Here is a 449,972-nt window from a genome sequence, read left to right on the forward strand (position 1 = left end):
TTGAGCCGCGCCCGGTTCCGAACTGATCGGAACGATCTGGCCATGCACAATTCCAACACCATTGCTGCGCCCAACAGCGCCGATCTCGCCGGATTGCTTGATCGCCTGCCGCATGTCGGCAGGCTGCTTGAGCACCAGCTCTGGGAGGCGGCACGCGCCCTGTCACTCGACAGATCGTCCCGACAAGGTCGGCGATTTGCCGGCCTGGTCGAGGCCGGCGCCATGCTCGACGCCGTCCTCCTGCTCGTCGCTTCGTCGAAGCCGGAGCGTTCGGTGTCGGCCATCGGCAAAGCCGGCGCGCGCTGGCTCTGTTCCATCCAAATGACATCCGCAGGAACAACGGTCGGGGCCGGCACAATCGAAGCGGACCACATCGATCTGGCTGCAGCGCTGCTGTCGGCCCTGCTTTCCTCGCACCTCGAAAAGACGGTGCATCCAAAAATTCATCCAGGAGACTCTGATTGCCATGACCCCAGAACAAGCCCGAATGCGCCTGACCGGAGCGATGACCGCGCTGGTAACGCCGCTCACCGACGGCGAGGTCGATCTGAAGCAGCTGACCGCTCTGTTGCGCTGGCAGATCGAACAAGGGATCAACGGGCTGGTCCCATGCGGCACCACAGGTGAGGCCCCGACCCTGTCGTGGGAGGAGCGCCTCGACATCATCGCGCTGTGTGTGAAAATCGCCGGCGGCAGGGTGCCAATCATTGCCGGCACCGGAACCAACAGCACAGAGACGACGATCGCCTTTTCGACAGCCGCCGAAGCCTTTGGTGCCGACGCCGCCCTGATCGTGACGCCCTACTACAACAGGCCGAGCCAGGAAGGGATCTTTCGCCATTTTGAAGCGGTCGCGGCCAAGGTCAGGATACCGATCATCGTCTACAATGTGCCGGCGCGAACCGGCGTCGACCTGTCCGAGGAGACGATCGAACGCCTGGCGCAGATTCCGACCATTATCGGCATCAAGGACGCCACCGGCGATGTGAGCCGGCTATCCATGCTTCCGGCTGTGCTCAGGCGCCGCTTCATCTGCCTCTCCGGTCACGACGCGACATCGTTCGGCTTCAACACGATGGGCGGGCGCGGAACGATCTCGGTGGTCTCCAACGTCGCGCCGCGGCTGTGCGTGGAGATGCATGATGCGTGCCGGCAGGGCGACCACCACACCGCGCGAGCCATCCACCACCGCTTGCGGCCGCTGATCGCGGCGCTTGAACTGGAGAGCAATCCCGCGCCGGTCAAATATGCGCTCAGCGTGGCGCTTGGCATGAGCCCGGATGTCCGCTTGCCGATGACAGCTGTTCGCCCTGAAACCGCAACTGCGATCCGAGAGGCGATGTTGGGGCTGAGCGAGGCTGGATTCAGGATCGGCCAGTCAAGGCCGGCGGCGGCCGCGAATGCGCAGCGCCAATTCTGACAGAGGCCTGCGCACCTCACCATCGGCGGCATAGACCAGTCCGGGCTGGACGATCCATTCACCAGCCCGGAGCGCTTCGACATCGAAGCGTCCACTGGCGTCACGCGTTGCAACACCGACAAAATGGTATCGCCGGCCTCTTGCATCAACGACCGTATCGGCGATGGGGTGACCGGCGAGTCGGCCGATGATCGCCCCCTCTTCTCTAAGGTTTGCCAGGACGAAATACTCCGTCGGCACCCTGCGGCTGGCCCTTGAGGTCAGCCAGACTGAATGTAATCTCATGGTCGTCCGAAGCCAGTCGTTCCGGCTGCCGGTCAAGCGGCGGCCCGGAATTACATAGTCGCTGGCTGCATAGGAATTCGAGAGCAGGTTTTGGCCTCAGTTATAAAGGCCGCATAGGTGCGACGGCGCTCACCAGCGCCAGGAGCCTTGTCCAAGCGCCGCCACCGCATCGACGATCCGCGTGAAACTTTCGCGGGCGCGACCGACCGTGTGCCGTGCCCTGAGATAGCCGTGCACCAAGCCCGGTTCCTCGAACCAGGTGGCGCGCCCGCCTGCGGCGATGACAAGGTCACGATAGGTCTCGCCGTCTGAAGACAGCGGGTCACACTGCGCGGTGATCAGCACTGTCGGCGGCAAATTGGCGAAGTCGGTGTCGGCCAGTGCTGACAGCGTTACATCGCCGGTCCGGTCCGCGCCGCCGGTGCGAATATGCTTGTAGAATTCGAGATCACGCATGGTCAGCATCGGCGCTTCGGCGTGCGTGACATAGGAGCCCTTCGAGCGGTCGCCGCCGAGACCGGGATAGATCAGCACCTGGCCGACCGGCCTTTTCGCGTGGCCGCGCGTGGCGTGGCTGACGGCGGCGCAGAGATTGCCGCCGGCGCTGTCGCCGCAGAGCAGGATGGGGCGTTCGCGGGTGGACGCAGCCCATGCGGAGGCGTTCATCGCATCGTCGAAGGCGGCTGGATGCAGATACTCCGGCGCCAGCCGGTAGTCGACCGAAATCACCTCGTAGCCGGTGCGAGCGCAGAGCTCGGCGCAGACATCGTCATGGCTGTCCAACCCGCCAAGGATGAAGCCGCCGCCATGGATGTAGAGCACTGTCGCTGCCGGTTGCGGGGCGGTGCGGTAGATGCGGATCGGAATGTGGTACGTGGGCGTTGCTATCGAAGAGGTTTCGGCCGTGACACCCTGGGGATAGCCGGCAAAGAATTCCCGGCACATGCGGTCGTAAATCGCGCGCTGTTGGGTGATCGTGTAGTCAATCGTATCGGGCGGGTAGTAGGAGTTGGTCCGCTCGATGAAGGCCCAGGTCTCGGCGTCGATAAGGGTTTTGTAGTCGGTCATGGAGCTCCTTTACCTCCCCCTTGATGGGGGAGGTCGCCGCAGAGCGGCGGGTGGGGGTGGCGGCGCTTCACCCCACCCCGGACCTTCGGTCCGACCCTCCCCATCAAGGGGAGGGTAAAGTGGCTCACTTCCCCTTCCACACCGGATCGCGCTTCTCCGCGAAGGCTCGAAACCCTTCCATATTGTCCTCCGAACCATAGAGCGCATCGACCGTCGCCAGCTGGCGCCGCGTCACGCGGTTCATCGCATCCTGGAAGGTCAGGGACTCGGCCACCCGTGCCGTCTCCTTGATCGCGGCGAAGACCAGCGGCGGGCCGCCGGCGAGCAGCCTTGCGATCTCCCAGACGCGATCCTCGAGCTTTTCCTTGGGCAGCACCTCGTTGACCAGGCCCCAGCGATGCGCCTCGGCGACATCCATCCAGCGGCCGGTGAGCAGGAGGTCCATGGCGACATGGTAGGGGATGCGCTTGGGCAGCTTGATCGTCGCCGCGTCGGCCAGCGTGCCGGCGCGGATTTCGGGCAGCGCGAAGGACGAATGGTCTGATGCGTAGATGAGGTCGCATGACAGCGCCAGTTCGAAGCCGCCGCCCACCGCCATGCCGTTGACGCAAGCAATGACCGGCTTGTTCAAGTCGCGCAATTCCTGCAGGCCGGCAAAGCCGCCGACGCCGTAATCGCCGTCGACCGCATCGCCGCTGGCGGCCGCCTTCAGGTCCCAGCCGGCGCAGAAGAACTTGTCGCCTGATGTCTTGACGATGGCGACGCGCAGGTCCGGATCGTCACGGAACGCCTTGAAGGTTTCGCCCATCAGCCGCGAGGTCTTGAGATCGATGGCGTTGGCCTTGGGCCGATCGAGCGTGACCTCGAGAATGGTGCCTTCGCGGCGGGTTGAAATGACGTCAGACATTCTTGTCTTCTCCCAGCACCAGCAGCGCGTCGGCGATCCAGGCACCCTTGCCTTCGACGCAGACGATCAGCGGGTTGATGTCGAGTTCCTCGATCTCGCCGGCATTCTTCTGCACGAATCCGGCAATGCCCGCGATGGCGTCGATGGCAGAAGCGACGTCGGCCTTCGGCCGACCGCGATAGCCTTCAAGCAGCGGGAACAGTTTGAGGCCGCGCAGCGCGGCCTCGATGTCGTCACGGGTTGCCGGCAGCATCAGCGTCACGCTGTCACGCAGCAATTCAACCAGCACGCCGCCGGTGCCCAGCGTCATCACAGCACCGAACATCGGATCCCTGGTGAAGCCGACGATCAGTTCGGCAACGCCGTCGCGCACCATGCGCTCGACATAGAGGCCCGTGCCGAGCGGCAGCAGATCATGCGCCGCCGTGCTGACGGATTCGGCATCCCTGAGGTTGAGCCTGACAGCGCCAACCTCGGATTTATGGGCAACCCCTAGGGCCTTCAGGGCGACGGGAAAGCCGAGCGCCATCGACGAGATGACCGCCTCGACCGCATTGCCGGCGCGCTCGCCCTTCGGCACTGGAAGCCCGGCCTTGATCAGCCGCGCCTTGGCTTCAGCCTCGTCGGGCGTAACGTGACCGCCGCCGGCAGCACCGGAAGCGGACGTGTCAATCGGCTGCGCCTGCGGTTCAGCCCAGGCCCAGCCGATGAAGGCCGCAGCGCCTGCGGCATCCATCGCCTCCGAAATGCCGAACAATGGCACCATGCCACGCGCCATCAGCTCGGCGGTATATTCTTCCGGCAGGTTTTCAGGCAGCGAGGAAACGATAGCGCCATGCGCCTTATTGGTCTTCAACGCCGATTCGAAAGCGCGCAGCGTCGCCCACCAGTCGGTGACCGAGCATCGGTCCGGACGCGGGAAATCGAGCACCAGCATGTTGAGGTCGAAACCGCCCGATACCATGGCGGTGAAGGTGGCGGTCATCGCCGGCTCGTTGTTCCAGATGAAGGTGTGATAATCCAACGGGTTGGCGACCGCGACCAGCGGCCCGAGCGTTGATTTGACGTGGGCGCGGTGTTTTTCCGTCAGCACCGGGAAGTTGACCCAGCGGCCTTCGGCGCTGTCGGCCATCACGGAAGCCTCGCCGCCCGAACAGCTCATCGATGACAGCCTATAGCCGGGCAGCGGGCCGGTGATGTGCAAGAGCTTCAACGCCTCGATGAAGGCAGGAATGGAATCGACGCGGGCGATGCCGAGCCGCCTCAGGAAGGCACCCGATGCCGCGTCCGAGCCGGCCAGCGAGGCAGTGTGCGAGACAGTTGCCTGCCGCGCCTGTTCGGAGCGGCCGACCTTCATGGCGATGATCGGCTTTTTCAGCTCGCGCGCCCTGGCGGCCAACCGTTCGAAGCCGGCTACCGAATCGAAGGCCTCAATGTGCAGGCCGAGCGAGGTGACCCGGTCGTCCTCGATCAGGCCGAGCGCCATTTCGGACAGGCCGGTCTGCGCCTGGTTACCGGCTGTCATCAGGAAGGCGATGGGCAGGCCGCGCTTCTGCATCGTCATGTTGATGGCGATGTTGGACGACTGGGTGATGATGGCGACGCCTTTGCCGCCTTCCTCCAGCCTGATGCCGCCATGCTGGTCGGGCCACAGCAGCGCGCCGTCGGCATAGTTGATCAGGCCATAGCAGTTCGGCCCGATGATCGGCATCTGTCCGGCGGCCGCGACCAGTTCGGCCTGCAGCCGTTCGCCATCATCGTCATAGGCCTCGGTCTCGAGGAAACCGGCGGCAAAGCAGACGGCGCCGCCAGCGCCGCGCTCGGCCAGCGCCTTGATGACCTCGATGGTCAGATGCCTGTTGACGCCGACAAAGGCCGCATCGGGCGCGCCGGGCAATTCGGCGACGGAACGATAGGCCTTGCGCCCGGCGACCTCGTCCTTGGTCGGATGCACAGGCCAGATTTCGCCGGCAAAGCCCATCTTGATCGATTGCGCAACGACCGCGGCCGCTTGCACGCCACCGAAGACGGCGATCGATTTCGGGCGCAGGAGACGTTCGAGTTTATGCATGGTCATCTTTTCGTTTGAGCATCATTTTGTCTCAAAAGCCGAACTCCGGCTTTTGGCGATCATGCTCTAAGCCCCGAACGGACGCAGCAGCGCCCGCGAAATAATATGTCGCTGAATTTCCGAAGTGCCTTCCCAGATGCGCTCGACGCGGGCGTCGCGCCAGATGCGCTCCAACGGCAGGTCGTCCATCAGGCCCATGCCGCCATGGATCTGGATTGCTTCGTCGGCGACGAAAGCGAGCATTTCGGTGGCCTTCAGCTTGGCCATGGCCATGTCCTGGTCGGTGACGGTGCCCTGATCGTACTTCCAGCCGGCTTCGAACACCATCAGGTCGGCGGCCTTGAGTTCGGTCGCCATGTCGGCGAGCTTGAACGACACGCCCTGGAACTTGCCGATCTGCTGGCCGAACTGCTGGCGCTGTGCGGCATATTCGACCGCATGGCCAAGCGCCCGCTCGGCGCGGCCGAGGCAGGTGGCGCCGACCTGCAGCCGGGTGGCGCCGAGCCAGGAATTGGCAACGTCGAAACCCTTATGCACTTCACCCAGAACCTGGGATGCCGGCAGGCGGCAATCATCGAATTCGAGGATGGCGTTGGTGTAGCCGCGATGCGAGACGTTGCGGTAGCCGTCGCGCACCGTAAAACCCTTGGTGCCCTTGTCGACGAAGAAGGCGGTGATCTTCTTGCGCTTGCCACGCGGCGAATCCTCTTCGCCCGAAGCCATGAAGACGATGGCGAAATCGGCGAGATCGGCGTGGGAGATAAAGTGCTTGGTGCCGTTGAGCACCCAGTCGTCGCCATCCTGCACCGCGGTCGCCTTCATGCCGCGCAGATCCGAACCGGCGCCAGGCTCGGTCATCGCAAGGCAGTCCCATTTCTCGCCACGGATGCAAGGGAACAGGTACTTTTCGCGCTGCTCCGGCGTGCCGGCGAGAAGGATGTTGGAGGGACGCGCCACGCAGGTCCAGTGCAGCGCGTAGTTGGCGCGGCCGAGTTCCTTTTCGTAGAGCAGCCACGTCACCGTATCCAGCCCCGCGCCGCCGACATCGGCCGGCATGTTGGCGGCGTAGAGGCCGGCTTCGATCGCCTTGACCTTGATCTCCTCGATCAGGTCACGGCGCAGCACGCCAGTGCGCTCCACTTCGCGCTCATGCGGGTAAAGCTCATTCTCGACGAAGGCGCGCGTCGTCTCGACAATGAGTTTCTGTTCCTCCGACAGACCGAAATCCATGGTCTCAGCCCTTCTTCTTTTTCTTCGGCTTTTCGGCCTTTTTCACCGGCTTGGAGGCCTTGGCTTTTTCGGCTGCCTTGGAGGCAGCCGGCTTCTTGGCCGCCAGCTTGGCCAGCTGCCTGGTATAGTCCTTGTGCAGCGCGCCGGCACCCCAGCCCTTGCCCTTGTTCTGCTTCGACAGCGCATCCATGATGGCGACCAGATTGTCGTCGCGGATCTTTTCCAGTTCGCGGATCGACAGGCCATGCGCCTGGTCATCCGACTGGGTGGCGATCAGGTCGACCAGCTCGTCGTTGAATTCCGGCACGTCCATCAGCTTGGTCCATGGCCATTTCAGGCACGGCCCGAACTGGGCCATGAAGTGGCGCATGCCGGCTTCGCCGCCAGCGACGCGATAGACCTGGAACATGCCCATCTGCGCCCAGCGCAGGCCGAAACCGTAGCGCATGATGTCGTCGAGTTCCTCGACGGTGCAGATGCCGTCCTTGATCAGCCACAGCGCCTCGCGCCATGCGGCTTCGAGCAAGCGGTCGCCGACGAAGGCCTCGATCTCCTTGCGGATGACGACAGGCTTCATGCCGATCGACGCATAGATCTCCTTGGCGACCTCGATCGCCTCCGGGAAGGTCTGCTCGCCGCCGACGATCTCGACCAGCGGCAGGAGATAGACCGGATTGAACGGGTGGCCGACGACCAGCCGCTCGGGATGCTTCTTCATCGCCACCTGCATGTCGGTCGGCTTGATGCCTGATGTCGACGAGCCGACAATGGCGTTGGCCGGCGCACGGGCATCGATCTCGGCCAGCACCTTGTGCTTGAGGTCGAGCCGTTCCGGCACGCTTTCCTGGATGAAATCGGCATCGGCCACCGCCTCGGCAATGGTCTTGGCGAAGGTCAGCTTGCCCTCTTTCGGCAAGCCGCCGGGCACCATCTGCTTGTAGGCCCGGCGCGCGCCCTTCATCACTTCCGAGACCTTGCGCGAGGCTTCGGGATCGGGATCGAAGATCGACACGTCGATGCCGTTCAAGAGCAGCCGCGCCACCCAGCCGGCGCCGATGACACCGCCACCAATGGCGGCCGCCTTGTTAATGATGCTCATGCTGAGGCTCCGGTTCTTGTCTTGGCAGTTTCTGGATCGATGAGAGGCACGCGCTCGCCGGCGCGGATCACCGCGGGGTCGTAGGCCTTACGGGCAAAGACTTCGAGCACGAAGGGTCTGAAAAATTCGATCGGCAGCGTCTCGTAGTCAGGGTCGAAGCTCGACTGGTCCCAGCGTTCGCAAAACTGGTCGCAATCGTCGAAATAGGCATGACCGGCGAAGCGGTCGCGGGCATGCCGGTTGCCGCCGAGATGGTGGGCGTAATAGAGGCGCTGGAAATCGCCGTGCTTTTCCACCACCCAGGTGCATTGCTCGCGCACGAAGGGTTTCAGGATCGAAGCGGCGTATTCGTCGTGATTGTAAGGCGCATAGATGTCGCCAATGTCATGCAGCACGGCACACGCGATCCAGTCCGTGTCGGCGCCGTCGCGCCAGGCACGCGTCGCCGCCTGCAGCGAATGGCCTAGCCGGGTGATCTTGTATCCCGACAGGCCTTCATCGAGCTGCACCAGCGCGTCGAGCAATCGCTCGCCGGTCTTGGCGGCATAGTCGATCTCATGCTCGGTCAGGAACTCGTAATCGTCCTTGTCGCCATCCTTCATCGCGGTGAATTTGACGGTTGTCATGTCGATCTCCAGCGATTGAATTAAGCTGCTATTGGCGCCCGTTTGGTCAGGTTGAGCTTCTGGCGCACTTCCTCCGGTCCCAGGATCCTGGCCCCGAGATTGGTGACGATGCTGGCGGCGCGCTCGACGAGCTGTGCATTGGTGGCGAGCACGCCCTTGTCGAGCCACAGATTGTCTTCGAGACCGACGCGGACATTGCCGCCGGCCAAAACGGCAGCGGCCGCATAGGCCATCTGGTTGCGGCCGATGGCGAAGGCCGACCAGTTCCAGGTCGACGGCACGTTGTTGACCATAGCCATGAAGGTGTTGAGGTCGTCAGGCGCTCCCCACGGCACGCCCATGCACAATTGCACAAGCGCGTCCGCGTTTAGGACCTTTTCCTCGACCAGCTGCTTGGCGAACCAGAGATGGCCGGTGTCGAAGGCCTCGATCTCGGGCTTGACGCCGAGCGCCGTCATCATGCCGCCCATGGCGCGCAGCATGCCGGGCGTGTTGGTCATGACATAATCGGCCTCGGCGAAGTTCATGGTGCCGCAGTCGAGCGTGCAGATTTCCGGCAGGCACTGGCGCACATGTTCCATGCGGTTGGTGGCGCCGCCCATGTCGGTGCCCTTTTCGTTGAGCGGCAACGGCGCCTCGGGCGAACCGAACACCATGTCGCCGCCCATGCCGGCGGTGAGGTTCAGGATGACGTCGACGTTCGCGGCACGAATGCGTTCGGTCACCTCGCGGTAGAGATGCACATCGCGGCGCGGCTTGCCGGTCTCGGGGTCGCGCACATGGCAGTGGACGATTGCAGCGCCGGCCTTGGCCGCATCGATGGCCGAATCGGCGATCTGCTTGGGCGAGCGCGGTACATGCGGGCTGCGATCCTGCGAACCGCCGGATCCGGTCACGGCACAGGTAATGAAAACCTCACGGTTCATCGCAAGCGGCATGGAATTCTCCTCCCAATCGAAACAACCATGCATGTCGCCCAAAAGTGGGAACCGGTTTTGGGACAACGACATGCACAGGAACCCGCACAACATTGCGCGGCTTGCGGGATCCTGCTTTACGTTTTACGAAGCTACTATGATAAAAACCGAAAGAGCGACAATCTTTCGCGCCGAGCAGTCGCCGCTCAAGGTGACGCTGCTGGTGTTTTCCGGGGCGTCCATCATGTGCGTGGCATGCACCGTTGATCCGCTGCGCGCCGCCAACCGTATCGCCGGCGAAACCTTGTTCGACTTCAAACTGGTTTCGGTGACCGGCGAGGCGCCGGTCACGACATGCGGCTTGCCCGTGGCGGTCAGCGGCCGGTTCGATGCGACGGAACCAACCGACGTGCTGATCGTGGTCGCGGGCTTCGGCACACAGAACTATGCCACGTCAGCGCTGCTTGCCGGCCTGCGCCGCGCGGCGCGTTCGGCCCGCGCCTGCGGCGGCGTCGAGGCCGGCACATGGCTGGTGGCGCGCGCCGGCTTGCTGGAAGGGCGCAGCGCCACCACCCATTGGGAGGACATGGAGGATTTCTCGTCCGCCTTTCCCGGTGTCGACGTGCGCCCCGATCGATACATCATCGATGGGCCGGTGTTCACCACGGGCGGGGCGTCGCCGACCCTGGATCTGATGTTGCACCTGATTCGCACCCGGCTCGGCATGGCCGTGGCGCTCGATGTGGCAAGCGCGTTCATCTACGATCAGGCGCGGGTGGCGACCGATGCGCAGCCGCTGGTCTCGCTTGGCCGGCTCGACGGCTACGACCCGCGTCTGGCGCAGGCCATTCGGCTGATGGAAGCGCATGTCGATCAGCCGCTGACCATCGAAGCCATCGCAAAGCGTGCCGGCGTGACGGCGCGAACACTGGAAAGCATCTTTCGCAAGTCGATCGGCGAGACGCCGGGCGCCTATTATCTGAGGCTGCGGCTGGGGGCCGCGCGCCGGCTGGTCGTCGACACGCGGATAGCGATGGCCGATATTGCCGGGCGGACGGGATTCTCTTCCGCCGCGGCATTTTCCAGAGCGTTTTCAAGAGCTTTTGGCGAAGCCCCAGTCAGGCTGCGCCGAGGATAATCATATCCGGGGGATTACGCGGCGTTCTGTCGATCGCTGCCGGCGTCGATCTGCGAGCGCATTTGCCTCACCAGCCGGACTTCGAATCGGCTGCTGACAGCGCGATCCCATTCGTTCTTCACATTGTCGGTCGGCCGCGGCAGCGCCATCAGCCGGTCGATGATCGATCCGGTCTCGCCGGATGAGAGTAGGGCGTCGATTTCGCGTTCGTGCTGCATATCGGTTCGCCTCCTTCCTTTTCACCCGCCACAGGCCCCTTTTATACGAGATACGTGACGGCAGTTTGAAGGCAAGAGCGAGGTCATTGAGGGGCGGCAAAGGGCAAAACCATGTCGCCAAATGAGAGCTTTGGCGCAAAGCTGTGCTGCGCGCCAAAACCGAATCAGAGGACGTCAGTCCAGCCGGTTCTCGAACAGCACAGTCGTAAAGCCGCTGTCCCATTCATCGTCGGGATAGCGGTCCTTTTCGACATAGCCGACCGCCTTGTAGACACCCTGGGCGCGCTCGTTGAACGTGTCGGTCTCGAGCCGCACCTGTGGAAAGCCGGTGGCACTAATCGCCTGTTCGGCATGCGTCAGCAGCCTGCGGCCGACGCCCCGGCCCTGATTGCCGGCCCTCACATGCACAGCCTCGATGAAGTCGCCGCGCCAGTGGATCAGCCCGGCTACCTCGCCGTCGATCTCGGCAATGGTGAATTCCGGCCAGCTTTCCTCGACATAGCGTCCGCCAATATCGGTCTCGATATAGCGCTGCGCCGACGCCTCGGTGATGTGTGGCAGCCAGGTGCCTTCGAAGGTTTCCTGAAGCACCTGCTTCAGAGCCGCGACATCGCCCTGCCGCGCCTTGCGCACCGTGATCTGCCCGTTTGCCATCGTCTTTCTCCATCGCTTGGGAGAGCGGACTAGCAAAAGGCGATCACGGCGGCTTTCAGCCACACCAGGCAGGTATCGGGCCAGCCTCAGGCTTCAGACGTAGCGGTTGACTATGTTTTCCAGCAGTTCCTGGCGGCCGGAGCGCGGCTGCGGCTCGATCTTCTTCTTCACGACGCGCTCGGCGATGTCCTCTAGCGTGCGCTTGCCCGACAGCATCGCCTTGGCCTCGGTGCTGTTCCAGCCGGCATAGCGCTCGGCCAGCGGACCCGACAGCGCCTTGTCCTCGACCATGCGAGCAGCTGCCTTCAGGCCGCGTGCGCAAGAGTCCATGCCGCCGATGTGGCCGATCAGCAGATCCTGCGGGTCAAGCGACTGGCGGCGCAGCTTCGCGTCGAAATTGGTGCCGCCGGTCTTGAAGCCGCCGGCCTGCAGGACCTGATAGTAGGCCAATGCCATTTCCGGCACATTGTTGGGGAACTGGTCGGTGTCCCAGCCCGACTGGTAGTCGTTGCGGTTCATGTCGATCGAGCCGAAGACGCCGAGCGCATTGGCCAGCGCCAGTTCGTGCTCGAAGGAATGGCCGGCGAGAATAGCATGGCCCTGCTCGATGTTGAGCTTGACTTCCTTCTCCAGCCCGAAGCGCTTGAGGAAGCCGTACACGGTGGCGACGTCATAATCGTACTGGTGCTTTGTCGGCTCCTGCGGCTTCGGCTCGATCAGGATGGTGCCCTTGAAGCCGATCTTGTGCTTGTAGTCGACGACGAGGCTGAGGAAGCGGCCGGCCTGTTCCTGCTCGCGGGCAAGATCGGTGTTGAGCAGCGTCTCATAGCCCTCGCGCCCGCCCCACAGCACGTAGTTCTCGCCCTTCAGCCGCTTGGTGACGTCGATGCAGCTTTTCACCGTCGCCGCCGCATAGGCAAACACATCCGGATCAGGATTGGTGGCGGCGCCCGACATGAAGCGGCGATTGGAGAACAGGTTCGCCGTGCCCCACAGAAGCTTGACGCCGGTCTGCTTCATCTTGGTGGCAAAATAGTCCGCGATCTCGTCAAGGCGGGCAGCGCTTTCGGAAAAATCCTTGCCCTCGGGCCGCACATCGGCGTCATGGAAGCAGAAATAGGGCGCGCCGAGCAGCGAGAACATCTCGAAGGCGACATCGGCCTTGAGTTTGGCCAGTTCCATCGTGTCGACGCCGCCGGCCTTGGGGAACCAGGGACGGTCGAAAGTCTGTCCGCCGAACGGATCGCCGCCCGGCCAGGCGAAGGAATGCCAATAGGCGACGGCAAAGCGCAGATGGTCTTCCAGCCGCTTGCCGGCGACCACCTCGTCGGGATTGTAGAACCGGTAGGCCAGCGGATTGGTCGAATCCGGCCCCTCATATTTGATCTTCTGGATGTCGCCGAAAAATCCGCTGCTCATGATTTCTGTCCTCTCTCGAATAGTTCGCCCTGATTACCTCAGGCGTAATTGGTTTCGCTCTTGGGCTGATCGAAAAAGCTGATGTCAAAGCCATCAAACAAAGGAGACAGACCATGACCGACCTCAACAAAATTGCCGAGGGTTACATCACCGCCTGGAACGAAAGCGATGCCGGCCGCCGTGCTGATTTGCTCAAGGCCACCTTCACCGAAGACGTCAGCTATCGTGATCCGCTCATGCAGGGCGACGGCCATGACGGCGTCGCGGCGCTCATCGATGCCGTGCAAAATCGCTTTGCCGGCTTCCGGTTCTCGCTGAAAGGCACGCCGGACGGCTTTGCCGACAAAATCCGCTTCTCCTGGAATCTCGGCCCGGAGGGCATACCTTCGGTCATTGAAGGCACCGATATCGGCATCATCGAGAACGGCCGGCTGAAGAGCGTCACCGGGTTTCTGGACAAGATTCCGGCTGTTTGAGTTGTTCGGCGCAAGGCAGGTGCGAGGCACCCCCCTCTGGCCTGCCGGCCATCTCCCCCGCAAGGAGGGAGATCGGCTAGCACTCCCGTTGTCGCCAATCACCCACCTCGCAAGACTGGCACCACCGTCAAAGCTGCTAATCTCCCCCCTTGCGGGGGAGATGCCCGGCAGGGCAGAGGGGGGTGCCTCGCGCTCACTCACGCGGTTACAGCCTTGATCGCCGGGTAGAGCGCCCGGTAGCGCCGATAAGCATCCGCATAGGCATCGCTCAAACCAGCATCCGGTTCAATCGTGGCATCCGTCCTGGGTGCCGTGCACACGGCCAGCGGATCAGCCCCCGTCGCCGCGATCAGTCCAAGCCTCGCCGCCCCAAAGGCGGCGCCAAAATCGCCGTCGGCGGGGATGTCCACCGGCACTTGCAGCGCGGTGGCGATCGATTTCAGCCAGTAGCGCGAACGGGAGCCGCCGCCGATCGCCGTCACCCGCGTCAAGGTGGTGCCGGCCGTCTTCAGGGCTTCGAGGCTGTCGCGGAAGGCGAAGGCGACGCCTTCGAGGACGGCCTGCGTCAGCACCGCGCGGCTTGATTCATGCGCCAGCCCGGTGAACGACCCGCGGATGGCGGAATCATTGTGCGGCGTGCGCTCGCCAGAGAGATAGGGCAGGAAGGACACGCCGCTCGGCGCCTTCAGCGTGTCGCCGAGTTCCGATGTCAGCTCGCCGGCCCCCTTACCCGTGATCTCCGACAGCCAGTTGAGCGAATCGGTCGCCGACAGGATGACGCCCATCTGGTGCCAGGTGTTGGGCAGCGCATGGCAGAAGGTGTGGACCGCACTGGCCGGATTGGGCAGATAGGACGCGTTGGCGGCAAACAGCACGCCCGATGTGCCCAGCGAAACAAAGGCATGGCCGGCGCCGACCGTGCCCATGCCGCAGGCCGAAGCCGCATTGTCGCCGGCGCCACCGGCAACCGGTATGCCGGCCTCGACGCCCCATTTCGACGCCAGTTCGGCACGCAACGCGCCGGCCTTCTGCGTGCCCTCGACCAGCGACGGCATCTGCTTTTCATCAAGTGATGTCGCCGCCAGCAATTCGGCGGACCAGCGGCGCTTGCCGACATCGAGCCAGGACGTGCCGGCCGAATCGGACATTTCCGAAATGCGCTCGCCGGTCAGCCAGAGCCGCAGGAAATCCTTCGGCAGCAGCACCTTCGCAACCTTGGCGAAAACCGCCGGCTCGTTGTTCTTCACCCAGGCGAGTTTTGGCGCGGTGAAGCCAGGGAAGACGATGTTGCCGGTCAGCGCGCGGAAGCGCGGGTCGGCGTCGAGTGCCGCCGCTTCGGCGTGGCTGCGCGTATCGTTCCACAGGATGCAGGGGCGCAGCACATGATCGGCCGCATCGAGCAAGGTGGCGCCATGCATCTGGCCCGACAGGCCGATGCCTTTCACCGCCGCGAACTGCCTGGGGTGGGAAGCCTTCAGTTCGGCGATCGCGTCTTCGCAGGCGCGTATCCAGTGCGACGGATCCTGTTCGGACCAGCCGGGATGCGGCCGCGAAACGTCAAGCGTGCCATGGCCGGAGCCGATGACGGTCTGTCCGGCATCGATCAGCAGCGCCTTGACGCCCGACGTGCCCAGGTCGAGGCCGAGATACATGTTTTCCTCCCACGTCCTTATTTTTTTCGGATCCCGAAAAAATCTGGCCGAGCCAGTTTTTAAGGCAAGATCCGCTCCGGGTCAATTCTCTGACAAATCGGATGCGCGCCGTAAGAACAGCGCCGACAGTGGGCTGTCGGGCCGAGCCATCGAACGCTCGGCGGTGAGCGTCCTGGCGAGCGCGCCGTCACCGGCCCGCAAAGCCGCCTCGATCAGCGTCAGGTCGATGACATCGCGCTGGGCGTGGCTGCCGCCGAAACGATGGGCGATCGCCCGGATCGGCCTGATCAGGCGCACGACCTCGGTGTATTTGCCCTCGCCGAACGCCTTGATGGCCCGGGTCAGGGGATGGCCGACATCCCGGGTGAAAGCGGCGTTATCGTCGGTGCCGTGCATGGCCTCGCGCTGTGCGTCGAGCAAGGTCCGGGCCGGAGCGTCGAGCCCGGCGCCGACAAAGGCCATCATCGCATGCGCATCGTTGAAGGCATAGTTGCCGGCGCCAACCTTGGGCCAGTTGGCGGCGAGCGCCGTCCAGCGGTTACCGACATCGACGCCGCCGAGATAAAGCCGCCACAGGATCGCCGAGGCATCGACCATATTCAGCGCCATCGTTGATGGCGCGCCGTAGATCGGCCCGTCATAAAGCGCCAGCACCTGATCGGTCTCGCCGAGATCGTAGTGAAACAGCGCCAGATGCCACCAATTGTGAACCTGCAGGAAGCTTTCCTTTGTCCAGGCTTCTGGGTCGGCGCGCATCCAGGCAATGCCATCCCTCTGCCGGCTCTGCATTTCCATGACATGCGCCACCGCGTGCTGCGCCCAGCCGTCGCGCGGCTCGATCTCTACCGCCGTACGGCCGAGTTTTTCGGCCAGTGCGTACTCGCCCATCTCTTCCAGCCCGAAGGCCTGCATGCCGAGCATGGCGTGGTAACCCGGCATGTCGTTCTGCCATGATGGCAAGGCGCGGGCGATGCGGTCGCGCAACATGCGCGCATTGCCGGTGAAGAAGTCGATCTGGTGCCCGACTTGCAGCGCCACGGCGTCGAGCGGGGCGTCGATTGCGATACCTTCAAGGATCCTGGCTGCTTCGTGCCAGCGTCCTCCGGCAAGGTGGCCGAGGGCCGAGACATGCGCCTCTTCGCGCGCCGTCGCGGCAAGCGGCAGGGCCGCCTCATGGCAGGCCCTGGCCACCGCCGTTGCGTCCCGCTCGGTGGCAAGGCCAAAGAGATAGCCCTTGAACACATGCGCCATGACGAAACCGGGATTTTCCGCGATCGCATGATCGACGGAGCCGACGGGATCGCCGATGAAGCACTGCAGCTCACGCACGGCCTGGCTGTAGGGCGTGAAGCCTGCTTCCGTCGCGCCTGAAAATGCCAGGCCGAATGCGTCCTTGAGTGCCATGCAACATCCTTTGACTGGCCCGTTGTGGGCACGGTGCCCCGGTCCAAAGCGATCTTAAAGCATGGGCCACGGACGTGCCAACCATGCGCTGCGCTGGTCTATCGCAGTAGTATTTGCAGTTCATCAACCAAGAACGGCAGATTAGGTTTTGTAAAATCGAACGAATTGTGTCTTCATTGCGGCGCCGGGCGGGGGAGCTTGAAATCGCGAACGAGAGGGACGCGATGCGGCATCTGAAGAACAGCCCTTCGAACAGTCGTTCGCAGGACGCGGCGAGAACGGTTGCTTTCCTGCGGCGAACGCCGCGGCAAATCCATCAATGGCTTATTAGCCTGCTTGCAACTACAGCGTTTGCGTTGCTGCCCAATTCGGCGGCTTTCGCAGCATGCGTGCTGGGTACAACTGCGGGTAATACCGTCTACACCTGCGACAGCGGCGATTCGGGCGGCAGCCTCACCGATACCAGCGGCGACAACACGCTGAATTTTCCCGCCGGCGGCACCGGCCAGATATCAGGCAGCGTCACCTTCGGCGTCGGAACCGATCGCATCAACATGCACTCCGGCACCATCACCGGCGCCGTCGACCAGGGCGGCGGCACGGATTTCTTCACCATCGGCGGCGGCACCGTCGCCGGCAATGTCCAGCAGGGCGCCGGCATCGACGACTTCAACATGAGCGGCGGCCAGATCGGGTCGCTCAACCAGGGCGACGGGCTAGACACCTTCACCATGACGGGCGGCCGCATCGTCGATTTCTTCGACGATGGCGACCATGCCGTGATGACCGGCGGCCGCATCGGCCGCGTCAACATGAAGCTCGACAAGAACTATTTCAACATGTCCGGCGGCACCATCGACCGCAACCTCGTCACCGGCTTCGACACGGACACCATCATCCTGTCCGGAGGCACGATCGGTGGCAACATCAGCGTCAGCGGCGGTGATGACAGCGTGACCATCACAGGCGGCACGGTCGGCGGCGACGTGCTGATGAGCTTTGGCGCCGACAGCTTCGTGTGGAACGGCGGCGGCATCGTCTATGGTTCCGTCGATCTCGGCGGTGACAACGACACAGCCAAGCTCAGCAACCTCACCAATGCCAATCTCGGCGGCACGGACGCGATCACAGGCGGTGCAGGCGCCGACACGCTGACCTTCGACAACGTCAAGCTGGACGGCATCGCCAGGGTCCAGAACTGGGAGACGATCAACGCCACCAACGACACCGAATTGACGCTGGATGGCAATCTGGTGCTCGCACCGGCAAGGGTTCGCTCAGCGTCGATGCTTCGAGCACGCTCTATGGCGGCGGCTTCAATGCCGCGATCCAGGCCTTCACGACAGGCCAACTGGCTCAGGTTACCAATGCCGGGCGCATCGACCTGACCAACGGCACCACGGGCGCGACCGATCGGCTGACGATTTCGGGCAATTATGTCGGTGTCGGCGGCCTGCTGCTTATCCAGACCGAACTTGGCGACGACAATTCCAATTCCGACAGGCTCGTCCTGTCGGGCGGCACCGCCTCCGGATCGACCGGCATTGCGGTGGTCAATGCCGGCGGAGCTGGCGCGCAGACGACCGCCGACGGCATCATGGTCGTGCAGGCGCAAGACGGCGCCACATCCAGCGCCACGGCCTTTGCTCTCGACGCGCCGGTCGCAGCGGGCGCCTTCGAATATTACCTGTTCAAGGGCGGTGTCAGCGCCGGCAGCGACGAGAACTGGTACCTGCGCTCGACGCTGACCACACCGGCTCCGCCGGCGCCCGCGCCGTCGGCGCTCGAACCAGCGCCGAATCCCGAACCGGAGCCCCCGGCGACAGAAGCACCGCCGCCGCCATCCGAACTGCCGCCGGTGCCGGTGCCGACCGATGGCGACATCAACAACCCTCCGGTCGATCCGACGCCGCCGGTGCAGGCCGGCGATCCCCCGCCTACGCCGCCACCAGCCCCGCCCGAGGCGCCGCCTGCGGATCCGCCACCTCCACCGCCCCCGGTTCCAACCTCTGTGCCGGATCTGCCGACACCGGCCCAAGGCGAGCAGATTCTGCTCTATCGCATCGAGGTCCCCGTCTATTCGGCCTTGCAGCCGGTCGTCGAGCACCTGGCGATGACGACACTCGGCACCTTCCACGAACGGCGTGGCGAACAGAGCCTGCTGTCGGACACGGAGCTGTCGCCGGTCTGGGGTCGTATTTTTGGCCAGGACACCAAGATGAGCTGGTCGGGCACGGTGTCGCCTTCGTTCGACGGCACGCTGTTCGGCCTGCAGGCGGGCTTCGACCTGTTCGGGCGGGAGACCGCCTCAGGCGGAATCGATCGTGCCGGCCTGTTCCTCGCCTATGGCAGCATGCATGGCGACGTGCGCGGCCAGGCGCTGGGACGAGACGATCTGGCCGTCGGCAAGCTCGACGTCAATGGCACCAGCGTCGGCGGCTATTGGACCCGCATCGGCCAAGGCGGCTGGTACCTGGACGGCGTCCTCATGGCCACCTTCTTTGGCGGCCATGCGACCTCGTCGCGTGACATCGGCATCGATGTCGGCGGCACCGGCGTCACCGCTTCACTGGAAGGCGGCTATCCCATTGCGCTGGGGCAAGGCTGGACCCTCGAACCGCAAGCGCAACTGGTCTGGCAGCACCTGTCGCTCGACGACACCAACGACCGCTTCTCGTCGGTCTCGTTCGGCACCGACGACAGCGTGTCCGGCCGGCTGGGCGCGCGGCTGCAGGGCGAGACCACGATCAACGGCATGGCGCTGCAGCCTTACCTCAAGGCCAACATCTGGCACGATTTCGGCGGCACCGACACTGTCAGCTTCGACACCACCGACATCTCGACCGAGAGCCGATCGACCTCCTTCGAGTTCGGCGGCGGCGTGGTCGCAAAGGTGACGGACAAGATCAGCATCTTCGCCACCGGCGACTACACCACCAATCTCGGCGGCGACAAGCGCCGCATCCTCGAAGGCAATCTAGGCTTCAGCGTCAAATGGTGAGGCCCTCCGGGCCTCACCCGCGTCCACGTCAGGACGTCAGTTGCCCGAGCGGATCGCCACCGTGGCGATACCGGCGCCGACCAGCAGCGTGCCGCCGGTTCGGTTGAAGATGCGGATCGCTCTGGGATTGCGTACGACATTGCGGGCGCGTGCCGCGATCAGCGCGTAACCGAAGGCATTGGCGAAGGCGAGCGCCAGGAAGGTCGTCTCGAAGATCAGCATCTGCGTCCAGAAATTGGCATGCCGGTCGAGGAACTGCGGCAGGAAGGCGACGAAGAAGGTGATGCTTTTCGGGTTGAGCGCTGTGACCAGCCAGGCATGCGCCATCATCTTGGCCGAAGACACCACATCGGTGCGCGGTTCGGCCCTCAGCGCGCCGCCGGCGCGGAACAATTTCACGCCGAGATAGATCAGATAGCCGGCGCCGATCAGCTTCAGGACGGTGAAGACACCAGCCGAAGCGGCGAGCAGCGCGCCGATGCCCAGCATCGACAAGGTCATGGCGGTGAAGTCGCCCAGCGCCACGCCGACGGCCATCGGCAAAGCGGTGCGCCAGCCCTGGCCCAGCGCGTAGGACACAACCAGCAGGATGGTCGGACCCGGAATGATGAGGAGGATGGTCGACGCGGCGGCGAAAGCGGCCCAGTTTTCGAAGGACATGTCTGTCTCCCTTGGGTTAAGGAAAAGGATAAATCCCGAGCCCAGGGAGAATGTAAAGAGGCCTGATTTTTCTTTTTGAGCAATTGCGGACGGAAAACCGCCACGCGCTTTTCTGGAGTTACTGCGGTCTCAATTGCGCCAACGGCAGGTCGGCGTCAGTTCGCGCCGCCCAGCGTGCTCACGATATCGGCCAGGCTGACATTGGCACCGAGAACCAATGCGGCCGCGACAATGGCAGCGGCAAAAAGCTTGATGTCGGTTTTTAACGTCTTGCACATGGAGGCCCCTCGCTGATCGCCCGATGGGGTAGGAAAGGCCGGTGCCGGGATTATGACCCGACCGAGGTCTTTTTGTGCAGGAGCGCTCTGCTGATGGCCATCCAGGATAGCCTGACGCCGCCAGGCGACGCGCAAATGCAGGCAGCACCAGGCGTTCACGCTTTATCAACCATGAATGATGAAAATGCCTTCTATCCGGCCGGACCGTGCTTCCCGCCGACAGCGTAGGGTTTGGGTATATGCGTGAGTTGCCGCAAGGTCTGACGCCGCCACGAAACGGCGACGCAATCGAAACCGATCATCATCTTTCCCGCCGCGCCATCCTGTCTGGGGCAGGCGCGCTGGCGCTGCTCAGCGCCGCCGGCTGCTCGACCTCGGGTGACGGCGGCATGCCGGCGCTGGATCTCGACAATACGGTCACCGGTTCGGTGCCGCCGATGCGGCCCGCGATCAGCGTCGATAAGAACATCACCAGCGCCGATGTCATGTATGCCGCCTTGACCGACAACGGCTTCAACGTGCCGGAGGTGCCCTATCTCAAGCTGAAGCCTGAATTCCGCCGCCAGATCGTCGTCGACACGACCGGCGAGGCGCCCGGCACCATTGTCGTCCATCTCAAGGAGCGCATGCTCTATCTCGTCCAGCCGGGTGGTGATGCCATCCGCTACGGCGTCGGCATCGGCAAGGATGGCTTCCGCTGGTCCGGCCGAGCCAACATCCAGTATGGCAAGGAATGGCCGACCTGGACGCCGCCGCCGGAGATGATCCAGCGCAAGCCCGAACTGGTGAAGTGGCAAGGCGGCCAGCCCGGCGGCCTCACCAACCCGCTCGGCGCGCGTGCGCTCTACATCTACCAGGACGGCAAGGACACCGGCTACCGCATCCACGGCTCGCCGGAGTGGTGGAGCATCGGCCAGGCGATGTCGTCGGGCTGCGTGCGCCTGATCAACCAGGACATCATCGACCTCTACAGCCGCGTTTCGAAGAAAAACCCCGTCGTCGTCATGTGATCGTTTATCCTCCCGTTTCTCCCGTTGCGCGATGCCGCAAGACAGGCCAAGGTGCCTGAAAATCACGCTCGGGAGACGTCAGGAATGGCCGGAACTTTTGTCATCGCGCAGGGCGGCGGCCCAACCGCCGTCATCAACCAGACGGTTGTCGGAGCGACGCTGGAGATCCGCAAGCGGCATCCCGGCGCCAAGGTGCTGGGCTCCATCCATGGCGTGCGCGGCATTCGTGACGGCAATTATGTCGACCTTTCGGCCATTCCCGAAGACCGGCTGCGGCTGATCGCGGGAACGCCGAGCGCGGCACTCGGCTCGACGCGCGACAAGCCGGACGCCGCCTATTGCGATGTCATTCTCAACGGCCTGAAAAAGGCCGGCGCCGATGCCTTCATCTATATTGGCGGCAACGACACGTCGGGCACGCAGCAGATCCTGACCGATGCCGCCGGCGGCTCCATCGCTTTCGTCCATGCGCCAAAGACCATCGACAATGACCTCGAGGAAAACGACCACACGCCGGGCTTCATTTCGGCGGCCGAGTTCGTTGCCGGCGCCTTCCTGTCCGTCGATCTCGATTTTCGCGCTTTGCCCGGCATCTATGTCGGCATCGTCATGGGCCGGCATGCCGGCTTCCTGACCGCGGCGGCCGCCGCCTGGCAGCTCGATCCCGACAGCGGCCCGCACCTGGTCTACGTGCCGGAGCGGCCATTCTCGGCGGCCGGCTTCATCGATGATGTGCGCGCCACGCTCGACCGCCACAAGCGCTGCATCGTCGCCGTGTCGGAAGGGGTGAGCACCGCCGATGGCAAGGCGCTGGTCGAAAGCCTGGTACCCCCGGACAAACTGGAACGCGACGCGCATGGCAACGTCAAATTGTCAGGCAGCGACCTGCCGGCCGCGCTCGAACGCGCGCTGGCCGATGGGCTGCCGGGCAAACGAGCCCGCGTCGATGCGCTTGGCTACATGCCGCGCGGCTATATCGGCGCCATCAGCGCGGTCGATGCGCAGGAGGCATTCGATGCCGGCGCCTTCGCCGTCTCTGTCGCCGAACAGGGCGGCGGCTCGGTGGCGCTGCAATATGATGGCACCAAGACCGTGCTGAAGAAGGTGCCGCTGAAGAATGTCGCCGGCAAGACCCGTCACATGCCCGACGATTTCATGAAGCCCGACGTCAACCAGTTGTCGGAGGCCGGCATGGCCTATCTCAAGCGGCTGGTGCCGGAAAAATACAAGGTCGGGAAGCCGTTCGTCTGATGCCAGGCTCAGACATGAGCTCGGAATGGTTCAGCAAGAGCATCGTCGACGACAGGACGACGATGCTGACCGAACCTTTTGTGCATGACTATCTGCGCGCCAACATCTGGCATCTGCGCGGCCGTGACGCCGACCTTCTGGTCGATACCGGCATGGGCATCTGTCCGCTGGCGCCGCAGATCGAAACGCCTGACGGCAAGCCGCTGCTGGTCGTCGCCACCCACATCCATCTCGACCATGTCGGCTCACTGCACGAATTTCCATGGCGGGCCGGGCCAAGGCATAGCGCCGCGCAGTTCGAGAGCATGGATGAGGCCGTGACTTACGCCTACATGTTCCATGATCTCGAAGGTGGCGTTTCGAAACTGCCCGGGCCGGGCTGGAAGGCCGCCGACTACAAGATCCCGCCGGCACCGCTATCGCGGACGCTTGATGAAGGCGACGTGGTCGATCTCGGCGACCGGCAATTCCGCGTGCTGCATCTGCCCGGGCATTCACCGGATTCGATCGCGCTGTTCGACGAAGCCGACGGCCTGTTCTTCAGCGGCGACGCCATTTACGACGACACACTGATCGACAGCCTGCCGGATTCGGACCGCTCGGCCTATGTCAACACCATGCAGCGTCTGCTCGACCTGCCGATCCGCATCGGCCACGGCGGTCACGGGCCAAGCTTCGACGGCAGGCGTATGCGTGAGATTGCAACGGCTTACCTCAGACAAGCCGGCAATATCTGAGCTTCGGCATGACTGTCGGCTGGTGGGAGAGGCCGGGCACCGGCAACATTACCAATCCTGCGCGAAGAATTAAATCTTTGTAATATAACCGAAAAAACCTAATTTGCCCGCATCCGCGTCCTAGATTCCGGTTCATCGACCTGAACGGCCGCCGCATGAAGCGAGACGGGCTGCCGTGAAGGCCGGTACGCCGAATAGGCCCCCCGAGGCCACGGCGCCGAACCCAATGTCTCGCACGGACAACGACCATGTCATCCATCAACATTCTTCGCAGACATCGCGTCGCCGCATTGCTGGGCGCCGCCCTCTTCATCTCTCCCTTCGTCGTCTCCTTTGCCCAAAGTGCCAGCAATGCAGGCGTGAGCAAAGTCGTCGCGACGACCCAGACCCCTGTCGCCGGTATCACTGCCCCCAACGGCTCGTTTGCGCCGATCGTCGCGGCCGACAAGCCGGCGGTGGTGACGGTCACCACCCTCATGAAGGCACAGCCGGCAAGCGCCGATGACGGGATGCCGCTCGGCAACTCGCCATTCGACCAGTATTTCCGCCAGTTCTTCGGCGACCAGGGCATGCCCGCGCCACAGACGCCGCCGCAACAGGCGCAACGCGCCGAGGCGCTCGGTTCCGGCTTCATTGTCGACGCCGATGGCACCATCGTCACCAACAATCACGTCGTCGATGGCGCCTCATCGATCAAGGTGACGCTCGATGACGGCACCGAGCTCCCCGCCAAGCTGGTCGGCCGCGACGCCAAGAACGATCTTGCCGTGCTCAAGATCAAGGCTGACAAGCCGTTGCCGACGGTCAAATGGGGCGATTCCGACAGGCTGATGACCGGCGACCAGGTGCTGGCGATCGGCAATCCGTTCGGCATCGGCACCACGGTCACCGCCGGCATCGTTTCGGCACGCGGCCGCGACCTGCACAGCGGGCCGTTCGACGATTTCATCCAGATCGACGCGCCGATCAACCATGGCAATTCCGGTGGCCCGCTGGTGGACGTGAACGGCAATGTCGTCGGCATCAACACGGCGATCTATTCGCCCAATGGCGGCAGCGTCGGGGTCGGCTTCGCCATTCCGTCCGACCAGGCGCAGAAGGTCGTCGCCAAGCTGATGAAGGATGGCTCCATCCAGTACGGCTATCTCGGCGTCGAGATCCAGCCGGTGACGCCTGACGTGGCGAGTGCCATCGGGCTCGACCATGCCGGCGGCGCGCTGGTTTCGAAGGTCAACGACAGTTCGCCCGCGGCCAGCGCCGGCGTCGAAACCGGCGACGTCATCACCAGCTTCGCCGGACAGGACGTCAAGGATCCCAAGGATCTGTCGCGGGCCGTCGCCGATGTCGCGCCGGGCGCCAAGGAATCGCTCGATATCTGGCGCAAAGGCAAGGCCATGCAGATTTCCGTCGATGTCGGGCAAAACAGCGACGATGTGAAGACAGCATCGACTGATAGTTCCGACACGCCGAGCACCGAACAGGGCGCACGTGCGCCGGCGATCGGCCTTGGCCTGCTGGACATCACGCCCGACATTCGCCAGCAGATGAACCTCGCCGACAACGAGCATGGCGCGGTGGTTGCGCGCGTCAATCCCGACAAGGCGGCGGCCGCTGCCGGCATCCAGCCGGGCGATATCATCGCCGCCGTCAACCAGGTTCCGGTGAAGAGCGCCAAGCAGGTCACGCAGGCGATCGCACAGGCCAGCAAATCGGGCCGCAAGTCGGTGCTGCTGCTGGTCGAACGCGACGGCAGCCAGATCTATGTCGCGGTGCCTTTCGCCAACGGTTGAGCCAATGAATGCGGTTGCGGCCGGTCTGTCGCCAAGCGGCGACAGGCCGACCGCACCGGAGCCGCTTTAGTTGCGGGCGGCGATATCGGCGCGGATGAACACTGTCACCGAAGCGTCCTGATGCAGAACGCGGTAGTTGCGCAGCGCCTCGGCAATGCCGGGGGCATCGTGCAGTGACGGCATGGGATGCTGGTCCTTTACGTTCAGCAGTACCGGCGGGCGCGGTCCTGATGTTCCGTCGTCGATGATGATGTCGGGCCGTTTCGCGGCAAGTTCGCCGGCGATCGATGCGGTGTATCTTTCCCTCAGGGCGGCCAGGTCCTGGCGTATCGCGGGATCCTGTTCCAGCCCCATCAATATGCCTGCGTCATTGACCATCCAGCCCGATTGCTGGCGTGCCACGAAACGGGCGCCGGTCATGCGGGTGAGCGGATTGCTGAACTGCAGCTGCGACGCGATCGACATCATGGTCGGATGATCGACCGCGCGCACGATTGCAGCGGTCGCGGCATCAAGGTCACGACGCGACTGGGTGAAGGCCAGGCCTTGCTGCAGTCCCGCCAAAAGCACGATCGAAAACAGACCGAGCGCGGCACCAGCCTTGGCCGTCAGCGTCAGGCTGCGCCACGGTTTCAGCCTGATGTATTGCAGCATCAGCGCCAGCACGCCGAGCGTCAGGAAGGGCAATGCCTGATAGGTCCAGCCTTTGCCCATGATGACGAAAGCCGGGACGTAGGCGGCCCCGGCCAGCAACATTGTGCTCGCATCGCGATCCCGCCGGCCGGGAGAGGCCATCGCCAGCGTGGCGACGGTCATCGCCACAAACATCGTGACCTGCCACAGCATCAGCACGTCAACCACCGGCATGCGCATCGGCAGATAGACCTGGCGCAGCAAGGGCATGACGTCGGTGAAGAAAGGCTGCATGAAGACGGCAAGTGCAGCCAGGTAGACGACGGTGAGAGCAGCGCCGATCATATTCTCTGCCGTCAGCAGCGGATGCAGCGAGCGCCGTTTCAGCGCGATGACCACGGCCGGCACCGCCAGGGCCAGCACACTATAGGGTGGCTTGATCATCACGAAGACACCGGCGCCGATGCCCGCGACGATCCGCTCGGCCGTGCTGCCGGCGCGAAAATCGACAGTCCTGTCGCGGGCGGAAAACAGCGCCAGCCACGGCAGCAAGACGATAACACCTATTTGTTCGCGCTGGCCGAAATCGATCGGGAACAGGAACAGCACGAAGAACAGCGCGGCCGGCACGATCCAGAGATGCCGTTTCAGCGTTTCGTCCGCCCGTGCGGCAATGCGGGCCGAAAACCAGACCGATGCGATCGCCAACACGGTCACGCCGACGCTCACCCAGAGCTCCGCCGAAAGCCCGGTCAGCCGCTCGAGCAGCACGAAAGGCAGATAGAGCCAGACGGAAAAGGCCGGATTGACCTCGATGATGTCGACCGAGAGGCGCGCGCCGTCGAGCACGCGTTCGCCGATCACCAGCAGCCAGGACACGTCGACATTGCCGGGCATGACAAGCAGCGAGACAATGATCGCATAGCCGGCGATCAGCAGCGTCGCGGCCACCGGCCAGCCAAGCCGGACGGCGGATGCGGCCCTGACCGACCGCAAACCGACCGGTTCGTCGGAAGCAACGAATGGCGCGTCCATGCCAGCGGTCCTCACCACCAAAGCAGCAATTGAGCCGGATATGTAGCAAGCCAGCGGTTAAGGGCGTTCTAAAGCGCCTGCTGCAGCGCGAGCTAGAGCTTGCGCAGCGCCACTTCCTCGATCAGGTGGTCGGCGCCCTTGCGCAAGATCAGGTCGGCGCGGGCACGCGTTGGCAGGATGTTTTCGCGCAAATTCTTCAGGTTGATGTTGGTCCAAAGGCCTTCGGCGATGGCGCGCGCCGAATCCTCCGAGAGTTGCGAATAGCGATGGAAGAAGGAGTCCGGATTGCGGAAGGCCGTCTCGCGCAGCCGCATGAAGCGGGAAATGTACCAGTTGTGGATCAGCTTCTCGTCGGCATCGATGTAGATGGCGAAATCAAAGAAGTCAGACAGGAAAGGCACGATCTTGCCGTCATGCGGCAGCTTGCCCGGCTGCAGGACATTGATGCCTTCGAAGATCAGGATATCGGGCCGGTCGATGGTGACGAACTCGCCGGGAATGACGTCATAGGTGAGATGCGAATAGACCGGCGCGCGGACATCGGGCAGCGCCGACTTGATGCCTGAGAGGAAGCGCAGCAGCGCGCCGACATCGTAGCTGTCGGGAAAACCCTTGCGTTCCATAAGGTTTTCGCGGCGCAGCACCTCATTGGGGAGCAGAAAACCATCAGTGGTGATGAGATCGACCTTGGGGCTCGACGGCCAGCGTGCCAGAAGCTCTTTCAGCACGCGCGCCGTGGTCGATTTGCCGACCGCGACGGAACCGGCAATGCCGATGATGAACGGCGTCTTGACCACGTCGACGGCGTTGAAGAAGGCCTGGCGCTGCCGGAACAGAAGCTGGCTCGCCTCGACATGGGCCGACAGAAGCCGCGACAGCGACAGATAGATGCGCGAGACCTCCGCGAGGTCGATCGGGTCGTTGAGCGAACGCAGGCGGCGGAATTCGTCGTCGCTCAGCGTCAGCGGCGTGTCGGCACGGAATCGCGACCATTGCTCGGCCGAGAAGAAACGAAAGGGGGAATATTTCTCGGTTGGCGCGAGCTGATCCATCGAGATACCTGCCCTCCCTCGCGGTCAGCCCTTGGGCCGTGACGCCTTTTCGGAGATGCCCGAACGCCCGGTGCGGCTTTCGAGCTCCTTGAGCACGTCGCTCAACGGAACACCCGAGATGCCGAGAACGACAAGCCAATGATATATAAGATCGGCGCTTTCGGAAACGAGGCCCTGTTTATCGCGCTTGACGGCGGCAATCACCGTCTCGACCGCCTCTTCGCCCAGCTTCTGTGCCGCCTTGTCGATGCCGCGCGCGAACAGTTTCGCCGTCCACGAGTCCGGATCGCCGGAATGAGCGCGCTCATGGACGATTTTTTCCAGATCGGAGAGCGAAAATTCAGCCATGGGCCTGAGAGCCTTTTCTTAGCCGGACAGCCTCTAGGGCCGATCGCCTGAGGAGTCCAGCCGCATCGGCAGGCCGGCCTCGGCCATATGTGCCTTGGCCTGGGCGATGGTGTAGGTTCCGAAATGGAAGATCGAGGCCGCCAGCACCGCACCGGCATGGCCATCACGAATGCCTTCGACCAGGTGATCCAGCGTGCCGACGCCGCCTGAAGCGATGACCGGCGCGCGCACAGCGTCCGCAATCGCACGGGTCAACGCTATGTCGTAGCCGGCCTTGGTGCCATCCCGGTCCATCGAGGTCAAAAGGATCTCGCCGGCGCCACGATCGACCATTTTCCGGGCGAATTCGACCGCGTCGATGCCGGTCTTCTCGCGCCCGCCATGGGTGAAAATCTCCCAACGATCGGCCTCGCCGGTGCCGGAGACCTTCTTGGCGTCGATGGCGACGACGATGCACTGGTTGCCGAACTTGTCGGCGGCTTCCGCGACGAAGTCCGGATTCTTCACCGCCGCGGTGTTGATCGACACCTTGTCGGCGCCGGCCAGCAACAATTTCCTGATGTCGGCGACCTGGCGCACGCCGCCGCCGACGGTGAGCGGCATGAAGCATTGCTCAGCGGTGCGGGCAATGACATCGAAGATGGTTTCACGGTTGTCGGACGAAGCCGTGATGTCGAGGAAGCAAAGCTCGTCGGCACCGGCCGCGTCATAGGCCTTGGCGGCCTCTACCGGGTCACCAGCGTCGATCAGATCGACGAAATTGACGCCCTTGACGACGCGACCATCCTTGACGTCGAGACACGGAATGACGCGGGCTTTCAGCATCAGCGGCCCTCTATCGTGGCGATGAGATCGTTGAGCAGCTGGCCGACCAGCGGCGGAACGTCGGACTGCGCGTCGAAAGCCGGATCGTAAGCGGAAACGGTGATGCCGACGACCGGCAGCGCCAACGCCATGGCGCAAGCCGCGTCGCGAAACTGTTCGGGGCTCGGACCGCCCGACGTGATATAGCGGTTGGCCTGCAGGTCCTTCGGGTTGTGCACGTCGAGGTCGAGATGCATGTGCACACGCTTGGCGCCCACGGCCTGTAGCCTTTGCGTCGCTTGCCCGACGCCTGGACATTCCGTGCGGATGACCGGCAATGTCTCGAGAAGTGCTTTCTCCGCCGGGTCGAGATCACGGGCATTGACGAGCACGCAGCGCGAGGGATCGATCGGCCGGAAGCCGGGAATGGCTGAGGTCATCGGGCGCCAGCACAGGCCAAGCACCGTCGCCAGCGCCATGCCGTCGAGAAAACCGTAGACCGAGGTCTCGGGCGTGTTGAGGTCGCCATGCTGGTCGGCCCAGATGATCGCATCGGCGCCCTCGCCGGCGACGGCACCGGCCGATGTCAGGCAGTTTCCGGCCAGAACGATGGGAAACCGCCCCCTGTCGATGGCAATGCGGACCTCGCCCGAGACGGCGTTGCAGACGGCAAAGCCGGTGGCGATCTCGCGTTCCTGGTCGGGGCCGACCCTGCCGATATCCTCCACCGTGACCTCGTGGCCGGCCATGGTCAGCGCATCGACGAGACCGCCTGCAATCAGCGCGTCCGGGCCCTGGCCCATGCCGCCATGGTAATGGCCGCTGTCATAGGAGGCGAGGATGATGGTGATCTTCACGATTTCGCCTCCGCCACCGGCTGGCCCTTCAGGATCGCCAGCGCCTCGGCCGGATCGATGCGGCCATCATAGAGCGCCCGGCCCGAGATCGCGCCCTCAAGCTTTTGCGCGTCGGGCATGGTCATGCGCACGATGTCGGCGATCGAGGCGAGGCCGCCCGAAGCGATGACCGGGATCGATACGGCGTCGGCGAGGTCGATGGTGGCATCCCAGTTGATGCCGGTCAGCACGCCGTCGCGATCGATGTCGGTGTAGATGATGGCGGCCACACCGGCGCCCTCGAACTTCCTGGCCAGTTCGACGACGCCGAGGCTCGAGGCCTCGGCCCAGCCCTCGACAGCCACCTTGCCGCCCTTGGCGTCGATGCCGACAGCCACCTTGCCCGGGAAAGCCTTGCAGGCCTGCCTGACCAGGTCGGGATCGCGCACCGCCACCGTGCCAAGGATGACGCGGGCGAGGCCGCGGTCCAGCCAGTCCTCGATCTGCGCAATCGTGCGGATGCCGCCGCCGAGCTGCACCGGGTTCTTCGTCGCCTTGAGGATGGCGCCAACCGCGGCGCTGTTGACGCTCTGGCCCTTGAAGGCGCCATTGAGATCGACGACATGCAGCCACTCGAAGCCCTGGTCCTCGAAGGCCCGCGCCTGCGCGGCCGGATCATCATTGTAGATCGTCGCGGTCGCCATATCGCCGTGCTTCAGCCGCACGCACTTGCCGTCCTTCAGGTCGATGGCGGGGAAAAGGATCATCCGTTCAGGCGCCTTCAACGATGACGAAATGGCCTGATGAGGCGGCAAGCCGGAACTTCGAGGCATGTTGATATTCAGGCGAATGATAGCATTCGACCGCCCTGCCGTAGGACTCGAACTCGACCAGCACATGCCGGTTTCCGGTCGGTCCTTCCGGGTTCTCATGGCGACCGGCGCGAACAGCGAACTTCGCGCCATACCTGGCAAAGGCAACGGCATTCGCCTCGATGTATTGCATGTACATCTCGGGATCGCGCACATCGACCATCGCCATCCAGTAGCCCTTCTTGCTCATGATCTAGGGCCTCCAGCGCAGGAAATTGGTGATCAGCGCCAGGCCTAGAGCCTGACTCTTCTCCGGATGGAACTGCGTGCCGACGAGATTGTCGCGGGCAACGGTGGCTGTCACCGGGCCGCCATAGTCGGTTTCAGCCAGAACCTCGTCCGCCTTGCGCGCATCGAGATGGTAGGAATGGACGAAATAGGCATGCAGTCCGTTGGGCCCGGTCGGGATGCCGGCAAACAGCGGATGCTCACGCCTGAGCTCGATCGTGTTCCAGCCGATCTGCGGGATCTTCAGCGCCGGATCGGCCGGCGTGATCTCCTTGACGTCGCCTGATATCCAGCCAAAGCCATTGGTGACGGTCTTTTCGAGGCCACGTTCCGACATCAGCTGCATGCCGACGCAGATGCCAAGGAACGGGCGAGCCTTCGCAATGGCGACTTCCTCGACCGCTTCCCACATGCCGTCGACGGCGCGCAAGCCGGCCGCGCAGTCGGCATAGGCGCCGACGCCGGGCAGGACGATGCGGTCGGCGCTGCGTACCCGTTCGGCATCAGCCGTCAGGTCGATCTCGGCTGATATGCCGGCTTCGCGCGCGGCGCGCTCGAAGGCCTTGGTGGCCGAGCGCAGATTGCCCGAGCCGTAATCGATGATTGCTACCCGCATGTCAGGGCCGTCCCGGAATGTGGGTCAGCCCTAGTGCCATGCCGGGCTGCGCCGGGCGGGCCAAGGCGGCATCCGGAACCATGCGCGGCGCGGGCACAGCCTCATCCGGCTGTGCCTCGACCTCCAGCGTATAGCGCAGGTCGGCATCGTCGAGCTGGCCGGCCTGAACCACGCCCCATTCATGCCAGCCGCGGCGGCGCAGGGCCGCGATGCGCAACCCCTGCCCCTCCAGGCCGACATAGAGCGAAACCAGCAGCGACAGCAGTGAGCCAGCCAGGCCAAGGCCAAGCCTTTGGCCGAGCATCGAAAGCGCGCCCATGACGATGAAGGCAAGTGCCGCTTCGATCCACAGCCGGTTCCAGGCAAGCCATAGGGGCGGTACCAAGAGGCCGAGCCAGGTGAAGCCATCGCGGACAAAGGCTGTGGCGTCGACCTTCTCGCTGCGGCCGGGCGGTTCCATCACGACATAGCTTGGCATGACGCTATCCCTTCAACGATCCCTTGGTGGAAGGAACCGCGTCTGGCTGGCGCGGGTCGTGCTCAAGTGCGGCGCGCAGAGCGCGCGCCACTGCCTTGAAGCAGGTCTCGGCAATATGGTGGTTGTTGGCGCCATAGTGGTTGGTGACATGCAGCGTGATGCCGGCATTCTGGGCCAGCGCCTGGAAGAATTCACGCACCAGTTCCGTGTCGAACGTGCCGATCTTGGGCGACGAGAAGGAAACGTTCCAGACCAGGAACGGGCGGCCGGATACGTCGATCGCCGCGCGTGTCAGCGTCTCGTCCATGGCAAGGTCGATCGAGGCATAGCGCATGATGCCGCGCCGTTCGCCCAGCGCCTTGGTCAAGGCCTGGCCGAGCGCGATGCCGGTATCCTCGACCGTGTGGTGATCGTCGATATGCAGGTCACCCTTCGCCCTGACCGTCATGTCGATCAGCGAATGGCGCGAAAGCTGGTCCAGCATGTGGTCGAAGAAGCCGACACCCGTGGCGATATCGGATTTGCCCGTGCCATCGACATGGACCGACACCGAGATGTCGGTTTCCCTGGTCTTGCGGCTGGCTTCGGCGGAACGGGGCGCCATCACTCTATCCTTGTCCCAGCGTTCACATGGTGACCGGTTCACAGGCTTCAAGCGCTTGCGGGCTTGAAAACGAAAGCCTTCTACCAGCATGGTCCGGTGATTGCCAGTTGCCTCTCACAGCGGTATCGGCCTTGCCGGAGAGGCGATTGGCAATCATCGGTCCCGTGCATACATATGGCCGATCAAAGTTACTCGTACCGCGCCAATCGCCTTTTGGGATGGCGCTGCTCGGAGCCAAGGAATGTCTGATAATCTGACCATGCACGCCACGACCATCGTGACGGTGCGCAAGGGCAACAAGGTGGTGATCGCCGGCGACGGCCAGGTTAGCCTTGGCCAGACCATCATGAAGGGCAATGCCCGCAAGGTGCGTCGCATCGGCAAGGGGGGCAATGTGATTGCCGGTTTCGCCGGTGCCACCGCGGACGCCTTCACGCTGCTGGAACGGCTCGAAGCCAAGCTCGAACAATATCCCGACCAGCTGACGCGCGCCTGCGTCGAGCTTGCCAAGGACTGGCGCACCGACCGCTATCTGCGCCGGCTTGAAGCAATGATGCTGGTCGCCGACAAGTCGATCTCGCTGGCGCTGACCGGCACCGGCGACGTGCTCGAACCCGAATTCGGCGTCATGGCCATCGGTTCGGGCGGCAATTATGCACTGGCCGCCGCGCGCGCGCTGATGGACACCGACAAGGATGCCGAGGAAATCGCCCGCAAGGCGATGCAGATCGCATCCGATATCTGCGTCTACACCAACAACAATTTCGTCGTCGAAACGCTCGATGCCGCTTGAAGAGGCGGTGCTCTACGATTTTCGACCGGTGACGGAAAAAGACCTGCCGATGATCGCCGGCTGGCTTGCCGAGCCTGAAGTCGCTCAGTGGTGGGACGATCCGGCGACGGAAATCGCCGGGATTCGCGATCATATCGACTCTATTTCCGTCGAGCCGCTGATCGTGGAACTCGACGGCAAGCCGATCGCCTATCTGCAGAGCTACGATCCGCATCTGGAAGACGACCATCCCTATGCCGATCAGCCATTCGGCACGCTCGGCATCGATCTCACGATCGGCCGGCCGGAGCTGATCGGCATGGGCCACGGCTCGGCCATCGCCAGACAGTTCGTCGAAGATCTGTTCGAAGAAGGCGTGCCGCGTGTCATCATCGACCCCGACCCCGCCAACATCAGGGCCATCCGCGCCTATGAAAAAGCCGGATTCCGGGCCGTTGATCGCCGGCAATCCAGATATGGCGACGTCGTGCTGATGGCTATTGATGCCGAGGACGGCGGGGAAGAGGGGCAACAGGCATGAACGCATCCGGCGAGGACAAGGACCTCTCGGCCTACGAAAACAGCTGGCGGATGGGGCTGCTGATCGTGCTTGGCCTGATCACAGTCCAGGCGGTGACGCTCTATCTGATGGGCCACCCACCGATCTGCACCTGCGGCTACGTCAAGCTCTGGCATGGCGTGGTGAACAGTTCGGAGAATTCCCAGCACATTTCCGACTGGTACACCTTCTCGCACATCATCCACGGCTTCCTGTTCTACGCGCTGGCGAGGTTCCTGTTTCCGCGTTCGCCGATCGGCTTGAGGCTGGCATTCGCCGTGCTCATCGAGGGCGGCTGGGAAATCCTGGAAAACAGCCCGTTCATCATCGAACGCTACCGGGCCGGCACCATCTCGCTCGACTATTACGGCGACAGCATCATCAATTCGGTGTCCGACACACTGGCCATGGTGCTGGGATTTGTGATGGCGCGAAGGCTACCTATATGGGTGATCGTCAGCCTCGCCATCCTCTTTGAACTCGGTACCGGCTATCTGATCCGGGACAATCTGACACTCAACGTGATCATGCTGCTGCATCCGTTCGAGGCCATCAAGCAGTGGCAAAGTGGAATTCAGTGATATGAGCACATTTCTTCCCCGCGAAATCGTTTCGGAACTCGATCGCTTCATCATCGGCCAGAAGGACGCCAAGCGCGCCGTGGCCATTGCCTTGCGCAACCGCTGGCGGCGCCAGCAGCTGGAAGGCCAGATGCGCGAAGAGGTGATGCCGAAGAACATCCTGATGATCGGGCCGACCGGTGTCGGCAAGACCGAGATCTCGCGCCGCCTGGCGCGTCTGGCCGGCGCGCCCTTCATCAAGGTCGAGGCGACCAAGTTCACCGAAGTCGGCTATGTCGGCCGCGACGTCGAGCAGATCATTCGTGATCTGGTCGAGATCGCCATCGGTCTGGTGCGCGAGAAGATGCGCGAGGACGTCAAGGCACGCGCCCACATCAACGCCGAGGAACGCGTGCTGGAGGCGCTGGTCGGCAAGACGGCGAGCCCGGCGACACGCGACTCGTTCCGCAAGAAGCTGCGCGATGGCGAACTCGACGACAAGGAAATCGAGATCGAAGTGGCCGACACCGGCAATGGCGGCATGCCAGGCTTCGAGCTTCCCGGCATGCCGGGCGCCAATATCGGCGTGCTCAACATCAACGACATGCTGTCGAAGGCGATGGGCGGCAAGAAGACCAAGTCGCGCAAGACCTCGGTGAAGGAATCCTACGACCTGCTGGTCAGTGATGAGTCTGACAAGCTGCTCGACCAGGACGAGGTGGTGCGCCGGGCGCTGGACGCCACCGAAAATGACGGCATCGTCTTTCTCGACGAGATCGACAAGATCGCCGCCAGATCGGATATTTCAGGCGGCCCGTCACGTGAAGGCGTGCAGCGTGACCTGCTGCCGCTGGTCGAAGGCACCACGGTGGCGACCAAATACGGGCCGTTGAAGACGGACCATATACTGTTCATTGCTTCGGGCGCGTTCCATGTCTCGAAGCCGTCAGACCTGTTGCCGGAATTGCAGGGCCGCTTGCCGATCCGCGTCGAACTGCGCGCGCTGGAGAAGGACGATTTCGTCCGCATCCTCACCGAGACGGAAGCCAGCCTGATCAAGCAGTATATCGCGCTGATGAAGACCGAGGGCGTCGACCTCACCTTCACCGACGATGCCATCGATTCGCTGGCCGGTATCGCCGTCGACCTCAACGCCAGCGTCGAGAATATCGGCGCCAGGCGTCTGCAGACCGTGATGGAGCGGGTGCTGGACGAGATTTCGTATGACGCGCCAGACCGCAACGGCACGAGCGTCACCATCGACGCCGCCTATGTGGAAAAGCATGTCGGCGACCTCTCGCGAAACACGGATTTGTCGCGATTCATCCTCTAAATGCTTACGTCGGATCGTTCCGACGCCGGTTCAGGCAATAGCTTCCTGCAACAGCATCATGTGTGGCCAGATGGTACCATCTGGCCACCTTTCGTCTTGCAAGGTGAAGGGGCGCTCTCGACTCAACCCAGAGCTTTACCTAGTTTGCGTGGCAATATCGGTGGGCGGCGGCGCATGAAAAAACTGATTTCGATCATTCTCGGCTTGATGCTGGCGGCGACGGTGTTCGCCACTGAGGCGGCGACATTGGTGCCGGCGGGAAACCGCAATGCCGAGCAACCTGACATTCCCGGCGCTTCGAGCCGGCGTACGCAAGCGACCAACACCACCTTCCAGGCGAAGTACCGCAAGGTTTATGCCTTGCTGCAGAACGACCCTGATCTGCGCGCCAAGATCAAGAAGGCCGCCGCCGCCTACGGCATCGATCCCATGCACATCGTCGGTGCCATCGTCGGCGAGCATACCTACAATGTCGACGCCTATGACCGGCTGCAGACCTATTACGTCAAGGCAATCTCCTACCTCTCCAGCAAGCTGTCCTTCGCCTATGACGGCGAGGACATCACGGATTTCGTGCAGCGGCCCGAATTCAAGAAATGTGCAGGAATGTCCGACAGTTACGACCTGTGGGAATGCCGCGAGCAGGTATGGAACCATGCGTTTCGCGGCAAGACCGTTGGCGGCGAAGACTTCCCCGACGACCGTTTCGGCGCCACCTTCTTCCAGCCCTACTATGCCGGCCAGACTTTTGGCCTCGGCCAGTTGAACCCGTTGACCGCCTTGCAGATGAGCGATCTCGTGCACAAGGTCTCCGGCCTGCCGAAGCTCGATGTCAGCGACCCCAATTCTGTCTACAAGACCATCATGGATCCCGACTTGACGCTGCCTTATGTCGCCGCGACGATCAGGAAATCGATCGATGCCTACAAGAGCATTGCCGGCTTCGACATCTCGGGCAATCCGGGGCTGACCGCCACGCTCTACAATGTCGGCAATCCGGAGCAGCGCGCCTATGCGCTGAAGGCGGAAAACGACAAGCGCCGCGCCGCCGGCGAGCAGGTGAAGCTGCCGGAAGAGAATTATTACGGCTGGCTGGTCAACGACAAGCTGCCGGAGCTGAAGGCGCTGTTTTAGGGCCTTTCACGGAACGCTCGGTCTACGTCTGCCTGACGCCGTCTTCGATTTTGGCAAGTGCATTCAGATGCACTCCACTGATCTCCGTGCCGTGCTCGTCCAGAATGATGATACCGACGGCGTTGCCGCGCCGCAGCGCCTCGACGCGCCCAATTGCTTCCTTCGCAGTGGCAAAATCGTCCCAGGATCGAATAGGGTACGAGCCGGCAACCTTGAGAAACCGCGCTCAAATTTAGCACGGCTTAGGCCGCCAGCAACGACTTCAGCTTGACGGCCTGCGATCCCAGCGCTTCCGGCGCCGGCCTGGCCTGCTTGCCGATCAGCATTTCGGCCAGGCGGATATCCCGGGCGACCGCATTGCCGGGACCGATGCCGCTGGCGGCCACCAGCCTGCCATCCCCGGCTAGATGGAAGAGGATGAAGGCGCCGTCACCCAGATCGCGGCGCACCGTGCTTTTGCCTTCGTCCGAGAGCCCCGCGATCTGCAGGGACAGGCCATACTGATCCGACCAGAACCACGGCACCGCCGTATGCGCTTCGCCGGCGCCTAGCATATTCTTCGCCGCCAGCGCACCTTGTTCCTGCGCGTTGCGCCAGGCTTCCAGCCGCACGCGGCGGCCGCCATAGACGGCAAGCGGGAACGAACAGCAATCGCCGGCGGCGAAGATGTCGGGATCGCTGGTGCGGAGCTCCACGTCAACGGCAATGCCGTTGTCGATGGTCAGGCCGGCTTCGGCCGCCAGTCCGGTCACCGGCACGGCGCCGATGCCGATAATGGCGAGATCGGCTGTGATTTCCCTTCCGCCGGCAAGCGTCACAAGCACCTCGTTGCCGTCGTCGGCGATGGACGCAATGCCTTCACCGCACACGATGTCGACGCCTTCGGCGACATGCGTCTCATGGATGATTTCGGCGATCTCGGCCGGGACGCCGCGCATCAGGATGCGCGGCTGTGCCTCGATAACGGTGACCGAGGAGCTGAGTTTGCGCGCCGCGGCGGCGAGTTCGAGGCCGATGAAGCCGCCGCCGATGACGGCAATGCGGTTGCCGGCACTGAGATGGGCGCGAATGGCCAGCGCATCGGCAAAAGTGCGGAGATAGACGCAGCGCTTGCCAAGGCCAGGCAATGGCAGCTTGCGCGGGGTCGAGCCAGTGGCCAGCAGAAGCTTGTCGTAAGGCAGGACCGAACCGTCCGACAGCCGCACCGTATGCGCCGCGCGATCGATCGCCACGGCCTGAACGGAATGGATATGCCGGATCGATTTCCCGGCCAGCACCTCGTCGCTGGCCATCGCCTTGATTTGCGGCGCATCGCTGGCCATCGCCTCCTTGGACAGAGGCGGCCGTTCGTAAGGCAGATGCGGCTCGTCGCCGACCAGCGTCACCGGCCCGTCATAGCCGAGATCGCGCAGCGCCAGTGCTGCCCGCCCGCCGCATTCGCCGGCGCCGATGATGACCATGCCACGCGCCACGTCCGTCATCCGATCTGGATGAGGACTTTGCCGGCGTCGACCTTGACCGGATAGGTTTTCAGGTTGACGCAGACCGGGGCGCCCCTGGCCGCACCCGTCTTGTAGTTGAAGCGGCCATTGTGCTTGGGGCATTCGATGATGTCGTCCATCACCAGGCCATCGGCGAGATGCACCTTCTCATGCGTGCATAGACCATCGGTGGCGAAAAACTCGTCGTCCGGGGAACGATAGATCGCGAAGGTGCGCCCGCCATGATCGAAGCGCATCACGTCCTCTTCGTCGATATCCGTGGCGTCGCACGCTTCGACCCAGTCGCTCATAAATCCTCCCGGTAAATCCTGTGCCCGGCCTGGGCTGATGTCATTCCGCCGCCATCTCGGCGTCGTTGTGAAAATCCTCGCAGTACGGTCTGGCGGTCGGCGGCAGCTCGCGCTTGAGAAAGTAATCCTCGTTGCGCAGCTGGCGCAGGAAGGCCGGGATCATCTCGCGGTAGCCGGCCAGGATCGATCGTGTCGGCGCCGGCAAATCGTGCTTGATCAGCTCATGCAGTCTCGGCAGCGCATGGTAGGGCACCATCGGGAACATGTGATGCTCGACGTGATAGTTCATGTTCCAGTAGATGAAGCGGCTGATCGGGTTCATGTAGACGGTACGGCTGTTCAGCCGATGGTCGATGACATTGTCGGCGAGGCCACCATGCTGCAGCAGGCCGACCATGACGTGATGCCAGGCGCCGTAGAGCCTGGGCAGGCCAACCAGCATCAAGGGCAGAAACGATCTGGAATACAGTGCCAGCGCGATGGTCGCGGCATAGATCGCGGTCCAGATGCGGGCGATGCGGATCGCCTTGTCCTGTTCCTGCTCGGGAATGAAGGTCTTTTCGGCGGCGCTGATGTTGCCGGCGGCGTTGCGCAACATGTCTGACATCGCATGCCAGGCATCGAGCACACCGACAAAGCCGAGCATGGCGCGAGCCAAGTCCGGCGGCCGCATGACGGATATTTCCGGGTCGCGGCCGACGATGATGGTGTCGGTGTGATGGCGCGTGTGGCTCCAGCGCCAGGTCACCGGATTGCGCATGATCATGAAGCAGGCGATCTGGTAGACCGCATCATTCATCCACGGCGTCCGGAACGCCGTGCCGTGGCCGCATTCATGCCAGCGGGAATCGGTGGAGGAGCCGTAGAGAACGCCATAGACGAAGAAGAACGGCACGCACCACCAGCTGCCCCAGAACCAGGCGCCGCCGCCGCCGCTGACGATCAGGGCGGCGAACCAGATCGCGGTGTCGCGGATCGCCGGTCCGTCGGAGCGCTGCATGAGCTCCTTCATCTGCTTGCGGGACACGTCGGTGTGATACCACTCGGCCGCCGACAGGCCGTTTTCCACGGCGAGCTTGGCGTCGCGGCCGATCAGACTGTAGTCACGCCGGGACGGCGTTGCGGTCATGATTGCCTCCCACGGCAAACGGCGCTCGCCATAGCGAATGCACGATACCCTTGGCTTCCAGGCTGAAAATAGCGACAGTCGATGATAGACTCAACATCACAAAGATAGTTTCTATCATTTCCTATCAGCATGATGTAGAAAGGCTCGAACACTGCATCGAGGCGAGTATGGCGAAACGGCCGACCATATCAGATCTGGCGCGCGCCTCCGGCGTCAGTGTTGCCACGGTGGACCGCGTGCTCAACAGCCGCCTGCCGGTGCGCGAGGACACCGCGCGCCGCGTCTACGAAGCCGCGACCGAGATCGGCTACCACGCTGCGGGCCTGATCAAGCAGCGGATGCGCCATGAACTGCCGGAATACCGGCTCGGCTTCCTGTTGCTGAGGGGCAATTATGTCTTCTACAGCGAGTTCGCCCGCGAGCTTGAACTGGCTGTATCGCGATCGCCACGCTTTCGCGGGGTCGCCATCATCGACTTTGCCGACTCGCTGGCGCCTGATGAAATCGTCGAACGCGCCCGCAAATTGGCCACCAAATGCAGGGCCGTCGCCCTGGTTGGGCCGGATCACCCGACACTGACGGTCGCTGTCGAAGAGATGAAGGCCAGGGGATTGCCGGTGTTTTCTCTGCTGTCCGACTTCGCCGCCGGCATCCGCGAAGGCTATGTCGGCCTCGACAACCGCAAGGTCGGCCGCAGCGCGGCCTGGATGATCTCGAAAGCGGCGAAACGGCCGGGCAAGGTCGCGCTGTTCGTCGGCAGCCACCGCTTTCACGGCCACGAACTGCGCGAGATCGGCTTTCGCTCCTTCTTCCGCGAACAGGCGCCGGACTTCACCTTGTTGGAAACGCTGGTCAATCTCGAGGCCAACCAGATCACGCAGGACACGCTGCTCAAACTTCTCGGCCGCCACCCTGACCTGGTCGGCTGTTACGTCGCCGGCGGCGGCATGGAAGGCGCGGTCGCGGCGCTAAGGCAGGCCAGGCCGGCCGAGATGCCGGCGGTGGTCTGCAACGAGATCACGGCGGTCTCCCGTTCGGCTCTCGCCGACGGTATCCTGACCATGGTTATCTCGACGCCGCTGGCCGCACTTTGCCGCGAACTGGTCGAGCTGATGGCGCACGCCATCGAGACGGGCGCTGCGAACGCCCCAGGGCAGACCTTCCTGCCGTTCGAGATTTATCTGCCCGAGAATATTTAGCGATCTCGACGTCGAGACATCCCTGCCTTCGTCATCGCGGCGAAACAGGAGCGAAGCTCCGTCCGTGGATGACGAAGCAAGCGTGACTTCCTCCGAAAATCCTCCAACCGGTTTTGGAATGGCCCTTGACGTCTCGCGGAAAAATGGAATAAATATTTCACCAACTAGGTATTTTGGTCCTTTCGTTCCGGAACATCTGTTTCAAACAGGGAACCTGGCGTTCCAATCCAGCGGAAAACGCCATCCGGAGCAGAAACGACATCAGGGAGAGATTCCCCGGGGAGATCGGGGATTCCGGATAGATCGGTGCAACCGGACACCAAAAGTGGAGGAGAGATACAATGAAGAAACTGCTTTTGGGCGTCGCCTTCGCGGCGCTGATGAGTTCATCCGCCATGGCCGCCAAGATCGGCGTGTCGATGGCCAAGTTCGACGACAACTTCCTCACCGTGCTGCGCAACGGCATGATCGCGCAGGCCAAGGGCATAAGCGGCGTCGAGCTGCAGGTCGAAGACGCCCAGAACGATGTTGCCAAGCAACTCGACCAGATCAAGAACTTCGCGGCTTCGGGCGTCGACGCCATCATCGTCAACCCGGTCGACACCTCGGCCACGCAGGCGATGTCGGACGCCGCAGCAGCAGCCAAGATTCCGCTGGTCTACGTCAATCGTCAGCCGGTCAATGTCGACACACTGCCCGACAACCAAGCGTTCGTCGCGTCGAACGAGGCCGATTCCGGCACGCTCGAAACCAAGGAAGTCTGCCGCCTGTTCAAGGAAGCCGGCAAGAAGGAAGCCAATGTCTATGTGATCATGGGCGAGCTTTCCAACCAGGCCGCCGTACAGCGCACCAAGGACATCGACGACGTGATCGCCACGCCGGATTGCAGCTTCATCAAGATCATCGACAAGCAGACATCGAACTGGAACCGCGACGAAGCGCAGAATCTGATGACCAACTGGCTGTCGACGGGCAAGAAGTTCGATGGCGTCATCGCCAACAACGACGAGAGCGCCATCGGCGCCATCCAGGCGATGAAGGCCGCCAACATCGACATGAAGACTGTCGTCGTCGGCGGTGTCGACGCCACCCAGGACGCACTGGTGGCAATGCAGGCAGGCGACCTCGACGCAACCGTGTTCCAGGATGCGGCCGGCCAGGGCGCAGGCGCTCTGGATGCGGCGCTGAAGCTGGCCAAGGGCGAGAAGGTCGACCACAAGGTCTACATCCCCTTCCAGCTCGTCACCCCTGCCAACATCGACAAGTTCCTGAAGAAGAACTGAGCCACGGATATACGGAGCGGCGCTCTCGCGCAAAGACAGTGCCGCTCCTCTTCCCTCAGCGCCGCCAGGTGCTGAGGAACGACCGCGGCTGACGGAGGATAGAAGATTGTCACAGACATCGCATGGCGTCGGCGGGGTCAGCTATGACGCGAAGAAGCGCACATGGCCGGCCGAATTCAACGTCTTCCTGGCGCTCGTCATTCTCGTCGTCATCTTCGAACTGATTGGGCGCATCTTTCTCGGCGATAGTTTCCTGTTCAACACGCGCAGCGATGTCGGCGGCCTCTTCAACGAGGCGCGGCTGCAGATCATCATCCTGCAGGTGTCGATCGTCGGCATCATCGCCATCGGCGTGACGCAAGTGATCATTTGCGGCGGCATCGACCTGTCCTCGGGTTCGATCGTCGGCGCCACGGCAATGATCGCCATGAGTTTCGCCCAGGTGGCAACCGTCAACGGCAATCCCAATCCCAAGGCGATGTTCCTGGCGCAAGGCTGGACCGACCTGCCTGTCATCGTGCCCGTGCTGGTGGCGATCGGCTGTGGGCTTCTGGCCGGCCTCGTCAATGGCTCGTTGATCGCCTACACGCGCATTCCGCCGTTCATCGCCACGCTCGGCATGATGGTCACCGCGCGCGGCATTGCCAAATGGTGGTCCAAGGGCCAACCGATCTCGTTTCCCACCGACAGTTTTGCGGCAATCGGCAAGGGCCTGATGCCGGTCATCATCTTCCTGTCGCTGGCGGTTCTGTTCCAGTTGATCATGACCTACACAAAATACGGAAAGCACAGTTACGCCATCGGCTCCAACGAAGACGCTGCGCGCATGTCCGGCATCAAGATCGCCAACCACAAGATCCTCGTCTACGTCATCGCCGGCATACTCGCCTCGCTCGCCGCAGTGGTGCTGAGCTCCAAGAACCTGACCGCGCAGTCCGGCATGGGTGTGATGTACGAACTCGACGCCATCGCCATGGCGGTCATCGGCGGCGTCTCGCTGTCGGGCGGCCGCGGCTCGATCATCGGCACGGTCATCGGCTCGCTGATCTTCGGCGTCATCATCTCCGGCTTCACCTTCCTGCGCCTCGACGCCTACTACCAGGAGATGGTGAAAGGCGTGATTATCGTCGGCGCGGTCGTTCTCGACCAGTGGCGTCAACGCATGCGGGCATTGAGGGCTTGACCATGCCAGATATCTCCACGACAGACATCGTCCTGAAGACCGAAAACCTGACCAAGCGCTATGGCGGCGTGCATGCGCTGGAAGGCGCGAATTTCGAGCTGCGCAAGGGCGAGCATGTCGCCATCATGGGTGACAATGGCGCCGGCAAGTCGACCTTCGTGCGCCAGATCACCGCGGTCGAGCAGCGCACCAGCGGCCAGATCTGGTTCGACGGCAAGGAAGTGAATTTTGCCGGGCCGATCGAGGCCCGCACGGCAGGCATCGAGACCGTGTTCCAGAACCTGGCGCTGGCCGACGACCTCGACGTGCCGTCGAACCTGTTCCTCGGTCGCGAAAAGGTGCTGTTCAATCTCGGGCCCTTCTCGATCCTCGACCGCAAATATATGCGCAAGGCGACCGAAGCGGCGCTGATCCGCACGGCGGTGAAGATCCCCAACCTCTCCAACACCATCCGCCACATGTCGGGCGGCCAGCGCCAGTGCGTGGCGATCGCCAGGACCGCGACCTTCGCTTCCAAGCTCGTCATCATGGATGAACCGACGGCGGCGCTCGGCGTGCAGGAAACCGCGCAGGTCGAAAACATCATCCGCACGCTGAAGGACAATGGCGAATCGTTGATCCTGGTCAGCCACAATATGCGCCAGGTGTTCGACCTTTGCGACCGTATCGTTGTCTTTCGGCGTGGCCGCATCGTCGCCAATCTGCGCAAGGAAAACACCGACGGGCAGGACATCGTCTCCTACATCACCGGCGCCAAGACCGGAGAGGCGGAGCTCGCGGCCTGAAGCTGGGCGGGTAGCCTCCCTGCTGCGGGACCATCTGCCGCGCCAAGAAAATACCCTAATCACCTTTCCCTGACAGGAAGGTGCGGACACAACGCTCTCGAACCATCCCCTTAGAGGAAAATATCCATGACTCTCCGCTTCGCCCTCCTCGGTGCCGGCCGCATCGGCAAGGTCCACGCCCGCGCCGTCGGCTCCAACCCGCAGGCCAAACTGGTTGCCGTCGCCGACGCCTTCGAGAAGGCGGCAAAAGAGCTGGCATCACCCTATGGCGCCGAAGTGCGCACGATCGACGCGATCGAGAAATCCGAAGATATCGACGCCGTCGTCATCTGCACGCCGACCGACACCCATGCCGATTTGATCGAGCGTTTCGCCAAGGCCGGCAAGGCGATCTTCTGCGAGAAGCCGATCGACCTCAACGTCAAGCGTGTGGAAAAATGCCTGGCCGTGGTCGAGAAGACCAAGGCGACGCTGATGGTCGGCTTCAACAGGCGCTTCGACCCGCATTTCGCCGCCGTGCGCAAAGCGATCGACGACGGCGCCATCGGCACTGTCGAGATGGTCACCATCACGTCGCGCGATCCCGGCGCGCCGCCGATCGATTACATCAAGCGCTCGGGCGGCATTTTCCGCGACATGACCATCCATGATTTCGACATGGCGCGCTTCCTGCTCGGCGAGGAGGTGGTTGCGGTCAGCGCGCATGCCTCGGTGCTGGTCGACAAGAAGATTGGCGCGGCTGGCGATTTCGACTCGGTCAGCGTCATCCTGGAAACCGCTTCCGGCAAGCAGGCCATCATCTCCAACTCGCGCCGCGCCACCTATGGCTATGACCAGCGCATCGAGGTTCATGGTTCCAAAGGCATGGTCGCGGCCGAGAACCAGCGGCCTGTGTCGATCGAAGTGGCGAACGAGAAGGGCTATACACGCCCGCCGCTGCACGACTTCTTCATGACGCGCTATCTCGATGCCTATGCCCTTGAGATCGCTGCCTTCATCACGGCGGCAACGTCGGGCAAGAAGGCGGCACCGAGCGGCGCCGACGGCCTTGTGGCGCTGAAGCTGGCCGATGCGGCGCTGAAGTCGGCGACAACAGGCAAGACCGTCCGTCTCGACAAGTAAGGTCACTTAGAAACCACAGGAGCAGAGCGATGAGCGCATCCGCCGATCGCAATCATGAGACACGCGCCATCGTCACCGGCGGCGCGCAAGGCATCGGCTTCGCCGTTGCCGAGGCGCTGGCCGACGAGGGCTGCCGTGCTCTGGCGCTTATCGGCCGCTCGCAGGAGAAGGGCGACAAGGCGGTCGCCCGCTTCAAGACGCTGGGCGTCGACGCGATCTTCGTCAGCGCGGACGTCTCAAAAGTGGCTGACTGCAAACGCGCGGTGGCGACCGCGCTCTCGCATTTCGGCACGCTGAACGCGCTGGTCAACGCCGCCGCGACCTCGGCGCGCGGCTCGCTGGTCGAAACGTCGGAAGAGCTTTTCGACCAGATCTTCGACACCAATGTGCGCGGGCCATTCTTCCTGATGCAGGGCCTGGTCGCCCATCTCCTGGAGCGCAAGGCGCCGGGCTCGATCGTCAACGTGCTGTCGATGTCGGCGCATGCCGGCCAGTCCTTCCTGACACCCTACTCGACCAGCAAGGGCGCGCTGATGACGCTGACCAAGAACGTCGCCAGCTCCTACCGGCGGAACCGCATCCGCTGCAACGCCGTGCTGCCCGGCTGGATGGACACAGAGGGCGAGGCGATCGTGCAGAAGAAGTGGCACGATGCGCCGGATGACTGGCTGGAAAAGGCCGAAGCGGCACAACCGATGGGCCAACTGGTGAAACCTGCACAGCTCGCCCGGCTGATCAGCTACATGGTCAGCCCGCAGGCCGGCGTGATGACCGGATCGCTGGTCGATTACGACCAGAACATCGCGGGAGTGGTTGGCGAGTAGCAGCAGGTGAACCCAGCAGAAACGCCCCTCACTTCGTCATCCACGGGCGAAGCAAGGAGCGAAGCGACGCGGCGCAGACCCGAGGATCCATGCCGGGACTCCGGAGCGCCGCCACGGTGCAGATTTCTGCACCGCCGCATCCTTTGGCTAATGTCACGGAATGGATCCCAGGGTCTTCGCGACGGAGCTTCGCTCCTGCTTCGCCCTGGGATGACGAAATCGCGTGGGTTTGGCCCATCCGAATGGATGCCAACACCCCCGTGACAAACGTCTCCGCATCGACTATATGAGCCGCATGATCAACCTGTCCGCCACATATTGGTACTTTAGGAGCTCGCTGGCGGCGGGAGGATTGCGCTCGATCTGAAGATTGCAGCAACAACATCCGAACAGCCGCCAGACCTGGCGGCTTTTTTGTTTCAGCCGGCAGGTCTCCTAAACCAGGAGCAGAAAGCCGTGTTGACCACCACAGACGACCTTCGGGTCACCGAAATCAGAGCATTGAGCGCGCCGGAAGAGGTGATGCGCGAGATACCGCGCACGCTGACGGCGACGCGCACCGTCGCCACCGCGCGCAACGCGATCCATTCCATCCTTACGGGGGCCGACGATCGACTGCTTGTCATCGTTGGCCCTTGTTCCATCCACGATCCGGTCGCGGCCGTTGACTATGCCAGCCGTCTGGCGGCGCTGCGCGAGACCCTGTCCGACCGGCTCGAGATCGTCATGCGCGTCTATTTCGAGAAGCCACGGACCACGGTCGGCTGGAAAGGCCTGATCAACGATCCGGACCTCGACGGCAGCTTCAACATCGAGAAAGGGTTGCGCATGGCGCGCAACGTCTTGTCGGCCGTCAACAATCTCGGCCTGCCGGCAGCGACCGAATTCCTCGACATGACCATTCCGCAATACATCGCCGACCTCGTCGCCTGGGGCGCCATCGGCGCGCGCACCACCGAGAGCCAGATCCATCGCGAGCTGGCCTCGGGCCTGTCCTGCCCGGTCGGCTTCAAGAACGGCACCGACGGCAATTTGCGGATCGCCGCCGAGGCGGTGAAATCCGCCGCCCAGCCGCACCATTTCATGGCGGTGACCAAGGGCGGACGCAGCGCCATCGCGACCACCACCGGCAATGAAGACTGCCACGTCATCCTGCGCGGCGGCGTTCAGCCGAACTATGACGCGACAAGTGTCGAGGCCGCGAGCGCCGAACTCGCCCGCATCGGTATCGCGCCCCGGCTGATGATCGATGTCAGCCATGCCAACTCGGCCAAGAAGCCGGAGAACCAGCCGAAGGTCGCCGCCGACGTGGCGGGCCAGGTCGCTGCCGGCGACGAGCGCATCATCGGCCTTATGATCGAGAGCAATCTCGTCGCCGGCCGCCAGGACGTCGTGCCAGGCAAGCCGCTCGTCTACGGCCAGAGCATCACCGATGGCTGCATCGACTGGGCGACCACCGAGACCGTGCTGCACGGCCTTGCCGGTGCCGTCGAATGGCGCCGTTCGGCCCGCCGCGCCATGCTGGAAAGCCGGCAGGGCGCCGCCTGATAGGATGACAATGTGAAAGGGCGGCGTTGACGGAAATTACGCCGCCCTCAGTCCCTCCCAAGCGGTGAACACCGACACCGCAAACAGCAGCAGCCCGGCCGCCCGGCCCGCAAGAATGGTTGCCTGTGGATTGGCGATCAGAAGCTTGCGGCTGCGTCCGGCCGTGATCGCGAGCCCCCCATAGATCGCGGCCTGGGTCAGGACCGTCATCAGGCCCATGACCGTCGCCTGAATCCAGATCGGGCCGTAGTCCGGCTTGAGGAACTGCGGATAGACAGCAAGCACGAACAAGTACGCCTTCGGATTGATCAGGCAGGTGACAAAGCCCTGGCGAAACGCCTTCCATGCGGTGCGGCTGCCGGCAGGCCCGTCCTGGCCGACGGTGATGGAGCTGCGCATCAGCGTGATGCCGATGAAGGCCATGTAAGCGGCGCCGGCAAGCAGCAGCGGCGTGAACAAGATCGGCACGAAATGCATCAGCAGGCCGACGCCGATGGCACCGTTCAGCGTGTGCACCATGCCTCCGACCATGATGCCACCCGTTGCGGCCAGACCCCTGTCGCGCCCGCCGGTCAGTGCATTGGCCAGCACGAACAGCATGTCCATGCCCGGGACGACGATGATGCCGAACAGAAGGATAAAGAAAAGCCAGAGATTTTCCGCATAACCCATGTCAGTTGCCTGCCGCCTCGCTCCGCCAAGCCGCAGCGGAACCTGTTGATTTTCAATTTGATAGGCGATCCTATATCCAGACCCAACTGACGATGGTGTGTCAGTTGTGATCGGCACCGGGTGAGAAAAATGCGCAAGGCGTCACGCCTGTTCGAGATCATCCAGGTCCTGCGACTGGCGCGGCAACCAGTGACGGCGGCGATGATTGCCGAGCGGCTGGAAGTGACAGTGCGCTCGATCTATCGCGACATCGCGGCCCTGCAGGCAATGCGCGTGCCGATCGAGGGCGGGCGCGGCATCGGCTACATACTGCGCCCCGGCTTCGACCTGCCGCCGCTGATGTTTTCGATCGAGGAGATGGAGGCGATCGTCCTGTCGCTGGCGCTGCTGGAGCGCACGGGGGATGATGAGCTCAAGCAGGCGGCCAAGCGGGTCAGCGCCAAGATCGCCGGCGCGGTGCCGCCGCCTTTGCGCCAGACATTCGAAGCCAACGCGCTGCATGCCTGGGGTTTCGCCGCGCCGTCGGCCGGCTCGATCGACCTGGCGCTGGTGCGCCGCGCCATCCGTGACGAGGAGAAGCTCGACCTCTCCTATCGCGACGAAATGGGCCGCGCCTCCGAACGCCTGATCCGCCCAATCGCGCTGATCTACTATGCCGAAACCGCCAACATCGTCGCCTGGTGCGAACTGCGCCAGGCGATCCGCAATTTCCGCAGCGACCGCATCGAGGATTGCCAGCCGACAGGCCTGCGCTTCAAGGGCGAAGGCGATCGCCTGCGGCAGGTCTGGGTCAATGGCTGGGAGACAACCGCCGCTGCCGGCGGTTGAGATGGCCTCGCGAAGGGCCTACCGCACGTCCACCCAGCGCTTTTCATCAAACGACCTTGCCATTGCGTGCACGGTGCGCTCGATCTCCAGCCCCTGCGCGAACTCGATGAGCCGCGCCGGTCTGGCGGCGAGCCGCGTCAGCAATTCGTGGCACTCGATGATCTTTAGGTCGTTGAAGCCAAGATTGTGGCCGGGCGCCGGCAGGAAAGCGTCGTAGGGCCTGTGATGCGGCGCCATCAGGATGGTGCGATAGCCCTGCTCGGTCGGGCGATCTGCGGTGACATAGAGCTGGATTTCGTTCATCCGCTCCTGGTCGAACAGGATCGACCCCTTGGAGCCGAAAATCTGGATGGCGATGCGGCCCTTGCGGCCCCAGGCCGAGCGGTTGACCTGCAGCGTGCCGGCAATGCCGTTTTCCAGATGCATCAAGACGCTGGCGATATCATAGGTCTCGACCGCTCGGCGCCCGCCCGCCGCCAGCTTGCGGTCGGCATAGGGCTTGGCCATGTCGCAGATGACGCTGGCGACGCGGCCGAACAGCGCCGAGACCAGTGACAGCGGGTGCACGGCGAAATCGTCGAGCGCGCCGTAGCCGGAAGACGCCTCGTGCTTCCAGAAAAACAGCGCCTCGGGATCGGCCATGAAATCCTCGTCCATCTCGATGCGCAGATGGTTGACCTCGCCGATGATCTTCTCGTCGAGCAGCGCGCCGATATGGCGGATGGCCGGGCTCTGGATATAGTTATAGCCAAGGGCGGCGATCTTGCCGGACTTCTTTGCCGCTTCCGCCATCGCCTCGGCCTCGGCAAAGCTCGGTGCCATCGGCTTTTCGCACCACAGATGCTTGCCGGCTTCCAGAATGGCGATGGCCATTTCCGGATGGAACTGGTTGGGCGTGGTCAGCGAGACGATGTCGACCTCGGGGTCGTTGACGACGGCGCGCCAGTCGCCTGAGGCCTTGGCGAAGCCGAACTCGCTTGCCTTGCGTTTGGCAAGCTCTTCATTGACCTCGCCGAGATGGACCAGCCTGGGCTTGGCCACATCGGGAAAGACGGCGCCGACAGCGCTCCATGCGATGGCGTGGCATTTGCCCATGAAACCCGTGCCGATAAGACCGACGCCGACCATTTTCCATTTCTCCACTGCCTGAAGCGCTGGTGGATGAATTAGTCCATTTCATTTCGGAATGGAATGTCTGCCTCATTTTTATTGGTGTTCTTGCGCAGGCTCGCTATGATGGGGCACAGAGGACGCTTTCACCGATGAGCTTGGACGGGCCGACGATGGATGAACGGGTACCTCGCGACTTCGAGACGCTGCGCGCCACAATCCTTGATCGGCGCGAAAGCCTGCCCAAGCGCATCGCCCAGATCGCCGCCTACGCGCTCGACAATCCCGATGACATCGCCTTCGGCACCGCCGCCAGCATCGCCGCCTCGGCCGGCGTGCAGCCTTCGACCCTGATCCGTTTTGCCCAGCAGCTCGGCTTCGACGGTTTCACCAGCCTGCAGCAGGTGTTCCGCGAGCGGCTGCGCGAGCGCAACTCTTCCTATGACGAGCGCTTGCAGGCGCTGCGCGCCAAGGCCGAAGGCGGCGCGGGTCACCGCGCGATCTTCGACGGCTTCGTCGCCGCCGCCAGCACCTCGCTCAACGACATTTCCCGCACCCTGGATGACGCGCATCTGGAAGATGCGATTGCGCTGCTGGCAAAGGCGCAGACCATCTATGTCTTGGCCAAGCGGCGCTCCTATCCGGTGGCGACCTACATCGCCTATGCCTTGGGCAAATTGAAGATCCGCAACCAGCTGATCGAATCGGCGGCCGGACTGAACGCCGAGATGATCAGTTTCGCCACGCCGGCGGACGCCGTCATTGCCATCTCCTTCTCGCCCTATGCGCCGGCCACGATCGAGGAGGCGCGCACCATTTCGGAACAGGGCGTGCCGATCGTCGCCATCACCGACAGCGCGTTTTCGCCGCTGGCGCAGTTCGCCAGGGTCTGGTTCGAGGTTGCCGAGGCGGATTTCGCAGGCTTCCGTTCGCTGTCGGCAACGATGGCTCTGGCCATGGCGCTGACGGTCGGTGTCGGCGAGAAGCGGCGCGACGCAGGCCGAAAGCGCAAAGCCTGAGCTTACGCTCCTTTCTTCTTTGACCATGACCTTCTCCGAAAACCGGCAACCACTTTTCGGGATCATGATCGGGCAATTTTAGACCGGGGAATGCTCATTCCATATTGACTATGGATTGGAATTATTATTTCATATTGCCGGCACCACGCTGCCGCTCGCGCGTGTTACCCAAACAATGTTGTCCATGACAACAAGACTGACGGGAGGTTCCAATGAGCGAAGCCGTGGACGCCAAACAGGCGCCGCTCGACGTCATCACCATCGGCCGCGCTTCCGTCGACCTCTATGGCCAGCAGATCGGCTCGCGGCTGGAAGACATCTCCTCCTTCGCCAAGTCGGTCGGCGGCTGCCCGGCCAATATTTCGGTCGGCACGGCCAGGCTTGGCCTGCGTTCGGCGCTGCTGACGCGCGTTGGCGACGAGCAGATGGGCCGCTTCATCCGCGAACAGCTGAAACGCGAAGGCGTCAACACCGACGGGTTGAAGACCGACAGGGAGCGGCTGACGGCGCTGGTGTTGCTGTCGGTCGAGAGCGAAGGCGTCTCGCCGATGATCTTTTACCGCACCGACTGCGCCGACATGGCGCTTTCGGAAGAGGATATCGACGAGGCCTTCATCACCTCGGCCCGCTCGATCGTCGTCACCGGCACGCATTTTTCCCGCCCCAACAGCGACGCCGCCCAGCGCAAGGCGATCCGCATCATGAAGGCCAAGGGCGGCAAGGTTGTCTTCGACATCGACTATCGCCCCAACCTTTGGGGCCTTGCCGGCCATGCCGAAGGCTTCGAGCGCTATGTCAAATCGGACCGGGTCTCGGCCCAATTGAAGACGGTGCTGCCCGATTGCGATCTCATCGTCGGCACAGAGGAAGAGATCATGATTGCGTCGGGCGCCGACGACTGCCTGAGCGCGCTGAAGACGATCCGCTCGCTGTCGTCGGCCACCATCGTCTTGAAGCGTGGCGCCATGGGCTGCATTGTCTATGACGGACCGATCAGCGACGATCTGGAAGACGGTGTCGTCGGCAAGGGTTTCCCGATCGAGATCTACAATGTGCTGGGCGCCGGTGACGCCTTCATGTCCGGCTTCCTGCGCGGATGGCTGGGTGGCGAAGATCATGCGACGGCAGCGACCTGGGCCAATGCCTGCGGTGCCTTCGCCGTGTCGCGGCTGCTCTGCGCACCGGAATATCCGACCTTCGAGGAGCTGCAATTCTTCCTCAAGAACGGCAGCAAGCATCTCGCCCTGCGCAAGGACGAGGCGATCAACCACATCCATTGGGCAACGACGCGCCGGCGCGACATCCCCTCGCTGATGGCGCTCGCCTGCGACCACCGGGTGCAGCTCGAGGACGTGGCGGCCAAGACCGGCGCCGATCCGGTGCGCATCCACGATTTCAAGGTGCTGGCGGTCAAGGCCGCGGCGAAGGTCGCCGCCGGCCGCGACGGTTACGGCATGCTGATCGACGAGAAACATGGCCGCGAAGCGATGTTCGAATTCGCCAGGCATCCCTTTGCCTGGCTCGGGCGCCCGGTGGAACTGCCGGGCTCGCGGCCACTGCGTTTCGAATTCTCGCAGGACATCGGCTCGCAGCTTACCGAATGGCCTGTCGATCACTGCATCAAATGCCTGTGCTTCTACCATCCCGACGATCCCCAAGCGCTCAAGGAAGAACAGCAGCAGAAGCTGCGCGCGCTGTTCGAGGCAGCGCGGAAAGTCGGCCGGGAACTGCTTATCGAAATCATCGCCGGCAAGCACGGCAAGCTCGATGACACGACCATTCCGCGCGCGCTGGAGGAACTCTATGCGCTCGGCATCAAGCCCGACTGGTGGAAGCTCGAGCCGCAGGCGTCGAGCGCCGCATGGGCCAAGATCGAAGCGGTCATCCTGAAGCATGATCCGTGGTGCCGTGGCATCGTGCTGCTTGGCCTGGAAGCGCCGCAGGACGAGCTGGAGGCGGCTTTCGCCGCCACCGCCAAAGCGCCGATCGTCAAAGGGTTTGCCGTCGGCCGCACCATCTTCGTGCACGCGGCCGAACAGTGGCTGGCGGGCAAGATGTCGGATGACGAGGCTGTCGCCGACATGGCGTCGCGCTTCGAACAGTTGACCGAGGCGTGGCTTGCCGCGCGCGGCCGCAAAGCTGCATAAGGACTGCGGAGGAAACCACCATGAGCAAGACAATCCGCCTGACGATGGCGCAGGCGCTGACCCGCTTCCTCAGCCGGCAGATGACCGAGATCGACGGCAAGACTGTACCGATATTCGGCGGTGTCTGGGCGATTTTCGGCCATGGCAATGTCGCCGGCATCGGCGAAGCGCTCTACCAGGTGCGCGACGAGCTGCCGACCTTCCGCGCCCATAACGAACAAGCGATGGCGCATGCGGCGATCGCCTATGGCAAGGCCAATTTCCGCCGCCGCTTCATGGCGGCGACCTCTTCGATCGGCCCCGGCGCGCTCAACATGGTGACGGCGGCCGCACTCGCGCATGTCAATCGGCTGCCTGTCCTGTTTTTGCCCGGCGATGTCTTCGCCAACCGCATCCCCGATCCGGTGCTGCAGCAGGCCGAGGACTTTTCCGACGGCACGGCAACGGTCAACGACTGCTTCCGTCCCGTGTCGCGCTATTTCGACCGCATCACCCGGCCCGAGCAGATCATTCCGGCGCTGGCGCGAACCATGCAGGTGCTGACCGATCCGGCCGAGTGCGGCCCGGTGACGCTGTCGCTCTGCCAGGATGTGCAAGCCGAGGCCTATGACTATCCCGAGAGCTTTTTCGCCGAACGCGTCTGGCACCAGCGCCGGCCACGCCCGGACCGCCACGAGCTTGCGGCAGCGGTGGCGGCGCTAAAGGGGGCGAAGAAGCCGCTGGTGATCGCCGGCGGTGGCGTCCTCTATTCGCAGGCCTCCGATGAGCTGGCCAAGTTCGTCGAAGGCGCCGGCATTCCGGTTTGCGAGACGCAGGGCGGCAAATCCTCGTTGCCGGACACACATCCGCTCAACATGGCGGCGGTCGGCGTCACCGGCACTTCGGCCGCCAACCGGCTGGCGGAAGAGGCCGATGTCGTGCTGGCCATAGGCACGCGTTTGCAGGATTTCACCACCGGCTCATGGGCGCTGTTCAAGAATTCCGGCAAGACCATCATCGGCTTGAACGTGCAACCTTTCGATGCCGGCAAGCACCGAGCTTTGCCGCTGGTCGCCGATGCGGCCGAGGGGCTCGCTGAACTCGGTGCGGCGCTTAAAGGTTGGAAGGCGCCTGCCGCATGGACCGACAATTCGGCCGAGGGCAAAAAGGAATGGCAGGTCGATGCGGCCAAGGTGACGGCTTCGACCAATACAGCTTTCCCATCGGATGCGCAGGTGATCGGCGCGGTGCAGCGCGCGATGGGATCCGGCGTGACACTGTTGCATGCCGCCGGCGGGCTGCCGGGCGAATTGCACAAGCTTTGGCAGGCCGGCGCGCCTGGCTCCTACCACGCCGAATACGGCTTCTCGACCATGGGCTACGAGATTGCCGGCGGACTCGGCACCAAGATGGCCAAGCCCGACGAAGAGGTCGTCGTCATGATCGGCGACGGCTCCTACCTGATGCTGAATTCCGAGATCGCCACCTCGGTGATGCTTGGCCTGAAGCTGACCATCGTGCTGCTCGACAACCGTGGCTATGGCTGCATCAACCGGCTGCAGATGGCCACCGGCGGCGCCAACTTCAACAATCTCCTGAGGGACTCGCGCCACGAGATCCTGCCCGACATCGATTTCGCCGCGCATGCGGCGAGCCTGGGTGCGATATCAGAGAAAGTGCCATCGATCGCCGGCCTTGAGAACGCGCTGCAAAAGGCGAAGACAAATGACCGCACCACCGTTTTGGTCATCGACACCGATCCGCTGGTCTCCACCGACGCTGGTGGCCATTGGTGGGATGTGGCGGTGCCGGAAGTCTCGGCGCGCCCGCAAGTCAATGCGGCACGCAAGGCCTATGACGAGAAGCGGCAGATGCAGAGCGTTGGCGATTGATGCCAGGCGGATGAGGGGCGGCGCCAGCGGCCAAAAAATGAACTGTTTTGATCTGGAGTGACGACTTGAAAGCCAAACTGGGCATGTCCCCCATCGCGTGGTGGAACGACGATCTTGCGGAATTGAGCGATGACGTGTCGCTGGAAGAGTGCCTGCGCCAATCGCGCTCGGCCGGCTTCACCGGCATGGAAATGGGCCGGCGCTTTCCCAACGACCCCGCCGTCATGCTGCCGATCCTGAAAGCAGCCGATGTGACGCTGTGCGGCGGCTGGTTTTCGGGCACGCTGGTCGATGAGGAGATGAGCAAGAACAAGGATCGCATCCAGCCGATGATCGACCTGTTCAAGGCGGTCAACGCGCCTTGCATTGTCTATGGCGAGGTCGGCCGCTCGATCCAGGGTGACCGCTCGAAGCCGCTCGCTACCAAGCCGAAACTCTCGGACGACGAGATGAAAGCCTATGCGAAGCGCCTGACCGAATTCGGCGAATGGTGCGCCGAGCAAGGCATGCCGCTCTCCTATCACCATCATATGGCGGCGGTGGTCGAGACGGAGCCGGAACTCGATGCCTTCATGCGCCATTCCGGGGCCGGCATTCCGCTGCTGCTCGACGCCGGCCACCTGGCCTTTGCCGGCGGCGACGTGCTGCGCGCCATCGACAACCACCACAAGCGCATCAGCCATGTGCATGTGAAGGATGTGCGCATGGGTGTGATCGATGGGCTCGACCGCACCAAGCAATCCTTCCTCGACGCCGTGGCGCTCGGCGCCTTCACCGTGCCGGGCGACGGCTCGCTGGATTTCGGGGCCATCGTGCAACGCTTCGCCGACCATGGCTATGAAGGCTGGTTCGTGGTCGAGGCCGAGCAGGACCCAAAGAAGAACCCGCCTCTCAAGATGGCGCAGGTTGGCCACAAGGAATTGATGCGGGTGATGACATCAGCCGGCTACACAGTGGAGACACAGGGGTTCCCGAATGCTTGATGCGAGGGTTCCCGGCGAGCCAGGTTGCTGTAGATTGGCCCGATGAAAGATTCCGAGCACCCGTTCTTCCGCCCGTTGTGGCGTCGTGTCGCCGTCGTCGCGGTCTGCGTCATCTGGTCGATCATCGAGTTCGCCACCGGCACACCGTTCTGGGGCGTCATCGCGCTCGGCTTTGCCGGCTACGGCGTCTGGCAGTTTTTTTATCTCTACAAGCCGGTCGACGAGGTGAAGCCTCCCGTCGAGGCCGAACCGAAGGAGTAACGAATGTCGAAGCTGCTGGTGAAGGCCGACAAGGGCCATGGCCGCGTTGCCCATGTGACGCCGAAGAACGCCGGCTGGACCTATGTCGGTTTCGACCTGCACCGGCTTCAACCCGGCGAAAGCGCCTCGGGCAAAACGGGCGACCGCGAGGTTTGCCTGGTGTTCGTCACCGGCAAGGGCACGGCAAAAGCGGGCGGCCAGGATCTCGGCCTGCTCGGAGAGCGCATGTCGCCCTTCGAGGGCAAGCCGTGGTCGGTCTATGTGCCCGAGGGATCGGACTGGTCGGTGACGGCGGATACGGGCCTCGAACTCGCTGTGTGCTCCGCGCCTGGTCTCGGTGGCGGCCTGCCGGTTCGGGTGATAGCACCCGACGATCTCGGCCAGGAGGTGCGCGGCAAGGGCACCAACACGCGCTACGTCACCAACATCCTGCCCGAAGGCAAGCCAGCCGATTCCTTGCTGGTGGTCGAGGTCATCACGCCTGGCGGCCACACGTCGAGCTATCCGCCGCACAAGCATGACCAGGACAATCTGCCAGCCGAGTCCTATCTCGAGGAAACCTATTATCACCGCCTCAACCCGCCGCAGGGCTTTGCCTTCCAGCGCGTCTATACCGACGCCGACGGGAGCGGCCATCGCGCGCTCGACGAAGCGATGGCCATTGAGGACGGCGATGTGGTGCTGGTGCCCAGGGGTTATCATCCCTGTGCCGCCTGCCATGGCTATGATCTCTACTATTTGAACGTCATGGCCGGGCCGAAGCGGACGTGGAAATTCCACAATGCGCCCGAGCACGAATGGTTGATGAAGGCCTGACCAACCAGCCTTTCCGGGAGAAGCTATTGGTCCAGCTCGGAAAAATCGTCGGCTAAAGACTTCTTGGGGCGATTTGCCTTCGAAAACCCTTCAAAGCTTCGTCAATCCGTCATGGAAATCACCTATGGCAGCGAGACTGACGAGGATTTTCGATGCGTTATGCCATCTACTTCACCCCAAGGCAGGACGAACCGCTGGCGCGGATCGCCGCCAACTGGCTGGGCCGCGACCCGTTCGGCGCCGCGACGAAGCCAGTCGAGGCCGTGGCCGATCTGGCGGCGGCGGAAGTGGCCTTCCACACCGCTTCTGCCCGTCGCTACGGCTTCCATGCGACGCTGAAAGCGCCATTCCGCCTGGCCGCCAACGAGACGGAAAGCTCGCTGCGCGCCGCACTCGACCATTTTGCCGAGGCGACGCCGGTGGTGACGATCCCGCGTCTCGTCGTCAGCCAGATCGACAGCTTCTTCGCGCTGGTGCCGGAAGGCCCGCTGCCGCCGCTCAACCGCTTCGCCGACGAGGTCGTGCGCGATTTCGACCGCTTTCGTGCGCCGCTGAGCGATGCCGAGATCGAGCGGCGCAGCCCGGACTCGCTGAAGCCGGCCGAGTTTCGCAATCTCTGCCAGTGGGGCTACCCCTATGTCTTTGAGACCTTCCGCTTCCACATGACGCTCTCGGGCCGGGCCGGGCCACAGGAAAGCCCTCGTCTGCGTGCAGCAATCGACAGCCTTTTCGCGGATATACTGCGGCAGCCGGTTCTGGTCGACGCGCTGACGCTGTTTGTCGAACCTGAACCGGGCGCGCCGTTCATGGTGCTTTCCCAGCATGCGCTGGGACGCCGCCCCGCCAGAAAGATCGCCTGAACAAGCCCTGCCCCAAGTATCAAGGCCAAATGATCAAGGACTGCCTGAAATGACCGCCGAGACCGTTCTTTCCAACGCCCGCATCGTGCTTGCCGACGAGATCGTCGAGGGGTCGCTGGTGCTGCGTGACGGCTTTATAGCCGGCATCAATGCCGGTACCAGCCGGACCGGCGAGGACATGGGCGGCGACTATATCATTCCCGGGCTGGTCGAGCTGCACACCGACCACCTGGAGGGCCATTATGCGCCACGGCCGAAGGTGCGCTGGAACCCGATCGCCGCCGTGCTTGCCCATGACGCGCAAGTGGCGACCGCGGGCATCACCACTGTGCTCGACGCCTTGCGCGTCGGCATGGATGAGGACGCCGACCTGACATCGGACGACATCCGCAAATTGGCCGACGCGATCGAGGACAGTGTGCAGCAGGATCGCCTGCGTGCCGACCACTTCCTGCATCTGCGCTGTGAGGTCTCGGCGCCGGACTGCCTGCAGGCCTTCGCCAATTTCGACGAGGACGAACGGGTCAAGCTGGCATCGCTGATGGACCACGCACCCGGCCAGCGCCAGTTCGTCAATCTCGAAACCTATGCCTATTATTACCAGCGCAAGCTGAAGCTGACCGACCGTGACTTCAAGCTGTTCTGCGAGAAGCGGATGAGCGAATCGGCGCGCAATTCGGCACCGAACCGGGCGGTGATCGCCGCCGCCTGCCATGAGCGCGGCATCGTACTGGCCAGCCATGACGACGCAACTATTGGCCATGTCGGCGAGGCGATCGAACAGGGCGTGCGCGTTGCCGAATTCCCGACCACGCAAGAGGCTGCTCGGGCCTCGAAAGAGGCCGGGCTCGGCGTTCTGATGGGCGCGCCGAATGTCATGCGCGGTTCCTCACATTCGGGCAATGTCTCGGCCCGCACGCTGGCCAGCGATGGCCTGCTCGACATATTGTCATCCGACTACATTCCCTTCAGCCTTATCCAGTCCGCTTTCTTCCTCGGCGACGTGGTCGAAGGCATTTCGCTGCCGCAGGCGGTCGCGATGGTGTCGAAGAACCCGGCCGAAGCCGTTGGCCTCAACGACCGCGGCATGATCGAACAGGGCCGACGCGCCGATCTGGTGCGCGTGCGCGTCGACGACCATGTTCCTGTCGTGCGCACTGTCTGGCGGCAGGGACGGCGGGTCGCATGATGGTGTCGGCATCGATCGAGCGTGAGTTGTCGGCGGAAGAGTTTCCGATCCGAAACGGAGTCTTTGTCGCCGTTGTCGGCCCCAGTGGCGCCGGCAAGGACACGGTGATTGGCTATGCCCGCGCGCTTTTCGCTGATGAGACCCGGCTGGAGTTCGTCCGCCGCGTCATCACCCGGCCGAGCGATGCGGCGAGCGAGGACCACGACACGCTGGCCGACGCCGCCTTCATCGAAGCCGAGGCCGACGGCGCCTTCGCCATTTCGTGGGAAGCGCATGGCTTGCGCTATGGCCTGCCCGCCGATGTCGACTGGTCCGTCACCAATGGCCATGTCGCGGTCGCGAATGTATCGCGCGCGATTATTCCGGTGCTGCGCGAGCGCTATGCCAATCTGGCCATCGTCGAAATCACCGCTTCGCCTGATGTGCTGGCCGAGCGACTGGCGATGCGCGGTCGTGAGTCGCGCGGCGAAGTGCTGGCGCGATTGGCGCGCAGCGCCAATGTGACCCTGACCGGCGCTGGCGTGACCTCGATCGACAACAGCGGCCCGCGCGAAGTGGCCGGCGAGCGCTTCGCCGAAGTGCTGCGCAAGGCAATGGCCTTCTCCGACATGTCGGGATTGATCTGATTTAAGCGTACGCATCCTCGGGCCTCGGCGTGTGGGCTCGACGGGGCTCAAACTGCTGCCCATCGGCAGTTCACTTGCTTTCCCGACGCCTCCGGAGCCCTATGTGGTGCTGACCACACATGTGATTCCGGGCCATTCCCGGGGGCACCGGCCTGAAGGTCCAGGGCGAACGAGAGAGACGACGACAGGAAGCCTTAATGCAGACGCTGACGCCCATCCTCTCGACGATCACGGCGGCATTTCTCGCTTCTTTCGTCGAAGTCGTCGAAGCCTTCACCATCGTGCTTGCGGTCGGCGTGACGCGCGGCTGGCGCCCAGCCCTGACCGGTGCCACCTTGGCGCTGGTGGTATTGGCGGCCCTGGTGCTAGCGTTCGGACCGCTGCTGGCGCTGGTACCCATCGCCACGCTGCAATTCGTCGTCGGCGTTCTGCTGATCCTGTTCGGCATGCGCTGGCTGCGAAAGGCCATCCTACGCAGCGTCGGTGTCATCGCGCTGCATGACGAGGAGGCGGCCTTCTCCAAGGAAACGGCGGCCCTGAACCAGCAGGCCAATGACCGCCGCGCCGACTATCTCGCCGGACTTGCGTCGTTCAAGGCGGTGCTGCTCGAGGGTGTCGAGGTGGTGTTCATCGTCATCGCGGTCGGCGCCGCGCACGGCCAGACGCTTTACGCCGGCCTTGGCGCGCTGGCGGCCTTCATCCTGGTGATGCTTGTCGGCCTGGCCGTCCACCGGCCGCTGGCGCGCGTGCCGGAGAATGCGCTGAAATTCGTGGTGGGGCTGATGCTGACCAGCTTCGGCATCTTCTGGACCGGCGAGGGCATCGGTGCCGACTGGCCGGGCGCCGATCTCGCTCTGCTCGCCATCTTCGCCATCGTGGCGCTGGCGTCCTTCGCCATGGTGCGCTGGCTGCGCAGCACCTATCCCGCTGGAGGGCTCGCCCGGTGAACGCCATTCGTCTTGTTGCCAAGGAATTCCTCGGCATGTTCGTCGATGACGGCAATCTGGCGCTGCTGGCGCTGGTGCTGGTGGCCGCCGTCGTGGCGGCGGTGAAGCTGCTTGCACTGCCGCCACTGCTCGGTGGCGCGGTGCTGCTGGTCGGCTGCCTCGTCATCCTGCTGCAAAGCGTTCGCCGCGCCGCGCGCGCGATCAAGCGGTAGCTTTGACAAGCACCATCTACCGACGTCGAAACCGTTACCGCCGGATTTTGGATCGACGACGATGGTACCGGTATTAAATCAGTAAAAACTTCCTGCCTGGACCATCGTAGACAGGCGAATAACATTATAATAGCATACCATTATAACTCGCCGAGGAGCCGCTGAATCCCAAGTTTGCAAGGGATGGCAGCGGGCGGGAACCCATCTGTTTCAAATCCTTGGGCGGCCAGCGCGCCCCGCCCGAACGATATTGACGCGAGGCACCCAAAAAATGCATGGGAGGAAAACATGCGGACTTTCCTGGGAAGGGCCGGTGCATTGCTGGCTGGCATGGTACTGGCGCTGTCGGCGTTGATGCCATCCATCGCTTCGGCGCAATCGGTCGAGGATATCATTTCGCGCGGCAAGCTGGTCGTCGCCATCGACACCACGACGCCGCCCTACGGCTTTCTCGATGCCAATCTGAAGCCGACCGGCTTCGACATCGAGGTCGCCAACAAGATGGGCGAGGCGCTCGGCGTGCCCGTCGAATTCGTTACCGTCACCTCGCCCGGCCGCATTCCGGCGCTGCTGACCAAGCAGGTCGACGCGGTAATCTCGATCTTCTCGATCACGCCGGCGCGCGCCATCCAGATCGACTATTCGATCCCCTATGCCGGCCAGTCGGCGGTGGTGATCGCGCCGAAGAGCACCAATATCAAGGGCGTCGCCGATCTCGTCGGCAAGAAGGTTGGCCTGACCCGCGGCACCGGCGAGGACGGGCTGCTGACCAAAGCCGCGGAAGCCAACCCAGGCATCGAGATCCTGCGCTTCGACGACTATTCCTCGCTGCTACAGGCAATGGTGTCTGGCCAGATCGACGCCATGGGTGGCGGCGACTATGGCGAGATCTATTTGAAGAAGGCGCAGAATGGTGACGCCTTCGAGCAGAAATACGTGCTGAAGACTTTCTATTTCGGCATCGGCGTCGCCAAGGGCAACGACAATCTGCGCCAGTGGATCAACACCTGGCTGTTCACCATGAAGACCGACGGCACGCTGGACGCGCTGTCGATGAAATACCGCAACCAGCCGCTGCCGGTGCTGCCGGTTTTCTGATCACGCATATGGGGCCGGGCGGGGCCAGATCGGCCCCGCTTCCTTGACCTTGTGACGGGATATCCATGCAAACCGCCCTGCAATTCGGCCCGATCCTGGTCCATCTCGACCTGCTGCTGCGCGGGCTGGGGAAGACGATCCAGTTGGCGGCGCTGTCGATCCTGTTCGGCACCGCCATCGGCGTTCTCGGCGCCGTCGGCCGCAGTTTCGGGCCGCGTTTCGTCTCATGGATCATCGCCGCCTATGTCGAACTGATCCGCAACACACCGCTGCTGATCCAGCTCTATTTCGTCTTCTTCTCGCTGCCGCTGTTCGGCTTCAAGCTGTCGAGCAACACGGCCGCCGTCGTCGCGCTGTCGATCCATCTCGGCGCCTATGGGACGGAGATCTTGCGCGCCGGGATCGAGGCCATTCCCGAAGGGCAGATCGAGGCGGCCAAGTCGCTCGGCCTCAGCCGCTACCGCATCATCCGCCATGTCATGCTGGTGCCGGCGGCGAGTGCAGTCTACCCGTCGCTCTCGGCGCAATTCATCCTGCAGATCATGGGCACCTCGATCGTCGGCGCCATCGCGGCGGAGGAACTGACGGCGGTCGCCAACAATCTGGTCATGCAGACCTTCAGGAGTTTCGAGGTCTACATCATCATCGCCGTCATCTATTTCGTGCTGGTGCAGGCCGCCAGCCTGCTGTTTGCCGGCATCGGCAAGCTCATGTTCCGCTGGAAGGTCTAGAGCATGATCCCGAAAAGTGGAATCCGGTTTTCTCGGACAAACGGAACCGTTTGTCCAGAGATCATGCTCAAGCAAGAAGATAGGGCCGCATCCCGATTCCATCGGGATGGAACAGGCGCTAGACCATGAGTCTGCGCGATTTCGGCCCCAACGAACTCATGTTCCTGCTCTTGGCGACACGCTGGACGATCCTTCTGGCGCTGATCGCCTTTGCCGGCGGCGGCCTGATCGGCCTCATCGTGGCGGCGATCCGGGTGGCGCCGGCGCGGCCGCTCCGCTGGCTGGCCGCCGGTTACATCCAGTTCTTCATGGGCACGCCGATCCTGATCCAGCTGTTCATGGCCTATTACGGATCTTCGTTCCTTGGGTACCGGCCGGACCCGTGGGTGGCTGCGGCGGTGACATTCTCGCTCAATGGCGGCGCCTTCTTCGGCGAGATTTTTCGCGGCGCCATCGAGGCGATTCCCAAGGGGCAATGGGAGGCGGCAACCGCGCTCGGCTTCCGCTTTGTCAGGACGCTGCGGCTGGTGATCATCCCGCAGGCGGCGCGGCTGATGCTGCCGCCAACCGTCGGCTTCATGGTGCAGATCGTCAAGACGACATCGATCGCCTCGCTGATCGGACTGACCGAGCTTGCCCGCGCCGCCACGCAGGTCAACACCGTCACCTTCCAGCCGGTGATGGTGTTCGGCATAGTGTCGATCATCTACTTCGCGCTGTGCTGGCCGCTGTCGCTCTATGCCAGCTATCTCGAGCGTCGTTTCGCTACCGGAATGACGCGCAAGGTCGAGAACCCGCTGGTGATGTCGGCGGTCTAGCGACGCCGTCAGCCCTTGAACGCCGGCAAGGTCAGGCCCTTGACGCCGACATCGAGCGCGAACAATCCGCCCGGATTCTTCTGGCCAATGAAGTGGCTATTGGGGCGCTTGAGCACGGCGGAGGTGACATAGAGGATGTCGAGATCCTTGCCACCGAATTCGCAGCAGGTCGGCAGGTCGGTCGGCAGCAGGACGGTCTGCATCAGGCGGCCGTCGGGGTCGTAGCGGCAGACCTTGCTGGTCACCGGGATGGTCACCCAGTAGCAGCCTTCGGCGTCCACCGTGGCGCCATCGGCGACGCCGCCGGTCACCGTCATGTCGATGAAAGTGCGGCGGTTCTCGATGTCGCCGGTGGCAAGGTCGAAATCATAGGCCCAGACCGCGCCGGCATGACTGTCGGAGAAATACATGGTTTTCGAATCCGGGCTCCAGGCGAGCCCGTTGGAGCAGCCGATGCCGTCGATCATCTTGTGCACCGAAAGGTCGGGATCGAGCCTGTAAAGCGCGCCGACGAATTCGATCGGCTCTCCCGGCACCTCGAACATCGTGCCCGACCAGAATCGGCCCTGGCGGTCCGGCTTGCCGTCATTGAAGCGGGTTTCGGGCATATGGGATTCCGGATCGACGATCGCCTCGAATTTGCCGGTCGCAGGGTCGAAGAAATGGAAGCCGTTGGTCATGGTCAGCACCAGGCCGCCCTTTTCGCGCAGGCCGAGGCAACCGAGATATTCCGGCGTGGCGAAGACCTCGTCCTTGCCGGTGGCGGGATCGTAGCGGTGGATCAACTTCTTCCAGATGTCGATCCACCACAGCACCCCAGCCTTGGGGTCCCAGAGCGTGCCCTCGCCGAGTTCGGCCCGGGCGTCGACGACGCACGTGATTTCGACCATGGTCAGCCCTCTTTTCTGCGCAGCCTGCCGCCAAGGCCGGCGAAGGTTTCGCTGCCGATCGAGACGGTGAGCAGGATAACCGCGCCATAGACGATGAGCAGCGCGCCGCTCGACAGGTTTAGCGCCGGCAAAAGACCGGTGAGGATGGTCAGCACCATGGCGCCGGCGACCGTGCCGAGATAGTGGCCGCTGCCGCCGAGGATTGAGGCGCCACCGATGGCGACCGCAGCGATCGAGGTGAACAGATAGGCGTCGCCCATGCCGAGATAGGCCTGGCCGGAATAGCCGGTCAAAAGCATGCCGGCGAAGGCGGCGGTGAGGCCCGAGATGACATAGGTGAGGATGGTGGTGCGCGCGGTCGGCACGCCGGAGAATTCGGCCACCGTGGCGCTGGTGCCGAGCGCATAGAGATGGCGGCCGAACGCCGCCTTGGAGAGCAGCAGCGTCGCAACGAGAGTCAGCGCCAGCCAGATCGGCGCGATGACCGGAAAGCCACCGATGCGCCCAACCGACAGGAACTGGATCAGGGCCGGAGCGGATGGTGTCGGCGAGCCGCCGGTCAGCACCAGGATCAGGCCTTGCAGGATGACGTTGGTGGCCAACGTCATGATGATCGGTGGCACACCGAACTGGGCGACGCCGACACCGTTGATCAGGCCGATGAAGGCGCCGCCGGCGAGCAGCAGCGGCATGACCCAGACCAGCGGGAGATCCTGCCCGCCGCACAGCAGCGCCATGACGATGGCCGCCGAATTCAGCACCCATGGCACCGACAGGTCGATGCCGCCGCCAATGATGACAAAGGTCTGGCCGAGCGCGACGATGCCGACGAAGGCCGCCAGCACCACGGTCGAGCGCATGTTGGACACCGACAGGAAACCCGGCGAGAACAGAGCGGTGACCAGGAGCAGCACGACCATGCCGGCATAGGCGAGCACGATCAGCCGGTTGCGGGAGAGCAAGGCGTTCATTGGACGCGGTTCCTTGCGGCTTTTTCGGCGACGGAACTGGCCAGCACCGAGAGCAGCAGGATGACGCCGGATGCGACCGGCTGCCAGTAGCTCGACACATGCAGCACGAAGACGAGGTTGCCGATCAGGGTCAGCACGAAGGCGCCGATCAGCGTGCCGGCGAGATGGCCCCGGCCGCCGAACAGGCTGACGCCGCCGATGACCGCCGCCGCAACTGAAGGCAGGATATAGTCCTTGCCGATGGTCGGCGAGCCGGCGCCGGTCTGCGTCACCAGAAACAACGCGGCGCTCGCCGCAAACAGGCCGGACAGGCCATAGGTGACGAGATTGACCCTTGTGATCGAGACCCCGGACAGGAAGGCCGACTTTTCGTTGGAGCCAGTGGCCTGGATGGTGAGGCCGACGCCGGTGGCGCGGAACCACCACCAGAACAGCAGCAGTGCCAGCAGCATCCAGACCGGGCTGGTCAGGCCAAAGAGCTGCGCAGAGGCGAAGCCGACCCACCAAGAGGGGATGCTGCCGCCATCGGTCGGCAGGATGATCATGGCGACGCCGTTGAGGATCGACCAGGTGGCGAGCGTGACCAGGAAGGGCTGCAGCTTGAGCAGCGAGATGAGCAGGCCGTTGAGTGCGCCGATCGCGAAGCCAAGCGCGAGAATGATCAGGGTCCAGAGCGCCACGGTCGAAGGATCGTCGGTGAAGCGCGTCGCCGCAACCACCGTGCCGAGGCTGATCATGCCGCCGATCGAGAGATCGATGCCGCCACGCACCAGCACAATGGTCTGGCCGGTTGCCGCCAGCATCAGCGTCATTGCCGCAGCTGTATCGAGGTTGATCTCATCCAGTGTAAAGACGCCGGACTGCAGGCTGCCGTAGATGCCAATGATCAACGCCAGCATCAGGCAGGCGACCAGGAACGGCGCACGGTCGAGCAAGCGGCCACGCCAATCGATGCCCAGTCTGGCTTGCTTCTCTTCAGCTGGCCTTTGCGCCATCTCCAACGGTCTCTCCGCAGCTGACATCACCATGCCTCAGGCCGCCCTGGTTTCAAGCATGGCGGCGCGCAAAATTTCCTCCTCGGAGATATGATCCCCGTCCAGCGTCGCCGCGATGCGGCCGTTGCGCATGACCATCACACGATCGGCGACATGGACGAGCTCGGGCATGTCGCTGGAATGGAACAGGATCGCGTAGCCCTTGGCCGCGAGGTCGCGCATCAGCTGAAAGATCTCGCCCTTGGTGCCGACATCGACGCCGCGCGTCGGATCGTAGAGCAGGAGCACGCGTGCCTGCGTGAGCAGCATCTTGCCGAAGATCACCTTCTGCTGGTTGCCGCCCGACAGCGTGCCGGCAAGCTGCTCCGATGTGCCGGCCTTGATGCGCAGGAAGTCGACCATCTCCTTGACCAGCGCCGCTTCCTTTTGCCGGCTCAGCAATCCGTTTTCGCTAAAGCGCTTGATGACCGACAAGGTGAGATTCTCGCGCACGCTCTTGGTCAGCAGCAGGCCCTGCCCGCGCCGATCCTCGGGCACCAGCGCGATGCCGTCCTTGCCGGTCAGCGCCTGGCGCGGATTGTTGATTGAAACCGGCTTGCCCCAGAGTTCAATGTTGCCACTGGCCCTGGTGGCGCCGAACAGCGCCTGGAACAGTTCGCGCTGGCCATGCCCCTGCAGACCACCGACGCCCAGCACCTCGCCTTCACGCAGCGCGAAATCGACCTGGGAAAGCCGACTGCCGCTGGAGAAATTCTTGACCCTGAGCGCGACACGGTCGGTCGCTGTGGTCACCCGTTCGGGGTAGAGCCTGTCGAGATGCCGGCCGATCATCTGGGTGACGATCTCGTTGTCAGACACGGCATTGGCCTCATGCGCGGCAACGGTGCTGCCATTGCGGAATATGGTCAGCCGGTCGGCGATGGCGCGCACCTCGGCCATGCGGTGTGAGATGAAGATGACCAGCCTGCCTTCGGCCGCCAGTTGGCGGGTGAGCTTTAGCAGCCACCCGGCTTCCCGCGCCGGCAATGCCGAGGTCGCCTCGTCGAGGATCAGGATGCGCGGATCCTTGGCGAGGCCCTTGGCGATCTCGACGATCTGGCGTTCAGCTAGGGTCAGCCGCCGCAGTTCCTGTTCGGGGCGCAGCGTCGGGAAATCATATTTTTCCAGCAATGCAAGTGTCTTGCGGCGCATCTCGCTGCGGTTGACGGTGCGCAGCCACGTTCGCGGTTCGTGGCGAAACCAGATGTTCTGCTCGACGCTCAGATCGGGGATCAGCGACAATTCCTGGAAGACCGCGGCAATGCCCAACGCCTGGGCAGCGTCCGGATTGGCGGGACGATAGTCCTGGCCATCGACCAGGATCGAGCCGCCGTCATGCTGCACAGCGCCAGACAGGATCTGGATGAAGGTGCTCTTGCCCGCGCCATTCTCGCCGAGCAGTGCGTGCACTTCGCCGGCACGGGCACTGAATGTCGCCTCGCTCAGCGCGACAATGCCGCCATAGCGTTTGGACAGGCCTTTGACGGTGACGAGGTCCATGAATGTGCCTTCGAAAAGCTCTCCCGACATCTTGCGATGCCGGGAGACAGGGTCGTGGTCAGAAGATGTTACTTCGCCCCAGCGGCTTCCGCAGCGGTGATCTCGACCCAATCGGGCGTGATCGGCAGCGTCAGGCCAGGAGCCTGGTCGGGGAAGGCATTCTCGCCGACCGCGATCTTGATCATCTTGGTGCCCGGATAGAGCTTGGACTCGAAGGGGTCGGTGGTGACGAAGTCACCCTTGACCGAGACGGAGCGTTCCGCCGGCTTCTTGCCGGTGTCGAGAATGTCGACCGCCAGCTTGATCGCTTCCGAGGAGAGATAGGCCGGGTTGGAGCCGAGGATGCACTTGGCGCCTTGCGTCTGCGCGCAAGTGACGGCCGCGACATTGTAGGAGAAGCCGACGACCGGGACGATCGGCCGGCCGGCATCCTTCAACGCCTGGATGGCGCCGGAGCCGTAACCCTGCGTCATGATGCCGTCGATCTTCGGATTGGCGGCAAGCAGCGCCGCGACACCCGACTGTTCAGGCCCAAGCGCGTAATTGCCATTGTAGTAACCGACGACCTTGATGTCGGGATACTTGGCCAGCACCTTTTCATAGCCTCCTTGCAGCTGCGCCGAGATCGGTGCGCCGGCAAGGCCGCGGTCGAGGATGATGTTGCCCTTGCCGCCCAGCTGCGTGGCCATCCACTCGGCCATGACCGAAGGGATACGGTCCCAGTCGGAAGCGACGGCAAAAGCGCAGGGCTCGGTCACCACCTGGTCAAAGGAGATGACGACGATACCGGCGTCGCAGGCCTTCTTGATGGTCGGGTTCAATGCCGAATCCGAACCGGCATCGACGAGGATGGCATCCGGTTTCTGGCGGATGATGTTGTTGAGCGAATTGATCTGCGCCTGGACGGTGTTCTCGACATTCTCGATCTTGAGGTCGACGCGGCCTTTCAGCGGGCCCTTGTTGACCGATACGGTGGCCACGCGCTCCATCTGCTGGCGCCAGTCATTGCCGACGAAATTGTTGGAGATATAGATGGTGTAGGGCTTCTTGTCTTCGGCATGGCCGGCCTGCAGGCCCACCGTCATCATGGCGGCTGCAAGCGCTGCAAGGCCGATGTTACGGCTCAATGATTTCATGATTTTTCTCCTCCCGTTTTGTTTCGAAACAGTGGCGCCAAATACGACGCTTTGCACGCGTCAGGTTCCCGAGGCCTCCTTCGGGGTAATCTCGACCCAGCTCGGTGACACCGGCAAGGAAAGGCCCGGTGCCAGATCCGGAAATACGGTCTTGCCGAGTTCAATCTTCACCGCCGAGGAATTCGGGGCGTATTTGGCATCGACCATATCCGTGGTCAGGCCAGGTGAGTTGAACAGCACGGTGGTGTCGGCCGGCTTCTTGCCGGTGTCGAGTATGTCGACAGCCAGCTTGATCGCCTCGGCCGACAGCGAGGGCGGATTGGCGCCAAGCCAGCACTTTGCCCCCTTTGTCTGGGCGCAGGTGACGCCGGTACCGTTGAAGGCGGCGGCGACGATCGGCACCATCGGCCGGTCGGCATTCTGCAGTGCCTTGATCGCGCCGGTGCCGTAGCCCTGCGAAAAGATGCCGTCGACTTCCGGATGGGCGGCAAGCAGGCTGGCGACGCCTTCCTGTTCCGGGCCGGCGGCATAATTGCCGTTGAAATAGCCGACGATCTCGATGCCCGGATACTTTTTCAGAACGGCGCCGAAATTCTTCTCGAACTGCTCCGAGATCGGCGCGCCGGCAAGACCACGATCCATTAGCACCTTGCCCTTGCCGCCGAGGATGGAGGCCATCCATTCGGCCTGGTTGTTGGCCATGATGTCGAAATCGGAATGCATCTTGTAGGCGCATTCGGCCGACACAGTCTGGTCGAAACTGACGACGATGATGCCGGCGTCGCAAGCCTTCTTGATGGTTGGATTGAGCGCCTCGGCCGACGACGCATCGATGAGGATGGCGGCCGGTTTCTGGCGGATGATGTTGTTCAGCGAATTGATCTGCGCCTGGACGGTACCTTCGGCATTTTCGATCTTGAGGTCGACGCGGCCTTTCAGCGGACCCTTGTTGACCGCCACATTGGCAACGCGCTCCATTTGCTGGCGCCAGTCATTGCCGACAAAATTGTTGGAGAGATAGATGACGTAAGGTTTTTGGGTCGCGGTATGGCCAGGCATCGCACCCATCGAGACTGCGAACCCTGCCAGCGCCACGAAGCAGGCGCTCAAGCTCCTTAATTTCATGGTCTTCCTCCCAGTGTTTCCTGTCCAGCCGGTGACGGACTGCGCCATCTTGATCGGATGAAGGTGACAAATTGATACCGGTACCAATTGCGAATGTCAATTTGACCAGGCTCCCCCCGAGGCTGCGCCCGCGAGCCGAATTCGCCGGATTTCCTCCCTGGCGACTTCTCCCGTGGCCGGCACTTCAGCCTAGCTATCATGCTATTATAATTTTACAGGTCTGTCTACGCGACCCGCATCAGAAAATGCCCGAGCGGGCGCGCCTCAGGACAGGTCGTTCGGCGCGTCGTAGGTGATGCTGAAGATGTCGGCGGGGTGACGGGCAACGGAGAATTCGATGCTGCGCTGGTCCGCCGACTGATAGAGCATCTCCACGGTCAGCACCGGGCTGCCGAGCGTGATGCCAAGGTCGGCGGCAACGGCCTCCTCGGCGATTTCGGCACGCACCGTGACGTGCGCCACATCGAGCCGCAGGCCGAGATGTTTTTGCACCGAACGGAAGATCAGCACATCCGAAAAATCTTCTCGCTTCAGGCGGGCGCCGATGTCTGGCGGAAAGTAAGTGGTAATCTGCGCTTTCCGTTGTTCACCGATCGCCAGCACGCTGCGCAGGCAATAGCCCGCCTCGTCCTTGCCCATGCCGAAATGGCGCTGCAGCACGGGCGAGACTTCCTTGCGATAGGATTTCACCGTCAGTTCAGCGTCCTTGGTGAAGGCCGCCATGTCGGCGAAGTTCTTGAACTTCCAGCTCAGATTGACGGAGGGGCTGCGCGCCGCGACCACGGCAGGTTTGGCCGAGCGTTTCCGGATCAGACCGTCGGCCTCAAGGTCACGCAGCGCCTGGCGCACGGTGATCAGGCTGACGCCGAAATGCTCGGCAATGGTCGCTTCCTTCGGCAGTTCGCCGCCGACGGGGAAGGTGCCGTTGCCGATCGGCTCGCGCAGTATATCGGCAAGCTGGCGGTAAAGCGGGCCATTGGCGCGACCGAGCGTGCGCCTGGGAAGACTGTCGATGGTAGGATGGTCCATGTGCCTCGTCGCGCCTCTTGTCGAAGCTTTTATAATAGCTTCCTGCGCCCGAGGCTAGGCAAGGTGGACGTCTATCAACCGTCTCAGACGAACAGGCGAAGAGGAAGCTCGATAGACGATTTCAGGGCAGCGAGCCATTTGACAGCCATCGCCTCGTCGACGTTTGCGGCATCCACTGTGAGCAGGCATTCGACATGATCACCCGCCATGTCGAGCGAGACGGTCAGGCGCATGGCGCGGCCGGGCAAGAGGGGCATCATGACCGGCCGGACCCCGCTGGCCGTAAGCAGCTTTAGGGACACCGCCGCCGGCTTTTCCGTTTCGTCACGGCTGTCGCTCAAAGTCGCAAGTCGCATTGCGCGCAGCGATGTCAGGGACATCTCCGGGCTTGTCGCGAACACCGCTTGTCGGCCGGTCAATTCCAGCGCCACGGAGGGGGCGGCACCCTCGGCAATCTCGGGGACTTCTGCGAACGCCCGACCTGCCGCACGCAGCAAGATATCCTCGATATCGAAGGTTTTCCCGGTGCTCTCCAGCGCCGCCAGCAACTCTCGCAATGCACTCAGCGCGACGGACGTGGCAAAGGCTGCGACCCGGGGCGCGGCGAGAGAATGTACCGCAGCCGTGGCCTCGCCAGCCGGCTGGCTGACAGGCACTGCGACCACAACGAAACCCAGCACATCGGCCGCCAGGATACGGCCACCCGGGCCACTGCCGCGAAGCGTCCCAAGCGGCAGCGCGCGTTCGCGCGCCAACCGGCGGGCATAGGGTGAAACCGCCAGTCGCCGCGCCTGCGCCATCGCCATGTTCATTTCAGATACTCTGAGTTGACGCAGTTGGTGAGCCGGCCCTCGGCGAGATAGGCGTGCACGACCTCGATCGACTTCAGCCGGAGGTCGCGCATCGATGCGGGGCTGTAGAAGGCGGCGTGCGGGGTCACGATCAGGCTATTGGCGATCCACGGCTCGCGGCGCCGCCATGCCGCCAGCAGCGGATGATCGAGATCGCCGGGTTCGTTCGGCAGCACATCCAGTCCGGCGCCGGCGACGGCACCCTTGCGCATCGCGGCTTCGAGCGCGTCGAGATCGACGATCGGGCCGCGTGCGGTGTTGATCAGCACAAGGCCGGGCTTGGCGGCGGCGAAGGCGGCTGCGCCGAGCAGCTTGCGGGTCTCCTCGCTCAGCGGCGTGTGGACACTGACGACATCCGCCCGCCCCATCAATTCACCCAGCGAATGGACCCGCTCGTAGCCGGTCGACAGGTCGACACCGGATAGAAGATGCGGGTCGTAGAATACCACCTTCATGTCGAAGGCGGCGGCACGGCGTGCGGTGGCGAGCCCGATGCGGCCGAGGCCGACAATGCCGAAAGTGGCGCCCTTGTGCCGGCGCACCAGCGGCGCCTTGGAGAAATGCCAGCCTTCGGCGCCATTGCCGGAAAGCTCGGGCCCATAGGCCGAAGTGCCGCGCGTTAGCGCCAGCACCAGGCCGATGGCGTGATCTGCAACTTCGGTCGTGCCATAGTCCGGCACGTTGCAGGTCGGAATTTTCCGCGCGCCCCAGCCCGCTGTGTCGATATTGTCGAAACCGACACCCGATCGCACGGCAATCCGAGCTTTGGGAAAGGCTGATGGCGCGACGGCGACATTATGGGTCGGCGAATAGTTGATAACGGCATCGACCGCCTCGCAGATGGCCGGATCGAGTGCCGCCGCCTTGTCGTTGGTCGACCGGGCGAGGATGAATTCGATGTCGGGATAATGTTCGCGCTCGAGTTCGGCCTCGTCGGCGGCTTGCCAGTTGGCGCACAGGATCTTCATGCCAGCCCTTCGGATTTCACAATCTGGTGGTGGTTACTTCTTGATGCCGCCGATCCGCCCGCCCATCGGCACCACGGCGCCAACCGGCTGATCGATCGCGCTGAGCGTACCGCTGATGGGCGCTTCGATCTCAACCACGGCCTTGTCGGTCTCGATTTCGGCAATCAGTTCGCCCTCCTTGACCGGATCGCCGACCGCCTTCAGCCATTTGACCACGGTGCCTTCGCTGACGGTGAGATCACCGAACGGCATTGTTATTGCCTCGTCGTCGCTGGAAACGACGGCAACGACTGGTGCAGTGGGCTGCGCCTTGGCTGGCACAGCAACAGGATTAGCCGGCGCAGCGCTTTTCAGTCCGACCGTGTACCAGTGATCCGGCACCGGCGGTTTGCCCGCAATGACGTCGCGCATGCCTTGCGCAATGCGGGCGCTGTCGACCAGCATGGCGCGTTCCAGCACCGGGGCAAAGGGATGCGAGGTCGGCGCGGTGTGCAGCCTTCCCGGCGGTGCGTCGAGTTCGTCGAAGGCGAGCTCATTGATGGCCTGGGCGATCTCGCCGCCAAGACCGCACATAGCCCAGGCCTCATCGACGATGAGCAGGCGGTGGGTTTTGCGGACGCTGGCGACAATCGTGTCGATATCGAGCGGCATGATGGTGCGCGGGTCGATGATTTCGGCCTCGATGCCCTCGCCGGCCAGGACTTCGGCAGCCTCCAGAGCACGCTGTACCATCTGGCCGGCGGCGACGATGGTGATGTCGGTGCCGGCGCGGGCGATGCGCGCGACGCCGAACGGAACGTAATGTTCGCCGACAGGCACCTCGCCCTTGGAGGCGAACAGCGCCTTGGGTTCCAGCATGATGACGGGATCGCCGGCCCGCAGCGCTGTCTTCATCAGCCCCTTAGCGTCGGCCGGGGTCGAAGGCACGCAGACGATGAGGCCAGGCATATGGGCGAACACCGGATGGTAGATGCCGCTGTGATGCGGGCCGGAACTGCGCAGCGCACCAGCGCCGACGCGCACCACCATCGGCGCGCTCATCAGGCCGCTGGTCATGTAGCGCAGCTTGGCCGCCTGTAAAAAGATCTGACCGGCGGTCTCGAAGGCGAAGTCGGCGAACATCAGGTCCGAAACCGTGCGCGCCCCGGTGGCCGAGGCGCCGACGGCGGCGGCGGTAAAGCCCTGCTCGGAGATCGGCGTGTCGACCATGCGCTCGGCGCCGAACTCCTGCCAGAGGTTCCTGGTGTGGGCAAAACTGCCGCCACGCTCGCCGGTGCCCTCGCCGAAATAAAGGATCGCCGGATTGGCGCGCATTTCCTCGGCGATGCCATCGCGCACCGCTTCGAGCCAGCCTTGTGTGCGCGTCTCGCCGACGGCGCGCGGCTGCAGGGCTGCAGGCGGATTGATAGGGTCGGCAAAGACATGCAGGCGCACAGTGGCCGGATCTGGTTCCGGCGAGTTGCGGGCGAAGGTCAGCGCTTCCTCGACGACCTTCTCGATCCGCGCCTCGATGGCCGCCAACGCTTCGGCATCGGCAATGCCGTAATCCTCGATCAGCTTCTTGCGGAACATGTCGATCGGATCGCGCTTGATCCAGGCGTCGAGTTCCTCCTGCGTCCGGTAAGTGCCAATGACCGGGTCGCCCTCGTGGTGCCCGACGGTGCGGTAAGTCTTGGCCTCGATCAGCGTCGGCCCCTTGCCGGAACGGGCGCGCTCTGTCGCCTCTTTCATGGCCAGCCAGACGGCGAAGACATCATTGCCGTCCACCGCCACACCAGGCATGCCGTAGGAGGCGGCCTTGGTCGCGATCTCGGGATTGAGCGTGATCGACTTGAGCGGCGTGGCGGTGGCGTAGAGGTTGTTCTCGCAGACGAACACCGCTGGCGCCCGTTGCACGGCGGCGAAGTTGAGCGCCTCGTGGAAGCCGCCATGGTTGGCGGCGCCGTCGCCGAAGAAGGCGACGCCGATATCGTCACGGCCCCGCTGACGCGCGCTCATGCCGATGCCGACGGCATGGCCGATGCCGGCGGCGACAATGCCATTGGTGCCGAACAGGCCGACCGAGCGCTCATAGAGATGCATGGTGCCGCCACGGCCGCCGCAAATGCCGTCGGCCTTGCCGAACAATTCGGCCATTACGCGGCCGGGGTTGGCGCCCTTGGCCAGTGCGTGGCCGTGGCCGCGATGGGTCGAGGTGACCCAGTCGGTCGGTCTGAGATGCGCGCAGACGCCAACGCCTGTCGCCTCCTCGCCGATATAGAGATGCAGGAAGCCGGGGGTTTCGCCCTTGCGGCAGGCGATCTGGGCGATGCTTTCGAAGCGGCGCAACAGCACCATGCGCTCGAACAGGTCGAGCAGAACCTGCCGGTCGGGCAGGTTCGGAGCGCCCTTGAAATCGTCGCGCGCCCGCGCCGCTGAAATTGCCACCGAGGCCTCCCTGAATCCATCTGGTGCCGGGCGACAGCTGCCGGCGGCGAGCTTGTTGGCCGCTCGCTTCGGTGCATCATAGATTATAATAGCATAATGTCTACTGGCTCTGAATGGAGCCATTCACGCGCTAGATTTTCGTAATCCGCACGGTGGCGTCGGGCCGCTGGAACAGCTCCGGCCGCAGGGTGAGGCCGAGCCCCGGCCCTTCGAGCGGCGCGACCTGGCCGTCCTTGACCCGTGGAATGTCGGCGACGATTTCGGTGTACCAGCCGGTGAAATAGGCGCGCACTGCTTCCTGGTAGTTGACGTTCGGCAAGGTCGCCGACAGCGCGCAGCTGGCGGCATAGACGATCGGCCCGGTGCAGTCGTGCAAGGTGACAGGCAGCTCGCTGGCCTCGGCCATGTTGGCGATCTTGCGCGCTTCGGAAAGGCCGCCGCACCAGGCGAGGTCGATCATGATCACGCTCGCCGCGCGCTTGTCTATCAACTGCTTGAACATCTGCCGCGAGGCCAGCCGCTCGCTGGCGGCGACCGGTATGGAGGTGCGGCGAGCGAGTTCGGCCATGGAATCGAGCTCATTGTAGCGGATGGGCTCCTCCAGCCAGGCGACGTCATAGGGTTTCAACGCCTCGGCGATGCGCAGCACCGGCGGCAAGGTCCACAGGCCATGCAACTCGACCATGATTTCCATGTCGCGGCCAACAGCGTCGCGGATTTTCTGGAACGGCTCCAGCGCCTTGTCGAGATCGGAAAGCGAAATACGGGTGCCGTTCGAGGCCTCGGCGGCGATGTCGAAGGGCCATACCTTCATCGCGCCGATGCTTTCGGATTTGAGGCTTTTGGCGAGGTCGCCAGCATTGTAACGCCAGGCGAGCAGGTCCTCATACGGGCCTTCGTTGGAATCACCAGCCTTGAGCGACCAGTCCTCGCCGCGCTCGAACAGGGCGTTTTTCTTCGTAGCGCGGACATGTTTGTAGCCGGCGCAGGTGTTGTAGATCGGCACGGTTTTGTGCGTGCGCCCGCCAAGCAGCCGCCAGACCGGCTCGCCGAGCGCCTGGCCATAGATATCCCACAGCGCGATGTTGACGGCGGAATTGCCACGCACCTCGGCGCCGGAATCGCGCGCGCCGACATAGACGCTGCCCAATGTGCGGTCATGCAACTCGATGTCGCGCGGATCCTTGCCCAAGAGATAGGACGCGACATTGTCGTGGATATAAGAGGCGACAGGTCCCGGCGCCCAAAAGGTCTCGCCGGTGCCGATGATGCCGGCATCGGTGTGGACGCGCAGCCAGAACAGGAACGGGAACTCGGCCAGTTGCAGCGTTTCGAGCGCGACGACTTTCATCTCTTTCCTCCCGGCTGCGACGGACCCTGTGGCCCAACGGACAATAGCACATCCTCGTTGACAGCCATTTATGGTACCGGTATCAATCCCGTCAAGATGGCCACCGGGAGGGTGCTCGTTTGCCTGCCGAAAATCAAAACGCGACACCAAAGAGAGCGCTGGTCACCGGCGCCGCGGGCGGCCTCGGCCGCGAGGTGGCGATCCAGTTGGCCCGGCGAGGCTGTGTCGTCGCGGTCACCGACATCAACGGCGAAGGACTGGCCGAGACCGCCAGGCTGATCAGCGAAACCCGCGCGGAAAGCGAAACCATCGTCAGCGATTTCACTGGGGAAGGCGCGCCGGAAGCGGCCGTGGAAAAAGTGGTCGCGCGCTGGGGCGGCATCGACATTCTCGTCAACAATGCCGGCTATGGCGTGATCGAGCCGTTCCTCGACGCCACCTTCAAGGCCTGGACGCGGACGCTGGCGCTTAATGTCACGGCCCTGGCCATGGCCTGCAAGGCGGCGGGCCGGGTGATGCGCGAGCAGCGCTCGGGGCGCATCGTCAACATCACCTCGCCCGGCTCGCGCATGGCGCTGCCCGATTACACCGCCTACACGGCGAGCAAGGCCGGCGTCGATTCCATCACCCGCGCCGCTGCCGTGGCGTTGGCGCCCTATGGCGTGCTGGTCAACAGCCTGGCGCCCGGCATGATGGACACCGAGATGCAGCGTTCGACCGAGATCGACCTCGCCCGCGCTAACGGCCGCAACGACCTGCAGGCCTTCCTCGACGAGCGAACGCGACGGATCCCGATTGGCCGGCGCGCCGAGATTTCCGAGGTCGCCGAGGCGGTCGTCTGGCTCTGCCTCGACGCGCCAAGATACATGACCGCCGAGCGCCTCAACATGTCGGGCGGGCTCGACAAGGACTGATCCCATGCTGCGAAATTCTCCACCCGGCACCGCCGATATCGGCGCGCTCGAACGCAAGGCGACACAATTGCGTCGCCACATGCTGACCATGGCGCGCGGCCAGGGCCAGGGCTATATCGGCCAGGGCCTCGGTATCGCCGATGCACTGGCAGCCCTGTATTTCCACGAACTGCGCTACGACCCGCACAATCTGGACTGGTCTGACCGCGATCGCTTCCTGCTGTCGACCGGTCACTATTCGATCGCGCTGTGGGCGGCCCTGGCCGAGGCCGGCATCCTTCCGATCGAGGAACTCGTCACCTACGGCGCCGACAACAGCCGGCTCGAAATGTCGACGCTCGACACCACGCCCGGCGTCGAGATGATCGGCGGCTCGCTCGGCCATGGGCTGGGGCAAGGTGTGGGCCAGGCGCTGGGCTTGCGCGTCGACAAATCCGATGCGCGCGTCTTTGTCGAGCTTTCCGATGGCGAGATGCAGGAAGGCTCGACCTGGGAAGCGGCGATGTCGGCCAGCCATTTCAAGCTCGACGGGCTGGTGGCGCTGATCGACTGCAATGGCATCCAGGCCGACGGTCCCGTGGTGCTCGACATGGAGCCGGTTGCCGACAAATGGCGCGCCTTCGGCTGGGAGACGTTCGAGATCAACGGCAATGACATGACCGCGATCGTCGGCGTGCTGGCGGACGCAAGGAACAGCAACGGCAAGCCGAAGGCGATCGTGCTGCGGACGCTGCCGGGCAAGGGTGTGCCGCGCATCGAAACCTCTGAGAAATCGCATTTCTTCCGCATCGACGTGGCGCAGTGGGACGGCATCATCGCCGAGTTCGACAAGACCGTGGGAGCGGCCCAATGAGCGGCGCAGCGATGGAGGCCGGCCGCACGCTGGCCATGGGCCAGGACGAAGCGGTCGGCGGCGGGCGGCAGAGTGTCGAGGCGCCATTCGGCCGGGCATTGGCGCGGCTTGGCAAGAGCCGACCCGACATTGTCGGGCTGACCGCCGATCTCGGCAAATATACCGACATTCTGCCGTTCCGCGATGCCTTTCCCGAGCGTTTCTTCAATGTCGGCATGGCCGAGCAGAATCTGGTCGCCGTCGCGGCCGGGCTGGCGCGCACCGGCAAGGTGCCGTTCGCCACCACCTATGGCGTATTCGCGACGCGGCGCGCCTATGATTTCGTTGCCATTGCGCTCGCCCACTCCAACCTCGACGTCAAGATTGTCGCCGGCCTGCCGGGCCTGACGACCGGCTATGGCGGCACGCACCAGGCGATCGAGGATCTGGCGCTGATGCGCATGATCCCCGGCCTCACCATCATCGACCCCTGCGACGCCACCGAGATCGAGGCGGCAACCGAAGCGATCGCGGAGCATCGGGGGCCGGTGTATATGCGCCTCTTGCGCGGCAGCGTGCCTGTCGTGTTCGAACCTGGCTATCGCTTCGAGATCGGCAAGGCGCGGCGTCTTCGGGAAGGCAGCGATGTCGGCATCATCTCGACCGGCTTCATGACCGAGCGAGCACTGGATGCGGCGGATGCCTTGCGCAAACTGGGCATTTCGGCAGGCGTGCTGCATGTGCCGACCATCAAGCCGTTCGATGCAAAGGCGGTAACGGAATTCTCTGCTTCAGTTGACCGTATCGTTACGGCCGAAAACCACGTTGTCGTCGGGGGGCTGGCGAGCCTCGTGGTCGAGACCTTGTTCGACGCCGGCATTGCCAAGAAGGTAACACGCATCGGTTTGCCGGACCGCTATATCGAATGTGGCGCGGTGCCGACCTTGCAGGCCAAATACGGCCTGACGACCGAGGCCATTGTCGCAAAGATTGCCGCGCTTAGTTAGGGTTCATCATGAAGATCACCGAGATCGAGACCTTCGCTGTCGGCGCCGGCTGGAAGAACTGGCTGTTCATCAAAGTCCACACCGATAAGGGCATTCACGGTGTGGGCGAAGGCACGCTGAACGGTTTTATCAAGACCACCGAAGCCGGCGTGTACGAGCTCAAGCATCTCGCCATCGGCCAGGATCCGCGCCGCATCAACGCGCTGGCCAAGCGCATGCTGGACAGCGTCTCGCTCGATGGCGGCCATATCCACCGCACGGTGATCGCTGCGATCGAGGTCGCCTGCTGGGACATCCTGGGCAAAAGCCTTGGCGTCCCGATCCATCAGTTGCTCGGCGGCCAGGTGCGCGACAGCGTGCTCGGCTACGCCAATGGCTGGTATCGCACCGAGCGCACGCCGGAAGCCTTTCTGGAGGCCGCGAAGGTTGTGCTGGCCAAAGGCTTCAAGGCCTTCAAGCTCGACCCGTTCGGCACCGCGCAAGGCTTTATCTCGCGTGAAGAGCTGGATCTCTCCTATGCGATCTGCCGAAAGTTGCGCGACGACCTGCCCGGGGACACGCTGATCCTGATCGACGTCCATGCCCGTTTCACCGAGATCGCCGCGCTACAGGCGGCGCAGAAATTCGCCGACCTCGACATCTACTGGTGGGAGGAGCCGACCTCGCGCGACCGTCAGGAGACCGTGCACGAGGTGGCGCATCGTTCGCCTATCCCGGTGGCGACCGGCGAGATGTACGACACGGTCGGCCAGTTCTACACGTTAGCCGCTGGCGGCGGCGTCAACATCTTCCAGCCCGAGCCGATGTCGCTCGGCGGTATCGGACCATCGATGCAGGTGGCCAATCTGGCGCTGGCGCACGGCAGCCACATCGCCCCGCACCAGAGTGGTGGGCCGGTGGCGACGGCGGTATGTCTGCAACTGGCGGCCGCGGTGCCGAACTTCCTCATCCAGGAACATTTCGACGCCTTCAACGACCCGTGGACACGCGAGCTGGTGACATGGCACCCGACCGTCAATCCGCACAACGGACATCTGTCGCTGCCGGACGCGCCAGGGCTCGGCATCGATCTCAACATCGATGCGATTAGGGATCATCCCTACGATCCCAACGCCTATCTCAACGTCCACGCCGAGGGGTGGGAAAAGCGGCTCGGGCGGCGGGAGCAGAAGCCCTGATCACGCACTCTCCCGGTCGACGATCTCGAAGCCGAGGCTGGTGATGGTCGGCACCTTGGTGTTGCCGCCGAGCCTTGCCAGCAATTGCCGCACCGCACGGCGGCCCATCTCGTAGCGATTGACCTTGACCGTGGTCAGCGGCGGATAGAGCTGCGCGGCGAGGTCGATGTCGCCATAGCCGGCAATCGCGATCCTGCCCGGCACTGCCCAGCGTCGGCGGTGGCATTCCTGCACGGCGCCAACGGCAAGCGTGTCGCTAGAAAAGAAGATGGCGTCGATGTCTTTGTGACGGGAGGTCAGCGTGACCAGCGCCTCGGCGCCGCCCTGCGCGGTGATCGGCACCTCGACCTCCATGTCGGCATGGTTCTTGATGCCGAGTTCGGTGAGTGCCGCGTGATGGCCGGTGCGGCGCTGCTGCAAGCGGTCATTGCCGTGGATCGGCGTCGAGACGAAGCCGATGCGCTTGTAGCCCTTGGCGGCCAGATGCATGGTCATGGCATAGGCAGTCTCGAAGTTGGAGACGCCAACCACCATGTCGATCGGCTTGCGGCCCTTGATCTCTGAAATTTCGACCACCGGCGCGCCGCTGTTCTTCAGAAGCGCTCGCGCCGTCTCGCTTTGCACGAAGCTCTGCAGGATCATGCCGACCGGACGCCAGCCGAGCAGGTTGCGGATGGATTTCTCCTCGGCTTCCTGCGTGAACTCGCCCTGCACCAGTAGCATCGAATAGCCGCTCTCGTGGCACTCGTCCGACATGCCTTGCACCTGTTCGGCGATGCCCGAATTGATCAGCGGCGGCACCACCGTGCCGATCATGCGGCCATTGCCGCGCATGCTCGACGCCAGCCGATTGGGCACGAACCCGGCCTGCTCGATCGCCTCGAGCACCTTGGCGCGCGTTTCCGGCGACACCATGTCGGGATTGGACAGCGCGCGCGACACCGTCATCGGCGCCACGCCGACGCGCTTGGCGATCTCGCGGACGCCGAGGCGTTGCGGCTTCTTCTCGCCCGCCGGCTGCTTGTCGGTCATCACCCTGCTCCGAGAGAACGCGATCCGGCAAAGCAATGTTCTGCAGACCGTGTCGTAAGCGCCCATTCATAGCGGTTGCGGCCGAGGCTTTCCAGCTACGTGCCCCGGCTATGCACCGCCGGAAAATTTCCTCGTTGACAAGTTATAATATTATAATCTTAATGGTTGCGAGGAGCGTGCCAGGGTTGGCACGGGTGCATGTGCCGGCCGCAAGAGCTGGCAACAGGCGCCGTCAGGGAGGTAAGGATGAACAGCGCGGCCGAGGTGAGCTCGCCGCCGCGGGACGCGAAATCGTTCCGACGGCGATTGATCAGCTTCATCGCCGTCGGCGAAGTCGGCGTGCTGGCGGCGATGGCCCTGCTGATCGCCTTCTTCTGGCTGCTTGAGCCGGCCTTCCTGTCGGAGCGCAACATCCGCGCCATTCTCAACGTCGTCTCCTTTGTCGGCATCATCGCCATTGGCCAGACCATCCTACTGGTCGCCGGCGAGTTCGACCTGTCGGTCGGCTCGGTCGCCGGCCTGTCCGCCGTGGTCGCCGGCAAGCTGATGACCGCCGCCGCCCTGCCGGTATCGATCGCCATTCTCGGCGGCATCGGCGTCGGCGCCCTGATCGGCCTCCTCAACGGGCTGATCGTCGTCCGGCTCGGCATTCCCGCCTTCATCCAGACGCTCGGCATGCTGTTCATCGGCCAGGGCCTGATCCAGGTGGTGACAGGCGGCTATCCCGTCTACCCACTGCCGGATGCGATCAATGATATTGGCGGCACCGATCTCGTCTTCGGTCTCGGCTGGAGTTTTGCCTTCTTCATCATCGCGGCCGTGGTTGCCGACTTCGTGCTGCGGCGCACAGTGCTTGGGCGCAACATGTATGCCACCGGCGGCAACAAGGAAGTGGCGCACCTCGTCGGCATCAACACCAATGCCTACAAGATCGGCGCCTTCATCACCGTCGGCGCGCTGTCGGCGATCGCCGGCATGTTCGTCATGGCCGATCTCGGCAGCGGCGGCACCTCGATTGGCAGCGGCTGGGAACTGACCGTCATCGCCGGTGTCGTGGTCGGCGGCGTCAGCCTGTTCGGCGGCGCCGGCACGGTGGCCGGCGGTGTTGTCGGCATCCTTTTGCTGAAAATCGTGCAGAGCGGCCTCGTGGTCATCGGCGTCAACTCCAACTGGCAGCAGATCGCGGTCGGCGTGATCATGGTGATGGCCGTCGGCCTCGACATCGTGCGTCGCCGATACTTCATCGCCGGGGCCTGAGACTCACGAGAGAACAGTGATATTGCGCCGGCAAAAAGCCGGCGAACCAAGGGAGGTAAGGCATGAAAATCCATTTGAAAAAGCGGCTGATCCGCGCCGCGTTGGCGGCGGCGGTGGTTGCAACATCGCTGGGCTCGGTTGGTCTTGCCAAGGCAGCCGACATTCACCTGCTCTGGGTGCAGGCCATGAAAGATCATCCCGTGCACCGGCTGATGCAGGCTGGCTTCCTCAACAAATGCAAGGAGCTTGGCTACACCTGCGAAGTCGTCGGCGACCCGAGTGCGACCAACTGGGACATACCCGCGACGCTGCCGCTGGCCGAAGCCGCGCTCGCCCGCACCAAATATGACGCCATCGGTGTCTATGGGGTCGATCCGGCGATCTTTTCCTACATCACCAAGCTCGCCAGGGAAGGCTTCCCGATCGTCACCTGGCATGTCCTGCCGCCCGAAGGCACCGTCAAGGGCTTGAAGGCGGCGACCGGCGAAAACATCGCCGAGGTCGGCGCCAATGCGGCAATCGCCATCGGCGACAAGCTCGGCGGCAAGGGTACCGTGGCGCTGACGCAAGGTGCCTCCAACGACACGGAGAACGCCATGTCGGATGCCTTCCGCAAGACCATTGCGGCGAAGTATCCCGGCATCAAGGTGCTCGATACGCAGATGGAAGGTTTTGAGCCTTCGGCGGCGGAAGCCAAGGCGGTGGCGATCCTGCAAGGCAATCCTGATGTGACCGCCGCCTTCGGCACCACCGGCAACAGCATTCAGACCTGGTCGGGCGCTGCCCGCAAGGCCGGGCGCGACGTCGTCATCATCGGCATGGATTACATCAGGCAGAACCTCGATCTGGTGAAATCGGGCGCCGCCTACGGCATCGTCGCACAGCCTCTCTACGAGGAGAGCGCCAAGGTGGCCGAATTGCTGGGCGATCTCGCCCAGGGCAAGACCGTGCCCTACAGCAATCCGTTACCGGCCAAGGTGATAACCGCCGCCGATCTCGCCCCCTATTACAAGATGCTCGACGGCGCCGGCCAGTAACGCCCGCCGCCGGGTCCGCGCTTTGCGGACCCGGCGCCCTTCCGGGGAATCATCGTGTCTGAAACCACCCAAGAGCCGCTGTTCTCAGCAACCGGAATCGTCAAGAGTTTTGGCGGTGTGCAGGCATTGCGCGGCGTGGATTTCGATGTGATCCCGGGCGAGATCCACGCTTTGCTGGGCCAGAACGGCGCCGGCAAGTCGACGCTGGTCAAGATCCTCAACGGCGTGCATCCGGCCGGCTCCTACAGCGGCACGATCCAACTCGACGGCCAGGACGTCAGTTTCGCCTCCCCGGCCGATGCGCGGTCGAGCGGTGTCGGCTACGTGCCGCAGGAAATCGAGGTGCTCGAACAGCTTTCGGTCGCCGAGAATGTCTTCGCCGGCCGCACCGGGCTGGGCGCCGGCATGCTGGTGTACCAACGGAAACTCGAGCAGCGCGCCGGCGAGATCTTTGCCGACCTCGGCATCGACATCAATCCCAGGGCCTATGTCGCGTCGCTGACCTCGGCGCAGCGCCATCTGGTGATGATCGCGCGTGCCATCGTCATGAAGCCCCGCGTCCTGATGCTGGACGAGCCAACCGCCTCGCTTTCCGGAACGGAGGTCGATGCCCTGTTCAGCGTGCTGCGCCGTCTCAAGGCGCAGGGCGTGGCGATGATCTACATCACCCACCGCCTGCCCGAAGTGCTAGCCATCTGCGACCGCGCCACCGTGCTGCGTGACGGGCAGGTGGCGGTGCGCATCGCGCGTGAGGACTTCGATGCCGAGACCTTCATCTTCTCGATGTCGGGCCAGAGGTTGCAGCGGCTGTTTCCGGAACACGCCGCGCCCGTTGGTGCACCGACCGCGCTGGAGGTTCGCCATCTCACGGTCGCCGGCCACAGCGGCGCCGTTCATGGTGCGAAAGACATCAACCTGTCCGTGGCCGCGGGCGAGATCGTCGGGCTGGCAGGGTTGCTTGGCTCCGGTCGCAGTGAGATCCTTCACGGCATCTACGGCCGCGTGCCTGCCGAAGGTGAAATCCGCGTCATGGATCAGCCTGTACAGGTAAGGTCCCCAGCCGATGCCCGCGCGGCCGGCATTGCGCTGTTGACCGAGGACCGCAAGCGCGACGGCCTGCTGTTCAACCTGCCGGTCGGCGCCAACATCACCATCGGCAATCTGGCGCCTTTGTCGCGGCACGGCATGGTGCGCGGCGGGCTGGAGCGCAGCTCCATCCACGGCGCCATGCGCGCGCTCAACGTCAAGGCATCGTCGCCGCAAGCCTCAGTGACCCACCTGTCGGGCGGCAACCAGCAGAAGCTGCTGTTCGCCCGCGTGCTGATGCGGGCGCCGAAGGTGCTGCTGCTCGACGAACCGACCAAGGGCGTCGATGCGGCAACCCGGCACGAAATCTACCGGCTCGTCGTCGAACTCGCCGAGAAAGGCGTGGCCTTGCTCATCGTCGCGTCGGAACTCGAAGAACTGATCGGCCTTTGCGACCGTTGCCTCGTCGTGGCCGATGGCCGCATCGTCGATGAATTCAACCGTGGCGACGGTGGCGAGGACCGCGTGTTGCGTTCGGTGACAGCGGCGCAGGCAGAACGCCACGCCATGGCTGCACAGGCTTCGTCATGATATTCGCCGGCAAACGTATTTTTATCACCGGGGCCGCGACAGGCATCGGTCGCGCGACAGCGGAGTACCTTGTTGCCGCGGGCGCGATGGTGTTCGGCGCCGGGCTGGATGGCGATGAGGGAAGGACGCTCGCCAGCCGCTATGACGAGAGCCAGTTGATCTTTCGCGAGAGCGACCTCACGCGTGAGGTCGAGGTGCAGGCAGCAGTGGCGGAGGCGACAAGGCGGCTTGGCGGGCTTGACGCGGTCGTCAACTGTGCCGGTATTTATCCTACCGGTAAGCGGCTTGAAGAGGTTTCCGACGAGGACTGGGAGAAAACCGTCGCTGTCAATCTGACCGCTATATTCCGCGTCTGCCGCGTGACCTTGCCGTTGCTGCGGGCAGCGGGCGGCGGCTCGATTGTCAACATCGCTTCCGTGCACGCCGACGCCACCGTCCCCGGCGTACCGGCCTATGCGGCGACCAAGGCGGCGGTCGTCGGCCTGTCGCGGCAGATGGCGCTCGACTATGCGGTCGACCGCATCCGCGTCAACGCCGTGCTGGTCGGCTCCGTCGCCACCCGCATGACGCTGGATGGGCTGGAAGCGGCCGGCGGTGCGGAAGCGCTGGGCCTGTCGTTCGAGCCCAACCGGATCGCCCGCATCGCCAACCCCTCCGAGATCGCCACGGCCATCGGCTTCCTGATCTCGGATGCCGCGTCCTTCGTCACCGGCAGCGCCATGCAGGTGGATGGTGGGCTGCTGGCGCGGCTGCTTTAAAGTTCGAGCTCGAAGGGCGTGAACGTAACTGTGCCGGCGGCGCTTTCGCCTGGAGCCAGCACGATCACGCCTTCTTCTGGATCATCCCACCGGCCGCGGTTGAATGCACCTGAGGCATTGGTTTGCGGCTCGACACAGAAGTATGGTTTGGTGGGATCGCCATAGAGCATCAGGTGCTTGAAGACTGGATCGGCCTTGATGCGCAGGCCTGCGCCGCGCGCTGGAAAGCGGATGGTCGCCTCGCCGCCCCAGCCGCCATAATCATTGTTGCGCCAGCCGTCCGGCAAGGGTCGATCCCCGGCGAAGTCCAGTTCAGGTGGCAGCGTGATCGGATCGCCGGAAAGGCCATCGGGTTCTTCGAGATAGAAGCGCCCGGCCCTGAACTGCACTGTCACGTCGGGGTCGCGGTCGAACCAGGGATGCAGGCCGAAGCCGAACGGCATTGGCATCGGCCCGGTGTTGGTCAGTGTCATGGCTACGCTGAGGCTCTCCTCGGAAACCAGGAAGGTCTGCGTCGCGCGGTAGGAATAGGGCTCGTCTCCAGCCACGATATCCAGCGCAAGGGTCGCCTTACCGGCCCCTGCCTCGGTGACTGTCCAGGCGTGTTGCCAGCCGCTGCCATGGACGTTGAATTTTTCCGGCGGATTGTTGGGCTGGACCCGCCAGCGTTTTGCCGCGAAATCGAAGGTGTTTCCGGCGATGCGGTTGGCATAAGGTGTCATCGGGAACATGGCGACGCCGAGCACATTGCCGGCTTTGCGATCGTCGTCCGATAGCCGGCGCATGAGGTCGATGCCGCGCCAACGCAGTGCACTGACGGAGCCGCCGATCTGCGGCACCAGCCCGACCTCGAGCGCTCCGGCCTTCAGTATCACCGGTTCAGAAATTGCGCCCATAGCCTGCCATCCATCCCCCGTCGACGCCCAGCATCTGGCCCGTCGTGTAGGTGTTGAGTGGATCGCAGAAGAACAGCACGGCCGCAACCGCTTCCTCGATGCTGCCGGCACGGGCGACCGGCGTGTGGCTGAGCATCGCCTTGTCGCCCGAGACCATGGTCTCATCCTCGATCGCACCCACGCCAACGGCATTGACCAGCACCTTGGGGCCGAACTCCATGGCCAACGTGCGCATGCCTGCAAGAATCGAAGCGTTCTCCATGGAAAAGCGCGGGTGGCGGCGCATCGGCATGCCGGCGGTGGCCGACAGCAGGAAGACGATGCGTCCGCTGCCGCGCTCGGTCATGGTCACCGCGGCCTTGCGCGCATCGGCATAGAGCGATCTCGGATCTCCGGCCACATTTCCCGGTCGCAACGGGCAGGACATCAGCAGAATGTCGGCTTGTCGCGCGTCGGAGCCCTCGACAAGAATGCCGCCATTGGCCAGCAACGCAGTGATCGCTGCTTCGGCGACCGGGTTGCTGTCGCCATCCAGCGCCACCGTTGCACGGTTGAGGTCGATTTCCATGGCTGCACTCACATCATGTATCCCGCCGTCCAGCCGCCATCGACAGCCAGAATTTGGCCGTTGACGTAGCTGGCAGCAGGTGAGGCCAGGAACAGCACGGTCTCGGCGATCTCCTGCGGCTCAGCCGGCCGGCCGAGCGGCACATGGGCGAGGAATTCCTGGGTCCGGCCGGCGAACTTGCCGTCCTCACCATAAAACAGCTTGGCCGTCAGCGCCGTCATCACCGAGCCCGGTGCGATGGCATTGGTCAGGATGCCCCTGGCCCCGAGTTCGATCGCCATCGAGCGTGTCAGATGGATGATGCCGGCCTTGGCGGCGACGAACGGGCTCTGCAGGCGCATGGCGGCAAGGCCGACGACGGAGGCAATGTTGACGATACGCCCGCCCTTGCCGGCGGCAAGCATCGGAGCCAGCGCGGCGCGGCTCATAGTGTAGAGGCCGTCGAGGTCGATGCCGGTGATGCGGTCCCATTCCTCGGCCGGGAATTCGTCGATGGTGACGCGGTGCGCCAGCGTGTTGACGCCGGCATTGTTGACGAGGATGTCGAGGCGGCCGTAGCGCTGCATGATCGCGGCGATGGTGCTATCGACCGAAGCGGTGTCACGGATGTCGGTGGCGCACGCCATGGCATTGCCCAAGCCGGCCGCGACCTGGCTTGCACCCTCGCCATTGATATCGGCAACAATGACGGCGGCACCATTGTCGGACAGGCGCCTGGCGATCGAACTGCCGATCGCCCCTGCCGCCCCTGTAACCAGCGCTACCTTGCCTCGCAAATCGCAGCGCATGCCTCGTCCGCCCCCGAACCAATTTCGGGTTATGCTATTATAATATTCTCAAGTCGCGAACAAGCAATTGCGGCGTATCGCGGCGTTATTCCGCCGCCGCACCGACAATGTTTTTGCGGGCCGCATCGATCATCAGGCGTCGCGCCCGGAACGCACCCCATTGCTGGTCGACCAGCACGCCGATCAGAATGACGCCACCCATCACCGCGAAGTTGAGGGAGGAGGGAATGCCGAGCAGATTGACGAGATTCTGCAACTCCTGCAGCAGCACGGTGCCCAGCACAACGCCAATCAGCGAGCCTTCGCCGCCACGCAGCGAGAAGCCGCCGAGCACGGCGGCGGCGATGGCGTAGAGCTCGTAGAACTGGCCATGGCTGGCCGGCGAGATCGAGCGCGTGTACATGGCGAAATAGATTGCCGACAACGCTGTCAGCACGCCGCAGATGACGTAAGCTGCCATGACGATACGGCCGGTGCGGATGCCCGAATATTTCGCCGCCTCCTCGTTCTTGCCGATGGCATAGAGATAGCGGCCGAACACCGAGCGGTGCAGCACCACCCACATGATGACGGCGATGATGATCAGCGCGATGAAGCTGTTGGGCACGCCATACGAGCGGCCGGCGGTGAGAAATTCCAGCTCCGGAAAATTCTGGCCGAAAGCAAAGCCCGCGGTGCCGTCGGCGGTATAGAAGCGCGCCACGCCGCGATAGATCAAAAGGCCGCACAGCGTCACGACAAAAGGCTGTAATTTCAGCCGCGTGATCAGCCAGCCATGCGCAAGACCGATGATGGCGCCGAGCACCAGGATGAGCACGAAGGCGATCGGCCAGCCCATGCCACGCGTGGCAATGAAGTCGATGAACAGCGTTCCGAGCAGAGCGACCACCGAGCCGACCGACAGTTCGATGCCGCCGGTGATGATGACGAAGGCCTGACCGATCGACAGGATGCCGAAGAGGCCGATCAGGTTCGAGGTGTTGGCGAGGTTGATCGGCAACAGGAAGCGCGGATTGATGATGGCGACGATTGCGCCCACCACCAGGATCAGGATCAGCAGGCCGAGATCTTTCTTGGTCATCGTCTTCTCCCAATGCCTGCCTGCGCTCTTCTAGCGACGCCGCGGCAAACCTATTTCGGCTGCTTGCCCACCGCCAGCAGCAGCACGTTTTCCTGGCTGAACTGATCCTTGTCGAGAATGCCCGAGATCTGGCCCTCATGCATGACGGCGATGCGGTCGGACACGCCGATCACCTCCTCCATGTCGCTGGAGATCATCAGCACGGCGACGCCGGCGTCAGCCAGCGCCCGCATCAGCCCGTAGATTTCGGCCTTGGCGCCGATGTCGATGCCGCGTGTCGGCTCGTCGAGGATCATCACCTTCGGGTTCATGGCCAGCCATTTGCCGAGCACGACCTTCTGCTGGTTGCCGCCCGACAGCGTGCCGGTGCGCGTCTGCACCGAAGGCGCCTTGATACCGAGATCCTTTTTCTGTTTCTCGGCAGTGGCGGTCTCCGCACTTGCGGACACCAACGAACGCTTCGCATGCGCCGGCAGGTTGGGCAGCGAAAGGTTCTGTGCGATCGACAGGTCGAGCAGGATGCCGGTCAGCTTGCGATCTTCCGGCACCAGGAAAATGCCGTGCGCGACGGCATCGGCGGCGGAGCCGAGCGCAAGCGGCTTGCCGTCGAGCTCGAGCGAGCCGGCAAGGCTTGAGTCAATGCCGAAGAAGACGCGTGCCAGTTCGGTGCGGCCGGAGCCGACCAGTCCGGCAAGGCCGAGGATTTCGCCGTGCATGACGTCGAGGGAGACCGGTCGGCTGGGATAGGCTGGCGTGCGGATGGCCTTGGCCGAAAGCGCCACCGCGCCGGGTGCCCGCGATGCCTCGGAGGCCTTCTCGCGCTCCTTCAGCATGCGGCCGATCATCAGCTTGACCATCTGGTCGTGATTGATGTCGCGCTTGCCCAGCGTGCCGGCCAGCATGCCGTCGCGCAGCACGACGACGCGGTCGGCGACGCGCTCGATCTCGTGCAGGCGGTGCGAAATGAAGATGACGCTGATGCCGTCGGCCTTCAACGCCTTGATGACGTCGAGCAATTTGTCGGTTTCGGCGAGCGGCAGGCTCGATGTCGGTTCGTCGAGGATCACCAGCCGCGCCTTGATCGACAGCGCCTTGGCGATCTCGACCATCTGCTGCTGAGCGAGCGACAGGTCGGCGACCTGCGTGTCGGGGGAGAAATTGGCGCCGACGCGCTTCAGCAGCGGCGCCACCATCTCCCGCAGCTTCGCGCGGTCGACGAGTTTCAGCGGTCCGGCACGCAGCGGTTCGCGGCCGAAAAAGATGTTGGCGGCGACATCGAGATTGTCGAACAGATTGAGTTCCTGGTGGACGAAGGCAATGCCCGAGCCCAGGCTGCCCTCAACCGTCAACCCTTTGTTGGCGGTGCCGTCGACCGTGATGGTGCCGGTATCCGGCGTGGTGACGCCGCCGAGGATCTTCATCAGGGTCGATTTGCCGGCGCCGTTTTCGCCGACGAGGCCGATCACCTCGCCCGGCCTGACGTCCATGGAAAAACCATCGAGCGCGACGACGCCCGGATAGGTCTTGCGCACGTTCTCAAGGCTGAGGAACGGGGTGGTGGTGGCGATGGATGTGTCGGAATAATTCATCATGCCTGACAGCGATTGGCGGGACAACTTCTGAGCATGATCTTGTCCGAAAACCGGTTCCCACTTTTCGCTGGCGCGGTCCTTCGGTTCGGGATCATGCTTGTGAACCCATCCGCAGACTGACGGTCCCAGCAGGCTTCGTCAATGCGAACAGCCGGCTCAAGCGAAGTTGAGCCGGCTGAACTGCCTGTGGTCTTAGTTTCCAGACATCGCCTTCAGATTGGCGGCATAGGCGTCGACGTCATCCTTGCCGATGATCTTGGTCGGGATGATGATCAGGTTGCCGGCCGGAATGCCCGACTTGTCGCCCTTGAGATAGGCAGCCATCAGCTTCATGCCCTGATAGGCCCATTCAAAGGGCTGCTGCACGACGGTGGCGGCAATGGTGCCTTCCTTGACGCCGCCCAGCGTGATCGGATCGTCATCGAAGCCGACGACCGTGATCGAGCCGAGCTTGCCGGCATCGCGCAGCGCTTCATAGATGCGCGGCGTGTTGTAGGAATAGAAGCCGACCATGCAGGTCACGTCGGGGCTGGCGACCAGCGCGTCCTCGACGTTCTTCTTGGCGCGGGCCTGGTCGATATCGTCGCCACGCACGTCGTCGAGCGTGATCTTGGTGCCGGCCAGACCATCCTTGAAGCCCTGGATGCGCTCCTTGGCATTGTCGGCGCCGAGCAGGCCGACGAAGCCGAGGCACTTGCCGCCATTGGGCATCGCCTTCTTGGCGATATCGGCCGCCTGCTTGCCGGCGTCGACGTTCGACGAGCCGATATAGGCGACACGCTTGGTCTGCGGGGCGTCGCTGTCGGTGGTGAACAGCGCTGTCTGCGAGGCGATCTTGTTCAGGCCATCGGTCGAGGTCTTGGGATCGACGGCCGAAACCATGATGCCCTTGACGCCGGCCGTCACCAGATCGTCCATCAGACGCTGCTGGATGGCGACCGAGGACTGCTCGGGATATTTGAGCTCAAGCGTGTAGCCAGGCAGTTCGCCCTGCGCCTTCTTGACGCCGGCTTCGGCCGCCTTCCAGAAATCGGAAGCGCCGTTGACGACGAAGGCCAGCGTCGGCTTGTCGTCGGCGCGCGCGATTGCCATGGCCGACAGGCCAAGCAGCAGCGCCGTGGCGGCTACGGATGCATTGCGTATCAAGGATTTCATGTTCAACCTCCCGTTTTGGTCCAGCCGTTCGGCTGACCGGTCTTGCTCACTAGAATTTCTGGCTCACTAGAATTTCTTGCTCACCTGATTTGCCGTTTGCAGCTTGGACGCCCTCCTCCTCAGGGTTCCCGGCACTGAAAGAATGGCGTCGCTCCAGCCACGATCACGGACTTTAGAGACTCATCCCTGTTTCGTAAATAGTCCGATTTGTCTGACATATCACATATCTGCTACAAGGTTAGCGGAGGCAATACCCGCTCGCCATCAGACCATTCACGAGCACTCCCGGATCCAACGACCCGGACGCGACGGATTGACGTTACAGCGCATTTTTGTATTAGTAAACAGTATTAGTTCCAGACCTGTATCCGGACATATCGCTGCGGCTTCGCAGCCGATATGCCCGACGACCCCAAGCCTCGACATAAGGCATTTCAGGCCCGAAAATCCGGATATTTCCTGGTATCCGGCGTGCAAGAGCAATGGACCTCGACGCTACTAATAGATATAAACTGCCCAGTGCTTTCTATAAATCGGCGCCGCCGCGTCATCTTGTCGATCCGGCAGGCTGCCGCTAGACAGGACCGGGGATTGGGGACACCAACGCAATGAGCGAAACCATCGAAACCGCGAAGCGCCGCAAGGCGCCGGCGAAGCCAAAGGGGCGGGTCACCATGACCGACATCGCCAGGGCCGCCGGCTGTTCGCAGGCGACCGTATCCTTCGTGCTCAACAATTCGCCAGGCATCCGGCTGTCGCAGCAGACCCGCAATCGGGTGGTCGAGGCGGCAAGGGCGCTGGGCTACAGCGCGCCTGCCTTCTCGGCGCTGCAGAAGCCCGTCGCTGCCTTCGAAGGTCCGGCCTTCGATGGACTTGACGGGGTGATCGGCTTTGCCGTCGACCAGCTCGCCACCAGCCCGGAGGCGGTGGTGGCCATCGAAGGCGCGCGCCAGGCCTCTTGGAATGCCGGCAACGTGCTGCTGGTGGCGCAGACCATGGGCGACGCCGTGATGGAGCCGCGCGCCATACAGGCGCTGACCAGGCGGGGTATTTCGGCGCTGATCTACATGACCATCTTCACCCGCGAGATCACGGCGCCCGACTTCCTCTACAGCCTCGACATTCCGGTGATCCTGCTCAACTGCTACACGGCGGACTACGCCTTCCCGGCCGTGGTGCCTTCAGAGATCGCCGGCGGCCAGAGCTCGACCCGCCATCTGATCAGCCACGGCCATCGCCGCATCGCCACCATCACCGGCGAGCCGTGGATGCAAGCGGCACAGGACCGGCTGAAGGGTTATCGGCGCGCGCTCGCCACCGCAGACATCCCGTTCGATGGAGAGTTGGTGGTCGAGGGTGACTGGTCGGCCAGCGCCGGCTATGCCGCAACCGTGAAGCTGTTGGCGCTGAAAGACCGCCCGACCGCCATCTTCTGCCAGAACGATCGCACCGCGATCGGCTGCTACGAAGCGCTGAAGGAGGCCGGCCTGCACATCCCGCAGGACATTTCCGTGGTCGGCTACGACGACGAGGAAATCGCCCGGCATTTGTTTCCGCCGCTGACCACCTCGATCCTGCCGCATATGGCGATGGGCCAATGGGCGATCGAACAACTCGAGGCGCCCTCGCCGCCCGGACGGGGGCGTTATCCCATCACCAAGCTCGAATGCCCGCTGGTTGAACGGGAGAGCGTGAGGGCGGTGAAAGCCGGCTGATTGCTACCGCCGACCGCTATCGCCCGCCTTGACGCCAGCGCTACCTGTCGATGTCGACATCCCTGGTCTCCTGCCCGATCAGCAGCGCGATCAGCGTCAGCACGGCCATCGCCGAGAGATAGACGCCGACCCAGAACGGGCTGCCGCCGCCCACGCGCCACAGCGCCACCGCGATGAACGGCGCGACGGCGGCGCCAAGGATCGAGGAGACATTGTAGGAGATGCCCGAGCCTGTATAGCGCACGCTGGCCGGGAACAGTTCCGGCAGCAGGGCGCCCATCGGCCCGAAGGTCATGCCCATCAGCGTGAAGCCGATGACGAGCCAGGCCATGACACCGGCGGTGCCCGCCGCCAGCATGGGAACCCAGAGCAAGCCGAAGACGATGATGCCGAGCGTGATCGCGATCAGCGTCTTGCGCCGTCCCCAGCGCTCCGCCCACGGGCCGGACACCAGGGTGAAGATGCCGAAGAACACCACGCCGATGATCATCATCAGCACGAAGGTCGTGTAGTCGTAGCCGAGGCCCGGAACCGCGCCCGTGGGTGCCGCCCGGCCATAGCTCAGCGAGAAGGTCGTCATCAGGTAGAACAGCACGTAGGTCGCCAGCATGTAGAAGGTGCCGAGGATCAGCTGCCGCCAATGCGTCTTCACCGCGGCCGCCAGCGGCACCTTCTTGACCTCGCCCTTGCGGACCGTGTTCTCGAAGGCAGCACTTTCAACCAGGCTGAGGCGCACCCACAGGCCGATGACGACCATGACGACCGAAAACAGGAACGGGATGCGCCATCCCCACGCCAGGAAGTCGAGCGAAGGTCGCGACGGATCGTCGGAAGGCAATGCGGCCGCGATGACCAGGAACAGCCCGTTGGCGATGATGAACCCGATGGGCGCGCCAAGCTGCGGAAACGTGCCATAGATCGCGCGCTTGCCCTTGGGCGCATTCTCCGTCGCGACCAGCGCCGCACCACTCCATTCGCCGCCAAGCGCGAAGCCTTGCGCCAGCCGCAGCAGCACCAGAAGTGCTGGCGCAAACCAGCCGGCCACCGGATAGGTTGGCAACAGCCCGATCAGGAACGTCGCGATGCCCATGGTGAGCAGCGCGCCGACAAGCGTGATCTTGCGCCCGCGCCTGTCGCCCAGATGGCCAAAGAAGATGGCGCCCAGCGGCCGCGCGATCATCGCCGCGCCGAACACGGCAAAGGAGGCCAGAAGTGCGGTCGTCTCATTGCCCGCCGGAAAGAACAGATGCGGGAACACCAGCACGGCGGCCGTGGCGTAGACATAGAAATCGTAGAATTCGATGGTGGTGCCGATCAGGCTGGCCAGGATGACACGCGAACGCGGATTGGCGGGACTGGCGGACGCTGCGGCGGCTGAGATGGACACTGGAACATACTCCGACGGGGCTGACGTCGCAGGCCCTGTTCTGTTGTCGACGAGGCCGAATGGGACCTCATCAAGATCGATGGGAGCGAAATAGGGGGCGTGCGCATCATTGGCAATGATGGATGGCCAACCAGACGCCGGGAAACGATCGGCCAGATTGTTGTGCAGGTTTGCGAGCAGGTAACCGGCCAGTATGCGGCCGGGTAATTGTCGTCCATACTCGGACCATGACGCGTCCAGGCTTGCGCTGTGTGCAGGTAGTCGCGGCTTTGCTGGCCGCAAGCTGCCTGCGCGCGCAAGCCGGCGGGATCTTCGAGACCGGAGCCTACTCGTTCTCCGACGAACTCGGCGGCTTCCGGATCCTTTCGGCCACCGGCACAGGAACCCGCGCCGACCCGATCGTGGTGACCGAGGAACTGGACACCGCCGACCCGGTGACGCTGACCATCCGCGCCACCAGGCCGATCCAGCCCTTCGGATCGGCGGGCAACTACGCGACCGGCTTCCTGCCGCTAAAAATCGTCACCCGCAACAACAGCGGCGACGCCTGGATCGAATTCGGCTTCGAGCTGCAGGCGATCATGAACAGGCCGAGCGACTATGGCGACGGCCTGTCCTTCGACCAGGCGCAGCGCGAGGACGACATGATCAAGTCCGACAGCTTCGCCGAATTCAAACGCGATTTTGAGCCCTATGACCGGCTGCTGTTCAGCAAAGGCAAGGTCGACCCGAGAGAGAGTGCTTCGTTTTCGTTTTTGGTGACGGACTTTTCGCCGAAGGACAGGTTTTATCTGGTGGAGGAGCCGAGGCTGCCTTCGTCGTAGGGGGTGGGACTGGATTTCTTGGGGGTCCTCATGATTCCGCCGCCCCGCCCTAACGGCCATCTTCTGCCAGAACGACCGCACCGCGATCGGCTGCTACGAGGCGCTTATGGAAGCCGGACTGCACATTCCGCAAGACATTCCGTGGTCGGCTACGACGACGAGGAGATCGCCCGGCACCTCTTCCCGCCGCTGATCACCTCGATCCTGCCGCTTATGGCGATGGGCTAATGGGCGATCGGGCAGTTCGAGGCGCCGGCGGCGCCGGGACGGGGTTATCCGATCACCAAGCTGGAGTGCCCGCTGCCCTCGGCAGCACTGGTGAGGCCGTCAGGACTTGAGCGCGCCACCCGTGAACAGTAGCAAGAAGCTAGCCATGGCTTGCTGCGCGAGCCCACGCCTCGATCATGCCGCCTCGGTCTTGTACTGGTCAAACTCCGGGGGTAGAAGCTCCAGAATTCTTTCCGTGGTCAGGTCTGTCATGTCCCATGTGACATCGAGTTGCTTGCGCACAGCGGCCAGTCTCCTCGGGATACCGGGCCCCTTTGTGAGCCCAGCACCGCGTTTGACGGTCCCATTCTCGTCACTAAAGTAGAGCACCCTTGCGACGCGCTGGAAATTGCTGCTGAACATGTCCTGCTGGCTGGTCAGCTGCTCTCTGATGTCAGGACCAGTTCTCGGTTTTCCGCAGATGAGGTGGTCCGCATCGTTGCCGAAAGCCGCGTAGAGAAGTGTAGGCATGCGAACCAAGTGACGCTGCGCCTTCTGCCAGTGATTAGGAGCGCTTGGATACCAGCGGTGGTATTCGAGGATTTTGCGAGCGCCATTCGTTATGGGAAATAGATTATCGAGAAGAACGAATGTCAGCCAGGCCCAGAGGCCGATATTGCCGACGAAATTCTGAGGCGAGTTTTTTTCAAAGCTCGCACAGATAGCGACCGCCATTTCCTTGGCCGTCGTAAACTCACCACCCGTGAAAGCGGTAGTCCCTTCGACAGGCGTCGCGTAGCGGCGATTGGACAGATCCAAAGCTTCCTCGGAAAGCTGGCGGGTCATCACCCGCTCGAACACCTGCAGTCCCTCGGGCGTGAGCTGGAACAGCGATTGATAAGTTGTGCTCATGATTTGTCCTCAGCGGGTGCTAGGGCAGCGCGCGCACCTGCCACGAAATTGTGCCGCGCCGCAAAGGCGTCCAGCAGTTCATCGATCCACTTTGTTTTCTCCTCATATGAAGCGCCGAAGGGCGGCTTTGTGTTCGGCAACAGTTCCATTACCCAAGTCATCCAGTCATCTTCCCAGCCGCCTTCGGGAGCTTCTCTGGATTCTAAGATCGCGCGCATGATCTCGGTGACGACGGCTGGCACAACACACGCACCGAAGACCGGATCAGTCCGGGCCCACAAGCCAGCATTAGGAATACTTTCATCGATGTACACGATCGGGGGCTCCTGATCGCGAATATCAAGCGACCACAGGCGTGGCGCGATTGGAGCCGCCTGAAACAGGAGAATGCCGTCAGGCTCTCCCCCTGATGTCAGGGTCCATTCACGGGTACTTCCCAGAAGCATGCCGTCGCGATCCTGTGCCCGATTGACGATGCGTACCTGACAGGATGGCGCCCTGAATACCTCACTATCGATATCGGCAACGGTTGCAGGCTTCGCAATCGTACCGAACGAAAGTACGCGGACCAGCTTGTTCTCCGTGAGCTTGACCCTGATCTCTGACGTCGCGGGAAACCCGCGCAAAGCAGCAGGATCAGATATGGCAAGGGTGCCGACGGGCCTGCCACCGAGTTCGCTGAAGCGGAAGTCGAAGGCAGCCTGCGCAAGCTGACGGCGACCGGTCAGGCGGATTGTCTTACGCATCCCGGAACCCTTTCACGTTAGTGATGAGTTCCCGGCGCACATCAAAGCCACGGATCTCGATCGCAAAATCGGGGCCGCAGTCGCGGACGGTCAAAACGTTCTTCTTGATCGCCAATGCACCGCTCGTCCCGTATCGTACGATAGGCATGCCGTTCAGTGCGAAGTCGTATTCACTCCATTTTGGCACGCGCGAGCCGTCCGCGTAGACGATCTCAGCGCGCATGTTGGCGGGCCAGCTTTTCTGATCAGGGTTGGCGCGCACGCGGAACCCGTCGGGTAGCTCATCAACGAGAAAGATGTTGGGCTGTTTTGGAAGTGATGGCGGTGGTGGCGGTGGCGGCACGCCGGGTTGCTTGTTACCGGTGCCACCCGGCTTGTTTGTCGTGTCCGGCGTGTGCTTCGGAATTGAAAAGTAGCCGCTGAACACGCTGGCGTCAGGCTGGGTTGCATCAGGCAGGACCGTCGCACGAAGCTCATCCATGAGGCGGCGGACGAAGCGTTTGACGATATAGCCATCAAGAAAACCATTCTCGACAAGCTTGGCACGCACTTCCTTGTTCTCGATCAGGCCGAGATGTGCCTTGCCCTCGCAGAAGTTCAGATAGGAGACCAGTTCTCCTTCGTTCGATTGAATGATCAGGTCGACCTCCGCCGCATGGCGCGCTTCGACTTCAGGCAGACTCATGCCTTCGCGAAAGAAGAGGTCAATCGACTTGCGCCCTTTTGGGGTGTGCGCGACCGCGGCACAAAGGCGTGAGACCGATTTCACACCGCGCCGGGTCAGCGGGACTTCGATGCCGATACAGAGGCGATCTCCCGCGACAAAGTCCTTACGCAAGCGCTCATGCTCCTCGGGAGAGAGAGCTTCTTCAACCCGTGCGGAGGGGCGGGTGATACTGATTACAAACGTTGGTTTATCCATTGAATGGCGGATCAGTTCGAGCTGGCGCGCTGGATCTTCGCGCATTGGGCCAACCGGAAATTCAGCAGTGACGCGCCGGGCCTGATCATCAATTGTCGAGTGGTTTATGATCTCATTGTCAACCTCGACGACGAGGCTGCACGAGATGATTGCCGGAGCGAAATGCTCGATTGCGGCGGCAATTATGGCATCGGGTGCGAGTGTTTGATGCGGAAACGGAATAACCAGCGAAAGTCCACTGGTGCCTGCGCCTGCATAGTCGGCGACAGAAAAGGCCTCTACAAGTTCTTGGACAAATTCCGGGTCATCATAAAGCTTGTAGATGCTGCCTGACGCGGCCTTGGCGAGGTAGGCATAGCTGCTTTTGAAATCATTGGCCATCATCCCCGGTTTAAGGAGACTCATGCCGCAAGCAGCCACCGATCCGTCCCCAGCGCGTCTTGTGATACCTATGACCGTACTGATACCCGACGCAATCAGGAAGGTGATGCGTCCAATGCCACGCCCGCCTCGCCCCGCACCGCTCTTGTTCGAGATGCCGAAATTCATCCAGTAGTTCCAGAAGTCACTGATGCGGCTACCGAGATCTCCATTCAGACCGGACGTATTGCTATCTTCCACAACGAGCCATGACATCCGGCCTGTTTTCCATTCGTCTGGCCAAGCAAGTCCGCACAGCTGTTTGTGGCGAATAAGATCGCCAAGGAAATCAGCGCGCGAGCCTACGGCTCCTTCATAAAAGCCGAAGCGCACGTGCACCGGTTGGGTCTTGTCTAGCCTCGCATCCAAGCTGTTCTGGATTGCCTCACGCACAAATGTCTGGACGTGCGGAAATTTCTCCGAGTCGAAAATCTCGGTATCGAGCCCATAATTGACGGCCGTGGCGCCCATAGTAGGCCACTGCCATTCGCGCAGGGATGCAGCGGACGAGTTTACCATCAGAGCTTGAACTCCCCGCTTGCGCCCTCGCCGTCTTTCGTGAAACGACCTTTCGCACCGTCGAGTGCCTTCTGAAGAGCGCCGAAAATCTTGCGCACATCAGCGTCGGTGAATTCGTAGGCCGCCTTGTTCGACAGATTACCTATCAGTTGCAGGTCTTTAAGGGCCTTGCCGACGCGGGCTTCGGCAAGGTCCACAAACTTTTGTCTTTTGTCGCGCATGGAACTGCTCCTTTACGCACATAGATAGAATCTCTATCAAATTTTTGCAACGTTCCTTTGCAATATTCTTCGTACATTTTTAAAATGTAGTCGACGAGAGCGCCTTTCGAGCAGATTCCGATGCCAGCAAAACTGCGGCCGCCCTAGGACTGAGCGCCGCTCCATGTCAGAAGTTTATATGGAAACATGTCTTTGAATCTCCTGTGGATTTAATCCCCGCCTTTGTATTTGTTCTCTTTATGTTCCTATGACATCATGTCATAAATGTTCCCAGCGATTCTGTACCTAGGAGCCACCCATGCATACATTCTCGGAACTCCGACAAAAGGCCGGCCTGACCATCCCGGAGGCTGCGCGGTGTGTGGGGTTTGACGAGCGCACGGTTTACCGGTGGGAAAGCGGTGAGACCTCGCCACGCAAGTCGGCCATTGAACTGCTGCGGATCATGGCCGATAGCCGGATCGACAATCACGCATCCTCGTTTTCGTTTATCGATCTGTTTGCCGGCATCGGTGGTTTACGCCGTGGTTTCGAGACGATCGGTGGGAAGTGTGTGTTCACGTCCGAATGGGATCGTTTCAGCCAGGAGACATACCGGGCCAACTATCCGATGGATCATGAACTGGCGGGCGACATTACAAAGATAGAGGCGGATGATATTCCGGAGCACGATGTGCTGCTTGCAGGCTTTCCCTGCCAGCCCTTCTCGCTCGCGGGCGTATCAAAAAAGAACTCACTCGGTCGAGCCCATGGATTCCAGTGCGACATGCAAGGCACGCTGTTTTTCGACGTTGCGCGCATTATCGCGCATCATCGCCCGAAGGCTTTCCTTCTCGAGAACGTGAAGAACCTGAAGAGTCATGACAAGGGGCGCACGTTCGATGTGATCATGAAGACGCTCCGGGAGGATTTGGGCTATCAGGTTCACACGCGCATCGTCGATGCGCGCTCATGGGTGCCGCAACACAGGGAGCGTATTTTCCTGGTGGGTTTCCGTGAGGAGAATGAGTTCAACCTAGACAACCTGAAGCTGCCCGATGCCGCGTCTGGCCCGCGTCTGTCTTCCATCTTGCATCCGGAGGACGGATCAGAAGTAGCGGACGGGCACTTTATCGAAGGCAATCAGGGCAAGGTTTCGCCACGTTATACGCTGTCAGGTCACCTTTGGGGTTATCTTCAGGATTACGCAGAAAAACACCGCCTGAAGGGCAATGGATTTGGCTTCGGGCTGGTTGGACCCGGTGATGTGGCCCGCACGCTTTCGGCGCGCTATCACAAGGACGGGTCTGAGATACTGGTCAAGCAAAAGCAAAAGAACCCCCGTCGCCTGACGCCGCGCGAATGTGCAAGACTCATGGGATTCGATAAACCGGGCCAACAGGAATTCAAGATTCCGGTTTCAGATACGCAGGCCTATCGCCAGTTCGGCAACGCGGTTGTTGTCCCCGTTGTGGAAGCGATGGCGCGGCATATGGCGCCTTTTCTTCAGACAGCGATGGAAAAAGACACCGCTGGCCACAGGAAGGTAAAGGCTGTTGCCTGATGTTGTAGACCAGCAAACCCGCAGCCGGATGATGTCGGGCATCAGGGGCAAGAATACTCAGCCCGAGCTGGCGATCAGGCGCGGGCTTCATGCCATGGGCTTTCGCTTCCGCTTGCATGCTGCTGACGTGGCCGGCAAACCAGATCTGGTTCTGGCGCGTTTTCATGCGGCCATTTTTGTAAATGGCTGCTTCTGGCACCAACATGATTGTCATCTTTTTAAAATGCCTTCCACACGGCCAGAGTTCTGGCTGAAAAAGATCTCCGCCAATGTCGCTCGCGACCAAGCCGTGCGCGCCGCATTGGCGGAAAGTGGATGGCGCCAGATGGTCGTGTGGGAATGCGCTCTCAAGGGGCGAACGCGCCTTCAGCTTGACGCGGTGCTGCAACGGATCGGGGAGTGGCTTAAGGGGAGCGAGCAAACAGGAGAAATCAGAGGGACGGCATGATCACACAGACAGGATTTGCATTTCAACAGTCAGGTGCCGATGCCGATCTTCTGACGAGGCTGCTGGAAAAGGCCGACCTCGTTTTGATCAAAAAGCTTTCAAACAATGATCGCCAATGGGCACACGAGAAGATTGATGACGACGGGCGCGTCATCCCGGGCAAGCGCAAGAACAATCAAGCCGGCGTCTATATTCCTCACGAACAGCGTGATAGCGGATTCTTCCCGCCGCTTCAGGTAAAGGATCGCGCAGGAGCAGATGGTGATGAAATTCGGGAAGTATTTTTCCGCACCGTATGGCCACAGTCCGGAGTTGAGGAACGGGAGGATACCCGCCTCGTCCATTATACAAGGAAGGGACAGGAAACTCACCTCACGCGGGTACCGAAGCCGGCCTTTGCCGACCTTCTGCCTGCCTCCTTTCTGGTCATGGGCCGCATGAATGACAGAAAGGAAACGTTCTTCGAATGCTTGACCATCGACTCGGACAGCGATGAAGCAACGCTTCTGGCCGATATTCTCAATCTTCAACCTGATTTCCTGATTGACATTTTCGAGCCGAACGAACGCAAGAAAGCGGAGCTCGAACGTATCCTGGACTTTGCTGAGCAGGTGATCGCAGCCTGGCTTGCCGGGAACATTACGAGCTTCGCGCACGACAACGCTTCGATGCCGCCGACCATCGACCTAGCACGCATGGCGCGCAATTCCTTTCTCAGCAAATACAGGCTGGAGACGATCAATCCGTTCAAACTGGAAGCGCCAGGAGATGTCCTGCGCGAAATCAGCCGCATGATCGAGTGGGATCTGTTTCGCGAATACCAGCGCCGCGAGCGATCGGTCGAACTGGTCAGGCTGGTGCTGGGGGATGAACCGAAGGAAGTCGGCGCCAGTGCAATCATTCGCAAATTGATTGACGAACTTCCGTCAATTGATGCGCTGATGCTCTCAGCTAGCCAGCAGCGAAAGTCGCGGGCGGGCTATTCGTACGAGCATCATATCGAGGCGATGCTGGGCGATGGAAATATCCCGTTCGAAAAACAGGTGATCCTGGCCTCGAAAAAGCGACCGGATTTCATCTTGCCATCACTGGCGTTCATTGACAGCGGCAAAGCCGGCTCTGAAACCGGCCTGATCCTCAGCGCGAAAACAACGCTGCGTGAGCGCTGGAAACAGGTCGAGCGCGAGAAGGGATCACGTCCGCTATTCCTGACCACCGTCGATGAAAACATCGCCGGCAGCGTGATCGAGGATATGGCGTCAATCGGCGTATCGTTAGTGATCCCTGAGAGTCTTCGGAAAGCAAAGGAGACCGAGTACGATGGCCACTCCAACGTGCTGAGCTTTCGCGATTTCTGCGAAAATGCCGTACGACCACATTTGACTAACTGGACCGCCTGACGCTGCTGCGCCCTAGTGATCCACCGGCAATGTTTGTCACTTGCGTGAAAGCGGAGGCTCCGGGAGGCTCCTCAGCCAAGTAGTGAAAGGCTTGGCGCACCCGACAGGATTCGAACCTGTGACCTCTGCCTTCGGAGGGCAGCGCTCTATCCAGCTGAGCTACGGGTGCTTTCAGGATCAGCTATCCGGAAAACGAACCAGCCGGTGAACCGGCAAGTCACGGCTTCTTAGCGGAAGCCGGCGCGGGCTTCAACGGGCAATTGGCGATTGGCTGTGCAGCCAGCTCGTGAGGGGGCGAGTTGGTATTCTCACAGGTGCGGGCAATTGCAGATGGCGCTCCCCTATCCGTCTCGGCTTCGCCGAGCCACCTTGCCGGGGGCGAGCCACGGGTCTCGCCCGTCCTTCGGACCCCACTTCGTGGGGCGAGGAACCCAAGCCGCTCACTACCCCGCCTCACCCTTCACCGTCCTCCGTCTCGCCCCGCGCACCGTCCGCTTGGCCTTCTTCGCGCCCGCCAGCTCCTGCATGGCCTCGAGCTGCATCTGCTGCATCTCGGCCAGGCGTGTCCATTGGCGGGAGATGAGGTAGTCGAGTTTTTCGTGCAGGTGGCGCACTTCGAGCTCGGCCTTGAGGTTGACGCGGTATTCGTTGAAGGAGCGCAGGCGGTCTTTCACCTCCTGGCGCTTCTGGCTCATCATGATGATCGGCGCCTGGATGGCGGCGATGCAGGAGAGCAGCAGGTTGAGCAGGATGAAGGGATAGGGGTCGAAGCCGCCACCCATGCCCTCGAACAGGTTGATGCCGATCCAGACCAGCAGCACGCTGGCAAACGAGATCAGGAACCACCAGCTGCCGCCGAAGGCGGCCATATTGTCGGAGACGCGGTCGGGGAACGTGCGGTGCTCCTCGAACTCCTCCTCCGAGTTTTCGGAAATCGTGTCTTGCCTGGCGATCGATTCCACCACCTGGCGGTCGAGCTCGGAGAATTCGCCGTGCTCCTGCTGCAGCAGCTCCTCCATGTAACGCATGCGGTAGCGGCCGAGCTCCTCGCGGCTGACGCGGGCGCCCTTGGGCAGGTCCGGATGATCGGACCGAATGCGGTCGGCGAGGCTCGGGCGCAGCGTGTCGATGCGCACCAGGTCGCGCTTGCGGAATTTGCGGCCCGAGATCGCCGACGGTTTTTTCCTCGGCTTTACCCGCGACGCGCCGGGGGCTGATGGTTCGGAGTCCGGCACTTCGGGCGTGTCGAAATGCTCGTCCGAAACCTCGTGCAGATCCTCCTGCGCGATCGGCGCCTCGAAATATTCGCCGCCGCTGTCGTTCTCATTGTCCGCCGCCTTCTGGTCGGCTGCCTTGGGAACGGTGCTCATGGTGCTGGCTCCTGCTGTGGCGCTAAGGTGTGCTGATATTCAGGTGAGGCCGGCCTGCAAACGGCGGCTTCCTGCGCTTCCGGTGCTCACGTACGAAAAGTACGCTCCGCTCGTCGCAAGAGCGACCCCGAAAACCACCTTGTTTGGTCGCTTCGCGCCCGTCTTCGACTCCGGCTCGGCCTGACCTGAATCTCAACACACCTTGGCCTCTTGCCTTCTCGCAATTCCTACAGAAAACTTTCTACATCTCCAGGAACTGCCCCAGGCGAGACGATACGCCAAGGGGGTGGTGCATAGCCACCGTCGGATTTCGTAGCCTATGGCACGGCTTCCCAACGATTGCGTGACAACAGCATAACAATAGCCGACTGCAGGTTTTTCGCGGCTGCTCGCAGGTTGGGCGAGGCCTGCCCCCGCTTCGAGGGGTGGCTCCGCTCCGCTGCCTACTGCTGCTCAGCGAACATCAGCCTGGTCTTGCTCGCATCCATGGTGGGCGACAGGCTGCGCTGGATCAGCGCTTCGACATGGTCGTTGCGCTGGCGGGCACTGTCGGCGCCCATCACCACCACGATCAGCTGGCGGCCGTCGGCATTGTAGGAGGTGACGATGTTGAAGCCGGAGGCCCTGATGTAGCCGGTCTTGATGCCGTCGACGCCGCGCACGCGGCCGAGCATGTCGTTGTGGCCGCGCACCAGCTTGCCGCGGAACATGAAATCGCTTTCGGAGAAATAATGGAACTGCTGCGGAAAGCGGGTGTGCAGCGCCATGCCGAGCACCGCCATGTCGCGCGCCGTCGTCATCTGGCTGTCGTCGGGCAGGCCGGATGCGTTGCGGAAAGTGGTGCTGGTCATGCCGAGCTGGCGCGCCTTGGAGGTCATCATGGCGGCGAACTGGTCTTCCGAGCCGCCGAGATACTCGCCGACCGCCACCGCAACGTCATTGGCCGATTTGACGACGATGGCGCGGATGGCGGAATCGACGTCGATGCTCTCGCCGCGCCGGAAACGCATCTTAGTCGGCGGCTGCGAGGCGGCGTGTTCGGAAACCGGAATCTGCGTTTCCTTGGTGACGCGGCCCGAATCCATCGCCTCGAACAGGAGATAGAGCGTCATCATCTTGGTCAGCGAAGCCGGATAGCGCTGCGCCGTCGAGTTGACCTCGAACAGCTGCTTGCCGGTCTTGGCGTCGACGACGATGGCGGCATATTTCTGCGGCGGCGCGGGGACGGTCAGCACCTGATCCGGCGGGGTCGTGGTCGAGCAGCCGGCAACCATCAGCAACAGGCCAAGGGCGACGAGAAGTCTCTGGATGAGCGGGAAGGGACGCAGGTTGGACAAGGGCTGGGCTATTCTGGGGCTGGACTGTTCTGGCGATGCTGTTGCTGAGATAAGGCGAAGCTAACGTAACGCGGCGGATGCGTCCATTTGGTTAATGGCTGTTGGCCCCAGGATTGTCGAGGCCTTCGCAGGACCCAAGCCTTGAGCCGCCCCGAAAACGCCCGTTTCTGTGTCTCTCCTTGCCAAGGCCGCGTTTCCTGTGGGAAGGGGCGTGGGTATCTGGCGGCTGGGGGGCTTGCAAATGGCTGACATCGGAGCTGGGGGCGCGGCGCCCTCGCTTATCAGGGCATCGCTCAGCCGCACCGGCAAATGGGCCGGCAGCGTCGCTTTCATCAGCGGTGCCGTTGGCGACGTGCTCAATCCGCTGGCGCCGTTCGCCGCCTGTATCGCGCTGGTCGCGGCGGTGGCAGCGGCCATCATTGCCATCGCCATTGTGCTCAAGCTGGTGCTGGCGGCCAAGGCACTGCCGGCGCTGGTGTTCGCCACCAGTGCGGCGGCGGTCGCCGGCGGCGTCTACGCCGTGCAGCAGGAGACCAATTCGCAGAACGGCGTCATCGCTGGCCTGGTGCCGGCGATCGCGCAGCTGCAGCAGTCGATCGGCATCGTCTCCGAAAAAGTGGCGAAGATCGAGCAGACGGTCACGCAAACGCAAAAGACCGTCGCGGAGGTCAAGAAATCGACCGACACGGTGGCGCAGAAGACCGATCAGATCGCGTCCGCCCAGCAACAGCAGACGGTTCAGGGCGCCGAGACGCAAAAGACCGTCGAGGCGGTCAAGAAGACGACCGAGACGCTCGCCGCCGGCCAGCAACAGCAGCAGGTGCAAGCGGAAAAGCTGCAGGCGACCACCGAGCAGATCGCCGCCTCGATCGACACCATCGCCAAGGGCTTTGCCCAGCTCGCGGCGCAAGGCGGGGCGATCGCCGAGCCGAAGCGCCCGGATGAGTTCTACCACAATGCCCGCGTTTACGAACTGTCCGGCGACATGCTCAACGCGCGCCGCTCCTACCTCGCCTTTGCCGGCTTCGATGTCGACGCCATCGACCCCTATACGCGCTTTGCCACGCTGCTTCGGGTGCAGGACGGCAAGGCCGGCGCGCGCGAGGTGTTTGGCGCCCTGGCAGACAAGGGCAAGGCGCTGTCGATCAAGCTCGTCCATCTCGAGCAGTTCGACGACGCGCAGCGCCTCGACAAGCTCAATGCCTTCATCGCGGCCAATCCCGATTTCGCGCCGGCCTACTACCTCGTGGCGCAGGAGTTCTCGGAAGACCGCCTCGGCAGCCAGACGATGGCCGACAAGCGCAGCGAGGCCCAGGCGCTGACCAAATTCGTATCCTACGAAAAGGATGGCGGCCTGCTCAAATATTTCGTCGACCAGACCCAGCTGGCCGATTGGCTGGACCGCAGCCGCAGCCGGCTGGCGGCGCTTGGCGATGTGCTCGACCCCACCCGCTTCGCGCCTTCGCTGACGCCGATGCGCTCCAACCAGGGCTGGTCGATGACCATTTCGCTGCCCGAGCCGGCGACGGCGATCTCCTGGCGTCTCGGCGACACCGGCCCCTTCACCGACACCGGCCTGATGGCGCTCAACGACCAGCGCACCGGCAAGCCGATGCCCAATCCGAGCTTTGAACTGCCCGACAGCACGGCGGCGACCACGATCGCGATCAAATATCTCGACATCAGGGGCCGCGAGACCGGCCCGTTCGACATCCACTTCGACCCAGATGCCGCGCTGCAGCAAGGTGACAAGCAGATCCTCGACCAGTTCTGGACGTCGTGGATCGCCTTCGACTCCGGCGGCAATCACGGCCTGGTCTATTTCACCCAGATGCTGTCTTACCGCTGCGCCATCAAGGAGGTGCATTACAGCCTGAACGGTGCCGCGCTCGACAAGTCGCTCGATATACCGCCTTGCGACAAGAAGGACCCCTACGCCATCCCCTACGATGCCAAGGGTTATTTCAAGGTCGCCGACAGCGTGAAGTCGATGTCGGTGCAGGTCACCTACACCGACGGCACCAAATCGCCGGTGCGTGAATACAAGCGGCAGTAGGTCTTCTCACCCTCCCCCTTGTGGGGGTCCGAAGGACGGGCGAGACCCGCGGCTCGCCCCGGCACGTCGATCCGCATGGCGGATCGGGGTGGGGGAACGCCGACGCCAGCCCCCACCCCGTCGAACGATCTCCGCTTCGCTTCGACCGCTCGCCGACCCTCCCCACAAGGGGGAGGGTGAAGGAAGTCCTGATGCGAAATGCCCGACATCACGCTTGCGCAAGCCGCGCCAAACAGGTTCTGTTTGCGCCTTCAGAATCGGTGAGAGCGCAATGACCATCAGCACGATCAAGGCCAGGGGTATTTCGGTTTCGCTCGACCTCACGGTTGGCCATATCGCCGACATGACCGTCGAGAGCGGCGGGCGCCAACTGAGGCCCCTGCACCGCGCGCCGTGGGTCGATGCAAACGAGGCGCTGCCCGCAGACCTGCCGCAAGGCACGGTTCGGCTGTCCGGCGATTTCCTCTGCGCGCCGTTTTCGCGCAGCGATGTCGAGGAGGCGCCGCTGCATGGCTGGCCGGCCAACAGCGCCTGGGATGTGGTCGAGAGCGCCGCCACGGATAGCGGCTGGCGCGCGGTGTTCCGGCTGCGCCACAAGGTCATGGGCGCCAGCGTCGACAAGATCTTTACACTGCGCGACGACCATCCATTCCTCTATCAGGAACATGTGTTTTCCGGCGGCTCCGGCGCGATTTCCGTCGCCCATCACCCGATGACGATGATGAAAGGCGGCGGCAGGCTGGCCTTTTCGCCGAAGCGTTTCGCCGCGACGCTGGACGAGCCGCTGGAGCCTGACCCGGCGCGCGGCCGCTTCATGCTGGCCTATCCGGCGCGATCCACTGACCTTACCCATTTCCCCGCCACCGGCGGCGGCACGCTCGACCTGACGCAATACCGCATGGAGGACCGGCGCGAGGATTTCATCACCCTGGTCGAGGCCGACCATGGCGGGCCAGGCTGGACGGCGCTGGCGCGGCAGGCCGAGGACGATCTGGTTCTGGTGCTGAAGAACCCGGCTGAGTTGCCGATCACCATGCTGTGGCTCAGCAATGGCGGGCGCGACTATGCGCCGTGGAGCGGTCGTCATCTGGGCGTGCTCGGCATCGAGGACGGCCGTGCGGCCGTCGGCCATGCCGCCTCGATCGGCGACAATTGGCTGAAACGCGAAGGCGTGGCGACCGCCTTTGCGCTCGGCGAAGGTCGCAGCGTCTCGTTCCGCCATGTCATCGGCGCGCTGTCCGGCGGCACTGCGCCGCGGGAGATCACAACAGCGGACGGCCAGATGCGGCTCTCGGCCGATGGCTCGACATCGCAAGTGCCCTTCGACGACGCGTTCCTGCGCATTGGCCAGCCTGTGGCTGCCTGAGCCGGGATTGCTCGACTGCGGGATTTGAAATTTTCACCGACTGCCGCCAAGATGCGGCATCGTGCCGATCATTCAGGCAAGTGAGGTTCCCATGTCCGAAATCGCCCACCTCGCCGCCAGCATCTTCAAGCGCGCCGGCAAGGCCAAGCGCTTCATCGTCGCCATCGCCGGGCCACCGGGCGCCGGCAAGTCGACGCTGTCGGCGGGCCTGCATGACCTTTTGCCGGAAGGGGCGGTGGAAGTCGTGCCGATGGACGGCTTCCACTATGACGACATCGTGCTCAACGCGCGCGGCCTGCGCGCGCGGAAGGGCGCTCCGGAAACTTTTGACTTTGCCGGCTTCGAAACCCTGCTCAAGCGCATCCGGGCCGGCGAACCCGACATCGCGATCCCCGTATTCGACCGCAGCATGGAACTGTCGCGCGCCGCCGCGGCGATCGTCGGCACCGAGACCAAGTTCATCCTGGTCGAAGGCAATTATCTACTGCTCGATGAGGAGCCGTGGTCGCGGCTGGCGCCGCTGTTCGATTTCTCGATATTCGTCGACGTGCCGCGCAATGAACTCGAACGCCGACTGCTGGAGCGCTGGCACGGCCATGGCCGTTCCGACGAGGATGCGCGCGCCTGGATCGCCTCCAACGACATGCCCAACATCGAGCGCGTGCTGGGCCGGCGCCGGGCCGCCGACCTGGTCATTGGTTAACACGCTTAATTTTCGGTATTTTCGGACGGGAACTTTAAGAGTTTCACGCCGTTATGACAGAGAATCTATTTGTCCGGCGTAAGGGATTTTCCGATGGCAACCAAGGCAAAAAAACCCGCGAAGACGGCGCCTGCGAAGGCAACGCAGGCGAAGGCTGGTGCGGGTCCAGCGATTGCGGAACGCTCGAAGGACGCCAAGGGCGCCTTTGGCAAGGCCGCCCCTAGAAAAGTCGCTCCGGCCGCGAAGGTTGCCAGCCCGCGTAAGTCGGTGCCGGCGAAACCCGGTGCCGTCCGGACGGCGGCGAATATTGCCGCCGGCGCGGTGGTCGCAACCGCGCGCGGCGCCGTTTCGCTTGCTGCTTCCGTGATCGGCAGGGGCGGTTCGAAGGCCAAGGCCAAGGCGAAGTAGCAAGGCCTGCATCGCCTGCCCGGCCGAGGCGATTGTCCTATAGCTCAGTTTCAGCCCCTTGACGGAATGGTCAGGCCCTTCTGTACCGCCGGCCGCGCCAGGCCGCGCTCCAACCAAGCGCCGACATTGGCAAAGTCTTTGAAGCCGACGATCTCGCCTGCTTCATAGAAGCCGATCAGGTTGCGCACCCAGCCGAGCAGCGAAATGTCGGCGATGGTGTAGTCGTTGCCCATGATCCATTTGCGGCCCTTCAGCCTGCTGTCGAGCACACCGAGCAGCCGCCGCGATTCGTCGCGGTAACGTTCCAGCGGGCGCTTGTCGGCGATCTCGCGGCCGGCGAATTTATGGAAGAAGCCGAGCTGGCCGAACATCGGCCCGACCGCGGCCATCTGGAAGAACACCCACTGGATGGTCTCGTAGCGCCGCACCGCATCCGCCGGCAGAAGCAGGCCGGTCTTTTCAGCGAGATAGAGCAGGATGGCGCCGGATTCGAACAGGCCGATCGGCTTGCCGTCCGGACCGTCAGGATCGATAATCGCCGGGATCTTGCCATTGGGGTTGAGCGACAGGAATTCCGGTGTCCAGCTTTCATCCTTGCCGATGTTGACGTAATGCGGCTCGTAGGGCAGGCCAATCTCTTCCAGAGCGATCGAGACCTTCACCCCGTTCGGCGTCGGCGCCGAATAGAGCTGGATCTGGCCCGGATGCTTGGCCGGCCAGCGGGTTGCGATCGGGAAGGCGGACAGATCGGCCATGGAAAACTCCTGAATGGGATTGGCGCCGAAAAGCGCCGGGTTGGCGGGTCTGCCAAGGATTAGGGCCGCGGCCCGGCGTGATCAATATGGCGGCGAAGGTTTCGCCGTGCACGGACGGTCAACGGAACCGGAGTGGCGGTGGTGGCCGCCCGGCCGTGGTGACCACGGGTATTAGACCGCCTTGAAGGCCAGCACCGCGTTGGTGCCACCGAAGGCGAAACCGTTGCTGATTGCGGCGCGCACCTTGCGCTCACGCGCGACGTTGGGCGTCACGTCGAGATCGCAATCGGGATCGGGCTCGCGATAGTTCGCGGTCGGTGGCACGATGCCTTCGCGGATCGCATTGACGCAAGCGATCATCTCCAGCGCGCCTGATGCGCCAAGGCAGTGGGCATGCATCGATTTGGTCGACGACACCGACAGTCTATAGGCGTGATCGCCGAAGACGCGCTTGATCGCCGCCGTCTCGATCTGGTCGTTGGCCCTGGTGCCGGTGCCATGCGCATTGAGGTAGTCGACATCCTCGGGATTGAGGCCAGCGTCAGCCAGGCAGGCGCGCATGGCTGCCGTCGGTCCCTCAATCGTGGGTGCGACAATGTCGGATGCGTCGGCGGATAGGCCGGCGCCCGCGACTTCGGCGAGAATGGTGGCGCCGCGTGCCATGGCGTGCTCATAAGTTTCCAGCACCGCCATGCCGGCGCCTTCACCAAGCGACAGGCCCTGGCGGTCGGCTGAAAACGGCCGGCAGGTGTCCGGCGCCAGCACCCGCAACGCCTCCCAGCCCTTCAGGATACCCCAGACAAGCGGCGCATCGGTGCCGCCGGCGACCATGACGTCGGCGCGGCCGAGCCTGATCTGGTCGACGGCCGAAGCAATGGCATGGTTGGATGAGGAGCAAGCGGAGGTTACGCCGAAAACCGGACCGCGCAGGCCGAGATTCATGCTGACCTGACCCGAGGCCGCACTGGGCATCACCTTCGGAACGGTAAAGATGCCGGCGCGGTTCTTGCCTTCGATCAGAATGGCGCGATAGCTCTCCTCGATCGCTTCCCAGCCGCAGACGCCGACGCCAACGACGGCGCCCATCCGATAGGTGGTGGTTTCATCCGGAACCAGGCCGGATTGCTGCAGGGCTTCTCGCGCTGCGATGACCGCCAGAAGGCTGAAGCGGTCCATCGACACCGTCTGCTTGTGGCCGATGCCATGGTCGGGCAGCGTCTTGATCTCAGCTCCGACCTTGACCTTCAGATCATGCAGTTGCGGACTGCTGATCTGGCCAATGGCCGAGCGACCGGCACGCATCTCGTTCCAGATCGCGGGCGCGTTGGTGCCGAGCCCGCAAATGCCACCCATGCCGGTAATGACGACGCGCTTCAGCATTCAGTTCAGGCTTTTTTCGCGATCAGCGCGCGAACGGCCTCGACCATGTCGCCAACATTCTTCAGATTGCTCCAGGCATCGACCGTGTTCATCTCGATCTCGATGCCGTACTGCTCCTCGAGATCGAAGATGATCTCCGTCAGTTCCAGCGAATGGATGCCCAGCGACGTCAATTCGGTGCTCGCGGTGATTTCCTCACCGCCCGGCTCGGCGTGAGCCTTGATCTTCTCGATTATATCCGTTGCCAGTTGGTCAGCCATTCCGTCTCGTCCCCACTTTTCGTTTCTCGACGCCAACTGAACAGCGCCTTCTTGTCCTCGATATCAGGCCGCGACCGTCGCCTTACACCCCCGCCAAGCATCGCATGACCGCACCAAGGTGGCTCCCTCTATAGAAACGGAAACGCCATCAAGCAACAAGCTATATATCGACAAAACCGCCGCAGTGCTTAACCTGACGGCGTGGATACGATCGAATATACCAAGTTTTCGGGCCAGCCGGCCCAGCGCGCCGCGGGTCTGGCACAGCTGGGCTGCGCCAGCGCCGACGGTCGCACGCGGTTGCAGCGCCTCTATCAGGATGGCTCCGCCAAGATAAGGCTTCCGGCCGTTTCGGCCGATCCGCTGGAGGCGGTTCTGATCAACACCGCCGGCGGACTGACCGGCGGCGACCGCCTCGCATGGGAGGTGGATGTCGGCGCGAATGCCTCGGCTGCTATAACGACCCAGGCCTGCGAGAAGGTCTATCGCGCTGCATCCGACCATGCCGAAGTGCGGATAGAGCTGACTGTCGGCGAAAACGGCCGTATCGCTTGGCTGCCGCAGGAAACCATCGTCTTCGACCGGGCCGCCTTTGCCCGTACATTGGATGTCGATCTTGCCGAAGGCGCCGAGGCGCTGGTGCTGGAGGCGACCGTCTTCGGCCGCCTGGCCATGGGCGAACGCGCCGCGCAAGGCAGTTTCCGTGACCGCTGGCGTGTTCGCCAGGGTGATTTCCTGATCCATGCCGAGGATTTCCGAATCGGGCCTGATATCGCCGCGACCCTCGCCCGCCCAGCGATATCAGGCGGCGCAATCGCGGTGGCGACGCTGCTACTGGTGTCGCCGCGAGCCGAGGCCTTGCTCGATCCGGTCCGGGAGATCATCGGTGACCAGGGCGGCGCCAGCGCCTGGAGCGTAAGGGCATCTGGCAAGCTTCTTGCGAGGCTGTACGCCGGGGACAGCTACCAACTGCGCCGGCGGCTGGTTCCGCTTGTCGGGTTGCTCAATGGAAGGGCGGGGCTGCCCAAATTATGGTCACTGTGATTCGGGAACCCGCATGAACCTGACGCCAAGGGAAAAAGACAAGCTACTGATTGCCATGGCGGCGATCGTGGCTCGCAAGCGGCTGGAGCGCGGCGTCAAACTGAACCATCCGGAAGCAATCGCGCTGATCACTGATTTTGTCGTCGAAGGCGCCCGCGATGGCCGTCCGGTCGCCGAACTGATGGAGGCCGGCGCCCACGTCGTCACCCGCGCGCAGGTGATGGAAGGCATCGCCGAGATGATCCATGACGTGCAGGTGGAGGCGACTTTTCCCGACGGTACCAAGCTGGTGACCGTGCACGAACCCATCAGGTGAGGAGAGGAAAATGCTTGAACTGCGTCCGAACTGCGAGTGCTGCGACAAGAACCTGCCGCCGGCGGCGACGGACGCATTGATCTGCACCTTCGAGTGCACCTTCTGCGCCGATTGTGTGGAACACGTACTCAAGGGCGTCTGCCCCAATTGCGGCGGCAATTTTTCGGCCCGGCCGATCCGCCCGGCGGCGAAGCTGGAAAAATATCCGGCTTCGACCAGGCGCGTCCTCAAGGCCGAAGGCTGCGGCCCTCGCAAGGCGGCATGAATACCCTGACATTGGAAACGGAAGGCAAATGGAAATGATCCCTGCCAAACGACTGTCACTCTCGGCGATCCTGTTTCTGGCCGCGGCAATGCCCGCCTACGCCCATGTCGGCATCGGCACGACGTCGTCCTTCACGGCCGGCTTCATGCACCCGCTCTCCGGCCTTGATCACATGACGGTGATGATCGCGGTCGGGCTGTGGGCGGCACTCAAGGGCGGCAGAGCGATCTGGGCGTGGCCGGCTGCCTTTGTCGGCGTCATGCTGGGCGGCGCGGCCCTTGGCATGGCCTATGTGCCGGTGCCCTTCGTCGAGCCGGGCATACTGGCCTCCGTCGTGGCGCTCGGCCTGCTGGTGGCGCTGGCGGTCGATCTGCCCGTCTCAGCCGGTGTTGCCATTATCGGCCTGTTCGCGCTGTTTCACGGGCACGCCCATGGCACCGAAGTGCCGGAAAATGCCGGCGGGCTCGAGTATATGGCGGGCTTTGCCGTCGCCACGGCGCTGCTCCATGCCGTCGGCATCGCCGCCGGGCTTGGTCTTGGCCTGAGGTTGCGTGGTCTGGCCCGCGTCGCGGGTGCTGCCTGCGCGGCGATCGGTGTCGGCCTCGCTTTCGGCGTTGTGTGAGGTCCAATGATCCCCGGCGAAATCATCCCCGTCCAAGGCGACATCGAGCTCAACAAGGGTCTGGCGACCGTCACCCTGAAAGTTGCCAACAGTGGCGATCGGCCAGTTCAGGTCGGCAGCCACTACCATTTCTACGAGACCAATGAGGGGCTGAAATTCGACCGCGAACAGGCCCGCGGCATGCGCCTCGACATCGCCGCCGGCACCGCCATGCGCTTCGAACCGGGCCAGGAGCGCGACGTCACGCTGGTGCCGCTCGGGGGAAAACGCGAGGTTTACGGGTTCCAGCAGAAGATCATGGGCAAGCTGTGACGTGTAGCGGCGCGCTTAAGTCATCTGGAGGGCTTGGCAGCCGCATAGATGACAATCTTTCCCGGATCGTCGAACTCGACGGCGAGGACGTCCTGCGCCAGCACGCGCCGCGAATCGATGGCATTGAACAGCAAAGCGTTCGCCTCGATCTCCTTGCGCAGTTCGGCGACGTCGTCCTTATGCTGCCGGACCTTGTTCTCGATGGCCGGCGGCGGGCCGCCTTCGCTGCGCGCGGCGTCGGTCAGGAACACGATGTCGACCTTGTCGAGCTTGGACGTCTTGCGCACCGTGCTGATGTTTTCACGCGTGCGGTCGATCGCCGAACTGACTTTTCCGATTTCAGCGGTGGTCCTGGCTACTTCCTGATTGACCTGCGATCCAACGATCCGGTTGACGGTTTCAGGGTTTTCCAGGCCCTGCGCGTTGGCAAAGGGCAGAGTTGCGGCCAAAAACCCGGTTACCACGAGCACGGGCAGCCATTGGGGGGTGGGCAACGCTGGAACGGCCATGATTCGCTTTCGGGATTTGTTTCCGTCAGGCAGCAAAACGTCTCCCGCCTTGCCAAGGTTCCCCGTCCAATGCGGTCGGCAGGCCGGATACCGGCCCGCCAAGCCGCGTCGTCAACTCGCCTTCTTGGTGATCAGGGTCAACGCGCCATTGGGCTGCATGCTGGCCGCGATCACCTGCGCCGAGGTCACTCCCTTGGCGTCCATCGCGGACTTCACCTCGGGCGTGGCGTCGATCGAGCTCCGCAGCTTCTGCAAACCGGCGTCGCCGCGCTGGGCGACAATCTGATTGACCTCGGTCTGCGTGGCTGGCGGCAGTTCCTTGATGTCGACGATGTTGACGCTCTGGATCGCCGGTGCCTGAGCCTTGGGAGCGGCGGGGGCAGGCGCGGTTGGGGCTGGAGCAGGCTCCGGCGTGGGTTGCTGCTGGGCACTGGCGGCACCGGCCAGCATCAGGCTGGCGGCGGCTACAAGAACTATCGATTTGCGCATGGATTTTCCTTCCATCGATTTGGCAAACGGGTGTTTTGGGGTGACCTCCCAACCTCAACCGCCAAATGGGATCAGAAGGTGTCGGCCAGCGGGTCATTGAATGACCATTGGATGGCAACAATGTGCGGGCAGGTTTCAGACAAATCGCATTTCGGGAGCAATCGCTGATGGCCAGAATAACCCGCGCCGCCTACGCCCAGATGTATGGCCCGACGGTCGGCGACAAGGTACGGCTTGCCGACACCGAGCTGTTCATCGAGGTCGAAAGGGATCTCACCATTTACGGTGAAGAAGTAAAATTCGGCGGCGGCAAGGTCATCCGCGACGGCATGGGCCAGAGCCAGGTGTCCAGGGCCCAGGGCGCGGTCGACACCGTCATCACCAACGCGCTGGTGGTCGATGCGTCCGCAGGCATCTTCAAGGCCGACATCGGGCTCAGGGATGGACGCATCGCGGCTATAGGCAAGGCCGGCAATCCCGATACGCAGGACGGCGTCACGATCATCATCGGCCCCGGCACCGAGATCATCGCCGGCGAGGGCAAGATCCTGACTGCAGGCGGCTTCGATGCGCATATCCACTTCATCTGCCCGCAGCAGATCGAGGAAGCACTGATGAGCGGCATCACCACCATGCTGGGCGGCGGCACCGGCCCGGCGCATGGCACGCTGGCGACGACCTGCACGCCGGGGCCATGGCACATGGCGCGCATGATCCAGTCCTTCGATGCTTTCCCGATGAATATCGGCCTGTCGGGCAAGGGCAATGCCTCGCTGCCGGCGGCACTGGAAGAAATGGTATTGGGCGGCGCCTGTTCGCTCAAGCTGCACGAGGATTGGGGCACGACACCAGCGGCCATCGACTGCTGCCTGTCGGTCGCGGACGAGTACGACGTCCAGGTGATGATCCACACCGATACGCTCAACGAATCCGGCTTTGTCGAAAACACCGTCGCGGCGATCAAGGGCCGCACCATCCACGCCTTCCACACCGAGGGCGCCGGCGGCGGCCATGCGCCTGACATCATCAAGGTCTGCGGCCTGCCCAACGTCATCCCGTCCTCGACCAACCCGACGCGGCCCTACACAGTCAACACGCTGGCCGAGCATTTGGACATGCTGATGGTCTGCCATCATCTGTCGCCGTCCATCCCCGAGGACATCGCCTTTGCCGAGAGCCGCATCCGCAAGGAGACGATCGCTGCCGAGGATATCCTGCACGACATCGGCGCCTTCTCGATCATCTCGTCCGACAGCCAGGCGATGGGCCGCGTCGGCGAGGTGGCGATCCGCACCTGGCAGACTGCCGACAAGATGAAGCGCCAGCGCGGTTCGCTGCCGCAGGAAACCGGCAACAATGACAATTTCCGCGTCCGCCGCTACATCGCCAAATACACGATCAATCCGGCCATCGCGCATGGACTGTCGAAAGATATCGGCTCGATCGCGGTCGGCAAACGCGCCGATCTCGTTTTGTGGAACCCGGCCTTCTTTGGCGTCAAGCCGGACATGGTGCTGATCGGCGGCATGATTGCCGCCGCACCCATGGGCGACCCCAACGCCTCGATCCCGACGCCGCAGCCGATGCACTACCGGCCCATGTTCGGCGCCTATGGCAAGGCGCGGACCAACTCGTCGGTGACTTTCGTTTCGAAGGCAGCGCTCGAGTCGGGCCTGCATGGTCGGCTTGGCGTCGACAAGCAGTTCGTCGCCGTCGAAAACACCCGCGGCGGCATCGGCAAACATTCGATGGTGCTCAACGACGCGACGCCTCATGTCGAGGTCGATCCCGAAACCTACGAGGTGCGCGCCGACGGTGAGTTGCTGACCTGCGAGCCAGCGACGGTGCTGCCGATGGCGCAGCGGTATTTTCTGTTTTGAGGCCGGCCCCAAAGTCATGGTTCATGAATTCGGGCAAATGCCTCTGAGAAGTGCGCGCATTTCGTCAAGTGCCGACGCGAAGCCGTCCTCGAAACCGACGGTACTTCGTGGATCCGCCTGATCGCCGGCATGCTTTAGCTTCCAACTTGGAAATCCGGGGCCTTTGGAGCAATATACGCTTCATGAACAAGATCTTTCGAAAACAGCAATTGACGCCCTATGAGGCCGATTATGCTCAGTGGTGCGCGGAGCAAGGCGCGCTGTTGCGCGAAGGTCGTCTATCCGACCTCGACCGCGAGAATCTTGCCGAGGAGATCGAGAGCTTGGGGCGGAGCGACAAAAGGGAAATTGCAAGCAGGCTTGGTACCCTGGTCCTTCACTTGCTCAAATGGGAGTTTCAGCCGGAGCAGCGCAAAACTGGATGGCTGCTGACAATCCGTGAGCAGCGGCATCGGATAGAAAATCTGCTCGATGAAAGTCCGAGCCTGAAAGCATATCCGGCGCAGATGCTCGGACGAGAGTTCAAGATAGCAAGATTAAAGGCGCTGGACGAAACCGGCATGACAGATCGCGATTTCCCTGTTGATTGCCCGTATGCGATCAGGGACATTCTGGACCATGACTATTTTCCAGGTGCGCCGTGGTCTTCGGACAAACTTATTCGCGGGTAACCGAGAATTGGTCCGTCGCAGATATTTCATCACGTCGTGAGCATTGGTATCCGCCCATGGCCACCGAACTAGCCTCTCCCCACGATATTTTCCCGCATATCCGCATCGTCATGGGCATGGTGATCGGGCTTGGCGTCGCCCGCCTGCTGTCTGGGGTGGCGCGCATCGTCCAGCATCCCGGCCAATACAGGCTTTATCCCGTGCACCTCGCCTGGGTCGCCTCCATGCTGTTGCTGCTGGTGCATTTCTGGTGGTGGGAGTTCGGTCTCTACACCATAGAGGTCTGGACTTTCGGCAAATACCTGTTCTTGATCTTCTACGCCATCACGCTGTTCCTGCTGTGCGCGCTGCTGTTTCCGGATTCAATGCTGGACTACACCAGCTACGAGGATTTCTTCTATTCTCGCCGGGGCTGGTTCTTCGGCCTGCTGGCGGCGACCTATCTCCTCGATGTCGTTGACACGCTGCTGAAAGGCCCGGAGCATTTCGCCCGCTACGGCAATGAGTATCTGTTCCGCACACCGGTCTTCGTGGCACTGTGCATTGCCGCCATACTGGTGCGCGACCGCCGCTTTCACATTGCCTTTGTCGTCGGCACGCTGATCTATCAGGTATCGTTCATCCTGCGGCTCTTCGACACCATCGTATGACGATAGCGGATGGTCTAGGGTCCGGTGAAAGGCAGGTTTCAACGATGTATAAGGCCATCGGATCGCGCGGATCCCGGGTCAGCCGCGTTCTCTGGATGCTCGAGGAACTCGGGCAGCCCTATGAATTCGTCGAGGTCAAGCTGCGCTCGCCGGAAGCCTATGCGCTCAACCCGTCGGGCAAGGTGCCGATCCTCATCGACGGCGAGCTGACGGTGACGGATTCCGCGGCGATCTGCGTCTATCTGGCCGACAAGCATGCCGACAAAGGCATGGGCGCCAATCCGGGTGTCGCCGGCCGTGCCGAGATGGATTCCTGGATGCATTTTGCCCAAAGCGAGTTCGAGGCGCCGCTGTGGAACAAACTGCGCCACCGCTTCCTGCTGCCGAAAGAAGTTCGCGTCGATGTCGGCCCCGCGGCGACCTATGACTTCGTCTCGGAGCTTAAGGCGCTGGATCGCCGGCTTGGTGACAGACCGTTTGCGCTCGGCGACCGGTTTTCCGCCGTTGATGTGCTGTTGGGCGACATGGGCGGCTGGGCCCGCGCCGGAAAATTCCCGATCGAGTCCGAGCGCGTCAACGCCTATTTCGACCGCGTTCTGGCGCGGCCTGCCCGTGCGCGGGCGCAAGCCAACGGAGGCTCGATGAAATGAAGCTCAATCTCAACACCGACTTCACCAAATTCCCGCGCGCCGTTTCCGTGCTGCCTGCCGGTGCGGCTGGAACCACGGCGCCATCAGGCCGTGCGGTTCTCGCCCATGACGAACGCCATCTGCGTCGCCGCGCCATCGAATTGTCAGACGGCAGCAAAGTGCTGGTCGACCTGCCCGAACCCGTTGCCTTGAACGATGGCGACCGTCTGGTGCTGGAGGATGGCCGTCATGTCGAGATCGCTGCTGCACCAGAAGAGGTCTACGACATCCGCGCCCGCGACGGCGTACATCTGTCCGAGCTTGCCTGGCATATCGGCAACCGTCACCTGGCGGCGGGTATCGAGACGGATCGCATCGTCATCCTGCGCGACCATGTCATCAAGGCGATGCTGGAGGGACTTGGCGCCACGGTGCGCGAGGTTTCCGAACCGTTCAAGCCGGTGCGCGGCGCCTATTCCAGCGGGCATGATCACGGCCATGCCCACAGCCACGCGGAGGCGCATTCGCACACGCATGGCGAATCGCATTCCCACGCGCACAGCCATTCCCACGCCGGTCATCACCACGACCATGACTGAGCAGCCTTCGACCATAGCGCTCTTGCGGCTGATGGCGTGGCTGTCGCCGGCCTTTCCGGTCGGCGGCTTTGCCTACAGCCATGGTCTGGAGCGCGCGGTGCATGACGGGCTGGTAACCGATGCCGGGAGTCTGGCCAGCTGGTTGGAAACGCTTGTGGAGATGGGCTCGGGCTGGAACGATGCCGTGCTGTTCGCCGAGAGCTGGCGCCGCGCCCGCGACGGCGGCGATCTCGACGAAATCGCCGCACTGGCCGAGGCACTCGCCGGCTCGCGCGAGCGCCACACCGAGACCATGCTGCAAGGTGCAGCCTTCCTCAGGGCTGCCGCAGCTTGGCCCAACCCGGTGCTGGAGCGCTTGCCGGCCGAATGCGCTTACTGCATCGCTGTCGGCGCCATCGCCGGCGGCAATGGCATCGCCCTGCCGGACGCGCTCTCCGCCTTCCTGCAAGCCTTCTTCTCCAATCTCGTCCAGGCGGCGATCAGGCTCGGTGTCGTCGGTCAGAAAGAGGCCACCACACTGTTGGCCGGATTCGAGCCGTTGGCGCTCTCGACCGCAACCCGCGCGTCCCGGTCGGCACTGGATGATCTCGGTGGCTGCGCCTTCATCTCTGACGTCATGGCGATGAAGCACGAAACCCAGTATTCGCGGCTGTTCCGTTCATGATCGCCCTCGCTTTCGCCCTCTCCCTGGTCCTGCTGCTGATCACCGCCCTGCATGTCTATTGGGGCATTGGCGGCATCTGGCCGGGTACGGATGGCGCCTCCTGCGCCCGCGCCGTTGTCGGTTTTCGTGGGGTCGATGAAATGCCGACGCCTTTCGCCAGTTTCGCCGTTGCCGCCTGTCTTGGCCTGGCGACGCTGTGGCCGCTGGCGCTCATCGGTTTTTTTGCCTCGCCCTTCCCCAAAGAGGGCCTTGCCGCCACCTCGCTGCTCATCGGGCTGGTGTTCCTCGGCCGCGGCATTGCCGGCTTCACGCCATGGTGGCGGCGGCTGGCGCCCGAGCAGCCTTTCGCTCGGCTCGATGTCAGATATTATTCGCCGCTATGCCTGTTGATCGGGCTCGGCTTCGCTACCCTTGCCATCATGGAGTTCCCGACATGACCCAAGCTAATGGCCCTCTTCGCATCGGCATTGGTGGCCCTGTCGGCTCCGGCAAGACGACGCTCACCGAGAAGCTGTGCAAGGCGTTGCGCGATGAGTTCTCGATCGCGGTCGTCACCAACGACATCTACACCAAGGAAGACGCCATGATGCTGGCCCGGCTGCAGGCGCTGCCGGAGGATCGCATCATGGGTGTCGAGACCGGCGGCTGCCCACACACCGCCATTCGCGAAGACGCCTCGATCAATCTCCAGGCGATCGCCGAGATGAACAAGAAGTTCCCCGATCTCGACATCATCTTCATCGAATCCGGTGGCGACAACCTCGCCGCCACCTTTTCGCCGGACCTTGCTGACCTGACGCTTTACGTGATCTCGGTCTGCCAGGGCGAAGAGATCCCGCGCAAGGGCGGGCCGGCGATCACCCGGTCCGATTTCCTGGTCATCAACAAGAGCGATCTGGCGCCCTATGTGAACGTCAACCTGGACGTGATGGAGAGCGACGCCGGCCGCATGCGCGGCAAGCGGCCGTTCGGCTTCACCGATCTGTCGCGCGGCAAGGGGCTGCAGGAGGTCATCGACTTCATCGTCGAGCATGGCGGGCTGAGGGCCGTCGCTGCCGCCAGCACTGCCGCCTGACGGACAGCCTGCACCAATCGAAACCGGTTGCGAGCAGACGTTGGTCGCGCCATTCTTGCCAAAACTGGAGATTTCGAGATGAGCATTGCCCGCCTGCAGAAAGAGCCGCTGACCAACCTGCCCTTCTATGAGGAGCGCGTCGATCTTGCCTGTGCCTTCCGCTGGACGGCGCGGCTCAACATGCACGAGGCGGTGGCCAACCATTTCTCGCTGGCCGTCAATGACGACGGCACTCAGTTCCTGATGAACCCCAACCAGGTGCATTTCTCGCGCATCAAGGCGAGCGACCTGTTGCTGATCGACGCCAACGATCCCGACACGCTCTCCGGCCCCAACGCGCCGGACCCGACGGCGTGGGGCCTGCACGGCGCCATCCATCGCAACGTGCCGCACGCGCGCTGCGTCATGCATGTGCATTCGATCCATGCCACCGTGCTGGCCTCGCTTGCGGATTCGACTCTGCCACCGATCGACCAGAATTCGGCGATGTTCTTCAACCGCCATGTCGTCGACGCCCATTATGGCGGGCTGGCCTTCGAGGAGGAGGGCGAGCGCTGCTCGCAGCTCCTCACCGATCCCAAGGTCAAGGTGATGGTGATGGGCAATCATGGCGTGCTGGTGATCGGCGACACAGTCGCCGATGCCTTCAACCGCATGTTCTATTTCGAGCGCGCCGCCGAGACCTACATCAAGGCGCTGTGGACCGGCCGGCCGCTGCGCACGCTGTCCGACGCGATCGCCGAGAAGACGGCGACAGAGACGGACGATTATCCCGGTCAGGCCGATCGCCATCTCAGCGAGTTGAAGGCGATCCTCGACGAGCAGGAACCGGTCTACCGGAATTAAAGCCCGACTTCCCGGCGCAGTTCCTCGGCGCTGTTGATGACAATGGCGCCGGGCGGTCCTTCCATCGGCTTTTCCGGCCAGAAAATCGTCTTCATGCCCGCCGCCAGCCCCGCCAGGGCGCCCGGCCAGCTGTCGTCGACCGCCATCGCGTGCACGGGATCGACATCGGCCAGATAGGCGGCGCGCAGGAACGGTTCGGCGTGCGGCTTGCCTTCGCGCACGTCATTGCGACTGATCGTCTTCATACCGGGATAGGTCAGGCCGACCATGCGCAGATTGGCGTCGACGATCATGCGGTCTGAATTGGAGACCACCGCTTGCTGCACGCCCTTTGCGCGCAGTTCGTTGAAGACCTCGATGGCGCCGGGGCGTGGCTTCAAGCCTTCGACCAGCGGCAGATAGTGCTCGTATTTGCGCATGATCCAGTCGTCGAACGGCAGGTCCAGGCCGAATTCGTCGCGCATCATCTCGTAGACCGGCCAGGCGGCAACGCCGAGTACGCGCTCGTGCAGGTCGGCGGGCGGCTTGAGACCGACATTGCGCATCGCCGCTATCAAAGCGGCTTCGTGCAGCGGCTCGCTGTCGACCAGCGTGCCGTCCATGTCCCAGAAAACCGCCTTCGGTGTCATGCAGCGCTCCTTTTTGCGATCCCTTAAAGGGTTTGCGTCAGGAGATAAACCGTCGAGACCGCAGAACGTGGCTGCAACCGCAACCGAAATTGCCCCGCTTTCTCCGGCCAGACTTTGTCGGCGGAACCACCTCAGCTGCGCGGGTGCAAGCATTTGCCCTTGAGATTGACAATTGCGCAGCAAGGCATTCCCTGCGAAAGTAAGACCTGACCGCCTGATAGCCGGCGGTTTCGGGAGGCAGGACGTGAGTACCCGGCAGGATGGCGGCTCAAACAGGCTGGACGACGCTGCGCGCGCCGGCTGGCTCTATTATGTTGCCGGCAACACACAGGACCAGATCGCCGCCACGCTCGGCATCTCCCGGCAGACGGCGCAGCGGCTGGTGTCGCTGGCGGTGTCGGAAGGCTTGATCAAGGTTCGCGTCGATCATCCGATCGCCAACTGCCTGGACCTTGCGGCACGATTGAAATCGCGCTTCGCGCTCGACCTTGTCGAAGTGGTGCCGAGCGACCCGACGTCGTCGTCGACGACCATCGGCATCGCCGAGGCGGCGGCCGCCGAGATCGAGCGGCGGTTGCGGTCACCGACGCCGATCGTCATGGGCATCGGCACCGGGCGCACGCTGAAGGCCGCGATCGAACAACTGCCGCCGATGGAATGCCCGCAGCATAAGGTGGTGTCCTTGACCGGCAACATCTCGCCGGACGGCTCGGCCGCTTTCTACAACGTCATCTTCACCATGGCCGACAGGGTCAAGGCGCGATCCTTCCCGATGCCGCTGCCGGTCATCGCCTCCTCGCCGGAGGAACGCGAGATGCTGCTCAACCAGCCGATGATCCAGCCGACGCTGGCGCTCGCCGCGGAGGCCGACGTCACCTTCATCGGCATTGGCGATCTCGGTCCCAAGGCGCCGCTCTACGAGGATGGCTTCATTTCCGAAAGCGAGTTGAAGGCCCTGCAGAAGGCCGGCGGCGTCGCCGAGATCGTCGGCTGGGTGTTCGACAGGGACGGCCGCATGATCGAGGGCATCACCAACGACCGGGTGTCGTCGGCATCGCTGCCGTCGCGTGAAAAGTCGCTGGTCATCGCGCTGGCCATGGGCGAACGCAAACTGCCGGGCATTTTGGCGGCTGCCAACCGGCGGCTGATCAACGGCCTCATTACCGATGAACGGACCGCCGCGGCCCTGCTGACGGGCCTGTAACCGGCCGCCGTCAGTTGGGGATTGATTGCGATAAACCGGGCCACGCTATTTGTGTGGCCCGAAAGGGTCGTTGCCATCGAGAAAACCGATGTCGCGTTGAAGATGCGGCGACAGGTCCCTGATGTCGAGATGCGCGCGTCTTTTGGCTGCGAACCAGCCGAATCCGTCCGCCAGCCACGAAATCCAGCGATGATCCGGGGTGGGAGTGCATTTTTGCTGAGCCATGGTCATGATCGTCAACCTCCGCTATCCTGAACCCGAGTGACGGGTTGACGCTGAATGTCGGTGTCGGCGGCTGCCTTTGCCAATCGAACGTCGATCATGGCCCATAAGGAGGCCTTATGCCTGATCTCAGCTCGCGACAGGTTTCCCAGCTCCCGCCGCTGCAGGCGATCAGGGTCTTCGACGCGGTGGCGCGGCATCTTTCCTTCACCAAGGCCGCCGTGGAACTCGGCATGACACAGGCTGCGGTCAGCTATCAGATCAAGGTGCTGGAAGAGCGTGTCGGTTCACCGCTGTTCCTGCGCCGGCCGCGGCAGATCCAGTTGACCGAAGCCGGACAGCGCCTCGCGCCCGCCGTCAGCGAGGCTTTTGCCATTCTTGGCCAAGCCTACGCCGCAGCGCGCGCTGGGGCTGACGGATTGCTTTGCGTCACCACCGTGCTGACCTTCGCCTCGAACTGGCTGGCGCACCGCCTGGGCTCGTTCCAGATCGCGCATCCCGCACTTGCCGTGCGGCTGGAGACATCGAGCCGGCTGACGGATTTCTCGCGTGAGGATACCGATATCGCCATCCGCTCGGGCGGTGGCAAATGGCCGGGCCTGGAGGCGCACAAGCTGCTCGATGCCGATTTCACGCCGATGCTGAGTCCCACGCTCGCGGCGAGCATTGGCGGCGTCAACGAACCGGCCGATCTGTTGCGCCTGCCGATCCTCGATCCGGGCGACATCTGGTGGACGGAATGGTTTTCGGCCGCCGGCGTGCACTCGCACGATCTTGCCAGACGGCCCGGCAGCAGCATGGGCGCGCAGGCCTACGAGGCCAATGCCGCGATTGCCGGTCATGGCGTGGCAATCCTGACCAGGGCTCTGTTCAAGGCCGAACTCGCCGACGGTCGCCTGATCCAGCCTTTCGACCTGGTCGGCGATGATGGCCATGCCTATTGGCTGGTCTATCCCCAGGCGCGCCGCAACGTGCCGAAGATCCGCGCCTTCCGCGACTGGCTGCTGGCCGAGATCGCCTGCTGACAGGCAGCCCCCTCGCGGCGCCAGTTTCGCAAGTCTCCGCCGACGTCGGTGAAATCCGGCGACGGCGAAGCTCGTCTTCGCAAAATCTCCACAAGCGCCATTGCCCGTCAGCATCGCCGAGTGCTGCGCTGCAGCATCGAATCCGGCTTGACATAATTCACACCAAGTGAGTAATTGCTCATAGCCAAGGCAAATGCTCATCTTGGTTCATGGGAGGAATTTGATGAAACTGCGCACGCTCACCCTGGGCTTGTTGTCGGCCAGCGCTCTCGCTTTTGCCGCACATGCCGAATCCATCACCATCGCCACCGTCAACAATGGCGACATGGTCCGCATGCAGAAGCTGACCGAAGACTTCACCAAGGCGAACCCCGACATCCAGCTCAACTGGGTGACACTTGAAGAAAACGTGCTGCGCGAGCGCGTCACCACCGATATCGCCACCAAGGGTGGCCAGTACGACGTGATGACCATCGGCACCTACGAGGTTCCGATCTGGGCCAAGCAGAGCTGGCTGTTGCCGCTCGACAAGCTCGGCGCCGACTATGACGCCAAGGACATCATTCCAGCCATTGCCGGCGGCCTTTCAGTCGACGGCAAGCTCTATGCCGCGCCCTTCTACGGCGAAAGCTCCTTCGTCATGTACCGCAAGGATCTGATGGACAAGGCCGGGTTGAAGATGCCCGACGCGCCGACCTGGGACTTCATCCGCCAGGCCGCCGACAAGATGACCGACCGCGCCAATGGCGTGAACGGCGTGTGCCTGCGCGGCAAGGCCGGCTGGGGCGAGAACATGGCCTTCCTGACCGCCATGTCGAACTCCTTCGGCGCCCGCTGGTTCGATGAGAACTGGAAGCCGCAGTTCGATCAGCCGGAATGGAAGAAGACGCTGCAGTTCTATGTCGACATGATGAAGGCCGACGGTCCGGAAGGTGCTTCCTCGAACGGCTTCAACGAAAACCTGGCGCTGTTCCAGCAAGGCAAATGCGGCATGTGGATCGACGCCACCGTCGCTGCCTCCTTCGTTTCGGATCCGAAGAACTCGACTGTCGCCGACAAGGTCGGCTATGCGCTGGCGCCGGACAATGGGCTCGGCAAGCGCGGCAACTGGCTCTGGGCATGGTCGCTGGCCATTCCGGCCGGCACGCAGAAGGCTGACGCCGCCGAGAAGTTCGTTTCATGGGCGACCAGCAAGCACTATGCTGAACTGGTTGCTTCGAAGGAAGGCTGGGCCAACGTTCCTCCGGGCACGCGCTCCTCGCTCTATGCCAATGCCGAGTACCAGAAGGCGGCTCCGTTCGCCAAGATGACGCTGGACTCCATAAACGCAGCCGACCCGACGCATCCGACCGTCAAGCCGGTGCCCTATGTCGGCGTGCAGTTCGTCGCCATCCCTGAGTTCCAGGGCCTCGGCACCACCGTCGGCCAGCTCTTCTCGGCGGCTCTTGCCGGCCAGTCGAGTGTCGACGACGCCTTGAAGCAGGCCCAGGACGCTGCCACCGCGGCCATGACCGAAGGCGGTTATATCAAGTAAGGCTCCTCCCGGTGCCGAACGTCGGTCGCCTATCATGACCGGCAAAGGGCCGCCCGAAACCCAGTTCGGGCGGCCACTTTTCAAAATCGGGAAAATTCTGGCACAATTCTGAAAACCTGGCTGACCTTGGGAGGGTGACCATCATGGCTACTCAACAGACCCGTTCGCTTGCCCGTTTCATGATGGCGCCATCCGTGGTGCTGCTGCTGGTCTGGATGGTTGTTCCGCTCGCACTGACCCTGTGGTTCTCCTTCCAGCAGTACAATCCGCTCAATCCGATCCGCGACGGCTTTGTTGGCTTCTCCAACTACGCGCTGTTCTATTCCAACCCGGCCTTCCTGCAGTCGATCCTCAACACGCTCACGCTGGTGGTCAGCGTGCTGTTGATCACGGTGATCGGCGGTATCCTGCTGGCGTTGTTGATCGACCAGCCGATGTGGGGACAGGGGATCGTTCGCATCCTCGTCATCTCGCCGTTCTTCGTCATGCCGCCGGTGGCCGCACTGGTGTGGAAGAACATGATCATGCACCCGCAATATGGGGTCTTCGCCGATATAGCGCGCTTCTTCGGGGCCCAGCCGATCGACTGGTTCGGGCAGCATCCGATGATGGCCATTATCATCATCGTCGCCTGGCAATGGTTGCCCTTCGCGACGCTGATCCTGCTGACCGCGCTGCAGTCGCTCGACGGAGAACAGAAGGAAGCCGCCGAAATGGACGGCGCCGGCTTCGTGAGCCGCTTCATCTATCTGACGCTGCCGCACATGTCGCGCGCCATCACCGTCGTCATCCTGATCCAGACGATCTTCCTGCTCTCCGTCTATGCCGAGATCCTCGTCACCACCAATGGCGGCCCCGGCTACGCTTCCACCAACCTGCCCTTCCTTGTCTACCAGAAGGCCTTGCTGGAGTTCAAAATCGGCCAGGCATCCGCCGGCGGCATCATCGCTGTCATTCTCGCCAACATCGTTGCCTTCTTCGCCATGCGCGCCGTCGGCAAGAACCTGGACAAGTAAGGGAGGATACGATGGCACGCTCTGTCACCACCCAGCACAAGACAATCGCGACAATTGCGGCGTGGATCGTCGCCCTGCTGATCTTCTTTCCGATCCTCTATACGATCATCACCTCGTTCAAGTCGGAGCAGGAGGCGATCCAGGGCTTCAGCCTGATCCCGTCGGGAACATTCGAAAGCTATACCGAGGTTCAGGCGCAAAGCGGCTACTTCAAGTTCTTCCTGAACTCGGTGATCCTGTCGGTCGGTTCGACCATCCTCGCCTTGCTCGTCGCCATTCCGGCAGCATGGTCGATGGCCTTCTCGCCGACCAAGCGGACCAAGGACATTTTGATGTGGATGCTGTCCACCAAGATGATGCCCGCCGTCGCCGTGCTGTTCCCGATCTACCTGATCTTCCGCAACCTCGGACTGCTGGACAGCCGCATCGGCCTGATGGTCATGCTGATGCTGATCAACCTGCCGATCGTGGTGTGGATGCTCTACACCTACTTCCGCGAAATCCCAGGCGAGATCCTGGAAGCGGCGCGCATGGACGGGGCTTCATTGTGGAATGAGATCATCTATGTGCTCACACCCATGGCGGTGCCGGGCATCGCCTCGACTATGTTGCTCAACATTATCCTGGCCTGGAACGAAGCGTTCTGGACGATCCGGCTGACCACGACGGAAGCAGCGCCGCTCACCGCCTTCATCAGTTCTTTCTCAAGCCCGCAAGGCCTGTTCTGGGCCAAGCTTTCGGCGGCCTCGACGCTAGCGATCGCGCCGATCCTGATCATGGGCTGGTTCAGCCAGAAGCAGCTGGTGCGCGGCCTGACATTTGGTGCCGTCAAGTAACGTGACGCGTAAGAACGTCGGACAATAACCCCTCGGGGAGGAAACCATGGGAAACATCACGCTCAAGAACGTCTCCAAGTCCTTCGGATCGACGTCCATCATCCCCGGCCTCGATCTGGTGATCGAGAATGGCGAGTTCGTCGTCTTCGTCGGCCCGTCGGGTTGCGGCAAGTCCACGCTGCTGCGGCTGATCGCCGGGCTGGAGGACACCAGCGGCGGCACCATCAACATCGACGGGCGTGACGTCACCGGCGAAGCACCGGCCAAGCGCAAGCTCGCCATGGTGTTCCAGTCCTATGCGCTCTATCCGCACATGACGGTGGCCAAGAACATCGGCTTCCCGCTGAAGATGGCCGGCGAAGACAAGGCGACCATCGACAAGAAAGTGGGAGACGCGGCACGCGTGCTCAACCTCACCAATTATCTCGAACGCCGGCCCGGCCAGCTTTCCGGCGGCCAGCGCCAGCGCGTCGCCATCGGCCGCGCCATCGTGCGCCAGCCGACCGCCTTCCTGTTCGACGAACCGCTGTCCAACCTCGACGCCGCACTGCGCGGCACCATGCGGCTGGAAATCAGCGAGCTGCACCACCAGCTCAAGACGACCATGATCTACGTCACCCACGACCAGGTCGAAGCCATGACCATGGCCGACAAGATCGTCGTGCTCAATGCCGGCAACATCGAGCAGGTCGGCTCGCCGATGGAACTCTACAAGACGCCGAAGAACCTATTCGTCGCCGGCTTCATCGGCTCGCCGAAAATGAACCTCATCGAAGGCGCCCCCGCCGCCAAATACAATGCCAAAACCATCGGCATTCGTCCCGAGCATATGGAAATCTCGACCACGGCAGGCGAATGGAAAGCCATCGTCGGCGTTGCCGAACATCTTGGCTCCGACACCTTCTTGCACGTTCAAGCTGATGGCGTCGGTCCGCTGACGGTGCGCGCCGACGGCGAACTCGCAGTTCACCACGGCGACACCATTTATCTGACGCCCGACAAGGCCAAAATGCACCGCTTCGGACCTGACGGAAAGGCGCTGGCATCGTGAGACTGGCCGGCAAATCGGCGTTGATCACGGGCTCCGCCCGTGGCATCGGCCGGGCCTTCGCCGAAGCCTATGTCGGCGAAGGCGCTAAGGTGGCGATTGCCGACATCAACCTCGAGGCCGCGCAAAAGACGGCTGGAGAGATCGGCGGCAACGCCTATGCCGTCAAACTCGATGTCACGGACCAAGCATCCATCGACACGGCGGTAAAGTCGGTGGAAGCCAAGACTGGCGGCCTCGACATATTGATCAACAACGCGGCTTTGTTCGACCTAGCGCCGATCGTCGAGATCTCTCGGGCGAGCTACGAAAAACTGTTCTCCGTCAATGTCGCCGGCACGCTGTTCATGCTGCAGGCGGCCGCCCGCTCGATGATCGCGCGGGGCAAGGGCGGCAGGATCATCAACGTAGCAAGCCAGGCCGGACGGCGTGGTGAGCCGCTGGTGGCTGTGTACTGCGCCACAAAGGCCGCGGTAATTTCGCTGACCCAGTCGGCGGGGCTCGACCTGATCAAGCACCGCATCAACGTCAACGGTATCGCACCCGGTGTCGTCGACAGCGATATGTGGGACGAGGTCGATTCGCTGTTCGCCAAGTACGAGAACCGGCCAAAGGGCGAGAAGAAGAGACTCGTTGGCGAGGGCGTGCCTTACGGCCGAATGGGCAAACCGGAGGACCTCGCCGGCATGGCTGTCTTCCTGGCCAGCGCTGACGCCGAATACATCGTCGCCCAGACCTACAATGTCGATGGCGGCCAGTGGATGAGTTGAGGGGGGACGGCCTCTGTTCCTCGTTCCTCCGCGAGGCGCAGAGGCCGACACATCAAAGTGAAAGGCCGCATCGACCCCGGTCGGCGTGGCATCCCTGACCTTCTTCCCGTGAACCCGGGAGAAGGGAGTAACGCAGGCCGAAATCAGGCCAAAGGGTAAAACAGATGACCGTGAAACTCTCGTCTTCCAATCTCTCGAAGCTGCCCGCCAATGTCGCCGGTCCAAAATACGACCGCTCGAAGCTCAAGGCCGGCATCGTGCATTTCGGTGTCGGCAATTTCCATCGCTCGCATCAGGCCGTCTATCTCGACGATCTGTTCAATTCGGGTGTCGGCCATGACTGGGCACTGGTCGGTGCCGGCGTCTTCGAAGGCGAGAAAATCGGCCGCGGCAAGCTCGAAGAGCAGGACTGGCTGACCACGGTCGTCGAGCAGGATGACGGCCATATGAGCGCCCGCGTCACCGGCGCGATGATCGACTTCCTGATGCCGGGCGATGCGGCTGGTATCATCGAGCGGCTGGCCGATCCGGCGATCAGGATCGTGTCGCTGACCATCACCGAAGGGGGTTATTTCATCGATCCGGCCTCTGGCGTGTTCAACCCGACCCATCCCGATATCGTCGCCGACGCACGACCGGGCGCCACGCCGAAGACGGTGTTCGGCATCATCCTGGCCGGGCTGGTGCGCCGGCGCGACGAGGGCACCGTGCCGTTCACCGTCATGTCCTGCGACAACATCCCCCACAATGGCCATGTCACGTCGGACGGGGTCATCGGGCTGGCCCGCCTGATCGACGAGGATCTGGCCAACTGGGTCAGCGACAATGTCGCCTTTCCCAACGGCATGGTCGATCGAATCACGCCGGCCACCACCGACCGCGAACGTGGCATCCTGGCCAAGGATTTTGGTGTCGAGGACGCCTGGCCGGTGTTCTGCGAGCCGTTCCGGCAATGGGTGCTGGAAGACCGTTTCACCGACGGTCGCCCGCCGCTGGAAAAGGTCGGCGTCCAGTTCGTCAAGGACGTCGCGCCCTACGAGTTGATGAAGATCCGCATCCTCAATGGCGGCCACGCCACCATCGCCTATCCGGCCGGGCTGATGGACATCCATTTCGTCCATGAGGCGATGCAGGAGCCGCTGGTGCGCGGCTTTCTCGACAAGCTCGAGCACGACGAGATCATTCCGACCGTGCCGCCGGTGCCGGACACGGTGCTGGAGGATTATTACCAGCTCATCGAGAAGCGCTTCTCCAATCCCAAGATCGGCGACACTATCCGCCGGCTCTGTCTCGACGGCTCCAACCGCCAGCCGAAATTCATCATCCCGACCATCGCCGACCGTCTGAAGGCGGGAAAAGGCGTCGCCGGGCTGGCGCTGGAATCCGCGCTCTGGTGCCGCTACTGCTTCGGCACATCAGACAGCGGCGCCGTCATCGAACCCAACGACCCGAGCTGGGACCGGCTGCAGGCCACTGCAAAGGCGGCAAAGGACACGCCCGCCGCCTGGCTGGCGATGGAAGACATCTATGGCGATGTCGGCCGCGCCACGGCCTTCGTCGAGGCCTTCGGCCATGCGCTCAACGTGCTGTGGGCCAATGGCGCCCGCGCCACGCTGACGCGCTACATCGCCGGCAAGCTCTGAGAGCCATCCGACGCCATGACGCCTGAACTGGTCATCTTCGACTGCGATGGCGTGCTGGTCGACAGCGAGGCGCTCTCCGTCTCGGCGCTGCTCGGCATGATCGAGCTTGCCGGCGGCAGCGTCAGCGAGGACGCCGCCTACGAGCATTTCCTCGGCAAGAGCATGAAGAGCGTGCGCGAGATCCTCGGCCGCGATTTCGGCCTGGAGATCACCGATCAGCACCTGACCGCGATGCGCGTCGACCTCATGCGAAAGTTCCGTGAGGAGCTGAAGCCGATCCCCGGCGTCAAGGAGATGTTGCCTGGGCTTGGCCTGCCGTTCTGCGTCGCCTCCTCCGGCACGCTGGAACGCATCCGTTATGCGCTCGACGTCACCGGCCTGCTCCGGCTGATGGAGCCGCATCTGTTCAGCGCCGCCATGGTCGCCAAGGGAAAGCCGGCGCCCGACCTCTTCCTGCATGCCGCCGCCAGCATGCGGGTCCATCCCAGCAAATGCCTCGTCATCGAGGACAGTCCGGCCGGCGTCGCGGCCGCGCGCGCGGCCGGTATGCGCGTCTTTGCCTTCACCGGCGGCGCACATGCCGGCAACCCCGCCTTGAAAGCGCGGCTTGCGTCGAACGAACCTGACTTTATATTCGCTGACATGCTGCAATTGCCCGATCTGATTGCAGGCCTGGGAGCGAGAGTTAGAGCATCTTGACGAAACAGTTTGTTTGCGCGGTCGATGTCGGCACCGGGAGCGCTCGCGCGGGCATTCTCGACACAAGTGGCACGTTGCTTGGCCGCGCCGAACGGCCGATCGCCATGAACCAGCCGAAGCCGGACCACGCCGAGCATGATTCGCGCGATATCTGGTCGGCGGTCTGCATCGCAGTACGTGCCGCCCGCGAAAAAGCCGGCGTTGCGGCCCAAGATATTGTCGGCATCTCGTTTGATGCCACCTGTTCGCTGGTGGTGCGCAACCGGCGAGGCGAACAACTCAGCGTTTCGACCACTGGCGACAAGCGCTGGGACACCATCGTCTGGCTCGACCACCGCGCCATTGCAGAGGCCGACGAATGCACGGCGAGCAGCCACGAGGTGCTCAATTATATCGGCGGCGTCATGTCACCGGAAATGGCGACGCCGAAGCTGATGTGGCTCAAGCGCAATCTGCGCAAGACGTGGAATGAAGCCGGCTACCTATTCGACCTGACTGACTTCCTGACCTGGCAGGCGACGGGCTCGCTGGCCCGTTCACAATGCACGCTAACCGCCAAATGGACCTATCTGGCGCATGAGGAAAGCGCCTGGCAGCGCGATTTCTTCGAAATGGTCGGCCTCGACGATCTCTTTGAGCACGGCAACCTGCCTGAAAGGGCAAGCCCGGTTGGCGCCGATATCGGCCAGTTGACACCGCTGGCGGCGGCGGAGCTTGGCCTGAGCGAAAAATGCCGGGTCGGCGCAGGCGTCATCGATGCCTATGCCGGCGCACTTGGCGTGCTTGGCGGCTTTGCAGGCGACGAACAGGATATCGGCCGGCACCTGGCGCTGATCGCCGGCACGTCGAGCTGTGTCATGGCGATGTCGCCCGACCCGCAGCCTTTCGCCGGCGTCTGGGGACCCTACTACGGCGCGGCGCTGCCGAAGCTGTGGCTGTCGGAAGGCGGCCAGTCGGCCACCGGGGCGCTTCTCGACCACATCATCCGCTGGCACGGTGCCGGCGGCGAGCCGGATGCGGCCATGCATGCCAAGATCGCCGGGCGTGTCGCCGAACTGCGCGCCATCGAGGGCGAGAGCCTCGCCGCACGCTTGCATGTGCTGCCGGATTTCCACGGCAACCGGTCGCCGCTCGCCGATCCGCATGCCGTCGGCGTGGTCAGCGGGCTGACGCTGGATTCCTCCTTCGACAGCCTGTGCAAGCTCTATTGGCGCACAGCCGTCGGCATCGCGCTCGGTGTGCGTCATGTGCTGGAGGCGCTGAACGAGAATGGTTACCTGATCGACACGCTGCACGTCACCGGCGGCCACACCAAGAACCCGCTGCTGATGGAGCTCTATGCCGACGCCACCGGCTGCACGGTGGTCGAGCCCTTGGCCGACGAAGCGGTGCTGCTCGGCACCGGCATGGTGGCCGCTACCGCCGCAGGGCTCTTCCCCGACCTCAACGCCGCCTGCCTTGCCATGCAGCAAGGCGGCAAGACGCGCGCCGCCAATCCGGCCGCCGGCTCCCGCTTTGACCGCGATTACCGGATTTTCCTGGAGATGCACCGGCAACGGCAAGCGCTTGACGCGATCCGGTAGAGCGAGAACGCGCCTTACCTTGTCAACAAGGACAGGCCGGACTTGGCATCGAACAGATGCATGTTCGATTCGTCAAAGGTGTAGCGGACATCGCTGCGGATGACGGGGCAGGCTCGGCTGGGAACGAGCGCGCTGATCTCCTTGCCGCCAAGAGCGAACGTCACCAGCGCATAGTTACCGTGGAATTCGATGAGATCGGCCGTGCCTGCCAGCAGATTTTCGGAGCCGCCAGGGGTCGCTGTCCTGAGGTCCGGAGGCCTGATCCCAAGCACCGCGCGTTCACCGTCTTGAAGCTTGAAGCGCGAACCATCGATGGTAAAGGCGGTTCCGGGATTGGTCAGCGTCCAGCCATTCGCGACTCGGCTGACCGTGACATCGATGAAGTTCATGTTCGGGGTTCCAATGAACCCGGCGACGAACAGATTGGCCGGCCGCTCGTAGATTTCGGCCGGCGAGCCGATCTGCTCGATCCTGCCGTCGCGCAGCAGGACGATGCGGTCAGCGAGCGTCATCGCCTCGAGCTGGTCATGGGTGACATAGACGGTGGTGGTGTTCAGCGACTGGTGCAGCCGGGCGATCTCGATGCGCATGTGGTTGCGCAGCTTGGCATCGAGATTGGACAGCGGCTCGTCGAACAGGAAGACTTTCGGTGTCTTGATCATGGCCCGCGCGATTGCGACGCGCTGCTGCTGGCCGCCGGACAGCTCAGTGGGCTTGCGGCCGAGATAGGGATCGAGACCCAGCGTCTTCGAGACCGCCTCGACACGCTGCTGGATCTCGGCCTTCGGCACCTTCTGCCGCTTCAGCCCAAAGGCGATGTTGTCGAAGATCGTCATGTGCGGATAGAGCGCGTAGTTCTGGAACACCATGGCGATGCCGCGGTCGCCCGGGTCGAGATCATTGACCACCTTGCCGCCGATCGAGACCTCGCCGCCGCTGATGTCCTCCAGCCCCGCCAGCATGCGCAGCAAGGTCGACTTGCCGCAGCCGGAGGGTCCGAGGAAGACGACGAATTCGTGCTCTTCTATGGAGAGGTTGAGGTCGCGGATTACCGTGGTGGCGCCATAGGCCTTATCGACATGGGAGCAAATGATCGCGGACATGCTCAGCCCTTCTCGCCGGTCAGCAGGATCTGCAGCTTGACGTCCTCCGGCTTGCCTTCGGCGGCCCGTTCGAATGCCTTGATGCTGTCGGAGAAATCATAGGTGCCGGTGATCAGCGGCTTGAGGTCGACCTTGCCGGAAGCGATCAGCTGCAAGGCGCGGTCGAAAATGTTGGCGTAGCGGAACACCGTCTCGATGCGCACTTCCTTCGAGATTGCCGCCGGCACGTTGAGGACCACCGGCTCGACCGGCAAACCGACCAGCACCACCGCGCCGCCCGGCCGCACGACATCGAACAGGTTGGCGAAGGCCTTCGGGCTGCCGCTGGCCTCGAAGACGATGTCGGCCCCCCAATTGTCGGTCGCGGCGGCTACGGCATCGACCAGCGATTGCTCGCCGATATTGACCGGAACGATACCGGCATACTGCGCGGCGATCTTCAGCTTGGGCGCGGAGAAATCGGAGATCAGCACTTTCGAGCAGCCGCCGGCAAGTGCGGCAAGCGCGATCATGATGCCGATCGGACCGCAGCCGACGACGACGGCGACATCGCCCGGAACGATCCGGGCACGGCTTGCGGCCTGCATGCCGATGGCAAAGGGCTCGACCATCGCGCCTTCGGCAAAGGAGACATTGTGCGGCAATTTGTAGGTGAAGGCAGCCGGGTGCACGGCGTAGGGCGCGAGCACGCCATGCACCGGCGGCGTTGCCCAGAAGGTAACGTCAGGGTCGACATTGTAGATGCCGAGCTTGGTCGCGCGCGACGACAGGTTCGGCACGCCCGGCTCCATGCAGACGCGGTCGCCGACCTTGAACGTCTCGACATTGGCGCCGATCTCGACCACCGTTCCAGCGGCTTCATGGCCGAGCACCATCGGCGCGCGCACGACATAGCTGCCGATGGCGCCATGGGTGTAATAGTGCACGTCGCTGCCGCAGACGCCGACCGTGTGGATGGCGATCTTGACGTCGTCTGGCCCGACATCGAGCGGCAACGCGATCTCGCGCAGCGACAGTTCGCCTTTTTTCTCAAGCACCAAAGCCCGCATCGGGTCGTCCTCACATCAAGTCTTGTTTTGCCGGAAAACGGAATTCAGGAAGCCGCTGAGCACACTGAGGAAAAGCAGCGGCGGCAGCGACAGCAGCACGACCGAAGCATTCAGGATGCCCCACGGCACGTTCATGCCTTGCTGGGAGAGTTCCGAGGCGACGATCGGCAAGGTCTTGGCATTGGAACTGGACAGCATCAGCGCGATCAGGAACTCGTTCCAGACCAGCACGAAGCTGAAGGCGACCGCCCCGATCAGCGAGCGTGCCGCCACCGGAAGCGCGATCCGCCAGAACACCGAATAGGCGCCGTAGCCATCCACGAAGGCAGCTTCCTCGACCTCCTTCGGCACGGCCTGGAAGGCGGGAATGGCCAGCCACATGATCACCGAGATGGTCAGCAGCGAATAGGTGACGATCAACGCCGCCAGCGTGTCGTAGAGGCCAAGCTGCAGCCAGATCACCATCAGCGGAATGGCGACCGCCACCGGCGGCAGGAAGCGGAGCGACAGCACGAAGAACTGGATGTCGCCGGCCCAGCGGTTGGGATAGCGTGCCACCGAGTAGGCGGCAGGCAGGCCAAGCACGACGCCGATCAGCACAGCGACGCCGCAGGCGATGACCGAGTTGTAAAGGCCGGTCATGACGCTGTCGCGGCCGACGATATAGCTGATGTTGGCCAGTGTCGGCGTGAACACCAGGCGCGGCACGCGGGTGATGATGTCGACATTGTTCTTCAGCGAATTGAGCGCGGTCCAGGCGAGCGGAAACACGGCCATGAAGCCGGCAAATGCCAGGACGGTCTTGCCGATGAGGAGGCCCAGTCTCATGGGATACAGCCTCATGCCTGCACCCGCTTCCACAGCATGGTGAAGGTGATGACGGTGGCGATCATCATCAGCACCGCCATGGCCGAGGCGTATGACACCTTGCCAGACTCGATAAAGCCTTGCGAAAAGGCGTACATGTCGAGCGTTTCGGTCGCCACGCCCGGTCCGCCGCGCGTCATCACATAGATCAGGTCGAAGGAGCGCAGCGATTCGATCATCTTGACGAACATCAGGCTGACCACCGGCGCCTTCAGCATCGGCAAGGTCACATAGGCGTGGATCTGCCAGCGTTTGGCATGGTCGAGCCGCGCCGCCTCGATCGGCTGCGGTGGCAGTGTTTCCAAGAGCTTCAGCACGATGACGGCGAAGAACAGACCCCATTGCCAGACATCAACCGACGCAACGGCGAACAGCGCCGTCGACGGCTTGGACAGCGGGTCGAAGATCAGCCCACCGGTGATCAGCCTGTAGGGATAGGTGGCGATGCCGTACAGCGGATGATAGGCAAACTTCCAGACGAAGGCCGCCGAAACACGCGGCAGCAGAACCGGGATGATGAACAGCAAGCAGTAGACGTTTCGCATGCGCGGCGAGGCGACCTCGAACATCAGCACGCCAAGGCCAATGGCCACGACCATCGTGGCGATGACCGTGACGAACTCCCACTTCACCGACACCCAGACAGCGTTGAGGAAGCGGCGATCGAAGAACAGGTCATAGAAATTCGAGAACCAGACATAGGAGTAGGCTGTTGAACTCAGCTCGCGGTTCTGCAGGGCGATGATGATCGCATACAGCGTCGGCACCATCGACAGCACCAGCAGGATGATGAGCGTCGGCACAATAAAGGTGACCGGCAAGGAAGAGCGTCGCGGCATCTGTCTGTCCCTGGCTGTGTCTCGGCAGCGGCGAAAAAGGGAGACCCGCGGCGCACAGGTCCCGGCATCAATCGAATGCCGTGGACCGCGCGCCGCAGGGGGAGGATGGCTTATTTCTTCACCAGTTGGTTGGCATAGGCATCAAGCTCGTTGAGGCTGCCTTTGATGTCGGTGCGCGTGCCGGCAATCAGCTCTTCGAGGATGATGCCCCAACGGTCGCCGAGATCCGGCCAGCGTGGGTCCTGCCAGAAGTTGACCGCCGTGACCTTGCCTGTCGCCGCCAGCGCCTGGCCAAGGTCGGCGCCGTAGATATCGGCGAATTCCTTGCTGGACAGGATGCTGGTGCGGTTCAGCTCACCGAACTGGTGGGCGTCGAGCCGGCGCTTCTCGTTTTCCTTCGACGTTGCCCAGGCAATGAACAAGCCGGCGCATTTCTTCGAGGCGTCGTCGGCATTGGCTTTCGCCGCGATGGCAAGGCCATGGCCGTAACCGCCGCCAGGCAGCGGCGATGGCGGCGGCAGGAAGCCGATCTTGCCGACCACCTGGGAGGTCTTCGGATCGACCGCCATGCCCGACAGCGGCGTCGATTCGACGAGGATCGCGACCTGGCCTGACAGGAAGGCGCCGGTCGATTCATCCCAGCTGCCGGTCTGCGTGCCGGGTGCCGAATCCTTGAACAGCTTCAGATAGGTCTCGGTCGCCTTGACGGCTGCGTCCGAATTGAAAGCCGGCTTGTCGCCGTCGAACCACTGGCCACCATAGGCCTTGAAGAAGGGCATCCAGCGCCAGACATTGGCGCCCGAACCGCGTGCGCCGCGCAGCGCGATGCCGTACATGCCCTTGTCGGGATTGGTGAGCTTCGGCACGTCGGCGATCAGTTCGTCCAGCGTCTTCGGTGGCTGGATGCCGGCGGCCTCGAGCACATCCTTGCGGTAGACCATCAGGTCGCCGCCGCCGGTCAGCGGCGCGAACCAGACCTTGCCGTCATAGGTCGCGACCTTCTGGCGGCCGGGGTCGAAGTCGGCATAGTCATAGTCAGCCGGGTAATAATCGGTCAGTGGCACGATCCATTTCGATGAGGCAAACAGGGCAACGTTGGCTTCATCGACATAGTAGACGTTGTAATTGCCGACGGTGGACGCATCGGCGCGCGATTTGGCCCGGCGGTCGTTCTCGTTGAGATAATCGATCTGGAAGCTGGCGCCGGAGAGCTTCTGGAACTCGGCCTTGGAGTCCTCCAGAAGCGTCAGGCCGTCGCGCGGTTGCGCCAGCACCTTGACCGGCGCGGAGCACACCGGCGCCTGCGCCAGTGCGATGGTGGATACGGTAGCGGAAAGCATGAAAGCTGCGCCCAAGCCCGCAGCGAGCCGAATTGGTTTCATTGATTTTTCTCCTCCAGGAACACTCGCGGGAAGCGGGAGTCCTCGGGTCTGCGATCCTCACCATCGCCCGAGTGACATGCCACCCATCGCCAAAATGCGGAGTTGCAACGGGCCGCGCTAGAAGCCCCGTTGCAGCCGACCTGTACTTTTATGCATTGTGCGGCGCAAAAACCGGCACCCATCAACCACCCATTTCACCTGAGTATTGATCGGGGCCAACATGGGGATTTCAGGGTGCGCTTATGCGCGCATTGTCATCCGTTGCCGCGACAGGCGGCGATAGGATGACGGCGTCATCCGATGCTTGCGCATGAAGGCCCGGTTGAAGTTCGAGATGTTCATGTAACCGACCTGGAAACAGATCTCGGTGATCGGAATATCCGTGTCCGCCAAGAGCTTGCAGGCCTGCCAGAGCCGGAGCTTGGCTAGGTGGTCGCTGAAGGAGTTGCCGGTGTTCTTCTGGAAGAAGCGCGAGAAGGTGCTTTCGCTCATTCCGGCGAGGTCGGCCACTTCCGGCAGCTTCAGGTCCTCGGCGAAATGCTGGAACAGATAGGTCAGCGTGCGCTGGATGATGTCGAGCGAGGCGGCATCGAGAAGCGGCGAGAAATCCGGCGATGACAGCAACTCGTACTCGTCGGTCCTGGCCAGGAGGTCGACCAGTTCGAGGAACAGGCAGAGGCGGGCGAGCCCATGCACCGCCCCCATCCGCTCCATCAGACCGGCGCCTTCCAGCGCCGTGCCGCCGTGAAAGACCATGCCGCGCAGGGACCGCTCCAGGAACGGCTCCAGTTCGCGCAGTTCCGGCAGCAGGCCCGCCGAGCCGCGCAGCCTCTGCGCATCGAACTGCAGGACGATGTCGCGGCCTTCGATCAGTTCGCCCGGCTGCACCGCCGTCACCCAATCATGCGGCAGCCCGCCGCCGACGATGGTCAGGTAGCCAGGCCCGAATTCGCCGATATGATCGCCGACCAGGACCACGCCGGAGGATTTCCTGAGCAGATGGATTTCGTACTCGGGATGGAAATTCCAGACATTGCGCTCCCACGGGTAGTCGTCGAGCCGCCACAGAAAGCTGTCGCTGGCTTCGGTGACGATATGTTCGAAGGCTGGTGCGGTGCGCGGGATCGCGGCCGTGTTTTTTCGCTGTCTGAACGCCATCCATTCCTCCCGGCGGGTTCGCTGGCTGCCGGTCTCCAAGGCAATCCGTAACAGTCCGTGCGCGGCAAGGGAACGACGCAGTGGCACCTCTGGAATGACACTGGCTCAATCGGTCTCCTCCCCTCCTCCCTTGCCTTCATGTCGCATTTCGTTCAATAGACGGCGCAAACGCCGCGAAACCGAAGGTTTTGCCGTTTGACATGCGGCTTCCGGCTCTTTGCCGACGTGCCGCAACCTTGAAAGAGCGGAACAATGTCTGCGATCGAAGCCGGCGCTCGTGCGCCGGAAAACCTTTGGCGTCAGGAAATCAGGGCGACGCTGGCGCTCGCCTGGCCGATGGTGCTGACCAATCTCGGCCAGACCGCGATGACGGCCACCGACGTCATGATGATGGGGCGGCTCGGGGCGGATACGCTGGCCAGCGGCGCGTTGGGCGCCAATCTCTATTTCATGCCGCTGATCTTCGGGCTTGGGCTGATGCTGGCCACCTCTCCGATGATCGCTACCGAGCTTGGCCGCCGCCGTCATTCGGTGCGCGACCTGCGCCGCACCGTGCGCCAGGGCCTGTGGCTGGCGATCCTGATCTCGATCCCGATCTGGCTCGTGCTCTGGCATGGCGAAGCGATCCTGTTGGCCATGGGCCAGGAGCCCGCGCTGGCGCACCAGGCCGGCATCTATCTGCGCTGGCTCGAATGGGCGGTGCTGCCTTTCTATGGCTATATCGTGCTGCGCTCGTTCATCTCGGCGCTGGAGCGGCCGGGCTGGGCGTTGATCATCGTTTTCGTCGCCGTTGCCTGCAACGTGCTCTTCAACTGGGTGTTCATGTTCGGCAATCTCGGTGTCCCGGCAATGGGCATTGCCGGCTCGGGTCTCGCCACCTCGCTGTCCAGCATGCTGATGTTCGTCGGCATGGCCGTTGTCGTGATGCGGGAGAAGAAGTTCCGGCGCTACCGCCTGTTCGGCCGCTTCTGGCGGTCCGACTGGCCGCGCTTCAAGGGCCTGCTGCGGCTCGGCCTGCCGATTGCCGGCATCCTTGCTTTCGAGGTTACGATCTTCAACGCAGCAGCCCTGCTGATGGGCCTGATCGACGCGGATTCGCTGGCCGCGCATGCGATCGCCATCCAGATCGCCTCGATCTCCTTCATGGTGCCGCTTGGCCTCAACCAGGCGGTGACAGTGCGCGTCGGTCTCGCACATGGCGCCGGCAATCCGGAAGGTGTGTCGCGCGCCGGCTGGACGGCCTTTGTCATCGGCGTCTCGTTCATGGCGCTGATGGGGCTGGTGATGATCCTGTGGCCGCATCCGCTGATCAGCGCCTTCATCGATATGACCAACCCGGCCAACACCAGGGTGATCGCGCTTGCCGTGTCGTTCCTGGCCTTTGCTGCGCTGTTCCAGGTGTTCGACGGTGCTCAAGCCGTTGCCGCCGGCATGCTGCGCGGCCTGCACGACACCAAGGTGCCGATGATCTATGCCGCGATCGGCTATTGGGGTGTCGGCCTGCCGCTCGGCGTGCTGCTCGCCTTCCATTTCGGCTTGCATGGCGTCGGCATCTGGATTGGCCTGTCGACAGGACTGGCCGTGGTGGCGGCGCTGCTTTTGACGCGCTGGCTGCGGCGGGATCGTTTGGCGCCGTCACTAGCGTTCGGGCATTGAAGCGGGAGACCCCTCGCACATTTATTCGTCCTGTCCGGACGGATGAGATCTGAGATAGGCGATGATATCCGCGCGGATTTGCGGATCGCCTATCGAGATCCCCATCCTGGTCCCAGGCAGGAATTGGCCCGGTCCGGACAGCCACCTGTCGAGCAGCTTTTCCGACCAGATGAATTGCCCCTGGCGCAAGGCCTGGCTGTATTGGAAGCCGGCAACGGATCCAACACGCCTGCCATAGACATCGCCAAGACGAGGACCGAAGCGGTTCTGCGAAATCGAGTGACAGCTGGTGCAACGGTCCTCGAAATACCCGCGCCCGCTGGCGGCATCTCCCTTGGGCGCGGTGGCCGATGCCGCCTGCGCAACGGTCAATGCTGGCTGAGCGATTGTTAGCAGCAAGGCTCCAAACGCGATACTGCGGGCCAAGAGAGAAGACGAAGCCATAATGCCGACCTTAAATGTGAGGGTTTATCATGTTATATAACGTGATAAACCCTCACATTCAGATCGTCAAGTGCTCCGTCTATCGCTTCAGCACAGCCAGAAAATCGGGCACGTCCTTGAGCGCCGCCGCGCGGGCAGCCGGATTTAGGCCTGCATGCGCAACACCGTCGTCATTCGCGGTGAAGGCCAGCCCATGGAGTTCGTGAAGCTTCTGCGCCTCATTGTCGAAGTCATGATAGGCGCGGGGATAGAGGATGAGCTTCACGCCGTCAGGATTGGCCGCGGCCAGCGTTTTGCACGGCTTGGCCGGTGTCCAGTCATCCGCTTCGCCCATCACGATCAGCAGCGGCATACGCGTCGCCCAATCGCCCTTGTCGGCGAGGGCGGTGCAACCCGGGTAGAACGCGACCGCCGCGCGAAAATCCGGCGAATCCGGCTTCGGCGTGTCCTTTGGCCGGACCGTGCAAAGCACGGTCGAACCACCATTCGACCAGCCGAGCAAGGCGATGGCGGCTGAATTCACATAGGGCAGCGTCTGCAGATAGCGGCGGGCGGCGTTGGCATCCTCAACCCGCTCACGATACGGTTCGACCTCGCGGTCGCCGTTCTTGCATTGCGGTCCAAGGTCGCGCGACCCGTAGCTGTCCGGAAAGATCACGACGTAACCGAGAGCCGCTAGGCGCTGGCCCCAATCGGCATGGCGCGGGCTGAGCTTTGTTCCGTTCTTGCTGCTCCACAGGCCGCTGCAGCCATGCATGGCCACAACAGCCGGAAACGGCCCCTGCCCTTGCGGCTTGAACAGCATTGCGTCCAGCGTCGCCGGTTCGTTCTTGCCGTCGGCCGGAATGGTGACGCGATCGGGTGTCTGGTCAGCGGCTAAAGCCGGCTGGGCCATCCAAAGGGCGAATAGGATTGCAAGAGCGACACGATATTTCGCCTGCATCGGCAAACCGCCCTCTTCGTCGAAAAGCCGTGACGCTCACAGTGACGCGCATGCCAGCCAACCACAAATCACGGTTGCGTGGCTTAGCGGGCAGCCGCTCGTTTCTCCAGCGAACGCGCATATTGCGTCAGCGGAAAGCACATGGCGAAGAAGATCAGCGCCACCAGCCCATAGACCTTGAACGGTTCGAAAGTGGCGTTGTTGATGGCGTTGGAGGTGCGCACCAGTTCCTCGAAACCGATGATCGAGGTCAGCGCCGTCGACTTGATGAGCTGCACCAGGAAGCCGACCGTCGGCGCGCGGGTGATCGAAAACGCCTGCGGCAGGATGATCAGCCTGAGCTCCTGGAGATAATGCAGGCCGAGGCTGGCGCCGGCGTCCCATTGGCCCAATGGCAAGGCATCGACGCCGGAGCGCCAGATTTCGGCGAGATAAGCGCTGGCGAAGAAGGTGAGGCCGAGCACGGCGGCCGTCCAGGGTTCGATACGCAGGCCGAGCATCGGCAGGCCGAAGAACATCAGGAACAGCTGCATCAAGAGCGGCGTTCCCTGGAACAGGGCGATGTAGCCGGAGGCAACGCGCCGGCTCCATTTATTCTTGGATATCCTGAAAAACAGCACCGCCATTCCGACCGCCGCGCCGCCGACGAAAGCAGCCAGCGACAGCAGCACCGTCCAGCGGGCGGCGAGCAGAAGGTTGCGAACGATGTCCCAAAGCGTGAACTCGATCATGACACGCCCGCTCCGAGCGCGCGGCGCCCGCCGGTGACCAGCAAGCGGCGCAGGGCCATCGACAAAGCGAGATAGACCAGCGTCACGACGAAATAGGTCTCGAAGGAGCGGAAGGTGCGCGCCTGCAGCATGTCGGCCTCATAGGTCAGTTCGCGCACCGCGATCTGCGACACGACGGCCGATTCCAGCATCATGATGACGATCTGGCTGGTGAGTGCCGGATAGATGATCTTGAGCGCCTGCGGCAGCACGATCTTGATGAACACCTGACGGGGCCTCAAGCCCAGCGCCAGGGCGGCTTCCGTCTGCCCGGGTGGTACCGCATCCAGCCCGGCGCCGACGATTTCGATCGTATAGGCCGCCATGTTGAGCGTCATCGCCAGCATGGCGGCCAGGATCGGATCAAGCCTGATGCCGAGGCTGGGCAGGCCGAAGAAGATGAAGAACAACTGCACCAGGAACGGGGTGTTGCGCATCACCTCGACATACCAGGCGATGGCCCGCTTGAGCAGCACGGGGCCGTTTCGCCGTCCCGCGGCGCCGAGGATGCTGAGCAGCGTGCCGGCCAGCGTGGTGACGGCGATCAGCAGGATCGTCGTCACCGCGCCATGCGCGATGTCGCCCACAGCACCCGGGAGCCAGGCAAAGGCCACGGAAACTCAATCCTTGAGGTTGTCGGGGTTGAGCGGCGTCTTCAGCCAGGCTTTCGAGCTTTCGTCCAGCTTGCCGTCGGCCAGCATCTTGGCGACGGCATCGTTGACCGCCTTCTTGAGAGCGTCCTCATTCTTGTTGAGGCCGATATGCGAGGGCGAGGTCAGGAGCTGGAACTTCTGCTCCGGCTTCAGCGCATCCTGCTTGGCCAGAACCTGGGCGCCGACATCGTTGCCGACAACCATCAGCTGGGTCTGGCCGGAGATGAAGGCCTGGATGACGGAATTGTAGTTGTCGAAGCGCTTGATGTCGGCCGAAGCGGGTGCCGCCTCGGTGAGCGAAGTGTCCTCGAGCGTGCCGCGATTGACGGCGATCGACTTGTCGGCAAGGTCTTCCTTGCCTTTGACCGTCATTGCAGCCGGCCCGATCACCGCGATGTAATAGGGCGCGTAGGCGGCGGCGAAGTCGATAACCTGTTCGCGCTCCTTCGAATAGCCGACGCTCATCAGGATATCGACGCGATGGTCGTTCAGGTACGGGATGCGGTTCTGGCCGGTGACGGCGACCGTGTTGAGCTTCACCTTGAGGGTGTCGGCGATGTACTGCGCGACATCCATGTCATAGCCCTTGAGGCTCATATCGGCGCTGGCCGAGGAGAAGGGCGGGAAGTCGGCGAAGACGCCGACATTGATGGTGCCGGCCTTGGTGATATCAGCCAGCGCGTCGGCATTGGCGGCCTGTACGGCGAAGCCGAGGCCGGCGGCGCCCAGCACCAGGGCGGCGGCGATGGATGATTTGAGTGTCGTGTGGATTGTCATTGTCATTCCCCTTCTGGAAGCTTTGATTGTTTGAGGCTACCGCCGGCTCCAGCACGGCGGCCGCCTTTCTCTTTTTGAATGTCAGGCACCCTTGCCCGTAATGGCAGGGCTGAACACCATCAGGCTCAGGATCTCGAACAGCACCTGCGCGGCGGCATGGGCAGTGTTGGTGGTGGCGTCATATTGCGGCGCCACCTCGACGACGTCGCCACCGACGATGTTGAGGCCTTTGAGGCCGCGCAGCAGTTCGAGCACTTCGCGCGTGGTCAGGCCGCCGACTTCCGGCGTGCCGGTGCCGGGGGCAAAGGCCGGGTCGACGCTGTCGATGTCGAAGGAGATGTAGGTGGGGCCATCGCCGACGATCTTGCGCGCCTTCTCGATGATGGCGGGCATGCCGAGACCGGTCACCTCCTCGGCATGGACCACGGTCATGCCGGACTCGTAAGTGAACTCCCACAGATATTCGGCCGAGCCACGGATGCCGATCTGGATGGTGCGCGTCGGGTCGAGCACGCCGTCCAGCACCGCGTTGCGGAACGGTCCGCCGTGGTGGAACTTGGTCATGTCGAACAGGCCGCTGGTGTCGCAATGGGCGTCGATGTGGATGAGGCCGACCGGCGCCTTCTTGCCGACAGCCTTCAGAATCGGATGGCTGATCGAATGGTCGCCGCCGACCGACAGTGGAATGACGCCGGCATCGACGATCTGGTTGGTGCGGCGCTCGATATCCTCATGGCTGATCTCCAGCCGGTAGCGGCTGCGGAATGGCGTGTCGCCGATGTCGGCGACCCGAAGCTCATGCGTCGGGGCGCATTCCAGCACGTGATTGTAGGGGCCGATGCGCTCGATGGCGCGCAGTGCCCTCGGCCCGAAGCGCGAGCCCGGCCGGTTGGTGACGCCGAGGTCCATCGGCACACCGATGATGGCCACCTGCAAATCGCCGAAATCGGGATTCTCAGCCGCGATTTCGCGGTAGGGTGCGGCGAGGAAGGTCGGGATGCCGGAATAAGGCGCCAGTCTTGTGCCGCTCTTGGAGAAGATCTTGTCAGCGACCTTGCGGAACTTCGGGTCGAACATCTCGCCGCCATGGCTCTCGCCATATTTGCGACGCAACGCGTCGAGCTTGCCGCGATCGTAACCCATGTCCGTTCCTCCTGATGATGCAGTACGACCTCGGGCGAACTAACCGTCATCCGGCCGGGTCGCTTGTCCCGCTGGCTGCCTGCAGATTTCACGTCTTGATGCTGTTCCGGGCTGAAGTGTCCGGCAGCCGCATTGAAAAATCAATTGATATTGTTAGGGTGTTCTCTGTGAGAAAATCTCACAGAGAAGTCCGGCACCCATGGCCAAGCGCCTGCCACCCCTGAATCCACTGCGCGCCTTCGAGGCACCGGCTCGCCATGGCTCGCTGACCAAGGCGGCCGGTGAACTGAATGTCACACATGGCGCCGTCAGCCACCAGATCAATGCGCTGGAGCAGTCGCTTGGCGTCAAGCTGTTCGAACGTGTCGGCCAGCGGGTCAAACTGACACCGCATGGCGCCGAGCTTTTGCCGGCGGTGTCGGCCGCCTTCGACGGCATCGCCGCCGCAACGCAGCGACTGACGCGGCCGGCAAGCAGCGGCGCGCTTTCGGTGTCCTGCGTGCCGGCGCTGCTGCTTTTGTGGATGACGCCGAGGCTGGGCAGCTTCACAGCGCAATATCCCGACATCCAGCTGACGCTCATCCCCTCCAACGATCCCAGGGATATCCGCGCACCGCATATCGATGTCTGCGTGCACTATGGCAACGGCAGCTGGGCCGATTGCTGGATGCGCAAATGGTCGGGCCTCGAACTGTTTCCCGTGGTGAGCCCGACACTCATCAACAACCGGCCGATCCGCAGCGTCAGGGACCTTGCGGACCATGTCTTCCTGCATGGCGATGACGGCCGCGAATGGCACACCTGGCTGGCGACCGCCGATGCACTGGATCTCGAGCGCGGCCGCCGCCATTATCTGGGTGACGCACGCATCGCGACCGAGGCCGCTGTGCACGGCCATGGCGTGGCGCTCGGCGATTCCGTGACGGCAAGCGCGCTGCTGGCCAGGGGCATGCTGGTCGCGCCATTCAGCCTGTCGGTGCCAGCAGTCGATGAATTCTACATCGTCTGCCGCAACGAAATGCGGACCACGCCGATCGTGCAAGTGTTCATCGACTGGCTGTTTGCCGAGAAAGCCGGGGATGACGGCCGCGCCGACGCTCCGGTCGCCGGCCGCATCATCAGCCGCCGTAAGCGTCCGCAACTCAAGGTCATCGGCGCCAAGACCGCTTCTTGACGCTGGACTCGAATGGTTCCTTTTTGTCGGGCCAGCCCGCAAAGCGGGAGGCGCTTTCAAAAATTCAATGCTAAGAGGCATTTGCGGGGAGCGAGCAGCGAAGGCGGCATCGAGACATGGCAAAGACCGATATTGCGCGGCGCGTCTACAACCACACCTGGAAGCTCGACCCGATCGTGCGCAGTCTGCTCGACACGGATTTCTACAAGCTTTTGATGCTGCAGATGATCTGGGGCATGTACCCCAAGGTCGAAACCACCTTCTCGCTGATCAACCGCACCACTTCAGTGCATCTGGCCGACGAGATCGACGAAGGCGAATTGCGCGAACAGCTCGACCATGCCCGTACCTTGCGCTTCTCCAAGAAGGAGATGATCTGGCTGGGCGGCAACAATTTCTATGGCCGCAAACAGATTTTCGAACCGGAATTCCTGGCTTGGCTGGAAGGCTTCCGGCTGCCCGACTACGAGCTGTCGAAGCGCGACGGCCAGTACGAGCTGACCTTCAGCGGGCCATGGATGTACACCACGCTGTGGGAAATCCCGGCGCTGGCCATTATCAATGAGCTCCGGTCTCGCGCGGCCATGCGGGCTTTCGGGCCGTTCGCGCTCGATGTGCTCTATGCCCGCGCCAAGGCCAAGATGTGGGCGAAGACCGAGCGGCTGAAGGCGCTGCCCGGCATCCGCATTTCCGACTTCGGCACCCGCAGGCGCCACTCCTTCCTGTGGCAGCGCTGGTGCGTCGAGTCGCTCAAGGAAGGCATCGGCGAGGCTTTTACCGGCACCTCCAACGTCCTGCTGGCGATGGACAATGACCTCGAAGCGCTCGGCACCAACGCGCATGAACTGCCGATGGTGTTCGCGGCACTGGCCAATTCGGAAAAAGAACTGAAACAGTCGCCCTACAAGGTGCTGCAGGACTGGCAGCGCTATTATGGCGGCAACCTTCTGATCGTGCTGCCCGACGCCTTCGGCACGGCGTCCTTCCTGCGCGACGCGCCGGACTGGGTCGCCGACTGGACCGGCTTCCGCCCCGACAGCGCGCCGCCGATCGAGGGTGGCGAAAAAATCATCGACTGGTGGCGCGAGAAGGGCAAGGACCCCAGGCAGAAGCTGCTGATCTTCTCCGACGGGCTCGAGGTCGAGACCATCGAGGAGACCTACCGCCACTTCAAGGGCAAGGTGCGCATGTCGTTCGGCTGGGGCACCAATCTGACCAATGATTTCGAAGGCTGCGCGCCGATCGAGACCAACAGCCTCGACGCCATATCGCTGGTCTGCAAGGTTACCGAGGCCAATGGCAGGCCGGCGGTGAAGCTTTCCGACAATCCGGCCAAGGCGACCGGCGATGAGAAAGAGATCGAGCGGTATATCAGGATTTTTGGGCAAAAGGACCGCGTGGAGCAATTGGTCAAGGTGTGAGGGTGGCGGGCATCGCCATACGAGACGGCAAAGTTGGATAGGCTGAGTTCCTTGGCGCCCCCCTCTGTCCTGCCGGACAAATCCCCCACTTGGGGGGAGATTGGCTGTCATCAGCCCCTTCGCCAATCTTCAACGCCGCAGGAGAGATGCCGATCGAGCAAGCAGCCAATCTCCCCCCTCGTGGGGGAGATGTCCGGCAGGACAGAGGGGGGCGTCGTAGGGCGCTGCCGCCTGTCGTTAGCCTTCTTGCTTGCTATCCTATGGTTCGCCTTACCCACCCCCGCCTTCGCCCACGCTTCCGATCGAGGCCACGTCCTCCTTCTCCCGACCGGCTATTATCTCATCGGCGGTGCGTTCGCCGTCGCCGTCAGCTTCCTTGTCCTGGCGCTCCTGCCGGCGGCTTCCCTCGATCTTTTCTGGCGCCGACGCCTACGGCTGTTCCGCTTCGGCGACAGCGCCCGCACTGCCATCAGCCTGATTTCATTTGCCGGCTTTGCAATCCTTGTCGCCGCCGGACTTTTCGGCAGCCGCGACCCGCTTTCCAACCCGTTGCCGCTGGTGATCTGGACGCTGCTGTGGGCCGGCCTCACACTGCTGCAAGGTGTCTTCGGCGACATCTGGTCGTGGCTCAACCCATGGTACGGGCCATTGCGTCTCGTCTCACGTCTGTTCGGCGCAGGCGACGAAGCAGCGCGGCGCCTGCCGCGATGGGTCGGCTGCTGGCCGGCCGTCATCCTGTTTTTCGCCTTCGCTTGGTTCGAGCTGATCGACCCGGCGCCCGACGATCCGGCACGGCTCGCCTTCGCCGCCGGCCTCTATTGGCTGTTCTCTTTCCTCGCCATGCTGGTGTTCGGCTATCTCCAGTGGAGCCGCGGCGGCGAGTTCCTGACGGTCTTCTTCTCGATGGTGGCGCGTTTCGCGCCAGTCGAACGCGACGAGAAAGGCCGGCTTGCGCTGTGCTGGCCGGGCGCCAAGCTGCTGGCGGCGGAACCGCTGCCGCCCAGCGGCATCGCCTTTCTCCTATTGGCCCTGTCCTCGGTGTCTTTTGACGGCCTGTCGAAAACCTTCTTCTGGCTCGGCCTGTTCGGCGTCAATCCGCTCGAATTCCCGGGCCGCACCGCCGTGATCGGCAGCGCCACGTTCGGGCTCGTTCTGACGTTCGTTCTGCTGGCGGCGGTGTTTCTTCTCACCGTCATCCTCGGCCAGCGCCTGGCCGGCAGCGATCAGCCGCTCGCCCGGGCAGCCGGCCTTCTGGTCTGGTCGATCGTGCCGATCGCGCTCGCTTACCATGTCGCGCACTATCTGACGGCGCTGCTGGTCGACGGCCAATATGCGCTTGCCTCCCTGTCCGACCCTTTCGCGCTGGGCTGGAACCTGTTCGGCACCGCCGACATGCAGGTCGAGGCCGGCATCGTCGCCGGCGCGGAGTCTGCCTGGTGGCTGTGGAACATCCAGGCCGGCGCCATCATCCTTGGTCACGTGCTCGCCGTTCTCGTCGCGCACGGCTTTGCCTGGCGCCTGCATCCACAGCCGGCCCGTGCCGCGCTCAGCCAGTTGCCACTCACGCTGCTGATGATTGCCTATACGGTGTTCGGCCTCTGGTTGCTTGCCACACCGACCGCCGGATGAGAAAAGGGCGGCCCCGATGTCGTTGCGGAAAGCTCGCTTGCCACATCAAGGCTTTGGTGATTTAGTTTGTACACATGCAATTTTTCGCCTCCTCTGAGCGAGGATGCCGAAGCCGCCTTATCGTTGGTCAAAACTGAAAAACAGGGGAACGAACATGGCTGACAAGAACGGATTTTTCGACCTCTCCAAGACTGCCCTCACCCGCCGCACGGCGCTGAAGGGTCTGGCCGCCGGTGCCGGGCTTGCCGTGGCCCCGGGCTTCGTCCGCTATTCCCAGGCGCAGAGTTCGGCGCCGATCAAGATCGGCTTCCAGTCGCACCGCACCGGCATCGGCGCTGCCTATGGCCGCTGGTACGAGAAGACCACGGCCGCAGCGGTCAAGGCGATCAACGCCGCCGGCGGCATCAATGGCCGTCAGGTCGAGGTGATCATCGAGGATGACGGCACCGATCCCGGCCGCGGCGCCGAGGTGGTCGGCAAGTTCGCCACCCAGCACAAGACCGACATTGTCTTCGGCACGCTGTTCTCGCATGTCGTCATCGGCTCGGCGCCTGCCGCCGGCGAAAACAAGATGCCCTATTTCGTCGTCAGCGAAGGCCACCACGTGGCCTCGACCAAGCTCAACCGCTACGTCTTCCAGCCCGGCATCACCGATGTGAAGAGCCAGATCCAGTCGATGGCGCCGTGGATCGCGGCCAATGCCGGCAAGAAGGTGACGCAGATCTTCCCCGATTTCGCCTTCGGCTACGACCACCGCGACTACCTGCCGCCGGCGCTGAAGGCGCAGGGCGCCGAGGTCATCGCGCAGATCGCCATCCCGCCGACGGAATCGTCCTTCACCAAATATTTCCCGCAGATCCCGCCCGAGACGGAGGTGATCTACCACGTCATGGTCGGCCCGGCCGTGCTCACCTTCGTCAAGGAACTCGGCGAATTCTACGGCTCCAACCGGCCGCAGCTGTTCGGTTTCATCGATTCGCTCGAAGCTACCGACATCAACAGCCCCGGGCTCGAATTTTTGGACGGCAGCCATTTCTGGGAAGGTTCGCCGCGCTACGCCCAGCCCGATGATTCCGCAGCCCAGAAAGCCTATCGCGCAGCCGTCGGCATCGACGACAATGGTGCCGCCGTCGGCGACCCCAAGGATGTCTCCACCGCCGCGCACATGTTCGGCTGCTGGGAAACGCTCTATGTCGTCAAGAAGGCGATGGAAGATGCCGGCTACAAGGGACCGGAAGATCGCGCCAAGCTGGTCGAGGCGACCGAGGCGCTGACCGCCTTCGCCGAAGGCCCGGAGCATCCGCAAGGCGCAAAAACCTTCAACGGCAAGATCCACCAGTGCTTCGGTATCCAGAACATCTCCAAGGTCGAAGGCGGCAAGCTCAAGGTCGTCCACAAGACCAAGATCGAGGACGGGCTTTACGAGGCCGAGGGGGATTACACGACGCAGGCGCTGTGAGGCCTCACCCTCCCCCTTGTGGGGAGGGTCGGCGAACAGGCTTCGCAAATGCGAAGCCTGTGAGACGGGGTGGGGGCTGCGACGGCCCATGCCCCACCCCCCACCCGACCGCTTCGCGGTCACCCTCCCCACGAGGGGGAGGGTAAGGGCGCCCCTGAATGCACTTTGGTCCCCACCTCCTCCTCGCCGCCCTCGAAGGCCTCGTCACCTCGGCCGTGCTGGCGCTCACCGCGCTCGGGCTCTCGCTGGTTTTCGGCGTCATGCGCGTCGTCAATGTCGCGCATGGCGAGTTCTTCATGCTGGGCGCCGTGCTCGCCTGGGCGATCACCACAGCAATCGGCGGCCATCCGGCGCTTGGCTTTCTGGCGGCGCTGGTGATCGCGCCGCTGATCGTCGGCGCCATTGCGCTGGTCGCCGAGCGGCTGGTGCTGCGCCGGCTCAACTACAATCCGGAAGCCACCATCGTTGCCACGATCGGCATGCTCTACATCATTCAGCAGCTGGCGCTGACCTTCTATGGTCCGGAGGCGCGGCCCGTCGAGCCGCCGTTCAGCTACCGCATCCTTTTGCCGTGGTTCGGCTATTCCGGCTACAAGCTGTCGATCATCGCGGCTTCAGCGCTCATCTTGATCGCAAGCTGGCTGGTGCTGACGCGCACCAGGATCGGCCTCATTATGCGCGCCACCCAGTATGACAGCGAGACGGCGCAAGCCTTCGGCATCCCCGTCGGCCGCGTCTATGGCGGGGTCTTCGCGCTTGGCGCCATGCTGGCGGCCATTGCCGCGGTGCTGATCGTGCCGATCAGCCAGGCGCATTATCTGATGGGGCAGGATCCGCTACTCTTGTCCTTCATCGTCGTCATCATCGGCGGCCTTGGCTCCCTGCGCGGCACGGTCGTCGCCGCCGTGCTGATCGGCATGTCCGACGGCATTGTCTCGATGTTCTTCTCGCCGACCTTGGCCAAGATCATCGCCACGCTGCTGGTCGCCATGGTGCTGGTGTTCCGGCCACAGGGCCTGTTCGGGACGGCATCGCGATGAGCGAAGCTTCGCCGGCAAAAGCCTATGCCCTTCATCTCGGCGTCATCGCCCTGCTCTTCGTGCTGAGCTTCCTGCTGCCAGACTATTATCACGGGCTGCTCGCCCGCATCATGGTGCTGGCGGTCTTTGCCATGGGCTACAACATGCTGTTCGGCTATGTCGGCCTGCTCAGCCTTGGCCATGCCATGTTCTTCGGTGCGGGGCTTTATGGTGCCGGCCTTGCCGTCATCCAACTCGGCTGGGGCGTGCCGCTGGCCTTCGTCAGCGGGATTGCCTGCGGCGCCGTACTGGCGCTGATGATCGGTCTCCTGGCACTGCGCACCACGGGCGTGGCCTTCATGATCGTCACTATGATGTTCGCGCAGGTGTTTTCGCTCCTCATCCTCTACTTCGCATCGTGGACCGGGGGCGATCAGGGCATGGTCGTGCCGCAGCCGGCGCGCGTCCTCAGTTTCGGCGCGACCGTGCTCGACCTCACCAATCCGACCGTCCGCTACATGAGTGCGCTGGCGCTGTTTTCGATCGTACTGCTGATTACATTGGCGATCGTCCGCTCCCGCTATGGCCGCGTGCTGGTTGCCATCCGTGAGAACGAAGAACGCACGAAGATGCTGGGCTACGACACCTTCTCCAACAAGCTTATCGCGGTCGTGATCTCCGGCACCATCTGCGCCGCCTCGGGTGCCGCCTACGCGCTGCTGTTCGGCTATGTCGGATCAAGCTTCGCTTCGGTGCAATATTCGATCCTGCCGCTGCTGTGGGTCCTGCTCGGGGGCGCTGCCACGACACTCGGGCCGCTGATCGGCACGGTCTTCATGTATTATGTCATCGACATCACCAGCGGCTACACATCGGCCTATCTGCTGATCGTCGGCATCGCGCTGATCCTGCTGGTTCTGTTCTTTCCCAAGGGCATTCTGGGCAGCATCCGCCAGCGGTGGCTCGGGTGGCTGCCATGATGCCGCTTTTGACCACCAAGGGCCTGTCGCGCAGTTTCGGCGGCCTGCGCGCCGTCGACAATGTCGACTTCACCTTGATGCCCGGAGAGATCCGCGCCGTCATCGGCCCCAACGGCGCGGGGAAGACCACCTTCGTCAGCCTGGTTAGCGGCCGCATCCAGCCCTCTTCGGGCGCGATCGTCTTCGACGGCGCCGACATCACCAGCCTGCCGGCCTATGTCAGGGTGCGCCAGGGCATCGCCTACACGTTCCAGATCACCAGTGTCTTCGCCAATCTCACCGCCTACGACAATGTCGCATTGCCGGTGCAGCGCACGCTGACCGACGGCCGCTCGAAGGACGCGGTGCGTGCCGGCGTGATGACCGCGCTCGAACGTACCGGGCTGGCCGACCGCGCCCATATGCCGGCCGGTCAATTGTCCTATGGCCACCAACGCCTGCTTGAGGTGGCGATGGGCCTGGCGCTGAAGCCACGCCTGCTGATCCTCGACGAGCCGACGCAAGGGCTGGCCGACAGCGAGATCGACAATTTTATCGCCCTGGTGCGCGAGATCGCCAGGGACGCCACCGTGCTGCTGATCGAACACAACATGCCTGTCGTCATGCAGCTTGCCGATCGCATCACCGTCTTCAACGCCGGCAAGATCCTGGCCGAAGGCACGCCCGAGGCGATCCGCGAAAATGCGGCGGTGCAGGAAGCCTATCTGGGGACCGCCCCATGAGCGAGACAGGCCCGACGGAGCAGAGCAAGACGGAAGCGTTGCGGATCTCGGGACTGGACTGCTTCTATGGCGAGGTCCAGGTGCTCTACGGGCTCGATCTTGTTCTGAACCAGGGTGAGGTTCTGTGCCTGTTCGGTCGCAACGGCGCCGGCAAAACGACGACGCTGAAGGCCATTATGGGCCTGGTTCCTTCAAGCGCCGGCTCGATCAGGCTTGCTGGTCAGGAATTGACCGGGCTGCCGGCGCATGAGGTGCCGAAGGCCGGCGTCGCCTACGTGCCGCAGGCAAGACGGCTGTTCGCCGAGATGACGGTGGCCGAGAACATCGAGATCGGCCTGATGGCGCGCGGCAAGGGCAAGGCGACCCGTGAAAACGTGCTCGACCTATTCCCGCTGCTGCGACAGCGGCTGCGGCAACGCTCGGGCACGCTGTCCGGCGGCGAGCAGCAGATGCTGGCGATGGCGCGTGCGCTCTGCCTCGAACCGCAGGTGCTGCTGCTCGACGAACCGACCGAAGGGCTGATGCCGTCGATGATCGCCAAAATCCGCGAGACGGTGTCGACGCTGCGCGACATGGGCGTCTCGACCATTCTCGTCGAGCAACGGGTCGACGCGGTGCTGTCGGTTGCCGACCGGGTGTGCTTCATCGAGAACGGTCGCAACCGCGAGACGGTCGATGTCGAGGAATTGCGCGCCGATCCATCGGCGGTCAGGCGCTATGTCGGTGTCGGCTGATCAGCCGAAAAACAGGAAGCCCGCGATCAAAAAGGTCGGGATCAACACCAGCCCGGACCACAGCATGTAGCCGAAGAAGCCCGGCATCCTGACGCCGCGATGCCTGGCGATGGCATAGACCATGAAGTTGGGCGCGTTGCCGATATAGGTGTTGGCGCCCATGAACACGGCGCCCGCAGAGATCGCGGCCAGCGTCGAGGCGAACTCGGTCATCAGATGATGGGCATCGCCGCCGGCGAGCTCGAAGAACACCAGATAAGTCGGCGCATTGTCGAGGAATGACGATAGCGCCCCGGTCAGCCAGAAATAGGCGAGATTGTTCGGCGTGCCTTGCACTGAGGTGACCAACGCGACCAGTGGCGCCAGCGCGCCCTCATGACCGGCCCTCAGGATGGCGATGACCGGCACGATGCAGATGAAGATGCCGGCAAACAATTTCGCCACTTCCGCGATCGGTCCCCAGTTGAAGCCGTTCGCCTCGCGGTACTCCCGGCGCGAAACCGCCAGCGAAACGAAGGCCAGCGCCAGGATGACGGCATCGCGCACCAGGTTCTGCAGTTCCAGGGTCACGCCTTGGATGGAGACGCTGACCTCCGGCTTCCAGGCCGCCGACATCAGGATCGCACCTATGACGCCGGCGAGCAGCGGAATGTTGGGCAGGCCGCGCAGGCGTATCTTCGAATCCGGCGTCGGGTCCTTGATCTTCGGCGCGCCGTTTTCGCGGCGATGCAGGATGATGTCGGTTGCCAGGAACGCCGCCAAGACGACGAGGCCGACAAAAAGCGTCTCGCGATAGAGGTTGGCGGTGGTCCAGAAGAAATCGACGCCGCGCAGGAAACCGACGAACAGCGGCGGGTCGCCGAGCGGCGTCAGGGAGCCGCCAATATTGGAAACCAGGAAGATGAAGAAGATGACGACATGGGCGTTGAACGGCCTGTTGTCGTTGGCGCGCAGGACCGGCCGGATCAGGATCATCGAGGCGCCGGTGGTGCCGATCACCGAGGCGAGCAGCGCGCCGACCAGCAACAGCCCGGCATTGACCAGCGGCGTGCCGTGGATGTTGCCGGCAAGCAGGATGCCACCCGAAATCGTGTAGAGCGCAAACAGCAGGATGATGAACGACATGTATTCCGTCAGCAACGCATGCAGCACCGCCGCGGTCGCCTGGGGGATGCCGAAGGCCAGCGCCAGGGGCACGACCACCAGCGCGGCCCACAGGGCTGATATCTTGCCGTAGTGATGCTCCCAGACATGGTGGAACAGCAGCGGACCGGTGGCGATCGACAGCAGCAGGCCGGCAAAGGGCAGTGCCCACCACAGCGACATGGTGGCGCCGGGCAGGTCGTGTTCCTCGGCGGCGAAGGCTGCTCCAGGGAAAAGCATCGCGACAATGATGGCAGCGCCCGCCATCACGCCTGCGGTGATCCGCGAAAAGCCCCCCTGATGCCCCACCGTCGGTTCAGTCCGACACGGGATCTTCAAGCGTCACGCCGGCATCGCGCATGCGATGCAGCATCGTCTCCAGCGAGCCGTTGAGATCGATGGCGCGGCAGGCGTCGAGCCGCACGGTGGTCTTGAACCCATGGGCAACGGCGTCCAACGCCGAAAAGCCAACGCAGAAGTCGGTCGCCAAGCCGACCAACGTGATGGTGTCGATGCCGCGCTCCTTGAGATAGCCGGCGAGGCCGGTCGGCGTCGTGCGGTCGTTCTCGAAGAAGGCCGAATAGCTGTCGATGTCAGGGCGAAATCCCTTGCGGATGACGAGTTCGGCCTTGGTCCAGGCAAGGCCGGAGTGGAAATCCGAGCCGAGGCTGCCCTGGATGCAATGGTCCGGCCACAGCGTTTGCTGGCCGTAGGGCATCTCGATCGTCGAGAACGGTTGCGCGCCCGGATGGCTGGAGGCGAAGCTGGAATGGCCGGCGGGATGCCAGTCCTGCGTCAGCACGACATGGTCGGCGTGGCGGATCATATCGTTGACCAGCGGCACGATCTCGTCGCCGCCGCTCACGGCCAACGCACCGCCCGGGCAAAAATCGTTCTGCAGGTCGATGACAACAAGCGCTTGGTCGGCCATTGGGCCTCCTTCTTCTCTGTGTGGGCTCGGGCTCCAGTAGAAAGATGCCGCTGACGCGACCGGAGGCAGAAACTTGACCAGATGGCCGCCCGCGTCAACCTGCGAAGACGTAACAATCTCGTTGCGTGTATCCTCGCAAGGATGATGGTCCAAACTCTGGCTTTGACAATTTCCACCGGCTTGATATCATTTGCATACGAATGAGTTTCCGGTTTCAAACCGGCAAGACAATCCCAGGGTAAACGCCCTGGGTGGGCCAATTTCGGGGAAGGCCCTATCTGGGAAGGCAAAGCGTGATCCGTTACGCGAAACCCACCACGGTCGACGAGGCGCTCGCGCTGCTTGGCGAGGGCGCGTGGCGTATCCTCGCCGGCGGCACGGATTTCTATCCGGCGCAGGGCACCAAGCCTTTCCGCGACAATGTCCTCGACATCAATGGCCTTGCAGCGCTGCGCGGCATCGCCGAGACGGATGACCACTTTGTCCTCGGCGCGCGCACGACATGGACCGACATCATCCGCTATCCCTTACCGCCAGCCTTCGACGCGCTGAAACAGGCAGCTCGCGAGGTTGGTTCGCCGCAGATCCAGAACGTTGCTTCCGTTGCCGGCAATCTCTGCAACGCCTCACCGGCCGCCGACGGTGTGCCGAGCCTGCTCACGCTTGATGCCGAGGTCGAACTGCGTTCGGCAGCGGCGACGCGTTGTCTGCCCTTGCCGGAATTCATTCTCGGCAACCGCCGCACCGCCCTGCAGCCGGGCGAAATGGTGACGGCCATCCGCGTGCCTAAGCTTGCCGTCGCCGGCACATCGGCCTTCGTCAAGCTGGGCGCGCGACGCTATCTCGTCATTTCCATTGCCATGGTGGCGGCGCGCCTGGCCGTCGAGAACGGCATTGTCGCGGATGCTGCCGTTGCCGTTGGTTCCTGTTCGGCTGTCGCCAAGCGGCTTGCCGCCGTTGAGACAGCGCTACGCGGATTGCCGGTCGATCATAGGCTCGCGGCTGCCGTCCAGGCCGCGCCGATGGCCGAGCTGTCGCCGATCGCTGATGTACGCGGCAGCGCCGAGTACCGGCTCGACGCCGTGCGCGAGATCGTTGCCCGCGCCGTGTTGCAGGCTTCCGGACAGACAAGTGATCACGCAATGGTGGCGGCATGAACCGGGTCTGGCCTGAAGTCGGTGAAACCCTGCCCGATCTTGGTGCTGTCCAGCGCGGCATCGGCCTTGAGCGCGCCGACATCGCTTTCGAGGTCAATGGCGATGCCGTTTCCGTCAACGTGCCGCCACTGCGCCGGCTGTCCCTGGTGCTGCGCGATGAGTTGCGGCTGACCGGCACCAAGGTCGGCTGCGACGCCGGCGATTGCGGCGCCTGCACGGTGCTGGTCGATGGCGATCCCGTCTACGCCTGCCTGATGCCTGCGGCTTCCGTATCCGGGGCGGCGGTAACAACAGTCGAGGGCCTTTCCAATGGCCGGCTGTCGGCCCTGCAGGCCTCTTTCCTGGCCCATGGCGCGGCGCAATGCGGCATCTGCACGCCGGCGCTGCTGGTCGCGGCGACTGCGCTGCTGGACAAGAAACCGAGCCCGACCGAGATCGAGGTGCAGGACGCGCTGGGTGGCATTCTCTGCCGCTGCACCGGCTATCGGAAGATTATCGCGGCGGTCATGGATGCATCCCTCCAGTCAGCAAGTCTGGATTTCTGCCTGCCTCAGTCCGGTCACGCCGTTGGCGCGTCACCTGTCAGACTCGATGGCATGCCGAAGGTGACCGGCGGCGAAAAATTCGGCGGTGATTCCTTCCCCGCCGATGCCTTGTCCGTGCTGGTGGTCCGCTCGCCGCACTATCATGCCAGCTTTGCGTTCGGTGACCTCGATGGCTGGGCAAAAGCCCATCCCGGCATCGCTGGGGTCTTCACGGCGGCCGATATTCCGGGAAAGAACTGTTTCGGCGTCATTGGCCCATTCGCGGACCAGCCGGCGCTGGCGGAAGGGTTTGCCCGGCTGCGTGGCGAAGCCGTGGCGCTGGTCGCCGGCGAGCGCGAGGCGATCCTCGATCTCGATCTGTCGGATTTCCCGATCCGCTGGACCGAGTTGCCGCATTTTCTCCAGCCTGCCGAAGCTCAGGCTGCCGACGCCGCGCTGATTCATGAGAACCGCCCCGCCAATTTGCTGACCAAGGGCTTTGTCGAGCGCGGCGACCCCGAGGCAGCCCTTGCTGGCGCGGCGTTCACCGTCTCCGGCGGCATCGACACCTCCTATGTCGAGCACGCCTATATCGAACCGGAAGCCGGCTATGCTTATCTCGACGGCGATACGCTGGTCGTCGTCGCCTGCACACAAGCGCCCTATATGGACCGCGACGAGACGGCGAAAGTGCTCGGCCTTGCCGTCGACAAGGTGCGCATCGTGCCGACCGCGACAGGCGGCGGCTTCGGCTCGAAACTGGACGTTTCGCTGCAGCCGCTGATCGGCCTTGTGGCACTGAAGACCGGGCGGCCGGCGGCACTTGCCTACACCCGTAACGAATCGATGATGTCGACCACCAAGCGCCATCCCTCGGAGATGAAAGCGACCATCGGGGCGGATGCCGACGGCCTCGTCACCGGCATGGTCTTTTCAGGCGATTTCAACACCGGTGCCTATGCCAGCTGGGGCCCAACCGTGGCGAACCGCGTGCCGGTGCATGCCTCCGGTCCCTATGCGACGCCGAACTACCGTGCCGAGGGCCGCGCCATCCACACGCATGGTCCGATCTCCGGTGCTTTCCGTGGTTTCGGCGTGCCGCAGGCCACGATCATGCAGGAGACGCTGTATGACGAGCTGGCCGGGAAGCTTGGCATGGACAGGCTCGATTTTCGCCTGAAGAACTGCCTTCGGAACGGCTCCGAAACGGTTACCGGGCAGAAACTGGAGTCCGGTGTCGGTATCTTCGAATGCCTCGACTCCCTGCGGTCGCATTGGGCGCGCGCAAAAGCCGATGCCGATACATTCAATACGTCCAATGTAAACAAAAAGCGTGGCGTCGGCATCGCGTCCTGCTGGTATGGCTGCGGCAACACCTCGCTGCCCAATCCATCGACCATCCGGGTCGGCATCTCGCCGTCGGGCGAGGTCATCCTGCACCAGGGCGCTGTCGATATCGGCCAGGGCTCCAACACCGTCATCACCCAGATCTGCGCCGACGCGCTTGGCCTGCCGCTGGAAAGATTCCGGCTGAAGAGTGCCGACACGGCGATCAGTCCCGATGCCGGCAAGACGTCCGCCTCGCGCCAGACTTTTGTCTCCGGCAAGGCGGCCGAAAAGGCCGGGCGGGCCTTGCGCGACAAGATCCTGCGCTTTGCCAACGTCTCGGAAAAGGCGACCCTCCGGTTGGACGGTGGGGCGATCGTCATCCGCGAGGGCGAGGCCACCCGCCGTATCGATCTCGCCGCGCTCGATGTGGATGCCGACGGCTTCGTCTTCTGCGCCGAGGAAACCTACGATCCGCCGACGCTGCCGCTCGATGCCAAGGGCCAGGGCAAGCCCTATGCCGTCTACGGCTACGGCGCGCAGATCGCCGAGCTGGAGGTCGATCTCAAGCTTGGCACGGTGAAACTGCTGAAAATTACAGCGGCGCACGATGTCGGCAAGGCGATCAACCCGCTGCTGGTCGAAGGCCAGATCGAAGGCGGCATCGCGCAAGGCATCGGCATGGCGCTGATGGAGGAGTACATTCCCGGCCGCACCGAGAATCTGCACGACTATCTGATCCCAACCATCGGCGACGTGCCGCCGATCGAGACCATCCTGATCGAGGTGCCCGACCCCGAAGGCCCGTTCGGCGCCAAGGGCCTGGGCGAGCATGTGCTGATCCCGACCGCGCCGGCGATCCTCAACGCCATCCGCCATGCCACCGGCGTTCTCATCACCAAGGTTCCGGCGACGCCGACACGCATTCGCGCTGGCATTCGGGAAAAAGATGGGATCCGCGAGAAGGACTCACGCGCATGAGCGAGCTTGCCGAACGTTTTGAGACCCATGACCCCGGCGAGAAGCTGGTGGCGGAGAAGATCCGCTGCGATGCCTGCCCTGTCATGTGCTACATCGCTGACGGCCGCACCGGCGCCTGCGACCGCTACGGCAATTCAGGCGGCCGCATCGTGCGCATGGATCCGCTGACCATTCTCGACCATGCGGCCGAGACCGGCGTGGCAATCGTGCCTTTCGTCGCCGAAGGCGAGGCTTGGGACGGCGAACTGGTCAACACCGGGCGCCGCTTCGTCACGGCGATAGGCGCGGGCACCACCTATCCCGACTACAAGCCGGCCCCCTTCATCGTCAGCCAGGAGGTCGAGGGCGTCGATCTCGTCACCGTGGTCACCGAAGGCATTTTTTCGTACTGCGGCGTCAAGGTGAAGATCGACACCGACCGTCATCTCGGGCCCGAAACGGCGGTCGTCCGCTCCCAAGGCGAAGCGATCGGCCATGTTACGACCGGCGAGTATGGCTCGCAGATGCTGTCGCTGGGCGGCGTGCATCATCTGACCGGCGGCTCCAAGTCGGAAGGCCGCGCGACTTGCGACGCGCTGCTCAATCTGTGCAACCGCAAGCCAGTGGAACTGGCCATTGACGGCGGCGCCACCATCATCGTCGAAGCCGGCAAACCACCTGTCATCGACGGCAAGCAGGAGCACCGCATGCGTGTCGGCTGCGGCTCCGCCACCATCGGCATGTTCGCCACGCAATGGCGCGGGCTGGTCGACGAGGTGGTGGTGGTCGACGACCACATCACGGGCGTCGTCTCCGAGCATCAGGCCGGCAAGGTTCTGGGCTGGCAGGATACCGGGATAAAAATCATCGGCCGCCGGTCAACGCCGGGCCGCTATTTCAAGGTCTCCGAGCCCGGCCTCGGCTGGGGCGGCACCTCGATTTCCGACCCATTATCGATCCTTGGCGAATGGAACGCCAAGAAGGGCGCGCGGCCAGGCCTGTCGCTGCTGATGGTTTCGACGACTGGTGAGCAATTCGCCTATTACGAACTCGACGACGAGCTGAAGCCGGTCGAGAAACCGTTTCCGGAGCGGTTGCAGAAGTCCGTCAATCTGATCGAGGATAATTGCGAGCCGGCCTTGTGCACCGTGCTGTTCATCGGCGGCGCCGGCGGCTCGCTGCGCGCCGGCGTCACCGAAAATCCGGTCAATCTCACCCGCTCGGTACAAGGCCTGAAGACCTATGTGACGGTCGGCGGCGCGCCGGTCTATGTCTGGCCTGGCGGCGGCATCACGCTGATGGTCGATGTCACACGGGTCCCTGAAGGCGCCTTCGGCTATGTCCCGACTCCCGCATTGGTAGCGCCGATCGAATTCACCTTGCGTCGCGACGACTATATCAGGCTCGGCGGTTACGAGGCTGAGATTCGAAGCGTCGATGACATCGTCGCCAAGGGTGGCGAATATCTCAATCCGCGCCGTGGCTCGGGTGCCGCGGCCCAAAATCCGTGGCCACCGCTGGCGCAGTTACGCCGCAACGGCTCAAAAGGGGCCGGGTGATGGACGGCCCACAGGCGCATTGGCTGCAGGACGGCAAGCGGCTGCATCTGAACCACGGGCCGATCGACCTGATCGTCGAGGCCTTCGGCGAGGCGGATGAGTGTCGTGCCGCTTACGCCCAGGCCATCGCGCGCTTTCAGACGATCCTGGTCGAGTTGGTCAAGGAGCTTCCCGAATTGCGGCTGCCGGCATTCTTCCTGGCGCCACGCACCTTTGAGGGTCCGACGGCGCGCCGCATGGAGGCAGCCGTCATGCCCCTGGCGGAATGCTTCATAACACCGATGGCCGCCGTTGCGGGATCGGTAGCCGACGAAATGCTCGCCGCATTGCTTGCCGGCCGCAAACTCGACCGGGCCTATGTCAACAATGGTGGCGACAGCGCTCTCCATATCGGCAAGGGCCGGTCGATGGGCCTGGCGGTCGCCGGAACCGGCAACGGCATGGCCGACCGGATCACGATCCGTGCGGAAGACGGCGTTGGCGGCGTCGCCACCAGCGGTTGGCGCGGCCGCTCCTTCTCGCTTGGCATTGCCGACGCCGTCACCGTGCTGGCGCGGACTGGCGCCGAGGCGGATGCGGCGGCGACGCTGATTGCCAACGCGGTAGACCTGCCCGGCAATCCCGCCATCAAGCGCATTCCCGCACAGGAATTGTCGCCCGACAGCGATCTCGGCCCGCGCCTGGTGACACAAGCCGTCGGCACGCTTGCATTTGGCGAGGTGGCGCGGGCGCTGGACAATGGCCTTGCCGTCGCCGAAGATTTTCGCAGGCGCGGCCTGATTGCCGCATCGGCGCTGTTTCTCGGCGGTGAGGCCCGCATCAGTGGCTCGGTTGCACTTGCCGCGCCCAACAAGAATCCTAGGGAGGAAATTGCCCATGCCTGAGTTCCCGATCCGCAAGATCGCCGTGCTGAGTGAAGAGATATTTCATGAGGGCGGGCCGGTCGCGGACGTGCCGCGCCGGCGTGCCGCGGCCATGGCCGTGGTCAAGAATCCCTTCGCCGGGCGCTATGTCGAGGATCTGCAGAGCGCCATGGACGATCTGAAGCCGCTCGGCCTGCTGCTTTCCGATAAGCTCATCGCCGCACTTGGCGGTGACGTCAAACAGATCGACGGCTACGGCAAGGGCGCCATCGTCGGCATTGCAGGCGAACTGGAGCACGGTGCGCTCTGGCATGTGCCGGGTGGCTACGCCATGCGCGAACGGCTCGGCGACGCCAAGGCGATCGTGCCGTCGGCCAAGAAGGTCGGCGCCTTCGGCTCGAAGCTCGACGTGCCGCTCGGCCATATCAACGCGGCCTATGTGCGCAGCCATTTCGACGCCATGGAAGTCGGCATCAGCGACGGCCCGCGCCCGGACGAGATTCTTTTCTGTCTGGCCATGACCTGCGGGCCGCGCATCCACAACCGCATGGGTGGTCTTGCGGCCGACGGCATCAAGGCCTGGGACGGGCTGCGGTGAGCGGCGAGGACAATCTGCTCAAACTGGTCGAGGCCGAAGAGCCTGAGGACCACGATTACCTCCTGCAGGAGCAGGTCGGCTTCATCCTGCGCAAGGCGCACCAGCGCCATGTCTCGATCTTCGCCGCCCATATCGGCGATTTGACGCCACCGCAATTCGCGGCGCTGGCCAAGTTGCGCGATGTCGGTGAGACCTCGCAGAACCAGCTCGGCACGCTGATCGCCATGGATGCGGCGACGGTGAAGGGCGTCATCGACAGGCTGAAGGCGCGCGGCCTTGTCGAGCTTTCCAAGCATGAGGTCGACAAAAGGCGGCTGCTGGTCAATCTCACCGCCGAAGGCCGCGACGCCATCGAACGGCTGATCCCGCTGGCCCACGAGATCACCAGGGAAACCCTGGCGCCGCTCTCGAGCAAGGAGATCGCCACCTTCACGAAGCTGCTGGCGAAGCTGGCATAGGGATACCCGCCACCCGGTAGCAATCAGGGCCGGAACACCCCTGAACACAGCGCCTGCAATTTCGAAAACACACCCTTGCCGCCCGTGATGACCTGCGTCCCGCTCTGCAGCACCGTCTTAGGATCGGGCTTCAGAATCGTGCCGCCGGCCTCCTCGATCAAAAGCATGCCGGCCAGGCAGTCCCAGGCGTTCATGTGTTCTTCCACATAGCCAAGCAGCCGGCCCGAGGCCACATAGGCCAACATCAGGGCGCCGGAGGCGTTGCGGAAGAAGACGCCGCCTTCGGCCAGGATCTTCTGGATCAGCACGGCGATATTCTCGGCCTCGGCCCGGTTCGAGAATCCGGTCCCCACCGAGCCCTCTTTCAGGCTGTTCGCCGCACTGGTCCTGATTGGCCGGCCATTGAGGAGGGCGCCGCCGCCGAGCCTTCCGTGAAACGTCTCGCCGGTCGACGGTTCATGGATGACGCCGACGACCGTCTCCCCGTCCCTTGCGCAAGCGATCACCACGCACCAGGCCGGGATGCCGCGCACGAAATTGGCGGTGCCGTCGATGGGGTCGATGACCCAGACATAGCCGGTCGCACCGGCGACCGAGGCATGCTCCTCGCCGACAATGCCGTCTTGCGGATAGTCAGCGGCGATGGCCGCGCGGATGAACAGCTCAACCTCGCGGTCGGCTTGCGAGACCAGGTCCTGATGGCCCTTGCTCTCGATGGTCAGGCTTTCCAGATCGCGGAAATATTTGAGGCCGAGCTCGCCTGCCCGCCGCGCCAGATCGATGGCAAATTGCGTGCGTGCGTCAAAATCATGGGTCACGGGAAAGCTCGCTCTTGCCTCTGAATGCTCCGCACTTAGCAGAGCATCGCTACCGGCAAAAGGACCCTGCTAGACACAAAACGTCAGGCCGCCTGCGACAGGGATTTGTGAGCGTCGGCCAGGATCTCGAAGGAGCGCACCCGGGCAGCATGATCAAAGATCTGCGCGGTGACCATCAGCTCGTCGGCACCAGTGCGACGCACGAAGGCATCGATGCCCTGCCGGACCGTTTCGGGAGAGCCGACGACGGCGCAGGACAGCGCCTGGCCGAGCATGGTCTTGGCCATCGGGTCGAGATCCCGATCATAATTCTCGACGGGCGGCGGCAGTCGCCCCGGCCGGCCGGTGCGCAAATTGACGAAGGCCTGCTGCAGCGAGGTGAACAGCAGGCGCGCCTCGGCATCGGTCGGTGCTGCAAAGACGTTGAGGCCAAGCATGACATGCGGCTTGTCGAGTTGTTCCGAGGGCTGGAAACGTGAGCGGTAAATATCCAGTGCGTGATCGAGCTCTGCCGGCGCGAAATGCGAGGCGAAGGCGTAGGGCAGGCCGAGCATGGCGGCGAGCTGGGCGCCATAGAGGCTGGAGCCGAGAATCCAGATCGGCACGGTCTGGCCCTCGCCGGGCACGGCGCGCAAGCGCTGGCCTTCCTCGGCCGGCAGGAAATAGCCCATCAGCTCGACGACATCCTGCGGAAAGTTGTCGACGCCGGCCTCAAGGTTGCGGCGCAAGGCGCGCGCCGTGTTCATGTCGGTGCCGGGCGCCCTGCCAAGGCCGAGATCGATGCGGCCGGGAAACAAGGCAGCCAGCGTGCCGAATTGCTCGGCGATGACCAGCGGCGCATGGTTGGGCAGCATGATGCCGCCGGCGCCGACGCGAATGGTTCTGGTGCCGCCGGCGACATGGGCGATGACCACGGATGTGGCGGCGCTCGCAATGCCCGGCATGTTGTGATGCTCGGCCAGCCAGTAGCGCTTATAGCCCAGGCGCTCGGCATGGCGGGCGAGATCGAGCGAGTTGGCCAGCGACTGCGAGGCATCGCTGCCTTCGACGATCGGCGACAGGTCGAGAACGGACAATTCAGTCATGCGTTGGTCTCCACGATCTTCTTCTCACGCACCCGGGCCTCGAAAGCCCTGCGGTCGGGAATGATGATGCCGAGTTGGCCTTCCAGCGTGTCGGCGAGTTCGGCGGCGGTGGCTATCTCTGTCTGCTCGGTACGGCCACCAATGTGATGGACCGACAGGCGGTTGCCACGCAACGCGTAACGCCGGTCGGGCGCCGCGCGCGCCGCCACAACCGTCGTCAGGAAATGCGATATCGGGTTGGTCGACAGGAAGTAGCTGGTGACGGAATAGTCGACCTCAAATTGCGGCTGCAGATCGAAGCGGTAGAGCGAGCGCCAGTCGCCGCCGATGGCAGCCTGCAGGCGGAAATAATCGTCGGCCTCGACAAGCCGGAACGTTTCGTGCGGGGTTTTCTGTTCCGGGCCGGGGTCCAGCAACAGTGGTGCGGTCAGGGTCAGGCCGCCGAAGCCGACATCGGCAATGTGGGTCCGGCCATCAAGCTCGATGCGCAGCAGCATATGGCTGCGCGCGGTGATGGCGTCCTCGCTCTGACCCCAGAGCACACGCGCGGCGAGGCCGCTGACCTCAAAACCAAGCGCCTCCAGCGCATGCATGAAGAGGAGGTTGTGCTCGAAGCAATAGCCGCCGCGCCTGCCAAGGACGATCTTGTCCTGCAGAGCGGCAAGGTCGAGCCTAACTGGGTTGCCAAGGAACGGATCAATGTTTTCGAACGGGATTGCCTGCGGATGCAGGAAATGCAGCGCCTTCAGCGTGTCCAGCGATGCGTCCCGAGGACCGGCGTAACCGATGCGAGCGAGATAGGCGTCGAGATCGAAGGAAGGAACGTCGCTCATTGGGAAGGCACCGGGCATTGATCGGCCGGATATAGGCATTCGATCCCGCCGCCGCAAACAGCGTCCACCTTCTAGGTGGCGGCCTTGCCGTTCTCGTTCGTCGACTCCTCCTCTGCCACGGCGGTTTGCTGCGCGGCGAGGAAATTGCCGACATGGCTCAGCCCGTCGAAATGATCGCAGAACACCTTGATGACGACCAGTAGCGGCACCGCCATCAGGGCGCCGACGAAGCCCCACAGCCACGACCAGAAGGCGATGGCGATGAAGATCGCCACGGCATTGATCTCCAGGCGCCTGCCGACCACCATCGGCGTCACGAACTGACCTTCGACGATGTCGCACAACAGCACGAAGGCCGGCGCCAGAAGCGCGTAGGAGATGGTGTCGAAGCTGATCAAGGCCATGACCGTGACCAGCACCAGGGTCAGCAGCGCGCCGACATAGGGCAGGAAGTTGAGGAGTGCCGCGGTGACGCCCCAGACCAGCGGATTGGGCATGCCCAGCGCCCACAGGCCAAGGCCGATGACGGTACCGAGACCGGCATTGATGATGGTGACGGTGAGCAAATAGTGCGAGATTTCACGCTCGACATCAAAAACGACACGCAGCGCCCGCTTCTTCTCACTGAGGTTGGCGAAGGACTGGATGATCTTTTCGTAGAACATTGTGCCCGAGGCGAGCAGGAACAGTGACAGCACGAAGATGATGGTGAGGCTTGTTCCCGCTGACAGGATATTGCTGGCGGCCGACGACAGGATGCCGGACTGGGCAACCGCCACCTTCTGCACGCCGGGCTCCTGCGTGGTCTCGGTCAATTGCTCGATCTGATGCGAGACCTGCATGATCTTTTCCAGCGGACGCTGCAGTTGCGCCAAACGCTCGGTGAGCTGCTGGCCGATCGATGACGTGTTGTTGATGAGATCGATCACCGGGCCTGAGAGCAGGTAGCCGGCGCTGGCAAACATGCAGATCGAGAGCAGAACCAGAAGGGTCGCCGAGATCACTTCGGGAATGCCGCGCTTGCGCAGCAGCCGCACGATCGGCGTCAATGTCAGGGCCAGCAGGAAAGCCAGGATGACCGGCATGAAGAAGGCGCGGGCGAAATACAGCGCGTAGATGGTCATGAAAATAAAGATGCCGATGAGCAGCGAGCGCATCAGATGCGTATCGGCACGCGTCGCGACGCGCACCTCTTCTGCCTCGGCAGCGCCTGCGCCCAAAACGGCGGGTTCGGTTTTCATGGTCGCCCTCAAGCCCGCGCCCCTCAGCGCGGCAATTGCCTGCATGAAACGCAGACTGCGGGCGCGGGTTCCATGAGCCGGCTTTGAAACCAGGCCCGTATGGCGACAGGAAATCACCGGTTGGGCAGCGCTTCGATCGAAATATTACACGGCATGTAATTGAGACCATGCCTTCGATGGCCCTAGTCGGTGAAGACTTTCGCGATCGAACACTGCCGTGGGGCATCCGCGAAGGTGGCATCCAATCAGAAACTGATCTTGGAAGAGGACGTTACAATGCAGAGATTCACACTTCAGACGATCGAGTCGGCACCGGAGAAATCCAGGCCAACCCTGAAGGCGCTGGAAGAGAAATTTGGCTTCCTTCCGAACGTCATGGCGACAATGGCGAACAATCCGGTTCTTCTCAACGGGTTCGCCGGCAGCTTCGGCAGCTTTCATGGCGGCAGCCTCGATGAAATCGAAAAGCAGGTCCTGCTGCTGACGAATGCCGTCACGATCAAATGTCCCTGGACCGTTGCCGCCCATTCGACGTTCGCCATCGAAGACGGGATCGCCGAGAGCGAGGTCATGGCGATCCGGGCCGGCAGGCTGCCCAAGGATCCCAGATACGCCGCACTTTCGGCGCTGACGAAGGCGCTGATCGAGACCAGGGGAAACGTGAGCGACGCGGATATCGACGCGTTTACCTCGGCGGGCTATTCGAAGGCCCAGATCCTGGAGGTCGTAACCGGGATCGGCATTTCCACCATGGCGGCAACCACCGCCAACATGGCAGGCACGCCGATCGAGGATCGCTTCCAGCCCCAACTGTGGTCCGCAGCGGCTTGATGAACCAATCGACGTCGCATGGATCGACTGATGCGACCCATGCGATGTCGGGCTTCATGCGCTGCCCGATCGCCACGTACGGTGCAGATGGATTGCGAGGATCCCATGAAATCGGCTGATCTCAAGACGAACATGACGCCAAACCTCGGCGTGCTGCTGCGCCATTGGCGCGATCTGCGTCGCCGAAGCCAGCTCGATCTATCGCTTGATACAGGCATTTCGCAAAAGCAGATCAGCTTCGTCGAAAGCGGCCGCAGCGTTCCCGGCCGCCAGACCTTGATGGCCATCGCCCAAGCGCTGGATGTCCCCTTGCGCGACCGCAACACATTGCTGCTGGCGGCAGGCTATGCGCCGATGTTTTCCGAGAACGCGTGGGATTCCGCCGAGATGGTTGGTGTGACCAATGCCTTGAAGCGCATGCTGCGACAGCACGAGCCTTTTCCGGCCCTGGTCATGGATCGCTACTGGAACGTGCTCATGACCAATGAAGCCGCGCCGCGCTTCTTCGGCTGTTTCATCGACATGGCCGCCCGCCGGGGGCCGCGCAACATGCTGCACCTGATGTTCGACCCCCAGGGCATGCGCCCATTCATCGCCAATTGGCCAGATGTCGCACGCAGTCTGTTCGAGCGTGTCTATCGCGAATCCATCGGCCGCGTCGTCGACGACAAGACGAAGGCCTTGCTGGCGGAGTTGCTCGCCTATCCCGACGTTGAGAGCGAATGGAAAAACCCGGTGGCGATCGGCTTCATGCCCACAATTCCACTTGGTTTCGTCATGCCGACCAAAGAGGGGCCGACCAAAGAGGGGCCGACCAAAGAGGGGCCGACCAAAGAGGGGGGCGATCGGGTTCTTAACTACTTTTCGATGGTCACCACCGTCGGTACGCCGCAAACCGTTGCCGCCCAGGAACTGCGCCTCGAGTGCATGTTCCCGGCGGACGAGGCGACCGAAAACCATCATGCGGAGCTTATGAAGGCCGCCGGTAGCCCGTAGATATCTGGCGGGACGAGCCCGCCGCTCTACCTCTTGGTTTTGCGCAATTGCTGTGGGAAAACCGTTTCACACTTTTCCGGCAATTGCTTCAGGCGACAGGCGCTGCCACCGCCGCTGCGGATTTCGCCGTTTCCTTGCGCACGATCGGTGCTACCCGGGTGCCGTAGAGTTCGATCGCCTTCATGATCTTGGTGTGCGGCATGGTGCCGATCGCCATCTGCAGCAGGAAGCGGTCATTGTTGAAAATCCTGTGCTGGGCGACGATCTTTTCCGCTACCTGCTCCGGATTGCCGACGAACAGGGCGCCATTTGGACCACGCGATTGGTCGAAATGCGCCCGCGATGTCGGCCCCCAGCCGCGCTCGCGGCCGATGCGGTTCATCACTTCCGCCTGCGGACCGTAGAAATCGTCGGCCGCCTGTTCGGTCGTCTCGGCAATGAAGCCGTGCACGTTGATGCTGGTGGCGAGGCCCGACGGGTCAGCGTCGGCGCGCTTGGCGGCCTCGCGGTAGACATCGAACAACGGCGCAAAGCGGGCCGGCTCGCCGCCGATGATGGCAAGCGCCAGCGGCAGGCCGAGCACGCCCGCGCGGGCAGCAGACTGGGGCGTGCCGCCAATGGCGATCCAGATCGGCAACCTGTCCTGGAACGGCCGGGGATAGACACCGCGATCGTTGATCGACGCGCGCAGATTGCCGGACCATGTGACCTTGACGCTGTCTCGGATGGCAAGCAGCAGATCGAGCTTTTCGGCGAACAGCTCGTCATAATCCTCCAGATTGTAGCCGAACAGCGGGAAGGATTCGATGAACGAACCGCGCCCGGCCATGATCTCGGCGCGGCCGCCCGACAGAAGATCGAGCGTGGCAAACTGCTGGAAGACGCGCACCGGATCATCGGAGGACAGAACGGTAACCGCGCTGGTCAGCTTGATGCGCTTCGAGCGCTCGGCTGCCGCGGCCAGCGCCACGACCGGTGCTGAAGCGGCATAATCGGGCCGGTGATGTTCGCCCAGACCGAAGACGTCGAGGCCGACCTGGTCGGCCAGTTCGACCTCCTCGATCAGGTTGCGCAAGCGCTCATGCGGGCCGATTGCGCCGGGGCCCGGCTGCGGGCTGACGTCGGCAAAGGTGTAGAGACCGAGTTCCATATCAATGTCATCCTGGTGTTGGGTTTTGCCGCTAGACGTAGCGAGCGCCCCGCTTCGCCGCCAGAGGCGCGGACAGTGAACAGTGCATGTCGTTTTGCGGGGGAAAGGCGTCTCCCGCGCGCAACATCGCGGAATTTCATGGCTGGCATACCGTTTTGGCGCTTGAACTCTTGCTATTCGCGCGTATGTAAGCCTCGCGAATTGACTTCAGGGAAGTGGACTTGGCTATCTACAGGGAAAAAGACATTTTCGAGCGGCGCAATGCCGCGAACGAGGCAAAGAAGGCGCTTCTGGAGCGCTTCAAGTCAAAGCCGGCGGCAGATGATCCTGCGGTTGTGGCGCGACAGGCCGAGCGCAAGGCAATCCTCGAGGCTCGTGAGATCCGCGAAGCCGAGAAGGCTCGGTTGAAGCAGGAAAAGCTGGCACGCGAGGCGGTCGAGAAGGCCGAGCGCGAGGCGGCGGCCGAAGCGGCGCGTATTGCAGCCGAAGAGGCAGCACAGGCTGAAGCGAAGATCAAGGAAGCCGAAGAGACCGAGCGCATTGCTCGCTTGCTGGCCGACGAAGCCGAACGCAAAGCAAAACGCGACGCGCGCTATGCGGCGCGCAAGCAGCGCACCGGCAGAACGCCCCCAGGCTTCTCCGCCCGCTAAGGCCTTTTCGGCCAAGCTTCGAAATTTGGATTCAGGGTCGCCTTGCAGCGGCCCTGAACGTGTTTGCATGAAAAAAGCCTTGAGCCTCTCCGAGGCGGGTGGTTCCAACGGCTCACGCCCTCGGGCCAAGCCCGAGGGCCAGCGTTTGGACGCAATCAGGCGGCGAACTTCAGCCCCATGATGCCGCAGACGATCAGCGCGATGCAGCCCAGCCTGATCGCGGTGGCGGGCTCGCCGAGCAGCCAGATGCCGAGCAGCGCGGTGCCGACCGTGCCAATGCCGGTCCACACCGCATAGGCGGTTCCGACGGGAAGCGCCTTCAGCGCCAGGCCGAGCAATGTAAGGCTGACGATCATCGACGCGACGGTCAGGACCGTCGGTACCAGTTTCGAGAAACCGTCGGTGTATTTGAGGCCGATCGCCCAGCCGATTTCGAACAGGCCGGCGAAAAACAGAAGAATCCAGGACATCGGAACGCTCCATCCAGCATCGGGCCGGAAACGGAGCCCGATCCGGGATGCTTGATCAATGTGGGCGGGTCGTCCCGACCGAATTTTCGGAGGTGCGGGGTCGTCCCCGCACCAGAGATATAGGCTTGTCCAAACGCCCGATCAACCCGGCGGCATTGCCTGACGCCGCCGGTGGGATTCCGCCGCGCTTGCCGAGGCCTACTTCTCCTTGATGCGAATCGCCTTGACCGGCGGCGCCTTCAGGGCGGGAGCGGCTGCCGGCTTCTTGGCATCCTTCTTCGGCTTGCGGGCTTCCTTGCCTGCCTTCATCGCACCTTTAGCCATGATTCGTTCCTCCAGTTGCGGGGAGTGAAGTGAAACAAGAGAAACGCTTTGCCGCAAGAGGGCAGCTTCTGTCGCGGCCGCCGGCCGGCTGCTTTCAACCGGTTTCTAATTTGCTCGTAAACCACGGCGGTCCGTGCCATTCTCGTCTTCGCACTGCAGCATCGACCCGCGCATTCGCCGGGTGATCGTCAGGCAGGCCGGTCAGGACGACAATGCGGATCCACATTGGCTGCGAGATGAGCTTCGACTTTCCGCAGGAAACGCCGCTCATCGCGATGCTCAATGTCCACTATTCCCGCGCCTCTGACCTTGAGCGCCCGGATTTTTTGACCTCCAACCCGCCGGTGCCGATCGAAAGCTACCGCGACAGTTTCGGCAATTGGTGCAACCGCTTCGTTGCGCCGCCCGGCCGGTTCACCTTCGGCACCGATGCGGTGATCCGCGCGCCCGGCACATTCGAGATGGGCGACCTGATGGCCTGGCAGCATGAGGTGCGCGACCTGCCTGCGGAGACCTTGCTGTTCCTGCTGCCCAGCCGGTTTTGCGAAAGCGACCTTCTGGCCAGCGAGGCGTGGCGGCTGTTCGGCCATACACCGCTCGGCATTCCGCGCGTGCAGGCGGTTTGCGATTTCGTCCACAACCATATCGTCTTCAGCTATGGCAATGCGCGGCCGACGCGCACCGCCGCGGAAGCCTACCGCGAGCAGAGCGGCGTGTGCCGCGACTTCGCGCATCTCGCCGTCACCTTCTGCCGGGCGCTCAACATCCCGACGCGCTACTGCACCGGCTATATCAGCGATATCGGCATGCCGAAGCCGTGGTCGGCCATGGATTTCGCCGCCTGGATGGAGGTCTATCTCGGCGGCCGCTGGCATGTCTTCGACCCGCGCAACAACTCGCCGCGCATCGGTCGTATCCTGATCGCCTCCGGGCGCGACGCGGCGGATGTGCCGCTGACCCATATTTTCGGACCGGGCACGCTTGCCGGCTTCAAGGTATGGACCGACGAGATCGTCGAATAGTCGCCGTCTTCCGCCGGCCGGTCCCAAGCAAATCTCGTCTTGAACCCACCTAGCAGTTGGCGCGTTATGGTGGAGGTTCGGCCGTCCGGCGGTTAGACTGGGTGCGTTGAACGGGGACCAAATACCATGGCCGGGCATGGCGGCTCGAAAACTGTCATCTACGCGGCGCTGGCCGGCAATCTCGCTATCGCGGTGACCAAATTCGCAGCCGCCTTCTTCACCGGGAGTTCGGCGATGCTGTCGGAAGGCGTGCATTCGCTGGTCGATACCGGCAATGGCGGCCTGCTGCTCTACGGCATGCACCGTGCGGCGCGCCCCGCCGACCGCACGCATCCGCTTGGCCATGGCCGCGAACTCTATTTCTGGAGCTTCATCGTTGCCTTGCTGGTCTTTGCGCTCGGCGCCGGCGTCTCGTTCTACGAAGGCATTATCCACATCATGGCGCCGGAGCCTGTCGCCAACGTCAAGGTCAACTACATTGTGCTTGGCCTGTCGTTCCTGTTCGAAGGTAGTTCATGGCTGGTAGCGCTGCGCGAGTTCCGTCAGCAGAAGGGCAAGCAGGGCTGGCTGCAGGCGGTGCAGTCGAGCAAGGATCCGAGCGTCTATACCGTGCTGTTCGAGGACAGCGCGGCCCTGCTCGGCCTGATCGTCGCCTTTGCCGGCATACTGGCGGCTGAGCTGCTGGAGATGCCGGAGCTCGACGGCGCTGGCTCGATCGGCATCGCGCTGATTCTCGGCGCGACGGCGATCTTCCTCGCTCGCGAAAGCAAGGGCTTGCTCATCGGCGAGCCGGCTTCTTCCGAGGTGCAGAAAAAGGTGCTGGCGATTGCTCAGCAGGATCCGGCGGTGCAGCGGGCGAACGGTGTGCTGACCGTCCATATGGGACCGCAGGAGATCGTTGCCGGACTGAGCATTGAATTCGAGGACCATCTGACGGCGCCGGAGATCGAGGCCTGTGTCGAACGCCTTGAGGCATTGTTGAAGAAAGAGATGCCGGAGATCACGCGGCTGTTCGTCAAGCCGCAGACGACAGGCACCTGGGAGCAGCGGCGCAAACTGATCGAAGCCGCGTCCAACTAGCCGCTGGACCATCGCTGCGCCGTTGCCCTGCCGCGCGGCCCCGCTAAGATCGGTCGATGGATTTTGGAGAAGCGAAAATGAAGATCGATGGCGGGTGCCATTGTGGCGCCATCACCTATGAAGCGGAGGTCGATCCGGAAAAGACCTCGATCTGCCATTGCACGGACTGCCAGCAACTGACCGGCACGGCCTTTCGCGTCACCGTTCCCGCGCCCGAGAACCACTACAGGATCACCCGGGGGGCGCCGAAGATCTATATCAAAACCGTAGCGAGCGGCGCCAAGCGCGTTCAGGCCTTCTGTGCCGACTGCGGTTCACATCTTTACGCAACGTCGGTCGGCGATGGCCCAAAAATCTATGGGATCAGGGTAGGCACCGCGCGGCAACGCCAGGATTTGACCCCAAGACAACAGAAGTGGCACAGATCGGCTCTGCACTGGCTTCCGGAATTCGAAGGCATGGCGACCGTCGAAGAACAGTAGCACCTCTCGGGTCGAAAGCCGCCCAAGACAAGCAATTATGTGCTAGCGTCACTCGCATCAAACGGGCGGGTGATAGCCATGTTGGAAACGGACAAGTTGTTTGCCGGCTCAATCCCGGAAAATTACGACCGCTACATGGTGCAGTTGATTTTCGAGCCGTTCGCCACGGATCTTGCACAGCGAGCAGCGTCCTTTGCCCCCAGCGCCGTTTTGGAAGTGGCCGCGGGCACCGGGGTCGTCACCCGCGCACTGGCGCCAAAACTGTCCCCAGGCGCCAGTTATGTCGTGACCGACCTCAACCAGCCAATGCTCGACTATGCCGCCTCGCAACAGGCGCCCGACAGTCGCATCCAATGGCGCCAGGCCGACGCCATGGCGCTGCCATTTGAGGATGCGGCCTTCGATCTCGTTTGCTGCCAGTTCGGCGCGATGTTCTTCCCCAGCCGCCCCTCAGCCTACCGCGAGGCAAAGCGGGTCCTGAAGCCCGGCGGACATTTTTTGTTCAACGTCTGGGATCGCATCGAGGAGAATGTGTTTGCCAATGATGTGACGAAGGCCCTGGCCGGGATTTTTCCGAACGATCCGCCGCGTTTTCTGGCCCGCACGCCGCATGGCTACCACGACACGGCATTGATCCGCAGCGATCTTGAGGAGGCCGGTTTCTCCAGTGTGACGATCGAGACGAGGGCCGAACAAAGCCGCGCATCGTCTCCGCGCATCCCGGCCGTTGCCTATTGCCAGGGAACTGTTCTTCGCACCGAAATCGAGGCCAGGGATCCGGGAAAACTGGACGCTGCAACGGACTATGCCGCAGCCGCGATTGCGGCCAGGCATGGTAGCGGTGCGGTTGCCGCCAAGATTCAGGCACACGTCATCGTGGCTGTGGCCTAGGCGGAAAATATCCGTTCAGTCGTCGCCTTCGACGACCCTCAGCCTGAGCTGCCCGGTCTTCGAATCGGCCACGCGGGCGCCGGCTGTGTCGACCTTCGCCGCGGGAGCCCGTGATGCAGCGTCGGGGCTGGCTTCACCCTCGGCCTGCACGCCGAACTCCAGCGCCTCGATCTTCTGGCCGCGCTTGGTTACTTTCGATGTCGAGACGAGGATATCGTCGATGTCCTTGGCCGACTGGCCGAAATGGACCTGCAGCTTGCGCACGCGCTCATCGACACGTTGCACATCCTCCATCAGCCGGATCACCTCGCCCTGGATCAGATGCGCCTGTTCGCGCATGCGGGCATCCTTGAGGATCGCCTGGATGACCTGGATCGACAGCATCAGCAGCGACGGCGAGACGATGACGATTCGGGCGCGATGCGCCTTGTGAACGATCGCCTCGAAATTCTCGTGGATCTCGGCGAACACCGATTCCGACGGCACGAACATGAAGGCGGTGTCCTGCGTCTCGCCCTGGATCAGGTATTTCTCGGAGATATCGCGGACATGGATTTCGATGTCGCGGCGGAATGCTTGCGAGGCGACTTTCTGCAGGTCGGCGCCATCGGCGGCACGGATGGCGTTCCAGGCCTCCAGCGGAAACTTCGCATCGATGGCCAGCGACGGCGCGCCGTTCGGCATCTTCACCAGGCAGTCGGGCCGGCTGCCGTTCGACAGCGTCGCCTGGAATTCGTATGCGCCCATCGGCAGGCCGTCGGCGACGATCGCCTCCATGCGCGACTGGCCGAAGGCGCCACGCGTTTGTTTGTTGGAGAGGATAGCCTGCAACTGCACGACCTGGCCGGCGAGCGACTGGATGTTGCCTTGCGCGACATCAATGATCGCCAGCCGCTCCTGCAGTTTGGCCAGGCTCTCATGCGTGGATTTGGTCTGCTCGGTCATGGTCTGGCCGAGCCGGCCGGTCATGGCGTCGAGCCGCTGGCCGATCGACTGCGTCAGCTCCGCCTGGCGCGCGCCGAACACTTCGGCGATGGCGCCCATGCGACCCTGCATCTCGGCCTGGCTTTGCAATATGCCGGCCATCCGCGCTTCGGCATCGCGGGCATGGTCGGCTGCCTCCGCGGCAGCAACCGCACGCGCCTTGGCCGACCGCCACAGCGCGATGACCAGCGCCACGAACAGGCCGAGAAACAACAATGCACCGAAGGCCAGGGCATGGCCGAGCGTGATCGTGGTGGCGCCAAGCCGTGCCACAGGCTCCGAAAGGATGGTGCTCAGATCATTCATGTGGACAGCATAGCCGATTCGGCCTGATCGCACAGATCAAAACAAGAACACGACTGAGATGCCCCGGTTGACGCTTTTCGCCGGAGGTCTTAGGTGGAACGCCATGCCGATCAAGCCGCTCATCATCCTGCCCGACCCCATCCTGCGCCAGCTTTCCAAGCCGGTGGAGCGCGTCGATGCGCCGTTGCGCGCATTAGCCGACGACATGCTGGCGACCATGTATGACGCACCGGGCATCGGGCTGGCGGCAATCCAGATCGGCGAGCCGCTGCGCATGCTGGTGATCGACCTCGCCAAGGAAGATGAACCACCCGCGCCGCATGTCTTCATCAACCCGGAAGTCCTCAGCAGCGCCGACGCGCGTTCCGTCTATGAGGAAGGCTGCCTGTCGATCCCGGACTATTATGCCGAGGTCGAACGTCCGGCCTCCGTTCGGGTAAAATACCTCGATCGTGACGGCAAGCTTCAGGAAATTGAGGCCGAAGGCCTGATGGCGACCTGCCTGCAGCATGAGATCGACCATCTCAACGGCGTGCTGTTCATCGACCACATCTCGAAGCTGAAGCGCGACATGGTGGTGAAAAAATTCAAGAAGCTCGCCAAGGACAAGGCGCCGGGCAAGCTGGTGGGATAGGGGAAAATGCCCCTTCGCGTCATTTTCATGGGCACGCCGGAGTTTTCGGTGGCGACGTTGCGCGCCATTGCCGAAGCCGGACACGAGGTCGCCGCCGTCTACTCGCAGCCGCCACGCGCTGCCGGACGGCGCGGGCTTGAGGTGACGCCGTCGCCGGTACAGCGCGAGGCGGAGCGGCTGGGCATCGAGGCGCGGACGCCGACATCCCTCAAGGGCGAGGCCGAGCAGGCCGCTTTTCGTGCCTTGCGGGCCGATATCGCCGTGGTTGTCGCCTATGGTTTGCTGCTGCCGAAGGCTGTTCTCGACGCACCCCGGCTTGGCTGCATCAACGGCCATGCATCGCTCTTGCCGCGCTGGCGTGGTGCTGCCCCCATCCAGCGCGCCATCATGGCGGGCGACCTGGAAAGCGGCATGATGGTGATGCGCATGGAAGAAGGTTTGGACACCGGACCGGTGGGATTGCTTGAAAAATGCGCCATCGAACCCGATATGACAGCCGGCGATCTGCATGATCGGTTGATGAGTGTCGGTGCCACCCTGATGGTGGAAGCGCTGGCGCAGCTGGACAGGAACACCCTGACATTTACCGTGCAAGCGGCGGAAGGGGTGACTTATGCCAGAAAAATCGATAAATCCGAGACGCGCGTGGACTGGACGCGGCCCGCGGCCGAGGTCCACAACCACATTCGTGGCCTGTCGCCCTTTCCTGGCGCCTGGTCCGAGATTGAAATTGGCGGCCGCATGGAACGGCTGAAACTACTTCGCTCGACGCTGTCTGAAGGCCTGTCGCTTTCGGACGATTTGGGCGAGTCGGGAGGAATTCTCGATGACCGGCTGACGGTCGCCTGCGGAGCAGGCGCGGTCAGACTGGTCGAAGTTCAACGTGCGGGCGGAAAGCCCGCCGCCGCGTCGGAATTCCTGCGCGGAGCCAAGATCGTAAAAGGAATGAAGTTCTCATGAGCATGATGTCGATACGCGCGGCAACGCCGCGGGATCGCGAGGCCATTCGCCTCGTCGAGGAACACGCCTTCGGCCAGCAGGCGGAGGCCGGGCTGGTCGATGCGCTGGTGACCGGCGGCGACGCGATTGCCGAGCTGGTGGCGGAAGAAGACGGCCAGGTCGTCGGCCATATCCTGTTTTCGCGGCTGTTCGTCCAGAATGGCGGCAAGAGCTTTGCGGCCGTGGCGCTGGCGCCGCTGGCGGTGGAACCCTCGTTCCATGGCAGCGGCATTGGCGGCGCGCTGATCCGTGAGGCGCATATTCGCCTCAGGGATGCCGGCGAGACGCTGGCCGTGGTGCTGGGCGACCCGGCCTATTATGGCCGTTTCGGCTACAGCCATGCACGGGCCGAAAAGTTCGAGAGCGAATACCAGGGCGAGGCGCTGCAGGCACTGACCTGGGGCGATGCTCCCGAGGCCGGAAAGCTGGTCTACGCATCTGCCTTCACCGCTCTCGCCGCCTAGGCGAAAGCGTATAGCCGCCCGGCATGCCGCGTTTTCGCCTCGACATCGAATATGACGGCAGCCTTTTCGCCGGCTGGCAGCATCAGGCCGACCAGCCTTCGGTGCAGCAGGCGATCGAACAGGCGGTCGAAAAATTCAGCGGCGAGGCGGTGCGGCTGCGCGCCGCCGGCCGCACCGATGCCGGCGTGCATGCCACCGCTCAGGTGGCGCATGTCGACCTCGCCAAGGCTTGGCCTGGTGACAAGGTGCGCGATGCCATCAACGCGCATCTGCAGGCGGCCGGCGCGCATGTTGCCATCCTGAAGGCCGGCGTTGTCCCAGACGATTTCGACGCCCGCTTCTCGGCCACCGGGCGCCATTATCTCTATCGCATCCTCAACCGGCGCGCTCCCGCGGCGCTGGAAAAGGGCAAAGTGTGGTGGGTGCCGAAGCGGCTCGACGCCGACGCCATGCACGAAGCGGCGAAAGTCCTGCTGGGCCGGCACGACTTCACCACCTTCCGCTCAACCCAGTGCCAGGCCAACAGCCCGGTGCGGACGCTGGAGCGGCTCGATGTGAGCCGGCAGGGTGACCTGATCGAGGTCAAGGCTTCGGCGCGTTCGTTTCTGCACAACCAGGTCCGCTCGATGGTCGGCTCGGTGAAGCGGGTCGGCGATGGCGGCTGGACCACTGCCGATCTCAAGGCAGCACTTGAAGCGCAAGACCGCGCCGCTTGCGGCCAGGTGGCGCCGCCCGACGGGCTTTTCCTCATTGGCGTCGACTACCCGGGATAGAGCTCGGCTCTATCCGGATAGAGTCCAGACGGCTCATCCGGGATAGAGCCCGGAAAGGCTCTGAGCCCCGACGTCGTCCGGCACGGTAATGCCAAGCAGCGCCTGCAGCCCGAACAACACCAGCAGCGAAGCAATGAACATGCCGACGAAAACGGCTGTGCCGACCGCCGCGCCCTTGCCGATCGTTGCGTTGGTCATGCGCCAGGTCAGCACCATCGACAGGGCAAACAGCAGCAGCGACACAAGGCTCGAGACCTGGCTCGCGGATGACAGGAAAAGCCTGATCAGCGCCGAGGGCAGCATCAGCCAGGCGGTGATGGCCGAGGCCCAGTTGCTGGCAACGACATAGTGGACGAAGCGGCCACCGATGCCGGCGCGCCGCGCGACCAGAGCGAGCGCGACCAGCGGCAGCACCCAGGAGCCGATATCGACTGTCGCCAGGCGCATCAGCATGCTGAAGCGGCCGGCGAAGGCGTCGGGATCGCCGATCTCGTTGGCGATGCCGACCCAGCCGACGATCAGCGCCGGGGCCGCAACGATGATGGCGAAAAAGGAATTCCAGAACCCGTCGGCTGACAGATCGAGCAGGCGCAATCCGTCGGTCTTGCCGAGCATCAGCCGCCAGGCGCCGGTCAGCGAAGCTTGGGTCTCGTCCGCCGTAAGCATGCTCATCAGCCCTGTCCGAACCAGTCTTCGATGAAGCGCTGGTAGATCCGCGTCAGCGTTTCGAGATCGGCAATGGCGACGCGCTCGTCGACCATATGCATGGTCTTGCCAACCAGGCCGAACTCGACCACCGGGCAATAATCCTTGATGAAACGCGCATCCGACGTGCCGCCGGAGGTCGACAATGTCGGCTCCTTGCCGACCGCCGCCTTGATCGAACCGGCAAGCGTGTCGACAAGCTTGTCGTCGCGGGTCAGGAAGACGTGGCTTGGCCGGTCGCGCCAGACGAGGTCATAGTCGATCGGCGTCTTCTTGCCCGGCCTGTACTTCTTGCGCTTGGCTGCCTGGTCAAGCCGGTTGTGGATTTCGGCCTGGACGGTCTCGGCGGTCCAGGTATCGTTGAAGCGGATGTTGAAGGTCGCGGTCGCCTTGGCCGGAATGACGTTGGTGGCCGGATTGCCGACATCGATGGAGGTCACCTCCAGATTGGTCGGCTGGAAATCCTTCGTGCCCTTGTCGAAGACGGGATGCAGCAGGGCGTCGACCAGGCTCATCAGCCCGCGCACCGGATTGTCGGCAAGCAAGGGATAGGCGACATGGCCCTGACGGCCATTGACGGTGATTGAACCAGACATCGAGCCGCGACGGCCAATCTTGATCATGTCGCCGAGCGCGTCCGGATTGGTCGGCTCGCCGACGATCGAGGCGTCCCATTTCTCGCCCCTGGACGCGGCCCATTCGAGCAGCTTGACGGTGCCGTTGATGGCAGGGCCTTCCTCGTCACCGGTGATCAGCAGCGAGACCGAGCCCTTGGGGCCGCCATTGTTCTCGACATGGCGCGCCACGGCGGCGATGAAACAGGCAATGCCGCCCTTCATGTCGACGGCGCCACGGCCATACATCTCGCCATTGGCGATCTCGGCAGCGAAAGGCGGATGCGTCCAGGCGGCTTCGTCGCCGACCGGCACCACGTCGGTATGGCCGGCGAACATAAGATGCGGGCCGTTGCCGGACCGCCTTGCATAGAGGTTCTCGATGTCGGGCGTGCCATCTTCCGAAAACACCGGCCGGTCGACCAGGAAGCCGAGCGGTTTCAGCATCGTTTCCAGCGCGCTCAGCGCACCGCCTTCGGCGGGAGTCACCGAGGCGCAACGGATAAGGGTGGCAAGGTTTGCGGCGGGATCGGTCGGCAGCGTCATGGCAAAAGCGATAGTCGAAAGCTGAGGGCCTGTCACGGCCCGACATAGGGGCCAGCCCAATGGCCTGAGATAGCGCCGACATTATGGTTTTCATGTCGTATAGTTTCGGCCGATGCGGAGGATGGGATGGCGGAAGCGGACAGGACGATCGTGATCGCCGGTGCCGGCAGCATCGGCTGCTATGCCGGCGGCTGCCTGATGCTCGCCGGGCGCCGGGTTAGCCTGCTGGCGCGGCCGCGAATGGAAGCGGCATTGCAGGGCGGATTGCGTATCACCGATCTCGAAGGTCGCAGCCGTTTGATCCAATCCGATGCGCTCAGGATCACCAGCGATCCGGCCGCCGCCTTGCCTGACGCGGACGTGATCCTGGTGACGGTCAAGAGCGGCGCGACGCAGGAGATGGCCACGCTTATCAAGGCGCATGCCCGCCGGGACGCCGTTGTGGTCAGCCTGCAGAACGGCGTCGACAATGCCGACCGGCTGCGGGCGGGACTTGACAGACAGAGCGTGCTGGCCGGCATGGTGCCGTTCAATGTAGTGCAGTCGCCCGACGGCGAGCTGCCGCTGCGCGTCCACCGCGCCAGCGACGGCAAGGTGATGATCGAGGACGGCGACGCCGGCCTGGTCCGGCTTCTCGCCGTCGAAGGGTTCGCGGTCGAGGCCCATGCCGACATGAAGGCGGTGCTGTGGGGCAAGCTGCTGATGAATTTGAACAACGCGCTTGTGGCGCTTTCCGGCCTGCCGCTGGCAACCGAACTTGCCGATCGCCGCTGGCGGCTGATCCTGGCCGGCCAGATCGACGAGGCGCTGCGGGCCATGAAAGCCTCCGGCATCGAGCCGGCACGGATCGCCGGTTTGCGGCCGGCGCTGCTGCCGAAAGTGCTCAGGCTGCCGGACTGGCTGTTCAGGCTGTTGGCGCGGCGCATGCTGGCGATCGACCCGCAAGCGCGTTCATCGATGTGGGACGACTTGCAACGCGGCAGGGCGACGGAGATCGGCGAGCTGCAAGGGGCGGTGCTCGGCATTGCCGAAACAACGGGTACGCCGGCGCCGCTGCTGAAGCGCGTTACCGCGCTGGTGCGGGTGGCGGAAGCGGCGCGGCTTGGCTCGCCGGGTCTGGCGCCGGAACAGGTAGCGCCGCCGGATGGCTCTCGATCAACGTGATCTTCTGCCAGATCTTGCGCGATAGGTTCGAGCTCAGATTCTCGATGTCGTTGACGCCGTCGATGACGACGTCGTCATTGACCGACTGCGCGAAGAGTGCGGCGATCTTGCCGGTGATCGACAGCATTTCGGAACAATAATCGAGATAGCGCGCCAAATCCGCCGCATTGGTGATGCGCGCCGGTGAGTTCGCAGTTGGCCTGAAGTTGGCGGAAAGCGTCGCCGGATCCTTGGTCAGCTGGTGCATGTCAATGACATGGATCAGCGAGCGCAGGCCGTGCAGTTGTCGAAAAACCTGCTTGCGCTTGATGCGCTCTTCGGTGCGGATCAGCGCGAGCAGGCCGAGCACGGCGAGAATGACGGTGTTGATCGATGCCTCGATGCCTTGCACCGACTGCAGCGCATCGTCGTTTCCCGAGATGCGGTCGAGAGGCAGGATCGTGCCGACGAACACGAACACCAGCACACCAGCGACGAAGGCGGCGATGATGAGGCCACGCAGCCACCAGATCGGGGCTTCGAGCGCCTGAGCGGCCTTGGCCAGATCACGCGACAGCGACACCAGTTCTGCAGCGACGCCGCGCAGGCCGGCCTTGGGAAAGCGTTCGGAGACGCGGCTCTCCAGCCGTTCGGCGGTGTCGATGATCAGTTTCGGATCAAGCGTGCGGTAGCGCATGTCCGATCGGTCCTCAGAGCATGATGCCGAAAAGTGTGACGCGGTTTTCGGACGACATCATGCTCTATCTCTTTGGTTTAGAGTCGGATTCAGATTTCGGGTCGATACGACCTGAAATCATCCGACTCTAGGGTTGTGCCGGCTCGTTGGTGCGCCGGCCATAACGATTGGGTCCAGGCTGCCCTGGAAACAGGCACAATACAAGGAAGGCAACGATCGAGACCACGGGCACGAACAGCACCAGCGCCACGATGCCCGGCTTGTCGAGATCGTGCAGTCGCTTTACCGCAAGCACCACAAGCGGCCAGAGCGTGGCCATGACAACAACGACAAAAATTGACCACCACGTCTCGCTTTCCGGGCTGCCTTCCGGCAGCAGCTTGAAGTGATAGTACGGAAAGGCCTGGATGATGGATACGAGCAAGCCACTCAGAAAATAGGCCGCGCGGTTAACGCGGCCCGATGTCTTGAAGAAAAGCCAGGTGAGATCTGATCTATCAGGCAAGCGGGTCCGGTCCATATTGATTGGCACCGCTGGTGCCTTGGAGAATGCCGAGCTCGACCAGCAGCCAGATGCCGCCAATGATGGGTACCAGGCCGATCAGCGTCCACCAGCCCGACTTGTTGCGGTCGTGCCAGCGTTTGGCATAGAGCGCAATCGCGAAATAGATCGATGCCAGCGCCAAGACGATGCCGATGATACCGATCTGGGCACCACTGCCGGTGGTGATACGCGTGCCGAGGATCGAGTCGAGAATGAAGCCGACAATGCCTATAACGACGAATACGCCGATGCCGGCCCAGAATTTAGCACGGTTGATGCGGCCATCGAAACTCGTCAGGAGATATTTCCAGTCCATGTCACCCCTCCACTTTGAACCAACGCGACCCATTGTCGCGCCGGCGGAAGGTGCGCCCGCTTGGCGGAAAGATCAATCGCGCAGCAATTCGTTGATCGAGGTCTTCGACCGGGTCTTGGCGTCGACGCGCTTGACGATGACGGCGCAGTAGAGGCCGGGGCCAGGCTCGTTGTTTGGAAAAGCCTTGCCAGGCATCGAGCCGGCGACGACGACGGAATTGGGCGGCACTTCGCCATAGAAGACCTCGCCGGTGGCGCGGTCGACGATCTTGGTCGACTGGCCGATGAAGACGCCCATGCCGAGCACCGAGCCTTCGCGCACAATGCAGCCCTCGACCACTTCCGAACGCGCGCCGATGAAGCAATTGTCCTCGATGATGGTGGGGCCGGCTTGCATCGGCTCCAGCACGCCGCCAATGCCGACACCGCCCGACAGATGTACATTCTTGCCGATCTGGGCGCAGGAGCCGACCGAGGCCCAGGTGTCGACCATGGTGCCGCTGTCAACATAGGCGCCGACATTGACGAAGGAAGGCATCAGCACCGCTCCCGGCGCGACATAGGCGGAGCGGCGCACGATCGACGACGGCACAGCGCGAAAACCCGCCTTCTCGAAATCGACGGCGCTCCAGCCGTCGAACTTGGACGGCACCTTGTCCCACCACACGGCCTCGCCCGGGCCACCCTTGATGATCTCCATCGGGTTCAGCCGGAAGGAGAGCAGCACCGCCTTCTTCAGCCACTGGTTGACATGCCACTTGCCGTCGGCCTGCCGCTCGGCGACGCGGACGGTGCCGTGGTCGAGCAGGTCGAGCGCGGCCTGGATGGCGTCGCGTGTCTCGCCGCGGGTCGCGGTCGAAATCGTGTCGCGTTCCTCGAAGGCCTTCTCGATGGTCTTTTCGAGGCTCGCCAGATCGGGCTTCGACATGAATTCGCTCCATTACCAAGCTGTTAAGGGGCTACGCCTTAACCTGTTTTGAAAGTCGCGCGGACCCTATGTTAAGGCTTAATGGGGGTCAATCGCGTGTGCGTCACGGGACGGCGCAGTTAAGGGAATTGGACGGGTAGTTATGACTCCTATGGAAAAGGCGGGGTGGACGCCGCTGCCGCATTCGGACGAGGATCTGGAGCGGTCGAAAAGCGTGCCGGACACGCCGCAGACGCGTGCCGAGACCTACCGGCTGGCGTGGAACGATCCTGATTTCATGACGCGGCGCGAACTGCGCGCGGTGCGGCTGCAACTGGAGCTGCTCAAGCCGGAGATGATCCTGGCCGAGCGCGGCATCCGTTCGACGGTGATCCTGTTTGGCGGCGCGCGTCTGCCGGAACCCGGCGGCGAGGCCTGGGCGGCGAAGAACGAGACGCAGAAGAAGAACCTTGAGGAAAATAGCAAATATTACGAGGAGGCGCGCAAATTCGCTCGCCTGTGCTCGCAGCAGTCGGCCACATCATACTACCGCGAATATGTCGTTGTGACCGGCGGCGGTCCAGGCGTGATGGAAGCCGGAAACCGAGGCGCCGACGATGTCGGCGCGCCTTCGATCGGCCTCAACATCGTTTTGCCGCATGAGCAGGCGCCGAATATCTACGTGACGCCGGAGCTCTGCTTCAACTTCCACTATTTCGCCATCCGCAAGATGCACTTCGTCATGCGCGCCAAGGCGGTGGCGGTGTTTCCCGGCGGCTTCGGCACGATGGACGAGTTCTTCGAGACGCTGACCCTGATCCAGACCGGACGCATGGAGCGCGTGCCGGTGATCCTGTTTGGCAAATCGTTCTGGAAACGGGCGATCGATCTCGACTTCCTCGCCGAACAAGGCACGATCAGCCCAGGCGACCAGGACATCATCGATTTCGTCGACACCGCCGACGAAGCCTGGGGCATCATCAGCCGATTTTACAAGCTCTGAGAATCAGCCCCGCCTGCCAGTGGCTGCGGCCGATGGATGAGCGTGACCAGCACGAAGGATATGATCATCAACAAATACCAGGCGCCGAGCTTGCCGATCGGGACTGCGGCCCACCCGGCGTTTTGATTGGGATAAATCCAGGCGTGCGACCATGTGCCGATATTTTCTGCGAACCAGATGAATAGCGCGACCAGAAGAAAACCGACGAGCAAAGGCATTTTGTGGCGAAAGCGGAAGACCCGGTAATGAACGACGGTTTTGAAATAGAGTGCCGCCGTCGCCGCGAAGAGGCCGTAGCGCAGGTCGATTATGAAATGATGCGTGAAAAAGTTCGCATAGATCGCCAGACATAACAGCACGGTGGCCCGGAACGGTGGATAGGAGCTGAAGCGAAAGTCGAAGATGCGCGCGATACGGGCGAGATAGGAGCCGACCGCAGCATACATGAAACCGGAAAACAGCGGCACGCCGGCAAGGCGAATAAGATTTGCCTCGGGATAGATCCATGAGCCGGCCGAGGTTTTGAAGACCTCCATGACGGTGCCAACGATATGGAAGACAAGGATGACCTTGGCCTCGGCCGAGGTCTCCAGACGCAGCATCAACATGGCAATCTGGATGGATAGCGCGGCGAGGAACAAAAAGTCGTAGCGCGCCAACATGGCATGCTCGGGCCACGAGAATTTCGTGGCGATGATCAATGCCAGCATGACGCCGCCGAACAGACAGGCCCAAGCCTGCTTCAGTACGAATACCAGGAACTCGACCAGCGCGCCGGAGAGCCCATGCGCCGGCAGCCGGTCGAGCACGCCATGAGCGGCGGCATCGATCTGCTCTTCGACGGAGGTCAGGTGCTTCAGGCGTTGACCTCGACGATTGCGGTCAGAAACCCGGCGAGATCGTCGGTGACGTAGTCGACGTCATCTTCCTGCGCGGGATCGCGCTCCCAGATCTCGGCAAAGGTCGGCTCGAAATTGCGTGGCACCACCAGCACCGTGGTCATGCCCAGCGACTTCGGCACCTCCAGGTTGCGGGCGAGATCCTCGAACATCACCGCATTGTGGCCTGTGACGGCGTGCAGTTCGGCGAACTTCTCGTAGGTCTGGCGCGCGGGCTTGGGATTGAGGCCGGCGGCAACGATATCGAAGATGTCATCGAAATGATCGAGGATGCCAAGCTGGCGCGCGGTGCGCTCGGCGTGCCTGCGATCGCCATTGGTGAAGATGAACTTGCGGCCGGGAAGCTGGCGGATGGCGGTGCCGAGGACGGGATCGGGCACCAGCCAGGAATAGTCGATGTCATGGACCTTCTCGAGAAAGTCGTCGGGGTCGATGCCATGGCGCGTCATCAGCCCGTTCAGCGTCGTGCCGTATTCGCGATAAAGCTCCTTCTGCAGCTTGCGCGCCTCCTCGCGCGGCAACGCCAGCAGCTCCCCGACATAGGCTGTCATCTTGACGTCGATCTGCGAGAACAGATTCGAGTGGTGCGGGTAGAGCGTGTTGTCGAGGTCGAACACCCAGTCGGTGACATGGGCGAAGCGGGCGGGATCAGGAAGCGTGGTCATGCGGTCCTTATGGCATGAAACGGAAATTCCGAAAGAGACTTTATCCACAACTTCCACGCGCCAAGGGTAGCGGAAATGGCCTCACGATTCAAATTTTAGCCATCCGGGAAAGGTGGCCTTCAGGGCTTGCTGGCACAGAGACAGTCCTGTGGGGAGCTCGCGATGAACAGCGTTATTCTGAAATCCGCCGCCATCGCTTTCGCCTCCGTCGCCGCCTCTCTCCTGCTGACGCTGATCATTGTTCCGGCCATGGGATTCCCGGTCAACCGCACGATCTGGCTGACCTCGACCGTCTGTCCGTTGGTGCTCGCATGGGTGGCTTGTGCAAGCACCTTCTGGCAGAGTGACAGGCTGAAGAACGCGCATCGCGAACTTGCCCGCGCCCACGCCCAGCTCGCCGCCGCCCACCGCCGTCTGGCGGAGAAGGCCAGCCGCGACGACATGACCGGCATGCTCAACCGGGAGAGTTTCTTTGCGGCGCTGGATGGCTCCCGGCGCAAGTCCGACCGCGGTGCGCTGCTGATCATCGACGCCGATCATTTCAAGCGGATCAATGACAGTTTCGGCCACCTGACCGGTGACGACGCGCTGCTGTTGATCGCCAGCGCCATCGAGCGCGGGGTCCGCGGCGGCGACGTGCTGGGTCGCATCGGCGGCGAGGAGTTCGGCGCGTTTCTGATTGGCGCCACCGAGAAGGAGGCCAAGCGGGTCGCCGAGCGCATTCGCCGCGAAGTCGAGCTGATCCGTTTCCGGCCCGTCGACGAACGGACGATTCCGCTGACCGTCAGCATCGGCGGCACCGTCTGCGGCGAGGAAGCCAACGTCTCCGAGCTGATGCGCGCCGCCGACCGGCGGCTCTACCAAGCCAAGCATGCGGGCCGCAACCTGTCGATCCTGGGCACGGATATCTCGGCCGCCGCATGAGCCCGGTGGCAGGCTGGAGGCCGGCCGGAAGCGCGGAACCGAAACTCGAGCCCCGCGGCTGCCGTTAAGAGAATTCTAACTGTGTTTGCACTGAGCCGCGCCAGTAACCGGTTTGAAACGGCTTCATGGCCAAGTCTGGCACGAAATCGGCTTCTTTCCCGGTGCATGTCCCGTTCAGAGAAACGGCATGCATCGTCGAGGCCCCCATCGAGAGACCAATCATGAGTTTCTTCATCAAAAAAATGCCGCGCCGCATGATCGTGCAGGCGCTGATCGCACTGCCTGCCCTGTCCCTGTTCCGCAAGCTGCCGGAGGCCAACGCGTCTCCATCAGGGGCCGGTCCATCCCAGGTCGATCCGAATGAGATCGTCGAGGTCAATGGCTGGATCCTCAAGCGGAGTGACCTGGCATGATCTTCGACAGCTACGAGGCGTTTCGCGCCGCCAACTTCAAACCCAAGGTCTGCATCTTCGGTTCCGGCCCGGCCGGCACCACCATCGCCCGCAAGCTCGGTGCCGCCGGCATTCCGGTCGTGGTGCTGGAGGCCGGCTCGCGGGAGTTCAGCGACGAGTCGCAGGATTTCTACCGTGGCACCACGGTCGGCGATTTCTATTTCGATCTCGACATCACGCGGCTGCGGTTCATGGGCGGCAGCTCCAACCACTGGGCCGGCTGGTGTCGCGTGCTCGACAAACAGGATTTCGAGCCAAAGGCCTGGGCCCCGGATACAGGCTGGCCGATCCGCCGTGCCGACATCGAGCCCTATCTGCCTGAGGTGCGCGATATCCTCGACCTTCCCGAATTCCGGCCGGATGTGCCGGTCTCGGACGACATGCGCTGGGTGCAGCTGATCAAGAGCCCGGCGGTGCGCTTTGCCGAAAAATTCGGAGACGAACTCGACAAGAGCCAGAACATCGCCGTCGTGCTCAACACCTATGCCACCGAGCTCGCCGGCGACGGCAAACGCGTGACCGGCGCCAAGCTCTGGTCGAACGGCCAGGATGCCGGCTCCTTCAGCGTCGACTATTTCATCACCTGCACCGGTGGGCTGGAGAATTCGCGCCTGCTTTTGTGGTCGAACCAGCGCTCGAACGGCGGCGTCGTGCCGAATGCGGCAGCGCTTGGCCGCTACTGGATGGAACACCCGACCTTCGAAGGCGGCAACGCCATCCTGGCGAACTACAGCGAGTTCGAGGTCGATGCCGTCAACGAGGCCTTCTTCTCGCCGACGCTCGCGGCGATGGAGCGGCTGCAGATCATGAATTTCGGCATCCGGCTGATCGAGACGCCGTATCCGGGCGTCAAGAGCCTCATCGCCGATCTCGCCTGCACGGCGCCTGACATGGCCGAGTGGATGTCCTCCAAGCTCAGCCAGAACCTGCGCTGCGCGGCCCAGCTTTATGTCGCCTGGGAGCAGGCGCCACAGGCCTCCAACCAGATCGAGCTGTCCAAGACCGATGTCGACCACGCCGGGGTGCCGCGCATCGAGCTGCACTGGAAGAAATCGGAACTGGAGCATCGTACCCTTCTTGAAGGGCTCAGGCTGTTCGGCACGACGCTGATCGAGAAGAATCTCGGTCGGGTGCGCATCGCCGACTGGATCAGCAATGGCGGCGATTATCCGACGAATGACGAGACGGCGGGGCACCATCATATGGGCGGCACGCGCATGGGTACCGATGTCACCAAGAGCGTGGTCGACGCCAACTGCAAGGTGCATGGCATGGACAATCTCTATGTCGGCGGCTCCTCGGTGTTCTGCACCTCTGGTCAAGCCAACCCGACAACGACAATCACCGCGCTGGCCTGCCGGCTGGGCGAACATCTGAGCAAGGTGGTCGCTGTCTGAGGGTCCGTCCCGGGCGCCCGTTTGCAATACCTTGCCGGCGCCAGTGATGGCGCCGGCGAAAACACGGCACGCTCAAAAGCCGTAGACGGCGATGCGCACCAGCACGGCCGCGGCGGCCAGCGATACGAGCAGGATGCCGAGGCCGATCGGCGAGCCCCAACCATACCATTCCATCGCCAGCTTGGCGTATTTGAATTCTTCCTCGTGCGAGAGGGGTGCACGCTGTTGAATCAAGCTCATTTTTCACTCCTTGTCGGGCGGCAGGCTCTTGCCTTGTCGGCGTCCCAGCCGCATATTGCTGCGATAGTCTAAATGTTAGACGGATTGATAGTTAGATGACCGAAATAAATTCGTCAAGCGGCAATCGCGACGAAATGACGGCCGCGATCGGCCTCGCCATCATGCAATGGCAGGACGCGACGCAGGCCTATGACGAAGCGGTGGGGACAAGGCTCGGGCTGAACATGGCCGAGCGCCATTGCATCGGGCTGCTCTATGGCGGCCCGCAATCGGCGGGCGCGATCGCGACCGCCACCGGGCTGACACCGGCTGCGGTGACGGCGCTGATCGACCGGCTGGAGGCGCGTGGCCTGCTGACGCGCACACGCAGTCTCGAGGACAGGCGCAAGGTGGTGATCGAGGCGACACAGGCGACGCGGGAGCTGTCGGCGCGCTACTACGGCGCCATCGCGCGGGAAGGCGAAAAGGTGATCGCCACCTTCAGCAACGCCGAACTCGCCACCATATCGCGCTTCATCAATGCCGCGCTCCACCTGCAGCGCGACCAGCTGGCGCGGCTGAAGGCCGAGGGGACTGACGCCCCTGGGAGGCGATAGGGGGCCGATGGTTGCCGCCCACAGGCGTGGACGGGAACCGCTTTTCAGAAAACTAGACCGTCGCGGGGTCGAGCGCCGGCTGGCCCCTGCGGCGCGCGACGATCGCCGCGAAATCTGCTGCCTGGAAGGCGTCACGCAAGACGTCGAAGGACGGCAGCACGAAATAGGCACGCTGGAACTTGTCGATCTCATAGCCAGTGCGCATCACTGTTTCGAGGTCGAAGGGCACATGGTGCGCATCCTTGCCATCGACTGCGAACTGCAATTCGGTGAACGACGACATCAGGCCGGCGCCAAAGGCCTTCAGCGGCTCGCCGGCCTCCTGCATCAGGCCGTATTCGGCCGTGTACCAGTAGAGCCGGGTGATCATCTCGTCGCCGCCGAGCGCAATGATGTCGCCGGCCTTCTTGCCGTACATCTGCATGAAATCGGCGAACACCGGCTGCGACAGCACCGGCACGTGACCGAAGAAATCGTGAAACATGTCCGGTTCGACGATGTAGTCGAGCTCCTGCCTGGTGCGCAGCCAGTTGGTGACCGGGAAGCGGCGGTTGGCGAGATGATCGAAGAAAGGTGCGGCGGGGATAAGGCCCGGCACGGCGACGATCTCCCAGCCGGTCAGCTTGCGCAGCTTGGCGCTGACGTCAGCGAAATCGGGGATGCGGTCGAGCAGGCCGAGTTTTTCGACACCGTCGAGATAGGAATGATGGGCGAGCTTGCGCGTCAGTTTGGTCTGGCGGTCGCACAAAGTGCGCCACACCGCCTGTTCCTCAGCGCTGTAATCGTAGCCCTGCGCCACGGTGAAATCGGAACGGCAGACCGAGTAGTCGCCGCGCAAGCCCTGTGCCGCGCAATCGCGGGCATATTCGGCAACGCTCATCGTCGTCATGGTTATTTCTCCTCGCAAATCATCAGGGATGACGTGCCCAAAACGTAACCGGGTTTGCCGAGGCAAATCGGTTTTGATGATGGCTCGCTCGCGAGATTCGAGATAATATTCACTCACAATCTGCCCCATGGGAGTGAAAATGCCTCAGTTCGACGATTTCGAAATCAAGATGCTCGATGTCCTGCAGCGCGACGGCCGCAAGCCCGTCTCCGAACTGGCGCAGGAGATCGGACTGTCGACGACACCATGCGCGCGGCGCTTCGAGGCGCTGCAGGATGCCGGCATCATCAAGGGATTTGCCGCCGTGATCAGCCGCCGCGCCGTCGGGCTGATGGTCGAGGTATTCATCGAGGTGCGCCTGACCAGTCACAGCGACGGTTCGCCGGAAAGCTTCATTGCCGCGGTGCAGCGCATGGACGAGGTGTCGTCGTGCTGGACGATGACCGGCGACCACGACTTCCTGCTGCATGTCATGGTGCCGTCGGTCGACGAGCTCAACGCATTCGTCATGCACCGGCTGATGCGGCTCGACGGCGTGCGCGACGTCCACACGCAGCTGGTGCTGCAGAACATCAAGGGACCCGGCCACGTGCCGCTCGCGCATCTCAGGCGGTGACGCTACTCTGCATTCTTGCGTGAAAGCTGCACGCAAACTGCTGAAACGGGCCAATCGGGCGTCCACATCCCCGACCAGCATATGCGGACCATCGCTCCTGGAGGTCCGCCATGAAAATCGTCCTGATCAATCCGCCGCACACCGCCATCGGCAGCCGCGTGCCGGACGACCACCTGCCGCCGCTCGGCCTGCTGGCGATCGGCGGCCCGCTGATCGATGCCGGCCACGATGTGCGTCTCGTCGACGCCGAATTCGGGCCGATGCCGCTCGACAGCGTCGTGCGCGACGCATTGGATGACTTCCCGGACTTCGTCCTGATCGGCCATTCCGGCTCGACCTCGGCGCACCCAACCGCCTTGCTGATCGCTGAGATGATCAAGGCGCAAGAACCGGCGACCATGGTCATCTATGGCGGCGTCTTCCCGACCTATCACTGGCGCGACATACTGGCTGCAACCGACGTCTTCGACTTCATCGTGCGCGGCGAGGGCGAGGCGACCGTGGTGGCGCTGGTCGAGGCGCTGGAGATGCACCAGCCGCCGGCAAGCGTCGCCGGCATCGCCTTTCGCGGCGATCTGCGCCGGCCCTTCGCCACACAGGCGGCGATGACGATTGCCGAGCTCGACGCCTACCGCGTCGGCTGGGAACTGATCGACCACAGCCGTTACAGCTACTGGGGCGGCAAGCGTGCCGTGGTCATGCAGTTTTCGCGCGGCTGCCCACATCTGTGCAACTATTGCGGCCAGCGCGGTTTCTGGACCCGCTGGCGGCATCGCGATCCCAAGAAGTTCGCGCAGGAGATTGCCTGGCTGCATCGCGAACATGGCGTCGAGCTGATCAACCTCGCCGACGAGAACCCGACGGTCTCGAAGAAGGCGTGGCGCGCCTTTCTCGACGCCCTGATTGCCGAGAATGTGCCGGTGCTGATCGTCGGCTCGACGCGGGCCGACGACATCGTGCGCGATGCCGACATCCTGCATCTCTACCGCAAGGCGGGCGTCATCCGCTGGCTGCTGGGCATGGAAAACACCGACGAGCAGACGCTTCAATTGATCCGCAAGGGCGGCAGCACCTCCTCCGACCGCGAGGCGATAAGGCTGTTGCGAAAGCACGGTATCCTGTCGATGGCAACCTGGGTGGCCGGTTTCGAGGATGAAGGATTTCGCGACCTGTGGCGCGGCTTTCGCCAGCTCATCGCCTATGACCCCGACCAGATCCAGGCACTTTACGTAACGCCGCATCGCTGGACGCCGTTCTTCCGCATCGCAAGGGATCGCAAGGTGATCCAGAAAGATGCCCGCCTGTGGGATTACAAGCACCAGGTGCTGCAGATGACGCGGCTGAAGCCGTGGATGCTGTTCTTCAGCATCAAGCTGATTGAACTCGCCGTACAGTCGCGGCCGAAAGCGCTGGCCCGCATCCTGTTCCACCCCGATCCCGAGCAGCGGCACTCGATGCGCTGGTACACACAGATGGGGCGCCGCGTCTGGTTCCGTGAGGTCTGGGGCTTTCTGGCCCGCGATGGCAGGGTGAAGGACGGCCCGACGCTGGCCGAATTCTGGGGCGCGCCGCAGGATTCCGAGGAGGAATCGATGACGGTTTCACGCCCGGCTCGAAAGCCGGAGCTTCCCGTCGTCGCAAGTCGCGGATTGCCGACGAAACGATTAGCCGGCTGACTGTCGATTCAGGGCACGATCAGCGTGCCGGCGCCGTGTTCGGTGAACAGCTCGAGCAGCACCGCATGCGGCGTCTTGCCGTTGAGGATAACGACGCCTTCGACACCACGCTCGATCGCCTCGATGCAGGTCTCGACCTTGGGGATCATGCCGCCCGAAACCGTGCCGTCCTTGATCAGCGCCCGGGCTTCGGTCACGGTCAGCTCGTCGATCAGCTTCTTGTTCTTGTCGAGCACGCCGGGCACGTCGGTCAGGAACAGAAGACGTGAGGCCTTGCAGGCGCCGGCAATGGCACCTGCAAACGTGTCGGCGTTGATGTTGTAGGTGTGACCATCACGGCCGGGCGCCACCGGCGCCAGCACCGGGATCATTTCCGAGCGCGCCAGAAGGTCGAGCAGCGTGCGGTCGACCTCGACCGGCTCGCCGACGAAACCAAGATCGAGCACGCGCTCGATGTTGGAGTCCGGGTCGATCATGGTCTTGCGAGCCTTTTCGGCGAAGACCATGTTGCCGTCCTTGCCGCACAGGCCGATCGCCCATTCGCCCTCGGCGTTGATCAACGCCACGATCTCCTTGTTGATCGAACCGGCGAGCACCATTTCGACGATCTCGACCGTCTTCTGGTCGGTGACGCGCAGGCCGCCTTCGAATTTGGATTCGATGCCCATCTTGGCCAGCATGGCGCCGATCTGCGGCCCGCCGCCATGGACGACGATCGGGTTGACGCCGGATTGCTTGAGCAGCGCGATGTCGCGCGCGAAAGCCTTGCCGAGCTCAAGGTCGCCCATGGCGTGGCCGCCATATTTCACCACGATCGTCTTGTGCTCGTAGCGTTGCATGTAGGGCAGCGCCCGCGAAAGCAGGTCGGCCTGCATTTCGGCGGTGGCGGTTATCTCCGTCATCGGTGTGGTTCCCGGCTTTTGATTTGTGCATGTCGTTGTCCCAAAACCGCTGGGCACTTTTGGGCGACATGCACTTGGAAAGGACGGCGGCGTCTTAGCGGGAATTGTCGCAGGGAGCAAATGGCATTGCTGTCATATTCGACGTCTCACGGCGTCGTCATCATGACGGCACCATCAGCGGCGCCCTGCGGCCGAGCCAGCCGGAGATCTTCTCCATCTGCGCGGCGAAGGACAGCAGCGTCTCCTCGTCGCCCGGACGGCCGGCGGCCTGGATACCGAGCGGCAGGCCGGCATCGGTGACGTAAACCGGCAGCGCGATCGATGGCTGGCCGCTGACATTGTAGATCGCCGGCCAAGGGGTGAACCAGAGACTCTTGTCCATCAGCTGGCCGAACAAGGATTTCACTTTCAGCAGCGGCGTCAGATGAAGCTTGTCGAGCAGGTTCTCGATCAGCTCATCGGCGCCTTTCGGATCCATGGCGCCGCAGGCGAGCGGCGGGTGCGCGATGACAGGCATCAGCACGGCGTCATAGCGCGCGGTCTCCGCGATCAGTTGCCGCGAGGCGGCGTGCAGTCGCTGCAGGCCGGCATAGGTCTCGCCGGCCGAGACCATTTCGCCCAACCTGCCGAGAACGCGCGTGGCGCGCTCGATGTCGCCAGTAACGGAACGGCCGACGCGCAGCGCTTCGGCGCGCAGCGTGCCGGCGACGGCGGAAGCAACCGTCCTGCAGAAATCAGCGAAGAAATCGCGGCCGATGAAGGGCAGGTCGATGTCCTCGACCGTATGGCCGCCCTCGCGGGCAAGCGCCACCGCGGTGTCGAGCGCTTTCATTGTCTCGGCCGAGATCGGCAGGCCAAGCGGCGACTTGCGGTAGACGGCCAGCTTGAGCTTGCCGGGATCGCGCGCGGCAGCAGCGGCGAATGCGCCTTTCGGCGGCAGCGCGGCATAAGGCGACAAGGATTCGGGGCCGTGGGTGAGATCGAGCAGCAGCGCGCAATCGCGCACCGAGCGGGTGACGGCATGGTCGACCACCATGCCGTACCAGCTCTCGCTGACCAGCGGCGTCAGCGGAATGCGGCCGCGCGAGGTCTTGAGGCCGACAAGCCCGGTGCAGGCGGACGGCACCCGGATCGAACCGCCGCCATCCGAGGCATGCGCCACCGGCACCACGCCGGCGGCAACGAGCGCTGCCGCGCCACCCGACGAGCCGCCGCTGGTGTGGCCGGTGTTCCAGGGGTTGCGGGTGATGCCGAAGGCTTTCGATTCGGTCATCAGCCGCAGCCCGTGTTCCGGCGACGTCGAGGTGACGATCGGGATCAGGCCGGCGGCGAGGTAGCGATCGGTCATCACCGAATTGACATCGGGCACCCAGGCGGGGATGCGGCTGCCACCATGCGACGGCACGCCCTTGATGGCGATGCCGAGGTCCTTGATGGCAAAGGGCACGCCGGCCAGCGGCAACGAGCGGTCCATCGTCCTGGCGCGCGTTCGCGCGGCCTCGTAGAGCGGCTCGGCGGTGGCATTGATTTCGGGCCCTGTGGCTTCGGCGCGGGCGATCGCCGCGTCGGTCAGCTCTATCGCCGACAGCTCGCCCTTGCGCACGAGACCGGCGAGGCCGGTTGCATCTTGTTCCCAAAGGATCCGTTCAACGGACATGCGCGCTCTCCATCACCTGTGGCAAGGCTAGCCAGTGGCGACTTCAATGGCAAATCGGCGGCGGATCCGGGTGGGGAACGCGTGAAGCTTAGACGTGCACAAGGCGATTTCCGCCGTTGCAAATACATAACAATACCCTAATTTGCCTGACATGACGCCGCAGGACATCACCAAGCTGATCGTCCGAACTTCGATGAAGGATCGGGCCGCGTTCGATCTGCTGTACCGGCAGACCAGCGCGAAACTTTTCGGCGTGTGCCTTCGTGTATTGAACGACCGGGGAGATGCGGAAGAAGCCTTGCAGGAAGTCTTCGTCAAGATATGGACGAAGGCGGACCGTTTTGCTGTTTCCGATCTGAGCCCGATCTCCTGGCTGGTGGCAATCGCGCGCAATCATGCGATCGATCGCATCAGGGCGCGGCGCAAGCAGGCCGTCGATATCGATGCCGCACTCGACGTGGCAGATCCGGCGCCGGGACCTGAAGCGATGGTGGTGGCGGGCGATGAGTCCGAAAGGATCCATCATTGCCTCGATGAATTGGAGAAAGACCGGGCGGCGGCCGTCCGGGGCGCTTATCTCAAGGGCGAAAGCTATGCCGAACTGGCGGAACGTCATGGCGTGCCGTTGAACACGATGCGTACCTGGCTGCGCCGCAGCCTGATGAAACTCAGAGAATGTCTGGAAAGATGACGCTCGCAGAGGACAATGGACCGGAACGTGGGGGCGACGACCTGTTCGCCGCCGAATACGTTCTTGGCGTGCTGCCGGCGGACGAGCGGCAGATCGCTTCCAGGCGCATCGATTCCGAAACCGACTTCGCGCGGCTGGTCGATGGCTGGGAGGTTCATCTCTCGCCCATGGCTGCCGCCTATCCGGAAATCGAGCCGCCAGCTTCGGTGAAACCGGCGATCGACCGACGGCTGTTTGCGTCGACGGCTGCAACGCCCTCCGAGGCGCGCGCCGGCCTGTGGTCCAGCCTCGCCTTCTGGCGCGGCCTTGCCGCGGCAGCGGTTGCCGCGCTGGCGATCTACATTGCGATCCCTTACGTCAACCCGCCGGTCGCACAGCCGCAGGCACGGCTTGTCGCCTCGCTGGCCGCCGACGGCAGCGATGTCAAATACCTTGCCGTCTATGATGCCGCCCATCACGAAGTCGGCTTGTCGCATGTCTCCGGTGAGCGTGCTTCCGGCAAGGACTTCGAACTGTGGATGATCGAAGGCAAGAACCCGCCGGTGTCGATGGGCGTTATTCCGGTTGGTTCGACAGCGCATATCGTCGTCTCGCCGGCGGCCCAGCAGAAGCTCGCCCAGGGCGCCGTGCTGGCCGTCAGCCTGGAGCCTGCCGGCGGTTCGCCGACCGGGCAGCCGACCGGACCGGTGGTGGCTGCGGGCGATCTGAAGAGCATCTGACCTCGTTTCCTCACAGCGAAGCGGCCGCTAGAATAATTCCAATTTATCTTATGTGACGGGTGTCTAAACACGCACGTAAGCCGGCAAACTGTTGCGTCGAATAAATCTCTTCGCGTGCGCGATTAAATCAAAAAATCCAGAAATATTCTGAAACTCACGCGTTTGTGTTTCGTATCTCCTCGCGTCCCCAAAAATGGGAAGAGAAACCCGAGGAGTTTGAATATCATGCGTAGATTCGCCACCCTTTTGCTCGCCGGTACGATCGCCGCTTCGGCGTTTGCCACCGTTGCCTATGCTGAAAATCCGATGGTCGGCGGCGCCGCCATGTACGCCAACAAGAACATCGTCGAGAACGCCGTCAATTCGAAGGACCACACGACGCTGGTGGCCGCCGTCAAGGCAGCCGGCCTGGTCGAGACCCTGCAGGGCGCCGGCCCGTTCACCGTCTTCGCGCCGACCAATGAGGCCTTTGCCGCACTGCCGGCCGGCACGGTCGACACGCTGCTCAAGCCCGAGAACAAGGACAAGCTCGTCAAGATCCTGACCTGCCATGTCGTCGCCGCCAAGGCGATGGCGGCTGACGTGGCCGCGATGGTCAAGGCTGATGGCGGCACGCACAAGGTCAAGACGGTCGGCGGCTGCGAACTGTCGCTCAAGGCTGAAGGCGGCAAGGTCACCGTCACCGACGAGAACGGCAATGTCGCCAATGTCACGATCGCCGATGTCGAGCAGTCCAACGGCGTCATCCACGTCATCGACAAGGTTTTGCTCCCGAAGATGTGATCGGCCCGAAAATGTAACAAAGGGCTTGCCGCGACGAACCTGCAGCAAGAGCCCTCCGTCGATTGCATAGTCTCGCTCCCGTGACCTGCAAACGACACGCGTGCTCCGCGCCGCCCACGGTCATCCGTGGACCGGCGCGGAGTTTCGTTGAAGGCAACCGTCACCGGCTTTTTGATTTTCGCGTGACGGTATAGTTTGGCAAAGAAAGTGACAGGAGGAACTGGTCATGAATCGTCGCGATCTTCTTTTGAGCGGTGCTGCCGCCATCGGCGTGGTCGGGGCCGCGGCAGCGATGCTGCGCATGGGTGGCCCTCAGCCAGCGCAAGCGGCCGAGAAATTCGAGGTCACCAAGACCGATGACGAATGGAAAGCCATCCTGTCGCCGGCCGCCTTTGACGTGCTGCGCAAGGAAGGCACTGAATATCCCGGCACCAGCCCGCTGCTCAACGAGCACCGCAAGGGCATATTCGCCTGTGCCGGCTGTGACTTGCCGGTCTATCCGTCGGAGACAAAGTTCGATTCCGGCACCGGCTGGCCGAGCTTCTGGCAAGAGATCGCCAATGGCATCGGCAAGACCGAGGATCGGTCGCTCGGCATGACCCGTACCGAAGTGCATTGCCGCCGCTGCGGCGGCCATCTCGGCCATGTCTTCGACGATGGACCGGCGCCGACCGGCCTGCGCCACTGCATCAACGGCGTGGCGCTGACCTTCAAGCCAACCACGGCCTGACCCAGCTTTGAATGCAAAAAACTCCGGGTCTTGCGGCCCGGAGTTTTTTTGCGCGGTCAGAGCTTTTCGGGCGTGGACTGGAGGAGCTTCCCGAAATCGCTGCCGCGTCTGGTTTCTCTGTCAGTGCCCGCCGCCGCCTCCGCCACCGGGCGCCGCCGGCTTGTTGATCAGCATGGTGAAAAAGCCAAGCGTCGCGAACAGCACCGTCAGCATGTAGAACACGTCCATGAAGGACAGCAGTGCCGCCTGCTGCTGGACCATGCCCGACAGCTTGGAGATCGCGGCACTGGTGGCATCGAGACCTGTGACCTGCTCGAAGTTCAGCGTCATGTTCTGCAGCTTGGTCTGCGCGGCGGCACTGCCCCACTGCACGTGCTCAGCCAACCTTGCGTAGTGGAAGGCATTGCGGTCGATCAGCACGGTGTTGATCAGGGCAAGGCCGACGGCGCCACCGAGGTTGCGGGTGAGGTTGAACAGGCCGGACGCATTCTTCAGCCGGTCCGGCGGCAAGGTGCCGAGCGCGATGTTGTTGATCGGCACCATGCACAGCATCATTGAACAGCCGCGCAGGATCTGCGGGATAAGAAGCTCATAAAAATCCCAGTCGGCGGTCAGATGCGTCATCCACCAGGTGCCTGTGGCGAAGCCGAAGAAGCCGATCATCATCATCAGCCGCAGATCCATCTTGCTCGACAGGAAGCCCGAGATTGGCGCGGTAACGAACATCGCCAGGCCGCTGACGAACAGCGCCTCGCCGATCATCATCGAATCGTAGCCGCGGATGCGGCCGAGGAAGACCGGATAGAGATAGGTCAACCCATAGAGGCCGATGCCGATGACGAAGGAGAACAGCGAGCCGAAGGCGAAGTTGATGTTGGTGAAAGCCTTGAGGTCGACGATCGGCTCCTCCGCGGTGAACGCGCGCCAGAAGAATACGACAGCGCCGACGGTCATGACGATCGCGCAGATGAAGACCCCCTGGTCCTGCAGCCAGTCATTGTTCGGGCCTTCTTCGAGCACATATTCCATGCAGCCGAGGAAAGCCGCCATGCCGGCAAGGCCCCACCAGTCGAACTTGTTGAACAGCTTGAGATTGGGCTTGTCGAAATCGATCAGCGACCAGGCAGCGGTCGCCACCAGAATGCCGGGCACGACATTGACCAGGAACAGCCAGTGCCATGAAAAGGCATGACTGATATAGCCGCCGACGGTCGGGCCGATCGTCGGCGCCAGCGTCGCCACCAGGCCGATCATCGGCGAGACGATGGCGCGCTTCGAGGGTGGGAAGATAGTGAACGCGGCCGCAAAGACGCTCGGGATCATGCCGCCGCCGATGAAGCCTTGCACGGCGCGGTAGACAATCATCTGGTCGATGTTGGTGGCGGTCGCGGCAAGGGCGCTGGCTGCGGTGAAGCCTGCGGCGGCGATGGTGAACAGCACGCGCGTCGACAGCATGCGGCTGAGGAAGCCCGACAGCGGGATCATCACCACCTCGGCGATCAGATACGCCGTCTGCACCCACGGAATTTCATCGGAACTGGCGCTCAGGCCAGCCTGGATCTCGGCCAGCGAGGCCGAGACGATCTGGATGTCCAGGATCGCCATGAACATGCCGAACACCATCGCCAGGAAGGCGATGACACGCCGCGTCGAAATGGTGTCAGGGACCGCCGGCCGTGCCGGCGGCGCTCCTGCGGTGATTGTAGCGGTTGCCATTGCATGGGCCTCCTTGAGGCAGGCCGGGCGGCTCAGTGCTTAGTCAGCCACCGAGCCGCCCTCCGAAAGGGCTTAGTTGGTCGTCACGGCAGGCGCGGTGCGGCTGTCGACGTTGACGATGACGCTCAAGCCCGCGCGCAGCTTGCCAGTCTTCAGGGCGTCGGCCGGAACGTCGATGCGGACCGGGACGCGCTGCACCACCTTGGTGAAGTTGCCCGTGGCATTTTCCGGCGGCAACAGCGAGAAGACCGCTCCTGAAGCAGGCGCCAGCGATGAGACGGTTCCCTGGATGGGCTGGCCGTCGATGGCATCGACCGAGATGTTGACCTTTTCGCCGGGAACCAGCCGGCCAAGCTGCGTCTCCTTGAAGTTGGCGACGATGTAGAGCTTGTCCATCGGCACGACGACGGCGAGCTTCTGTCCGGGGCTGACGAGGTCGCCCTGCTCGACCGAGCGGTTGCCGACGACGCCGTCATAAGGCGCCTTGAGCACGGTGAAGGAAAGATCGCGCGCGGCCTTGTCGCGGTTGAGCTGTAGGGAAGCAAGCGTGCTCGCCGATTCGGCGCGCTGTGCTTCCAGCACACCGATATTGGCTTGTGCCGCGGCGATCTGGGCGTCGGCGCCGACGAGAGCGGCATTAGCCTGGTCGAGCGCGGTCTGGGCATCGTCCAGCTGCGCCTGCGTGCCGACATGCGTCTTGAGCAGTTGCGCGGCGCGCTGCTGGGCACGCCCGGCATTATCGGCCGCGGCCTGGTCGGCAACCTTCTGCGCCTGAGCCTGCTGCAGAGACGCCTGCGCGGCCTTGGTCTGCGCGTCGATACGGTCGAGCGTCTTGGCCAGCGTGGCGATCTGCGCCTCGGCCTGGGCGACGGCGATCTTGTAGTCACCATCGTCGATGGTCAGCAGCGGGTCACCGGCCTTGACCAGCTGGTTCTCGGTGACCTTGACCTGGTCGACATAGCCGGAAATCTTGGGCGAGACGAAGGCCATGTCGGCCTGGACATAGGCGTCGTCAGTCGAGATCATGAAACGGCCCGTGGTCCAGTAATCGTAGCCATACCAGGCGCCGCCGCTCAGCAGGGCAAGGCCAATGATCGGCAACAGGAAGGAGCGCACCGAGCGCTTCTTCTTGGCCGGAGCTTCAGCCGCCGGTGGCGGCGCGACGACCGGATGAACGGGAATCTCGGGTGCTTCCGTCGCCGGTGCGACCTTGGCATTGGGGAAAGGGCGGACTTCGGCAGTGGTTGGCGCGTTCGAAGACATGACATCTCTCTAAAACAATAATACTGAACCGTTCGGTTCGATCTGGGCGTTGACATAGCGCGAAAAGAGGACCATATCAAGGGGCAATCGAACCGGTTGGTTCGAATTATTTCCGAGGTGTCATCCTATGACCGAAACCTTACCCAATGCCGAAACCGTACCCAATGTAGACCAGGATCCTTGCGACGTGCTGGAGCTGCGTCGCGGCCGCCCGGCGGCTGGGCAAGACCCCGTCAAGCGCAGCCAGATCATCGAAGGCGCCCGCCGTGTTTTCATCGAGAAGGGCTTCGAGGCCGCCTCTATGAATGACATCACGCGCGAGGCCGGTGTCTCCAAGGGCACTATCTATGTCTACTTCGCCAACAAGGAAGAGCTGTTCGAAGCGCTGATCGAGGAAGAGCGCGGCACGATCTTCAAGAACATGTACGACCTGCTCGACCGCGACGACAATCTGCGCGAGACGCTGGTGAAGTACGGCAAGGTGCTGTCACTCAAGATCACGTCGGCCAAGGTCATCCAGGCGCAGCGCACCGTGATCGGTGTCACCGACAGGATGCCCGAGCTTGGCGCGCGATTTTATGAACGTGGCCCCAAGCGCGGCCACGACAAGATGATGACCTTCCTGAACGCTGCCATCGACCGCGGCCTGTTGCGGATCGACGATGTCGATCTCGCCGCTTACCAGCTCACCGAACTGTGCTTGTCCGGTCTTTTCCGCCAATGCATCTTTGCCTACCGCACCAAGGCTCCGGGCCAGGATGAGATCGACCACGTCGTCAGGTCGGGCGTCGACATGTTCCTGAAGGCCTATGGCACCGAGCAGCTTGCGGTCGAAGAAAGCCACGAAATGATTGCAATCGAGGCAAAGGTTTAGCGCGGCGTAGTGCCCGCCGCGCCCGGTTTACCCGCCATTGGCCGCAAGCACGATCGCGGCATGCAACTCTTCGAGGCCTTCGCCCTTTTCCGATGACGTCGCCAGCACGAACGGAAACGCCGCAGGACGCTTCTTGATCTTGGCCAGCGTCTCCTCGATCAGCCGCGGCACGCCGGCGGCCTTGATCTTGTCGGTCTTGGTCAGCACGATCTGGTACGACACCGCCGCCTTGTCGAGCAGCGACAGCACCTCGTCGTCCTTGGCCTTGATGCCGTGGCGCGCGTCAATCAGCACATAGACCCGCTTCAGCGTGACGCGGCCCTTGAGATAGTCGAAGACCAGCTTGGTCCACTCGTCGACCTTCTCCTTGGGTGCGGTGGCGTAGCCGTAGCCCGGCATGTCGACCAGCGCCATCGGCGGCAGATCGGCGCCCTCGCCCGAAAATCCGTCCGGGACGAAGTAGTTGAGTTCCTGCGTGCGCCCCGGCGTGTTTGATGTACGCGCCAGCCCCTTCTGGTTGACCAGCGCGTTGATCAGCGACGATTTGCCGACGTTGGAGCGGCCGGCAAAAGCGATTTCCGGCGGACCTTCCGGCGGCAGGAACTTCATGGCCGGCACGCCGCGAATGAAAATCCACCCACGCGTGAAGAGGTCGGTGCTGATCACGGTGCTGTTCAGAGCGTTCAAGCTGCTGCCTCCAGAAGAGAGATATCGGCGCCCAGATGGCGTCGAGGTTGCGGCGATCCTGGCCGCCATGCACTTAGGCGGTCGCGCCCGGTCAAAATAACGTGATCCGCCCTATAGCACCAATCGGCCGAGGAGCGAGTCTTCCGTGACGGACAGGCTCATTTGTTGCCGCGGCAGATCACGATCGGATTGGACAGCGCGCTGTCGAAACCGCTGCCCTGATAGACGGTGACATTCGATGCTCCGGGCGGAAGCAGGAAGGTGCCGTCGACGACTTTCTGATCGCCCGCGGCTGTGTGCAGAGCCCAGCTAAACGTGCAGAATTGCGGCGGTGCCGTGGGTTCGACGTGGCTGCAGTTGAGCTGCGCGCCACCCAGCATGGCGGCGCCACCACAGCTCACGGCCTGCCCCGCAACGGCGACGCAAGGGTATCCCATGAGAGCCGCTACAGCTGCGATCTTTATCCAGTTCATCGTCACAATCCTTGCCGGCAAAGTGCCACCGCCAAGCGCCTATTCGGTGTCGTGGCCCATTCAATTTTTTCGTTTTCGGGGCTTAGCCCGTCTTGCGCGCGCCGTCCAGCAGGATTATGTGCATGATGATAATAAGCATGCTCACGAAAGCTTGTCACCAGATCCCGATCACCTCCCATGTCCTCCTCGCCCAATATCAGCTTCGTGCTGCACGACGTCGCGCGACTGCTTAGAAAGCGGTTTGAGCAGCGTTCGCGCACATCCGGGCTCACCCGCGCCCAATGGCAGGTGCTGGCTTATCTTTCGTTGCATGAGGGCATCCACCAGAACAAGCTCGCCGATCTCATCGAGATCATGCCAATCACGCTCGCCCGGCTGCTCGACAAGATGGAGGCGCGGGGCTTCATCGAACGCCGGCCCAATCCTGCCGACCGCAGGGCGTGGCTGCTCTATTTGACACCCCAGGCCCATCCGCTGCTCGAAATCATGCGCGCCAATGGCCAGAAAACACGCGACGAAGCCTTCATCGGGCTGTCCGCTGATACCCAGCGGCACCTGCTGCAAACACTAAGCTTGATCAAATCCAATCTGCTCGCGGCTTGCACCCAGCCTGCCGTCGACCGGGAGAACGTACATGGCTGAATCAACATCCCCCAAGAAGCCCGCCGAGGAACAATCTTCGGAGCGGAAAATCGACCAGATCATCCGGCTGGACAGCGAACGCGAACAGAGGCGCGTCAATGTCGTCATCGACGATGACGAGTTGGAGGCTCCGGTTGCCCTGGAGCCGGTGGCACTCGAGGCTCCGGCCAAGGAGCCGCAGCCGCAGCAGGCGCCTGCCGCCATTGCCCCTCCCGCTGCTGCCCCGGTCAAGCCAAAGCGCAGCCTGAGGCGGCCGGTCCTGTTTGCCCTGCTTCCCGTCGCGCTGGTCGTTGGCGGCTACTATTATGTCACCGGCGGCCAGGTGATGAGCACGGACAATGCTTACATCCAGGCGCAGTCGCTCGGCGTGTCCACCGATGTCTCCGGCACCGTGCAGGAGATCGACGTGCACGAGAACGAGGTGGTGAAGAAGGGTGACATGCTCTTCCGCCTGCGGCCGGCCTCGTTCGAGACCGCGCTCGCCGCGGCCCAGGCCCAGTTGGGGACGGTGCGCAACCAGGTGCTGACGCTGCAGGCGAGCTACCAGCAGTCACTGTCACAGATCGAACAGGCGCAGGCCGACATTCCCTATTACGAGGCCGCCTTCCAGCGGCAGCAGGATCTGCTCAAGACCTCCACCGCCTCGAAGGCGTCTTTCGACAGCGCCCAGCACGACCTCGTCGCCGCGCGCCAGAAAGTGTCGGTCGCCAAGGCGCAGGCACAGGCCATGCTTGCCCAGCTCGGCGGCGACGCCAGCCAGCCGGTGGAGAAGAACCCGTTCTATCTGCAGGCCCAGTCGGGCGTCGATGATGCGCAGCGCAATCTCAACGACTCTATCGTCAAGGCGCCGTTCGACGGCGTCGTCACCAATGTCGATGCGCTTCAGGTCGGCAAGTATCTGCCGGCTTCGCAGCCGGCCTTCAGCCTGATTTCGTCGACCGATCTGTGGATCGAGGCGGAGCCGAAGGAGACCGAACTGACGTATGTACGGCCGGGACAGACGGCGACGATCAGCGTCGACACCTATCCCGGCGCCGTGTGGCACGGCACGGTTGCCTCGATCAGCCCCGCCTCGTCGTCGAGCTTCTCGCTGCTGCCGGCGCAAAACACCACCGGCAATTGGGTCAAGGTCGTGCAGCGCATCCCGATGCGCGTGACGGTTGACGATCCCCAGGGCAAGCCGCCGCTGCGCGGCGGTATGAGCGTCGTGGTCGACGTCGACACCGGCCATACGCGCGGCCTGCCGGACTTCGTCACCAACCTTCTCAAGATGTTCGGACAGAAATCATGACCAGCGCAGCCGCGACAGGTGCCGCACCGGTGGTCGCCAATCGCGGCGCCATCACCGCCTGCGTGATCCTGGCCGTCATCATGCAGGCGCTGGACACGACCATCGCCAATGTGGCGCTGCCCTATATCCAGGGCAGCGTTTCGGCCAGCGCCGACCAGATCAACTGGGTGCTGACCTCCTACATCGTCGCCGCCGCGGTGATGACGCCGCCTTCGGGCTACCTGGCCAACCGCTTCGGCCGCAAGCGCATCCTCTTGACCTCGATTACCGGTTTCGTGGTCGCCTCGGTGCTCTGCGGCTTCGCGCAGTCGCTGCCGCAGATCGTCGGCTTCCGCCTGCTGCAGGGCCTGTTCGGCGCGGCCCTGGTGCCGCTGGCACAAAGCATCCTGCTTGATATCTACAGCGTGGAAGAGCGCGGCTCGGCGATGGCGCTGTTCGGCATTTCCGTCATGGTCGGACCGGTGCTCGGGCCGGTCATCGGAGGTTGGCTGACCGAAAACATCAGCTGGCGCTGGGTGTTCTATATCAACGTCCCGATCGGTGCGCTGGCCTTCGCCGGCGTGTCTCTGTTCGTCCTGGAAACCAAGCTGGATATCAAGGCCAGGTTGGACTGGCTGGGATTTGGCGCGCTCAGTGTCACCATCGCCGCCTTGCAGATGTTTCTCGATCGCGGCGAGCAGCTCAATTGGTTCTCGTCATCCGAGATCATCGTCGAGTCGCTGATCTGCGCATCGGCCTTCTACATCTTCCTCGTCCACACCTTCACCGCCAAAAACACCTTCGTGAACCCGCGGCTTTTCCTCGACCGGAATTTCGCCGTTGGCATGATCTTCATCTTCATCATCGGCATCACCTACCTGGCCTCGCTGGCGCTGATGACACCCTATCTGCAGACGCTGATGGGCTATCCGGTGGTGACGGCCGGCATCGTCATGGGCCCGCGTGGTCTTGGCACCATGGCCTGCATGTTCCTCGTCGGCAGGCTGATCGGCAAGGTGGATACACGATGGCTGCTGTTCATCGGCCTCGCGATCACCGCCTGGGCTATGTACGACATGACCGGCTGGACCCCCGACGTCTCGCAATGGACGATCGTCAGCACCGGCTTCATCCAGGGCGCGGGGCTGGGCTTCCTGTTCGTGCCGCTGACCACCATCACCTTCGCCACGCTGGCGCCGGAGCGGCGCGCGGAAGGCACCGGGCTTTACAATCTGTCGCGCAACATCGGCTCCAGCGTCGGCATCTCGGTGGTCACCGCGTTGCTGGTGCAGAACGTGCAGATCAACCACGCCAACATCACCACCTATGTGACGCCCTACAACCAGGCGTTCGGCAATCCGGCGATCTTCCAGGCGATGAACCCCTACACCGCCGCCGGCCGCGCCGCGCTGGATGGCGTGGTGACGCTGCAGGCGACTGTTATCAGCTACATGAACGACTTCAAGCTGATGATGATCCTGTCGCTGGCCGCGATCCCGCTGGTTCTGCTGCTGCGCAAGCCAGGCACGCCGGCCAAGGTCGATCACAGCGCCGTCATGGAGTGATGGGCGCGAAGCGGTCGACGTTCGACTGCTGAAGCCCCAGCCGTCCTCCCAGTACGCAAAAACAAACCGGGGTCCTGTGAGGGACTACAGGACCCCGGCCTCGCCGATACGACTTCCCAAGAAACATGGCACCTCGTCATGAGGCGGGGATGGCGGGCCGAGAAAGCCCAACGACCTGCCATTACCCCCTTTCGCCGGAAGCCGTTACTTCGGCAACAGCACCTTGTTGACGACATGGATGACGCCGTTCGACTGGTTGACGTCGGCGATCGTCACCTTCGCCTCGCCGCCGGACTCATCCATGATGTAGAGCTTGCCCTTCTTGACCTCGGCGGTGAGCGTGTCGCCCGAGACGGTCTTCATCTCGTATTTGCCGCCCATCGCCTTGGCCTTCTTCATCATTTCGGCGCCTGAAATCTTGCCGGCCACGACATGGGCGGTCAGCACCTTGGTGAGTTGGCCCTTGTTCTCCGGCTTCAACAGCGTATCGACGGTGCCCTTGGGCAGTGCCGCGAAGGCTTCGTTGGTCGGCGCAAAGACGGTGAACGGGCCGGCGCCCTCGAGCGTGTCGACCAGGCCGGCGGCCTTGACGGCGGCGACCAGCGTTGTGTGGTCCTTCGAGTTGACGGCGTTCTCGACGATGTTCTTGGTGGTGTACATCGGCGCGCCGCCGACATTCGGGTTCTTGGCGTAGGCGGGAGCGGCAATCGCCACGCTGGCAACGAGTGCGGAAAAGGCGATGGTCCTGAATGACGGCATGCGCATATGGTCTTCCTCCGGGTGAGGGCTGATCAGAATTGATAAGCCTTTGGAAATGCACACGCAGTCACGCCCTGCGACGGCTTGCAGTTTCGCCGATCACGGGAACGTGATCGATCGCTTGCCCAAAGAAAAAAGCCCGGACGAGCCGGGCTTTCTGGAAAAGAGAGAGACGTGTTCCGCTTCCTGAAGAAGAGCGGCTACTCCGCCGGCGACGGTTTCTTTCGAAACAATGCGACCAGATTGTCCCACAGCTCGATCTTGGCGCCCTGGCGTTTCATGATGACGCCCTGCTGGAGGATCGACAGCGAATTGTTCCAGGCCCAGTAGATGACGAGGCCGGCCGGGAAACCCGCCATCATGAAGGTGAAGATCACCGGCATCCAGGTGAAGATCGCGGCTTGCGTCGGATCCGGCGGCGTCGGGTTCATGCGCATCTGCAGGAACATGGTAACGCCCATGATCAGCGGCCACACGCCGATCATCAGCATGTGCGGCAGCGTCACCGGCACGAGGCCGAACAGGTTGAAGATCGAGGTCGGATCGGGCGCCGCCAGATCCTGGATCCAGCCGAAGAATGGCGCATGGCGCATCTCGATGGTGATGTAGAGCACCTTGTAGAGCGAGAAGAAGACCGGGATCTGCAGCGCCACAGGCCAGCAGCCGGCAAGCGGATTGATCTTCTCGGTCTTGTACAGCTCCATCATCGCTTTTTGCTGCGCCATCTTGTCGTCCGCGTATTTCTCGCGGATCTCGAGCATCTTGGGCTGCACCTTCTTCATGTTCGCCATCGACGCGTAGGACTTGTTGGCGAGCGGGAAGAAAAGCGCCTTGACGATGACGGTGGTGGCGAGGATCGCCAGGCCGAAATTGCCGAAGAATTTGTAGAGCGTGTCGATCAGCCAGAACATCGGCTTGGTGATGAAATAGAACCAGCCCCAGTCGATCACCAGATTGAACTGGCGAATGTCGCGGTCCTTCTCATAGGCGTTGATCTTGGCGACTTCCTTGGCGCCGGCGAAGATCTCGGTCTCGACCGTCGCGGACTGGCCGGCCTCGACATTGATTGCATCGGTGAGGAAGTCGGACTGGTAGCGGTGCCGGCCATCCTCGAAAAAGGCATAGCGCGGCTGGAACGGCTGCTTCTCGGTCGGTACCAGCGTCACCGCCCAGTATTTGTCGGTGATGCCCAGCCAGCCATCGGTCGACTTGCCGGGCGTGACCTGCTTTTCGGATTCGATCTTGGCGTATTTGTATTCGGCCAAGCCCTCGGTGCCGGTCACGCCGATCAAGCCTTCATGCAGCACATAGGTGCTGGCCACGGCCGGCTTGTCATAGCGCGTGACGCGGCCGTAATTGAACAGCGACACCGCGCTCGACCCGGCATTCTGCACCGTGTCCGACACCGTGAACATGTAGTTGGCGTCGACGGAGAAGGTGCGCTTGAAGGTCAGGCCCTTGTCGTTGGTGTAGGTGAGTGTCACCGGCGTCGACGGGCTCAACGTCGGATTGCCGTCCACACTCCACACCGTATCCGAACCCGGCACCACACCGGTCTTGTCGTTGCCGACAAAGCCGATCTCGGCGAAATAGCCGGTCGGCAGAGCCTGCGGGTTGAGCAAGCTGATCTCGGGCGAATTCTTGTCGACGGTTTCGGTGTAGTGCTTCAGCTTGAGGTCGTCGAGGCGCGCACCGGTGAGGTTGATCGAGCCCTCGAGGCTCGGCGTGTCGATCTTGACGCGCTTCGAAGCGGCAAGCGCCTGGTCGCGGCTGGCCGCGGTGACGGTATCGCCGCCGGGCGCATTGGGAATGGTGCCTGGCGCGGGCCCGGGCGCGCCTCCCGGATTGGCGGCGTCGGCTGCCTTCTTCTGTTCCTCGACCCGCTGCTGTTCGATACGGGCAGCATCGCGTTGCGCCTCGCTGCGCGGCAGCACATAAAAATACTGCCACAATGCCAGGATCAGCACCGACAGCGCGATGGTGATGAAGAAGTTCCGGTTGTTTTCCATCGAGAGCCTTGGCCTATCGTGTTCCGCGAAGTCGGCGGGAGAGTTCAGCCTTCAACTGGCCGAACGGGGCGCGTAGCGCATCATCGCGCCCGACGATGACATAGTCACTGCCGGGCACCATGTCATCGGCGGCATGGGTGCGGACGGCTTCTTTCAGCCGCCGCCGGACGCGGTTGCGCACAACCGCATTGCCGACCTTCTTGGTGACGGTAAACCCGACGCGCGGCGACAGGCCGTCGCCACGGTCGAGAACCTCAACGAGGAAAAACCGCCCGCGTCGCTTTTCACCACGACGGACGGCCAGGAATTGCGCGCGTTTCAGAAGCCGCTTGGGATTGGCCCCCACTGGCTTGCCGGTTGCGGGCAACGATTTCGTCTCGCTTAGGCGCTGAGCCGCTTGCGGCCGCGATTGCGGCGAGCTGCGACGACGCCACGACCCCCCTTGGTGGCCATGCGGGCACGGAAGCCGTGCCGACGTTTGCGGACGAGTTTGGACGGTTGGTAGGTACGCTTCATTTGTTTTAATACCGCGGGGTGCGGCCCTTCTTGATTCTGTCACTGTGTAACAGGAGCTTTGCCGGGCCGGCTTTGGCGCGATCGAAACCGCGCCGGGATGTATGGCCCGAGCGTGAGCGGGCTTATAGAAAGAAGGGTTTTGGAAGTCAATCCGGAGTCGTCGCGCCGTGGACGCCGGCTTCATGACAGTAATTTAATGTTCCGACCAAAGGATGAAATTGGCAAAAATGCCGTAATCCCCTAATGTTGGCTGATCAAGTGATTGTGAAGATCGAGTCGCATGAGCGAAGCCAGCCAAGCGGGGGAAGGGATCGGAACGGCGCCTGCCGCCGGCCGCAGCGTGCCCTTGTCGCGCGGTCTGTCGACAAAACTGCTGCTGCTCACCATCGTTTTCGTGCTCTTGGCCGAAGTGCTCATCTTCCTGCCCTGGATCGCCAGTTATCGGGTGAGCTGGCTCAAGGAGCGGCTGAGTACGGCCGCCGCCGTGTCGATCGTGCTGGTGCAGGGCGAGTCGACCTCCTTGTCGCGCACGGCCCAGAATGACGTGCTGATGGCGATCGGCGCCAAGGCGATCGCGGTGCGCGATGGCGGCGTCTCGCGGCTTCTGGTGGTGGCCGACATGCCGCCGCAAGTCGACGAGCATATCGACCTTGCCAGCGTCGGCATGGTCAAGGGCATGACCGGCGCGCTCGACACGCTGTTCTTCGGCGGCGACCGGATGCTGCGTGTTTTCGGACCGGTCGGCGACAGCGACAAGGAGTTCGAGCTGATCATGCCGGACTATTCGCTGCGCAAGGCCATGCTCATCTATTCGCGCAACGTCGCCTTCGTTTCGCTGCTGATCTCGCTGTTCACGGCAATGCTGGTCTATGCCGCGATCGACCTGATCATGATCGGGCCGATCCGCACCATGACGCGTTCGATGCTGTCCTTCTCCGAAGCGCCCGACGACCCCGGCCGCATCATCCATCCCGCCGCCCGCTCCGATGAGATCGGCGTTGCCGAACGCGAGCTGTCGCAGATGCAGGAGCGGCTGCAGAAGATGCTCTCCGAGCAGAAACACCTGGCCGATCTCGGCCTCGCGGTCTCCAAGATCAACCACGACATGCGCAACATCCTGGCCTCGGCGCAGCTGATTTCGGACCGCCTGCGCCTGGTCAAGGACCCGACCGTGCAGGCCTTCGCGCCAAAGCTGCTGCGCGCGCTCGACAGGGCCGTCTCCTATTCGGAAGGCGTGCTGGCCTATGGCCGCACGCAGGAGCCGCCGCCTTCGCGCCGCAGGGTGCGGCTGCGCCAGCTGGTCGAGGACGTGCACGGCCTGCTCGACATCGAGGAAGGCATCGAGTTCATCAATGCTGTCGAGTCGGCTTTCGAGGTGGATGCCGATTCCGATCAGCTTTTCCGCGTGCTCACCAATCTGTGCCGCAACTCGGTGCAGGCGATGGCCGGGGATACCGAGAGCGCCGTGGTGCGCCGGCTGGCTGTGTCGGCCGTGCGCATGGGCAGCGTCAGCCGCGTCACTGTGACCGATACCGGCCCCGGCCTGCCGCCAAAGGCGCGCGAGAACCTGTTTGCGGCATTCCGCGGCTCGGCGCGCAGCGGCGGCACCGGCCTTGGTCTGGCGATCGCGCACGAACTGATCCGGGCCCATGGCGGCACGGTGGAGCTGGTCGAGTCGATTGGCGGGCGCACCACGTTCGCCGTCACCATTCCCGACCAGCCGGTGCGGCTCGACCAAGCCCGCGGCAGCCTGCGCCGCCCGGCGTGAGGTCATCAGCGCTGGTTTGCTGACGCTCCCTGTCGCCTTCCCGGCCTATGCCTTCCCAGTCTCCACCTTCGATCCCCTCGGCCAAGACGTCGGCCCTCCTTGTGGCTGCTCCGAAGCGAAGCGCTCCAGGCTCGTCATCAAGAGATGACAGCCTTGCGACAAAACTTTTGTCGGATCGACTTGCTTTTCGCAAATTCAGTCGCTAGGGAACTGCACACATCGCGGCCGGTCCTCGGGATCGGATCGCGGGGCCGTTGAAAACATGGCCTGATGCGCGCCCGTAGCTCAGCTGGATAGAGCACCAGACTACGAATCTGGGGGTCAGGAGTTCGAATCTCTTCGGGCGCGCCACTCTTCAAGCAAGTGCTTGAAATCGCTTAAGGCGTTGATTTTACTGCTATCTGATCCGCACGCGTGCTACATTCGGGGTGTAAAATGGCGCGCATGAAATACATCCACGTCGCGCGAACCGGTTCGAATTCCGGTTCGCTCTGCCTGACGACATAGCCGGTCGGCCATTCCCGATGCCTTGGCCGGAAGCTATCGAATGGTGCGTGAACCGCAGGTCTGGCCGATTTAAGAACGAACTGGTCAAATCGTTGCGAACCAATGATCAGCGAACAGCCGAACGAGCCGCCCTTCCTTTGATCGAAGAAGCTCACCGTCTCGTCGATCTTGCCAGGAAATCAATTACCGACGGGCCGCCAGCAGAGATCGCGCCAGCCACGATCGATGCGCTTGCAGATGCTCACACCGCGAGGCTGATGAGAAACGACGAGGCATTGCGCAGGAAGGGCCTTGGACTCGACCTCGACACCGGTGCCTTTTCGCCAGATGGAGGCGGGATGACTGACGGTGACATTGCGGCGTATCGGCAATCTTATCCTCGCTCGACAAGTTGTCGCGTGATGAAGTTGCAAAAATGCGCGGCAGTGAAGCGATCCAGGATCATCAACAAGTCGGTCGAGGACGCCGGGATAGTCCTCCACCCGGATGATCCCGCCTGGCGGCAGCTTAAGCTAGCGTTCATCAAGGCCCAGAGGAAGGCCGTGCAAGCTATTACGGCACGGCTAGGCGGAGAGGAGATCGCATCCCCTGCCCCCCACGAAAGCTCTGCCACTAACAACCGCTCTAGCGAACTGGTCACAGTCGAACAGTCGGTCGGCTCGGAAGCCACGTCAGGAGTCAATCAACGAAGCGACGCGGGCCGTGCAGAGGTTCGTCGAGCTGCATGGTGACGCCTTGGCAGCAACGGCGTATGGCATCGACACAAAGCCGCTGCGCAAAGTCTTGAAAGCGGCAGTAAGGCACATGGCCGACGAGCACGAGATCCAAGTGATCGTCGCCCCATTGCTGCCCGGTACCGCACGTCCGTCATTCGACCAACTGGCGACCAAGATGTCGGAGCTCCTGGGCCAACCAGGTTGCGCGCTAATCGCCTCGTTTGCAGATCTTGACCATTGGGCCGCCGTGAGAAGCATCAGTGATCGCTGGCTTCAGCTCTTCGACAGCACCGGGACAACGCGGCTCAGCCTTCCGAATTGCCGGATGTCGTACGAACCACCAAACCACCGGCTCGAGCACGTCCTTGCATCGGCGGGCAATTTTCCGGATCGAGCGAGTGTCGTTGCTAGAATAGACCACGCAAAACTCTCTCTTGGTAGCCTGTAAAAGCTGGTCTCGCTCGACGCATGCCGTACTTTCCACGAGGCCGAGGCCCTAAGCGGTCAGCATATCTCGCGAGAGTCCATTTTCAGCGTCAACCGCCACGAGCGCTACCATGGCGCACCGATCAGTGGGTGGGATCTCACCTCTTTGTCTTTGCTCGTTTCAAAAGGTCCGAAGCTTCCACATTCAACGCGTTGGCTATCCGATCAACCACATCGATAGAAGCGCTATAAACGCTTCGTTCCAACGAGCTAACATTGGTTCTGTCGAGTTCCGCCCTATGAGCGAGCTCTTCCTGCGAAAGCCCAAGCTCGACTCTCAAGGCCTTCAAATTGAAGGCTAGCACCTCTCGTATCGTCATGCACGAGAGAGCAGCGCCTTGTCGAGTATTTCACCACGGAGTCTACTCTACATTTCTTCTCTCCAGCGCCAACTGATCGCCGGCACCCCACCGCCAAGCAAATCCACGCCTCGGCGCGCTCCATCACACACGGCTGCGCAAACACTTTTAATTTCACGGAGGACTAACATGTCGCTTTGGTCTTACTTCTTCAGGCGCGCAGCGGTGACAATGCGGTCAGCGCAAAAATACATTTTAATCGGGTCTGCCTCCCTGATCGTTTCAGTCATGGCGCCGGCGGGAACACCCAATCCTAAATTCGCCGTCCTGTTCGACGGGCTTATCCCCTCGGCGTCTGCAGCAACAGTTGTAAACCAGTCATCGAAAGGCGGAGCCGAGATCAATCAAGAGGTTTTGGACGACCTCGGTTCCCGCATTTTCAATTGCTGGAGTTATCCGTCGGATGCGAAAAACCCGGTTTCCATCCGCATGCGCCTATTGCCGACCGGAGAGCTCGATGGAAAGCCAACAGGGATTACCGAGGGATTGGCGTCGACTAAGTCGGACCAAGTCCTGCTCAATTCAGCTGTGCGTGCGGTATCCAAATGCGCGCCGTATGCCGACATCGTCGCAGCCTCGCCAGGGCTCGCGGGCAACGATGTGATTATCACGCTCAAACCAGAGAGTGTTTCATCTAGTGCGCAATTGGCAGAAGACGAAAAAATCGACGCTACAGGGACAAAATCGTCGAACGCGGATGAAGGGTCGACGGCTCAAAAAGTCGCCGCCTTATAACGATTTCAGGGAGCTCTTTTACGAGCATGCATTGCTCCTATCCAACCGCTGAATGCTGGAGAAGCCGAAGAGAAACTGAGGCAGCGAGGGGTGGCTCAAATGACAGCCTTTGTTGCTTATTACACGGAGGAGTCATCATCCTGCCTCGTCCAACTTGCGGCCGAGGTTGGGACAGCTCTTACGCCGGGCAAAGGGTTCTTTTGTCGGGTGTCCAAAGATGACGCAGAGAGCATGGCGCGTCTGCGGCTGGTTTCGGCTATTCGGCCGTGAATTGTCATCTCCGGTGAGCTGGGAGAATATAACGTGGATCTCCCGAACGGCGTAATGTCTATTGTGATTGAGCCGTGCCGGATTGTTGATATCCCTCCCCAATAAAACCAGGTGACCCCTGTGTCTCTTGCCAACGGCGCCAGTGAGCGCGTCGCTTCGGAGCTGCTCTATGTACGCTTGGATCGAAATAGCCAGTTGCATGGTAGTTGGTAGCAAACGTCGCGAGACGGAGCTCCTGCCAAGTTCACCGAGTGACTACAGGTGAAAACCTCGCATCGCACCTTACGTCCGCTTCGCGCCCAATCTCGTCATTCCGACCGACTTGCCCGCCTGCCAAAAGCGGACAAAGCTACTGCAGCCGCTGAGGTCGCGGTTGCCTAGAAATCGGGCGTAGGGCGCAATGAAAGCATCGGCGAAAGCACGAGCGCTCCGTTGTCGATGACACTGACAAGAAAAGCGTACTGAACGCGTGGACTTTCGCAGCCTGACCACGGCCGTTCTCGCGAGCTTTGAAAAACCAAGAACTTCCACTACCATCTGATTTCCGGCTCGCTTATGGAAGTTTTGGCGCAAGGGATGGTATTGAAACAGGCATGACCGCAAATACCGACCATGGTTTGCATTCTCGGATCATATCCTGCTTCCGCCGGCCCGCTGGCGGTTTGGCCATCGTGCTCTTCGTAGTTGTTGTCATTATTTATATCGCGATCAATATATCGTTGACCCTCTAACAAAAAGCACAAGGCCGGAACCGCCGCTCGGCAGGTCAATCGCGTGGGGCGCTGCTGCCGCCGCTGTGACGTTGGTGCTGCAACTAGATGACATGCCCGGCGTGATCCGGCATAGCCAACATGCTCCCTCCGCGTTCGGCCGCTGTGCCGCGCATTGGCAGGACAGCTCGGAGGGTGTCGGCGACGGTCAGCTTGGGGACGACGTCCTGCGGGATTGGCGACGCCGATGCCAGGAGGTCGTGGTTGTGCGAAGCCTTATGGAGCCGTCAGGATTGCTGGACCCTGGGGGTACATCGTCCGTCCAGTGGTCGCCACAGAAGGCTGGCGCATCCTCGGCCGGCGGCGGCGCATTTACCGCCAGTCCGCCACGGCCTCAGAAGCCTCGATGAGAAGCTTGGCATTCTCAGGCTTCGCATCAAGTCTGCCTTTCTCGATGTCGAGTGCTAGTTCAACAACGCGCTTGTTGACCGGCGCGTCCTGTCCGTGGCTGTTGAGGATGTCAACCACCCAGCCGTTCACTTCCTGAACCTCGGCGCGGCGGCCCTTTCGCCAGTCCTGCAGGGACGTGGTCAGCGTGTCCGGTTTGGAGAAGATGGTGAGAACCTCTTCGAAGATCCGGTCGACATAGCGCTCGGGATGATTCTCGGTCATCGGCGGCATGCCGATGATCGGGACAATCTTGGCGCCGTCGGCCAGCGCGGCGTTCATAGCCTCATAGCCCGCTGCCCGCATGACTTCGAGCATGCCCGGCGCCCGTGCGGCGTCGGCTAGCGGCAGGTTGACGATCGCCGAGGGGATCAGCTCGGCGGCATTCACCACCAGTTTCATCCACTTGGCCGAATGGATGTCCTCGGTGACCTCAACCCTTCCGGAATTTCGGAGCAGCTCGGCAACCGCTTCCACGCGAGGCTGGCTGGTCGGATCGAGGGCGCCAAGGGCGAACCACGAGGTATCGTGGTCATTTTGCCGGTTGGTGATTCCGGGCGTGAACATGTTGGAGGCGATCTCGATGACGGCGCCTACGGTTCGCTCCCGGCCGACGATTCCGGCGATGTCCTCGTGCGTCATGCCGTTCTGGAGCCCGACGATGAGGCCATCGGGTGCGAGACAAGACGAAATCAGTTGGGTGGCCCACTTGGTGTCGTAGGCTTTGACGATAAGGAACACCAAGTCGAACGGCTCCTTGACCTCCGCGACCTGGCAGAGATGCAGTACCGGGACCCTTGCGTTGATCGTTCGGGTGGGCAGATTGACTGTTATGCCGTGTGCGCGGATCGCGTCCACATGCACAGGCCACTGCTCGATGAATGTCACGTCGAGGCCGGCGAGCACGAAATCCGCGCCGATCGACGCGCCCTGGGCGCCGGTTCCCAAAAAAGCGATGCGGGGGCCACGCCCCTTAGCCCAGGTCATGAATGCCTCCTCCACTGTATTTCGACCCTCCGCCGTGGAGGAGATCGGTACAGCCGCCACGCTGGCCCCAGCGCGCCACCGATGCTCGACGGAAGATTCTCAAATTGGGAAAATTGCAGAACTGAAGCATCAGCTTTGTCTGGCAAATTCCACGCCTGACAAGGTCGCCCTTGAGGAGAGGCGCGGGAGGAACCGGTTACACAATGAAAGATTCAAGAGCTGGCCCGCGGCATCGCGGAGCGTTGCCGAATGACGACATCGGCGTCGAAACGCGCCTTGAAATGTTTCGGCTTCAAGTCGAGATCAGGGACTGCGAAAAACGGGCCCACGACCTGTTCCTGCAGAATCTCGTCAAAGGCACTAGCCACCTGTCACTCGGCCAGGAAGCGATCGCGGCTGCCTTCGGGACTGCCATGCAGCCGGGCGACAAATCCTTCTGCACCTACCGTGGCCATGCACACACGCTGGCGCGCGGCGTGGGCATGGAGAAGATGCTCGGCGAGTTGATGCTGCGAGACATCGGCCTGATGCGGGGCAAGGGCGGATCGATGCATCTGACCTCGGTCGAACATGGCGTGATGGGCTCGTACGCCATCATTGGTGCGCATCTGCCAATCGCCTGCGGCTCGGCCTGGAGGGCGCAGTATCTCGGTGATGGAGATGTTTCCGTCTGCTTCTTCGGCGACGGGACGACCAACATCGGCGCTTTCCACGAGGCGCTCAATTTCGCCGCCGTCTGGAAGCTGCCGGTCGTCTTCGTCTGCGAGAACAATCTGTACATGGAATACACACCGATCGCCGATGTAACGGCGGTTGCGCATCCCGCAGCGGATCGCGCGGCGGCCTATGGACTGGAGCGGATTGTCATCGACGGCAATGATGCCGACGTCGTCTACCGCACGGCGATCGCGGCCCTGGAAAAGGCCCGCGGAGGAGACGGACCTTCCCTGATTGAATGCCTGACCTATCGCCATTCCGGTCATTCCCGAGCCGATCCCGCCAAGTACAGGCCGGAGGGCGAACTGGACCGCTGGCTCGAACGCGACCCGGTCAAGATCTACCGCCAGCGCCTCCTCGATTTCGGTATCGCCCCGGAAGAAATTTCCCGAATCGAGGAGCGGAGCCGAGAAAAAGTCGACGAAGCCACGGCCGCCTGCAAGGCTTCCCCGCCAGCGCCGGAGGCGCTCCTGACTGCCGATGTTTACGACGATGGAGGCTGGGCATGGCGGAACTGACCTATCGCGAAGCGGTCGCGCGTGCCATCGCCCAGGAAATGCGCCGTGACGAGCGCGTGGTGTTCCTCGGCGAGGATGTCGCCAAGGCCGGCGGCGTGTTCAAGGCCACTGTCGGTCTTCTGGAGGAATTCGGCCCGCGTCGGGTCCGCGACACGCCGATATCGGAACAGGCCATTCTCGGCGCGGCTATGGGTGCGGCGATGACCGGTCTGCGCCCGATCGCCGAGATCATGTTTTCGGACTTCATGGCCGTTTGCTTCGACTATGTAGCCAACGAATTTCCGAAGACGCGCTACATGACCAACGGCCAGCTGTCCGTGCCGCTCGTTGTGCGCACCGGCAACGGAGGGGGCGTTCGCTTCGGCGCGCAGCACTCGCAGTCCATCGAGAACTGGTCGATGATGATACCGGGCCTCAAGGTCGTGGCACCGTCCTCGCCGATCGATGTGATCGGCCTGATGGCGGCTGCGGTGCGCGACAACAATCCAGTGATCTTCCACGAGCATAAGGCGCTCTATGCCGTGAAGGGCGAGGTGCCGGACGGGGAAATCGTCGACACGCTCGGCACGGCGAAGATCCTGCGCGCCGGCAAGGACTGCACGATTGTTGCGCTGGCCATGATGGTGCCTCGGGCGTTGGAAGCGGCCAACCGGCTTTCCAGGGACCACGGGATCGACGCCGAGGTGATCGATGTGCGCTGCCTGGTGCCGCTCGACACCCAGGCAATCCTCGGGTCGGTGGTCAAGACCGGAAGATTGTTCACCGTCGAGGAGAACCCCCGCCTGTGCGGCTGGGGCGCCGAGATCGTCTCCATCGTGGCGGACGAGGTGTTCTGGGATCTCGACGGACCCTGCGTCCGCATCACCACTCCGCATATTCCGCTGCCTGCCGCCGACCATCTTGAGGACATTGCCCTTCCAACGGCTGATCGGATCGTCGAGCGCGTCAGCCGCGTCATGAACGGGGACTGAGATGGGCGCCAATGTCGTCATGCCGCAACTCGGCGAGACCGTCGCCGAAGGCAAGATTGTCAGCTGGTTCAAGAAGGTCGGCGATAGCGTGAAAGCCGGCGATCGACTGTTCGAGGTCGAGACGGACAAGGTGACCATCGATGTCGAGGCCATCGAGGGTGGTACGATCATGGAGATCCGTGTCGTTGATGGCGCTACAGCACCGGTAGGCGCCGTGGTCGCCGTTTTGGGCAGCGGCGCGACGGGCTCGTCTGCGGCTTCGCCCGGCGTTGAGAACCCTGTTGCCGACAAAGCCAAAGTGTCACCGAAGGCCGCAACGGCTCTTTCTGTTTTCGAAGAGGTCCGGACCTCGCGGGGTTTGTTCGGTAAGGCCATGCAGGATGGCATTCGCCTCACCCCGTTGGCGCGCCGGCTGGTCGCCGAACAGGGCATCGATCTGAAGGGCCTCGTCGCTGACGCAAGAAAGAAGGGGCTCGACCGGATCGCGGTCAAGGATGTCCACGCCTATAGCGCTGCGCATTCGCAAGCCAGTGCCGTTCCCCCGACGTCGGCGCCGCAGGCGGGACCCGCCGCTCTTGCGTCTATCCCTTCGGTAAGCCTGCCGATCGGTCCTCGCGACATGGTCGTGGCCTTCTCCAGTATTAGAAAAAAGACGGCGGACCGGCTGGCCGAAAGCTGGCGCTCCATTCCACATGTGTTCCAGGCGCTTGAGGTGGATTTCACCGCCATCGATATCGTGCGCAAGCTGCGCAGGGACGCCTTCAAGGCCGAGTCCGGCCTAGCGCTGACGTTCCTGCCCTTCATTGCAAGGGCGGTCTCCATCGCGCTACGCGAATATCCCGACATCAATGCCAGGACGGACGGTGCCAGCCTCGTCCGTTGTGCCGATGTCAACATCGGGATTGCCGTCGATCTGGACCACAAGGGCCTCATCGTGCCGGTTCTGCGGAACGCGGACGAACTGACCGTTCCAGGTCTTGCCAAGGGCATCGGCCGCCTGGTGGAGAAGGCGCGCGCCGGCAAGCTCGGCGCCGACGACCTGGCTGGCGGCACCTACTCGATCACCAACAATGGCGCGTTCGGAACCCAGTTCACCGCGCCCATCATCAACGCGCCGCAGGTCGCCATACTGTCGACGGACGCGATCCGCCTGCGGCCGGCAGTGATTTCGACAGCCGAAGGCGACTTCATCGCTCCTAGAATGCTCGGAATGATCGGGCAGAGCTTCGACCACCGAGCCTTCGACGGCGCCTATTCAGCCGCCTTCCTGTCACGGCTGAAGTCGGTGCTCGAGAAACGAAATTGGGAACAGGAATTCGCCTGACACGACATGACAAGGATTGCGCCGTTCGCGGTCGCCGCCTGCAGGATAATCGGAGGAAATCGCCTTGAAGTACAACAGCCCATATTCGACAGCCGCCTACGGAACCCAGGCCAAGGATTGGGAGCAGGGTATAGATTACCACCGATTGTCCAAGGAGCGCCTGAAACGAGCCCAGGCTTCAATCCGGTTCGCCGGGCTCGGCGGCGTGCTCTGCTTTAACTTCGACAACATCCGCTACGTCACCGCTACCCATATTGGCGAATGGGCCCGCGACAAGTTCTTCCGGTACGCGCTCTGCCCGGTCGAAGGTTCGCCGTTCCTTTGGGATCCCGCGCCTCCTGCCAAACGAATCGCATCGCCGTGGATAGCCGACAACGTCGCCGCACCGATCACCACGATGCAGGGCGCCATACCCCCAGGCATGAATGTCGCGCGCGATTTCGCCCGCCAGATCAAGAAGGCGCTGGTGCATTACGGCATTGACAAGGAGCCGCTCGGCATCGACATCATGGAACTGGGCATGATCCGCGCGCTTGAAGCCGAGGGCATCGAGATCGTCGACGGCCAGCAGGCCCTTCTCGACGCGCGAGAGATCAAGACCGGTGACGAGATCGAGCTCCTGAAAATGGCTGCCGCGATGGTCGATGCTACTTACGTTGACATCGCTCGCGCCATTCGGCCAGGCACGAAGGAAAACGAACTTGTCGCCATCGCCAACGACCGTCTGTTCCGGATGGGCTCGGAGCGAGTCGAATGCGTGAACTCGGTGTCTGGCCGACGCGGGCGCCCGCATTCCCACACCTTCTCTGACCGCATGATACAGCCCGGCGACATGGTGTTCCTCGACATCATGCATTCCTTCAACGGCTACCGCACCTGCTATTACCGCACCTTCATCTGCGGCGAGCCGAACAGGCACCAGATCGATGCCTACGAGACCGCTTCGAAATGGATTAGCGCCTCCATCGACATGATCAGGCCGGGCGTCACGCCCGATGAGGTGGCCGCCGTCTGGCCCGACGCGCATGAGTTCGGCTATCGCGACGAGGAAGAGGCATTCCTGCTGCAGTATGGCCATGGCGTCGGCCTCTCGCTGTGGGAGCGGCCGATCTTCTCCAAGCGATTCCGGGGCCAGAACACCCCGCTTCAGGAAGGCATGGTCTTCGCGCTCGAAACCTGGAAGGGCGCGGAGGACGGCTCAGGTGCCGCGCGCATCGAAGAGGAGGTCGTCGTCACAAAGGACGGATGCGAGATCATCACGAACTTCCCCTCCGATCGGCTGATCTCCTGCGGCCTGCCGGGCTGCGAGGTGTTCTGATGCACCACCAGCGGACACCTTGAGATGGAAGCTGCCGGCGGCCGGACCCATGCCCGATTGCCCGTGACGCTCGTCACGGGCTTTCTTGGGAGCGGCAAGACGACGATGATCAATGCCGCCCTGAAGGCCCCAGAATTGCGCAATACCGTCGTGGTGGTCAACGAGTTCGGCGAGGTGGGCCTTGACCATTTGCTCGTCGCCAATTCGAACGACGCGGTCATTGTCCTCGAAAACGGTTGTCTCTGCTGCACCGTGCGCAGCGACCTCGTCTCCACCCTCAACGAACTCTACCAATCCCGCATTGCGGGGCGCATCTCCGCTTTCGACAACGTTGTCATCGAGACCTCGGGCCTGGCAGAGCCGGGTCCCGTGCTGCAGGCCTTCCTGTCCGAGCCGACGCTCGACGGCCTCTACCGCGTTGCAAGCGTTGTCACGCTCGTGGACGCGGTCAATTGGGAAGAAACGAGCCGGAACCATGATGAGGCGGCCCGGCAGGTCGCCCTCGCAGACCAGATCCGGATCACCAAGCTCGATCTCGCCGAGCCAGGCACCGAGGAGCGCCTCGCGAGCGAACTCGCACGCCTTAACCCGGCGGCCGACATCAGGCCAATAGTCTCCGCGACGGCAGACATTGCCGCCCTGCTGACAACGAAGGGTTTCGACGCGGCCGACCCGAGCGACGACCCCCGGCCATGGTTATCACTGTCTCGCTACCAGGCGACCGCAATTGAAGAGCACGTCTGCGACGACCATTGCGCGCACCACCATCACAGCACCAATCATCTCGCCGGCAAGGAGATCGAATCCTTTGTTCTGCTCCGGGACGAGCCGGTCTCGCGCGCCGAATTGCAGTTCCTGCTGGACGGCATTTCGCAGAATCTCGGCCCAGGTCTGTTGCGCGTGAAAGGCCTCGTCAACGTTGCCGGGGAGCCGGGCCGTCCGGCGGTCATCCAGGGCGCTCAGCACCTGCTTCACACAATGACGTGGCTCGACTGCTGGCCCGACGAGGATGAGCGCACGCGCGTTGTGTTCATCACGCACGGCATTCCCCACGACAGTCTTCGCGACGTCATCGAACTGCTCGACCGCATGAGCGCGCGGACCTTCAAGGCACGCGAGAAGGCAAAGGCCTCGCGGCAGGAGCCCTGATCATCAGTAATAACCGGCCTCGCGCATGACCTTGTCGATGCGGTTCTGCGAGCGCTCCAGCGCCTCCTGGTCGGTAATGTCTCCGGTCAGGGCCGCGTAGATCTCGGTGCCGAGGATTTCCTCGACCTGGTGGTATTCGGGGATGGGCGGACGCTGCCAGTTCTGCAGCTTGTTTTTCTTCGCCAGGCGGTCGACGAAGCGCACGATCGGCGTCGAGGCGGCGGCCTCCGGATCCGCGCTGACCGAGAAGCGTGGCGCCACCGGAAAGCCGTTCTTGACATATTCCTTCATCGCCGACGGCGAGGCCATCCAGGAAATTGCCTCGAATGCGAGCTTGGCGCGCTCTGGCGGCAGCGACTGCGGGATGATCAGCACGAATCCGCCGATCGGGCTGACGCTTGTCCCGCCCGGCCCATGGGGATGGGCAAGATAATCGACCTTGCGCTTCACCACCGAGCGAATGTCGTATTCGAAGCGCGCCGCGCGCATGGTCCACGTGTAAGCCATGGCGGAATGGCCCGTCATGAAATATTCGAGCCCCCTGTTCCAGTCGATGTCGAGGATGTCGGGTGGCGAGATCGACAGCAGCCGGTGCATGAAATCAAGTGTCTTGCGGCCGGCATCGCTGTCGAGGCGGGGCCGCATCTGGTCTCCTGAGAGGCGGGAGTAATCCAGGTACAGCCGCGCCGTCGGCAGGTTGATCACGGCGCTGCCGCAACAGGCCATGAAGAACATGAAGGAATGGGCGATGGGCATGCCGCGAGCGGCGTTCCACACCACGCCGTACAGGCCGCGGTGCGGCTGGTGCAATTGCTTGCCGACTTCGATGACACGGTCGAAGCTTGTTGGGGGTTGCAGCTTGTAGGCTTCCAGCAGGTCCCTGCGGATGGCGAGTGTCTCTACCGTGCAATAGATCGGAACGCCGTACTGAATCTTGTCCCATGACCCGGTCGCCCAGATATTGGGGTGGAAGTCGAGGGGATTAATCCCGCTTTTCTCGAGGAACTCGTTCAGGGGCTGGCAAACATTCCGCTTCACCGCCTCGCCGAGCCAGGGCATGTTGACGGCGATGACGTCGTACTTGCTGTGCTTTCTGCGGGCGTTCTCGAACACTTCCTCCTGGAGCTGGGGTAGCGGCAGAAGCGTGAAGTTCTTCCGCGAGGAAAGTTTTGCGCGGAAGTCCGACCACATGTCGCGCATCGAGGCGAAGTAGTTGTCGTCGTGAAGCAGAAATTTCAGATCTTGCCCGGTGTCCTGGCTGCTTGCCATGATCTCGAGGGGCGGAATGATCTGACCAGCCAGATAGGAGCCGCCGAAGTAGTAGTCCTCCTCGTCGCCGTTTCCGGACTTCAGCCCGAAGGTCTCGGCCAGTAGGGCTTTGACCTTGCGCGCATATTCGGTGAAGTTCTCGATCATCCGACGACTGGGAACGACATAGAACGTCTTTGAATCCGGCCCCTTTTCCTGCTTCTCCACCTCGCCGAGCTCGATGAGCCGGTGGATGCGCCGCATGGCGCTCGCGAAGGGAACCTCGGCCGACTGGGCTAGCGACGACATGCTCACCGTCTGACCCCGAAGGTAGCTCCGCATGAGGAAGATCACCATATTCCAGTTCTGGTCCGGTTCAGCGATCGGGAGGAGCTGATCATAGGGTTTGCGCATCCGCTCAAGGAAGCTGATGATCCGCAACAGTTCGTACTCGGTCATTTCCTCCGGCCTCCCAACCGGATTGTCATGTTGTCGCCTTCAGGCAGATAATCAAGGCTCGCGGGCCTCTCACCGTCCCCAGTGTCCCGCTGGGCGCGCGACTTGGGAGGAACCACTCGAATGCGCCGAGGCGGCTATTGTCCGGCGGCACTTCCCTGCGGCGCGCCGGCCACCAGATCGAAGAACTGGATATCTATTTCTTCCTGCAGGAAGTCATTCCGATTCTGCCAGAACCTTTGAGACTGCGGAAGGGCACCGTTGACATCGAAATCAGTCTTGCTCAACCAGTGCTCGTAGATCATCAGTCGACACGCATCTCTGGGGTCGGCATGAAGGTGCATGGCCACACATCCGGGGCTGTCGCGACTTGGAGCGATCAGGTTCTGCAATGCATCGATCGTCTGGGCGAGCCGATCGGGCCGGGACCGAAGGAACGTGAGCACCCCGATCATCAAAGCCTCCCTTCTTCGACCTCAGCATCGTAGGGTCGTGTCCCGCGGCACACCGGCAAATAATTCTCAAAACGAGAAACTTTCGCGGCTTAGCCATGACGGTGCTGGTCTAACACCAGCATGACTGGGAGGTGGCGAGCATGGCGACGAGCGCATTCCGAGCGGTGGGATGGATTGGCCTCGGGAAAATGGGCCTGCCGATCTGCCGGCGACTGAATGCGGCCGGTATCCAGGTAACCGTGCTGGCGCGAAATGAGGCGAGCGCCGCCAAGGCCGAGGCGCAACGATTTGCGATCTGCCGGGGCCTTGAAGCGCTTGCCGCCTCCGATGTCATCGTCTCGGCAGTTCCCGATGATGCGGCCCTGCTCGGTTTGATGACTGACGCCTTTCTCGCGGCACTCCGCCCCGCCCATGTCGTCGTCGATATTTCCACCGTGTCGCCGGCCGCCTCGGCCGAAGTCGCTCGCAAGCTGACGCCGACAGGGGCGAGATATCTCCGGGTGCCGGTTTCAGGTTCCACGGTGCATGCCGCCTCGGGCCAGCTGACCGCCATGGCGTCCGGCCCCCGGTCTGCCTTCGACGACATGCAGTCGATCCTGTCCGCTTTCTGTGCCAAGCAGTTCTATGTTGGTGCCGATGAGCAGGCGCGATATCTGAAGCTTGCCATCAATTCCATCCTGGCCGCCAACTCTGCCCTCCTGGCGGAGGCGCTGGCAATCGGCGAAGCGGGCGGACTGCGCCGATCCGACATGCTCGAGGTCATGACGCAGAGCGCAATCGCCACGCCACTGCTGGGCTACAAGAAGGACGCCCTCAACAAAGGCGAATATCCGACGGCGTTTTCGGTAAGCCAGATGGTGAAGGACCTCGATCTGGTGCTCGGTGCTGCCCGCGCCGATCATATACCCGTCCCGCTCAATGCAATCGTCAGGCAACGCTTTGAGCAGGCCTACGCAGACGGGCTTGGGGAAAAGGACTTTTTCTGTCTTTCCGGGGCGTCAAAGAGCTAAGCGGGATCGACCAAGCGCGCGACATGCCCGACGATCGTCAGCGAGGTCGTGCGCTGCGGTTCATGGCCAATCAGGTCCGCGCGCGATCATTTGCGCGCCACAGACGGTGCGGCGAGCTCTTCTCGTAGCCGAGCTTGTCGAAGCTGGCGATCTCAAGCATCTGCCCCCAGGGCGTGCGCAAATAGATCCAGTCGAAACCGGCAAGGGGACCGTCCTCGACCCTGTTGGGTCCCTCCAGCATCTCGACACCTTGTGCGCGAAGCCGTTCCGCCGAGGCGAAGACATCGTCAACTTCGAAACAGAGATGCATGCCACCGACTTCCGACGAACGCAGCGGAGGTGCCTTTTTATCTTCACCTTCGTATTCGAAGAGCTCGACGCTGGTTCCCTCGCCGCAGCGCAGGAACACGAGATCGCGAATGCGCGATCGTGCCGAGGCGCCCAACTTGTTCTTCATGAAGTTCTCGTCGACGTCAAATGCGCCCGTCCGGAAGACCTCGATCGCGCCGAAGACGGCCTTGAAGAAGGCGATGCCGTCCTCGATATCTGGTACGGTGAGTCCGATATGGTGCATGCCATTCACTTTTTCGGCCATGTGGTCCTCCTCATGTCTTGCAGCTTCGAGCATGAAGGCGTTGACGCCTTGAGCTCGTCTGTCGGCGGCCGCGCCCTCAATGCGCCGCGCGCTTCTGCGCGGCCGAATAGATCAGAGCGGCGACGACGATTAGGATGCCCTGGAACAGATACTGGTATGTCTGCGTCAGGCCGAGGAAGGTGACGGCATTGAGCACCTCGGTGATCAGAACCGCGCCAAGAACCGTGCCGATGAAGGTGCCGCGCCCGCCGGTGAGGCTCGTGCCCCCAAGGACCACAGCCGTAATGCTCGATAAAGTATAGTTCACGCCCTGGCGCGGATCGCCGACTCCGATCTGCGTCATCAGCATGATTGCTCCGAGCGCGGTCAGCAGGGAACAGGCGATGTATCCGGTGATGAAGGTGAGGTCGACGCGCGTGCCCATCCTCCGCGCGGAATCCTCGTCGGAACCTACAGCCCTCAGGCGCCATCCAGCCTTCGTGTGGCGCAGCACTTGCTCGGCACCGAGCGCTGTCGCCACGAGCACCAGGAATGCCACTGGAAACGGGCCCCATTGCCAGTTGATCCAGTCCGTGACCGCATTGTTGATATAGCCGTCCGGATTGTCGCGCAGCAGAAAACTGAAGCCTTGTATGGCGATATACATGGCCAGGGTCGCCGCGATAGGCGTGAAGTTCGCATAACGTATCAAGATCCCGTTCACGGCCCCTGCGATGAAGGCGCTTGCGAAGATCAACAGAAATCCCGCGACGATCATCACAGTCGACTTGTCGTCATTGATGAAGAAGGAAGCCACGACGACAAGAAAGCCAGCGAGCGGCCCAACCGAGAGGTCGATACCGCCCATCAGAAGGGCAATGGTCTGCCCCAGCGCAATGAACCCAAGCGCGGTCGCCAGCAGGAAAATGTTGTAGATGTTGTAGATCGAAAAGAAGTTATCGTTCTGACTGTAGACATAGAGCCCCAGCAGGGCGGTCACGAGAGCAAGCGGCACGGCCGGGGCGTTATCAGACTGCAGAAAGTGCCGTAACCCGCTTCCTCGAGGGGCAAGGGCATTTGAGACGCCTTCACCGCCATGGGTTTCCGCTCTGACCGCTGCGGCGACGATCCGTTCTTCAACGACGTCATCGCCTGTCAGGGTCTCGACGACATGACCGCGCGACATCACAATAACTCTGTCGCAAAGCCCCTCCAACTCGACGGCGTCCGACGAGTTGACGACGACGGGTTTGCCAGAATTCGAGACGTCGCGCAGAATCCGGTAGATTTCGAAACGAGCGCCCACATCGACGCCCTGCGTCGGCTCGTCTGCGATGATAAGGCCAGGCTCCGACAGAAGCGCCCGGGACATCACGACCTTCTGCTGGTTGCCGCCCGAAAGCGACAGGATGGGCGCTTCCATGCTCGGCGTCTTGACGGCCAATTCACCGAAGATGGACTTGACCCGTTCGAGTTCCTTCTTTCTGCTGACGATGCCGGCGACCGCGAATTTCTCCAGCGCCGAAAATGTCGCGTTCTCTCGCACAGTCAGTCCGCTTGCAACACCTTCGATATGCCTGTCGGAAGGCATGAAGGCTGCCTGGTGCAGCAGTTCAGTTTGCGTGATCTTGCGACCATGCAGGGCTATGGCGCCTCCAGCCGTTTGCAGGCCTGCCAGCACGCGCATGAGCTCCGACTGGCCATTGCCGGCAACCCCGGCGACGCCAATGATCTCGCCACGCGGCAGGCTGAAGCTGATATTGCGCAGACCCTTTCCGTTTAAGCCGGTGACCGAGAACGCTATTTCCTGGCTGGCGCACTGCGACTTTGGTGGAAAAGCCGACTCGAGCGTGCGGCCCACAATGAGGCGGACGAGATCGGTGTCACTGATGTCGTCCACCCGCGCCGCGCCGCGCACGCGCCCATCACGCAGGACGGTGACGCGATCGGCGATCTGGCGGATCTCAGCCAGACGATGGGTGATGTAGATGACCGACGTGCCTGTTTTCACGACTTCGCGAATACGGTCGAACAGCATGTCCGTCGCTTCCTGATCCAAGGAGGCGGTGGGCTCATCCAGAATAAGAACCTTGGGTTTAAGCGCGAGCGCTTTGGCGATTTCCAGCAGATGCTTCTGGGCGACGGTGAGACCCTCCGCGCGCATATGCAGCGGCACCTCCAATTCGACGCTATCCAGCATCCGCTTGGCGACCTCGTGCGGCGGCTCGCCCGAAAAAAGCGAAACGGGCAGCGCCACGCGGAGATTTTCCAGAACCGAGAGATCTTCGATAATGGCGGGATGTTGGAAGCAGGTGCCGATGCCCAGCGATGCCGCCACCTCGGGGGTCATCTGCTGGATCAGCCGGCCCTCGAACCTGATCTCCCCCTGGCTGGGAAGAAGCGTGCCCGAGATGATGTTCATCAGCGTCGATTTGCCTGCGCCGTTCTCCCCCAGTATGGCGTGTACCTCGCCGGCGCGAAATTCAACGCTGACGTCACGCAGGGCCGGAACGCCCGAGAAATACTTATGGATGCCAGCCAGGCGAATGGCTACCTCGCTGTGCGCCTGCTCATCGGCATCAATTGCGATAACGCTTGATTCCGCCATACCCTGTGGTCCGTCCTCGCGAAGACTTGCCCGGAGGTCTCCCTCCGGGCGTTCGTCAAATGCTATCGTTTATTTGCCAACAGCCTTGGCCTGATCCTCGGCCGGCAGTTCGGACGACAGATAGATAGCGCCCGGCAGATCCTTGCGGCACTGCACCGCCTTTGGCTGACCGGTCACCGAGTTCTCGAAGGCTGGCGCCTTGAAGACTTCGTCCTTTGGCGGCACGCCCTTCGTGGCGAGCGCGACGGCCCATTGCACTGCGAGCCGGACATTGTCGTTGCCGGTCGCGACCGTGAACAACTTGAAATCCGGATTGGTCGCCTGGTTTTCATTCCAGAAGCATCCAAGCGAATTGCCGTCCGAAGTCGCCAGGGCCGGGATAGACTTGCCCTGCTTGCTGAAGAGCGGCAACGCGCCGACGAGCGAGGGACCGAAGTCGGAAACGATGACATCGATCTTCGCATTCTTGGCGATTTCCGCCGTAAGCACCTTTTGCGTGAGTGCCGGATCCCAGTTGGTTACCGCGAACGGCGCCTGATTGACGAAGACATACTCCGGACCAAGGACGTTCTTCATCCCCTTGAGTTCGTCGAGGCCCTGACTATTGCCGGCCGGGCCGGAGAGGAACAGGAGATTTCCACCTTTGGGCAGGATGCTCTTGATCCAGTTGCCCCAGCTCTCGCCGTCATCGACGAAGGACGAGCCGATGAACTTCGAATAGTTCGTACCCTCCTTGCCGCCCACGTTGACGCGATAGGGCACGATGACCTTGCCCGCCTTGAAGACGCTGGTGATCGCGGGAAGGACGGCCGGGCCGGCGTCGCCGAACACGACCAGCGCGTCGACGCCTTTGGCCGCCATGCTCTTGATGTCCGAGATCGACTTCTGGGTGTCACCTTGTCCATCTGCATATTCGTATTTGGTGATGTTGGGGCAAAGTTCGACGGTCTGCTTGCCCGACGCCGTCGTCACCTGACGCCAACTGTTGCCGCCATAACCGTCGAGCAGCGCAAGCGTCGCCTTCTTGGGGCCGCACCAGGATGGGACTTCGGCCCGGGCGATGTTGGTGGCGCCGAATGCCATGACGGTGGCGGCTAAGGAAAAGGCCACGCCCTTTGCGACAGAAGAGTACTTCATTTGTTTTCCTCCACATTTTTTGTTCCAGTCGATTTCCTCACGTTTACCGTCCAGCGGATCGAGTAAACACCGATGCCAAAACCCAAGGCCAAGGCCTGGATGATGGTTTGAGCCGAAAACGGCACACCGACTGTCAGTGCGAATTGGCTCAATTGGTTCAGAAAAAAGGCTGAGACCACCGTCGAGATCGGGTAGCCACGCCCGCCGAGCAGAGAAGTGCCGCCCAGGACGACCACCGCGACAGACGGCAGCAACAGGCTGTCTCCCTGGAAGGCAGTCGGCTCGCGAGTGATGCCGGCGATCAGGACTCCAGCCATGCAGTAAAGAAGCTGCGCATAGACATACGCCATCATCCGGTGGATGCGCACGCGCAGCCCTGCCGCGCGCCCGGCCAGTGGATTGGCGCCGATTGCCTCGAACCTCCGCCCGATGACGGTCTTTTTCAGCATGAAGGAGACGAAAGCCATCGCGGCGAGAGCGAAGAATATCGAGTTCGGGATTTCGAGGATTTCGCCGCCCGCGATGTCGGCGAGAAGGTTTGTGGTGATCGACGGGACGCCGCCGGACACAGCGAAGACCGCGCCATAAAGCAGGGCGTTGGTGCCGATGGTGGCGATGATGGCGTTGAGCCGGAAGAAGCTGACGAGCACTCCGTTCAGGAAACCCGCGGTGAGCGCGAAGGCGATGGCCAGCAGGACCGCCTGGAAGAGCAGCGCGTCATTCTGCTGCGGATAATGCGTTGCGACGACCACGGCGAGCGAGACCGCGCCCGGCAGCGACAGATCGAAGCCCCCCTGCTGCACCACCAGCAGCTGGCCAAGCCCAACGATGGCAATGATTGCCGCGAAAGGCAGGCTTCCCGAGAGCGCGCCCCAGGACACGCTCGACGGCGCAAAGATCGCGCAGACAACGAGCAAGAAGAGTGTGGAGATAACGACGGTCACGAAGCTCCGCGCCACCGGCATGGTAATTACGCCCGGTTGGGGAAGAGCATCAGGAGTCATCGGGCTCGCGTTCATCTCGGTGCGCTTTCGTTTCAGCGTCAGGGCAGCACGTTGGCGGCTCGGAATCTGTCGAATGCATCGGTGAAGGAACGCACCGAGTTCTGGTAGGCCGTGAAACCCATGTCGCGGCTCTTGGTCATGTCGTTGAAGTTCTCGATGATCCGGCCGAGATCGGCATCGCTGTGCCACCACGATGCGACGGTATTGAGCGGGTTCGTCTGGAGCCGATGCTTGGCAACGATCTTGTCCCAGACAGGCTCCATACCCGCCATCTGCTGCTCGAGCGGCTGGGCATGGCCGGGATAATCCGCGGCTGGCACGCCGAGGTGCGCGGCGAGCTTCGGCCACAGCCAGCTCCAGCGGAAGACCTCACCGTTGACGATGTTGAAGGCATGGTTGCCCGCTACAGGTTCGGTCGCTGCCCAGTGAAGTTGCTTGGCAATGATCCGACCGTCGGTGATGTCGACCGCCGCTTCATATTGCTGCGGCGAGCCTGGGAACACGAAGGGACGACCGGTCTCCTTGCAGATCGCCGCATAGGCGCCGAGGGTCGCGGCCATATTCATCTGGTTGCCGACTGTGTAGCCGATCAGCGTATGTGGGCGATGCACGGACCAGCTGAACCCCTGGCGCTCCGATGCGGCGAAGAGCTCGTCTTCCTGGTCGTAGTAGAAGTTTTGGTAGGGAAGGCGCGGCTGTTCCTCGCGGAAGGGTGTGACGGGCTTCGTTTTCGCATACGCCTCGAACGGCCCCATGTAATGTTTGGCTCCGGTGACCAGCGCGGCATGGCCGACAGGCTTTCCCTCGACAGCCTTCAGCAGGTTGCGCACCATGCCGGCGTTGACGCGGCAATTCTCGGCCTCGGTTTCCTGGCGGAGCCAGGTCGTGATGAAGACGTCCGTGACCTTCACAGCGGCCAGTGCGCGCTTTGTCGCCTCGTCGTCGGTCAAATCGACGGCGATGTGATTAACGCGCTCAGGCAGGTCGTGCTTGTGGCGGGAAATCCCGGTCACGATCCAACCTGGCGTCGCGGTCAGGTGCTCGGCGAGATGGCGGCCGATAATACCGGAAACGCCGGCGATGAGTGCGTGGCGAGCCATCAGTTTAGTCCCTGCGTGTTGAGCGTCACCTTGATACAGGCCTGCGGATTCAGGCCGAGCTGGAAGGCTTCGACCGCCTCGGTGAGCTTGAAGTGGTGGGTCTGGATGGGCGATAGGTCGATACCGGTCCGCTCGAGAAAGCGGATGGCGGCTGGCCAAACGCCCGGCGAGCCGATGCAGCCGCGAACCGTAAGGTTCTTCATCTGGATGAGGCCGAGATTGACCGGGATCTTCTGGCCGATATTGATACCGACCATCGACATGCGTCCGTCCTGGCCGGCGTATTCGAAAGCTGCCGCAAGTGAAGCGCCATGGCCGGCGGCTTCGATCACCAGATCAGCGCCACGCCCTTGCGTGATCTCCATGATCCGCTCCGCCGCGCCGGATGGGTCGAGCGCTTCCGAGGCTCCGAGCTTCAGCGCGATGTCGCGCCGGGTCTGGATTGGATCGACCACGACGACGTTTGCGCCCATGCCGATCGCCGCCGCCGCCGACACGAGACCGATCGTGCCGCCGCCCGAGACCACGACGGTTTCGCTGGCATTGGTGCCACCCGAGCGGAGCACGGCGTAGAACCCGCAGGTGAAGGGTTCGATGAGAGCGCCGCGGTTATCGTCGACGCTGTCGGGCAGTTTGTGGAGCCAATCCGGATTGACGTTGAAATACTGCCGGTCGGCACCGTCCATGGAGAAGCCGAAATGATGCAAGCGCTCCGGCGTCCGAACCACGCATTCGCCGACAACGCGGTCTCCGACGCGGAAGTTCTTGACGGCCTTGCCGACTTCCACGATCTCACCGCACCATTCATGCCCCGGCGTCACCGGATAGGAGATGGGAATGATGTATCGCCCGGCCAGAAGCTCGTAGTCGGAATGGCAAATGCCGACGGTGCGCGTGCGCACCATGACCTCGGTGTCGTCAATGGTGGGCATCGCAACATCGACAACGACCGGTTGGTCGGGCTTTTCAAAGACGAGCGCTTTCATGGTTCCTCCTAGACTGCGACGACCGCGCCATCCTGCGCCGCCGAGGCGATGATGGCTTCGAGGATTGCTATATTGTTTACCAGTTCCTCGCCGGTGATCGGGTATGGCGCCTCGCCGCGCACGGCACGGGCAAAGGCCACCAGGTTGTCACGCACAGGTTCAGCTGGCGGCACTTCCGTCACGGTGATTGGCGAGCCGGTTTCCGCCGAGGTCACCACCCAGCCCGCGGGCGACTCGACATGCGCCTTGTCGCGGATGTCGATCCAGCCCTTGGTCCCGAACAAGGCGAAGCGGGAGACGAACGGTGTCACGAGCGTGGCGGAGATATAGGCCGTGCCGCCGGACTTGAACCGGATATGGGCGCTCATCGTGTCTCCCTGGGGAAACTCGGAGCCGAGATTCTCGCAGGATACGCGAACATCCCGCGCCGGGCCAAAAAGCGCGGTTGAGAGATCGGTGAGGTGAATGCCGGTTGCGGTCATGCCGGCGACTGGCGCCTCGGCGGCATTGAGGCGCCAGTTATCCGCGCTGAGAGCCAGGAACTTGTCATGGCTGAAATTGGCCTCGACTTGCAAGAGGCGGCCGAGCTTGCCCGAGCGGGCGGCATCGACCATCCTTGCCACAGGCGGTTCCCAGCGGCGCTCGTGGCCCATTCCCAGGACCAGGCTCTTTGAGCGGCAGGCATTGACCGCGGCCTCTGCCCCCTTTCGGGTATGGCTCAGCGGCTTTTCACAGAACACATGCTTGCCCACGGCGACCGCGCGCTCGATCTGTTCGGCATGCAGCGAATGTGGCGTGGCCAAAATGACCGCTTCGACGCCAGGGTGGGTCAGTGCTTCTCTGTCGCTGGGATAGCAGACCAATCCGTTCGCCGTGGCGAACTCGGCGCCGGCGGCCGTGGGCTCGGCGGCGCAGACGATCTCGATCTCGTCCGACGCCTTCTGGAGGACGCCGGTCATCTTCCTGCCCCACCAGCCGAGGCCGATCATTGCGACTTTCACAGGCGATTTCTTGCTGGTCATTTTGATCTCATATCGTCACGAGAATCTTCATGTGGTTGACGGACTTATCGAGCAGCGCCTCGAAACCCTTGGCCACGACGTCGTCGGCTGAGATCTCCGCGGTGCAGATCTTCTCGACCGGTAGCAGCCCTGCTTCGACCATGCGGATGATGCGCGGCCAGGACTGCACCGGGTAGCACCAGGTCGCCTCCACCGTGATGTCCTTGAGCGCCCAGAGCATTGCGTTGATCGAGGCCGGCTTCATGTGGAGGCCGGTCTGCACCACCTTGCCTTGACGGCGGACCGAGGCTGCGCAGCAGTTGAGGCTGGCCTCGAGGCCGACGCATTCGATCGCGACATCGACGCCGACCCCTTCTTCCGTGTGCTCGCGGATGAAGGCTGGCACGTCGTCCTTTGTGGGATCGAGACAGATCGCATCCGGTACCAGCTGTTTTGCAAGGTTGCGGCGATAGGCATTCGGCTCGCTTACGAAGATGACCGCGGCACCCGCTGCACGTGCGGCGAGCAATGTCAGGGCCCCGATAGGGCCAAGACCGGAAATCAGCACCGTCGAGCCCGAGGTAACGCCGCCGCGATCTACGGCGTAAACGGCAACGGCAGCCGGCTCGATCATGGCGGCTTGCACATCACTGACGCTGTTGGGGACCCCGGCCACATTGTAGTCGTTGACGACGGCGTACTCCGCCATACCGCCCCAGGCCCAGCTCAGTCCGACGCAACCCATCTGCTCGCTGAGATGATAGAGGCCTCTGCGGCCATAATAGTCGTTGCGCGGGGAAATCAACGGCTGGATCGACACCCGATCGCCAACCTTGACGTTGGAGACGGCCGATCCCCTGTCTGCAACGATGGCGCTGAACTCATGGCCGAGAATCTGAGGATTGGTTGCGCCTGTATAAACGTGCGGCGTTTGCGGCGTCACGATCGGGCCAGCGATGTATTCATGCAGATCGGTGCCACAGATGCCGGTCACCAGCGGCCTGATCAGCACGTCATTTGCGCCGAGCTTCTGCGAAGGCGCGGGCACGTCTTCGACACGGATATCCTTTGCTGCGTGAAATCTGACTGCTTTCATCAAATGCACCTCTGAGACAAGTTCATGTCAGTACCATTCCACCATCGACCATGAAGGTCTGCCCGGTCAGGTAGTCCGACCCGGTCGATGCCAGGAGTGTGGTCACACCCGTGATGTCCTGCGGCCTCGAATAGCGGCCAATCAGGATCGATTGGCTGAATTCGTTGATTGCCTGGTCCGGCTTGTCGGTCAGTCCGAGTTCCATGAACTCTCGGTCCAGCTGTTCCCAGAGCTCAGTGCGCACGACACCGGGCGCGAACGCATTTACCGTGATCCGGTCACCCGCCAACGCCCGCGCAGCAGCCTGGGTCAGCGCCACGACGGCGAATTTCGAGGCGCAATAATGCGCGAACAGGGGATAACCCTGTTTGGCGGCGATTGATGCCGTGTTGATGATCTTGCCTCCGGTTCCCTGGGCCTTCATCTGACGGGCAGCCTCTTGTGTGCCGATCAGCACGCCCAGGGCGTTCACGTCCATGATGCGATGCCAGTCATCCTCGGTCACATCCATGAAGGGACAGGTCTGGCTGATGCCGGCGTTGTTGAACATCACGTCGAGCCGTCCGAAGGATTTGACCGTGGTGGCGATCAGCTCCCGTGTGCCTGCCCTGTCGGTAACATCCACCTTCGCCGCGATGGCCGGGCCGCCGATGTCGCTCGCGACTTCGCTCGCGGCATCGATGTTGACGTCAGCGACACAGACCTTGGCGCCATTGCGGGCGAGGTCGCGAGCGATCTCCGCGCCAATTCCACGGCCCGCGCCGGTAACGATGATCGATTTTCCGCTTACTGAGCCCGACACCGCGTCCTCCCTGATCACGGTAAATTCTGGTTCGTTCATTGTTGTGTGGACGGATTATTTGCTTCTACAACAAGAACTTGCGGGACAAGCTCCTCTCAAGCCCACAGCCACGATCCTAGCTACTAGGGTACGCTCATCCTGTCCTATTTTTCTCAATTTGAGAATTCATGGAGCAGAAGGGGATCCCGCCGTCTGCCGTCTCAACCACTGCAGAAGGGAATTCGATCGAACGGCTCTGGTAAGGGCCATCGCAGGTCTTGGTGCGACGGGCGGCCCTCAGTCTGGCATCCGTCTTTCGCCAAGGAGCATCTGCGCGAGTTCGTCGAAATCATCGTTGAGCGGCTCCTCCTCCAAGTAGCGGCTCACTACCTCCTGCCGGAACACTAGCTGCTTCTGAAAATCAACGGCGTCGTATTTCATCTTGCCGCGCTTCATACATGCGCCCCCGGGTAGGCGTTGGAGGCGATCCTTGGGAGTCGGGGAGTCCGGGTCGACCCCGCACTGCCTCGGCATGTCCCGGACGCTCTCACTGGCGCTGGGCCGCCTGAACATCTGCTAGTCGCTTTCTGATGCCAGGAGCTATCTGTCCGCTTTCGGCCCCAGATCAGTCATTGCCAACGCAAGCGTTGCAAGGTGGCCGCCCCAATCTTTCAGCTGGTCGCAACTGGCTTTTGTCACCGGTTCATGCTACAGTCGTGCTACGACACGATGAAAATAAACAAACAGAATCAATGCTTAAGGCGACCGTACGCTGCTTCTCTTCGGGCGCGCCATTTCATCCGATTGATTTCCCGCCGCTTTAATAGTCGCCATTGACCTCGATCCAGTAGCCATCGGGGTCGTTCAGATAGACGGATCGCTGCCCGTCCGCCCTCACGTGCTCCTTGCCGATTTCGCCTGCAAGGTTGCCGAACGGAATGCCCTTGCTGCTTAAATGCTGCAAAGCCTGCGCGAAATCGGTGGTGGAGATGCAAAAATGCGTCGACATCGTCACGAAGGTCTTGCCGAAATCACCTTCGATCAGATGAAGTGACTGTCCCTCGCCAAGGCCGAACCAGCGGATGTTCGGCTTTCCTGCGGCACAAGCAATCTCGGGCAGTTGGAGTGCATCCTGATAGAACTTCGCGCTGGCTGCCAGATCGCGGACGCGGAGGGAAACATGATTGAGGCGCAGTGCCACCACGACGGTCTCCTTCAGCCCCCGATGTGGGGATCGTGCGTTGGCCAAGCCTTTGCGTCAATAGCGCCATCGAGCGTCGATACGCCAGGTAATCGTCGTCGGCTTCGACATGCAGCTCGGCTCCATGTTCGGAGCGGAGGCGTTGGGCCAGGAGCTGGCGCTGCCTGGCACGATGATTGGCTTCTTCCCGTTGCCGGGGATCGCGCCCCTGGGCTCGCACGGCGCCAAACCTTCTTTATATAGTTTCTGCCGAAACAGCCGATACTGTCCGTTCGCATGCAGCGGGCGGAGCCTTTGGAGTAGATCCGACCATGCCCCATCCCAGCATCAAGCGTGCGCTGATCACCGGAGCGGGCGCAGCCGACGGCATCGGCTTCGCCATTGCCCGGCAGCTTGGCCGTTCCGGCCACGCCGTGGTCCTCACCGGTGCCAGTACGCGTGTGCTCGATCGCGCTGCCGAGCTTTGCGCCGAAGGCATCGAGGCCAGGGCCGTGGTCGCCGATCTCACCATCGCTGCCGATGTCGCGCGGCTGCGGGCTGATGTCGGCGCCATCGAAATCCTGGTCAACAATGCCGGCATGGGCTCGCTGGCATCACCTTCGGTCGACAAGGCGTTTCTCGCCATGACCGAGGCCGAGTGGGACCGAGGGATGAACGTCAGCCTGAAGACCGCGTTTCTGGTCACCCAGGCTTTTCTGCCGGCGATGGTCGAAGCGGGCTATGGGCGCATCGTCAATGTGGCGTCGGTGACCGGGCCGCTGGTGTCGTTCGAGGGCACATCGGCCTATTCCGCCGCCAAGGCCGGCATGGTCGGCCTGACACGCACGCTGGCGCTGGAAGTGGCGAAGCACGGCATAACCGTCAACGCCGTGGCGCCCGGCTGGATCGAAACCGGCTCGTCGAGCGAGATGGAGCGGGTGGCGGCCCTGCATACGCCGCCGGCGCGTGCGGGACGGCCGGGTGAAGTTGCCGCCGCGGTCGTGTTCCTGGCCTCGGAAGGCGCCAGCTACGTCAACGGCGCCCTTCTGGTCGTCGACGGTGGCAATAGCCTGCAGGAGCACAAGGGTTGAAGGCCCGGTAGGGGCTGGTGCCCTTCCCGCAATCGGCGGAACCAAACCGCTCGGCAGCGGTTTTCTCCTTGAAGGGACCGCAGACCTCAAGGGTTCGGAACAATGTACGACCATCTGGAACTGGAACTGGCGAGAGCCAGACAGCGCGTCATGCGTGCGGAACTGTTTCTCACGCAAGCCAATGAAATGCTGGACGACGAGCGCGGCGTCGGCATCAGCCTTGCCCTGTGCTGCCGGATCAGATCCGGGCAAAAACGTGTGGCTGAAGCGCGCGCTCGTCTCCGCCACATCGATCCTACGACACACTGATTGTCCGATGGCTATGATGCCCTTCGAATCTCCCGAAAAGAATGCCGCATCTCGCGCCGCAAAGCTCGCCGTGCTGCGAAAGCTGATGGTGAAGCATATCGAGCGCACCGATGCTCAGGCTCAGAATGTCGAACAGGCGCTGGCGGTATTGGCCGAGGCAACGTCTCGAGCCAGCGGCGCGCATCGATAGGGTCAGGCGGTCCGCTCAGGACGCCTTGGCGAAAAAGCTCTGATAGTCCGACTTCGCCTGCAGCAGCCGCAGCACGTTGTCGCGCGATCCCCGCACATGGGCGGCCGGCCGGTGACCAGGCCGTCGCGTTCGAGGCGGTTGAAGGCTTCGCGCACCGGCGTGCGGCTGACATTCAGTTTTCTCAAAGACTCGCCCGGCCCGAAATAGATCGGGCCGGTGGTGCGCTGCACCGGTATCGGCTTCTGAACGTCGTCACCGGGGTATTGACGATGAAATAAAATACGGATTTGATAATACGTGGATACAAAAATACTTTTAGGTGCCCCATGCCAGCAGCCTTTCCGGCGGAGCCACAGATGTCCGCCACTGCGGAGGAAGAGGCGTACAGGCACCTTCAGAGAGCCCTTCGCCTTGGCCGCTACAAACCGGGCGAGAGGCTTATTCCGGAGGAGATTGCCGCCGAGATCGGCATGAGTCGCATGCCTGTGCGGGAAGCCTTTCGGCGCCTGGCCTCCGACGGGCTGGTGGTTCTGCGGCCCAATCGTGGATGCGTGGTCGCAGGCCTGACGGTCGATGAGCTTTACGAGATTTTCGAAATTCGCTCGGTTCTGGAGGGACTGGCCGTAAGGCTGGCGATGCCCAGGATAGATGAGGAGGAGTTCGAGGAACTCGAGCGCCTGCTCGATCGCATGGAACGCGCGGGCCAGAGCGGCAGCAGCGACTGGGTGGTCCGCCACCAGGAATTCCATGGCCGTATCTGTGCGCTAAGCTGGAGGCCCAAGCTTATCCACCAGATATCGGCGCTGCATGTGGTGATAGAGCCCTACATGCGCATCTGGTTCGACGATTGTGACAAGCCGCATTCTGCGCGCGAGGAGCATGCCGCCGTGATCGCGGCCTTGCGTTCAGGCGACGAACTTCACGCGGAAAAGGTGATGCAGGATCACATTCTCAGCACAGCACCGATGCTGGCCGAGTTCGTGAGTCCGAGCCGGTGACGAACGCCGGCCGGACAAGAATGGCCTCGAACCGGCAATGCGGCCGGACGTAGGAACATCTCGATCAGCCTATCAAAAAAGGGGAACCACATGAAAGTTCGTCGTTTGGCCGCTGTTGCGGCTGCACTCAGCATGTTCGGCTTCATGCACACTGCATTGGCCGAGGACGCGCCCAAGACCATAACCATCGCCACGGAGGGCGCCTACGCTCCGTGGAACTTCACCAACGCAGACGGCAAGCTTGACGGACTGGAGATCGACCTCGCCAACAATCTTTGCGAGCGGATGAAGGTCAAATGCACCATCATCGCTCAGGACTGGGACGGGCTTATTCCTTCGCTGAAGGTCGGCAAGTTCGATGTGATCATGGCCAGCATGTTCATCACGCCGAAACGCCTCGAGACCATCGACTTCACCCAGCCTTATGCGATCGACCCGGGCGGGTTCGCAGCCGCCAAGGATAGCGATCTGGGGAAGCTCGGCGCTTCGGCCGAGAAATTCAAACTGGACGATGAGGCTGCTACCAAGGCCGCGGTCGACAAGTTGAAGCCCCTGCTGAAGGGCAAGGTAGTCGGTGTTCAGGCGGCAACGGCCATGCTCGAATTCGTCAAGAAATACTTCGGCGACACGGTGGAGATCCGTGAGTACAAGACGACCGAGCAGCACGATCTCGATCTGGCCGCGGGCCGCATCGATGCAGTATTCGCTCAGAAGACAGCGCTTGCCGCGACGCTCGCAAAACCCGAATTCTCGGGCTTCACGGTTGCAGGTCCGGGCTTTGTCGGCGGCCTGTTCGGTGCCGGAACGGGTGCGGGACTCAGGAAGGAAGACACCAAGCTCAAGGAAATGCTGAACGACGCAATCAGCGCCGCCATTGCTGACGGGACCATTAAAAGCATCTCGGAAAAATGGGTGAAAACGGACGTGACGCCGGTCAAGTAGCCACGTGTGTATTCTGTCCGGCCGATTGGTATCAACCGATCGGCCGGGCGCGGCGCTGAACGATCAGGTTCCACATGACGGACACACTCCATATCCTTTCCGTGGGCAAGGGCGGCTGGGGCGGAGCCCTGCTGCTGGCAGCTGGCGTGACATTTGCGCTGTCAGTCCTCGGCTTCCTGCTCGGCGCTCTCTTCGGCGCGGTTGCAGCAGGGGGCCGGCTCTCCACGAGAGCTTTACCGTCATGGGTCGCCAAGGGCTATGGCACGGTGTTCAGGGGTGTGCCCGATCTGTTGACGATCTACCTGCTTTACTACGGCGGCAGCATAGCATTGACTGAGATCGGCAAATTCTTCGGCAGCACAGGTTTCTTCGGGCTGCCGACATTTGCGACTGGCGTCCTGGCGATCGGCATCATTTCGGGCGCCTATCAAGCCGAGGTCTATCGCGGAGCGTATCTCGCCGTCGATCTCGGCCAGTTTGAGGCTGGCAAGGCGCTTGGCCTGTCCCGGTTCCAATTGCTGCGTCTTGTCATCGTGCCTCAACTGATGCGGCACGCCCTGCCGGGCCTCGGAAATGTCTGGCAGCTTGTGCTCAAGGATTCGGCCTTGATCTCCGTGATCGGCCTGGTGGAATTGATGCGGCAATCTCAGATCGGCGCGGGATCGATGCGGGAGCCCTTCGTCTTCTATATAGCAGCCGCGACGCTGTATTTCCTCATCGCTGCCGTGACCGGATCGGTCTTCCGCTACGGCGAGGCACGGGCGTGGCGAGGCATGGTCCACGCATGATCGACTTCGCCTTTTTTGCAGAGATCATTCCCACCCTTCTCTCCGGCTTGCCGTTAACCTTGCAACTTGCGGGGTTGTCGATCGGAATAGGCTTTGCCTTGGCCCTGTTGCTCGCACTGGCGCAGCAGGGAAACCATCGGATGCTGGTCTGGCCCATACGCTCCTTCGTTGCCGTCTTTCGCGGCACGCCATTGCTCGTCCAGATATTCCTCATCTATTACGGCCTCGGCCAGTTCCGCCCCACACTTCAGGCAGTTGGGCTCTGGTGGCTGTTTCGCGAGCCCTATTGGTGTGCCATCATTGCGCTCAGTCTCAATACCGCCGCCTATGGCAGCGAAATCCTGCGGGGTGCGATACAGGGTGTGCCGGGTGGCCTTGTCGAGGCGGCCTCTGCCTTAGGCCTGAAACGGCTCCAGACCCTGCGCCTCGTCGTTCTGCCTTTGGCGCTGCGCCAAGCCATACCGAGCTACAGCAACGAGATCATCCTCATGGTAAAGGGTACGTCGCTTGCATCGATCGTCACACTGATGGAAGTGACGGGCATCGCCCAGGGGCTTATTTCGCAGACCTATCGCGCCGTAGAGGTTTTCGTGGCCGCTGGCGCGATCTATCTCACCATCAATTTCACGATCATCTCGGCACTGAACGCGCTGGAAACCTGGCTAACGCCTTATCGGGTCCGAGCCTGATACGCGTCTGGCGTAACGAGGAGAATTGGCAAAATGCGCAGTGTCGACAAGCCGAAGCGATCCGTTGCCGTGTCGTGTTACGCCATGGCGGCAACGTCGCATCCATCAGACCAAGGGATACAAAGACAGAATGCGTGATTTCCAGTTTCCCGGCCGCTCGCCGGTTCGTGCCACGGAAGCGCTTGCGGCGACATCGCACCCGCTTGCCACCCTCGCGGCGATCGACATGCTGCGCGCCGGCGGCAATGCCATGGACGCCGCTGTCTGCGCCGCCGCCGTGCAAGGCGTGGTCGAGCCGCAGTCGACCGGCATCGGCGGCGATTGTTTTGTCCTCTACTCTCCCGGAGGACAGGGCGAGGTGCTGGCCTTCAATGGCTCCGGCCGCGCGCCGGCGGGCGCCACCGTCGACTGGTATCTGGACAAGGGTTTTAGCGAGCTTCCGAAACAGGGGCCGCATGCGGTGACCGTGCCGGGCGCCGTCGATGCCTGGAGCCGGCTCCTGGAAGATCATGGCCGCAAGAGCCTTGCCGAGGTGCTGGCGCCGGCTATCCATTATGCCGAGGCCGGCTATGTCGTGCATGACCGCGTCGCCTTCGACTGGGCCGAGCCGGAAACCGACCTGTCGGCGGACGAACATGCCGCGCGCATCTTCCTGCCGGGTGGCAAGGCGCCGAAGGCCGGCGATGTCCACCACCAGCCGGAACTCGCCGCGACCTTGCGGATCATCGCCAGCCAGGGCCGTGTCGGCTTCTATGAAGGCGCGGTCGCCGACGATATGGTGCGCCGGCTCAATGAATTGGGCGGGCTGCATAGCCAAGAGGATTTCGCGGCGACCAAGGGCGACTATGTCGCCCCGGTCAGCACTGCCTATGGCGGCTACGACATCCATCAGATGCCGCCGAACAATCAAGGGATGACAGCGCTGCTTATGCTGAACGTGCTGTCGGGCTTCAAGCTTGGCGGGCTCGACCCCAATGGCGCCGAGCGCCTGCATCTGGAAATCGAGGCTGGGCGCCTGGCCTACCAGGATCGCGACCGCTTCCTCGGCGACCCGAACCATGTTCCGGTGCCCGTGAGAGAGCTTCTGTCCGGCGCCTATGCCGACCGGCTGCGCGCCGAAATCAACCGCGACCGCGCCATGACGCATCTGCCGCGCCTGGACCTGCCGGGCAGCGACACGGTCTACATCTCGATCGTCGATCGCGACCGCAACGCGGTCTCCTTCATCAACTCGACCTATTATTCCTTCGGCAGCGGCGTCGTCGGCCCGAAGACCGGCATAGTGCTGCAGAACCGTGGCGCGAGCTTCCGCCTCGACCCGGCGCATCCGAACGCCATCGCGCCCGGCAAACGGCCGATGCACACGATCATGCCCGGCATGGCAACGAAAAACGGCCGCGTGGTGATGCCGTTCGGCGTCATGGGCGGCGGCTACCAGCCTTTCGGCCATGTCCATCTCCTGACCAACATGATCGATTTCGGCATGGATCCGCAGCAGGCGCTGGATGCGCCACGGGTGTTCTACAATGATGATACTGTGGAGGCCGAGCGCGGCGTCCCCGCTGAGGCGCTCGAAGGCTTGCGCCGGCGCGGCCATCGCATCGCCGAGCCGGATCACCCGCTTGGCGGCGGACAGGTGGTGCTGATCGACTGGGAGAAGGGAACGCTGACCGGCGCCTCCGATCCGCGCAAGGATGGGATGGCGCTGGGATATTGAGGCGACCGGGAGAACCGGTTTGCGATCGGCGATGCTGCCAGGATCGCAATCGTCTTCTGGGCTTTCTAGAAGCAGTCGTTTGAAACATAGTCGGTGACCATGAGCACGAATTCAAAAGACCTCTCCCGCCGCCTCGCTGCCGGCGCCGATGATGCTCCGGCGATCCTGGCACCCGACAGGGCGACGCTCACCCATGGCGGGTTGCGCAGCCTGATCGCGGCTACCGCCGAGCGGCTGCATGCGCTCGGCATCGGCCGGGGCGACCGGGTGGCGATCGTGCTGCCGAACGGGCCGGAGATGGCCACCGCCTTCGTCGCCGTGGCGGCCGCCGCCGCGACGGCGCCGCTCAATCCCGCATACCGCGCCGATGAACTCGATTTCTACCTCACCGACATCGGCGCCAAGGCGATCCTTGTCGCGGAGAACGAGACCGGCCCGGCGGTTGCAGTGGCCGAGCGGCTCGGCATCGGCGTGCTGCGGCTTGTCGTGCAACCGGACATGTCTGCTGGCAGTTTCACCATCGAGGGCGCGACGATCGGTCCGCAGGCGGCGCCCGATATGGCAGGGGATGGCGACATTGCGCTTCTGCTGCACACATCGGGCACGACATCGCGGCCAAAACTGGTGCCGCTCAGCCATGCCAACATCGCGGCCTCATCAGCCCACATTGGCGCAACCCTCGGCCTGACCGCCGATGACCGCTGCCTCAACATCGTGCCGCTGTTCCACATTCACGGCCTGATCGCGGCGGTGCTGTCGTCACTGGCAGCGGGCGGCAGCATCTACTGCACGCCGGGCTTCAACGCGCTGCGCTTCTTCCAGTGGCTGAGCGATGCCAAGCCAAGCTGGTACACGGCGGTGCCGACCATGCACCAGGCGATCCTGCCGCGCGCGGCGCGCAATGCGGAAGTGCTGGCGGCGGCGCGCCTGCGCTTCATCCGCTCGTCCTCGGCATCGCTGCCGGCGCAAGTGATGGGCGAACTCGAAGCAACCTTTGGCTGTCCGGTGATCGAATCCTACGGGATGACCGAAGCCGCGCACCAGATGGCGTCGAACCGGCTGCCGCCGGGCCTGCGCAAGCCGGGCAGTGTCGGGGCCGGCGCCGGTCCGGACGTGGCCGTGATGGCACCGGACGGCCGGCTGCTGACAGCCGGCGAGACCGGCGAAATCGTCATTCGAGGGCCCAATGTCACGGCGGGCTATGAGAAGAACCCGGACGCCAATGCCACGGCCTTCGCGCATGGCTGGTTCCACACCGGCGACCAGGGCGTGCTTGACGAGGATGCCTATCTCCGCGTCACGGGCCGGCTGAAGGAGATCATCAACCGCGGCGGCGAAAAGATCTCGCCGCTCGAGGTCGACGACGTGCTGATGGACCATCCGGCGGTGGCGCAGGTCGTCACCTTCGCCATGCCGCATGACAAGCTTGGCGAAGAGGTGGCGGCGGCCGTCGTGTTGCGCGAAGGCATGAGCGCCAATGAGAACGATATCCGCACTTACGCCGCGACACGGCTTGCCGACTTCAAGGTGCCGCGCAAGGTGCTGATCCTGGAGGAGATCCCCAAGGGTGCGACCGGCAAGCTGCAGCGCATCGGGCTTGCCGCCAAACTCGGGCTTTGACGATGAAGATCACCATTTTCGGCGCCGGCGCGATCGGCGGCTATCTCGCCGCCAAGCTGGCGATCGCCGGCCGCACCGACCTGTCGATCGTCGCGCGCGGCGCCCATCTCGAAGCGATCCAGGCCAACGGCCTGCGTCTGATCGAAGACGGCAAGGAATTGGTGGCGCCGGTCCGGGCCGCGGCGAAGGCCGAGGAGCTTGGCGTGCAGGATTATGTCGTGCTGGCGCTGAAGGCCCATTCGCTCACCCCGGCGCTGGACCAGATCGCACCTCTGCTCGGGGACCATACAGCTGTCGTCACCATGCAGAACGGCGTGCCGTGGTGGTATTTCCATGGCGTGGGCGGGCCGCTCGAAGGCACCAGGCTGAACGCGGTCGATCCCGGCGGCGCGATCTGGCAGCGGATCGGGCCGCGGCGTGTCATCGGGTCGGTCGTCTATCCCGCCGTCGAGGTCGATGCGCCCGGGCTCATCCGCCATGTCGAGGGCAAGCGCTTCTCGCTCGGCGAACCCTCCAGCGAGCGCAGCGAACGGGTCACGCTATTGGCCGAGGAGATGGTCAAGGCCGGCCTGCAGGCGCCGGTACGCGACGACATCCGCGGCGAGATCTGGGTAAAACTGTGGGGCAACCTCTCCTTCAATCCAATCTCGGCGCTGACCGGCAGCACGCTGGCCGCCATCGTCGGCGACGAAGGCACCCGCTCGCTTGCCCGCAGCATGATGCTGGAAGCGCAGGCGATCGGCGAAAGCCTCGGCGTGCGTTTTCCCATCACGGTCGACCGTCGCATCAAGGGCGCTGGCGATGTCGGCGAGCACAAGACCTCGATGCTGCAGGATTTGGAGCGCGGCCGGCCGATGGAGATCGATGCGCTGGTCGGCGCGGTGCAGGAACTTGGCCGGCTGACGGACAAGCCGACGCCGACCATCGACGCCGTGCTGGCGCTGGTGCGGCGGCTGGCGGTGGAGCGCGGGTGTTACGGGTGATGGGGGCGGGCTGAAGCCCGGGGGTAAGGCGTTCCACGGAAGGCGGGGATATTGGAAATGTCGTGCTTCTCTTGAGGTCTTTGAGCCATTCCTGACATCGCCAGTCTGCCGACGGAGTGTCATGATGTGGATCGCCAATGCACACGAGAATGATTTCATGTTCCCAAGTCGCCGCGTTGCCTCGAAATTTGTCGTTCTCCTCGGCGTTTCGATCGGTGCTTTTTGCGCTTCAGCCGCGGAAAGTGTCGATCCCGCACTTGAGAAACTGATCAGCGGACCTCAGCGCTCACAGCCCAACAGCGTACGCGACAAATATCGCCATCCCGGCGAAGTGCTGACATTCTTTGGCGTGAAGCCTGACAGCACCGTCGTCGAAATCCTTCCCGGCGCAGGTGGATATTGGACCGAGATCCTGGCCCCCTACCTGAAGCGGAACGGCCACTATATCGCGGCAAATGGCGAGAAGGCCTCGCCTTCCGCTGAAGTCCAAAAAGACAATGCCGCCCTGGCAGCCAAGCTTGCCGCCGACCCAGCCGACTATGACAAGGTCACCGTCACTGAATTTGCAGCCGACAAATATGCCATCGCGCCGCCGGGAAGCGCGGATTTCGTGCTGACCTTTCGCAACATCCACAATTGGATGAGTGCGGGCACCACCGCGGACGCTTTCGCCGCCTTCTATAAAGCGCTGAAGCCTGGCGGCATCCTCGGGATCGAGGAGCACCGGGGCAAGCCGGACGAGCCGCAGGATCCGCTCGCCAAGTCCGGCTATGTACGCCAGGACGTTGCCATCGGTTTTGCGCAGGCGGCTGGCTTCAAGTTCGTCGGCAGCTCCGAGGTCAATGCCAATCCAAAAGACACAAAGGATTATCCGAGCGGTGTGTGGACCCTGCCGCCAACCTTCAAGCTTGGCGCGCAAGATCACGCAAAATATGCGGCCATAGGCGAGAGCGATCGCTTCATCCTGAAGTTCCAAAAGCCATAAGAACGAACCAGCGGACGGCAGTTGCTTAGGCGGCGCTACCAGTCTGGGATTTGCCAGGCAAGCCTGCTGCGGTATCAAGGAAGGTCGCGAGGGAGTTGTCGAAGCGGCCTGCATCGAAGGCCAGCGCATCATGCATGGGAAGGGCGGCCGAGAAGAGAAAGCCCTGCGCGATCATGCAATCGAGCGAGCGGAGGATCAGGCGATCCGCGTCGGTTTCGACACCCTCGGCGACCACCTCCATTCCCAGCGTTCGCCCGAGGTCGATGACTGCCTTGACCAGGGCCTGATCTTCCACGGAGCTGGCGAGATCGCGAACGAAGTCCTTGTCGATCTTGATCTTGCGGATTCGGCTGTCCTTCAGCGAAACCAGCGTCGAAAAACCGGTGCCGAAATCATCCAGCACAATGGATATGCCCGCATCCGCCAGACGTTCCAGCTTTTCGTCAACCCTGTCGCGATCCACGGGCGCCTCTTCCGTGATCTCTATCTCGAGCATCGCCATGGGAATATTCTTCGTCTTGAGGCTGTCGAGGATCATTTCATCGACATTGCCTGCCTCGAGCTCGCGTGGCGAGAGATTCATGGCGACCCGAACATGCTGGCGCCCGTTTCTCACCAGCTCTTCAATCATGGCGCAGCAGTTGAGAAACACCGTTTCCGTCAACAGGGAAAGCAGCCCGGTTTCACGCGCCGCAGTGACGATCTCAGGCGGCGAAATGGGTCCATGAACCGGATGTTGCCACCGCAGCAGCGCCTCGAAGCCGACGATTGCATTCGTATCCAGGCGCACCATCGGCTGGAACCATGAGCAAAGAGTGCCTGTTTCAATGGCGCCGCGCAGATCGCGCTCGATGCAGTGCTTGCGTTCGAGGCCGCGGTCGAGTTCGGCGTCGAAGAGGCAGTATTGGTTCCTGCCACTGCGCTTGGCCGCATAAAGCGCGAAGTCCGCCCGCAGCAGCATCTCCGTCAGTCGTGGTCTCTCTGATACATAGATGCCGATCGATGCGCCGACGCGCACCGAATTCAACGCCGGATCCGGATTTGCGACGGCCGCGATGAGCGACGATGCAAGTTCGTCGATCGACGGCACGGATTTGCTGGCTGGAAAGAGCAGCACGAACTCGTCACCGCCGATACGCGAAATGGTTGCCCCTGGCGGCGCATGGTTTTCTATTCTGCGCGCAACCCGGACCAGCAGGTCATCGCCGATATTGTGACCATAGGTGTCGTTGACGGATTTGAAGCCGTCCAGGTCGATCAGCATGGCCACGAACGGACCGTCGGCAAGTCCGAGTTGGCGGATAGCCTGCTCGAGCCCGTAGCGGTTGAGCAAATTCGTCAGCGGATCGCGCCTGGAGTTTCGTTCCATCTCGGTCGCGAATTCCTTCGCCTCGTATTTGAGGCGGCTCGCCTCGCGAAAGCGGGCTTGTCCGAGAAGCGCGCTTCGGATCATTCCAGCGAGAAAGAGCAGGACCGTGAAAGCCAGAATATAATTTTCGATACCGCCTTTTGCTGAGAGGCATCCGATAGTGATCAAGAGCGGCAGTGTCATGAAGTTGATCGAGGACGGCGCGTATGAGGTTCCGTAGGTGACCGAACCGGCCGACGCGCCGGCCAGAACGATCAGATAGATCGGCGCCTGGGGCGTGGTGTATCCATCGGTCAGCACGGCCAGAAAAGACCAGGCGATGCCCGACGTCAGAGCCAGCATCCCATAAGAAGAAAGCCGTGCACCGGCCAGCCTCAGCCTGCTGTTGGCCGTATCCGATTGGGAGAGAGCAAGTGCTATGCGTGCGCAATTTATCGTGCCGACCGCGGCAAACCACAGCACCGCCGCAAGCCCGCCGCCCGAAAGCATCTGCACGGCCAGGATCAGGGCCGAGAGAACCGTGCCGATAGGCATCGAAATGAAGATCCCCGTCCTCAGATCAGCCAACTGATCCCGGAGAATCCCAACGTCCACGGATTCACTCTGCCCTTGAGGGGCGGACCCTGGAACAGGCTGCTTGGAATGCCTCATAGTGCCAAGTGGCTAGGCTAGTGGGGTGAAAATCGCGTTAAGGATTTCAGCAGCTTACAGTGCAATCGCTGGATTTCTGGCGAGCGCCACGTTCTTGTGCCCGCCCGCCAGAAGCGGACGGACCCATATGCTTACGAAGGCACCCCGGGGCGCGCTTGCTCGCACCGTGATGCTGAAGGCGCTGACGATCGAGCGCGGGCGGGTTCAGTTGGTGCTGGCTTTGGGTGTAAACCCGCACTGCTTCTGTTCCATATCGATCTGCTTCGTGATGCGGATGGCGTTCTGTGCGTAGGCCTCGGTCACGGAGCCGCTATTCACGGTCTTGTCCTTCAGCGGACTGACGCCTGCGCAGAGGTGGAAGACATGCGGCTCCGAGGACTTCTTGGCTCCGTTTTCGGGCGCTATCCAGTAAACGACATCCTGACCGGCCGGGTGGTTCGCGTCCTGCGTCGCCGCTGTCACCGCGGCGCTGTCCGTGGCGATCGCCTGCGCCTGAGCGGCGACATCGGGCGAACAGGCGGTGGTGGGCTGGCCCGACTTGATCTGGGCCGCGCATGCGTTCATGTCCTGGGTGTACTGTTCGACCGACGGAGGCTTGATGCTGACCCCCGTTATCGCGGCGACCACGGCCAGTACAGCACCGAGGCCGCCGGCAATCTTCTTGGTCTGCGGATCCATATTCTTGTCGGTGAGGATCAGGAAAACCAGCGGGAGGAAGGCGATCAGCGTGATGATGGCGCCGAGCTGGTTTTGGAAGAAGAAACTGGCCGTGTCGGATGCACGGGCCGGATCGTGCCTGTTGGCCGCCTTCCACAGCAAGTTGCCAGCAATTGCGAAAATCGCGATGCCGACCAGAAGGCCGATGATCAGTGGCAGGTGTCCCTGGTCGAACTTGTTCTGGCGAAGCAGAACAATCCCGTAGATTTCGCCGCCAATCGCCACGATCCATGAGAGTGCGGCGAACAGGCGAAGACGCGTGGCGGAGGACTTCTGGCCCTGCGTCGCTTGCCAATCCTTGGTAACGTCTGGCTTGTTGTCGGTCATTGATCAAATCCCCCGAGCGCCACAGCAGCCCTCATCTCTATCCATATTGCGCATGAGTGAACCCGTCCATACCCACGGAGACAGACGCCTCGTTTCCCCGGCGGTCACCTCAATCGCGCGCAGTCGATCTGGCACTGATCAGTCCTTGCCCGGCCGCCCGAGCACCCGCGCGTAAAGTTCGCCGACGATGCCGCGCCGGAAGATCAGCACGCACACCATGAAGATCAGCCCGGTGGCGATTGTCACCGGGAAACCCGAGGTGGCAAGCGTGTTTTCCAGGCCGACGACGAGGCTGGCGCCGATGATCGGCCCAACCATCGTGCCGATGCCGCCGAGCAGCGTCATCAGGATCACCTCGCCCGACATCTGCCAGGTGACGTCGGTCAGCGTGGCAAACTGGAAAACGATCGCCTTGAGCGAACCTGCCAGCCCGGCAAGTGCTGCCGACATGACGAAGGCGCCGAGCTTGTAATTGGCGACGGAATAGCCCAGCGAAATGGCGCGGTTCTCGTTTTCCCGGATCGAGCGCAGGATCATGCCGAAGGGCGAGTTGACGATGCGCCAGATGGCGAAGACGCCGAGCAGGACCACCGCCAGCACGAAATAGTACATGTTCAGCGAGACGTTCAGGTCCAGAACCCCAAGCAGCATGCCGCGCGGCACGCCCTGGATGCCGTCCTCGCCTTGCGTGAAGGGCGCCTGGACGCAGAAGAAGAAGAACATCTGAGACAGCGCCAGCGTGATCATGGCGAAATAGATGCCTTGCCGGCGAATGGCGAAGAAGCCCATGACAAGGCCGAGCAGGGCTGCACCCGCCATGCCGAGCAGGATACCGGCTTCCGGCGGCCAGCCCCACACCTTGACGGCATGCGCGGTGAAATAGGCCGCACCGCCAAAGAAGGTCGCGTGGCCGAACGACAGGAGGCCAGTATAGCCGAGCAGGAGATTGAACGCGCAGGCGAACAGCGCGAAGCAAAGCATCTTCATCAGGAAGATCGGATAGACCAGGAAAGGCGCCACCAGCAGCGCCAGTATGCCGAGCCCGACCAGCGTCCATTCAAGCCAGCCTGAGGTTCTGGCCGATGTCTCGCGAAGCGACAGTTCGGCCATGTCAGATGTCCCTTCCAAACAGGCCGGCCGGCCGGACCAGAAGCACGATCGCCATGATGACAAAGACCACGAGGTTGGAGGCCTCGGGGTAGAAGACCTTGGTCAGGCCTTCGGCGAGGCCAAGCGCGTAGCCGGTGACGATCGCGCCAAGGATCGACCCCATACCGCCGATCACAACCACAGCGAAGACGACGATGATGAGATCCGATCCCATCAGCGGGCTCACCTGATAGATTGGTGCCGCCAGAATTCCGGCAAGCCCGGCAAGGGCGGAGCCGAGGCCATAGGTAAGGGTCAGCAACAACGGCACGTTGACGCCGAAGGCCTGGACAAGACGGGGGTTCTCGGTTGCCGCGCGCAGATAGGACCCGAGCCTGGTCTTCTCGATCAGCGCCCAGGTTCCGAAGCAGACGATCAGCGAGGCGATGACGACCCAGCCGCGATAATTGGGCAGGAACATGAAGCCGAGATTGGTGCCGCCCGAAAGCAGCGACGGCACGGCGTAGGGATTTCCCGACACGCCGTAACTGTAGCGGAATATGCCTTCGAGCACGAGCGCGAGGCCGAAGGTGAAGAGCAGGCCGTAGAGCGGATCGGTATCGTAAAGCCGCGACAATGCCAGGCGCTCGACCACCATGCCGAAGAGGCCGACGATCAGCGGCGCAAGGATCAGAGCGGGCCAATAGCCGATGCCGAGATAGGTGAGCAGGAGATAGCCTGTGAAGGCGCCGAGCATATACTGGGCGCCATGGGCGAAATTGATGACGCGCAGCAGGCCGAATATGACGGCCAGACCCAGGCTCAGCATGGCATAGAATGAGCCATTGATCAGTCCGACCAGCAACTGGCCGAGGAGTGCCTGGACGGGGATTCCGAAGATCATCGTCATGGCGCCCTCATACACCCAGAACGTCGTGGAGTTGCGTCATGCGGTCCGCCAGTTCACCGGTCGGAAATCCGGCGACGACCTTGCCGTGTTCCATCAGGTAGAAACGATCGGCGACACGGCTGGCGAAGCGGAAATTCTGCTCGACCAGCAGGATCGTCATGCCGCGCTTTTTCAGCGTCACCAGCAACTCGCCGATGCGCTGCACGATGACGGGAGCCAGCCCCTCGGTCGGCTCGTCGAGAAGCAGCATCTTCACGCCGGTCCGCAGCATGCGCGCGATCGCCAGCATCTGCTGTTCGCCGCCCGACAGCCTGGTGCCGGGACTGTTGCGCCGCTCCTTCAAATTGGGGAAGAGATCGAATATCTCCGCGACGCTCATGCCGCCCTCGGCGACGACCGGCGGCAGGACCAGGTTTTCGTCGACGGTCAGTGTCGCGAAGATGCCGCGCTCCTCGGGCACGAAGCCGATACCTTGATGCGCGGTGCGGTGCAGCGGCAGCCGCATCAGATCCGCGCCGTCGAAAACGACCTCGCCGGTTCGCTTGCGGATCAGCCCCATGATGGCGCGCAGCGTCGTCGTCTTGCCGACGCCGTTGCGGCCGAGCAGCGTGACCGTCTCGCCGGCAAACACTTCCAGATCGACGCCGTGCAGCGCATGGCCCTCGCCATACCAGGCGTTGAGGCCACGAACCGCAAGCAGGGGCGCGGCGCTAGTCATCGGCGGTGCCCATATAGGCGACCTTTACCCGTTCATCGCGGCTGACGGTGGCGTAGTCGCCGGCGGCAAGCACCTCGCCGCGCTGCATGACCGTTATCCAGTCGCAGAGATCGGCCACGACCGTCAGATTGTGCTCGACCATCAGAACCGCACGGTCGCGTGCCACCGAACGAATGAGGGCGGAAACCGTGGCCACGTCCTCATGTCCCATGCCGGCCATCGGCTCGTCCAGCAGCAGCACTTTCGGATCGAGCGCCAGGGTCGTGGCGATCTCGAGCACACGTTTCCTGCCGTAGGAAAGATCGCCGGCTAATTTGTTACGGGCATCATCGAGGCCCACGGAACGCAGCAACTCCACAGCGCGCGGCGTCAACCGATCGAGCGCCGCCAGCGAGCGCCAGAACTGAACACCAAGCCCATTTGGCCGCTGCAGCGCGACGCGCACATTGTCGAGCACGCTGAGATGCGGAAAGATCGCCGATATCTGGAACGAGCGCACCAGCCCCATCCGCGCCACCTTCGCCGGCGAGGTGCGGGTGATATCGGTGCCCAGAAGTTCGATCCTGCCGCTGGTCGGCGCCAGGAATTTGGTTAGCAGGTTAAAGACGGTCGTCTTGCCGGCGCCGTTGGGTCCGATCAGGGCGTGGATGTTGCGATGGCGCACATCGAGGTCGACATTCCTCACGGCAACGAAGCCGGCAAAGTCGCGCCGCAACCCGCGGGCGGACAGCACCACAGGCGGTTCGTTCCCGTCGAGATCAGGCGGCGCCATGGCCGCGCCGGTCACTGGGCCGCCGTTGGACAGCCGCTTTCCTTCTCGCTCAGGAAGGCTTCCTTGCCGGGAATGGTGGCGAGATATTTGTAATAGTCCCAATCCTTGGTGCTCTCGCTGGGCGCCTTGACCTGGTAGAGATACATGTCGTGGACCATGTTGCCGTCCGCCTGCACCTTGCCGTTGGTGATCACGGCGTCGTCCACCGGCAGTGAATGCAGCTGCTTGGCAACGGCCTCGGTCTCGTCGGTGCCGGCCTTGTCGATCGCCTTCAGATACTGCGTCACCGCCGAATAGGTCGCGGCCTGGATCATGTTCGGCATGCGGTTGGTGCGCTTGAAGAAGCGCTGCCCGAATTCGCGGCTCTTGTCGTCGCGATCCCAGTAATAGCCCTCGGTCAGCACGACGCCTTGCGCCGCCTGCAGGCCTAGCCCATGCACCTCGGCCAGCGTGAACAGGAGGGCTGCAAGACGCTGGCCGCCCTGGACGATGCCGAATTCGGCGGCCTGCTTGATGGAATTGGACGTGTCCAGGCCGGCATTGGCCAGGCCGATGACCTTGGCGCCCGACGACTGGGCTTGCAAAAGGAAGGATGAGTAATCGGTCGACCCCAGGGGATAGCGCACCTCGCCCAGCACCTTGCCGCCGTGGGCCTCGACGAACTTGGTGGTCTGCTCCTTGAGCGAGTAGCCGAAGGCATAGTCGACAGTGACGAAGAACCAGCTGTCGCCGCCCTGCTGAACCAGGGAGCCGCCGGTTCCCACCGCCTGCGAATGGGTGTCATAGGCCCAGTGGAAGCCATAGGGCGAGCATTGCTTGCCGGTCAGCTCGGTGGTCGCAGCACCCGTAACGATATCGATCTTCTTCTTTTCCTTGGAAATCCCCTGGACGGCGAGCGCCACCGATGAGGTCGTCAGCTCCATGATGGCATCGACCTGTTCGGTGTCATACCACTGCCGCGCAATGTTGGAGGCGATGTCCGGCTTGTTCTGGTGATCGGCGTTGATGATTTCGATCGGCGCTCCCTGAACCTTGCCGCCGAAATCCTCGACCGCCATCTTGGCCGCCTCGACCGACCATTTGCCGCCGAAATCGGCGTAGACGCCCGATTGGTCGTTGAGGATGCCGATCTTGACTTTCCCATCGGAAATTTCGGCGGCCGAAGCGGGGACCGCGGCCGCGGCGAGAAGCGCGGCGGAAACGAAATAGCATGCCTTCATGGTCAACTTCCTCCCATTGTGAATGCGACCGTCCCCCAACGATCATCAGCAAACGGTATTGAACATGAGCAAAATGAGCATGAACGGCAAGGGGCCGGTGCGGATTCATATTCGAATCCCTGCAGGGGATCGCCGCTGCAGCGGATCGCGGCCAAGCTTGAGATCGAGATCGGCGAAGAGTTGCCCCTTTTTTAGTCAGGAGTATGGACTCGACCCCCGAAGTGGCAACGCCTAGATTGGATCGCTAGTCTTCCAACGGGGGAAGCCAACTGAGATATCAGGGTGGCTTTGGTAATGAACAGGTCGATAAGCGTTGTCACCGTGACGCATAACAGCGCGCATACCGTGCGCGGCGCGCTGGCTCGCCTGCCGCCAGGCCTGGAGATCGTGTGCGTCGACAATGCAAGCACCGACGATCTTTCCGCCGCCCTGTCAGGCTTTGCCGTTCACCGCATTGATAATGCTGTAAACCTCGGCTTTGGCCACGCCTGCAACATTGGGGCGGCAGCGGCATCGGGAGAGTATCTGCTGTTCATCAATCCCGATGTGCGTCTAGGGACCGGCGCCGTCGATGCGCTCATGCAGGCGGCTGGGCGCTATCCGAATTGCAGCGTCTTTGTGCCACTCACAAACACGGTGGACGGGCGGCTGTGGCTTCGCGAGCAGAGCGAGATTGATCGCCTTTCCGGCGTGTCGCTGCCCACACGTATTCGGCAGGTCTGGGGGGATTGTTGCGTCCGCTTCGTCAATGGCGGCGTGTTCATGATCAAGCGAACGCTGTTCCTGGATGCCGGAGGGTTTGACGAGGAAATCTTCCTGTATTTCGAAGATGATGACCTCTCGCACCGTCTGATTCAGCGCAATGAGCCGATGATCCTTGTCAGTGGCGCACATGCTGTCCACGACATTGGCACCTCCGTTGCGCAGTCGATCGGGTCTCGGATCTTCCGGCATCGGTCGAAGATGCGATCGGAGATTCACTTGCGCAGAAAATATGGCATCGCCTACAGTCCATTTGTGGACATACTCCGTTATTCGACGAAAATAGGTTTCTATTGCCTGACGCTTAACCGAAACAGACTGATCAATTCCCTGGGCCGGCTGATCGGTATCTTCGACAGTATCCTTGACCGATCGCACGCGAATCGGAACAGCGGCTATGTCGCCTGACGCTGCCGGCACAAGAGTTGCCTTGCCTGATGTCCTGTCCAGCAAACCGCAAATAGGCGGGGCATGCGGTGTCGACCGAAGCGGTGCCTTGAGCGAAATCCACATTCACGCGCCAGGACGCTACATCGTGGAGCTTTCGCCAACGGACAGGCGGATGCCGTTTCTCCGGCTAAATGTATGCCGCCGGGGACATCCCGACAGGGTCGTCTATGTGCCGGTCGCCAAGCGGACGTCCTATCTGCTCAAAAGCAGCGAAGGCGGCGTGTCGCTGCAATTCGACAGAAGCGACATCATTGCCTCAGGCATCCGCCGGATAGGGATTGGCGATCTTGGTTTAGTGTTGCGCCGCCGCCGACGGCAGAAGCAGTTTGAACTGCCGCTGGGCCAGGGCATCGTCCTGCGGCCTCTGCTGCATCTGGCAGGAGCAGAAGGGCAGCATTTGACCGCTGCGCTGGTCAGCCTCACCGGGTGGGGCTTTGGCGTGGCGAGCGACAATCTGCAGAAAACCCTGTCGCGACTTTTCGACGGCCCACCGGCACAAGCCAGGGAACGCCTGCCTGCCGCCGAGCCAAAGATCGCCGTTGCGATGCATCTGCATTACTCCGATCTCTGGCCCGAGTTCGAAACGCTGCTGGAGGCGATCGATCGGCCGTTCCACCTCATCCTCACGCTGACCGGGCCAGACGCGACACTGACGGAACGCGTTCAGGCAAGATTTCCGGCTGCCGAGATCATGGTCTATGACAATCGCGGCCGCGACATCGGCCCCTTCGTGCAATTGCTGCGCGAAGGAAGGCTCGATCGCTTCGATCTCATCTGCAAACTGCACGGCAAGAAGTCGGGATCGAGCGGGCCGCGCATGGTTCTGGGCGAGATCTGGCGCCAGGCAAGTGCCTTCGACCTGATCGGATCGCGCGATGTGGTCGACCGAATTGTAGCCGCTTTCGAGCGTTCGCCGGAAACTGGGATGATCGGATCCCGTCGCTTTCTGCTGCCCAATGAATGGAAGGCCGAGGCAGCGGGGTGGGGCAAGAACAGGGAGGCGATCCTGACTCTGCTGGAGATGCTTGGCATGGCCGCTGACTCTCCTCTCCACTTCTTTGCCGGAACCATGTTCTGGGTGCGCCGCCGCGCACTGGAGCCGCTCAAGCGGCTCGATCTGTCCTTGGCGTCATTTCCCGGCGAGACAGGCCAACTGGACGGCACTTTGCAACATGCCCTCGAGCGGATCCTCGGAATGATCTGCACGAAAGTCTCCGGAACTGCCTGGGACGATGAAAATGAAGCCTGATCGCTAGAAGGCGGACGTCGTTGAACAAAGCCGACTTCATGATCCTTTTAAGATCGATGACCAGCAGGAGGCGGTGGAAGAGATTTCGCGTCTGGCAACGCATTCGAGCCAGCGGACAGTTCGACGGGCCTTGGTATCTTGCTCAGAATCCCGACGTGGCCAAGCGCGGGGCCGACCCGATCATGCATTATATCGATCACGGTGCCGCCGAGTCTCGAGATCCGAATATTGATTTCGACACCGAATACTATCTCACCAGATATACGGACGTTACAATCACCGCGATCAATCCGCTGGATCACTACATCCGTTTTGGCAGGAAAGAAAAACGTGAAACCCGGCGCATCCCGGCAACTTATGTGCCGCGATCGAGCGAAAGGCGGCCAGCCGGATTGAGGGCGCGGGTCATCGCATTCTATGTCCCGCAGTTTTATCCGACTCCTGAAAACGACGCCTTTTGGGGAAAGGGCTTCACGGAGTGGACTGATGTGACACGCGCGGTGCCACAGTTCAACGGTCACCATCAGCCCAGGCTGCCGGCGGACCTCGGTTTCTATGACCTCAGGATAAAGGACGTCCAGAAGCAACAGATCGAGATTGCCCAGCAATACGGCCTCTCGGGATTCTGCTTCCACTTCTACTGGTTGAACGGCAGCCGCCCGCTCGAGATGCCAATCACCCAATTCATCGAAAACGACACGCACGAAATGGACTTCTGCATCAACTGGGCAAACGGACAGTGGGGGCGCCGTTGGGGCGGACGCCATCAGGAGGTTCAGGTCCTGCAGTCGCATTCACCCGAGGACGATCTCGCCTTCATCGAATATGTAGCCGGCTATTTCCGCGATCGGCGCTATGTACGCATCGGCGGCAAGCCGCTGCTCATGGTCCACCGGCCCGGACTGCTTCCGTCGGCGGTAGAAACGGCAGAGCGCTGGAGGACCTATTGCCGGGCTGCCGGCATCGGCGAGATATTTTTGGCCTATCCGCAGTCTTTAGACACTATTGACCCAGCGGAATTCGGGTTTGACGCCGCTGTCGAATTTCCGCCCAATCTCGGAACATTTCCCGAAAGCAGCGCCAGCATGCCGCCGTTCAAGAGCGATTTCTGCGGGGATATCCATGACTGGGCAGACCTTGTTGGTCGCAGCCGAGCCTATCCTCAGGTCCCCTACACACTGTTTCGCGGACTTTGCCCGTCATGGGACAACACGGCGCAGAGAAGGGAGACAACCAGCATCTGGATGAATGCGTCGCCGTCCGGCTATCGCGAATGGCTCGCCAACGCGGTCGCAGATACATGCAATCGTTTTGCCGATTTCGACAGTCGGCTGATCTTCGTCAACGCCTGGAACGACTGGGCTGAGGGCGCATATCTCGAGCCGGATGCCCGCTATGGCTACGCCTATCTGCAGCAGACGCGGGACGTCGTGGCTGCTCCGCCGGCGGCCGGAAAATTGCCTGGGAGTTCTTCCTGGCGCGTTCTGTTCGTGTCGCATGATGCGCGCCTCGGCGGCGCACAGGGGTCGTTGCTCGACATCCTCCAATGGCTGCAAGCGCACACGGACTTGGAGATCAAGGTGCTGTGCCTGGCAGGCGGTCAACAGCTTGAACAGTTTCGACGCATGGTCGATACCGTGCTCCTGGATGATCTGGTTTCGAAGACCGACACGACGCCCACCAAACTGGCCCGCATCACGGCCTGGTGCGGTGGCCGACCAGACCTGATCTATTGCAACAGTCTTGCAACCGGCCGTGTGCACGCGCTGCTCGGTCAACTGGACAGTCCTATCCTGACGCATGCCAGGGAATTGGCAACGAGCGTGGCCCGATTCGCAAAGGAGGACATGGAGGAAGTCGTTTCCCACACGCGGAAATTCGTAGCGTGTTCCCGTAGTGTCCGGGACTATCTGATAGCCGAATACAGTGTCGGCTCGAACATCATCGACGTACTTCCAAGCGCGGTACCGCAGTCCAGCGCGGATCACAATCTTACCGAAATCCAGCGCCTTGGAAGTCGTCGGCTGGCCGGCTGGCCGACGGACAGCACCATCGTCGTGGGGTCCGGCCTCGGAATGCCATTCCGCAAGGGGGCTGACCTGTTTATCGAAGTGGCCAGGATTCTCCGGGCACGCGGCGTTGAAGACTGCCATTTCTATTGGTTGGGCTTGTTTCCGGGGTCGGAGCGGGATGAGGCTCTGGGTACGTGGTCGCAGCAAGTCGACAGGTTGCTGGCGGACGGATTGGGCGAAAAGGTCACATTCCTGGGCAATGTCGACGATGTGCGCCCTTATCTGCGGGGTGCCGACCTGTTTCTGCTGACATCGCGCGAAGAGCCGTTCGGCCGCGTCATCCTGGAGGCGGCCTTCGCCGAATTGCCTGTAATCTGCTTTGCAGGCAGCGGTGGGGCACCGGATTTCGTCGAAGACGATGCCGGTATCATCGTCGATTGGGCTGATCCCATCGCGATGGCCGATGCGACGCTGAAACTGATCCAGGACCGGCCTTTGCGGATGAAGCTCGGCAAGCAGGCGAGCGGCAAGGCAAGGCGGCATTTTTCCACCGATCGGGTCTTCCCGCGCCTGCTGTCGACCATGCGCGAGGTCGCAAACAAGCCGCCCGCCGTATCGATCATCGTGCCGAACTACAATTACGCCCGCTACCTCAGCGAGCGCATGGAAAGCATTCTGGGGCAGTCCTTTCAGGATTTCGAGCTCATCATCCTGGATGATGCCTCGACAGACGATAGCCGATCGATTCTGGATTATTATGCCGGAATCTATGGCACCCATGTCATCGTCAATGAGAAGAACTCCGGAGCGCCCTATCCGCAATGGTTCAAGGGCATAGCGCTCGCAAGAGCCGATCTGATCTGGATCGCCGAAGCCGACGACGTATCCGATCCGGCTTTCCTCGAAACCCTCGTGCCCTTGTTTCGCGATCCAAGCGTGAAATTCGCCTTTTGCGCATCGAAGATCATCAACGATCGAAGCGAAATCGTCGGCGACTATCTATCCAGCCGGTATCTCACCGATCTCTCCGATTTCAAATGGAGACGCAGCTACCAGGTTTCGGCGCAACAGGAAGTCAACGAGGGGCTGGGCGTCAAGAACACGGTCCCTAATATCAGTGCGGCTGTTTTCCGGAAGTTCGACATCACGCCCGACTTTGTCGAGCATGTCCTATCCCTGCCGACGAGCGGCGACTGGTACTTTATTCTCGAAGCAATCCGCGACGGTTCCGTCGCCTATGAAGCCGCGGTGCTCAACCATCACCGTCGACACGTGAACAGCGTGAGCAGCGTCATCGTGGCATCCCGAGCAGAGGCGCTCGTTCGAACGCGGCAGAGGATTCACCAGCATGTGCTGCAAACATACGAAACGGATTTGGCGATCAGGCTGAAGATGGCCGAACATATCGTGCAGCTCTGGAGTGACCTATTCCCCGGACGCCCTGCCGAAGAGATGGAAAGCTTGTATTCGCTAGGCCAATTGGCGGGATTCCCCCAGAGAACCCCGGAGAGCAGTGACATCGTTCCGGTTTAATTGCCGGCAGCAACGAGATGGCCGTTGCCGACATCTTGCAAGGCCAGCTTCGGGGGCGGCTCGCCGATCCTGCGGGTGGCGCTCGGGATCTCCTGGTCGAGACGGGCGAAGCGGCTTCTTCGTTGCGCCGGATCGGGCACTGGCACGGCTTCGATCAGGCGTCTGGTGTAGGGGTGGCGGGGGTTGGAAAAGACCTGGTCGCGGGTGCCCATCTCGACGATCTGGCCGAGATACATGACGGCGACGCGGTCGGAGATGTTCTCGACCACCGCCATGTCATGCGAAATGAAGAGATAGGCGACGCCGAATTCACGCTGCAACTCCTTCAACAGGTCGAGCACGCGGGCCTGCACCGAGACATCGAGCGCCGAGACGCTTTCATCGGCGATGATCAGCTTCGGCCGCAAGGCCAGTGCACGGGCGATGCAGACGCGCTGGCGCTGACCGCCGGAGAATTCATGCGGGTAAAGCTCCATCTGGTCGGCCGACAGGCCGACGCGCTCGAACAGCGCCGCGACACGCTGGCCGCGCTCGTCCTTCGAGGCGATGCCGTGGATGACCAGCGGCTCGGCGACGAGGTCGCCGACGCGCATGCGCGGGTCGAGCGAAGCAAAGGGGTCCTGAAAAATCATCTGCACGTCGCGGCGCACAGCCTTGCGCTCGTCACGGCCGAGGCCTGACAAATTGCGCCTGCCAATGACGATGTCGCCGCTATACGGCACAAGCCCGGCCAGCGCCTTGGCGGTGGTCGACTTGCCGCAGCCGGACTCGCCAACCAGCGCCAGTGTCTCGTTGGGCGCGATGGAGAAGCTGACGCCCTCGACGGCATGAACGCGGCGGGTGACCCGGCCGAAGAATCCGCCATGCAAATCAAAGCGGACATGCAGGTCTTTGATCTCAGCGACATTGGCCGGCGCTGGGGCCTCAACGTCCCTGGATGGAAGGCGGCCGACACCGCTGCTGATGCGCGGCACGGCGGCCAGTAGCTCGCGCGTGTAGTCGGCTTGCGGCCGGGCAAAAATGTCCGATGTCTTGCCCTCCTCCACCATGCGGCCGTGCCGCATGATGATGACTCGATCGGCCATTTCGGCGACCACGCCCATGTCGTGGGTGATCAGGATGACGCTGGTGCCATGCTGGCGCTGCAGGTCGCGTAGCAACTCGAGCACCTCGCCTTGCACGGTGACGTCGAGTGCCGTCGTCGGCTCGTCGGCGATCAGCACATCGGGTTCGAGCGCCAGTGCCATGGCGATCATCACCCGCTGGCGCATGCCGCCGGACAGTTCGTGCGGAAACTGCCTTAGCCGGCTTTCGGCTTCCGAAATGCGTACCGCCTTCAGCGCCTCTATGGCGCGCTGGCGGGCTTCAGCCTGCGAGAGGCTGGTATGCGCCTCAATCGATTCGGTGAGCTGCCGGCCGATCGACAGCACCGGGTTGAGCGAAGTCATCGGCTCCTGGAAGATCATAGCGATGCGGTTGCCGCGAATGCTGCGCATCCGGCGCTCGTCAAGCGTCGCCAGGTCGGTATCGCCGAGACGAATCTTACCGGATGATATGTGGGCGGCAGGCTGCGGCAGCAATTGCATGATCGCCAGCGCCGTCATCGACTTGCCGGAGCCGGATTCGCCGGCAATGCAGAGCGTTTCGCCGCGTTTGAGCGTCAGCGATAGGTTGGAGACGACCTCGCGTTCGCCCTCCTCGCCGCGCACGCTGACGGAGAGGTTGGCGATATCGAGCACCGGTCCCGCCGCCACCGGGGCAGCCGCCCCGGTCCGCTTCCTGGCCACGCCTGCGTTCATTCGAAGACGCAGCGCGGGAAGTAGAACGAGACCACCCAGTTCGGCATGTCGACGATCTCGCTGATGCGGAGATCGCCGCACACCGAAGCCAGCATATAGGCTTCGACCGGGTCGATCTTGTAGCGGCCGGCGAGCAGGTCGACCATCTGGGCGACAGCTTCCTTCGCACCAGCCATCAGGTCCGGACCGACACCGGTCGTCACCTCATAGCCCTTGGCATCGAGATGGCGCGTCACCGGGCCCGAAGTGGTGAAGCGCGGCGTCTTCAGCCTGGCATCCTTGACCAGGTCGAGTTTGAGCACGACGTCCATCGGGCTCTCGATCGCCGTGCCGCAGACCTCTCCGTCGCCTTGCGCGGCATGGGTATCGCCGACCGAAAACAGCGCGCCCGCCACTTCCACCGGCAGGTACAGCGTGGTGCCGGCGGCGAGATCGCGGATGTCGAGATTGCCGCCGACGCGTCTCGGCGGGACCACCGAATGATGACCCATCTCAGCCGGCGCGTTGCCGATGGTGCCGGCAAAGGGTTTCAGCGGCACACGGGCATTCTTGCCTAACAGCGCCGGCTCGAGCGAGGCGGCGTCGTATTTCCAGATGTTCAGCGCCGGCTCTTTGAAGTCGTCGGCAAGCAGGCCGAAACCTGGAATGTTCGCCGTCCAGCCGAAGCCGGACGGTTTGAACAGCTCGATCGTCACCTTGAGCGCATCGCCGGGCTCCGCACCCTCGACAAAGATCGGTCCGGTCACCGGGTTGATCTGGGCGAAATCGAGCTTGGCGATATCGCTGACCGTGCTGTCGGCCTTCAACTGGCCGCCGGAGGAATCCAGGCACTGGAACTCGATGGTCGAGCCGGGCGCCACGCGCTCGGCCGGGACAAACGAATTATCCCAGCCGAAATGGTGGTGACGTCCGTGGATGGTGTAGTCGCAGCTATTGCACATCTTTTACGTACACATTGTCATAGTTGATCGGAACGTGGACCGGGTCGACATAGAGGTTGTCGGCGCCGCCCATGCGCGCGGATTTCATGGTGAAGCGCTGCTCGTTGAAGACCGGCGCCCAGGGCGCGTCCGCCATGATCTTGGCGTAGATGTCGCTCCACATTTTATAGCGCTCATCGGACTTCGCCGGATCAACGATCGAGTCGGCTTCGGCGGCCTTGGCATCGAGATCCTTGTTGCAATACCAAGACCAGTTCCAGCCGCCGGGAACGGCACCGGCGCAGCCAAGGATCGGACCATAGAAATTCGAGGGATCGGGGAAATCCGCGATCCAGCCCATGCCGCCGGACCAGATCATCGGTGCGCCGGCCTTGTCGCCGCCGGCGGCGATGACGTTGGCCTGTGCCAGCGCCTGGATGCTGGCCTTGATGCCGATGGCAGCCAGATCCTGCTGGATGGCCTGGGCGATGCGCGGATTGGGGTCGGTGTTCATGGCGAACAATTGCGTGTCGAAACCATCGGGATGGCCAGCCTCGGCAAGCAGCGCCTTGGCCTTGGCAACGTCATAGGGATAGCCCGTGAAGGCCTTGTCGTAGGCCGGCATCGACGGCGGCAGCGGCTGGTTGGCAGGCACGGCACGGCCATTGATGATCTGGATGATGCGCGCCTTGTTGATCGCCATGTTGACGGCCTGGCGCACTTTCACATTGTCGAAGGGCGCCATGGTGGTGTTCATGGTGATGTAGCCAGTGTGCAGCTGGCCGCCCTCGACGACGCGCGCCTTCTGTTCAGGGTCGGACATCACCTCCTGGAATTTTGCCGGCGGAATGCCGTCGAGGGGCAGATCGATCTCGCCCTTTTGCAGGCGCAGCAGCGCCACGATCGGCTCCTGGCCGACCTCGAAGGTGATCTTGTCCAGATGCGGCAGGCCCTTGTGCCAATAGTCCGGATTGCGCACGAAGACGATGCGCTGGCCGAGCGTCCATTCGGCCAGCTTGAAGGCACCGGTGCCGACCGGATGCTTGCCGAAATCAGCGCCGTATTTCTCCACCTCTTCTTTCGGCACGACATGCGAGAAATTGATGGCCATGACATGCAGGAAGGTGGCGTCGGGCCGACTTAGTTCGAACTTGACGGTGTAGGGGTCAACGACAGTGACACCCGCGAGGCTGTCGGCCTTGCCGGCCGCGACATCGTCATAGCCCTTGATCGAGCCGAAGAAGCCGGCGCCCGGGCTTTGGGTCTTCGGGTTGGTGACGCGGTCGAGCGAATATTTAACATCGTCGGCCGTCATCTCGCGGCCATTGTGGAATTTCACGCCGTGGCGCAGCTTGAAGGTGAAGGTCTTGCCGTCCGGCGAAATCTCGTAGCTTTCGGCAAGGTCGGGTTTCAGCTTGGTCGTGCCCGGTTCGTAATCCATCAACCCGTCGAACAGGCTCTTGATCATCGACCAGTTCTGCCAGTCATAGCCGATGGCGGGGTCGAGCGTGGTGACGTCATCCTTGTAGGTGGCGATGATCTCTCCGCCCTGCTTGGCGTTGGGATCGATGGTGTCTTCGGCGCGGGCGCTTGCCATGCCAAGCATCAGCGCCAGCGCTGATGCCGCGATGGTCGATGCGAGAAACTTTTTCATTGTTATGTTCCCTTTCTCTGTTTGTTTTCTTGGTTTCATCTGAGCTTGATGCGTGGATCAATGAACGGTGCGATGATGTCGGCGAGCAGGTTGCCGAGCACGATGGCGAAGGCCGAGACCAGCGTGACGCCCATGATGATCGGAATGTCGACGCGCTGGATGGCTTGCCAGGCGAGTTGCCCAATGCCGGGCCAGCCGAACACGCTTTCCACGACGACGATGCCGCCCATGAAGATGCCGATGTCGATGCCGATCATGGCGATGACGGGCAGGATGGCGTTGGGCAGTGCGTGGCGGAAAATGATGGCGCTTCGTGCCAGACCTTTCGCACGGGCGGTTCGCACATAATCCTGGCGCAGCACGTCGATCATCGACGACCGCATCATGCGCGCGTACCAGCCGGCGCCAAGGATGCCCATGGTCAGCGAGGGCAGCACGAGATGACGCCAGGTGCCGTAGCCGCCGATCGGGAACCAGCTCAGCCGCACGGCAAAGACATAGAGCAGCAAAAGCCCGACGACGAATTGCGGCGCCGAGACACCGACGAAGGAGGCGACCATCAAGGTCTGGTCGGTGGCGGTGCCGCGCTTGACGGCGGCGATCAGGCCCATCGAGAGCCCGATCAGCAGTTCGCACAGGATGGCGCCGACCATCAAAAGCAGGCTGGCCGGCAGCCGCGAGACGATGAGCTCGGTGACCTCGGAGCGCTGGATATAGGAGCGGCCGAGATCGCCGCTGACGAGCTTGGTCAGGTAGCGCCAGTACTGGACGACAAAGGGCTGGTCGAGGCCGAGCTGCTGGCGGATGTTCTCGACCGTCTGCGGTGTGGCGCTGCGGCCGGCGATCTGGCGCACCGGGTCGGCCGGCAACAGGTAGAGCAGCGCGAAGGTGATCAGCGAGACGCCGAGCAGGATGAGCAGCGACTGGATCAGGCGGCGGCCGAGATAGGCGATCATGCCCGGCCCCTCTGCGTCGGATCGAGGATGTCGCGCAGCGCATCGCCGATCAGGTTGAAGGCCAGCGCCAATGCCAGGATCGCGGCACCCGGGAAGAACACCAGCCAGGGTGCTGCCTGAAAATAGGTCTGGTTCTCGAAGATGATGTTGCCCCAGGAGGCGGTCGGCGGCTGCACGCCGATGCCGAGGAAGGAGAGCGTCGCCTCGAGCAGCACCGTGGTCGAAATGCCGAGCGTGCCCCAGACGATGATGGTCGGAAGGAGATGCGGCAGGATGTGGCGAAACAGGATGCGCGGTGCACTCGCCCCGATGGTGCGTTCGGCGTCAATGAACTCGCGCTCGGCCAGCGAGGACGTCTCGGTGTAAATGACGCGCGCGGTTTGCACCCAGTTGACAAGCGCGATGACCATGGCGACGATCCACAGGCTGGGCTGGAAAACCGCCGCCAGGCATATGGCGAGCAGCAGCGCCGGAAAAGCCATCATCAGATCGGTGAAGCGCATCAGCGCGCTGCCGATCCAGCCGCGGAAATAACCAGCGGTGACGCCGACCAGCGTGCCGATGAACAGCGCCACGCCATTGGCGACGATACCGATGATCAGCGAGGTGCGGGCGCCATAGAGGATGCGGGTCAACAGGTCGCGGCCGAGCAGGTCGGTGCCGAGCCAGAATTTGGCATCCGGCGGCAAGGGCGAGCCCTCGATGGTCAGGCCATCGAACATCTGCTCGTTGGGATCATAGCCGGTCAGCCATGGCGCCAGCACAGCGCCGGCAACGACGACGGCAACGATCACCAGCCCGAGCAGCGCCAGACGGCGCTTGACCAGCCGGCGCCAGACGCCGGCGCGCGGCTTGGCCGGCATGCGCGCAGGCGCCGTGAGATCAGGCGCGATGGGACTGGTCATCGCCGCCTTCCTCACCCGTTGCTTCTTCACTTGTCATCGCCACGATCCGGCGCGCCGCATCCTCGACGCTGATCTGCCAGCTCATCGCCAGCGAGCGCAGCTGCGCATAGGCGCGCTCGTCATCCGATCCTTTCGACAGTGCCGCCACCGCGCGCACAATGGTCTGGCGTTCGGCGACGCGCTGGCGGAGTGCTGAAATTTCGCCGGCTAAGTGTTTTCGTGCCTCGAAACTCTGGCGGGCGATCAGCAGCGCGCTGTAGACGCCGGCAGTGCCGACCGGCTTCAACAGTTGCGCGTCGGCCTTATGCGACAATGACCATTCGATGCGGCCGGGCGCCTCGGAGCCGATCAGCGCCACCAACGGCATCGGTGCTTCGCCCGGCTTCCACGGGAATTGCTCGTCGAAACCGAGATCGGCATCGAAGAAGACGAAATCGGCAGCCAGCGCCTCGGGTGGCAGCTCTGGCCAGCAGTCCAGAGCGATCAGGCCGATGGCCGACAATTGTCGTGTGATGGCCTGCACCGTCGGATGCGGGCGATGCAGGATAAAGGCCCTGGCGCCACCAAGATTGGGGATGCGCGGCGTTCTGCTCACGACACCACCCTCAGGCGCGGACGGCCGAATGTTTTGGCGGGGTCGTAGCGCGACAGATAGGGGTCCGGCGCCACCTCATCCTCGCGGCTGACGACCTCGAAGAAGCCGTCGGCGATGCGCCCGATGATCACCGGCAGTGTCGCGTGCTGGGAGTGGGCGTCGATGGCGATCGGCCCGAGCCGGGTGGAGAAGCGTCGCTCGGCGAAGGCTTTCGAAAATTCCGCCGGGCCGGCTTCGGCATCGCGGGAGAGCACGTCGGCCATCACCTGCACCGAGGCATAGGCGGAGGCCTCGAAGGATGAGGCGAAGGCCGCTGGTCGCGGCGCGAAATAAGGCCCGACCGACAGATGGCCCTTCCCGGTTTCACCAATCGCCGGCAGTTCACCCTCGGTGAGGTTGCAGGAGATGACGGGGCAGGTTTCCGGACGGAAGGCCGGATCCTCGTTGCCCAGTTCCTGATAGGCGGCCAGAAAGGCGTAGGACGAGGTGCCGATCAGATTGTTGAGAACGAAGCTCGGCCGTGTGGCGCGGATTTCGGCGATCAGACGCGACACGTCGGTCTCGCCGATACGCAGATACCGCTCGCCCAGCACCTTGCCGCCGGCGTCCGCGATCAGGTCGCGCGCGACGCGGTTCATCTCCCAGCCCCAGATGTAGTTCGAGCCGAGCAGGAAGCCGTTGGCGCCAAAGCGCGGCACGACGTGGGCCATCAGCGGCACCAGGTGCTGGTTGGGGCAAGCGTGCATGTAGACGACGTGCTCGTTGGCCTCGAACCCTTCATAAGGACAGGCATACCACAGCATGCCGCCGGCCTTCTCCAGCACCGGGATCGTCTCCTTGCGGCTCCAGGAGGTGACGCAGCCGACGACATGACGCGCGCTGCTGGTCTTGAAAATGTCCTCGCAGAGTGTCGCGTAGCGGTCGGCGTTGCTTTGCGGATCGCGTTCGACCGGCACCAGTTCGATGCCGTAGCTCCGGTCGGCATTGATGTCGGCGATGGCGCGCATGGCACCCATGCGGCACGCATCGGAGATGAGCTGATAGCTCCCCGAGCGGGAATAGAGGATGCCGATCTCGATGCGACGTTTCAAACAGAACCCCAGAAATGACAATGCCCCGCAGCCAGCGCCGCAAGGGCGAGGCATACGAGGCATGTTTGCCGCCCGGCGATCAGAGCCGGTATGTTGCCTTAGCGTATTCGGTCCGGCTGGTCAGTCAAGCGGGAAAGTGCGTGGGCGGGAAAGTGCGTGGGGTCAGCAGATCCGGGCGCACACGATGTCCATCATTTTTGAACGATGTCCTCGAAGCTGAGGTCGAACCGCATGAGATATTTGCGCAGCCGGTCGGCGTCGTTGCCGCTGGTTTTTTGCAGCCGCGAGACCGCGAACAGTTTCCGCCCGGCGGCGCTGACCGAATTGCTGTCGCGGCAAACCGCGAGCACCGTGGCCAGTTGCGACCGATCGAAGATGTCGATCTGGTTTCGCCGCTCGGGACCGAGAACCTCCGACAGGATGGCCTCCCGGTCGTCGGCATCACCGGCCCGCCAGAGCGTGGCCAGACGGTCGATCTCGTCGCGCACCGTCTCCTCGTTGATGCGGCCAAGCGGCGCCAGCGTCGCCATGCGCGTCACCGAAGCCGACAGATCGCGGAAATTGGCCCGCCACATCGCCTCCGGCACAATCGAGAATTTCAAATAGAGGTCGCGCGCTTCCTTGTTGAAGGTGACGTTCTGCCCCTCGCGCTCGCTGAAGCGTCGCAGTTCGAAGTCGAGGTTCGGCTCGATGTCTTCCTTGCGGTCGCGCAGCGCCGGCAGCTGGAAGGTCCACAGGTTCAGTCGTGCGAAGAGATCCTCGCGGAACTTGCCTTCCTTGACGCCGATCGACAGATCGCGATTGGTGCCGGCCAGAAGCTGGAAGTCCGACATCACATCCTGATCGGCGCCGACCGGCAGGAAGCGTTTTTCCTCGATGGCCCTGAGGCACATGGCCTGTTCGTCGAGGCCGAGTTCGCCGATCTCGTCGAGGAACAGCACGCCCTTGTTGGCCGATTTCATCAGCCCGGCGCGCTCGTTCTCGGCGCCGGTGAAGGCGCCCTTGACGTGGCCGAACAGGGTCGACATCGCCTGATCGCCGCGCAGCGTCGCGCAATTGACCTCGATGAAAGCGCCGGAAACCTGCCGCTGCGCCTTCTTGAGCTCGTAGATACGCCTGGCCAGCTGCGACTTGCCGGCGCCCGTCGGCCCGGTCAGCAGCACCGGCGCCCGCGAGCGGATCGTCACCTTCTCGATCTGGTCGATCATCTGGTTGAAGGCCGGATTGCGGGTGGCGATGCCCGATTTCAGGAACGACGTCGCTTCGTCGCGCTCGGCGGTAAAGCGCGTGGCGATCGCATCGTAGCGCGACAGATCGAGATCGATGATCGAATGGCTGCCGGAAACATCCTCGTCTGCGCCCTGCTTGCGGGGCGAAAGCTGCAGCAGGCGCGCCGGGATGAAGCGGGCCTCGGTGAGCAGGAACCAGCATATCTGGGCGACATGGGTGCCGGTGGTGATGTTGACGAGGTAGTCCTCCTTCTCGGGATCGAATTGATAGGCGCGGGCGAAATCGCGCAGGCCGGTGTAAACTTCGCTGAAATCCCAGGGATCGCGCATGCTGATCAGATGGGGCCTGACCTCCGTGGCAGGCGAGACCTGCTCGATGTCGGCAATGATCTGCGTGGCCAGCTGCCGCGACTGAGTCCCATGGATGAGTTCGAGGCGATCGATGAAAAGCCCCGGCTGCTGGCACAGCGCAACCGTTGGCCGCCATTTTCGCCAGCGGTCATCCGTGCGGCCCGCGTCAAGCGTCGTTCCCAGGATGCCAATGGCGACGCGTCTTCTCATTCTTATCCCTTGGTATAAACTACGATATCATTCTATCGCTTTTCTGCGTCGCCGTAAACAGCGTTCGTCGCAGTCCTGATTTCGCGGTAAAAATTATATGCAATAAAAACAACATCTTGATACAGCGTGACCATAGGAAAGCGCGCGCTCCCTTCAAACTGGCACGCCGCCTGCAGTGATGCTGGTGTGAAATGAAGGATGAAAACAATGGCGAACAAATCCGTGTTTGCGACGATTGCAGGAAAGCTGCTCCCGCTGGCTGCCGCCAAGAACCATGAAGGTGCCCGGGCTTACCGCCTGACACCCCATCAGGCCTTGGCGCAGCTGGCGGCGACGGGAACGTTCAACGCGACTTTCTATGCCGAGCCGCGTGAGCAGTTCGACGAGGTGTTGAAGCTCGCCTGGCAGGTGGAGCCGGAATTCCTGGCACGCACCGCCGTCCACGCTTTTGAGCAAGGCTACATGAAGGACATGCCGGCATTGTTGCTTGCCATCCTGTCTTGCATGCAGGGCGACGAATTCAACCGTGCATTCGGGCGCATTGTCCGAAACGGAAAGATGCTGCGCAACTTCGTGCAGGTGATGCGGTCTGGAGCCACCGGGCGCAAGTCGCTTGGATCGCGGCCCAAGCGTCTGGTTCAGGCCTGGCTTGAGCAGGCGGCCGACTTCGAGATCATGCGGGCAGCGGTCGGGAACGATCCGTCGCTGGCCGATGTCATCAAGATGGTTCACCCGAAGCCGAAATCGGCATCGCGTGAGGCGCTTTATGGCTACCTCTTGGGCAAACCGCATGACATCGCGGCCTTGCCGAACGTGGTCAAGGCTTTCGAGGCGTTCAAGCGCGATCCGTCGCTGCCTGTGCCTGATGTGCCGTTTCAGATGCTGACCTCGATGCCGCTTTCGCGTGAGCATTGGGTGCAGATAGCGGAGACGGCCGGATGGCAGATGCTGCGGCAGAACCTCAACACTTTCGCCCGCAACGGCGTGTTCGAAGTGGAAGGGTTCGCGGAAAAGCTGGCGGCGCGACTGCGCGACCCCCAGGAGATCCGGCGCGCCCGGGTGTTCCCGTATCAGCTCATGGTGGCGTTCACCATGGCCGGTGCGGAGGTGCCCGGCGAGGTCAGGGACGCGCTGCAGGATGCGATGGAAATCGCGCTCGGCAACGTGCCCCGGATCAAAGGCAATGTGGTCGTGTGCCCTGACGTTTCAGGGTCCATGAGCTCGCCGGCGACCGGGTACCGCAAGGGTTCGACTTCGGCCGTGCGTTGCATCGACGTGGCTGCCCTGGTGGCCGCCGCGATGCTGCGGCGCAACCCGACGGCGAAGGTGCTGCCGTTCGAGAACGATGTGGTGGATATCCGCCTCAACGCTCGCGATACGGTGATGACCAATGCCGCCAAGCTGGCTGCCATCGGTGGTGGCGGAACCAACTGTTCGGCTCCGCTGGCACGGCTGGTGCGTGAGAAGGCCGATGTCGACCTTGTGGTGTTCGTGTCGGACAACCAGTCCTGGGTGGATGCATCGGCGCATGCGCATCAGGGGACGGCGACGATGCAGGAATGGCGCAAGCTGAAGGCGTTGAACCCCAAGGCCAAGCTGGTCTGCATCGACATCCAGCCCTACACAACAACGCAGGCCGAGCCTGAGGTCGACATCCTGAATGTCGGAGGGTTCTCCGACCGCGTCTTTGACGTGATCGGGACAATGCTGTCCTCGAATGCCGACCCGGACCACTGGGTGCGCACGATCGAGGCGGTCGAACTCTGAGCAATTCCAGGAAAAGTGTTAAGCGGTTTTCCGTCCGGAATTGCGTCAAATAAAGTGGTCCCGGCGGCGCGTCCGCCGGGACCACCGGAACAAAAACAGGGCATGACGAATGCCGATGGAACTACAGGCTGTTACCCTCCAGGTCGCGGGTTCGAATCCCGTCGGGTCCGCCACTATGGACCCGTAGCTCAGCGGATAGAGCAGGACGTTTCGTCAAACCTTGTCGTCATGCCCGACGACTTTTACGCGGCTTCGGTCGTTAGAAAATGAAAGGAACTGAACACAAGGCGTGACGAATGCCTGTGGAACTACATCCAACTTTCGGGTCGCGGGTTCGATTCCTGCCGGAGCTGCCAATCGGCTCCGTAGCTCAGTCGGTAGAGCAGAAAGGCAGTTTCACAACAGACTTGTCGTCACCCTCAACAGACAGCCGCGGCGAATGCCCGATGGAACTACAGCTCCAAATGAAGGGATGCTCCGTGAGGTCGACTCCTCACCTTGCTGGCGCTCTTTGGCACGAGCGGGACTCCCGATGTTTCATCATCTTTTTGTCGCCGCGGCTAACGACTCAAGCATGACCCGGAAAAATGGAATCCGGTTTTCAAACGGTTTCCGTTTGTCCAGAGGTAATGCACGGGAATGGCGAATGCAGGCAGGACTACAGGTAGCGCGCCCGTCGAAAAGACGGGAGGTCGGGTGTTCAAATCACTCTCTCGCTCTGCGGAGCGGGGTGGCGCAGTCACCGTCTTGCCGATCCTTGTCGCCAGCCGATCGAACAGGGCGAATGCCTGCGGGAATACATTGGGATCTGGCGGTTCGACTCCGCCCGTCGGTCGGTTGACCGATCGGTTTCTCGCATCGACTTGTTGCCCGCTAGAGAGAAAGAATGAATGGCGAATGCAGGCAGGACTACAGGGATAGAGCGTCCGCGACGAAAGTCGCGGAAGGTCGGGTGTTCAAGCCATCCCTTCCGTCTCCGGATGGAAAGTAGCTCAGTAATTGTCTTGCCGACCCTTGTCGCCAGACCGAATAGAAGGACGAATGCCTGCGAGACTACAGGTAGACGCAGCCCGCTTTTGCGGGTGCCGAAAGGCGTGAGGGTTCGTGTCCCTCCTTCGCATCTTCGCGAAGTGGCGGAAAAGATGTCTCGCATTCTCTTGTCGTCCGTCCAAAATGCGAAGTGTACCGAAAGTGAAAGACATGACCGAGATTTTGAGTGGACAGGATTTGATCGACGCCGGCATGCCGCAGGGCAAGTGGTTCGGCAAGGCGCTCGCGGCCGCCAATGCGGTGCTGGAGAGCGGCGGATCGCCAAGCGATGCGCTGGAGGCCGCGCGTGCGTTCGCGCCCGCGCCGGCCATACCGTTGCATGCGCCCGGCTCCATGCCGTTGCATATCAACATCAAGGCCGAGACGCCTGACGAGGCGGCCAATGTCGAGGCGGTCACCCGCAGCATGGTCGAGCTGATGCGCACGCCGGTGATCCGTGCCGGCGCCATCATGCCGGATGCCTGCCCGACCGGCCCGTCGGGTACGATTCCGGTTGGCGGTGTCGCGGTGTCCGAGGGTATCCACCCCGGCATGCATTCGGCCGACATCTGCTGCTCGATGGCGATCTCGGTCTTCCCTGGCGTGGCGCCGGCAGCACTGCTCGATGCCGTGCATGGGGTCACCCATTTCGGACCGGGCGGGCGTCCGCGCGGCCAGCAGATCCGGCCGGGCAAGGAGGTCTTCGAGCGTTTCGAGGCCAATCCCTTGCTGCGCGACCTGACCAGTGCCGCGATCGAGCATTTCGGCACGCAGGGCGACGGCAACCATTTCGCCTATGTCGGCACGCTGAAGTCGAGCGGCGAAACGGCGCTGGTCACGCACCATGGCTCGCGCTCGCCGGGCGCGCGGCTCTATACCAAGGGCATGAAGATCGCCGAGGGCGTCCGCAAGACGCTGTCGCCGGAAACCTTGCCGCAGAACGCCTGGATTCCCGCCGACACGCGGGAAGGCGATGACTATTGGGAGGCCCTGCAGACGATCCGCGAATGGACCAAGGGCAACCATATGCTCATCCATGATCTCGCGGCCGAAAAGCTGTCGGCGAAGGTGTCGGACCGGTTCTGGAACGAGCACAACTTCGTCTTCCGCCGGTCGGACGGGCTGTTCTACCACGGCAAGGGCGCCACGCCGGCCTTCGACAACTGGGCTGATGACGCGACCGATCTGACGCTGATCCCGCTCAACATGGCGGAGCCGGTGCTGATCGTGCGCGGCAAGAATGCCGAAAGCGGGCTTGGCTTCTCGCCGCATGGTGCCGGGCGCAATTTTTCGCGCACCCAGCACCGGCGCATGCAGGCGGGGCGCAGCGACGCCGATATCTTCGCGCAGGAGACGAAGGGTATCGATGCCCGCTTCTTCTCCGGCGTGACGGATATTTCGGAGCTGCCGAGCGCCTACAAGAACGCGGCCTCGATGCGCCGCCAGATCGAACATTTCGGCCTGGCGGAGATCGTCGACGAAGTGCTGCCCTATGGCTGCATCATGGCCGGCGACTGGGAAGCCAATGCGCCCTGGCGCAAGAAGCGGGAAGCGCGCCAGCAGCAGGGGCGTTGACCCCAGATGGATGCGGGCCGCAGGGCCTGCATCCATCGTTTCATCAGTGCCCCCGCAACTGCTTGCGTCGCCAGGCGGCGGGCGCCTCGCCCATCCGTTCACGGAAGAACCTCGAGAAATAGGCGGGATCATCAAAACCGATCTCGTAGGCGATGTCCTCTACCGTGCGCACGGTGAACAGCAGCAGCCGCTTGGCTTCCAGCAGCCGTCGCTCGCTGACGACGCGTTTGACGCCGCTGCCCAGCACCGCGCGGCTGGCCTTGTCGAGGAGATGCGGCGTCGTGGCCAACGTCTCGACGTAGCGATCAACCGGCCAGTTGTCGCGGAAATGCGCGTCGACGAGACGGCGCAAGCCCATGGCCAACGATGCATCGGAAGACGGTGCGGCGGCAATTGCCGCAGGCGCGAGACGCGCGATGTGAGAGAGCGCGACGGCGATCAGCGACGGCAGGACCTTGTCGTTGCCGGCCTGCGCCTCGGCGTATTCGGCGGCGATCATCTCCAGCACCGCTGCCAACCCCTTCCATGCGGCGCGATCCGGCAGGCCGTCGGCAAACACCGGTCTGTCCAGCGGCAGCAGGCTATGATCTGCAATCGCGGCGAGCGCATCGTCGGCGACCGAGACGACGATGGCGTCGGTGCCAAGTCCGATCGAGAAGCCATGCACGATGGTGCTCGGTACGAAGCTGACGGCTGGCGCCGAAAAGTCCCAGGAGCGGTCCTCGATGCGGTAGATGCCGGAGCCGCTGGTCCAATAGGTGATCTGACCCATCTGCGGATGCTTGTGCGCCGCGACCTGGCCATGATGAATGCTGCCTCGTGCCAACACTGTCTCGACATGCAGGAAGCCGACATCGAGCGGGCGAACCGGCTCACCATAGACGAAGAAGTCGGGGATGGAACTCTGGCTCATGGCACCGGAAAAAGTCCAATCGGTTTTGCCGTTCCGTCCATAACCGATCCTCAGGCCAGGCGCTAGGATCGGCGTTGCAAGTGGAGGAACATCATGCGGTCAGAAGATTTTCGCGCCGACAAAGCGCGCCCATTCACCGGGGCCGAATATCTGGAGAGCCTGCGCGACGGCCGCGAGGTCTATATCAACGGCGAACGCATCATCGATGTCACCACGCACCCGGCGATGCGCAATTCGGCGCGGTCGCTGGCGCGGCTCTACGACGCCCTGCATGATCCGAAGCGGCGAGACACGCTGACCTCGGCCACCGACACCGGATCGGGCGGCTACACCCACAAATATTTCCGCGTCGCCAAATCCTCCGCCGAACTGGCGGCGCAGCAGACGGCGATCGCCGAGTGGTCGCGGATGTCCTATGGCTGGATGGGGCGCACGCCCGACTATAAGGCGGCGCTGATGAACACGCTGGGCGCCAATGCCGACTGGTACGGGCCGTTCAAGGACAATGCGCTCGCCTGGCACAAACGTGCCCAGGAAGCCGTTCTGTTCATGAACCACGCCATCGTCAACCCGCCGATCGACCGCCACAAGCCGGCCGAACAGGTGAAGGACGTCTTCGTCCACATCACCAAGGAAACCGATGCCGGCATCTATGTCTCCGGCGCCAAGGTGGTGGCGACGTCCTCGGCGCTGACCCACTACAATTTCCTGGCGCAGAGCTCGGCGACGGTCACCGAGGATCCATCGCTGTCGGTGATGTTCATCGTGCCGATGAACGCGCCGGGGATAAAGATGTTCTGCCGCGTCTCCTACGAGCAGACCGCCAACACGGTGGCGGCACCCTTCGACTATCCCTTGTCGTCACGCTTCGACGAGAACGACGCGATCCTGGTGCTGGACAATGTCTTCATCCCCTGGGAGGACGTGCTGGTGCTGCGCGACGCGCAGAAAATCCTGTCGTTCCACCCGGCGTCGGGTTTCATGCATGGCTATTGTTTCCAGGGCTGCACGCGTTTCGCCGTCAAGCTCGACTTCCTCGCCGGCCTGCTGGCCAAGGCGCTGCGCGCCACCGGCGGCGACGCCTTTCGCGGCAACCAGGCGGCACTGGGCGAGGTCATCGCGCTCAGGCACATGTTCTGGAGCTTTTCCAACGCCATGGCCTACAATCCGATCCCGTGGGCGAACGGCGCGGTGCTGCCCAATCTGGAAGCCGCACTCGCCTACCGCACCTTCATGTCGGAAGCCTATCCGCGCGTCATCGACACGGTGCGGCGGGTGATCGCGTCGGGGCTGATCTACCTGCCGTCATCGGTGCGCGACTTCAACAATCCGGAGATCGACAAGTACCTGGCGCAATATGTGCGCGGCTCCAACGACATGGGCCATATCGAGCGCATCAAGATCATGAAGCTGTTGTGGGACGCGACCGGCACCGAGTTCGGTGGCCGCCACGCGCTCTACGAGCTCAACTATGCCGGCGCGCCGGAAGAGGTGCGGCTGCAGGTGCTGAAGGGCGCCGAACGCGGCGGGCGGCTGAAGGCAATGGAGGAGCTCGTCGACACCTGCATGGCCGACTATGACGAGAATGGCTGGACAGGCGATACCTGGCTCAATCCACTTGCTTCGCCGGCTGGGTGAACGCCAATGGCCACGCAGATTTCGAAGACCGATTTCCGCGACGCCATGGCAAGGGTCTGCGCGCCGGTCAACATCGTCACCACGGATGGCCCGGCCGGGCGCGGCGGCTTCACCGCCACCGCCATGTGCAGCGTTTCCGACGAACCGCCAACGCTCCTGGTGTGCATGAACGGGCGTTCGACGCAGGCGGCCATGTTCCTCGCCAACCGGCGTTTCTGCGTCAACGTGCTGACGCATGACCACATGCACCTGGCGGGAAAGTTTGCCGGCGCGACACGGGACATGGAGGCACGCTATTCGGCGGCGCGCTGGCAGACACTGACCTCGGGCACGCCGGCGCTGTCGGACGCGATCGTCAATTTCGATTGCGAGATCGAGGACGTGCACATCGTCGGCACGCACAATGTCATGATCGGCCGGGTCATCGATGTCAGGCACGGCAGCTGCGGCTCGGCCCTACTCTATGTCGACCGGAATTACACGCAGCCGACGCGGCTGGGGAGTTTTGGCGGGTGAGTCTCAGCTCTCGCCGTCGATCAGCGTCTCCAGGAGATCGAGCAGTTGCTCCAACTTCTCGTGGCCAAAGCGCTGCTCTATGTCGTCGTAGATGATACGGCGCTCGGGCGACAGGGCGTCGATCAAGGCGGAACCGGCCGGGGCGATGGTCAGCACGACGCGGCGGCCGTCGCCTTCGGCCTTGTTGCGGGTGATGAATTTTCGGCCTTCGAGCGCCTTGATGATGCGGGTCAGGCTGGGCGGCAGCACCGAGGCGCGGTCGGCAAGCTCGGTCGCCTCGACCGAGCCGGCCTCGCTCAGCACGCGTAGCACGCGCCATTGCTGTTCGGTCACGTCATGCGCGGCCAGCATCGGGCGAAAGCGCGCCATCACCGCTTCACGGGCGTGAAGCAGCGCCATTGGCAGGGAACGACGAGTGTTTTCAGGCAGCAAGAAGCAGCGTCCCCGATAATGCGGTTGTTCGTCGGATTTGACCCGATATGGACAACGCCAAAACCCGACCTTTTCATCCCGTATCGTCGCCGCCAGCCCGATGCAAGACTTGACTTCGGCGACACCTCATGTAATTAACGCGTTAACTACAACAATGCAATGATCCTGGGAACGAAACGCCGTGCCTCACTTCTCCATCGAGTATTCGGCCAATCTCGATGCCAAGGTCGACATGGGCGAATTGTGCGCGCTGGTGTTGCGCACCGTGCTGGACACCGGGCTGTTCGAGACCGGGGCGGTGCGGGTGCGGGCCTTTCGCGCCGAGGCCTATGCAATTGCCGACAATCTGCCGGAAAACGCTTTTCTCGACATGTCGTTTCGCATCGGCACCGGCCGCAGCGCCGAGGACAAGAAGCGAACCGGCGAGGCTGTGTTCGCGGCGGTGAGCCAATATCTGGCCACTTTGTTCGAGACCCCGCATTTCGCCCTGTCGCTGGAGATCAGGGAAATCGACCCGGTGCTGAGCTGGAAGAAGAACGCAATCCACCCGCGGCTGCGCGGCAAGTGACGGAAGACTGACATGTCCGACCTCGAAGGCAATCTGAAGAAGGCCGAGGCCTATCTGGCGCGCTTCAAGCGCGGTGGCGTGCTCAACCAGATCGGCGGCGAGGCGGTGCCGGCGATCGACGGCTCGACCTTCGAGACGCTGTCGCCGGTCGATCTCAAGCCGCTGGCCAAGGTGGCGCGCGGTGGCGCCGCCGACATCGACCGCGCCGCCAAGGCGGCTAAGACGGCATTCCCGGCCTGGGCCGCCATGCCTGGCGAAGCGCGCAAGAAGTTGCTGCACAAAATCGCCGATGCTATCGAGGCGCGCGCCGAGGAGATCGCCTTCGTCGAATGCATGGACACCGGCCAGGCGCTGAAGTTCATGGCCAAGGCGGCGCTGCGCGGTGCGGAGAATTTCCGCTTCTTTGCCGACCGCGCGCCGGAAGCGCGCGACGGCGAGACGTTGCGCACGACAGGCCAGGTCAACATCACGACGCGCGTGCCGATCGGCCCGGTCGGCATCATCACGCCGTGGAACACGCCGTTCATGTTATCGACCTGGAAGATCGCGCCGGCGCTGGCGGCCGGCTGCACCGTGGTTCATAAGCCGGCTGAATTTTCGCCGCTGACGGCGCGGCTGCTGGTCGAGATCGCCGAGGAGGCCGGTCTGCCGAAAGGTGTGTGGAACCTGGTCAACGGGCTCGGAGAACATGCCGGCAAGGCGCTGACCGAACATCCCGACATCAAGGCGATCGGCTTTGTCGGTGAAAGCCGCACCGGTTCGATGATCATGCGCCAGGGCGCCGATACGCTGAAGCGCGTGCATTTCGAACTTGGTGGCAAGAACCCGGTGATTGTCTTCGCCGATGCCGATCTCGAGCGCGCGGCGGATGCGGCCGTGTTCATGATCTACTCGCTCAATGGCGAACGCTGCACCTCGTCGTCGCGCCTGCTGGTGGAGGCCTCGGTCTACGACCGGCTCACCGATCTGGTGGCGGAGAAGGCAAAGCGCATCAAGATCGGTCACCCGCTCGATCCGAAGACGGTGGTCGGCCCGCTGATCCATCCGGTGCACGAGGAAAAGGTGCTGTCCTATATCGAAATCGGCAAATCGGAGGGTGCTGTGGTTGCCGCCGGCGGCGGCAAGTTCGCCGGACCGGGCGGCGGCTGTTATGTCAGCCCGACGCTGTTTACCGGCGCCACCAACAAGATGCGCATTGCCCAGGAAGAGATTTTCGGGCCGGTTTTGACAGCCATTGCCTTCAAGGACGAGGCGGAAGCGCTGGCGCTCGCCAACGACACGCAATACGGCCTGACCGGCTATCTCTGGACCTCTGATGTGACCCGCGCCTTCCGCTTCACCGATGCGCTGGAGGCGGGCATGATCTGGGTCAATTCCGAGAATGTGCGCCATCTGCCGACGCCGTTCGGCGGTGTCAAGAATTCCGGCATCGGCCGCGACGGCGGCGACCATTCCTTCGATTTCTACATGGAGACCAAGAATGTCGCCTTCGCCACTTCAGCGCACGCGATCCAGAAACTCGGCGGCTGACGGGAGGAGATCAGAATGCCCTTGCCCAAACCCAACCTCTATCCCGCCTTCAACATCGTGCGGCTCAGCCATGTCGAGCTGGCGGTGACCGACCTTGCCAAGTCGCGCGCCTTCTATGTCGACACGCTCGGCCTGCAGGTCACCGACGAGACCTCAGGCGCCATCTACCTCAGAGCCATGGAGGAGCGTGGCCATCACTGCATCGTGCTGAAGAAGGCAACGATGCCGGAAGCGCGCGACCTCGGTTTCAAGGTCTTTTCGGACGAGGATTTGGACAAGGCCGAGCATTTCTTCAGGGCCAAAGGCCTGCCGGTGGAATGGGTGGAGCGGCCCTACCAGTCGCGCACCTTCCGCACGCGGGACCCGCACGGCATTCCGCTCGAATTCTATGCCGAGATGACGCGGCTGCCGCCGATCCACCAGAGATACGCGCTCTACAAGGGCGTGAAGCCGTTGCGCATCGACCATTTCAACTGCTTCTCGCCCAATGTCGACGAGTCCGTCGCCTTCTATAACGAGCTCGGTTTTCGGGTCACCGAATACACCGAGGATGCCTCGAGCGGGAAGCTGTGGGCGGCCTGGACGCACCGCAAGGGCGGCGTCCACGATATCGCCTTCACCAACGGTGTCGGGCCGCGCCTGCACCATGTCGCCTTCTGGGTGCCGACGCCGCTCAACATCATCGACCTGCTCGATTTGATGGCCACGACCGGCTACCTGCCGAACATCGAACGCGGTCCCGGGCGGCACGGCATTTCCAACGCCTTCTTCCTTTATATCAGAGATCCCGACAACCATCGCATCGAGATCTATTGTTCGGACTACCAGACGGTCGATCCCGATCTCGAGCCGATCAAATGGGACCTCAAGGACCCGCAGCGCCAGACGCTGTGGGGCGCGCCGGCGCCGAAAAGCTGGTTCGAGGAAGGCAGCAGCTTTGCCGGCGCAGCAGCGCGGCAGCCGGATTTGACGGCGTCGCCGATCATTGCGCCGTGATGATAGCCCCTACGAGGAGATGCGGATGACTGCACATGGGCGGCTAGCCACCTTCACCGCCGGCGGCAAGACGCGCTACGGCGCGGTCACCGACAAGGGCATCATCGACCTGTCGGCCCGCCACAGCCAGTGGCCGACCCTGCGCGAGGTGATCGAGGCCGGCGCCTTGCGGCGGCTGGCGGAAGAGGCCGAGGCCTTTGCCGTCGATTTCCCGCTCGACGCCATCGCCTACGACATCCCGATCCCGTCGCCGGAAAAGATCATCTGTGTCGGCGTCAACTATCCCGACCGCAACGAGGAGTACAAGGACGGCCAGGCGGCGCCTGCCAACCCGTCGCTGTTCATCCGCTTTCCCCGCTCCTTCGTCGGCCACGGCGCGCCGCTGGTGCGGCCACCCGAATCGCCGCAGCTCGACTACGAGGGCGAGATCGTCATCGTTATCGGTAAAGGCGGACGGCGCATCGCCGAAGCCGATGCGCTCGGCCACATAGCCGCACTGTCGCTCTGCAACGAAGGCACCATCCGCGACTGGGTGCGGCACGCCAAGTTCAACGTCACGCAAGGCAAGAATTTCGACCGCACCGGTTCGATCGGCCCATGGCTGGTGCCATACACCAGCGAGGCGCAGATCGCCGACATTGCTCTGACCACGCGCGTCAATGGCGAGATCCGCCAACAGGACCGCACCAGCCGGATGATCTTTTCCTTCCGCAAGATCATCAACTATGTCTCGACCTTCACCACGCTGGTGCCCGGCGACATCATCGTCACCGGTACACCGACCGGCGCCGGCGCCCGCTTCGACCCGCCGGTCTGGCTGAAACCGGGCGATGTGATCGAGGTCGAGGCCGACGGCATTGGTGTGCTCCGAAACGGTGTCGTCGACGAGGCTGCAGCATGACCCCGGAGCAAGTGGAAGACGCCGCAGCACGGCTGTTCGAAGCCGAACGTTCGCGCCGCCAGATCCGGCTGCTCAGCCTCGACTACCCGCAAGCGACGATGGAAGACGCCTACCGCGTGCAGGCGGCGCTGGTGGCGCGCAAGATCGATGCCGGGCTGAAGCCGAAGGGCTGGAAGATCGGCCTGACCTCGAAGGCGATGCAATATGCGCTCGCCATCGACACGCCGGATTCCGGCGTGCTGTTCGACGACATGTTCTTCAACGACGGCGCGACGATCCCCGCCGGCCGCTTCATCCAGCCGCGCGTCGAGGCCGAGATCGCCTTCGTTATGAAGGCGCCGCTGAAGGGTCCCGGCGTGACGATTTTCGACGTGCTCAACGCCACCGACTACATCACCCCGGCGCTGGAAATCCTCGACACGCGCATCGAGCGCGTCAATGCCGAGACCAAGAAGGTGCGCAGCTTCTTCGACACGATTTCCGACAATGCCGCCAATGCCGGCATCGTCATCGGCGGTCGGCCGCAGCGGCCCGATGAAGCCGACATGCGCTGGATCGGCGCCATCGTCTCGCGCAATGCCGAGGTCGAAGAGACCGGCCTTGGCGCCGGGGTGCTCAACCACCCGGCCATGGGCATCGCCTGGCTGGCCGACCGGCTCGCCCGCTACGGCCTATCGATCGCGGCCGGCGAAGTGGTGCTGTCGGGCTCCTTCGTGCGACCGGTCGAGGCACGGCCCGGCGACACGATCGTCGCTGATTTCGGCAGCTCGGGCACGGTCAGCATTCATTTCGCAAAGGGCTGACGGCGCTATCGCCGGCCCTTATTCGCCGCGCAGGTAGTCAATCACCACGTCGGCTGCGATATCAGACATGCGCAGGCCAACCTCCCTGGTGATGTCACCTTCGACGCGGCTCTGCACCCAACCGAGGAAAGCGAAGGCCCGCAGCGCCGCGAACAGGGGCAACGCAGCGACATCCTGCGCCGTCAGCGCGCGCTGCTGCCGATAGCCATCGAGCAGCGCCGCCTCGATCAGCGGATAGATCGCCTCGTCGCGGTTCTGATACAGGGCAACGGCAAGGTCGTACATGTGCCAGCCATGGCCGCAATCGTCGAAGTCGATGATGCGCACCGCGCCGTCATGGATGAGCACGTTCTCGCGCACCAGATCGGCATGGATAATGCCGAAATTGCGGGTGCTGCGTTCATACGCCGACAGCACCTTCACGGCCTTGTCCCGGGCCTGGAGAACAAGCTCGCGGCGCGAACCGTCGAGAAACGGCGAGGTCTCGAAGCGGCCCCAGGTCGGGTTAGCGCCGAAGAAGCCGTCGAAATCCCAGGCATGACGGGCAAAGCCAGCGGGCGGCGTCCAGGCGACGCTGACATTGTGCATGTGCGCGATGGCCCGCCCGATCGCCGTGAAGATCTGTTTTGACTGTTCAGCCGTGTAGGCCAGCGGCACGCCCCGCGCGCCGACGGCCCTGCCTTCAAGCCAGCTCAGACAATCGGCCTGGCGGGGCTGCATTGAGGCAGCCGTTCTGACAAGCACGAACGGATCGCCGGACTGTGTCGGCACCGGGGACGGCGTGGCGACACCAGCGGATTGCAAAAAATCCATCCATTGCAGTTCCGAGCGCAGCGCGGCATCCGTGTGATAGCCAAGCCGGTGGATGCGCATGGCTGCCGGCCGGCCGTCGGGTAAACGGACGCGGAAGACGGCATTCTCGCGGTATTTCAGCAGCTCCGGTTCACCGTCGTGGACGCCCCAATGGGCAAGCGCCTGCCGGGCAAGCTCTGTAACATCTGCCGCCGTCTCAGGCTCGGATCGCGCGGAAACTGCGTTCACGCCGCCACTCCGCCGACTTCACCAAGCACTTCGTCCAACGTGCCGATCAAAAGGTCGGCATTGTCGCGGGAGAACGGCATGGGCGGGCGGATCTTCAGCACGTTGCCGTGGATGCCGGTCTTGCCCATCAGTACGCCACGGTCACGCATGGCGTTGATGACGCGCCCGGCGATGTCGGGCGCGGGCTCACGCGTCTGACGGTCGTGGACCAGCTCGGCGCCGAAGAACAGGCCCGCGCCCCTGACCTCGCCGATGCAGTCGTGGCGATCGGCGAGCGGCCGCAACAGATCGAGCGCATAGGTGCCGACATCATGCGCGTTGGTGACAAGGTTTTCCTGTTCCAGGACATCGAGGACGGCGTTGGCCACGGCGCAGGAAACCGGATTGCCGCCAAAGGTGTTGAAATAGCGGAAGGCGTTGCGGAAGGTCGCCAGGATTTCCGTGGTGGTGACGACAGCGGCGACCGGATGGCCGTTGCCCATCGGCTTGCCCATGGTGACGATGTCGGGCACGAAACCGGCGCGCTGGTGGCCCCAGAAATGGCTGCCAGTGCGGCCGAAGCCTGGTTGCACTTCGTCGGCTATGACCAGCCCGCCGGCTTCACGCACCGCTGATATGGCATCGTCGAAGAAGCCGCTAGGAAGCGTTGGAAAACCTTCATTGGCGAGCAGCGGGCACAGGATCATGCCGGACAGGCCGATGCCGTCCTTCGCCAGCGAAGCGATGGCTTCGCGCACGGCGTTGCCAAACGCCTTGCCGTTGGCCATCGCGTCGGGCTGACGAAAACTGTCGGGTGCCGGCACCAGCCTGACGTACGGAGCGCGGCCACCGACCGGCGGCATACGCGTCGAGAGCTGCGAAACCGCCGTGGTGTTGCCGTGATAGGTGGCATCGGTGGCGATGATGCCCATCTGGCCTGAAGTCGCCTGCGCCATGCGCAGCGCGATGTCGTTGGCCTCGCTGCCGGTGCAGGTCAGGATGGCGGTCGACAGGCTGGCATCGAAGGTCGCGGTCAGCCGCTCGACATAGTCGAGGATGGCGGTGTGGAGATAGCGCGTGTGGGTGTTGAGCAGGCTTGCCTGCCGGCACAGCGCGTCGACCACATGCGGATGGCAATGGCCGACATGGGCGACATTGTTGTAGGCGTCGAGATATTTGCGGCCGTCGGCATCGTATAGCCAGACGCCTTCGCCGCGCACCAGATGCACCGGTTCGTCATAGAACAATTGCGATTTGGCGCCGAGCAGGCGGGAACGCCGGCTAAGGAGCACTTCCTCGGCCATTACTTTGTGCGATTGAGTCATCCGTTGGTCCCAAAATCTCGTTGTATCTGCCGGCTCATCAGACCTTCGACAGGCCGGCGCCTATCGCCTCGCCGATCTTTGCGACGTCGGCGGCGCTGATGATCAGCGGGGGCGAGAGGATGATGTTGTTGCCGGACACGCGCAGCATGACGCCGGCTTCGTAGGCAGCCTCCGAGATCACGGCCATGGTCTTCTTGTCGGCGGGTTTTTTCGTCGCGCGATCGGAAACGAGTTCGACCGCCGCCATCAGGCCCTTGTACCTGACGTCGCCGACGATCGCGTGCTTGGCCTTCAGCCCTTCCAGCACCGCCCCCAGTTCGACGCCGCGCGCGGCGGCGTTTTCATTCAAGCGAAGCCGCTTGGTTTCGGCGAGCGCAGCCAGCCCGGCCGCGCAGCCGACCGGGTGGCCGGAATAGGTATAGCCATGGCCGATTGTGCCGAAGCTGGTCTTGTCGGACTCGAAGACATCGGCGACCTTGGCGCCGATCAGTGTGGCGCCGAGTGGGAAATAGCCTGATGTGATCGCCTTGGCGATGGTCATGAAATCCGGCTTCACGCCGGACAGCCGCGAGCCCGACCAGGCGCCGGTGCGGCCGAAACCAGTCACCACCTCGTCGGCGATCAGCAGGATTTCGTGGCGGTCGCAGATCTCGCGCACCAGCGGCATGAAGCTTTCATGCGGAACGATGACGCCGCCGGCGCCGAGCACCGGCTCCATGATGAAAGCCGCGATGGTGTCGCCGCCCTGGAAGGCGATCTCGTCCTCCAGCGCCTTGGCGCAGAGCTTCGCCAGTCGCGCCGGATCGGTCTCGTCGAACGGGTTGCGGAAGGTCCAGGGTGCCGGAATGTGGAAGACGCCGGGCAGCAGCGGCTCGTAGTTGCGGCGGAAATTGGCGTTGCCGTTGACCGAGGCGCCGCCGAAATGGGTGCCGTGATAGCCCTTCTTCAAGGCAAGGAATTTTGTGCGGTCGCCCTGGCCGCGGATCTTCCAGTATTGGCGGGCGAGCCGCAGTGCCGTCTCGACCGAATCCGAACCGCCAGATGTGAAGAAGGTCCGCACCATGCCTTCCGGCGCGAACCATTCAGCGAGTTCGTAGGCGAGCTCGATCGACGGTCCCGTCGAGGTGCCGCGAAAACCGGAATAGTAAGGCAGGGCGCCGAGCTGGTCGGCGATGGCCTTCTTGATCGGGTCGCAGCTGTAGCCGAGATTGACGTTCCACAGGCCGCCGACGGCGTCGAGCACGGTGTTGCCGGCGATGTCGGTGACCATCACGCCCTCGCCCTTCATGATCACCTTGGGCGGGTTGGCCCGCATCTCCGCCGGATGCGCCATCGGGTGCCAGATCGGCTTGGCGTTCTCTTCTGTGAGGAAATTGATGTCGCGCATAAAAAGGCTCCGCAAATGGGTCTCAGGCAGCTGGGATGAGGTCGAAATGGCCGAGTGCCTCGGCATAGGAAAGTGCCGGCCGGGCAACGTCGAAATGCACCGTGCGCATGCCGGCGGCACGGGCGCCATCGATATTGCGCTGCTGGTCGTCGACGAACACGCAGGTGTCAGCCGGCAGGCCGAGCGCCTCGGTGACGAAACCATAGGCGCGCGGGTCGGGCTTGAGGATGCCGGTATGGGTGGCATCGACGATCGTGTCGAACAGGCCGAGCAGCGGCAATCGCTGGCGGAAATCGGCGCCGTAGAACAGGTCGAGCTCGTTGGACAGGATCGCCAGGCGAAACCCCGCGGCATGGACGGCGCGGATGGCGGGGTCGGCTTCCGGCCGCACCACCTTTTCCGGTTCGGCACCGCGTGCGCGTTGGACAAACGTTTCCATCGCCTGCCAGTCCTCGCCAACGAGCCGGCCGACCTCGCTTGTGCGGGTGCGCCAATAGTCGCGTTCGCTGATTTCGTCGGCCTGCATCGAGCGCCACAGCGGGTCACTGTCCGGATCGAACGGCCCGCGCCATTGCAGCGTGCCGGGCTTCAAGCCAAGCGCCTGTTCGGTCAGGGCGTGGGTCTCGAACAGCGTTCTTGTGACGACGCCGCCGAAATCGAGAACCAGCGCCTGGGCCGGGACAGCACTCACGCCGCCACTCCCTTGGCCGGCATGCCGCGCGGGATGATGCCTTCCTCGACCCAGCGGTCGAAGATTTCCAGCGCCTTGGCGACGAAGTCGTCACTGTTGATGTGGGAGTCGATCTCGTGGAACTCGACGCCGGCTGGAATGGCCTTGCGCATTTCATCGACGAAGGCGGCAAGCGCCTCCGGCTCGTAGAGCGGCTCGCCCTCAACGTCCCATTCCTGGATGCCGCCCGATGGCAGGATGAAGGCCGAGCGCGCCTTCGAGGCGCCGAGCTTGGCCGCGATGGTCCTGGCAACCTGGCGGCGGTCATCGGCATCGACGGTGACCGGGGCGATCAGCCTGTTATGGGCATGAAAAGGGCGTTCGGAGAATTTAGCCGGCAAATCTTGCCAAGTCGGCAGGTCGACCATATCGACCGCGCCGGGTGCGGCGATCTGCGGAATGCCACGCGCGCCGGCATTCTCCAGCCGGTCGGCGCCCGAACTGACGACGGAGCCGGCCAGATGGTTGGTGATTTCCTGCAGGCTGAAATCGAACACGGCGCAGAAATGATCCTGGCCGGCGATCGATTCGAAGGCGCGGCCGCCCATGCCGGTGGTGTGGAAGACGGCGACATCATAGCCGCGCCGCTCCAGCGCCGGCTTCAGCGTCTTCATATAACGCAGGCAGCTACTCCCGAGCGACGTCATGCCTATGGTCGGGCCGACCGCCAGCGCCGACACGCGGGTCTCCAGCACGATTTTCGCCGCGCCGACCACCGCGCCGCAGGCCTGCGACAGGACCAGCTTGCAGATCGAGTTGAGGCCGTAGAGGCCGCCGGCCCAGAGGATCATCATCAGGTCGGGCGCGACGCGCTCCGGCGGGATGAGGTGCGAATAAGCGATGGTGGAGACGACGAATTTCGGCACGCCGAGCGGCAGCGAAAGCGCCACGTCGAGCGCCAGGTCGGTTCCCATCGAACCACCTATGGCGATGAAGGCGTCGATCTCGCCATTCCCGTGCAGCTTGCGCACCAATTGCACGGCGCCGCCCGCCATCAGCGTCATGGCGGTGTTCTCGTCACCGCTGGCGACAATCTCCTCGATGGTCACGTCAACCGCTCGGGCGACGGCATGCTTGTCGTGATCGGGACTGTAGGGCGGATTGCCGAGAACGCTGACATCCATCATCACGGCGCTGCCGCCCGATGCCTCGATGCACGCTTTCATGAACAGCAGCTCGTCGGCCTTGGTGTCGCCGGTGCCGATGACCAGGATGCGGGGCGCAATCTGTGCAGACATCAGGCCTGCCTCCTCAGGGTTTGCAAATTGTCGCCATTGAGGCGCATCGAAATCTCCCGTGCCGCGTCCATCACCGCAAGTCCTCGTTCTACGATATCCGCCGCCGTCGTCCTGGCCTTGGGCGCCGCCACGGCGATGGTGCCGAGCGCAAACCCGTCCGCCGCCAGGATTGCCGACGCGACACTGATGACGCCTTCCTCCAGTCCCTGATCGCAGATCGAATAGCCGCGCTCGCGCGCGTCGGCCATGGAGCGGGAGATGGCGGCCGGCTCGATCAACGTATGCGCCGTGAAGGCTTCGAGCGGACCCGTCAGACATGCCTTGACGGCCTCATCCCTGGCGAAAGCCAGATAGGCGATGCCCGACGCGGTCGAATGCAGGGGCAGAAGCTGGCCGATGTCGATGTTGACCCGGTTTGCCCAGCTGGGATGCTCGACATGGACGGTGACCAGCCTGTCGATGCCGAATTCCGACAGATGCACGGTCTCGGCCGTGGCACTTGCCAGATCCCGCACCAGCGGCACCGCGGTCTGCAGGAAGGGAAAGCGCGCCTCGCGGATGCGGGCCAGCCGTGACAGGCCGGCGCCGAGCCGATAATGCCGCGTGCCGGCGTCTTGTTCGACGAAGCCGTGGCCGGTCAGGGCCACCAGCAGCCGGCGCGTCGTCGCCTTGTCGAAGCCCGACCGGCGCGCCAGCTCGGTCAGCCCGAGCTCGGGCTCGGCCACGCTGAACAGCTCCAGAAGTGAAATCGCCTTGCCGACCGTACCCACCGCATCCTCCCGGATTGGGTAATCATTTAACGTGTGAATTAACTTGACAGGAAGCCGCTTTGTTTGCAAGTCTATATTCAAAATAAGGGTTCAAATAATGAACCGGCATCCAGAGCGTATGGGACAGGCCATCAGGCCGGCGAACAGGAGGGACCAATGACAGCAGTTTCGGAACAGGCGCCGGCCAACAGGCTGCGCAAGAACAGTCTTGGCGTCGGCGCCATCACCTTCATGGTGATCTCGGCAGCCGCGCCGCTGACGGCAGTGGCCGGCGGCACGCCGCTCGGCATGCTGATGGGCAATGGCGCCGGCTTTGCCGGCACCTATCTGATCGTGACCATACTGCTGCTCCTGTTCGCGGTCGGCTATGTCGCCATGTCGCGCCATGTCGGCAATGCCGGCGCCTTCTATGCCTATGCCGCGCGCGGCCTCGGCGGTCTCGCCGGCGGCGCCACGGCGCTGATCGCCATCCTGTCCTACAATGCCATGCAGATCGGCGTCATGGGCCTGCTGGGCGCCGCCACATCAGGGCTGTTCGCCGGTTGGGGCATCAACCTGCCCTGGTGGGTGTGGAGCTTCCTCGCCATCGCCATCGTCGCCGTGCTCGGCTACCGCCAGGTCGACCTGTCGGCCAAGATCCTGACTGTGCTGGTTCTCTGCGAATACGCCGTGGTGCTGATCCTCGATTTGACCATCCTCAAGACCGGCGGCGACAGCGGCCTGTCGGCCGCCCCGTTCAGTTGGAGCCAGATCACGTCTGGCGCGCCGGCGATCGCCATCCTGTTCTGCTTCGCCGCCTTCATCGGCTTCGAGGCGACGACGATCTATGCCGAGGAGGCCCGCGACCCGAAGGTCACCATTCCGCGCGCCACCTATTTCTCGGTGCTGCTGATCGGCGTCTTCTACATGGTCACGGCCTGGCTGATGGCGGTTGGCGCCGGTGTCGACAAATTGCTGCCGGCGCTGCAGGGCCTGCAGGACCCGACGACCTTCCTGTTCGGCCTGTCCGACCGTTATGCCGGCACGCTGCTCACGCATGCGATGAGCATTCTGTTCGTGTCGAGCCTGTTTGCCGGCGTGCTGGCGTTCCACAATGCGGTTGCTCGCTACATCTATGTCTCGGGCCGCGAGAAGCTGTTGCCGCAGTCAATCGGCGTGACGCATCCGGCGCACCAGAGCCCGCATGTCGCCTCAGTGATCCAGAGCGTGCTGGCGGCTGTCGTCGTCGGGCTGTTCGCCGTGCTCGGCCTCGATCCGGTGCTGGCGCTGTTCTCCTGGCTGACCAATGTCGCGACGCTCGGCGTCATCGTCATGATGGCGGTGGCCTCGCTTGCAGTGGTGATGTACTTCCGCGCAAATCCATCGGCGCAGGAGAATGCGGTGAAGACCACCATCCTGCCTGGGCTGACCTTCATCGCCTTCGTCGTTATCATCTACCTGATCGTCATCAATTTCGGCAGCCTGTCGGGAGCCGGCGGCTTCCTCGGCGTGTTCCTGCCGGGGCTGGTGCTGATTGCCGCCGTGGTCGGGCTGCTGCTGGCCGCCGCCTTGAAGAACCGCGACCCGGTCGCCTACGAAAGCCTCGGTGTGCCACTGAAGGATTGAGCGAAATATCTGGGCGGCGTACCAAGCCGCCCAGCAAAGACCCCACTTGAAATGAGAAGATCATGATCGTTAAAAATGCCATCGACACGCTGCGCAAGACGGAGATCGGCACGCGCGCCCTGTTCATCGATGGCGTGCAGGCCGAGGCAACGAGCGGCGCGACGCTGCCTGTCATTTCGCCGATCGATGGCCGCGCCTTCGCCAGCATCGCCGACGGCAATGCCGCCGATGTCGACCGCGCGGTGAAATCGGCGCGCAAGGCATTCGAGAAGGGCTCGTGGTCGCGGGCCACCCCCACCTTTCGCAAGAAGGTGCTGACCAGGCTCGCCGAGCTCATCGAAAAACATGTCGACGAACTGGCCGTGCTCGGCGTGCGCGACAATGGCACCGAGATCGGCATGGCCTACAAGGCCGAGCCGCTGTCGGCCGCCGGCACCATCCGCTACTATGCCGAGGCGATCGACAAGGTCTATGGCGAGATCGCGCCGACGGCCGACAATGTGCTGGGGCTGATCCACAAGGAGCCGCTTGGCGTCGTCGGCGTCGTCGTGCCGTGGAATTTCCCGCTGATGATCGGCGCCTGGAAGATCGCGCCGGCGCTGGCCGCCGGCAATTGCGTGGTGGTCAAGCCGCCGGAAATCGCCTCGCTGACCCTGCTGCGGCTGGCGGAACTGGCGGCCGAAGCCGGGCTCCCCGCCGGCGTGCTCAATGTCGTCACCGGCCGCGGCGCCGTCACCGGCGAGGCGCTCGGCCTGCATATGGATGTCGATGCCATTGCCTTCACCGGCTCGGGGCCGGTCGGCCGGCGGCTGCTCGAGTACTCGGCCCGCTCCAACCTGAAGCGCGTTTTCCTCGAACTCGGCGGCAAGTCGCCCAACATCGTCTTTGCCGATGCACCTGATTTGAAGCAGGCGGCGGTCGTCTCGGCCAATGGCATTTTCCGCAATTCCGGCCAGGTCTGCGTCGCCGGTTCACGCCTGCTCGTCCAGGCTTCGGTCTATGATCGGTTCATGGACGAACTGCTCTCGGCGACCACGCGGCTCAAGGTCGGCGACCCGCTCGATCTCAAGACCGATGTCGGCGCGGTGTCGAGCGCGGAGCAGTTGGACAAGAATCTCGGCTTCGTCGCCAAGGCCAGGGAAGAAGGCGCAAGGCTGGTCACCGGCGGCGACCGGATCCTGGCCGAGACCGGCGGCAGCTACATGGCGCCGACGATCTTCGAGAATGTGACTGAGGATATGCAGCTCGCCCGCGAAGAGGTCTTCGGACCGGTGCTCGGCGTGATGCGTTTCGACACCGAGGAGGAGGCTGTGCGGCTTGCCAATTCGACCGTCTATGGGCTTGCCTCAGCCGTGTGGACATCAAACCTCTCCACCGCACACCGCATGGTGCGCGCCATCCATGCCGGCGTCGTCCACGTCAACACCTATGGCGGCGCCGACATCACCGTGCCGCTCGGCGGCGTCAAGCAGTCCGGCTTCGGCCGCGACAAGTCGCTGCACGCGCTGGAGAAATATCAGGAGCTGAAGACCGCCTGGATAGCGCTTTGAGGACCCGCCGGGCTTTCTGAGAATGTGACCCACGCGATACGCCTCGGATCGCAGTGCGACAGCGCCGCGGTCGATCCCGTGCGTCTTGTGCTCCCGCCCTTCAGATTTTTGAGAGAATATTCCCGGCTTTGCCGAGAACGGCGAAACACGTTCTTTGATAAAATCGATAGAATTTCTGATGATGTGACCAAGCCTAGGCAATCCGCCCTTGCTGCCATGACTTCACAACTGCAGAGATCGAACATGACTGACTTGAACAACACTTTGCCATCTTCCCTTTGGTCAACCATCAACCGGCGCGGCAGCCTTGCTCTGCTGTTCGCCTCGGCCGTGGCGATCGGCAGCCTGATGGCGCCGCATGCGTCCTTCGCCGAAGACAAGAAGGCAATCAAGGTCGGCATCATCAGCGGCGAGGACGAGGATGTGTGGCGCGTCGTGGTTGCGCAGGCCGCGGAAAAGGGCCTGACCATCGAGACCGTGGTGTTCAACGACTACACCCAGCCCAATGAAGCGCTGGAGCGCGGCGAGATCGACGCCAACGCCTTCCAGCACCAGCCCTATCTCGACAACCAGATCAAGACGCAGGGCTATCACATCGTGCGGGTCGGCTATACCGGCGTCTGGCCGATCGGCCTCTACTCGAAGAAATACACGAAGGTCGCCGACCTGCCGGAAGGCGCCGTCATCGGCGTGCCGAACGACCCGTCCAATGAAGGCCGGGCGCTGCGCGTGCTGCAGAACGAAGGCGTGATCAAGCTAAGGGATGGCACCGGCATTCTGGCCACCACCGCCGACATCGCCGAGAATGCGAAGAGGGTGCAGATCAAGGAACTCGACGCCGGCATCGTCGGCCGCTCGGTCGAGGATCTCGACGCCGCCGTGGTCAACACCGACTGGGCGCTGAAAAGCGGGCTGACGCCGGACAACCGCATCGCGCAGGAACCGATCGCTGACAATCCCTACCGCAACTTCATCGCGGTGAAGGTCGGCAATGAGAACGAGGCCTGGGTGAAGACGCTGGTGGCTTCGTACCAGAATGACGCGGTGAAGGCCGAGTTCGACAAGGTCTACAAGGGCACCGGCCTCAGCGCCTATTGATCCGACCGGTTCGAGAGCAAATGCGGTCCGCGCCTGAGCGCGGGCCGCAATTGCGTTTTCAGATGGCGAGAACAGGGAACCGCATGAACCAGCATATAACGGCGTCCCAGGAGATTGCCGATCCGACCCACGCCCAGCCCGACGCGTCGCAGGACGTGGTGCGGCTTGTCGACCTGAAGCGCCGCTTTGGGGCCACGCCGGCGATCGATGGCATCTCGCTGACGGTGCGCAAGGGCGAGATCCTCGGCATTATCGGCCGCAGCGGCGCCGGCAAATCGACGCTGATCCGCTGCCTGAACGGGCTGGAGCGTCCCGATTCCGGCGAGGTGTTCATCGAGGGCCGCGAGATCAGCCGGCTCGGCGAGCGCGACCTGCAGCCGCTGCGACGGCGCATCGGCATGATCTTCCAGCATTTCAACCTGTTGTCGGCCAAGACGGTCGAGGACAATGTGGCGCTGCCGCTGAAGATCGAGGGCCGGCCTAAGGCGGAGCGGCTGGCGCGGGCCGCCGAACTGCTCGATCTCGTTGGCCTGTCGGAGAAGGCCAAGGCCTATCCGGCATCGCTGTCGGGCGGCCAGAAGCAGCGCGTCGGCATTGCCCGGGCGCTGGCCGCGCGCCCGGCGCTGCTGCTGTCTGACGAGGCGACATCGGCGCTCGATCCGGAGACGACACGCTCCATTCTCTCACTGCTGAAAGACATCAACCGGCAGCTTGGCCTGACCATCCTGTTGATCACCCACGAGATGGAGGTGATCCGCTCGATCGCCGACCGCGTGGCGGTGATCGACGCCGGACGCATTGTCGAGCAAGGGCCGGTCTGGTCGGTGTTTGCCGACCCACAATCGGACATTACGCGTAGCCTGCTCGGCGCCATCCGGCCGCAACTGCCGGCCGATCTGGCGGCGCGGCTGCTGCCGGCGGCCGGCCCGGAGACGATCCTGCGCGTCGATGTTGCCGGCGAGGCCGCACGGGCACCGCTGCTCTCCGACCTCGCAGCCACGGTGCCTGGGCCATTCCGCCTTGTTCATGGCGGCATCGACCATATCCAGCAGCAGCCTGTCGGCACGCTGTTCCTGTCCATCCCCGGCAGCGATGCAAGGCATCTCGCCGAGGTGATGACATTCCTGAAATCCCGCCAGGCGCGGGTGGAGGTGCTTGGCCATGTCGCCGATTCTGTTTGAGCTTTTGCTGCGCTCGATCTGGGAGACAATCCTGATGACGGCCGCCTCCGGCCTCATCTCGCTGGTCTTCGGCCTGCCGCTCGGCCTGGCCTTGATATCAACCGAACGCGGCGGCATTGCCGAAAGCCTGTGGGTCAACCGCGCGCTCGGCGCCGTCATCAACGGCTTCCGCTCGGTGCCGTTCATCATCTTGCTGGTGGCGCTGATCCCACTGACGCGGCTGATCGTCGGCACCTCGATCGGCACCTGGGCGGCCATCGTGCCGCTGTCGATCGCCGCCACGCCCTATTACGCGCGCATCGCCGAAGTGTCGCTGCGCGAGGTCGATAAAGGCCTGATCGAGGCGGCGCGCGCCATGGGCGGCAACCGCTGGACGATCATCCGCGAAGTGCTGGTGCCGGAAGCCCTGCCCGGCATCGTCGCCGGCTTCACGGTGACACTGGTGACGCTGATCGGCGCCTCGGCGATGGCCGGGGCGATCGGCGCCGGCGGCCTCGGAGACCTGGCCATCCGCTATGGCTACCAGCGGTTCGAGACCTCGGTGATGGTGGCGGTGGTGATCGTGCTGATCATCCTGGTCTGCGGTATCCAGTGGGTGGGGGACCGGCTGGTGGCGCGGCTGGACAGGCGGGGGTGAGCCGGCGAGCTAGGCGACGATGTCTTCAATGAGAGCCTGTAGTGGTGCTTCGGACCCGCTGAAACTGTCGACCATGGCCTGGATCACCCGGTCACGGTCGAGGATATCAGCGTTGAACGTGAATCCTGCGTGCTCGGCGAGCATGGCAAGGAAAGTGAGCTGGGTACGACCATTGCCTTCGCGAAACGGATGAACGGCATTGATCTCCGCGATGATGTGCGCCAGATGCTTCGCAAAGCTGACTCTGTCAAGGTCAGCCAATCGGTCTGGATTGCCGAGTTCGCCGAACACCCTCGCCATCTCAGACGCAATGTGCTCGGGATAACAGAACCAGCTGCCGCCCTTTCCGATGCGAATGGAGCGCGGCTGACCGGCCCAGGCATACACGTCCTGGAATAGGTGCCGGTGCAGGCTGCTATAATGAGGGTAGTCCAGTTCGCCTGCCGGAAGAGGTTCGTCAGCGCGTGTCAAGAACAGAGCGAGTTCGACCTCATCGAGTTCGGTCTGGTCGCGGATGTCAAGCAGATTGATAAGCACCGTCGTGCCGGGGTAGCAGAGAGGATCGAACTCGGCGGCGTAGGCCAACGTCTATTTCTTTTTGCGGATTTCTTCCTTGATGAGCGAACGCCGCTCATCACCGGACAGTCCGTGCCGCACACTATGATTGAGTACCTTAGCCATGCGGGGCGACAGCTTCATGCCTTCGACGGCGCTGATTTTCTCGCCATGCGCTCTCGTCAGCACAAAATGACCCGTCTTGGCTGAACGGCCGATTCTTGAACTAGGAGACTTCATTCGCAAACCATATCATGGACCCGGAAAGGAAACCAAAACGATTTCCCGGTAAATCCAAGCTAAGCTCTCAACCTAGCCCCTTCCGGGTCGAAGAACGGCATCGGCGCCACGACCGCCCGCGTTGGCTTGCCGTCGATATCGATGCTGAGTTCGGTGCCGATGGCCGTAAACGGCAGCCGCAGATGCGCCGTCGCCAGCACCTTCCCCAGCGAATAGCCGTGGTCGCTGTAGGTGACGACACCGGCATCCTCGCCATCGGCCAGCACCCTGGCATCCGTCGCGGCCGGCTTGTCGCCGTCGAGGATCAGGCCGGTCCAGCGTTCGTCGAGGCCCTTGTCGCGGATCTTGAGCAGCGCTTCGCGGCCGATGAAATCGCCCTTGTCGAATTTGATCCAGCGGTCGAGGCCGACATGGAACGGCGTGCGGGTCTCGTCCATGTCGATGCCATGCGCCGGATAGGCCTTTTCCAGGCCGAGCGTGAACATCGCCAGTACGCCATAAGGCTTGAGGCCGAAGGCCGTGCCTGCCCGCATCAGCACGTCCCAGACGGAAGCCGCCTCGTCGGCCGGCACGAAGAGTTCGAAGCCGAGTTCGCCGGTCACGCCGGTGCGCGAGATCAGGACCTTTGTGCCGTTGACATGGCCTGATGTGAACGCCCAGCGTTTCAGCCCATCCAGATCGGCATCGCCGATCATCGCCTTCAGCAGTTCGCGCGAGCGCGGGCCCTGGATGGTCGGGAAGGCGACGGCAGCGGTGATGTCGGTGACATAGGCTTTCCGCCCCTGCGCGTGATGCTGCAGCCAAGGCAGCATCTTCAGGCGATTGACCGAACCGGTGACCAGCATGAACTGTTCCGGCCCAAGCCGGAACACGGTGAGGTCGTCCATGATGCCGCCGTCCTCGCGGCAGATGGTGGAGTAGCGGACCTGGCCGTGTTTCATCGCCGCGGCATCGTTGACGATGACATGGTTGACCAACGCCTCGGCCTCCGGCCCCTTGATGTCCATCTTGCCCATCGTGCTGAGATCCTGGACGCCGACATTCTTGCGCGTGTTCAGGTGCTCGTCGGCGATGCCGGAATAGTATTTGGCCGAGATGAAATCGCCGCCGACCCGGCCCATGGTCGCGCCCAATCCGACGATGCTGCTATAGAAAGGGGAACGCCGCTCAGCCAAGGAAGTCTCCATCATAAAAAATCGGCAGCGCCAGTGGCGCCGCCGAGGTTGATAGTGCTGGGATTAATTCCCGTAGACGTCGAAGGCAAAATACTTGTCGTTGATTTCCTTGTATTTTCCGTTGGCGCGCAACGCGTCTATGGCCGCATCGAACTTGTCGGCCAGTTCCTTGTTGCCCTTCTGCAGCGCGATGCCGACGCCAGGGCCATGGATGGCCGGATCGGCCGTCAGCGTGCCGAGCAGCTTGCAGCAGGCGCCATCGGGCTTCTTCAGCCATTCGGTCAGGATGATCGAGCCATCCATCATCGCATCGAGGCGGCCATTGGCCATGTCGGTGCGGGCGTCGTCGCCGGTCGGATAGGCTTTGATGGTCGAGCCTGCATATTTCAGCTCGGCGAATTTCTGATGGATGGTCGCGGTCTGCACGCCGAGAGCCTTACCCTTCAGATCGTCCGGCGAAGTGCCTGCAATGGTGGAATCCTTCGGCACGGCGATGGCCGGCGGCGTCTGGTAGTATTTATGGGTGAACTCGACCTTCTCGGCCCGCTCCGGCGTGATGGTGATGTTGATGATGGCGTCGAACTTGCCGGCCTGAAGTGCGGGTATAGAGCCGTCGAAATCCTGCACGATGAATTCGCAATCGGCATTCATCTGAGCGCACAGCGCCTTGCCGAGGTCGATGTCGAAGCCGCCCAGCGTGCCGTCGGCATTGGCGTAGTTGAAGGGCGGATAGGCGCCCTCGGTGCCGATCCTGAGCTTCTTGTCCTGGGCGGAGGCTGCACCCGTGGCGAGAGCCAGGGCGACAGAGGCGGCAAGCACGAAACGACTGAAAAGACGCATGTTCCAGATCCCCGTTGAGCACCAGAAGTCTACGGGCTTCCATACATGCGGCGGAGACGGAAACGACATGTCATGCGGCGATCACGGCGCGACAGGCTGTCCGCGTGACTGTGGCCGGCTTGGGTTAGCCGGCGCGCTGTTTGTTTGTCGCCTTGTGGTCAACGGCGAGGTCGCTTCCTGACAGGACCACGCCAAACTTTTCGCTGGCTTCCTCTGAGGTGTAGTACCCCAGCGCAACATCGCGCTGCACCTGGTTGGCATCGCGCTGGAACGGATCGCCATAGCCGCCGCCACCCGGCGTGCCGACGCGCACGCGGTCGCCGGCCTTCAGCGGGATGTCCTGTTCCTTGGAGAGGTGGGGCGGCACATGCTGCTCGCCGTTGCGGAACACTGTCACCGTGTTCATCGCGCCATCGCCACCGCCAAGTGCGCCTTGCGGGCCGAAGCGGCCGTGATCCATGACGAAGGAGGCCCGCGCCTCGCCGCGCAGGATCTCGACCTCATAGGAGAGGCCGAAACCGCCGCGATGCTTGCCGGCGCCACCGGAGCCTTCGCGCAAGGCGTAATGGCGGTAGAGCACGGGAAAAGCCTGCTCCATGATCTCGACCGGCGGCGATTTGGAAATGCCGATGGTCGAGCAGCCATTGGTCAGGCCATCATGGCCTGCATTGCCGCCATAGCCGCCGCCGGAGATCTGGTACATGACGTAGTCGCGGCCGCGCGTCGGATCGTTGCCGCCAAGCGCGAAATTACCGCTGGAACCGGCGGGTGCCGCCGTCACCTTGTCCGGCAGCGCCTGCACCATGGCCGCGAACACCGCCTCGGCGATGCGCTGCGAGACCTCCGCCGCACAACCCGAGACCGGGCGCGGGTACTTCGCGTCGAGGAAGGTACCCTCCGGCCGCTTGACGATCAGCGGCTCGAAAGCGCCGGCGCTGATCGGCACATCGGGGAAAATATGGCGCATGGCGAGATAGACCGACGAAAGGGTCGTTGCCAGCACGCTGTTCATCGGCCCGGCACAAGGCTTCGACGAGCCGGTAAAATCGAAGGTCAGTGTATCGCCCCGCTTTTCCACCGCGAGCGCGATGGTCAGCGGCTCGTTGACCACGCCGTCGGAATCGACAAAGGCCTTGGAACTATAGGTGCCGTCGGGGATGGCTGATATGTTGGCGCGCATCTGTTCGGCGGCGCGGCGGCGCAGTTCGGCAATCGCCTCAACAACAGTTTCGTCACCGTAACGATCCAGGATACCATTGAGCTGGTCCTGCCCAATCAGCAGAGCGGCGGCCTGGGCTCTGATGTCGCCGATACGTTGGTCGGCAACGCGGATGTTGGAGCAGATGATGGCGTAGATTTCGGGATCGAGCACGCCCTTCTTGAACAGTTTTACGGGCGGCAGACGCAGGCCTTCCTGCTCGACTGCTGTGGCCGAAGCCGAAAACCCGCCAGGCACCGAGCCGCCAATATCAGGCCAATGGCCGGTGTTGGACAGCCAGCAGAAGATCTTGCCGCTCCGATAAACCGGCATGGCGAAACGCACATCCATCAGATGCGTGCCGCCGAGATAGGGGTCATTGACAATGTAGATGTCGCCGGGTTCCGGCGGCAGGCAGCGGCCATCGGCGATCATTTCGATCACCGTTCGCGTGGAATACTGCATGACGCCGACGAACACCGGCAAGCCTTGGCTGCCTTGCGCGATCAGCGAGCCGTCGACAGCGGAATAGATGCCGTCGGATCGGTCATTCGCCTCAGCGATGACAGGCGAGAAGGCGGCGCGGGAGAATGTCAGGTCCATCTCGTCGCAGACCTGCTGCAAGGCGGCCTGGAGAACCGAAAGGGTGATGGCGTCGAGCTTTGCCATATCCATGTCAGGCATCTCAGGCCTCGCCAATGTCGATGATGATGTTGCCGTCGGCATCCGAGCGGGCGCGGTCGCCGGGTTCGAGCACGGTGGTCGCGTCCATCTGTTCGAGGATCGCCGGCCCTTGAATGACCGCGTCGAGCGGCAGTTTTTCACGTGCGTATACCGGGGTGTCGTGCCAGCGCCCGGCATACCAGACCGGTCTTGTCTCACGCAGCGCCTGGTCCAGCGTCTTGGCGCGCCCGGCCGGGTCGATCAGTCGGGACAAATCGATCGCGGGGCGCACGCCGGTGACCGAAGTGTTGAGGTTGACGAGGTTGGCGCGGATCTCCGGCAGCTCGACCTTGAAGCGGGCGAAATAGGCTTTCTCGAACAGTGCCTGCAATTCCTGCCGGGTCACCGAGGAGGATGGCAGTGGCACGTTGATGATGTGGGTCTGGCCGACGAACTGCATGTCGGCGGAGTGGGTGACGCGGATCGCCTCCGGCTTCACCGCTTCCTTGCCGATCAGCTCCTCGCCCTCGTTTCGGTGCCGTTCCAATACTTGCTTAAGCTGAGTTTCGTCAACTACAGCGACTGGCTGATTGATGGTGTTGACGAAATCATGGCGCAGATCGGCGACGACGCAGCCGAGCGCGTTGGTGATGCCGGGCCGCGCCGGCACCAGCACACGCGGCAGGCCGAGTTCGCGCGCCAGGGCAGTGGCATGCAGCGGCCCGGCGCCACCGAAGGCGAACAGCGCGAAATCGCGGGGGTCGTGACCGCGCGACACCGAGACCATGCGGATGGCGCCGGCCATCTTCATGTTGCCGAGCCTGAGCACGGCACCCGCCGCCTCGACGCCGGACAGGCCGGTGGCCTTGCCGATCCTCTCCTCGAAGATGCCGGTGACGCGCTCTGATGTGACCGGGTTTTCGACCGCCAGCAGCTTCTTCGGCGCCAGCCGGCCGAGCACCAGATTGGCGTCGGTGATGGTCGGCTCCAGGCCGCCGCGTCCATAGCAGATCGGGCCGGGATTGGCGCCGGCGCTTTCCGGGCCGATCTGGATCAGGCCGGCCGCATCGACACGGGCGATCGAGCCGCCCCCGGCACCGACCGTGTGCACCGCCACCATCGGCACATGGATCGGCATGGCATATTCGATCTCGATCTCGTTCGACACCGCCGGCTCGGCGTTGCGGATCAGCGCCACGTCGGTCGAGGTGCCACCCATGTCGTAGGTGACGAGGTTTTCGAAGCCGGCGCGCTTGCCCGTATAGGCGGCGGCGATAACGCCGGAGGCCGGGCCCGACATCACGGTCTTGGCCGACTCACGTGTGACGAAGCGGGCCGAGATCATTCCGCCATTGCCGTTCATGATCAGGAAGTCGCGCGCATAGCCCTTGGCGGCCAATTCCTTGCGCAGCCGCTCGACATAGCGCTCGAGGATCGGCTGTACCGAAGCATTCACTGAAGCGGTGACGCCGCGCTCGAATTCGCGCGCTTCCGATAGCAGCGCATGGCCTGTGGTGATGTAGCTATTCGGCCAAAGCTCGGCGGCGATCTCGGCGGCGCGCCGCTCATGCCTGGGGTTGGCGTAGGAATGCAGGAAGTGGATGACAAGGGATTCGCAGCCGGCCGCGATCAGCGTCTTCACAGCTTCGCGCATTTCGGCTTCGTCGAGCGGCGTGCGCACTGCACCGGAAGCCTCGACGCGCTCCGACACTTCGAGCCTGAGATTGCGCGGGATGATCGGAACGAAACTGCCGGTCATGCCATAGGGTTGCGGCCGCGTGCGTCGGCCAAGCTCGATCACGTCGCGAAAACCACGTGTCGTGATCATGCCGGTCCTGGCCAGCCGGCGCTCCAGCACTGCGTTGGTGGTGGTGGTCGTGCCATGCACGATGAGGTCGATGCCGTCGATCGCAAAACCGGTGGCGCCGAGTGCCGAAACCACGCCAAAGGCCTGGTTATCGACCGTGGTCGGGGTCTTGGCGATGTGCACCTTGCCGCCGTCCCTGCCGTCGATCAAAAGCAGGTCGGTGAAGGTTCCGCCCACATCGATGCCGGCAACGACATTTCCCAGGGAATCGCGCGCTTGCGCTGGAAAATTCTCTTTCATCGTCGAAACCCGAAATGCTGAGACTACGGATATGCGTCAGTTTGGAAAGCTGTTTTAAGGTAGCATCTTGACGCAAATATCGTTTGTATACTAATAAATTCCGGACACAAGAGCTTACCGCTTTGGAGTGTGCGAACAGCCCGCCGGGACCTGAATGGTCCGGGCGCGTAGGTGAAGGTTTGGCGCCCGCGTCCGCAGCTGGGCCAGAAGGTTGGATTTGATGAACACCACATCCGCTCTCAGCACCGCCGGCGCCCGCCCGCTGCAATTTCCGATTCCGGCCAATGTTTATGCCGAGACCGTCGTCTCGGTGAAGCACTACACCGACCGGTTGTTCTCGTTCCGCATCACCCGCCCACAGTCGCTGCGCTTCCGCTCCGGTGAGTTCGTCATGATCGGCCTGCCCAATGCCGAGAAGCCGGTGTACCGCGCCTATTCCGTGGCGAGCCCGGCCTGGGACGAAGAGCTGGAATTCTTCTCGATCAAGGTGCCGGACGGCCCGCTGACCTCGGAACTGCAGAAGATCCAGGTTGGCGACACCGTCATCATGCGCCAGAAGTCGACCGGCACGCTGGTGGTCGACGCGCTGACGCCGGCCAAGCGGCTGTTCATGATCTCGACCGGCACCGGCATCGCGCCCTTCGCCAGCCTGCTGCGCGATCCCGACACCTATGAAAAGTTCGATCAGCTGATCCTGACCCATACCTGCCGCGACAATGCCGAGCTGACCTATGGCCAGGAATTGGTGGCAGCGCTCGAAAGCGACCCGCTGATCGGCGAGCTGACCGCTGGGCGTGTCACGCTCTACAATTCGACGACCCGTGAAGATTCGGCACGCATGGGCCGCATCACCGCGCTGATCGGCTCGGGCAAGTTTTACGCCGACCTCGGCATCGAGAAGCTCGATCCGGAGACGGACCGCATCATGATCTGCGGCTCGATGCATATGCTCAAGGACGTCAAGGAACTGGCCGAAAGCCTCGGCTTTCAGGAAGGCTCGCTCAGCCATCCGGCGACTTTTGTCGTCGAACGCGCCTTCGTCGGCTGAACCGGGCGCCGACGCTTCAAAATCCGCATTTTGACCACACGGTCAAAAATTAGCTGCTTTTGCGGCCTTTTTCAGCTATCGCTCGCTTGAGGACTCGTGAAGCACGACTTCACGGGCTATCTTTGTGCATGTCGGGAAACGACGCGCACCAAGACATCAAGCGCAAGTCGCTGAATGAAAGGGCAGGAGATGAGCAGCACAATCCGCGAAGCCGATCTTGGCACCAAGGTAACGCCGCTGCCCGCGCGTGCCGCCGCCAACACCCCCGCCCCGCTGGACCACCGCATCGCCCGCAATCCCGGCATGAAGCTCGATCTCGGCTTCATGGAATCGGTGCGCAGCGTCAACCGCTCGGCGCTGGAACGCCGCGTCGCCAGCCTGACCAAGCGACGCTCGATCAAGGCCGACAACCAGGCAGCCTGGCTTCTGCGCGCCGTCGCCTGCATGGATCTGACGACGCTCAATTCCAACGACACCGAAGAGCGTGTGCGCCGGCTCTGCGCCAAGGCGATCAACCCGTTCCGCCGCGATATCGTCGAAGGCCTTGGTATTGCGGGCGAAACCATTCGCCCGGCCGCAGTCTGCGTCTATCATCCCTTTGTCGCCACGGCCGTGGACGCCGTGCGCGGCACCGGCATTCACGTCGCCGCCGTATCCACCGCCTTTCCGCATGGCCTGGCACCGCTGTCGACCCGCCTCCAGGAGATCGAGGCTTCTGTCCGCGACGGCGCCGACGAGATCGACGTCGTCATTCCGCGCGGGCTGGTGTTCGGTGCCAAATGGCGGGAGCTTTACAATGAGATCGTCTCGATGCGCGCCGCCTGCGGTGACGCGCATCTGAAGGTCATTCTCGGCACCGGCGACCTCGCCACGCTGCGCAATGTCATGCTGGCCTCGATGGTGGCGATGATGGCCGGCGCCGATTTCATCAAGACCTCGACCGGCAAGGAAAGCGTCAATGCCACATTGCCCGTCGGTCTCGCCATGGTGCGTGCCATCAGGGCCTATTTCGAGGAAACCGGCTATCTCATCGGTTTCAAGCCGGCCGGCGGCATTTCCACGGCCAAGGCCTCGCTCGACTGGCTGGTGCTGATGAAGGAAGAGCTCGGCCGTCCATGGCTGGAGCCCGAGCTGTTCCGCTTCGGCGCATCGAGCCTTTTGACCGACATCGAGCGCCAGCTCGAACATCATCTGACCGGGCACTATTCGGCCAATCACCGCCACGCAATGGCTTGAGCACCCCACCCCGATCGGCCCTTGCCGATCGACCCTCCCCACGCGGGGGAGCGTGAAGGAGGCACCTGATGAACATTCTCGATCGCTATCACGCCATGGAATACGGCCCGGCGCCAGAAGCCCGCAACGAGGCCGATGCGTGGCTTGCCGGGCGCGATTTTGGGAAGGCGCTGTTCATCGGCGGCGACTGGAAAGCCGCTTCGGGTGGCAAGACCTTTGAGACAAGCGAGCCCTCTTCCGGCAAGCTGTTGGCAAAAGTCTCGGATGCCAGCGCCGCCGACATCGACGCAGCCGTTGCGGCTGCCACCAAGGCGCTGCCGAAATGGGCGGCATCCACGGGCTACCAGCGCGCCAAGGTGCTTTATGCCATCGGCCGCGCCATGCAGCGACACCAGCGCCTGTTCGCGGTGCTGGAGTCGATCGACAATGGCAAGCCGATCCGCGAGAGCCGCGATATCGACGTGCCGCTGGCGATCCGCCATTTCATCCATCATGCCGGCTGGGCACAGGCGCTGGACAAGGATTTCCCCGGTCATAAGGGCGTCGGCGTCGTCGGCCAGATCATCCCGTGGAATTTCCCGCTGTTGATGCTGGCCTGGAAGATCGCGCCGGCGCTTGCCGCCGGCTGCACCGTGGTGCTGAAGCCGGCCGAGTTCACGCCACTGACCGCCATCCTGTTCGCCGAGATCTGTGAACGCGCCGGCGTGCCGAAAGGCGTCGTCAACATTGTCCATGGCGGCCCTGAAGCGGGTGTGGCAATCGTCAACCATGCCGGCATCCAGAAGATCGCCTTCACCGGCTCTTCGGAAGTGGGCAAGATCATCCGCAAGGCGACCGCCGGCTCGGGCAAGAAACTGTCGCTGGAGCTTGGCGGCAAATCGGCCTTCATCGTCTTCGAGGACGCCGATCTCGACAGCGCCGTCGAAGGCCTCGTCGATGGGATCTGGTTCAACCAAGGCCAGGTCTGCTGTGCCGGCTCGCGGCTTCTGGTTCAGGAAGGCATTGCCGATGCCTTGATCGCCAAGGTCAAGACGCGGATGAGCCGGCTGCGGGTCGGCAGCCCGCTCGACAAGAACACCGATATCGGCCCGCTGGTCGATGCCACGCAGCTCGACCGCGTCAAAGGCCTGGTCGCCGAAGGCGCCAGGCAGGGCGCCGTCTGCTGGCAGCCGGATGCGGTGCTGCCATCCTCCGGCTACTACCATCTGCCGACGCTGGCCACCGGTGTTTCGCCGGCTAATATCCTTGCCCAGGAAGAAGTATTCGGTCCGGTGCTGGCGACCATGACGTTCCGCAACACCGAGGAAGCGATCGAGCTTGCCAACAACACGCGTTACGGCCTGGCGGCCTCCGTGTGGAGCGAGAACGTCAACCTAGCCCTTCACGTCGCGCCGCAGCTCAAGGCGGGCGTAGTCTGGGTCAACGGCACCAACATGTTCGACGCCGCCTGCGGCTTTGGCGGCTACCGCGAAAGCGGCTTCGGCCGCGAGGGCGGCCGCGAAGGCATGTTCGAATACCTCGCGGCAAAGCTGCCGCTCGGCCCGGTCATCAAGCCGGCGACGGTCTCGGCGCAACCTGCCGAGCAATCGGACGGCGACAGCATCGACCGCACGGCCAAGCTGTTCATCGGTGGCAAGCAGGTACGCCCGGACGGCAATTATTCGCTGGCGGTCGGCACCGCCAAGGGCAAGCTTGCCGGCGAGGTCGGTCTCGGCAGCCGCAAGGATATCCGCGACGCCGTATCCGCCGCCCGCGCCTGCAAGGCATGGCCGGAAGCGACCGCCTACAATCGTTCCCAGGTGCTCTATTATCTGGCCGAGAACCTTTCCGGTCGCGCCGGCGAGTTCGCCATGCGTCTCAGCGAGTTGACCAGTGCTACGCCCAAGGCCGCGCGGGAAGAAGTAGAACAATCCATCGAACGGCTGTTCCTCTATGCCGGCCTTGCCGACAAGTTCGAGGGCCGCGTGCACCAGCCACCGGCCCGTGCCGTGACACTGGCGCTGCATGAGCCGGTCGGTGTCGTAGGCATCGTCGCGCCGGATTCCTCGCCGCTGCTCGGCCTGATCTCGTTGGTTGCACCGGCGCTGGCCATGGGCAACACGGTGGTTGCGGTGCCGTCCGAGCGCTATCCGCTGCTCGCCACCGACCTCTACCAGGTCATCGAATATTCCGACGTTCCGGCCGGCGCCATCAACATCGTCACCGGCCGCACGGCGGAGCTTGCCGGTGTGCTGGCCAAGCATGACGATGTCGACGGGCTGTGGGTGTTCGCCGATGCCGAGACCTGCGCCAAGGCGGAGGCCGAGTCCATCGGTAACCTCAAGCGCGTCTGGAGCGGCAATGGCCGCAGCCTCGACTGGGCTTCCGACGAGGCAGCCGGCGATGCTTTCCTGCGCCGCGCCATCGAGGTCAAGAATGTCTGGGTGCCCTACGGCGACTGACGCTTCCAGGCTGTCGCAATGGTGATCGTGTTCGGACTTGACGCCCGGACACATGTTCTTTAACGAGAAAAAACATCTTTATCTGTGAACTGGCTGCGACACAGGCCGCATAATGGCGCCCGACTGGCACACGACGCCGTTGCCGGCCGCCGATAAAGGCAGTTGCCCAAGCTGACGAGGAAAAAAGGCATGGCGGATCTGGCAGGCAAGGTCGTTGTCGTCACAGCAGCGGCGCAAGGCATTGGCAAAGCGAGCGCTCTGGCCTTCGCCAAGGCTGGCGCCACCGTCTACGCCACCGACATCAATGAGACGCTCCTGGCGGAACTCGCCAAGACATCTGACATCAAGACCCGCAAGCTGGATGTGCTGAACGACGATGCAGTCAATGCGGCCTTTGCCGAGATCGGCCCTGTCGACGTGCTGTTCAACTGCGCCGGCTTCGTCCATTCCGGCTCGATCCTCGAGATGAAGGATGCCGATCTCGATTTCGCGCTGAACCTCAATGTCCGCGCCATGGTCCGCACCATCAAGGCCGTCCTGCCCGGCATGCTGGAGCGCGGCGACGGCGCCATCATCAACATGGCTTCGCTGGCGAGCTCGGTCAAAGGTGTGCCGAACCGCTTCGTCTATGGCCTGAGCAAGGCCGCCGTGATCGGGCTGACCAAGGCGATCGCCGCCGACTATGTCGGCAAGGGCATACGCTGCAACGCCATCTGCCCCGGCACCGTCGAGAGCCCGTCGCTGCAGGACCGCATGCATGCGCAGGGCGACTATGAAACCGCTCGCGCCGCCTTCATTGCCCGCCAGCCGATGGGCCGGCTCGGCACACCGGAGGAAATCGCCGATCTCGCCGTCTATCTGGCCGGCGCCACCTATACATCCGGGCAGGCCTACAATATCGACGGCGGCTGGTCGATCTGAACCAATCTGACTGAGGAGAGAACACCATGAAACTGCTGCGCTATGGCGAGGTCGGAAGCGAACGTCCCGGCCTGCTCGATGCGGATGGAACGATCCGCGATCTCTCCGCTCATGTCGCCGACATTGCCGGCACGGTGCTGCATCCGGCTTCGCTGGAGATGCTGTTGAAGGTCGATCCGAAGTCGCTGCCGGCGGTTGCCGGCAAGCCTCGGCTCGGCCCCTGCGTTGCCGGCACCGGCAAGTTCATCTGCATCGGCCTCAACTATTCCGACCACGCCGCCGAAACCGGCGCCACCGTGCCGTCGGAGCCGATCATCTTCATGAAGGCAAGCTCGGCCATCGTCGGCCCGGACGATGACGTGCTGATCCCGCGCGGGTCCGAGAAGACCGACTGGGAAGTCGAACTCGCCGTGGTCATCGGCAAAACGGCCAAATATGTCAGCGAGGCCGATGCGCTCGATTATGTCGCCGGTTATGCCGTCGCCCACGACGTCTCCGAGCGCGCCTTCCAGGCCGAGCGCCAGGGCCAGTGGACCAAGGGTAAGAGCTGCGACACATTCGGCCCGACCGGCCCCTGGCTGGTGACCAAGGACGAAGTGGCCGATCCGCAGAACCTGAAGATGTGGCTCACCGTCAACGGCAAGACCATGCAGAACGGCTCGACCAAGACCATGGTCTATGGCGTCGCCTTCCTGGTGTCCTATCTCAGCCAGTTCATGTCGCTGCACCCCGGCGACATTATTTCGACAGGCACGCCGCCCGGCGTCGGGCTGGGCATGAAGCCGCCGGTGTTCCTGAAGGCTGGCGATGTGGTGGAGCTGGGTATCGAGGGTCTGGGTCAGCAGAAGCAGACGTTCAAGGCGGACGTTTAGGCGGCAGCTCTTAGCTTGGCGCCCTTCCTCTACCCCGTCGATCGGGGGAGAGGAAAGGAGCCTTGGCATATCTACTTCACCACCTTCCCATCCGCCCCAAACCGATAGGTCTTCCCAGGCTCGGGCGTCGCGTACAGCGTCGCGCCGGGCTCGGCATCATACACACCGAAAATCCGCACCGTAATCAGCCCGGCTTTCTCGCAATCGAGATAGAGATTGGTATCGGCGCCCAGATGCTCGGCGTGCACCACCGTACCCTTCCAGGCACCTGACTTCGTATCGACCGTCAGATGCTCGGGCCGCACGCCGATGGTCTTGGCCGTCTCGCCAAGCCTGGCGCCGTCGATGAAGTTCATCTTCGGCGAGCCGATGAAACCGGCGACGAATTCATTTGCCGGCGAATTGTAAAGCTCCATCGGGCCACCGATCTGCTCAATGCGGCCGGAGTTCAGCACCACGATCTTGTCGGCCAGCGTCATTGCCTCTACCTGGTCGTGGGTGACGTAGATCATCGTTGCCTTCAGCCGGCGGTGCAGCTGCGCAATTTCCAGCCGCGTGTTGACGCGGAGCGCCGCATCGAGGTTCGACAGCGGCTCGTCGAAGAGGAACAGTTTTGGCTCCCGCACCACGGCGCGGCCGATGGCGACGCGCTGGCGCTGACCGCCGGAGAGTTCGGCCGGCCGTCGCTCCAGATAGGGCCCCAGCGACAGCATCGACGAGGCGATGCCGATGCGGCGCTCGATCTCGGCCGCCGGCGTGCCGGCCTGCTTGAGGCCGAGGCCCATATTGTTCTTCACCGTCAGATGCGGGTAGAGCGCGTAGGTCTGGAACACCATGGCGATGCCGCGTTTTGCCGGCGGTATGGTGGAGACGTCCACATCATCGATGACCACCCGGCCCGAGGTCGAATCCTCCAGCCCGGCGATAACCCTGAGCAAGGTCGACTTGCCGCAGCCGGACGGGCCGACGAAGACGACGAATTCGCCATCGGTCACTTCGAGGTTGATGCCCTTCAGCACCTCGACCGGCCCGAAGGCCTTCTTCACATTTTCGATCTTCAGCGAGCCCACGGCTTCGTCCCTGTTCTAGAGTTTGACGGCGGCGCCGCTGCGCACGCTCTCGTCGGCGGCAAGGCAGACGGCGAGCGACTTCACCGCGTCGTCCATGTGCTTGGTGAGATCCAGATCCTCGCGGATCGCCTTCAGCACGAAGGCCTGTTCGAGGTCACAGAGGTCCTGGTGACCGGGTTCGCCTTCCATCGACAGCATTTCATCGGGCTTGACGAACTTGCCGTCCGGGCCGGTCTCCGCACTGTGCAGGCGGATGGTCGAGGTCTTGGTGTGGGTGTCGATATCATCCGACTTCACACCCTCTTTCATGACGATCGACACGCAGCCCTTGGGTGAGATGACATCCTTCACGAAGAAGGCGGTTTCGGAAATCATCGGACCCCAGCCGGCTTCGTACCAGCCGACCGAACCGTCATCGAACAGCACCTGCAGATGGCCGTAATTGTACATGGTCGGCGCTACTTCCTCGGTCAGCCGCAGCCCCATGCCACGCACCTCGACCGGCCTGGCGTCGGTGATCTGCAGCATCACGTCGAGATAGTGGACGCCGCAGTCAACGATCGGCGAGGTCGTCTGCATCAGCTGCTTGTGCGTCTCCCAGGTCGGCCCTGAGGATTGCTGGTTGAGGTTCATGCGGAAGACGTAGGGGCCGCCGAGTTTGCGCGCCTCGGCGATCAGCCTGACCCAGGACGGGTGATGGCGCAGGATGTAGCCGATCACCAGTTTCCTGCCATTGGCCTTGGCGGCCGCGACGACGCGCTTTGCATCGGCCACTGTCGTTGCCAGCGGCTTTTCGACGAAGACATGGCAGCCCGCCTCGAACGCCTTGACCGCATAGTCGGCATGGCTGTCGGAATAGGTGGCGATGCAAGCGATATCGGGCTTTTCGTCAAGCAGCACCTCGTCGAAGGAGCGCCTGATGCCATAGCCCGACAGCCCGTCCGGCAGGGGCACGTCGGAGCGGTTGATGAGTGCGGCGATCTCGAAGCCCGGATTGGTGTGATAGGCCAGCGCATGGCTGCGGCCCATATTGCCGAGCCCGGCGACGACGACACGAAGAGGTTGAGCCATTTCAATCTGCCTTTTCTTGCTTGCGGGCTGCGAGAGCTACCCTCACATTCGGGCCGTTCTCATCGGCGATCTGCAGGGCAGCCTCTTCGCTCTCGCAACGGGCCAGAAGCCCAAAGCCGTATGTATCGACCCCTTCTTTGATCAGAGAAGATCTCCGGTCATCCGGGATCGAATGAGCCAGATTGAGCGCCCCTTCAAATGCTTTGGATTGCTCGCTAGTCATCAACGAGTCGACTCGCCAGATGATGTGGCAATTGTATTCCTTCGGCCGGCGCTCCGGCCCAAGCCGCGTGAACCACACTGCGGCGTTCAGATAGAACTGTGGCCCCCAGGAAGACTTCTGAAGGTTCAGCACACAGATCGTTTCCGGCCGCTCTCGATAGAAATTTTTGGCGCGAACGCCCCGGAATCCATAGCGGCTCCCTGTCTCAACGAGAGCCTGCACGATGGCCTCTTGCCCCTCGCTCACTTGACGGCTCCGGAAGTAATGCCGCGGATCAGCTGCCGCGAGAAGATGACGTAGAGGATCAGCACCGGCATGATCGCCAGCGAGAGCGCCGCCAGGATGGCGTTCCAGTTGGTGACGAACTGGCCAAGGAACAGCTGGGCGCCGAGCGTCACCGTCTTGGTCTCTTCCGACGGCGCCAGGATGAGCGGGAACCACAGATCGTTCCAGATCGGGATCATGGTGAAGACGGCGACCGTCGCCATCGATGGCCGCACCAGCGGCAGCACCAGGCGGAAGAAGATGGTGTATTCCGACAGGCCGTCGATGCGGCCGGCATTCTTCAGATCGTCGGACACCTGCTTCATGAATTCCGACAGGATGAATACTGCCAGCGGCAGGCCTTGCGCGGTGTAGACCAGGATCAGCGCCGTCAGTGTGTTGACCAGCCCGCTCGCCACCATCAATTGCAGGATGGCAACGGTGCCGAGACGGATCGGGATCATGATGCCGAGGGCGAGATAAAGCCCCATCAGCGTGTTGCCGCGAAACCGGTATTCCGACAGCGCAAACGCCGCCATGGCGCCGAACAAAAGCACGAAGAACAATGAGGCGACGGTGACGACGAGGCTGTTCTGGAAATAATGGATGAAGTCGCCCTGGCCGATCACCATTGTGTAGCCGATCAGGTCGAAGGTCTTTGGCGTCGGCGGCGTCAGCGGTTCACTGAAGATGCCCGCGCGGGATTTAAACGAGTTCATGATGACCAGGATCACCGGAAACAGCGCGATCGCCGTGTAGGTCAAAAGGATCGCGTGGGCGCCGATGGTGCGGGGGAGCGAACGGGTGGCGGTGCTCATCTCTTGCCCCTCTAAAACTGGTAGCGACGCAGGCGCGTCTGGACGAGGAAGAGGTAGACGCAGACGCCGCCGAGGATGATCAGGAACATCATCGTGGCGATCGCCGCACCCATGTTGGGATCGCCGACCTGCAGCTGGAAGCCGAAGAAGGCGCGGTAGAGGAAGGTGCCGAGAATATCGGTCGAATAGTTCGGCCCGGCGAGCGCGCCCTGCGCGGTGTAGATCAGGTCGAAGGCGTTGAAATTGCCGACGAAGGTGAGGATCGAGATGATGCCGATGGACGGCAGGATCAGCGGCAGCTTGATCTTCCAGAACTGCGACAGGCCGGTAATGCCATCGCATTCGGCCGCCTCGATCACTTCTTCGGGGATCGAAAGCAGCGCTGCGTAGATCAGCATCATCGGGATGCCGACGAACTGCCAAACCGAGATCAGGCTGAGCGCGGTCAGTGCATACTGTTCCTTGCCTAGCCATGGCGTGAACAGGCTTTTCAGGCCGACCAGATCCATCAGATGCGGCGCCACGCCCCACAGCGGCGACAGGATCAGCTTCCAGGCGAAACCGACGATGACGAAGGACAGGATGGTCGGCACGAAGATCGCCGTGCGGTAGAAGGCGGCAAATCTCAGCCGCGGGCTGGACAGAAGTGCGGCCAGAAGAACGCCGATCGGGTTCTGCACCAGCATGTGGGTCATGAAGAACCAGGTGTTGTTCCTCAGCGCATTCCAGAACCCCACCGACCAGTTGGGGTCGCCGAACAGGGTGCGGAAGTTCGCCAGTCCGACAAAGACCTGGGACTCGTTGATGTTGCGGAACAGCGACAGCTGCAGCGTGCCGGCGAGCGGCAGGATCATGATCGCCGTGTAGACCAGCACGGCCGGCGCCAGGAAGACGCCGATGTGCCAGCGGGTCGGTCTTTTCGGTCGTGTTTCTGCGGCCATGAGTTCGGTCCCCGCCGTCTCTCGGTTCCAAATGGTGTCGATGCTAGAAGTGCCTCGATGCACGACCCGAAGCCCTTGCCCAATATGGCAAGAACAAAGGCCTGCGACTGATCAGCTAGCCTTCCCCAGGAACGCAAGGGTAAGGCCGCGAGGCGGTGCCGACAATCGCTATCTGAACGGTCTGAAAGCTAGGGTTGTCCGGAGCCGGCCGGGCTTGCGCCCGGCCGGCTCCGTTGCCTGAGCTCTTACTTCGCCGGCTTATACCAGCTGTCGAGACCGGTCTGCAGCTTCTTGGCGGCAGCTTCCGGCGTGTCGGTGCCGTTGATGACGTTGGCCGATTCAACCCACGTCTCGTTTTCGAGGTTCGGCGTGCCGCGCGACAGGATCTGGTAGGTCGAGCGGATCGTCGACTTGCACTTGCCGCGCCAGGAGACGAATTCCTGTGCCAGCGGGTCCGCCATCTTCACCGGCGCGGAGTTCAGGCTGAAGAAGCCCGGCAGCGCGTTGGCGTAGATGGTGGCGAAATCCGGCGAGGCGACCCAGGACAGGAAGGTCTTGGCCGCGTCGGCGTGCTTCGAACCCGCATTCAGGCCCATGCCGATATCGGTATGGTCGGAGATGTAGCAAGTGTCGCCGGCCTTTTCGACCGGAGGCGGAAAGGCGCCCATCTTGAACTGGGCCTGGGTGTTGAACAGGCCGATTTCCCACGAGCCGGCCGGATAGATGGCAGCGCGGCCGAGCGTGAACAGGTTCTGGCTGTCCGGATAGGTCTGGGCTTCAAAACCGTCGCCGAGATACGGCTTCCATTTGGCCAGTTCCTCATAGGGAGCAACCCAGTCCTTGTCGGTCAGCTTCTGATCGCCCTTGATCAGCGCCGCACGGCCGTCCTCGCCCTTCCAGTAGTTGGGGCCGATGTTTTGGTAGCCCATGGTCGCGGCTTCCCAGAGGTCCTTGGTGCCCATCGCCATCGGGATGTAGGTGCCGTCGGCCTTGATCTTGTCGAGCGCGGCGAAGAACTCGTCGCGGGTCGTCGGGATCTTGATGCCGAGCTTTTCGAAGGCGTCCTTGTTGTAGATGAAGCCATGGATGACCGAGGCCATCGGCACGCAGAAGCTCGCCTTGCCGTCATCGGTCTGCCAGGCGGACTTGGCTACGGGCGAGAAATTCTCCATGCCGGGCAGCGCCGAGAGATCGGCAAGGTTGCCCTTCTTGAACAGTTCAAGCGACTTGTCGAACGGGCGGCAGGTGATCAGGTCGCCAGCCGAGCCGGCGGCGAGCTTGGCGCCCAGCGCAGCGTCATATTCGGTTGGAGCCGATGGTGCGAACACCACCTTGATGCCGGGGTTCTTGGCTTCGAAGGCCGGGATCAGCTTGTCCTTCCAGATGGCAAGGTCGTCGCCGCGCCAGCTTTCGATGTTGAGCGTTACGTCCTCGGCGTGGGCAAGCCCGGCCGAGCCGAGAATGCTGGTACCCAGAAGCAGTGCCGTCAGTAGTTTCGTTGTCATGCTCAGTCTCCCTGTTGACCTTTTTCAGGTTCGGTTTTGATGAGAACAGGGGCTTTTGACCCCTTGCTCCCCTCGCAAGCCCGTTTCACCCCGATGGAAATCGGGATGAACCAGGCCCTACTTCTTTGTTCGGGCATGATCTTTTCCGAAAAGCGGGTTCCACTTTTCGGGATCATGCCCCAGCGCGGAAAGTGCCGGCCGCAGCCTTTGGCCGGCCCCTTCCAGCAGTTTCTCGGCCGCATCGGCGTTGTCGGCGCCGGCGGCAAGCAGAATGGCGGTCTTGACGGCGCCGCCGCTCCTCTCGAGCAGGCGCGCCGCATCGTCTGTGCTGCGCCCGCTGACGGCAGCGACGATGCGCGCCGCGCGGTCGCGCAGCTTGATATTGTCGGCCGTGAGGTTGACCATGTAGCCGTCATGGACATGGCCGAGATGGACGGCGGTCAGTGTCGACAGCATGTTGAGCGCGATCTTCTGGGCCGTGCCGGCGCCCATGCGCGTCGAGCCGGCGATCACCTCCGGCGGCGTCTCGAGCAGGATGGCGGTTTGCGCCTGACGCAGCAGGGCTGAATCCCGGTTGTTGGCGATGCCGATGGTGGCAGCACCGCCGCGCGCCGCCTCCTGCATGGCGCGCACCGCATAGGGCGTCGTGCCGCTGGCGGAAATGGCGATCAGGCAGTCACCCCTACCGATGCCAGCATTGATGACCGCTCCGGCTGCCTCCTCGGTATCGTCCTCCGGCCCACCGGCCAGCGTCCTGAATGCCTCGTCGCCGCCGGCGATAAGGATGGCGATGCGGTCGCGCTGGATACCAAAGGTGCCGGGAAGTTCTAATGCGTCGGCCAGCGCCATCAAGCCGGAACTGCCGGCCGCGGCATAGGCAAGCTTGCCGCCGCTTTGCAGCCGGCCAGCGATGATTTCAGCGGCCACAGCGATGGATGGAATGGCGTTGCGGACGACTTTCGCGGCCTCGACTTGGGCGTCGGCCAGCGAAGCAAGGATGACTTCCGGGGCCTGGATATCCAGCCCCTCGGCATTTTGGTGAAGCGCTTCGGTGCGCGTTTCGGCCATCCCGGTTCCTCCAATGCGGAAACAATACCAAAAAAATACCACTTGTCCACACGCATTAACGAATTCGCAGGCAGGAAATCACTGAGCCGGCGAAATGCGTAAGTTTTTCAATAAAATACGCCTTAATCTTTTTGGAACGGAAATTAATCCTTGGCTATTGGTATTTTATTGGTATTATCCGCCCGGAGGAGAAATCGCGTGAAATTCGTGCTCGGTATCGATGGCGGCGGCACCAGCTGCAGGGCCGCTCTTGCAACGGTGGACGGCGCTGTGGTCGGCCGCGCCAAAAGCGGCGCCGCCAACATCCGCACCGACCTGACCGGCGCCCGCTCGAACATTGTCGAGGCGGCGCGGCAGGCGTTCATCGCCGCCGGGCAGAATCCGGAGCTGATCCCGCAGACACCAGCCATTCTCGGCCTCGCCGGCGCCAATGTCGGCACCTACCGGCAGCAGCTCGAAGCGATCCTGCCGTTCAGCATCAGCCGCGTCGAGACCGACGCCGAGATCGCACTTGAAGGGGCTGTCGGCTCGGGCGACGGCGCCATGGCTATCCTCGGCACCGGCACCGCCTATATGGCGCGCAGGAACGGCAAGTCGCGCGCCATCGGCGGTTGGGGTTTTCAGGTCGGCGATCAAGGCAGTGGCGCCCGCATCGGCCGCGACCTCTTGGAACAGACATTGCTCGCCTATGACGGCGTCCGCGAGGCATCGCCGCTGACGCAGAGCATGCTGGCCGTCTTCCGCAACAATCCCGAGGATGTGGTCGAATTCACCACCAACGCCAAGCCCGGCGATTTCGGCGGTTTCGCGCCGAAAGTGTTCGAGCATGCTGAAAAGGGCGACAGCGTCGCCAACTGGATCCTGGACAGGGTGGTCGCCGATGTCGAGGCCTCACTCGGTGCGCTCAACCTCGCGGACGACGCGCCGCTTTGCCTGCTTGGCGGGCTGGCACCGCTTTACGCGCCACGCCTATCGGCACGCTATCGGGCGCTCCTGAAGCCGCCGCTCGACGACGCATTGGGCGGCGCCGTGCAGATGGCGGCTCGTCTGTTTGCCAAACCGGAGGCGGCGCGATGAGCGACGCCGCCGACCAGATCTTCGCCACGCTGAAACAATCTTCGCAAAGCGGCGCGCCGCTCTATCTGCAGCTGCGCAAGAGCATCGAGGATGCGGTCAATCGCGGCCTGATCGGGCCGGGCGATGCCCTGCCTTCCGAGCGCGACATCGCCACCAAGGCCGACATTTCGCGCGTCACCGTGCGCAAGGCGGTGCAGGATCTGGTGAAGGGCGGCATCCTGGTCCAGCGCCACGGCTCCGGCACCTTCGTGGCGCCGCGCATGGAGCGCGTCGAGCAGTCGCTGTCGCGGCTGACCTCCTTCACCGAGGACATGGCTCGGCGCGGCATGGCGGTGCGTTCGCAATGGCTCGACCGTGGGCTCTACGCGCCCTCGCCCGACGAGATGATGGTGCTTGGCCTGTCGTCGAGCGAACTGGTGGCGCGCGTGGCGCGCCTGCGCATCGCCAATGACACGCCGCTGGCCATCGAACGTGCCTCGCTGTCGGCCAGCGTGCTGCCCGACCCGGCGGGCATCGGTTCCTCGCTCTATGCGGCGTTGCAACTGACCGGCAACCGGCCAGTGCGCGCGGTGCAGCGCATCTCGGCCGCCAATCTCGGCGACAGCGATGCGCGCCTGCTCGAAGTACCGCCTGGCATTGCCGGCCTGCACATCGAACGCATTTCCTATCTGGCGAGCGGCAAGGTGATCGAATTCACCCGCTCCATCTACCGGGGCGACGCCTATGATTTCGTCGCCGAACTGCGGCTGACAGGGCCGAGCGAAGAGGGCCGACCATGATCCCCAACACCACCCATATGCAGCGCGAGATCGAGGAGATCCCGCAAGCCGTTGCCCGCCTGCTCGATGGCTCCGGCGCCGTGCTCGCCGAGGCCGGGCGCGGCATTCGTGAACGCGACCCGCATTTCGTCGTCACCGTGGCGCGCGGCTCGTCCGACCATGCCGCCACCTTCATGAAATATGCCGTCGAACTGACCGCCGGCCTTGCCGTCGCCTCGGTCGGCCCCTCCATCGCTTCGATCTACGGCCGCAAGCTGCGGCTTGAAGGCTCGGCGTGTCTGGCGATCTCGCAGTCGGGCAAGAGCCCCGACATTGTTGCCATGGCTGAAACCGCACGCGCCGGCGGCGCACTGACCATCGCCATCACCAACACCGCCGATTCGCCGCTGGCGCGCGCCTCGGACTATGCGATCGACATCCTGGCAGGCCCCGAGCGCAGCGTCGCGGCAACCAAGACCTTCGTCAATTCCGCCGTTGCCGGTCTCGCGCTGATGGCGCATTCCACCGGCGATGATGCGCTTCTCGCCGCACTTGCCCGCTTGCCTGAGCATTTCGGCAAAGCGATCGCCTGCGACTGGATGGGTGTGCTCGCCGAAACCATCGAGAAGCAGAAGTCGCTGTTCATCCTTGGCCGCGGCCCATCGGCGGCAATGGCCAATGAGGCGGCGCTGAAGTTCAAGGAAACCTGCGGCATGCATGCCGAGGCCTATAGTGCGGCCGAAGTCATGCACGGCCCGCTGGCGCTGATCGGCCCCGACTTTCCGGTATTGGCGCTGGCCGCGCGCGATGCCTCCGAACCGTCCGTCGCCGAGGCGGCCGACGGCCTGGCGGCCAAGGGCGCGCCGGTGTTCGTCACCTCAGCGCTTGCCAACCGCGCCACGCGCCTGCCGCATGTCGCCACCGGTCACCCGCTGACCGATCCGCTGACGCTGATCGTCTCCTTCTACGTGTTCGTCGAGGCGTTCGCGCGCCATCGCGGCCTCGATCCGGACACGCCGCGCAACCTTCGCAAGGTGACGGAGACGGTATGAGCGACCGTTTTGCCCTGACTGGCGCCCGCATATTCGACGGCGACGACTGGCATGAAGGCCACGCCCTCGTCGTGCGCGACGGCCTCGTCGAGGCTATTTTGCCCATAGGCGCCATTCCCTCTGATATCAGTGTCGTCGAGACCGGCGGCGGCATCCTGGCGCCGGGCTTCGTCGACATCCAGGTCAATGGCGGCGGCGGCGTCATGCTCAACGACCACCCCGATGTCGCGTCAATCGAGACCATCTGCAAGGCGCATGCGCCGTTCGGCACGACAGCGCTGCTGGCGACGCTGATCACCGACACATCAGCGATCACCGCCTCTGCCGTTGCCGCCGGCGAAGCGGCAGCGCTGCAGAAAGTGGCTGGATTTCTCGGCCTGCATCTGGAAGGCCCGCATCTGTCGATCGCCCGCAAGGGCGCGCATGATCCGGCGCTGATCCGGCCGATGACGGATGCCGACCAGGCAATGCTGATCGCGGCGCGGCAGAAGCTGCCGGTGCTGCTCACCACGATCGCGCCCGAATCCGTCGAACCGGCGCGCGTGGCTGCCTTGGCCAAGGCCGGAGTCATTGTCAGCCTCGGCCATTCCGACACCGGTTATCTCAAGGCAAAGGCCTTCGCGGAGGCGGGTGCCAGCGTGGTCACCCATCTGTTCAATGCCATGAGCCAGATCGGCAATCGCGAGCCCGGGCTGGCGGGCGCGGCGATCGACATCGGCGCCTTGTCCGCCGGGCTCATCGCCGACGGCATCCATGTCCATCCCGCCACCATCAGGATTGCGCTCGACGCAAAAAAAGGCCCCGGCAGGATCGTTCTGGTCTCCGACGCCATGGCGACGATCGGCACCGACATGACCTCATTCACCCTCAACGGCCGCACCATCTACCGCCGGGACGGGAGTCTCAGGCTTGCCGACGGCACGCTGGCGGGCGCCGATCTCGACATGATCTCGGCCGTGCGCTTCATGCACAATGTCGTCGGCATCGATCTGTCCGAGGCCTTGCGCATGGCCTCGCTCTATCCGGCGCAGGCGATCGGCCAGTCGCACCGGCTTGGGCGCTTTGCCAACGGCACGGCCGCCGATATCGTTGCGCTGTCGGATGGTCTCGACATAGAAAGCGTCTGGATCGGCGGCGGCAAGGTGTTCGAGGCTGTCGCTCCACACTGAGAGCGAGGCCATGCAGACAATCGATTGTGTCGTCGCCGGAGCGGGCGTCGTCGGTTTGGCCATTGCCCGTGCGCTTGCCTTGTCGGGCCGCGAGGTGGTGGTGGTCGAGCAGGCCGACGCGATCGGCACCGTCACCAGTTCGCGCAATTCGGAAGTCATCCATGCCGGGCTCTATTATGCACCGGGGAGCCTGAAGGCCCGGCTCTGCGTCGAAGGGCGCCGGCGGCTCTACACTTATTGCGCCGAGCACAATGTCGCTCATTCCCGGACCGGCAAGCTGATCGTTGCCAGCGTGCCCGGCCAGACGGATGGGCTGCGGGCGATCGAGGCCAATGCACGGCGCTGCGGGGTCGATGATCTCGCGCTTCTGACGCGTGGCGAGGCAGAAAGCCTGGAGCCGGCGCTGACATGCAGCGGCGCGCTGCTGTCGCCATCGACCGGCATTGTCGATAGCCATGCCTTGATGTTGTCGCTGCGCGGCGACGCCGAAGCGGCCGGAGCGTCTTTCGCTTTCCTCACCTCGGTCACCGGGGCTACGATCGACGCCGACGGGATCCGGATCGACACGCGCGATGCCAATGGCGAGACCTTCGTCCTGGAGGCCGGTGCGTTCATCAATGCCGCGGGCCTCGAGGCGCAGGCCGTGGCCGGCCGGATCGAGGGTTTCCCAGAGGGGCTCATCCCTCGGCAATGGCTGGCGCGCGGAAATTATTTCGCGATTTCGGGCCGCTCGCCCTTTTCGCGGTTGATCTATCCAGTTCCAGTCGAAGGCGGCCTGGGCGTCCATCTGACGCTCGACCTCAGCGGCAGTGCACGCTTTGGACCTGACGTCGAATGGGTCGACCATGTGGATTACACCGTCGATTCCGGCCGAAGCGCTGTCTTCTATGAAGCGATCCGGCGCTATTGGCCCGACCTTGCCGACGGCGCCTTGCAGCCTGCCTATGCCGGCATCAGGCCGAAACTGTCCGGTCCCGGCCAGCCTGCGGCCGATTTCATGGTCCAAGGCCCCGCCGATCATGGCGCCGGGCGGATCGTCAATCTGTTCGGCATCGAGAGCCCCGGCCTGACGGCAAGCCTGGCGATCGCCGACCATGTCGTCGAGCTGCTGTATACCCGGTTATAGGCGCCGCTGAGAATTTGTCCCTCACCGGCTGAAGTCATGAAACCTTTCGATTTCGAGGCCGTTGTCGGGGCGCATGTCCGACGCGAAACCCAGATCGAAACCGGCCGACGGCGATAAACCGCGCGGCGCCCCTAAGCCGAGACGGCAAAAGCCGCTTGACGAGAGGACGCGCGACCAAGTTCCGCGCGAAAAGAAGCCACGCGACAAGAGAGCCTCGACCGTCGAAGCGGCAGCTCCCGAGATCGTCGACGAGACACCGCCGCCGGAGGCCGTCGAGCCCGATCCACAGCTGACGCCAGAGCAAGTCGAACAGGCGCGCAAGAAGTACCTGCTGAAGCGGTTCTGGATCAGCGGACGCGGCTATTGGGGCCGGCACGGCGACAGGCTCGGCTGGCCGTTGACGATCGGGCTGCTGATCCTGATCGTTATCAATGTCGGCTTCCAGTACGGGATCAATGTCTGGAACCGCTCGATCTTCGACGCCATTGAGAAGCGCGACGCCCATAGCGTCTATTTCCTGAGCGCGGTGTTCGTGCCGCTCGTGCTTGGCAGCATCAGCCTTGTCGTCGCGCAGGTCTATCTGCGCATGACCATGCAGCGCCGCTGGCGCTCCTGGCTGACCACCTCGGTGATAGCGCGCTGGCTCACCAACGGCCGCTACTACCAGCTGAACCTGGTGCATGGCGACCACCAGAACCCCGAGGCCCGCCTCTCGGAGGATTTGCGGGTCGCCACCGAGGCGCCGGTCGATTTCGTCGCTGGCGTGATTGTCGCCACCCTTTCGGCCTCGACCTTCATCGTGGTGCTGTGGACGATCGGCGGAGCCTTGAACTTTACATTGGGAGGCTCGACCTTCACCGTCCCCGGCTTCCTCGTCATCACAGCGGTGATCTATGCCGCGATCACCTCCACCTCGATGTTCTTTATCGGTCGCGATTTCGTGCGGCTGTCCGAGGAGAAGAACCAGACGGAAGCAGAATTCCGCTACGTGCTGACGCGCGTGCGCGAAAACGGCGAGAGCATCGCCTTGCTCGGCGGAGAGGAGGAGGAACGCAGCGGCATCGACAGGACCTTTGCCGGCGTGCTGAAGCGATGGGCGCAACTGACCGGCCAGCACATGCGCACGGCGGTGGTCTCGCAAGGGTCGAGCCTGTTCGCGCCGGTCGTGCCGGTGCTGCTTTGCGCGCCAAAATTTCTCGAAGGCTCGATGTCGCTCGGACAAGTCATGCAGGCTGCCTCCGCCTTCGCCATCGTGCAGGGTGCATTCGGCTGGCTGGTCGACAATTATCCGCGCTTGGCCGACTGGAACGCCTCGGCACGCCGCATCGCCTCGCTGATGATGTCGCTCGACGGGCTGGAGCGCGCGGAACAGAGCAACGAGCTGGGGCGCATCCAGCGCGGCGAGACCAAGGGCGATACGATGCTCTCCCTCGACAATCTCTCGGTGACACTCGATGACGGCACGTCCGTGGTCAAGGAAACGGAAGTCGGCGTTGAAGCGGGCGAGCGGGTGCTGGTGTCAGGCGAATCCGGCTCGGGCAAGTCAACGCTGGTGCGGGCGATCGCAGGGCTGTGGCCATGGGGAAGCGGCAGCGTCAGTTTCCATCCTGACAAGCGGTTGTTTATGCTGCCGCAACGGCCCTATATCCCGTCCGGCACCTTGCGCCGGGTGGTTGCCTATCCCGCTGCCGCCAACCACTGGAAGCTGGAGCAGATCAACGCCGCCCTCGACAAGGTCGGCCTCGGCCATCTCGCCGGCCGGATTAAGGAGGAAGCGCCCTGGGACCAGACCCTGTCGGGCGGCGAAAAGCAGCGGGTCGCCTTCGCGCGCCTTTTGCTGCATCGCCCAGACATCGTCGTGCTGGACGAAGCGACCTCGGCGCTGGACGAAAAAAGCCAGGACCAGATGATGGAAACGGTGATCCGCGAATTGCCCGATGTCACCATCGTCAGCGTCGCGCACCGCGCCGAACTGGAAGTCTATCACACCCGCAAGATCACGCTCGAGCGGCGCAAGGGCGGTGCAAAACTGGTCGGGGACATTGATCTTGCGCCACGCAACCGCAAACGCAGCCTGCTTCAGCGCGCCTTGTGGGGCTCCGGTACAAGGACCGAAAGGCCGCGTAAGCTGAAGTAAAGCGGCACCGTGCATCTAGAGCCCCGGCCTGACGGCAAGCTTGGCCATCGCCTAGCCGACCCGGGAAGCTAGGTGAACCCACGGCAGTGTATCTGGGTCGAGCGACCCGATTTATAATTCACGCTGAGCGAAGAAAAATCGCTTCGTCTGAGCCAACCCCCTATCAGATCGACTCTATCTTCCTCGGTCGGCGTCAGCTGCGAAAATTTCCACAATTTCCGTCTGTCGGCATCTGCAATTCGCGGATCGCACATCCAGCGTTCTACGAATAGGTTCCGAAGGTTTTTACGAGGCGGGCGTATCCAGCGACCTTGGGCAATCCAAGCCTTTGCACTCCCTGCCGAAAGCGAGGATCTTGCCGCTGAGGAGCAACCCCAAGATACAACGAGTTCTGACAGGCGTCTGCATACATATTGATTAGCCAACTCACCTATCAAGGGATCACTGTAGTACTGAGCACGATACCCACCGGCGCCGTTATGAAACAGATCAACGGCTTTGACGTCAGTTTGTAGCCGCACCCGATATCGGACAAGAGAATGGCGGCAGTATCTTCCAGATGGGTCATCGTTGAACTCCCCCCTCACCATTGAACGTCGAGCGCCAGAAACTAGCATTTCCACGATTTGGGCAAACTCAAACGTGTACAAGTCCTCCCGACGAGTCTCCGCCATTTTGTCCGAGAAGGGCCAAATCGCAGATGGGACAAGCGTAAATGTCATGGACCTACGATACCATTACAAACACAAAATCGGGATGCCCTGCGGCTACTGGTTGCCAGATCGAAGGAAGAATTCACGCCGGTCATCTCACGGCGAGTGTTCAAGACGCGTAGAGATCCTTGTAGGCATCGCGCAAGAGATTCTTCTGCACCTTACCCATCGTGTTGCGCGGCAATTCGTCGACGAAGATCACCCGTTTCGGGTGCTTGTACTTGGCCACCCGTTCGGCGATGGCACCGAGGATCTCAGCTCCGGTGATCTGCGATGCCGGCGTCCGTACGACGACCGCGGTGACGCCTTCGCCGAAATCCGGATGGGCGACGCCGATGACGGCGCTTTCCAGGACCCCTGCAAGCGCGTCGATCTCGCTTTCGAGTTCCTTCGGATAGATGTTGTAGCCGCCTGAGATGATCAGGTCCTTGCCGCGGCCGACAATATGGACATAGCCGTCGGCGTCGACCCTGCCGAGGTCACCTGATATGAAGAAGCCGTCGGCGCGGAATTCCGCCCTGGTCTTTTCCGGCATGCGCCAGTAGCCGGAAAACACGTTCGGGCCTTTCACTTCGATCATGCCGACCTCGCCCTGGACCAGCGGCTTGCCATTGTCCGGATCGGCGATGCGCAGCGACACGCCAGGCAAGGGAAAGCCGACCGTGCCGGCGCGGCGCTCGCCATCATAGGGGTTGGAGGTGTTCATGTTGGTCTCGGTCATGCCGTAGCGTTCGAGGATGGCGTGGCCGGTGCGCTCGCGCCAGGCCTTGTGCGTCTCGGCCAGCAGCGGCGCCGAGCCTGACACGAACAGCCGGATGTTTTTCGTGGCCTCGCGATCCAGGCCCTCCTGCTGCAGAAGCCTGGTGTAGAAGGTCGGCACGCCCATCAGTGCCGTGGCGCACGGCAGCAATGAGACGATGCGGGCCGGATCGAATTTCTGTTCGAACAGCATCGAGGCGCCGGCCATCAGGATGACGTTGGTGGCGACGAACAGGCCGTGCGTGTGGAAGATCGGCAGCGCGTGGATTAGCGCATCACTCGGTGTGAAGCGCCATTGATCGACCAGCACCCGTGCGTTCGAGGCCAGGTTCTCGTGGCTGAGCATGGCGCCTTTCGAGCGGCCGGTGGTTCCAGACGTGTAAAGGATCGCGGCAAGATCGTCCGCGCCCCGCTCGACATCATGGAATTCGGAAGATTGCCTAGATGCCTGGTCCGCAAGGGATCCCCGGCCATTGCGGTCGAGCGTGACCACGACAGCACCGGATGGCTCGACCATCCGGCCGATATCCACCGACCTTGCCGGATCGCAGACGATGATCCGAGGTGTTGCATCCTCGAAGAAATAGCCGAGCTCGGTCAGCGTATAGGCGGTGTTGAGCGGCAGGAAGACGGCGCCGGCGCGCACACAGGCAAGATAGAGCAGCAGCGCCTCCGGGCTCTTCTCGACCTGCACGGCGACCCGGTCGCCGGGCTCTACATCCAATTGCAGCAGCGCATGCGCGAGCTGCGCCGATCGTGCCAGCATGTCGCCATAGCTGAGCGAGCGCCCATCGTCGGTTTCCATCAACAGACGTTCGGGTGCCGGCATCCGGGACCGGAACGCATGGAACAGATGATTGCTCATGAAGTCTTCCTGCGGCGGGGGCAATGGTGGCGCCGCGCTTGCTCTTCGGGCGGCATGCGTCGGCGGCGAAGAGTTCGCGTTTCCCGGCCATGCCGTCAAGACCGCAAACGGCGATCCAGCACGTCACATCTGCTGAAAAGGTGGGGTGCGATTGTCGGCAGGGCCTAACAACCGCAATGAACGCTACCTCCGGATCCGTTCTGCCGAAGGGGCGACCTTTGCGGCCTCGCTCTGCTTGAAGCGTTCCAGGCACATGGCCGCGGTCAGCTGGTAGTGATCGATCAATGCCTGGACGGCACCGTCGGCATTGCCATCCAGCGCGCATTCGGCGATCAGCCGGTGTTCGCCGAAATCGTCGCGCCCGATGCTTTCGCCGTCATTGGCCATTTGCCGGTAGCGGTAGGCATGATCGGAAAGCTGATCGCAGAAACCCACCAGCCAGTGCGACCGGCAGGCCGAAATCAGCGCCCGATGGAAGGTGCGGTGCAATTTCTCCCAATCCGGATTGAGCGACGACGAGAGAACTTGCGGCGAAAGACGCGAGGCGCGGCCCAGGCGATGCAGCGCCAGCACCAGCTGTTCTTCCCATTCGGCGGTGCGGTGGGCGATGGATTCGCGAAGCGCCCGCTCCTCGATCCAGCAGCGGGTGCGCGTCAGCTCCTCGAGCTCCATCGCAGTGACCGGCATGATGAAGAAGCCGCGCTGGTCATGACGACCGAGAAGCCCCTCGGAGGCAAGGCGATTGAGGGCTTCACGAACCGGAGAGGCACCAGCGCCATATTTGGAAACAACCCACTCGACCCGCAGCTTGCTTTCAGTTTCAAGAGCACCGCCGAGAAGATCATCTCGCAGTTGATGATAGACCGTGCTGGCCAGCGTGCTCTTGGATCCCGTGCCGTCGTCGTTCAGGTTGGCAGCTCCGTATGTCAAAGTTGACTCCTTGTCCCCATTTTTTGTGGGCAATTCGAGTCCGAACAGAATCCTTCCGTACATGTACCATACAGTGCTTGCATCCGGCAGTTCAAGCACAAGATGACCTTGTTGTACTTAAGCACAAAGGAATACGCATCACTCCGCTGCGTGATCGGGTAAAATCGCGCGCTTCTACAACCAGTAGAAGCTTAACGTGTTTTGTATGCACGCAGGATCATCTGCTTCCTGTGTGCCCGCGCGATCATCTTTTCTATCGCGCGCAAAGGTCAACGGGCGACGCCCCGAATCAGGCCTCTTGTCTGGCCGACTGTTCGGTGCCGAGGCCAATCACATCCGCACGAGGACCTTTAGCCGGCCCGCGGAACTGGAAGCGGGAGGATGGCGGTGAGTTAATGCATGTCGCCCAAAAGTGACCTCGGTTTTGGGAAAACGACATGCATAAAAAACAAAGACCGAAAGCGCGACGCGCTTTAGGTGGCGGCCTTGTCGGCCGCCGTCCTGATTGCCTCGATGTTGGCGCGGTAGGCTTCGACGCTGCCGCCCTTGAAGATGGCAGCACCTGCCACCAGGACATCGGCACCGGCTGATGTGACCAAGGGGGCTGTCTCCGGCGAGACGCCGCCGTCGATCTCGATGCGGATCGGCCGGCTGCCGATCAGTGCCTTGACCCTTCTCACCTTGTCGACGATCCCCGGGATGAAAGCCTGGCCGCCGAAACCGGGATTGACGGTCATGATCAGGATCAGGTCGAGCCGGTCGAGCACATATTCGATCATCGTTTCCGGCGTCGCTGGATTGAGCGCCACTCCGGCTCTCTTGCCAAGGTTTTTGATCGTCTGCAGCGAACGGTCGAGATGCGGCCCGGCCTCGGCATGCACCGTCATGCCGTCACAGCCAGCCTCGGCGAAAGCGGCGAGATAGGGATCGGCCGGCGCGATCATCAGATGGCAGTCGAAAAAGGCCGTGGTGCGGTTGCGGATCGCCTTGATCACCGACGGGCCGAATGTGACGTTGGGCACGAAATGCCCGTCCATGACATCGAGATGGATCCAGTCGGCGCCAGCCGCCGCCACCGCCTCGACCTCGTCGCCCAGCTTCGAAAAGTCCGAAGCCAGCACCGAAGGTGCGATCAAGGTCTTTTTGCTCATCGTGCGGCCTTTCCGAGCGCCTTTTCACGCGGTCACTCCGGATCGACTGCCTAATGCGCGGAGGGGAACTTGTCGAGGGTGAAGACATGACGGCTCCCAGGCTTGGGTGGCGTTCTCGATCGTGTGTAGCCAATTCCAGCCTGTCCGGGCCATGAAGAAAACAGCCCGCCGGATTGCTCCGGCGGGCTTTGGTCTGGGTTCGAGCAGATAATTACTGCTGCTGGAGTTTCAGGATCCTGTTTGGAACCGGATCCTGTTCCTGGTCGGTCTGCTGCCTGCGCCGTGGCAGTATCTGCAGCAGCTGTCCCGGGTTGATCTCCAGCGACGGCCGGCCGCGGATCGGCCGGCAGTTTGGAAAGCGCCCGATCGTGCCTTCCGGGCAGTGCCGCCTCATGATCGGCTGGCACTGGCCGTTGATCATCTGCGAGCCCGGTGCGCATTCGGTCTGTTGCCTGGGCTTGCGGCATGCGCCGTTGATCACCTCGGTCCCACGCGGACAGACACAGTCGCCGCTCTGGTTGTGGACCTGGCCGCGTATGTCGCACTGCTCTTGCGTCGGCTGCTTGCGCCGGCAGGCATTGCCTTGCACCTCGGTACCCCTTGGGCAAACGCAATTGCCGTCGCCATCGTGGACCTGACCACGGATGGTGCACTGGTCGGGCTTCGGCCGGACCGGTCGGCAGACATTGCCCCTGACTTCCGTGCCATCCGGGCAGACGCAATCGCCATTGGCATTGTGGATCTGGCCACGGATCGTGCACTGGTCAGGCTTGGGCCGGATCGGCCGGCAGGCATTGCCCCTGACTTCCGTTCCGCTCGGGCAGACGCAATCTCCATCCGAGTTCTGGATCTGACCACGGATCGTGCACTGCTGGGGCTTCGGCCGCACCGGGCGGCAGGCGCCGTTGCGCACCTCGGTCCCTTGCGGGCAGATGCAGTCGCCATCGGCGTCGTGGACCTGGCCACGGATGGTGCACTGCTCAGGCTTCGGCCTGTCCCTCACACACGCATTCGCTTGCCTGTCGAGATGCGTGCCGTCAGGGCAATAGCAGCTGTTGCCGTCCGAGGTCGGGACCGAACCAGGTATGGTGCAGTTCGGCTGGTCGATCTTGACGCAGGCGCCGTTCTCCAGCTCCGTGCCGCGCGGGCAGACACAACGTCCATCCTCGGTCCGGATCTGGCCTTCGAGCAGCACGCAGCGCTTGGGCGGCGGCACGGGAAGCGGCAGAAGGTGGGTGCCGCCGCCGGTGCACTGGCCATTGCGGAAGGTGGTGCCTTCCGGGCAGACGCAGCGGCCGGCGTCGTTCATGACGAAGCCTGGCGAGCACTCGTTCTTCACCTCATGGGTGATGATGAAGGGGTGGCACGCATAGGCCTTGCCGCGATCGCCCTGCACGTTGGTCTGGTCGCCGGCGAGCACGTCGCCGCCGCCTTGCACCCGTGTGTCGGGAGACAAGACGCCAACGCAGTTCTGGCCGTTGACGTTGCCCTGCAGATTGGCCAGACGTCCGTCGTCGGGAATGACCACGATGACATGATGCGACTGGCTTTCGCCGGCGCCGAGCGTCAGGTTGGCAATGCAGGAGGCAGGCAGTGTCGTCGGTTCCGGCGAGCAGCCGAAGGGCGGCTCGATCGAGGTGATCGCAACGCCATCCAGGCGACCCAGACCGTCCACGCCGATCGCATCACCGATGCGGACCGGACCGGAGAAGGGGCTCGTCCCATCATTCGTGATGGTGATGTCGAACGAGCAGGGCTGGCCGAGCTTGCATTCGCGGTCGCCGGTCTTTTCGACACGGATGGTCGAACCACCACCGCCTTTCACGCAGGCCGGATCGATCGGGTGGACGACATCGTCTCCCGGTGCCGGTCCATAGGAGCCGCGCGCGCAGTTCTCGAACGGCTTTTCCGACGAGAGCGTGACGTCGAAGTGACGGCTGGTTCCAGGCGTCATGACGGAGCCTGGAATTCCACACGATACCGCATTGGCAGGCACCGGAGCGCACGACCAATCCGGACCGTCCGGCGTGACGGTCTGGATCGTCACATTGGTTCCGCCACTGATCAGCGTCGCCGATTCAGTGATCCGGACCGGACCGGTGGGTGCGGTCGTGCCGGTGCTGATGACGGTGATGCGGCACGAGACAGTTGCGGCACCGGCGAGCGAACCGTTGCACACCTTGGTGATACGCAACCCCGGCTGGCCGCCATTGGGATGACGGAAGCCTTCCTTGGCGCAGGCCTTGTTGTTGGTGAGGTCGACCTCACCGGGAATGGCCTTCACCTCGGCGCAGTTCTCAACCGTGTCGGACCGATAGCTGGCCGGCATGACCGCCTTGACGACGATCGAGGTCGAGGCCCCCGGGGGCAACGCGATGCCGGGGTCGTCGCAGCGGAACTGGCCGGGACCGTTCGGTCCGCATGTCCAGGGCGGGCTCGGCCCGAAGGTCGAGGAGGTCGGCGCGCCGCCGGGATAGGCGTCGATCACCGTCAGCGGCCCGTTATAGGTCGATGTGCCGTTGTTGATGATGTCGATCACGAAGAAGCAGACGCCGTCGGCCGTGCAGACTTCCGAGCGGGCACGCTTTTTCAGGATCAGGTCGACCTTCTTTTCTACCGGCGGCTGGCAGTCGCGGTCACGATCGCCACGGCGGCAGATCGGGATCGAGGCGCAGCCACGGTCGTTCGACTGGCTGCCGAACAACGGCTTGCCGCTGGCGGCATAGTTGTAGGTCGCGCAGTTGCGCAGTGCACTGCCTTGCCAGCCCGCGGCCGGCTTGAAGCCGAGCTTGAGGTCGACAAAAGCTCCGGGATTGAGCGTGGTCACCGGATAGGTGCAAACCATTGGGGTGGTGCCGGGTACGCAGACCCAGGGCGGATTGGGCCCTGAACTCAGCGTCGAGCCGGCCGGCAGCGTCACCTCGTCGAGCACGATCTTGCCGTTGTAGGGCGCGGTGCCGACATTGGTGACCCTGATGGTGAAGTCGCAGCCGCCGGCCATCGTGCAGCGCGGGACATCGGCATGCTTTTCCACCTTGAGGTCCGGCTCCTTGTCCCGTGGCGGACATTTCAGGTCCGGCGGGATGACGATGTCGATCGTCTGTGTGCAGCACAGGCCCCAGCCTTCCTTCGGGCCAGCATAGGTGTTGATGCCAGTGACGATGATATGGATCGTCTCGCCGGGTGACGCGCCGATGATCTTCCAGTTGAGCACACCGCCGCCCGCCGGCACCTGCTGCGTGTCGGGGATGATGGTGATGCCTGATGTGGTGGTTGAAAGCTGCACCCACTTGCCGCCCATCTCGGGGCCGACAGGCATGTGGTAGATGAAGGCACCGCCGCCGGGCACGCAGTCGACCGTGCCGCGTTCGACCTTGAAGCATTCATGGTCGGTCGGGGGCGGGGGCTGCTTGTCGCATTTGGTGACGTCGATCTTGATCGACGTTTTTTCGCCGGTCGCGATGTTGCCGTCGTCCGGCTTGCCCGGATCCTGCGACGGGATGATGGAGCCCGTGCCGGTTCCGTTCGTCACCTTGATCAGGCCCTGGTTGTCGACCATCGTCGGCGCGGGAAACGCCGCGTGGTCGATCTTGGCCGTGATCTGGAAGGTGATGACGCGTTCATTGGGAGCGCCGACGCCGTCGAGATCGTCGGCGGAAAGCCGGAAATCGGAAACCGTCGCCGTATCGTTGGGATTTGTCGACGTGCTGGTCGAAGCGCCGGGCAAAGGCCCGCCGGACGAATCCGTGCCGTCGCCGGCCACATGCACGCTGACGATCTGCACGCCGTGCGGAAGCACGTCCTTGAAGTCGAGCTGGGCTTTCTTCAGCAAGGCCGCCAGGCTCGGGTTGGTAAAATTCTGCGGATCGCCGCGCACGCCGAAGCTCAGGAAATATTCGACATAGTCGCAGCTTCGTTGTCCGCCTTTCTTGGTGAAGAAGGGGACGAGCCGGCCCGGCTCCGGATTGACGACGCGTGGGTTGTCGAAATCGAGCTTGGGCTGGGTAACAGCGGTGTAGACATCAAAGGCGAAGCTTTGCACCGGGGTTAGGGTGGCGACCGCGATACCGGCCGCCATCAGCCAGCGCGCGCCGCGCCTGGCGTATGACAGGGGTTTCATGATCGTCTCCATGACGGTTGTTTGAGTGTTGGCCACGAGCGGGGAGAGTGCGAGATCTTTCATCTTCCCCTCCTCAACGGTCGCAGCTGACGGCTGGGGTGCGGAGCGGCAAGGTCATCTTGCAGCAAGGGTAATAGCCACCCTTGTCCTTGTCGGACTTCCTGTAGAAGCAAAGTCCAACATCCACTCTGTCGCCCGGATAGTGGCCGGTGATGTTGATCGTGTACGGCTTGCCCGGTGCATGCGACATGGGTGAAGTCACCCCGACGCCTGGCGTCCGGGACTGGGCCTTGATCGAATCGCCGCCGAAGCCGGCATGGTCATGGAGATAGAGATCAGCCTCGAGGCCGGACGGCGTGCAGTAGTACTGGACGTCCTCGACATCGAGACAGGGAGGCAGATTGCCGGGCGGTGGGAAGTCCGGCGGGTAGAAGGGAGGCAGATAGCCGCCCGGGATTTCTTCATAATAGCCGGCGTGGCCCTCGCAAGGATGCCAGACAGCGACGTCGCCGACATGGCCTTCCACTTCCGGATCTTCGAAATAGCCGTCGAAGTCGACGAACCAGGAACCGAAGGGCGGCACATTGGCCGGCTTGACCAGGTCCTTGGGTGTGATCTGGACGCCATGCACCGCAAGCGGCCCGCCAGCGGCGAGCTGCTCGGCAAGGGCTGGATTGTCACGCAGTTTGTCGCCGGTGTTGACCAGCGTCTGGGTGCAGACCGAGGTGTCGAGATTGCCGTCGGCGTCATAGCCATATTGCAGGTCGAGGCCGCCGGCCGACTGCCGGTTGCCCTGCGGGAAGCCGACCGCATATTCCTGCGGCGCTTCCACCCAGACCGATTCCGTCGCCGGATCGTCCGGGTTCTCAAGCCAGTAGCGGATGACCTCGCCTTTGCCGGAATCGGCGAAGCGGCTGTAATCGTAGCGGTTTTCCACCGGGCCGCGCTGGGCCAGATACATGAAGCCGCTGTTGTCGAAGGCGATGTCGGTGACCGCGTAATCCTTGTCGGCCTTGACCGTCAGTTCCCAGCGCGGGTCGCCGGCGAAGGTGCCGTCGCGGGCTATGCCCACCGACCAGATTTCCGACTTTTCGCCGACCGAATAATAGAGCCGGCCGCCATGATAGGAGACGGCCCAGACACGGCGTTCATCCTGCGTGTAGCCCCAGGTCTCTGGGTCTTCGGAGTCGAAGGCCGCGCCCTGTATGTCCATCACCGCGCCATCGTCGGCGACGGGAGCCAGGCCATGCGCCGGTCGCCCGGCCACGCCATGGTCGAAGGTGTCGATCAGCTTGCCGTTGGCATCGATGCGATGGATCAGTCCGGTATCGAGGTCCGAGGCGAAGAACTGGCGGTGATTGGGATCGAAGGTGATATTGCCGATGCCGGGACCGCTGTTGGTGTCGATGTCGGCGAATTTGGCGACCTGGCCGGTAATGCCGTCGATTTTCCAGATGGTGCCAGGTCCGCCGCCATTTTCGGTGCCGAACTGGCCGTCCATGAAGGAGGCGCCTGCCGTTCCGCGACGCTGCCGCTCCGGCCTGCCATCCTTGTCGGCGTCCGGCGTGACGATCTCGATGCCGTGCAGCGAGGTGGCGGCGGCATAAAGGTTGGGAATGCCCGACGGCACACCATCACGCACGCCGTCATCATAGGTGAGGCCGAACACTTCGCCGATCTGGCCTGATGTCACCTCGAAAGGCGGCGGCGTGAAGACAAGCTGGCCCGATGCCGGCCCACCCAGGTGCGAAACGTCGAAAACGCGCAAGGTGGCGCGCGTGGTGTCGATGAAGGTTTCGTCGACCGGATCGACGCCGGGCGGCAGACCCGCATCGAAATTGGGGATGACGGTCCCGGGAAATCCGGTGACCGCCATCGAACCGGGATAGATGATCTGGGTGTCCTGTGCCTGGGCAGCCCCGCCAAACCACAGGCTGGCGGTGAGTGCCAGCGCCAGCAATCCGCCGCCTGCATGGGCAGCATGACGCAAATGGCCATAGAGAGACGATGCGAACGAGCCGCGGATGCGAGACATGACACTACCCCCGTAGTCGAGGGGAGAAACGTCCGGGGCCGCCGCGCAAATCAGGGCAAGGCGCGGTGGTCCGGCTCGTTCTTCCCTGATCGAATTGTCTGCTTTCCTCACAGGCACGATACGCCTGGTCTTCCGCAGGGTCAACGGAATCAACGGAAAGCCCAGCGCATCGACCTTATCCCGAAGGCGGTGATCGCGCTGAGCTCCTGTTGTTCCCGGAGACCGCGGAGCCTCTGGGTTACTGGTCATGGGGGCTTCCTTTCCGGTGCGCACCATGCGGCACCTGGAGATCAGTCGCAGGCAGGGGCGGAAAGGTTCATTGCCGGCAGGCTGCTTACCGGCGGTGCGGCCTTCTGATAGCGTCCGTACCAGCCAAGGGGGGCATCATGACAAGAAAGCGCTTCGTTCTGTTCCTGGCGACGTTTTTTCTGACCGCGTTGCCGGGTTTCGCATCGGCGGCCAAGACGCTGGTCTATTGCACCGAGGTCAGTCCGGACACGTTTGATCCGGCGCTCGCGTCTGGCACGCGCGATGCCTCGGCCACCGCTCTCTACAACCGCATCGTCGAGTTCGAGCCGGGCACGACGAAGGTGCGCCCGGGCCTGGCCGAGACATGGGACGTCTCGGACAACGGCCTGAGCTATACCTTCCACCTGCGCCACGGCGTGAAATTCCACAGCATCGACGGCTTTACACCGACGCGCGACTTCAATGCCGACGATGTGCTGTTCACCTTCGACCGGCAGGGCAACAAGCAGAACCCCTTCAACAACTATGCCGGCCGCCAATACATCTATTTCGACGGTATCGGCATGCCCGGCCTTGTCGCCGGCTGGCGCAAGCTTGACGACTACACCGTCGTCATGACGCTGAAGGCGCCGCATGCGCCGATGCTTGCCGACCTGGCGATGGATTTTGCCTCGGTTGTCTCCAAGGAATACGCCGACAAGCTCGCGGTGAAAAAGCGGCTTCTCGATCTGGCGGTCAAACCGGTCGGGACCGGTCCGTTCCAGCTCGTCGACTACCAGCAGGACGCGGTCATCCGCTACAAGGCCAACCCGGACTACTGGCGCGGCAGGCCGAAGATCGACGATCTCATCTTCGCCATCACCACCGACGCCAATGTCCGCATGGCGAAACTGCGTGCCGGCGAATGCGATCTGATGCCCTATCCCAATCCGGCCGACCTTGAGGCGATCAAGGCAACGCCGGGCATCAAAATCATGCGGCAGGAGGGCCTGAACACCGGATATCTTGCCTTCAACACGCTGCAGAAGCCGTTCGACGATCCGCGCGTCCGAAAGGCGATCGACATGGCCATCGACAAGAAGGCGCTTGTCGATGTCGTGTTCCGCGGCACCGGCGAGGTCGCACGCAATCCGCTGCCGCCGACCTCATGGGCCTATGATGGGACGGCCCCTGACGATGTCTACGATCCGGATGCCGCCAGGCAGGCGCTCGCCGCGGCCGGCATCAAGGATCTGCACATGAAAATCTGGGCCATGCCGGTGCAGCGTCCGTACAATCCGAATGCGCAGCGCATGGCTGAAATGATGCAGTCCGATCTGGCAAGGATCGGCGTCACAGTGGACGTCGTTACCTACGAATGGGCGGAATACCTCGCCCGCTCGAAGCCCCGCGATCGCGACGGCGCCATGTTGTTCGGTTTCACCGGCGACAATGGCGACCCCGACAACTTTCTTTCGGTGCCGCTTGGCTGCGCCGGCGTCGGCGCCACCAACCGCGCCAACTGGTGTTTTCCCGCCTTCGACGATTTGCTCAAGCAGGCCGCCGGGATCGTCGATCCCGACGCCCGCGCTAAACTCTACATGCAGGCGCAAAGGATATTCCGGGAACAGACACCGTGGGTGGTGATTGCCCATTCCGTGGTGTCGATACCGATGCGCGAACGGGTTCACGGTTACGTCATGGATCCGTTCGACCATCACGACTTCTCGAACGTCGACGTCAGCGAATAGCGCCCCCGCAATGCCGGCCGATCTCGATGTCTATGTGGAGAGCCTGGGCAATTTTCGTTCGGGGCGGGAGTATTCCGTCCAGTCGCTGCTGTCGCATCTGCAACAGGCCGGGATGACGGTGCGCGTGCTCGACCGCCCGGCGCGGGAGAATCTGGCGCCGGCGGCTCTGCTGCACATCGACCTGACCGAGGTGCCGCAACCCTACCACGACCTCGCCCAGCGCTATGTCCGCACCATCAACGGCCGGGCGCTGTCGATCCACCGCCACCTCTATTCATCGCTCAGGGTAAGCGCCGGTGACAGCCATTCCGGTCCGGTCATCGTCAAGACCGTACTCAACAGCAGGGGCCGGCCCGAACTGCGCTGGCGGCAGTACCGCAATCCTTGGACGCGGGCGGCGCATTTCGCCCGCAAGACCGTTGACCCCGGCTACAAGGCGCGGCTGTGCCCGCCCTATCGCGTCTACGACAATTTGGCGCGGGTTCCGGCACAGGTCTGGCTCGACGATCGCCTGATGGTGGAGAAATTCGCCTTCGACAGCCTCGAGCTGCCCATCGTCAAGCATCGCTACATGTTCCTGCTGGGCGCCGAGGTGAACATGCGGCAGGTCTACAATGATGTGCTTTGCGCCGGATCGAAGATCCTGAGCAACGAAGAGGGCGGCGCCATTCCAGAGGAGGTGAGGGCGGTGAGGCAGCGTCTGCATCTCGATTTCGGTGCGATCGACTATTTTATCGTCGATGGCAAGGGCATCATCGTCGACGCCAACAAGACAGTTGGCTCGAACCCGGAATGGCTGAAGAAGAACCGCTTCCGGCAGGAATTCGACGATCGCATGGCCGCGGCGCTGATTGAATTCGTGCGCGGCTGATCCGATGTAAGCGGCTTACCCGTTCCTGGGGGCTGATCGCACCGTGACGCGGTCGATGACGCCACGTAATGCCGCCAGATTGCAGTCGACGACATTGCCCGCCTGCAACGATCATGGAAGCCTTGCGCAGAATGCTTGCGCCCGATGCCGGCTGTTCTTATATACGCGCCAAGCCCTGCGGCGCCGGAACAACGGGCGCCGGACGGCATTTCTTGTGAACAGGGGCTTTCGTCGGAACGCCTTCATGGGTCCTGAAAGCCTGCTTAGAGGAGAGACTTAGAAAATGGCAAAAGTAATCGGTATCGATCTCGGCACCACAAACTCCTGCATCGCCATCATGGATGGCAAGGAACCGAAGGTGATCGAGAATGCGGAAGGCGCGCGCACGACGCCTTCCATCGTCGCCATTTCGGGCGACGGCGAACGTCTCGTCGGCCAGCCGGCCAAGCGCCAGGCGGTCACCAATCCTGAAAACACCATCTTCGCGGTCAAGCGCCTGATCGGCCGCCGCTATGACGATCCGGTGACGGAGAAGGACAAGAAGCTTGTCCCCTACAAGATCGTCAAGGGCGACAATGGCGATGCCTGGGTCGAGGCCGGCGGCAAGAAGCAGTCGCCCTCGCAGATCTCGGCCATGATCCTGCAGAAGATGAAGGAAACGGCGGAAGCCTATCTCGGCGAGAAGGTCGAGAAGGCGGTCATCACCGTTCCGGCCTATTTCAACGACGCCCAGCGTCAGGCGACCAAGGATGCCGGCAAGATCGCCGGCCTTGAAGTCCTGCGCATCATCAACGAGCCGACCGCGGCAGCGCTTGCCTACGGCCTCGACAAGAAGGATGGCAAGACCATTGCCGTCTATGACCTTGGCGGCGGCACGTTCGACATTTCGGTGCTCGAGATCGGCGACGGCGTGTTCGAGGTGAAGTCGACCAATGGCGACACGTTCCTCGGCGGCGAGGATTTCGACATGCGCCTGGTCGAGTACCTGGCAGCCGAATTCAAGAAGGAACAGGGCATCGACCTGAAGAACGACAAGCTTGCCCTGCAGCGCCTCAAGGAAGCGGCTGAAAAGGCCAAGATCGAGCTGTCGTCGACGACGCAGACCGAAATCAACCTGCCCTTCATCACCGCTGATGCGACCGGCCCGAAGCACCTGACGCTGAAGCTGACGCGTGCCAAGTTCGAGCAGCTGGTCGACGACCTCGTCCAGCGCACCATCGAGCCCTGCAAGGCTGCGCTCAAGGATGCCGGCCTGAAGGCTGCCGAGATCGATGAAGTCGTCCTGGTCGGCGGCATGACCCGCATGCCCAAGATCCAGGAGATCGTGAAGCAGTTCTTCGGCAAGGAACCGCACAAGGGCGTCAACCCGGATGAGGTCGTCGCACTCGGCGCCGCCATCCAGGCCGGCGTGCTGCAGGGCGACGTCAAGGACGTGCTGCTGCTCGACGTGACGCCGCTGTCGCTCGGCATCGAGACGCTGGGTGGCGTGTTCACCCGCCTGATCGAACGCAACACGACGATCCCGACCAAGAAGAGCCAGGTGTTCTCGACGGCTGAGGATAGTCAGTCGGCCGTGACCATCCGCGTCTTCCAGGGCGAGCGTGAAATGGCCGCCGACAACAAGGCGCTCGGCCAGTTCGACCTGGTCGGCATTCCGCCGGCCCCGCGCGGCGTGCCGCAGATCGAGGTCACCTTCGACATCGACGCCAACGGCATCGTCAATGTTTCGGCCAAGGACAAGGGCACCGGCAAGGAGCACCAGATCCGCATCCAGGCATCGGGTGGTCTTTCGGACGCCGACATCGAAAAGATGGTGAAGGACGCCGAAGCCAATGCCGAGACCGACAAGAAGCGGCGTGGGCTGGTCGAGGCCCGCAACCAGGCCGAGGCGATGCTGCATTCTTCGGAGAAGTCGCTGAAGGAATATGGCGACAAGGTCTCGGAAGCCGACCGCAAGGCAATCGTCGATGCCATCGCCGCTCTGAAGACGGCTTCGGAAGGCGACGACGCCGCCGATATCGAGGCGAAGTCGCAGGTCCTCGCCGAAGCTTCGATGAAGCTCGGCCAGGCCATGTACGAGGCCTCGCAGAAGGAAGCGGCGGAAGCCGACGCCAAGGCGGATGCCGCCAAGGATAGCGACGTTGTCGACGCCGATTTCGAGGAAATCAACGAGGACGACGACAAGAAGAAGTCGGCCTGAGCCACTTGTCGGCAAAATAATGCAGAAAGCCCGGCGCAAAGCCGGGCTTTTTTGCAACCCTTGCTGAAAAAGTGCGGGCCTTTGTAGAAAAATCACCGAAAAACATCGACAGGACAGCGGCGGCCCTAGCATCCGGGCAGCACCGCTCCTAAATCGAGAAAACGTGCCGGCAAACGACGCCACAAGCATCAAGACGTTGAGCATCCGGACTGCGGGAAAAAATGAAAGCTGATTTCTACGAAACGCTGGGCGTCCAGAAAGGCGCCGACGAGAAGGAGCTCAAGAGCGCTTTCCGCAAGCTCGCCATGCAGTTCCATCCCGACCGCAATCCCGGCGATCATTCCTGCGAGCACAAGTTCAAGGAAATCAACGAAGCCTACGAGACGCTGAAGGACCCGCAGAAGCGCGCGGCCTATGACCGCTTCGGTCACGCCGCCTTCGAACAAGGCGGCATGAATGGCGGTGCGCAGGGCTTTGGCGCCGGCGGCTTCGCCGACATCTTCGAGGACATCTTCGGCGACATGATGGGCGGCCGTCAGCGCCGCTCGTCGGGCGGCCGCGAGCGCGGTGCCGATCTGCGCTACAACATGGAAATCTCGCTGGAAGAGGCTTTTGCGGGAAAGACCGCGCAAATCCGTGTGCCGGCTTCGATTTCCTGCTCGGAATGTTCGGGCAGCGGCGCCAAGCCAGGCACCCAGCCCGTCACCTGCTCGATGTGCAATGGCCACGGCAAGGTGCGCGCGACGCAAGGCTTCTTCTCGATCGAGCGCACCTGCCCGCAATGCCAGGGCCGCGGCCAGACCATCAAGGACCCGTGCCCGAAATGCGCCGGCCAGGGCCGCGTCACCGAGGAACGCTCGCTGTCGGTCAACATTCCGTCCGGAATCGAGGACGGCACCCGCATCCGCCTTGCCAATGAGGGTGAGGCCGGCCTGCGCGGCGGACCTTCGGGCGACCTTTATATTTTCCTGGCGGTGAAGCCGCACGAATTCTTCCAGCGCGATGGTGCCGACCTCTACTGCAAGGTGCCGATCTCGATGACGACGGCAGCCCTTGGCGGCTCCTTCGAGGTGACGACGCTGGATGGCACGCAGACCAAGGTGAAGGTGACCGAAGGCACGCAGAACGGACGCCAGTTCCGCCTCAAGGGCAAGGGCATGCCGGTGCTGCGCCAGCCCAATGTCGGCGACCTCTATATCCAGACCGCGGTCGAGACGCCACAGAACCTCACCCGACGCCAGCGCGAATTGCTGGAAGAGTTCGAGCAGCTCTCCTCGCAGGAGAATTCGCCCCAATCGAGCGGCTTTTTCGCCCGCATGAAGGATTTCTTCGAATCCTTTGGCGAGCGTTGATAGGGCAGGAATGGCGCGTCATCCAATGAAACGCGCCGTGTCCTGGGACGCGACCAAATCTATCTTATCCACGACATCGGCAGGGTCGTGCCTTGCCTTGCGCTGCTCAGGTGTTAAGTAGCCTTGGGGGAGCGCTGAGGAGAGCTTGCATGACACGTGGTCCCGGACTGCGGAAGGCGCTTGCCGAAAAGTTCGACGACGAGCTCAAGTTCTTCAAGGGCTGGATCGACAAGCCGAAGACGGTCGGCTCGATCGTTCCGACCAGCTCGATCACCGCGCGCAAGATGGCTTCGATCGTCAATCCGAAGTCCGGCCTGCCCGTGCTCGAAGTCGGTCCCGGCACCGGCGTCATCACCCGCGCCATCCTGGCGCTCGGTGTGCGGCCTGAAAACCTCTACGCCCTCGAATACAATACGGATTTCGTGCGCCATTTGCGCGGACTCTATCCGGGCGTCAACGTCATCGAGGGCGATGCCTTCAACCTCAACGCCACGCTCGGCGAGAGGAGCGGGATGATCTTCGATTCCGTCGTGTCCGGCGTGCCGCTGCTCAACTTCCCCGTCGCCCAGCGCATCGCCTATATAGAGAGCCTGCTCGACCGCATCCCGGCCGGACGGCCGATCGTGCAGCTGACCTACGGCCCGATGTCGCCGATACCGGCTGGCCGCGGCAACTACACGGTCAAGCATTTCGACTTCATCTTCCGCAACATCCCGCCGACGCAGCTTTGGATCTACCGCCGCGAAGCGCATTGATTTGAGCCGCCCCTGGCTGTACCTGTCCGGGAACAAGGGTGGCCAATGGCAGTGATCCCGAAAATCCTCGTCTTCGCCGGCTCGGTGCGCAGCGGCGCTTACAGCGGCAGGACCGCTGACGTGGCGCAGAAGGAGCTTGCGGTGCAGGGCGCCGAGGTGACCCGCATTTCGCTCGCCGACTATGTCCTGCCGATCCTCGACGAGGACCTCGAAAAGGAAAAAGGCGTTCCCGAAAACGCCGTCAAACTCGGCCGTCTGATATCAGCCCATGATGGGCTGCTGATTGCCACGCCGGAATATAACGGCTCGATCCCGCCGCTGCTCAAGAACACGATCGACTGGGTGAGCCGGGTGCGCAGGGATGGCGGCCGGCCGGTCAGGCCGCTGGCCGGCAAGGTCGCCGGCCTGTGCTCGTCCTCCAACGGCCACTTCGCCGGCATCCGCTGCATCAACCATCTGCGCGCCGTGCTGGTGCGTTGCCAGATGGAGGTGGTGACGCCGGAATGCTGCGTGCCCGACGGCGGCGACGCCTTTGACGAAGGCGGCAATTTCCGCGACGAAAGACTGTACAAATCGATGGAGCATCTATGCCGCACGCTGATCGAAACCTCGCGCATGCTGTCAACGCGGATCGAAGCGTGATTGCCACGACCATGCAAGACCGGTTGATCGTTGGCCTCGACGTGCCAACGGTGAAAGAGGCCGAGCAAGCGGTGCGGGAACTCGACGGCGTCGTCTCCTTCTACAAGATCGGCTATCAGCTGGCCTTTGCCGGCGGGCTCGACTTTGCCAGGGAACTGGCCAGCGGCGGGACAAAGATCTTCCTCGACATGAAGCTGCTCGACATCGACCACACTGTGGCCAAGGGCGTCGAGAACATCGTCAAGATGGGCATGACCATGCTGACCATCCACGCCTATCCCAAGGCGATGCGGGCTGCCGTGGAGGCGGCGAGAGGCAGCGACCTTTGCCTGCTCGCCGTCAGCGTGCTGACCTCGATGGACGAGCAGGACATGATCGACGTCGGTTATGAATACGACCCGCACACGCTGGTGCTCAGGCGCTCGGAACAGGCGCTGCATGCCGGCATGGGCGGCATCGTCTGCTCGGCCGAGGAAGCCGAAGCGGTGCGCCGCATCGTCGGCCCCGACATGGCGGTGGTGACGCCCGGCATAAGGCCGGCGGGCAGCGACCATGGCGACCAGAAGCGCGTGGTGACGCCAGGCCAGGCGATCCGCAATGGCTCCAGCCACCTCGTCGTCGGCCGCCCGATCGTCGCGGCAAGCGACCGCCGCGCGGCGGCGCAGGCAATTGTCGACGAAATGCGCTCTGCATAAGGGAGAAGAGAATGCCAAAGGGATACTGGGTCGCTCGTGTCGATGTGCGCGATGCCGAGGGCTACAAGGACTATGTGGCCGCCGCCAAACCTGCCTTCGAGCGGTTCGGCGCGAAATTCCTGGCGCGCGGCGGGGCGCATGAGCTGGCCGAAGGGCAGGGCCGCGCCCGCAACGTCATCATCGAATTCGAATCGCTTGCGGTCGCGCATGACTGCTACCACTCGCCGGAATATCAGCGCGCGGTCGCCATCCGCCAGAAGGTCGCCGATGGCGAGATCGTGCTGGTCGAGGGCGCCTGATTCCTTCGTCCGAATCCGGATAACGCAGGAAGATCACATTCAAAGGCTCGGTTCGCTTCAGGCTTAGTCCTGGGGCTCGATCACCGTTCAGCCGGCCTATTACCGGTACGCGCCCATTAAGCCGTGACTGACTCGCCCGGGTGGCGTTCGCCCGGGCAATTCGAGGCATGAACAGCTGTGGATTGACATGCAGGTATTTACCTGCATATTATGACCTCACAACAGAGTGAGGCCTATGGACGCCGACAAGGTTTTCAAAGCGCTGGGCGACCCGACACGCAGAAGGCTGCTCGACCTTCTGTGTGGGAAGAACGGGCAGACGCTTGGCGAGCTTTGCGAACATCTCGACATGGCCAGGCAGTCGGCCACCCAGCACATCGACCTGCTGGAGGCGGCCAATCTGGTGAGCACGGTCAAGCGTGGCCGCGAAAAGCTGCACTTCATCAACCCGGTGCCACTGCACGAAGTCTACGAGCGCTGGGTGCGAAAATTCGAACGGCAGCGGCTCAGCCTGCTGCATGACCTGAAACAGGAACTCGAAGGAGACGACCAATGACCACCAGAGAGACGACCAGTTTTGTCTACGTGACCTATATCCGCTCGACGCCAGAGAAAGTGTTCGAAGCCATAACCAGGCCCGATATCGCACGGCGCTATTGGGGCCACGAGAACGTCTCCGACTGGAAGCCGGGATCGAAGTGGGAACATATCCGCGCCAATGACGAGCGCACCGTCCAGATCGTCGGCAAGGTCGTCGAGGTCTCGCCGCCAACCCGCCTCGTCATGACCTGGGCGAGCCCTTCGCAGGCCGCCGATCCGGCGAGCTACAGCCGGGTGACCTTCGGCATCGAGGAATACGACGCCATGGTCCGGCTGACCGTCACCCATGACGAACTCGAAGCCGGCTCCGGCATGGCAAAAGGCATCAGCCAGGGATGGCCGGTTGTGCTGTCCAGCCTGAAGTCCTTGCTGGAAACCGGCAGCGGCATCGACGTTTTCGCCAAGCCGAAATCGGCCTGATCGAGGAGAGACCGATATGACCAAACGCTATATGGGCGGCTGCGCCTGCGGCGCCATTCGCTATGAGACGAGCGGCGAGCCGATCTTCCAGAACCATTGCCAATGCCTGGATTGCCAGAAGCGCGCCGGCACCGGCCACGGTTCCTACCTGACCTTCGGCCGGCGCGCCGATATGGCAATCACCGGCGAGGCGAGCACGTGGCGGGTGGCCGGCGCCAGCGGCAACGAAAAGATCCATGCTTTCTGCCCGACCTGTGGAACGCCGGTCTATCTGACATTCGTCGCCATGCCGGAACTGATCGCGGTGCACGCCACCAGCCTTGACGACCCCAGCGCTTTCGAGCCGCAAGTGGTCACCTACACGACATCAGCCCATGGCTGGGACACGATCGACCCCTCGCTGCAGGCATTCGAGCGAATGCCTCGGGGATAAATTTATGGGGAGCGGTCCAGCGGCGGCCTATGCCGCGCCAGCGCACTGGCGAGCCGAGAGGCAAAGCTCAACGCGGTCACGATGGTCAGGTCGAGATCAGCCGGTTCACAGCGGTCTCGGCCATCGCATCGGCAAGCTCCAGGTCCCATTGCGACCGGCAGTAGGCGCGGAAATCGAAGCAGGGCAGGCCGGGACAGACCTCGAACTCGATCAGGTGGACCGTGTCGTCGGCCTCGACCCGCAGGTCGACGGAGAACACGTCGCGCAAACCAAGGCCGCTGATCAGCTGGCTTGCGATCGCCCTGATCCTGACGTCCGCGATCGGTTGGGCATCGGCAACCGCGACGAGTTCCGGTTCGACATACTGTCCTGCCGCCTTCGCCGCCTCGCCCGTTTCGCCGTAGAGCGCCATACTGTCGGCCATGGTCTGGAAATCGGCACCTGAATCGACAAAGGCCACACCAAGCGCCTCGACACCCACTTGCGGCGTCAGTCCGAGGAAGCTGGCACGCACGTTGCGGCCGGCGACATAAGGCTGGACGACGACATCGTCGCGATAGGCGGCGAAGACGCGCCGGCTAAGCTCCAGCGCGTGGGCGAGATCAGCCACGCGTGAATCCGGCCAGATGCCGATCTTGGCCCCGAGCCGGTTGGGCTTGACGAACCAGCCGGCGGCGGAAGCCGGCGGCTCGACCAGCCATTTGCCATTGCGGGCAAGACCGGCCTGCGGCACCGGCAGTCCGAGAGCGCCAAGCACGGCGCCGGAGCGGAACTTGTCCTGGCAGAGCGCGAACAGTGAATCATCGGCGCCGATCGTCCTCAACCCCTTGAGCCGGGCCAGCGCTGGTGCCGTGCCGCCGCGGAAATAGGCGATGCCGTCGGACAGCGTCCAGATCAGCGTCTTCCGCGGATCCTCGCCTTCCAGCACGTCGGCGACATCGTCGAGCGCCACCGGCGCAAAGGCGAGACCCCGCGCCTCGCAGGCGGCGGCAAGCGCATCAAACTCGAGAGCCAGATCGGTCGACTGCGCCAGATAGGACGAGATTTCGGTGGCGCGCTGCTGAGGATAACCGTCCGATATCAGGCGGTCGAAGCAAGCCTTTTCCGGCTCGTAGACAAGGATCAGCTTTGGGTTGCGGCTCGACATGAGATGAACGGTTCCCGGCGGTGCGATCGCCTACCATCGCACGGTAGACGCAAACGGCTTTCGCGAAACCGACCCGAGCCGGGCGCTTGGGTGACAGCACCGCTGTGAATACCGATCGCCAGTCGCTCAGGCGATCAGCACACGCGGTTCGAAGCGGCCATTGACGGGAATGTCGATGAGGAAGGTCATGCCCGCTTGCGGGTCGAGCTTGCGCTGCTTGTCATCCTTGCCTTTCCAGGCCGAGGTCACCGCCAGCCGGTCGGCCTTGGCGCCGACAAAGGCCGGGCAGGACGCCTGCGTCACCGGCATGGAAATCTCGCGCAGCAATGTGCCATCGGGCGAATAGGCCTTCACCGCCTTGCCGCCCCAGACAGCGTTCCAAAGCACGCCATCACGGTCGACGACGGAGCCGTCGACGTAGCCCTTTGAAGAACGATGGTCGACAAAGACTTTCGGCTCGCCAACCGGTAGGCCCGTCGCCGGATCGCAGGCGGTACGCATCAAAAGGCCGGTCGCGGTGTCGGTGTAATAGGCGATCGTGCCGTCTTGCGAAAAACAGATCGAATTCGACACGGTGATGCCGGTGTAGAGCGTGCGCAGCTCGCCCTTGAAGAACCAGTAGATCGAGCCCGCGCCCTTGCTCTCGTCCTTGGCCATCGTGCCGACCCAGAAGGCACCGCAGGGATGGACGCGGGAATCATTGGAGCGGGTGATCGGATTGTCGGCCTCGATCGGCGTATGCAGCGTCATCTTGCCGGTCGCGACATCGCGGACAAAAAGCCCGGTCTCGGTGGCGATCAGCTGGCGATGATCGTCGATAATGGCGATGGCGCTCGCCATCTGGCCAAGCTCGTGAATTTTCAACGGACCGCCGGCCACCGGTTTTTCCAAAAGCTTGCCGTTGACGATGTCGAACCAGAACAGCGCATCGGTGGCGGGATCGTAGCTCGGCCCCTCGCCGAGCTGGCAGACATGGTCGGAAAAAACCGAAACCTCGCTCATCATGCGTCTCCGAAGACCACATCCCAGGCAGCGACAGCGGCGTGCGCCCGCGCGGCCACTTCGTCGACGCTCATGCCGGGCTTGAACAGGCTGGAGCCAAGGCCGAAGACCGTAACGCCCACCGCCTTGTAGCCGGCAAAGTCCTTTTCCGAAACGCCGCCGACCGCGCCGACGAGCGTCTGCGCCGGCAGCACCGCCCGGATGGCGGAAATGCCTGATGCACCGAGCGCGCTGGCCGGAAAGAATTTCAGCGCCGAAGCGCCGAGCCGGATGGCCTGGAACGCCTCTGTCGGCGTGAACACGCCGGGCATGGTGACCATGCCGTAATGCCTGGCGCGTGCCATCACCTCGGCGTCGATGTTGGGGCTGACCAGAAGCCGGCCGCCGGCCTGGTGCAGGCCGTCGACATCGGCCGCCGTCAGCACCGTGCCGGCGCCGACCAAGGCCGACTTCGGCAGCACTTGGACAATCCTGGCGATCGACGAGAAAGGCTGGGGCGAGTTGAGCGGCACTTCGATCGCCTCGATGCCGGCATCGAACACCGCCTGCCCCATGGCAATCGCTTCAGTGGCTTTCAGGCCGCGCAGGATGGCGACCAGCCCGCGCTTGAGTTTTGGAAAGGCTGCGGTCTCGGTCATGCCTAGGCTCCGGTTCTGGCGATCATGCCGTTTTCGCGCGCGGCTTCGATGAGGCCGGCGCGCACCGCTTCATCCGCATCGACGGTGCGGAAGGCAAGCCCTGCAAGGTCGAGGGCGGCCTGGTAGAGCATAGCGAGCGCGCCGGAAGCAATCAGCACGACCGGCGCGTCGCCTGCGCCAAAGCGGCGCTTCGCCGAGGCGATCTCGCCGCCGATCAAAAGCCCGGACAGACAGGCCGCCGCATCCTCCGATTTCAGGTCCTGCAAGAGCCCGGCGGCGCGGATGGCAAACAGCTTCGAGGTGACATCGCCGCCCTCGCCAAGCGCCCGTTCGCACCATTGCCGGAAGAATGGACTGTCCGCGGTGACCGCAGCCGGATGCTCGCCCAGAGAATGTTTGAGGATCGAATGCGCGGCCAGTACCGAAAACAATTCGCCGGTCGGCCAGGTGCCGAAACCGGCAACCGCGCCATCCTCGACCAGCACCCATTTCGAATGCGTGCCCGGCATGCAGGCGAGATGTCGCCCCTTTGCCGGCAAACCAGCACCGGCAAGCTGTGTTTCCTCGCCGCGCATGACATCGGGCGCATCGGTCAGGCGCTGGGCGAGGCCCGGCACGATGCGGATGTCGCGTTTCTGATCAGCCACCCGGGCGGCACCGCCGAGGATGGCACTGAGCGGCGCCGGCACGGTCACATAGGGAGCCTCGATCCAGCCCTGACGAGAGCCGGCCATGCCGCAGATGATGACGGGCAGCGTGTCAGGCGCGCCCATGGCGGCCAAATGGCCTTCCAGCACGTTCGAAAAGCCTTTTTCGCGCGCGGTGATCAGGCCGTCGTCGCCGCGGCGTTCGGCAAGCACCTTGCCGCTGCCATCGATCAGCCATGCCCGGAGCCGGGTCGTTCCCCAATCGAGCGCCGCTACCGCCGGAACCGAACTCACAGGAAGCCTCCGTCGACAACAAGCATTTGCGCGGTCAGCATGCGCGAGGCATCCGAGGCCAGGAACAGCACCGTGCCAACCATGTCGTCCGGCCGCATGACCTCCTTGATGCATTGCTTGGCGACATGGGCCTCAAGCGCCCCTTCGGTCACCCAGCGTTCCTGCTGCCGTTCGGTGATCACCCAGCCGGGCGCGACGGCGTTGACGCGGATGCGGTCGGGCCCAAGCTTGCCGGCCAGCCCCTTGGTCAGGCCCAGGATACCCGCCTTGGCGGCAGTGTAGGCCGGCATGTCAGGGTGGTTGATGAGGTAGGATGTTGAGGTGAAATTAATGATCGAGCCGCCGCCGGCTCGCTTCATGCCCGGCGCCACCGCCTGCGCGGTGAAGAAATGTGGCCGCAGATTGATCGCCTGGTTGTTGTCCCAGAACTCCACGGTGACATCCTCGACGGCGTGGCGTTCGTCCCAGGCGGCATTGTTGATGAGCACCGTGACATCGCCATGCGCCTCGGCCGCCTTGGCCGCCGACGCCCGCAGCGCCTCGATGTCGCGCAGATCGGTCTTGAGGTAGAGCGGCCGCCTCTTGAAGTCTCTCTCTATGCGGTCGGCAAGCAGCGCGCTCGGGCCGTCGGCGATGTCGATGAAGGCGACATTGGCGCCCTGGCGGACAAAGCCCTCGGTCAGGGCCGCGCCGATCCCGGATCCGCCACCGGTGATCAGCACCGAGGCCCCCTTGAGGTCGGCAAAATCCGCCGATGGCATCATATTGTTCTCTCCGCACTTAACCGGCGCGCATCCTAGCCAGAGAAGCCGCACGGGCAAGGGCGAAACGTCGGATTTGCCGGCATATGTCAGACAAAACGACAATGCGCCGCACCGGGCGCAAAGTCGCGATGGTGGACAGAAGTCGAGATCGCCGGTCAGATCGCCTTGGCGCGCAGCGCACCACGGAAGGTATCGCGGAGATAGCCGAGCGTGGCGTCGGCATCGACCGGCTTGCCGAACAGATAGCCCTGCCCGCCGGCGCAGCCGAACTGGACCAGGCGGTCGGCCTGCGCTTCCTCTTCGATGCCTTCGGCGACCACATCCATGCCCAGCCCCTCGCACATGGCAAGGATGGCGCGGATGATGTGTTCGGACGGCCGGTCGTCGAGAATGGAGGAGACGAAGGCGCGGTCGATCTTGAGCTTGTCGAAATGGAATTCGCGCAGGCGGCCGAGCGAGGACTGGCCGGTGCCGAAATCGTCGAGCGAGACGCGGATGCCGACGCGGCGCAGGTCCTCGACGATCTGCGCCGCCGAGGCCGGGTCGTTCATCAGGCCGGTTTCGGTGATCTCGATCTCGAGGCGGCGCGGATCGAAGCCGGTGCGATCGAGGATCGCCAGTATGTGCAGGCCGGTGTTCTGGTCGACGAGCTGCGAGGGCGACAGGTTGAACGACAGGAACAGGTCCTTCGGCCAACTCCTGGCGGCCTCGGTCGCCTTGCGCAGCACCAGCTGCGACAGCGGGCCGATGATGCCGCGCTCCTCGGCGATGGGAATGAACACCGTCGGCGGCACCGCGCCGAGGTCGCGATCGGTCCAGCGCGCCAGCGTCTCGAAGCCGATGGTGCGGCGGGTGTTGAGATCGACAATCGGCTGGAAATGCGGCTCAACCTCGCCGGCGGAGACGGCGCGGCGCAGCGCCTGCTCGATGCGGGTGACGCGCTTGGCCGCCTCTTCCATCTCGCGTGTATAGACGACGACCCGGCCCCGGCCGGAACGCTTGGCGTGGTAGAGCGCCGTCTCGGCCTTGTTGACGAGGATTTCGGTGGTCTCGTCGCCGGAATAAAACAGCGAGCAGCCGACCGAGGCCGACAGCCTGGCGGTGCGCTCGCCGACATCGTAAGGCGCCGACAGTATCTCGATCAGCATGCGGGATTTTTCCGCCGCCGCCTCTTCCGAGAAAACCAGCGGATAGAGGAAGGCGAATTCGTCCGCGCCGATGCGGCAGACCGTCGAATGGCCGTCCATCGAGGCGCGCAGCCGCATCGCGACCTGAATCAGGATATCGTCGCCTGCCTTGTGGCCGAACAGATCGTTGATCGGCTTGAAGCCGTCGAGGTCGAGAATGCCCACTGTGAAGGGTGCGGGATCGTCGGCACGGTCGCTGATCAGGCGATCGACCTTGTCGAAGAAGCGGCGATGGTTGCCAAGCCCGGTCAACGGATCTGTAAATGCCAGATCCGTGCTCTCCCTGTTTGCCTGACCGGTGCCAAACGAAGTTTGCATCGGTGTCCCTGTTTTTTACGTCGAAATTTATTTTCGAGACTGGCAGCAAACCCTTTAGGAAACGTATCCCGAAAATCGATTTTTCGCGGCTAAAGCATGATCCCGAAGAATGGTATCCGTTTTGCTAAAAAACCATGCTTGGCTGAACGTCAGATGCTCTGGGGACACCCGCCGAAAATCTGCATCAAGCCTTTGTCTTCGCGCGGATATTCAGCCGCTGGACTTGACGCGGTAGAGCTCCAGCGGGGCGCCACGGGTCTCCGCCACCGGCTCCAGCCAGTCCGGCACGTTGCCGCGCATCAACCCGGCGAGGAAGCCGTCCGGTGCCTTGGCCGCGAACAGCCGGCTTTCCGGGTTGTCGCGGCAGAGCGCGACAAGGCCGACATGGTGGCTTTCGACGATGGCTTTCGCGTCGGCGGCCGAACCCAGCAAAGCATCGAACACGAGCAGATTTCCGGCGACGTTGCGATGGTAGGGTCCGGCAAACACGCGATGACCGGTGAAGGCGAGGATCGGCGAGCCGAGATTGGAGATGGCAAGCACCGTGGTGGGGGCCATCCGGCCGAGTGCGGCGAACGATGCCTTGCTGTTGCAGGGTGCATCGATGCTGGCGTCCTGGACAGGTGCGCCGGCCTCGAAAGCGTTCGATGCGGCCTCAGCGGCGCCCGACCAGATTGCATTGACCGAGATCAACCAGGCCGCGGCCATCCTGAGCACCGAACCGCTGGACGGGCTGGTCTCGGCCCGCTGCCGCCATTTGGCGATCCAGGCCGAAAGCGGGATCACCGCAAAGGCTATGGAGAAGGTCGAGCCGCGCACTTCCCAGGCGCTGACCAGGACCGCCACCACCAGCAGCGCGCCGACGAGGCTGTCTTGCCGGCGCCAGCCGCCATGGCTGAAGTGAAGCGCCATCAGGATGATCGCCACCAATGGCGTGGCAAAGCGCGCCACCGCTCTTGCCGGATCGTCGGAGACAAGCTGGACGATCGACTGCGCCTCCTCGATATAGCCGAGCCACATCTGCTGCAGACGCGGGTCGAGATGGGCATAGGGCGCCGCCAGGCATTGCGGAAACAGCAGCACGACGACGAGAGCGAGTGCCGCGGCAAGCAGGCCAAGCGAGATCAGGCGCCGGGCAGCCGTCGCGTTGGCGGCTTTCCATGAAGTGATGATCGCCAGTCCAGCGCCGGCCAGCCCGGTGACGGCGAACTGCACGACCGAGAACGTGTCGCACTGGGCCTGGCCCCAGGACGAGACCGGGATGGTGGTGACGAAGACGACAGCCGAAACGCCGGCGACCCCCAGTCCGAAATCCCTGGCGATCAGCCTTTCGCCGTCACCCCTGGCGAGAAACAGTAGGGCGACGATAGCGCCCAGGGTTCCCGCATAGGGAGCGCTTTCCATGCCTATCGCGAGCGTCAGCGTGGCGCAGATACCGGCGACAAAGGGAGCCCACCGGTGCGTAGGCGCCTCGAGCAGCAGAGCGAGGCTCGCCAGCGTCAGCATCAGCTGGACATTGTGATGATCGAGCGCTCCGGGCGAGAAAATCCCGATGTAATACAGGGCAGCACTTCCAACGACGGCAGCGGGCAGCACGGCATGCGCGCCGGCGAATGCGCGCGCGGCGCGGATGATGAAAAAGATCGCAAGCCAGAATTGCAGGGCAGGCCAGAATATCTGCACGATCTGTTCGGCCAGGGCGGTGCTGCCCGTCAGCGCCGATACTGCAAGCATGGCAAGCGCCAGCGGTGCGTCCAGCAGCCGCGACCAGTGCATGATGAAGCCGCCTGCCAGCCCCATCCGGTACTGGTGCAGATCGAACCAGCCCTGGCCGCCCATGAGGTCGCGGACCTGGACCAGTTGCAGCAGGCTGTCATTGTCACCAGCCGGATTGGCCAGTTGCGGGAACCCGGCATGGGCATTGAGCGCCAGCAGCAACAAGGCGGCAAGCAGCGCGAACGCGATATCGGACTTCCCTGAGGAAGTTCCCCTTGCTGTGCCCATCCCGATCGCCCTTGGCGGGAATGCCGGGCCTTATCAGACCAATCGGCACTCATGAAGTCGGTCTTAAACCTAGCCTTAACGGCTTCAATAAATAGTAAAACCGCCTGAACGGGGCCGGTTTCCGGCGTGCGACCTGTGGTCGACAAGGCATTCGGAGACGAAAATGCCGCAAGACATCAGACATGAACCCGTCATCGCCGTGCTCTTGCCTTGCTACAATGAGGAGCTGACCATCGCCGAGGTGGTGCGGCGGTTCCGCGAAACACTGCCGGCGGCGACCATCTATGTCTACGACAACAATTCCAAGGACCTGACGGCGCTGCGCGCCCGCGCGGCCGGCGCCATCGTGGTTCGGGAGCCGCGCCAGGGCAAGGGCAATGTGGTGCGGCGCATGTTCGCCGACATCGACGCCGACATCTATCTGATGGCCGATGGCGACGGCACCTATGCGCCCGAGGACGCGCCGCAGCTGATCAACACGCTTGTGACCGAACGCTCCGACATGGTGGTGGGCACCAGACGCGGCGTTACCGATGACGCCGGCCGGGCTGGCCATGCTTTCGGCAACCGCATCTTCAACAGCCTCTACAAATGGCTGTTCGGCAGCGATTTCACCGACATCTTCTCCGGCTACCGTGTCTTCACCAGGCGCTTCGTCAAGAGCTTTCCCGCCGTCTCCGGCGGCTTCGAGATCGAGACCGAAATGTCGGTGCACGCCTCGCAGCTCAAATTGCCTGTCAGCGAAATCGCGCTCGACTATGGCCGCCGGCCGGAAGGCTCGTCGTCGAAACTGTCGACCTTCCGCGACGGCGCGAAAATCCTCTGGATGTTCGCCATGCTGATGAAGGAGACGCAGCCGCTGCGTTTCTTCGGCGCCTTTTCGCTGTTCTTCCTGACCTCCAGCCTGTTGCTGATGGCGCCGGTGCTGATCGAGTTCGCCGAAACCGGCCTCGTGCCGCGCATGCCGACCTGGGTGCTGTCGGTCGGCCTGCTGCTCTTGTCGATGCTGGCGGCGGTGACCGGGCTGATCCTCGATTCCGTCTCACGCGGCCGCGCCGAACAGAAGCGTATTTTTTATCTCTCCATGCCCTCCGGGCGTGTCGAGCGCCGCGCCAGCGAAGTCGTGAAACCGCAGCCGGGCAAGGCCCCGCGCGCGGCCTGACCATGCAACGGCTCGTCCGCTTTGTCTTCGCCGGCGGCATAGGCTTTGTCACCGATGCGGCAGCACTCTGGCTGCTGCTGGCCGTCACGCCGCTCGGGCCCTTCGTCGCCCGCGTGCTGTCGATCGGCTTCGCGCTCTGCGTCACCTGGCAGATCAACCGTCATCTGACCTTCTCGCCGTCGCGGCGCGGCGTCGCACAGGAAGGCGCCCGCTATGGCGGCGTCGGCATCGCCACCAGCGTCGTCAACTATCTCGTCTATTCTACCATTCTGCTCGCGCTGCCGGCGACCCCACCGCTCGCCGCCCTCGCCGTCGCTTCGCTGGCCGCCATGGCGCTGTCTTTCCTCGGTTACTCCAGGCTGGTCTTCGACCGTTAATGCATGTCGCCCAAAAGTGGCTTCCCGGTTTTGGGGCAACGACATGCATAAAAGGAAAGGCTGCTGGCCCGATTGGCAGAAGGCGCGGCGACCCTTATATCGCTCTCGTCGACTGCGCTGGGGACCCGCCATGAAGCTGAAAATCGCCGTCCAGATGGACCATATCTCCACCGTGTCGATCGCCGGCGACACTTCGTTCGCGCTGTCGCTGGAAGCGCAGCGGCGTGGCCATCAATTGTTCCACTACACGCCCGACCGGCTGTCGCTGCGCGACGGCAAGGTGTTTGCCCGTATCGAGGAGATGCAGGTGCGCGACGAGAAGGGCAACCATTACACGCTGGGCGACAAGGTGCGCGCCGACCTGTCCGAGATGGACGTGATCCTGCTGCGCCAGGATCCGCCCTTCGACATGAATTACATCACCACCACTCACATTCTCGAGCGCATTCATCCGAAGACGCTGGTCGTCAACGACCCGGCCTGGGTGCGCAACAGCCCGGAAAAGATCTTTGTCACCGAATTTTCCGACCTGATGCCGGACACGCTGATCACCAAGGATCCGATTGAAGTCGCCGCCTTCCGCAAGGAGTTCGGCGACATCATCGTCAAGCCGCTCTACGGCAATGGCGGCGCCGGCGTCTTCCATCTGCTCGAGGGCGATCGCAACCTCGCCTCGCTGCTCGAAATGTTCGGCCAACTGTCCCGCGAGCCCTATATCGTGCAGCGTTATCTGAAGGACGTGCGCAAGGGCGACAAGCGCATCATCCTGATCGACGGCGAGCCGGTCGGCGCCATCAACCGGGTGCCGGCCGAGCATGATTCCCGCTCCAACATGCATGTCGGCGGCCGCGCCGAGAAAACCGAACTGACGGAGCGCGAGCGCGAAATCTGCGCCCGCATCGGACCGGCGCTGAAAGAACGCGGCTTCATCCTGGTCGGCATCGACGTCATCGGCGACTACATGACCGAGATCAACGTGACCTCGCCGACAGGCGTGCGCGAAGTGCAGCGCTTCGGCGGCGCCGACATCGCCAGCCTGTTCTGGGATTGCGTGGAGGAAAAGCGGCGGAAGTCGGCCGCGTAATGTGCTTTGTTACGGAGGACTTTGGTGGGTCCAAAGAAGCATCGAAAGATGCTCTTTATTGAATAAGGCTGCCGAGCAAGCGGCTCATCACATCAAACTCTGTCCCGGAAGCGCCGAGGCCTCAGTTTCCGAGGAAGGAGACCGATAAGTCTGGTCTGCAATTTTCGCTGTGGTGTTGCCCAGTCTTTCAGCAGAAAACCCGCATCGGAGTTCTTTTCCAGCAATTCAAAAGCCGCAGACGGTCCGATCAGGTCGACCAAGGTCCTGCGCATTGAGTGGCGCGAGATCAAATGCTCCAGTCCCGGCGCCACTTCGCACCAACGATTGGCCAGTGCCCGCCGTACCACTATTTCGATATCAGGCGACCTCCTGCCGACGGCAACTCCGGCACCCAGGACGCGCCCATCCGCCCAGCCATTGCCGCCGTGAAGCCGATAACTGCCAAGAGCCCGCCCAATCCTCACGGTTCCGCCGATCATATGGGCGGCACGAGCCACATAATCGTCGGCACACATCCTTATTTCGTCCGGATCAGATGGACGCATGATTTCAAGCGGAGCTCGACGAAACATCATCCCCGATGTGGTTGACCAAAACCAACCCACTGTACCCCGATCAACAAATAGCAAAGTTGGGTCAGCTTCGGTATTGACATGCAGGTAGCCGTTCATTTCCGGCATCGATCGCGGGTCATTCGCGTGGAATACGGGGTGACCGCCCGCAAGCAGGTTGCCGGCCGCATCTATCAACACCTGATCGGAGCTCGACATCGCCGCGATACGGGTGTGGCTGAGATGCGCTCTCGCATGGCATTCTAGGAAGTCAGGATGCCAAGCATCGTCACCGTCAAGAAAGGAGATCAGAGGTCCGGCTGTCGCGTCAAGCCCGGTCATCATTGTTGCCAACTGCCCGCCATTTTGCAGCCGGGGCAGAAAGCGGAAACGACTGTCGCCAAGCTGGGACAGACACTCTTCGATCCTTCGGCGGGAACCGTCGGTCGAAAAATCATCGACCACCACGCACTCGAACGCAGTGTACGTCTGCGCCGCTACGGATCGGATCGCGGTGTCGATGAATGCCTCTTGATTGAAACAGCCTACGCAAACGGATACGGTTGGTAGTGCGATGTGAGAGCCAGCCCCGCTTGGGACGATGTTTTCTTTCAAGAGGCGCTTCTCCTTACACCAGATTTGATCGCCGCCGTATCACGTCTTTATCAACGACTTTTGACGGCACCGGCAAGCCTGTCCGATTGGCACCGGCTCAGGTGAACACGGCCGTGCGTAAGCGGAAGCTGCCGTTTTCATTTCGTATTAACCATGTTCCGTTTTTGCAACCGGGCACAACGCCGCTGCAACTTCCGCGCCCATATGTTCCTGTATTGTTCTTGATCTGATCAAGGAACTGTGATTGTCTTCCCAAGAGGCCGTTCGTGGCCTGGTCGCAAGGGCTGGGGGCAAGCCCGTATCCGGGGTGGGAAAATGGTGGCGCGGGTTCGCACGGTCGCTTTCCAGGGCATAGAGGCCGTGCCGGTCGACGTGCAGGTGATGATCGCGCCCGGCAAGGTCAACATGCATATTGTTGGCCTGGCCGACAAGGCGGTGGCCGAAAGCCGCGAGCGGGTGCAGGCGGCCCTGCATGCGTCGGGCCTGTCGATGCCGTCGAAGAAGGTGACGGTCAATCTGGCGCCCGCCGACTTGCCCAAGGAAGGCAGCCATTACGATTTGCCGATCGCGCTCGGCCTGATGGCGGCGCTTGGCGCCATTCCAGGCGACATGCTGGCCGGCTATGTCGTGCTTGGCGAATTGTCGCTCGACGGGACGATTGCCGCGGTCGCCGGCGCCTTGCCGGCGGCGATCGGCGCCAATGCCGAAGGCAAGGGCCTGATCTGCCCGTTCGCCTGCGGGCCGGAAGCAGCCTGGGCCGGCAAGGACTTCGACATTCTGGCACCGCGCAGCCTGATTGCCATTGCCAACCATTTCCGTGGCACGCAGGTGTTGTCGCGCCCCGAAGCCGGCATCCACGCCGCGGCGCGCGACCTGCCCGACCTCGCCGACATCAAGGGCCAGGAGACGGCCAAGCGGGCGCTGGAAGTGGCGGCGGCCGGCGGCCACAATCTGCTCATGCTGTGGACAAAAGACCCCCGCCTCATAAAGGCGTTCTCACACCGTGCTTAGGCCCTGCCGGACGTCCTCAACGTACCACTGGAGGGCCTGCCACGGATCATCGTCGAGCAACCTTACCGCCTCGGCATAGGCCTCGCCCTCGCCGCAGTGTTCCTTGACGCGCTCAACGTGGCCCCTCATCCACTCGGCTACGTCAGCCTCAAGGGTGCCATAGTCGATGGTCTTCATTGGTCGCTCCTGTTGCCGCCATCGGATAGCTCGCAGCCGTCAACCCGGTCAAATCAAATAAAGTCAATGCGTTAGAGGAACTATTCCCTTAGCGGAGACGTCTCGCCGGTGGAGCAATTTCGGCCGCAAAGGCCCCCGACACACCTCTTGGGGCGATGCATCGGGGGATGGGATAGGCGTCAGTCAGTGAAGGCTGTGCCGGTCTTCCGGGCAGCTGCTATCACTTGGGCGTGGCCGTGGAAGACGTGCCATTCACCCTTGGCCGCAGCCCTGCGAAGCGCTGGGTAGTCGGCCTCGTCGACATGCTCGAAGTAGGTCTGAAGGCTCAGCCCATGCTGCCGCAAAACGTTGCGGTCGAGGTGCTGGCTGAACGCAGTCTCGACCACAGCCGCCTCCACCGTGTCGATGCCGTAGGCTTCACCAGTAAGGATTTCTCCGGTCTCCACATAGGCATCCACGATGAACTGCTGTTGGGGTTCGCTGTGGGTATCCCGGAAGCGGTCAAGGCTTTGGTCGGCCATGCGCGCAAACTCGGCATGCTGCTTCTCTTCCTTCTGGTCGGCTGTCAGTTCGTCGTCGTCGGTCTGGTCGTCCACGGTGGGCAACTCAGGAGCCGAAGCCCCGTCGTCACTCTCGGCCCCCGTGGTTACCTGAAAGAATAGCCGTAGGGGACCAGAGCCGCGTTCACAGCCGCGACGTAATCGCCTTGGCTGATCTCCCCACGTGCCGCCATGTCCTTGGCCTGCTGGGGTCCCAACTGGATGCCACCAACGGTCACCGCAAGCTGATCGACAAGAACCTGCGGTGCCGAGCCATTCATGGGCTTCGCTGCTGCTATCTGAGCCCTCTGGCCTTCGTTCAGCGCCTGTCCAGTGTTAATGCCCATACGCTTAGCCTGAAGCTGTTGATTTGCCCGAAGGCCTGCCTCCGTCTGGGCTGCGATCTGCTCTTGAAAGTCGGCTTCCTTGCGGTCCTTCTCTGCCTGCTCATGGTCGCGCCGCATCTGGTCCACGCGGTCTTCAAGGCCCTGTCGGTCCCGTGCTTCCCGCCCGCGAATGTCGATCTGGTTGCTGTTGATCTGGAGCCCGGAGGCCTTGCTGAAATCGTTCATGGTGTTCGTTCCTTCTGGTCGTGATGGATCGCCCCGGCGCGTCATTGCTTCGGGTGCGGTATGTCGGTCTTGGTGGTGGCTTAGTCAGCGCCGTGGTGTGAACCCAAAGGTCATTGTTTGTGGGGCTTCAGGACGCGCGCTAAGGCCGCTTGGGGTAGTTGCTCCGGTAAGACCATCGCTGACTCCGGCGACCCTTCCACGCGGCGCTGTGGGTCTCATAGACATCTCGGCAATACGCCGTGCGACTGCCACAGCCTCAAGCTCGGGATAGCCGTAGACTTCAAAGCATCGTTCAGCAGCCGTGTTGAAGCTCTGGGTCCATTCGATGCCGATCCCCGGCAGTCTTCGGTCTAGCTGCGAGATCGTCTCCCAGTCATCGGCCTTGCTCCATTCGACTAAGGCAATGGCTGCCTCTCGCGTGGGATAGGTCGCAGCCCAGTCACGCCGCCTGATGTCATCGAACGTCATGCCCGGTCACCCTTGGCGGTCATCCGACCCATGCGGTAGAGATACGCAATCGGCGAGCCCTCGGGGTTCTCGATCTCGTCCACCGCGAACGGATCGAGGGTGCCTATCGTAACCAGCCGGTCGATGGTCTGGTGGTATTGCTTGACTTGTTCAGGGTTCATCGCTCGCCACTCATCCTTGCTCGGCTGTACCACGATGCCCTGCGCTATCATTCGTCTCGATTTCCTTCGCTCCTGTGCTGCTTTCAGTGATTTCGTTCGGCGCATCTTGGCGCGCTGTGAGAGGGCCTCGTCGGGGATCACCCGCTGGCCCGGTAGGTGGTCGAGCTTCAGCCGTTCCCGGCCTCCTCGCTCGGCCCTGTCGTCGTGGTCCAGCTTGTGCCGCTTGCTGCGCCTGTCCTCGTCCTGGCGAACCTTGGCCGCAGCAATCTTGCCCTCGACCATGGCGTTCCAGTCGGCCTGGGTGAAGCTCTCGGCCTCGGTCGAGGTCATAACCAGATACACCACCAGAACTGTAGTCAGTTCGCGGGGATCGGCCACTGTGTCAAGGATGACCCATAGCGACGGGAGGTAGGTCTGGTCGCCGGCTGCATTCCTTGGCCCCTGCCACGGGTCAGCCGGGCTGGCCTTCTGGTACAATGGTGTCCCATCGGGGTGCTGGTCGAGGTATTTCGCCATGAACGCCGTGATGGCCTCATGGGTGACGTATCGGTCTATGTGGTCGTTCGGGTCCCATCTGGGCGACCGCAGCGTGACCAACGCTTTCTCATCTGGTGTCATCGTCTCCTTTCCTGCCTTGATGTGGAAAGAGCGCCCCGGTCTGGAACGCTCTGCCTCCCTAAAGTAGGGAGCGTAGTGATTAGGGATGTGGGGGCGTCAGAACTCGTCGTTGTCGGCCTCAATGGCCCTTCTATCGTCCTCGCCTAGATGCTCCCGAAGGAACCCGTAGACCTCCGGCAGTTTCCGCCCGAAGTAGCTCGCCAGCGCCATGGCAGCGACCTCGGGGTTCAGTGCCAGCTTGGTCGAGAACTTCTTGGTCAACTCATCGGCGTATCTGTCAGCGACCTGTTGCATCCATTGCTCCCGCTCGTCTTCTCCGTTGGCCTCATGATCCTTCCCGTTGGCCGCAAGGCGAGCCCGGAACCATGACACATGGTCTCCCGCCTGTTGCCCTAAGGTCCTCTTAGCCCGGCGCATGATGGTCACCTGCGCCGCCGAGATGCCGGACGCTCTAGCCACCCGCGCGATGCTATGTCGGTCGATCAGCACCAGCCGCCACGCGAAGTTCTGCCGGTCGGTATTGTCCATCGGCAACTTGGCCTTGGAGTTGACCTCCCCGGCTACCAGAACGGCCTCTTCAGGCGTCCCCTCGAAGTATCTCACGGGCACCGGAGTGGACCACCTAGCAGCCCCGTATGCCTCGAACCGGTGATGTCCGTCGATCAGAATAGTCCTGTTCCCGACCACCATGACGGTTACCGGGTCGAGGGCTCCAACCGCCTTGATCGCCTTGATCAGGTCCGACACATGCCGCTCGCTGATCCCGCCTCTCGGCTGGAACAGTTCGGGCACGGTCTCGATGTTATCAATGCGCAATTCAGATGGGCCTTGGGCTGGCCCTGTGAACTGGCTCATTAAATCCCGGAGGTGATCTCCAGCGCTCATTCTCTCTCCTTGTGTTTGAAATGGTCTCCGGCGACCTGTCCACCGGGAAATGCATGGATAGCCAGACAAGCGTCTGAACATTCGTAGGCCCACACCTCACCAAGACCGACCACCCCGGAGACACCTTCAAGCGCCCCGGAAGGAGCAACGGAGATGCCTGTCAGGGCTCAATGGGATGATCGATCTGGGTGAAATGCGCTGCGTAGTGCTAGTGGAAGGCATTGTGAGCGGCCACCAACGTTTCGCCCTCACAGCTGGTGGGTCCCGGCTGGGAGAGAATTGCAACGTGCGTTCCAAAAGTGGAGCAGCCCGCATGGGAATGGTTCGTCGGTGCTAGTGGGACACTTATTCAGCGACTTCTAATGTTCGACCGTCACAGCTAGTGGAGGCCTTATTCAGACGGCATCAATCAACCGCTGCACCTGAGACGCTGAGAACGGTTGTCCGGTCGCCGTCGTATAACCGATCTTCGCAAGCTCCCCAGCAATCTCGCGGAGGCTCCTCGCCTTGCCCGTCTTAGGGCTCTTGCGGGCTAGGCGCTTGGCTTCCTTGATCAGGTCTGGCTTGTCCACGCGGTAGCCGTGGTTGCCCTCGACGCGCCTTCCCGCAGCCTTAGAAGCTCTGTCACGGGCACCTCGTAGCTTCGCCACAAGCTGAGCCTTCTCAAACTCAGCCACGGCCCCGAGTATCTGTCGCACCATGCCAGCGGTCGGCGTGTCATTGGTGAAACTGTCCGGCGCATCGACCGGGATCAGTTCATAGCCGAGACCTTGCAGGAGCTTGTGGCCTGCTATCTGGACGGCGAGGTCCCGCGCGAACCGACTGGCGTTCTCGATTAGGATCACCCGCGCGCCATTACCGGCCATATACTCAAGGAGGTCTTGGAAGCCGGGGCGCGTGTCAATCGGGTCAGCTCCGCTCACAGCCGCATCGTGGAACCTGTCCACCACCTTCAGCCCGTTGCGCTTGGCATAGTCCTCGATAGCTTGTAGCTGCCTCGGCGCGCTGTCACCGTCGACATTCGTCCGGCTGGAGGTCCGAAGGTAAGCAACTGCCGTGGTCATTCTCTTAGGTCCTCTCCTATGCATCGCAAGCCATTAGGCTCTCTTTGTGTACCTTGTACTTGAGAATTAGGTACACTGTCAACGGCAACCGCGCCACCCAGCGTCCTCGCTTGGGGCCTGTGTGGTGAAACAGAAGGGGGTACGGGGGTCGGCGCGCGTGCCTGTTTATCCAATCACCCGCGCGCATTTTTCCACCAAACATTCCCGGCTTAAGAGATGGGTTTGACGCAACAGCACTGGCAGCCTACTTTACTGTGTAATTAGAGGGGAAATATCGCATGAGTATCGACGAAGTCGGGGACGAAAGTGTCTCTACCCCCACTGCCGAAGTCACTAGGAAGCCGGCGACCAAACGACTACGTCAAACTCGCAAGACAGAAATAGAAGTGCCGGTCAAGCCGGAACCAAAGAGGTCGCGCACACAGCGCCCGTTCCCAGCATCTTCTTTTGAAGAAGCCATCGCATTTGCCCGAGATTTGCACCGAGTAGGAAGCGGTCAGCCCGTTCGGCGACTTACGTTGTTTAATGATCTTGGAAAGGCTCCCGATAGTGGGACGAGCCGTATGCTCATCACCAACTCGAACCGCTATGGCCTCACAAAAGGCAGCTATGCTTCTGAGCATTTGGAATTAACTAGTGACGGACTGAAGGCTGTCGACGAACAAGTTCCGGAGCGCGAACGGCGGAGGGCGTGGGCCAAACTGGCTATTCAGGACATCGAGCCATTCCGCGCCGTCTACGAACGCTTCGTGAATGCGAGGCTTCCGGCTCGCGCGGTGCTAATCGATGCTCTCAAAGAGGCTGGCGTCGCGGCAGATGCTGCCGAAGAAGGGGTCGACACCCTCGTAGTCAATCTGCGGTTTGTCGGCCTGCTACAGACACTGTCTGGTGCAGATCGTATCGTGGCAGTCGATCACATGTTGGATGAGCTTCCAGCGACCACCATGTCCGCACTGCCCTATGCGGCACCAGCCGAACAACGGAGCCTTGTAACGCAAGAACATGCCGAGTTTGACACAACATGCTTCTACGTTACCCCCATCGGCGAGGCGGGGTCTGAGCAGCGCCGACACTCAGACTTGTTTCTCAGCACATTCGTGGAGCCTGCTCTGCAACCATTCGGACTGAAGGTGGTGCGCGCCGACGCCATTGAGAAGCCAGGGATGATCACGCGGCAGATCATCGAATACCTACTCCGGTCCCGCCTCGTGGTGGCGGACCTGTCGTTTCACAATCCCAACGTCTTCTATGAATTGGCACTCCGCCATGCGGCGCGCCTGCCGATTGTTCAAATCATACGTTCAAGCGACCGCATACCGTTCGATGTTCATCAAATGCGAACCATCCCGATTGACAATACGGACATCTACTCCCTCGTACCGAAGATCGAGACTTACCGTTCGGAGATAGGCAACCAAGTACGGAGCGCGTTGGCTGCTGATAGGGAAGTCGACACTCCGATCTCCGTTTACTTCCCGAGTTTCCGTGTCTCAATCAACGGTGATGCCAAGCCAACAACCTGAGTGTCGCTGATCTGCCTGTGGTGGCTCCACTAGGTTATCAGGCGTCCTCCTCTTTCGGCCACGCATACATGATCCCGGTCGCCTCCCCCGGCGCGTGTTTCCAGTGAAACCAAAGACGCCCGTTCGGCCAGTCAACCTCGACCTTGGTGAAGAGTTGCCTCAGGGTCGCGTTGATGAGCGCCACGTCTCGCGGCTCCTCGGCCTCGGCATGGTCGACTAGCTGCCCGGCAGTGACCTGAACGCGGTTTGTTAGGGTGTCAGCAATGCGCCGCTCTAAGTCCGTGATGGAGCGCCGGATATCCTCCCTTGTAGCCTCGTTCTGCCTGAGGCGGTCGAGCAATGCGGGCGAGTGCCCCGTCTGGCCAATGGCCGCGACTACGTTCTCAATCTCGTCACTCACCGCCATGTCCAGATTGTTCGCCCCCTCCAGCTCCATCTGCAGTGCTCCGTCCGTGGACGGCAGTGATGCGTTCAGCCATTCTGCGTTCTTAATGATCGCCTCTTCAACGTCGCCAATGCGAACCTGACGATACTCGCAGCCGGCTCCGGCCTTGGCCGTAGTGCAGACCAAGTACGGCTTGCCACCCTTCTTGCCCCCCTTGTTCACGCGCGTCATGGTCGCTTCGCACTTCGGGCACTTAGCAAGACCGGCGAGGATGTTCATCATGCCGCCACCGCTGGTCTCCTTGACGGCCCTGCCGCTGGATAGGGCGCTCACCCGGTCGAACACCTCGCGGTCGATGACGGGCGGGAAATACCCTTCCACGGTCTCCGTTGGAATGCGCCGTTTCTTGCCTCCCACGGTCTCGACGCGGTGGGGTGTGAATGCGCCTATGGTCGAGGCGTCGGCCAGCATCTTCTTGATGTAGCTGCGGTGCCAGTGACTGCCCGTACCAAACACCGGAACGGCTTCCTTGTTGAAGGCCTCGGCAATGGAGTGTTGGCCCCTGCCTGCTAGCGTCATGGCAAACACCCGCCGCACGATGTCAGCCCGCTCCGGTATCAAGTCGAACCCCTTCTTGTCCTCCCTGAGACGCAACCAACCGGGGCAGAGCGCGGACAGCGGCTTGATGGCCGCGTTGCGTCGCTTGTTGGCCCACGCTTCCCCGACGCGCCGGCCCTTCTTGGCGCTCTCCTCGTTCGCCCTGGCTGCCACCAGAAGGGCCACCATTAGCGCCGTTGGGTCATCGTCCAGAACTTCCTCGGTGTACACCCGTCCGTCATCGAGCGTGACCACGGTGATACCCGCCTCGCATATCCGCTCCAGCACCTTGACGGCCTTGCGCGGCTTCTGACGGCTCAGTCGGTCAAGGCTTTCGACGAGGAGGTAGCTCCCTGCCTTGATGTCCTGAAACTCTACGGCAGCAAGGAACTCACCAAGCCGCCCCGTCTCCTCATTCGCGCCCTTGAAGGCAGACACGCCAAGGTCTCGGAACGTCAGCTTGTCATCGAGGTCGAGCCCGTGTAGCGCGGCGTATCGTGCCGCCCCTTCAGTCTGTCGCCTCAGGCTGTCGCCACGCTCCTGCTCTGGTGTCGAGAACCGGACGTAGGAGTACGCCTTAGGTCGATTGGTGAGAGTGGCGCGTGGGGTATGTTTCGTCATAGCTGGGCCTTACAGGGGTGAGGGTCCTATGTCCATAACATGCTGATGATCGGCCCGCCTGGCTCGGGAAAATCGATGCTGGCGCAGCGGCTGCCGTCGATCCTGCCGCCGCTGGCGCCGAAGGAATTGCTCGAGGTCTCGATGATCGCCTCGGTGGCGGGCGAGCTCGGCGAAGGCAAGCTGACCGACCGGCGGCCGTTCCGCGCCCCGCACCATTCGGCCTCGATGGCGGCGATGGTCGGCGGCGGGTTGCGCGCACGGCCGGGCGAGGTCTCGCTGGCGCATCACGGCGTGCTGTTCCTCGACGAGTTTCCCGAATTCACGCCACAGACGCTCGATGCATTGCGCCAGCCGCTGGAGACCGGCGACTGCATGATCGCGCGCGCCAACCATCGCGTCACCTATCCGGCGCGCATCCAGCTGGTCGCGGCGATGAACCCGTGCCGCTGCGGCATGGCCGGCGAGCCGGGCTATCGCTGCCTGCGCGGCGATCGTTGCCGCACCGACTATCAGGCACGCATCTCCGGTCCGTTGCTCGACCGCATTGATCTCAGGATCGAAGTGCCGGCGGTGTCGGCCAGCGACCTGATCCGGCCCGACCGGGCGGAGAAAAGCGCTGACGTGGCGCTCCGTGTGGCCCGCGCCCGCACCCTCCAGCGCGAGCGTTTCGAGCGGCTCGGTGTGACCAGCGCCACCACCAACGCGCATTGCGCACCGTCGGTCATCGAAGTCATCGCCATGCCCGACGCCGCTGGCCTGTCACTGCTCAAGGACGCCAGCGAAAAGCTCGCCTTTTCGGCCCGGGCCTACCACCGCGTGCTGAAAGTGGCGCGCACGCTCGCCGATCTCGACGCCAGCGAAACCGTCGGCCGCATTCATCTGGCCGAAGCGATTTCCTATCGCATGAGTTCGGAGCGCGTGGCGCAGGCGGCATAAACGCCACTGCCTTCAGGTCTTCAAGCTGCAGTGTTCAGATCGTTTTTACCTGGCGCCCAGGATGAGGCATGCGCCAGTTGCGACGATGACCAGCCCTGTAAGGCCATGCATGCCGAAGGCGAGGGCGCGGTTTCCCCGCGAACGGAGGACTGTCACCATGTCGCCAAACGCGATGAGGCTCGCGATGAGCATGAATTCGCCGAGCAGGCGCGGCGGCCCATTGACCATGAGCAGGATGACAAAGAGGCCAGACGCGATATCGCGCGTGCCCTTCACGGACAGCCACGCGGCAAATCCGGTCGAGGACGGGGGTGAACCGGCAATGCCGAAGCCCGCTGAAGCGGCGTCAGGAGCCCACCAAAAGCGTGCGCCGAGGACCATAATAGCGGCCGCGATCAGGCCGGAAAGCACATATCCAGTTTGTAGCATGCGTCACTCCTATCATATGCAATAATTCTAGCGCTGCTAGAATTCCACGTCAACAGAAATCTAGCGTTGACAGAAAATGGTGCGTCGGTAGGATTTCTGGATGTCAATCGCCGAACGCAAAGAGCGCCAGCGCGCGGAGCGCTATGAACTCATTCTGTCCGCGGCCCGCGAACTCGCCGAGGCCGAGGGCTGGGACGCCGTCACCACCCGACGTCTCGCGGACCTGATCAACTACAGCCAGCCGGTTCTCTACAGCCACTTCAAGGGCAAGGCCGACATCATGGCCGCAGTGGCCACCAGAGGATTCGAGGACCTTGCGACGCGATTGACAAAGGAAGCGGGGAGCGGTGCTGGCGCTCCGGACGTCTTGCGCAATGTCTGTGCCGCTTATCTTGATTTTGCCCGTTCGCGGCCGGTCGTTTATGAGGCGATGTTCGTCTTGCCGACAAAGATCAAATTCGCCAGCGAGGAAACGCCGCCGGCTCTGCGTGCCGCCTTCGCCGCCTTTGTCAACGCACTAGGCGCCGATCGGCAAGACTCGGTATTCTTGGCCGAAGTGCTGTGGAGCGCATTGCATGGACTGGTGGTCCTCGAGCAATCAGGACGCATCCCTGCTTTCGGCGCGGAGGATCGATTGAAAATTCTGGTCCAGAAGTTCAGCAGCGTTCAGTGAGACCGTCTTGACGCGCTTTGGCCGGGACGAGGCCGATTCGAGTTCATGACGCCGCCGTCCACCGCGATCACGCCGACATCTCATTGATGTGATCGTGCCACCCTTGTGCGGCGCGAGCGGTCGAGAATAAAAGCTGACTGCTCTGCACAAGTTTTTGGCCCCCTCCTGAAGGGCCGCTGCTTCAGGCAGGTGCAGCCTTCAAAAACGCCTCCTCGTCGGAGCGGCTGGACAGACAATGCTGGTACCGTTCCTGATCATGTTCCGCGAGGGCGTCGAGGCCGCGCTCATCGTCGGCATCATCGCCAGCTATCTCAAGCGTACCGGCCGCGGCGCCTGGATGCCGGTGGTGTGGATCGGTATTTTCCTGGCGCTCGCCTTCTCGCTCAGTGTCGGCGCCATCCTGCAGTTTGCCAGTGTCGAGTTCCCGCAGAAGGCGCAGGAGCTGTTCGAGGCCATCATCGGCCTCGTCGCCGTCTGCGTGCTGACCTCGATGGTGTTCTGGATGCGCAAGGCGGCGCGTTCGATCAAGGCGGAGCTGCACAATTCGATCGACGCCGCCTTCGAGACGCCTTCGCACAAAGGCTTCGGCCTGATCGCCATGGTGTTCCTGGCTGTGGCGCGTGAAGGTGTCGAGTCGGTGTTCTTCCTGCTCGCCGCCTTCCAACAGGAAAACAGTTTTGCACCGCTGGCAGCGCTTGTCGGCGTGCTGCTGGCGGGTGTGGTCGGTTACGGCATCTATGCCGGCAGCGTGCGGCTGAACTTCAGGCGCTTCTTCCGCTGGACCGGCGCCTTCATCCTGATCGTCGCTGCCGGCCTGCTCGCCAATTCGGTCAATGCGCTGCATGAAGCCGGCCTGTGGAACCACCTGCAGCAAGTCGTGTTCGACATCAGCGCCATGCTGCCGATGGACAGTCCGCTGGGTTCGGTGCTGTCAGGCATTTTCGGCTATATCGACGCGCCTACCGTTAGCGAGATTGTCGTCTATGTCGGTTTCCTCGCGCCGTCGCTGTGGCTCTTCCTGGCCGACCGGCCGGTCCTGCAGGCGGTTTCCAAGCAAGGGCGGCCAGCGACATGAGCGCGACGCCGCAATCCCCCGCGCTGCCGCGCATGGCGGTCCGCATCGGCCTGGCGCTTTCCCTCGTTCTGCTGGTCGCAGCAGCGGCCGCCTTCACCTATGCGACGCGCGTCGCCCAAAAAGGCCGCCACGAGACGGCATCCGCGACGTCCGTGGCAATCACCGGCACATCCTGCGAACCCAATGAACTGACTGTTGCCGCCGGGCGGCATGTCTTCCAGATCGAAAACCGCTCCGACCGCGCCGTCGAATGGGAGATCCTCGACGGCGTGATGGTGCTGGAAGAGCGCGAGAACATCGCGCCAGGTTTCACCCAGACTTTGGCCACACGGCTCGAGCCGGGCGACTACGCCATCACTTGCGGCCTGCTCTCGAACCCGCGCGGCCGGCTGCATGTGCTGCCAGCCGCCAAAGCCGGCGCGGTGCAAAAACCCGATCTCGCCGCCTTCATCGGCGCGCTCGCAGAATACAAGGTGTTTCTGGCGACCGAGAGCGATGCCTTCCTGCAGGCGGCCGACGCCTTCGCCGGCGCGGTGAAATCGGGCGATCTGGCGGCGGCAAAAGCGCTGTATCCGCCGGCCGAGACCGCCTACGCGCATCTGGCGCCGGTGTCGCCGCTGTTTTCGGACCTCGATGCGGCGATCGACGGGCGCGCCGAGGCGTTCGGCCAGCGCGAGGCCGATCCGGCTTTCGGTGGCCTGCATCGTCTCGAATACGGGCTGTTCAGCCAGGGCAGCACCGACAGCCTCGCTCCCGTCGCCGACAGGCTGGTGAGCGACGCGGCACTGCTCAAGACGCGCATACACGATCTGCGCATCATGCCAGAGAGCATGGTCAGCGGATCGGTTGCGATACTGGAACGGCTTGCCGCGCCAGGTCCCGATTTCGGCGACAGCCCCTACGCGCATGGCGACCTCACCTCCTTCGAGGCGGCGGTGACGGGCGTTCACCGGGTATTCGACCTGTTGCGGCCGGTAGCAGCCAAGACCGCGCCCGACATCGTCGCATCGCTCGACAAGGATTTTGCCGTGCTGGGGGACATGATCGCGATGCGCCGCGCCGAGGCCTCCGACGCGCTCTCCGATTCCGCCAAGACCGAGCTTGGCAAAGCTGTAACCGTGCTCGCCGGCGATTTGTCCCGACTGCGTGAAACCATGGACCTCAGCCAATGACCGCCAGGGAAAAACCTTTCGACCCGAATGCGGCCTTCTCACCCTCGCGCCGCTCGGTGCTGATCGGTGCGGTCGCCGGGGCGCTTGCTCCTCAGGCTGCGGTGGTGGCCAATGCCGGCAGCGTCACCAATGCGCCGGAGAGCGACACGCTCGACCAGGTGCAACCTTTCCATGGCGAGCACCAGCCGGGGATCGTCACGCCGCGGCCGGCCGCCGGCCTGGTCGCCTCGTTCGACGTGCTTGCCCAGAACCGCGCCGGGCTGCAGAGGCTGCTGCACACGCTGACCGAACGCACGGCCTTCCTGATGGCGGGCGGAACGCCGCCCGCGCTCGACCCAAAGTTTCCCGCCCCCGATTCCGGCATTCTCGGCCCGGTGGTGACATCAGACAATCTGACGATAACCACGTCGCTCGGCGCGTCGATCTTCGACGAACGATTCGGCCTGCAGGCGCTGAAGCCGAAACATCTCACCCGGATGGCGTCGTTTTCCAACGACGCCCTGCAGGAGGAGCTCTGCCATGGCGATTTGTTGCTGCAATTCTCCTCGAACACGCCGGACACCAACATCCACGCGCTGCGCGATATCGTGAAGAACACGCCGGACACACTGCTCCTGCGCTGGAAGCAGGAAGGCTCGGTGCCGGTGCGGCCGCCGAACCCGGGAAAGCCCAAGCAAAGCGCGCGCAACTTCCTCGGTTTCCGCGATGGTTCAGCCAATCCGGATTCCACCGATGCCGCGCTGATGAAGCGGATCGTCTGGGTGCAGCCGGGCGGCGGCGAGCCTGGCTGGACAGCGGGCGGTTCCTATCAGGTGGTGCGCCTTATCAGAAATTTCGTCGAGCGCTGGGACCGCACGCCGCTGCAGGAACAGCAGACGATCATCGGTCGCCAGAAGGCCAGCGGCACACCGCTGGAGGGCGGCACAAGCGAGGCCGATGTTCCTCATTTTGCCAACGATCCCCAGGGCAAGACGACGCCGCTCGACGCGCATATCCGTCTCGCCAATCCGCGCGACGCCGAAGCGCAAAAACACCTGATCCTGCGACGGCCCTTCAACTATTCAAACGGCGTCAGCAAATCCAACCAGATGGATATGGGCCTGCTGTTCATCTGCTACCAGGCCGATCTCGAGCAGGGTTTTGTCGCCGTCCAGACCCGCCTCAGCGGCGAGGCGCTCGAGGAATACATCAAGCCCTTCGGTGGCGGCTATTTCTTCGCCCTGCCGGGCGTGAAGGACGACCAGGACTATCTCGGCCGCTCACTCATCGAAATGGCCGCTTCGACGCATGCCTGAACCCCGACCACAGCTTTCCAGCATGAGAGGATATCCATGAGAAACCATCGCCTGCTTGCCGTCTCCGCCATCGCCCTGCTGACCAGCTTTGCGCCGGCTCATGCCGCCGTCTCGCCGCTCGATCTTGTCCAGCCGATCGCCGACTACAAGCTCTACGTCCAGGGCAAGATCGACACGCTGGCGACCAGCACCAGGGCGTTTACAGACGCGGTCAAGGCGGGCGACCTCGCCAAGGCCAAGGCGCTCTATGCGCCGGCTCGCGTCAACTATGAGACGATCGAGCCGATCGCAGAACTGTTCTCGGACCTCGACGGCGCCATCGATTCGCGCGCCGACGACCATGAGCAGAAGGAGAAGTCGGCGGATTTCTATGGCTTCCACCGCATCGAATACGGCCTGTTCAGCCAGAACACGACCGATGGCCTCGGCCCGCTCGCCGACAAGCTCAACGCCGATGTGCTCGACCTGCAGAAGCGCGTTGCCGGCCTGACCGTGCCGCCGGAAAAAGCCATAGACGGCGCCGCCGGCCTGCTCGAGGAAGTGGCCTCCAGCAAGATATCGGGCGAGGAAGACCGCTACAGCCACACCGATCTCTGGGACTTCCAGGCCAATATCGACGGCGCGCAAAAGATCGTCGCTTTGGTGCATCCGCTGGTCGAGAAGGAAAACCCCACCTTGATCAAGACCGTCGACGACAATTTCGCCACCGTCGACGCCATCCTGGCCAAGTACAAGACGGCGGATGGCTACGAAACCTATGACAAGCTGTCGGACGCCGACCGCAAGGCACTTGCCGGCCCGGTGACGGCGCTGGCCGAGGATCTGTCGAAGCTGAGGGGTACGCTGGGGCTGAACTGAGACTTTGCGCAAATAGGCCGCGCAGCCGGCGCCTCAGCCCTTCGCCTTCAGCTCCAGCCGCCGCGCGTGCAGCACCGGCTCGGTGTAGCCGTTGGGCTGGCTGGTGCCCTTGAACACCAGGTCGCAAGCGGCCTGGAAGGCGATGGACTTGTCGAAATCCGGCGCCATCGGCCGGTAGAGCGGATCGCCGACATTCTGCCGGTCGACGATGGCCGCCATGCGCTGCAGGGAATCGCGCACCTGGATTTCCGAGCACACTTTGTGGCGCAGCCAGTTGGCGATATGTTGCGAGGAGATGCGCAGCGTGGCGCGGTCTTCCATCAGGCCGACATCGTTGATATCGGGCACTTTGGAGCAGCCGACGCCCTGGTCAATCCAGCGCACGACATAGCCCAGAATGCCTTGTGCGTTGTTGTCGAGCTCGCGCTGGATCTCGTCCGGCGTCCAGTTCGGCCGCACGGCGACCGGCACCGACAATATGTCGTCGAGCTTCGCCTTCGGCCGGCTCTTCAGCGCCGCCTGTACGGCATGGACGTCGACCTTGTGGTAGTGCGTGGCATGCAGCGTCGCCGCCGTCGGCGACGGCACCCAGGCGGTGTTGGCGCCGGCCCTGGGATGGGCGATCTTCTGCTCCAGCATCGCCGCCATCAGATCCGGCATCGCCCACATGCCCTTGCCGATCTGGGCATGACCGGCCAGCCCGCATTCGAGCCCGGTGTCGACATTCCACGCCTCGTAGGCGGAAATCCAGGCGGCCTGCTTCATGTCGCCCTTGCGGATCATCGGGCCGGCTTCCATCGAGGTGTGAATCTCGTCGCCGGTGCGGTCGAGGAAGCCGGTGTTGATGAACACCACGCGCTCTCTTGCCGCGCGGATCGCCTCCTTGAGGTTGACGGTGGTGCGCCGCTCCTCATCCATGATGCCCATCTTGATGGTATTCCTGGGCATGCTGAGCAGCGCCTCGACCCGGTCGAAGATCTCGACGGCGAAGGCGACTTCCTCCGGCCCGTGCATCTTGGGCTTCACAACATACATCGAGCCGGCGCGGGAGTTCATCCGCCGCCCCTTCGCGCCGACATCGTGCAGCGCGATCAGTGCCGTCATCGCCGCGTCCATGATGCCTTCCGGCACCTCGTTGCCGTCACGGTCCAGGATCGCCGGATTGGTCATCAGGTGACCGACATTCCGCACCAGCATCAGCGAGCGGCCGGGCACGGTGAGCGTGCCACCGGCCGGCGCGGTCCAGGCGCGGTCGGGGTTGAGCTTGCGGACAAAAGACTTGCCGCCCTTGCTGATCTCTTCCGCCAGATCACCCTTCATCAGGCCGAGCCAGTTGCGGTAGACGACGACCTTGTCCTGCGCATCCACCGCCGCGACCGAATCCTCGCAGTCCTGAATGGTGGTCAGCGCCGATTCCAGGATGACGTCGGCAATGCCTGCCGGATCGGTGCGGCCGATCTGGTTGGCGCGGTCGATCAGGATTTCGATATGCAGGCCGTTTTTCACGAGCAGCACGGCGTCGGGGTTGGCGGCATCGCCGCGATAGCCGACGAACTGCCTGGGGTCGGCGGGTGTCGTCGAGCCGGCACCGGCGCTGAGCTTCAACGCGCCCTGCGCCAGCGACAAGCCGTTCACCCCTGCCCATTTGCCTGATGTCAGCGGTGCGGCCTCGTCGAGGAAGCTCTTCGTCCAGGCGACAACCTTGGCGCCACGCACCGGGTTGAAGCCCTTGCCCTTTTCCGCGCCGCCCGTTTCGGGGATGGCATCGGTGCCATAGAGCGCGTCATAGAGCGAGCCCCAGCGTGCGTTGGCGGCGTTGAGCGCATAGCGCGCGTTCATGACAGGCACGACCAGCTGCGGCCCGGCAACCACAGCGATTTCCGGGTCGACATTCTCGGTCGAGACACTGAAGGCCGGCCCCTCGGGGACGAGATAGCCGATCTCCTTCAGGAAGCCCCTGTAAGCCTCCATGTCGATGGGCGCGCCATTGTCGCGATACCAGCCATCGAGCTTTTCCTGCATGGCGTCGCGTTTCGCCAGCAGCGCCCGATTCTTCGGGGCGAGGTCGTGGACGATGGCCGAGAAGCCGTTCCAGAAGTCCGCCGCTTCGATGCCGGTGCCGGGCAAGGCCTCGTTGGCCACAAAATCATGCAGCTCGCGGGCAATCCGCAATCCGGCGATCTCGATGCGATCGGTCATCAGGCTACTCCAGATGAAAGGCTTTGCGGGGCGTTTGGCATGTTGGGGTTGCAGGGTCAATTCAGCTTAGGTTGAAGGTGGGCATTTTGACCTCGTCCGAAGTACCGAGTGTTTGTCGTCCTCGGTGCTGTTTGGGCCATCCTGAACCGTTGCATTCTACGTCCAACGTCACGGCATGGATCCTAGGGTCTCCGCGACGTCGCTTCGCTCCTGCTCCGCCCTAGGATGACGAAGGCGCAGGATTCAGGTCAGGCCGAGTCGAAAATGGTGGCGTCCGAGAACCGGAGCGGAGCGTACTTTTGGGTACGTGAGCACCGGAAGCGCAGGACACCGCCATTTGCAGGCCGGCCTCACCTGAATCTACACCGCAATCCTTGGCCGTCCCGAGGCCACCGCTACCACATGCGCCTCGATGAACATGCGCTGGGCCTCGACGGTGGAAACCCTGAACTCCGTCGCCACGTCGATCTCGGCGCTGTCGGTGCCGGCATCCCGGGCGCGCTGGGCGACGATGGCGCGGACGTCGGCCTCGGCGGCCGCGATGGCTGCGGCCTCGTCAAGGAAATCGCGCACCGTCTCACCCGAGGCAAGCCGGAACAGCCCTTCCTTGGGCTGGCTGACCCGCGCTTCGGCCGAGACCCTGACCTGGCCGACGACGGCACCAAGCGCGTTGGCGACATCGGTGTCTTCAGGCACGACGCACTCATTGCCGACCAACGGCGCCAGGCCGGCATAGTGCAGAGGCGCAGAGGCGCCGAGGCCGATGACCGGACGGTCGAGCGCGACGCTCAGCCGCGCGATGCCGGGATGAGCATCCACCGCGCGCTGCACCAGCGCGTGCGCCACGGTCGCCGCGCCATCGAGCCCGTCCTCGGCGAAGGCGGTTTCGAGGATGTACTCGGCCGACCAGCGCGTCAGCGTCACCAGCACCCGCTCCGAGATCACCTCCGCTGAGGCCGCAATGGGCTGGCCCCGGCCGTCACGCTTGCGGGCAAACAGGTCGGCGCCAAGGCGCGCGGTGGCGGCATCCCAGTTGGCCTGCTTGCCCAGCACATGCGCCGCGTCCGACGGGGTGAAGCCTGAGATATGCACCAGTCCGCGCGAGACCAGCCGGTTCAAGGTGGCGTTCTGGGCGTTCGATGTCAGCAACCTGTCGAGGGCAAGCGGGGTCGCGCCGATCGCCTCGTAGAGCCGCGCTTCGGGAGCGGTCAGCCCGGCGGCGAGCCTGTCCGGTACGCCGGTGCGCACCGCGAAGCGGCCATCCATGCGGCCGGGGTTGGGCGCCCGCAACTGGCGTTCGAGTTCCGATTTGACGGCCTCGCCATGCGCCATGCCGGCCAGCGCCAGCGGCACCAGGCGGCGCGGCCCAAGCAGGATTTTCGGGTTGAGCGCGCCATCTTCCAGCGCCACTTCGGAATCGCCGCCGAGGCCGAAGGTGCGCATGGCGACCGCCTCGACCATGGTGCGGAAACCGCCGACGGTGGCGCCTTCGGGATCAAGCCGCGGACGGCCCTTGTCGAGTACGGCGACGTCGGTGGTGGTGCCGCCAATGTCGGAGACCACGGCATTGTCGAGCCCGGTCATGTGGCGGGCGCCGACCAGGCTGGCGGCCGGGCCGGAGAGGATCGTCTCGATCGGCCGCTGGCGGGCAAACGCCGCCGAGACCAGCGCGCCATCGCCGCGCACCACCATCAAGGGCGCAGCGATGCTGCGCTGCTCCAAAAACCCTTCGGTTGCCGCCACCAGCCGGTCGATCATCGAGATCAGCCGGGCGTTGAGCAGCGTGGTCAGCGCCCGGCGCGGGCCGCCGAGCTTGGCCGACAGTTCGTGGCTTGCCGTGACCGGCAGGCCGGTCTTTTCGCGGATCAGCTCGCGGGCGGCGATCTCGTGCGCCGGGTTGCGGGTGGCGAAGTAGGCGCAGACGGCAAAGCCGGACACCGAGGCGCCGAGCTCCGGCAGGGCGGCCTCCAGCCCGGATAGATCGAGCTTGGCGGCATTGCCGTGGACATCGTGGCCGCCAGGGCAAAACACCACCGGATCGGTGCCGAGCGCCGTCTTCAAACCGTCGCGGGCGAGGTCGGCTTCGGAGAAGCCGATCATGACCAGCGCCACCCGGCCGCCCTGGCCCTCGACCAGCGCGTTGGTGGCAAGCGTCGTCGACATCGAGACCAGTTTGATCGCTGCCGGATCGGTGCCGGCTTTCTCGAGCACCGCGTCGACGGCCCCGGAAATGCCGACGGCAAGATCATGCCTGGTGGTCAGCGCCTTGGCCTTGGCCAGCACCTTGCCCTTGTTCGGCCCTTGCTGCGGGCCTTCGGTCTCGGACCACAGCACGGCATCGGTATAGGTGCCGCCGGTGTCGATGCCGAGGAAGAGGGGTTTTGGCTTGGTCTTGGCGGTCATGGAAAGGTCCGGGAATTCTCTTGCCACGCCCCTTAGCCGATACAGGCTGACGGATAAAGGCGATACAGATGGGCCAAAGGGTGGGCGGGGTGGAGGATTCTGCCGAGATGCCGGTGCGAGGCCCCCCTCTCTGTCCTGCCGGACATCTCCCCCTCAAGGGGGGAGATTGGCTGTGTAGACGCCGGCGCCGATCCTGCGGCGTTGGCGAGTGGCGAAACCTGAGATGCATCTGATCTCCCCCCTTGAGGGGGAGATGCCCGGCAGGGCAGAGAGGGGTGCCTCGCGCCAACTTCTCCGATTGCCTACCCCACAAACCCCACCCGCTTGTGCGACCCATCGCAAAACGGCTTGTTGGCCGAGTGGCCGCAGCGGCAGAGGAAGGCGACCGTGGTGCGGTCGATCGTGTGGCCGGTGCCGGTGACGATTTCGAGATTGCCTTCGAGCTTGAGCGGGCCGTTTTTCGTCGGGGTGACATTGAGCGGGCCATTGCGTGCATCAAGTGCCGGCGTGTCCTTCAGCGCGGCTTCGCCGGTGGCGGTGAAGCCTGCCTTGCTGTGGCTGCCGTCGCAGAACGGCTTGTTTTCAGAAGCGCCGCAGCGGCACAGCGTGGCGCGATAAAAAGTCTCGCCGTTGAGCACGATCTCGGCATGAAGGGCCAACGGGCCGTTTTCGCGCAACCGCACGGTGTTGACCACCGGTGGCTGTTCCTGCGGCCCGCCATCCTTCCTGATGTAGGTGATGGCGCCCGAAGGGCAATTTTCGGCCAGTGCGACGACCTTCTCAACGCTGGCCGCGTCGGGATGGATCCATTCTCCCGGCGCATTGGGCACGAAGACATGCGGGTCGCCGAGAACGCAGTTGCGTGAATGGATGCAGCGCTTGCCGGAGAACCCGACATCGATCTCATCGCTTTCGACCATGCCGGCCATCGCGGTGCTCCTGTTGCCTGGAGCACGTCGCGTCTTCGCAGACGCGGCGTGCCTTGGGTGTTTGGGCAGGCTATGGCTCGAACAGGAAACCCGTCAAGCTGGCAAACCGGTCAGGGGACGAGATTGATCTCTTCGGTCTCGCCGCCGCTGCAGGTGTAGCAGCAATCCTCGCATTTTTCCTTGTTGCCGGGGCCGACGCCCCAATAGGTGCCCTCGTCGCCATCGACCCAGGCGCCATAGCAGATCGATTCACCCTCGTTGCAGGAGATCGGCAACGATTTGGTCTCGCCATCGTCGAGGTAGAAGTCCTTGCCGTTGCCGGGCCAGACGTAGTCGCGGTCCTGGCTGTAGAGCTCAAGGCGCATGGCGTTGGGATGGCTGTTCTTGATGGTGAAGCTGACGTCGCCGGCATGGGCGGCAGGCGCAAACAGGACGGCAAGCGAAAACGCGGCGGCAAGCCGGCGCGCGGACGTGAAAGACATGGAAACCCCCGATGAAGAATCGGCCCCCACGGCCGATGAAGGGATCATGCCATGACGCGGGCGCGCGCTAAAGGGATGATGGCGGCAAATCCCTGATTTAATCGGCCGCTGGATCTCAAGACTTTCACCCTATCGTTGCCAGAAGGGCAGCTTGGCGATTTCTTCTTCGACCTGCCGCCTGGTCAGTCCGATATCGTCGATCAGATGCGGATTGGCTTCCGAGATTCGCTTGAGGTCCCAGCGAAAGCGTGTGCGCTGCCGCCAGGCGGTGATGGTGTTTCGCAGGGCCGCAAGGCTATAGCGCCTGGGCGAGACCTGCCCGACGGGAATCCGCCGCCGCACGACCTGACGCGGGGCCGAAGCAAGACAATTGGTCATGACAACCTCCATGTGGTTTGGGGCTCCAGTTTTACGAATTGGGGACCCTCGAGCTGAAAGAGGTTGAATTCTGCAGGATACCGACAGCGCCGTAATTAAGGACTGCCAAATAGTTCTCAAAAGTTCCAAACTGGCTCTAACTCTTTGTTTTGACGTCACTCCGGGTGCAGAACCGCCTCACACTTTTCCTGGAATTACTCTATAGATGCGCCTCATGCAGGGATCGCGCTTTGCCTTTGGTCCGTTCGTGCTTGATCCGGGTGCGGGAACGCTGCTCCGGAACGACGATCCCGTTGCCGTCGGCTATCGCGGCCTGAAGCTGCTCGCGGCGCTAGCCGCGCGCCCCGGTGAAATCCTGGGGAAGGCCGAGCTGATGGATGCGGCGTGGCCGGGCACGGCCGTCGAGGAAGGCAACCTTACTGTCCAGATCGCGCAGCTGCGCAAACTGCTTGGTCCGCCTGCCGACGGCGGCGAATGGATATCGACGGTTCCGCGTGTCGGCTACCGCTTCACCGGGACTATCCAACAGCTCGATGGCGCGAAGCGAAAACCCTTGCCGCTGCCCGACAAGCCATCGATCGCGGTGCTGCCTTTCGTCAATCTCAGCGGGAATCCCGAGCAGGAGGCCTTCGCCGACGGGTTGACTGAAGATTTGATCACCGACCTGTCGAGGATCTCCGGCCTGTTCGTCATCGCCCGCAACTCGACCTTTGCCTACAAAGGCAAGGCAATAGATGTGCGCACGATCGCCGGCGAGCTTGGTGTGCGCTATCTGCTGGAGGGCAGCGCACGGCGCGCCGCGGGCCGTGTGCGCATCAACGCCCAGCTGGTCGACGCGACGAGCGGCGAGCATCTGTGGGCCGAACGCTTCGATCGCAGCCTGGACGATATCTTTGCCGTTCAGGACGAGGTGACGGCCAAGATCGTGGAGGCGTTGCTCGGCAGGCTGCGCGCGCCGCCGCCGCGCAACCGGCCCAAAAGTATCGAGGCCTACGATCTCTGCGTGCGGGCGCGCAAGCTGATCGACGATTCGCCGCAGATGGCGCAGGAAGCGCATCTGATGCTGACGCGTGCGGTCGCGCTCGATCCTGATTACGCCGAGCCCTATCGATGGCTTGCCATGAACCACTGGATGGGGCGGGTGCATTGGGGCGGCCCCACCGAGGCGGATCGCAGCGTTGCCCTGGAAATGGCGCGCAAAGCCGTGTCGATCGATCCCAACGATGCCGGCTGCCGCTGGATCCTGGCCTATCTGCTCACCTATGAGCGCGGCTTTACCGAGGCGGAGGCGGAATTCGCCAAGGCGATCGAACTCGATCCGAACGAAGCCGACACCTGGGCGTCACTCTCGGACATCACGGTCCTGGCCGGGCGGATCGAGGAGGGCCTTGAGCACATCCGCAAGGCATTCCGGCTGAACCCGTTTCCGGCAAGCTGGTACTATCTGACGCTCGGCCAGGCGCAATATGCGGCGCGCGACTACGAGGCCGCCATCGAGACGCTGCACCGGGACGAGACCTATCGCACCACCTCGCGCCGCTTCCTGGCGGCAAGCCTAGCCCAGCTTGGCCGGCTCGACGAGGCGCGCGCCGAGGTCGAGCTGTTCCTCGTCGGAAGCCCGCATTTCACGATCCACCACTGGGCCACGACCGAACCGTTCCGCGATGCGGCGACGCTCGAGCATTTCGTCGATGGCTTCCGCAAGGCCGGCCTGCCGGAGTGACGTGACCTCCTGCGTAGGACCGGCTACGGGATGCACACTCTCTGTGATTGGCGTAACTGATCGGCGCTCGGCTTGATTGCCACGTGGTTCCCCCAATCCGTCGCTGCTTCGCAGCGCCACCTTTCCCCCCTCCGGAGGGAAAGGAAGGGAGCCTCATTGGAAAAGCGTTGACGGCAAAGCACTTTGGCGCCTTTCCTCTACCCCGTCGATCGGGGGAGAGGTGGCTCGGCGAAGCCGAGACGGAGTGGGGGTCGACCAGCGCAGCATAAGACAACGCATGCGCCAACTGCTTGGAAATGTGTGCATACCGTAGCTAGGTTAAGGAGGCGCCCGTCACGGCACCAGGTCGATCGTCTCGGTCGTGTGCTCCACGCAGATGAAGCAGCAGGTGTCGCAGGGCTGGTCGTTGTCGGGCCCGACACCAGCGGAGATGCTGTCATTGCCGTTGACCCAGGCACCGTAGCAGATGCGCTCTCCCGAATTGCAGGACAGCGGCACTGATTTCTGCGAATTCGGATCGATCAGGAACACCTGGTCGTTGCCCGGCCAGACCGTCTCGCGGTCGCGGCTGAACAGTTCGACGGCGACCGCCTGCTTGCGCAGGTTCTTGACGAAGAAAGCCATGTCGGCGGCCTCGGCCGAGCTGGTGCAGACCAAAGCCGCAAGCACGGCCATGCGAAACAGCGTCACCGCGAACCCTCCCGAATCATCCCGGCAGAATCGCATGCCTGCCAGGAACTAGGAAGGTGTGGTTCACTCGTCTACGAAGGTGCGGGGCCAGAGATCTCCCGTCCCAACCGCACCGTTTCTTGCACCAGAAGATCGAGGTCGTCGCGCCTTGTGCGATGGTTGGCGATCGCCACGCGCAGCCAGTGTTCGCCATGCACCGTGGTGTCGGAGAGGGCGGCAATGCCCTGTTCCTGCAGCCGCAGCATGATCTCGGTGTTGAGCGCCTTCAGCGGCTCCCCGGCGAGCTCGGGCTGGTAGCGGAAGCAGACGATGTTGATGGTCGGCGGCGTCGCCAGCTCCAACGACGGCTCGGCCTCGATCAGTCCGGCGAGATAGTGCGCTTGCTCGATGTTCTGGTCGATCAGGCGGCCGAACTTGTCGACGCCGTGCTCCTTCAGCGCCATCCAGACTTTGAGCGCGCGGAAGCCGCGCGAGGTCTGCAGGCCGTAATCGTGCAGCCATTCGCCCGACGCGAGGCCGCGCGGCGTCGATTCCAGATATTCCGGCGTCACCGCGAAGGTGCGGCGATGCGCGACGGCATCCCTGACCAGGGCACAGCCGACCTCGAACGGAGCGTGCAGCCATTTGTGCGGATCGAGTGCGACCGAATCCGCCCATTCGATGCCGGCAACGCGATGCGCGTTCACAGGCGCAATCGCGATCAGCGCGCCGATGCAGCCGTCGACATGGAACCATAGGTCTTCCTCATGCGCGAGTTTGGCCAGCGCCTGCAAATCGTCGATCGCGCCGGTGTTCACCGTGCCGGCATTGCCGATGACGCAGGCCGGTGTGAGCCCGGCCGCACGGTCCTCCGATATCGCCGCCCGCAAGGCCGAAATGTCGATGCGCAAACCGGCATCGGTCGGGATGCGGCGCAGCGCCCGATTGCCGAGGCCGAGCGCTTCCATGGCCTTGCGGTGGCAGGAATGCATCTGGTCCGAACCATAGAAACGCAGCGGCTTTTCGATCGCGGCCACGCCGTGCTCGCGCACATCGATGCCCGCCTTGGTGTTGCGCGCCACCGTCAGCCCGATGATGTTGGCCATCGAGCCGCCGCTGACCAGCGTGCCGGAGGCGGAGGCCGGAAAGCCCAGCATCTCCTTGCACCAGTTCACCACCTGGCTGTCCATCAGCGCGGCGGCGTGGTTGCCGCCGCCGAGATTGGAGCCCTGGATCGCCGCCAGGAAATCGCCGAGCGCGCCGGTGAAGTTGCTCGACCCCATATACCAGGCCCAGAAGCGTGGATGGATGTTGCCCATTGGATAGGACATCACGGTGCGCGCGACCTCGCTGTAGACAGCGGCCAACGGCGCCGGCGATCGCGGCAGGGGTGCGGCGAAGGACCCTCTCACATCCGCCGGCATCTCCCGCCAGACCGGGCGGTTCCTGATATCGCTGAGATAACCGACGGCATCATCGATGACCTGGTGCGACAGGGCCTGCACCGCTGCCCAGTCGGCAGGGTCGAGCGTTTCCTCGGCCACCATGCCGAGGCTTTCCGGCGCGATATCCATGACATCCTCCCGTCAGGCCGCCGGGAATTGGCAGCCGGGCGTCGAGCGCGACAGCGCCATCTCGTCGGCATCCATCTCGGCCTCGATGCCGTCGAACAGCGGCGTCGTCATGTAACGCTCGCCGGTGTCGGGCAGCATGCACAGGATCACCGATCCGGCCGGCGCCTTCTCAGCGACCTGCCGCGCCACGGCGAAGGTGGCGCCGCCGGAAATGCCGGTGAAGATGCCTTCCTTCTGCGCCAGCGCCTTGGCCCATTTGATGCCTTCGGGCCCGGCAATCGGCATCACCTCGTCATAGAGGCTGGTGTCGATGGCTTCCTGCAGCACGTTGGGGATGAAGTCCGGTGTCCAGCCCTGCACCGGATGCGGCTCGAAGGCCGGATGGCTGGCTGCAGGGGCACCATTGGCACCGCGCTGCTGCGCCTTGCCGCTGCCGACCAACTGGGCATTGGCCGGTTCGCAGAGCACGATGCGGGTCTCCGGCCGTTCGCGGCGCAGCACACGCGCCACACCGACGACGGTGCCGCCGGTGCCATAGCCGGTGACGAAGCAGTCGAGCCGCGAGCCCGCGAAATCATTGATGATCTCGCGCGCCGTGGTCGCCTCGTGGATGGCGGCATTGGCGGCGGTTTCGAACTGGCGGGCGAGGAACCAGCCATTGGCCTCGGCCAGCTCAACCGCCTTCTTGTACATGCCAAAACCCTTTTCGGCGCGCGGCGTCAGCACCACCTTGGCGCCCAGCATGCGCATCAGCTTGCGGCGCTCGACCGAAAAGCTGTCGGCCATGGTGACGACCAGCGGATAGCCCTTCTGCGCACAGACCATGGCGAGCCCGATGCCGGTGTTGCCGCTGGTTGCCTCGACCACCGTCTGGCCGGGCTTCAGCGCGCCGCTGCGCTCGCCCTCCTCGATGATGTTGAGCGCCAGCCTGTCCTTCACCGAGGCGGCCGGATTGAAGAACTCGGCCTTGACGTAGATCGTCGCGTGAGCCGGTGCGAGATTGTTGATGCGGATCACCGGCGTGTCGCCGACCGTGTCCAGAATGCTGTCGAACAGACGGCCGCGCCCGGCCGTGGTCCGGATTTTTTGTTTGTTCAACATCGTTGATCTCCTCGATCGTGTTGATCTTCACAGGCCGGTTACAAACCGGCGGCTTGGGCGGCGAGGTTTCGAGACCTTGCCGCGCTAGGACTGACATGCCGGCACTGCGGCAATGGTGGTATCCGGCGCGGAAATTCGCCACCGGATGCGCCGTGTCGTGTTTGGTGATAGAGCAAGGGCCAACAGGCCAGCGTGGGAGCAGGCGTGGAAACGGACGTGGAATCCGCACCATCGAGACTGGCCGGCGGCACACCGGGCCTGTCCGTGCGTCTGCTCGGACCGCTGGAAATCCTGCGCGACGGTGCGCCAATAGCGCTGCCGGCGTCGCGCAAGCTGCGTGCACTCCTGGCCTATCTGGCGCTGGCGCCACACGCCGTGGGGCGCAGCCGCCTGTGCGAGCTCTTGTGGGATGTGCCCAACGACCCCCGCGGCGAACTGCGCTGGTGCCTGAGCAAATTGCGCGGCGCTCTCGACATGCCTGACCGGCGCCGGGTCATAACACAAGGCGATACGGTCGCGATCGATCTCGACGGCTGCCTTGTCGATGCGCTGGAGATCAGCCGTGCCGCCGCGCAAGGGATCGGCACGCTCGACATGGAGCGGCTGCAGACGCTGGCCGGACTTTTTGCCGGTGATCTGCTCGATGGCCTCGTGCTTGAGCGCAGCCCGCTTTTCGACAGCTGGCTGATCGCCCAACGCCGGCGTTTTCATGCCTGCCACGCCGCCGTGCTGGAACAGCTTGCCGCAAACCATCCAGCGGGTTCACCCGATACGTCCAGGCATCTCGACAAATGGGTCGAGCTGGCGCCATTCGACACGCGCGCGCATCTGGCCCTCCTGTCCAATCTGGCGGAGCGCGGTGCCATCGGCGCCGCCGAGGCGCATCTGGCTTCGGCTGCTCGCCTGTTCCAGTCGGAAGCGCTGGATGTCGCCCCGCTCCGTGCTGCCTGGCAGGCAATCCGCGATCAACGGTCCGGCAGCCCGCTCAAGGCGCAACCCGCCTGCCTGTCCACACGAGCGCAACTGGTGGCCACATCGGATGATGCCGGCACGGTCGAGCCAAGCCAGGCGTCGCTGGCGGTGATGCCGTTTGTCGAAGACGCCAGCGAAGGCACACGCGGCGGCCTCGCCGACGGCTTCACCCACGACATCATCACCCGTCTTGCCAAGCTCCGCGATTTCTTCGTCATCGCGCGTGGATCGGTGTTTGCGCTGGCGCAGATGAATATCGCGCCGGAAGAGGCAGGCCGCAGGCTGAACGTCGACTATGTCGCCACCGGCACGGTGCGCAACACGGCCGGCCGGCTGATCGTCAGCGTCGAACTGATCGAGGTGCGCACGGCCCGGATCGTTTGGGCCGAGACCTTCGAGCGGCGGCCCGACGACATCTTTGCCGTGCTCGACGATATCGGCAACAGCATCGTTTCGTCGATCTCGGCCGAGATCGAAACGGTGGAGCGCAACCGCGCCATGCTCAAGGCGCCCAATTCGCTCTCCGCCTGGGAGGCCTATCACCGCGGCCTGTGGCACATGTACCGCTTCACCCAAGCCGAAAACGAACAGGCGCAGCATTTTTTCGCCACGGCCTTGCGGCTCGACCCGACCTTTGCCCGCGCCTATGCCGGCCTGTCCTTCACCCATTGGCAGAATGCCTTCCAGCGCTGGGGCGACCGCGACCGCGAGAGCGCGCTGGCCTATGAGAGCGCCGGCCACAGCCTGCTGGTCGACGACCACAATCCGGCCGCGCACTGGGCGATGGGCCGGGCGCTGTGGCTGCGCGGCGAGCAGGACGGCTCGCTCTGCGAACTGGAACGGGCGGTGGATCTCAGCCCGAATTTCGCGCTCGGCCATTACGCGCTGTCCTTCGTCCATTCGCAGTCGGGCGACCCGCAAGCGGCGATAAACTCCTCCGACCATTCGCGCCATTTGAGCCCCTTCGACCCGCTGCTGTTCGGCATGCTGGGGGCGCGCGCCATGTCGCATGTTCGGCTCGGCCAGTTCGACGAGGCGGCCGACTGGGCGCTGAAGGCTGCGGCAAGGCCGAACGCCCACACCATCATCCTGGCGATCGCCGCGCACTGCCTGGCACTGGCCGGCCGGCTCGACGAGGCGCGCGGCTTTGCCGCCGCCATCCGCAAGACATTGCCTGATTATCGCGCCGACGATTTCATCGGCACCTTCCGCTTCGAGCCGGATGCCGAAGCGCTGTTCCGGCAAGGCGCCAGGCGCATCGGGCTCGGCTGAAGTCGCGCTCGAAATCCAACCGTTAACGAAGTCGGAAGGAGTTGCTTAACCGTTCACCTCTATGTGACCTCCCGGAGGGTCCATGGCAAAGTGAGTATGATGAGCGACAGCCCCGACAAGCGCAGCGAATGGCGTGCCATTCTTCATGTACAGGCCCGCGTCGCCGTCCTGTTCGTTCCCGTGGTTGCCAGCCTGCTGATCATTGCAGCACTTGCCGGCAACGACCGCAAATCCGTTCCCGATGTCGACCGGACGGTCACCGGGTCGGTGCGATAAGCCACCAGGCAGCGCGTACCCAGCACCTGTGGTCGAGCCTTTACCGGCGGAACCCCGCGCGCCGTCGCACATTGTCTTCCAGGCCCGCCCCTGGAGGACATGATGACCAAAGCTTTCGACATCAACGACAACAGCAAAGAAAATCCCAAGCGCCCGCCGCAGCCCGAGACCGGCGACGACCTGAAGAAGAAGAAGGTCGATGGCAAAGCCTTCCAGGTGAACGAGAACAGCGTCGACAATCCGACGCCCACGTCAGTGAAACCAAAGCGGGACTGACCGATAAAGATGGCCTGCGCCCGTCGATTGGGAAGCGGCCTAGGAGCCGGTGCTTTCCGGCAGCATTCGCCTGAGCACGTCGTCCTTTCGGATGAAATGATGCCACAGCGCCGCCGCCGCATGCACTCCGGCCAGGATGAGGATCGAATTGGCGCAGAGGCTGTGCAGCTCCCTGATGGATCTGGCCGTGTCGCGATCCGGTGAAACCGGCGCCGGGATGGTGAAAAGGCCGAAGAAGCTCAAGGCGTCACCCCGGTACCAGGTCAGCAGGATGCCAAGAACCGGAATGGCCACCAACAGGGCGTAAAGCAAGAGGTGCGCGACCTTCGCCGCCCATCGTTCAAGCTGTGACATTTCCGTCGGCAGTCCGGGTGTCCCCAGCGTCAGACGCAGGCCGATACGGATGACGACCAGCGAGAACAGCAGCAGCCCGAACGAAATATGCAGCCACCAGACGAGCGCGCGACCGGGATCGCCCCGCGGAAAGAGCTCCTCCACGTAGGTCAGGCCATAAAGACCGATGACCAGCAGGAACACCGCCCAATGAAGGGCTTTCTGCGCGCTTGTATAGGTAGGGGTCATCCGAGCCATCCGGTTTTGAATGGTTCTAAACTAGCCGCCATCATGTCAAAGCTTTGTCCGGAGACGATCCTTTTTTGAAAAGAACGTTCGTGCTGCCGGGGACACTGGAACACGCAACTTGTCGGTTCGCTGACAACAGGGTAACCGAAAGGCGCCATGCGGCAGCCAAACAGAAGCCCGACGAACCGGGCTTCTTCATCGGGTTTCTTGGCGCACCTCAATAAAAGCGCGGGATCGAACCGTTCTGCGGGGTGGTGCGGTCGCCGAGGTCGAGAAAAACCTCGTCGACATAGCACCAGCCCCAGCCTTCCGGCGGGTCATAGCCCTCGATGATGGGATGGCTGGTGGCGTGGAAATGTTTTGTCGCGTGGCGGTTGGGCGAGTCGTCGCAGCAGCCGACATGGCCGCAGGTGCGGCAAAGCCGCAGATGCACCCACCACGAGCCGCTCTTCAGGCATTCCTCGCAGCCGAGCGCGCTCGGCGTGACGTCCTTGATCCCCGCTGCATGCTTGCATTCATCCGCCATCACACTCTCCCGAACTATCTCTTTGTTGAAGTATGATCTTGTCCCGAAAACCGGGTCCCACTTTTAGGGATCATACTTTGAGGCGCCGTGGCGTGGCCACCGTCCTGCGCAAGATAAGCATGCAGTGCCGCGACCACCTGGGCACCCTCGCCGACGGCCGCCGCAACGCGCTTGACCGAGCCGCAACGCACGTCGCCAATGGCGAACACGCCGCTGCGGCTGGTTTCCATCAAGCCGTGCTCCGCTCCCAGCTCCGATCCGGTGCGGACGAAACCCTTGGCGTCGAGCGCCACATTGCAGTGCGCCAGCCAGTCGGTGTTCGGGTCGGCGCCGATGAACAGGAAGAGGTGGCGGATCGAGCGCGTCGTTTCTTCGCCGCTGACGCGGTTGCGCCAGCGGACCGTGGCAAGATTGCCCTCCTCGCCCTCCAGCGCCTCGATTTCGGTTTGGGTCAGCACCTCGATGTTGGGTTGCGCCCTGATGCGCTCAACGAGGTAGCGCGACATGGTTGCATCGAGGCTGCCGCCGCGCGCCAGCAGCGCCACCTTGCGCGCGTGGCTGGCCAGGTAGACCGCCGCCTGCCCAGCCGAATTGCCGGCACCGACCAGCGCCACCTCCTGCCCCGCGCAAAGCCGCCCTTCGATGGGCGAGGCCCAATAATGCACCGACGTTCCCTCGAACTGCGACAGATTGGCGACATCGAGACGCCGATAGCGCGCGCCACTGGCGATCACCACGCTGCGCGTGCGCACCGTCTCGCCGTCGCCGACATCGAGCAAATAACGCGCGCCTGAATTGTCGGTCGCGGCACTCAACAGCTTCGCCTCGTCCGGGATCACCATTTCGACGCCGAATTTCTGCGCCTGGTTGTAGGCGCGCGCCATCAGAGCCATGCCGGTAATGCCGGTGGGAAAGCCGAGATAGTTCTCGATACGCGCGGAGGCGCCCGCCTGCCCGCCAAAGGCACGGCAATCGAGCACGATGGTCGACAGGCCTTCGGAGGCCGCATAGACCGCCGCCGCCAGTCCGGCCGGCCCGGCGCCGACGATGGCAACGTCATACAGTGTATCGGCATCGATCGGCCTGAGCAGGCCGATGCAGCGGGCGAGGTCCTTCTCGCTCGGGTTCATCAGCAGCCTGCCGTTCGGGCACAGCACGACGGGCAGATGATGAGGATCGACGTCGAAGCGTTCGACCAGGGTTTTCGCGCAAGGGTCGCTGCCGGAATCGAGCACACGGTGCGGCTGGCCGCTGCGGGCCAAGAAACCTTGCAGCCGCAGCACGTCGCCATTGCCTGATGGTCCGATGATGATCGGCCCGCTGGTGGCGCTTTCCAGGAGCCCGACGCGGCGCAGGATCAGCGCCCGCATGATGCGCTCGCCGAGATTGGCCTCCTGCACCATCAGGTCGCGCACGCGCTGCGAAGGGATGACGAAGGCCTCGACCGGCTCGGCGGCCTCGGCATTGACCAGCGAGGGCCGAGCCGAAAGCTGCGCCAGTTCGCCGACGAAGCTGCCCGGACCATGGGTGACGATCGTCTCGCGCCGCCCCAGTCCGCCATCCTGGGTTATATCCACCGTGCCCGACAGGACGACGATCAGGCCGGGCGCGACATCGCCCGCCCTGATGATGTGCTCGCCGGCGGCATAGGCGCTGGCGTCGCCGAACCGGCGCATGTGGTCGATGTCAGCCTCGGTCAGCGTCGGGAAGGCCTGGTCGCGACGGGCGCCGAAGATTGCGGTGGAGGATTGAGACATGGCTGTGAGCGTAGCGAAGCCGTGGCTCGGTTTGAAGCGGTTTGTTCAGTGCCTAGCCGGGAGAATGGTTCGGCGGCCCTGCTACCGGCCCATGTCCTTGTGTTGTGTCGAGGAATCCAGCCGGAATCCAGCCCAGGAATACTGAGCTGATGTCTTGAGCTCTTTGAGATGCTGGCCGCAAACCATGTTTGGCGAAATCACCCAGCAGATGCGATCAGGTGGATTCTGGTATTTGAGCGCTCCTTTCGAGCCCGGCCTTGAAAGCGTCATCAACGCTTGCGATAAACGCATTGGGTTGTTTTGGGGCTTCCCGATGAAGAATACTCGGCTTGCCGCCTTTGTCGCGCTGCTGGTGGGCAGCGGTGAGCGCCGGGCATGTCAGCAGGCAATTCAAGACGCACATGCCAGAGCCGCCGGCCCTTTGGGGCGGCTTGGCGTCAGTCGAGGGCAATAGATGGCCGGCACGCCTGTTCCAGACTCGAGTACCGAGGACGGAACGGAAGTCGTGTCTTCGGGAGTGCGGTTCGCGTATTGGAAAGGCCTCATCAAGGCATTTGCGATCGAATGGGCCTTGCTTTGCGTATTGGCGCTGATCGTGGCGCTGCTGATGAACCTGTTTCGGCATACCGATACGGTTCAATCGCTTGATCGCGGCACGTCGGATCTCATCATGCGCCGCCTGGCGCGAGAAACCTTGGCTGGTCCCGCCTCCAACCGGTTTGTGTTCGTGGACATCGGCGAAGCGAGCTGTCACCTCTGGGCTCAGAAACTGAATGAGCCTTGTTCGGCGGGTTTTTCGACACCACGCGGGGAACTCGCCGACCTGGTGAGTTCGCTGCTCTCAGCCAATTCCGGTCGCAAGGCAATGCGGCTGGTTTTGCTCGATATAGAACTGGCGCCGCAACCGGCGGGCGCGAACGGTGCCGACCAGCAGCTTTGCGGCCAAGTCTACATGCTGGCCAACCGTGTACCGGTCGTCGCGGTTCGCCCGTCAATTCCCGAGGCCGTCGGTACGGCAAAACCGATTGTGCGTGCCTATCCATCGATACTGGACGGATCCGCCTGCGGTGCCGCTGTTGCCTCGCATGCGCCACCCAACCTCTGGTTCGGCTCGCCGCTTCTCAGCCCTGACACCGACAACGTAATTCGCTCGGTCTACAAGTGGAACATGGTCCAGACGATAAAGCCCGAACCAGAGCAACGACTGGCAGGGATGGGCCTTCTCGGAGCGGCGCTGTTGGACGGCAGGGTCGATCCCGGCGTTCTGGCTTGCCTTTTTCCCGCATCGCACGCCAAGCCCGAGGACTGTCCGAAGGGCGGGCTGACGATCGGTGGGCACACTTACGAGCCGGGTACGGACGAAGCTGATGCAAAGGCGCGAATTGTTTTTTCGTTGCCCTGGGGCGGGGGTATTCCGAACGCCCAGTCTTTTGGCTACGCACCATACGCTCTTCAGATTGTCGAGGCGGCCGAACTTCGGCAGCGGCTGGAGGAAAATCCCTCGCTGATCGACGGGGCGACGGTCATCATCGGGGGCAGCTATCTGGCGTCCGGCGATGTTCGGTCGGTACCCCTGGAAAGCCGCATGCCTGGAGCCATGATCCATGCCAACGCGGTTCGCGCTTTCACTGAGGGGCTTCTGGTGGAGGAACACGACGGCTGGGGCTGGGAGCTGATTTTGATCGGCATCGCCAGCGTCATCGGTGCTGTCTGTCACATTGCCGGGCACAGGCTGGCGGGCCGCGTCGGAAAGCCCCTCGCCCACGTCCTGAATATCTCCTTTGCCATGGTGTCGATCGTCTTGACGGTAATCGTGATATTTTCAATCGGAACGTGGCATGCCTTTTCCAGCCTGTCGCAGTCGGGGATTGCCATCGGCGTGCTGTCGCCCGTGCTTGCGGTGACAATCGAAGGCATGTCTTCGGTGCTGCACGCCATTCGCGAGGCGATCACGGAGGCGTTGCTCTGGGCGCGGAGGAGCCTTGCGCCGGGCCAGGGAGGTCATGATGGACATTGATCCGGTTGGGCACTTGTGCCGCAGGGCAAAACAGGACCCGCAAGGACTTCGGTTCACCACCCTTTGCGCGGCAGGGGCGCTTGTGCTGACGATCATCGCGCCCGACCGCGCGGCGCTGGCGCAAGATACCGCTTCCGGGTTTTGCGACCTGACCGACAAATCGCGCGCGCTGGTCCGGAAGGTCGAACGGCAGCAGGGGGCCGAGCCCTGGCTGAGTGTTGAACGCGGTTCCGACATCCAGGCGGTCGCGGCGGGATGTTTCCTGCAATCCGGTGACATCGTCAGGCCCGGCGCCGGCATGAGCGCCGAGATCCAGATGCCCGACAACAGTTCGCAGCCAGTCGCTTTTCCTGCCGTGATCAAAATCCCGGAGGTACCAGCGCCATCCGAATTTGGCCGGCTCCTGGCCTTTTTTGGCGAGTTCATAGGCCAGGACTGGCAATCCGCGCGCGACGACGCCGCTGCGGTCATAGGCGACACGCGCAGCGGCGATCCGTCGACCTATCTTGTCATGCCAGGCGGTCATGACATCGGGCATCAATCGGTCGATGGCAGCCATCCGCTTTATCTGCGTTGGGCCGGAAGTGCCCCGCCCTATGCGGTCTCCATCCTTCGGCTCCCGGATGATACGGATACGCCGGAAATCTCGGTGACGACGAGCGAACTGCACACCGAACTTGATCTGTCCCAGCTGCCGGCGGGCGAATATTCGCTTAACGTCAAGGGGCGCAACAGGCTGGAGCTTACCTTGCCCTTCGCGGTCGTGAAGCATGCCGACGTGCCGGCCTTTAAAAGCGGCGCCGCGGATCTCGCGGCAAGTCCGGAATACAGGATCGAGCAGGCAATTTTCCTGCTCCGCCGGCCCGACACCAGCTGGCGTGTGGAAGCGATTTCGCAACTCCTGGCGCTTTCCACCGAGGGCAACTTCTTCGCAAAGGCGCTGGTCGGCGTGGAGAACACGGTTAAAAAACCTTAGGAACCAAATGTTCCTCTGTTGGGGCTCGGGTGGCGAAAGGCAGTACTCTAAAACCCGTAGGCGATCACAAGTCGGCGAAAGGAGTACCGTTGTGAATGCCAATTCCATCGCCGTAGGGTAAGCTGTTGCTGGGTGGTTGGTGCATTGGGGGAAGATTTGACACATACGAGAGTAGCTGGACGGCTGTCCCGGCGTCGCCTTCTGGCCGTTGGGGCGGGGTTGCTGATGGTTCCAGCCATTGGCCGGACGCAAGCGCTCGACGGGCGCAGGATTTCGTTTCTGATCGGCAATGAGGGAGCCGGCGGCTATGAAGCCTATGCGCGACTGTTCGCAAAACATCTGGCGCTTGCGCTTCCCAGCGCGCGGCTGACGGTCGAGGTTGTCCCGACCGCCGACGGCAGGCTTGCCGCAAAGCGCATAGCGGAGGCCGCACCGGGCGATCTGACCATTGGATTGTTCGAGAGTGCGTTGCTCAATTCGGAGATCGAGAAGGATGACCCCTCGACCATAAGTCTTGCCGCCTTCAAGTGGATCGGCAAGATGGCGGTCGATGAGCGGATCCTGATCGCAAGCGCGCGAAGCGGCATCAAATCGATCAAGGCGCTGTCGGAGCGGACGGAGCCGGCGATCTTCCCGGCAAGCACCATTGTTTCGCGCAGCGCGTCGGAATGCTTCATGCTCAATGCGCTGCTTGGCCTGCCGATGAAGCCTGTGCCCGGCTATGACGGAGCGCAACGCAGCCTCGCCTTTCTCAGTGGCGAAGGTCAGGTAATCGTTGGGTCCTACCCCAGCCAATCGAAGATGATCGATAGCGGCGACGCCGTCGTGCTGCTGCGCCTCAATACGGTGCCGAACCCTTCGGTGCCGGCATCCGTGCCTCTGCTCAAGGATATTGCGCCGGCCAATTTCGCCGACCTCGTCGAGATGATCGAGCTGTCGAACAATCTCGGCCGCTGGATCGCATCGCCTCCGTCCATTGCCGATGCCGACCTGGCAATCCTGCGCGCGTCTTTCGACAAGGTGGTTGCCTCCCCTGAATTTCTGGCCGAGGCCAAGACGTTGCGACTGAAGATCGACGCGATGGCCGGTGCGGCGGTTCAGGAAAAGATAACGGCGCTGCTTTCGCGCAAGCAGGCATTGCGCGGCAGCCTGGTCGCCGCGCTCGATTGCGGCCGCCGACGCGCGGACGGTGACCGGTCCTGTTGAACCCACGACGCATCCTTCCCGCCATAGAGGCCAGGAACCGGGAATGACCGCTTGATTCTCAGCGCCTTACAAAGCCTGTTCAGCCTCCATCTGCTGCCGGCGGTGCTGCTTGGCGTGAGCCTTGGCTTCGTCGCCGGCATCGTGCCCGGCATTGGCGGCAGGATCGGGCTGCTTCTGGCTTTGCCGCTGGCGCTGCTGTTCGATCCTGTTGGCGGCGCCGTGTTCCTGATCGCGCTGCATGCCGTCGTCCACACGTCCGGCTCGATCACCCCTATCGCCTACGGCCTGCCCACCTCGGCTTCGGAGGCCGCGACCGCGCTTGACGGTTTCCAGCTGCAGCGCCAGGGAAAGGGCGCCGAAGCCCTTGGCGCCAGCCTGTCCGCGTCATCGGTCGGCGGCGTGCTTGGCGCCTTGGTGTTCATGGCCGCCGCACCCGTGGTGCGCCCGATCGTCGGCAGCCTCGGTGCGCCGGAATTCCTGGTGCTCTCGCTGCTTGGGCTGGCGCTTGTCTCCTCATTGTCCGACCGGCAGCCGAGCGCCGGGCTGGCCGTTGCCGCGCTCGGCGTTCTCGCCTCCACCGTCGGTATCGACGCGCTTACCGCGCAAGCCCGGTTCACCTTCGGCCGGCTCGAACTTTGGGACGGCCTCGATACGATCGCGGTAGTCGGCGGCCTGTTCGTCATTCCCGAAATGCTGGCGCTTGCCGGCGGGAAGGACGACAAAAGACTGCCGGCGACGATCGCCGAACTGCCCCGAATGCTTTCGGGCATGGCGGAAGCGTTCCGGCACAAGATGATCATGCTGCGATCGACGGTAATCGGCATCATCGTCGGTATAATGCCTGGTGCCGGATCCAGCATCGCGGTGTGGATCGCCTATGCCGATGCGTCGGCACGAAACAAAGGCGATGTGCCGTTCGGCGAGGGCGCGATCGCCGGCGTGGTGGCGCCGGAGGCCGCGAACAACGCCAAGGAGGGCGGCGCGCTGATCCCGACGATCTTCCTCGGCATTCCCGGCAGCTCCAGCATGGCGATCCTGCTCGGCGGCTTCGCCATGCTCGGCCTCGATGTCGGGCCGACGATGCTGACGACGCAATTGCCGACGGCGATGACTTTTGCCTGGACCGTCATCCTCGCCAACCTGCTTACCATCCCGCTGTTCCTGCTGGTCGTGCCCCATCTGGTGCGCTTTACCGGGCTAAGGCCCAAGGCGATCGCTGCCTTCGCGCTGGTCGCCGTCGTTACCGCGGCACTGGGCACGGCGACGGACGTATTCGATCCACTGCAGTTTGCCGCAGGCGGCGTGCTCGGTGTGGCGCTCTATCTTGCAGGGCTGCCGCGCGCGCCTTTCCTGCTCGGCTTCGTCATGGGGCCGATGGTGGAAAACTCGCTGTCGAAAACCATGCAGGTCTTCGGCCCGGAGGCGATCTTGCGGCCGGGTGTGCTGATCCTGGGCGCCGCGCTGCTGGTGGTGCTGTGGCGCCTGAGGCGCCCGCAGGAGGGCGTGGCGACCGCAACGAAGCGCTCTCGGGAGGTCGCTTTCATTGTGTTGGGCGCCATGGCGCTGCTCGGGCTCTGCGCCATTGCCGACGCTGGCCATTTCACCGCGAGTTCGAAGATCGCGCCAATTGCGTCGGCCCTGATCCTGATAGGCGCATCGCTGTTCACAGTGTTGCGTATCCGGCGTGAACCGCCGGCGCCGGCGCCATCGATGTCGTTGCCGATGGGTCTTGCCTTCGCGCTGCTTGTCGCGGCCGCCCCGCTCCTCGGGCTGATGCCGGCTTCGATGGGCTTCCTCTTGCTGGCACGCAAGACCTTCGCGGAGCGCTGGACATGGATGCCGGCGGTCCTGATCGCCGTCGGCCTCTTCCAGGTTCTGATGGTCGAAGGGTTGATAGGCACGCCGCTGCGGTTCGGGGTTTTTGGAACCGGGCTGTTCCGCTGAGCGATCAGCCCGGCGCCCTGAGCACCGCCAGCACGCGTTTGCGCATGAAGCGCGGACGTCCGTCGCCGCCGATCTCACGGACGATCTCGTCGAAACGGACAAGCGGCAGCGGCCCATTTTCGAGCATTGTTTTCAGATCGTCGGCGGTCCTGAACTCGCCGGCGCGGCCTTCATGATCGCGCACCGAGCGATCGAGCCGGACCATGATCGCTGCGCGGCCTTCCGCGACATCAATCTCTCCTTGTGCGGTCATAGCAGCGAAACGCTCGTTGCGAGCGCCGCGGGTGGCAAGGTCGGCTTCCGACTCCTCGCTGGAGGCCGATTTGATGCGGTTTGAAAAGACAATCGAGCCGCCGGGCTTCAACCACGAACCCAACTCCTGAAGCACGGCCGGCTGCAAGCGGCTGTCTATGAAGCGGAAGACGCTGTGCATGACAACGATGTCGGCCGGAAACTTCCTGCCCGGCGCGGTCAGGTCGACCGCCGCATAGTCGAAATCGAGGCCATGTTCATCCGCGAAATGCTCGCACAGGAGCAGCGGCGTTGGACAAAGGTCCAGCACCGTGAAGCGGCACCGCCGCAGCGCTTCGTCTCCAAGCAAGGCTACGGCGTGTGCCACCGTGGCCAGCACGCCGGTATCGGCCGAGCCGGCGATGACGATGTCGAGGCGCGATTGGCGCGACAGGCCACGCCCGACGATATCTGAGATGACGGCCACCAGCTCAGGGCGATCCAGGTCTATGCCGAAGCGTTCACCGGTCGTGCGATGCGCGACGCTGCGTATGTGGTAGTCGGCGCAGTCGGCGCAGTGGCTGGGTGCTATCTTGAGCACCCGTTGAAGATTGCCCGGCAGATCCTCGCCATAGGTGACGGGATCGGCAAGCGTGCTGGTTGCTGACACTAGCGTTCTTCCTTGCTGTGTTTGGCGCGCCCGGTAACGCGGTCGAGAAGATAACGGCCCAGGCTGAATGGAAGCCGCGCGCGCGGCAAGTGCAGATCGTGCGCGCGCGGCCTTGTCTCGGGAAAGCCGACCCTGCCGCGCCGGTGGGGCGTGTTGATCGCGCAAAGCGCGCTCAAGAAGCGCTCACGGATCAGCGGACGCCGCTCGCTGCGGCCATCGCTCTTGGCAAAGTCTGGAAAGCTTGGATTGGAGTTGATCTCGTAGACCTGCAGCCGCCCCTGATGGAAGCCGTAATCGACGCGCCCGAAATCGAGACCGCCGATGCGAAAGACATTGGCAAGGTGGTCGGCATGCGGGTTGCGGCGGATGAAATCGAGCTCCTCCTCGGCCTCGGCGGGGCCGATCGCAGCAGAGTTCTTTTTGACGACCCACTGCTCGCTGCGCATCAAATGCTGCGGCACAATGGCGCCGCCGACATTGAAGGCGCCATATTTGCGATAAAAGCCCTTCTCGTCAGGTTCGCCGACATAGCCCACGGCGATCCGTCCCTTCAGGGCCCTGCCATTGCGCTGCATCTGCGCTATCGCGTCATCAAACTCCGCGTCGGATCGCAGAATGCCTGTCTCGGGTCCGCCATATCCGTCCTCGGCGCGCAGGAAAGCCGGATATTTTGTTGGTCTCGCCCCGGTATCAAGACGCTGGACGGCGAAGTCGTTGATGCCTTGCATATTGAGCTTGTGGAGCAGCGGGACCCGCTCGAGAGCGTGCAGCGGGTGATTCAGAATGCGGACTTCAGGCGCTTGCGCTTGCAGTCTCAAGGCCACTGTCGCCGCGCAATCCAGTTCATAGCGCGACAGCCGATCGAAGTCGGTGAAGATGTGATGCGCGAGCGGTGTCGCCCGCTCGAAAAACATCTCCTCATAGGTGATGTAGGACAGCAGCCCTTTTGCTTCGGCCCCGAGGCCATGGATCAACCGCTGGATTGTCGTGCTGAACCGGGCCGTGACGACGTAGACGATCATACGAAAGCTTCTCTCCTTCGGGACCCTCGACAGAGTATTTTCCTATATAGCCCCACCGGCAGAAATTGCGTTGGCGCTGCAGGGTGGTTCGTTGCTAATTGAAACAGGTCCGAGACGTCTTGCAACCCACGCTCTTATGGCGAGTGAAACCCGGCATGCCGCAGTTCAATTTGGCGTTCTACTGCTTCCCAAAGAAGGAAGCCATTGGGGATTTCCGGGCCGCGGCCACGTTGATCGAGGCGCGCGCGAAAGACATCAAGGTCAGCGTGCTGTCCACGGCATCGGTGCTGACGACGTTGCGAACGCCAACGATTGCCATCAGGCCGACCCTCTCCATCGAGCTGGATCGGCTTAAATTGCTCGGGCCGCTCCGCGGAACGCGCCTCGTCCATCAGCGCATGGGCAAGATCGAGGAAGTATCTGCTCTCGAAGCCGCGGGGCTTCCTGTGCCCAGGTGGACCGAAATCGCGCCAGGGACAAAACTCGATCCCGCAGCGTGGGGTCCGTACGTGGTTGTAAAACCTTCGCGTGGCAAACGCGGAGCATTCGTGCGCATAACCAAAACCGGGCGGGTGCGCTACACCGCCCCATCCGACTATCCGCAAGATCACCCGGGCAGACGCGCGGCGATGATCGCCCAGCAATATATCCATACCGGTCCATGGCCCACGGCCTATCGGGTCCTCACCTATCTCGGCAGGCCTCTGGCCGCCATCCAGTATGAGGGCAGGCGCGACCTCAATCCATTGAGTGGTTCCGATGGGTTTCGGGCGGCTCCTGGGGCATCGATCATAGCCTCGGCCAAGGGATGCACGATTGCGCTCACCACGGACCAGGACGTACTTGAGCTTGCCGTTCGCGCGCATGCCGTTTTCCCGACCATTCCATCACTCGGCGTGGACATCCTGCGCGACGCCGAGACGGGCGAACTTTTCCTTCTCGAACTCAATCCGTCCGGCAACAGCTGGATGCTGTGCGGAGCGGCCGGGCGCAACATACAGAAGCAGTTCGGCCTCAATTTCTACGAACAGTTCGGCGCGCTCGACATCATCGCGGAAACCTCTATCGAGGCCACGCGCCGACTGGCTGTCTGACGGCGATTCCTAAAGAAAAAGCCCGGACGAACCGGGCTTTTTCTTATGCGTCTGAACCATCTAACGGCTCGAAACGGGAATTTGGTGCCCAGAAGAGGACTCGAACCTCCACTCCTTGCGGAACACGGACCTGAACCGTGCGCGTCTACCAATTCCGCCATCTGGGCTGGTGCGGGCTCATGTAAGCGGGCAAGCGATTGCTGTCAACGCGCTTTTTGGACCATGACGCCGAAAGCTGGAATCACAGCTTTGGCAAAAGCGCATGGTCCAGCCAGGGCGGCAGGCTCCGCTTGCCGGCTCAGCAACCGTCAGCCCTCCAGCACTTCCTTCGACGCGACGGTGGAATCGGCGTTGAGCTGGTAGATGACCGGCACGCCGGTGCCGAGTTCGAGCTTAACGATCTCCTCGCCCGACTTGCCGTCGAGCGCCATGATCAGCGCGCGCAGCGAGTTGCCGTGCGCCGCGACCAGGACCGTGCCGCCGCGCAGCACGTGCGGCTGCAGATCGTGTAGATAGTAGGGCCAGACGCGGGCGCCGGTGTCCTTCAGGCTTTCGCCGCCGGGCGGCGGCACGTCATAGGAGCGGCGCCAGACATGCACCTGCTCCTCACCCCATTTCTGACGAGCATCGTCCTTGTTGAGGCCGGAGAGGTCGCCGTAGTCGCGCTCGTTCAGCGCCTGGTCGCGGATGGTCTTCAGGTCGCTCTGGCCGACCGCGTCGAGAATGTGCTGGCAGGTCTTTTGCGCCCGGGTCAGCGCCGAGGTGAAGGCGATGTCGAACTTCAGGCCCCGCGCCTTGAGTTTTTGACCTGCCGCCTTGGCCTCGGCATGACCCTGCTCGGTCAGGTCGACATCGCGCCAGCCGGTGAACAGGTTCTTCAAATTCCATTCGCTCTGGCCATGGCGCACGAGCACGAGAGTTCTCGACATTTTTGCTCCCTACAAGAGCAATTCCAGGAAAAGTGTGAAGCGGTTTTCCGTCCGGAATTGCGTTAAAACAAAGTGTTGATGGCACGCCTCAGCTCAGGCCGAGCACGTCCCGCATCGAATACAGTCCTGGCTTCTTGCCACGGGCCCAAAGCGCTGCCTTGACGGCACCACGCGCGAAGATGGCGCGGTCCTCGGCATGATGGGACAGCGTGATGCGCTCGCCGGTGCCGGCCAGGATCACTGAGTGGTCGCCGACCACCGAGCCGCCGCGCAGCGTGGCAAAGCCGATCGAACCGGTCTTTCGCACACCTGTGTGGCCGTCGCGTGAACGCACGTCGTTGCCGGCAAGTGCAATACCACGCCCGGCGGCGGCGGCCTCGCCCAGCAGAATTGCTGTGCCCGACGGCGCATCGACCTTGTGCTTGTGGTGCATTTCGAGGATCTCGATGTCGAAATCGTCGGCATCGAGCGCGCGTGCCGCCTGTTCGACCAGCACCGCCAGCAGATTGACGCCAAGGCTCATATTGCCCGACTTGACGATCGTCGCGTGGCGCGCCGCAGCCGTGATCTTGACATTGTCGTCGGCCGAGCAGCCGGTCGTGCCGATGACATGGACGATGCGCGCCTGCGCTGCATATCCGGCGAACTCAACCGTCGAGGCCGGCGTGGTGAAGTCGAGCACGCCGTCGGCCTTGGCGAAGACCGGCAGCGGATCACTGCCGATCGCCACGTCGATGCGGCCGACGCCGGCGAGTTCACCGGCATCCTTGCCCAGATGAGGGGAATCCGCGCGCTCGACGGCGCCGATGACACGGGCACCCGGAATGCTATGGATGGCGCGGATCAGCGTCTGGCCCATGCGGCCGGCAGCGCCGACCACCACCAGGCCCATATCGCCAGCTTCGCTCATGTGCTCCTCACAGCAGTCTTCTTCGCACGCGTGGCCCGAACCGGAGTTTGGATCGGCTTGCTGTCATCGACAAGCCCCAGCCCCTTCTTGCCCTGGATGCGGTGGAAGCGGGAATAGATGCTGTCCGGGTCGGCCATTAGCGTCGCATGGGTGCCTTCCTCGACCAACCGTCCCTCTTCCAGCACGATGATGTGGTCGGCATTGACCACCGTCGACAGCCGATGCGCTATGACGATGGTCGTGCGGCCCTGCATGACATGGGTCAGCGCTTCCTGGACGCGGGCCTCCGCCTCGTTGTCGAGCGCCGAGGTCGCCTCGTCGAGCAGCAGGATCGGCGCCTGGCGCACGATGGCGCGGGCGATCGAGACACGCTGGCGCTGGCCGCCGGAAAGAGTCGAGCCGCCTTCGCCGACCGGCGTATCGTAACCTTGCGGCTGCTGGCGGATGAACTCGTCGGCTGCCGCCTGTTTCGCCGCCTGCTCGATATCGGCGTCTGTGGCCGACAGCCGACCGTAGCGGATGTTGTCGCGGATCGTGCCCTCGAACAGATAGGGCGCCTGCGCCACATAGGCGATCGACTGCCGCAGCGAATGCTTGGTCACCTTCGAGATGTCCTGGCCATCGACCTCGATGCTGCCCTGGTCGACGTCGTAGAAGCGCTGCAAGAGCGCCACCAGCGTCGATTTGCCGGCGCCCGACGCGCCGATGATGGCCGTCACCTTGCCGGCGGCGGCGGTAAAGCTCAGATCTCTCAGCACTGGCATGTCGGCGCTGTAGCCGAACGTCACATTGTCGAAGCGCACTTCGCCGGTGGTGATCCTCGCTTCGACAGCATCGGGCGCGTCGCCCTGTTTCGGTTCCAGGTCGAGCAGTTCGTAGATCATCCGCGCGTTGACCAGCGCACGTTCCATGCCCACCTGAGTGCGCGCCAGGCGTCTTGCCGGGTCGTAGGCCATGATCAGCGCGGTGATGAAGGAAAACACCGCGCCTGGTGGTTGCCCAAGTACCAGCGCCCGGTAGCCGGAATAGGCAAGCACGGAGGTAATGGCGAGACCGCCCAGAATCTCGGAAATCGGCGACAGCCGCTCCGAGACGCGGGCAATTTTGTTGTTACGCTGCTCGGCCGTGTCCGCCATGATGCCGATGCGGCGCGCCAGCTCGGCCTCCAAGGTGAAGGCCTTGACGATGGCGATGCCTTGCGTGGCCTCCTGCACGGACCCGTTCAGCCGCGAATTGATCAGCACGGATTCCCGGTTGATACGCCGCAGTCGGCGGGTGATGTACACGACCGCCCAGATCAGCGGAGGCCCGATCAGCAGCGAGCTGAGCGACAATACTGGATCCTGGTAGATCATGACGCCGACGAGAGCGACCAGCGTGACCGCGTCGCGGCTGATGGAGGTCAATGTCAGCGACAGCAGATCGCGAACGCCGCCGACATTCTCGCTGACCTGTGCCGCCAGCCGACCGGAACGCGTATCGTTGAAGAAGTTGACGCCGAGCTTCATCAAATGGTCGAAGGCGCGCTTCTGGTAGCGCGCGACCAGATTGTTGCCGATCTTGGCCAACGCGACTGCCTGGCCGTAACCGGCAAAGCCGCGCAGCAGGGAGGCTCCCATGAAACCGGCGCAGATCCAGACGAGCATATCGCCGCGCCGTTCGTAGAAGATCTGGTTGATCATCGGGGCCATGATCCACGCCGTGAAGGCAGTGGTGCCGGAAACAATCAGCAAGCAGGCGACGGCAACGACATAGGTCCAGCGATACTCATCGCCGTTTTCAGCGAGGATGCGGCGAAGCACCGCTGTGACCTCGCCGGGCCGGACTTTTGGTTTGTTTGGGGCTTGAAGTGTCAAAATCGGGAGCGCTTTGTGGTTTTCCGCCTCGTGGGACCGGGCTGCAAATTCGGGACCCCTCTTAACGCCCTGCGGCCAGCTTGCCTATGCCCGCACCTGATTAACTTCGTCGCGGGTTCAAGCCTGCCAGCGCCGGCCGGCCGTCTGGACGCCGAACAGCGACGGGTTTCGGGCATAGGCGGCAAGGCCGAGAAGTGCGGCCAGCGGGTGGGTGATGACATAGACCGGCATGGTGCGCATCAGCGCGCTGTGCGGCGCCTTGTCCTCGAAGGCGGCGCGGAAATTGCCTTCTTTCAGCGCCGGCACGATCTTTTGCGCGATGCCGCCGGTGAGGAAGACGCCGCCACGGCTCATGAACACCAAGGCGAGATCGCCGGCGGTGCGCCCCAGGCAAGTAACGAAGGTCTCCAGCGCTTCCTGCGCGACCGGGTCGGTCTTGGCCAGCGCCGCGCCGGTGATCTCGGCCGGCGTGGTGAAGGGCGACGGCTTGCCGTCCGCCTTGGCGACGGCCCGGTAGACGTTGACCAGGCCGCGTCCGCACAAGATCTGCTCGCCGGAAATACGGCCCTCGAGCTTCTCGATATGCGGGAAAACCTCGAAATCGCGCGGGGTGCGCGGGCCGATGTCCATATGGCCGCCTTCGCCGGGCACCGGTATCCAGTGGCGCAGCGCATGGACCAGCCCGGCGACGCCGAGCCCGGTACCGGGGCCCAGAACGACGCGGCCGGCATTGGGCTCCGGCGTGCCGCCACCGATCTTTTCCATATGCTCTTCGCCGAGCGCCACCACGGCCAGCGCCTGCGCCTCGAAATCGTTGAGCACGACGATGTCACTCAAGCCCAGATTGGCGAACATCTGCCTGGGCTTGACGACCCATGGACAGTTGGTGAGCTCGATCTCGTCGCCATCGACCGGCCCGGCCACGGCCAGCACCGCCGAATTGGGGCGCACCGACGAGCGGTCGAGCACCGCCGCCTGGATCGCCTCGTCGATGGTGTTGAAATTGGCGGTCTGGACGATTTGCGGTTCGGTCGGTTCGGAATTGGCGTCGAGCACGATCGAAAAGCGTGCATTGGTGCCGCCAATGTCGCCGATCAGGATCGGAAACCGCAGCAAAGTGTCGTTATCGCCTGTGCTTGGCATGCTCTCGTCCGTCCCCGGCGCCCCCGATGGCATCTCGCCATTCTTCCGTTGACTAGCGCATGGGTTTGAAAAGGGAAACGGTTTTCGAACCCGGTGATGCGCACAGACAGCTTATGCGGCCAAACGGCCACTATTTCGCGAAAAGCCATTCGTAAACCGATTGAGTCCGCCGATAATGACGGACGTCAGTTCGTCGGCGGCCGGGGCCGTGGCACCGGCGCGCCCATCCTGGGGGTCGCCGTGAAAGCGTCCGCCGCGCTTGGCAGCTCAGCCGCGCCGCTCACGGTGGCGGCGGGCTGCGAAGGGGCTTCGGGCTCGGGTGCCGCCACCACTGCCGGCATGGCGCCACCATGATAGGTCGCGGCCTCGGCGGAGGCCGGCCCCGGTGCGTCGAGCACGGCGCGGCATTCCTTGGGCAGGTTGGCCATGGTCATCAGGTCGCGGGCCTTGGGCGCATCCGGGTTCTTGTTGGGCCGCCACGGTTCTTCCGTGAACCACCAGGCCAGCGGCTTGCCGCAACCGTCATCATCCGGCGTCGCTTCCTGCGCCTTGCAGTTGGGCGAGCCCGGCTGGCAGCCGATGCGCATATGGAAATGATAGTCGTGGCCCCAGAACGGCCTGATCTTGCGCAGCCAGATGCGGTCGCCCTTGACGGTGTCACAGAGTTTTTTCTTGATGCCCGGATTGACCAGGATGCGCTCGACTTGCGGATAGCTCGCCGCCCGCTTGAGCAACGCAGTGTGCTGCGGCGTCCACAGTGCGTCTTTCACCAGATGGGTCTTTTCGTCGACCATCAAGGTGGCGCTCATGGTCTCGCGCTGCGCCCTGGTCATTGCGCGGTCAGGCATTGGCGTCAGCCAGATGTCCGCGTCGAGGCCGATCTGGTGCGAGGCGTGGCCGGTCGTCATCGGGCCGCCGCGCGGCTGCGCGATATCGCCGATCAAAAGGCCAGGCCAGCCGTCGGCGACCGCGTCGCGCGACAGTCTTTCGATCAAGGCGATCATGGCCGGATGGCCCCAGCGGCGGTTGCGTGAGGGCCGCATCACCTGCCAGGTCGGGCCGTCCATGGGGATGGCGACACCGCCGGCAAAGCAGCCCTTGGAATAGAAGCCGATCGACTGCGCCGCGGTCGCCGTCGGCAGTTTCTCGGCGCCGAACAGGTCCTTTGCCCGTTCCTCGGCCGCCGCCGGCTGCACGGCCAGCGCGGTAAGGGCGAGCATGCCAAGTGCGGTCGCCAGCCAGAATTTCCTACCCGCAACAGGCTGTTTCGCTGTCGTCATGAAGTCGGATCCCCACCGCAATCCAAGCCGAATCATAGCACGCAACGCAAGATGCTTCGATCGTCAGCGCTTCATCGGGCTACGCGCCTCGCCGTCGCGCCAGTCACCGCTTGCCCACATATGATCGAAGGCGGCGCGGTAGTCCGGAAAGCGAAAGCGATAGCCCGCCGCCTTGATCGCCGCATTGGCGACGCGTTTGTTCTCGCCATAGAAAGATCGCGCCATGGGCGAAAGTTGGGCGGTCTCGAAGGGAATTTCGGGCGGCGCCTCAACGCCCATCAGCGACGCGGCATAGGTGACGACATCCTGCGGCGGCGCCGGCTCGTCATCGGTGACGTTGAAGATGCCTGATATATTGCCTTCGATGAGCTGCCAGAGAGCGCCGGCAATGTCGTCGCAATGGATGCGGTTGAACACCTGGCCGGGCTTGACCAGCCGCCGCGCGGTGCCGTTTTCCAGATTGACCAGCCCGTTGCGGCCCGGGCCGTAAATGCCGGACAGGCGCAGGATCGCCACCGGCCTGCCGATATCCTCGCCGAGCTTCAGCCACGCCTGCTCGGCCGCGACCCGCATGACGGAGCGTTTCGACACCGGCCGGCACGTGGTCTTTTCGTTGACCCAGGCACCGCCATAATCGCCATAGACGCCGACGGTCGAGAGATAGCCGATCCATTCCAGAGCCGGCATTTGGGCGATCGCCTCCCGGGCGGCATTCAACACGGGATCACCGGCCTCTTCCGGGGCGACCGAGATAACCAGATGCGTCGTCTTCTTCAGTGCATCGCTGATTTCACCGGTCAGAGCACCGTCGAACAGCAGCGGGGCTATGCCGGCTTGGCGCAGCGCCTCAAACTTTTCCGGCGAACGCGTCGTGCCGAAGATCGTGGTGGAGCCGGCGTTAACGCGGCCAAAAGCCTTGCCGGAGTAGCCCGCGCCGAAGATGAAGATCCGCTTTTCGCTCATGCATGTGCCCCGTCTGGCCGCGCCAGGCGCCATTCCTCGCGCACGGCGCCATCGCTTTCGGTGTTCAGGCCGGTCGCGGCCCGTTCGGAATATTCGGCGTCCGGCACCAGCCGCGCCAGCGCCCATATTGCCGCGCCCCTCACCAGCGGCGACGCGTCGGCCAGCAAGGCTCGCACGGTACCGGCAAGCTCGACATTGCCGGAGTTGCCGGCAGCGATCAGCACATTGCGGACGAAGCGGTCGCGGCCGATGCGCTTTATCGGCGACCCGGAAAAGAAGGCGCGGAAGGCCGCGTCGTCCAGCCGCAGCAGATCGCCAAGCGCCGGCTCGCGCAGATCGTCACGCGCGGCGAGTTTTGCCTCGGAAGCGGCGCGCGCGAACTTGTTCCACGGACAAGCTGCCAGGCAGTCGTCGCAGCCATAGATGCGGTTGCCGATTTTTTCGCGGAATTCATGCGGGATCGGCCCCTTGTTCTCGATGGTCAGGTACGAAATACAGCGCCTCGCATCGAGCCGATAGGGCGCCGGGAAGGCTTCGGTCGGGCAGGCATCAAGGCAGGCGCGGCAGGAGCCGCAATGGTCGATCTCGGCCCGGTCGGGCGCGAGTTCGGCGGTGGTGAAGATGGTGCCGAGGAACAGCCATGACCCATGCTCGCGGCTGACCAGATTGGTGTGTTTTCCTTGCCAGCCGAGCCCGGCGGCCTCAGCCAACGGCTTTTCCATCACGGGTGCTGTGTCGACAAACACCTTCACGTCACCGCCGGCGCGCGCTACGATCTTGCCGGCGATCTCCTTCAGCCGACCCTTCATCACCTCGTGATAGTCGCGGTTCTGTGCATAGACGGAGATCGCGCCGCGGTCACGTTTGGCGAGCTGATCGCGCGGATCATGGTCCGGTCCGTAATTCATCGCCAGCACGATGATCGAGCGCACGTCAGGCCAAAGCGTGGAGGGCTCGCTGCGCCGCGCAATCGTCTCGGCGATCCAGTCCATCGAACCGTGAAAACCGTCGGCGACGAATTCGGCAAGGCGGGCCGGCGCCAGCGGGATCGCATCGGGAGAGGTGACGGCAATGGCATCAAAGCCGGCGCGATGCGCCTCCGCGTCGATCAGTGCGCGCAGTTTTGCCGCGTCAGAAGTCGAGGTCCGCATAATGCGACACCGGCGACAGGCCGCGCACGCGGTCGGTCAGGAGCGGCCGGAAGGAGGGCCGCGACTTCACCCGCGTGTACCATTCGCGCGCAGCAGGGTGTTCGCGCCAGTCAATCTCGCCGAGATAGTCGAGCACCGACAGCGTCGCGGCGGCCGCGAGATCGGCGTAGGTGACCCTCGAGCCAGCCAGCCAGTGGCGGGTGCCGGCCAGCCAGTTGGTGTATTTCATGTGCTGGCGGATGTTGGCGCGCGCGGCACGGATGGCGCCCGAATCGGGCGAGCCGCCGCCCGCCGTCTCTGGCATGACCGGCTTCAGCACGCGCTCGCGCACCAGATGGCGGGTAACCTCGCTCTCGGCCTTGTTGAGATACCAGTCGATCAGCCGGCGGATTTCGGCGCGCTGCATCGGGTCTTCGGCGAACAGCCGCTTGTCGCGCTTTAAGACGCCGCGCGTTTCATCGAGATATTCGGAGATGACCGTTGCGCCGATGATCGGCACGTCGCCTTCGGCGAGCAGGATCGGCAGCGTGCCGGCCGGATTCAGCGCCAAAAACTCCTTGCGCCGCGTCCACGGCTTTTCCTCGATCAGCGCCAGTTCCTCGCCATACTCGCCAAAGGCAAGGCGGACGAAGCGGCAGGTGGCGAACATGGGATGGTGGAAAAGCGTCAGCATGGTTCCGCGATGATAAAGCGCACTGGCGAATCGCCGGGCGCACCGGTAAGTCTTGGCCGCCCGGTTAGCGGGCCGTCAGGGGTGTTGCGACCTATAGGGGCAGTTCAACGCCATGACAAGCAAGCCGTTCTGTTAGCCGTCACGCGAAGCCCGAGGTAGCCATGGAAAGCCAGACCATCGTCGAAGCCCTGCTGCTCGGCCTGCTGGAGGGGCTGACCGAGTTCATTCCGGTGTCCTCGACCGGCCATATCCTGCTCGCCGGCCATTTCCTCGGCTTCCAGTCGACCGGCAAGGCCTTCGAGATCCTGATCCAGCTCGGCGCCATCCTGGCGATCCTCAGCGTCTATTTCCGCCGCCTGTGGCAGATGCTGCTCGACCTGCCGCATGACCGGCTGACGCGGCATTTCGTCATCGGCATCCTGATCGCCTTCCTGCCGGCGGCGATCATCGGCGCGCTGGCGCACGATTTCATCAAGACAGTGCTGTTCGAATCGCCAAGGCTGATCTGCATCATGCTGATCATCGGCGGTGTCATCCTGTTGGCGGTCGACCGCATGAACCTGAAGCCGGTTTATCGCGACGTCGAGCGCTTCCCGACCAGGCTTTACCTGCAGATCGGGCTTTTCCAGTGCCTGTCGCTGATCCCTGGCACGTCGCGCTCCGGCTCGACCATCGTCGGCGCCCTGCTCTTGGGCGTCGACAAGCGCGCGGCGGCGGAATTTTCGTTCTTCCTCGCCATCCCGACCATGGTCGGCGCCTTTGCCTTCGACCTGTTCAAGAACCGCAATGTGCTGACATCAGCCGATTTGCCGATCATCGCCATCGGCTTCGTCGCCGCCTTCATCACGGCGCTGGTCGTCGTGCGCTACCTGCTCGATTACGTCTCGCGCAACGGCTACTCGCTGTTCGGCTGGTGGCGACTGGTGGTGGGGATTGTTGGGCTGGTGGCGTTGATGATTTGGGGATAACCCTGCCAGTTGCAGGGGATCAACGAAACTGCATAATTCCACATATGACCACGTATGCTGATGTGGACGGAGTTATCGACGCTTGGGTCAGGGCGACGGACTCACCCTTTTTACCGAATGGGCAGGCAAGCCAGCGAGATTTTTTCATATTGGCGGCACTCGATCGTTCGAGTGCTTCCAAATTTCCATTGGCCTTCCAGACTCCGATGAGATTGCTGTGTCCGCACGAGCAATAGACACCTACGACGATTCCGAAATGGAAATGGATCGGACGTGGCAGGGGCCGGTTTCGGAATTGAACGAGATGCTGGCGACCGCAGTGGCTACTGTCAGACAATGGAAAGCACGCTGGGACGTTGCCCACTAGCCCGTACCGTCGCTCCCTCTAATTCCTTCCATAAAACGCATTCTCGACATGCACCGGCCAGCGCCAGGGCAGCACCGCGACCATGTCGAAGCGCATCGACAGTTTGCCATAGTCCGCCTGGCGCGACAGCCAGATGTCGGCGGCGGCTTCGATGCGGCGCTCCGATTCGTGGCCGATCGCCTCCATGGCTTCCATCAGCGTGCGGCGCGCCTTGACCTCGACGAACAGCACGAGGTCGCCGCGCCGGGCGATCAGGTCGATCTCGCCGAAGCGCGTGCGGTGGCGGCGGGCGAGGATGCGGTAGCCTTTCAGCATCAGCGCGGCAGCAGCCAGCCATTCGCCGCGATGGCCGCGCCGATAGGCTTTTTGGCGGCTTGCGCGCGGGCGCTCAGCCACCGTCGCCTTCTCCCGAGGCATCTCTGAGCTCCAGCAGCCGTCGGTAGAGCGCCTGCTTCTGGCCGCCGGTCATTTTCGCGGCTTCCGCTGCCGCCTTGGAGGCCGGCATTTCGGCGGCCAGCGACAACAGCAGCCGGTCGATGTCGGCGGGCTCGTCCGCCTTGGCCTCGGCCGGACCGACACAGACGACAATCTCACCCTTCGGCGTGTCGGCCGCCGCATAATGGTCGGCCAGCACCTGCAGCGTGCCGATGCGCATTTCCTCGAAGGTCTTGGTGAGCTCGCGGCCGATCGCAGCTTTGCGCTCGCCGCCGAGCGCTTCGACCATGGCGCCGAGCGACTCGGCCAGCCGGCGCGGCGATTCAAAGAAGATCAGCGTCGCCGGCACGGCTTTCAGCGCTTCCAGCCGTGTCAGCCGCTGACCCGTCTTCACCGGCAAAAATCCGGCGAACAGGAAGGCGTCGGACGGCAGGCCGGACGCCGTCAGTGCCGCAAGCGGCGCCGACGGGCCGGGAATCGGTACGACGCGAATGCCATGGTCAAGCGCCTCGCCGACCAGCCGGTAGCCAGGATCGGAGACCAGCGGCGTGCCGGCATCGGAAATCAGCGCTACGCTCTGGCCGGCCTGAAGGGCCGCGATCAGCTTCGGCCCGGCCTCGCCGGCATTGTGCTCGTGATAGGCCGTGGTGCGACGGCGAATGCCGTAGCGGTCGAGCAATACGCGCGACACCCGCGTATCCTCGCAAGCGACTATATCAGCGGCGGCCAGCGTCTCCAGCGCGCGCAGCGTGATGTCGGCCAGATTGCCGATCGGGGTGGCCACCAGATAGAGTGCCGGTTCGAGCGGCCGCGCCGTTATCTCGGTCTGGCCGACCACATAGCTGCGCTTGCTCGTTTCGCCCGTCACTGATCGAGTCTCCATTCAGCCCTGTTTGGCACGGCTATCGCAGGCTTGCAAAAGCTCACTCCGATTGGCCGAAAAGCCGCATTTCAAGATGCGCTTCTCCGGTCTTGGCGGGTACGAGCCTATCGTGCACTTTGATCAGCCGTTTGAGCAGGCGGTTGTAGGTGAGGTGGACGACCCTGCCGTCGGCCAGGTCAAACTCGACGCTTGCCCATCGCTTGATCGGAGCTCGTCCTGTCGGCGGCCCCAGCCTTCGTATCTGGACACCGAGCCTCACGTTGCGATCGGCCATCCGGAGATAAATGCCGGGCACCGTTCCCAAGACGCGCCACAGCCGCGCGACATGCTCCATCGGCATCGAGGACAGGACCATCATATGGGCGGGTTCGAGCTCAGCCCAGATGAAGTCACCCTCCGGCTGCGGCATGCCCGACAGGGTGCCTCGGCAATAGGCCGGCACCGCGCCGCTCACAAGCATCCGGAAAGCGGTTCCGGTGCTATGCGCCAGGCTCTGCTTCGACGCCCAATCCGCTTCGGAAAACGCCACCTGCGCGAGAATGTCACCCTCGTCGTAACCTGCCGACATCCTGTGCAGCGTCACCCCGCCATAAACCGCATGCTGGCCATCAACGACCAGCCGATGCAAGGGGTGCGGACCACGGTAGTTGGGCAGCAACGCCGGATGAAGATTGAGCCCGCCCATGCGAAAGCCGGCAAGCGCATCCTGTGGGACCAACCTCGGAAAGGCATAGGAGATCAGCACATCGGCTTCGATGCCGGACAATTGGCGCCGAAGCACGTCCCAATCATATGGCTTGCCAAATTCGATCAGCCTGGTCGGAATGTTGCCCAGATATCGTTTGAGCAAAAGCCTGCGCTGCAGCCTTCGTCTGATATTGCCGACACTGAAACCCTTTGGCCGGCGTCGGAAGCCAGGCACGACAATAGCGCCGATTCGGTTGCCAGACTGTACCCATCCAGCCAGCAGCGGACCCGTATATCTATCGATGTTCAGCAAGAAAACGGCTGTAACCGGTCCGTTCTGGCTGACATCACCGTCTGCTTGGACACTGATACCGGTCGACGCAGGGGGAGGCTGCTCCATCCTATCGAGCCCTTCGCCATCGTTGCGCTACGCAAAGGAATAGCAGTGCAGCGGTTGCCTCCAGCTGGCAACCGGAAAAGCTTTCCGTGTCTTCGTGGGCATCCGCCACCGGATACTCCGGCCCGAGGACCCTCTGCTCGCGACTTGACAAGATGAGACAACGCAAGGAATCTCAGCCATCAAGGGAAAGCGGGAGTATGCCATGAAGAAAATCTACCAAAAGCCTGTGCTGGTTAAGAGAGAGCGGCTATCGGCTGTCGTTGCTTTGGGGTCGCCTCCGTCCAAGACGCCGGGCTGACGATCCTGACCTGATACCGGCCTGGTGTGATACCGGAAGCCCGCTGGTTCCGTCCGGCGGGCTTTTTGTTTGCTGAGCCGAACATCGGGGCCGTGGCGGGAGTGAAGGTCGATGTGAAATTCCCGCCATTCCTTTGCCACAGTGGGGAACGAAACCGGCATTGGCAGATTTAGCCCCTGATTCCTAAAGGGAGGACAGGATGGACAGCCTGACGATACAGGACGCTTTCGAGCCCTATTATGCCGGCCGCAACCGCGTTGCCGCGCGCCCGGACAAGCGGCTGACTGCCAAGACCGACGCCAGCCTGACCAGGCGGGCCACAAGCGCCCTGTCGACCGCCTTGCCGACGAACGCCAAGCTTTCCGACAATGAACCCGACAGCACGACGGAGCACTGACCGGACGATGCCCAATCGCTTCGATATATTCATCACCCGTCTTGAAACGAAAACCGCCAGGGAAGGCGTGCCGCCACATGCGATGAACGACCAGCACAGCGTTCGCCGCGAAAAGGCCGATGCCAAACCGGCCCGAAACGGAACGGCACATGCCGAGAAGGATCGCGGCAAGCGCCGTTTCAAGCACGACGCCTGACCCTTCGACGGACTGAGACCGTTCGGCCTTCGTCATCGTGGCGGAGCAGGAACGAAGGTTACCCCAGATACCGTGAAACGCGTGCCTTCAGAAGGCTAATCAATTCCAGGTCCATGAAGTCGTACTCGTCCGGTATGTCGAGACAAATGACGCGAGCCTTTTCCAAGCTCGCCTTGAATTTATTCTGCAGCTTGGTGCGATGCGCCTTTTCCATGACGAAGATGATGTCGGCCCACGCCACCAGCTCATGGGTCAGCGGCGTATCCGCATCATGATTTGTCCCCGCCGACGCGACTTCGATATCCTGGCGCTTGGAGAACACCTGCTCGGCGGTCGGGCTGCGCAAGCGGTTCTGGCTGCAGACGAAGAGGATTTTCTTCATGAGGTTAGCGCGCCAGGTCCGCCACCACGGCGTCGAGCACGATCATGCCGGCTGGCGTGGCGCGCAGGCGCGCATTGCCGATCGATGCCACCAGCCCCTCGCCCTGCAGCATCGACAGCCGCGCGCTCGACAGGCCGCGGCCTGAAAACGCCTCGTAGCGCTGGAGGTCGATGCCCTCGGCGAGTCTGAGCCCCATCAGCAGGAATTCGTCGGCCTCTTCCGAGCGTGTCAGGATCTCGCCGCCGGTGATGCCGTGGCCCTTGGCCTCGACCAGATTGGCCCAGGTTTCCGGCATCCGCTCGGCGATCGTCACCGTTCGGCGGCCATTCTCGACGAAGCGGCCATGCGCGCCGGGGCCGACGCCGACATATTCGCCATAGCGCCAGTAGGTCAGATTGTGACGACTCTCGGCGCCTGGCCTGGCATGGTTGGAAATCTCATAAGCCGGCAAACCATGTGCGGCTGTGATCTCCTGCGTCAACGAATAGAGGTCGGCGGCATGGTCGTTGTCAGGGATGATGAACTTCTTTGCCGCATGCAGCGCGTGGAAGGGCGTGCCTTCCTCGATGGTCAGCTGATAGAGCGACAGGTGGTCGGCGGCGTGGCCGATGGCCTGTTCGAGCTCGGATGCCCAAGCTTCCGGCGTCTGGCCCGGCCGGGCGTAGATCAGGTCGAAGGATAGCCGTGGAAAGATCTCGCGCGCCAGCCCGATCGCATGCAGCGCTTCCTCGACATTGTGCAGGCGGCCGAGGAAGCGCAGATCCTTGTCGTTGAGTGCCTGCACGCCCAGCGAGACGCGGTTGACGCCTGCTGCTCTATAACCACGAAACCGTTCGGCCTCGACCGAGGACGGATTGGCCTCCAGCGTCACCTCGATGCCATCCGGCACCGTCCAGTTTTTCGCCACCGCGTCCAGAACCCTGGCCACGGTTTCCGGCTTCATCAGCGACGGCGTGCCACCGCCCAGAAAAATGCTGGTCACCTCGCGCGGCCCGGTGCGCTGTCGCATCGTCGCCAGTTCCGCCTCGAAGGCGGCAGCAAAGCGCTCCTGGTCGACCGGCTGGTGGCGGACATGGCTGTTGAAGTCGCAATAGGGGCACTTGGCCGCGCAGAACGGCCAATGGATATAGACGCCGAAACCGGGCGCCCGGTCGAGCAGCATGCTCATGCCTCTCCCAATCTCGCTTTGGCGAATTTCTGGAAAGCGCGGGCACGGTGCGACAGGGCGGTGGCCTGGCCGGGCTTCCAGCCGTGTTTTTCCTCGGCCGTCATCTCGCCGAAAGTCTTGTCGAAACCATCGGGCAAGAACACCGGATCGTAGCCGAAACCGAGCTCGCCGCGCGGCGGCCAGACCAGCATGCCTTCGGCCTCGCCGCGATAATACTCGGCCTCGCCATCGGGGAAAGCCAGGCAGATGACGGCGACAAAGCGGCCCTTGCGCTGTTCGGCCGAGGCGGCGCCGACTTCCTGCAACGCCACTTCGGTGCGCTGCATGGCCATGGCGAAATCTCTGCTGCCATCCGGGGTTTCGGCCCAGTTGGCGGTGTAGACGCCGGGCGCGCCGTCGAGCGCGTCGACGCAGAGGCCCGAATCATCCGACAGCGCCGGCAGGCCGGTCGCCTTTGCGGCGGCCAGCGCCTTGATGTAGGCATTCTCCTCGAAGGTGGTGCCGGTTTCGTCCGGCTCGGGCAGGCCATAGTCCTTGGCCGACTTCGCCTCGAAGCCGAACGGTCCCATCAAATCGGCGAATTCGCGCAGCTTGCCGGCATTGTGGCTGGCGACGACGATCTTCTTGCCATCAAGAGAATGCATCAAAGGCCCCAGATCCTTGGCTCGGCGAACTCGATCGAATTGCCCGAGGGGTCGCGTATATAGATCGAACGGCCGCCTTGCGGCCATTCGAATTCGCTTTCGATGGCGATTCTTTTTGCCCCCAGATGCGCTTTCCAGCCGGCGATCTCGTCGGCGGTTGCCGAAAAGCAGAGATGACCCTCACCGACCGTGCCATGCGGCGGCACCGGCAGCCGGGCGTCCGGCGCAGGAGGTATTTTGGTCGCCTCGGCGTTGAAGATGAGCAGAACGCCGGGGCCACAGCGAAAGAAGAGATGGCGGCCGTCGACCTTGCCGAGGAGGGTGAGGCCGAGAATGTCGACGTAAAATTCTTCCGCCGCCGTCAGATCGGTGACGTACAGGGCTGATTCCAGGATGGCGGAGGGTTTCACCAGAAAACCAATGGCCTAAGCCACCGCCATCTGCTGCAAACTCACCAGCCGTTGGATGCCTTTCTTGGCCAGACTCATCAACTCCCCGAACTGCCCTTCCGAAAAAGGCTCGCCCTCGGCGGTGCCCTGGATCTCGACGACGCCGCCCTTGCCGGTCATGACGAAATTGGCGTCGGTGCCGGCCGAGGAATCCTCGAGATAGTCGAGGTCGATGACCGGCTGGCCGTCATGAATGCCGCAGGAAATCGCCGCGACATGGTCTTTCAGCACCTTGGCGACGCTGGCCATCTGGCGGGCTTCCATCCAGCGCAGGCAATCATAGAGCGCGACCCAGCCGCCGGTGATCGAGGCGGTGCGGGTGCCGCCATCGGCCTGGATGACGTCGCAGTCGACGGTGATCTGCTGTTCGCCCAGCGCCTGCAAATCGACCACGGCGCGGAGCGAGCGGCCGATGAGGCGCTGGATTTCCAGCGTGCGGCCGCCCTGCTTGCCGGCGGAGGCCTCGCGGCGCATGCGTTCGCCGGTCGAGCGCGGCAGCATGCCATATTCAGCCGTGACCCAGCCCTTGCCGGAATTGCGCATCCAGCCCGGTACTTTCTCCTCGAGACTGGCGGTGCAAAGCACATGCGTGTCGCCGAACTTCACCAGGCACGAGCCTTCGGCATGCTTGGAGACGCCGCGCTCGAAGGAGATGGCGCGCATTTCGTCGAATTGGCGTTTGGAGGGGCGCATTCAGGCTCTTTCCCGTCATTTTTTTGAATCGTGGCCGGCTTGTAGCTCCACCAAGCCCATGGCGCAAAGGAAAATGGCCGGGCGATCTGACACAGACACCGGGTTGCGCCCACCGCACCGAAGTCTATATCCTTAGGGCGGAGGTTTTTTGGCCGTATGACCAAGGCAGTCGATCCCAGTTCGCAGTCGCCGGCGCTTCAATCCCTCGACATGCGTTCCCGTGACATCTTCCGGCGCATCGTCGATTCCTATCTCAGGGATGGTGAACCCGTGGGCTCGCGCAGCCTGTCGCGCATCCTGCCGTCCTCGCTGTCGCCGGCCACCATTCGCAACGTGATGAGCGATCTCGAACATCTCGGGCTGATCTACGCTCCCCATATCTCGGCCGGCCGGCTGCCGACGCAGGCCGGCCTGCGTTTCTTCGTCGACGCCTTCATGGAGCTAGGCGACCTCTCCGACGAAGAGCGCCGCACCATCGAGGCGCAGGTGCGGGCCTCCGGCTCGGGCGCGACGCTGGAGCACATGCTGACCGAGGCCAGCCAGATGCTGTCGGGCATGTCGCGCGGCGCCGGCCTGGTGCTGGCCGCCAAGAACGAAGTGGCGCTGAAGCATATCGAGTTCATCCAACTCGAGCCGACCAAGGCGCTTGCCGTGCTGGTGTCGCAGAATGGCGACGTCGAGAACCGCGTCGTCGAGTTGCCCGCCGGCATCACCGTCTCGCAACTGCATGAAGCCTCGAATTTCCTCAACGCCCATATCAGGGGCCGCACGCTGGCCGAGGCGCGCATCGAGATCGCCCGCATCAAGGAAGAGACCAGGGCTGCCCTCGACACGCTGTCGCAGGATCTGGTCGAAAAGGGGCTGGCAGTGTGGGCGGGCGCCGATAGCGGCCTGCCGGCACGGCTCATCGTGCGCGGTCGCGCGAATCTGCTCGAAAACGTCACCGCCCAGGCGGATATCGAACTGCTGCGGCATCTGTTCGAGGACATGGAGACGCAGGACGGGCTGATCCAGCTGCTTGATCTCGCTGAAGAGGGATCAGGCGTGCGCATCTTCATCGGTTCGGAAAACAAGCTGTTTTCGCTGTCGGGCTCGTCGCTGGTCGTCGCGCCCTATCGCGACAAGGATGCCCGCGTCGTCGGCGCGCTCGGCGTCATTGGCCCGACCCGGCTGAATTACGCGCGCATCGTGCCGATGGTCGATTATACGGCGCAACTGATATCGCGCATGCTTCGTTGAGCTGATCTAACCGAGGAGACGACGATGGCGCTCGAAGAAATCAAGGCCCGGATCAGCCTGCTGCTGGAAGAGATGGTCAACCAGCCGGAAGACGTGCGCGAGGTGCAGGAGCAACGGCGCGAGAAACTGCGCGAAATGCGCGCCATGGGCCTGCCACTGCCGGCCGATCTCGTCGAACTGGAAAGCCGCCTCGACAGCGACCTCGACGCCACGGAGGCCTGAGCGGCAACTACTAGTCAGACGTGTAGCGCGGAACAACCGGCGATGCCGGTCGTTGCTCTGGCCACAGCCATATTTCGTTGCTGGACACGCTTGGAGGAATTCCATGATCCGAATTGCCTCGGTCACGGCCATCCCCATCAGCATCTTGATCGCCAGCTCTGCCTTCGCGGCCGATCAACCGGTGCTGAAGGGTCCGGCCGCCTTCGGCGACTGGCGCGCCGACAAGCCCGGCGTGCGCCGGCTGATCAAGCCGGAAGACCTACCGAAGCCCTATGTCACCAAATCCGCTTCGAACAGCGCCGGTCTTGCCGACATGCCGACAGGCGCGAAGCCGCAATTGCCGCCCGGCTTTTCCGCCGAGCTGATCGCGTCCGGCATCGACAATCCGCGCGTCGTGCGCGTGGCACCCAATGGCGACCTGTTCGTCGCCGACAGCGAGGCCAACCAGATCCGCGTCTATCGTCTTGCCGAGGGCAGTGCGAAACCCGTCGAGAACGGCGTCTTTGCCGGCAATCTCAACCAACCCTATGGCATCGCCTTCTATCCGCCGGGCGACGACCCGCAATGGGTCTATGTCGCCAACAGCGACAGCATCGTGCGCTTCGCCTACCGCAAGGGCGACCTGAAGGCATCAGGCGAACCGGAAACCATCGTCGACAACATTCCATCGAACCATCACTGGACCCGCGATATCGTTTTCTCACGGGACGGCAAGACGCTCTATCTGTCGGTCGGCTCCGGCTCGAACGTCGCCGAGGATATGGGCAAGGCGCCGGATGGCGGCCTCGACGCGTGGCTCAAGTCGAAGCCGCTGGGTGCGACATGGGGCTCCGAGGACGGCCGCGCCGACGTGCTGGCCTTCGATCCGGATGGCAAGAACGGCCGCATCGTCGCCACCGGCCTGCGCAACTGTTCGGGCATGACCATCCAGCCGGCGACCGGCGCGCTGTGGTGCGTCGTCAACGAGCGCGACGCGCTGGGCGACAATGTGCCGTCCGAATACGCCACGTCGATCAGGGAAGGCGCCTTCTACGGTTGGCCCTGGTACTACATCGGCAACCACGAGGATCCACGCCACAAGGGCGAGCGCCCCGATCTGGCCGGCAAGGCCACCATTCCCGATGTGCTGATGCAGGCGCATTCGGCGCCGCTCAACATCGCCTTCTATACCGGCAAGGATTTTCCCCAGGAGTATCAGGGCGATGCCTTCGTTGCCCTGCACGGCTCCTGGAATCGCGGCAATCGGACCGGCTACAAGGTGGTGCGTTTGCTGTTCAAGGACGGCAAGCCGACCGGCGAATACGAGGATTTCATGACCGGCTTCGTCGTCTCCAACGGCGAGGTGTGGGGAAGGCCGGTCGGCGTGGCGGTCGCAAACGACGGTGCGCTGATCGTGACCGAGGACGGCAACGGCACCATCTGGCGCATCACCCATGGCAACAGCCACTCCTGAGCGCTTGACCCTCGCCCTGGTGCAATAGAATCCGGCTGAAGGGAATTCACCGCCGCCTGACTTCGTGCGACAAGGCGCAGTCACAACAGCATCGCGTCCCGAACGTGCAAGGCCGCATCCATGACCCTCACCGGCTTCCTCGCCTACAGTGCCGCGCTTGGCATCGCCGCCGCCATTCCCGGTCCCGGCGTAACAGCACTTGTCGCGCGGGCGCTCGGCTCCGGCTTCCGCTCGTCTCTGGCCATGTCGTTCGGCCTGATGCTGGGCGACCTTACCTACCTGACCGCAGTGGTGCTCGGCCTCGCCTTTGTCGCGCAGACCTTCGGCATGGTGTTCCTGGCCATCAAATGGGCAGGGGTCGCCTATCTCGCCTTCCTCGGCTGGCGCTTCTGGACCGCCGGCATCACGCCTGAAACCATTGAAGCCCGGAAGGGCAAGGCTGGATTCGTTTCGAGTTTCGCGGCAGGCCTCACCGTGACGCTCGGCAATCCGAAGACGATGATCTTCTACCTCGCCATCACGCCGACCATCGTCGACCTCAAGACGATCACGCTGGCCGATTACGGTATTGTCGTCGCGCTGACCGTGGTCGTCCTGTTCATCGTGCTGGTGCCTTACCTGGCACTGGCCGCCAAGGCGCGCTGGTTCCTGAAGTCGCCGCGCGCGCTGAAGGTGCTGAACCGCACCGCCGCCGGCTTCATGGTCGGCGCCGCGGCAGCGATCGCCGCCCGCCAATAGGGTCCTTTCGGCCAAAATATTCCAGATATCGACCTTCCCGGAAAACCCTTTTCCGGGGCGATGACGTTTTAGACACAGGCCCCACTCGGATATTTTCCGTCGTCGGTCTATCTTGCGCGATCGAAGGCCCTATCTTGCCGCCACTTGCCTGAAATCCTGGGAGCGAAACCAATGAACAAGCCTGTCACCTCCGCCCGCGTCCCCGGCCGCGGCCGCATCTACGATTCCATCACCGATACGATCGGCGATACACCGCTGGTGCGGCTCGACAAATTCGCCAAGGAGAAGGGCATCGTTGCCAATCTCATTGCCAAGCTAGAATTCTTCAATCCGATCGCCTCGGTCAAGGACCGCATCGGCGTGGCGATGATCGAAGCGCTGGAGGCAGCCGGCAAGATTTCACCCGGCAAGACGACGCTGGTCGAACCGACCTCGGGCAATACCGGCATCGCGCTTGCCTTCGCCGCCGCCGCCAAGGGCTACAAGCTGATCCTGACCATGCCGGAGACGATGTCGGTCGAGCGCAGAAAAATGCTGGCGCTGCTCGGCGCCGAACTGGTGCTGACCGAAGGCCCGAAAGGCATGAAGGGCGCCATCGCCAAGGCCGACGAACTGGCCGCGACGATCCCCAACGCCATCATCCCGCAGCAATTCGAAAACCCCGCCAATCCGGAAATCCATCGCACGACGACGGCCGAGGAGATCTGGAATGACACTCAGGGCGAGGTCGACATCTTCGTCGCCGGCATCGGCACCGGCGGCACCATCACCGGCGTCGGCCAGGTGCTGAAGAAGCGCAAGCCCTCGGTACAGATCGTCGCGGTCGAGCCGGAAGCCTCGCCGGTGCTGTCGGGTGGCCAGCCCGGCCCGCACAAGATCCAGGGCATCGGCGCCGGCTTCGCGCCAAAAATCCTCGACACAACGATCTATGACGAGATCGTCAAGGTCTCGAATGAGGATTCGGTCGCCAATGCGCGTCTCGTCGCCCGCCTTGAAGGCGTGCCGGTCGGCATCTCATCGGGCGCTGCCCTGCAGGCGGCGATCGTCGTCGGCTCGCGGCCGGAGAACAAGGGCAAGACCCTGGTGGTGATCATCCCGTCCTTCGCCGAACGCTATCTGTCGACGATCCTGTTCGAAGGACTGGGGGCCTGACGCCAGGCGGGCGCGGGTGAATCCCGGACCGCCTTACAATCTGCCGGCGAAGTTGCCGACTAGGCGCACCACCTCGTCGAGCTTCTCTATATGTGGGAAATGGCCGGCTTCGGCGATCCGCTCGAAATTGGCACCGGCGATGCTGCCGGCATAGCGCCGGCCATAGTCGATATCCACGATGCGGTCGCTTTCGCCCCATGCGACGATGGTCGGCACGGGCATTCGTGCCAGCCGCGACCTGAGCGTTGGCTCAACCATGAAATCCTCGCCGGAATAGAGCCGCAAGGTCTTCTGGTTTTCCGCCATGGCGGCGACGGCGTCCGGGCCCGATGGGGCAAGCGCGTAGAGCTGCGGATTGTGGAAGGCCAGCGCCGAGCGTTCCGCCGGCGGCAGCGTCGTCGGGTCGGTGATCGGCCGCCCCGCCGGGTCCGGATCGATCCCAACCGCATTGAGAAGGACCAGCCCGGCGATGCGGGGCGACTGGCGAAGCGCCATTTCGGCGGCGATCCAGCCGCCGGCCGAGTTGCCGACCAGCACCACATCCGTCAGGTCCAACCACTCGATCAAAGCGAGGTAGGCAAGCGCCAGATCGTTGATGCTGGCAAAGCCCTGCGGGCGCGGCTCGCCATCGAAACCCGGATGCGTCGGCACGATCGCACGGCCGTTTTTGGAAAGCGCCTGCGCGAGACCCGACATCGAACCTGCCCCGGCGCCGCCGTGCAGGAGCAGGAACGGCCGACCTTGCCCCTGATCGGAGATGGTTACGGGAACGGTTTCGGCCAACAGGCTCAATTGCTGTTTCGACATCGTGAAATCTCCCGTTGGTGGGTTGACTGTCTCAACATATTTATATAAACTTGTTGATATGTCAAGCTCCCCTGAAGCACTCGGTCTTTCGGTCAAGAAACTCCAGCACCGTCACCATCGGGCGGCAGACACGGCGCTATCCGAGCTGGGGATCAGCCTTGTGCAGTGGAATGCGCTGCGCGAGATCGACCGCAACCCCGGCGCCACGATGCACGCGCTGGCAGTGCTGACATTCAATTCCGATCAGGCTTTCGGCACGCTGGCGATCCGGTTGCTCCGCCAGGGCTGGATCGAGCGCCAGATCGGCCCGGGCCGCGCCAACGCACATCGCCTTACAGCCGAAGGCGAGGCGATGCTGCAGCGTGGGCGTAAACGCGTTCTCGATATTGTCGCCAGGTCATTCTCCCCCCTTAGCCAAGAGGAGCGGGAGAGCCTGATGCGGTTGCTCAACAAATTGCTGGAGCACGGCCTGGACGATCCTTCGGAGGACCCGCTGGCCCGCTGAAAAGCTTGCCGTGGCGCCTGCAGCCGGCTTGAGCGGCAACCTGCTTCCGGTTCATATCCCCATCGGCCCGCTCTGTTCGGGCCAGGGGAGGAATTCATGTACAAGCTCTACACCCGTCCGGGCAGCGGCGGCTTCGTCGTCGAGGCGGCGCTGGCGCTGGCGAACGCGCCATTCGAACAAATCGACGTGCCGAAATCCGACCGGCCCGATCCGGCCTTCCTCGACATCAGCCCGCTGAACCAGGTGCCGGTGCTGACCTTGCCGGACGGCAGCTCGATGACCGAATCGGCGGCAATCTGCATCCTGCTTGCCGAGCGCCATCCCGATGCCGGCCTGGCGCCGGCGGTCGACGCGCCGGCCCGCGCCGAGTTCCTGCGCTGGATGGCCTTCATGTCGTCGGTGCTCTACCCGGCGGTGCTGCGGCTCTACTACGCCTATCGCTACACGGCCGACGCCGACGGCACGAAAGCCGTCAAGCAGGCGGCAATCGCCGAGATGGACCGCGGCTTCGCCGTTCTCGATGCCGCCTTGCGCGGCCGTGACTGGCTGGTCGGCGAGGCGATGTCGCTGGCCGATATCTATCTCGTCATGCTGGTGGCGTGGCATCCCGACATCGATCGCGCCCGCGCGGCATGGCCAAACATTGAACGTCTATGGGCCCGGCTGCGCGACCATGCGTTGCTGAAGACGCTCAACATTTCGCACGAGATGTGGCCCGTCTAGAGCTCTTTGTTTTGGCGCGATTCCGGACAGAAAACCGTTACACACTTTCCTGGGATTGCTCTGAGCAGGCGGCTCAATTTCGCAGCAATGCGCGTTTGCCTTGCAGGAACCGGCGCACAGCCGGATCGCGCTCGAGGCCGATCGCCCTGTCATAGGCCTCGCTTGCCAGCGGTACCTGGCCCAGCCTGGCGAGGAGACCGGCTCGGGCCGCCCAAAAAGGCTGATACTCATTGAGCCGCTTGTCGTCGCCCAGCACGTAAAGGGCGGCCAGCCCGGCCAAAGCGCCCTCCGTCTCGGCAAGCGCCACGGCGCGGTTGATCGCCACCACCGGCGATCCAGCGATCAAAAGCAGCGCATCGTAGAGCTCGCGGATCGCCACCCAGTCGGTGCGGCCGGTCAGCCGTCGCGCCGCATGGGCCGACTGTACGGCCGCCTCGAGCTGGTAGCGGCCGATGGCGCCGCGCGCCGCGGCGTGGGACAGAAGCACCTCCGCCTCATCGATGAGAGCGCGATCCCACAGATCGCAATCCTGCTCCGCCAGCGGCACGAAGTCGCCTTCGGCACTGCGCCGTGCAGCGCGGCGCGCCTCGGCAAACAGCATCAACGCCAGCAGGCCAAGCGCTTCCGGCTCTTGCGGCATCAGCGTGGCCACCAGGCGGCCGAGCCAGATGCCTTCGGTGGCGAGGTTGCGCGCCCTGGTCTCCGTGCCGGCCGGATCCGACCAACCTTCGGCGAAGGCGGCGTAGATCGCCTCCAGCACGGCATCCAGCCGCTCGCCGAGCTCGGCCCGCTCGGGCACGCGGAACGGAATGCCGGTTTCGCGGATGCGGGTCTTGGCGCGCACCAGGCGCTGGCCCATCGTTGCCGGTGAGACCAGGAAGGCGGAGGCGATCGTGGCGGCATCGAAGCCCAGCACGGCCTGCAGGATCAGCGGCGCCCGCACGCCAGGTTCGATCGCCGGATGCGCGCAGGCAAACATCAGCCGCAACCGTTCGTCGGGCAGGTCTTCGTCGGTCATGCGCGCCTCCATCTCTTCGGCAATCAGCTTGAGATGATCACGGGCCGCCTCCCGGGTGAGCCGCCGGCGAACCGAATCAACGCGGCGACGACGCGCCACCGCCAACAGCCAGGCTTCCGGCTTTTCAGGCACGCCTGACCGCGGCCAGCGTTCGAGCGCGGCGGCAAAGGCGTCGGCCAGCGCATCCTCGGCGGCGGCCACATCACGCGTGCGCGCCGCGAGCCAGGCGACCAGCTTGCCATAACTCTGCCGGGCGGCGGCCTCAGCGGCCGCCCGGGCGATCTCCGGGCGACTGTCCATTACGCCGTCATTTCTGGGGCATGTAGTCGGCCAACTCCCAGATCGGCCGCAGCTCGACAGTGCCGGTGCTGGCCGCCGGACAGCGTGCCGCCCATTCGATGGCAGTATCGATGTCGGCCGCCTCGATCATGTAGAAGCCGGCAAGCTGCTCCTTGGTGTCGGCATAGGGGCCGTCGATCACGTGGGTCTTGCCGTCCGCGATCCGCACCGAGGTGGTCGCCTGGGTGGGACGCAGCCGCTCGCCGGCCAGCCATACGCCGGATTTCTTCAAGGCTTCGGTATAGGCGGTATAGGCCGCGCTCATCTGCTGGAGCTGCTCGACCGGCGTTTTCGCCAGTGCGGCTTCGTCGCCGTTGATCAAAAGTATGTATCGCATGGGTCTTCTCCCGTGGTTTGGAAGGCCGCGTCCTTGCGGGGCCAGACGTATGTCGCGCGGCAGCGCCTGATTTCGACAGGCTGCAGAAAAAACTTTCGGCCTTGATCGGGCACGGTGCAAGCCATCACCGCATGCACATCGACCATCCGCAAAAGAGCCTAAACGGCCACGACTCGATCCAGCCCATCAAATGCCTGAACCAGACATCTAGCCAAGGAACCGTCCTCTCAGCGCGGCCGATGGAATGTCGCAGCTGTCCTTTCGACCGAAGAGGGCGTAGCGATTTTTGGCGATGCGATTGTACAGCCAGTCGCGCAGCGGTCGTGGCAGCAGCAACAGCGCCTTCGCTACGCGCCATGGCCAGCTGAGTTCCGACATGACGGCGACAAGGCTGTCGAGGTGGGTGAAGAAGGCGCCGTCGATGAGGACGAGATTGGTTTCGTAGGAGTCCGTGCGCAGCCCATGCTTCCTGAACAGCGCCTCGCCAAACGGAGATTGGGCGGTGGCGAAGCGGAAGCGGCCCTGGCGGTCGAGCCTGACGACCATGCGCACGAAGCCGGAGCAGAGCACGCAGACGCCGTCGAAGACGATCAGCGGATGGCTTGCAGCGAAGGGTTTAGAGGGACGGTTTGGCTCGGTCACGCGGGCCTCGGCTGCTCATGTCCTGGGACACTAAGCCAGCCGGAGGCGGGATCAAAGACGTGGCGATGTCGCACGCCGTCTGTCGGCGAGCGCGGGGCGTTCGGAACGATAGGTGGTGGCGCGGGTCTCGGTGCCCGGCCTGCAGATACGGCTGTTGTGGCGGTTCTCGAACGTCATGGTCAGTGCGCACCCAGCGAGGTGCCGCGACGGGCGCAAGCCGGACCCGGGCCGCGCATGTAATAGCGCTCGGGCCGGTAGGTCGGCGCGATGAATTCGCGGATGGCCGCGGCATAGCCGATGAGGTGCGTAAGGAAGTTCATTTACCCTGTCCCTGTCCCGATTTTCGGATGTCCCTTCCGATTGACGGGCATCATAGCGTCGAGGCGTGAATAGTCGGTGAACACGATGTTAATATCTGGTCGAAAAGGCCTTGGTTCGTGGCCGGAATGCGGCTGATTCGGGGTCTTTCCGTGCAGTTCGTCGGCATTGCGCCCAATGTGACTTTTGCATCACATATGTTTCGTTTGAATGTCGCCTGCGCGCGCTTGTGTTTCAATTTTTGCCGCGCCCGTAAAATTTTCATTCTGGCCGCCGCGACGCGGGGACTTGCCTTTGCGTCCCGAACGTCGTGCGATCACGGAACTGGAACGGGGCCTGTCCGTTCTCACCTTCATCTTATCGCCGAAGGGAAATTGCCATGGCGCCACGTCCTGCCTGGAAGGGCTATCTGAAGCTGTCGCTGGTCACTTGTGCCGTGGAGCTGACCAACGTCGTCACCCATACCGAAAAGGTCTCGTTCCGGGTGCTGAACCGCAAGACCGGCAACACGGTCAAGCGCATCTATATCGATGCCGAGACCGGCAAGCCGTTGGGCGATGGCGACGAGATCAAGGGCTATGAACTCGACGGCGGCGATTTCGTCCATATCGATGAAGACGAGATCGAGGCGGTGCAGATCGAATCCTCGCACACGATGAGCCTTGACGGTTTCATCGACAAAGCCTCGATCCAGCAGATTTATCTCGATACGCCCTATTATGTCGCGCCGGCCGACAAGGTGTCGGAGGAGGCGTTTGCCGTCATCCGCGATGCCATGGCCGGCAAGAAGATGGCCGGGCTAGCGCGTATCGTGCTCTACAACCGGGAACGGCCCGTGGTCATCGAGCCGCTGGGCAAGGGCATGGTGCTGACGACGCTGCGCTACGACAATACGGTGCGCCAGCCGGACAGCGTGTTCGGCGAGATCAAGGCGGTGAAGACCGACCAGGAGATGACCGATCTGGCCGAACTGATCATCGACAAGAAGAAAGCCAAATTCGATCCGTCGAAGTTCGATGACAAATATGAGGACGCGCTGCTCGAACTGATCCGTGCCAAGAAAGCAGGCAAAAAGGCACCGACGGCCAAGGCGACGCCCAAACCCTCCAACGTCGTCGACCTGTTCGACGCGCTGAAGAAGAGCCTGTCATCGGATTCAGCCTCGCCGAAAACGTCGTCCGCGAAAGCCAAGCCAGAGGCCAAACGCAACAAGCCGAAAGCCGCCGCGCCCAAGCGCAAATCGGCCTGAGGGCGAGAAACAATGGCCGCCCTCGAACAGTACAACGCCAAGCGCGATTTCAAGAAGACGTCGGAGCCGGCCGGCAAGGTTGTCCGCGGCACGAAAGCCGGTGGCATCTTCGTCATCCAGAAACATGCCGCGACCAGGCTGCACTATGATTTTCGTCTCGAGCATGACGGCGTGCTGTGGAGCTGGGCGGTGACGCGCGGGCCTAGCCTCGATCCGCACGAAAAACGGCTCGCGGTGCATGTCGAGGATCATCCGATCGACTATGCCTCCTTCGAGGGCACGATCCCCAAGGGCGAATATGGCGGCGGTTCAGTGATCGTCTGGGACGAGGGCACATGGGTGCCCGAAATCGATCCGGCAAAGGCGATGAAAAAGGGCCATATCAGCTTCGAGCTCAAGGGCCACAAGCTTCATGGGCTGTGGCATCTGGTGCGGCTGAAGCCGAGGGCGGGCGAAAAACGCGACAACTGGCTGCTGATCAAGTCGGACGATGCCGCGGCACGGCCCGGCGAGGATATTCTGAAGGAGGCGCCGCAATCGGTGAAATCAGGCCTGACGATCGAGGAGGTGGGCGAGGGCAAGTCGGCCAAGGGCGAGACGCCAAAGGTCTGGCATTCCAACAAGCCGGCTGCAGGCAAGGCGAAGGCTGCAGGTCGCAAACTCGACTTCATCGAACCGCAACTTGCGACGCTGGAGCGGGATGCACCCGGCGGCAAGGATTGGCTGCACGAGGTGAAATTCGATGGCTATCGCATGCAGGCGCAGATCGCCGGCACCGATGTGCGGCTCTTGACCCGCACCGGCCTCGACTGGACGGAGAAATTCGGCGGTGAAATCGCTGCCGAACTGGCAGGGCTGAAATGCACCGACGCCATCATCGACGGCGAGATCGTCGTGCTGGCCGACAGCGGTGTTTCGTCCTTCGCGCTGCTGCAGCAGGATTTGTCGGCGAAGCGGACAAACCGCTTCATCTACTACGTCTTCGATGTCATGCGGCTCGACGGCAAGGATTTGCGCGCCGAGCCGTTGGTCGAGCGCAAGCAGGCCCTGCAGGAGCTGCTCAGCAAGCAGCCGGACAATCCGGCGGTGCGTTTCTCCGACCACTTTTCCGAGCCCGGCAAGATCATGCTTGAGCATGCCTGCCGCATGGGGCTGGAAGGCGTCGTGTCAAAACGCGCCGATGCACCCTATCGCAGCGGGCGCGGGCCGACATGGGTGAAATCGAAATGCACGGCGCGGCAGGAATTCGTCATCGGCGGCTTTCTGCCTTCTGACAAGACCGGGCGTGGGCTGCGCTCGCTGCTGGTCGGCTTCTATGAAGACGGCAAACTGCGCTATGCCGGCCGTGTCGGCACCGGCTTCTCCACCAAGGGTGCAAACGAGCTGAAGAAGAAGCTCGATGCGCTGAAGGCAGAGGATTCGCCTTTCGACGCGGCCGTGCCGAGGGGCAAGGGCCTGGTTTGGGTCAAGCCGGAATTGGTCGGGGAAGTGGAGTTTCGCAGCTGGACGTCCGATCGTATAATACGCCATGCCTCGTTCCAGGGGCTGCGCGAGGACAAGCCGGCGGAGGACGTTGTACAGGAAAAGCCCAAGGCAGCGACAGGCCAAAACGCAACCAAGGCCAAGCCGGCGTCAGGCGGCACCGGCAAATCCGCCGGGGCGATGACGACCAGCGTCAAACTCTCCCACCCCGACAAGCTGCTGTGGCCCGAGGAGAAAATCTCCAAGCAGGGCCTGCTCGACCATTACGCGCAGGTTTGGCCACGCATTGAGCAATTCGTCGTCAACCGGCCGCTCAGCCTGGTGCGGGCGCCGGACGGCGTCGGCGGACCGCGCTTCTTCCAGAAGCATGCCTCGGCCGGCATGAGCGACAAGATCGCGCGCATGAAGGACCCCACAGATGGCGAGGAGATCCTGTTCATCCGGGATTTCGACGGGGTCGCGGCCCTCGTCCAGTACGGCGTGGTCGAAATCCACATCTGGGGCTGCACGATCGACAAGCTTGAACAACCCGACCAGATCATCTTCGATCTCGATCCCGATGAAGGCGTCGATGTCAAAGCGGTGCGCGAGGCGGCACTCGACATCAGGGGCAAGCTCGACGAACTGTCGCTGCCGAACTTCGTCAAGACATCGGGCGGCAAGGGTTATCATGTGCTGGTGCCGCTGAAGCCATCGGCGGATTGGGACGCGGTAAAAACCTTCACCCATGACTTCGCCAAGGCGCTGGAGCAGTCCGCCCCAGACCGCTATACGGCGACCCTGTCGAAGAAGGCGCGAACGGGAAAAATCTTCGTCGACTATCTGCGCAATGGCAGGGGCTCGACAACGGTCGCGCCCTACTCCTCGCGGGCCAAGAAAGGCGCGACGGTGTCGATGCCGGTGACATGGGCCGAGATCGAGGCTGGCCTGGCGCCGAACGCTTTTCCGATCGGCGACAAGACGACGATGAAGCAGCTGGCGGAAGCTGATCCGTGGAATGGGTTCTTCGAGCAGGGGAAGGTGTTGAAGCGGATTTCGTCATCCTAGGGCGAAGCAAGGAGCGAAGCGACGCGGCGCAGACCCTAGGATCCATGCCGGGACGCCAAGGAAAACAGGGCGGCCCAGAACCTAGCGATCTTCCCGCCGTGGTGACAGCAGAGATCTGCACCGTTGCGGCGCTTTGAGGTCACGGCATGGATCCTAGGGTCTCCGCGACGCCGCTTTGCGGCTGCTCCGCCCTAGGATGACGAAGTTGTGGGGCGGGCGCTCACTGCTCAGCCCAAAAACACCCTCTCGAACGCCTGCTTGCCCGGTGACGAAAACACCACTGCTCGGCTGTCCTTCTCCCGCCTTGCCCATTTCTCCAACAGGATCTTGTCGAGGATGGCGGCGCCTAGCGTGCCGGCGAGATGCGAGCGGCGCACGCTCCAGTCGAGGCAGGCGCGGCAGACGGGCCGCCTCGGTTTGGCGCCGACCTCGATGCCGATGGCCGCGAAATGCGAGGCTGCCGACGGCCCGAGCCTGATCTCCTTGTCGTCACGCACCAGTATGTCTTTCTCGACTAGACGATCGAGCATCGCCACCGCCTGCTCGCCGGCGAGGTGATCGTAGCAGACACGCGCCACGCGCATGGCGCCATCGCGCGGACCCGGCCGCACACGCTTGGGGCCAACGGCTTCCGCGACACCGGTGATGGCTTCGATCATGCCCGCCACTTGCGGCCCGGCGAGGCCGTAATAGCGGTGCCTGCCCTGGCTGGCCAAGGTCAGCAGTCCGCCCTCCATCAGTTTCGACAGATGCGAAGAGGCGGTCGGCAGCGACACGCCGGCTTCCAGCGCCAGTTCGCTCGCCGTCAGCGCCGTGCCGCCCATCAGCGCGTTCAGCATGTTGGCGCGGGCCGGGTCGCCGACCAGGCTGGCAATGCGGGCGATGTCGGGTCCTTCACGCATAGTTCGTTCCTCATCGAAGCATTCTTGTCAGATAAGCATTATTCTCCGACCAGATCAAGGAGACGACGATGACCGCACGAACCACCTTCACCCCGTTCCCCGGCCGCCAATCGTTCCCGTTCATCGACTGGGTTCGTATGCGGCTTCTGGCCCGCTGGTATGACCGTTACCTGCAACGCCGTGACCTTTCGGAGGTCGACGACCACCTGCTGCGCGACCTCGGCCTGACCCGGGAGGACGTGCGCCGCGAATGCGCGAAGTCCTTCTGGCGGTCATGACCAGCAAGAGAATTGCCTAGCAGATCGGGCGGCACAATGTTTCGACGCGGCTCGAACTATCGACGCGAAACATCCCAAAAGGAGACGACCATGACCATCACCTGCTTCATCCGCTATGAGATCGACCCGTTCGGCAAGGCTGCCTTCGAGGAGTATGCCCGCAACTGGGGACAGGCCATTCCGCGCTGCGGCGCCGATCTGATCGGCTATTACGCTCCGCATGAAGGATCGGCGACGACGGCCTATGCCGCCTACAACATCGAAAGCCTGGCAGCCTACGAAGCCTATCGTGCGCGGCTTGCCGCCGATCCCGCCGGCAAGGCAAACTATGAGTTCGCCAAGCGTGAACGATTCATCCTCAAGGAGGACCGCATGTTTCTAAGGCACGTCTCGGGACCACACGCAAAACTGGTGCTGCCGTGATCGCCGTCATCTTCGAGGTGCAGCCCGCGGAGGGCCGGCGCGATGCCTATCTCGGCATCGCCGCCGAGCTCCGGCCCCTACTCGACGGCATCGACGGGTTCATCTCGATCGAGCGCTTCCAGAGCCTGGCCGACACCAACCGCATCCTGTCGCTGTCATTCTGGCGCGACGAGGAAGCGGTGAAGGCCTGGCGCACCACCGAGGAACACCGGCAAGCGCAGCAAGCCGGTCGCGGCGGTATCTTTGCCGGCTATCGTTTGCGCATCGCGCATGTGGTGAGGGATTACGGGCTGACCGAGAGGGATGAGGCGCCGGCGGACAGCCGAGCGATGAATGGGTAAGTGCCTTTCCTTCCCCCACAAGGATTGGTGACTGGTCGGCGCGAGGCTTGATTGCGACGTGGTTCCCCCAATCCGTCACTGCTTCGCAGCGCCACCTTTCCCCCTCCGGAGGGAAAGGAAGGGAGCTTCGTTGGAAAAGCGTTTACCGCAAAAGCTGAGTGCCTTTCCTCTACCCCGTCGATCGGGGGAGAGGTGGCTCGGCGAAGCCGAGACGGAGTGGGGGTCGACCAGCGCGGCATAAGACAATGCATGCGCAAGCTGCCATGCACGCTAGCGCCAAAGACCAGCCACTTGGAAATGTGTGCATGCCGTAGCCCCACAGGGGGAGAGCACTCACGCATTCCCGATCAGCACGCCGGCCGCGAACACCAGGGCGCCGCCCAGCACCACCTGGAAGGCGGCGCGCAGGAAGGGTGTCTGCATGTAGCGGTTCTGGACGAAGGCGATCGCCCACAGTTCGAAGAACACCACCACCGCTGCAACACCCGTCGCCGTCCAGAAGCTCGGAATGAGATAGGGCAGCGCGTGGCCGAGGCCGCCGAGCGTCGTCATGATGCCGACGGTCAGGCCGCGCTTGATCGGTGAGCCGCGGCCCGACAGTTTGCCGTCGTCGGAAGCGACTTCGGTGAAGCCCATCGAAATGCCGGCGCCGATCGAGGCGGCAAGGCCTACCAGCAGGGTCTGCCAGGTGTCGTGCGTGGCAAAGGCGGCGGCGAAGATCGGCGCCAGCGTCGACACCGAACCGTCCATCAATCCGGCGAGGCCCGGCTGCACATAGGTGAGGATGAACTGGCGCTGCTCGGCGCTGGCTTCCTCATCCTTGACCGACCCCGGCACATGCTTCTGCTCCAGCCGCTGCGCCAGCGTCTCGTGGCCCAGTTCGGCCACGGCCAGATCGTCGAGCAGTTTCCGCGTTGAAGCATCCGTCGTGCGCTTTGCCGCCTCGACATAGAACAGATAGGCGCGCTGCTCCATCGCTTCGGCCTGGCGGCGCACATGCTCGATGCCGAGCGGCTTTACCAGCCAGTCGGGCTTGCGCTCATAGTAACCCTTCACATGTTCGCGCCGGATCAGCGGGATGCGCTCGCCGAACCGCTTGCGGAACAGCTCGATCAGCGCGTCGCGATGGCCGTCCTCTTCCTCGGCCATGTCCTCGAACACTTTTGCCGATTGCGGGAAGCTTTCCGCCAGCCCGTCGGCATAGGCCCGGTAGATGCGGCCGTCATCTTCCTCGGAGGAAATGGCCAGCGCCAGGATCTCCGGTTCGGAGAGCGTCTCGAAGGGGCGGCGGCCGAAGCCGAAAACGCGGGAAAGCATGAGGAAATCACCCTAGTTTAGAATAGTTCTAAACTAGGCATTTGCACAGCTTTGGTCAATTGCGCGCTTGGGTCGCGGTCAAGAATTGTTGAAGCCTGGCGCATTCCGTACCCCTTCATTATCAGTGAAGGTTCACCTATATATTTGTCCAAACCAAGAGGAACCCAGAGATGACGGAAAAACAGCCTCCGCACCCTTATGACCCGAAGCCCGTTCTCGATCTCATTGCCAGCATCGAGGCCGATTTGCAGCGCCTGAAGGGCCTGGTCGAACAGCAGGTCGAGAAATTCGACCCCGCCAATCCACACAACAAGGCGCCCGACGGCAAGCTGACCGAGGAAGGCGTCGAGTGCTGCTACCGAATGTTCGACGAAGGCAAGTCGCGCTATTCGGTCGCCCAGCAGATGAAGATCTCCTTTGCCGCCGCCAGCCATCGGTTCAATAATTGGCGCAAGCTGGGCGGGACCAAGCGGCAGCGGACGTTGCTGGGGTGAGAACCCGCCGCAGGCGAATTGAAAGGTCCGGCGGACTTTTCAAAGGGTTCGAACCGGGGAGCTGCCGCAGGCAACGGACCCCCGGCTGCGTGCTCTGCAATTGAAGGGACAATCAGATATGTCGGCGGGACAGCCGCCCCTCTCTGTCCTGCCGACATCTCCCCCACGAGGGGGGAGATTGGCAGCTTTCCTTCCAACTTTGTAACCGTCACATCTTTTCGTTGGCATCGCACGGCGCTTTGCGTGCACCATGGCCGGATCCCATCGCCACAGGATCCACCATGACCACCCCTCCCGGAATCGCCGACATCCACGCCGCCGCCGCGCGGCTTTCGGGCTTGATCGTCGAAACTCCCCTGATCGAATCGGCTGAGCTGAACAAGCGCTTCGGCGGGCGCATCCTGTTCAAGCCGGAGACGCTGCAGCGCACCGGCTCATTCAAGTTCCGCGGCGCCTACAACAAGCTGTCGTCACTGAGCGAGCAGGAACGCAGCCGGGGCGTCGTCGCCTTTTCCTCGGGCAATCATGCACAAGGGGTGGCCGCGTCGGCCGCCATGTTCGGCGTCAAGGCGGTCATCGCCATGCCGGCGGACGCACCGGCGATGAAGATCGGCAATGTCCGCAAGATGGGTGCGGAGGTGGTGCCGTTCGACCGTTTTCGCGACGACCGCATGACCGTGGTTCGGCCCTACATCGAAAGCGGCATGGTGCTGGTGCCGCCCTTCGACGATCCGGCCATTATTGCGGGGCAAGGCACGATCGGCCTTGAGCTGATGCGACAGGCGAAAGCGCTCGGCGTCAGCCTCGACGCTGTCGTTATCCCCTGCGGTGGCGGCGGTTTGACCAGCGGCATTTCGGTCGCGGTCAAGGATGCCTCGCCCGGCACAGCAATCTGGGCAGTCGAGCCCGAGCATTTTGACGACACGCGCCGCTCGCTCGCCGCCGGCGCCCGGGTTTCGAACGAACCAGGTTACAGTTCGATCTGCGACGCGATCCTGACCGCCGAGCCGGGCGCCATCACCTTCGAAATCAACCGCAGGAACCTTGCCGGCGCCATAGCCGTCTCCGACAAGGCGACGGCGCAGGCGATGCGCGACGCCATGGCCTATCTGAAGCTGGTGGTCGAACCCGGCGGTTGCGTCGCGCTTGCGGCGCTGTCATCGGGCGAGATCGAGCTGTCGGGCAAATGCGTCGCCGTTGTGCTGTCGGGCGGCAATGTCGATTTCGGCACCTATGCCGAGATCATGGCGGCCGCCTAGGTGGTTTGACTATTGCTGCGTCTCATCCGCCGCATAGGATAACCCGATGTCGAAACATCTGCTTACTGTTGAGGACGTGTTTACAATTACCGGACGCGGCGTTCTGGTGGGTCCCGGGCCGCTTCTTTCGGAATACGACGGTCCTCGTCGACTACCCGTCAGGCTGATACTCCCCAGTGGCGAAGAAAAACAGGCGATGTTGACGCTTGAGGGGCTACGTAAGACACCTGCGCCACCGGAGCCTCGGTGGGGTTGCCTTCTTGCGGATGTCACAAAAGGCGATGTCCCCGCTGGAACAGAAGTTTGGACCTAACCGCGCGCGGCCGAACGCATGGCACGTTGGCCCAGCGTCGATGTCTTATGGCCGCTGGCGTGGAAAACGCTGAGCGGCTCGGGATCGCTGTTTCCGTATCTAATCCAGCGTGCGCCTGAAGCGCACCAGCGCCACGCCCGCAAACAAGGCCACGAACACCACCAGCCAGCCAATCTCGGTTGCCACCGCCGGCAATTCGGCGCCCTTCAGCATCACCGCCCGGGTGATGCGCAGGAAATGCGTCAGCGGGAAGATTTCGCCGAACGTCTGGGCCCAATCCGGCATGCCGCGATAGGGGAACATGAAGCCCGACAGCATAATCGACGGCAGGAAGAAGAAGAAAGTCAGCTGCAGCGCCTGCATCTGCGTGCGCGCGATCGTCGAGATGGTGTAGCCGAGCAGTACCAGCGACAGCACGAACACCAGCACCGCCGACAGCAGCAGCGACATCGAGCCGGTGAAGGGGATGGCGAACAGAAGCTTTGACGCCGCCAGCACCACCACCACCTGCACGGCGCCGACCGCCAGATAGGGCAGCACCTTGCCCATCATGATCTCGAGCGGGCTCGACGGCATGGCGAGCAGGTTCTCCATTGTGCCGCGCTCGGTCTCGCGCGTCAGCGCGATCGAGGTCATCATCACCATGGTCATCTGCAGGATGACGCCGAGCAGGCCGGGCACGATGTTGTATTGCGAGATGCCTTCGGGATTGTAGCGCCGGTGCACCACCACATCGAGCTGGCCCCTGGCGGTCTCGGCGGCCGCCTCCTGCATGCCTTGCGCCCTGAGCAGCGCCTGGCCGGCGACGGTGCCGAGCGTCGAAATGGCGCCGCTGGCCACCGCCGGATCGGTGGCATCGGCCTCGATCAGGATCTGCGGATTGTCGCCGCTCTCCACCCGTTTGGCGAAATCGGCGGGGATGGTGACGACGAAGGCGACGTCGCCGCGCGATATCAGGAACTCAGCCTCGGCGGCACTTTGCGCGACATGGTCGAAGCGGTAGTAGCCGGTGGTCTGCAGCGCCGCGACAATGGCGCGGGTATAGGGATCGCTGCTGGTCGCCACCAGGGCCGCCGGCAAGCTCTTCGGATCGTTGTTGATGGCGTAGCCGAACAGCACCAGCTGCAGCAGCGGCACGCCAAGCATCATGGCGAAGGTGATGCGGTCGCGCCGCATCTGGATGAATTCCTTGATCAGCAGCGCGCCGAGCCTGGCGAAGGAAAAGATGCTGTTCATGCCATATTGTCCTTCGAACCCGACATGAACTGGATGAAGACGTCCTCAAGGCTGGTTTCGCCGGGCTTCACCGTGACGCCCTCGTGCTCCTTCTCGACATCGGCAAGGGCTGCTTCGAGCTTCTTCCTGTCGGAACCGACGACATGCAGCGTGGCGCCAAACGGCGCCACCTGGTCGACGCCGGGGCGGCCCTGCAGCTCTTCGGCCACCTTGGCGAGTTGCGGGCCCTGCAGCACGAAGGTGGTCAGCCCGGCATTCTTCACCACCTCGGCGACGGTGCCGGTGGCCAGCATCTTGCCGTAGGAGATGTAGCTGATGCGGTGGCAGCGTTCGGCCTCGTCCATGTAGTGGGTGGAGACCAGCACGGTCAGCCCGCCGCTGGCGAGACGGTGGATCTCGTCCCAAAACTCGCGCCGCGCCTTCGGGTCGACGCCTGCCGTCGGCTCGTCGAGCAGCAGCAGTTTCGGCTTGTGCATGATGCACGCGGCGAGCGCCAGCCGCTGCTTCCAGCCACCCGACAAGGTGCCGGCCAGCTGGTTGCGGCGTGACGTCAGGCCGAGTTCATCGAGCGTCCTGGCGACATACTCCTCGACCGGTTTCAGCCGGTAGAGCCGCGCCACGAATTGCAGGTTCTCGCCAATCGTCAGATCCTCGTAGAACGAGAATTTCTGCGTCATGTAGCCGACTTCACGCTTGATCATCAGCGAGTCGGTGCGGATGTTGAAGCCCAGCACCGTGCCTTCGCCCTCGTCCGGGGTCAGCAGGCCGCACATGATGCGGATGGTGGTGGTCTTGCCCGAACCATTGGGGCCGAGGAAGCCGACGATCTCGCCTTCGGCGACCGACATCGTCACATGGTCGACGACGGTCTTGTCGCCGAACCGCTTGACCAGGCCATGAACGTCGATGGCGTTCATTTTGCCGTTTCCGCAAGATCGACGTCGACGATCTGGCCAGGCTGCAGCGGGCTGGCATCGCCCTCCGGCCGCGCCTCGACGAGATAGACCAGCTTCTGCCGGTTCTCCAGGGAATAGATCACCGGCGGGGTGAATTCCGGATCGGGCGAGACATAGCTGACGCGTGCTTTCACGTTTGGGCCGCAGCCATCGCAATGAACGCTGAGCAGGCTGCCGACCTTGACCGAGGAGAAGGCGGCCTCCGGTATGTAGACGCTGAGCTTCACCGCGCCGTCGGGCAGCACCGAAATGACCGGCGCGGTCGGGCCGGCCGTGTCGCCGGGATTGCGGATGACGTCGTTGACGCGGCCGGGCGAGGGTGCCGCCAGCACCCGTTTCGACAATCGCCATTGCGCCTGTTCCAATGTCGACTGCGCCTGCTTGACCTGATTGTCGGCGGCCTTGATCGTCTCGGGCCGCGCCGGCAGGCCGCCGACGGCGAGATTGGCCTCGGCCTGGCCGACCTGGGCTTCTGCTGTCTCCAGCGTCGCCGAGGCGGTGTCGTAGTCGGCCTGCGTGCCGGCGCCGCGCTTGAACAGATCGGCGGCGCGGTCGTATTTGCGCTTGGCGTCGGCGGCCTGGGCTCTGGCCATGTCGACCTCGGCCTTCAGCACCGCGATCTCTTCCGGCCGCTTGCCGACCTGCAGATCGGCAAGCTGCGCTTGCGCCTGCGCAAGGCCTGCTTCGGCTTGCGCCACCGCGATCCTGGCATCGGCATTTTCCAGCGTCACCACGGTGGTGCCCGGCGTGACGCGATCGCCGCGCTTCACGGTGACCGTCTCGACCTGCGCCACCTCGATGGGCGCCAAAAGCACATAGTCGCCCTCGACATAGCCGACAGCCAGGGGAGACGCGGGGGCGCAGGCGCCGAAGAGTTGAGCGGCAAGCGGCAAGGCGCAGAGGAAACTCATGATTTTGATCCCATCCGGGAGGCCAGTATGGCGCTGAGATTGTCTGATACGGCGGACACCACCTTGGCCGCCTCGGTGGCGCCGATGTCGCGCCAGCCCATGCGGCGCATCACCGCCTCGCGGCCGATGCGGAAATAGACGACCTGGCCGATCAGCGTGAACACGGTGAGCCGGGTTCGTTCGCTTTCGGCCGGCTCGCCGGTCGCCTGTTCCCAGATCTGGCACAGCCGGCGATGCGTCGGCTCGAACACGCCGTTGTAGATGCGGTCGAGCGCCGCTGTCGGATGCGACAGCTCGCGCAGCACGAATTGCACGATCTCGCCGGCCTGCGGCTGTGCCACGATGAAGCCGACCATCCGTTCCAGGGCCGCGAAGAGCAGCATACGCGCGGTCTCCGGATCGCTTGCCGCCCCGGCTTGATTATTGCCGAGCGCGAGGCCGGCGCCCAATGCTTGGCCAGCGACAGTCTGGATGGTCTCGACGATATAGTCGGCGGCAGCAGCGCGGAGGCCTTCCTTGCCACCGAAATGGTAAGCGATCGAACCGATATTGGCTTGCGCCTCGGCCGCGATCTGGCGGGTCGAGGTGCCGTCGAAACCCTGCCGGCCGAACAGTTTCAGGGCCGCGCGCACAAGGGCCGCGCGGGTCAGGTCGGCGGGCGATGTTTCGCGACGCGGCATTTCAGGGGCGGTTGGCTTGATCATTTCGAGATGTTAATCAATCGATTGATTAAAGTCAACTTGTGCGTGACCGTCTTGCCATCGCGCACGCCAACCGCTTTAGTGCGCGGCCATGGGCAAGGAAGTCGAGCGCAAGTTCCTGGTTTCCAGCACCGCGTGGCGGGATCTGGTCGAGGCGGATATCCGCATTCTCCAGTTCTATCTCGCCACCGCACCCGGCCGAACCGTGCGCATCCGCATCAGCGACGGCGCTTCCGCCAAGCTGACGCTCAAGTTCGGCAGCAGCGCGCGAGAGCGTGACGAATTCGAATACCCGATCCCCCTGGCGGATGCCGTGGAGATGCTGGATTTCGCCCTTGGACGTGTCATCGAGAAGACACGTCATCATGTTAGGCATCGCGGCTATCTCTACGAAGTCGACGTCTTTGGCGGTGCGCTCGCGGGACTTGTGGTGGCCGAACTCGAGACGCCGGACGACGTGGCGGAGGAAATGCTGCCAGACTGGCTCGGCCGGGAAGTGACCGGTGAGCAGAAATTCTACAACGCGTCGCTCGCCCTCGGGGGGATTCCGGAGATCGCCGCATGAGCTTTCGCATCGACCCGCGCCTGCCGCTGACCGGCGAGGTCAGGCGCATCCTTGCCGAGGAAATCGGCAAGGCGCTGCTGCATCTGGATGCAGCGCGCGGCCGGCCGGACCAGGGACTGCACAAATGCCGCAAGCGGCTGAAGAGCGCTCGTGCCTTACTGCGGCTGGTTCATTCCGGTGACGAAACATTCTGCACGACGGAAAATCAGTGCTATCGCAACGTGGCGGCGCTGCTTGCCGGCCCCCGCGAAGCGACGGCGCTGATCGAGACCATCGACCGGCTCGCGGCCGACTTTCCCAAGGAGAGCGCCGATGGCGGGCTCGATGCCGTGCGCGACAGGCTGATCGCTCGCCAGCACGACCTGCATGAAGGCGCCGGCCTCCAAGCCGCGATCGGCGCGGCTGTCGCCGCTTGCGAAGTCGGCATGAAGCGGATGGAAAGCCTGGCCTTGCCCGACCAGCCGGAACAGGCCGCCGACGTGCTGGCCGAAGGCGCCCGCGTCACCTTGCGCCGTGCCAAAAAGGCGCTCGACAGAGCCGGCACGCGCGGCGCGGCCGATGATTTCCACGATCTGCGCAAGGCCGCCAAGACGCATGGCATGCATTTGTCGCTGCTGGGCAGGCTGTGGCCGACGCCGATCAAGGCGCGGCGCAAGGCCGTCGACGCACTGGGCGAGCGGCTGGGCGAACTGCATGATCTGTTCGTCCTGCGCGCGCTGCTCGAGGCTGAAGGCGAGCCGCTGGGGCCGCGCGAGGACACCAAGCTTCTTGGCAAGCTCTTGAAGCGCTCGGAAAAGAGCTTGAGGAAGTCATGCCTTGCCGAGGCGGCCGAACTCTTCGGCGACAGCCCCAAGCACTCGACGAAGAAACTCGCCCGCAAGGCGCGCGACGATCTTGCCGGCGCTCCGTCGCTGGAGGACACGAGCGCCGCGGCCAGCTGACGCGTCTGGCGCCCAGGCGCCTGTATATGGTAATCGCCAGATGGCATGACCCAGCCCGGCGACACGCTCCTGGACCGACTTGGCCGCTGGCTTGCCGGCCGGCTGCAGGAAGAATCCTCCGGCTATGAGCCCTATACCCCGTCCGATGCCGAGACGCTGCGCCGCACGCTGGAGCCGGGCGACATCCTGCTGATCGAGGGCAACCAGAAGATTTCGGCGGCGATCAAGTACCTCACCCAGTCGACCTGGTCGCACGCAGCCTTCTATATCGGCGATGCCTTGCCCGAGCCGCAAGATGGAACGGAGCGGCCGCGGCTGATCGAGGTCACGATCGGCGAAGGCTGCGTGGCGGTGCCATTGTCGCGCTATCGCACCTACAACACCCGCATCTGCCGGGCGAATGGTCTGACACCTGAGGACCGTGACAAGGTCGTCGGCTTCATGGTCGGCAAGCTCGGCCTAAAATACGACCTCAAGAACATTTTCGACATGCTGCGCTATTTCCTGCCGACGCCGCCGGTGCCGGTGCGCTGGCGCCGCCGCATGCTGGCCTTCGGTTCCGGCGACCCGACGCGGGCCATCTGCTCCTCGCTCATTGCCGAGGCCTATGGCCAGATCCACTACCCGATCCTGCCCGAGATCACCCGAGCCCCCGGCCGCGCCTCGGCGCAGTCGACCTATATACGCAAGGAAATCCTGCACATTCGCCACCACTCGCTGTACACGCCGCGGGATTTCGACCTGTCGCCGTTTTTCCGCATCGTCAAGCCGACGCTGGAATATGGTTTCGACTACCGGCAGATGGTCTGGGACGACAAGGCAAGCACAGACGCCGAAGCCGCAAAGGCTGGAGCAATCGCCTCAGACACGTGATGGCTTCGGCCTGGGTCAGAACATGCCCCTATAGCGCGGCCATCCGGCCGAGGTGCAGGCATTTCACATGGCGGCCTGCATCATGCCGAAACCGCAACAGCACCCTGGTTTTCGGCTATGCGCTCGACCCAGACATGGACTGGTTCGTCCCGGCCGCGGATGCTCACCGGCCCATGATCGCGCGCATTCAACTGTGTCGTGGGCGATTCCGCCTTCGCGGCCTCAATCAGTCGTGACCCAAAGCAAATATTCGCCTGAAGCTCACGGCAGAGGGACTGCAAACGGCTGGCGACGTTGACGGTGTCGCCCACCACCGCGAAGGACAGATTGCGCTCGCTTCCGACCGCGCCGATGACGACCGCGCCATATTGTGCACCGATTCGAACGTCCAGCGGCGGATATCCCCTGGACACCCGCTGCACATTCCAGTCTTCGAGAGTGGCGACCATCGCTTCAGCGCACTGGATGGCGCGAGTCGCGTCGTCATGGCTGGCTTGCGGAACCCCGAATGTCGCCATGATGCAATCGCCGATATAGTTATCGACGGTGCCACGGTGGTCGAAAACGACCTGCTCCATGCGACGGTGGAACTGACGCAGAAGTTCGAACACTGCTTCGGCTGGATGATCCTCGGAATAGTGTGTGAAGCCGACGATGTCGGCGAACAGCACCGCTATATCCTGCCGGCGAACCGGGCCGAAGGGCTCGTCATCCGTGGCGAGCTGGTCGACAACGTTGGGTGAAAAATGCCGGGCGAGATTGGCGCGGGCGCGCTCTGCCTTGACATAGTCTTCCGACAGACGTCGGGAACGAGAGACGACCAGCGCCATGATCGCGCCGATAATCAGCACGACCAAGACGTTGGTCGCCTGCGCGAATGTATCGACGAAATTGGGGTTGAGATAGAGGTTCAGTCGCTCTGTCATCGGCAGCGAATAGAGGTTCGTCGCCGGAACGACGGTTCCCGGATGAAAAATCACCCATCCCACCCCGATCGTCCACGTCAAGGCCGCGAGCGCGCCGAGATAGAGCGCCAATCGTGTCGAAAGGGTCAGCGCTCCAAGGCATACGAAAATCAGCAGGAATTTGAAGCTGCCCTCGCGCAGTTGCATGGCGGCGGGCGCGACCTCCAGGGAGAACGGGTTGGGCGTCACCAGCAGAATGGTCAACAGAATGATGTCCAGCGTACCGACGAGATAACCGATCCACCATGGTGCCGTACGACGGCGCGCAAAGAGAAACTGGATCAGGCCGACGAGCTGGAACAGCACGAGGCCCGCCAGCACGAAGAGCAGTGAGGCATCCCAGCGGCTGATCAATGAAAAGAAGCAGAAGATCACTGCGAGCGATGTCGTACGCGCCCAGAACTGCAATGCAGCCCCCTGGCGTTCTGCGCGCTGGCGCAAATTTTTCAGGCGCGAATAGCGGCGACGTTCGAGTGTTGGTGCGGTCGGCATAGGATCACTTCGATTTCACGGGGACGTGTCACGCATTCGGCAAACCCGCCCCTACAGTCTGGCAAATCAGTGTGCGAATTCTATCATGAATGTTGGTGCCGGATCTGTTCTATCCAACGCGCCGTACAGGCGCGGTCGGCATCGCTGGTCCGGGCGGCAAGCTGGTGGCGAATGGTGGCGGTCGGCGCCACCGGAGCGGCGAGCCGCGGGGGCCGCGCGAGGACACCAAGCTTCTTGGCAAGCTCTTGAAGCGCTCGGAAAAGAGCTTGAGGAAGTCATGCCTTGCCCAGGCGGCCGAACTCTTCGGCGACAGCCCCAGGCACTCGACGAAGAAACTCGCCCGCAAGGCGCGCGATGATCTCGCCGGCTCCGGTGACGATACCGGCACACCGGCTGCAGCCGGATAATCAGAGCAGTCCAGCCTTGCGAACCGCGGCGGCACAAGACCGGCTGACCGGCAGCAGCGCATCGTCGACAAGCCGCAGGAACGGCTTGCCGTCCTTGCGCCGGCTGCCCGCGACAGCATCCAGCGCCACCCAATGTGAGCGGTGGATCTGCACGCCATTGACGTCGCCGACCTCGCGGATGGCGTCGGCCAACCGCATCAGCACCAGTGACGTCCCCCTGTCGGTGTGCACCTCGACATAGTGGTCCTGCATGGAGAGGTAGAGCAATTTGCCGCGCGCCGCATGCGGCAGACGATCGACCAGCGGCGGCCGGGCCGGCTGTGGCTGCGGTGCTTGCGACGGCGATGACGGTGGGGCGGACATGGCTGGCCGCGCCGCGGGGGTGGGCTCGACCTGAATTCCGGCCGCGCCGGGGGCGTTTCTTCCGAGGGCGACCAGGAACGAGATCGCGACCGCGATCAGCCCGCAGTTGATGAACAGTCCGCCAATGCCGGCGGCCGACGGAAACGGACCACCGAACAGCGCGCGGTTGAACAGCACGACGATCGCCGTCACAGGCACGCCAGCGACGATGCCGGCAACGATGCTGCGGACCGGCCGCGAGCCGGCGGCACCGAACACGGCGGCAAGTGTAAGCCGCATGGTGAGATAGCCTACTGTGAAGGTGGCGAGCGCCAGTGCCAGCCAGTAGGCGAAGCGCGGCAAGGCATCAAGCTGCTGGAAGGTGCCGAACGGCCCGGTGAGGCCGAGGATCGCCGACACCGCCAGCAGCGCGCCCCAGAAGCGCGGCGAGAACAGCAATGCCTGCATTTCGCGAAGCGTGGAATGCAACAGGGCGCTCTTCACGTAGCCATTCATCCCTTGCCGAAGACGCGGTTGATGCAACGCCAGCGGATCCGCATGGTGCCGTTGGACCGCAGCGCCAAGCGATACCGCGCTTGTCGAAAGCCTTCAACCGCAGACGGAGTTCCGCAATGTCTCTTCCCCTCATCCAAGCAATTCGGACAACCCTGCCTTTCGGCACGCCGGCCACGCTTGTGTCTGCTGCCGGCGTCTTGCTGACGTCAAGCCGCATCGCGCTGGCAGCGGACACCGCTTCCGATGGCGGCAGCCATATGCCTGGGATGGCCGATATCCTTTCGGACACGCCGCTCTGGGTGTGGCCGTTGATCCTCTACGGCCTTTTCATCGGCTGGAGCCGCACCCGGGATCGCGTCGTCTCACCTTCGCGCCTTCTCGTCCTGCCGGTGCTCATCACCGGCCTTGCACTCTACAATCTCCTCGCCTCCGGCATTTCAGCGACCGGACTGCTCGGCTTCGCCTGCGGCGCCGTGGCCGGTGCCCTCGGCGGCACGGCCATGGCGCGGCGGCGGCCGGCCAGACTGCTGCCCGACGGCAGGCTGGCGCTGCAGGGCGACTGGCTGCCGCTGGCGCTGATCATCGCGATCATCGTCGTCCGCTACGCCAAGGGCATCGCGCTGGGGATAGATCCGGCGCTGGCGCAGGAAACCGGCTTCGTGCTGGCAAGCGCGGTGCTGTCGGGCTTCTTTGCCGCCATGATGATCGCCCGGTCGATCGGTGTCCTTCCGCCGGGATTTCTCAGGCAGCCTGCCTGAGCAATCCCCCGGTCAGGCCGGCTGCGGGCGCTTCTCTCTCGACGTCTCGCGGCCATCCTTCAACCGTGCGCCGGCATCGCGCGGGTGCGGGCCGATCGGCATGATCGCGGGAAACGGCGTCGCTCCAAACGCATACGTCCATTTGTAGCCGGTGAGCCCGTCCTCGGGCGTGGTGTGCTGGTCGTGATGCGCAAGCAATTTCACGCGGTCGGCCAATTCCTCGGCTTCGC

The 449,972-nt window shown here is 63.0% G+C and carries 441 protein-coding genes, 3 tRNA genes and 5 pseudogenes (2 of these 449 only partly in view); 226 read left to right on the top strand and 223 right to left on the bottom strand.

Features of this window, described 5'->3' with window-relative positions; translation table 11 throughout:
• The 3 genes in view from EB235_RS02375 to dapA are tightly spaced (at most 38 nt apart) and all read left to right on the top strand, a layout consistent with a single transcriptional unit that may run on beyond the window.
• A protein-coding gene (locus tag EB235_RS02375; RefSeq protein WP_051429750.1) for a hypothetical protein crosses the window boundary here: on the top strand, positions 1 to 4 show its 3' portion. Its footprint begins 218 nt before the window's first position; 4 of the gene's 222 nt are visible here — the last part of the coding sequence; its start codon lies off the left edge, out of view; its stop codon occupies positions 2 to 4.
• A 38-nt stretch (positions 5 to 42) separates the two neighbouring features.
• Positions 43 to 627 carry a hypothetical protein gene (locus tag EB235_RS34660; RefSeq protein WP_245268878.1) on the top strand — a complete coding sequence of 195 codons (585 nt, stop codon included), beginning with the start codon at positions 43 to 45 and terminating at the stop codon, positions 625 to 627.
• On the top strand, positions 515 to 1,420 hold the full coding sequence (gene dapA, locus EB235_RS02380) for a 4-hydroxy-tetrahydrodipicolinate synthase (RefSeq protein ID WP_245268970.1): 906 nt from the start codon (positions 515 to 517) through the stop codon (positions 1,418 to 1,420). The genes EB235_RS34660 and dapA overlap by 113 nt, the downstream gene beginning before the upstream one ends.
• Here the strand turns inward: dapA and EB235_RS02385 are convergent.
• The 8 genes from EB235_RS02385 to EB235_RS02420 form a co-directional block, all read right to left on the bottom strand.
• Positions 1,379 to 1,705, bottom strand: coding sequence for a hypothetical protein (locus EB235_RS02385; RefSeq protein WP_080681067.1), 327 nt, complete (start codon positions 1,703 to 1,705; stop codon positions 1,379 to 1,381). The genes dapA and EB235_RS02385 overlap by 42 nt on opposite strands.
• Positions 1,706 to 1,834: 129 nt before the next feature.
• Positions 1,835 to 2,773, bottom strand: a complete 939-nt coding sequence (locus EB235_RS02390; RefSeq protein WP_027032547.1) for an alpha/beta hydrolase — start codon at positions 2,771 to 2,773, stop codon at positions 1,835 to 1,837.
• Positions 2,774 to 2,897: 124 nt separating this feature from the next.
• Complete coding sequence (locus EB235_RS02395; protein WP_027032546.1) at positions 2,898 to 3,680, bottom strand: carnitinyl-CoA dehydratase; 783 nt, start codon at positions 3,678 to 3,680, stop codon at positions 2,898 to 2,900.
• Positions 3,673 to 5,751 carry an acetate--CoA ligase family protein gene (locus EB235_RS02400; protein WP_027032545.1) on the bottom strand — a complete coding sequence of 693 codons (2,079 nt, stop codon included), beginning with the start codon at positions 5,749 to 5,751 and terminating at the stop codon, positions 3,673 to 3,675. Before EB235_RS02400 ends, EB235_RS02395 begins: the two co-directional genes overlap by 8 nt.
• 66 nt (positions 5,752 to 5,817) lie before the next feature.
• The gene (locus tag EB235_RS02405) at positions 5,818 to 6,981 is read right to left on the bottom strand and encodes an acyl-CoA dehydrogenase family protein (RefSeq protein WP_027032544.1); all 1,164 of its coding nucleotides are present in this window, start codon (positions 6,979 to 6,981) and stop codon (positions 5,818 to 5,820) included.
• 4 nt (positions 6,982 to 6,985) lie between these two features.
• On the bottom strand, positions 6,986 to 8,080 hold the full coding sequence (locus EB235_RS02410; protein ID WP_027032543.1) for a carnitine 3-dehydrogenase: 1,095 nt from the start codon (positions 8,078 to 8,080) through the stop codon (positions 6,986 to 6,988).
• A complete protein-coding gene (locus tag EB235_RS02415; RefSeq protein ID WP_027032542.1) occupies positions 8,077 to 8,706 on the bottom strand; it encodes an HD domain-containing protein in 630 nt (209 codons plus the stop codon). Before EB235_RS02415 ends, EB235_RS02410 begins: the two co-directional genes overlap by 4 nt.
• A 20-nt stretch (positions 8,707 to 8,726) precedes the next feature.
• A complete protein-coding gene (locus EB235_RS02420) occupies positions 8,727 to 9,644 on the bottom strand; it encodes a 3-keto-5-aminohexanoate cleavage protein (protein ID WP_027032541.1) in 918 nt (305 codons plus the stop codon).
• A 136-nt stretch (positions 9,645 to 9,780) separates the two neighbouring features.
• On the opposite strand from EB235_RS02420, the gene EB235_RS02425 reads away from it, so the two are divergent.
• Positions 9,781 to 10,761 carry a GlxA family transcriptional regulator gene (locus EB235_RS02425; protein ID WP_027032540.1) on the top strand — a complete coding sequence of 327 codons (981 nt, stop codon included), beginning with the start codon at positions 9,781 to 9,783 and terminating at the stop codon, positions 10,759 to 10,761.
• A gap of 14 nt (positions 10,762 to 10,775) precedes the next feature.
• On the opposite strand, the gene EB235_RS02430 is transcribed toward EB235_RS02425, so the two are convergent.
• The 3 genes from EB235_RS02430 to xylA form a co-directional block, all read right to left on the bottom strand.
• Positions 10,776 to 10,979 (bottom strand): hypothetical protein, encoded by a 204-nt coding sequence (locus EB235_RS02430; RefSeq protein WP_027032539.1) that lies wholly within the window; start codon positions 10,977 to 10,979, stop codon positions 10,776 to 10,778.
• Positions 10,980 to 11,153: 174 nt separating this feature from the next.
• On the bottom strand, positions 11,154 to 11,633 hold the full coding sequence (locus tag EB235_RS02435) for a GNAT family N-acetyltransferase (RefSeq protein WP_027032538.1): 480 nt from the start codon (positions 11,631 to 11,633) through the stop codon (positions 11,154 to 11,156).
• 93 nt (positions 11,634 to 11,726) lie between these two features.
• Positions 11,727 to 13,052 carry a xylose isomerase gene (gene xylA / locus EB235_RS02440; RefSeq protein WP_027032537.1) on the bottom strand — a complete coding sequence of 442 codons (1,326 nt, stop codon included), beginning with the start codon at positions 13,050 to 13,052 and terminating at the stop codon, positions 11,727 to 11,729.
• Positions 13,053 to 13,165: 113 nt separating this feature from the next.
• Between xylA and EB235_RS02445 the strand changes: the two genes are divergently transcribed.
• Positions 13,166 to 13,528 (top strand): nuclear transport factor 2 family protein, encoded by a 363-nt coding sequence (locus EB235_RS02445; protein WP_027032536.1) that lies wholly within the window; start codon positions 13,166 to 13,168, stop codon positions 13,526 to 13,528.
• Positions 13,529 to 13,725: 197 nt separating this feature from the next.
• Here EB235_RS02445 and xylB read toward each other — a convergent pair whose 3' ends face one another.
• Together xylB and EB235_RS02455 are read right to left on the bottom strand one after the other, a co-directional pair.
• Positions 13,726 to 15,180 carry a xylulokinase gene (gene xylB, locus EB235_RS02450; protein WP_027032535.1) on the bottom strand — a complete coding sequence of 485 codons (1,455 nt, stop codon included), beginning with the start codon at positions 15,178 to 15,180 and terminating at the stop codon, positions 13,726 to 13,728.
• An 81-nt stretch (positions 15,181 to 15,261) separates the two neighbouring features.
• Positions 15,262 to 16,584: a tetratricopeptide repeat protein gene (locus EB235_RS02455; protein WP_027032534.1), complete on the bottom strand. Its 1,323-nt coding sequence runs from the start codon at positions 16,582 to 16,584 to the stop codon at positions 15,262 to 15,264.
• Between the two features lie 224 nt (positions 16,585 to 16,808).
• On the opposite strand from EB235_RS02455, the pseudogene EB235_RS02460 reads away from it, so the two are divergent.
• Positions 16,809 to 19,585: pseudogene (locus EB235_RS02460) on the top strand (autotransporter outer membrane beta-barrel domain-containing protein).
• A gap of 36 nt (positions 19,586 to 19,621) precedes the next feature.
• Here EB235_RS02460 and EB235_RS02465 read toward each other — a convergent pair.
• Together EB235_RS02465 and EB235_RS02470 are read right to left on the bottom strand one after the other, a co-directional pair.
• Complete coding sequence (locus EB235_RS02465) at positions 19,622 to 20,245, bottom strand: LysE family translocator (RefSeq protein ID WP_027032533.1); 624 nt, start codon at positions 20,243 to 20,245, stop codon at positions 19,622 to 19,624.
• Positions 20,246 to 20,400: 155 nt separating this feature from the next.
• Positions 20,401 to 20,682, bottom strand: a complete 282-nt coding sequence (locus EB235_RS02470) for a hypothetical protein (RefSeq protein WP_167334838.1) — start codon at positions 20,680 to 20,682, stop codon at positions 20,401 to 20,403.
• Between the two features lie 80 nt (positions 20,683 to 20,762).
• Here EB235_RS02470 and EB235_RS02475 point away from each other — a divergent pair, with 80 nt between their 5' ends.
• The 4 genes from EB235_RS02475 to EB235_RS02490 all read left to right on the top strand — a co-directional run bounded on the left by EB235_RS02475 (position 20,763) and on the right by EB235_RS02490 (position 25,311).
• Positions 20,763 to 21,533: a L,D-transpeptidase gene (locus EB235_RS02475; RefSeq protein WP_032925799.1), complete on the top strand. Its 771-nt coding sequence runs from the start codon at positions 20,763 to 20,765 to the stop codon at positions 21,531 to 21,533.
• Positions 21,534 to 21,617: 84 nt separating this feature from the next.
• The gene (locus tag EB235_RS02480) at positions 21,618 to 22,784 is read left to right on the top strand and encodes a diphosphate--fructose-6-phosphate 1-phosphotransferase (protein WP_027032531.1); all 1,167 of its coding nucleotides are present in this window, start codon (positions 21,618 to 21,620) and stop codon (positions 22,782 to 22,784) included.
• Positions 22,784 to 23,521 carry an MBL fold metallo-hydrolase gene (locus tag EB235_RS02485; protein ID WP_027032530.1) on the top strand — a complete coding sequence of 246 codons (738 nt, stop codon included), beginning with the start codon at positions 22,784 to 22,786 and terminating at the stop codon, positions 23,519 to 23,521. The genes EB235_RS02480 and EB235_RS02485 overlap by 1 nt, the downstream gene beginning before the upstream one ends.
• Positions 23,522 to 23,769: 248 nt before the next feature.
• Positions 23,770 to 25,311, top strand: a complete 1,542-nt coding sequence (locus tag EB235_RS02490; RefSeq protein ID WP_027032529.1) for a DegQ family serine endoprotease — start codon at positions 23,770 to 23,772, stop codon at positions 25,309 to 25,311.
• 66 nt (positions 25,312 to 25,377) lie between these two features.
• On the opposite strand, the gene EB235_RS02495 is transcribed toward EB235_RS02490, so the two are convergent.
• The 10 genes from EB235_RS02495 to hisB all read right to left on the bottom strand — a co-directional run bounded on the left by EB235_RS02495 (position 25,378) and on the right by hisB (position 32,817).
• Positions 25,378 to 26,979: a hypothetical protein gene (locus EB235_RS02495; RefSeq protein WP_027032528.1), complete on the bottom strand. Its 1,602-nt coding sequence runs from the start codon at positions 26,977 to 26,979 to the stop codon at positions 25,378 to 25,380.
• Between the two features lie 92 nt (positions 26,980 to 27,071).
• Positions 27,072 to 28,031 (bottom strand): type I pantothenate kinase, encoded by a 960-nt coding sequence (gene coaA, locus EB235_RS02500; RefSeq protein ID WP_027032527.1) that lies wholly within the window; start codon positions 28,029 to 28,031, stop codon positions 27,072 to 27,074.
• A 24-nt stretch (positions 28,032 to 28,055) separates the two neighbouring features.
• On the bottom strand, positions 28,056 to 28,379 hold the full coding sequence (locus EB235_RS02505; RefSeq protein ID WP_027032526.1) for a phosphoribosyl-ATP diphosphatase: 324 nt from the start codon (positions 28,377 to 28,379) through the stop codon (positions 28,056 to 28,058).
• 33 nt (positions 28,380 to 28,412) lie between these two features.
• Positions 28,413 to 29,207 carry an imidazole glycerol phosphate synthase subunit HisF gene (gene hisF, locus EB235_RS02510; RefSeq protein WP_027032525.1) on the bottom strand — a complete coding sequence of 265 codons (795 nt, stop codon included), beginning with the start codon at positions 29,205 to 29,207 and terminating at the stop codon, positions 28,413 to 28,415.
• Positions 29,204 to 30,040 carry an arginase family protein gene (locus EB235_RS02515; protein ID WP_027032524.1) on the bottom strand — a complete coding sequence of 279 codons (837 nt, stop codon included), beginning with the start codon at positions 30,038 to 30,040 and terminating at the stop codon, positions 29,204 to 29,206. Before EB235_RS02515 ends, hisF begins: the two co-directional genes overlap by 4 nt.
• Positions 30,037 to 30,786, bottom strand: a complete 750-nt coding sequence (hisA, locus tag EB235_RS02520; protein WP_027032523.1) for a 1-(5-phosphoribosyl)-5-[(5-phosphoribosylamino)methylideneamino]imidazole-4-carboxamide isomerase — start codon at positions 30,784 to 30,786, stop codon at positions 30,037 to 30,039. The genes EB235_RS02515 and hisA overlap by 4 nt, the downstream gene beginning before the upstream one ends.
• A 4-nt stretch (positions 30,787 to 30,790) precedes the next feature.
• Positions 30,791 to 31,081 (bottom strand): DUF1330 domain-containing protein, encoded by a 291-nt coding sequence (locus EB235_RS02525; protein ID WP_027032522.1) that lies wholly within the window; start codon positions 31,079 to 31,081, stop codon positions 30,791 to 30,793.
• Positions 31,082 to 31,084: 3 nt separating this feature from the next.
• The gene (hisH, locus tag EB235_RS02530; protein WP_027032521.1) at positions 31,085 to 31,735 is read right to left on the bottom strand and encodes an imidazole glycerol phosphate synthase subunit HisH; all 651 of its coding nucleotides are present in this window, start codon (positions 31,733 to 31,735) and stop codon (positions 31,085 to 31,087) included.
• A gap of 1 nt (position 31,736) precedes the next feature.
• Entirely contained in the window at positions 31,737 to 32,213 is a 477-nt protein-coding gene (locus EB235_RS02535; RefSeq protein WP_027032520.1) for a DUF2628 domain-containing protein, read from the bottom strand.
• A gap of 4 nt (positions 32,214 to 32,217) precedes the next feature.
• A complete protein-coding gene (gene hisB / locus EB235_RS02540) occupies positions 32,218 to 32,817 on the bottom strand; it encodes an imidazoleglycerol-phosphate dehydratase HisB (protein WP_027032519.1) in 600 nt (199 codons plus the stop codon).
• Positions 32,818 to 33,058: 241 nt separating this feature from the next.
• Here hisB and hslV point away from each other — a divergent pair, with 241 nt between their 5' ends.
• The 5 genes from hslV to EB235_RS02565 all read left to right on the top strand — a co-directional run bounded on the left by hslV (position 33,059) and on the right by EB235_RS02565 (position 37,175).
• Positions 33,059 to 33,610, top strand: a complete 552-nt coding sequence (gene hslV, locus EB235_RS02545; RefSeq protein ID WP_027032518.1) for an ATP-dependent protease subunit HslV — start codon at positions 33,059 to 33,061, stop codon at positions 33,608 to 33,610.
• Positions 33,600 to 34,130 carry a GNAT family N-acetyltransferase gene (locus EB235_RS02550; protein ID WP_027032517.1) on the top strand — a complete coding sequence of 177 codons (531 nt, stop codon included), beginning with the start codon at positions 33,600 to 33,602 and terminating at the stop codon, positions 34,128 to 34,130. Before hslV ends, EB235_RS02550 begins: the two co-directional genes overlap by 11 nt.
• Entirely contained in the window at positions 34,127 to 34,729 is a 603-nt protein-coding gene (locus EB235_RS02555; protein WP_027032516.1) for a DUF2585 domain-containing protein, read from the top strand. The genes EB235_RS02550 and EB235_RS02555 overlap by 4 nt, the downstream gene beginning before the upstream one ends.
• Before the next feature lies 1 nt (position 34,730).
• On the top strand, positions 34,731 to 36,041 hold the full coding sequence (gene hslU, locus EB235_RS02560; protein WP_027032515.1) for an ATP-dependent protease ATPase subunit HslU: 1,311 nt from the start codon (positions 34,731 to 34,733) through the stop codon (positions 36,039 to 36,041).
• 174 nt (positions 36,042 to 36,215) lie between these two features.
• A complete protein-coding gene (locus tag EB235_RS02565; RefSeq protein WP_027032514.1) occupies positions 36,216 to 37,175 on the top strand; it encodes a DUF1402 family protein in 960 nt (319 codons plus the stop codon).
• Between the two features lie 242 nt (positions 37,176 to 37,417).
• Here the strand turns inward: EB235_RS02565 and EB235_RS02570 are convergent, their stop codons facing one another.
• From EB235_RS02570 to EB235_RS02580, 3 genes are read right to left on the bottom strand one after another with little or no spacing between them, the layout of a single operon-like run.
• Positions 37,418 to 38,656, bottom strand: coding sequence for an NAD(P)/FAD-dependent oxidoreductase (locus EB235_RS02570; protein ID WP_027032513.1), 1,239 nt, complete (start codon positions 38,654 to 38,656; stop codon positions 37,418 to 37,420).
• A complete protein-coding gene (locus EB235_RS02575; protein ID WP_027032512.1) occupies positions 38,653 to 38,967 on the bottom strand; it encodes a MocE family 2Fe-2S type ferredoxin in 315 nt (104 codons plus the stop codon). Before EB235_RS02575 ends, EB235_RS02570 begins: the two co-directional genes overlap by 4 nt.
• A gap of 40 nt (positions 38,968 to 39,007) precedes the next feature.
• Positions 39,008 to 40,096 (bottom strand): fatty acid desaturase family protein, encoded by a 1,089-nt coding sequence (locus tag EB235_RS02580; protein WP_027032511.1) that lies wholly within the window; start codon positions 40,094 to 40,096, stop codon positions 39,008 to 39,010.
• A 167-nt stretch (positions 40,097 to 40,263) separates the two neighbouring features.
• On the opposite strand from EB235_RS02580, the gene EB235_RS02585 reads away from it, so the two are divergent.
• The 7 genes from EB235_RS02585 to EB235_RS02615 all read left to right on the top strand — a co-directional run bounded on the left by EB235_RS02585 (position 40,264) and on the right by EB235_RS02615 (position 48,040).
• Entirely contained in the window at positions 40,264 to 41,295 is a 1,032-nt protein-coding gene (locus EB235_RS02585) for a LacI family DNA-binding transcriptional regulator (protein ID WP_027032510.1), read from the top strand.
• Between the two features lie 341 nt (positions 41,296 to 41,636).
• Positions 41,637 to 42,578, top strand: a complete 942-nt coding sequence (locus EB235_RS02590; RefSeq protein ID WP_027032509.1) for a sugar ABC transporter substrate-binding protein — start codon at positions 41,637 to 41,639, stop codon at positions 42,576 to 42,578.
• A gap of 106 nt (positions 42,579 to 42,684) precedes the next feature.
• A complete protein-coding gene (locus tag EB235_RS02595; protein ID WP_027032508.1) occupies positions 42,685 to 43,761 on the top strand; it encodes an ABC transporter permease in 1,077 nt (358 codons plus the stop codon).
• Between the two features lie 2 nt (positions 43,762 to 43,763).
• The gene (locus tag EB235_RS02600; RefSeq protein ID WP_027032507.1) at positions 43,764 to 44,546 is read left to right on the top strand and encodes an ATP-binding cassette domain-containing protein; all 783 of its coding nucleotides are present in this window, start codon (positions 43,764 to 43,766) and stop codon (positions 44,544 to 44,546) included.
• A gap of 126 nt (positions 44,547 to 44,672) precedes the next feature.
• Positions 44,673 to 45,668: an inositol 2-dehydrogenase gene (iolG, locus tag EB235_RS02605; protein WP_027032506.1), complete on the top strand. Its 996-nt coding sequence runs from the start codon at positions 44,673 to 44,675 to the stop codon at positions 45,666 to 45,668.
• Positions 45,669 to 45,697: 29 nt separating this feature from the next.
• The gene (locus tag EB235_RS02610; protein ID WP_027032505.1) at positions 45,698 to 46,492 is read left to right on the top strand and encodes an SDR family oxidoreductase; all 795 of its coding nucleotides are present in this window, start codon (positions 45,698 to 45,700) and stop codon (positions 46,490 to 46,492) included.
• Between the two features lie 456 nt (positions 46,493 to 46,948).
• On the top strand, positions 46,949 to 48,040 hold the full coding sequence (locus EB235_RS02615; RefSeq protein ID WP_027032504.1) for a 3-deoxy-7-phosphoheptulonate synthase: 1,092 nt from the start codon (positions 46,949 to 46,951) through the stop codon (positions 48,038 to 48,040).
• Positions 48,041 to 48,076: 36 nt separating this feature from the next.
• Here the strand turns inward: EB235_RS02615 and EB235_RS02620 are convergent, their stop codons facing one another.
• A complete protein-coding gene (locus EB235_RS02620) occupies positions 48,077 to 48,712 on the bottom strand; it encodes a LysE family translocator (protein WP_027032503.1) in 636 nt (211 codons plus the stop codon).
• Positions 48,713 to 48,841: 129 nt separating this feature from the next.
• Between EB235_RS02620 and EB235_RS02625 the strand changes: the two genes are divergently transcribed.
• Positions 48,842 to 49,540 (top strand): helix-turn-helix transcriptional regulator, encoded by a 699-nt coding sequence (locus tag EB235_RS02625; RefSeq protein WP_027032502.1) that lies wholly within the window; start codon positions 48,842 to 48,844, stop codon positions 49,538 to 49,540.
• An 18-nt stretch (positions 49,541 to 49,558) separates the two neighbouring features.
• Here EB235_RS02625 and EB235_RS02630 read toward each other — a convergent pair whose 3' ends face one another.
• Complete coding sequence (locus tag EB235_RS02630; protein ID WP_027032501.1) at positions 49,559 to 50,668, bottom strand: Gfo/Idh/MocA family protein; 1,110 nt, start codon at positions 50,666 to 50,668, stop codon at positions 49,559 to 49,561.
• A 155-nt stretch (positions 50,669 to 50,823) separates the two neighbouring features.
• Here EB235_RS02630 and EB235_RS02635 point away from each other — a divergent pair, with 155 nt between their 5' ends.
• From EB235_RS02635 to EB235_RS02700, 14 genes are all read left to right on the top strand, one after another.
• A complete protein-coding gene (locus tag EB235_RS02635; protein ID WP_027032500.1) occupies positions 50,824 to 51,669 on the top strand; it encodes a MurR/RpiR family transcriptional regulator in 846 nt (281 codons plus the stop codon).
• 212 nt (positions 51,670 to 51,881) lie between these two features.
• Positions 51,882 to 53,816 carry a bifunctional 5-dehydro-2-deoxygluconokinase/5-dehydro-2-deoxyphosphogluconate aldolase gene (locus EB235_RS02640; RefSeq protein WP_027032499.1) on the top strand — a complete coding sequence of 645 codons (1,935 nt, stop codon included), beginning with the start codon at positions 51,882 to 51,884 and terminating at the stop codon, positions 53,814 to 53,816.
• Between the two features lie 20 nt (positions 53,817 to 53,836).
• Positions 53,837 to 55,687 carry a 3D-(3,5/4)-trihydroxycyclohexane-1,2-dione acylhydrolase (decyclizing) gene (gene iolD, locus EB235_RS02645; RefSeq protein ID WP_027032498.1) on the top strand — a complete coding sequence of 617 codons (1,851 nt, stop codon included), beginning with the start codon at positions 53,837 to 53,839 and terminating at the stop codon, positions 55,685 to 55,687.
• A 65-nt stretch (positions 55,688 to 55,752) separates the two neighbouring features.
• Positions 55,753 to 56,670: a myo-inosose-2 dehydratase gene (gene iolE, locus EB235_RS02650; protein ID WP_027032497.1), complete on the top strand. Its 918-nt coding sequence runs from the start codon at positions 55,753 to 55,755 to the stop codon at positions 56,668 to 56,670.
• 42 nt (positions 56,671 to 56,712) lie between these two features.
• Positions 56,713 to 56,931: a hypothetical protein gene (locus EB235_RS02655; protein ID WP_027032496.1), complete on the top strand. Its 219-nt coding sequence runs from the start codon at positions 56,713 to 56,715 to the stop codon at positions 56,929 to 56,931.
• A 3-nt stretch (positions 56,932 to 56,934) separates the two neighbouring features.
• Positions 56,935 to 57,747, top strand: a complete 813-nt coding sequence (iolB, locus tag EB235_RS02660) for a 5-deoxy-glucuronate isomerase (protein ID WP_027032495.1) — start codon at positions 56,935 to 56,937, stop codon at positions 57,745 to 57,747.
• Positions 57,748 to 57,899: 152 nt separating this feature from the next.
• A complete protein-coding gene (locus tag EB235_RS02665; RefSeq protein ID WP_027032494.1) occupies positions 57,900 to 58,607 on the top strand; it encodes a DUF1045 domain-containing protein in 708 nt (235 codons plus the stop codon).
• 49 nt (positions 58,608 to 58,656) lie between these two features.
• Complete coding sequence (locus EB235_RS02670) at positions 58,657 to 59,796, top strand: alpha-D-ribose 1-methylphosphonate 5-triphosphate diphosphatase (protein ID WP_027032493.1); 1,140 nt, start codon at positions 58,657 to 58,659, stop codon at positions 59,794 to 59,796.
• A complete protein-coding gene (gene phnN / locus EB235_RS02675; RefSeq protein WP_027032492.1) occupies positions 59,793 to 60,422 on the top strand; it encodes a phosphonate metabolism protein/1,5-bisphosphokinase (PRPP-forming) PhnN in 630 nt (209 codons plus the stop codon). The genes EB235_RS02670 and phnN overlap by 4 nt, the downstream gene beginning before the upstream one ends.
• A gap of 197 nt (positions 60,423 to 60,619) precedes the next feature.
• Positions 60,620 to 61,369 (top strand): COG4280 domain-containing protein, encoded by a 750-nt coding sequence (locus EB235_RS02680; protein ID WP_027032491.1) that lies wholly within the window; start codon positions 60,620 to 60,622, stop codon positions 61,367 to 61,369.
• Entirely contained in the window at positions 61,366 to 61,581 is a 216-nt protein-coding gene (locus tag EB235_RS02685; protein ID WP_027032490.1) for a hypothetical protein, read from the top strand. The genes EB235_RS02680 and EB235_RS02685 overlap by 4 nt, the downstream gene beginning before the upstream one ends.
• 288 nt (positions 61,582 to 61,869) lie before the next feature.
• On the top strand, positions 61,870 to 62,679 hold the full coding sequence (locus tag EB235_RS02690; protein WP_027032489.1) for a transporter substrate-binding domain-containing protein: 810 nt from the start codon (positions 61,870 to 61,872) through the stop codon (positions 62,677 to 62,679).
• 65 nt (positions 62,680 to 62,744) lie between these two features.
• Positions 62,745 to 63,410 (top strand): amino acid ABC transporter permease, encoded by a 666-nt coding sequence (locus tag EB235_RS02695; RefSeq protein WP_027032488.1) that lies wholly within the window; start codon positions 62,745 to 62,747, stop codon positions 63,408 to 63,410.
• Between the two features lie 125 nt (positions 63,411 to 63,535).
• On the top strand, positions 63,536 to 64,228 hold the full coding sequence (locus tag EB235_RS02700; RefSeq protein ID WP_027032487.1) for an amino acid ABC transporter permease: 693 nt from the start codon (positions 63,536 to 63,538) through the stop codon (positions 64,226 to 64,228).
• Between the two features lie 8 nt (positions 64,229 to 64,236).
• Here EB235_RS02700 and EB235_RS02705 read toward each other — a convergent pair whose 3' ends face one another.
• The 11 genes from EB235_RS02705 to EB235_RS02755 all read right to left on the bottom strand — a co-directional run bounded on the left by EB235_RS02705 (position 64,237) and on the right by EB235_RS02755 (position 77,510).
• Entirely contained in the window at positions 64,237 to 65,118 is an 882-nt protein-coding gene (locus EB235_RS02705) for an SMP-30/gluconolactonase/LRE family protein (protein ID WP_027032486.1), read from the bottom strand.
• A 2-nt stretch (positions 65,119 to 65,120) separates the two neighbouring features.
• Complete coding sequence (locus EB235_RS02710; RefSeq protein WP_027032485.1) at positions 65,121 to 66,089, bottom strand: ABC transporter permease; 969 nt, start codon at positions 66,087 to 66,089, stop codon at positions 65,121 to 65,123.
• Positions 66,086 to 67,084: an ABC transporter permease gene (locus EB235_RS02715; RefSeq protein WP_245268876.1), complete on the bottom strand. Its 999-nt coding sequence runs from the start codon at positions 67,082 to 67,084 to the stop codon at positions 66,086 to 66,088. The genes EB235_RS02710 and EB235_RS02715 overlap by 4 nt, the downstream gene beginning before the upstream one ends.
• 36 nt (positions 67,085 to 67,120) lie before the next feature.
• Entirely contained in the window at positions 67,121 to 68,653 is a 1,533-nt protein-coding gene (locus EB235_RS02720) for a sugar ABC transporter ATP-binding protein (RefSeq protein ID WP_051429749.1), read from the bottom strand.
• A gap of 38 nt (positions 68,654 to 68,691) precedes the next feature.
• Complete coding sequence (locus tag EB235_RS02725; protein ID WP_027032482.1) at positions 68,692 to 69,759, bottom strand: substrate-binding domain-containing protein; 1,068 nt, start codon at positions 69,757 to 69,759, stop codon at positions 68,692 to 68,694.
• 60 nt (positions 69,760 to 69,819) lie between these two features.
• On the bottom strand, positions 69,820 to 70,884 hold the full coding sequence (locus EB235_RS02730) for a substrate-binding domain-containing protein (RefSeq protein ID WP_032926619.1): 1,065 nt from the start codon (positions 70,882 to 70,884) through the stop codon (positions 69,820 to 69,822).
• Positions 70,885 to 71,148: 264 nt separating this feature from the next.
• Positions 71,149 to 71,913: a GntR family transcriptional regulator gene (locus tag EB235_RS02735; protein WP_027032480.1), complete on the bottom strand. Its 765-nt coding sequence runs from the start codon at positions 71,911 to 71,913 to the stop codon at positions 71,149 to 71,151.
• Between the two features lie 83 nt (positions 71,914 to 71,996).
• Entirely contained in the window at positions 71,997 to 72,719 is a 723-nt protein-coding gene (locus EB235_RS02740; protein WP_245268875.1) for an E3 binding domain-containing protein, read from the bottom strand.
• A gap of 2 nt (positions 72,720 to 72,721) precedes the next feature.
• Positions 72,722 to 73,732, bottom strand: a complete 1,011-nt coding sequence (locus EB235_RS02745) for a C-terminal binding protein (RefSeq protein ID WP_032925795.1) — start codon at positions 73,730 to 73,732, stop codon at positions 72,722 to 72,724.
• Between the two features lie 33 nt (positions 73,733 to 73,765).
• Positions 73,766 to 76,159 (bottom strand): thiamine pyrophosphate-dependent enzyme, encoded by a 2,394-nt coding sequence (locus tag EB235_RS02750; protein WP_051429748.1) that lies wholly within the window; start codon positions 76,157 to 76,159, stop codon positions 73,766 to 73,768.
• A 130-nt stretch (positions 76,160 to 76,289) separates the two neighbouring features.
• Positions 76,290 to 77,510: a mandelate racemase/muconate lactonizing enzyme family protein gene (locus EB235_RS02755; RefSeq protein ID WP_027032477.1), complete on the bottom strand. Its 1,221-nt coding sequence runs from the start codon at positions 77,508 to 77,510 to the stop codon at positions 76,290 to 76,292.
• Positions 77,511 to 77,629: 119 nt separating this feature from the next.
• Between EB235_RS02755 and EB235_RS02760 the strand changes: the two genes are divergently transcribed.
• Genes EB235_RS02760 through EB235_RS02775 form a run of 4 tightly spaced genes read left to right on the top strand, consistent with a single transcriptional unit; the run spans position 77,630 to position 81,441 of the window.
• Positions 77,630 to 78,424: an SDR family NAD(P)-dependent oxidoreductase gene (locus EB235_RS02760; protein ID WP_027032476.1), complete on the top strand. Its 795-nt coding sequence runs from the start codon at positions 77,630 to 77,632 to the stop codon at positions 78,422 to 78,424.
• 4 nt (positions 78,425 to 78,428) lie between these two features.
• Positions 78,429 to 79,277, top strand: a complete 849-nt coding sequence (locus EB235_RS02765) for a transketolase (protein ID WP_027032475.1) — start codon at positions 78,429 to 78,431, stop codon at positions 79,275 to 79,277.
• Positions 79,274 to 80,263, top strand: a complete 990-nt coding sequence (locus EB235_RS02770) for a transketolase family protein (RefSeq protein ID WP_027032474.1) — start codon at positions 79,274 to 79,276, stop codon at positions 80,261 to 80,263. Before EB235_RS02765 ends, EB235_RS02770 begins: the two co-directional genes overlap by 4 nt.
• 8 nt (positions 80,264 to 80,271) lie before the next feature.
• A complete protein-coding gene (locus EB235_RS02775) occupies positions 80,272 to 81,441 on the top strand; it encodes a mandelate racemase/muconate lactonizing enzyme family protein (RefSeq protein ID WP_027032473.1) in 1,170 nt (389 codons plus the stop codon).
• On the opposite strand, the gene EB235_RS02780 is transcribed toward EB235_RS02775, so the two are convergent.
• Positions 81,442 to 82,473 (bottom strand): substrate-binding domain-containing protein, encoded by a 1,032-nt coding sequence (locus EB235_RS02780; RefSeq protein ID WP_027032472.1) that lies wholly within the window; start codon positions 82,471 to 82,473, stop codon positions 81,442 to 81,444.
• Positions 82,474 to 82,719: 246 nt separating this feature from the next.
• On the opposite strand from EB235_RS02780, the gene EB235_RS02785 reads away from it, so the two are divergent.
• The 4 genes from EB235_RS02785 to EB235_RS02800 all read left to right on the top strand — a co-directional run bounded on the left by EB235_RS02785 (position 82,720) and on the right by EB235_RS02800 (position 87,142).
• Positions 82,720 to 83,730, top strand: coding sequence for an ABC transporter permease (locus EB235_RS02785; RefSeq protein ID WP_032925792.1), 1,011 nt, complete (start codon positions 82,720 to 82,722; stop codon positions 83,728 to 83,730).
• Positions 83,731 to 83,792: 62 nt separating this feature from the next.
• Complete coding sequence (locus EB235_RS02790; protein WP_027032470.1) at positions 83,793 to 84,767, top strand: sugar ABC transporter substrate-binding protein; 975 nt, start codon at positions 83,793 to 83,795, stop codon at positions 84,765 to 84,767.
• Positions 84,768 to 84,821: 54 nt separating this feature from the next.
• Positions 84,822 to 86,384, top strand: coding sequence for a sugar ABC transporter ATP-binding protein (locus EB235_RS02795; RefSeq protein WP_027032469.1), 1,563 nt, complete (start codon positions 84,822 to 84,824; stop codon positions 86,382 to 86,384).
• Complete coding sequence (locus tag EB235_RS02800; protein ID WP_027032468.1) at positions 86,381 to 87,142, top strand: SDR family NAD(P)-dependent oxidoreductase; 762 nt, start codon at positions 86,381 to 86,383, stop codon at positions 87,140 to 87,142. Before EB235_RS02795 ends, EB235_RS02800 begins: the two co-directional genes overlap by 4 nt.
• Here the strand turns inward: EB235_RS02800 and EB235_RS02805 are convergent.
• The 6 genes from EB235_RS02805 to EB235_RS02830 form a co-directional block, all read right to left on the bottom strand.
• A complete protein-coding gene (locus EB235_RS02805; RefSeq protein WP_027032467.1) occupies positions 87,139 to 88,038 on the bottom strand; it encodes an aldose 1-epimerase in 900 nt (299 codons plus the stop codon). The two genes, EB235_RS02800 and EB235_RS02805, sit on opposite strands and share 4 nt — an antisense overlap.
• Positions 88,022 to 88,618 (bottom strand): SDR family oxidoreductase, encoded by a 597-nt coding sequence (locus EB235_RS02810; RefSeq protein WP_245268874.1) that lies wholly within the window; start codon positions 88,616 to 88,618, stop codon positions 88,022 to 88,024. The genes EB235_RS02805 and EB235_RS02810 overlap by 17 nt, the downstream gene beginning before the upstream one ends.
• The gene (locus tag EB235_RS02815; RefSeq protein WP_027032465.1) at positions 88,615 to 89,394 is read right to left on the bottom strand and encodes an SDR family NAD(P)-dependent oxidoreductase; all 780 of its coding nucleotides are present in this window, start codon (positions 89,392 to 89,394) and stop codon (positions 88,615 to 88,617) included. The genes EB235_RS02810 and EB235_RS02815 overlap by 4 nt, the downstream gene beginning before the upstream one ends.
• Before the next feature lie 85 nt (positions 89,395 to 89,479).
• On the bottom strand, positions 89,480 to 90,475 hold the full coding sequence (locus EB235_RS02820) for an ABC transporter permease (RefSeq protein WP_027032464.1): 996 nt from the start codon (positions 90,473 to 90,475) through the stop codon (positions 89,480 to 89,482).
• Between the two features lie 50 nt (positions 90,476 to 90,525).
• Entirely contained in the window at positions 90,526 to 92,064 is a 1,539-nt protein-coding gene (locus EB235_RS02825; RefSeq protein WP_027032463.1) for a sugar ABC transporter ATP-binding protein, read from the bottom strand.
• A gap of 195 nt (positions 92,065 to 92,259) precedes the next feature.
• Positions 92,260 to 93,222, bottom strand: coding sequence for a sugar-binding protein (locus EB235_RS02830; RefSeq protein WP_027032462.1), 963 nt, complete (start codon positions 93,220 to 93,222; stop codon positions 92,260 to 92,262).
• Between the two features lie 608 nt (positions 93,223 to 93,830).
• On the opposite strand from EB235_RS02830, the gene EB235_RS02835 reads away from it, so the two are divergent.
• Positions 93,831 to 94,937, top strand: a complete 1,107-nt coding sequence (locus EB235_RS02835; protein WP_027032461.1) for a LacI family DNA-binding transcriptional regulator — start codon at positions 93,831 to 93,833, stop codon at positions 94,935 to 94,937.
• 40 nt (positions 94,938 to 94,977) lie between these two features.
• Here the strand turns inward: EB235_RS02835 and EB235_RS02840 are convergent, their stop codons facing one another.
• Positions 94,978 to 96,318, bottom strand: a complete 1,341-nt coding sequence (locus tag EB235_RS02840; protein ID WP_432431182.1) for an MFS transporter — start codon at positions 96,316 to 96,318, stop codon at positions 94,978 to 94,980.
• 233 nt (positions 96,319 to 96,551) lie between these two features.
• Between EB235_RS02840 and EB235_RS02845 the strand changes: the two genes are divergently transcribed.
• Together EB235_RS02845 and EB235_RS02850 are read left to right on the top strand one after the other, a co-directional pair.
• Positions 96,552 to 97,148 carry a hypothetical protein gene (locus tag EB235_RS02845; protein ID WP_051429747.1) on the top strand — a complete coding sequence of 199 codons (597 nt, stop codon included), beginning with the start codon at positions 96,552 to 96,554 and terminating at the stop codon, positions 97,146 to 97,148.
• Positions 97,149 to 97,200: 52 nt separating this feature from the next.
• Positions 97,201 to 97,508: pseudogene (locus tag EB235_RS02850) on the top strand (substrate-binding domain-containing protein); the annotation flags it as partial.
• Between the two features lie 42 nt (positions 97,509 to 97,550).
• Here the strand turns inward: EB235_RS02850 and EB235_RS02855 are convergent.
• The 4 genes from EB235_RS02855 to EB235_RS02870 are packed head-to-tail and all read right to left on the bottom strand — an operon-like array spanning position 97,551 to position 101,095.
• Positions 97,551 to 98,267 carry a hypothetical protein gene (locus EB235_RS02855; protein WP_027032458.1) on the bottom strand — a complete coding sequence of 239 codons (717 nt, stop codon included), beginning with the start codon at positions 98,265 to 98,267 and terminating at the stop codon, positions 97,551 to 97,553.
• A complete protein-coding gene (locus tag EB235_RS02860; RefSeq protein WP_027032457.1) occupies positions 98,264 to 99,013 on the bottom strand; it encodes a hypothetical protein in 750 nt (249 codons plus the stop codon). Before EB235_RS02860 ends, EB235_RS02855 begins: the two co-directional genes overlap by 4 nt.
• Positions 99,006 to 100,874 carry a hypothetical protein gene (locus tag EB235_RS02865; RefSeq protein ID WP_155256453.1) on the bottom strand — a complete coding sequence of 623 codons (1,869 nt, stop codon included), beginning with the start codon at positions 100,872 to 100,874 and terminating at the stop codon, positions 99,006 to 99,008. The genes EB235_RS02860 and EB235_RS02865 overlap by 8 nt, the downstream gene beginning before the upstream one ends.
• Positions 100,874 to 101,095 carry a hypothetical protein gene (locus EB235_RS02870; protein WP_027032455.1) on the bottom strand — a complete coding sequence of 74 codons (222 nt, stop codon included), beginning with the start codon at positions 101,093 to 101,095 and terminating at the stop codon, positions 100,874 to 100,876. The genes EB235_RS02865 and EB235_RS02870 overlap by 1 nt, the downstream gene beginning before the upstream one ends.
• A 298-nt stretch (positions 101,096 to 101,393) precedes the next feature.
• Here EB235_RS02870 and dcm point away from each other — a divergent pair, with 298 nt between their 5' ends.
• From dcm to EB235_RS02885, 3 genes are read left to right on the top strand one after another with little or no spacing between them, the layout of a single operon-like run.
• Positions 101,394 to 102,638: a DNA (cytosine-5-)-methyltransferase gene (dcm, locus tag EB235_RS02875; RefSeq protein WP_027032454.1), complete on the top strand. Its 1,245-nt coding sequence runs from the start codon at positions 101,394 to 101,396 to the stop codon at positions 102,636 to 102,638.
• Entirely contained in the window at positions 102,631 to 103,086 is a 456-nt protein-coding gene (locus EB235_RS02880; RefSeq protein WP_027032453.1) for a very short patch repair endonuclease, read from the top strand. The genes dcm and EB235_RS02880 overlap by 8 nt, the downstream gene beginning before the upstream one ends.
• Positions 103,083 to 104,486: a type II restriction endonuclease gene (locus EB235_RS02885; protein WP_032925789.1), complete on the top strand. Its 1,404-nt coding sequence runs from the start codon at positions 103,083 to 103,085 to the stop codon at positions 104,484 to 104,486. Before EB235_RS02880 ends, EB235_RS02885 begins: the two co-directional genes overlap by 4 nt.
• 92 nt (positions 104,487 to 104,578) lie before the next feature.
• On the opposite strand, the gene EB235_RS02890 is transcribed toward EB235_RS02885, so the two are convergent.
• The 3 genes from EB235_RS02890 to EB235_RS02900 form a co-directional block, all read right to left on the bottom strand.
• A tRNA-Arg gene (locus EB235_RS02890) sits at positions 104,579 to 104,655 on the bottom strand.
• Positions 104,656 to 104,929: 274 nt separating this feature from the next.
• Positions 104,930 to 105,856 carry a DUF1003 domain-containing protein gene (locus EB235_RS02895; protein ID WP_027032452.1) on the bottom strand — a complete coding sequence of 309 codons (927 nt, stop codon included), beginning with the start codon at positions 105,854 to 105,856 and terminating at the stop codon, positions 104,930 to 104,932.
• A 443-nt stretch (positions 105,857 to 106,299) separates the two neighbouring features.
• The gene (locus EB235_RS02900; RefSeq protein ID WP_027032450.1) at positions 106,300 to 107,193 is read right to left on the bottom strand and encodes a D-alanyl-D-alanine carboxypeptidase family protein; all 894 of its coding nucleotides are present in this window, start codon (positions 107,191 to 107,193) and stop codon (positions 106,300 to 106,302) included.
• A gap of 241 nt (positions 107,194 to 107,434) precedes the next feature.
• On the opposite strand from EB235_RS02900, the gene EB235_RS02905 reads away from it, so the two are divergent.
• The 4 genes from EB235_RS02905 to EB235_RS02920 all read left to right on the top strand — a co-directional run bounded on the left by EB235_RS02905 (position 107,435) and on the right by EB235_RS02920 (position 111,726).
• Positions 107,435 to 109,249: a chemotaxis protein gene (locus EB235_RS02905; protein WP_027032449.1), complete on the top strand. Its 1,815-nt coding sequence runs from the start codon at positions 107,435 to 107,437 to the stop codon at positions 109,247 to 109,249.
• A gap of 271 nt (positions 109,250 to 109,520) precedes the next feature.
• Positions 109,521 to 110,615 carry a hypothetical protein gene (locus tag EB235_RS02910; RefSeq protein ID WP_027032448.1) on the top strand — a complete coding sequence of 365 codons (1,095 nt, stop codon included), beginning with the start codon at positions 109,521 to 109,523 and terminating at the stop codon, positions 110,613 to 110,615.
• Positions 110,616 to 110,706: 91 nt separating this feature from the next.
• Complete coding sequence (locus EB235_RS02915; protein WP_027032447.1) at positions 110,707 to 111,318, top strand: nucleoside triphosphate hydrolase; 612 nt, start codon at positions 110,707 to 110,709, stop codon at positions 111,316 to 111,318.
• A gap of 93 nt (positions 111,319 to 111,411) precedes the next feature.
• Complete coding sequence (locus EB235_RS02920; RefSeq protein ID WP_027032446.1) at positions 111,412 to 111,726, top strand: hypothetical protein; 315 nt, start codon at positions 111,412 to 111,414, stop codon at positions 111,724 to 111,726.
• A gap of 50 nt (positions 111,727 to 111,776) precedes the next feature.
• Here the strand turns inward: EB235_RS02920 and EB235_RS02925 are convergent, their stop codons facing one another.
• The 3 genes from EB235_RS02925 to EB235_RS02935 form a co-directional block, all read right to left on the bottom strand.
• Positions 111,777 to 112,481, bottom strand: a complete 705-nt coding sequence (locus tag EB235_RS02925; protein WP_027032445.1) for a glutathione S-transferase family protein — start codon at positions 112,479 to 112,481, stop codon at positions 111,777 to 111,779.
• A gap of 171 nt (positions 112,482 to 112,652) precedes the next feature.
• Positions 112,653 to 113,861, bottom strand: a complete 1,209-nt coding sequence (locus EB235_RS02930; RefSeq protein ID WP_027032444.1) for a beta-ketoacyl-[acyl-carrier-protein] synthase family protein — start codon at positions 113,859 to 113,861, stop codon at positions 112,653 to 112,655.
• A gap of 5 nt (positions 113,862 to 113,866) precedes the next feature.
• Positions 113,867 to 114,121 (bottom strand): acyl carrier protein, encoded by a 255-nt coding sequence (locus EB235_RS02935; RefSeq protein WP_027032443.1) that lies wholly within the window; start codon positions 114,119 to 114,121, stop codon positions 113,867 to 113,869.
• 201 nt (positions 114,122 to 114,322) lie between these two features.
• Here EB235_RS02935 and EB235_RS02940 point away from each other — a divergent pair, with 201 nt between their 5' ends.
• From EB235_RS02940 to EB235_RS02960, 5 genes are read left to right on the top strand one after another with little or no spacing between them, the layout of a single operon-like run.
• Positions 114,323 to 115,165, top strand: coding sequence for an urease accessory protein UreD (locus tag EB235_RS02940; protein ID WP_027032442.1), 843 nt, complete (start codon positions 114,323 to 114,325; stop codon positions 115,163 to 115,165).
• A gap of 13 nt (positions 115,166 to 115,178) precedes the next feature.
• Positions 115,179 to 115,481, top strand: coding sequence for an urease subunit gamma (locus EB235_RS02945; RefSeq protein WP_023693076.1), 303 nt, complete (start codon positions 115,179 to 115,181; stop codon positions 115,479 to 115,481).
• 10 nt (positions 115,482 to 115,491) lie between these two features.
• Positions 115,492 to 115,746, top strand: coding sequence for a DUF1272 domain-containing protein (locus EB235_RS02950; RefSeq protein WP_027032441.1), 255 nt, complete (start codon positions 115,492 to 115,494; stop codon positions 115,744 to 115,746).
• Positions 115,747 to 115,780: 34 nt separating this feature from the next.
• Positions 115,781 to 116,368 carry a HupE/UreJ family protein gene (locus tag EB235_RS02955; RefSeq protein ID WP_027032440.1) on the top strand — a complete coding sequence of 196 codons (588 nt, stop codon included), beginning with the start codon at positions 115,781 to 115,783 and terminating at the stop codon, positions 116,366 to 116,368.
• A 6-nt stretch (positions 116,369 to 116,374) separates the two neighbouring features.
• Positions 116,375 to 116,680, top strand: coding sequence for an urease subunit beta (locus EB235_RS02960; RefSeq protein WP_027032439.1), 306 nt, complete (start codon positions 116,375 to 116,377; stop codon positions 116,678 to 116,680).
• 20 nt (positions 116,681 to 116,700) lie between these two features.
• Here the strand turns inward: EB235_RS02960 and EB235_RS02965 are convergent, their stop codons facing one another.
• Entirely contained in the window at positions 116,701 to 117,189 is a 489-nt protein-coding gene (locus tag EB235_RS02965; RefSeq protein WP_027032438.1) for a hypothetical protein, read from the bottom strand.
• A 111-nt stretch (positions 117,190 to 117,300) separates the two neighbouring features.
• Complete coding sequence (locus tag EB235_RS02970) at positions 117,301 to 117,678, bottom strand: hypothetical protein (protein ID WP_027032437.1); 378 nt, start codon at positions 117,676 to 117,678, stop codon at positions 117,301 to 117,303.
• Between the two features lie 167 nt (positions 117,679 to 117,845).
• Here EB235_RS02970 and ureC point away from each other — a divergent pair, with 167 nt between their 5' ends.
• The 9 genes from ureC to EB235_RS03015 all read left to right on the top strand — a co-directional run bounded on the left by ureC (position 117,846) and on the right by EB235_RS03015 (position 124,692).
• Positions 117,846 to 119,558, top strand: a complete 1,713-nt coding sequence (gene ureC / locus EB235_RS02975) for an urease subunit alpha (protein ID WP_027032436.1) — start codon at positions 117,846 to 117,848, stop codon at positions 119,556 to 119,558.
• Positions 119,559 to 119,740: 182 nt separating this feature from the next.
• A complete protein-coding gene (locus tag EB235_RS02980) occupies positions 119,741 to 120,229 on the top strand; it encodes a DUF29 domain-containing protein (protein WP_027032435.1) in 489 nt (162 codons plus the stop codon).
• A 56-nt stretch (positions 120,230 to 120,285) separates the two neighbouring features.
• Complete coding sequence (locus EB235_RS02985) at positions 120,286 to 120,879, top strand: membrane protein (RefSeq protein WP_027032434.1); 594 nt, start codon at positions 120,286 to 120,288, stop codon at positions 120,877 to 120,879.
• Positions 120,880 to 120,923: 44 nt separating this feature from the next.
• Positions 120,924 to 121,529 (top strand): glutathione S-transferase family protein, encoded by a 606-nt coding sequence (locus EB235_RS02990; RefSeq protein WP_027032433.1) that lies wholly within the window; start codon positions 120,924 to 120,926, stop codon positions 121,527 to 121,529.
• Positions 121,526 to 122,107, top strand: coding sequence for an urease accessory protein UreE (gene ureE, locus EB235_RS02995; protein ID WP_027032432.1), 582 nt, complete (start codon positions 121,526 to 121,528; stop codon positions 122,105 to 122,107). The genes EB235_RS02990 and ureE overlap by 4 nt, the downstream gene beginning before the upstream one ends.
• Entirely contained in the window at positions 122,100 to 122,771 is a 672-nt protein-coding gene (locus EB235_RS03000) for an urease accessory protein UreF (protein WP_032925783.1), read from the top strand. Before ureE ends, EB235_RS03000 begins: the two co-directional genes overlap by 8 nt.
• Positions 122,768 to 123,208, top strand: coding sequence for a DUF3995 domain-containing protein (locus EB235_RS03005; protein ID WP_027032430.1), 441 nt, complete (start codon positions 122,768 to 122,770; stop codon positions 123,206 to 123,208). Before EB235_RS03000 ends, EB235_RS03005 begins: the two co-directional genes overlap by 4 nt.
• Positions 123,205 to 123,846 carry an urease accessory protein UreG gene (ureG, locus tag EB235_RS03010; protein WP_027032429.1) on the top strand — a complete coding sequence of 214 codons (642 nt, stop codon included), beginning with the start codon at positions 123,205 to 123,207 and terminating at the stop codon, positions 123,844 to 123,846. The genes EB235_RS03005 and ureG overlap by 4 nt, the downstream gene beginning before the upstream one ends.
• A gap of 78 nt (positions 123,847 to 123,924) precedes the next feature.
• Positions 123,925 to 124,692 (top strand): class II aldolase and adducin N-terminal domain-containing protein, encoded by a 768-nt coding sequence (locus EB235_RS03015; RefSeq protein WP_027032428.1) that lies wholly within the window; start codon positions 123,925 to 123,927, stop codon positions 124,690 to 124,692.
• Here EB235_RS03015 and EB235_RS03020 read toward each other — a convergent pair.
• Positions 124,689 to 125,321: an HAD family hydrolase gene (locus tag EB235_RS03020; RefSeq protein ID WP_027032427.1), complete on the bottom strand. Its 633-nt coding sequence runs from the start codon at positions 125,319 to 125,321 to the stop codon at positions 124,689 to 124,691. The genes EB235_RS03015 and EB235_RS03020 overlap by 4 nt on opposite strands.
• A 244-nt stretch (positions 125,322 to 125,565) precedes the next feature.
• Here EB235_RS03020 and EB235_RS03025 point away from each other — a divergent pair, with 244 nt between their 5' ends.
• Positions 125,566 to 126,525 carry a sugar-binding transcriptional regulator gene (locus tag EB235_RS03025; protein ID WP_027032426.1) on the top strand — a complete coding sequence of 320 codons (960 nt, stop codon included), beginning with the start codon at positions 125,566 to 125,568 and terminating at the stop codon, positions 126,523 to 126,525.
• 45 nt (positions 126,526 to 126,570) lie between these two features.
• Here the strand turns inward: EB235_RS03025 and EB235_RS03030 are convergent, their stop codons facing one another.
• A complete protein-coding gene (locus EB235_RS03030) occupies positions 126,571 to 126,756 on the bottom strand; it encodes a hypothetical protein (RefSeq protein WP_027032425.1) in 186 nt (61 codons plus the stop codon).
• 110 nt (positions 126,757 to 126,866) lie between these two features.
• On the opposite strand from EB235_RS03030, the gene gcvA (EB235_RS03035) reads away from it, so the two are divergent.
• The 9 genes from gcvA (EB235_RS03035) to EB235_RS03075 all read left to right on the top strand — a co-directional run bounded on the left by gcvA (EB235_RS03035) (position 126,867) and on the right by EB235_RS03075 (position 136,901).
• A complete protein-coding gene (gene gcvA / locus EB235_RS03035; protein ID WP_027032424.1) occupies positions 126,867 to 127,772 on the top strand; it encodes a transcriptional regulator GcvA in 906 nt (301 codons plus the stop codon).
• Between the two features lie 223 nt (positions 127,773 to 127,995).
• Positions 127,996 to 129,306 carry an ABC transporter substrate-binding protein gene (locus tag EB235_RS03040; protein WP_027032423.1) on the top strand — a complete coding sequence of 437 codons (1,311 nt, stop codon included), beginning with the start codon at positions 127,996 to 127,998 and terminating at the stop codon, positions 129,304 to 129,306.
• A gap of 143 nt (positions 129,307 to 129,449) precedes the next feature.
• On the top strand, positions 129,450 to 130,322 hold the full coding sequence (locus EB235_RS03045) for a carbohydrate ABC transporter permease (RefSeq protein ID WP_027032422.1): 873 nt from the start codon (positions 129,450 to 129,452) through the stop codon (positions 130,320 to 130,322).
• A gap of 11 nt (positions 130,323 to 130,333) precedes the next feature.
• A complete protein-coding gene (locus tag EB235_RS03050) occupies positions 130,334 to 131,158 on the top strand; it encodes a carbohydrate ABC transporter permease (RefSeq protein ID WP_027032421.1) in 825 nt (274 codons plus the stop codon).
• 46 nt (positions 131,159 to 131,204) lie between these two features.
• Positions 131,205 to 132,209 carry an ABC transporter ATP-binding protein gene (locus EB235_RS03055; protein WP_027032420.1) on the top strand — a complete coding sequence of 335 codons (1,005 nt, stop codon included), beginning with the start codon at positions 131,205 to 131,207 and terminating at the stop codon, positions 132,207 to 132,209.
• Positions 132,203 to 132,976 (top strand): L-iditol 2-dehydrogenase, encoded by a 774-nt coding sequence (locus tag EB235_RS03060; protein ID WP_027032419.1) that lies wholly within the window; start codon positions 132,203 to 132,205, stop codon positions 132,974 to 132,976. Before EB235_RS03055 ends, EB235_RS03060 begins: the two co-directional genes overlap by 7 nt.
• 164 nt (positions 132,977 to 133,140) lie before the next feature.
• The gene (locus EB235_RS03065) at positions 133,141 to 134,619 is read left to right on the top strand and encodes a mannitol dehydrogenase family protein (protein ID WP_027032418.1); all 1,479 of its coding nucleotides are present in this window, start codon (positions 133,141 to 133,143) and stop codon (positions 134,617 to 134,619) included.
• A 15-nt stretch (positions 134,620 to 134,634) separates the two neighbouring features.
• A complete protein-coding gene (locus EB235_RS03070; RefSeq protein WP_027032417.1) occupies positions 134,635 to 135,318 on the top strand; it encodes an HAD family hydrolase in 684 nt (227 codons plus the stop codon).
• A complete protein-coding gene (locus tag EB235_RS03075) occupies positions 135,315 to 136,901 on the top strand; it encodes an FGGY-family carbohydrate kinase (RefSeq protein WP_027032416.1) in 1,587 nt (528 codons plus the stop codon). The genes EB235_RS03070 and EB235_RS03075 overlap by 4 nt, the downstream gene beginning before the upstream one ends.
• A 14-nt stretch (positions 136,902 to 136,915) precedes the next feature.
• On the opposite strand, the gene EB235_RS03080 is transcribed toward EB235_RS03075, so the two are convergent.
• From EB235_RS03080 to EB235_RS03105, 6 genes are all read right to left on the bottom strand, one after another.
• On the bottom strand, positions 136,916 to 138,004 hold the full coding sequence (locus EB235_RS03080; RefSeq protein WP_027032415.1) for an ABC transporter ATP-binding protein: 1,089 nt from the start codon (positions 138,002 to 138,004) through the stop codon (positions 136,916 to 136,918).
• Positions 138,005 to 138,006: 2 nt separating this feature from the next.
• Complete coding sequence (locus EB235_RS03085) at positions 138,007 to 139,053, bottom strand: NAD(P)-dependent alcohol dehydrogenase (protein ID WP_027032414.1); 1,047 nt, start codon at positions 139,051 to 139,053, stop codon at positions 138,007 to 138,009.
• Positions 139,054 to 139,068: 15 nt separating this feature from the next.
• Entirely contained in the window at positions 139,069 to 139,881 is an 813-nt protein-coding gene (locus EB235_RS03090; protein ID WP_027032413.1) for a carbohydrate ABC transporter permease, read from the bottom strand.
• 11 nt (positions 139,882 to 139,892) lie between these two features.
• Positions 139,893 to 140,759, bottom strand: coding sequence for a carbohydrate ABC transporter permease (locus tag EB235_RS03095; protein ID WP_027032412.1), 867 nt, complete (start codon positions 140,757 to 140,759; stop codon positions 139,893 to 139,895).
• A gap of 110 nt (positions 140,760 to 140,869) precedes the next feature.
• Entirely contained in the window at positions 140,870 to 142,141 is a 1,272-nt protein-coding gene (locus EB235_RS03100) for an ABC transporter substrate-binding protein (RefSeq protein ID WP_027032411.1), read from the bottom strand.
• 240 nt (positions 142,142 to 142,381) lie between these two features.
• Positions 142,382 to 143,299, bottom strand: coding sequence for an AraC family transcriptional regulator (locus tag EB235_RS03105; protein ID WP_032925775.1), 918 nt, complete (start codon positions 143,297 to 143,299; stop codon positions 142,382 to 142,384).
• A 252-nt stretch (positions 143,300 to 143,551) separates the two neighbouring features.
• Here EB235_RS03105 and EB235_RS03110 point away from each other — a divergent pair, with 252 nt between their 5' ends.
• Entirely contained in the window at positions 143,552 to 144,955 is a 1,404-nt protein-coding gene (locus EB235_RS03110) for an MATE family efflux transporter (protein WP_027032409.1), read from the top strand.
• Between the two features lie 21 nt (positions 144,956 to 144,976).
• Here the strand turns inward: EB235_RS03110 and EB235_RS03115 are convergent, their stop codons facing one another.
• The 6 genes from EB235_RS03115 to speB all read right to left on the bottom strand — a co-directional run bounded on the left by EB235_RS03115 (position 144,977) and on the right by speB (position 149,685).
• Positions 144,977 to 145,327 (bottom strand): c-type cytochrome, encoded by a 351-nt coding sequence (locus EB235_RS03115; protein ID WP_208603641.1) that lies wholly within the window; start codon positions 145,325 to 145,327, stop codon positions 144,977 to 144,979.
• A gap of 151 nt (positions 145,328 to 145,478) precedes the next feature.
• Positions 145,479 to 146,342 (bottom strand): dienelactone hydrolase family protein, encoded by an 864-nt coding sequence (locus EB235_RS03120; protein WP_027032407.1) that lies wholly within the window; start codon positions 146,340 to 146,342, stop codon positions 145,479 to 145,481.
• An 83-nt stretch (positions 146,343 to 146,425) separates the two neighbouring features.
• Positions 146,426 to 147,073: an amino acid ABC transporter permease gene (locus tag EB235_RS03125; RefSeq protein ID WP_027032406.1), complete on the bottom strand. Its 648-nt coding sequence runs from the start codon at positions 147,071 to 147,073 to the stop codon at positions 146,426 to 146,428.
• A complete protein-coding gene (locus tag EB235_RS03130; RefSeq protein ID WP_027032405.1) occupies positions 147,070 to 147,726 on the bottom strand; it encodes an amino acid ABC transporter permease in 657 nt (218 codons plus the stop codon). Before EB235_RS03130 ends, EB235_RS03125 begins: the two co-directional genes overlap by 4 nt.
• 6 nt (positions 147,727 to 147,732) lie before the next feature.
• Complete coding sequence (locus EB235_RS03135; RefSeq protein WP_027032404.1) at positions 147,733 to 148,542, bottom strand: transporter substrate-binding domain-containing protein; 810 nt, start codon at positions 148,540 to 148,542, stop codon at positions 147,733 to 147,735.
• Between the two features lie 81 nt (positions 148,543 to 148,623).
• Positions 148,624 to 149,685, bottom strand: coding sequence for an agmatinase (speB, locus tag EB235_RS03140; protein ID WP_027032403.1), 1,062 nt, complete (start codon positions 149,683 to 149,685; stop codon positions 148,624 to 148,626).
• A 199-nt stretch (positions 149,686 to 149,884) separates the two neighbouring features.
• Between speB and gcvA (EB235_RS03145) the strand changes: the two genes are divergently transcribed.
• From gcvA (EB235_RS03145) to EB235_RS03180, 8 genes are all read left to right on the top strand, one after another.
• Positions 149,885 to 150,859 (top strand): transcriptional regulator GcvA, encoded by a 975-nt coding sequence (gene gcvA, locus EB235_RS03145; protein ID WP_027032402.1) that lies wholly within the window; start codon positions 149,885 to 149,887, stop codon positions 150,857 to 150,859.
• Positions 150,860 to 150,975: 116 nt separating this feature from the next.
• Entirely contained in the window at positions 150,976 to 152,280 is a 1,305-nt protein-coding gene (gene pncB / locus EB235_RS03150) for a nicotinate phosphoribosyltransferase (protein WP_027032401.1), read from the top strand.
• Between the two features lie 189 nt (positions 152,281 to 152,469).
• Positions 152,470 to 153,909: a hypothetical protein gene (locus tag EB235_RS03155; RefSeq protein ID WP_027032400.1), complete on the top strand. Its 1,440-nt coding sequence runs from the start codon at positions 152,470 to 152,472 to the stop codon at positions 153,907 to 153,909.
• Between the two features lie 154 nt (positions 153,910 to 154,063).
• Positions 154,064 to 155,368: an ABC transporter substrate-binding protein gene (locus EB235_RS03160; protein WP_027032399.1), complete on the top strand. Its 1,305-nt coding sequence runs from the start codon at positions 154,064 to 154,066 to the stop codon at positions 155,366 to 155,368.
• Positions 155,369 to 155,526: 158 nt separating this feature from the next.
• Positions 155,527 to 156,408, top strand: coding sequence for a branched-chain amino acid ABC transporter permease (locus EB235_RS03165; RefSeq protein ID WP_027032398.1), 882 nt, complete (start codon positions 155,527 to 155,529; stop codon positions 156,406 to 156,408).
• Complete coding sequence (locus EB235_RS03170) at positions 156,405 to 157,367, top strand: branched-chain amino acid ABC transporter permease (protein WP_027032397.1); 963 nt, start codon at positions 156,405 to 156,407, stop codon at positions 157,365 to 157,367. The genes EB235_RS03165 and EB235_RS03170 overlap by 4 nt, the downstream gene beginning before the upstream one ends.
• Positions 157,364 to 158,089, top strand: coding sequence for an ABC transporter ATP-binding protein (locus tag EB235_RS03175; protein WP_027032396.1), 726 nt, complete (start codon positions 157,364 to 157,366; stop codon positions 158,087 to 158,089). The genes EB235_RS03170 and EB235_RS03175 overlap by 4 nt, the downstream gene beginning before the upstream one ends.
• Complete coding sequence (locus EB235_RS03180) at positions 158,086 to 158,823, top strand: ABC transporter ATP-binding protein (RefSeq protein WP_027032395.1); 738 nt, start codon at positions 158,086 to 158,088, stop codon at positions 158,821 to 158,823. Before EB235_RS03175 ends, EB235_RS03180 begins: the two co-directional genes overlap by 4 nt.
• Here the strand turns inward: EB235_RS03180 and EB235_RS03185 are convergent, their stop codons facing one another.
• Both EB235_RS03185 and pncA read right to left on the bottom strand, forming a co-directional pair.
• Positions 158,824 to 160,233, bottom strand: a complete 1,410-nt coding sequence (locus EB235_RS03185) for a sodium:proton antiporter (RefSeq protein WP_027032394.1) — start codon at positions 160,231 to 160,233, stop codon at positions 158,824 to 158,826. It lies immediately after the preceding gene.
• A gap of 49 nt (positions 160,234 to 160,282) precedes the next feature.
• The gene (gene pncA / locus EB235_RS03190; protein ID WP_027032393.1) at positions 160,283 to 160,897 is read right to left on the bottom strand and encodes a bifunctional nicotinamidase/pyrazinamidase; all 615 of its coding nucleotides are present in this window, start codon (positions 160,895 to 160,897) and stop codon (positions 160,283 to 160,285) included.
• Positions 160,898 to 161,190: 293 nt separating this feature from the next.
• Here pncA and EB235_RS03195 point away from each other — a divergent pair, with 293 nt between their 5' ends.
• Genes EB235_RS03195 through EB235_RS03220 form a run of 6 tightly spaced genes read left to right on the top strand, consistent with a single transcriptional unit; the run spans position 161,191 to position 168,342 of the window.
• Positions 161,191 to 162,054 (top strand): FAD binding domain-containing protein, encoded by an 864-nt coding sequence (locus tag EB235_RS03195; protein WP_027032392.1) that lies wholly within the window; start codon positions 161,191 to 161,193, stop codon positions 162,052 to 162,054.
• Positions 162,051 to 164,885, top strand: a complete 2,835-nt coding sequence (locus tag EB235_RS03200; protein WP_027032391.1) for a molybdopterin-dependent oxidoreductase — start codon at positions 162,051 to 162,053, stop codon at positions 164,883 to 164,885. Before EB235_RS03195 ends, EB235_RS03200 begins: the two co-directional genes overlap by 4 nt.
• Complete coding sequence (locus tag EB235_RS03205) at positions 164,882 to 166,423, top strand: hypothetical protein (protein WP_027032390.1); 1,542 nt, start codon at positions 164,882 to 164,884, stop codon at positions 166,421 to 166,423. The genes EB235_RS03200 and EB235_RS03205 overlap by 4 nt, the downstream gene beginning before the upstream one ends.
• Complete coding sequence (locus EB235_RS03210; protein WP_027032389.1) at positions 166,423 to 167,307, top strand: UPF0280 family protein; 885 nt, start codon at positions 166,423 to 166,425, stop codon at positions 167,305 to 167,307. Before EB235_RS03205 ends, EB235_RS03210 begins: the two co-directional genes overlap by 1 nt.
• The gene (locus EB235_RS03215) at positions 167,300 to 167,884 is read left to right on the top strand and encodes an amino acid synthesis family protein (protein ID WP_027032388.1); all 585 of its coding nucleotides are present in this window, start codon (positions 167,300 to 167,302) and stop codon (positions 167,882 to 167,884) included. Before EB235_RS03210 ends, EB235_RS03215 begins: the two co-directional genes overlap by 8 nt.
• Positions 167,881 to 168,342 (top strand): MarR family winged helix-turn-helix transcriptional regulator, encoded by a 462-nt coding sequence (locus EB235_RS03220; RefSeq protein ID WP_027032387.1) that lies wholly within the window; start codon positions 167,881 to 167,883, stop codon positions 168,340 to 168,342. Before EB235_RS03215 ends, EB235_RS03220 begins: the two co-directional genes overlap by 4 nt.
• 23 nt (positions 168,343 to 168,365) lie before the next feature.
• On the opposite strand, the gene EB235_RS03225 is transcribed toward EB235_RS03220, so the two are convergent.
• From EB235_RS03225 to EB235_RS03240, 4 genes are all read right to left on the bottom strand, one after another.
• Positions 168,366 to 169,160 (bottom strand): inositol monophosphatase family protein, encoded by a 795-nt coding sequence (locus EB235_RS03225; RefSeq protein ID WP_027032386.1) that lies wholly within the window; start codon positions 169,158 to 169,160, stop codon positions 168,366 to 168,368.
• An 83-nt stretch (positions 169,161 to 169,243) separates the two neighbouring features.
• Positions 169,244 to 170,245: an LLM class flavin-dependent oxidoreductase gene (locus EB235_RS03230; RefSeq protein ID WP_027032385.1), complete on the bottom strand. Its 1,002-nt coding sequence runs from the start codon at positions 170,243 to 170,245 to the stop codon at positions 169,244 to 169,246.
• Positions 170,242 to 171,078 (bottom strand): arylamine N-acetyltransferase family protein, encoded by an 837-nt coding sequence (locus EB235_RS03235; RefSeq protein WP_027032384.1) that lies wholly within the window; start codon positions 171,076 to 171,078, stop codon positions 170,242 to 170,244. The genes EB235_RS03230 and EB235_RS03235 overlap by 4 nt, the downstream gene beginning before the upstream one ends.
• A gap of 71 nt (positions 171,079 to 171,149) precedes the next feature.
• A complete protein-coding gene (locus tag EB235_RS03240; protein ID WP_027032383.1) occupies positions 171,150 to 172,319 on the bottom strand; it encodes an AI-2E family transporter in 1,170 nt (389 codons plus the stop codon).
• A gap of 276 nt (positions 172,320 to 172,595) precedes the next feature.
• On the opposite strand from EB235_RS03240, the gene EB235_RS03245 reads away from it, so the two are divergent.
• Both EB235_RS03245 and EB235_RS03250 read left to right on the top strand, forming a co-directional pair.
• A complete protein-coding gene (locus tag EB235_RS03245) occupies positions 172,596 to 173,150 on the top strand; it encodes a carboxymuconolactone decarboxylase family protein (RefSeq protein WP_027032382.1) in 555 nt (184 codons plus the stop codon).
• Positions 173,151 to 173,255: 105 nt separating this feature from the next.
• Positions 173,256 to 174,146, top strand: a complete 891-nt coding sequence (locus EB235_RS03250; RefSeq protein WP_051429874.1) for a helix-turn-helix transcriptional regulator — start codon at positions 173,256 to 173,258, stop codon at positions 174,144 to 174,146.
• Positions 174,147 to 174,234: 88 nt separating this feature from the next.
• Here EB235_RS03250 and EB235_RS03255 read toward each other — a convergent pair whose 3' ends face one another.
• Positions 174,235 to 175,296: an LLM class flavin-dependent oxidoreductase gene (locus EB235_RS03255; RefSeq protein WP_027032380.1), complete on the bottom strand. Its 1,062-nt coding sequence runs from the start codon at positions 175,294 to 175,296 to the stop codon at positions 174,235 to 174,237.
• Positions 175,297 to 175,517: 221 nt separating this feature from the next.
• Between EB235_RS03255 and EB235_RS03260 the strand changes: the two genes are divergently transcribed.
• Positions 175,518 to 175,946, top strand: a complete 429-nt coding sequence (locus EB235_RS03260) for a DUF6481 family protein (RefSeq protein ID WP_027032379.1) — start codon at positions 175,518 to 175,520, stop codon at positions 175,944 to 175,946.
• A 155-nt stretch (positions 175,947 to 176,101) separates the two neighbouring features.
• Here the strand turns inward: EB235_RS03260 and sugE are convergent, their stop codons facing one another.
• Positions 176,102 to 176,416, bottom strand: a complete 315-nt coding sequence (gene sugE / locus EB235_RS03265) for a quaternary ammonium compound efflux SMR transporter SugE (protein WP_027032378.1) — start codon at positions 176,414 to 176,416, stop codon at positions 176,102 to 176,104.
• 198 nt (positions 176,417 to 176,614) lie between these two features.
• Positions 176,615 to 176,740 carry a hypothetical protein gene (locus tag EB235_RS35075; protein WP_080680894.1) on the bottom strand — a complete coding sequence of 42 codons (126 nt, stop codon included), beginning with the start codon at positions 176,738 to 176,740 and terminating at the stop codon, positions 176,615 to 176,617.
• Between the two features lie 212 nt (positions 176,741 to 176,952).
• On the opposite strand from EB235_RS35075, the gene EB235_RS03270 reads away from it, so the two are divergent.
• From EB235_RS03270 to EB235_RS03285, 4 genes are all read left to right on the top strand, one after another.
• Positions 176,953 to 177,762: a transglutaminase-like domain-containing protein gene (locus EB235_RS03270; protein ID WP_027032377.1), complete on the top strand. Its 810-nt coding sequence runs from the start codon at positions 176,953 to 176,955 to the stop codon at positions 177,760 to 177,762.
• 126 nt (positions 177,763 to 177,888) lie between these two features.
• Positions 177,889 to 178,842, top strand: a complete 954-nt coding sequence (locus EB235_RS03275) for a cation diffusion facilitator family transporter (protein ID WP_027032376.1) — start codon at positions 177,889 to 177,891, stop codon at positions 178,840 to 178,842.
• 77 nt (positions 178,843 to 178,919) lie between these two features.
• Entirely contained in the window at positions 178,920 to 179,324 is a 405-nt protein-coding gene (locus tag EB235_RS03280) for a GFA family protein (protein ID WP_027032375.1), read from the top strand.
• 78 nt (positions 179,325 to 179,402) lie between these two features.
• Positions 179,403 to 180,215: a class I SAM-dependent methyltransferase gene (locus tag EB235_RS03285; protein ID WP_027032374.1), complete on the top strand. Its 813-nt coding sequence runs from the start codon at positions 179,403 to 179,405 to the stop codon at positions 180,213 to 180,215.
• A gap of 15 nt (positions 180,216 to 180,230) precedes the next feature.
• Here the strand turns inward: EB235_RS03285 and EB235_RS03290 are convergent, their stop codons facing one another.
• Positions 180,231 to 181,505 carry a DNA recombination protein RmuC gene (locus EB235_RS03290; protein ID WP_027032373.1) on the bottom strand — a complete coding sequence of 425 codons (1,275 nt, stop codon included), beginning with the start codon at positions 181,503 to 181,505 and terminating at the stop codon, positions 180,231 to 180,233.
• 103 nt (positions 181,506 to 181,608) lie between these two features.
• Between EB235_RS03290 and def the strand changes: the two genes are divergently transcribed.
• The 4 genes from def to truA are packed head-to-tail and all read left to right on the top strand — an operon-like array spanning position 181,609 to position 184,375.
• The gene (def, locus tag EB235_RS03295) at positions 181,609 to 182,139 is read left to right on the top strand and encodes a peptide deformylase (RefSeq protein WP_027032372.1); all 531 of its coding nucleotides are present in this window, start codon (positions 181,609 to 181,611) and stop codon (positions 182,137 to 182,139) included.
• A 6-nt stretch (positions 182,140 to 182,145) separates the two neighbouring features.
• Positions 182,146 to 183,099 carry a methionyl-tRNA formyltransferase gene (gene fmt, locus EB235_RS03300; protein ID WP_027032371.1) on the top strand — a complete coding sequence of 318 codons (954 nt, stop codon included), beginning with the start codon at positions 182,146 to 182,148 and terminating at the stop codon, positions 183,097 to 183,099.
• Positions 183,096 to 183,602, top strand: coding sequence for a GNAT family N-acetyltransferase (locus EB235_RS03305; RefSeq protein ID WP_027032370.1), 507 nt, complete (start codon positions 183,096 to 183,098; stop codon positions 183,600 to 183,602). Before fmt ends, EB235_RS03305 begins: the two co-directional genes overlap by 4 nt.
• Before the next feature lie 23 nt (positions 183,603 to 183,625).
• The gene (gene truA / locus EB235_RS03310; protein ID WP_027032369.1) at positions 183,626 to 184,375 is read left to right on the top strand and encodes a tRNA pseudouridine(38-40) synthase TruA; all 750 of its coding nucleotides are present in this window, start codon (positions 183,626 to 183,628) and stop codon (positions 184,373 to 184,375) included.
• 33 nt (positions 184,376 to 184,408) lie between these two features.
• Here truA and EB235_RS03315 read toward each other — a convergent pair whose 3' ends face one another.
• Both EB235_RS03315 and dapE read right to left on the bottom strand, forming a co-directional pair.
• Positions 184,409 to 185,041, bottom strand: coding sequence for a hypothetical protein (locus EB235_RS03315; protein WP_027032368.1), 633 nt, complete (start codon positions 185,039 to 185,041; stop codon positions 184,409 to 184,411).
• Between the two features lie 5 nt (positions 185,042 to 185,046).
• Positions 185,047 to 186,240 (bottom strand): succinyl-diaminopimelate desuccinylase, encoded by a 1,194-nt coding sequence (gene dapE / locus EB235_RS03320; protein WP_027032367.1) that lies wholly within the window; start codon positions 186,238 to 186,240, stop codon positions 185,047 to 185,049.
• A 126-nt stretch (positions 186,241 to 186,366) separates the two neighbouring features.
• On the opposite strand from dapE, the gene EB235_RS03325 reads away from it, so the two are divergent.
• Positions 186,367 to 187,404 (top strand): 2-dehydropantoate 2-reductase, encoded by a 1,038-nt coding sequence (locus tag EB235_RS03325; RefSeq protein WP_080680893.1) that lies wholly within the window; start codon positions 186,367 to 186,369, stop codon positions 187,402 to 187,404.
• On the opposite strand, the gene EB235_RS03330 is transcribed toward EB235_RS03325, so the two are convergent.
• The 4 genes from EB235_RS03330 to dapD form a co-directional block, all read right to left on the bottom strand.
• A complete protein-coding gene (locus tag EB235_RS03330; protein WP_027032365.1) occupies positions 187,307 to 188,080 on the bottom strand; it encodes a hypothetical protein in 774 nt (257 codons plus the stop codon). The genes EB235_RS03325 and EB235_RS03330 overlap by 98 nt on opposite strands.
• A gap of 127 nt (positions 188,081 to 188,207) precedes the next feature.
• The gene (locus EB235_RS03335; RefSeq protein WP_080680892.1) at positions 188,208 to 188,600 is read right to left on the bottom strand and encodes a DUF805 domain-containing protein; all 393 of its coding nucleotides are present in this window, start codon (positions 188,598 to 188,600) and stop codon (positions 188,208 to 188,210) included.
• Positions 188,578 to 188,940, bottom strand: coding sequence for a DUF805 domain-containing protein (locus EB235_RS03340; RefSeq protein ID WP_027032363.1), 363 nt, complete (start codon positions 188,938 to 188,940; stop codon positions 188,578 to 188,580). The genes EB235_RS03335 and EB235_RS03340 overlap by 23 nt, the downstream gene beginning before the upstream one ends.
• A 72-nt stretch (positions 188,941 to 189,012) precedes the next feature.
• On the bottom strand, positions 189,013 to 189,867 hold the full coding sequence (dapD, locus tag EB235_RS03345) for a 2,3,4,5-tetrahydropyridine-2,6-dicarboxylate N-succinyltransferase (RefSeq protein ID WP_027032362.1): 855 nt from the start codon (positions 189,865 to 189,867) through the stop codon (positions 189,013 to 189,015).
• Positions 189,868 to 190,009: 142 nt separating this feature from the next.
• Between dapD and EB235_RS03350 the strand changes: the two genes are divergently transcribed.
• Positions 190,010 to 190,849: an LOG family protein gene (locus tag EB235_RS03350; RefSeq protein ID WP_027032361.1), complete on the top strand. Its 840-nt coding sequence runs from the start codon at positions 190,010 to 190,012 to the stop codon at positions 190,847 to 190,849.
• Here the strand turns inward: EB235_RS03350 and EB235_RS03355 are convergent.
• Both EB235_RS03355 and EB235_RS03360 read right to left on the bottom strand, forming a co-directional pair.
• Positions 190,837 to 191,709: a DUF817 domain-containing protein gene (locus tag EB235_RS03355; RefSeq protein ID WP_027032360.1), complete on the bottom strand. Its 873-nt coding sequence runs from the start codon at positions 191,707 to 191,709 to the stop codon at positions 190,837 to 190,839. The genes EB235_RS03350 and EB235_RS03355 overlap by 13 nt on opposite strands.
• Positions 191,706 to 192,413 carry a pyrimidine 5'-nucleotidase gene (locus EB235_RS03360; protein ID WP_027032359.1) on the bottom strand — a complete coding sequence of 236 codons (708 nt, stop codon included), beginning with the start codon at positions 192,411 to 192,413 and terminating at the stop codon, positions 191,706 to 191,708. Before EB235_RS03360 ends, EB235_RS03355 begins: the two co-directional genes overlap by 4 nt.
• 162 nt (positions 192,414 to 192,575) lie before the next feature.
• Here EB235_RS03360 and EB235_RS03365 point away from each other — a divergent pair, with 162 nt between their 5' ends.
• The 3 genes from EB235_RS03365 to EB235_RS03375 all read left to right on the top strand — a co-directional run bounded on the left by EB235_RS03365 (position 192,576) and on the right by EB235_RS03375 (position 195,186).
• Complete coding sequence (locus EB235_RS03365) at positions 192,576 to 193,337, top strand: GGDEF domain-containing protein (protein ID WP_027032358.1); 762 nt, start codon at positions 192,576 to 192,578, stop codon at positions 193,335 to 193,337.
• Positions 193,338 to 193,558: 221 nt separating this feature from the next.
• Positions 193,559 to 193,750, top strand: coding sequence for a hypothetical protein (locus EB235_RS03370; protein WP_027032357.1), 192 nt, complete (start codon positions 193,559 to 193,561; stop codon positions 193,748 to 193,750).
• Complete coding sequence (locus tag EB235_RS03375; RefSeq protein ID WP_027032356.1) at positions 193,747 to 195,186, top strand: GMC family oxidoreductase; 1,440 nt, start codon at positions 193,747 to 193,749, stop codon at positions 195,184 to 195,186. The genes EB235_RS03370 and EB235_RS03375 overlap by 4 nt, the downstream gene beginning before the upstream one ends.
• Positions 195,187 to 195,258: 72 nt before the next feature.
• On the opposite strand, the gene EB235_RS03380 is transcribed toward EB235_RS03375, so the two are convergent.
• Entirely contained in the window at positions 195,259 to 195,426 is a 168-nt protein-coding gene (locus EB235_RS03380; RefSeq protein ID WP_164548546.1) for a hypothetical protein, read from the bottom strand.
• A 95-nt stretch (positions 195,427 to 195,521) separates the two neighbouring features.
• On the opposite strand from EB235_RS03380, the gene EB235_RS03385 reads away from it, so the two are divergent.
• On the top strand, positions 195,522 to 196,022 hold the full coding sequence (locus EB235_RS03385) for a MarR family winged helix-turn-helix transcriptional regulator (protein ID WP_027032355.1): 501 nt from the start codon (positions 195,522 to 195,524) through the stop codon (positions 196,020 to 196,022).
• A gap of 52 nt (positions 196,023 to 196,074) precedes the next feature.
• Here EB235_RS03385 and phhA read toward each other — a convergent pair whose 3' ends face one another.
• Positions 196,075 to 196,911 (bottom strand): phenylalanine 4-monooxygenase, encoded by an 837-nt coding sequence (gene phhA, locus EB235_RS03390; protein ID WP_027032354.1) that lies wholly within the window; start codon positions 196,909 to 196,911, stop codon positions 196,075 to 196,077.
• A gap of 139 nt (positions 196,912 to 197,050) precedes the next feature.
• On the opposite strand from phhA, the gene EB235_RS03395 reads away from it, so the two are divergent.
• Both EB235_RS03395 and bchE read left to right on the top strand, forming a co-directional pair.
• Positions 197,051 to 197,527 (top strand): Lrp/AsnC family transcriptional regulator, encoded by a 477-nt coding sequence (locus tag EB235_RS03395; protein WP_027032353.1) that lies wholly within the window; start codon positions 197,051 to 197,053, stop codon positions 197,525 to 197,527.
• 110 nt (positions 197,528 to 197,637) lie between these two features.
• On the top strand, positions 197,638 to 199,203 hold the full coding sequence (gene bchE / locus EB235_RS03400; RefSeq protein ID WP_027032352.1) for a magnesium-protoporphyrin IX monomethyl ester anaerobic oxidative cyclase: 1,566 nt from the start codon (positions 197,638 to 197,640) through the stop codon (positions 199,201 to 199,203).
• A gap of 8 nt (positions 199,204 to 199,211) precedes the next feature.
• Here the strand turns inward: bchE and argB are convergent, their stop codons facing one another.
• On the bottom strand, positions 199,212 to 200,105 hold the full coding sequence (argB, locus tag EB235_RS03405) for an acetylglutamate kinase (RefSeq protein ID WP_027032351.1): 894 nt from the start codon (positions 200,103 to 200,105) through the stop codon (positions 199,212 to 199,214).
• 160 nt (positions 200,106 to 200,265) lie between these two features.
• Positions 200,266 to 201,762, bottom strand: a complete 1,497-nt coding sequence (locus tag EB235_RS03410) for an amidase (RefSeq protein WP_027032350.1) — start codon at positions 201,760 to 201,762, stop codon at positions 200,266 to 200,268.
• 151 nt (positions 201,763 to 201,913) lie between these two features.
• On the opposite strand from EB235_RS03410, the gene EB235_RS03415 reads away from it, so the two are divergent.
• From EB235_RS03415 to msrB, 4 genes are all read left to right on the top strand, one after another.
• On the top strand, positions 201,914 to 202,453 hold the full coding sequence (locus EB235_RS03415) for a sigma-70 family RNA polymerase sigma factor (protein WP_027032349.1): 540 nt from the start codon (positions 201,914 to 201,916) through the stop codon (positions 202,451 to 202,453).
• Positions 202,450 to 203,172, top strand: a complete 723-nt coding sequence (locus tag EB235_RS03420; protein ID WP_027032348.1) for an anti-sigma factor — start codon at positions 202,450 to 202,452, stop codon at positions 203,170 to 203,172. The genes EB235_RS03415 and EB235_RS03420 overlap by 4 nt, the downstream gene beginning before the upstream one ends.
• 225 nt (positions 203,173 to 203,397) lie before the next feature.
• On the top strand, positions 203,398 to 203,955 hold the full coding sequence (locus EB235_RS03425) for a fasciclin domain-containing protein (RefSeq protein ID WP_027032347.1): 558 nt from the start codon (positions 203,398 to 203,400) through the stop codon (positions 203,953 to 203,955).
• 226 nt (positions 203,956 to 204,181) lie between these two features.
• On the top strand, positions 204,182 to 204,685 hold the full coding sequence (msrB, locus tag EB235_RS03430) for a peptide-methionine (R)-S-oxide reductase MsrB (protein ID WP_027032346.1): 504 nt from the start codon (positions 204,182 to 204,184) through the stop codon (positions 204,683 to 204,685).
• 120 nt (positions 204,686 to 204,805) lie between these two features.
• On the opposite strand, the gene EB235_RS03435 is transcribed toward msrB, so the two are convergent.
• Together EB235_RS03435 and EB235_RS03440 are read right to left on the bottom strand one after the other, a co-directional pair.
• Positions 204,806 to 206,401 carry a DHA2 family efflux MFS transporter permease subunit gene (locus tag EB235_RS03435; protein ID WP_027032345.1) on the bottom strand — a complete coding sequence of 532 codons (1,596 nt, stop codon included), beginning with the start codon at positions 206,399 to 206,401 and terminating at the stop codon, positions 204,806 to 204,808.
• A gap of 72 nt (positions 206,402 to 206,473) precedes the next feature.
• A complete protein-coding gene (locus EB235_RS03440; RefSeq protein ID WP_027032344.1) occupies positions 206,474 to 207,664 on the bottom strand; it encodes an HlyD family secretion protein in 1,191 nt (396 codons plus the stop codon).
• A gap of 127 nt (positions 207,665 to 207,791) precedes the next feature.
• Between EB235_RS03440 and EB235_RS03445 the strand changes: the two genes are divergently transcribed.
• A complete protein-coding gene (locus EB235_RS03445; protein ID WP_027032343.1) occupies positions 207,792 to 208,538 on the top strand; it encodes a TetR/AcrR family transcriptional regulator in 747 nt (248 codons plus the stop codon).
• Positions 208,539 to 208,565: 27 nt separating this feature from the next.
• Here EB235_RS03445 and yihA read toward each other — a convergent pair whose 3' ends face one another.
• Together yihA and EB235_RS03455 are read right to left on the bottom strand one after the other, a co-directional pair.
• Positions 208,566 to 209,225: a ribosome biogenesis GTP-binding protein YihA/YsxC gene (yihA, locus tag EB235_RS03450; RefSeq protein ID WP_027032342.1), complete on the bottom strand. Its 660-nt coding sequence runs from the start codon at positions 209,223 to 209,225 to the stop codon at positions 208,566 to 208,568.
• Between the two features lie 158 nt (positions 209,226 to 209,383).
• Entirely contained in the window at positions 209,384 to 209,698 is a 315-nt protein-coding gene (locus EB235_RS03455) for a hypothetical protein (RefSeq protein WP_027032341.1), read from the bottom strand.
• Between the two features lie 177 nt (positions 209,699 to 209,875).
• Here EB235_RS03455 and EB235_RS03460 point away from each other — a divergent pair, with 177 nt between their 5' ends.
• Genes EB235_RS03460 through EB235_RS03470 form a run of 3 tightly spaced genes read left to right on the top strand, consistent with a single transcriptional unit; the run spans position 209,876 to position 213,175 of the window.
• A complete protein-coding gene (locus EB235_RS03460; protein ID WP_027032340.1) occupies positions 209,876 to 210,340 on the top strand; it encodes a MarR family winged helix-turn-helix transcriptional regulator in 465 nt (154 codons plus the stop codon).
• Complete coding sequence (locus EB235_RS03465; RefSeq protein WP_027032339.1) at positions 210,333 to 211,631, top strand: HlyD family secretion protein; 1,299 nt, start codon at positions 210,333 to 210,335, stop codon at positions 211,629 to 211,631. The genes EB235_RS03460 and EB235_RS03465 overlap by 8 nt, the downstream gene beginning before the upstream one ends.
• Entirely contained in the window at positions 211,628 to 213,175 is a 1,548-nt protein-coding gene (locus EB235_RS03470; protein WP_027032338.1) for a DHA2 family efflux MFS transporter permease subunit, read from the top strand. The genes EB235_RS03465 and EB235_RS03470 overlap by 4 nt, the downstream gene beginning before the upstream one ends.
• Before the next feature lie 204 nt (positions 213,176 to 213,379).
• Here the strand turns inward: EB235_RS03470 and EB235_RS03475 are convergent, their stop codons facing one another.
• The 4 genes from EB235_RS03475 to rpmH form a co-directional block, all read right to left on the bottom strand.
• Positions 213,380 to 213,940, bottom strand: coding sequence for a fasciclin domain-containing protein (locus EB235_RS03475; RefSeq protein ID WP_027032337.1), 561 nt, complete (start codon positions 213,938 to 213,940; stop codon positions 213,380 to 213,382).
• 194 nt (positions 213,941 to 214,134) lie between these two features.
• Positions 214,135 to 215,943, bottom strand: coding sequence for a membrane protein insertase YidC (gene yidC, locus EB235_RS03480; RefSeq protein ID WP_027032336.1), 1,809 nt, complete (start codon positions 215,941 to 215,943; stop codon positions 214,135 to 214,137).
• 13 nt (positions 215,944 to 215,956) lie between these two features.
• Positions 215,957 to 216,310 (bottom strand): ribonuclease P protein component, encoded by a 354-nt coding sequence (gene rnpA, locus EB235_RS03485; protein WP_032925761.1) that lies wholly within the window; start codon positions 216,308 to 216,310, stop codon positions 215,957 to 215,959.
• A gap of 14 nt (positions 216,311 to 216,324) precedes the next feature.
• Positions 216,325 to 216,459 carry a 50S ribosomal protein L34 gene (gene rpmH, locus EB235_RS03490; RefSeq protein WP_008833937.1) on the bottom strand — a complete coding sequence of 45 codons (135 nt, stop codon included), beginning with the start codon at positions 216,457 to 216,459 and terminating at the stop codon, positions 216,325 to 216,327.
• A 280-nt stretch (positions 216,460 to 216,739) separates the two neighbouring features.
• On the opposite strand from rpmH, the gene EB235_RS03495 reads away from it, so the two are divergent.
• The 4 genes from EB235_RS03495 to EB235_RS03510 all read left to right on the top strand — a co-directional run bounded on the left by EB235_RS03495 (position 216,740) and on the right by EB235_RS03510 (position 219,898).
• Positions 216,740 to 218,227 (top strand): ATP-binding protein, encoded by a 1,488-nt coding sequence (locus EB235_RS03495; protein ID WP_027032334.1) that lies wholly within the window; start codon positions 216,740 to 216,742, stop codon positions 218,225 to 218,227.
• Positions 218,228 to 218,501: 274 nt separating this feature from the next.
• Positions 218,502 to 218,578: transfer RNA gene (locus EB235_RS03500), tRNA-Arg, on the top strand.
• Positions 218,579 to 218,781: 203 nt separating this feature from the next.
• Positions 218,782 to 219,465 (top strand): hypothetical protein, encoded by a 684-nt coding sequence (locus tag EB235_RS03505; RefSeq protein WP_155256452.1) that lies wholly within the window; start codon positions 218,782 to 218,784, stop codon positions 219,463 to 219,465.
• Between the two features lie 4 nt (positions 219,466 to 219,469).
• Complete coding sequence (locus tag EB235_RS03510) at positions 219,470 to 219,898, top strand: hypothetical protein (protein WP_155256451.1); 429 nt, start codon at positions 219,470 to 219,472, stop codon at positions 219,896 to 219,898.
• 136 nt (positions 219,899 to 220,034) lie between these two features.
• Here EB235_RS03510 and EB235_RS03515 read toward each other — a convergent pair whose 3' ends face one another.
• Positions 220,035 to 220,256 carry a helix-turn-helix domain-containing protein gene (locus tag EB235_RS03515; RefSeq protein WP_080680891.1) on the bottom strand — a complete coding sequence of 74 codons (222 nt, stop codon included), beginning with the start codon at positions 220,254 to 220,256 and terminating at the stop codon, positions 220,035 to 220,037.
• A 168-nt stretch (positions 220,257 to 220,424) separates the two neighbouring features.
• On the opposite strand from EB235_RS03515, the gene EB235_RS03520 reads away from it, so the two are divergent.
• On the top strand, positions 220,425 to 221,030 hold the full coding sequence (locus tag EB235_RS03520; protein WP_027032331.1) for a hypothetical protein: 606 nt from the start codon (positions 220,425 to 220,427) through the stop codon (positions 221,028 to 221,030).
• A gap of 1,352 nt (positions 221,031 to 222,382) precedes the next feature.
• On the opposite strand, the gene EB235_RS03525 is transcribed toward EB235_RS03520, so the two are convergent.
• The gene (locus EB235_RS03525; protein ID WP_027032330.1) at positions 222,383 to 223,444 is read right to left on the bottom strand and encodes a ketopantoate reductase family protein; all 1,062 of its coding nucleotides are present in this window, start codon (positions 223,442 to 223,444) and stop codon (positions 222,383 to 222,385) included.
• A 203-nt stretch (positions 223,445 to 223,647) separates the two neighbouring features.
• On the opposite strand from EB235_RS03525, the gene EB235_RS03530 reads away from it, so the two are divergent.
• The 5 genes from EB235_RS03530 to EB235_RS03550 all read left to right on the top strand — a co-directional run bounded on the left by EB235_RS03530 (position 223,648) and on the right by EB235_RS03550 (position 229,441).
• The gene (locus EB235_RS03530) at positions 223,648 to 224,679 is read left to right on the top strand and encodes a thiamine pyrophosphate-dependent dehydrogenase E1 component subunit alpha (protein WP_027032329.1); all 1,032 of its coding nucleotides are present in this window, start codon (positions 223,648 to 223,650) and stop codon (positions 224,677 to 224,679) included.
• Positions 224,667 to 225,650, top strand: a complete 984-nt coding sequence (locus tag EB235_RS03535; RefSeq protein ID WP_027032328.1) for an alpha-ketoacid dehydrogenase subunit beta — start codon at positions 224,667 to 224,669, stop codon at positions 225,648 to 225,650. Before EB235_RS03530 ends, EB235_RS03535 begins: the two co-directional genes overlap by 13 nt.
• A gap of 1 nt (position 225,651) precedes the next feature.
• Positions 225,652 to 226,974 (top strand): dihydrolipoamide acetyltransferase family protein, encoded by a 1,323-nt coding sequence (locus EB235_RS03540; protein WP_032925758.1) that lies wholly within the window; start codon positions 225,652 to 225,654, stop codon positions 226,972 to 226,974.
• Between the two features lie 64 nt (positions 226,975 to 227,038).
• Positions 227,039 to 228,292, top strand: coding sequence for a M24 family metallopeptidase (locus EB235_RS03545; RefSeq protein WP_027032327.1), 1,254 nt, complete (start codon positions 227,039 to 227,041; stop codon positions 228,290 to 228,292).
• A gap of 24 nt (positions 228,293 to 228,316) precedes the next feature.
• Positions 228,317 to 229,441, top strand: coding sequence for a CobW family GTP-binding protein (locus EB235_RS03550; RefSeq protein WP_032925754.1), 1,125 nt, complete (start codon positions 228,317 to 228,319; stop codon positions 229,439 to 229,441).
• Positions 229,442 to 229,444: 3 nt separating this feature from the next.
• On the opposite strand, the gene EB235_RS03555 is transcribed toward EB235_RS03550, so the two are convergent.
• Positions 229,445 to 231,148, bottom strand: a complete 1,704-nt coding sequence (locus tag EB235_RS03555) for an extracellular solute-binding protein (protein WP_027032325.1) — start codon at positions 231,146 to 231,148, stop codon at positions 229,445 to 229,447.
• A gap of 134 nt (positions 231,149 to 231,282) precedes the next feature.
• On the bottom strand, positions 231,283 to 231,600 hold the full coding sequence (locus EB235_RS03560) for a putative quinol monooxygenase (protein ID WP_027032324.1): 318 nt from the start codon (positions 231,598 to 231,600) through the stop codon (positions 231,283 to 231,285).
• 140 nt (positions 231,601 to 231,740) lie between these two features.
• Here EB235_RS03560 and EB235_RS03565 point away from each other — a divergent pair, with 140 nt between their 5' ends.
• Positions 231,741 to 232,610 (top strand): NAD(P)-dependent oxidoreductase, encoded by an 870-nt coding sequence (locus tag EB235_RS03565; RefSeq protein ID WP_032925751.1) that lies wholly within the window; start codon positions 231,741 to 231,743, stop codon positions 232,608 to 232,610.
• Positions 232,611 to 232,680: 70 nt separating this feature from the next.
• Here EB235_RS03565 and EB235_RS03570 read toward each other — a convergent pair whose 3' ends face one another.
• The 11 genes from EB235_RS03570 to EB235_RS03620 form a co-directional block, all read right to left on the bottom strand.
• Complete coding sequence (locus tag EB235_RS03570) at positions 232,681 to 233,205, bottom strand: VOC family protein (RefSeq protein ID WP_027032322.1); 525 nt, start codon at positions 233,203 to 233,205, stop codon at positions 232,681 to 232,683.
• A gap of 76 nt (positions 233,206 to 233,281) precedes the next feature.
• On the bottom strand, positions 233,282 to 235,792 hold the full coding sequence (locus tag EB235_RS03575) for an ATP-binding cassette domain-containing protein (RefSeq protein ID WP_051429744.1): 2,511 nt from the start codon (positions 235,790 to 235,792) through the stop codon (positions 233,282 to 233,284).
• Positions 235,793 to 235,861: 69 nt separating this feature from the next.
• Positions 235,862 to 236,929 (bottom strand): substrate-binding domain-containing protein, encoded by a 1,068-nt coding sequence (locus EB235_RS03580; RefSeq protein WP_027032320.1) that lies wholly within the window; start codon positions 236,927 to 236,929, stop codon positions 235,862 to 235,864.
• A complete protein-coding gene (locus EB235_RS03585; RefSeq protein WP_208603640.1) occupies positions 236,926 to 237,948 on the bottom strand; it encodes an ABC transporter permease in 1,023 nt (340 codons plus the stop codon). The genes EB235_RS03580 and EB235_RS03585 overlap by 4 nt, the downstream gene beginning before the upstream one ends.
• A 23-nt stretch (positions 237,949 to 237,971) precedes the next feature.
• Positions 237,972 to 239,033, bottom strand: a complete 1,062-nt coding sequence (locus EB235_RS03590) for an SDR family oxidoreductase (RefSeq protein WP_027032319.1) — start codon at positions 239,031 to 239,033, stop codon at positions 237,972 to 237,974.
• The gene (locus EB235_RS03595) at positions 239,033 to 240,019 is read right to left on the bottom strand and encodes a zinc-dependent alcohol dehydrogenase (protein WP_027032318.1); all 987 of its coding nucleotides are present in this window, start codon (positions 240,017 to 240,019) and stop codon (positions 239,033 to 239,035) included. The genes EB235_RS03590 and EB235_RS03595 overlap by 1 nt, the downstream gene beginning before the upstream one ends.
• 8 nt (positions 240,020 to 240,027) lie before the next feature.
• Positions 240,028 to 241,041 carry a Gfo/Idh/MocA family protein gene (locus EB235_RS03600; protein ID WP_027032317.1) on the bottom strand — a complete coding sequence of 338 codons (1,014 nt, stop codon included), beginning with the start codon at positions 241,039 to 241,041 and terminating at the stop codon, positions 240,028 to 240,030.
• A gap of 7 nt (positions 241,042 to 241,048) precedes the next feature.
• On the bottom strand, positions 241,049 to 242,116 hold the full coding sequence (locus tag EB235_RS03605) for a zinc-binding dehydrogenase (protein WP_027032316.1): 1,068 nt from the start codon (positions 242,114 to 242,116) through the stop codon (positions 241,049 to 241,051).
• Between the two features lie 22 nt (positions 242,117 to 242,138).
• On the bottom strand, positions 242,139 to 242,918 hold the full coding sequence (locus EB235_RS03610) for a glucose 1-dehydrogenase (RefSeq protein ID WP_027032315.1): 780 nt from the start codon (positions 242,916 to 242,918) through the stop codon (positions 242,139 to 242,141).
• 276 nt (positions 242,919 to 243,194) lie between these two features.
• Complete coding sequence (locus EB235_RS03615; protein WP_155256450.1) at positions 243,195 to 243,353, bottom strand: hypothetical protein; 159 nt, start codon at positions 243,351 to 243,353, stop codon at positions 243,195 to 243,197.
• Positions 243,354 to 243,717: 364 nt separating this feature from the next.
• Complete coding sequence (locus EB235_RS03620; RefSeq protein ID WP_032925746.1) at positions 243,718 to 244,101, bottom strand: VOC family protein; 384 nt, start codon at positions 244,099 to 244,101, stop codon at positions 243,718 to 243,720.
• 308 nt (positions 244,102 to 244,409) lie between these two features.
• Between EB235_RS03620 and EB235_RS03625 the strand changes: the two genes are divergently transcribed.
• From EB235_RS03625 to EB235_RS03635, 3 genes are all read left to right on the top strand, one after another.
• Positions 244,410 to 245,168, top strand: coding sequence for an SDR family NAD(P)-dependent oxidoreductase (locus EB235_RS03625; RefSeq protein WP_027032312.1), 759 nt, complete (start codon positions 244,410 to 244,412; stop codon positions 245,166 to 245,168).
• A gap of 102 nt (positions 245,169 to 245,270) precedes the next feature.
• The gene (locus EB235_RS03630) at positions 245,271 to 245,477 is read left to right on the top strand and encodes a hypothetical protein (protein WP_027032311.1); all 207 of its coding nucleotides are present in this window, start codon (positions 245,271 to 245,273) and stop codon (positions 245,475 to 245,477) included.
• Positions 245,478 to 245,484: 7 nt separating this feature from the next.
• Positions 245,485 to 245,667: a hypothetical protein gene (locus EB235_RS03635; protein WP_051429741.1), complete on the top strand. Its 183-nt coding sequence runs from the start codon at positions 245,485 to 245,487 to the stop codon at positions 245,665 to 245,667.
• Between the two features lie 2 nt (positions 245,668 to 245,669).
• On the opposite strand, the gene EB235_RS35250 is transcribed toward EB235_RS03635, so the two are convergent.
• Positions 245,670 to 246,059 (bottom strand): GntR family transcriptional regulator, encoded by a 390-nt coding sequence (locus EB235_RS35250; RefSeq protein ID WP_432443014.1) that lies wholly within the window; start codon positions 246,057 to 246,059, stop codon positions 245,670 to 245,672.
• Between EB235_RS35250 and EB235_RS03645 the strand changes: the two genes are divergently transcribed.
• The 8 genes from EB235_RS03645 to EB235_RS03680 all read left to right on the top strand — a co-directional run bounded on the left by EB235_RS03645 (position 245,994) and on the right by EB235_RS03680 (position 254,389).
• Positions 245,994 to 246,665, top strand: a complete 672-nt coding sequence (locus EB235_RS03645; RefSeq protein WP_027032310.1) for a GntR family transcriptional regulator — start codon at positions 245,994 to 245,996, stop codon at positions 246,663 to 246,665. The genes EB235_RS35250 and EB235_RS03645 overlap by 66 nt on opposite strands.
• A 90-nt stretch (positions 246,666 to 246,755) precedes the next feature.
• Complete coding sequence (locus EB235_RS03650; RefSeq protein ID WP_027032309.1) at positions 246,756 to 247,607, top strand: transporter substrate-binding domain-containing protein; 852 nt, start codon at positions 246,756 to 246,758, stop codon at positions 247,605 to 247,607.
• Between the two features lie 74 nt (positions 247,608 to 247,681).
• The gene (locus tag EB235_RS03655) at positions 247,682 to 248,395 is read left to right on the top strand and encodes an ABC transporter permease (RefSeq protein WP_027032308.1); all 714 of its coding nucleotides are present in this window, start codon (positions 247,682 to 247,684) and stop codon (positions 248,393 to 248,395) included.
• Positions 248,392 to 249,084, top strand: coding sequence for an ABC transporter permease (locus tag EB235_RS03660; protein WP_027032307.1), 693 nt, complete (start codon positions 248,392 to 248,394; stop codon positions 249,082 to 249,084). The genes EB235_RS03655 and EB235_RS03660 overlap by 4 nt, the downstream gene beginning before the upstream one ends.
• A 130-nt stretch (positions 249,085 to 249,214) precedes the next feature.
• Positions 249,215 to 250,801 carry a gamma-glutamyltransferase gene (gene ggt / locus EB235_RS03665; protein WP_027032306.1) on the top strand — a complete coding sequence of 529 codons (1,587 nt, stop codon included), beginning with the start codon at positions 249,215 to 249,217 and terminating at the stop codon, positions 250,799 to 250,801.
• A 99-nt stretch (positions 250,802 to 250,900) separates the two neighbouring features.
• Entirely contained in the window at positions 250,901 to 252,421 is a 1,521-nt protein-coding gene (locus EB235_RS03670; RefSeq protein WP_027032305.1) for an acyl--CoA ligase, read from the top strand.
• Between the two features lie 2 nt (positions 252,422 to 252,423).
• Positions 252,424 to 253,404 carry a 2-dehydropantoate 2-reductase gene (locus EB235_RS03675; RefSeq protein ID WP_027032304.1) on the top strand — a complete coding sequence of 327 codons (981 nt, stop codon included), beginning with the start codon at positions 252,424 to 252,426 and terminating at the stop codon, positions 253,402 to 253,404.
• 121 nt (positions 253,405 to 253,525) lie between these two features.
• On the top strand, positions 253,526 to 254,389 hold the full coding sequence (locus EB235_RS03680) for a class I SAM-dependent methyltransferase (RefSeq protein WP_246741411.1): 864 nt from the start codon (positions 253,526 to 253,528) through the stop codon (positions 254,387 to 254,389).
• 25 nt (positions 254,390 to 254,414) lie between these two features.
• Here the strand turns inward: EB235_RS03680 and EB235_RS03685 are convergent, their stop codons facing one another.
• From EB235_RS03685 to EB235_RS03715, 7 genes are all read right to left on the bottom strand, one after another.
• Positions 254,415 to 256,409, bottom strand: coding sequence for a putative bifunctional diguanylate cyclase/phosphodiesterase (locus EB235_RS03685; RefSeq protein WP_080680889.1), 1,995 nt, complete (start codon positions 256,407 to 256,409; stop codon positions 254,415 to 254,417).
• Between the two features lie 204 nt (positions 256,410 to 256,613).
• Positions 256,614 to 257,453 (bottom strand): hypothetical protein, encoded by an 840-nt coding sequence (locus EB235_RS03690; RefSeq protein ID WP_032925741.1) that lies wholly within the window; start codon positions 257,451 to 257,453, stop codon positions 256,614 to 256,616.
• A 138-nt stretch (positions 257,454 to 257,591) separates the two neighbouring features.
• Positions 257,592 to 258,563: a branched-chain amino acid ABC transporter permease gene (locus tag EB235_RS03695; RefSeq protein ID WP_027032302.1), complete on the bottom strand. Its 972-nt coding sequence runs from the start codon at positions 258,561 to 258,563 to the stop codon at positions 257,592 to 257,594.
• A 1-nt stretch (position 258,564) separates the two neighbouring features.
• Positions 258,565 to 259,452, bottom strand: a complete 888-nt coding sequence (locus EB235_RS03700) for a branched-chain amino acid ABC transporter permease (protein WP_027032301.1) — start codon at positions 259,450 to 259,452, stop codon at positions 258,565 to 258,567.
• 7 nt (positions 259,453 to 259,459) lie between these two features.
• Positions 259,460 to 260,170, bottom strand: coding sequence for an ABC transporter ATP-binding protein (locus EB235_RS03705; protein WP_027032300.1), 711 nt, complete (start codon positions 260,168 to 260,170; stop codon positions 259,460 to 259,462).
• On the bottom strand, positions 260,163 to 260,942 hold the full coding sequence (locus EB235_RS03710; protein WP_027032299.1) for an ABC transporter ATP-binding protein: 780 nt from the start codon (positions 260,940 to 260,942) through the stop codon (positions 260,163 to 260,165). Before EB235_RS03710 ends, EB235_RS03705 begins: the two co-directional genes overlap by 8 nt.
• 11 nt (positions 260,943 to 260,953) lie before the next feature.
• Positions 260,954 to 262,162, bottom strand: coding sequence for an ABC transporter substrate-binding protein (locus EB235_RS03715; RefSeq protein WP_027032298.1), 1,209 nt, complete (start codon positions 262,160 to 262,162; stop codon positions 260,954 to 260,956).
• A 294-nt stretch (positions 262,163 to 262,456) separates the two neighbouring features.
• Between EB235_RS03715 and EB235_RS03720 the strand changes: the two genes are divergently transcribed.
• The 3 genes from EB235_RS03720 to EB235_RS03730 are packed head-to-tail and all read left to right on the top strand — an operon-like array spanning position 262,457 to position 268,168.
• On the top strand, positions 262,457 to 263,332 hold the full coding sequence (locus EB235_RS03720; RefSeq protein WP_245268870.1) for a glycosyltransferase family 2 protein: 876 nt from the start codon (positions 262,457 to 262,459) through the stop codon (positions 263,330 to 263,332).
• 22 nt (positions 263,333 to 263,354) lie between these two features.
• On the top strand, positions 263,355 to 264,623 hold the full coding sequence (locus EB235_RS03725) for a rhamnan synthesis F family protein (protein WP_167334886.1): 1,269 nt from the start codon (positions 263,355 to 263,357) through the stop codon (positions 264,621 to 264,623).
• A gap of 20 nt (positions 264,624 to 264,643) precedes the next feature.
• Positions 264,644 to 268,168 carry a glycoside hydrolase family 99-like domain-containing protein gene (locus EB235_RS03730; protein ID WP_080680887.1) on the top strand — a complete coding sequence of 1,175 codons (3,525 nt, stop codon included), beginning with the start codon at positions 264,644 to 264,646 and terminating at the stop codon, positions 268,166 to 268,168.
• Here EB235_RS03730 and EB235_RS03735 read toward each other — a convergent pair.
• The 8 genes from EB235_RS03735 to rtcR all read right to left on the bottom strand — a co-directional run bounded on the left by EB235_RS03735 (position 268,165) and on the right by rtcR (position 277,878).
• The gene (locus tag EB235_RS03735) at positions 268,165 to 269,967 is read right to left on the bottom strand and encodes an ABC transporter ATP-binding protein (protein WP_032925739.1); all 1,803 of its coding nucleotides are present in this window, start codon (positions 269,965 to 269,967) and stop codon (positions 268,165 to 268,167) included. The two genes, EB235_RS03730 and EB235_RS03735, sit on opposite strands and share 4 nt — an antisense overlap.
• Positions 269,964 to 270,908 carry an acetamidase/formamidase family protein gene (locus EB235_RS03740; protein ID WP_027032294.1) on the bottom strand — a complete coding sequence of 315 codons (945 nt, stop codon included), beginning with the start codon at positions 270,906 to 270,908 and terminating at the stop codon, positions 269,964 to 269,966. Before EB235_RS03740 ends, EB235_RS03735 begins: the two co-directional genes overlap by 4 nt.
• Complete coding sequence (locus EB235_RS03745; protein ID WP_027032293.1) at positions 270,898 to 272,541, bottom strand: ABC transporter substrate-binding protein; 1,644 nt, start codon at positions 272,539 to 272,541, stop codon at positions 270,898 to 270,900. The genes EB235_RS03740 and EB235_RS03745 overlap by 11 nt, the downstream gene beginning before the upstream one ends.
• Before the next feature lie 35 nt (positions 272,542 to 272,576).
• Positions 272,577 to 273,497, bottom strand: coding sequence for an ABC transporter permease (locus EB235_RS03750; RefSeq protein WP_027032292.1), 921 nt, complete (start codon positions 273,495 to 273,497; stop codon positions 272,577 to 272,579).
• The gene (locus EB235_RS03755; RefSeq protein ID WP_027032291.1) at positions 273,494 to 274,402 is read right to left on the bottom strand and encodes an ABC transporter permease; all 909 of its coding nucleotides are present in this window, start codon (positions 274,400 to 274,402) and stop codon (positions 273,494 to 273,496) included. Before EB235_RS03755 ends, EB235_RS03750 begins: the two co-directional genes overlap by 4 nt.
• Positions 274,380 to 274,997 carry an ANTAR domain-containing response regulator gene (locus EB235_RS03760; protein WP_027032290.1) on the bottom strand — a complete coding sequence of 206 codons (618 nt, stop codon included), beginning with the start codon at positions 274,995 to 274,997 and terminating at the stop codon, positions 274,380 to 274,382. The genes EB235_RS03755 and EB235_RS03760 overlap by 23 nt, the downstream gene beginning before the upstream one ends.
• Positions 274,994 to 276,088 (bottom strand): transporter substrate-binding protein, encoded by a 1,095-nt coding sequence (locus tag EB235_RS03765; RefSeq protein WP_027032289.1) that lies wholly within the window; start codon positions 276,086 to 276,088, stop codon positions 274,994 to 274,996. The genes EB235_RS03760 and EB235_RS03765 overlap by 4 nt, the downstream gene beginning before the upstream one ends.
• Positions 276,089 to 276,279: 191 nt before the next feature.
• Positions 276,280 to 277,878 (bottom strand): RNA repair transcriptional activator RtcR, encoded by a 1,599-nt coding sequence (gene rtcR, locus EB235_RS03770; protein WP_027032288.1) that lies wholly within the window; start codon positions 277,876 to 277,878, stop codon positions 276,280 to 276,282.
• Positions 277,879 to 278,085: 207 nt separating this feature from the next.
• On the opposite strand from rtcR, the gene EB235_RS03775 reads away from it, so the two are divergent.
• Together EB235_RS03775 and EB235_RS03780 are read left to right on the top strand one after the other, a co-directional pair.
• Positions 278,086 to 279,645, top strand: coding sequence for a vWA domain-containing protein (locus tag EB235_RS03775; RefSeq protein ID WP_027032287.1), 1,560 nt, complete (start codon positions 278,086 to 278,088; stop codon positions 279,643 to 279,645).
• Between the two features lie 1,200 nt (positions 279,646 to 280,845).
• On the top strand, positions 280,846 to 282,249 hold the full coding sequence (locus EB235_RS03780; RefSeq protein ID WP_027032286.1) for an RtcB family protein: 1,404 nt from the start codon (positions 280,846 to 280,848) through the stop codon (positions 282,247 to 282,249).
• Between the two features lie 43 nt (positions 282,250 to 282,292).
• Here EB235_RS03780 and EB235_RS03785 read toward each other — a convergent pair whose 3' ends face one another.
• Complete coding sequence (locus EB235_RS03785; RefSeq protein WP_027032285.1) at positions 282,293 to 283,162, bottom strand: helix-turn-helix domain-containing protein; 870 nt, start codon at positions 283,160 to 283,162, stop codon at positions 282,293 to 282,295.
• 93 nt (positions 283,163 to 283,255) lie between these two features.
• On the opposite strand from EB235_RS03785, the gene EB235_RS03790 reads away from it, so the two are divergent.
• Complete coding sequence (locus EB235_RS03790) at positions 283,256 to 284,800, top strand: 4-hydroxyphenylacetate 3-hydroxylase N-terminal domain-containing protein (RefSeq protein WP_027032284.1); 1,545 nt, start codon at positions 283,256 to 283,258, stop codon at positions 284,798 to 284,800.
• A 6-nt stretch (positions 284,801 to 284,806) separates the two neighbouring features.
• Positions 284,807 to 285,316 (top strand): flavin reductase, encoded by a 510-nt coding sequence (locus EB235_RS03795; RefSeq protein ID WP_027032283.1) that lies wholly within the window; start codon positions 284,807 to 284,809, stop codon positions 285,314 to 285,316.
• 3 nt (positions 285,317 to 285,319) lie between these two features.
• Here EB235_RS03795 and hpaR read toward each other — a convergent pair whose 3' ends face one another.
• Complete coding sequence (gene hpaR, locus EB235_RS03800; RefSeq protein ID WP_245268869.1) at positions 285,320 to 285,715, bottom strand: homoprotocatechuate degradation operon regulator HpaR; 396 nt, start codon at positions 285,713 to 285,715, stop codon at positions 285,320 to 285,322.
• A 214-nt stretch (positions 285,716 to 285,929) separates the two neighbouring features.
• Between hpaR and EB235_RS03805 the strand changes: the two genes are divergently transcribed.
• Genes EB235_RS03805 through hpaH form a run of 5 tightly spaced genes read left to right on the top strand, consistent with a single transcriptional unit; the run spans position 285,930 to position 290,546 of the window.
• Complete coding sequence (locus EB235_RS03805; RefSeq protein ID WP_027032281.1) at positions 285,930 to 286,316, top strand: 5-carboxymethyl-2-hydroxymuconate Delta-isomerase; 387 nt, start codon at positions 285,930 to 285,932, stop codon at positions 286,314 to 286,316.
• 12 nt (positions 286,317 to 286,328) lie between these two features.
• Positions 286,329 to 287,846, top strand: a complete 1,518-nt coding sequence (gene hpaE, locus EB235_RS03810; protein ID WP_027032280.1) for a 5-carboxymethyl-2-hydroxymuconate semialdehyde dehydrogenase — start codon at positions 286,329 to 286,331, stop codon at positions 287,844 to 287,846.
• Between the two features lie 15 nt (positions 287,847 to 287,861).
• Positions 287,862 to 288,842 carry a 3,4-dihydroxyphenylacetate 2,3-dioxygenase gene (gene hpaD, locus EB235_RS03815; protein WP_027032279.1) on the top strand — a complete coding sequence of 327 codons (981 nt, stop codon included), beginning with the start codon at positions 287,862 to 287,864 and terminating at the stop codon, positions 288,840 to 288,842.
• Between the two features lie 25 nt (positions 288,843 to 288,867).
• Complete coding sequence (locus EB235_RS03820) at positions 288,868 to 289,743, top strand: fumarylacetoacetate hydrolase family protein (protein WP_027032278.1); 876 nt, start codon at positions 288,868 to 288,870, stop codon at positions 289,741 to 289,743.
• Positions 289,740 to 290,546: a 2-oxo-hept-4-ene-1,7-dioate hydratase gene (hpaH, locus tag EB235_RS03825; RefSeq protein WP_027032277.1), complete on the top strand. Its 807-nt coding sequence runs from the start codon at positions 289,740 to 289,742 to the stop codon at positions 290,544 to 290,546. Before EB235_RS03820 ends, hpaH begins: the two co-directional genes overlap by 4 nt.
• An 18-nt stretch (positions 290,547 to 290,564) precedes the next feature.
• Here the strand turns inward: hpaH and EB235_RS03830 are convergent, their stop codons facing one another.
• The 6 genes from EB235_RS03830 to EB235_RS03855 all read right to left on the bottom strand — a co-directional run bounded on the left by EB235_RS03830 (position 290,565) and on the right by EB235_RS03855 (position 297,016).
• Positions 290,565 to 291,587, bottom strand: a complete 1,023-nt coding sequence (locus tag EB235_RS03830) for a phosphotransferase enzyme family protein (protein WP_027032276.1) — start codon at positions 291,585 to 291,587, stop codon at positions 290,565 to 290,567.
• Positions 291,584 to 292,870, bottom strand: a complete 1,287-nt coding sequence (locus EB235_RS03835) for an aminotransferase class III-fold pyridoxal phosphate-dependent enzyme (protein WP_032925735.1) — start codon at positions 292,868 to 292,870, stop codon at positions 291,584 to 291,586. Before EB235_RS03835 ends, EB235_RS03830 begins: the two co-directional genes overlap by 4 nt.
• A gap of 58 nt (positions 292,871 to 292,928) precedes the next feature.
• Positions 292,929 to 294,224, bottom strand: a complete 1,296-nt coding sequence (locus EB235_RS03840; protein WP_432431180.1) for an aminotransferase class III-fold pyridoxal phosphate-dependent enzyme — start codon at positions 294,222 to 294,224, stop codon at positions 292,929 to 292,931.
• Between the two features lie 76 nt (positions 294,225 to 294,300).
• Complete coding sequence (locus EB235_RS03845; protein ID WP_027032273.1) at positions 294,301 to 294,969, bottom strand: HAD family hydrolase; 669 nt, start codon at positions 294,967 to 294,969, stop codon at positions 294,301 to 294,303.
• Positions 294,966 to 296,246 carry a Tm-1-like ATP-binding domain-containing protein gene (locus EB235_RS03850; RefSeq protein ID WP_027032272.1) on the bottom strand — a complete coding sequence of 427 codons (1,281 nt, stop codon included), beginning with the start codon at positions 296,244 to 296,246 and terminating at the stop codon, positions 294,966 to 294,968. The genes EB235_RS03845 and EB235_RS03850 overlap by 4 nt, the downstream gene beginning before the upstream one ends.
• Positions 296,246 to 297,016 (bottom strand): IclR family transcriptional regulator, encoded by a 771-nt coding sequence (locus EB235_RS03855; protein ID WP_027032271.1) that lies wholly within the window; start codon positions 297,014 to 297,016, stop codon positions 296,246 to 296,248. Before EB235_RS03855 ends, EB235_RS03850 begins: the two co-directional genes overlap by 1 nt.
• Before the next feature lie 156 nt (positions 297,017 to 297,172).
• On the opposite strand from EB235_RS03855, the gene EB235_RS03860 reads away from it, so the two are divergent.
• The 5 genes from EB235_RS03860 to EB235_RS03880 all read left to right on the top strand — a co-directional run bounded on the left by EB235_RS03860 (position 297,173) and on the right by EB235_RS03880 (position 303,087).
• On the top strand, positions 297,173 to 298,621 hold the full coding sequence (locus tag EB235_RS03860) for an APC family permease (protein ID WP_027032270.1): 1,449 nt from the start codon (positions 297,173 to 297,175) through the stop codon (positions 298,619 to 298,621).
• A gap of 62 nt (positions 298,622 to 298,683) precedes the next feature.
• Complete coding sequence (locus tag EB235_RS03865) at positions 298,684 to 300,171, top strand: aldehyde dehydrogenase (RefSeq protein ID WP_051429739.1); 1,488 nt, start codon at positions 298,684 to 298,686, stop codon at positions 300,169 to 300,171.
• Between the two features lie 243 nt (positions 300,172 to 300,414).
• On the top strand, positions 300,415 to 301,269 hold the full coding sequence (locus EB235_RS03870) for a MetQ/NlpA family lipoprotein (protein ID WP_027032268.1): 855 nt from the start codon (positions 300,415 to 300,417) through the stop codon (positions 301,267 to 301,269).
• A gap of 83 nt (positions 301,270 to 301,352) precedes the next feature.
• Positions 301,353 to 302,450, top strand: coding sequence for a methionine ABC transporter ATP-binding protein (locus tag EB235_RS03875; RefSeq protein WP_027032267.1), 1,098 nt, complete (start codon positions 301,353 to 301,355; stop codon positions 302,448 to 302,450).
• Positions 302,431 to 303,087 (top strand): methionine ABC transporter permease, encoded by a 657-nt coding sequence (locus tag EB235_RS03880; protein WP_027032266.1) that lies wholly within the window; start codon positions 302,431 to 302,433, stop codon positions 303,085 to 303,087. Before EB235_RS03875 ends, EB235_RS03880 begins: the two co-directional genes overlap by 20 nt.
• Positions 303,088 to 303,096: 9 nt before the next feature.
• Here EB235_RS03880 and EB235_RS03885 read toward each other — a convergent pair whose 3' ends face one another.
• From EB235_RS03885 to EB235_RS03910, 6 genes are all read right to left on the bottom strand, one after another.
• Positions 303,097 to 303,672 carry a Fic/DOC family protein gene (locus EB235_RS03885; RefSeq protein WP_027032265.1) on the bottom strand — a complete coding sequence of 192 codons (576 nt, stop codon included), beginning with the start codon at positions 303,670 to 303,672 and terminating at the stop codon, positions 303,097 to 303,099.
• A 3-nt stretch (positions 303,673 to 303,675) separates the two neighbouring features.
• A complete protein-coding gene (locus tag EB235_RS03890) occupies positions 303,676 to 303,882 on the bottom strand; it encodes a hypothetical protein (RefSeq protein WP_155256448.1) in 207 nt (68 codons plus the stop codon).
• A gap of 59 nt (positions 303,883 to 303,941) precedes the next feature.
• Positions 303,942 to 305,072 carry an aminomethyltransferase family protein gene (locus EB235_RS03895; RefSeq protein WP_032925732.1) on the bottom strand — a complete coding sequence of 377 codons (1,131 nt, stop codon included), beginning with the start codon at positions 305,070 to 305,072 and terminating at the stop codon, positions 303,942 to 303,944.
• Positions 305,073 to 305,120: 48 nt separating this feature from the next.
• Positions 305,121 to 305,897: an ABC transporter substrate-binding protein gene (locus EB235_RS03900; RefSeq protein ID WP_027032262.1), complete on the bottom strand. Its 777-nt coding sequence runs from the start codon at positions 305,895 to 305,897 to the stop codon at positions 305,121 to 305,123.
• A gap of 124 nt (positions 305,898 to 306,021) precedes the next feature.
• Complete coding sequence (locus tag EB235_RS03905) at positions 306,022 to 307,764, bottom strand: hydantoinase B/oxoprolinase family protein (protein WP_027032261.1); 1,743 nt, start codon at positions 307,762 to 307,764, stop codon at positions 306,022 to 306,024.
• A gap of 16 nt (positions 307,765 to 307,780) precedes the next feature.
• Entirely contained in the window at positions 307,781 to 309,865 is a 2,085-nt protein-coding gene (locus EB235_RS03910) for a hydantoinase/oxoprolinase family protein (protein ID WP_027032260.1), read from the bottom strand.
• Between the two features lie 220 nt (positions 309,866 to 310,085).
• Here EB235_RS03910 and EB235_RS03915 point away from each other — a divergent pair, with 220 nt between their 5' ends.
• The 5 genes from EB235_RS03915 (at position 310,086) to EB235_RS03935 (ending at position 316,383) form a co-directional block, all read left to right on the top strand.
• On the top strand, positions 310,086 to 310,913 hold the full coding sequence (locus EB235_RS03915) for a ferredoxin--NADP reductase (RefSeq protein ID WP_027032259.1): 828 nt from the start codon (positions 310,086 to 310,088) through the stop codon (positions 310,911 to 310,913).
• A gap of 189 nt (positions 310,914 to 311,102) precedes the next feature.
• Positions 311,103 to 312,149 (top strand): deoxyribose-phosphate aldolase, encoded by a 1,047-nt coding sequence (gene deoC, locus EB235_RS03920; RefSeq protein WP_027032258.1) that lies wholly within the window; start codon positions 311,103 to 311,105, stop codon positions 312,147 to 312,149.
• 68 nt (positions 312,150 to 312,217) lie between these two features.
• A complete protein-coding gene (locus EB235_RS03925; protein WP_027032257.1) occupies positions 312,218 to 314,590 on the top strand; it encodes an aldehyde dehydrogenase family protein in 2,373 nt (790 codons plus the stop codon).
• Positions 314,591 to 314,779: 189 nt separating this feature from the next.
• Positions 314,780 to 315,511 (top strand): SDR family oxidoreductase, encoded by a 732-nt coding sequence (locus EB235_RS03930; RefSeq protein ID WP_027032256.1) that lies wholly within the window; start codon positions 314,780 to 314,782, stop codon positions 315,509 to 315,511.
• A 26-nt stretch (positions 315,512 to 315,537) separates the two neighbouring features.
• Positions 315,538 to 316,383, top strand: a complete 846-nt coding sequence (locus EB235_RS03935; RefSeq protein WP_027032255.1) for a fumarylacetoacetate hydrolase family protein — start codon at positions 315,538 to 315,540, stop codon at positions 316,381 to 316,383.
• Positions 316,384 to 316,454: 71 nt separating this feature from the next.
• Here EB235_RS03935 and EB235_RS03940 read toward each other — a convergent pair whose 3' ends face one another.
• The 7 genes from EB235_RS03940 to EB235_RS03970 all read right to left on the bottom strand — a co-directional run bounded on the left by EB235_RS03940 (position 316,455) and on the right by EB235_RS03970 (position 323,343).
• Positions 316,455 to 317,453: an ABC transporter ATP-binding protein gene (locus tag EB235_RS03940; RefSeq protein ID WP_027032254.1), complete on the bottom strand. Its 999-nt coding sequence runs from the start codon at positions 317,451 to 317,453 to the stop codon at positions 316,455 to 316,457.
• Between the two features lie 15 nt (positions 317,454 to 317,468).
• Positions 317,469 to 318,524, bottom strand: coding sequence for a Gfo/Idh/MocA family protein (locus EB235_RS03945; RefSeq protein ID WP_027032253.1), 1,056 nt, complete (start codon positions 318,522 to 318,524; stop codon positions 317,469 to 317,471).
• Between the two features lies 1 nt (position 318,525).
• Complete coding sequence (locus EB235_RS03950; protein WP_027032252.1) at positions 318,526 to 318,993, bottom strand: DUF4304 domain-containing protein; 468 nt, start codon at positions 318,991 to 318,993, stop codon at positions 318,526 to 318,528.
• Positions 318,990 to 319,829 carry a carbohydrate ABC transporter permease gene (locus EB235_RS03955; RefSeq protein ID WP_027032251.1) on the bottom strand — a complete coding sequence of 280 codons (840 nt, stop codon included), beginning with the start codon at positions 319,827 to 319,829 and terminating at the stop codon, positions 318,990 to 318,992. The genes EB235_RS03950 and EB235_RS03955 overlap by 4 nt, the downstream gene beginning before the upstream one ends.
• 11 nt (positions 319,830 to 319,840) lie before the next feature.
• Positions 319,841 to 320,770, bottom strand: a complete 930-nt coding sequence (locus tag EB235_RS03960) for a carbohydrate ABC transporter permease (RefSeq protein ID WP_027032250.1) — start codon at positions 320,768 to 320,770, stop codon at positions 319,841 to 319,843.
• Positions 320,771 to 321,015: 245 nt separating this feature from the next.
• Positions 321,016 to 322,275 (bottom strand): ABC transporter substrate-binding protein, encoded by a 1,260-nt coding sequence (locus EB235_RS03965; protein WP_027032249.1) that lies wholly within the window; start codon positions 322,273 to 322,275, stop codon positions 321,016 to 321,018.
• A 117-nt stretch (positions 322,276 to 322,392) separates the two neighbouring features.
• Complete coding sequence (locus tag EB235_RS03970; RefSeq protein ID WP_027032248.1) at positions 322,393 to 323,343, bottom strand: N-acetylmuramic acid 6-phosphate etherase; 951 nt, start codon at positions 323,341 to 323,343, stop codon at positions 322,393 to 322,395.
• 198 nt (positions 323,344 to 323,541) lie between these two features.
• Between EB235_RS03970 and EB235_RS03975 the strand changes: the two genes are divergently transcribed.
• The 6 genes from EB235_RS03975 (at position 323,542) to EB235_RS04000 (ending at position 330,662) form a co-directional block, all read left to right on the top strand.
• On the top strand, positions 323,542 to 324,420 hold the full coding sequence (locus EB235_RS03975; protein WP_027032247.1) for an N-acetylglucosamine kinase: 879 nt from the start codon (positions 323,542 to 323,544) through the stop codon (positions 324,418 to 324,420).
• Positions 324,417 to 325,199 (top strand): GntR family transcriptional regulator, encoded by a 783-nt coding sequence (locus EB235_RS03980; protein WP_027032246.1) that lies wholly within the window; start codon positions 324,417 to 324,419, stop codon positions 325,197 to 325,199. The genes EB235_RS03975 and EB235_RS03980 overlap by 4 nt, the downstream gene beginning before the upstream one ends.
• Complete coding sequence (locus EB235_RS03985; RefSeq protein ID WP_027032245.1) at positions 325,196 to 326,230, top strand: SIS domain-containing protein; 1,035 nt, start codon at positions 325,196 to 325,198, stop codon at positions 326,228 to 326,230. The genes EB235_RS03980 and EB235_RS03985 overlap by 4 nt, the downstream gene beginning before the upstream one ends.
• Positions 326,227 to 327,399, top strand: a complete 1,173-nt coding sequence (gene nagA / locus EB235_RS03990; RefSeq protein ID WP_027032244.1) for an N-acetylglucosamine-6-phosphate deacetylase — start codon at positions 326,227 to 326,229, stop codon at positions 327,397 to 327,399. Before EB235_RS03985 ends, nagA begins: the two co-directional genes overlap by 4 nt.
• A 10-nt stretch (positions 327,400 to 327,409) precedes the next feature.
• Positions 327,410 to 328,525, top strand: coding sequence for an NAD(P)/FAD-dependent oxidoreductase (locus EB235_RS03995; protein ID WP_027032243.1), 1,116 nt, complete (start codon positions 327,410 to 327,412; stop codon positions 328,523 to 328,525).
• A gap of 73 nt (positions 328,526 to 328,598) precedes the next feature.
• Positions 328,599 to 330,662: an ABC transporter ATP-binding protein/permease gene (locus EB235_RS04000; RefSeq protein ID WP_027032242.1), complete on the top strand. Its 2,064-nt coding sequence runs from the start codon at positions 328,599 to 328,601 to the stop codon at positions 330,660 to 330,662.
• Between the two features lie 433 nt (positions 330,663 to 331,095).
• Here the strand turns inward: EB235_RS04000 and EB235_RS35080 are convergent, their stop codons facing one another.
• From EB235_RS35080 to EB235_RS04025, 6 genes are all read right to left on the bottom strand, one after another.
• The gene (locus tag EB235_RS35080; protein WP_281410546.1) at positions 331,096 to 331,230 is read right to left on the bottom strand and encodes a hypothetical protein; all 135 of its coding nucleotides are present in this window, start codon (positions 331,228 to 331,230) and stop codon (positions 331,096 to 331,098) included.
• A gap of 254 nt (positions 331,231 to 331,484) precedes the next feature.
• Positions 331,485 to 332,999 carry a malonate--CoA ligase gene (locus tag EB235_RS04005; RefSeq protein ID WP_027032241.1) on the bottom strand — a complete coding sequence of 505 codons (1,515 nt, stop codon included), beginning with the start codon at positions 332,997 to 332,999 and terminating at the stop codon, positions 331,485 to 331,487.
• Between the two features lie 183 nt (positions 333,000 to 333,182).
• Positions 333,183 to 333,929, bottom strand: coding sequence for a GntR family transcriptional regulator (locus EB235_RS04010; RefSeq protein ID WP_027032240.1), 747 nt, complete (start codon positions 333,927 to 333,929; stop codon positions 333,183 to 333,185).
• Between the two features lie 473 nt (positions 333,930 to 334,402).
• Positions 334,403 to 335,080 carry a ribulose-phosphate 3-epimerase gene (rpe, locus tag EB235_RS04015; protein ID WP_027032239.1) on the bottom strand — a complete coding sequence of 226 codons (678 nt, stop codon included), beginning with the start codon at positions 335,078 to 335,080 and terminating at the stop codon, positions 334,403 to 334,405.
• A gap of 211 nt (positions 335,081 to 335,291) precedes the next feature.
• Entirely contained in the window at positions 335,292 to 339,263 is a 3,972-nt protein-coding gene (locus EB235_RS04020) for a hypothetical protein (protein WP_027032238.1), read from the bottom strand.
• Positions 339,264 to 339,273: 10 nt separating this feature from the next.
• A complete protein-coding gene (locus EB235_RS04025) occupies positions 339,274 to 341,235 on the bottom strand; it encodes a hypothetical protein (RefSeq protein WP_080680886.1) in 1,962 nt (653 codons plus the stop codon).
• 386 nt (positions 341,236 to 341,621) lie between these two features.
• Between EB235_RS04025 and EB235_RS04030 the strand changes: the two genes are divergently transcribed.
• The 11 genes from EB235_RS04030 (at position 341,622) to EB235_RS04080 (ending at position 351,481) form a co-directional block, all read left to right on the top strand.
• On the top strand, positions 341,622 to 343,214 hold the full coding sequence (locus tag EB235_RS04030; protein ID WP_027032236.1) for an ABC transporter substrate-binding protein: 1,593 nt from the start codon (positions 341,622 to 341,624) through the stop codon (positions 343,212 to 343,214).
• Between the two features lie 10 nt (positions 343,215 to 343,224).
• A complete protein-coding gene (locus EB235_RS04035; protein ID WP_027032235.1) occupies positions 343,225 to 344,085 on the top strand; it encodes a hypothetical protein in 861 nt (286 codons plus the stop codon).
• Between the two features lie 283 nt (positions 344,086 to 344,368).
• The gene (gene dnaK / locus EB235_RS04040) at positions 344,369 to 346,285 is read left to right on the top strand and encodes a molecular chaperone DnaK (protein ID WP_027032234.1); all 1,917 of its coding nucleotides are present in this window, start codon (positions 344,369 to 344,371) and stop codon (positions 346,283 to 346,285) included.
• A 221-nt stretch (positions 346,286 to 346,506) separates the two neighbouring features.
• Complete coding sequence (gene dnaJ, locus EB235_RS04045; RefSeq protein WP_027032233.1) at positions 346,507 to 347,637, top strand: molecular chaperone DnaJ; 1,131 nt, start codon at positions 346,507 to 346,509, stop codon at positions 347,635 to 347,637.
• 149 nt (positions 347,638 to 347,786) lie between these two features.
• Entirely contained in the window at positions 347,787 to 348,392 is a 606-nt protein-coding gene (gene pmtA / locus EB235_RS04050; protein WP_027032232.1) for a phospholipid N-methyltransferase PmtA, read from the top strand.
• 45 nt (positions 348,393 to 348,437) lie between these two features.
• The gene (locus EB235_RS04055; protein WP_027032231.1) at positions 348,438 to 349,034 is read left to right on the top strand and encodes an NADPH-dependent FMN reductase; all 597 of its coding nucleotides are present in this window, start codon (positions 348,438 to 348,440) and stop codon (positions 349,032 to 349,034) included.
• 11 nt (positions 349,035 to 349,045) lie between these two features.
• Entirely contained in the window at positions 349,046 to 349,729 is a 684-nt protein-coding gene (pyrF, locus tag EB235_RS04060) for an orotidine-5'-phosphate decarboxylase (RefSeq protein ID WP_032926599.1), read from the top strand.
• Between the two features lie 11 nt (positions 349,730 to 349,740).
• Complete coding sequence (locus EB235_RS04065; RefSeq protein WP_027032229.1) at positions 349,741 to 350,028, top strand: DUF1330 domain-containing protein; 288 nt, start codon at positions 349,741 to 349,743, stop codon at positions 350,026 to 350,028.
• A gap of 235 nt (positions 350,029 to 350,263) precedes the next feature.
• Entirely contained in the window at positions 350,264 to 350,584 is a 321-nt protein-coding gene (locus EB235_RS04070) for an ArsR/SmtB family transcription factor (protein WP_027032228.1), read from the top strand.
• Positions 350,581 to 351,048, top strand: a complete 468-nt coding sequence (locus tag EB235_RS04075; RefSeq protein ID WP_027032227.1) for an SRPBCC family protein — start codon at positions 350,581 to 350,583, stop codon at positions 351,046 to 351,048. Before EB235_RS04070 ends, EB235_RS04075 begins: the two co-directional genes overlap by 4 nt.
• Positions 351,049 to 351,064: 16 nt before the next feature.
• Complete coding sequence (locus EB235_RS04080) at positions 351,065 to 351,481, top strand: GFA family protein (RefSeq protein ID WP_027032226.1); 417 nt, start codon at positions 351,065 to 351,067, stop codon at positions 351,479 to 351,481.
• Between the two features lie 85 nt (positions 351,482 to 351,566).
• Here EB235_RS04080 and EB235_RS04085 read toward each other — a convergent pair whose 3' ends face one another.
• The 7 genes from EB235_RS04085 to EB235_RS04115 all read right to left on the bottom strand — a co-directional run bounded on the left by EB235_RS04085 (position 351,567) and on the right by EB235_RS04115 (position 359,482).
• Positions 351,567 to 352,628, bottom strand: a complete 1,062-nt coding sequence (locus tag EB235_RS04085) for a hypothetical protein (protein WP_027032225.1) — start codon at positions 352,626 to 352,628, stop codon at positions 351,567 to 351,569.
• Between the two features lie 126 nt (positions 352,629 to 352,754).
• Positions 352,755 to 353,630 (bottom strand): SMP-30/gluconolactonase/LRE family protein, encoded by an 876-nt coding sequence (locus tag EB235_RS04090; RefSeq protein ID WP_027032224.1) that lies wholly within the window; start codon positions 353,628 to 353,630, stop codon positions 352,755 to 352,757.
• The gene (locus EB235_RS04095; protein ID WP_027032223.1) at positions 353,630 to 354,268 is read right to left on the bottom strand and encodes a 2-dehydro-3-deoxy-6-phosphogalactonate aldolase; all 639 of its coding nucleotides are present in this window, start codon (positions 354,266 to 354,268) and stop codon (positions 353,630 to 353,632) included. Before EB235_RS04095 ends, EB235_RS04090 begins: the two co-directional genes overlap by 1 nt.
• Positions 354,269 to 354,270: 2 nt before the next feature.
• Positions 354,271 to 355,209 carry a 2-dehydro-3-deoxygalactonokinase gene (locus EB235_RS04100; RefSeq protein WP_027032222.1) on the bottom strand — a complete coding sequence of 313 codons (939 nt, stop codon included), beginning with the start codon at positions 355,207 to 355,209 and terminating at the stop codon, positions 354,271 to 354,273.
• On the bottom strand, positions 355,206 to 355,973 hold the full coding sequence (locus EB235_RS04105; RefSeq protein WP_027032221.1) for an SDR family NAD(P)-dependent oxidoreductase: 768 nt from the start codon (positions 355,971 to 355,973) through the stop codon (positions 355,206 to 355,208). Before EB235_RS04105 ends, EB235_RS04100 begins: the two co-directional genes overlap by 4 nt.
• A gap of 155 nt (positions 355,974 to 356,128) precedes the next feature.
• Positions 356,129 to 357,478, bottom strand: a complete 1,350-nt coding sequence (locus tag EB235_RS04110; RefSeq protein WP_027032220.1) for a putative bifunctional diguanylate cyclase/phosphodiesterase — start codon at positions 357,476 to 357,478, stop codon at positions 356,129 to 356,131.
• Positions 357,479 to 357,688: 210 nt separating this feature from the next.
• Complete coding sequence (locus tag EB235_RS04115; RefSeq protein WP_032925726.1) at positions 357,689 to 359,482, bottom strand: hypothetical protein; 1,794 nt, start codon at positions 359,480 to 359,482, stop codon at positions 357,689 to 357,691.
• Positions 359,483 to 359,645: 163 nt separating this feature from the next.
• Between EB235_RS04115 and EB235_RS04120 the strand changes: the two genes are divergently transcribed.
• The 3 genes from EB235_RS04120 (at position 359,646) to gshB (ending at position 362,105) form a co-directional block, all read left to right on the top strand.
• Complete coding sequence (locus EB235_RS04120; RefSeq protein ID WP_027032218.1) at positions 359,646 to 360,644, top strand: glycosyltransferase; 999 nt, start codon at positions 359,646 to 359,648, stop codon at positions 360,642 to 360,644.
• A 2-nt stretch (positions 360,645 to 360,646) separates the two neighbouring features.
• A complete protein-coding gene (locus EB235_RS04125) occupies positions 360,647 to 361,021 on the top strand; it encodes a GtrA family protein (protein ID WP_027032217.1) in 375 nt (124 codons plus the stop codon).
• 130 nt (positions 361,022 to 361,151) lie between these two features.
• On the top strand, positions 361,152 to 362,105 hold the full coding sequence (gshB, locus tag EB235_RS04130) for a glutathione synthase (RefSeq protein ID WP_027032216.1): 954 nt from the start codon (positions 361,152 to 361,154) through the stop codon (positions 362,103 to 362,105).
• 92 nt (positions 362,106 to 362,197) lie between these two features.
• Here the strand turns inward: gshB and EB235_RS04135 are convergent, their stop codons facing one another.
• Positions 362,198 to 363,271, bottom strand: coding sequence for a glycosyltransferase family 2 protein (locus EB235_RS04135; protein ID WP_051429737.1), 1,074 nt, complete (start codon positions 363,269 to 363,271; stop codon positions 362,198 to 362,200).
• Between the two features lie 315 nt (positions 363,272 to 363,586).
• Between EB235_RS04135 and EB235_RS04140 the strand changes: the two are divergent.
• Positions 363,587 to 364,234 (top strand): annotated as a pseudogene (locus EB235_RS04140) (magnesium chelatase domain-containing protein); the annotation flags it as partial.
• Positions 364,235 to 364,267: 33 nt separating this feature from the next.
• Here EB235_RS04140 and EB235_RS04145 read toward each other — a convergent pair.
• The 6 genes from EB235_RS04145 to EB235_RS04170 all read right to left on the bottom strand — a co-directional run bounded on the left by EB235_RS04145 (position 364,268) and on the right by EB235_RS04170 (position 368,766).
• Positions 364,268 to 364,459: a hypothetical protein gene (locus tag EB235_RS04145; protein WP_027032215.1), complete on the bottom strand. Its 192-nt coding sequence runs from the start codon at positions 364,457 to 364,459 to the stop codon at positions 364,268 to 364,270.
• Between the two features lie 179 nt (positions 364,460 to 364,638).
• The gene (locus EB235_RS04150) at positions 364,639 to 365,055 is read right to left on the bottom strand and encodes a hypothetical protein (RefSeq protein ID WP_155256447.1); all 417 of its coding nucleotides are present in this window, start codon (positions 365,053 to 365,055) and stop codon (positions 364,639 to 364,641) included.
• Positions 365,056 to 365,105: 50 nt separating this feature from the next.
• Positions 365,106 to 365,570 carry a hypothetical protein gene (locus EB235_RS04155; protein WP_027032213.1) on the bottom strand — a complete coding sequence of 155 codons (465 nt, stop codon included), beginning with the start codon at positions 365,568 to 365,570 and terminating at the stop codon, positions 365,106 to 365,108.
• A gap of 464 nt (positions 365,571 to 366,034) precedes the next feature.
• The gene (locus EB235_RS04160) at positions 366,035 to 366,817 is read right to left on the bottom strand and encodes a hypothetical protein (RefSeq protein WP_027032211.1); all 783 of its coding nucleotides are present in this window, start codon (positions 366,815 to 366,817) and stop codon (positions 366,035 to 366,037) included.
• 96 nt (positions 366,818 to 366,913) lie between these two features.
• Positions 366,914 to 367,702, bottom strand: a complete 789-nt coding sequence (locus tag EB235_RS04165) for a ParB/RepB/Spo0J family partition protein (RefSeq protein ID WP_027032210.1) — start codon at positions 367,700 to 367,702, stop codon at positions 366,914 to 366,916.
• A gap of 395 nt (positions 367,703 to 368,097) precedes the next feature.
• Positions 368,098 to 368,766 carry a recombinase family protein gene (locus tag EB235_RS04170; protein ID WP_051429736.1) on the bottom strand — a complete coding sequence of 223 codons (669 nt, stop codon included), beginning with the start codon at positions 368,764 to 368,766 and terminating at the stop codon, positions 368,098 to 368,100.
• A gap of 278 nt (positions 368,767 to 369,044) precedes the next feature.
• Here EB235_RS04170 and EB235_RS04175 point away from each other — a divergent pair, with 278 nt between their 5' ends.
• Positions 369,045 to 370,289, top strand: a complete 1,245-nt coding sequence (locus EB235_RS04175) for a hypothetical protein (protein ID WP_245268868.1) — start codon at positions 369,045 to 369,047, stop codon at positions 370,287 to 370,289.
• Between the two features lie 37 nt (positions 370,290 to 370,326).
• Here the strand turns inward: EB235_RS04175 and EB235_RS04180 are convergent, their stop codons facing one another.
• The gene (locus EB235_RS04180) at positions 370,327 to 371,892 is read right to left on the bottom strand and encodes a recombinase family protein (protein WP_051429735.1); all 1,566 of its coding nucleotides are present in this window, start codon (positions 371,890 to 371,892) and stop codon (positions 370,327 to 370,329) included.
• Between the two features lie 33 nt (positions 371,893 to 371,925).
• Between EB235_RS04180 and EB235_RS04185 the strand changes: the two are divergent.
• A pseudogene (locus EB235_RS04185) lies at positions 371,926 to 372,828 on the top strand (YifB family Mg chelatase-like AAA ATPase); the annotation flags it as partial.
• 45 nt (positions 372,829 to 372,873) lie between these two features.
• Here the strand turns inward: EB235_RS04185 and EB235_RS04190 are convergent.
• Positions 372,874 to 373,257, bottom strand: coding sequence for a DUF4267 domain-containing protein (locus tag EB235_RS04190; protein WP_027032206.1), 384 nt, complete (start codon positions 373,255 to 373,257; stop codon positions 372,874 to 372,876).
• Positions 373,258 to 373,357: 100 nt separating this feature from the next.
• Between EB235_RS04190 and EB235_RS04195 the strand changes: the two genes are divergently transcribed.
• The 5 genes from EB235_RS04195 to efeO (EB235_RS04215) all read left to right on the top strand — a co-directional run bounded on the left by EB235_RS04195 (position 373,358) and on the right by efeO (EB235_RS04215) (position 378,330).
• Positions 373,358 to 373,930, top strand: coding sequence for a TetR/AcrR family transcriptional regulator (locus EB235_RS04195; protein ID WP_027032205.1), 573 nt, complete (start codon positions 373,358 to 373,360; stop codon positions 373,928 to 373,930).
• Positions 373,931 to 374,165: 235 nt separating this feature from the next.
• Entirely contained in the window at positions 374,166 to 375,005 is an 840-nt protein-coding gene (gene efeU / locus EB235_RS04200) for an iron uptake transporter permease EfeU (RefSeq protein ID WP_027032204.1), read from the top strand.
• Positions 375,002 to 376,177 carry an iron uptake system protein EfeO gene (gene efeO / locus EB235_RS04205; RefSeq protein WP_027032203.1) on the top strand — a complete coding sequence of 392 codons (1,176 nt, stop codon included), beginning with the start codon at positions 375,002 to 375,004 and terminating at the stop codon, positions 376,175 to 376,177. Before efeU ends, efeO (EB235_RS04205) begins: the two co-directional genes overlap by 4 nt.
• A complete protein-coding gene (efeB, locus tag EB235_RS04210; protein ID WP_027032202.1) occupies positions 376,174 to 377,472 on the top strand; it encodes an iron uptake transporter deferrochelatase/peroxidase subunit in 1,299 nt (432 codons plus the stop codon). The genes efeO (EB235_RS04205) and efeB overlap by 4 nt, the downstream gene beginning before the upstream one ends.
• Before the next feature lie 36 nt (positions 377,473 to 377,508).
• Positions 377,509 to 378,330, top strand: a complete 822-nt coding sequence (efeO, locus tag EB235_RS04215; protein WP_027032201.1) for an iron uptake system protein EfeO — start codon at positions 377,509 to 377,511, stop codon at positions 378,328 to 378,330.
• Positions 378,331 to 378,363: 33 nt separating this feature from the next.
• Here efeO (EB235_RS04215) and EB235_RS04220 read toward each other — a convergent pair whose 3' ends face one another.
• The 5 genes from EB235_RS04220 to EB235_RS04240 all read right to left on the bottom strand — a co-directional run bounded on the left by EB235_RS04220 (position 378,364) and on the right by EB235_RS04240 (position 384,721).
• Positions 378,364 to 380,529 carry a malate synthase G gene (locus EB235_RS04220; RefSeq protein ID WP_027032200.1) on the bottom strand — a complete coding sequence of 722 codons (2,166 nt, stop codon included), beginning with the start codon at positions 380,527 to 380,529 and terminating at the stop codon, positions 378,364 to 378,366.
• 360 nt (positions 380,530 to 380,889) lie between these two features.
• Complete coding sequence (locus EB235_RS04225) at positions 380,890 to 382,932, bottom strand: hydantoinase/oxoprolinase family protein (protein ID WP_027032199.1); 2,043 nt, start codon at positions 382,930 to 382,932, stop codon at positions 380,890 to 380,892.
• Positions 382,933 to 383,234: 302 nt separating this feature from the next.
• Positions 383,235 to 383,861 (bottom strand): CDGSH iron-sulfur domain-containing protein, encoded by a 627-nt coding sequence (locus EB235_RS04230; protein ID WP_027032198.1) that lies wholly within the window; start codon positions 383,859 to 383,861, stop codon positions 383,235 to 383,237.
• A 110-nt stretch (positions 383,862 to 383,971) separates the two neighbouring features.
• Positions 383,972 to 384,343 carry a hypothetical protein gene (locus tag EB235_RS04235; protein WP_027032197.1) on the bottom strand — a complete coding sequence of 124 codons (372 nt, stop codon included), beginning with the start codon at positions 384,341 to 384,343 and terminating at the stop codon, positions 383,972 to 383,974.
• Positions 384,344 to 384,472: 129 nt separating this feature from the next.
• Positions 384,473 to 384,721 carry a DUF1127 domain-containing protein gene (locus EB235_RS04240; RefSeq protein ID WP_027032196.1) on the bottom strand — a complete coding sequence of 83 codons (249 nt, stop codon included), beginning with the start codon at positions 384,719 to 384,721 and terminating at the stop codon, positions 384,473 to 384,475.
• A gap of 205 nt (positions 384,722 to 384,926) precedes the next feature.
• On the opposite strand from EB235_RS04240, the gene EB235_RS04245 reads away from it, so the two are divergent.
• Positions 384,927 to 386,444, top strand: a complete 1,518-nt coding sequence (locus EB235_RS04245; RefSeq protein ID WP_027032195.1) for a winged helix-turn-helix domain-containing tetratricopeptide repeat protein — start codon at positions 384,927 to 384,929, stop codon at positions 386,442 to 386,444.
• 333 nt (positions 386,445 to 386,777) lie between these two features.
• On the opposite strand, the gene EB235_RS04250 is transcribed toward EB235_RS04245, so the two are convergent.
• The 3 genes from EB235_RS04250 to EB235_RS04260 all read right to left on the bottom strand — a co-directional run bounded on the left by EB235_RS04250 (position 386,778) and on the right by EB235_RS04260 (position 389,788).
• Positions 386,778 to 387,134, bottom strand: a complete 357-nt coding sequence (locus tag EB235_RS04250) for a hypothetical protein (protein WP_027032194.1) — start codon at positions 387,132 to 387,134, stop codon at positions 386,778 to 386,780.
• Positions 387,135 to 387,205: 71 nt separating this feature from the next.
• Positions 387,206 to 388,687 carry a pyridoxal phosphate-dependent decarboxylase family protein gene (locus tag EB235_RS04255; RefSeq protein ID WP_027032193.1) on the bottom strand — a complete coding sequence of 494 codons (1,482 nt, stop codon included), beginning with the start codon at positions 388,685 to 388,687 and terminating at the stop codon, positions 387,206 to 387,208.
• 12 nt (positions 388,688 to 388,699) lie between these two features.
• On the bottom strand, positions 388,700 to 389,788 hold the full coding sequence (locus tag EB235_RS04260; RefSeq protein ID WP_027032192.1) for a PLP-dependent cysteine synthase family protein: 1,089 nt from the start codon (positions 389,786 to 389,788) through the stop codon (positions 388,700 to 388,702).
• A 204-nt stretch (positions 389,789 to 389,992) separates the two neighbouring features.
• Between EB235_RS04260 and EB235_RS04265 the strand changes: the two genes are divergently transcribed.
• The 3 genes from EB235_RS04265 (at position 389,993) to EB235_RS04275 (ending at position 392,584) form a co-directional block, all read left to right on the top strand.
• Positions 389,993 to 392,032, top strand: a complete 2,040-nt coding sequence (locus tag EB235_RS04265) for a transcriptional regulator (protein WP_027032191.1) — start codon at positions 389,993 to 389,995, stop codon at positions 392,030 to 392,032.
• A gap of 96 nt (positions 392,033 to 392,128) precedes the next feature.
• Positions 392,129 to 392,308, top strand: coding sequence for a hypothetical protein (locus EB235_RS04270; RefSeq protein ID WP_032925721.1), 180 nt, complete (start codon positions 392,129 to 392,131; stop codon positions 392,306 to 392,308).
• 102 nt (positions 392,309 to 392,410) lie between these two features.
• Positions 392,411 to 392,584, top strand: coding sequence for a hypothetical protein (locus tag EB235_RS04275; RefSeq protein WP_167334837.1), 174 nt, complete (start codon positions 392,411 to 392,413; stop codon positions 392,582 to 392,584).
• Positions 392,585 to 392,623: 39 nt separating this feature from the next.
• Here EB235_RS04275 and EB235_RS04280 read toward each other — a convergent pair whose 3' ends face one another.
• The 3 genes from EB235_RS04280 to EB235_RS04290 all read right to left on the bottom strand — a co-directional run bounded on the left by EB235_RS04280 (position 392,624) and on the right by EB235_RS04290 (position 395,449).
• Positions 392,624 to 393,175, bottom strand: coding sequence for a cytochrome b (locus tag EB235_RS04280; RefSeq protein WP_245268867.1), 552 nt, complete (start codon positions 393,173 to 393,175; stop codon positions 392,624 to 392,626).
• A gap of 208 nt (positions 393,176 to 393,383) precedes the next feature.
• Complete coding sequence (locus EB235_RS04285) at positions 393,384 to 393,692, bottom strand: UBP-type zinc finger domain-containing protein (protein WP_027032189.1); 309 nt, start codon at positions 393,690 to 393,692, stop codon at positions 393,384 to 393,386.
• Positions 393,693 to 393,706: 14 nt separating this feature from the next.
• Positions 393,707 to 395,449 carry an FAD-dependent oxidoreductase gene (locus EB235_RS04290; protein WP_032925717.1) on the bottom strand — a complete coding sequence of 581 codons (1,743 nt, stop codon included), beginning with the start codon at positions 395,447 to 395,449 and terminating at the stop codon, positions 393,707 to 393,709.
• Between the two features lie 184 nt (positions 395,450 to 395,633).
• Here EB235_RS04290 and EB235_RS04295 point away from each other — a divergent pair, with 184 nt between their 5' ends.
• The 5 genes from EB235_RS04295 (at position 395,634) to EB235_RS04315 (ending at position 401,592) form a co-directional block, all read left to right on the top strand.
• A complete protein-coding gene (locus EB235_RS04295) occupies positions 395,634 to 395,903 on the top strand; it encodes a hypothetical protein (RefSeq protein ID WP_027032188.1) in 270 nt (89 codons plus the stop codon).
• On the top strand, positions 395,904 to 397,466 hold the full coding sequence (locus EB235_RS04300) for a CHASE2 domain-containing protein (RefSeq protein ID WP_027032187.1): 1,563 nt from the start codon (positions 395,904 to 395,906) through the stop codon (positions 397,464 to 397,466). It abuts the gene before it with no gap.
• A complete protein-coding gene (locus EB235_RS04305; protein ID WP_171878130.1) occupies positions 397,456 to 398,442 on the top strand; it encodes a hypothetical protein in 987 nt (328 codons plus the stop codon). The genes EB235_RS04300 and EB235_RS04305 overlap by 11 nt, the downstream gene beginning before the upstream one ends.
• A gap of 225 nt (positions 398,443 to 398,667) precedes the next feature.
• Complete coding sequence (locus tag EB235_RS04310) at positions 398,668 to 399,648, top strand: hypothetical protein (RefSeq protein WP_027032185.1); 981 nt, start codon at positions 398,668 to 398,670, stop codon at positions 399,646 to 399,648.
• 51 nt (positions 399,649 to 399,699) lie between these two features.
• Positions 399,700 to 401,592: a tripartite tricarboxylate transporter permease gene (locus EB235_RS04315; protein ID WP_027032184.1), complete on the top strand. Its 1,893-nt coding sequence runs from the start codon at positions 399,700 to 399,702 to the stop codon at positions 401,590 to 401,592.
• A 4-nt stretch (positions 401,593 to 401,596) separates the two neighbouring features.
• Here EB235_RS04315 and EB235_RS04320 read toward each other — a convergent pair whose 3' ends face one another.
• Positions 401,597 to 402,493: a class I SAM-dependent methyltransferase gene (locus EB235_RS04320; protein ID WP_027032183.1), complete on the bottom strand. Its 897-nt coding sequence runs from the start codon at positions 402,491 to 402,493 to the stop codon at positions 401,597 to 401,599.
• Positions 402,493 to 403,515: a hypothetical protein gene (locus EB235_RS04325; RefSeq protein ID WP_051429734.1), complete on the bottom strand. Its 1,023-nt coding sequence runs from the start codon at positions 403,513 to 403,515 to the stop codon at positions 402,493 to 402,495. Before EB235_RS04325 ends, EB235_RS04320 begins: the two co-directional genes overlap by 1 nt.
• Positions 403,516 to 403,670: 155 nt before the next feature.
• Between EB235_RS04325 and EB235_RS04330 the strand changes: the two genes are divergently transcribed.
• A complete protein-coding gene (locus EB235_RS04330) occupies positions 403,671 to 404,609 on the top strand; it encodes a hypothetical protein (RefSeq protein ID WP_027032182.1) in 939 nt (312 codons plus the stop codon).
• Positions 404,610 to 404,691: 82 nt separating this feature from the next.
• On the opposite strand, the gene EB235_RS04335 is transcribed toward EB235_RS04330, so the two are convergent.
• From EB235_RS04335 to EB235_RS04375, 9 genes are all read right to left on the bottom strand, one after another.
• Positions 404,692 to 404,776, bottom strand: a tRNA-Leu gene (locus EB235_RS04335).
• 141 nt (positions 404,777 to 404,917) lie between these two features.
• Positions 404,918 to 405,538 carry a 2,3-bisphosphoglycerate-dependent phosphoglycerate mutase gene (locus EB235_RS04340; RefSeq protein ID WP_027032181.1) on the bottom strand — a complete coding sequence of 207 codons (621 nt, stop codon included), beginning with the start codon at positions 405,536 to 405,538 and terminating at the stop codon, positions 404,918 to 404,920.
• A gap of 88 nt (positions 405,539 to 405,626) precedes the next feature.
• Positions 405,627 to 406,448, bottom strand: a complete 822-nt coding sequence (dapB, locus tag EB235_RS04345) for a 4-hydroxy-tetrahydrodipicolinate reductase (protein WP_027032180.1) — start codon at positions 406,446 to 406,448, stop codon at positions 405,627 to 405,629.
• The gene (locus EB235_RS04350) at positions 406,445 to 408,304 is read right to left on the bottom strand and encodes an ABC transporter ATP-binding protein (protein ID WP_027032179.1); all 1,860 of its coding nucleotides are present in this window, start codon (positions 408,302 to 408,304) and stop codon (positions 406,445 to 406,447) included. The genes dapB and EB235_RS04350 overlap by 4 nt, the downstream gene beginning before the upstream one ends.
• 117 nt (positions 408,305 to 408,421) lie before the next feature.
• Complete coding sequence (locus tag EB235_RS04355) at positions 408,422 to 409,447, bottom strand: glucokinase (protein ID WP_027032178.1); 1,026 nt, start codon at positions 409,445 to 409,447, stop codon at positions 408,422 to 408,424.
• A 185-nt stretch (positions 409,448 to 409,632) separates the two neighbouring features.
• Positions 409,633 to 410,727, bottom strand: coding sequence for a penicillin-insensitive murein endopeptidase (mepA, locus tag EB235_RS04360; protein WP_027032177.1), 1,095 nt, complete (start codon positions 410,725 to 410,727; stop codon positions 409,633 to 409,635).
• A 63-nt stretch (positions 410,728 to 410,790) separates the two neighbouring features.
• Entirely contained in the window at positions 410,791 to 411,690 is a 900-nt protein-coding gene (locus EB235_RS04365) for an SDR family oxidoreductase (protein WP_027032176.1), read from the bottom strand.
• On the bottom strand, positions 411,687 to 412,841 hold the full coding sequence (gene queG, locus EB235_RS04370; RefSeq protein WP_027032175.1) for a tRNA epoxyqueuosine(34) reductase QueG: 1,155 nt from the start codon (positions 412,839 to 412,841) through the stop codon (positions 411,687 to 411,689). Before queG ends, EB235_RS04365 begins: the two co-directional genes overlap by 4 nt.
• A complete protein-coding gene (locus EB235_RS04375; protein WP_027032174.1) occupies positions 412,822 to 413,514 on the bottom strand; it encodes a glutathione S-transferase family protein in 693 nt (230 codons plus the stop codon). The genes queG and EB235_RS04375 overlap by 20 nt, the downstream gene beginning before the upstream one ends.
• A 161-nt stretch (positions 413,515 to 413,675) precedes the next feature.
• On the opposite strand from EB235_RS04375, the gene EB235_RS04380 reads away from it, so the two are divergent.
• Both EB235_RS04380 and EB235_RS04385 read left to right on the top strand, forming a co-directional pair.
• Positions 413,676 to 414,482: an undecaprenyl-diphosphate phosphatase gene (locus EB235_RS04380; RefSeq protein ID WP_027032173.1), complete on the top strand. Its 807-nt coding sequence runs from the start codon at positions 413,676 to 413,678 to the stop codon at positions 414,480 to 414,482.
• Between the two features lie 82 nt (positions 414,483 to 414,564).
• The gene (locus tag EB235_RS04385) at positions 414,565 to 414,849 is read left to right on the top strand and encodes a hypothetical protein (protein ID WP_027032172.1); all 285 of its coding nucleotides are present in this window, start codon (positions 414,565 to 414,567) and stop codon (positions 414,847 to 414,849) included.
• An 18-nt stretch (positions 414,850 to 414,867) separates the two neighbouring features.
• Here EB235_RS04385 and EB235_RS04390 read toward each other — a convergent pair whose 3' ends face one another.
• Genes EB235_RS04390 through EB235_RS04400 form a run of 3 tightly spaced genes read right to left on the bottom strand, consistent with a single transcriptional unit; the run spans position 414,868 to position 417,017 of the window.
• Positions 414,868 to 415,266, bottom strand: coding sequence for a YraN family protein (locus EB235_RS04390; RefSeq protein WP_080680881.1), 399 nt, complete (start codon positions 415,264 to 415,266; stop codon positions 414,868 to 414,870).
• A complete protein-coding gene (gene rsmI / locus EB235_RS04395) occupies positions 415,238 to 416,152 on the bottom strand; it encodes a 16S rRNA (cytidine(1402)-2'-O)-methyltransferase (protein WP_027032170.1) in 915 nt (304 codons plus the stop codon). Before rsmI ends, EB235_RS04390 begins: the two co-directional genes overlap by 29 nt.
• Before the next feature lie 55 nt (positions 416,153 to 416,207).
• A complete protein-coding gene (locus EB235_RS04400; RefSeq protein WP_027032169.1) occupies positions 416,208 to 417,017 on the bottom strand; it encodes a formyltransferase family protein in 810 nt (269 codons plus the stop codon).
• 734 nt (positions 417,018 to 417,751) lie between these two features.
• Between EB235_RS04400 and EB235_RS04405 the strand changes: the two genes are divergently transcribed.
• A complete protein-coding gene (locus tag EB235_RS04405; RefSeq protein ID WP_027032168.1) occupies positions 417,752 to 417,949 on the top strand; it encodes a hypothetical protein in 198 nt (65 codons plus the stop codon).
• A 7-nt stretch (positions 417,950 to 417,956) separates the two neighbouring features.
• Positions 417,957 to 418,145 carry a hypothetical protein gene (locus EB235_RS04410; RefSeq protein WP_027032167.1) on the top strand — a complete coding sequence of 63 codons (189 nt, stop codon included), beginning with the start codon at positions 417,957 to 417,959 and terminating at the stop codon, positions 418,143 to 418,145.
• A 58-nt stretch (positions 418,146 to 418,203) separates the two neighbouring features.
• Here EB235_RS04410 and EB235_RS04415 read toward each other — a convergent pair whose 3' ends face one another.
• The 5 genes from EB235_RS04415 to rph are packed head-to-tail and all read right to left on the bottom strand — an operon-like array spanning position 418,204 to position 421,481.
• A complete protein-coding gene (locus EB235_RS04415; RefSeq protein WP_027032166.1) occupies positions 418,204 to 418,527 on the bottom strand; it encodes a low molecular weight protein tyrosine phosphatase family protein in 324 nt (107 codons plus the stop codon).
• Positions 418,528 to 418,531: 4 nt separating this feature from the next.
• Positions 418,532 to 419,695 (bottom strand): radical SAM family heme chaperone HemW, encoded by a 1,164-nt coding sequence (gene hemW / locus EB235_RS04420; protein WP_027032165.1) that lies wholly within the window; start codon positions 419,693 to 419,695, stop codon positions 418,532 to 418,534.
• A complete protein-coding gene (gene rdgB, locus EB235_RS04425) occupies positions 419,692 to 420,339 on the bottom strand; it encodes an RdgB/HAM1 family non-canonical purine NTP pyrophosphatase (protein ID WP_027032164.1) in 648 nt (215 codons plus the stop codon). Before rdgB ends, hemW begins: the two co-directional genes overlap by 4 nt.
• On the bottom strand, positions 420,339 to 420,749 hold the full coding sequence (locus EB235_RS04430; protein ID WP_027032163.1) for a VOC family protein: 411 nt from the start codon (positions 420,747 to 420,749) through the stop codon (positions 420,339 to 420,341). The genes rdgB and EB235_RS04430 overlap by 1 nt, the downstream gene beginning before the upstream one ends.
• A gap of 15 nt (positions 420,750 to 420,764) precedes the next feature.
• Entirely contained in the window at positions 420,765 to 421,481 is a 717-nt protein-coding gene (gene rph / locus EB235_RS04435; RefSeq protein ID WP_027032162.1) for a ribonuclease PH, read from the bottom strand.
• 156 nt (positions 421,482 to 421,637) lie between these two features.
• Between rph and hrcA the strand changes: the two genes are divergently transcribed.
• The 5 genes from hrcA to cysK all read left to right on the top strand — a co-directional run bounded on the left by hrcA (position 421,638) and on the right by cysK (position 426,285).
• Entirely contained in the window at positions 421,638 to 422,720 is a 1,083-nt protein-coding gene (gene hrcA, locus EB235_RS04440) for a heat-inducible transcriptional repressor HrcA (protein ID WP_027032161.1), read from the top strand.
• A 24-nt stretch (positions 422,721 to 422,744) separates the two neighbouring features.
• Positions 422,745 to 422,942 (top strand): hypothetical protein, encoded by a 198-nt coding sequence (locus EB235_RS04445; protein ID WP_027032160.1) that lies wholly within the window; start codon positions 422,745 to 422,747, stop codon positions 422,940 to 422,942.
• A 103-nt stretch (positions 422,943 to 423,045) separates the two neighbouring features.
• Positions 423,046 to 424,395 carry a PQQ-dependent sugar dehydrogenase gene (locus EB235_RS04450; RefSeq protein WP_027032159.1) on the top strand — a complete coding sequence of 450 codons (1,350 nt, stop codon included), beginning with the start codon at positions 423,046 to 423,048 and terminating at the stop codon, positions 424,393 to 424,395.
• Between the two features lie 120 nt (positions 424,396 to 424,515).
• Positions 424,516 to 425,133 carry a LysE family translocator gene (locus EB235_RS04455; protein WP_027032158.1) on the top strand — a complete coding sequence of 206 codons (618 nt, stop codon included), beginning with the start codon at positions 424,516 to 424,518 and terminating at the stop codon, positions 425,131 to 425,133.
• A 171-nt stretch (positions 425,134 to 425,304) separates the two neighbouring features.
• Positions 425,305 to 426,285, top strand: a complete 981-nt coding sequence (gene cysK / locus EB235_RS04460; RefSeq protein WP_027032157.1) for a cysteine synthase A — start codon at positions 425,305 to 425,307, stop codon at positions 426,283 to 426,285.
• 33 nt (positions 426,286 to 426,318) lie between these two features.
• Here the strand turns inward: cysK and EB235_RS04465 are convergent, their stop codons facing one another.
• A complete protein-coding gene (locus tag EB235_RS04465; RefSeq protein WP_051429733.1) occupies positions 426,319 to 427,092 on the bottom strand; it encodes an alpha/beta fold hydrolase in 774 nt (257 codons plus the stop codon).
• Between the two features lie 160 nt (positions 427,093 to 427,252).
• Here EB235_RS04465 and EB235_RS04470 point away from each other — a divergent pair, with 160 nt between their 5' ends.
• Both EB235_RS04470 and EB235_RS04475 read left to right on the top strand, forming a co-directional pair.
• On the top strand, positions 427,253 to 427,597 hold the full coding sequence (locus tag EB235_RS04470; protein WP_208603638.1) for a MarR family winged helix-turn-helix transcriptional regulator: 345 nt from the start codon (positions 427,253 to 427,255) through the stop codon (positions 427,595 to 427,597).
• A gap of 96 nt (positions 427,598 to 427,693) precedes the next feature.
• Positions 427,694 to 428,320, top strand: coding sequence for a glutathione S-transferase family protein (locus tag EB235_RS04475; RefSeq protein WP_027032154.1), 627 nt, complete (start codon positions 427,694 to 427,696; stop codon positions 428,318 to 428,320).
• A gap of 73 nt (positions 428,321 to 428,393) precedes the next feature.
• Here EB235_RS04475 and EB235_RS04480 read toward each other — a convergent pair whose 3' ends face one another.
• The 4 genes from EB235_RS04480 to EB235_RS04495 form a co-directional block, all read right to left on the bottom strand.
• A complete protein-coding gene (locus EB235_RS04480) occupies positions 428,394 to 429,638 on the bottom strand; it encodes an RNA polymerase sigma factor (protein ID WP_027032153.1) in 1,245 nt (414 codons plus the stop codon).
• A gap of 7 nt (positions 429,639 to 429,645) precedes the next feature.
• On the bottom strand, positions 429,646 to 430,014 hold the full coding sequence (locus EB235_RS04485; RefSeq protein WP_027032152.1) for a YciI family protein: 369 nt from the start codon (positions 430,012 to 430,014) through the stop codon (positions 429,646 to 429,648).
• Positions 430,015 to 430,221: 207 nt separating this feature from the next.
• On the bottom strand, positions 430,222 to 430,656 hold the full coding sequence (locus EB235_RS04490; RefSeq protein ID WP_027032151.1) for a thiol-disulfide oxidoreductase DCC family protein: 435 nt from the start codon (positions 430,654 to 430,656) through the stop codon (positions 430,222 to 430,224).
• Positions 430,657 to 430,835: 179 nt separating this feature from the next.
• Positions 430,836 to 430,976, bottom strand: coding sequence for a hypothetical protein (locus tag EB235_RS04495; protein WP_080680878.1), 141 nt, complete (start codon positions 430,974 to 430,976; stop codon positions 430,836 to 430,838).
• 377 nt (positions 430,977 to 431,353) lie between these two features.
• Between EB235_RS04495 and EB235_RS04500 the strand changes: the two genes are divergently transcribed.
• Positions 431,354 to 432,223: a Ku protein gene (locus EB235_RS04500; protein WP_027032150.1), complete on the top strand. Its 870-nt coding sequence runs from the start codon at positions 431,354 to 431,356 to the stop codon at positions 432,221 to 432,223.
• Positions 432,224 to 432,235: 12 nt separating this feature from the next.
• Positions 432,236 to 434,752, top strand: a complete 2,517-nt coding sequence (gene ligD / locus EB235_RS04505; RefSeq protein ID WP_027032149.1) for a DNA ligase D — start codon at positions 432,236 to 432,238, stop codon at positions 434,750 to 434,752.
• A gap of 227 nt (positions 434,753 to 434,979) precedes the next feature.
• On the opposite strand, the gene EB235_RS04510 is transcribed toward ligD, so the two are convergent.
• Positions 434,980 to 435,654: an ArsR/SmtB family transcription factor gene (locus tag EB235_RS04510; protein WP_027032148.1), complete on the bottom strand. Its 675-nt coding sequence runs from the start codon at positions 435,652 to 435,654 to the stop codon at positions 434,980 to 434,982.
• 68 nt (positions 435,655 to 435,722) lie between these two features.
• Between EB235_RS04510 and EB235_RS04515 the strand changes: the two genes are divergently transcribed.
• The 3 genes from EB235_RS04515 to EB235_RS04525 all read left to right on the top strand — a co-directional run bounded on the left by EB235_RS04515 (position 435,723) and on the right by EB235_RS04525 (position 436,696).
• Positions 435,723 to 435,932, top strand: coding sequence for a DUF1127 domain-containing protein (locus tag EB235_RS04515; protein WP_027032147.1), 210 nt, complete (start codon positions 435,723 to 435,725; stop codon positions 435,930 to 435,932).
• 90 nt (positions 435,933 to 436,022) lie between these two features.
• Positions 436,023 to 436,355 (top strand): NIPSNAP family protein, encoded by a 333-nt coding sequence (locus tag EB235_RS04520; protein ID WP_027032146.1) that lies wholly within the window; start codon positions 436,023 to 436,025, stop codon positions 436,353 to 436,355.
• Positions 436,352 to 436,696, top strand: coding sequence for an antibiotic biosynthesis monooxygenase family protein (locus EB235_RS04525; RefSeq protein ID WP_027032145.1), 345 nt, complete (start codon positions 436,352 to 436,354; stop codon positions 436,694 to 436,696). The genes EB235_RS04520 and EB235_RS04525 overlap by 4 nt, the downstream gene beginning before the upstream one ends.
• Positions 436,697 to 437,029: 333 nt before the next feature.
• Here EB235_RS04525 and mbfA read toward each other — a convergent pair whose 3' ends face one another.
• Positions 437,030 to 438,013: an iron exporter MbfA gene (mbfA, locus tag EB235_RS04530; RefSeq protein ID WP_027032144.1), complete on the bottom strand. Its 984-nt coding sequence runs from the start codon at positions 438,011 to 438,013 to the stop codon at positions 437,030 to 437,032.
• 170 nt (positions 438,014 to 438,183) lie between these two features.
• Here mbfA and EB235_RS04535 point away from each other — a divergent pair, with 170 nt between their 5' ends.
• The gene (locus EB235_RS04535; RefSeq protein ID WP_027032143.1) at positions 438,184 to 438,507 is read left to right on the top strand and encodes a hypothetical protein; all 324 of its coding nucleotides are present in this window, start codon (positions 438,184 to 438,186) and stop codon (positions 438,505 to 438,507) included.
• A gap of 281 nt (positions 438,508 to 438,788) precedes the next feature.
• Positions 438,789 to 439,766 carry a threonine/serine dehydratase gene (locus EB235_RS04540; RefSeq protein WP_027032142.1) on the top strand — a complete coding sequence of 326 codons (978 nt, stop codon included), beginning with the start codon at positions 438,789 to 438,791 and terminating at the stop codon, positions 439,764 to 439,766.
• Positions 439,767 to 440,178: 412 nt separating this feature from the next.
• Here EB235_RS04540 and EB235_RS04545 read toward each other — a convergent pair whose 3' ends face one another.
• Genes EB235_RS04545 through EB235_RS04560 form a run of 4 tightly spaced genes read right to left on the bottom strand, consistent with a single transcriptional unit; the run spans position 440,179 to position 443,886 of the window.
• Complete coding sequence (locus tag EB235_RS04545) at positions 440,179 to 441,315, bottom strand: ABC transporter permease (RefSeq protein ID WP_027032141.1); 1,137 nt, start codon at positions 441,313 to 441,315, stop codon at positions 440,179 to 440,181.
• Complete coding sequence (locus tag EB235_RS04550) at positions 441,312 to 442,232, bottom strand: ABC transporter ATP-binding protein (protein ID WP_027032140.1); 921 nt, start codon at positions 442,230 to 442,232, stop codon at positions 441,312 to 441,314. Before EB235_RS04550 ends, EB235_RS04545 begins: the two co-directional genes overlap by 4 nt.
• Positions 442,229 to 443,182: an HlyD family secretion protein gene (locus EB235_RS04555; RefSeq protein WP_027032139.1), complete on the bottom strand. Its 954-nt coding sequence runs from the start codon at positions 443,180 to 443,182 to the stop codon at positions 442,229 to 442,231. The genes EB235_RS04550 and EB235_RS04555 overlap by 4 nt, the downstream gene beginning before the upstream one ends.
• Positions 443,179 to 443,886 (bottom strand): CerR family C-terminal domain-containing protein, encoded by a 708-nt coding sequence (locus EB235_RS04560; protein ID WP_027032138.1) that lies wholly within the window; start codon positions 443,884 to 443,886, stop codon positions 443,179 to 443,181. The genes EB235_RS04555 and EB235_RS04560 overlap by 4 nt, the downstream gene beginning before the upstream one ends.
• 88 nt (positions 443,887 to 443,974) lie before the next feature.
• Here EB235_RS04560 and EB235_RS04565 point away from each other — a divergent pair, with 88 nt between their 5' ends.
• The 3 genes from EB235_RS04565 to EB235_RS04575 are packed head-to-tail and all read left to right on the top strand — an operon-like array spanning position 443,975 to position 446,262.
• Complete coding sequence (locus tag EB235_RS04565) at positions 443,975 to 444,448, top strand: CYTH domain-containing protein (RefSeq protein WP_027032137.1); 474 nt, start codon at positions 443,975 to 443,977, stop codon at positions 444,446 to 444,448.
• Positions 444,445 to 445,389 (top strand): CHAD domain-containing protein, encoded by a 945-nt coding sequence (locus tag EB235_RS04570; RefSeq protein WP_027032136.1) that lies wholly within the window; start codon positions 444,445 to 444,447, stop codon positions 445,387 to 445,389. Before EB235_RS04565 ends, EB235_RS04570 begins: the two co-directional genes overlap by 4 nt.
• Positions 445,390 to 445,434: 45 nt before the next feature.
• The gene (locus EB235_RS04575; RefSeq protein WP_027032135.1) at positions 445,435 to 446,262 is read left to right on the top strand and encodes a YiiX/YebB-like N1pC/P60 family cysteine hydrolase; all 828 of its coding nucleotides are present in this window, start codon (positions 445,435 to 445,437) and stop codon (positions 446,260 to 446,262) included.
• Positions 446,263 to 446,342: 80 nt separating this feature from the next.
• Here the strand turns inward: EB235_RS04575 and EB235_RS04580 are convergent, their stop codons facing one another.
• The gene (locus tag EB235_RS04580; RefSeq protein WP_027032134.1) at positions 446,343 to 447,719 is read right to left on the bottom strand and encodes an adenylate/guanylate cyclase domain-containing protein; all 1,377 of its coding nucleotides are present in this window, start codon (positions 447,717 to 447,719) and stop codon (positions 446,343 to 446,345) included.
• Between the two features lie 200 nt (positions 447,720 to 447,919).
• Here EB235_RS04580 and EB235_RS04585 point away from each other — a divergent pair.
• A pseudogene (locus EB235_RS04585) lies at positions 447,920 to 448,126 on the top strand (CHAD domain-containing protein); the annotation flags it as partial.
• Here EB235_RS04585 and EB235_RS04590 read toward each other — a convergent pair.
• Positions 448,127 to 448,957, bottom strand: coding sequence for a LytTR family DNA-binding domain-containing protein (locus EB235_RS04590; protein ID WP_167334884.1), 831 nt, complete (start codon positions 448,955 to 448,957; stop codon positions 448,127 to 448,129).
• A 143-nt stretch (positions 448,958 to 449,100) separates the two neighbouring features.
• On the opposite strand from EB235_RS04590, the gene EB235_RS04595 reads away from it, so the two are divergent.
• Positions 449,101 to 449,742, top strand: a complete 642-nt coding sequence (locus EB235_RS04595) for a DUF6622 family protein (protein WP_027032132.1) — start codon at positions 449,101 to 449,103, stop codon at positions 449,740 to 449,742.
• 12 nt (positions 449,743 to 449,754) lie between these two features.
• Here the strand turns inward: EB235_RS04595 and EB235_RS04600 are convergent, their stop codons facing one another.
• Positions 449,755 to 449,972, bottom strand: partial view of a helix-turn-helix domain-containing protein gene (locus tag EB235_RS04600; RefSeq protein ID WP_027032131.1) — the 3' portion only. The gene runs 586 nt beyond the window's last position; the window shows 218 of its 804 coding nt (coding positions 587–804); its start codon lies beyond the right edge, outside the window; the stop codon is at positions 449,755 to 449,757.

This window comes from Mesorhizobium loti R88b (assembly GCF_013170845.1).
Classification (GTDB): domain Bacteria; phylum Pseudomonadota; class Alphaproteobacteria; order Rhizobiales; family Rhizobiaceae; genus Mesorhizobium; species Mesorhizobium loti_B.

Excerpts from the sequence above, each read along its gene's own strand:
- EB235_RS34660 (WP_245268878.1), top strand. The coding sequence starts at position 43 with ATGCACAATTCCAACACCATTGCTGCGCCCAACAGCGCCGATCTCGCC.
- EB235_RS02385 (WP_080681067.1), bottom strand. The coding sequence starts at position 1,705 with ATGAGATTACATTCAGTCTGGCTGACCTCAAGGGCCAGCCGCAGGGTG.
- EB235_RS02390 (WP_027032547.1), bottom strand. The coding sequence starts at position 2,773 with ATGACCGACTACAAAACCCTTATCGACGCCGAGACCTGGGCCTTCATC.
- EB235_RS02395 (WP_027032546.1), bottom strand. The coding sequence starts at position 3,680 with ATGTCTGACGTCATTTCAACCCGCCGCGAAGGCACCATTCTCGAGGTC.
- EB235_RS02400 (WP_027032545.1), bottom strand. The coding sequence starts at position 5,751 with ATGCATAAACTCGAACGTCTCCTGCGCCCGAAATCGATCGCCGTCTTC.
- EB235_RS02405 (WP_027032544.1), bottom strand. The coding sequence starts at position 6,981 with ATGGATTTCGGTCTGTCGGAGGAACAGAAACTCATTGTCGAGACGACG.
- EB235_RS02410 (WP_027032543.1), bottom strand. The coding sequence starts at position 8,080 with ATGAGCATCATTAACAAGGCGGCCGCCATTGGTGGCGGTGTCATCGGC.
- EB235_RS02415 (WP_027032542.1), bottom strand. The coding sequence starts at position 8,706 with ATGACAACCGTCAAATTCACCGCGATGAAGGATGGCGACAAGGACGAT.
- EB235_RS02420 (WP_027032541.1), bottom strand. The coding sequence starts at position 9,644 with ATGCCGCTTGCGATGAACCGTGAGGTTTTCATTACCTGTGCCGTGACC.
- EB235_RS02425 (WP_027032540.1), top strand. The coding sequence starts at position 9,781 with ATGATAAAAACCGAAAGAGCGACAATCTTTCGCGCCGAGCAGTCGCCG.
- EB235_RS02430 (WP_027032539.1), bottom strand. The coding sequence starts at position 10,979 with ATGCAGCACGAACGCGAAATCGACGCCCTACTCTCATCCGGCGAGACC.
- EB235_RS02435 (WP_027032538.1), bottom strand. The coding sequence starts at position 11,633 with ATGGCAAACGGGCAGATCACGGTGCGCAAGGCGCGGCAGGGCGATGTC.
- xylA (WP_027032537.1), bottom strand. The coding sequence starts at position 13,052 with ATGAGCAGCGGATTTTTCGGCGACATCCAGAAGATCAAATATGAGGGG.
- EB235_RS02445 (WP_027032536.1), top strand. The coding sequence starts at position 13,166 with ATGACCGACCTCAACAAAATTGCCGAGGGTTACATCACCGCCTGGAAC.
- xylB (WP_027032535.1), bottom strand. The coding sequence starts at position 15,180 with ATGTATCTCGGCCTCGACCTGGGCACGTCGGGCGTCAAGGCGCTGCTG.
- EB235_RS02455 (WP_027032534.1), bottom strand. The coding sequence starts at position 16,584 with ATGGCACTCAAGGACGCATTCGGCCTGGCATTTTCAGGCGCGACGGAA.
- EB235_RS02465 (WP_027032533.1), bottom strand. The coding sequence starts at position 20,245 with ATGTCCTTCGAAAACTGGGCCGCTTTCGCCGCCGCGTCGACCATCCTC.
- EB235_RS02475 (WP_032925799.1), top strand. The coding sequence starts at position 20,763 with ATGCGTGAGTTGCCGCAAGGTCTGACGCCGCCACGAAACGGCGACGCA.
- EB235_RS02480 (WP_027032531.1), top strand. The coding sequence starts at position 21,618 with ATGGCCGGAACTTTTGTCATCGCGCAGGGCGGCGGCCCAACCGCCGTC.
- EB235_RS02485 (WP_027032530.1), top strand. The coding sequence starts at position 22,784 with ATGCCAGGCTCAGACATGAGCTCGGAATGGTTCAGCAAGAGCATCGTC.
- EB235_RS02490 (WP_027032529.1), top strand. The coding sequence starts at position 23,770 with ATGTCATCCATCAACATTCTTCGCAGACATCGCGTCGCCGCATTGCTG.
- EB235_RS02495 (WP_027032528.1), bottom strand. The coding sequence starts at position 26,979 with ATGGACGCGCCATTCGTTGCTTCCGACGAACCGGTCGGTTTGCGGTCG.
- coaA (WP_027032527.1), bottom strand. The coding sequence starts at position 28,031 with ATGGATCAGCTCGCGCCAACCGAGAAATATTCCCCCTTTCGTTTCTTC.
- EB235_RS02505 (WP_027032526.1), bottom strand. The coding sequence starts at position 28,379 with ATGGCTGAATTTTCGCTCTCCGATCTGGAAAAAATCGTCCATGAGCGC.
- hisA (WP_027032523.1), bottom strand. The coding sequence starts at position 30,786 with ATGATCCTTTTCCCCGCCATCGACCTGAAGGACGGCAAGTGCGTGCGG.
- EB235_RS02525 (WP_027032522.1), bottom strand. The coding sequence starts at position 31,081 with ATGAGCAAGAAGGGCTACTGGATGGCGATGGTCGATGTGCGCGATCCC.
- hisH (WP_027032521.1), bottom strand. The coding sequence starts at position 31,735 with ATGCGGGTAGCAATCATCGATTACGGCTCGGGCAATCTGCGCTCGGCC.
- EB235_RS02535 (WP_027032520.1), bottom strand. The coding sequence starts at position 32,213 with ATGCCAAGCTATGTCGTGATGGAACCGCCCGGCCGCAGCGAGAAGGTC.
- hisB (WP_027032519.1), bottom strand. The coding sequence starts at position 32,817 with ATGGCGCCCCGTTCCGCCGAAGCCAGCCGCAAGACCAGGGAAACCGAC.
- hslV (WP_027032518.1), top strand. The coding sequence starts at position 33,059 with ATGTCTGATAATCTGACCATGCACGCCACGACCATCGTGACGGTGCGC.
- EB235_RS02550 (WP_027032517.1), top strand. The coding sequence starts at position 33,600 with ATGCCGCTTGAAGAGGCGGTGCTCTACGATTTTCGACCGGTGACGGAA.
- EB235_RS02555 (WP_027032516.1), top strand. The coding sequence starts at position 34,127 with ATGAACGCATCCGGCGAGGACAAGGACCTCTCGGCCTACGAAAACAGC.
- hslU (WP_027032515.1), top strand. The coding sequence starts at position 34,731 with ATGAGCACATTTCTTCCCCGCGAAATCGTTTCGGAACTCGATCGCTTC.
- EB235_RS02565 (WP_027032514.1), top strand. The coding sequence starts at position 36,216 with ATGAAAAAACTGATTTCGATCATTCTCGGCTTGATGCTGGCGGCGACG.
- EB235_RS02570 (WP_027032513.1), bottom strand. The coding sequence starts at position 38,656 with ATGACGGACGTGGCGCGTGGCATGGTCATCATCGGCGCCGGCGAATGC.
- EB235_RS02575 (WP_027032512.1), bottom strand. The coding sequence starts at position 38,967 with ATGAGCGACTGGGTCGAAGCGTGCGACGCCACGGATATCGACGAAGAG.
- EB235_RS02580 (WP_027032511.1), bottom strand. The coding sequence starts at position 40,096 with ATGACCGCAACGCCGTCCCGGCGTGACTACAGTCTGATCGGCCGCGAC.
- EB235_RS02585 (WP_027032510.1), top strand. The coding sequence starts at position 40,264 with ATGGCGAAACGGCCGACCATATCAGATCTGGCGCGCGCCTCCGGCGTC.
- EB235_RS02590 (WP_027032509.1), top strand. The coding sequence starts at position 41,637 with ATGAAGAAACTGCTTTTGGGCGTCGCCTTCGCGGCGCTGATGAGTTCA.
- EB235_RS02600 (WP_027032507.1), top strand. The coding sequence starts at position 43,764 with ATGCCAGATATCTCCACGACAGACATCGTCCTGAAGACCGAAAACCTG.
- iolG (WP_027032506.1), top strand. The coding sequence starts at position 44,673 with ATGACTCTCCGCTTCGCCCTCCTCGGTGCCGGCCGCATCGGCAAGGTC.
- EB235_RS02610 (WP_027032505.1), top strand. The coding sequence starts at position 45,698 with ATGAGCGCATCCGCCGATCGCAATCATGAGACACGCGCCATCGTCACC.
- EB235_RS02620 (WP_027032503.1), bottom strand. The coding sequence starts at position 48,712 with ATGGGTTATGCGGAAAATCTCTGGCTTTTCTTTATCCTTCTGTTCGGC.
- EB235_RS02625 (WP_027032502.1), top strand. The coding sequence starts at position 48,842 with ATGCGCAAGGCGTCACGCCTGTTCGAGATCATCCAGGTCCTGCGACTG.
- EB235_RS02630 (WP_027032501.1), bottom strand. The coding sequence starts at position 50,668 with ATGGTCGGCGTCGGTCTTATCGGCACGGGTTTCATGGGCAAATGCCAC.
- EB235_RS02635 (WP_027032500.1), top strand. The coding sequence starts at position 50,824 with ATGGATGAACGGGTACCTCGCGACTTCGAGACGCTGCGCGCCACAATC.
- EB235_RS02640 (WP_027032499.1), top strand. The coding sequence starts at position 51,882 with ATGAGCGAAGCCGTGGACGCCAAACAGGCGCCGCTCGACGTCATCACC.
- iolD (WP_027032498.1), top strand. The coding sequence starts at position 53,837 with ATGAGCAAGACAATCCGCCTGACGATGGCGCAGGCGCTGACCCGCTTC.
- EB235_RS02655 (WP_027032496.1), top strand. The coding sequence starts at position 56,713 with ATGAAAGATTCCGAGCACCCGTTCTTCCGCCCGTTGTGGCGTCGTGTC.
- iolB (WP_027032495.1), top strand. The coding sequence starts at position 56,935 with ATGTCGAAGCTGCTGGTGAAGGCCGACAAGGGCCATGGCCGCGTTGCC.
- EB235_RS02665 (WP_027032494.1), top strand. The coding sequence starts at position 57,900 with ATGCGTTATGCCATCTACTTCACCCCAAGGCAGGACGAACCGCTGGCG.
- EB235_RS02670 (WP_027032493.1), top strand. The coding sequence starts at position 58,657 with ATGACCGCCGAGACCGTTCTTTCCAACGCCCGCATCGTGCTTGCCGAC.
- phnN (WP_027032492.1), top strand. The coding sequence starts at position 59,793 with ATGATGGTGTCGGCATCGATCGAGCGTGAGTTGTCGGCGGAAGAGTTT.
- EB235_RS02680 (WP_027032491.1), top strand. The coding sequence starts at position 60,620 with ATGCAGACGCTGACGCCCATCCTCTCGACGATCACGGCGGCATTTCTC.
- EB235_RS02690 (WP_027032489.1), top strand. The coding sequence starts at position 61,870 with ATGCGGACTTTCCTGGGAAGGGCCGGTGCATTGCTGGCTGGCATGGTA.
- EB235_RS02695 (WP_027032488.1), top strand. The coding sequence starts at position 62,745 with ATGCAAACCGCCCTGCAATTCGGCCCGATCCTGGTCCATCTCGACCTG.
- EB235_RS02700 (WP_027032487.1), top strand. The coding sequence starts at position 63,536 with ATGAGTCTGCGCGATTTCGGCCCCAACGAACTCATGTTCCTGCTCTTG.
- EB235_RS02705 (WP_027032486.1), bottom strand. The coding sequence starts at position 65,118 with ATGGTCGAAATCACGTGCGTCGTCGACGCCCGGGCCGAACTCGGCGAG.
- EB235_RS02710 (WP_027032485.1), bottom strand. The coding sequence starts at position 66,089 with ATGAACGCCTTGCTCTCCCGCAACCGGCTGATCGTGCTCGCCTATGCC.
- EB235_RS02715 (WP_245268876.1), bottom strand. The coding sequence starts at position 67,084 with ATGGCGCAAAGGCCAGCTGAAGAGAAGCAAGCCAGACTGGGCATCGAT.
- EB235_RS02720 (WP_051429749.1), bottom strand. The coding sequence starts at position 68,653 with ATGTCGGGAGAGCTTTTCGAAGGCACATTCATGGACCTCGTCACCGTC.
- EB235_RS02725 (WP_027032482.1), bottom strand. The coding sequence starts at position 69,759 with ATGAAATCATTGAGCCGTAACATCGGCCTTGCAGCGCTTGCAGCCGCC.
- EB235_RS02730 (WP_032926619.1), bottom strand. The coding sequence starts at position 70,884 with ATGAAATTAAGGAGCTTGAGCGCCTGCTTCGTGGCGCTGGCAGGGTTC.
- EB235_RS02735 (WP_027032480.1), bottom strand. The coding sequence starts at position 71,913 with ATGGACCATCCTACCATCGACAGTCTTCCCAGGCGCACGCTCGGTCGC.
- EB235_RS02740 (WP_245268875.1), bottom strand. The coding sequence starts at position 72,719 with ATGGCGATGGCGCAGGCGCGGCGACTGGCGGTTTCACCCTATGCCCGC.
- EB235_RS02745 (WP_032925795.1), bottom strand. The coding sequence starts at position 73,732 with ATGAAGATCCTGTGCGCCAACTGGCAAGCCGCCGACGAGGCCGAACTC.
- EB235_RS02755 (WP_027032477.1), bottom strand. The coding sequence starts at position 77,510 with ATGAAAGTCGTCGCGCTCGAAACGCTGCAACTGGCCGAGTTCCCGTTC.
- EB235_RS02765 (WP_027032475.1), top strand. The coding sequence starts at position 78,429 with ATGCTGCGAAATTCTCCACCCGGCACCGCCGATATCGGCGCGCTCGAA.
- EB235_RS02770 (WP_027032474.1), top strand. The coding sequence starts at position 79,274 with ATGAGCGGCGCAGCGATGGAGGCCGGCCGCACGCTGGCCATGGGCCAG.
- EB235_RS02775 (WP_027032473.1), top strand. The coding sequence starts at position 80,272 with ATGAAGATCACCGAGATCGAGACCTTCGCTGTCGGCGCCGGCTGGAAG.
- EB235_RS02780 (WP_027032472.1), bottom strand. The coding sequence starts at position 82,473 with ATGACCGACAAGCAGCCGGCGGGCGAGAAGAAGCCGCAACGCCTCGGC.
- EB235_RS02785 (WP_032925792.1), top strand. The coding sequence starts at position 82,720 with ATGAACAGCGCGGCCGAGGTGAGCTCGCCGCCGCGGGACGCGAAATCG.
- EB235_RS02790 (WP_027032470.1), top strand. The coding sequence starts at position 83,793 with ATGAAAATCCATTTGAAAAAGCGGCTGATCCGCGCCGCGTTGGCGGCG.
- EB235_RS02800 (WP_027032468.1), top strand. The coding sequence starts at position 86,381 with ATGATATTCGCCGGCAAACGTATTTTTATCACCGGGGCCGCGACAGGC.
- EB235_RS02805 (WP_027032467.1), bottom strand. The coding sequence starts at position 88,038 with ATGGGCGCAATTTCTGAACCGGTGATACTGAAGGCCGGAGCGCTCGAG.
- EB235_RS02815 (WP_027032465.1), bottom strand. The coding sequence starts at position 89,394 with ATGCGCTGCGATTTGCGAGGCAAGGTAGCGCTGGTTACAGGGGCGGCA.
- EB235_RS02820 (WP_027032464.1), bottom strand. The coding sequence starts at position 90,475 with ATGACCAAGAAAGATCTCGGCCTGCTGATCCTGATCCTGGTGGTGGGC.
- EB235_RS02825 (WP_027032463.1), bottom strand. The coding sequence starts at position 92,064 with ATGAATTATTCCGACACATCCATCGCCACCACCACCCCGTTCCTCAGC.
- EB235_RS02830 (WP_027032462.1), bottom strand. The coding sequence starts at position 93,222 with ATGAAATCCTTGATACGCAATGCATCCGTAGCCGCCACGGCGCTGCTG.
- EB235_RS02835 (WP_027032461.1), top strand. The coding sequence starts at position 93,831 with ATGAGCGAAACCATCGAAACCGCGAAGCGCCGCAAGGCGCCGGCGAAG.
- EB235_RS02845 (WP_051429747.1), top strand. The coding sequence starts at position 96,552 with ATGACGCGTCCAGGCTTGCGCTGTGTGCAGGTAGTCGCGGCTTTGCTG.
- EB235_RS02855 (WP_027032458.1), bottom strand. The coding sequence starts at position 98,267 with ATGAGCACAACTTATCAATCGCTGTTCCAGCTCACGCCCGAGGGACTG.
- EB235_RS02860 (WP_027032457.1), bottom strand. The coding sequence starts at position 99,013 with ATGCGTAAGACAATCCGCCTGACCGGTCGCCGTCAGCTTGCGCAGGCT.
- EB235_RS02865 (WP_155256453.1), bottom strand. The coding sequence starts at position 100,874 with ATGGTAAACTCGTCCGCTGCATCCCTGCGCGAATGGCAGTGGCCTACT.
- EB235_RS02870 (WP_027032455.1), bottom strand. The coding sequence starts at position 101,095 with ATGCGCGACAAAAGACAAAAGTTTGTGGACCTTGCCGAAGCCCGCGTC.
- dcm (WP_027032454.1), top strand. The coding sequence starts at position 101,394 with ATGCATACATTCTCGGAACTCCGACAAAAGGCCGGCCTGACCATCCCG.
- EB235_RS02885 (WP_032925789.1), top strand. The coding sequence starts at position 103,083 with ATGATCACACAGACAGGATTTGCATTTCAACAGTCAGGTGCCGATGCC.
- EB235_RS02895 (WP_027032452.1), bottom strand. The coding sequence starts at position 105,856 with ATGAGCACCGTTCCCAAGGCAGCCGACCAGAAGGCGGCGGACAATGAG.
- EB235_RS02905 (WP_027032449.1), top strand. The coding sequence starts at position 107,435 with ATGGCTGACATCGGAGCTGGGGGCGCGGCGCCCTCGCTTATCAGGGCA.
- EB235_RS02910 (WP_027032448.1), top strand. The coding sequence starts at position 109,521 with ATGACCATCAGCACGATCAAGGCCAGGGGTATTTCGGTTTCGCTCGAC.
- EB235_RS02915 (WP_027032447.1), top strand. The coding sequence starts at position 110,707 with ATGTCCGAAATCGCCCACCTCGCCGCCAGCATCTTCAAGCGCGCCGGC.
- EB235_RS02920 (WP_027032446.1), top strand. The coding sequence starts at position 111,412 with ATGGCAACCAAGGCAAAAAAACCCGCGAAGACGGCGCCTGCGAAGGCA.
- EB235_RS02925 (WP_027032445.1), bottom strand. The coding sequence starts at position 112,481 with ATGGCCGATCTGTCCGCCTTCCCGATCGCAACCCGCTGGCCGGCCAAG.
- EB235_RS02930 (WP_027032444.1), bottom strand. The coding sequence starts at position 113,861 with ATGCTGAAGCGCGTCGTCATTACCGGCATGGGTGGCATTTGCGGGCTC.
- EB235_RS02935 (WP_027032443.1), bottom strand. The coding sequence starts at position 114,121 with ATGGCTGACCAACTGGCAACGGATATAATCGAGAAGATCAAGGCTCAC.
- EB235_RS02945 (WP_023693076.1), top strand. The coding sequence starts at position 115,179 with ATGAACCTGACGCCAAGGGAAAAAGACAAGCTACTGATTGCCATGGCG.
- EB235_RS02950 (WP_027032441.1), top strand. The coding sequence starts at position 115,492 with ATGCTTGAACTGCGTCCGAACTGCGAGTGCTGCGACAAGAACCTGCCG.
- EB235_RS02955 (WP_027032440.1), top strand. The coding sequence starts at position 115,781 with ATGATCCCTGCCAAACGACTGTCACTCTCGGCGATCCTGTTTCTGGCC.
- EB235_RS02960 (WP_027032439.1), top strand. The coding sequence starts at position 116,375 with ATGATCCCCGGCGAAATCATCCCCGTCCAAGGCGACATCGAGCTCAAC.
- EB235_RS02965 (WP_027032438.1), bottom strand. The coding sequence starts at position 117,189 with ATGGCCGTTCCAGCGTTGCCCACCCCCCAATGGCTGCCCGTGCTCGTG.
- EB235_RS02970 (WP_027032437.1), bottom strand. The coding sequence starts at position 117,678 with ATGCGCAAATCGATAGTTCTTGTAGCCGCCGCCAGCCTGATGCTGGCC.
- ureC (WP_027032436.1), top strand. The coding sequence starts at position 117,846 with ATGGCCAGAATAACCCGCGCCGCCTACGCCCAGATGTATGGCCCGACG.
- EB235_RS02980 (WP_027032435.1), top strand. The coding sequence starts at position 119,741 with ATGAACAAGATCTTTCGAAAACAGCAATTGACGCCCTATGAGGCCGAT.
- EB235_RS02985 (WP_027032434.1), top strand. The coding sequence starts at position 120,286 with ATGGCCACCGAACTAGCCTCTCCCCACGATATTTTCCCGCATATCCGC.
- EB235_RS02990 (WP_027032433.1), top strand. The coding sequence starts at position 120,924 with ATGTATAAGGCCATCGGATCGCGCGGATCCCGGGTCAGCCGCGTTCTC.
- ureE (WP_027032432.1), top strand. The coding sequence starts at position 121,526 with ATGAAGCTCAATCTCAACACCGACTTCACCAAATTCCCGCGCGCCGTT.
- EB235_RS03000 (WP_032925783.1), top strand. The coding sequence starts at position 122,100 with ATGACTGAGCAGCCTTCGACCATAGCGCTCTTGCGGCTGATGGCGTGG.
- EB235_RS03005 (WP_027032430.1), top strand. The coding sequence starts at position 122,768 with ATGATCGCCCTCGCTTTCGCCCTCTCCCTGGTCCTGCTGCTGATCACC.
- ureG (WP_027032429.1), top strand. The coding sequence starts at position 123,205 with ATGACCCAAGCTAATGGCCCTCTTCGCATCGGCATTGGTGGCCCTGTC.
- EB235_RS03015 (WP_027032428.1), top strand. The coding sequence starts at position 123,925 with ATGAGCATTGCCCGCCTGCAGAAAGAGCCGCTGACCAACCTGCCCTTC.
- EB235_RS03020 (WP_027032427.1), bottom strand. The coding sequence starts at position 125,321 with ATGACACCGAAGGCGGTTTTCTGGGACATGGACGGCACGCTGGTCGAC.
- EB235_RS03030 (WP_027032425.1), bottom strand. The coding sequence starts at position 126,756 with ATGACCATGGCTCAGCAAAAATGCACTCCCACCCCGGATCATCGCTGG.
- gcvA (WP_027032424.1), top strand. The coding sequence starts at position 126,867 with ATGCCTGATCTCAGCTCGCGACAGGTTTCCCAGCTCCCGCCGCTGCAG.
- EB235_RS03040 (WP_027032423.1), top strand. The coding sequence starts at position 127,996 with ATGAAACTGCGCACGCTCACCCTGGGCTTGTTGTCGGCCAGCGCTCTC.
- EB235_RS03045 (WP_027032422.1), top strand. The coding sequence starts at position 129,450 with ATGGCTACTCAACAGACCCGTTCGCTTGCCCGTTTCATGATGGCGCCA.
- EB235_RS03050 (WP_027032421.1), top strand. The coding sequence starts at position 130,334 with ATGGCACGCTCTGTCACCACCCAGCACAAGACAATCGCGACAATTGCG.
- EB235_RS03055 (WP_027032420.1), top strand. The coding sequence starts at position 131,205 with ATGGGAAACATCACGCTCAAGAACGTCTCCAAGTCCTTCGGATCGACG.
- EB235_RS03065 (WP_027032418.1), top strand. The coding sequence starts at position 133,141 with ATGACCGTGAAACTCTCGTCTTCCAATCTCTCGAAGCTGCCCGCCAAT.
- EB235_RS03070 (WP_027032417.1), top strand. The coding sequence starts at position 134,635 with ATGACGCCTGAACTGGTCATCTTCGACTGCGATGGCGTGCTGGTCGAC.
- EB235_RS03080 (WP_027032415.1), bottom strand. The coding sequence starts at position 138,004 with ATGTCCGCGATCATTTGCTCCCATGTCGATAAGGCCTATGGCGCCACC.
- EB235_RS03085 (WP_027032414.1), bottom strand. The coding sequence starts at position 139,053 with ATGCGGGCTTTGGTGCTTGAGAAAAAAGGCGAACTGTCGCTGCGCGAG.
- EB235_RS03090 (WP_027032413.1), bottom strand. The coding sequence starts at position 139,881 with ATGAGACTGGGCCTCCTCATCGGCAAGACCGTCCTGGCATTTGCCGGC.
- EB235_RS03095 (WP_027032412.1), bottom strand. The coding sequence starts at position 140,759 with ATGCCGCGACGCTCTTCCTTGCCGGTCACCTTTATTGTGCCGACGCTC.
- EB235_RS03100 (WP_027032411.1), bottom strand. The coding sequence starts at position 142,141 with ATGAAACCAATTCGGCTCGCTGCGGGCTTGGGCGCAGCTTTCATGCTT.
- EB235_RS03105 (WP_032925775.1), bottom strand. The coding sequence starts at position 143,299 with ATGGCGTTCAGACAGCGAAAAAACACGGCCGCGATCCCGCGCACCGCA.
- EB235_RS03110 (WP_027032409.1), top strand. The coding sequence starts at position 143,552 with ATGTCTGCGATCGAAGCCGGCGCTCGTGCGCCGGAAAACCTTTGGCGT.
- EB235_RS03120 (WP_027032407.1), bottom strand. The coding sequence starts at position 146,342 with ATGCAGGCGAAATATCGTGTCGCTCTTGCAATCCTATTCGCCCTTTGG.
- EB235_RS03125 (WP_027032406.1), bottom strand. The coding sequence starts at position 147,073 with ATGATCGAGTTCACGCTTTGGGACATCGTTCGCAACCTTCTGCTCGCC.
- EB235_RS03135 (WP_027032404.1), bottom strand. The coding sequence starts at position 148,542 with ATGACAATCCACACGACACTCAAATCATCCATCGCCGCCGCCCTGGTG.
- speB (WP_027032403.1), bottom strand. The coding sequence starts at position 149,685 with ATGGGTTACGATCGCGGCAAGCTCGACGCGTTGCGTCGCAAATATGGC.
- gcvA (WP_027032402.1), top strand. The coding sequence starts at position 149,885 with ATGGCCAAGCGCCTGCCACCCCTGAATCCACTGCGCGCCTTCGAGGCA.
- pncB (WP_027032401.1), top strand. The coding sequence starts at position 150,976 with ATGGCAAAGACCGATATTGCGCGGCGCGTCTACAACCACACCTGGAAG.
- EB235_RS03155 (WP_027032400.1), top strand. The coding sequence starts at position 152,470 with ATGTCCGGCAGGACAGAGGGGGGCGTCGTAGGGCGCTGCCGCCTGTCG.
- EB235_RS03160 (WP_027032399.1), top strand. The coding sequence starts at position 154,064 with ATGGCTGACAAGAACGGATTTTTCGACCTCTCCAAGACTGCCCTCACC.
- EB235_RS03165 (WP_027032398.1), top strand. The coding sequence starts at position 155,527 with ATGCACTTTGGTCCCCACCTCCTCCTCGCCGCCCTCGAAGGCCTCGTC.
- EB235_RS03170 (WP_027032397.1), top strand. The coding sequence starts at position 156,405 with ATGAGCGAAGCTTCGCCGGCAAAAGCCTATGCCCTTCATCTCGGCGTC.
- EB235_RS03175 (WP_027032396.1), top strand. The coding sequence starts at position 157,364 with ATGATGCCGCTTTTGACCACCAAGGGCCTGTCGCGCAGTTTCGGCGGC.
- EB235_RS03180 (WP_027032395.1), top strand. The coding sequence starts at position 158,086 with ATGAGCGAGACAGGCCCGACGGAGCAGAGCAAGACGGAAGCGTTGCGG.
- EB235_RS03185 (WP_027032394.1), bottom strand. The coding sequence starts at position 160,233 with ATGGCGGGCGCTGCCATCATTGTCGCGATGCTTTTCCCTGGAGCAGCC.
- pncA (WP_027032393.1), bottom strand. The coding sequence starts at position 160,897 with ATGGCCGACCAAGCGCTTGTTGTCATCGACCTGCAGAACGATTTTTGC.
- EB235_RS03200 (WP_027032391.1), top strand. The coding sequence starts at position 162,051 with ATGAACCGGGTCTGGCCTGAAGTCGGTGAAACCCTGCCCGATCTTGGT.
- EB235_RS03205 (WP_027032390.1), top strand. The coding sequence starts at position 164,882 with ATGAGCGAGCTTGCCGAACGTTTTGAGACCCATGACCCCGGCGAGAAG.
- EB235_RS03210 (WP_027032389.1), top strand. The coding sequence starts at position 166,423 with ATGGACGGCCCACAGGCGCATTGGCTGCAGGACGGCAAGCGGCTGCAT.
- EB235_RS03215 (WP_027032388.1), top strand. The coding sequence starts at position 167,300 with ATGCCTGAGTTCCCGATCCGCAAGATCGCCGTGCTGAGTGAAGAGATA.
- EB235_RS03230 (WP_027032385.1), bottom strand. The coding sequence starts at position 170,245 with ATGACTGAATTGTCCGTTCTCGACCTGTCGCCGATCGTCGAAGGCAGC.
- EB235_RS03235 (WP_027032384.1), bottom strand. The coding sequence starts at position 171,078 with ATGAGCGACGTTCCTTCCTTCGATCTCGACGCCTATCTCGCTCGCATC.
- EB235_RS03240 (WP_027032383.1), bottom strand. The coding sequence starts at position 172,319 with ATGAAAACCGAACCCGCCGTTTTGGGCGCAGGCGCTGCCGAGGCAGAA.
- EB235_RS03245 (WP_027032382.1), top strand. The coding sequence starts at position 172,596 with ATGCAGAGATTCACACTTCAGACGATCGAGTCGGCACCGGAGAAATCC.
- EB235_RS03250 (WP_051429874.1), top strand. The coding sequence starts at position 173,256 with ATGAAATCGGCTGATCTCAAGACGAACATGACGCCAAACCTCGGCGTG.
- EB235_RS03255 (WP_027032380.1), bottom strand. The coding sequence starts at position 175,296 with ATGGAACTCGGTCTCTACACCTTTGCCGACGTCAGCCCGCAGCCGGGC.
- sugE (WP_027032378.1), bottom strand. The coding sequence starts at position 176,416 with ATGTCCTGGATTCTTCTGTTTTTCGCCGGCCTGTTCGAAATCGGCTGG.
- EB235_RS35075 (WP_080680894.1), bottom strand. The coding sequence starts at position 176,740 with ATGGCTAAAGGTGCGATGAAGGCAGGCAAGGAAGCCCGCAAGCCGAAG.
- EB235_RS03270 (WP_027032377.1), top strand. The coding sequence starts at position 176,953 with ATGCGGATCCACATTGGCTGCGAGATGAGCTTCGACTTTCCGCAGGAA.
- EB235_RS03275 (WP_027032376.1), top strand. The coding sequence starts at position 177,889 with ATGGCCGGGCATGGCGGCTCGAAAACTGTCATCTACGCGGCGCTGGCC.
- EB235_RS03280 (WP_027032375.1), top strand. The coding sequence starts at position 178,920 with ATGAAGATCGATGGCGGGTGCCATTGTGGCGCCATCACCTATGAAGCG.
- EB235_RS03285 (WP_027032374.1), top strand. The coding sequence starts at position 179,403 with ATGTTGGAAACGGACAAGTTGTTTGCCGGCTCAATCCCGGAAAATTAC.
- EB235_RS03290 (WP_027032373.1), bottom strand. The coding sequence starts at position 181,505 with ATGAATGATCTGAGCACCATCCTTTCGGAGCCTGTGGCACGGCTTGGC.
- def (WP_027032372.1), top strand. The coding sequence starts at position 181,609 with ATGCCGATCAAGCCGCTCATCATCCTGCCCGACCCCATCCTGCGCCAG.
- fmt (WP_027032371.1), top strand. The coding sequence starts at position 182,146 with ATGCCCCTTCGCGTCATTTTCATGGGCACGCCGGAGTTTTCGGTGGCG.
- EB235_RS03305 (WP_027032370.1), top strand. The coding sequence starts at position 183,096 with ATGAGCATGATGTCGATACGCGCGGCAACGCCGCGGGATCGCGAGGCC.
- truA (WP_027032369.1), top strand. The coding sequence starts at position 183,626 with ATGCCGCGTTTTCGCCTCGACATCGAATATGACGGCAGCCTTTTCGCC.
- EB235_RS03315 (WP_027032368.1), bottom strand. The coding sequence starts at position 185,041 with ATGCTTACGGCGGACGAGACCCAAGCTTCGCTGACCGGCGCCTGGCGG.
- dapE (WP_027032367.1), bottom strand. The coding sequence starts at position 186,240 with ATGACGCTGCCGACCGATCCCGCCGCAAACCTTGCCACCCTTATCCGT.
- EB235_RS03325 (WP_080680893.1), top strand. The coding sequence starts at position 186,367 with ATGGCGGAAGCGGACAGGACGATCGTGATCGCCGGTGCCGGCAGCATC.
- EB235_RS03330 (WP_027032365.1), bottom strand. The coding sequence starts at position 188,080 with ATGCGCTACCGCACGCTTGATCCGAAACTGATCATCGACACCGCCGAA.
- EB235_RS03335 (WP_080680892.1), bottom strand. The coding sequence starts at position 188,600 with ATGGACCGGACCCGCTTGCCTGATAGATCAGATCTCACCTGGCTTTTC.
- EB235_RS03340 (WP_027032363.1), bottom strand. The coding sequence starts at position 188,940 with ATGGACTGGAAATATCTCCTGACGAGTTTCGATGGCCGCATCAACCGT.
- dapD (WP_027032362.1), bottom strand. The coding sequence starts at position 189,867 with ATGTCGAAGCCCGATCTGGCGAGCCTCGAAAAGACCATCGAGAAGGCC.
- EB235_RS03350 (WP_027032361.1), top strand. The coding sequence starts at position 190,010 with ATGACTCCTATGGAAAAGGCGGGGTGGACGCCGCTGCCGCATTCGGAC.
- EB235_RS03360 (WP_027032359.1), bottom strand. The coding sequence starts at position 192,413 with ATGACCACGCTTCCTGATCCCGCCCGCTTCGCCCATGTCACCGACTGG.
- EB235_RS03365 (WP_027032358.1), top strand. The coding sequence starts at position 192,576 with ATGAACAGCGTTATTCTGAAATCCGCCGCCATCGCTTTCGCCTCCGTC.
- EB235_RS03370 (WP_027032357.1), top strand. The coding sequence starts at position 193,559 with ATGAGTTTCTTCATCAAAAAAATGCCGCGCCGCATGATCGTGCAGGCG.
- EB235_RS03375 (WP_027032356.1), top strand. The coding sequence starts at position 193,747 with ATGATCTTCGACAGCTACGAGGCGTTTCGCGCCGCCAACTTCAAACCC.
- EB235_RS03380 (WP_164548546.1), bottom strand. The coding sequence starts at position 195,426 with ATGAGCTTGATTCAACAGCGTGCACCCCTCTCGCACGAGGAAGAATTC.
- EB235_RS03385 (WP_027032355.1), top strand. The coding sequence starts at position 195,522 with ATGACCGAAATAAATTCGTCAAGCGGCAATCGCGACGAAATGACGGCC.
- phhA (WP_027032354.1), bottom strand. The coding sequence starts at position 196,911 with ATGACGACGATGAGCGTTGCCGAATATGCCCGCGATTGCGCGGCACAG.
- EB235_RS03395 (WP_027032353.1), top strand. The coding sequence starts at position 197,051 with ATGCCTCAGTTCGACGATTTCGAAATCAAGATGCTCGATGTCCTGCAG.
- bchE (WP_027032352.1), top strand. The coding sequence starts at position 197,638 with ATGAAAATCGTCCTGATCAATCCGCCGCACACCGCCATCGGCAGCCGC.
- argB (WP_027032351.1), bottom strand. The coding sequence starts at position 200,105 with ATGACGGAGATAACCGCCACCGCCGAAATGCAGGCCGACCTGCTTTCG.
- EB235_RS03410 (WP_027032350.1), bottom strand. The coding sequence starts at position 201,762 with ATGTCCGTTGAACGGATCCTTTGGGAACAAGATGCAACCGGCCTCGCC.
- EB235_RS03415 (WP_027032349.1), top strand. The coding sequence starts at position 201,914 with ATGACGCCGCAGGACATCACCAAGCTGATCGTCCGAACTTCGATGAAG.
- EB235_RS03420 (WP_027032348.1), top strand. The coding sequence starts at position 202,450 with ATGACGCTCGCAGAGGACAATGGACCGGAACGTGGGGGCGACGACCTG.
- EB235_RS03425 (WP_027032347.1), top strand. The coding sequence starts at position 203,398 with ATGCGTAGATTCGCCACCCTTTTGCTCGCCGGTACGATCGCCGCTTCG.
- msrB (WP_027032346.1), top strand. The coding sequence starts at position 204,182 with ATGAATCGTCGCGATCTTCTTTTGAGCGGTGCTGCCGCCATCGGCGTG.
- EB235_RS03435 (WP_027032345.1), bottom strand. The coding sequence starts at position 206,401 with ATGGCAACCGCTACAATCACCGCAGGAGCGCCGCCGGCACGGCCGGCG.
- EB235_RS03440 (WP_027032344.1), bottom strand. The coding sequence starts at position 207,664 with ATGTCTTCGAACGCGCCAACCACTGCCGAAGTCCGCCCTTTCCCCAAT.
- EB235_RS03445 (WP_027032343.1), top strand. The coding sequence starts at position 207,792 with ATGACCGAAACCTTACCCAATGCCGAAACCGTACCCAATGTAGACCAG.
- EB235_RS03455 (WP_027032341.1), bottom strand. The coding sequence starts at position 209,698 with ATGAACTGGATAAAGATCGCAGCTGTAGCGGCTCTCATGGGATACCCT.
- EB235_RS03460 (WP_027032340.1), top strand. The coding sequence starts at position 209,876 with ATGTCCTCCTCGCCCAATATCAGCTTCGTGCTGCACGACGTCGCGCGA.
- EB235_RS03465 (WP_027032339.1), top strand. The coding sequence starts at position 210,333 with ATGGCTGAATCAACATCCCCCAAGAAGCCCGCCGAGGAACAATCTTCG.
- EB235_RS03470 (WP_027032338.1), top strand. The coding sequence starts at position 211,628 with ATGACCAGCGCAGCCGCGACAGGTGCCGCACCGGTGGTCGCCAATCGC.
- EB235_RS03475 (WP_027032337.1), bottom strand. The coding sequence starts at position 213,940 with ATGCGCATGCCGTCATTCAGGACCATCGCCTTTTCCGCACTCGTTGCC.
- yidC (WP_027032336.1), bottom strand. The coding sequence starts at position 215,943 with ATGGAAAACAACCGGAACTTCTTCATCACCATCGCGCTGTCGGTGCTG.
- rpmH (WP_008833937.1), bottom strand. The coding sequence starts at position 216,459 with ATGAAGCGTACCTACCAACCGTCCAAACTCGTCCGCAAACGTCGGCAC.
- EB235_RS03495 (WP_027032334.1), top strand. The coding sequence starts at position 216,740 with ATGAGCGAAGCCAGCCAAGCGGGGGAAGGGATCGGAACGGCGCCTGCC.
- EB235_RS03515 (WP_080680891.1), bottom strand. The coding sequence starts at position 220,256 with ATGACGATACGAGAGGTGCTAGCCTTCAATTTGAAGGCCTTGAGAGTC.
- EB235_RS03520 (WP_027032331.1), top strand. The coding sequence starts at position 220,425 with ATGTCGCTTTGGTCTTACTTCTTCAGGCGCGCAGCGGTGACAATGCGG.
- EB235_RS03525 (WP_027032330.1), bottom strand. The coding sequence starts at position 223,444 with ATGACCTGGGCTAAGGGGCGTGGCCCCCGCATCGCTTTTTTGGGAACC.
- EB235_RS03530 (WP_027032329.1), top strand. The coding sequence starts at position 223,648 with ATGAAAGATTCAAGAGCTGGCCCGCGGCATCGCGGAGCGTTGCCGAAT.
- EB235_RS03535 (WP_027032328.1), top strand. The coding sequence starts at position 224,667 with ATGGCGGAACTGACCTATCGCGAAGCGGTCGCGCGTGCCATCGCCCAG.
- EB235_RS03540 (WP_032925758.1), top strand. The coding sequence starts at position 225,652 with ATGGGCGCCAATGTCGTCATGCCGCAACTCGGCGAGACCGTCGCCGAA.
- EB235_RS03550 (WP_032925754.1), top strand. The coding sequence starts at position 228,317 with ATGGAAGCTGCCGGCGGCCGGACCCATGCCCGATTGCCCGTGACGCTC.
- EB235_RS03555 (WP_027032325.1), bottom strand. The coding sequence starts at position 231,148 with ATGACCGAGTACGAACTGTTGCGGATCATCAGCTTCCTTGAGCGGATG.
- EB235_RS03560 (WP_027032324.1), bottom strand. The coding sequence starts at position 231,600 with ATGATCGGGGTGCTCACGTTCCTTCGGTCCCGGCCCGATCGGCTCGCC.
- EB235_RS03565 (WP_032925751.1), top strand. The coding sequence starts at position 231,741 with ATGGCGACGAGCGCATTCCGAGCGGTGGGATGGATTGGCCTCGGGAAA.
- EB235_RS03570 (WP_027032322.1), bottom strand. The coding sequence starts at position 233,205 with ATGGCCGAAAAAGTGAATGGCATGCACCATATCGGACTCACCGTACCA.
- EB235_RS03575 (WP_051429744.1), bottom strand. The coding sequence starts at position 235,792 with ATGGCGGAATCAAGCGTTATCGCAATTGATGCCGATGAGCAGGCGCAC.
- EB235_RS03580 (WP_027032320.1), bottom strand. The coding sequence starts at position 236,929 with ATGAAGTACTCTTCTGTCGCAAAGGGCGTGGCCTTTTCCTTAGCCGCC.
- EB235_RS03585 (WP_208603640.1), bottom strand. The coding sequence starts at position 237,948 with ATGAACGCGAGCCCGATGACTCCTGATGCTCTTCCCCAACCGGGCGTA.
- EB235_RS03590 (WP_027032319.1), bottom strand. The coding sequence starts at position 239,033 with ATGGCTCGCCACGCACTCATCGCCGGCGTTTCCGGTATTATCGGCCGC.
- EB235_RS03595 (WP_027032318.1), bottom strand. The coding sequence starts at position 240,019 with ATGAAAGCGCTCGTCTTTGAAAAGCCCGACCAACCGGTCGTTGTCGAT.
- EB235_RS03600 (WP_027032317.1), bottom strand. The coding sequence starts at position 241,041 with ATGACCAGCAAGAAATCGCCTGTGAAAGTCGCAATGATCGGCCTCGGC.
- EB235_RS03605 (WP_027032316.1), bottom strand. The coding sequence starts at position 242,116 with ATGAAAGCAGTCAGATTTCACGCAGCAAAGGATATCCGTGTCGAAGAC.
- EB235_RS03615 (WP_155256450.1), bottom strand. The coding sequence starts at position 243,353 with ATGAAGCGCGGCAAGATGAAATACGACGCCGTTGATTTTCAGAAGCAG.
- EB235_RS03625 (WP_027032312.1), top strand. The coding sequence starts at position 244,410 with ATGCCCCATCCCAGCATCAAGCGTGCGCTGATCACCGGAGCGGGCGCA.
- EB235_RS03630 (WP_027032311.1), top strand. The coding sequence starts at position 245,271 with ATGTACGACCATCTGGAACTGGAACTGGCGAGAGCCAGACAGCGCGTC.
- EB235_RS03635 (WP_051429741.1), top strand. The coding sequence starts at position 245,485 with ATGGCTATGATGCCCTTCGAATCTCCCGAAAAGAATGCCGCATCTCGC.
- EB235_RS03645 (WP_027032310.1), top strand. The coding sequence starts at position 245,994 with ATGCCAGCAGCCTTTCCGGCGGAGCCACAGATGTCCGCCACTGCGGAG.
- EB235_RS03650 (WP_027032309.1), top strand. The coding sequence starts at position 246,756 with ATGAAAGTTCGTCGTTTGGCCGCTGTTGCGGCTGCACTCAGCATGTTC.
- EB235_RS03655 (WP_027032308.1), top strand. The coding sequence starts at position 247,682 with ATGACGGACACACTCCATATCCTTTCCGTGGGCAAGGGCGGCTGGGGC.
- EB235_RS03660 (WP_027032307.1), top strand. The coding sequence starts at position 248,392 with ATGATCGACTTCGCCTTTTTTGCAGAGATCATTCCCACCCTTCTCTCC.
- ggt (WP_027032306.1), top strand. The coding sequence starts at position 249,215 with ATGCGTGATTTCCAGTTTCCCGGCCGCTCGCCGGTTCGTGCCACGGAA.
- EB235_RS03670 (WP_027032305.1), top strand. The coding sequence starts at position 250,901 with ATGAGCACGAATTCAAAAGACCTCTCCCGCCGCCTCGCTGCCGGCGCC.
- EB235_RS03675 (WP_027032304.1), top strand. The coding sequence starts at position 252,424 with ATGAAGATCACCATTTTCGGCGCCGGCGCGATCGGCGGCTATCTCGCC.
- EB235_RS03680 (WP_246741411.1), top strand. The coding sequence starts at position 253,526 with ATGATGTGGATCGCCAATGCACACGAGAATGATTTCATGTTCCCAAGT.
- EB235_RS03685 (WP_080680889.1), bottom strand. The coding sequence starts at position 256,409 with ATGAGGCATTCCAAGCAGCCTGTTCCAGGGTCCGCCCCTCAAGGGCAG.
- EB235_RS03690 (WP_032925741.1), bottom strand. The coding sequence starts at position 257,453 with ATGACCGACAACAAGCCAGACGTTACCAAGGATTGGCAAGCGACGCAG.
- EB235_RS03695 (WP_027032302.1), bottom strand. The coding sequence starts at position 258,563 with ATGGCCGAACTGTCGCTTCGCGAGACATCGGCCAGAACCTCAGGCTGG.
- EB235_RS03700 (WP_027032301.1), bottom strand. The coding sequence starts at position 259,452 with ATGACGATGATCTTCGGAATCCCCGTCCAGGCACTCCTCGGCCAGTTG.
- EB235_RS03705 (WP_027032300.1), bottom strand. The coding sequence starts at position 260,170 with ATGACTAGCGCCGCGCCCCTGCTTGCGGTTCGTGGCCTCAACGCCTGG.
- EB235_RS03710 (WP_027032299.1), bottom strand. The coding sequence starts at position 260,942 with ATGGCGCCGCCTGATCTCGACGGGAACGAACCGCCTGTGGTGCTGTCC.
- EB235_RS03715 (WP_027032298.1), bottom strand. The coding sequence starts at position 262,162 with ATGAAGGCATGCTATTTCGTTTCCGCCGCGCTTCTCGCCGCGGCCGCG.
- EB235_RS03720 (WP_245268870.1), top strand. The coding sequence starts at position 262,457 with ATGAACAGGTCGATAAGCGTTGTCACCGTGACGCATAACAGCGCGCAT.
- EB235_RS03735 (WP_032925739.1), bottom strand. The coding sequence starts at position 269,967 with ATGAACGCAGGCGTGGCCAGGAAGCGGACCGGGGCGGCTGCCCCGGTG.
- EB235_RS03740 (WP_027032294.1), bottom strand. The coding sequence starts at position 270,908 with ATGTGCAATAGCTGCGACTACACCATCCACGGACGTCACCACCATTTC.
- EB235_RS03745 (WP_027032293.1), bottom strand. The coding sequence starts at position 272,541 with ATGAAAAAGTTTCTCGCATCGACCATCGCGGCATCAGCGCTGGCGCTG.
- EB235_RS03750 (WP_027032292.1), bottom strand. The coding sequence starts at position 273,497 with ATGATCGCCTATCTCGGCCGCCGCCTGATCCAGTCGCTGCTCATCCTG.
- EB235_RS03755 (WP_027032291.1), bottom strand. The coding sequence starts at position 274,402 with ATGACCAGTCCCATCGCGCCTGATCTCACGGCGCCTGCGCGCATGCCG.
- rtcR (WP_027032288.1), bottom strand. The coding sequence starts at position 277,878 with ATGAGAAGACGCGTCGCCATTGGCATCCTGGGAACGACGCTTGACGCG.
- EB235_RS03775 (WP_027032287.1), top strand. The coding sequence starts at position 278,086 with ATGGCGAACAAATCCGTGTTTGCGACGATTGCAGGAAAGCTGCTCCCG.
- EB235_RS03780 (WP_027032286.1), top strand. The coding sequence starts at position 280,846 with ATGACCGAGATTTTGAGTGGACAGGATTTGATCGACGCCGGCATGCCG.
- EB235_RS03785 (WP_027032285.1), bottom strand. The coding sequence starts at position 283,162 with ATGAGCCAGAGTTCCATCCCCGACTTCTTCGTCTATGGTGAGCCGGTT.
- EB235_RS03790 (WP_027032284.1), top strand. The coding sequence starts at position 283,256 with ATGCGGTCAGAAGATTTTCGCGCCGACAAAGCGCGCCCATTCACCGGG.
- EB235_RS03795 (WP_027032283.1), top strand. The coding sequence starts at position 284,807 with ATGGCCACGCAGATTTCGAAGACCGATTTCCGCGACGCCATGGCAAGG.
- hpaR (WP_245268869.1), bottom strand. The coding sequence starts at position 285,715 with ATGGCGCTGCTTCACGCCCGTGAAGCGGTGATGGCGCGCTTTCGCCCG.
- hpaE (WP_027032280.1), top strand. The coding sequence starts at position 286,329 with ATGTCCGACCTCGAAGGCAATCTGAAGAAGGCCGAGGCCTATCTGGCG.
- hpaD (WP_027032279.1), top strand. The coding sequence starts at position 287,862 with ATGCCCTTGCCCAAACCCAACCTCTATCCCGCCTTCAACATCGTGCGG.
- EB235_RS03820 (WP_027032278.1), top strand. The coding sequence starts at position 288,868 with ATGACTGCACATGGGCGGCTAGCCACCTTCACCGCCGGCGGCAAGACG.
- hpaH (WP_027032277.1), top strand. The coding sequence starts at position 289,740 with ATGACCCCGGAGCAAGTGGAAGACGCCGCAGCACGGCTGTTCGAAGCC.
- EB235_RS03835 (WP_032925735.1), bottom strand. The coding sequence starts at position 292,870 with ATGGCCGAGGAAGTGCTCCTTAGCCGGCGTTCCCGCCTGCTCGGCGCC.
- EB235_RS03840 (WP_432431180.1), bottom strand. The coding sequence starts at position 294,224 with ATGGCGCATCCGGCGGAGATGCGGGCCAACCCGCCCAAGGTGATCATG.
- EB235_RS03850 (WP_027032272.1), bottom strand. The coding sequence starts at position 296,246 with ATGTCTGCACAGATTGCGCCCCGCATCCTGGTCATCGGCACCGGCGAC.
- EB235_RS03860 (WP_027032270.1), top strand. The coding sequence starts at position 297,173 with ATGACAGCAGTTTCGGAACAGGCGCCGGCCAACAGGCTGCGCAAGAAC.
- EB235_RS03865 (WP_051429739.1), top strand. The coding sequence starts at position 298,684 with ATGATCGTTAAAAATGCCATCGACACGCTGCGCAAGACGGAGATCGGC.
- EB235_RS03870 (WP_027032268.1), top strand. The coding sequence starts at position 300,415 with ATGACTGACTTGAACAACACTTTGCCATCTTCCCTTTGGTCAACCATC.
- EB235_RS03875 (WP_027032267.1), top strand. The coding sequence starts at position 301,353 with ATGAACCAGCATATAACGGCGTCCCAGGAGATTGCCGATCCGACCCAC.
- EB235_RS03880 (WP_027032266.1), top strand. The coding sequence starts at position 302,431 with ATGTCGCCGATTCTGTTTGAGCTTTTGCTGCGCTCGATCTGGGAGACA.
- EB235_RS03890 (WP_155256448.1), bottom strand. The coding sequence starts at position 303,882 with ATGAAGTCTCCTAGTTCAAGAATCGGCCGTTCAGCCAAGACGGGTCAT.
- EB235_RS03895 (WP_032925732.1), bottom strand. The coding sequence starts at position 305,072 with ATGATGGAGACTTCCTTGGCTGAGCGGCGTTCCCCTTTCTATAGCAGC.
- EB235_RS03900 (WP_027032262.1), bottom strand. The coding sequence starts at position 305,897 with ATGCGTCTTTTCAGTCGTTTCGTGCTTGCCGCCTCTGTCGCCCTGGCT.
- EB235_RS03905 (WP_027032261.1), bottom strand. The coding sequence starts at position 307,764 with ATGGCAAAGCTCGACGCCATCACCCTTTCGGTTCTCCAGGCCGCCTTG.
- EB235_RS03910 (WP_027032260.1), bottom strand. The coding sequence starts at position 309,865 with ATGAAAGAGAATTTTCCAGCGCAAGCGCGCGATTCCCTGGGAAATGTC.
- EB235_RS03915 (WP_027032259.1), top strand. The coding sequence starts at position 310,086 with ATGAACACCACATCCGCTCTCAGCACCGCCGGCGCCCGCCCGCTGCAA.
- deoC (WP_027032258.1), top strand. The coding sequence starts at position 311,103 with ATGAGCAGCACAATCCGCGAAGCCGATCTTGGCACCAAGGTAACGCCG.
- EB235_RS03925 (WP_027032257.1), top strand. The coding sequence starts at position 312,218 with ATGAACATTCTCGATCGCTATCACGCCATGGAATACGGCCCGGCGCCA.
- EB235_RS03930 (WP_027032256.1), top strand. The coding sequence starts at position 314,780 with ATGGCGGATCTGGCAGGCAAGGTCGTTGTCGTCACAGCAGCGGCGCAA.
- EB235_RS03935 (WP_027032255.1), top strand. The coding sequence starts at position 315,538 with ATGAAACTGCTGCGCTATGGCGAGGTCGGAAGCGAACGTCCCGGCCTG.
- EB235_RS03945 (WP_027032253.1), bottom strand. The coding sequence starts at position 318,524 with ATGGCTCAACCTCTTCGTGTCGTCGTCGCCGGGCTCGGCAATATGGGC.
- EB235_RS03955 (WP_027032251.1), bottom strand. The coding sequence starts at position 319,829 with ATGAGCACCGCCACCCGTTCGCTCCCCCGCACCATCGGCGCCCACGCG.
- EB235_RS03960 (WP_027032250.1), bottom strand. The coding sequence starts at position 320,770 with ATGGCCGCAGAAACACGACCGAAAAGACCGACCCGCTGGCACATCGGC.
- EB235_RS03965 (WP_027032249.1), bottom strand. The coding sequence starts at position 322,275 with ATGACAACGAAACTACTGACGGCACTGCTTCTGGGTACCAGCATTCTC.
- EB235_RS03970 (WP_027032248.1), bottom strand. The coding sequence starts at position 323,343 with ATGGCCGAAACGCGCACCGAAGCGCTTCACCAAAATGCCGAGGGGCTG.
- EB235_RS03980 (WP_027032246.1), top strand. The coding sequence starts at position 324,417 with ATGAGCGACGCCGCCGACCAGATCTTCGCCACGCTGAAACAATCTTCG.
- EB235_RS03985 (WP_027032245.1), top strand. The coding sequence starts at position 325,196 with ATGATCCCCAACACCACCCATATGCAGCGCGAGATCGAGGAGATCCCG.
- nagA (WP_027032244.1), top strand. The coding sequence starts at position 326,227 with ATGAGCGACCGTTTTGCCCTGACTGGCGCCCGCATATTCGACGGCGAC.
- EB235_RS03995 (WP_027032243.1), top strand. The coding sequence starts at position 327,410 with ATGCAGACAATCGATTGTGTCGTCGCCGGAGCGGGCGTCGTCGGTTTG.
- EB235_RS04000 (WP_027032242.1), top strand. The coding sequence starts at position 328,599 with ATGTCCGACGCGAAACCCAGATCGAAACCGGCCGACGGCGATAAACCG.
- EB235_RS35080 (WP_281410546.1), bottom strand. The coding sequence starts at position 331,230 with ATGACCCATCTGGAAGATACTGCCGCCATTCTCTTGTCCGATATCGGG.
- EB235_RS04005 (WP_027032241.1), bottom strand. The coding sequence starts at position 332,999 with ATGAGCAATCATCTGTTCCATGCGTTCCGGTCCCGGATGCCGGCACCC.
- rpe (WP_027032239.1), bottom strand. The coding sequence starts at position 335,080 with ATGAGCAAAAAGACCTTGATCGCACCTTCGGTGCTGGCTTCGGACTTT.
- EB235_RS04020 (WP_027032238.1), bottom strand. The coding sequence starts at position 339,263 with ATGAAAGATCTCGCACTCTCCCCGCTCGTGGCCAACACTCAAACAACC.
- EB235_RS04025 (WP_080680886.1), bottom strand. The coding sequence starts at position 341,235 with ATGTCTCGCATCCGCGGCTCGTTCGCATCGTCTCTCTATGGCCATTTG.
- EB235_RS04030 (WP_027032236.1), top strand. The coding sequence starts at position 341,622 with ATGACAAGAAAGCGCTTCGTTCTGTTCCTGGCGACGTTTTTTCTGACC.
- EB235_RS04035 (WP_027032235.1), top strand. The coding sequence starts at position 343,225 with ATGCCGGCCGATCTCGATGTCTATGTGGAGAGCCTGGGCAATTTTCGT.
- dnaK (WP_027032234.1), top strand. The coding sequence starts at position 344,369 with ATGGCAAAAGTAATCGGTATCGATCTCGGCACCACAAACTCCTGCATC.
- dnaJ (WP_027032233.1), top strand. The coding sequence starts at position 346,507 with ATGAAAGCTGATTTCTACGAAACGCTGGGCGTCCAGAAAGGCGCCGAC.
- pmtA (WP_027032232.1), top strand. The coding sequence starts at position 347,787 with ATGACACGTGGTCCCGGACTGCGGAAGGCGCTTGCCGAAAAGTTCGAC.
- EB235_RS04055 (WP_027032231.1), top strand. The coding sequence starts at position 348,438 with ATGGCAGTGATCCCGAAAATCCTCGTCTTCGCCGGCTCGGTGCGCAGC.
- pyrF (WP_032926599.1), top strand. The coding sequence starts at position 349,046 with ATGCAAGACCGGTTGATCGTTGGCCTCGACGTGCCAACGGTGAAAGAG.
- EB235_RS04065 (WP_027032229.1), top strand. The coding sequence starts at position 349,741 with ATGCCAAAGGGATACTGGGTCGCTCGTGTCGATGTGCGCGATGCCGAG.
- EB235_RS04070 (WP_027032228.1), top strand. The coding sequence starts at position 350,264 with ATGGACGCCGACAAGGTTTTCAAAGCGCTGGGCGACCCGACACGCAGA.
- EB235_RS04075 (WP_027032227.1), top strand. The coding sequence starts at position 350,581 with ATGACCACCAGAGAGACGACCAGTTTTGTCTACGTGACCTATATCCGC.
- EB235_RS04080 (WP_027032226.1), top strand. The coding sequence starts at position 351,065 with ATGACCAAACGCTATATGGGCGGCTGCGCCTGCGGCGCCATTCGCTAT.
- EB235_RS04085 (WP_027032225.1), bottom strand. The coding sequence starts at position 352,628 with ATGTCGAGCCGCAACCCAAAGCTGATCCTTGTCTACGAGCCGGAAAAG.
- EB235_RS04090 (WP_027032224.1), bottom strand. The coding sequence starts at position 353,630 with ATGAGCGAGGTTTCGGTTTTTTCCGACCATGTCTGCCAGCTCGGCGAG.
- EB235_RS04095 (WP_027032223.1), bottom strand. The coding sequence starts at position 354,268 with ATGACCGAGACCGCAGCCTTTCCAAAACTCAAGCGCGGGCTGGTCGCC.
- EB235_RS04105 (WP_027032221.1), bottom strand. The coding sequence starts at position 355,973 with ATGATGCCATCGGCGGATTTTGCCGACCTCAAGGGGGCCTCGGTGCTG.
- EB235_RS04110 (WP_027032220.1), bottom strand. The coding sequence starts at position 357,478 with ATGCAAACTTCGTTTGGCACCGGTCAGGCAAACAGGGAGAGCACGGAT.
- EB235_RS04115 (WP_032925726.1), bottom strand. The coding sequence starts at position 359,482 with ATGGGCACAGCAAGGGGAACTTCCTCAGGGAAGTCCGATATCGCGTTC.
- EB235_RS04120 (WP_027032218.1), top strand. The coding sequence starts at position 359,646 with ATGCCGCAAGACATCAGACATGAACCCGTCATCGCCGTGCTCTTGCCT.
- EB235_RS04125 (WP_027032217.1), top strand. The coding sequence starts at position 360,647 with ATGCAACGGCTCGTCCGCTTTGTCTTCGCCGGCGGCATAGGCTTTGTC.
- gshB (WP_027032216.1), top strand. The coding sequence starts at position 361,152 with ATGAAGCTGAAAATCGCCGTCCAGATGGACCATATCTCCACCGTGTCG.
- EB235_RS04145 (WP_027032215.1), bottom strand. The coding sequence starts at position 364,459 with ATGAAGACCATCGACTATGGCACCCTTGAGGCTGACGTAGCCGAGTGG.
- EB235_RS04155 (WP_027032213.1), bottom strand. The coding sequence starts at position 365,570 with ATGAACGATTTCAGCAAGGCCTCCGGGCTCCAGATCAACAGCAACCAG.
- EB235_RS04160 (WP_027032211.1), bottom strand. The coding sequence starts at position 366,817 with ATGACACCAGATGAGAAAGCGTTGGTCACGCTGCGGTCGCCCAGATGG.
- EB235_RS04165 (WP_027032210.1), bottom strand. The coding sequence starts at position 367,702 with ATGAGCGCTGGAGATCACCTCCGGGATTTAATGAGCCAGTTCACAGGG.
- EB235_RS04170 (WP_051429736.1), bottom strand. The coding sequence starts at position 368,766 with ATGACCACGGCAGTTGCTTACCTTCGGACCTCCAGCCGGACGAATGTC.
- EB235_RS04175 (WP_245268868.1), top strand. The coding sequence starts at position 369,045 with ATGAGTATCGACGAAGTCGGGGACGAAAGTGTCTCTACCCCCACTGCC.
- EB235_RS04180 (WP_051429735.1), bottom strand. The coding sequence starts at position 371,892 with ATGACGAAACATACCCCACGCGCCACTCTCACCAATCGACCTAAGGCG.
- EB235_RS04190 (WP_027032206.1), bottom strand. The coding sequence starts at position 373,257 with ATGCTACAAACTGGATATGTGCTTTCCGGCCTGATCGCGGCCGCTATT.
- EB235_RS04195 (WP_027032205.1), top strand. The coding sequence starts at position 373,358 with ATGTCAATCGCCGAACGCAAAGAGCGCCAGCGCGCGGAGCGCTATGAA.
- efeU (WP_027032204.1), top strand. The coding sequence starts at position 374,166 with ATGCTGGTACCGTTCCTGATCATGTTCCGCGAGGGCGTCGAGGCCGCG.
- efeO (WP_027032203.1), top strand. The coding sequence starts at position 375,002 with ATGAGCGCGACGCCGCAATCCCCCGCGCTGCCGCGCATGGCGGTCCGC.
- efeB (WP_027032202.1), top strand. The coding sequence starts at position 376,174 with ATGACCGCCAGGGAAAAACCTTTCGACCCGAATGCGGCCTTCTCACCC.
- efeO (WP_027032201.1), top strand. The coding sequence starts at position 377,509 with ATGAGAAACCATCGCCTGCTTGCCGTCTCCGCCATCGCCCTGCTGACC.
- EB235_RS04220 (WP_027032200.1), bottom strand. The coding sequence starts at position 380,529 with ATGACCGATCGCATCGAGATCGCCGGATTGCGGATTGCCCGCGAGCTG.
- EB235_RS04225 (WP_027032199.1), bottom strand. The coding sequence starts at position 382,932 with ATGACCGCCAAGACCAAGCCAAAACCCCTCTTCCTCGGCATCGACACC.
- EB235_RS04230 (WP_027032198.1), bottom strand. The coding sequence starts at position 383,861 with ATGGCCGGCATGGTCGAAAGCGATGAGATCGATGTCGGGTTCTCCGGC.
- EB235_RS04235 (WP_027032197.1), bottom strand. The coding sequence starts at position 384,343 with ATGTCTTTCACGTCCGCGCGCCGGCTTGCCGCCGCGTTTTCGCTTGCC.
- EB235_RS04240 (WP_027032196.1), bottom strand. The coding sequence starts at position 384,721 with ATGACCAATTGTCTTGCTTCGGCCCCGCGTCAGGTCGTGCGGCGGCGG.
- EB235_RS04245 (WP_027032195.1), top strand. The coding sequence starts at position 384,927 with ATGCGCCTCATGCAGGGATCGCGCTTTGCCTTTGGTCCGTTCGTGCTT.
- EB235_RS04255 (WP_027032193.1), bottom strand. The coding sequence starts at position 388,687 with ATGGATATCGCGCCGGAAAGCCTCGGCATGGTGGCCGAGGAAACGCTC.
- EB235_RS04260 (WP_027032192.1), bottom strand. The coding sequence starts at position 389,788 with ATGTTGAACAAACAAAAAATCCGGACCACGGCCGGGCGCGGCCGTCTG.
- EB235_RS04270 (WP_032925721.1), top strand. The coding sequence starts at position 392,129 with ATGATGAGCGACAGCCCCGACAAGCGCAGCGAATGGCGTGCCATTCTT.
- EB235_RS04275 (WP_167334837.1), top strand. The coding sequence starts at position 392,411 with ATGACCAAAGCTTTCGACATCAACGACAACAGCAAAGAAAATCCCAAG.
- EB235_RS04280 (WP_245268867.1), bottom strand. The coding sequence starts at position 393,175 with ATGGCTCGGATGACCCCTACCTATACAAGCGCGCAGAAAGCCCTTCAT.
- EB235_RS04285 (WP_027032189.1), bottom strand. The coding sequence starts at position 393,692 with ATGGCGGATGAATGCAAGCATGCAGCGGGGATCAAGGACGTCACGCCG.
- EB235_RS04290 (WP_032925717.1), bottom strand. The coding sequence starts at position 395,449 with ATGTCTCAATCCTCCACCGCAATCTTCGGCGCCCGTCGCGACCAGGCC.
- EB235_RS04295 (WP_027032188.1), top strand. The coding sequence starts at position 395,634 with ATGTTTGGCGAAATCACCCAGCAGATGCGATCAGGTGGATTCTGGTAT.
- EB235_RS04300 (WP_027032187.1), top strand. The coding sequence starts at position 395,904 with ATGGCCGGCACGCCTGTTCCAGACTCGAGTACCGAGGACGGAACGGAA.
- EB235_RS04305 (WP_171878130.1), top strand. The coding sequence starts at position 397,456 with ATGGACATTGATCCGGTTGGGCACTTGTGCCGCAGGGCAAAACAGGAC.
- EB235_RS04310 (WP_027032185.1), top strand. The coding sequence starts at position 398,668 with ATGGTTCCAGCCATTGGCCGGACGCAAGCGCTCGACGGGCGCAGGATT.
- EB235_RS04325 (WP_051429734.1), bottom strand. The coding sequence starts at position 403,515 with ATGATCGTCTACGTCGTCACGGCCCGGTTCAGCACGACAATCCAGCGG.
- EB235_RS04330 (WP_027032182.1), top strand. The coding sequence starts at position 403,671 with ATGCCGCAGTTCAATTTGGCGTTCTACTGCTTCCCAAAGAAGGAAGCC.
- EB235_RS04340 (WP_027032181.1), bottom strand. The coding sequence starts at position 405,538 with ATGTCGAGAACTCTCGTGCTCGTGCGCCATGGCCAGAGCGAATGGAAT.
- dapB (WP_027032180.1), bottom strand. The coding sequence starts at position 406,448 with ATGAGCGAAGCTGGCGATATGGGCCTGGTGGTGGTCGGCGCTGCCGGC.
- EB235_RS04355 (WP_027032178.1), bottom strand. The coding sequence starts at position 409,447 with ATGCCAAGCACAGGCGATAACGACACTTTGCTGCGGTTTCCGATCCTG.
- mepA (WP_027032177.1), bottom strand. The coding sequence starts at position 410,727 with ATGACGACAGCGAAACAGCCTGTTGCGGGTAGGAAATTCTGGCTGGCG.
- EB235_RS04365 (WP_027032176.1), bottom strand. The coding sequence starts at position 411,690 with ATGAGCGAAAAGCGGATCTTCATCTTCGGCGCGGGCTACTCCGGCAAG.
- queG (WP_027032175.1), bottom strand. The coding sequence starts at position 412,841 with ATGCGGACCTCGACTTCTGACGCGGCAAAACTGCGCGCACTGATCGAC.
- EB235_RS04375 (WP_027032174.1), bottom strand. The coding sequence starts at position 413,514 with ATGCTGACGCTTTTCCACCATCCCATGTTCGCCACCTGCCGCTTCGTC.
- EB235_RS04380 (WP_027032173.1), top strand. The coding sequence starts at position 413,676 with ATGGAAAGCCAGACCATCGTCGAAGCCCTGCTGCTCGGCCTGCTGGAG.
- EB235_RS04390 (WP_080680881.1), bottom strand. The coding sequence starts at position 415,266 with ATGCCTCGGGAGAAGGCGACGGTGGCTGAGCGCCCGCGCGCAAGCCGC.
- EB235_RS04405 (WP_027032168.1), top strand. The coding sequence starts at position 417,752 with ATGGACAGCCTGACGATACAGGACGCTTTCGAGCCCTATTATGCCGGC.
- EB235_RS04410 (WP_027032167.1), top strand. The coding sequence starts at position 417,957 with ATGCCCAATCGCTTCGATATATTCATCACCCGTCTTGAAACGAAAACC.
- EB235_RS04415 (WP_027032166.1), bottom strand. The coding sequence starts at position 418,527 with ATGAAGAAAATCCTCTTCGTCTGCAGCCAGAACCGCTTGCGCAGCCCG.
- hemW (WP_027032165.1), bottom strand. The coding sequence starts at position 419,695 with ATGAGCATGCTGCTCGACCGGGCGCCCGGTTTCGGCGTCTATATCCAT.
- rdgB (WP_027032164.1), bottom strand. The coding sequence starts at position 420,339 with ATGCATTCTCTTGATGGCAAGAAGATCGTCGTCGCCAGCCACAATGCC.
- rph (WP_027032162.1), bottom strand. The coding sequence starts at position 421,481 with ATGCGCCCCTCCAAACGCCAATTCGACGAAATGCGCGCCATCTCCTTC.
- hrcA (WP_027032161.1), top strand. The coding sequence starts at position 421,638 with ATGACCAAGGCAGTCGATCCCAGTTCGCAGTCGCCGGCGCTTCAATCC.
- EB235_RS04445 (WP_027032160.1), top strand. The coding sequence starts at position 422,745 with ATGGCGCTCGAAGAAATCAAGGCCCGGATCAGCCTGCTGCTGGAAGAG.
- EB235_RS04450 (WP_027032159.1), top strand. The coding sequence starts at position 423,046 with ATGATCCGAATTGCCTCGGTCACGGCCATCCCCATCAGCATCTTGATC.
- EB235_RS04455 (WP_027032158.1), top strand. The coding sequence starts at position 424,516 with ATGACCCTCACCGGCTTCCTCGCCTACAGTGCCGCGCTTGGCATCGCC.
- cysK (WP_027032157.1), top strand. The coding sequence starts at position 425,305 with ATGAACAAGCCTGTCACCTCCGCCCGCGTCCCCGGCCGCGGCCGCATC.
- EB235_RS04465 (WP_051429733.1), bottom strand. The coding sequence starts at position 427,092 with ATGTCGAAACAGCAATTGAGCCTGTTGGCCGAAACCGTTCCCGTAACC.
- EB235_RS04475 (WP_027032154.1), top strand. The coding sequence starts at position 427,694 with ATGTACAAGCTCTACACCCGTCCGGGCAGCGGCGGCTTCGTCGTCGAG.
- EB235_RS04480 (WP_027032153.1), bottom strand. The coding sequence starts at position 429,638 with ATGGACAGTCGCCCGGAGATCGCCCGGGCGGCCGCTGAGGCCGCCGCC.
- EB235_RS04485 (WP_027032152.1), bottom strand. The coding sequence starts at position 430,014 with ATGCGATACATACTTTTGATCAACGGCGACGAAGCCGCACTGGCGAAA.
- EB235_RS04495 (WP_080680878.1), bottom strand. The coding sequence starts at position 430,976 with ATGAACTTCCTTACGCACCTCATCGGCTATGCCGCGGCCATCCGCGAA.
- EB235_RS04500 (WP_027032150.1), top strand. The coding sequence starts at position 431,354 with ATGGCGCCACGTCCTGCCTGGAAGGGCTATCTGAAGCTGTCGCTGGTC.
- ligD (WP_027032149.1), top strand. The coding sequence starts at position 432,236 with ATGGCCGCCCTCGAACAGTACAACGCCAAGCGCGATTTCAAGAAGACG.
- EB235_RS04510 (WP_027032148.1), bottom strand. The coding sequence starts at position 435,654 with ATGCGTGAAGGACCCGACATCGCCCGCATTGCCAGCCTGGTCGGCGAC.
- EB235_RS04515 (WP_027032147.1), top strand. The coding sequence starts at position 435,723 with ATGACCGCACGAACCACCTTCACCCCGTTCCCCGGCCGCCAATCGTTC.
- EB235_RS04520 (WP_027032146.1), top strand. The coding sequence starts at position 436,023 with ATGACCATCACCTGCTTCATCCGCTATGAGATCGACCCGTTCGGCAAG.
- mbfA (WP_027032144.1), bottom strand. The coding sequence starts at position 438,013 with ATGCTTTCCCGCGTTTTCGGCTTCGGCCGCCGCCCCTTCGAGACGCTC.
- EB235_RS04535 (WP_027032143.1), top strand. The coding sequence starts at position 438,184 with ATGACGGAAAAACAGCCTCCGCACCCTTATGACCCGAAGCCCGTTCTC.
- EB235_RS04540 (WP_027032142.1), top strand. The coding sequence starts at position 438,789 with ATGACCACCCCTCCCGGAATCGCCGACATCCACGCCGCCGCCGCGCGG.
- EB235_RS04545 (WP_027032141.1), bottom strand. The coding sequence starts at position 441,315 with ATGAACAGCATCTTTTCCTTCGCCAGGCTCGGCGCGCTGCTGATCAAG.
- EB235_RS04550 (WP_027032140.1), bottom strand. The coding sequence starts at position 442,232 with ATGAACGCCATCGACGTTCATGGCCTGGTCAAGCGGTTCGGCGACAAG.
- EB235_RS04555 (WP_027032139.1), bottom strand. The coding sequence starts at position 443,182 with ATGAGTTTCCTCTGCGCCTTGCCGCTTGCCGCTCAACTCTTCGGCGCC.
- EB235_RS04560 (WP_027032138.1), bottom strand. The coding sequence starts at position 443,886 with ATGATCAAGCCAACCGCCCCTGAAATGCCGCGTCGCGAAACATCGCCC.
- EB235_RS04565 (WP_027032137.1), top strand. The coding sequence starts at position 443,975 with ATGGGCAAGGAAGTCGAGCGCAAGTTCCTGGTTTCCAGCACCGCGTGG.
- EB235_RS04570 (WP_027032136.1), top strand. The coding sequence starts at position 444,445 with ATGAGCTTTCGCATCGACCCGCGCCTGCCGCTGACCGGCGAGGTCAGG.
- EB235_RS04575 (WP_027032135.1), top strand. The coding sequence starts at position 445,435 with ATGACCCAGCCCGGCGACACGCTCCTGGACCGACTTGGCCGCTGGCTT.
- EB235_RS04580 (WP_027032134.1), bottom strand. The coding sequence starts at position 447,719 with ATGCCGACCGCACCAACACTCGAACGTCGCCGCTATTCGCGCCTGAAA.
- EB235_RS04595 (WP_027032132.1), top strand. The coding sequence starts at position 449,101 with ATGTCTCTTCCCCTCATCCAAGCAATTCGGACAACCCTGCCTTTCGGC.